387 protein-coding genes, 2 pseudogenes and 1 riboswitch are annotated in these 406,287 nt (G+C 63.7%); of the genes and pseudogenes, 210 read left to right on the forward strand and 179 right to left on the reverse strand.

What is annotated here, in order from left to right:
- Positions 1 to 182 precede the first annotated feature (182 nt).
- Complete coding sequence (locus LB533_RS05530) at positions 183 to 1,298, forward strand: glycoside hydrolase family 25 protein (protein WP_224676984.1); 1,116 nt, start codon at positions 183 to 185, stop codon at positions 1,296 to 1,298.
- A 24-nt stretch (positions 1,299 to 1,322) separates the two neighbouring features.
- On the opposite strand, the gene purD is transcribed toward LB533_RS05530, so the two are convergent.
- The gene (purD, locus tag LB533_RS05535) at positions 1,323 to 2,606 is read right to left on the reverse strand and encodes a phosphoribosylamine--glycine ligase (protein ID WP_224676841.1); all 1,284 of its coding nucleotides are present in this window, start codon (positions 2,604 to 2,606) and stop codon (positions 1,323 to 1,325) included.
- 158 nt (positions 2,607 to 2,764) lie between these two features.
- The gene (locus LB533_RS05540; RefSeq protein WP_224676842.1) at positions 2,765 to 3,586 is read right to left on the reverse strand and encodes a phytanoyl-CoA dioxygenase family protein; all 822 of its coding nucleotides are present in this window, start codon (positions 3,584 to 3,586) and stop codon (positions 2,765 to 2,767) included.
- 88 nt (positions 3,587 to 3,674) lie between these two features.
- Between LB533_RS05540 and LB533_RS05545 the strand changes: the two genes are divergently transcribed.
- Together LB533_RS05545 and ubiA are read left to right on the forward strand one after the other, a co-directional pair.
- The gene (locus LB533_RS05545) at positions 3,675 to 4,586 is read left to right on the forward strand and encodes a LysR family transcriptional regulator (RefSeq protein WP_224676843.1); all 912 of its coding nucleotides are present in this window, start codon (positions 3,675 to 3,677) and stop codon (positions 4,584 to 4,586) included.
- A gap of 68 nt (positions 4,587 to 4,654) precedes the next feature.
- Positions 4,655 to 5,638, forward strand: a complete 984-nt coding sequence (ubiA, locus tag LB533_RS05550) for a 4-hydroxybenzoate octaprenyltransferase (protein ID WP_224676985.1) — start codon at positions 4,655 to 4,657, stop codon at positions 5,636 to 5,638.
- Positions 5,639 to 5,709: 71 nt separating this feature from the next.
- Here the strand turns inward: ubiA and LB533_RS05555 are convergent, their stop codons facing one another.
- The 3 genes from LB533_RS05555 to LB533_RS05565 form a co-directional block, all read right to left on the reverse strand.
- Complete coding sequence (locus LB533_RS05555; protein WP_224676844.1) at positions 5,710 to 6,276, reverse strand: DUF6101 family protein; 567 nt, start codon at positions 6,274 to 6,276, stop codon at positions 5,710 to 5,712.
- A gap of 182 nt (positions 6,277 to 6,458) precedes the next feature.
- Positions 6,459 to 7,889 carry an FAD-binding oxidoreductase gene (locus LB533_RS05560; protein ID WP_224676845.1) on the reverse strand — a complete coding sequence of 477 codons (1,431 nt, stop codon included), beginning with the start codon at positions 7,887 to 7,889 and terminating at the stop codon, positions 6,459 to 6,461.
- 10 nt (positions 7,890 to 7,899) lie between these two features.
- On the reverse strand, positions 7,900 to 8,844 hold the full coding sequence (locus LB533_RS05565; RefSeq protein WP_263487358.1) for an L-threonylcarbamoyladenylate synthase: 945 nt from the start codon (positions 8,842 to 8,844) through the stop codon (positions 7,900 to 7,902).
- A 192-nt stretch (positions 8,845 to 9,036) separates the two neighbouring features.
- Between LB533_RS05565 and LB533_RS05570 the strand changes: the two genes are divergently transcribed.
- Positions 9,037 to 9,480 (forward strand): hypothetical protein, encoded by a 444-nt coding sequence (locus LB533_RS05570; RefSeq protein WP_140638635.1) that lies wholly within the window; start codon positions 9,037 to 9,039, stop codon positions 9,478 to 9,480.
- 91 nt (positions 9,481 to 9,571) lie between these two features.
- On the opposite strand, the gene glyS is transcribed toward LB533_RS05570, so the two are convergent.
- A complete protein-coding gene (glyS, locus tag LB533_RS05575) occupies positions 9,572 to 11,893 on the reverse strand; it encodes a glycine--tRNA ligase subunit beta (protein WP_224676847.1) in 2,322 nt (773 codons plus the stop codon).
- A gap of 190 nt (positions 11,894 to 12,083) precedes the next feature.
- On the opposite strand from glyS, the gene LB533_RS05580 reads away from it, so the two are divergent.
- Positions 12,084 to 12,257 (forward strand): hypothetical protein, encoded by a 174-nt coding sequence (locus LB533_RS05580; RefSeq protein WP_224676848.1) that lies wholly within the window; start codon positions 12,084 to 12,086, stop codon positions 12,255 to 12,257.
- Between the two features lie 3 nt (positions 12,258 to 12,260).
- Here LB533_RS05580 and LB533_RS05585 read toward each other — a convergent pair whose 3' ends face one another.
- Complete coding sequence (locus tag LB533_RS05585) at positions 12,261 to 13,181, reverse strand: glycine--tRNA ligase subunit alpha (protein WP_224676986.1); 921 nt, start codon at positions 13,179 to 13,181, stop codon at positions 12,261 to 12,263.
- 210 nt (positions 13,182 to 13,391) lie between these two features.
- Between LB533_RS05585 and LB533_RS05590 the strand changes: the two genes are divergently transcribed.
- Positions 13,392 to 13,853 (forward strand): GNAT family N-acetyltransferase, encoded by a 462-nt coding sequence (locus LB533_RS05590; protein ID WP_224676849.1) that lies wholly within the window; start codon positions 13,392 to 13,394, stop codon positions 13,851 to 13,853.
- Between the two features lie 62 nt (positions 13,854 to 13,915).
- Here the strand turns inward: LB533_RS05590 and LB533_RS05595 are convergent, their stop codons facing one another.
- The 4 genes from LB533_RS05595 to LB533_RS05610 all read right to left on the reverse strand — a co-directional run bounded on the left by LB533_RS05595 (position 13,916) and on the right by LB533_RS05610 (position 18,483).
- Entirely contained in the window at positions 13,916 to 15,688 is a 1,773-nt protein-coding gene (locus LB533_RS05595; RefSeq protein WP_224676850.1) for a tetratricopeptide repeat protein, read from the reverse strand.
- A 316-nt stretch (positions 15,689 to 16,004) separates the two neighbouring features.
- On the reverse strand, positions 16,005 to 16,586 hold the full coding sequence (locus LB533_RS05600) for a biotin transporter BioY (RefSeq protein WP_224676851.1): 582 nt from the start codon (positions 16,584 to 16,586) through the stop codon (positions 16,005 to 16,007).
- A gap of 106 nt (positions 16,587 to 16,692) precedes the next feature.
- Positions 16,693 to 17,361: a GntR family transcriptional regulator gene (locus tag LB533_RS05605; RefSeq protein ID WP_224676852.1), complete on the reverse strand. Its 669-nt coding sequence runs from the start codon at positions 17,359 to 17,361 to the stop codon at positions 16,693 to 16,695.
- Between the two features lie 105 nt (positions 17,362 to 17,466).
- Positions 17,467 to 18,483, reverse strand: a complete 1,017-nt coding sequence (locus LB533_RS05610) for a polyprenyl synthetase family protein (protein WP_140514769.1) — start codon at positions 18,481 to 18,483, stop codon at positions 17,467 to 17,469.
- 165 nt (positions 18,484 to 18,648) lie between these two features.
- On the opposite strand from LB533_RS05610, the gene LB533_RS05615 reads away from it, so the two are divergent.
- From LB533_RS05615 to LB533_RS05645, 7 genes are all read left to right on the forward strand, one after another.
- Complete coding sequence (locus tag LB533_RS05615; RefSeq protein ID WP_135901951.1) at positions 18,649 to 18,873, forward strand: DUF2007 domain-containing protein; 225 nt, start codon at positions 18,649 to 18,651, stop codon at positions 18,871 to 18,873.
- A complete protein-coding gene (locus LB533_RS05620; RefSeq protein WP_224676853.1) occupies positions 18,873 to 19,673 on the forward strand; it encodes a methyltransferase in 801 nt (266 codons plus the stop codon). The genes LB533_RS05615 and LB533_RS05620 overlap by 1 nt, the downstream gene beginning before the upstream one ends.
- An 87-nt stretch (positions 19,674 to 19,760) precedes the next feature.
- On the forward strand, positions 19,761 to 20,624 hold the full coding sequence (locus LB533_RS05625; protein WP_140638627.1) for a S49 family peptidase: 864 nt from the start codon (positions 19,761 to 19,763) through the stop codon (positions 20,622 to 20,624).
- Between the two features lie 137 nt (positions 20,625 to 20,761).
- Positions 20,762 to 20,947, forward strand: coding sequence for a hypothetical protein (locus LB533_RS05630; RefSeq protein WP_140497980.1), 186 nt, complete (start codon positions 20,762 to 20,764; stop codon positions 20,945 to 20,947).
- Positions 20,948 to 20,997: 50 nt separating this feature from the next.
- A complete protein-coding gene (locus tag LB533_RS05635) occupies positions 20,998 to 21,876 on the forward strand; it encodes a 4-(cytidine 5'-diphospho)-2-C-methyl-D-erythritol kinase (RefSeq protein WP_140638626.1) in 879 nt (292 codons plus the stop codon).
- Complete coding sequence (gene moaB / locus LB533_RS05640) at positions 21,863 to 22,417, forward strand: molybdenum cofactor biosynthesis protein B (protein WP_140638625.1); 555 nt, start codon at positions 21,863 to 21,865, stop codon at positions 22,415 to 22,417. The genes LB533_RS05635 and moaB overlap by 14 nt, the downstream gene beginning before the upstream one ends.
- Positions 22,414 to 22,986: a GFA family protein gene (locus LB533_RS05645; protein WP_140638624.1), complete on the forward strand. Its 573-nt coding sequence runs from the start codon at positions 22,414 to 22,416 to the stop codon at positions 22,984 to 22,986. Before moaB ends, LB533_RS05645 begins: the two co-directional genes overlap by 4 nt.
- Before the next feature lie 148 nt (positions 22,987 to 23,134).
- Here the strand turns inward: LB533_RS05645 and LB533_RS05650 are convergent, their stop codons facing one another.
- Positions 23,135 to 23,659 (reverse strand): glycosyltransferase, encoded by a 525-nt coding sequence (locus LB533_RS05650; protein ID WP_140638623.1) that lies wholly within the window; start codon positions 23,657 to 23,659, stop codon positions 23,135 to 23,137.
- Between the two features lie 150 nt (positions 23,660 to 23,809).
- Here LB533_RS05650 and LB533_RS05655 point away from each other — a divergent pair, with 150 nt between their 5' ends.
- Entirely contained in the window at positions 23,810 to 24,964 is a 1,155-nt protein-coding gene (locus tag LB533_RS05655) for a PA0069 family radical SAM protein (protein WP_140638826.1), read from the forward strand.
- A 141-nt stretch (positions 24,965 to 25,105) separates the two neighbouring features.
- On the forward strand, positions 25,106 to 25,801 hold the full coding sequence (locus LB533_RS05660) for a ribonuclease HII (protein ID WP_140638622.1): 696 nt from the start codon (positions 25,106 to 25,108) through the stop codon (positions 25,799 to 25,801).
- A 120-nt stretch (positions 25,802 to 25,921) separates the two neighbouring features.
- Here the strand turns inward: LB533_RS05660 and LB533_RS05665 are convergent, their stop codons facing one another.
- From LB533_RS05665 to LB533_RS05695, 7 genes are all read right to left on the reverse strand, one after another.
- A complete protein-coding gene (locus LB533_RS05665; RefSeq protein ID WP_140514758.1) occupies positions 25,922 to 26,413 on the reverse strand; it encodes a F0F1 ATP synthase subunit B in 492 nt (163 codons plus the stop codon).
- Between the two features lie 10 nt (positions 26,414 to 26,423).
- Positions 26,424 to 27,023 carry a F0F1 ATP synthase subunit B gene (locus LB533_RS05670; RefSeq protein ID WP_140497966.1) on the reverse strand — a complete coding sequence of 200 codons (600 nt, stop codon included), beginning with the start codon at positions 27,021 to 27,023 and terminating at the stop codon, positions 26,424 to 26,426.
- A gap of 94 nt (positions 27,024 to 27,117) precedes the next feature.
- Positions 27,118 to 27,342 (reverse strand): F0F1 ATP synthase subunit C, encoded by a 225-nt coding sequence (locus LB533_RS05675; RefSeq protein WP_140497964.1) that lies wholly within the window; start codon positions 27,340 to 27,342, stop codon positions 27,118 to 27,120.
- Between the two features lie 84 nt (positions 27,343 to 27,426).
- On the reverse strand, positions 27,427 to 28,185 hold the full coding sequence (locus LB533_RS05680) for a F0F1 ATP synthase subunit A (RefSeq protein ID WP_140638621.1): 759 nt from the start codon (positions 28,183 to 28,185) through the stop codon (positions 27,427 to 27,429).
- Between the two features lie 87 nt (positions 28,186 to 28,272).
- Positions 28,273 to 28,671 (reverse strand): AtpZ/AtpI family protein, encoded by a 399-nt coding sequence (locus LB533_RS05685; protein ID WP_140638620.1) that lies wholly within the window; start codon positions 28,669 to 28,671, stop codon positions 28,273 to 28,275.
- Positions 28,672 to 28,927: 256 nt separating this feature from the next.
- Positions 28,928 to 30,109 carry a cell wall hydrolase gene (locus tag LB533_RS05690; protein ID WP_140638619.1) on the reverse strand — a complete coding sequence of 394 codons (1,182 nt, stop codon included), beginning with the start codon at positions 30,107 to 30,109 and terminating at the stop codon, positions 28,928 to 28,930.
- A 68-nt stretch (positions 30,110 to 30,177) separates the two neighbouring features.
- The gene (locus tag LB533_RS05695) at positions 30,178 to 31,539 is read right to left on the reverse strand and encodes an MFS transporter (RefSeq protein WP_140638618.1); all 1,362 of its coding nucleotides are present in this window, start codon (positions 31,537 to 31,539) and stop codon (positions 30,178 to 30,180) included.
- A 116-nt stretch (positions 31,540 to 31,655) separates the two neighbouring features.
- Between LB533_RS05695 and LB533_RS05700 the strand changes: the two genes are divergently transcribed.
- The gene (locus LB533_RS05700; protein ID WP_140638617.1) at positions 31,656 to 32,576 is read left to right on the forward strand and encodes a LysR substrate-binding domain-containing protein; all 921 of its coding nucleotides are present in this window, start codon (positions 31,656 to 31,658) and stop codon (positions 32,574 to 32,576) included.
- Between the two features lie 59 nt (positions 32,577 to 32,635).
- Here the strand turns inward: LB533_RS05700 and der are convergent, their stop codons facing one another.
- Complete coding sequence (der, locus tag LB533_RS05705; RefSeq protein WP_140638616.1) at positions 32,636 to 34,069, reverse strand: ribosome biogenesis GTPase Der; 1,434 nt, start codon at positions 34,067 to 34,069, stop codon at positions 32,636 to 32,638.
- Positions 34,070 to 34,072: 3 nt separating this feature from the next.
- On the reverse strand, positions 34,073 to 34,738 hold the full coding sequence (locus LB533_RS05710) for a tetratricopeptide repeat protein (RefSeq protein WP_140638615.1): 666 nt from the start codon (positions 34,736 to 34,738) through the stop codon (positions 34,073 to 34,075).
- A gap of 191 nt (positions 34,739 to 34,929) precedes the next feature.
- Here LB533_RS05710 and LB533_RS05715 point away from each other — a divergent pair, with 191 nt between their 5' ends.
- Positions 34,930 to 35,943 carry a polysaccharide deacetylase family protein gene (locus tag LB533_RS05715; RefSeq protein ID WP_140638825.1) on the forward strand — a complete coding sequence of 338 codons (1,014 nt, stop codon included), beginning with the start codon at positions 34,930 to 34,932 and terminating at the stop codon, positions 35,941 to 35,943.
- A gap of 35 nt (positions 35,944 to 35,978) precedes the next feature.
- Here LB533_RS05715 and sbmA read toward each other — a convergent pair whose 3' ends face one another.
- The 3 genes from sbmA to LB533_RS05730 all read right to left on the reverse strand — a co-directional run bounded on the left by sbmA (position 35,979) and on the right by LB533_RS05730 (position 38,789).
- Positions 35,979 to 37,238: a peptide antibiotic transporter SbmA gene (gene sbmA, locus LB533_RS05720; RefSeq protein WP_140638614.1), complete on the reverse strand. Its 1,260-nt coding sequence runs from the start codon at positions 37,236 to 37,238 to the stop codon at positions 35,979 to 35,981.
- Positions 37,239 to 37,351: 113 nt separating this feature from the next.
- Positions 37,352 to 38,512 (reverse strand): YbfB/YjiJ family MFS transporter, encoded by a 1,161-nt coding sequence (locus tag LB533_RS05725; RefSeq protein WP_140638613.1) that lies wholly within the window; start codon positions 38,510 to 38,512, stop codon positions 37,352 to 37,354.
- Between the two features lie 76 nt (positions 38,513 to 38,588).
- Positions 38,589 to 38,789 carry a hypothetical protein gene (locus tag LB533_RS05730; protein WP_140638612.1) on the reverse strand — a complete coding sequence of 67 codons (201 nt, stop codon included), beginning with the start codon at positions 38,787 to 38,789 and terminating at the stop codon, positions 38,589 to 38,591.
- A gap of 94 nt (positions 38,790 to 38,883) precedes the next feature.
- Here LB533_RS05730 and LB533_RS05735 point away from each other — a divergent pair, with 94 nt between their 5' ends.
- Genes LB533_RS05735 through LB533_RS05745 form a run of 3 tightly spaced genes read left to right on the forward strand, consistent with a single transcriptional unit; the run spans position 38,884 to position 41,515 of the window.
- On the forward strand, positions 38,884 to 39,876 hold the full coding sequence (locus tag LB533_RS05735; RefSeq protein WP_140638611.1) for a LysR substrate-binding domain-containing protein: 993 nt from the start codon (positions 38,884 to 38,886) through the stop codon (positions 39,874 to 39,876).
- Positions 39,873 to 41,129: an aminopeptidase gene (locus LB533_RS05740; protein WP_140638610.1), complete on the forward strand. Its 1,257-nt coding sequence runs from the start codon at positions 39,873 to 39,875 to the stop codon at positions 41,127 to 41,129. The genes LB533_RS05735 and LB533_RS05740 overlap by 4 nt, the downstream gene beginning before the upstream one ends.
- Before the next feature lie 23 nt (positions 41,130 to 41,152).
- Positions 41,153 to 41,515, forward strand: coding sequence for a DUF488 domain-containing protein (locus LB533_RS05745; RefSeq protein WP_140638609.1), 363 nt, complete (start codon positions 41,153 to 41,155; stop codon positions 41,513 to 41,515).
- Between the two features lie 166 nt (positions 41,516 to 41,681).
- Here LB533_RS05745 and LB533_RS05750 read toward each other — a convergent pair whose 3' ends face one another.
- The 3 genes from LB533_RS05750 to LB533_RS05760 all read right to left on the reverse strand — a co-directional run bounded on the left by LB533_RS05750 (position 41,682) and on the right by LB533_RS05760 (position 43,365).
- Positions 41,682 to 42,017 carry an ArsC family reductase gene (locus LB533_RS05750; RefSeq protein WP_181169302.1) on the reverse strand — a complete coding sequence of 112 codons (336 nt, stop codon included), beginning with the start codon at positions 42,015 to 42,017 and terminating at the stop codon, positions 41,682 to 41,684.
- A 229-nt stretch (positions 42,018 to 42,246) separates the two neighbouring features.
- Positions 42,247 to 42,600, reverse strand: coding sequence for a nuclear transport factor 2 family protein (locus LB533_RS05755; RefSeq protein WP_140638607.1), 354 nt, complete (start codon positions 42,598 to 42,600; stop codon positions 42,247 to 42,249).
- 132 nt (positions 42,601 to 42,732) lie between these two features.
- The gene (locus LB533_RS05760) at positions 42,733 to 43,365 is read right to left on the reverse strand and encodes a 2'-5' RNA ligase family protein (RefSeq protein WP_140638606.1); all 633 of its coding nucleotides are present in this window, start codon (positions 43,363 to 43,365) and stop codon (positions 42,733 to 42,735) included.
- A 274-nt stretch (positions 43,366 to 43,639) separates the two neighbouring features.
- Between LB533_RS05760 and LB533_RS05765 the strand changes: the two genes are divergently transcribed.
- The 5 genes from LB533_RS05765 (at position 43,640) to LB533_RS05785 (ending at position 49,045) form a co-directional block, all read left to right on the forward strand.
- Entirely contained in the window at positions 43,640 to 44,797 is a 1,158-nt protein-coding gene (locus tag LB533_RS05765) for a fumarylacetoacetate hydrolase family protein (RefSeq protein WP_140638605.1), read from the forward strand.
- 272 nt (positions 44,798 to 45,069) lie between these two features.
- Positions 45,070 to 46,005 carry a substrate-binding domain-containing protein gene (locus tag LB533_RS05770; RefSeq protein ID WP_140497931.1) on the forward strand — a complete coding sequence of 312 codons (936 nt, stop codon included), beginning with the start codon at positions 45,070 to 45,072 and terminating at the stop codon, positions 46,003 to 46,005.
- A gap of 119 nt (positions 46,006 to 46,124) precedes the next feature.
- On the forward strand, positions 46,125 to 47,111 hold the full coding sequence (locus tag LB533_RS05775) for an ABC transporter permease (protein WP_140638604.1): 987 nt from the start codon (positions 46,125 to 46,127) through the stop codon (positions 47,109 to 47,111).
- Positions 47,112 to 47,114: 3 nt separating this feature from the next.
- Positions 47,115 to 47,906 carry an ATP-binding cassette domain-containing protein gene (locus LB533_RS05780; RefSeq protein ID WP_140497927.1) on the forward strand — a complete coding sequence of 264 codons (792 nt, stop codon included), beginning with the start codon at positions 47,115 to 47,117 and terminating at the stop codon, positions 47,904 to 47,906.
- 116 nt (positions 47,907 to 48,022) lie between these two features.
- A complete protein-coding gene (locus LB533_RS05785; RefSeq protein WP_140638603.1) occupies positions 48,023 to 49,045 on the forward strand; it encodes a LacI family DNA-binding transcriptional regulator in 1,023 nt (340 codons plus the stop codon).
- A gap of 337 nt (positions 49,046 to 49,382) precedes the next feature.
- On the opposite strand, the gene LB533_RS05790 is transcribed toward LB533_RS05785, so the two are convergent.
- Positions 49,383 to 49,976 carry a TetR/AcrR family transcriptional regulator gene (locus tag LB533_RS05790; protein WP_140497923.1) on the reverse strand — a complete coding sequence of 198 codons (594 nt, stop codon included), beginning with the start codon at positions 49,974 to 49,976 and terminating at the stop codon, positions 49,383 to 49,385.
- Between the two features lie 246 nt (positions 49,977 to 50,222).
- Here LB533_RS05790 and LB533_RS05795 point away from each other — a divergent pair, with 246 nt between their 5' ends.
- The 10 genes from LB533_RS05795 to LB533_RS05840 all read left to right on the forward strand — a co-directional run bounded on the left by LB533_RS05795 (position 50,223) and on the right by LB533_RS05840 (position 63,837).
- On the forward strand, positions 50,223 to 50,471 hold the full coding sequence (locus tag LB533_RS05795; RefSeq protein WP_140638602.1) for a hypothetical protein: 249 nt from the start codon (positions 50,223 to 50,225) through the stop codon (positions 50,469 to 50,471).
- The gene (locus LB533_RS05800) at positions 50,465 to 53,641 is read left to right on the forward strand and encodes an efflux RND transporter permease subunit (protein WP_140638824.1); all 3,177 of its coding nucleotides are present in this window, start codon (positions 50,465 to 50,467) and stop codon (positions 53,639 to 53,641) included. The genes LB533_RS05795 and LB533_RS05800 overlap by 7 nt, the downstream gene beginning before the upstream one ends.
- Positions 53,642 to 53,656: 15 nt before the next feature.
- Positions 53,657 to 54,811, forward strand: a complete 1,155-nt coding sequence (locus tag LB533_RS05805) for an efflux RND transporter periplasmic adaptor subunit (protein WP_140638601.1) — start codon at positions 53,657 to 53,659, stop codon at positions 54,809 to 54,811.
- A gap of 177 nt (positions 54,812 to 54,988) precedes the next feature.
- The gene (locus tag LB533_RS05810) at positions 54,989 to 55,681 is read left to right on the forward strand and encodes a GntR family transcriptional regulator (RefSeq protein WP_140638600.1); all 693 of its coding nucleotides are present in this window, start codon (positions 54,989 to 54,991) and stop codon (positions 55,679 to 55,681) included.
- Between the two features lie 29 nt (positions 55,682 to 55,710).
- The gene (locus LB533_RS05815) at positions 55,711 to 56,817 is read left to right on the forward strand and encodes a mandelate racemase/muconate lactonizing enzyme family protein (protein WP_140638599.1); all 1,107 of its coding nucleotides are present in this window, start codon (positions 55,711 to 55,713) and stop codon (positions 56,815 to 56,817) included.
- Positions 56,814 to 57,998 carry a mandelate racemase/muconate lactonizing enzyme family protein gene (locus tag LB533_RS05820; RefSeq protein WP_140638598.1) on the forward strand — a complete coding sequence of 395 codons (1,185 nt, stop codon included), beginning with the start codon at positions 56,814 to 56,816 and terminating at the stop codon, positions 57,996 to 57,998. Before LB533_RS05815 ends, LB533_RS05820 begins: the two co-directional genes overlap by 4 nt.
- A gap of 231 nt (positions 57,999 to 58,229) precedes the next feature.
- Positions 58,230 to 59,894: an ABC transporter substrate-binding protein gene (locus LB533_RS05825; protein ID WP_140638597.1), complete on the forward strand. Its 1,665-nt coding sequence runs from the start codon at positions 58,230 to 58,232 to the stop codon at positions 59,892 to 59,894.
- A 70-nt stretch (positions 59,895 to 59,964) separates the two neighbouring features.
- Positions 59,965 to 60,918 (forward strand): ABC transporter permease, encoded by a 954-nt coding sequence (locus LB533_RS05830; protein ID WP_140498118.1) that lies wholly within the window; start codon positions 59,965 to 59,967, stop codon positions 60,916 to 60,918.
- Positions 60,915 to 61,793 (forward strand): ABC transporter permease, encoded by an 879-nt coding sequence (locus LB533_RS05835; protein WP_224676854.1) that lies wholly within the window; start codon positions 60,915 to 60,917, stop codon positions 61,791 to 61,793. The genes LB533_RS05830 and LB533_RS05835 overlap by 4 nt, the downstream gene beginning before the upstream one ends.
- Complete coding sequence (locus LB533_RS05840; RefSeq protein ID WP_224676855.1) at positions 61,786 to 63,837, forward strand: ABC transporter ATP-binding protein; 2,052 nt, start codon at positions 61,786 to 61,788, stop codon at positions 63,835 to 63,837. Before LB533_RS05835 ends, LB533_RS05840 begins: the two co-directional genes overlap by 8 nt.
- A gap of 21 nt (positions 63,838 to 63,858) precedes the next feature.
- Here the strand turns inward: LB533_RS05840 and LB533_RS05845 are convergent, their stop codons facing one another.
- Positions 63,859 to 64,761, reverse strand: a complete 903-nt coding sequence (locus LB533_RS05845) for a LysR family transcriptional regulator (protein ID WP_224676856.1) — start codon at positions 64,759 to 64,761, stop codon at positions 63,859 to 63,861.
- 113 nt (positions 64,762 to 64,874) lie between these two features.
- Here LB533_RS05845 and LB533_RS05850 point away from each other — a divergent pair, with 113 nt between their 5' ends.
- From LB533_RS05850 to LB533_RS05880, 7 genes are all read left to right on the forward strand, one after another.
- A complete protein-coding gene (locus tag LB533_RS05850; RefSeq protein ID WP_224676857.1) occupies positions 64,875 to 66,530 on the forward strand; it encodes an ABC transporter substrate-binding protein in 1,656 nt (551 codons plus the stop codon).
- A 246-nt stretch (positions 66,531 to 66,776) separates the two neighbouring features.
- Positions 66,777 to 67,574 carry a DUF427 domain-containing protein gene (locus tag LB533_RS05855; protein ID WP_224556894.1) on the forward strand — a complete coding sequence of 266 codons (798 nt, stop codon included), beginning with the start codon at positions 66,777 to 66,779 and terminating at the stop codon, positions 67,572 to 67,574.
- A gap of 80 nt (positions 67,575 to 67,654) precedes the next feature.
- Entirely contained in the window at positions 67,655 to 68,419 is a 765-nt protein-coding gene (locus LB533_RS05860) for an SDR family oxidoreductase (protein ID WP_140638592.1), read from the forward strand.
- A gap of 448 nt (positions 68,420 to 68,867) precedes the next feature.
- Positions 68,868 to 69,842 (forward strand): ABC transporter substrate-binding protein, encoded by a 975-nt coding sequence (locus LB533_RS05865; protein WP_140638591.1) that lies wholly within the window; start codon positions 68,868 to 68,870, stop codon positions 69,840 to 69,842.
- Positions 69,843 to 69,918: 76 nt separating this feature from the next.
- Positions 69,919 to 71,004: a glycine betaine/L-proline ABC transporter ATP-binding protein gene (locus LB533_RS05870; RefSeq protein WP_224676858.1), complete on the forward strand. Its 1,086-nt coding sequence runs from the start codon at positions 69,919 to 69,921 to the stop codon at positions 71,002 to 71,004.
- Positions 71,001 to 72,983, forward strand: coding sequence for an ABC transporter permease (locus LB533_RS05875; RefSeq protein WP_224676859.1), 1,983 nt, complete (start codon positions 71,001 to 71,003; stop codon positions 72,981 to 72,983). The genes LB533_RS05870 and LB533_RS05875 overlap by 4 nt, the downstream gene beginning before the upstream one ends.
- Positions 72,984 to 73,015: 32 nt before the next feature.
- Positions 73,016 to 73,393: a GFA family protein gene (locus LB533_RS05880; RefSeq protein ID WP_224676860.1), complete on the forward strand. Its 378-nt coding sequence runs from the start codon at positions 73,016 to 73,018 to the stop codon at positions 73,391 to 73,393.
- A 7-nt stretch (positions 73,394 to 73,400) separates the two neighbouring features.
- Here the strand turns inward: LB533_RS05880 and LB533_RS05885 are convergent, their stop codons facing one another.
- A complete protein-coding gene (locus LB533_RS05885; protein WP_224676861.1) occupies positions 73,401 to 74,759 on the reverse strand; it encodes an NAD(P)-binding domain-containing protein in 1,359 nt (452 codons plus the stop codon).
- Positions 74,760 to 75,017: 258 nt separating this feature from the next.
- On the opposite strand from LB533_RS05885, the gene LB533_RS05890 reads away from it, so the two are divergent.
- Positions 75,018 to 75,740, forward strand: a complete 723-nt coding sequence (locus LB533_RS05890; protein ID WP_140497887.1) for a helix-turn-helix domain-containing protein — start codon at positions 75,018 to 75,020, stop codon at positions 75,738 to 75,740.
- 50 nt (positions 75,741 to 75,790) lie between these two features.
- On the opposite strand, the gene LB533_RS05895 is transcribed toward LB533_RS05890, so the two are convergent.
- The 4 genes from LB533_RS05895 to LB533_RS05910 are packed head-to-tail and all read right to left on the reverse strand — an operon-like array spanning position 75,791 to position 79,573.
- A complete protein-coding gene (locus LB533_RS05895; RefSeq protein WP_140638586.1) occupies positions 75,791 to 76,831 on the reverse strand; it encodes a heme-dependent oxidative N-demethylase family protein in 1,041 nt (346 codons plus the stop codon).
- A gap of 9 nt (positions 76,832 to 76,840) precedes the next feature.
- Positions 76,841 to 77,806 (reverse strand): PDR/VanB family oxidoreductase, encoded by a 966-nt coding sequence (locus LB533_RS05900; RefSeq protein ID WP_140638585.1) that lies wholly within the window; start codon positions 77,804 to 77,806, stop codon positions 76,841 to 76,843.
- Positions 77,803 to 78,399: a dimethylamine monooxygenase subunit DmmA family protein gene (locus tag LB533_RS05905; RefSeq protein WP_140638584.1), complete on the reverse strand. Its 597-nt coding sequence runs from the start codon at positions 78,397 to 78,399 to the stop codon at positions 77,803 to 77,805. Before LB533_RS05905 ends, LB533_RS05900 begins: the two co-directional genes overlap by 4 nt.
- 40 nt (positions 78,400 to 78,439) lie before the next feature.
- A complete protein-coding gene (locus LB533_RS05910; protein ID WP_140638583.1) occupies positions 78,440 to 79,573 on the reverse strand; it encodes an aminomethyltransferase family protein in 1,134 nt (377 codons plus the stop codon).
- Between the two features lie 283 nt (positions 79,574 to 79,856).
- Between LB533_RS05910 and LB533_RS05915 the strand changes: the two genes are divergently transcribed.
- From LB533_RS05915 to LB533_RS05990, 16 genes are all read left to right on the forward strand, one after another.
- Positions 79,857 to 80,138, forward strand: a complete 282-nt coding sequence (locus LB533_RS05915) for a hypothetical protein (RefSeq protein ID WP_140497875.1) — start codon at positions 79,857 to 79,859, stop codon at positions 80,136 to 80,138.
- A 13-nt stretch (positions 80,139 to 80,151) separates the two neighbouring features.
- Positions 80,152 to 80,529, forward strand: coding sequence for a hypothetical protein (locus tag LB533_RS05920; RefSeq protein WP_140497873.1), 378 nt, complete (start codon positions 80,152 to 80,154; stop codon positions 80,527 to 80,529).
- A 15-nt stretch (positions 80,530 to 80,544) separates the two neighbouring features.
- Entirely contained in the window at positions 80,545 to 80,706 is a 162-nt protein-coding gene (locus tag LB533_RS05925; RefSeq protein ID WP_140638582.1) for a hypothetical protein, read from the forward strand.
- 14 nt (positions 80,707 to 80,720) lie between these two features.
- Positions 80,721 to 82,124: an APC family permease gene (locus tag LB533_RS05930; protein ID WP_140638581.1), complete on the forward strand. Its 1,404-nt coding sequence runs from the start codon at positions 80,721 to 80,723 to the stop codon at positions 82,122 to 82,124.
- Positions 82,125 to 82,167: 43 nt separating this feature from the next.
- Positions 82,168 to 82,857 (forward strand): hypothetical protein, encoded by a 690-nt coding sequence (locus LB533_RS05935; protein WP_181169301.1) that lies wholly within the window; start codon positions 82,168 to 82,170, stop codon positions 82,855 to 82,857.
- On the forward strand, positions 82,854 to 83,183 hold the full coding sequence (locus LB533_RS05940; protein WP_140638580.1) for a hypothetical protein: 330 nt from the start codon (positions 82,854 to 82,856) through the stop codon (positions 83,181 to 83,183). Before LB533_RS05935 ends, LB533_RS05940 begins: the two co-directional genes overlap by 4 nt.
- Positions 83,184 to 83,269: 86 nt before the next feature.
- A complete protein-coding gene (locus LB533_RS05945; protein WP_140638579.1) occupies positions 83,270 to 84,166 on the forward strand; it encodes a class II glutamine amidotransferase in 897 nt (298 codons plus the stop codon).
- A gap of 4 nt (positions 84,167 to 84,170) precedes the next feature.
- Complete coding sequence (locus tag LB533_RS05950; protein WP_140551135.1) at positions 84,171 to 84,902, forward strand: GXGXG domain-containing protein; 732 nt, start codon at positions 84,171 to 84,173, stop codon at positions 84,900 to 84,902.
- Positions 84,903 to 84,908: 6 nt separating this feature from the next.
- Positions 84,909 to 86,237 carry an FMN-binding glutamate synthase family protein gene (locus LB533_RS05955; RefSeq protein WP_140514697.1) on the forward strand — a complete coding sequence of 443 codons (1,329 nt, stop codon included), beginning with the start codon at positions 84,909 to 84,911 and terminating at the stop codon, positions 86,235 to 86,237.
- A 63-nt stretch (positions 86,238 to 86,300) separates the two neighbouring features.
- Complete coding sequence (glnT, locus tag LB533_RS05960; protein ID WP_140638578.1) at positions 86,301 to 87,608, forward strand: type III glutamate--ammonia ligase; 1,308 nt, start codon at positions 86,301 to 86,303, stop codon at positions 87,606 to 87,608.
- A gap of 36 nt (positions 87,609 to 87,644) precedes the next feature.
- Positions 87,645 to 88,898 (forward strand): sarcosine oxidase subunit beta family protein, encoded by a 1,254-nt coding sequence (locus LB533_RS05965; protein ID WP_140638577.1) that lies wholly within the window; start codon positions 87,645 to 87,647, stop codon positions 88,896 to 88,898.
- Positions 88,899 to 88,908: 10 nt separating this feature from the next.
- Positions 88,909 to 89,184: a sarcosine oxidase subunit delta gene (locus LB533_RS05970; protein WP_140638576.1), complete on the forward strand. Its 276-nt coding sequence runs from the start codon at positions 88,909 to 88,911 to the stop codon at positions 89,182 to 89,184.
- A gap of 241 nt (positions 89,185 to 89,425) precedes the next feature.
- Complete coding sequence (locus LB533_RS05975) at positions 89,426 to 92,407, forward strand: sarcosine oxidase subunit alpha (RefSeq protein ID WP_224676862.1); 2,982 nt, start codon at positions 89,426 to 89,428, stop codon at positions 92,405 to 92,407.
- Complete coding sequence (locus LB533_RS05980; protein WP_224556897.1) at positions 92,346 to 93,023, forward strand: sarcosine oxidase subunit gamma; 678 nt, start codon at positions 92,346 to 92,348, stop codon at positions 93,021 to 93,023. Before LB533_RS05975 ends, LB533_RS05980 begins: the two co-directional genes overlap by 62 nt.
- 265 nt (positions 93,024 to 93,288) lie before the next feature.
- Entirely contained in the window at positions 93,289 to 95,658 is a 2,370-nt protein-coding gene (locus LB533_RS05985) for a DUF1989 domain-containing protein (protein WP_140638572.1), read from the forward strand.
- A gap of 250 nt (positions 95,659 to 95,908) precedes the next feature.
- Complete coding sequence (locus LB533_RS05990; protein ID WP_140638571.1) at positions 95,909 to 97,618, forward strand: APC family permease; 1,710 nt, start codon at positions 95,909 to 95,911, stop codon at positions 97,616 to 97,618.
- A gap of 77 nt (positions 97,619 to 97,695) precedes the next feature.
- Here the strand turns inward: LB533_RS05990 and LB533_RS05995 are convergent, their stop codons facing one another.
- The 4 genes from LB533_RS05995 to LB533_RS06010 form a co-directional block, all read right to left on the reverse strand.
- A complete protein-coding gene (locus LB533_RS05995; RefSeq protein WP_140638570.1) occupies positions 97,696 to 100,845 on the reverse strand; it encodes an efflux RND transporter permease subunit in 3,150 nt (1,049 codons plus the stop codon).
- Between the two features lie 249 nt (positions 100,846 to 101,094).
- Complete coding sequence (locus LB533_RS06000; RefSeq protein ID WP_140638569.1) at positions 101,095 to 102,240, reverse strand: efflux RND transporter periplasmic adaptor subunit; 1,146 nt, start codon at positions 102,238 to 102,240, stop codon at positions 101,095 to 101,097.
- A gap of 56 nt (positions 102,241 to 102,296) precedes the next feature.
- Entirely contained in the window at positions 102,297 to 102,905 is a 609-nt protein-coding gene (locus LB533_RS06005; RefSeq protein ID WP_140497843.1) for a TetR family transcriptional regulator, read from the reverse strand.
- A 278-nt stretch (positions 102,906 to 103,183) separates the two neighbouring features.
- Positions 103,184 to 104,824, reverse strand: coding sequence for an acyl-CoA synthetase (locus tag LB533_RS06010; RefSeq protein WP_224676863.1), 1,641 nt, complete (start codon positions 104,822 to 104,824; stop codon positions 103,184 to 103,186).
- A gap of 193 nt (positions 104,825 to 105,017) precedes the next feature.
- Between LB533_RS06010 and LB533_RS06015 the strand changes: the two genes are divergently transcribed.
- The 4 genes from LB533_RS06015 (at position 105,018) to LB533_RS06030 (ending at position 108,783) form a co-directional block, all read left to right on the forward strand.
- Positions 105,018 to 105,983 carry a sugar-binding transcriptional regulator gene (locus LB533_RS06015; RefSeq protein WP_224676864.1) on the forward strand — a complete coding sequence of 322 codons (966 nt, stop codon included), beginning with the start codon at positions 105,018 to 105,020 and terminating at the stop codon, positions 105,981 to 105,983.
- 84 nt (positions 105,984 to 106,067) lie between these two features.
- On the forward strand, positions 106,068 to 108,122 hold the full coding sequence (locus LB533_RS06020; RefSeq protein ID WP_224676865.1) for a bifunctional aldolase/short-chain dehydrogenase: 2,055 nt from the start codon (positions 106,068 to 106,070) through the stop codon (positions 108,120 to 108,122).
- A gap of 120 nt (positions 108,123 to 108,242) precedes the next feature.
- Positions 108,243 to 108,503: a type II toxin-antitoxin system ParD family antitoxin gene (locus tag LB533_RS06025; RefSeq protein WP_181169299.1), complete on the forward strand. Its 261-nt coding sequence runs from the start codon at positions 108,243 to 108,245 to the stop codon at positions 108,501 to 108,503.
- The gene (locus LB533_RS06030; protein WP_224676866.1) at positions 108,496 to 108,783 is read left to right on the forward strand and encodes a type II toxin-antitoxin system RelE/ParE family toxin; all 288 of its coding nucleotides are present in this window, start codon (positions 108,496 to 108,498) and stop codon (positions 108,781 to 108,783) included. The genes LB533_RS06025 and LB533_RS06030 overlap by 8 nt, the downstream gene beginning before the upstream one ends.
- Before the next feature lie 69 nt (positions 108,784 to 108,852).
- On the opposite strand, the gene LB533_RS06035 is transcribed toward LB533_RS06030, so the two are convergent.
- The 3 genes from LB533_RS06035 to LB533_RS06045 all read right to left on the reverse strand — a co-directional run bounded on the left by LB533_RS06035 (position 108,853) and on the right by LB533_RS06045 (position 112,545).
- Complete coding sequence (locus tag LB533_RS06035; RefSeq protein WP_140520874.1) at positions 108,853 to 109,905, reverse strand: substrate-binding domain-containing protein; 1,053 nt, start codon at positions 109,903 to 109,905, stop codon at positions 108,853 to 108,855.
- Between the two features lie 40 nt (positions 109,906 to 109,945).
- On the reverse strand, positions 109,946 to 110,941 hold the full coding sequence (locus LB533_RS06040; RefSeq protein WP_140551153.1) for an ABC transporter permease: 996 nt from the start codon (positions 110,939 to 110,941) through the stop codon (positions 109,946 to 109,948).
- Positions 110,942 to 111,033: 92 nt separating this feature from the next.
- A complete protein-coding gene (locus tag LB533_RS06045) occupies positions 111,034 to 112,545 on the reverse strand; it encodes a sugar ABC transporter ATP-binding protein (protein WP_224676987.1) in 1,512 nt (503 codons plus the stop codon).
- A 134-nt stretch (positions 112,546 to 112,679) separates the two neighbouring features.
- On the opposite strand from LB533_RS06045, the gene mtnK reads away from it, so the two are divergent.
- Together mtnK and mtnA are read left to right on the forward strand one after the other, a co-directional pair.
- Positions 112,680 to 113,951: an S-methyl-5-thioribose kinase gene (mtnK, locus tag LB533_RS06050; protein WP_224676867.1), complete on the forward strand. Its 1,272-nt coding sequence runs from the start codon at positions 112,680 to 112,682 to the stop codon at positions 113,949 to 113,951.
- Positions 113,948 to 115,042 carry an S-methyl-5-thioribose-1-phosphate isomerase gene (gene mtnA / locus LB533_RS06055; protein ID WP_224676868.1) on the forward strand — a complete coding sequence of 365 codons (1,095 nt, stop codon included), beginning with the start codon at positions 113,948 to 113,950 and terminating at the stop codon, positions 115,040 to 115,042. Before mtnK ends, mtnA begins: the two co-directional genes overlap by 4 nt.
- A gap of 37 nt (positions 115,043 to 115,079) precedes the next feature.
- Here the strand turns inward: mtnA and LB533_RS06060 are convergent, their stop codons facing one another.
- The 4 genes from LB533_RS06060 to nanR all read right to left on the reverse strand — a co-directional run bounded on the left by LB533_RS06060 (position 115,080) and on the right by nanR (position 118,910).
- On the reverse strand, positions 115,080 to 115,880 hold the full coding sequence (locus LB533_RS06060; protein WP_224676869.1) for a sugar phosphate isomerase/epimerase family protein: 801 nt from the start codon (positions 115,878 to 115,880) through the stop codon (positions 115,080 to 115,082).
- Between the two features lie 60 nt (positions 115,881 to 115,940).
- Complete coding sequence (locus LB533_RS06065) at positions 115,941 to 116,786, reverse strand: phosphogluconate dehydrogenase C-terminal domain-containing protein (protein WP_140638560.1); 846 nt, start codon at positions 116,784 to 116,786, stop codon at positions 115,941 to 115,943.
- A 45-nt stretch (positions 116,787 to 116,831) separates the two neighbouring features.
- Positions 116,832 to 118,094: a ribulose-bisphosphate carboxylase large subunit family protein gene (locus tag LB533_RS06070; protein ID WP_224676870.1), complete on the reverse strand. Its 1,263-nt coding sequence runs from the start codon at positions 118,092 to 118,094 to the stop codon at positions 116,832 to 116,834.
- A 102-nt stretch (positions 118,095 to 118,196) separates the two neighbouring features.
- Positions 118,197 to 118,910, reverse strand: coding sequence for a transcriptional regulator NanR (gene nanR, locus LB533_RS06075; RefSeq protein WP_140551160.1), 714 nt, complete (start codon positions 118,908 to 118,910; stop codon positions 118,197 to 118,199).
- A 359-nt stretch (positions 118,911 to 119,269) separates the two neighbouring features.
- Here nanR and LB533_RS06080 point away from each other — a divergent pair, with 359 nt between their 5' ends.
- The 10 genes from LB533_RS06080 (at position 119,270) to LB533_RS06125 (ending at position 132,283) form a co-directional block, all read left to right on the forward strand.
- Positions 119,270 to 120,292: an ABC transporter substrate-binding protein gene (locus LB533_RS06080; RefSeq protein WP_224676872.1), complete on the forward strand. Its 1,023-nt coding sequence runs from the start codon at positions 119,270 to 119,272 to the stop codon at positions 120,290 to 120,292.
- 73 nt (positions 120,293 to 120,365) lie between these two features.
- Complete coding sequence (locus LB533_RS06085; protein ID WP_224676873.1) at positions 120,366 to 122,849, forward strand: ATP-binding cassette domain-containing protein; 2,484 nt, start codon at positions 120,366 to 120,368, stop codon at positions 122,847 to 122,849.
- Complete coding sequence (locus LB533_RS06090; RefSeq protein ID WP_140638555.1) at positions 122,846 to 123,895, forward strand: ABC transporter permease; 1,050 nt, start codon at positions 122,846 to 122,848, stop codon at positions 123,893 to 123,895. The genes LB533_RS06085 and LB533_RS06090 overlap by 4 nt, the downstream gene beginning before the upstream one ends.
- A 104-nt stretch (positions 123,896 to 123,999) precedes the next feature.
- Positions 124,000 to 124,827, forward strand: a complete 828-nt coding sequence (locus LB533_RS06095) for a phosphogluconate dehydrogenase C-terminal domain-containing protein (RefSeq protein WP_224676874.1) — start codon at positions 124,000 to 124,002, stop codon at positions 124,825 to 124,827.
- Between the two features lie 313 nt (positions 124,828 to 125,140).
- Entirely contained in the window at positions 125,141 to 126,082 is a 942-nt protein-coding gene (locus tag LB533_RS06100) for a D-ribose ABC transporter substrate-binding protein (protein WP_140497809.1), read from the forward strand.
- 76 nt (positions 126,083 to 126,158) lie between these two features.
- Positions 126,159 to 126,803, forward strand: a complete 645-nt coding sequence (locus LB533_RS06105) for a DUF2291 family protein (protein ID WP_224676875.1) — start codon at positions 126,159 to 126,161, stop codon at positions 126,801 to 126,803.
- Positions 126,800 to 128,347, forward strand: a complete 1,548-nt coding sequence (locus LB533_RS06110; RefSeq protein ID WP_224676876.1) for a sugar ABC transporter ATP-binding protein — start codon at positions 126,800 to 126,802, stop codon at positions 128,345 to 128,347. Before LB533_RS06105 ends, LB533_RS06110 begins: the two co-directional genes overlap by 4 nt.
- Entirely contained in the window at positions 128,347 to 129,411 is a 1,065-nt protein-coding gene (locus LB533_RS06115; RefSeq protein WP_224676877.1) for an ABC transporter permease, read from the forward strand. The genes LB533_RS06110 and LB533_RS06115 overlap by 1 nt, the downstream gene beginning before the upstream one ends.
- A 2-nt stretch (positions 129,412 to 129,413) precedes the next feature.
- Entirely contained in the window at positions 129,414 to 130,448 is a 1,035-nt protein-coding gene (locus LB533_RS06120) for a Gfo/Idh/MocA family protein (protein WP_224676878.1), read from the forward strand.
- On the forward strand, positions 130,445 to 132,283 hold the full coding sequence (locus LB533_RS06125; RefSeq protein WP_140638550.1) for a hypothetical protein: 1,839 nt from the start codon (positions 130,445 to 130,447) through the stop codon (positions 132,281 to 132,283). The genes LB533_RS06120 and LB533_RS06125 overlap by 4 nt, the downstream gene beginning before the upstream one ends.
- A 10-nt stretch (positions 132,284 to 132,293) precedes the next feature.
- On the opposite strand, the gene LB533_RS06130 is transcribed toward LB533_RS06125, so the two are convergent.
- Complete coding sequence (locus LB533_RS06130; RefSeq protein ID WP_140551170.1) at positions 132,294 to 133,007, reverse strand: transcriptional regulator NanR; 714 nt, start codon at positions 133,005 to 133,007, stop codon at positions 132,294 to 132,296.
- A 267-nt stretch (positions 133,008 to 133,274) separates the two neighbouring features.
- On the opposite strand from LB533_RS06130, the gene oiaX reads away from it, so the two are divergent.
- Positions 133,275 to 134,525: a 3-oxo-isoapionate-4-phosphate decarboxylase OiaX gene (gene oiaX / locus LB533_RS06135; RefSeq protein WP_140638549.1), complete on the forward strand. Its 1,251-nt coding sequence runs from the start codon at positions 133,275 to 133,277 to the stop codon at positions 134,523 to 134,525.
- An 8-nt stretch (positions 134,526 to 134,533) separates the two neighbouring features.
- Complete coding sequence (locus LB533_RS06140) at positions 134,534 to 135,856, forward strand: four-carbon acid sugar kinase family protein (protein WP_140638548.1); 1,323 nt, start codon at positions 134,534 to 134,536, stop codon at positions 135,854 to 135,856.
- Between the two features lie 98 nt (positions 135,857 to 135,954).
- On the opposite strand, the gene LB533_RS06145 is transcribed toward LB533_RS06140, so the two are convergent.
- Positions 135,955 to 136,773, reverse strand: coding sequence for a class I SAM-dependent methyltransferase (locus tag LB533_RS06145; RefSeq protein WP_140638547.1), 819 nt, complete (start codon positions 136,771 to 136,773; stop codon positions 135,955 to 135,957).
- A 145-nt stretch (positions 136,774 to 136,918) separates the two neighbouring features.
- Positions 136,919 to 137,458, reverse strand: coding sequence for an Lrp/AsnC family transcriptional regulator (locus LB533_RS06150; protein ID WP_140638546.1), 540 nt, complete (start codon positions 137,456 to 137,458; stop codon positions 136,919 to 136,921).
- Positions 137,459 to 137,507: 49 nt separating this feature from the next.
- Here LB533_RS06150 and LB533_RS06155 point away from each other — a divergent pair, with 49 nt between their 5' ends.
- The 4 genes from LB533_RS06155 to dhaL all read left to right on the forward strand — a co-directional run bounded on the left by LB533_RS06155 (position 137,508) and on the right by dhaL (position 141,185).
- Positions 137,508 to 138,698 carry an MFS transporter gene (locus LB533_RS06155; RefSeq protein WP_140638545.1) on the forward strand — a complete coding sequence of 397 codons (1,191 nt, stop codon included), beginning with the start codon at positions 137,508 to 137,510 and terminating at the stop codon, positions 138,696 to 138,698.
- Positions 138,699 to 138,756: 58 nt separating this feature from the next.
- Positions 138,757 to 138,904, forward strand: a riboswitch (FMN riboswitch).
- A gap of 76 nt (positions 138,905 to 138,980) precedes the next feature.
- On the forward strand, positions 138,981 to 139,454 hold the full coding sequence (locus LB533_RS06160; protein WP_140638544.1) for a 6,7-dimethyl-8-ribityllumazine synthase: 474 nt from the start codon (positions 138,981 to 138,983) through the stop codon (positions 139,452 to 139,454).
- A gap of 77 nt (positions 139,455 to 139,531) precedes the next feature.
- Positions 139,532 to 140,539 carry a dihydroxyacetone kinase subunit DhaK gene (locus tag LB533_RS06165; RefSeq protein WP_140638543.1) on the forward strand — a complete coding sequence of 336 codons (1,008 nt, stop codon included), beginning with the start codon at positions 139,532 to 139,534 and terminating at the stop codon, positions 140,537 to 140,539.
- 10 nt (positions 140,540 to 140,549) lie between these two features.
- On the forward strand, positions 140,550 to 141,185 hold the full coding sequence (gene dhaL, locus LB533_RS06170) for a dihydroxyacetone kinase subunit DhaL (protein ID WP_181169296.1): 636 nt from the start codon (positions 140,550 to 140,552) through the stop codon (positions 141,183 to 141,185).
- Here the strand turns inward: dhaL and LB533_RS06175 are convergent.
- The 3 genes from LB533_RS06175 to LB533_RS06185 are packed head-to-tail and all read right to left on the reverse strand — an operon-like array spanning position 141,182 to position 143,206.
- Entirely contained in the window at positions 141,182 to 141,625 is a 444-nt protein-coding gene (locus LB533_RS06175; RefSeq protein ID WP_140638542.1) for an RpiB/LacA/LacB family sugar-phosphate isomerase, read from the reverse strand. The genes dhaL and LB533_RS06175 overlap by 4 nt on opposite strands.
- Before the next feature lie 34 nt (positions 141,626 to 141,659).
- Positions 141,660 to 142,418 carry a triose-phosphate isomerase gene (locus tag LB533_RS06180; RefSeq protein WP_140638541.1) on the reverse strand — a complete coding sequence of 253 codons (759 nt, stop codon included), beginning with the start codon at positions 142,416 to 142,418 and terminating at the stop codon, positions 141,660 to 141,662.
- Between the two features lie 2 nt (positions 142,419 to 142,420).
- Positions 142,421 to 143,206, reverse strand: coding sequence for a DeoR/GlpR family DNA-binding transcription regulator (locus LB533_RS06185; RefSeq protein ID WP_140638540.1), 786 nt, complete (start codon positions 143,204 to 143,206; stop codon positions 142,421 to 142,423).
- A 265-nt stretch (positions 143,207 to 143,471) separates the two neighbouring features.
- On the opposite strand from LB533_RS06185, the gene fba reads away from it, so the two are divergent.
- Positions 143,472 to 144,536, forward strand: coding sequence for a class II fructose-bisphosphate aldolase (gene fba / locus LB533_RS06190; RefSeq protein ID WP_140638539.1), 1,065 nt, complete (start codon positions 143,472 to 143,474; stop codon positions 144,534 to 144,536).
- A 21-nt stretch (positions 144,537 to 144,557) separates the two neighbouring features.
- On the opposite strand, the gene LB533_RS06195 is transcribed toward fba, so the two are convergent.
- The 14 genes from LB533_RS06195 to ftsZ all read right to left on the reverse strand — a co-directional run bounded on the left by LB533_RS06195 (position 144,558) and on the right by ftsZ (position 161,014).
- The gene (locus LB533_RS06195; RefSeq protein ID WP_140638538.1) at positions 144,558 to 145,349 is read right to left on the reverse strand and encodes an aspartate/glutamate racemase family protein; all 792 of its coding nucleotides are present in this window, start codon (positions 145,347 to 145,349) and stop codon (positions 144,558 to 144,560) included.
- On the reverse strand, positions 145,346 to 146,701 hold the full coding sequence (locus tag LB533_RS06200; protein ID WP_140638537.1) for a dicarboxylate/amino acid:cation symporter: 1,356 nt from the start codon (positions 146,699 to 146,701) through the stop codon (positions 145,346 to 145,348). The genes LB533_RS06195 and LB533_RS06200 overlap by 4 nt, the downstream gene beginning before the upstream one ends.
- Before the next feature lie 2 nt (positions 146,702 to 146,703).
- A complete protein-coding gene (locus LB533_RS06205; RefSeq protein WP_181169295.1) occupies positions 146,704 to 147,537 on the reverse strand; it encodes a substrate-binding periplasmic protein in 834 nt (277 codons plus the stop codon).
- A 235-nt stretch (positions 147,538 to 147,772) separates the two neighbouring features.
- Positions 147,773 to 148,714: a sugar phosphate isomerase/epimerase family protein gene (locus tag LB533_RS06210; protein WP_140638536.1), complete on the reverse strand. Its 942-nt coding sequence runs from the start codon at positions 148,712 to 148,714 to the stop codon at positions 147,773 to 147,775.
- A gap of 48 nt (positions 148,715 to 148,762) precedes the next feature.
- Positions 148,763 to 150,280: a glycerol-3-phosphate dehydrogenase gene (locus LB533_RS06215; RefSeq protein WP_140638535.1), complete on the reverse strand. Its 1,518-nt coding sequence runs from the start codon at positions 150,278 to 150,280 to the stop codon at positions 148,763 to 148,765.
- Between the two features lie 46 nt (positions 150,281 to 150,326).
- Entirely contained in the window at positions 150,327 to 151,367 is a 1,041-nt protein-coding gene (locus LB533_RS06220; RefSeq protein ID WP_140638534.1) for a 2-hydroxyacid dehydrogenase, read from the reverse strand.
- A gap of 10 nt (positions 151,368 to 151,377) precedes the next feature.
- Positions 151,378 to 152,931 carry an FGGY-family carbohydrate kinase gene (locus LB533_RS06225; RefSeq protein ID WP_140638533.1) on the reverse strand — a complete coding sequence of 518 codons (1,554 nt, stop codon included), beginning with the start codon at positions 152,929 to 152,931 and terminating at the stop codon, positions 151,378 to 151,380.
- The gene (locus tag LB533_RS06230; RefSeq protein WP_140638532.1) at positions 152,931 to 154,055 is read right to left on the reverse strand and encodes an ABC transporter ATP-binding protein; all 1,125 of its coding nucleotides are present in this window, start codon (positions 154,053 to 154,055) and stop codon (positions 152,931 to 152,933) included. The genes LB533_RS06225 and LB533_RS06230 overlap by 1 nt, the downstream gene beginning before the upstream one ends.
- A complete protein-coding gene (locus LB533_RS06235) occupies positions 154,052 to 155,170 on the reverse strand; it encodes an ABC transporter ATP-binding protein (RefSeq protein ID WP_140638531.1) in 1,119 nt (372 codons plus the stop codon). Before LB533_RS06235 ends, LB533_RS06230 begins: the two co-directional genes overlap by 4 nt.
- A gap of 4 nt (positions 155,171 to 155,174) precedes the next feature.
- Positions 155,175 to 156,032 carry a carbohydrate ABC transporter permease gene (locus tag LB533_RS06240; RefSeq protein WP_140638530.1) on the reverse strand — a complete coding sequence of 286 codons (858 nt, stop codon included), beginning with the start codon at positions 156,030 to 156,032 and terminating at the stop codon, positions 155,175 to 155,177.
- Positions 156,033 to 156,041: 9 nt separating this feature from the next.
- Positions 156,042 to 156,965 (reverse strand): carbohydrate ABC transporter permease, encoded by a 924-nt coding sequence (locus LB533_RS06245; protein WP_224676879.1) that lies wholly within the window; start codon positions 156,963 to 156,965, stop codon positions 156,042 to 156,044.
- A gap of 158 nt (positions 156,966 to 157,123) precedes the next feature.
- On the reverse strand, positions 157,124 to 158,569 hold the full coding sequence (locus LB533_RS06250; protein WP_224676880.1) for an ABC transporter substrate-binding protein: 1,446 nt from the start codon (positions 158,567 to 158,569) through the stop codon (positions 157,124 to 157,126).
- 45 nt (positions 158,570 to 158,614) lie between these two features.
- Positions 158,615 to 159,589, reverse strand: a complete 975-nt coding sequence (locus LB533_RS06255; RefSeq protein WP_181165158.1) for a sugar-binding transcriptional regulator — start codon at positions 159,587 to 159,589, stop codon at positions 158,615 to 158,617.
- 387 nt (positions 159,590 to 159,976) lie between these two features.
- A complete protein-coding gene (gene ftsZ, locus LB533_RS06260) occupies positions 159,977 to 161,014 on the reverse strand; it encodes a cell division protein FtsZ (protein ID WP_140551191.1) in 1,038 nt (345 codons plus the stop codon).
- 453 nt (positions 161,015 to 161,467) lie between these two features.
- On the opposite strand from ftsZ, the gene LB533_RS06265 reads away from it, so the two are divergent.
- The 5 genes from LB533_RS06265 (at position 161,468) to fhuB (ending at position 169,044) form a co-directional block, all read left to right on the forward strand.
- Complete coding sequence (locus tag LB533_RS06265) at positions 161,468 to 162,823, forward strand: glutamine synthetase family protein (RefSeq protein WP_140638527.1); 1,356 nt, start codon at positions 161,468 to 161,470, stop codon at positions 162,821 to 162,823.
- 106 nt (positions 162,824 to 162,929) lie between these two features.
- Positions 162,930 to 163,814 carry a helix-turn-helix domain-containing protein gene (locus LB533_RS06270; RefSeq protein WP_224676881.1) on the forward strand — a complete coding sequence of 295 codons (885 nt, stop codon included), beginning with the start codon at positions 162,930 to 162,932 and terminating at the stop codon, positions 163,812 to 163,814.
- Between the two features lie 136 nt (positions 163,815 to 163,950).
- Entirely contained in the window at positions 163,951 to 166,140 is a 2,190-nt protein-coding gene (locus LB533_RS06275) for a TonB-dependent siderophore receptor (protein ID WP_224676882.1), read from the forward strand.
- Between the two features lie 22 nt (positions 166,141 to 166,162).
- Positions 166,163 to 167,038 carry an ABC transporter substrate-binding protein gene (locus tag LB533_RS06280; protein ID WP_318012428.1) on the forward strand — a complete coding sequence of 292 codons (876 nt, stop codon included), beginning with the start codon at positions 166,163 to 166,165 and terminating at the stop codon, positions 167,036 to 167,038.
- Between the two features lie 26 nt (positions 167,039 to 167,064).
- Positions 167,065 to 169,044, forward strand: coding sequence for a Fe(3+)-hydroxamate ABC transporter permease FhuB (fhuB, locus tag LB533_RS06285; RefSeq protein WP_224676883.1), 1,980 nt, complete (start codon positions 167,065 to 167,067; stop codon positions 169,042 to 169,044).
- 15 nt (positions 169,045 to 169,059) lie between these two features.
- Here fhuB and LB533_RS06290 read toward each other — a convergent pair whose 3' ends face one another.
- Positions 169,060 to 169,920: a MurR/RpiR family transcriptional regulator gene (locus LB533_RS06290; RefSeq protein WP_224676884.1), complete on the reverse strand. Its 861-nt coding sequence runs from the start codon at positions 169,918 to 169,920 to the stop codon at positions 169,060 to 169,062.
- A 167-nt stretch (positions 169,921 to 170,087) separates the two neighbouring features.
- On the opposite strand from LB533_RS06290, the gene murA reads away from it, so the two are divergent.
- The 9 genes from murA to LB533_RS06335 all read left to right on the forward strand — a co-directional run bounded on the left by murA (position 170,088) and on the right by LB533_RS06335 (position 180,967).
- A complete protein-coding gene (gene murA, locus LB533_RS06295) occupies positions 170,088 to 171,344 on the forward strand; it encodes a UDP-N-acetylglucosamine 1-carboxyvinyltransferase (RefSeq protein WP_224676885.1) in 1,257 nt (418 codons plus the stop codon).
- Complete coding sequence (locus LB533_RS06300; RefSeq protein WP_224676886.1) at positions 171,341 to 172,225, forward strand: N-acetylglucosamine kinase; 885 nt, start codon at positions 171,341 to 171,343, stop codon at positions 172,223 to 172,225. The genes murA and LB533_RS06300 overlap by 4 nt, the downstream gene beginning before the upstream one ends.
- 185 nt (positions 172,226 to 172,410) lie before the next feature.
- A complete protein-coding gene (gene murQ, locus LB533_RS06305; RefSeq protein ID WP_224676887.1) occupies positions 172,411 to 173,343 on the forward strand; it encodes an N-acetylmuramic acid 6-phosphate etherase in 933 nt (310 codons plus the stop codon).
- Positions 173,344 to 173,527: 184 nt separating this feature from the next.
- A complete protein-coding gene (locus tag LB533_RS06310) occupies positions 173,528 to 175,075 on the forward strand; it encodes an ABC transporter substrate-binding protein (protein WP_224676888.1) in 1,548 nt (515 codons plus the stop codon).
- Complete coding sequence (locus tag LB533_RS06315; protein WP_140638518.1) at positions 175,072 to 176,031, forward strand: ABC transporter permease; 960 nt, start codon at positions 175,072 to 175,074, stop codon at positions 176,029 to 176,031. The genes LB533_RS06310 and LB533_RS06315 overlap by 4 nt, the downstream gene beginning before the upstream one ends.
- The gene (locus LB533_RS06320) at positions 176,031 to 176,870 is read left to right on the forward strand and encodes an ABC transporter permease (protein ID WP_140638517.1); all 840 of its coding nucleotides are present in this window, start codon (positions 176,031 to 176,033) and stop codon (positions 176,868 to 176,870) included. Before LB533_RS06315 ends, LB533_RS06320 begins: the two co-directional genes overlap by 1 nt.
- Positions 176,867 to 178,615 (forward strand): ABC transporter ATP-binding protein, encoded by a 1,749-nt coding sequence (locus LB533_RS06325; RefSeq protein WP_140638516.1) that lies wholly within the window; start codon positions 176,867 to 176,869, stop codon positions 178,613 to 178,615. Before LB533_RS06320 ends, LB533_RS06325 begins: the two co-directional genes overlap by 4 nt.
- Positions 178,616 to 178,844: 229 nt before the next feature.
- Complete coding sequence (locus LB533_RS06330) at positions 178,845 to 179,849, forward strand: serine hydrolase domain-containing protein (protein WP_140638515.1); 1,005 nt, start codon at positions 178,845 to 178,847, stop codon at positions 179,847 to 179,849.
- A gap of 2 nt (positions 179,850 to 179,851) precedes the next feature.
- Entirely contained in the window at positions 179,852 to 180,967 is a 1,116-nt protein-coding gene (locus tag LB533_RS06335) for an anhydro-N-acetylmuramic acid kinase (RefSeq protein WP_140638514.1), read from the forward strand.
- A gap of 62 nt (positions 180,968 to 181,029) precedes the next feature.
- Here LB533_RS06335 and LB533_RS06340 read toward each other — a convergent pair whose 3' ends face one another.
- From LB533_RS06340 to LB533_RS06350, 3 genes are all read right to left on the reverse strand, one after another.
- Positions 181,030 to 181,458 (reverse strand): GNAT family N-acetyltransferase, encoded by a 429-nt coding sequence (locus LB533_RS06340; protein ID WP_140638513.1) that lies wholly within the window; start codon positions 181,456 to 181,458, stop codon positions 181,030 to 181,032.
- A gap of 65 nt (positions 181,459 to 181,523) precedes the next feature.
- On the reverse strand, positions 181,524 to 182,915 hold the full coding sequence (locus tag LB533_RS06345) for a sigma-54-dependent transcriptional regulator (protein WP_140638512.1): 1,392 nt from the start codon (positions 182,913 to 182,915) through the stop codon (positions 181,524 to 181,526).
- Entirely contained in the window at positions 182,912 to 184,717 is a 1,806-nt protein-coding gene (locus LB533_RS06350) for a sensor histidine kinase (RefSeq protein ID WP_140638511.1), read from the reverse strand. Before LB533_RS06350 ends, LB533_RS06345 begins: the two co-directional genes overlap by 4 nt.
- Positions 184,718 to 185,041: 324 nt before the next feature.
- On the opposite strand from LB533_RS06350, the gene LB533_RS06355 reads away from it, so the two are divergent.
- On the forward strand, positions 185,042 to 186,370 hold the full coding sequence (locus tag LB533_RS06355; protein ID WP_140497716.1) for a dicarboxylate/amino acid:cation symporter: 1,329 nt from the start codon (positions 185,042 to 185,044) through the stop codon (positions 186,368 to 186,370).
- Between the two features lie 113 nt (positions 186,371 to 186,483).
- Here LB533_RS06355 and LB533_RS06360 read toward each other — a convergent pair whose 3' ends face one another.
- The 6 genes from LB533_RS06360 to LB533_RS06385 are packed head-to-tail and all read right to left on the reverse strand — an operon-like array spanning position 186,484 to position 191,763.
- Positions 186,484 to 187,494: an ROK family protein gene (locus LB533_RS06360; RefSeq protein WP_224676889.1), complete on the reverse strand. Its 1,011-nt coding sequence runs from the start codon at positions 187,492 to 187,494 to the stop codon at positions 186,484 to 186,486.
- On the reverse strand, positions 187,491 to 188,213 hold the full coding sequence (locus LB533_RS06365; RefSeq protein ID WP_224676890.1) for a ribulose-phosphate 3-epimerase: 723 nt from the start codon (positions 188,211 to 188,213) through the stop codon (positions 187,491 to 187,493). Before LB533_RS06365 ends, LB533_RS06360 begins: the two co-directional genes overlap by 4 nt.
- Positions 188,210 to 189,043 (reverse strand): alpha/beta fold hydrolase, encoded by an 834-nt coding sequence (locus LB533_RS06370; protein ID WP_224676891.1) that lies wholly within the window; start codon positions 189,041 to 189,043, stop codon positions 188,210 to 188,212. Before LB533_RS06370 ends, LB533_RS06365 begins: the two co-directional genes overlap by 4 nt.
- The gene (locus LB533_RS06375; RefSeq protein WP_224676892.1) at positions 189,040 to 189,861 is read right to left on the reverse strand and encodes a sugar phosphate isomerase/epimerase family protein; all 822 of its coding nucleotides are present in this window, start codon (positions 189,859 to 189,861) and stop codon (positions 189,040 to 189,042) included. Before LB533_RS06375 ends, LB533_RS06370 begins: the two co-directional genes overlap by 4 nt.
- Positions 189,861 to 190,937, reverse strand: a complete 1,077-nt coding sequence (locus LB533_RS06380) for a Gfo/Idh/MocA family protein (protein WP_224676893.1) — start codon at positions 190,935 to 190,937, stop codon at positions 189,861 to 189,863. The genes LB533_RS06375 and LB533_RS06380 overlap by 1 nt, the downstream gene beginning before the upstream one ends.
- Positions 190,938 to 190,941: 4 nt before the next feature.
- Positions 190,942 to 191,763 (reverse strand): sugar phosphate isomerase/epimerase family protein, encoded by an 822-nt coding sequence (locus LB533_RS06385; RefSeq protein ID WP_224676894.1) that lies wholly within the window; start codon positions 191,761 to 191,763, stop codon positions 190,942 to 190,944.
- 158 nt (positions 191,764 to 191,921) lie between these two features.
- On the opposite strand from LB533_RS06385, the gene LB533_RS06390 reads away from it, so the two are divergent.
- Together LB533_RS06390 and LB533_RS06395 are read left to right on the forward strand one after the other, a co-directional pair.
- Entirely contained in the window at positions 191,922 to 193,070 is a 1,149-nt protein-coding gene (locus tag LB533_RS06390) for a Gfo/Idh/MocA family protein (protein ID WP_224676895.1), read from the forward strand.
- An 8-nt stretch (positions 193,071 to 193,078) separates the two neighbouring features.
- Positions 193,079 to 194,044, forward strand: a complete 966-nt coding sequence (locus tag LB533_RS06395; RefSeq protein ID WP_411970875.1) for an alpha/beta hydrolase — start codon at positions 193,079 to 193,081, stop codon at positions 194,042 to 194,044.
- Here LB533_RS06395 and LB533_RS06400 read toward each other — a convergent pair.
- The 8 genes from LB533_RS06400 to LB533_RS06435 form a co-directional block, all read right to left on the reverse strand.
- The gene (locus LB533_RS06400; RefSeq protein ID WP_140638502.1) at positions 194,032 to 195,066 is read right to left on the reverse strand and encodes a LacI family DNA-binding transcriptional regulator; all 1,035 of its coding nucleotides are present in this window, start codon (positions 195,064 to 195,066) and stop codon (positions 194,032 to 194,034) included. The genes LB533_RS06395 and LB533_RS06400 overlap by 13 nt on opposite strands.
- Positions 195,067 to 195,352: 286 nt before the next feature.
- The gene (locus LB533_RS06405) at positions 195,353 to 196,144 is read right to left on the reverse strand and encodes a sugar isomerase domain-containing protein (RefSeq protein WP_140520921.1); all 792 of its coding nucleotides are present in this window, start codon (positions 196,142 to 196,144) and stop codon (positions 195,353 to 195,355) included.
- A gap of 41 nt (positions 196,145 to 196,185) precedes the next feature.
- A complete protein-coding gene (locus LB533_RS06410; protein WP_140555545.1) occupies positions 196,186 to 196,956 on the reverse strand; it encodes a GntR family transcriptional regulator in 771 nt (256 codons plus the stop codon).
- On the reverse strand, positions 196,953 to 197,828 hold the full coding sequence (locus tag LB533_RS06415) for an ROK family protein (RefSeq protein ID WP_224676896.1): 876 nt from the start codon (positions 197,826 to 197,828) through the stop codon (positions 196,953 to 196,955). The genes LB533_RS06410 and LB533_RS06415 overlap by 4 nt, the downstream gene beginning before the upstream one ends.
- Positions 197,825 to 198,562, reverse strand: a complete 738-nt coding sequence (locus LB533_RS06420; RefSeq protein WP_224676897.1) for a PIG-L deacetylase family protein — start codon at positions 198,560 to 198,562, stop codon at positions 197,825 to 197,827. The genes LB533_RS06415 and LB533_RS06420 overlap by 4 nt, the downstream gene beginning before the upstream one ends.
- Positions 198,559 to 199,401, reverse strand: coding sequence for a carbohydrate ABC transporter permease (locus LB533_RS06425; RefSeq protein ID WP_224676898.1), 843 nt, complete (start codon positions 199,399 to 199,401; stop codon positions 198,559 to 198,561). The genes LB533_RS06420 and LB533_RS06425 overlap by 4 nt, the downstream gene beginning before the upstream one ends.
- 11 nt (positions 199,402 to 199,412) lie before the next feature.
- Positions 199,413 to 200,345 carry a carbohydrate ABC transporter permease gene (locus LB533_RS06430; protein WP_224676899.1) on the reverse strand — a complete coding sequence of 311 codons (933 nt, stop codon included), beginning with the start codon at positions 200,343 to 200,345 and terminating at the stop codon, positions 199,413 to 199,415.
- Positions 200,346 to 200,396: 51 nt separating this feature from the next.
- Positions 200,397 to 201,665: an extracellular solute-binding protein gene (locus LB533_RS06435; protein WP_224676900.1), complete on the reverse strand. Its 1,269-nt coding sequence runs from the start codon at positions 201,663 to 201,665 to the stop codon at positions 200,397 to 200,399.
- Between the two features lie 319 nt (positions 201,666 to 201,984).
- On the opposite strand from LB533_RS06435, the gene LB533_RS06440 reads away from it, so the two are divergent.
- Genes LB533_RS06440 through LB533_RS06450 form a run of 3 tightly spaced genes read left to right on the forward strand, consistent with a single transcriptional unit; the run spans position 201,985 to position 205,036 of the window.
- The gene (locus LB533_RS06440) at positions 201,985 to 203,277 is read left to right on the forward strand and encodes an ABC transporter substrate-binding protein (protein ID WP_140638494.1); all 1,293 of its coding nucleotides are present in this window, start codon (positions 201,985 to 201,987) and stop codon (positions 203,275 to 203,277) included.
- A gap of 8 nt (positions 203,278 to 203,285) precedes the next feature.
- Entirely contained in the window at positions 203,286 to 204,176 is an 891-nt protein-coding gene (locus tag LB533_RS06445) for a carbohydrate ABC transporter permease (RefSeq protein WP_224676901.1), read from the forward strand.
- Positions 204,173 to 205,036 (forward strand): carbohydrate ABC transporter permease, encoded by an 864-nt coding sequence (locus LB533_RS06450; RefSeq protein WP_224676902.1) that lies wholly within the window; start codon positions 204,173 to 204,175, stop codon positions 205,034 to 205,036. The genes LB533_RS06445 and LB533_RS06450 overlap by 4 nt, the downstream gene beginning before the upstream one ends.
- Here the strand turns inward: LB533_RS06450 and pcaD are convergent.
- On the reverse strand, positions 205,026 to 205,850 hold the full coding sequence (gene pcaD, locus LB533_RS06455) for a 3-oxoadipate enol-lactonase (RefSeq protein ID WP_224676903.1): 825 nt from the start codon (positions 205,848 to 205,850) through the stop codon (positions 205,026 to 205,028). The genes LB533_RS06450 and pcaD overlap by 11 nt on opposite strands.
- A 132-nt stretch (positions 205,851 to 205,982) precedes the next feature.
- Between pcaD and LB533_RS06460 the strand changes: the two genes are divergently transcribed.
- Positions 205,983 to 207,644, forward strand: coding sequence for a sulfatase-like hydrolase/transferase (locus LB533_RS06460; protein ID WP_224676904.1), 1,662 nt, complete (start codon positions 205,983 to 205,985; stop codon positions 207,642 to 207,644).
- Between the two features lie 86 nt (positions 207,645 to 207,730).
- On the opposite strand, the gene LB533_RS06465 is transcribed toward LB533_RS06460, so the two are convergent.
- The 6 genes from LB533_RS06465 to LB533_RS06490 form a co-directional block, all read right to left on the reverse strand.
- Positions 207,731 to 208,990 carry an ABC transporter substrate-binding protein gene (locus tag LB533_RS06465; protein WP_224676905.1) on the reverse strand — a complete coding sequence of 420 codons (1,260 nt, stop codon included), beginning with the start codon at positions 208,988 to 208,990 and terminating at the stop codon, positions 207,731 to 207,733.
- A 63-nt stretch (positions 208,991 to 209,053) separates the two neighbouring features.
- Positions 209,054 to 209,485 carry a DUF4440 domain-containing protein gene (locus LB533_RS06470; RefSeq protein WP_224676906.1) on the reverse strand — a complete coding sequence of 144 codons (432 nt, stop codon included), beginning with the start codon at positions 209,483 to 209,485 and terminating at the stop codon, positions 209,054 to 209,056.
- A complete protein-coding gene (locus LB533_RS06475; RefSeq protein WP_224676907.1) occupies positions 209,482 to 210,537 on the reverse strand; it encodes an aldo/keto reductase in 1,056 nt (351 codons plus the stop codon). The genes LB533_RS06470 and LB533_RS06475 overlap by 4 nt, the downstream gene beginning before the upstream one ends.
- Positions 210,534 to 210,893, reverse strand: coding sequence for a TIGR04076 family protein (locus LB533_RS06480; RefSeq protein WP_224676908.1), 360 nt, complete (start codon positions 210,891 to 210,893; stop codon positions 210,534 to 210,536). Before LB533_RS06480 ends, LB533_RS06475 begins: the two co-directional genes overlap by 4 nt.
- A 1-nt stretch (position 210,894) precedes the next feature.
- Complete coding sequence (locus LB533_RS06485; RefSeq protein WP_224676909.1) at positions 210,895 to 211,392, reverse strand: DUF3830 family protein; 498 nt, start codon at positions 211,390 to 211,392, stop codon at positions 210,895 to 210,897.
- On the reverse strand, positions 211,393 to 212,121 hold the full coding sequence (locus tag LB533_RS06490; protein WP_140638486.1) for a GntR family transcriptional regulator: 729 nt from the start codon (positions 212,119 to 212,121) through the stop codon (positions 211,393 to 211,395).
- 145 nt (positions 212,122 to 212,266) lie between these two features.
- On the opposite strand from LB533_RS06490, the gene LB533_RS06495 reads away from it, so the two are divergent.
- From LB533_RS06495 to LB533_RS06515, 5 genes are read left to right on the forward strand one after another with little or no spacing between them, the layout of a single operon-like run.
- Positions 212,267 to 213,067 (forward strand): ABC transporter ATP-binding protein, encoded by an 801-nt coding sequence (locus tag LB533_RS06495; RefSeq protein ID WP_224676910.1) that lies wholly within the window; start codon positions 212,267 to 212,269, stop codon positions 213,065 to 213,067.
- Complete coding sequence (locus LB533_RS06500; protein WP_224676911.1) at positions 213,064 to 213,831, forward strand: ABC transporter ATP-binding protein; 768 nt, start codon at positions 213,064 to 213,066, stop codon at positions 213,829 to 213,831. The genes LB533_RS06495 and LB533_RS06500 overlap by 4 nt, the downstream gene beginning before the upstream one ends.
- Positions 213,828 to 214,736, forward strand: coding sequence for a branched-chain amino acid ABC transporter permease (locus LB533_RS06505; protein ID WP_224676912.1), 909 nt, complete (start codon positions 213,828 to 213,830; stop codon positions 214,734 to 214,736). Before LB533_RS06500 ends, LB533_RS06505 begins: the two co-directional genes overlap by 4 nt.
- Positions 214,733 to 215,710, forward strand: coding sequence for a branched-chain amino acid ABC transporter permease (locus LB533_RS06510; protein ID WP_224676913.1), 978 nt, complete (start codon positions 214,733 to 214,735; stop codon positions 215,708 to 215,710). Before LB533_RS06505 ends, LB533_RS06510 begins: the two co-directional genes overlap by 4 nt.
- A complete protein-coding gene (locus LB533_RS06515) occupies positions 215,707 to 217,005 on the forward strand; it encodes an NAD(P)/FAD-dependent oxidoreductase (protein WP_411970876.1) in 1,299 nt (432 codons plus the stop codon). Before LB533_RS06510 ends, LB533_RS06515 begins: the two co-directional genes overlap by 4 nt.
- A 32-nt stretch (positions 217,006 to 217,037) precedes the next feature.
- On the opposite strand, the gene LB533_RS06520 is transcribed toward LB533_RS06515, so the two are convergent.
- The 4 genes from LB533_RS06520 to LB533_RS06535 are packed head-to-tail and all read right to left on the reverse strand — an operon-like array spanning position 217,038 to position 221,390.
- On the reverse strand, positions 217,038 to 217,694 hold the full coding sequence (locus tag LB533_RS06520; protein ID WP_140638481.1) for a GntR family transcriptional regulator: 657 nt from the start codon (positions 217,692 to 217,694) through the stop codon (positions 217,038 to 217,040).
- A 28-nt stretch (positions 217,695 to 217,722) separates the two neighbouring features.
- A complete protein-coding gene (locus tag LB533_RS06525; protein ID WP_224676914.1) occupies positions 217,723 to 219,027 on the reverse strand; it encodes an aspartate aminotransferase family protein in 1,305 nt (434 codons plus the stop codon).
- A gap of 6 nt (positions 219,028 to 219,033) precedes the next feature.
- Complete coding sequence (locus tag LB533_RS06530; RefSeq protein WP_224676915.1) at positions 219,034 to 220,092, reverse strand: phosphotransferase; 1,059 nt, start codon at positions 220,090 to 220,092, stop codon at positions 219,034 to 219,036.
- A complete protein-coding gene (locus tag LB533_RS06535; RefSeq protein ID WP_224676916.1) occupies positions 220,089 to 221,390 on the reverse strand; it encodes an ArgE/DapE family deacylase in 1,302 nt (433 codons plus the stop codon). The genes LB533_RS06530 and LB533_RS06535 overlap by 4 nt, the downstream gene beginning before the upstream one ends.
- 177 nt (positions 221,391 to 221,567) lie before the next feature.
- Between LB533_RS06535 and LB533_RS06540 the strand changes: the two genes are divergently transcribed.
- The 8 genes from LB533_RS06540 (at position 221,568) to LB533_RS06575 (ending at position 230,600) form a co-directional block, all read left to right on the forward strand.
- Positions 221,568 to 222,212, forward strand: coding sequence for a GNAT family N-acetyltransferase (locus LB533_RS06540; RefSeq protein WP_224676917.1), 645 nt, complete (start codon positions 221,568 to 221,570; stop codon positions 222,210 to 222,212).
- Positions 222,209 to 224,932 carry a LuxR C-terminal-related transcriptional regulator gene (locus tag LB533_RS06545; protein ID WP_224676918.1) on the forward strand — a complete coding sequence of 908 codons (2,724 nt, stop codon included), beginning with the start codon at positions 222,209 to 222,211 and terminating at the stop codon, positions 224,930 to 224,932. Before LB533_RS06540 ends, LB533_RS06545 begins: the two co-directional genes overlap by 4 nt.
- A gap of 83 nt (positions 224,933 to 225,015) precedes the next feature.
- Complete coding sequence (locus tag LB533_RS06550; RefSeq protein ID WP_224676919.1) at positions 225,016 to 226,137, forward strand: class II histone deacetylase; 1,122 nt, start codon at positions 225,016 to 225,018, stop codon at positions 226,135 to 226,137.
- A 4-nt stretch (positions 226,138 to 226,141) separates the two neighbouring features.
- Complete coding sequence (gene urtB / locus LB533_RS06555; protein WP_224676920.1) at positions 226,142 to 226,999, forward strand: urea ABC transporter permease subunit UrtB; 858 nt, start codon at positions 226,142 to 226,144, stop codon at positions 226,997 to 226,999.
- Complete coding sequence (locus LB533_RS06560) at positions 226,996 to 227,982, forward strand: branched-chain amino acid ABC transporter permease (RefSeq protein ID WP_224676921.1); 987 nt, start codon at positions 226,996 to 226,998, stop codon at positions 227,980 to 227,982. Before urtB ends, LB533_RS06560 begins: the two co-directional genes overlap by 4 nt.
- Entirely contained in the window at positions 227,979 to 228,683 is a 705-nt protein-coding gene (locus LB533_RS06565; protein WP_224676922.1) for an ATP-binding cassette domain-containing protein, read from the forward strand. Before LB533_RS06560 ends, LB533_RS06565 begins: the two co-directional genes overlap by 4 nt.
- Positions 228,684 to 228,685: 2 nt before the next feature.
- Positions 228,686 to 229,387 carry an ABC transporter ATP-binding protein gene (locus LB533_RS06570; RefSeq protein ID WP_224676923.1) on the forward strand — a complete coding sequence of 234 codons (702 nt, stop codon included), beginning with the start codon at positions 228,686 to 228,688 and terminating at the stop codon, positions 229,385 to 229,387.
- A gap of 43 nt (positions 229,388 to 229,430) precedes the next feature.
- Positions 229,431 to 230,600, forward strand: a complete 1,170-nt coding sequence (locus LB533_RS06575) for a substrate-binding protein (RefSeq protein ID WP_224676924.1) — start codon at positions 229,431 to 229,433, stop codon at positions 230,598 to 230,600.
- A gap of 94 nt (positions 230,601 to 230,694) precedes the next feature.
- On the opposite strand, the gene LB533_RS06580 is transcribed toward LB533_RS06575, so the two are convergent.
- Together LB533_RS06580 and LB533_RS06585 are read right to left on the reverse strand one after the other, a co-directional pair.
- The gene (locus tag LB533_RS06580; RefSeq protein ID WP_224676925.1) at positions 230,695 to 232,341 is read right to left on the reverse strand and encodes an acetolactate synthase large subunit; all 1,647 of its coding nucleotides are present in this window, start codon (positions 232,339 to 232,341) and stop codon (positions 230,695 to 230,697) included.
- Between the two features lie 141 nt (positions 232,342 to 232,482).
- Complete coding sequence (locus LB533_RS06585; protein WP_224676926.1) at positions 232,483 to 233,385, reverse strand: LysR family transcriptional regulator; 903 nt, start codon at positions 233,383 to 233,385, stop codon at positions 232,483 to 232,485.
- A gap of 103 nt (positions 233,386 to 233,488) precedes the next feature.
- Here LB533_RS06585 and LB533_RS06590 point away from each other — a divergent pair, with 103 nt between their 5' ends.
- From LB533_RS06590 to LB533_RS06600, 3 genes are all read left to right on the forward strand, one after another.
- Positions 233,489 to 234,478 carry a zinc-dependent alcohol dehydrogenase family protein gene (locus LB533_RS06590; protein WP_140638469.1) on the forward strand — a complete coding sequence of 330 codons (990 nt, stop codon included), beginning with the start codon at positions 233,489 to 233,491 and terminating at the stop codon, positions 234,476 to 234,478.
- Positions 234,479 to 234,720: 242 nt separating this feature from the next.
- Positions 234,721 to 235,017 (forward strand): zf-TFIIB domain-containing protein, encoded by a 297-nt coding sequence (locus LB533_RS06595; protein ID WP_140638468.1) that lies wholly within the window; start codon positions 234,721 to 234,723, stop codon positions 235,015 to 235,017.
- A 72-nt stretch (positions 235,018 to 235,089) separates the two neighbouring features.
- Positions 235,090 to 236,079 (forward strand): Tim44 domain-containing protein, encoded by a 990-nt coding sequence (locus tag LB533_RS06600; protein WP_140638467.1) that lies wholly within the window; start codon positions 235,090 to 235,092, stop codon positions 236,077 to 236,079.
- A 311-nt stretch (positions 236,080 to 236,390) separates the two neighbouring features.
- On the opposite strand, the gene LB533_RS06605 is transcribed toward LB533_RS06600, so the two are convergent.
- Positions 236,391 to 237,488, reverse strand: coding sequence for a lactonase family protein (locus tag LB533_RS06605; RefSeq protein WP_140638466.1), 1,098 nt, complete (start codon positions 237,486 to 237,488; stop codon positions 236,391 to 236,393).
- 199 nt (positions 237,489 to 237,687) lie between these two features.
- On the opposite strand from LB533_RS06605, the gene LB533_RS06610 reads away from it, so the two are divergent.
- From LB533_RS06610 to LB533_RS06645, 8 genes are all read left to right on the forward strand, one after another.
- Complete coding sequence (locus LB533_RS06610) at positions 237,688 to 238,239, forward strand: MaoC family dehydratase (RefSeq protein WP_140638465.1); 552 nt, start codon at positions 237,688 to 237,690, stop codon at positions 238,237 to 238,239.
- 2 nt (positions 238,240 to 238,241) lie between these two features.
- Complete coding sequence (locus LB533_RS06615; RefSeq protein WP_224676927.1) at positions 238,242 to 239,402, forward strand: CaiB/BaiF CoA transferase family protein; 1,161 nt, start codon at positions 238,242 to 238,244, stop codon at positions 239,400 to 239,402.
- A gap of 32 nt (positions 239,403 to 239,434) precedes the next feature.
- A complete protein-coding gene (locus tag LB533_RS06620; protein WP_224676991.1) occupies positions 239,435 to 240,580 on the forward strand; it encodes an extracellular solute-binding protein in 1,146 nt (381 codons plus the stop codon).
- Positions 240,581 to 240,603: 23 nt separating this feature from the next.
- Positions 240,604 to 241,791, forward strand: a complete 1,188-nt coding sequence (locus LB533_RS06625) for an ABC transporter substrate-binding protein (protein ID WP_224676928.1) — start codon at positions 240,604 to 240,606, stop codon at positions 241,789 to 241,791.
- A gap of 71 nt (positions 241,792 to 241,862) precedes the next feature.
- Positions 241,863 to 242,600: an ATP-binding cassette domain-containing protein gene (locus tag LB533_RS06630; protein WP_224676929.1), complete on the forward strand. Its 738-nt coding sequence runs from the start codon at positions 241,863 to 241,865 to the stop codon at positions 242,598 to 242,600.
- Positions 242,593 to 243,333, forward strand: coding sequence for an ATP-binding cassette domain-containing protein (locus tag LB533_RS06635; RefSeq protein WP_224676930.1), 741 nt, complete (start codon positions 242,593 to 242,595; stop codon positions 243,331 to 243,333). The genes LB533_RS06630 and LB533_RS06635 overlap by 8 nt, the downstream gene beginning before the upstream one ends.
- Positions 243,330 to 244,280 carry an ABC transporter permease gene (locus LB533_RS06640; RefSeq protein ID WP_224676931.1) on the forward strand — a complete coding sequence of 317 codons (951 nt, stop codon included), beginning with the start codon at positions 243,330 to 243,332 and terminating at the stop codon, positions 244,278 to 244,280. Before LB533_RS06635 ends, LB533_RS06640 begins: the two co-directional genes overlap by 4 nt.
- 1 nt (position 244,281) lies before the next feature.
- Positions 244,282 to 245,250 (forward strand): ABC transporter permease, encoded by a 969-nt coding sequence (locus LB533_RS06645; protein WP_224676932.1) that lies wholly within the window; start codon positions 244,282 to 244,284, stop codon positions 245,248 to 245,250.
- Positions 245,251 to 245,270: 20 nt separating this feature from the next.
- Here LB533_RS06645 and LB533_RS06650 read toward each other — a convergent pair whose 3' ends face one another.
- Both LB533_RS06650 and LB533_RS06655 read right to left on the reverse strand, forming a co-directional pair.
- Positions 245,271 to 246,107 carry an amidohydrolase family protein gene (locus LB533_RS06650; protein WP_224676933.1) on the reverse strand — a complete coding sequence of 279 codons (837 nt, stop codon included), beginning with the start codon at positions 246,105 to 246,107 and terminating at the stop codon, positions 245,271 to 245,273.
- Positions 246,108 to 246,172: 65 nt separating this feature from the next.
- The gene (locus tag LB533_RS06655; RefSeq protein WP_140497617.1) at positions 246,173 to 246,958 is read right to left on the reverse strand and encodes an IclR family transcriptional regulator; all 786 of its coding nucleotides are present in this window, start codon (positions 246,956 to 246,958) and stop codon (positions 246,173 to 246,175) included.
- Positions 246,959 to 247,125: 167 nt separating this feature from the next.
- Here LB533_RS06655 and LB533_RS06660 point away from each other — a divergent pair, with 167 nt between their 5' ends.
- The 8 genes from LB533_RS06660 (at position 247,126) to LB533_RS06695 (ending at position 254,450) form a co-directional block, all read left to right on the forward strand.
- Positions 247,126 to 248,445 (forward strand): ABC transporter substrate-binding protein, encoded by a 1,320-nt coding sequence (locus LB533_RS06660; protein WP_140638457.1) that lies wholly within the window; start codon positions 247,126 to 247,128, stop codon positions 248,443 to 248,445.
- Between the two features lie 153 nt (positions 248,446 to 248,598).
- Positions 248,599 to 249,495, forward strand: a complete 897-nt coding sequence (locus LB533_RS06665; RefSeq protein WP_224676934.1) for a carbohydrate ABC transporter permease — start codon at positions 248,599 to 248,601, stop codon at positions 249,493 to 249,495.
- Positions 249,495 to 250,361: a carbohydrate ABC transporter permease gene (locus LB533_RS06670; RefSeq protein WP_140564375.1), complete on the forward strand. Its 867-nt coding sequence runs from the start codon at positions 249,495 to 249,497 to the stop codon at positions 250,359 to 250,361. Before LB533_RS06665 ends, LB533_RS06670 begins: the two co-directional genes overlap by 1 nt.
- A 4-nt stretch (positions 250,362 to 250,365) precedes the next feature.
- Positions 250,366 to 251,463 (forward strand): ABC transporter ATP-binding protein, encoded by a 1,098-nt coding sequence (locus tag LB533_RS06675; protein WP_224676935.1) that lies wholly within the window; start codon positions 250,366 to 250,368, stop codon positions 251,461 to 251,463.
- 4 nt (positions 251,464 to 251,467) lie between these two features.
- Positions 251,468 to 252,580 carry a mandelate racemase/muconate lactonizing enzyme family protein gene (locus LB533_RS06680; protein WP_224676936.1) on the forward strand — a complete coding sequence of 371 codons (1,113 nt, stop codon included), beginning with the start codon at positions 251,468 to 251,470 and terminating at the stop codon, positions 252,578 to 252,580.
- Between the two features lie 10 nt (positions 252,581 to 252,590).
- Positions 252,591 to 252,920, forward strand: a complete 330-nt coding sequence (locus LB533_RS06685; RefSeq protein WP_224676937.1) for an L-rhamnose mutarotase — start codon at positions 252,591 to 252,593, stop codon at positions 252,918 to 252,920.
- Positions 252,913 to 253,989 carry a Gfo/Idh/MocA family protein gene (locus LB533_RS06690; protein WP_224676938.1) on the forward strand — a complete coding sequence of 359 codons (1,077 nt, stop codon included), beginning with the start codon at positions 252,913 to 252,915 and terminating at the stop codon, positions 253,987 to 253,989. The genes LB533_RS06685 and LB533_RS06690 overlap by 8 nt, the downstream gene beginning before the upstream one ends.
- Positions 253,990 to 253,997: 8 nt before the next feature.
- Positions 253,998 to 254,450, forward strand: coding sequence for a MaoC/PaaZ C-terminal domain-containing protein (locus LB533_RS06695; protein ID WP_224676939.1), 453 nt, complete (start codon positions 253,998 to 254,000; stop codon positions 254,448 to 254,450).
- Between the two features lie 107 nt (positions 254,451 to 254,557).
- On the opposite strand, the gene LB533_RS06700 is transcribed toward LB533_RS06695, so the two are convergent.
- The 7 genes from LB533_RS06700 to LB533_RS06730 are packed head-to-tail and all read right to left on the reverse strand — an operon-like array spanning position 254,558 to position 260,604.
- Positions 254,558 to 254,839, reverse strand: coding sequence for a UxaA family hydrolase (locus LB533_RS06700; protein ID WP_140497576.1), 282 nt, complete (start codon positions 254,837 to 254,839; stop codon positions 254,558 to 254,560).
- The gene (locus LB533_RS06705) at positions 254,836 to 255,735 is read right to left on the reverse strand and encodes an NAD(P)-dependent oxidoreductase (protein WP_224676940.1); all 900 of its coding nucleotides are present in this window, start codon (positions 255,733 to 255,735) and stop codon (positions 254,836 to 254,838) included. Before LB533_RS06705 ends, LB533_RS06700 begins: the two co-directional genes overlap by 4 nt.
- Before the next feature lie 57 nt (positions 255,736 to 255,792).
- Positions 255,793 to 257,025, reverse strand: coding sequence for an ABC transporter substrate-binding protein (locus LB533_RS06710; protein ID WP_140638448.1), 1,233 nt, complete (start codon positions 257,023 to 257,025; stop codon positions 255,793 to 255,795).
- A gap of 24 nt (positions 257,026 to 257,049) precedes the next feature.
- Positions 257,050 to 257,856, reverse strand: a complete 807-nt coding sequence (locus LB533_RS06715; protein WP_224676941.1) for an ABC transporter ATP-binding protein — start codon at positions 257,854 to 257,856, stop codon at positions 257,050 to 257,052.
- Entirely contained in the window at positions 257,853 to 258,605 is a 753-nt protein-coding gene (locus LB533_RS06720) for an ABC transporter permease (RefSeq protein WP_140638446.1), read from the reverse strand. The genes LB533_RS06715 and LB533_RS06720 overlap by 4 nt, the downstream gene beginning before the upstream one ends.
- Positions 258,602 to 259,411 carry an ABC transporter permease gene (locus tag LB533_RS06725; RefSeq protein ID WP_140638445.1) on the reverse strand — a complete coding sequence of 270 codons (810 nt, stop codon included), beginning with the start codon at positions 259,409 to 259,411 and terminating at the stop codon, positions 258,602 to 258,604. The genes LB533_RS06720 and LB533_RS06725 overlap by 4 nt, the downstream gene beginning before the upstream one ends.
- Positions 259,408 to 260,604, reverse strand: coding sequence for a UxaA family hydrolase (locus tag LB533_RS06730; RefSeq protein ID WP_140638444.1), 1,197 nt, complete (start codon positions 260,602 to 260,604; stop codon positions 259,408 to 259,410). Before LB533_RS06730 ends, LB533_RS06725 begins: the two co-directional genes overlap by 4 nt.
- Positions 260,605 to 260,745: 141 nt before the next feature.
- On the opposite strand from LB533_RS06730, the gene LB533_RS06735 reads away from it, so the two are divergent.
- Together LB533_RS06735 and LB533_RS06740 are read left to right on the forward strand one after the other, a co-directional pair.
- Entirely contained in the window at positions 260,746 to 261,405 is a 660-nt protein-coding gene (locus tag LB533_RS06735) for a GntR family transcriptional regulator (protein WP_140638443.1), read from the forward strand.
- Complete coding sequence (locus tag LB533_RS06740; protein WP_140638442.1) at positions 261,402 to 262,277, forward strand: SMP-30/gluconolactonase/LRE family protein; 876 nt, start codon at positions 261,402 to 261,404, stop codon at positions 262,275 to 262,277. Before LB533_RS06735 ends, LB533_RS06740 begins: the two co-directional genes overlap by 4 nt.
- Before the next feature lie 6 nt (positions 262,278 to 262,283).
- On the opposite strand, the gene LB533_RS06745 is transcribed toward LB533_RS06740, so the two are convergent.
- Positions 262,284 to 263,117, reverse strand: coding sequence for an SDR family NAD(P)-dependent oxidoreductase (locus tag LB533_RS06745; protein ID WP_224556942.1), 834 nt, complete (start codon positions 263,115 to 263,117; stop codon positions 262,284 to 262,286).
- A gap of 195 nt (positions 263,118 to 263,312) precedes the next feature.
- On the reverse strand, positions 263,313 to 263,993 hold the full coding sequence (locus LB533_RS06750; protein WP_224556915.1) for a GntR family transcriptional regulator: 681 nt from the start codon (positions 263,991 to 263,993) through the stop codon (positions 263,313 to 263,315).
- Between the two features lie 349 nt (positions 263,994 to 264,342).
- On the opposite strand from LB533_RS06750, the gene hutH reads away from it, so the two are divergent.
- Positions 264,343 to 265,737, forward strand: a complete 1,395-nt coding sequence (gene hutH / locus LB533_RS06755; protein WP_411970877.1) for an HAL/PAL/TAL family ammonia-lyase — start codon at positions 264,343 to 264,345, stop codon at positions 265,735 to 265,737.
- A 26-nt stretch (positions 265,738 to 265,763) separates the two neighbouring features.
- On the opposite strand, the gene LB533_RS06760 is transcribed toward hutH, so the two are convergent.
- The 6 genes from LB533_RS06760 to LB533_RS06785 all read right to left on the reverse strand — a co-directional run bounded on the left by LB533_RS06760 (position 265,764) and on the right by LB533_RS06785 (position 271,404).
- Positions 265,764 to 266,444, reverse strand: coding sequence for an aspartyl/asparaginyl beta-hydroxylase domain-containing protein (locus LB533_RS06760; protein ID WP_140638439.1), 681 nt, complete (start codon positions 266,442 to 266,444; stop codon positions 265,764 to 265,766).
- Positions 266,445 to 266,577: 133 nt separating this feature from the next.
- Positions 266,578 to 266,793 carry a KTSC domain-containing protein gene (locus LB533_RS06765; protein WP_140638438.1) on the reverse strand — a complete coding sequence of 72 codons (216 nt, stop codon included), beginning with the start codon at positions 266,791 to 266,793 and terminating at the stop codon, positions 266,578 to 266,580.
- Between the two features lie 165 nt (positions 266,794 to 266,958).
- Positions 266,959 to 267,897: a sugar ABC transporter substrate-binding protein gene (locus LB533_RS06770; RefSeq protein WP_140638437.1), complete on the reverse strand. Its 939-nt coding sequence runs from the start codon at positions 267,895 to 267,897 to the stop codon at positions 266,959 to 266,961.
- Between the two features lie 14 nt (positions 267,898 to 267,911).
- The gene (locus tag LB533_RS06775) at positions 267,912 to 268,907 is read right to left on the reverse strand and encodes an ABC transporter permease (protein WP_224676992.1); all 996 of its coding nucleotides are present in this window, start codon (positions 268,905 to 268,907) and stop codon (positions 267,912 to 267,914) included.
- Positions 268,907 to 269,905: an ABC transporter permease gene (locus LB533_RS06780; RefSeq protein ID WP_181169289.1), complete on the reverse strand. Its 999-nt coding sequence runs from the start codon at positions 269,903 to 269,905 to the stop codon at positions 268,907 to 268,909. Before LB533_RS06780 ends, LB533_RS06775 begins: the two co-directional genes overlap by 1 nt.
- Entirely contained in the window at positions 269,902 to 271,404 is a 1,503-nt protein-coding gene (locus LB533_RS06785) for a sugar ABC transporter ATP-binding protein (RefSeq protein WP_140638436.1), read from the reverse strand. Before LB533_RS06785 ends, LB533_RS06780 begins: the two co-directional genes overlap by 4 nt.
- Before the next feature lie 313 nt (positions 271,405 to 271,717).
- On the opposite strand from LB533_RS06785, the gene LB533_RS06790 reads away from it, so the two are divergent.
- The 3 genes from LB533_RS06790 to LB533_RS06800 all read left to right on the forward strand — a co-directional run bounded on the left by LB533_RS06790 (position 271,718) and on the right by LB533_RS06800 (position 274,904).
- A complete protein-coding gene (locus LB533_RS06790; RefSeq protein WP_140562356.1) occupies positions 271,718 to 272,392 on the forward strand; it encodes a GntR family transcriptional regulator in 675 nt (224 codons plus the stop codon).
- A 193-nt stretch (positions 272,393 to 272,585) separates the two neighbouring features.
- The gene (locus LB533_RS06795) at positions 272,586 to 274,097 is read left to right on the forward strand and encodes a UxaA family hydrolase (RefSeq protein WP_140638435.1); all 1,512 of its coding nucleotides are present in this window, start codon (positions 272,586 to 272,588) and stop codon (positions 274,095 to 274,097) included.
- A gap of 60 nt (positions 274,098 to 274,157) precedes the next feature.
- On the forward strand, positions 274,158 to 274,904 hold the full coding sequence (locus tag LB533_RS06800; protein WP_140638434.1) for an SDR family NAD(P)-dependent oxidoreductase: 747 nt from the start codon (positions 274,158 to 274,160) through the stop codon (positions 274,902 to 274,904).
- Positions 274,905 to 274,965: 61 nt separating this feature from the next.
- Here the strand turns inward: LB533_RS06800 and LB533_RS06805 are convergent, their stop codons facing one another.
- A complete protein-coding gene (locus LB533_RS06805; protein WP_140638433.1) occupies positions 274,966 to 275,493 on the reverse strand; it encodes a hypothetical protein in 528 nt (175 codons plus the stop codon).
- Positions 275,494 to 275,570: 77 nt separating this feature from the next.
- Here LB533_RS06805 and LB533_RS06810 point away from each other — a divergent pair, with 77 nt between their 5' ends.
- Complete coding sequence (locus LB533_RS06810) at positions 275,571 to 276,506, forward strand: LysR family transcriptional regulator (RefSeq protein WP_140638432.1); 936 nt, start codon at positions 275,571 to 275,573, stop codon at positions 276,504 to 276,506.
- A 3-nt stretch (positions 276,507 to 276,509) separates the two neighbouring features.
- Here the strand turns inward: LB533_RS06810 and LB533_RS06815 are convergent, their stop codons facing one another.
- The 9 genes from LB533_RS06815 to LB533_RS06855 all read right to left on the reverse strand — a co-directional run bounded on the left by LB533_RS06815 (position 276,510) and on the right by LB533_RS06855 (position 286,619).
- A complete protein-coding gene (locus tag LB533_RS06815) occupies positions 276,510 to 277,580 on the reverse strand; it encodes a tartrate dehydrogenase (RefSeq protein ID WP_140638431.1) in 1,071 nt (356 codons plus the stop codon).
- Positions 277,567 to 278,658 carry an isocitrate/isopropylmalate dehydrogenase family protein gene (locus LB533_RS06820; protein ID WP_140638430.1) on the reverse strand — a complete coding sequence of 364 codons (1,092 nt, stop codon included), beginning with the start codon at positions 278,656 to 278,658 and terminating at the stop codon, positions 277,567 to 277,569. Before LB533_RS06820 ends, LB533_RS06815 begins: the two co-directional genes overlap by 14 nt.
- A 59-nt stretch (positions 278,659 to 278,717) precedes the next feature.
- Positions 278,718 to 280,127 carry an MmgE/PrpD family protein gene (locus tag LB533_RS06825; RefSeq protein ID WP_140638429.1) on the reverse strand — a complete coding sequence of 470 codons (1,410 nt, stop codon included), beginning with the start codon at positions 280,125 to 280,127 and terminating at the stop codon, positions 278,718 to 278,720.
- Between the two features lie 240 nt (positions 280,128 to 280,367).
- A complete protein-coding gene (locus tag LB533_RS06830; protein ID WP_140638428.1) occupies positions 280,368 to 281,075 on the reverse strand; it encodes an FCD domain-containing protein in 708 nt (235 codons plus the stop codon).
- Positions 281,076 to 281,287: 212 nt separating this feature from the next.
- A complete protein-coding gene (locus LB533_RS06835; RefSeq protein WP_224556918.1) occupies positions 281,288 to 282,958 on the reverse strand; it encodes an ABC transporter permease in 1,671 nt (556 codons plus the stop codon).
- A gap of 194 nt (positions 282,959 to 283,152) precedes the next feature.
- The gene (locus LB533_RS06840) at positions 283,153 to 284,199 is read right to left on the reverse strand and encodes an ABC transporter substrate-binding protein (RefSeq protein ID WP_140551288.1); all 1,047 of its coding nucleotides are present in this window, start codon (positions 284,197 to 284,199) and stop codon (positions 283,153 to 283,155) included.
- Between the two features lie 12 nt (positions 284,200 to 284,211).
- Positions 284,212 to 285,279 carry an ABC transporter ATP-binding protein gene (locus LB533_RS06845; RefSeq protein WP_140638426.1) on the reverse strand — a complete coding sequence of 356 codons (1,068 nt, stop codon included), beginning with the start codon at positions 285,277 to 285,279 and terminating at the stop codon, positions 284,212 to 284,214.
- A 229-nt stretch (positions 285,280 to 285,508) separates the two neighbouring features.
- A complete protein-coding gene (locus LB533_RS06850; RefSeq protein ID WP_140638425.1) occupies positions 285,509 to 286,048 on the reverse strand; it encodes a chromate transporter in 540 nt (179 codons plus the stop codon).
- Complete coding sequence (locus tag LB533_RS06855; protein WP_140638424.1) at positions 286,035 to 286,619, reverse strand: chromate transporter; 585 nt, start codon at positions 286,617 to 286,619, stop codon at positions 286,035 to 286,037. The genes LB533_RS06850 and LB533_RS06855 overlap by 14 nt, the downstream gene beginning before the upstream one ends.
- A gap of 98 nt (positions 286,620 to 286,717) precedes the next feature.
- On the opposite strand from LB533_RS06855, the gene LB533_RS06860 reads away from it, so the two are divergent.
- From LB533_RS06860 to LB533_RS06870, 3 genes are all read left to right on the forward strand, one after another.
- Entirely contained in the window at positions 286,718 to 287,428 is a 711-nt protein-coding gene (locus tag LB533_RS06860; RefSeq protein ID WP_224676942.1) for an FCD domain-containing protein, read from the forward strand.
- A 73-nt stretch (positions 287,429 to 287,501) separates the two neighbouring features.
- Positions 287,502 to 288,251, forward strand: coding sequence for an SDR family NAD(P)-dependent oxidoreductase (locus LB533_RS06865; protein WP_224676943.1), 750 nt, complete (start codon positions 287,502 to 287,504; stop codon positions 288,249 to 288,251).
- Positions 288,252 to 288,323: 72 nt separating this feature from the next.
- On the forward strand, positions 288,324 to 289,667 hold the full coding sequence (locus LB533_RS06870) for an MmgE/PrpD family protein (RefSeq protein WP_140638421.1): 1,344 nt from the start codon (positions 288,324 to 288,326) through the stop codon (positions 289,665 to 289,667).
- 77 nt (positions 289,668 to 289,744) lie between these two features.
- Here LB533_RS06870 and LB533_RS06875 read toward each other — a convergent pair whose 3' ends face one another.
- Both LB533_RS06875 and LB533_RS06880 read right to left on the reverse strand, forming a co-directional pair.
- Complete coding sequence (locus LB533_RS06875) at positions 289,745 to 290,818, reverse strand: tartrate dehydrogenase (RefSeq protein WP_224659368.1); 1,074 nt, start codon at positions 290,816 to 290,818, stop codon at positions 289,745 to 289,747.
- A gap of 41 nt (positions 290,819 to 290,859) precedes the next feature.
- Positions 290,860 to 291,915, reverse strand: a complete 1,056-nt coding sequence (locus LB533_RS06880; RefSeq protein WP_224676944.1) for a PdxA family protein — start codon at positions 291,913 to 291,915, stop codon at positions 290,860 to 290,862.
- 171 nt (positions 291,916 to 292,086) lie between these two features.
- Here LB533_RS06880 and LB533_RS06885 point away from each other — a divergent pair, with 171 nt between their 5' ends.
- Positions 292,087 to 293,052, forward strand: coding sequence for an alpha/beta fold hydrolase (locus tag LB533_RS06885; RefSeq protein ID WP_224556920.1), 966 nt, complete (start codon positions 292,087 to 292,089; stop codon positions 293,050 to 293,052).
- Between the two features lie 17 nt (positions 293,053 to 293,069).
- On the opposite strand, the gene fghA is transcribed toward LB533_RS06885, so the two are convergent.
- The 6 genes and pseudogenes from fghA to LB533_RS06915 form a co-directional block, all read right to left on the reverse strand.
- Positions 293,070 to 293,903 carry an S-formylglutathione hydrolase gene (gene fghA, locus LB533_RS06890; protein WP_224676945.1) on the reverse strand — a complete coding sequence of 278 codons (834 nt, stop codon included), beginning with the start codon at positions 293,901 to 293,903 and terminating at the stop codon, positions 293,070 to 293,072.
- A 272-nt stretch (positions 293,904 to 294,175) separates the two neighbouring features.
- A pseudogene (locus LB533_RS06895) lies at positions 294,176 to 294,415 on the reverse strand (S-(hydroxymethyl)glutathione dehydrogenase); the annotation flags it as partial.
- Positions 294,416 to 294,476: 61 nt separating this feature from the next.
- Entirely contained in the window at positions 294,477 to 295,124 is a 648-nt protein-coding gene (locus tag LB533_RS06900; RefSeq protein ID WP_224676946.1) for a glutathione S-transferase family protein, read from the reverse strand.
- 9 nt (positions 295,125 to 295,133) lie between these two features.
- A complete protein-coding gene (locus LB533_RS06905; protein WP_224676947.1) occupies positions 295,134 to 296,900 on the reverse strand; it encodes a Rieske 2Fe-2S domain-containing protein in 1,767 nt (588 codons plus the stop codon).
- 21 nt (positions 296,901 to 296,921) lie between these two features.
- Entirely contained in the window at positions 296,922 to 297,812 is an 891-nt protein-coding gene (locus tag LB533_RS06910) for an aromatic ring-hydroxylating oxygenase subunit alpha (RefSeq protein WP_224676948.1), read from the reverse strand.
- 31 nt (positions 297,813 to 297,843) lie between these two features.
- Positions 297,844 to 298,701, reverse strand: coding sequence for an aromatic ring-hydroxylating oxygenase subunit alpha (locus LB533_RS06915; RefSeq protein WP_224676949.1), 858 nt, complete (start codon positions 298,699 to 298,701; stop codon positions 297,844 to 297,846).
- 249 nt (positions 298,702 to 298,950) lie between these two features.
- Here LB533_RS06915 and LB533_RS06920 point away from each other — a divergent pair, with 249 nt between their 5' ends.
- The 5 genes from LB533_RS06920 to LB533_RS06940 all read left to right on the forward strand — a co-directional run bounded on the left by LB533_RS06920 (position 298,951) and on the right by LB533_RS06940 (position 304,552).
- Positions 298,951 to 299,784 (forward strand): GntR family transcriptional regulator, encoded by an 834-nt coding sequence (locus tag LB533_RS06920; RefSeq protein ID WP_224676950.1) that lies wholly within the window; start codon positions 298,951 to 298,953, stop codon positions 299,782 to 299,784.
- Positions 299,781 to 300,875, forward strand: coding sequence for a BMP family ABC transporter substrate-binding protein (locus LB533_RS06925; protein WP_224557464.1), 1,095 nt, complete (start codon positions 299,781 to 299,783; stop codon positions 300,873 to 300,875). Before LB533_RS06920 ends, LB533_RS06925 begins: the two co-directional genes overlap by 4 nt.
- A 99-nt stretch (positions 300,876 to 300,974) precedes the next feature.
- Positions 300,975 to 302,522 carry an ABC transporter ATP-binding protein gene (locus LB533_RS06930; RefSeq protein WP_140638411.1) on the forward strand — a complete coding sequence of 516 codons (1,548 nt, stop codon included), beginning with the start codon at positions 300,975 to 300,977 and terminating at the stop codon, positions 302,520 to 302,522.
- A complete protein-coding gene (locus LB533_RS06935) occupies positions 302,506 to 303,600 on the forward strand; it encodes an ABC transporter permease (protein ID WP_140638410.1) in 1,095 nt (364 codons plus the stop codon). Before LB533_RS06930 ends, LB533_RS06935 begins: the two co-directional genes overlap by 17 nt.
- Before the next feature lie 31 nt (positions 303,601 to 303,631).
- The gene (locus LB533_RS06940; RefSeq protein WP_140638409.1) at positions 303,632 to 304,552 is read left to right on the forward strand and encodes an ABC transporter permease; all 921 of its coding nucleotides are present in this window, start codon (positions 303,632 to 303,634) and stop codon (positions 304,550 to 304,552) included.
- Between the two features lie 14 nt (positions 304,553 to 304,566).
- On the opposite strand, the gene LB533_RS06945 is transcribed toward LB533_RS06940, so the two are convergent.
- From LB533_RS06945 to uxuA, 13 genes are all read right to left on the reverse strand, one after another.
- Positions 304,567 to 305,409, reverse strand: coding sequence for an SMP-30/gluconolactonase/LRE family protein (locus tag LB533_RS06945; protein WP_140638408.1), 843 nt, complete (start codon positions 305,407 to 305,409; stop codon positions 304,567 to 304,569).
- Between the two features lie 6 nt (positions 305,410 to 305,415).
- Complete coding sequence (locus LB533_RS06950; protein WP_224676951.1) at positions 305,416 to 307,203, reverse strand: CoA-transferase; 1,788 nt, start codon at positions 307,201 to 307,203, stop codon at positions 305,416 to 305,418.
- A complete protein-coding gene (locus LB533_RS06955) occupies positions 307,200 to 308,216 on the reverse strand; it encodes a hypothetical protein (protein ID WP_140638406.1) in 1,017 nt (338 codons plus the stop codon). Before LB533_RS06955 ends, LB533_RS06950 begins: the two co-directional genes overlap by 4 nt.
- On the reverse strand, positions 308,213 to 309,001 hold the full coding sequence (locus LB533_RS06960) for an enoyl-CoA hydratase/isomerase family protein (protein ID WP_140638405.1): 789 nt from the start codon (positions 308,999 to 309,001) through the stop codon (positions 308,213 to 308,215). Before LB533_RS06960 ends, LB533_RS06955 begins: the two co-directional genes overlap by 4 nt.
- A 2-nt stretch (positions 309,002 to 309,003) precedes the next feature.
- Positions 309,004 to 310,209 carry a CaiB/BaiF CoA transferase family protein gene (locus LB533_RS06965; protein WP_140638404.1) on the reverse strand — a complete coding sequence of 402 codons (1,206 nt, stop codon included), beginning with the start codon at positions 310,207 to 310,209 and terminating at the stop codon, positions 309,004 to 309,006.
- A 22-nt stretch (positions 310,210 to 310,231) separates the two neighbouring features.
- Positions 310,232 to 311,017 carry an SDR family NAD(P)-dependent oxidoreductase gene (locus tag LB533_RS06970; protein WP_224676952.1) on the reverse strand — a complete coding sequence of 262 codons (786 nt, stop codon included), beginning with the start codon at positions 311,015 to 311,017 and terminating at the stop codon, positions 310,232 to 310,234.
- A gap of 2 nt (positions 311,018 to 311,019) precedes the next feature.
- Positions 311,020 to 312,015 (reverse strand): ABC transporter permease, encoded by a 996-nt coding sequence (locus tag LB533_RS06975; RefSeq protein WP_140638402.1) that lies wholly within the window; start codon positions 312,013 to 312,015, stop codon positions 311,020 to 311,022.
- A 3-nt stretch (positions 312,016 to 312,018) separates the two neighbouring features.
- Positions 312,019 to 313,551 carry a sugar ABC transporter ATP-binding protein gene (locus LB533_RS06980; RefSeq protein WP_140638401.1) on the reverse strand — a complete coding sequence of 511 codons (1,533 nt, stop codon included), beginning with the start codon at positions 313,549 to 313,551 and terminating at the stop codon, positions 312,019 to 312,021.
- Positions 313,541 to 314,524 carry an ABC transporter permease gene (locus tag LB533_RS06985; protein ID WP_140638400.1) on the reverse strand — a complete coding sequence of 328 codons (984 nt, stop codon included), beginning with the start codon at positions 314,522 to 314,524 and terminating at the stop codon, positions 313,541 to 313,543. Before LB533_RS06985 ends, LB533_RS06980 begins: the two co-directional genes overlap by 11 nt.
- 132 nt (positions 314,525 to 314,656) lie before the next feature.
- Entirely contained in the window at positions 314,657 to 315,685 is a 1,029-nt protein-coding gene (locus LB533_RS06990) for a sugar ABC transporter substrate-binding protein (RefSeq protein WP_140638399.1), read from the reverse strand.
- A 27-nt stretch (positions 315,686 to 315,712) separates the two neighbouring features.
- A complete protein-coding gene (locus LB533_RS06995; protein ID WP_140638398.1) occupies positions 315,713 to 316,564 on the reverse strand; it encodes an IclR family transcriptional regulator in 852 nt (283 codons plus the stop codon).
- Positions 316,564 to 317,712 carry an ABC transporter substrate-binding protein gene (locus LB533_RS07000; protein ID WP_140638397.1) on the reverse strand — a complete coding sequence of 383 codons (1,149 nt, stop codon included), beginning with the start codon at positions 317,710 to 317,712 and terminating at the stop codon, positions 316,564 to 316,566. Before LB533_RS07000 ends, LB533_RS06995 begins: the two co-directional genes overlap by 1 nt.
- Before the next feature lie 129 nt (positions 317,713 to 317,841).
- Positions 317,842 to 319,026, reverse strand: coding sequence for a mannonate dehydratase (gene uxuA, locus LB533_RS07005; protein WP_140638396.1), 1,185 nt, complete (start codon positions 319,024 to 319,026; stop codon positions 317,842 to 317,844).
- Positions 319,027 to 319,160: 134 nt separating this feature from the next.
- Between uxuA and LB533_RS07010 the strand changes: the two genes are divergently transcribed.
- The 3 genes from LB533_RS07010 to LB533_RS07020 are packed head-to-tail and all read left to right on the forward strand — an operon-like array spanning position 319,161 to position 321,841.
- Entirely contained in the window at positions 319,161 to 319,943 is a 783-nt protein-coding gene (locus LB533_RS07010; protein WP_140638395.1) for a FadR/GntR family transcriptional regulator, read from the forward strand.
- Positions 319,936 to 320,721 carry an SDR family NAD(P)-dependent oxidoreductase gene (locus tag LB533_RS07015; RefSeq protein ID WP_140638394.1) on the forward strand — a complete coding sequence of 262 codons (786 nt, stop codon included), beginning with the start codon at positions 319,936 to 319,938 and terminating at the stop codon, positions 320,719 to 320,721. Before LB533_RS07010 ends, LB533_RS07015 begins: the two co-directional genes overlap by 8 nt.
- Positions 320,722 to 320,731: 10 nt before the next feature.
- Positions 320,732 to 321,841, forward strand: a complete 1,110-nt coding sequence (locus tag LB533_RS07020) for a mannonate dehydratase (protein ID WP_140638393.1) — start codon at positions 320,732 to 320,734, stop codon at positions 321,839 to 321,841.
- Between the two features lie 93 nt (positions 321,842 to 321,934).
- Here LB533_RS07020 and LB533_RS07025 read toward each other — a convergent pair whose 3' ends face one another.
- The gene (locus LB533_RS07025; protein WP_224676953.1) at positions 321,935 to 322,621 is read right to left on the reverse strand and encodes a DUF1236 domain-containing protein; all 687 of its coding nucleotides are present in this window, start codon (positions 322,619 to 322,621) and stop codon (positions 321,935 to 321,937) included.
- A 365-nt stretch (positions 322,622 to 322,986) separates the two neighbouring features.
- On the opposite strand from LB533_RS07025, the gene LB533_RS07030 reads away from it, so the two are divergent.
- Positions 322,987 to 323,298: a DUF1236 domain-containing protein gene (locus LB533_RS07030; protein WP_181169287.1), complete on the forward strand. Its 312-nt coding sequence runs from the start codon at positions 322,987 to 322,989 to the stop codon at positions 323,296 to 323,298.
- Positions 323,299 to 323,438: 140 nt separating this feature from the next.
- Here LB533_RS07030 and LB533_RS07035 read toward each other — a convergent pair whose 3' ends face one another.
- Positions 323,439 to 323,660 (reverse strand): hypothetical protein, encoded by a 222-nt coding sequence (locus LB533_RS07035; protein ID WP_140638390.1) that lies wholly within the window; start codon positions 323,658 to 323,660, stop codon positions 323,439 to 323,441.
- Between the two features lie 238 nt (positions 323,661 to 323,898).
- On the opposite strand from LB533_RS07035, the gene LB533_RS07040 reads away from it, so the two are divergent.
- The 5 genes from LB533_RS07040 to LB533_RS07060 all read left to right on the forward strand — a co-directional run bounded on the left by LB533_RS07040 (position 323,899) and on the right by LB533_RS07060 (position 326,951).
- Positions 323,899 to 324,288 (forward strand): response regulator, encoded by a 390-nt coding sequence (locus LB533_RS07040; RefSeq protein ID WP_140638389.1) that lies wholly within the window; start codon positions 323,899 to 323,901, stop codon positions 324,286 to 324,288.
- Positions 324,285 to 325,058, forward strand: a complete 774-nt coding sequence (locus tag LB533_RS07045) for a Crp/Fnr family transcriptional regulator (RefSeq protein ID WP_140497473.1) — start codon at positions 324,285 to 324,287, stop codon at positions 325,056 to 325,058. Before LB533_RS07040 ends, LB533_RS07045 begins: the two co-directional genes overlap by 4 nt.
- Positions 325,059 to 325,155: 97 nt before the next feature.
- A complete protein-coding gene (locus LB533_RS07050) occupies positions 325,156 to 325,437 on the forward strand; it encodes a hypothetical protein (RefSeq protein ID WP_140638388.1) in 282 nt (93 codons plus the stop codon).
- Positions 325,438 to 325,440: 3 nt separating this feature from the next.
- Entirely contained in the window at positions 325,441 to 326,271 is an 831-nt protein-coding gene (locus LB533_RS07055; protein WP_224676954.1) for a sensor histidine kinase, read from the forward strand.
- A gap of 251 nt (positions 326,272 to 326,522) precedes the next feature.
- Positions 326,523 to 326,951: a hypothetical protein gene (locus tag LB533_RS07060; RefSeq protein ID WP_140515225.1), complete on the forward strand. Its 429-nt coding sequence runs from the start codon at positions 326,523 to 326,525 to the stop codon at positions 326,949 to 326,951.
- A gap of 85 nt (positions 326,952 to 327,036) precedes the next feature.
- Here the strand turns inward: LB533_RS07060 and LB533_RS07065 are convergent, their stop codons facing one another.
- Entirely contained in the window at positions 327,037 to 327,228 is a 192-nt protein-coding gene (locus LB533_RS07065; RefSeq protein ID WP_224676955.1) for a DUF2934 domain-containing protein, read from the reverse strand.
- A 308-nt stretch (positions 327,229 to 327,536) separates the two neighbouring features.
- On the opposite strand from LB533_RS07065, the gene LB533_RS07070 reads away from it, so the two are divergent.
- The 7 genes from LB533_RS07070 to LB533_RS07100 all read left to right on the forward strand — a co-directional run bounded on the left by LB533_RS07070 (position 327,537) and on the right by LB533_RS07100 (position 332,648).
- Positions 327,537 to 329,534 carry an erythromycin esterase family protein gene (locus tag LB533_RS07070; RefSeq protein WP_224676956.1) on the forward strand — a complete coding sequence of 666 codons (1,998 nt, stop codon included), beginning with the start codon at positions 327,537 to 327,539 and terminating at the stop codon, positions 329,532 to 329,534.
- A gap of 17 nt (positions 329,535 to 329,551) precedes the next feature.
- Positions 329,552 to 329,701: a hypothetical protein gene (locus tag LB533_RS07075; RefSeq protein ID WP_224676957.1), complete on the forward strand. Its 150-nt coding sequence runs from the start codon at positions 329,552 to 329,554 to the stop codon at positions 329,699 to 329,701.
- 85 nt (positions 329,702 to 329,786) lie between these two features.
- On the forward strand, positions 329,787 to 330,245 hold the full coding sequence (locus tag LB533_RS07080) for a DUF1772 domain-containing protein (RefSeq protein WP_224676958.1): 459 nt from the start codon (positions 329,787 to 329,789) through the stop codon (positions 330,243 to 330,245).
- A gap of 117 nt (positions 330,246 to 330,362) precedes the next feature.
- Positions 330,363 to 330,911 (forward strand): DUF6496 domain-containing protein, encoded by a 549-nt coding sequence (locus tag LB533_RS07085; RefSeq protein WP_224676959.1) that lies wholly within the window; start codon positions 330,363 to 330,365, stop codon positions 330,909 to 330,911.
- A 226-nt stretch (positions 330,912 to 331,137) separates the two neighbouring features.
- On the forward strand, positions 331,138 to 331,656 hold the full coding sequence (locus LB533_RS07090) for a ferritin-like domain-containing protein (protein ID WP_140553414.1): 519 nt from the start codon (positions 331,138 to 331,140) through the stop codon (positions 331,654 to 331,656).
- 273 nt (positions 331,657 to 331,929) lie between these two features.
- Entirely contained in the window at positions 331,930 to 332,400 is a 471-nt protein-coding gene (locus LB533_RS07095) for a YbhB/YbcL family Raf kinase inhibitor-like protein (RefSeq protein ID WP_224676960.1), read from the forward strand.
- Positions 332,401 to 332,486: 86 nt separating this feature from the next.
- The gene (locus LB533_RS07100) at positions 332,487 to 332,648 is read left to right on the forward strand and encodes a hypothetical protein (RefSeq protein WP_140553417.1); all 162 of its coding nucleotides are present in this window, start codon (positions 332,487 to 332,489) and stop codon (positions 332,646 to 332,648) included.
- A gap of 133 nt (positions 332,649 to 332,781) precedes the next feature.
- On the opposite strand, the gene LB533_RS07105 is transcribed toward LB533_RS07100, so the two are convergent.
- A complete protein-coding gene (locus LB533_RS07105) occupies positions 332,782 to 333,375 on the reverse strand; it encodes a general stress protein (protein WP_224676961.1) in 594 nt (197 codons plus the stop codon).
- Positions 333,376 to 333,396: 21 nt separating this feature from the next.
- Positions 333,397 to 334,140 carry a DUF4142 domain-containing protein gene (locus tag LB533_RS07110; RefSeq protein ID WP_224676962.1) on the reverse strand — a complete coding sequence of 248 codons (744 nt, stop codon included), beginning with the start codon at positions 334,138 to 334,140 and terminating at the stop codon, positions 333,397 to 333,399.
- 199 nt (positions 334,141 to 334,339) lie between these two features.
- On the opposite strand from LB533_RS07110, the gene LB533_RS07115 reads away from it, so the two are divergent.
- Positions 334,340 to 334,669 (forward strand): hypothetical protein, encoded by a 330-nt coding sequence (locus LB533_RS07115; protein ID WP_224676963.1) that lies wholly within the window; start codon positions 334,340 to 334,342, stop codon positions 334,667 to 334,669.
- 79 nt (positions 334,670 to 334,748) lie between these two features.
- Here the strand turns inward: LB533_RS07115 and LB533_RS07120 are convergent, their stop codons facing one another.
- From LB533_RS07120 to LB533_RS07150, 7 genes are all read right to left on the reverse strand, one after another.
- Positions 334,749 to 335,099, reverse strand: a complete 351-nt coding sequence (locus LB533_RS07120; RefSeq protein ID WP_224676964.1) for a hypothetical protein — start codon at positions 335,097 to 335,099, stop codon at positions 334,749 to 334,751.
- Between the two features lie 2 nt (positions 335,100 to 335,101).
- Positions 335,102 to 335,461 (reverse strand): hypothetical protein, encoded by a 360-nt coding sequence (locus LB533_RS07125; RefSeq protein ID WP_224676965.1) that lies wholly within the window; start codon positions 335,459 to 335,461, stop codon positions 335,102 to 335,104.
- Entirely contained in the window at positions 335,461 to 336,681 is a 1,221-nt protein-coding gene (locus tag LB533_RS07130; protein WP_224676966.1) for an Nramp family divalent metal transporter, read from the reverse strand. Before LB533_RS07130 ends, LB533_RS07125 begins: the two co-directional genes overlap by 1 nt.
- Entirely contained in the window at positions 336,678 to 337,208 is a 531-nt protein-coding gene (locus LB533_RS07135; protein ID WP_224676967.1) for a hypothetical protein, read from the reverse strand. The genes LB533_RS07130 and LB533_RS07135 overlap by 4 nt, the downstream gene beginning before the upstream one ends.
- Before the next feature lie 330 nt (positions 337,209 to 337,538).
- Complete coding sequence (locus LB533_RS07140; protein WP_224676968.1) at positions 337,539 to 337,769, reverse strand: hypothetical protein; 231 nt, start codon at positions 337,767 to 337,769, stop codon at positions 337,539 to 337,541.
- Between the two features lie 138 nt (positions 337,770 to 337,907).
- A complete protein-coding gene (locus tag LB533_RS07145; RefSeq protein WP_224676969.1) occupies positions 337,908 to 338,510 on the reverse strand; it encodes a diguanylate cyclase in 603 nt (200 codons plus the stop codon).
- Between the two features lie 34 nt (positions 338,511 to 338,544).
- Entirely contained in the window at positions 338,545 to 338,814 is a 270-nt protein-coding gene (locus LB533_RS07150; RefSeq protein ID WP_224676970.1) for a hypothetical protein, read from the reverse strand.
- 125 nt (positions 338,815 to 338,939) lie between these two features.
- Here LB533_RS07150 and LB533_RS07155 point away from each other — a divergent pair, with 125 nt between their 5' ends.
- Positions 338,940 to 341,273 (forward strand): FdhF/YdeP family oxidoreductase, encoded by a 2,334-nt coding sequence (locus tag LB533_RS07155; protein WP_224676971.1) that lies wholly within the window; start codon positions 338,940 to 338,942, stop codon positions 341,271 to 341,273.
- A 34-nt stretch (positions 341,274 to 341,307) separates the two neighbouring features.
- Here LB533_RS07155 and LB533_RS07160 read toward each other — a convergent pair whose 3' ends face one another.
- Both LB533_RS07160 and LB533_RS07165 read right to left on the reverse strand, forming a co-directional pair.
- Positions 341,308 to 341,517: a hypothetical protein gene (locus LB533_RS07160; RefSeq protein WP_224676972.1), complete on the reverse strand. Its 210-nt coding sequence runs from the start codon at positions 341,515 to 341,517 to the stop codon at positions 341,308 to 341,310.
- Entirely contained in the window at positions 341,514 to 341,876 is a 363-nt protein-coding gene (locus LB533_RS07165; RefSeq protein ID WP_224676994.1) for a hypothetical protein, read from the reverse strand. The genes LB533_RS07160 and LB533_RS07165 overlap by 4 nt, the downstream gene beginning before the upstream one ends.
- A 14-nt stretch (positions 341,877 to 341,890) precedes the next feature.
- Here LB533_RS07165 and LB533_RS07170 point away from each other — a divergent pair.
- Positions 341,891 to 342,476: pseudogene (locus LB533_RS07170) on the forward strand (zinc-binding dehydrogenase); the annotation flags it as partial.
- A 403-nt stretch (positions 342,477 to 342,879) separates the two neighbouring features.
- On the opposite strand, the gene LB533_RS07175 reads toward LB533_RS07170, so the two are convergent.
- Positions 342,880 to 343,251 (reverse strand): response regulator, encoded by a 372-nt coding sequence (locus LB533_RS07175; protein ID WP_140638374.1) that lies wholly within the window; start codon positions 343,249 to 343,251, stop codon positions 342,880 to 342,882.
- On the reverse strand, positions 343,248 to 346,289 hold the full coding sequence (locus tag LB533_RS07180) for a CheR family methyltransferase (protein ID WP_246674423.1): 3,042 nt from the start codon (positions 346,287 to 346,289) through the stop codon (positions 343,248 to 343,250). Before LB533_RS07180 ends, LB533_RS07175 begins: the two co-directional genes overlap by 4 nt.
- On the opposite strand from LB533_RS07180, the gene LB533_RS07185 reads away from it, so the two are divergent.
- Positions 346,227 to 347,240 (forward strand): hypothetical protein, encoded by a 1,014-nt coding sequence (locus tag LB533_RS07185; RefSeq protein ID WP_224557466.1) that lies wholly within the window; start codon positions 346,227 to 346,229, stop codon positions 347,238 to 347,240. The two genes, LB533_RS07180 and LB533_RS07185, sit on opposite strands and share 63 nt — an antisense overlap.
- Positions 347,241 to 347,281: 41 nt before the next feature.
- On the opposite strand, the gene LB533_RS07190 is transcribed toward LB533_RS07185, so the two are convergent.
- A complete protein-coding gene (locus LB533_RS07190) occupies positions 347,282 to 347,554 on the reverse strand; it encodes a hypothetical protein (protein ID WP_140497420.1) in 273 nt (90 codons plus the stop codon).
- Positions 347,555 to 347,770: 216 nt separating this feature from the next.
- Here LB533_RS07190 and LB533_RS07195 point away from each other — a divergent pair, with 216 nt between their 5' ends.
- The 9 genes from LB533_RS07195 (at position 347,771) to LB533_RS07235 (ending at position 357,044) form a co-directional block, all read left to right on the forward strand.
- The gene (locus tag LB533_RS07195; RefSeq protein ID WP_140638372.1) at positions 347,771 to 348,877 is read left to right on the forward strand and encodes an NAD-dependent epimerase/dehydratase family protein; all 1,107 of its coding nucleotides are present in this window, start codon (positions 347,771 to 347,773) and stop codon (positions 348,875 to 348,877) included.
- Positions 348,874 to 349,953 carry an NAD-dependent epimerase/dehydratase family protein gene (locus tag LB533_RS07200; protein WP_140638371.1) on the forward strand — a complete coding sequence of 360 codons (1,080 nt, stop codon included), beginning with the start codon at positions 348,874 to 348,876 and terminating at the stop codon, positions 349,951 to 349,953. Before LB533_RS07195 ends, LB533_RS07200 begins: the two co-directional genes overlap by 4 nt.
- On the forward strand, positions 349,950 to 351,242 hold the full coding sequence (locus tag LB533_RS07205; protein ID WP_140638370.1) for a TIGR04295 family B12-binding domain-containing radical SAM protein: 1,293 nt from the start codon (positions 349,950 to 349,952) through the stop codon (positions 351,240 to 351,242). The genes LB533_RS07200 and LB533_RS07205 overlap by 4 nt, the downstream gene beginning before the upstream one ends.
- Complete coding sequence (locus LB533_RS07210; protein ID WP_140638369.1) at positions 351,227 to 352,327, forward strand: glycosyltransferase family 4 protein; 1,101 nt, start codon at positions 351,227 to 351,229, stop codon at positions 352,325 to 352,327. The genes LB533_RS07205 and LB533_RS07210 overlap by 16 nt, the downstream gene beginning before the upstream one ends.
- A gap of 2 nt (positions 352,328 to 352,329) precedes the next feature.
- The gene (locus LB533_RS07215; protein ID WP_140638368.1) at positions 352,330 to 353,460 is read left to right on the forward strand and encodes a glycosyltransferase; all 1,131 of its coding nucleotides are present in this window, start codon (positions 352,330 to 352,332) and stop codon (positions 353,458 to 353,460) included.
- Entirely contained in the window at positions 353,457 to 354,548 is a 1,092-nt protein-coding gene (locus LB533_RS07220) for a glycosyltransferase (protein WP_140638367.1), read from the forward strand. The genes LB533_RS07215 and LB533_RS07220 overlap by 4 nt, the downstream gene beginning before the upstream one ends.
- The gene (locus LB533_RS07225; protein WP_140638366.1) at positions 354,548 to 355,651 is read left to right on the forward strand and encodes a glycosyltransferase; all 1,104 of its coding nucleotides are present in this window, start codon (positions 354,548 to 354,550) and stop codon (positions 355,649 to 355,651) included. Before LB533_RS07220 ends, LB533_RS07225 begins: the two co-directional genes overlap by 1 nt.
- Before the next feature lie 23 nt (positions 355,652 to 355,674).
- The gene (locus tag LB533_RS07230; protein WP_140638365.1) at positions 355,675 to 356,718 is read left to right on the forward strand and encodes a UDP-glucuronic acid decarboxylase family protein; all 1,044 of its coding nucleotides are present in this window, start codon (positions 355,675 to 355,677) and stop codon (positions 356,716 to 356,718) included.
- Between the two features lie 140 nt (positions 356,719 to 356,858).
- Positions 356,859 to 357,044: a hypothetical protein gene (locus LB533_RS07235; RefSeq protein ID WP_140497402.1), complete on the forward strand. Its 186-nt coding sequence runs from the start codon at positions 356,859 to 356,861 to the stop codon at positions 357,042 to 357,044.
- 3 nt (positions 357,045 to 357,047) lie between these two features.
- Here LB533_RS07235 and LB533_RS07240 read toward each other — a convergent pair whose 3' ends face one another.
- Positions 357,048 to 358,487 (reverse strand): hypothetical protein, encoded by a 1,440-nt coding sequence (locus LB533_RS07240; protein WP_224676973.1) that lies wholly within the window; start codon positions 358,485 to 358,487, stop codon positions 357,048 to 357,050.
- On the opposite strand from LB533_RS07240, the gene LB533_RS07245 reads away from it, so the two are divergent.
- From LB533_RS07245 to LB533_RS07305, 12 genes are all read left to right on the forward strand, one after another.
- Positions 358,425 to 358,994, forward strand: a complete 570-nt coding sequence (locus LB533_RS07245) for a hypothetical protein (protein ID WP_224676974.1) — start codon at positions 358,425 to 358,427, stop codon at positions 358,992 to 358,994. The genes LB533_RS07240 and LB533_RS07245 overlap by 63 nt on opposite strands.
- Positions 358,955 to 360,058 (forward strand): inositol-3-phosphate synthase, encoded by a 1,104-nt coding sequence (locus tag LB533_RS07250; RefSeq protein ID WP_140638363.1) that lies wholly within the window; start codon positions 358,955 to 358,957, stop codon positions 360,056 to 360,058. The genes LB533_RS07245 and LB533_RS07250 overlap by 40 nt, the downstream gene beginning before the upstream one ends.
- Positions 360,055 to 360,651 (forward strand): histidine phosphatase family protein, encoded by a 597-nt coding sequence (locus tag LB533_RS07255; RefSeq protein ID WP_140638362.1) that lies wholly within the window; start codon positions 360,055 to 360,057, stop codon positions 360,649 to 360,651. The genes LB533_RS07250 and LB533_RS07255 overlap by 4 nt, the downstream gene beginning before the upstream one ends.
- A 14-nt stretch (positions 360,652 to 360,665) precedes the next feature.
- Positions 360,666 to 361,766, forward strand: coding sequence for a glycosyltransferase (locus tag LB533_RS07260; RefSeq protein WP_140638361.1), 1,101 nt, complete (start codon positions 360,666 to 360,668; stop codon positions 361,764 to 361,766).
- The gene (locus tag LB533_RS07265; RefSeq protein WP_140638360.1) at positions 361,766 to 362,569 is read left to right on the forward strand and encodes a sugar phosphate nucleotidyltransferase; all 804 of its coding nucleotides are present in this window, start codon (positions 361,766 to 361,768) and stop codon (positions 362,567 to 362,569) included. Before LB533_RS07260 ends, LB533_RS07265 begins: the two co-directional genes overlap by 1 nt.
- 2 nt (positions 362,570 to 362,571) lie before the next feature.
- Positions 362,572 to 363,333 carry a TIGR04290 family methyltransferase gene (locus LB533_RS07270; protein WP_224557446.1) on the forward strand — a complete coding sequence of 254 codons (762 nt, stop codon included), beginning with the start codon at positions 362,572 to 362,574 and terminating at the stop codon, positions 363,331 to 363,333.
- Positions 363,326 to 364,252 (forward strand): beta-xylosidase, encoded by a 927-nt coding sequence (locus LB533_RS07275; RefSeq protein ID WP_140638358.1) that lies wholly within the window; start codon positions 363,326 to 363,328, stop codon positions 364,250 to 364,252. Before LB533_RS07270 ends, LB533_RS07275 begins: the two co-directional genes overlap by 8 nt.
- Before the next feature lie 7 nt (positions 364,253 to 364,259).
- Positions 364,260 to 365,096 carry a PIG-L deacetylase family protein gene (locus LB533_RS07280; RefSeq protein ID WP_140638357.1) on the forward strand — a complete coding sequence of 279 codons (837 nt, stop codon included), beginning with the start codon at positions 364,260 to 364,262 and terminating at the stop codon, positions 365,094 to 365,096.
- On the forward strand, positions 365,093 to 366,157 hold the full coding sequence (locus LB533_RS07285; protein WP_140638356.1) for a glycosyltransferase family 4 protein: 1,065 nt from the start codon (positions 365,093 to 365,095) through the stop codon (positions 366,155 to 366,157). Before LB533_RS07280 ends, LB533_RS07285 begins: the two co-directional genes overlap by 4 nt.
- 8 nt (positions 366,158 to 366,165) lie before the next feature.
- Positions 366,166 to 367,146 (forward strand): GNAT family N-acetyltransferase, encoded by a 981-nt coding sequence (locus tag LB533_RS07290; RefSeq protein ID WP_140638355.1) that lies wholly within the window; start codon positions 366,166 to 366,168, stop codon positions 367,144 to 367,146.
- 148 nt (positions 367,147 to 367,294) lie between these two features.
- Positions 367,295 to 368,365 carry a class I SAM-dependent methyltransferase gene (locus LB533_RS30090; RefSeq protein ID WP_411970878.1) on the forward strand — a complete coding sequence of 357 codons (1,071 nt, stop codon included), beginning with the start codon at positions 367,295 to 367,297 and terminating at the stop codon, positions 368,363 to 368,365.
- Positions 368,366 to 368,526: 161 nt separating this feature from the next.
- Positions 368,527 to 368,703, forward strand: coding sequence for a hypothetical protein (locus LB533_RS07305; protein WP_140553474.1), 177 nt, complete (start codon positions 368,527 to 368,529; stop codon positions 368,701 to 368,703).
- Here the strand turns inward: LB533_RS07305 and LB533_RS07310 are convergent, their stop codons facing one another.
- Positions 368,704 to 369,267: a sigma-70 family RNA polymerase sigma factor gene (locus tag LB533_RS07310; protein WP_140553532.1), complete on the reverse strand. Its 564-nt coding sequence runs from the start codon at positions 369,265 to 369,267 to the stop codon at positions 368,704 to 368,706. It lies immediately after the preceding gene.
- Positions 369,268 to 369,568: 301 nt separating this feature from the next.
- Between LB533_RS07310 and LB533_RS07315 the strand changes: the two genes are divergently transcribed.
- Positions 369,569 to 371,680: a catalase gene (locus LB533_RS07315; protein ID WP_140638354.1), complete on the forward strand. Its 2,112-nt coding sequence runs from the start codon at positions 369,569 to 369,571 to the stop codon at positions 371,678 to 371,680.
- A gap of 70 nt (positions 371,681 to 371,750) precedes the next feature.
- On the opposite strand, the gene LB533_RS30095 is transcribed toward LB533_RS07315, so the two are convergent.
- From LB533_RS30095 to LB533_RS07330, 3 genes are all read right to left on the reverse strand, one after another.
- Positions 371,751 to 372,239, reverse strand: coding sequence for a hypothetical protein (locus LB533_RS30095; protein WP_140638353.1), 489 nt, complete (start codon positions 372,237 to 372,239; stop codon positions 371,751 to 371,753).
- Between the two features lie 86 nt (positions 372,240 to 372,325).
- Positions 372,326 to 373,621 (reverse strand): Nramp family divalent metal transporter, encoded by a 1,296-nt coding sequence (locus tag LB533_RS07325; RefSeq protein WP_140638352.1) that lies wholly within the window; start codon positions 373,619 to 373,621, stop codon positions 372,326 to 372,328.
- A gap of 507 nt (positions 373,622 to 374,128) precedes the next feature.
- Positions 374,129 to 374,440, reverse strand: a complete 312-nt coding sequence (locus tag LB533_RS07330) for a hypothetical protein (protein WP_181169286.1) — start codon at positions 374,438 to 374,440, stop codon at positions 374,129 to 374,131.
- 209 nt (positions 374,441 to 374,649) lie between these two features.
- Between LB533_RS07330 and coxB the strand changes: the two genes are divergently transcribed.
- The 5 genes from coxB to LB533_RS07355 all read left to right on the forward strand — a co-directional run bounded on the left by coxB (position 374,650) and on the right by LB533_RS07355 (position 380,137).
- Entirely contained in the window at positions 374,650 to 375,777 is a 1,128-nt protein-coding gene (coxB, locus tag LB533_RS07335; protein WP_140638351.1) for a cytochrome c oxidase subunit II, read from the forward strand.
- Complete coding sequence (ctaD, locus tag LB533_RS07340; RefSeq protein WP_140638350.1) at positions 375,774 to 377,717, forward strand: cytochrome c oxidase subunit I; 1,944 nt, start codon at positions 375,774 to 375,776, stop codon at positions 377,715 to 377,717. The genes coxB and ctaD overlap by 4 nt, the downstream gene beginning before the upstream one ends.
- The gene (locus LB533_RS07345; protein WP_140638349.1) at positions 377,714 to 378,316 is read left to right on the forward strand and encodes a heme-copper oxidase subunit III; all 603 of its coding nucleotides are present in this window, start codon (positions 377,714 to 377,716) and stop codon (positions 378,314 to 378,316) included. Before ctaD ends, LB533_RS07345 begins: the two co-directional genes overlap by 4 nt.
- 1 nt (position 378,317) lies before the next feature.
- Positions 378,318 to 378,659 (forward strand): hypothetical protein, encoded by a 342-nt coding sequence (locus LB533_RS07350; RefSeq protein WP_140638348.1) that lies wholly within the window; start codon positions 378,318 to 378,320, stop codon positions 378,657 to 378,659.
- Positions 378,660 to 378,766: 107 nt separating this feature from the next.
- A complete protein-coding gene (locus LB533_RS07355) occupies positions 378,767 to 380,137 on the forward strand; it encodes a c-type cytochrome (protein ID WP_140638347.1) in 1,371 nt (456 codons plus the stop codon).
- A gap of 58 nt (positions 380,138 to 380,195) precedes the next feature.
- On the opposite strand, the gene LB533_RS07360 is transcribed toward LB533_RS07355, so the two are convergent.
- Positions 380,196 to 381,134 (reverse strand): LysR family transcriptional regulator, encoded by a 939-nt coding sequence (locus LB533_RS07360; protein WP_140638346.1) that lies wholly within the window; start codon positions 381,132 to 381,134, stop codon positions 380,196 to 380,198.
- Between the two features lie 125 nt (positions 381,135 to 381,259).
- Between LB533_RS07360 and LB533_RS07365 the strand changes: the two genes are divergently transcribed.
- Genes LB533_RS07365 through LB533_RS07375 form a run of 3 tightly spaced genes read left to right on the forward strand, consistent with a single transcriptional unit; the run spans position 381,260 to position 382,549 of the window.
- Complete coding sequence (locus LB533_RS07365) at positions 381,260 to 381,472, forward strand: tautomerase family protein (RefSeq protein WP_140638345.1); 213 nt, start codon at positions 381,260 to 381,262, stop codon at positions 381,470 to 381,472.
- Positions 381,473 to 381,502: 30 nt separating this feature from the next.
- Positions 381,503 to 382,243 (forward strand): SDR family oxidoreductase, encoded by a 741-nt coding sequence (locus tag LB533_RS07370; protein ID WP_140638344.1) that lies wholly within the window; start codon positions 381,503 to 381,505, stop codon positions 382,241 to 382,243.
- A 60-nt stretch (positions 382,244 to 382,303) separates the two neighbouring features.
- A complete protein-coding gene (locus tag LB533_RS07375; RefSeq protein WP_210239866.1) occupies positions 382,304 to 382,549 on the forward strand; it encodes a hypothetical protein in 246 nt (81 codons plus the stop codon).
- A 1-nt stretch (position 382,550) separates the two neighbouring features.
- Here the strand turns inward: LB533_RS07375 and LB533_RS07380 are convergent, their stop codons facing one another.
- From LB533_RS07380 to LB533_RS07410, 7 genes are all read right to left on the reverse strand, one after another.
- Positions 382,551 to 384,077, reverse strand: coding sequence for a M81 family metallopeptidase (locus LB533_RS07380; RefSeq protein ID WP_140638343.1), 1,527 nt, complete (start codon positions 384,075 to 384,077; stop codon positions 382,551 to 382,553).
- A gap of 9 nt (positions 384,078 to 384,086) precedes the next feature.
- A complete protein-coding gene (locus LB533_RS07385; protein WP_140638342.1) occupies positions 384,087 to 385,037 on the reverse strand; it encodes an ABC transporter ATP-binding protein in 951 nt (316 codons plus the stop codon).
- A complete protein-coding gene (locus tag LB533_RS07390; protein ID WP_411970879.1) occupies positions 385,034 to 385,942 on the reverse strand; it encodes an ABC transporter ATP-binding protein in 909 nt (302 codons plus the stop codon). The genes LB533_RS07385 and LB533_RS07390 overlap by 4 nt, the downstream gene beginning before the upstream one ends.
- A gap of 5 nt (positions 385,943 to 385,947) precedes the next feature.
- Positions 385,948 to 386,769, reverse strand: a complete 822-nt coding sequence (locus tag LB533_RS07395) for an ABC transporter permease (protein ID WP_140638340.1) — start codon at positions 386,767 to 386,769, stop codon at positions 385,948 to 385,950.
- Positions 386,770 to 386,772: 3 nt separating this feature from the next.
- Entirely contained in the window at positions 386,773 to 387,708 is a 936-nt protein-coding gene (locus tag LB533_RS07400; protein ID WP_140497345.1) for an ABC transporter permease, read from the reverse strand.
- 110 nt (positions 387,709 to 387,818) lie between these two features.
- A complete protein-coding gene (locus LB533_RS07405) occupies positions 387,819 to 389,411 on the reverse strand; it encodes an ABC transporter substrate-binding protein (RefSeq protein WP_140638339.1) in 1,593 nt (530 codons plus the stop codon).
- A gap of 67 nt (positions 389,412 to 389,478) precedes the next feature.
- Positions 389,479 to 391,104 carry an amidohydrolase gene (locus LB533_RS07410; protein WP_140638338.1) on the reverse strand — a complete coding sequence of 542 codons (1,626 nt, stop codon included), beginning with the start codon at positions 391,102 to 391,104 and terminating at the stop codon, positions 389,479 to 389,481.
- 294 nt (positions 391,105 to 391,398) lie between these two features.
- On the opposite strand from LB533_RS07410, the gene LB533_RS07415 reads away from it, so the two are divergent.
- Positions 391,399 to 392,367 (forward strand): LysR family transcriptional regulator, encoded by a 969-nt coding sequence (locus LB533_RS07415; RefSeq protein ID WP_140638337.1) that lies wholly within the window; start codon positions 391,399 to 391,401, stop codon positions 392,365 to 392,367.
- On the opposite strand, the gene LB533_RS07420 is transcribed toward LB533_RS07415, so the two are convergent.
- Genes LB533_RS07420 through LB533_RS07430 form a run of 3 tightly spaced genes read right to left on the reverse strand, consistent with a single transcriptional unit; the run spans position 392,354 to position 395,092 of the window.
- Positions 392,354 to 393,154: a M55 family metallopeptidase gene (locus LB533_RS07420; RefSeq protein ID WP_140638336.1), complete on the reverse strand. Its 801-nt coding sequence runs from the start codon at positions 393,152 to 393,154 to the stop codon at positions 392,354 to 392,356. The two genes, LB533_RS07415 and LB533_RS07420, sit on opposite strands and share 14 nt — an antisense overlap.
- A gap of 2 nt (positions 393,155 to 393,156) precedes the next feature.
- Complete coding sequence (locus tag LB533_RS07425) at positions 393,157 to 394,185, reverse strand: P1 family peptidase (RefSeq protein WP_140638335.1); 1,029 nt, start codon at positions 394,183 to 394,185, stop codon at positions 393,157 to 393,159.
- Between the two features lie 16 nt (positions 394,186 to 394,201).
- Positions 394,202 to 395,092, reverse strand: coding sequence for a D-amino-acid transaminase (locus LB533_RS07430; protein WP_140638334.1), 891 nt, complete (start codon positions 395,090 to 395,092; stop codon positions 394,202 to 394,204).
- 226 nt (positions 395,093 to 395,318) lie between these two features.
- On the opposite strand from LB533_RS07430, the gene LB533_RS07435 reads away from it, so the two are divergent.
- From LB533_RS07435 to LB533_RS07465, 7 genes are all read left to right on the forward strand, one after another.
- Positions 395,319 to 395,672, forward strand: a complete 354-nt coding sequence (locus tag LB533_RS07435; RefSeq protein ID WP_140638333.1) for an ArsR/SmtB family transcription factor — start codon at positions 395,319 to 395,321, stop codon at positions 395,670 to 395,672.
- Positions 395,669 to 396,157 carry an SRPBCC family protein gene (locus LB533_RS07440; protein ID WP_224676976.1) on the forward strand — a complete coding sequence of 163 codons (489 nt, stop codon included), beginning with the start codon at positions 395,669 to 395,671 and terminating at the stop codon, positions 396,155 to 396,157. Before LB533_RS07435 ends, LB533_RS07440 begins: the two co-directional genes overlap by 4 nt.
- A gap of 75 nt (positions 396,158 to 396,232) precedes the next feature.
- Entirely contained in the window at positions 396,233 to 396,646 is a 414-nt protein-coding gene (locus tag LB533_RS07445; RefSeq protein ID WP_140638331.1) for an MAPEG family protein, read from the forward strand.
- Positions 396,647 to 397,034: 388 nt separating this feature from the next.
- A complete protein-coding gene (locus tag LB533_RS07450; protein ID WP_140553515.1) occupies positions 397,035 to 398,483 on the forward strand; it encodes a TolC family protein in 1,449 nt (482 codons plus the stop codon).
- Between the two features lie 40 nt (positions 398,484 to 398,523).
- Entirely contained in the window at positions 398,524 to 400,656 is a 2,133-nt protein-coding gene (locus LB533_RS07455; protein WP_224676977.1) for a type I secretion system permease/ATPase, read from the forward strand.
- A gap of 44 nt (positions 400,657 to 400,700) precedes the next feature.
- Positions 400,701 to 401,990, forward strand: a complete 1,290-nt coding sequence (locus LB533_RS07460; protein WP_140497322.1) for an HlyD family type I secretion periplasmic adaptor subunit — start codon at positions 400,701 to 400,703, stop codon at positions 401,988 to 401,990.
- Complete coding sequence (locus LB533_RS07465; protein ID WP_224676978.1) at positions 401,980 to 402,615, forward strand: ribbon-helix-helix domain-containing protein; 636 nt, start codon at positions 401,980 to 401,982, stop codon at positions 402,613 to 402,615. The genes LB533_RS07460 and LB533_RS07465 overlap by 11 nt, the downstream gene beginning before the upstream one ends.
- Positions 402,616 to 402,738: 123 nt before the next feature.
- Here LB533_RS07465 and LB533_RS07470 read toward each other — a convergent pair whose 3' ends face one another.
- Entirely contained in the window at positions 402,739 to 403,707 is a 969-nt protein-coding gene (locus tag LB533_RS07470) for a transglutaminase-like cysteine peptidase (protein WP_224676979.1), read from the reverse strand.
- A gap of 324 nt (positions 403,708 to 404,031) precedes the next feature.
- Here LB533_RS07470 and LB533_RS07475 point away from each other — a divergent pair.
- Positions 404,032 to 406,287 (forward strand): DUF5801 repeats-in-toxin domain-containing protein (locus LB533_RS07475; RefSeq protein ID WP_224676980.1); only part of this gene is annotated, 2,256 nt, incomplete at its 3' end.

The raw sequence follows: 406,287 nt of genomic DNA on the forward strand, positions 1-406,287 counted from the left end.
TGTGGTGGAATCTTCGATAATCTCACGCTTAGCGGCTGTTCCCTGAAGGCCACTTCGGTCCGCGACCTCCCGAAGTAAATCCTTAACCATAGCGGTCCAGGATTTGCCTTCGATCAACGGGGATTCCCTGTTTGAAAAGAACGGCGCATCTTCTTCGCCGCCCAGCGATCGCTCTCGCGGCGATGATGGCGCTGACACCGGCGGCAAGGGCCTCGGATTTCTCCGAGCCGTGGAAAAGTGCCGACCGGGCGCTTGTCGTCGATGCCTACGAATACAATTCCATCGACTGGGCGCAGCTTGCCACGGACAAGCGCGTCGTCGGCTTCATCAACAAAGCCTCCGACGGCATGTCGCCGCCCTATTCCTGCTCCGGAGACGATACCGAGGTCAAACTCTGCAAGGCGCTGTGGAAACGCCATGCGGTGACGCGCGAACTGTTCCAGACGCGCAAGGTGGTCGCCAAGGCGCTCGGCCTGAAATGGGGCGCCTATCATCTCGCCCGCCCCGGCAATCCGATCGAGCAGGCCAATAATTTCCTCGATTTCGCCGATCCCGCGCCGGACGACCTCATGGCCCTCGACATCGAAGGCATCGATCCCGCGCAATGGATGTCGCTCGACGACGCCGAGGCGTTCGTGCGCCAGGTGCATCGGCGCATCGGCCGCTTCCCGGTACTCTACACCAATGGCAAGACCGCCCAGCATATCGCCGACAACAGCTACAAATACCGGCTGTTGTCGCGGCTGCCGCTCTGGTACGCGCGCTACAAGCCTGACATCGACGTGCATTTTCCCATCGGCAACTGGCAAGGCTATGCGCTCTGGCAGTTTTCGGCGCAGGCCAATTGCGGCCGCTTTCGGTGCCCCTACAGGGTAGCCGGCACGCCCGACGACATCGACGTCAACGTCGCGCCGACAGATGCCGCCACGCTGCGCCAGCAATGGCCGTTCGGCGGACTGATCGACGTGCCGGCGGATTATCTCGCCAGCGTACCGGTGCCGCTCTCGCGCGAAGCAGCTTTGGCCGGCAAGACCACCCTCATCTACGCCGATGTGGCGACGCCGCCGAGTTTCGGGGAAATGGTCGCGGTGCTTGGTTCACGCTGGTCGAAATTCCGCGACGGGTTCCGCATGCCTGTCGTGAAGACGGTGCCGCGGCGGCCGATCTTCGGCATCGTCCAATATGTCGCCTGGAAGCGCACCGGGCAGCGCACCCCAGCGCAACTCGACGCCGCCTTCGCCGCGGCGGCGGATCCGGTGAGCACCGCTTCCACCGAACTCGACCGGGGCAAACGCTGAAAGTGCGCGACCGGATGCTTGCGGTCAGCTTGCTCCTGCCGTTTCGCGCTCCACGGCCTGCCAGCCAATGTCGCGGCGGCAGAAGCCCTGCGGCCAGTCGATACGGTCGAGCGCGGCATAGGCCTTCTTCTGCGCCTCGCCGACAGTCGCACCGACCGCGGTGACGTTCAGGACGCGACCGCCGTTGGCGACCAGCGCACCGCCATTGATGGCGGTGCCGGCATGGAAAATCTGGGCGCCCTCGCTGGCAGCCTCGTCGAGCCCGCGAATGACCGAGCCTTTTTCGGGTGTGCCGGGATAGCCCCTCGCGGCCATGACGACGGTGAGTGCCGCCTCGTCGCTCCAGCGCGCCGACATGTGCGCGAGCTGGCCATCGACGACGGCATTGAGCAGCACCAGCAGGTCGTCCTTTAGCCGCATCATCAGCACCTGGCATTCGGGGTCGCCGAAGCGGGTGTTGTATTCGATCAGCTTCGGCCCTTCGTCCGTTATCATCAGCCCGGTGAAGAGAATGCCGGCGAACGGCGCACCCGCTGCGGCCATGCCGCGCATGGTCGGCTCGACGATCTCGCGCATGGTGCGCTCCACCATCTGCGGCGTCATCACCGGGGCCGGCGAGTAGGCGCCCATGCCGCCGGTGTTGGGGCCGACATCACCGTCGCCGACGCGCTTGTGGTCCTGCGCGGTGCCGAAGGGCAGTGCGGTGGTGCCGTCGCACAGGCAGAAGAAGCTGGCCTCCTCGCCGGTCAGAAACTCCTCGACCACCACCTCCGCGCCGGCCGTGCCGAAAGAGCCGTCGAAACAGGCGTCGAGCGCGGCCAGCGCCTCATCCATCGTCATTGCGACCGTGACGCCCTTGCCCGCCGCAAGGCCGTCGGCCTTGATGACGATCGGCGTGCCCATCTTCTCGACATAGGCCTTGGCCGATGCCAGGTCTGAGAAACGGCCATAGGCGGCGGTGGGGATATCGTATCTGGCGCAAAGATCCTTGGTGAAGCCCTTCGATCCTTCGAGCCGCGCCGCCGCGCGCGACGGGCCAAAGACGCGGATGCCCCAGCCACGCAGATCGTCCGATATGCCGGCCACCAGCGGCCCTTCCGGCCCGACCACGACGAGGTCGATCTCTCTGTCCTTGCAGAAGGCGGCGACAGCGGAATGATCGGCGATGTCCAGCTTGACCAGCTCCGCCTCGCGGCCGATGCCAGGATTGCCGGGCGCAGCATAGAGCTTGGTCAGCAACGGCGACGCGGCGATCTTCCAGGCGAGCGCATGTTCGCGGCCGCCGGAGCCGAGAAGAAGGACGTTCATGGCCACCTCTTGATGCCTGTAATCTTCCAGAGAACCCGCTATTGCTCTCTGGACGACGGGTCAAGGCATCCGGGCGCTTTGATCGGAATTGCGCACGGGAACGTTACCCCTGCCCGAAAATCGGCGGCGGAGACCGTCGCCGATTTCTGGAAAGCGCTTCAGCTCTGGAAGACGATCGGGAACCAGTCCTCGCGAAGCTTCTGCCCCGGCTGCATGCCATGGCCATGATAGGGCGGCGAGGTGCGCCCCGGCCGTTCGACATAGTGGGCGTCGTCGCCGACCCAGCGCAGCGAGAGCGCCCGCCGCCGCGCCGCGGTCAGGTTGCCGCGTGCGCCATGCGCGGTCCTGAAATCGAACAGGATGGCATCGCCCGGCTCCATTTCCCATTCGAGCACCTCCAGCGAGGGGTCCTTGTCTGGATCCGGCACCGGCAGGTAGTCACCCTCGTCGGCATAGAAATTGCTGTCGTCGAGCCAGCGCACCGGCAGGATCATCTTGTCCCATTTGTGCGAGCCGGCAATCAGCCGCAGCGTTGCTTCCTTTACAGGGTCGATAGGGATCCAGAAGCTCACCGTCTGCCGGCCGTCGACGAAATAATAGGGGATGTCCTGATGCCAGGGCGTCGGCTTCTGCGTACCCGGTTCCTTGACCAGGACATGATCGTGGAAGAACTGCGCCGTGCGCGACCGCATCACCGCGGCCGCCAATTCAGCCGCCGGCGATTCGCGCACCAGCTTGGCGAATTCTGGAATGCGTTCCCAGTTACAGTAGTCGTCGAAGAAGCTGCCTCGCCCATTGGCGATATCCGACGCGGTGGCGCTGCGGTTTTGCATGTTGCGCTCAATGCCGGCGGCAATCGTTTCGACCCAGCCCTTGAAAGCGCCGCGGATGCAGACAGCGCCGTCGCGCTGATAATTCTCAATCGTCTGCGCATCGATCAAACCTGTGTCGATCGCGCGAAGCGCAGTCTGGGAAGCCATGGCGTTCTCCTTTCAGGGATCGCCACTATCGCAAGCCTCTTTCATTCAGTAAAATAATAACTTCTCATCCAACATATAGTTCTACCCTATGAGCCTGACCCTCACGCAATTGCGCTATCTGGTTGCCGTCACCCGCCACGGCAGCGTTACCGGCGCGGCCAGGGCGCTGAACATTTCACAGCCGTCCATTTCGGTGGCGATAGACGCTGTCGAACAGGATCTCGGCCAGAAACTCTTCGTGCGCCAGCGCGGAAGCGGCGTTACCCTGACCTCCTTCGGCCGCGCCGTGGTGGCCAAGGCAAAACAGGTTCTCGCCGAAACGGACGAACTCATCGGTCTCGGCTCGCGCAAGTCGGCGCTCGGCGGCGAACTGGTGCTCGGATGCTTCGAAGATCTGGCGCCTTATTTCGCGCCGGCCCTGATCCGTGCCTTCTCGGAACGCCATCCGAAGGTTGCGGTGATCGTGCGCGACGAGACCTTCGAGACGCTCGGGCGGCGCCTCGGCGATGCCGCCGTCGACCTCGGGCTCACCTATGATCTCGGCCTGCCTTCGCATTTCGCCCGCATCCTGCTGCATGAACTCAGGCCGCATGCGCTTTTGCCGGCCGGACACGCGCTGGCGGATCGTCCCGATGTCAGCCTGGCCGATCTGGCCGCCTACCCGCTGATCACGACGGACCAGCCGCATAGCTGGCAGCACATGCTCGACCTCTTCCGCAGCCGTGGCCTGTCGCCGGTCGCTGACAGGCAGACAAGCTCGTTCGAACTCCAGCGCAGCATGGTGGCCAATGGCTTCGGCGTCGCCGTCAGCTATACGAGGCCGCATGGCGATCGCAGCTATGACGGCTTGCCTCTCGTCTGCAAGCCGCTTTCCGATCCGCTGCCCATGCAGCGCATCATCCTCAGCCATGACACGCATCAGCGCACGCCCAATGCCGTGCTGGCCTTCATCGACGCGGCAAAGGGCTGGTTCTCCACCCGCGACATCTTCGCCTCCTGAAGCGCTGACGAATGCCACTGCCCCGCTCGCCGCTTGACGGTTTGCGCGGCGGCTGCCACTCCATCGTCATGGAAACGGTTCAGTCGAAAGCAGCCCAGGGCCGCGTCGCCGACGCGCCGAACGGCCATTGGGTCTATCGCGTGCTGCCGCGGCCAATTTGGCCCTATGCACAGCTCGCTAGATGGGACAGGCCGATCGGCTGGCAGTTGCTTTTGTGGCCGTGCTGGTGGTCCGCGGCTCTCGCGGCCAGTGCCTATCCCCGCCCGGGCGATCCGCTTCTTTCGCTGCTGCCGGCACCCTTGTATCTCGTGCTGTTCCTGGCCGGCGCCATCGCCATGCGCGGCGCCGGCTGCACCTACAACGACCTGGCTGACGAAGACATCGACAATCAGGTCGAGCGCACGCGCTCGCGGCCGCTCCCGTCGGGCAAGGTCACGCGGCGCGGGGCGTGGCTGTTTGTCATCCTGCAGGCACTGGTCGGACTTGCCGTGCTCTTGCAGTTCAACAGCTTCGCCATCCTGCTCGGCGTCTGCTCGCTGGTCATCGTCGCCATCTATCCATTCATGAAACGGATCACCAACTGGCCGCAACTGGTTCTCGGCCTTGCCTTTTCCTGGGGTGCTCTGATGGGATGGGCGGTTGAGTTCGGCGACATCGACGGACCGGCCATCATGCTCTATGTCGGCTCGATCCTGTGGGTGATCGGCTACGACACGATCTATGCGCACCAGGACAAGGAAGACGACGCCATCGTGGGCGTACGCTCGACCGCGCGCCTGTTCGGCGACAACACCAAGTCGTGGCTGGCCGGGCTTTACGGCGGCGCGCTTGTCTGTTTCGCCATCGCCTTCGCGTCGGCGCAGGCTCCCGTCGTGGCGCTGGCCGGACTGATCGCCGCCGGCGCCCACATGGCGCGGCAGATCCTGGTGCTGGATATCGACAATCCGGATCAATGCCTGCGGCTGTTCAGGTCGAACAACCAGGTCGGCTGGCTGATCTTCCTCGGCCTCATCGGCGGCGCGCTGTGGGTGGCGCTCAAGCCACTGGTGTAGTTTTCCCTTCTCCCCGTTTACGGAGAGAAGGTGGCGCCAGCCGGCGCCAGCCTTCCAGACAGAATTTCAGCCTATTCGCGCGCGATGATCTCGTCGCCGTCGATCACCAGCCTGAGACCGAGGTCACCCGCCCTGCGGCGGGCGAGGAAGCGCGGGCGGCGCATGGTCGAAACGCGGCCCTTGCGGCGGTCCTGCGGCGGCAGCGTCTTGATGGCGGCGCCGAGCGATTCCTCCAGCGTGCGGGCAACGCCGTCCGATTCGATCAACAGCATCGGCAAGCGATAGGCGTCGGCCCAGGCGCGCCAGTCGGCGGCGACGTCGTCGAGGTCGTCGGCGACCAGCAGCGGCACCGACAGCATGGGATCGTTGTGCAGGAGTTCCAGGGTCACCGTGACATTGCCTTCCGGATCCTCCATCGCGCGGGCGGCAACGCCGCGGAACGCATTGGCGGGCAGAGCGATGATCGCCGGTACGCCGCTCATCTCCAGCAGGCGGCGGATCACGGCGCCACGGTGGTCGATGGTGAAGGTCACGTCGCCATAGTCGTCGCGTGTGGCGTAGCTTACCACCTGCGGCAGGCGGAATGGGTCGAGGCGCATATTGCGTCCCGCCCAGACTGGCTTCAGTCCAGTGTTCATTGAATGCCTTCCTGTTTCTCCTGAGAGCCGGTGTCCGGTTCTCTCCGGGCCAGTTTTCCCGGCCTCGTTATGGGGAAACAGTAGCGCGGCCTCCTTACCGCCGCGCTTAAGAAAGTCGGTTAAATTTTGCTGATCACGGGGATGGTTATCGGAATGCGACCGCGCGCTCGATTCCGAAAGGATCAGATAACCTTACCGGGGTTCATGATGCCGGCCGGGTCGAAAGCCTGCTTGACCCTGCGCATCAGGTCGATCGCCATGGGCGGGGCGGTGGCGATCAGTTCGTCCCGCTTCAGCTGGCCGATGCCGTGCTCGGCCGAGATCGAGCCGTGGAAGGAGCGCACGACGTCGTGCACCGCCTTGTTCATGGGATGGTAGAGATCGAGGAACGCCTCGTCATCGCCATCGACGGGCCGCGAGATGTTATAGTGGAGATTGCCGTCGCCCATATGGCCGAAGCAGACCACGCGCGCTCCAGGGCTAACCGAAGCCACCGCGCCGGCGGCCTCTTCGATGAAACGCGGGATCGATGCCACCGGGACCGAAATGTCATGCTTGATCGAGGCGCCCTCGGGCTTCTGCGCGTCGGGCAGCACCTCGCGGAAATTCCAGAAGGCATCGCCTTGCGCAAGGCTGGCCGCGATCACCGCATCGCCGACAATTTCCTGTTCCAGCCCGGCCCCGAGCACGTCCTCGATCAGGGCCCTGGCATCTTCCGGCGAGCGGCCGGACGAGATCTGCATCAGCACATACCACGGCCAATCCTGCGCCAGCGGCCGCACCACGCCCTGGGCATGCGCCAGCGTGAAATCGTACGGCCGCTTGCCGATCAGCTCGAAGGCGGTGAGCGCGGCGCCGGCGCGGTCCGTCGCCAGGCTGAACAGCGACAGCGCCGCCTCGGCCGACGGCAGGCCGACGAACGCAATCTCGCGGCCTTTCGGCTTCGGGAAGAGTTTCAGCACCGCGGCCGTGATGATGCCGAGCGTGCCTTCGGCGCCGACGAACAGGTTCTTGAGGTCGTAGCCGGTATTGTCCTTCTTCAGCTTGCGCAGATCGTCGAACACCTCGCCCGTCGGCAGCACCACCTCGACGCCGAGGCAAAGCTCGCGCGCATTGCCATAGGCCAGCACGCCGGTGCCGCCTGCATTGGAGGAAAGATTGCCGCCGATCTGGCAGGAGCCTTGCGCGGCCAGCGACAGCGGAAACAGCCGGTCGGCGGCATCGGCCGCTTCCTGCAGCGTCTGCAAGATGACGCCGGCCTCCGCCGTCACGGTGTTGGACAGGACGTCGATCTCGCGAATGCGATTCAGCCGCGACAAGGACAGCACGATCTCGCGCCCGGACTTGTCCGGCACCTGGGCGCCGACCAGCCCTGTGTTGCCGCTTTGCGGCACGACCGGCGTCGCCGTCTCGGTCGCCAGCCGCATGATGCGACTGACTTCCTCGACGCTGCCCGGCCGCAGCACAAGCGATGTCGCGCCATGCCATAGCCCGCGCCGTTCCGTGATGTAGGGCGCGATATCGCGCTGGTCGCGCAGCGCGTATTTCTCGCCGACGATCGCCGCGAAGCGGTCGATGAGAGCGGTGTCGGGAATCTCGGCGATATCGGTCATGTGCGCGAAACTATGTTGGCGGCAAGCTATTGTCACGCGGCGCGGCGGCACGCGAAAGCCGATCGTTGATCGCTTCGCCGAGCCCGTCGAAGGGAACGGGTTCGACGGCGATGGTCCGCGCGCCGCTGCGATCGAGTTCCTGCATATAAGCGAAAAGATTGCTCGCCGCTTCGCGCAGGTCGCCGGTCTCGGACAGATTGAGGCAAGCGGCAGCCTTTTGCCAGCCTTCGGCGCGGCGTTTGCCGAAAGCCAGCAGCGCCTCGCCCTCGCCGATGGTCCCGGCGTTTAGCCGCACGGCGGCGTCAGGCGCATAGTGCGAGGCGAGCATGCCCGGCGCCTCGACACCGGCGTCGGCGCCGCGCAACAGCTCCATGCCGACGACCGCCTCGATTTCCTGGGCGGCAATGCCGCCGGGCCTCAGGAGGCGCAATTTTCCCTCTTCGGCCTTGAGGATGGTCGATTCCAGCCCGACCGGCGTCGCGCCGCCATCGACGACCAATTTTATGCGGGCGCCGAGATCAGCCGCCACGGCTTGCGCCGTCGTCGCGCTGATCCTGCCGGAGGAATTGGCGCTGGGAGCCGCAAGCGGCCGGCCGAGCCTTGCAATCAGGTCGCCGCCGAAGCCCCTCGGCATGCGCAAGGCGATCGTGTCGAGCCCGGCCGTGACCAGCGGATGAATGTCGTTGCCTGGCCGCTGCGGCAGCACCAGCGTCAAAGGACCTGGCCAGAACGCAAGCGCCAATTTCCTCGACAGCGGATCGAACAAAGCAACGCGCTCGGCCATCGCCATGTCGGCGACATGGGCGATCAGCGGGTTGAACCGCGGCCGTCCCTTGGCCTCGAAAATGCGCGCCACGCCGATGCCGTTGGTGGCGTCGCCGGCGAGCCCATAGACGGTCTCGGTCGGAATGGCGACCACGTCGCCGCTTTCAAGCAGCGCCAATGCCCGTTCCATCGCCTCGTCGACGGCAAGAATTTCAACCACGCTGGTCACCTCACGGATGCCGGCTGCGTAGTACGATGGCGTCCAAGGGGCAAGCCCGTCCCTTGGCGATTTGCCAATCCCTAAAATGCTACGGTTCCGCGAAAGCCGGCATCAATTCCGACCCGCTATCGTGCGGCTTCCGGGCAATGGGGAGCTTTCATCGTGTCTGTGCGTATTTGGGGAACGCTTGCTATCACTCTGGCGGCGATGGCCGGCGGAGCCCAGGCCTCGTCACTCGTCTTTCCCGGTGCGCCGGCCTCGACGCCGTCCATTGTCACGCTGGAGGCAGCCGATGCTGCCAAGGCAGGCGATATGCGGTCGGTCACCGCGCTCGGTGACCCCGACGTCACCTATGAAAAGGTGGCGGCGATCCCGAACGCGCCTGAGGCGCGGCACGGCTTCCTGCAAAACCCGATGATCATTCGAGGCGGTATCGTCGGCAGCGCCTTCTCGACGCCCACACAAGCCAAGGCGCCGGCCACTGCAACCGCCACCGCTTCGGCGGCACCTGCGGCGAATGGGCAGAAGACCCCGGCGACATCACCGGCAGCCGCGCCGGCGGCGGCAGCGCAGCAGCCCGTCCCTGGGGTCGGCAAACTCAAGTAACGGCTGTCTTGACGTCGGTCCGGCGTCCGGCACCGTGCCGGACAGGCCGCTTTTGCCGCCGAGGACGAGCGTCGCTTCGCCTGAAGTCCCTCTAACCCGCGATCTTGGAGAAATCCGCGACCTGGTCGGTGGCCGCGCGGATGCGGGCGAGCAGCGCCAATCGATTGGCGCGCACGGCCTGATCCTCATCATTCACGAGAACGCCTTCAAAGAATGAATCAACTGGTTCGCGCAAAACGCTAAGCGCCAGCATGGCGGCGGAAAAGTCTTCGTTTTGAATCGCTTCGCCGGCTTGCTTCTCGGCCTGATTCACCGCCGCGAAAAGCGATTTTTCGGCATCCTCGCGGAACAGCGCCGGCTCAACGGTTTCGGCGACGAGCGTTTTCTTCTTCTCCTCGGCAGCCAGGATGTTGGCCGCGCGTTTGGTGCCGGCGAGCAGGTTCCTGCCATCCTCGGTATCGAGGAAGGAGCCCAATGCCTCGACGCGACGAACGATCTGCAGGAGGTCGTCCGATTGGGGCGTGATGACGGCATCGATCAGGTCGTGCCTCGCACCTTGATCGCGGAGATAGACCTTCAGGCGGTCGTGGAAGAAGGACAGGAGGTCCGGGACCAAAACCTCCCTATGGCGATTGAGATCTCGCTCGATCGTATCGCGATCAAAAGTTTTGAGTTGTCCGGCGATAGCTGTAATCAAGGACTCGCTATCCTGCGGATCACCAATATCAAATCCGGCTTTGGTTGCAGATTTGATAACTTCTAGTGGTCGCCGCAGCTCTCTCATAAAGCGAGTGTTTGACCAATTCATCCATTGATTTTGTAGCGTCTTTGCCAAGCGCAACGAGGTGCCCGTTTCAATCAAAATCCTAACTACGCCAAGCGCCGCACGGCGCAGCGCAAAGGGATCCTTGCTGCCCGTCGGCTTCTCATCGACAGTCCAGAACCCGACCAGCATGTCGAGCTTGTCGGCGAGCGCAACAGTGACGGATACCGGATCAGTTGGCACCCGATCGGAAGGGCCCTGCGGTTTGTAATGCTCTTCGATCGCTGCCGCGACGCTCACATGCTCGCCCTGCAGCAGCGCATATTTGCGCCCCATGGCGCCTTGTAGTTCTGGAAATTCGCCGACGACTTCGGTGGTGAGATCGGCCTTGGCCAGGACAGCGGCGCGGCGCACCAACGCGGGATCGGCGCCTACGACCGGCGCCAATTCCTCAGCAAGCTTGGCAATCCGCTCAACCCGCTCGCCCTGAGTGCCGAGCTTGGCGTGGAAGGTCACATTGAGATGGTCGAGCCGGGCCATGCGCTGGTCGAGCGGCTTGTTGAGGTCGAGCCCGAACTTTTTCGCCGACGCCTCGAGCTCGGCGAGATCGGGCAGATCGCCCTGGTCGGTCGTCCAGAAATAGAGCGCGTCGGAGAGGCGCGCGCGCACCACCTTGCCGTTGCCGTGGGCGATCTCCTTGCCGCCATCGCTCGCCTCGATGTTGGCGGTGACGATGAAGCGGTTGGAAAGCGCATCGCCTTGCCCTTGCGGGCGCGTGACAAAGCACTTCTGGTTGGCGCGGATGGTCAGCCGGATCACCTCGGCCGGAATGGCGAGGAAATCCTGCTCGAATTCGCCCATCAATACCACGGGCCATTCCACCAGCCCGGAGACCTCTTCCAAAAGTCCCTCGTCCTCGACAAGGTCGAGTCCGTTGGCGAAAGCCAGATTGCGGGCGTCGGCGAGGATGATCTCCTTGCGCCGGTCGGCGTCGAGCACGACCTTGGCCGCTTCCAGCTTGCCCACATAGTCGTCGAAGCGACGCACGGTGATTTCGCCGGGTGCGTGAAAGCGGTGGCCGTAGGTGACATTGCCCGAACGGATGCCATCGATCTCGAAATCGACCACGACAGGCTCCTCGGTTTCGGGGCCGAAGGTGCACAGGATCGATTGCAGCGGCCGTACCCAGCGCAGCGAGCCCGGCTTGGCCGACGCCGGCCCCCAGCGCATCGATTTCGGCCACGGGAAATTGCGGATGATATCAGCCACCAGCCCGGCGATGATCTCTTCGGCCGCCCTGCCCGGCTTCGAAATGTGCGCGACATAGAAGTCGCCCTTCTTCGGGTCGGAATGGACGTGTGCCTCGGCGATCGAGGAAAGCCCGGCCTTGCGTAGGAAGCCCTGGACTGCCTGTTCAGGCGCCGTCGTCGACGGGCCCTTGATCTCCTCGCTGATGTCCTTCGAGCGCGCGGTAAGGCCCCTGATGTCGAGCGCCAGCCGCCGCGGCGTCCAGTACTCACGCGCCGCCTCGTAGGTCAGCCCTGCCTCGACCAGACCGTCGGTCAGCATCTTCTTGAGATCGCCCGCTGCCTTGCGCTGCATGCGGGCGGGTATTTCCTCGGAGCGAAGTTCTAGAAGCAGGTCAGGCATGGTTGAAGCTCACGCAGCAATGGTCCGCGGGCCATAGCAACTCGGCTGGCCGCTGTCACCCTTTCCAGAAATTTTGGGCGTCCTGTCGGGACGGGATGATCCCACCCGTCCTTGGATCAAAGATTTCCATGAACCGAACGCAGCGCTGAAGCGACCCACGCTCAGGCAGAGAGCTATTGGCTGAACGACCATGAAAACGGCATCGACATTCCTGCAAGTCCTCGCGCTCAGCGCCTGCTTCACCGCGCAGGTTCACGGCACCTTTTCGATGCCGGGCGTAAGGCAGGCATTGCGGACGATGGCCGGCCCGAGCGGCCAAATCCTGTCGCCCGTCAACGCCTCTCTCGAGATGACGGATGCCTGAGGCTCAGGCCGCGAGCCCGCCAGCCTGGGTGAGCAGGAACGCCTCGCCGCAGGCCTTCGCCAGATTGCGCACCCGCAGGATATAGCTCTGCCGCTCGGTGACCGAAATCACGCCGCGTGCGTCGAGCAGGTTGAAAACGTGGCTGGCCTTGATGCACTGGTCATAGGCAGGGAAGACCATGCGGTGCATCGGCAGGTTGTCGTTGGATGCCGGCGCGCCGGCATCAAGCAGCGCCTTGCACTCGGCCTCGGCATCCTCGAAGTGACGCAGCAGCATCGCCGTATTCGCATATTCGAAATTGTGGCGCGAATATTCTTGCTCGGCCTGCAGGAAGACATCGCCATAGCTCACCTTGTCGGCGCCTTCGCGGCCGTTGAAGCTGAGATCATAGACATTGTCGACGCCCTGCACATACATGGCCAGCCGTTCCAGACCGTAGGTGAGTTCGCCGGCAACCGGCGCGCACTCGATGCCGCAGACCTGCTGGAAATAGGTGAACTGCGACACTTCCATGCCGTCGCACCAGCATTCCCAGCCAAGCCCCCAGGCGCCGAGCGTCGGACTTTCCCAGTCGTCCTCGACGAAGCGGATGTCGTGCAGCAGCGGGTCGACGCCGATCGCTGCCAGCGAACCGAGATAAAGTTCCTGCAGATTGGGCGGGTTGGGTTTCAGTATCACCTGATACTGGTAGTAATGCTGCAGCCGGTTCGGGTTCTCGCCGTAACGGCCGTCCTTGGGGCGGCGCGAAGGCTGGACGTAGGCGGCGTTCCAGCGCCTCGGTCCAAGCGCCCGCAGCGTCGTTGCCGGATGGAAGGTGCCGGCGCCGACCTCCATGTCGTAGGGCTGGAGGATCACGCAGCCATAGTCCGCCCAGTAATTGTGCAAAGTCAGGATCAGCCCCTGAAAGGAGCGGCTGGGATGCATATGGGCGGGGATTTCAATCGTCACGGTGGCCTCGACTGCAAGGGCTGACTTGCGGCCCCGTCCTAGAGACACGGCGGCGAAGCGTCAAGCAAGGCGCGGGCCTCGCGAGGCATGTCGAAAGCTTTGCGAGCGGCTGGCCCATTGCCGGCCATGAGTGCGTGCCTTCTGGTGAACGCTCACAACTGCGCCTCGCCAGACAACAGGTCAGCCATGCCCAACTCCATCATCGTCCGCCCGGTCACGCACCAGGATTTCGAGCAATGGCTGCCGCTGTGGGACGGCTATAACGCGTTTTACGGGCGCTGGGGCGAGACGGCGCTGGCAAGCGAGATCACCGCCATGACATGGTCGCGCTTCTTCGACGCCTATGAGCCGGTGCATGCGCTGGTTGCCGAAAGCGAGGGCCAGCTTGTCGGCCTTGTCCATTACCTCTTTCACCGCAGCACCACGGCGATCGCGCCGAACTGCTACCTGCAGGATCTTTTCACCGACGAGACCCTGCGCGGCAAAGGCATCGGCCGGGCTCTCATCGAGGGCGTCTACGAGCGGGCGCAAGCGGCCGGTTCGGGCCGGGTGTACTGGCTGACGCACGAGACCAATCACACCGCCATGAAGCTCTACGACAGGATCGGCGAGCGCTCGGGCTTCGTCGTCTACCGCAAGCTGTTCTGACACGGCTGCCAACGAAAACGGGGCCCGACAAGGGCCCCGTTCGCAAGCAACATCATTTCATCTTAGCCCTTCGGCGCGGCCGGCGCCGGCTTGACCTTGGGGGTTTCCTGCGCCGTGTTGGACTCGATCGGCGGCAGGCCCTTCATCAGCTTCTGCTGCAAGGCGGCAAGCACGTCGGGGTCCGGCTTCAGGTCGCGCGCCTGGTTCCACTGGAAGGTGGCTTCGAGCTTGCGGCCGACGCGCCAGTAGGCGTCGCCGAGGTGGTCGTTCAACACCGGATCCTCCGGCTTCAGCGACACGGCGCGTTCCATTTCGCGGACCGCGTCATCGTACCTGCCGAGGCGGAAATAGGCCCAGCCCAGCGAGTCGACGATGTAACCGTCGCTCGGCCTGAGATCGACGGCCTTCTGGATCATCGCCAGGCCTTCCTTCAGGTTCATATTCATGTCGACCCAGGAATAGCCGAGATAGTTCAGCACCTGCGGCTGGTCGGGCTGCAATTCCAGCGCCTTGCGGAAATTCGGCTCGGCCTTCGGCCATTCCTTCAGCCGCTCATAGGCGATGCCGCGCTGGTAGAAGATATTCCAGTTGGCGGCGGTCGGCGTCTTCAGCGCCTCGACAGCCTTGTCGTAGAGATTGGCGGCGGAACGGAAATCCTCCTTCGACGAATAGACCCCACCAAGCGCCAGGTAGGCGCGCATGTCGTTGGGATGCGCATCGACGAAGGCCTTCAGATGCGTGATCGCCTCGTCATGGCGGTCGAGATCAGCCAGGTTGAGGCCAAGCTGTAAGTCCGAAAGCTCCTTCAGCGGCGAGCTATCCGGTATCCGCCGGTAAAGCGCGATGGCCCCCTCGCCGTCCTTCAGTTGTTCGGAAACGGCGGCAAGCTGCACCAGGGCGGCATCGCTGTCGGGCTTCAGCGCCAGCGCATATTGCAGATAGAGCCTGACGAAAGGCTCACCGCCGCCGCGATTGAGCGCGGTCGCCAGATCGAGCAGTATCTCGGAGGCTCCGTCGGACGGACCGGCAACGAAAGGCGGGATCTTGTCACCCTTGCTGATCCTGTCGCGCAAGGCGACGATTTCCAGCTTGCCCGGCGAAAACGCTTCGGCCTGGTCGAGCACCGATACCGCCTTGGCCGTGTCGCCCTTGCGGGCCAGGAACGAGGCATAGGCCTGCGCATTGCGCATCCAGGTTTCGGGAGCCGCACTGCCGGCGGCGGTGTCCTGCATGGTCGCGGCGTAGATCGCGTCGGCCTTCTCAGGCATGTTGGACGCGTCGGCAATCAGCGCGCGGTGGAAGGATTTGAACAGGCCGAACCAGTCCGGCCCCTGCAGCTTGTCGATGAATGCCATCGCCTCGCTGGGGTCGCCGGCGCCCTCTTGGGCCCAGCCGGACATGACGCCGGAGATCAGCCGGTCGAGATCGGATTCCAGCGACAGCTTCAGCCAGTACTGCGCCTTGGAAAAATCCTTCTTGTGGAAGGAATCCACCGCCAGCGCCAGGCGCGAGAACCGTTCGACGTCAGGAACTTCCTTGAGCTTGTCGGCATAGACAAGGGATTCGTCGAAGCGTCCTTGCGCGATCAGCGACAGCATCAGGCTCTGCTGCAGGCCCGTATCGCTCGGATCGAAGGCCAGGGCCTGCTTGTAATAGGCGATGGCGTTGTCGAGGTCGTTGTCACCTTCGGCGATCCGGGCAGCCAGATAGGCTCCCGAGAAGGATGTGATCTTCACCGGTTCGGTGGTCTGCTTGGCATAGGCCGGCAGCGCCGAAATCGCCATGCCCGTCACAAGTGCCAGCCTTGTCAGCCAGCGCGCACGTCCCTGCTGCATCGTATCCCTTTCAGCCAGGCGCCATCTCCGCGTCAGCGGGATCGACGTAGATTCGATCTTTCGGAGAAAAGCATGGCCTTTTTGGGGTCACGCTTCAATCTTCCTCGAATTCACAATCGGGTCACCCGATTAACAAACCATGCCGGCAGAGAACGGTTTTCAGCCCGAAACCGGCGCATCGGCGTCAGGAGTTGCCCGGCAGGCGTGCGCCCTGGTATCCGCCCGACGCCACCGCGCTGCACAGGCCGTTCCATTCGCAGCCCTGGCAGGTCCGGCGGGTGAGGCCGGCCAAGAAGGCCTGCCACATCCGCGCCAGCTATTTCGCCCTGCCGCGCGGGAGCGCCATCAGCGTGGCCGCGCCAAGCGCCGACTTGAGCAGGCCGCCAAGGACGAACGGCAGGAACCCGAAGGCGACAGCCTTCTCAGCGCCGATGATGACGGCGAGCCACGCCGTGCCAAGGGCAAGGCACAGCAGGTTGCCGAGCAGCATGGCGACGAAGGCAAGCACGCCCCTCCCGCCGTTCCAGCCGCGCTCCGCCAGCCAGCCGACCAGCGCGCCGACAACCGGGAAGGCGAAGAGATAGCCGCCCGTCGGGCCGATGAAATGCTGTACGCCGGCGGCCCCGCCGGCCAGAACCGGGAAGCCGACCGCACCCTCGACCAGCCAGGCGGCGATGGTGATCGCGCCCAGCCGCCAGCCATAGAGCGCGCCGACCAGCGTCACGGCGAAGGTTTGCATCGTCACAGGAACCGGCACCATCGGCACCTCGATATAGGAGGACAGCGCCAGGAAGAACGTGCCGAGCACGACGGCGCCCACCTGCCAGCCGAGCGATCGCTCCTGAAGCCGGAGCGGGCTGAAGGACGGTTTTGCGGACGAGAACGCGATGTCGGTCATAGGGACTCCCTTGGTCGATCCAAAACTATAGATAATTTCTGCCTTCGATCTATTATCGAAGCCACAAATTTCGGACGAAGGCAAGGCATGCCTTGCGCAAGGGCGGTTAGCCCACGATCGCGAAGGCCTCTCGCGTGGTGCCGGAGGCTGTCCTGACCGGCTTGCGGCCAATCCACTGCACGTGCCGCCCCAATGTCGCCGCGGCCGATTCGGTGTTGCCCTGCCGCAAGGCGGCCAATATCGCCCGGTGGTCCTGATCGGTGCGGGTCTCCCATTCCGAGCGCCATGCGGCGAACAGGAAACGGGCGCTTGCGGCGTGCAGGTCATCGATGGTGGCGAGAAGACGCGACATGCCGCATGGCGCCAGGATCAACCGGTGAAAGGCGCGGTTGGCTTCTTCCCACGACCTGACGTCCCGGGATTTGTCGCCGGCCTTGGTGGCCTCCTCGGCCCGGTCGAGAATAGCCGAGGTCAGATGCGGCGCCGCATGGCGGAGCGCCAGCACTTCGAGCGCTGCCCGCATTTCGGCGACCTCCTTGACCTCGCCGAGGTCGAAAGCCGCCACGCGCACGCCGCGGCGCGGTTCGCTGACGGCCAGGCCTTGCGCCTCGAGACGGCGAAAGGCCTCGCGCACGGGAACATGGCTGGTGTTAAACTCCTCGGCGACATGATCCTGCCGCAGCCGCGCGCCCGGCTCGATCGCGCCCGAGATGATGCGATCAGCCAGAACCTTGCCGATGCGCACCGCGATGGTGTCGTCCGTGCCCTTTGCCATGTTTTATAGATAATTTGCGGTCGGGCAGCTTGTCGAGGCGGCGGAGACGGATTCACGGATTTCTCCCCAGCACGAGCCAAGGAGAGCTGCGTGAAAGGCAGCGGCTCAGTTCACCCGGCTGATGCAGAAATCGATGACGTCGATCAGCGCCGATTTCTGCGGCGTCGCCTCCAGCGGCGCCAGCGCGTCGCGGGCGATCTCGCCGAAATGACGGGCACGCCCGATCGTGTCGGCGATCGCGCCGTGGTGGGTCATCAGCCCGATCGCCTTTTCGAGGCCGGCGTCATCGGTGACATTGTCCTCGATGGCGCGCTTCCAGAAAGTGCGCTCGGCCTTGCTGCCGCGCCGGTAGGCGAGAATGACCGGCAGCGTCACCTTGCCCTCGCGAAAATCGTCGCCGACATTCTTGCCGAGATCCTTGCTGGTGCCGCCATAGTCCAGCGCATCGTCGATCAGTTGGAAGGCGAGCCCGAGGTTCATGCCATAGGAGCGCAAGGCGGCGCGGTCGTTGCGCGTCGCCTGGGCGATGACAGGGCCGACCTCGGCGGCAGCCGAGAACAAGGCCGCGGTCTTGGCCTTGATGACGGCGAAATGCTCGTCCTCGGTGGTCTCCAGGTTCTTGGCGGCGGCAAGCTGCATGACCTCGCCCTCGGCGATGATCGAGGCCGCGCTCGACAGGATGTCGAGCGCCTCCAGCGAACCGACATCGACCATCATGCGGAATGCCTGGCCGAGCAGGAAGTCGCCGACCAGCACGCTCGCCTGGTTGCCCCAGATCATGCGGGCCGTCTTCTTGCCGCGTCGCATGCCGCTCTCGTCGACGACGTCGTCGTGGAGCAGCGTCGCGGTGTGCATGAACTCGACCGATGTGGCGAGCTTTACGTGGCCCTCGCCGGCATAGCCGAACATCTGTGCGGCGGCGAGCGTCAGCATCGGCCTGAGCCGCTTGCCGCCCGACGAGATCAGGTGGTTGGCGACCTCCGGGATCATCTCGACATCGGATCCGGCCTTCGAGAGGATCAATTCGTTGACGCGCCCCATGTCGGCCGCCGTGAGGTCGATCAGATCCTTGATGGAGGCGGGTTCCCGCTTTCCGTTTTCGATGTTGAGAACGACACCCACGACAAACTCTCCCGTCTGATGTAACGCGTGCGACGGCACCCTTAGTTCCGTTACGGACTCTAGGGCGGCGAACGCTGCCACGGCAAGTGGCGAATTGGCGCGGCTACTCTGGTTTCGGGCCCCGCATGCGTTTACATGAACGCGGCAAACTGAGAGTTTCGTCCGATGATAGAGCTCATTCGCACCAACGACGCCGTCATCATCTCCTTCGTCGAATCGCTGATGCGCGATGCCGGCATCGGCTGCTTCGTGGCCGACCAGAATATGAGCGTGCTCGACGGCTCGCTCGGCATCCTGCCGCGGCGCGTCATGGTCGACGCCGACAAGGCCGACGCGGCGCGGCGCATCCTGACGGATGCCGGCATCGCCAACGAGATCCGCCAAAAATAATGTCCGCCGCGCCAGCCGCCCTCGCCCCGGACACGCCGGCCCACACGGTCGATGCCTTCCATCGCGGCCGGTTCTGGCTGGTGCAGCCCAAGCATGGCGGCCATCGCGCCGGCATGGACGCCATGATGCTGGCGGCTGCCGTGCCGTCTTCGTTCGGCGGGCATCTCGCCGATTTCGGCGCCGGCGCCGGTGCCGCGGCACTTGCCGTTCTGGCGCGCTGCCCGACGGCCCGGGCCCTGCTGGTCGAACGCGCGCCGGAAATGGCGGCTTTCGCCGCGGCCACGCTCGCGCATCCCGGGAACGCGCATCTGGCCGACCGCGCTTCGGTGCTCGTCGCCAATGTCGCGCTTTCGGGCCGCGCCAGGACGGCGGCCGGCCTCGGCGACAATGATTTCGATTTCGTCATCATGAATCCGCCCTTCAACGCCGCGCAGGACCGCGCCACGCCCGAGCGCTTGAGAAAGGAAGCGCATGTCATGGAGGACGGGCTGCTAGAGGGCTGGATCCGCAGTGCCGCGGCGGTGGTCAGGCCGCGCGGCGGGCTTGCCGTCATCGCGCGGCCCGAGCAACTCGGTTCGCTTCTCGATGCGATCGCGGGCCGCTTCGGCGACGCCGAGATGCTGGCCGTGCATCCCCGCCCCGATGCCGCGGCGATCCGCATCATCGTCAGGGCAACGCTCGGAGCGCGCGGCAAACTCGCCATCCGGCCGCCTTTGATGCTTCACGCGCAGACGGGCGACGGCCCGTCGGAACGGACGGAGATGATCAACAACGGCCTCGCCTCCCTGTTCGGAGATTGAACACAACCTGGCCGCGATGGCCGCGGCATTGCCGTTGGTCTTGAAATTCCTACATGCTGGCAACCCATCGAGCGGAGATCGACCTCAGTGAAACGCCTTTTCAACCGCCTGCTGCCGAAATCCTGGCGTTCCACAGTCGTCACCATTCCGGTCATCCGGCTGCACGGCACCATCCTGGCGGGCGGCGGCCCGTTCCGTCCGAGCCTGTCGCTTGCCTCCACCGCCGGCCTGATCGAAAAGGCGTTTTCCTTCGACGCGCCTGCGATCGCCATCTCCATCAATTCGCCCGGCGGCTCGCCGGTGCAGTCGCGGCTGATCTTCAAGCGCATCCGCGACCTGGCGATCGAGAAGAACAGAAAGGTGCTGGTCTTCGTCGAGGACGTCGCTGCCTCCGGCGGCTACATGATCGCGGTGGCCGGCGATGAGATTTTCGCCGACCCATCGTCCATCGTCGGCTCGATCGGCGTGGTCTCGGCCTCGTTCGGCTTCCCGGAGTTGATGAAGAAGATCGGCGTCGAGCGCCGCGTCCACACGGCGGGGCAGAACAAGTCGGTGCTCGATCCGTTCAAGCCCGAGAAGAAGGAAGACATCGAACGGCTGAAGGCGCTGCAGCTCGAAGTGCACGAAACCTTCATCGATCTGGTCAAGGAGCGGCGCGGCACCAAGCTCAAGGACGATCCCGACCTGTTCACGGGCCTGTTCTGGACCGGCAAGCGGGGCCTGGAGCTTGGGCTTGTCGATGCGCTCGGCGACATGCGATCCGTGCTCAAGACGCGGTTCGGGGCGAAAACTCAACTCAGGCTGATCTCGGCACCGCGCGGTTTGTTCGGCCGCTTCGGGCTGTTCGGCTCGAGCAAGGGCTTTTCGGCGCCCGATATTGCCGCCGCTGCCACCGGCGGCGTGATAGATGCGGCGCAAGAGCGCGCTCTGTGGGCGCGCTTCGGGCTTTGAAAACCCGGCAAAACCGTCTAGCATGAACCCCGAAGTTCCATGCATGTCGTTTTTCTCCAGAACCCGTCTTTGGACGACATGCGCCAACCGACCCGACCGGCCGCCCTTCGCCGGCCCAGCGTGGGAGGAGTTTTGATATGCCGCAGATCATTTTCTTCGCCGTCGTCGGGATCGCCGCCTATTTTGGCTACCGCACCTTTATCCGCGAGGCCGAGCGTGTAACCGCCAAGGTGCGGCGCACCGAAAAGCAGACGGCAAACGGCGCGATGGGGACGCTGGTGAAGGATCCGAAGACCGGCGAGTACCGGCTGGCCAAGGACTGATCCTCATTTCACTCGCAATCGAGAGCCTGGAATCCGGTCAGCGCGTCCGGATGTGGCCGGCGCCCGCCAAGATAAACCTTGCTCTGCACGTCACCGGCAGGCGCGATGACGGTTACCACCTGATCGAAAGCCTGGCGGTGTTCACGCGCTTTGGCGATAGGATCGAGATCGCGCTTGCCGAACGAGACGATTTCAGCGTGTCCGGCCGCTACGCTCCGGATGTTCCTGTCGACGGCAGCAATCTGGTGCTCAGGGCGCGCGACGCGCTGCGGCAGGCGGCCGGTCTTCGGAGCACGCCGCCGGTCGCCATCAGGCTCGAAAAGAACCTGCCGGTCGCCTCCGGCGTCGGCGGCGGATCGAGTGATGCGGCAGCGGTGCTGCGCGGCCTGGCATCGACCTGGCAACTCGACATCGACGAAGCCGCGCTGGCGCGGATCGGGCTTTCGCTCGGCGCTGACATTCCCATGTGCCTGGCGGCCAGGCCGCTGATCGCGCGCGGCATCGGCGAGGAGCTATCGATCGTGCCCGATTTCTCGGCGCTCGGACTGGTGCTGGTCAATCCCGGCAAGGCGGTCTCGACAGCCGACGTGTTCAACGCGCTGTCGCGGCGCGACAATGACGCGCTGCCGCCGCTGCCGCGCGTGATCGACTTCCACGGCCTGCGCAACTGGCTGGAGATCACGCGCAACGACCTTGAGCCCGCGGCCCGCGCCATCGAGCCCGCTATCGGCAAGGCACTTTCGGTGCTGAGCAAGGCCGGAGCCGGTTTTGCCCGCATGTCGGGTTCCGGCGCCACGTGCTTCGGCCTGTTCGAGACCGGCAACGTCGCCAAGCGCGCGGCCGCGGACATCCGCGCCCGGCAACCCGACTGGTTCGTCGCCGCGACGCGCAGCATGACGGCGGAGGCAGATGCCCATGGCCAGGACTGACGAGAACCGTTCTTTCATCCCCGTGCGCATCGCGGTGCTGACCGTTTCCGACACGCGCAGCCTTGCCGACGACAGGTCCGGCCAGACGCTGGCCGATCGTATCGCGGAAGCCGGCCACATCCTCGCCGCCCGCGACATTGTCACCGACGACCGCGACAAGATCCGCGACAAGGTTCTGGCGTGGTCGCGTGACAAGGACATCGACGTCGTCATCACCACCGGCGGCACCGGCTTCACCGGGCGCGACGTGACGCCGGACGCGCTGGAGCCGATCTTCGAAAAGCGCATGGACGGCTTTTCCGAGGTGTTCCACCGCATTTCCTACGACAAGATCGGCACCTCCACGATCCAGAGCCGGGCGACCGGCGGCGTCGTCAACGCCACCTTCGTCTTCGTGCTGCCGGGCTCGCCCGGCGCCTGCAAGGATGCCTGGGACGGCATCTTGAAGGCGCAGCTCGACTACCGGCACATGCCCTGCAACTTCGTCGAGATCATGCCGCGCCTGGACGAGCACCTGCGGCGCGGCATGTCGGCTCCGTGAAAGCCGAGGCAACGCGCTGGTTTCAAGCCGCGTTTGCCAGGCAGAACACCACCTTCGCCTTCGAAAGGCCATTCCAAACCGGATGCGGCAGGACGTATCGTCTCGCGGCGGCGGCCATCGCCGTTGACGACGGGATGGATGCGATGACTGTGCATAGTGGCGGGTGCCATTGCGGCAACATACGCCTTCGATTTTCAACCGAGCTCGATCCATCGAAAATCGAGGTCCGCGCCTGCCAGTGCTCGTTCTGTACCAGGCATGGCTCGCGCGCCGTCGCCGATCCGGACGGCAGGCTGATCATCTCAGTCAAGGACGTCCGGCGATTGAAGAAATACCGTTTTGGATTGGGGACGGCCGACTACCTGATCTGCGGCGAATGCGGCGTCTATACCGCCGCAATCGCCGGAGAGGACGATGCCAGAGCAATCGTCATCATCAACGCCCTGGACGATCGAAGGTGGTTCAGTCAGGAACCGATCCCTGTGGACTACGGCGCGGAAAGCAAGGCACAGCGCCAAGCCAGGCGTCGCCTTCGCTGGATGCCCGTCGAAATGCGCTTTAGCGAATAACCGGCTCGCCGTGGAAACGTCGGCGCCAGGGCCGCGAGACGCCGAAACCACTTCCATCATCAGCCGCGGCCTGCGCGCCGGCACCCGCGTGATCGGAAGCTAGCTGCGCGTCACATGTGCAACGCATGTAGACAGGGCAGCTGCAAAATCATTTGGACGGGCGGTGCTCTTGTTTTGCCGGAGCGGCCCAGATTTCGGCATCCAGCCGCTTGGTCGCCAGGCCGCGAGCGAGGGCCTCGGCGCCGCCGGCTTTTTTCGACAAGGACGCGGCCTGGCGCTTGCTGATCAGCAGCCCGTCGGCCAAGGCCCGATTTCCCGAGAAGATCCGGGCCAGGAATGGCGCGCGGCCGGCGCGTGTGCGTGAAAACCGCGCCGCCATGGTTTGCCTCGCGGTATGCGCAACGACCTCGTCGATCCATCCGTCGACCAGTCGCGCACCCGGTTCCAGCAGCAACAGCCAATCGCCCTTCGCATGCCGGATGGCTGCCGCGACCCCGTCGGTCGCATACTGGCAACCGGCATGCTCGGCGACGCGATGGGTCTGGTCGGTGGAACCGGTGTCGCAGACGATGACCTCGCGCACCACGCCCTCGACCGCGCCGCCAATCAGCGTCGCCAGCGTGCGGGCGAGGCCCTCCTCGTCATTGTGGGTCTCGATGAGAACGGTGAGCATCGTTTGCCGAATAGCGGAAAGCGGAACGCAGCGCCAGTTTTTGCGGCGCACCATAAAAAGTTCTTGCTTTGTTCTGGCCTGGTAAATAGGATTAAATTCATGAGCAGAGCGATTCGAAGCAACATGGACAGTCCCTGGGAGCGGGCGAAGATGGAACCGATCATGCGCGCCGACATTGCCGCCTTCGGAGCAGGACGAGCCGAGATGGCCAACGCGATGATCGAGCAGAGCGGCATGCGCGTGCGTCCGGACCGCAACCGCGGCCGGTCGGCAGGCATCAACCCGTCCGGTCGGTTCGAGCCCGTCAGCCGGCATGTCTTCGACGATGGCTGGAACTCGCTGGAGGAACTGCCTCCCTTCAAGACCGAGGTGCAGGTCGAGAAGCCGCGCACCATCATCACCCGCAATGAATCGCCCGACATCTCCTTCGACCGCTCGATCAATCCCTATCGCGGCTGCGAGCATGGCTGCGTCTACTGCTTTGCGCGGCCTACGCATAGTTTCATGGGCCTGTCGCCGGGGCTGGATTTCGAATCCAAGCTGTTCGCGAAGCCGGACGCGGCGCGCCTGCTTGACAAGGAACTGTCGAAGGACGGTTACCAGCCGCGGACCATCGCCATCGGCACCAATACCGATCCCTACCAGCCGATCGAGAAGCAGTACCGGATCATGCGCGAGATCCTCGAAGTGCTGGAGGCGCGCGGGCACCCGGTTGGCATCGTCACCAAATCCGCCCTGGTGACGCGCGATATCGACATCTTGTCACGCATGGCCGAACGGGGCCTCGCCAAGGTGGCGTTGTCGGTGACGACGCTCGACCGCATGCTGGCGCGCACCATGGAGCCACGCGCCTCGACGCCGACCAAGCGGCTGGAGGCGATCAGGCAGCTTGCGGATGCCGGCATCCCTGCTTCGGTCATGGTGGCACCGATCATCCCCGGGCTGACCGACCAGGAGATGGAACGCATCCTCGATTCGGCGCACCATGCCGGCGCACGCGAGGCGGGCTATGTCGTGCTGCGCCTGCCGCTCGAGGTCAGCCCGATCTTCAAGGACTGGCTGCTACGCCACTATCCCGACCGCTATCGCCATGTGATGTCGCTGATCCGCTCGATGCGCGAGGGCAAGGATTACGATTCGGAATGGGGCAAGCGCATGAAGGGCGCAGGTCCTTACGCCTGGCAGATCGGCCGGCGCTTCGAAATCACCGCCAAGCGACTCGGCCTCAATGCCGAGCGGCGCACGCTGCGGACCGACCAGTTCGTCGCCGCCGGCAAGGACCAGGAGCAGTTGATGCTGCTTTGAACGACCGCGGCTGTTTGCCGCCGTGGCGAAAAATCCCGTCCGGCCTGCCCCGGCCTGCAGACGGTGCCCTCCCGGTCCGGCGCCCCACCCGACCCGGAGGGACTTGCGGAGAATCAGAGCCGATGCGAACCTCGCCGCAACATGGCTCGCGCGCGTTCTGATTCTCCGCCTCTCTTCGAAATCGTCGAGAAACCCGATTTCTCCTTCGAGACGAAGGCGATGGCCGAAGGTCTGTGGCCAGTGGCGGGGATGGACGAGGCCGGACGCGGCCCGCTGGCCGGACCGGTGGTGGCGGCTGCGGTCGTGCTCGACCCTGCCAACATCCCAGACGGCCTCGACGATTCCAAACGACTCAGCCACTTGCAGCGCGAGGCGCTGTTCGTGCGCATCATCGGCTCCGCGCTTGGCGTGTCGATGGCCTCCGTCAGCGCCGAGGGCATTGACGGCAGCAACATCCTCAAGGCGAGCCTGGAGGCGATGCGCCGTGCGGTCGCCGGCCTGCCGGTGCGGCCGAAGCTCGCGCTTGCCGACGGGCGCGACGTGCCGCCGGGCCTGCCTTGCATGGGGCGCGCGCTGATCAAGGGCGACCAGCGCTCGCAATCCATCGCCGCCGCCTCGATCGTCGCCAAGGTGATGCGCGACCGCATGATGTGCGGCTGCGGCAGCCATCACCAGCACTACGGCTTCGAAGTGCATATGGGCTACGCCACGGTCCGCCATCGCACCGCGATCGAAACGCACGGGCCGGTGGCGCGGCTGCACCGTGTGTCCTTCGCGCCATTCAGGCTTGAAGGTGCCGAGGTGGTGGAAGAAGAAAGCTTCGCCGGGCTGGATTGAGCCGGCAGCGATAACAGCTGATCTCCCCCACGTGGGGGAGATTGGCAGCCTCGGCGCACCACCCAACAAAAAAGCCGCCAGGTTGCCCGGGCGGCCTTTTCAATTCTGCTGGTTGTCAGCTCAGTTCAGCTTCGCCTTCACATCGGCGAGCGAGGTCTTGAACAGGTCCGCTCCCGCCTTGGCGTCGATCTTGCCGGCGAGCAGCGTGCGAGCGGCTTCGACGGCGATGTCGACGGCACTGGCGCGCACTTCGCCGATCGCCTCGCGCTCGGCCTGACCGATCTTCTGTTCGGCGAGTGCGGTGCGCCGCGCGACGTAGTCCTCGGTCTTCTTGTGCGCCTCGGCGGCGAGCAGTTCAGCTTCGCGCTTGGCCGCGGCGACGATGTCTGCGGCCTCCTGCTCGGCTTCCTTGCGCTTGCGCTGGTATTGGCCAAGCAGCTGCTGGGCCTCCTCACGCAGCCTGCGCGCTTCGTCGAGCTCGCTGCTGATCCTGGCGGCGCGGGCATCGAGCGCCTTGGCGATCAGGCGGGGCACCTTGATGTAGATGGCGATGCCCAAAAAAATGACCAGGGCGATCGTGGCCCAGAGCGTTGCAAGAGATGTGGCGTCCATGATGCGCTCCTCACCCGGCCACGGATTTGACCGCGGCCGCGATCTCGGCCTTGCTGGCCTTGCCGCCGACCAGCGCCTCGACGATCGCCGAAGCAGTGTCCTCGGCGATGCTGCCGACTTCCTTCATGGCGTTGGCCTTGATGGAAGAAATGCGCGCCTCGGCCTCGCCAAGCTTCTCGTCGAGCGCCGCCTCGATCTTCTTGCGCGCGGTCTCGGCCTCCGCCTTGGCCGCGTCATTGGCCTGCTGGCCGATGGCATTGGCGTTCTTCTTGGCTTCCGCCAATTCCTGCTCGTAAGCAGCAACGGCGGCGTCGGCCTCGCCCTTCAACTTCGCTGCCTGATCGAGATCCTGGCTGATGCGATCGTTGCGGACATCGATGATGCCGCCGACGCGCGGCACCACCACCCTCTTCAGGAAGAGGTAGAAGAGCCCGAACGTGATCGCCAGCCAAAGAAGCTGCGACGGAAACGTCGCCGGATCGAATGGCGGAAACATGCCATGCGCTTCGGCAGGCACGCTGGTGCCGGAATGCGTGTCGCCTTCCGTCGCAGCGTGGCCTGCCTCGGTGGCAGGCGCGGACTCTTGCGCAAAGGCAGATGTCACGAACATGGACTATCCCCTGATATCAGACCCGCCGCTCTCGCGGCCGGCCTGTCCAATCTTCCCATAGCTTCGCCAAACGGCGGCTCAGCCAAACAGGGGCTCAGCCGAACAGGGCCAGCAGCGCGATGAGAAGCGAGAAGATGCCCAAAGCTTCGGTCACGGCGAAGCCGAAGATCAGACGGCCGAACTGGCCATCGGCGGCCGACGGGTTGCGCAGCGCGCCCGAGAGGTAGCTGCCGAAGATGTTGCCGAGGCCAATGCCCGCGCCGCCCATGCCGAGGCAAGCGATGCCGGCGCCGATGTACTTTGCTGCTTCTACGTCCATTTGTTCAACTCCTTTGGATCTGAAATTCCGTTGCGATTCCATTCCGGCGGCAATGTTGGAAACTCTTGCGCCGGAAACTTTTGATTAGTGCCCCGGGTGCAGGGCGTCGTTGAGATACATGCAGGTCAGCACCGCGAAGACATAGGCCTGAAGGAAGGCGACCAGCAGTTCGAGCGCCGTCAACGCCACGGCCATCGCCAGCGGCAGAACCGAGCCAGCGACGCCGACCGCGCCCAGCGCCGAGAGGCTGACGACGAAGCCGGAGAAGACCTTCAGCGTGATGTGCCCGGCGAGCATGTTGGCGAACAGACGAACCGAGAGGCTGACGGGGCGCGAGACGAAGGAGATCACTTCGATCAGCACCACCAGCGGCAGCAGGAACACCGGCACGCCGTGCGGCACGAACAGCTTGAGGAAACCAAGGCCGTGCTTGCCGAAACCGTAGACAATCACGGTGCCGATAACCAAGACGGCGAGGCCGAAGGTGACGATGATGTGGCTGGTGACGGTGAAGAAATACGGGAACAGGCCAAGCAGGTTGGCGACCAGCACGAACATGAACAGGGAAAACACAAAGGGAAAGAACTTCATGCCCTGCGTGCCGGCGGCGTCGCGCAACATGTTGCCGACGAATTCATAGGCCATTTCGGAGATCGATTGCAGCCGGCCGGGAACGAGACTGCGGCTCGACGTCGTCAGAAACAGAAATGCCGCGGCGACAACCACGGTCGCGACCATGAACAGCGCCGAATTGGTAAAGGACAAGTCGTAACCGCCGATATCGATCGGTATCAGCTTGTTGATATGGAACTGGTGGATCGGATCGACCTTGTCAGCTGCCACGTTCAAACCCCGTCAGTGCCGCATGCGGCCTTGTTACCATGCCGCCCGTCGAAAGGCGGCTATTTCCAAGTGCCGCCTGAACGGCGATCACTTGCTGTCGTCGCGGCCAGAGCGCGATTTGTCGCCCTGTCCGAATTCCGCCACAACGCCTGCCGAACGCATGACATTGAGCACGCCCGCGCCAAAACCAAGCAGCAGAAACACGATCAGACCCCATGGCGATGTCCCCGCCAGACGGTCGATGATCCAGCCGATGGCGGCACCGACCACCACCCCGGCGATGAACTCGCTGGACAGCTTGAGTGCCTGACCGTACCCGGTCACTGGTTTCGCGTCTTTCCCCTCGAGCCGGTCCGGCCGTCTTGTCGCAAGCGATGCTTCAAGTTCACGCCGGCGGCGCTCAAGTTCGTCGTCGCGGATGGCGGCTTCGTGCTGCTTGCCGCGGCCGGTTTCTCCGGTTCCGCCTGGCCCAGTTTTGTCGGCCATCGCAACCCCCCTGCCCGGGCAGACCGTCACCGTCCGTCCGCTTCTAAAGTCGCCGGCAACATAGTTAGAGGGTTTGCGCCCGTCAAGCCACGGGCGGAAGTTCCTTACCATGTATTTTATACAATGAAATCAAGGTAGTAGCGAGGTGCGACATCGTGCCCGCCATGGCGGCGTGGACGCCTCGCGCGAATCCCCCGCGCGACGGCTCTTCGCGAGACCGCGCAGCCGTGCGAAAATATCGGCGGCTATCGGGCGTTCAGCTCCAGCCGCCGCCATAGGTGCGGTAGAAGATATGCAGGCCGATCTTGGTCATCTTCTGCATCGTGCGCGCCCAGCCCGGATGGACGTAATTGGCATAGTAGTGGGTCGACGAACCGACTTCGGGAATGAAGACCTTGCCGGCGGTCACCGCCATGCCGACATCCTGCGCGGTCTTGTAGGCGACCGGGTTGTCGATGCGTTTCTTCCTGCCGTCGCAGGCGAAGGAGAACTGGCAACGGTTGAACCAGCTGTCGTTCTGGTAGATGACGCCGCAGATCGAATTGGGATAGGCCGGATTGCGGACGCGGTTGAGGATGACCTGGGCGACGGCGGCCTGGCCGCGCACGGATTCGCCCCGCGCCTCGAAGTAGATGCCGTTGGCCAGGCATTTCTGCTCGGGCTTGGAGAAGACGCTCGCCGGAAGCGGATTCTGGATCCAAGAATGGTCGCCCTTGGCCATTGGCGGGATGAAACGGCCGCTATTGGGCTCCTCGTCCTGGAGCAGGGCCTCGAAGGGCGACGCCTTGGCATAATCGGGCGCGGCCTGGGCATAGGCCGTCGCCAGCACATCCGGATGGTCATTATTGACCAGGGCGGCGAGCATGGGCGACACGCCGGGATCCGGCTTCTTGTCCTCACGCGCATGGAATGCCGCGGCGATCTGGATTTCCTTGCCTTTGATGCGGGGTTTGGCGAAAGCCATCTTCAGCCCGCTGTCCATGCTGGGGCGCAGCAGGGACGAGGTGCGCTCGAAGATCGAGCCGGCGTTGAAGTTCTTCGGCGGGGCGACGGGAGAGATCTGGATGATGCGGCCCTTCTTGTCGGCGCGCACGATGCGGTCCTCGTCGGGCGTGGTGCCGACCTTGCCGCCCTTGCCGCGAAAGGAGACGGCGCCGACGCCGGGCAGGCGCACCCCCGATCCGGAGAGCGACCCCGTCACGGCGTCGTCGACGAACGGCATCTCGGCCGCATGGACCGATCCGGCGACGGATTTCTCGACATAGGAATTCCAGCGGGTCGGCGCCTCGAGGCCGGAGACGAGGCTCGTCATATCCTGGTAGGCGGAAACTGTCGGAAATCCGATCCAGATGCCGAGGCCGACGATGAAAGGCGCCACGAGGCTGCGTTTCTTCTCACCGGCGACGGCAACAAGGCGCGTCAAGACACGTCGATGCACGGAACTCTCTCCAGGAACGCTACTGACCCCACTGGAGAGCAAAATGATGCATTAACCTTGATGGGACGTTAACAGCTTCGATCGGGTTTTCCCGGTCGGCTCAGGGCTCGTGGTTGCGAAGTGGGGCGGTTTTGCGGCGGGACGGACACGCAGGCCGGCCGCAGGAAGATGGGCCATGCGATCAACGCGCACGCCGCGGCCGACAACCAGACGCCGGGCCAGGACCAGAGATGCAAGAGCCCGGGAATGGCCACCGGAACCAGGAAGAAGCCTATGAAAACGAAGCTGTTGGCGAGACTGAGCGCGGTGCCGACATGGCCGGCGCCGGCAAGCGTGGCAAGCTCGGTGTAGGCGACGCCATGCCAGGCGGAGACCAGGATGCCTGCGACAATCAGCATCACGGGAAGCGTGGCCATCACGACGGGCTGGCCGCCTGATATGGTCGGGCCGGCCAGGACCAGCAGCCAGAGCAGCGTGAAGGCAAGCGCGCTGAGCGCACTGCACAGGCGCAGGAACGGCCTGCGGTTGCAGTGGCGGTCGGTGAAGCGCCCGCTCCAGACGCGCATCGCCATGGCGCCGGTCTGCACGGCGGCGAGGCTTGCGCTGGTGGCCAAGGTCCCCATGCCGGCGAAGTCGTGCAGGAAGACCGATGCGAAGGTGAGTAGGGCCACTTGCGGAAAGCACAGCAGGCCGATGGCTGCTGCGATGCGCCAGACCTCGACATTGCGCAGCGGCGGCGGCCCGGCCAGAACGGGCGGCGCGGCCGAATCCTGCGTCGGCGGTTCATGCAGCCAGCGCCAGGCGAAGAAGGCGGATAGCACGGAGATGACGGCAAGCAGGCCATAGACCGCCGCGAAGCCATGCGTGGCGGCGAGCGAGGGCAGGACAAGAGCGCCCAGCCCGCCGCCAAGCGGCACCGCCGTCTGCCGGATGCTCATGGCGAAGCCGCGCTCGCCTTCGCGGAACCAGCCCATGATGGCGCGGCCGCTCGAACCGTTGACGCTGCCGCCGAGCAGACCGGTGACGAGCAAGGCGCCCGCCAGGACATGCACGCCCGGCACGCCGGACGAGGATGGAACGATGAGCAACGCCATCAGGAACAGCCACGCCGCCGTGGCGCCGAGCCCGGTCAAAAGCACACGGCGGTCGCCCCAGCGATCGGTGAGCAGGCCCCAGGGCAGTTCGCTGAGCGCAACGCCCAGACCGAGAAGGCCAAGCGCCAGGCCGAGCTGAGCGTTGCCGAGATGGTAGCCCTGCCGCATCAGCACCGCGGTTGCCGGTATGCCGGAGAAAGTAGCGGAAAAACCGGCATTGGCGGCGACGCCGATACCCAGCACCTTCCAGCGGTGGTTGGGCGTGAAGGTCCTGGAGCCGGAACCTGCGGCTCGTGGCGCCGACTCACAATCGGTGCGGGTGACGATGGCGGACATGGTTTCATTCCCGTTTGCGGCCCGGTGACCGGCCTTGACGGCGCATGTCTATCGCCATAGCTTTGTCCATAAAATCAGGAAGTTTTTGACACAAAATCCTGAAAAACGGGATTATCATGCGACGCGTGACATTCGACCTCGACGTCCTCAGGAGCTTCGTCACCGGAATGGAGCTTGGCAGCTTTGCCAAGGCGGCCGACCGGCTTGGCCGCTCGACCTCGGCGGTCAGCGCGCAGTTGAAGAAACTGGAGGAGCAGGCGGCGACGCCTATCTTCCGCAAGTCGGGACGCGGGCTGGCGCTGACGGAAGCCGGCGAGACCATGCTCGGCTATGCGCGGCGGCTGGTCGAGCTCAACGACGAGGCGGCCTCCGCCATCCATGACGTCGAGCTGGAAGGCTGGGTACGGCTCGGCCTGCAGGAGGATTTTGGCGAGGCGGTGCTGCCCGACGTGCTCGGCCGCTTCGCCCGTGCCCATCCCAAAGTCAAGATCGAGGCCCGCATCGCGCGTAGCGATGAGCTCGCGGAGCGGATCATCTCGGGCAGCCTGGACATCGCGCTTGCGTGGCACAGCGGCGCGACGCTGCCTTACAGCCAGCATGTCGCCGACGTGCAGATGCGCTGGATCGGCGCGGCAAAGCGCATCGAGACAAGCCTGCGCCATGGCGAGCCGCTACCGCTGGTCGCGCTGGAAGCACCTTGCCTGTTGCGCACGGTCGCAACCGAAACGCTCGACCGCGCCGGCCTGCCCTGGCGCATGGCCTTCTCCAGCCCGAGCCTTGGTGGCATCTGGGCGGCCGTCGCAGCCGGGCTCGGGCTGACGATCCGCACCGACGTCGGCCTGCCGGCCAGCGTCAGCGCGATGACGCCGGAGATTGCCGGTCTACCGGCTCTGCCGAGGATGGCGCTGTTCCTGCACCGCAGGGACGCCGAGCCCGAACCGGTGGCCGCCCGCCTCGCCGATATCCTGCTGGAAGCGGCGCGGCAGGCGCTACCGGAGGGCGCGCGGACGGATGAGAACCTGCCGAAGGTCGCGTAGGCTTTGGTTGTGCCCTCGGATCTACGCCGCGTCGGAGGGTCGGCGCCCTTCCCCAGGCTTCAGCGCTTCCTGGCCCGACCGGCGAACGGATTGTCGGATGTGCGGAGCGCCATGCGGATCGGCACGCCGGGCATGTCGAAGGCTTCGCGCAGGCTATTGGTGAGATAGCGGACGTAGGATTGCGGCATCGCATCCGGGCGCGAGCACGAGACGACGAAGCCCGGCGGGCGCGTCTTGGCCTGCGTGACATATTTGATCTTCAGCCTGCGACCGGCAATCGCGGGCGGCGGATGATGCGCAAGAATGCCTTCCAGCCAGCGATTGAGCCTGCCGGTCGAGACGCGGCTGTTCCAGACCTTATGCGTGCGGATGACGGCTTCCATGAGCTTGTCGAGGCCACGTCCGGTCTCGGCCGAAACCGTCACCGCCTGCATGCCGCGCGCCTGCGGCAAAAGCCGTTCGGTCTTCTCGCGCAGTTCGGCCAAGAGTTCCTGCGGATTGTCGATCAGGTCCCATTTGTTGAAGGCGATCACCGGCGCGCGGCCCTCGCGGATGATCAGGTCGGCGATTTGAAGATCCTGCTTCTCGAAAGGGATGGTAGCATCGAGCACGATGATGACGATCTCGGCGAAACGGATGGCGCGCAGGCCGTCCTGCACCGACATGACCTCGAGCTTTTCATGGATCCTGGCCTTGCGGCGCATACCGGCAGTATCGAACAGCTTTATGCGGCGGCCGCGCCAATCCCAATCGACCGAGATGGAATCGCGGGTGATGCCGGCTTCCGGTCCGGTCAAAAGCCGCTCCTCGCCGATCAGCGCGTTGATCAGCGTCGACTTGCCGGCATTGGGGCGGCCGACGACGGCGATGCGCATCGGCTTGGTGTCGTCATAGGCCGGCACCTCGTCGGCGTCGGGATCGGCGATGTCCTCGCCGATCAGCACCTCGCTGGAGGCGATCTCCTCGTCGTCATCTTCATCCTCGCCAAAGGCCCTCGCCTCGCCAAGGGCGGCGATCACCGCGTCGCGCAGGTCGGGCATGCCCTGGCCGTGTTCGGCCGAGACCGGGACCGGCTCGCCAAGCCCGAGCTCCCAGGCCTCCAGCATGCCGCCCTGCGCGCCCTTCGCCTCGGCCTTGTTGGCGACCAGCACGACCGGCTTGCCGGATTTGCGCACGATCTCGGCAAAGGTCCGGTCGTCCGGCAACAGGCCGGATTTGGCGTCGACGGTAAAGAAGATCAGATCGGCTTCACGGATAGCGATCTCGGTCTGCGCACGCATGCGGCCGGGCAGCGTCGAGGCGGCGGCATCCTCAAAACCCGCAGTGTCGATGACGTCGAAGTGCAAGTCGTAAAGCTTTGCCGCATGGACGCGGCGATCGCGGGTCACGCCCGGCGTGTCGTCGACAAGCGCCAGCTTCCTTCCCACCAGCCGATTGAAAAGAGTCGATTTGCCGACGTTAGGCCGGCCGATGATGGCGACTTTGAAGCTCATATGTCACGACGCGCTGCCCGAGCCGCGGATCAGCTCGGACATCAGGGTCGCCCGTTCGCGGGTGTTGCGCGGGGCACCGTCATCGGCGGCGATCTGGTCGAACAGCTTCAGCGCGTCCTGGGTCTTGCCTTCCTTCCAGGCGGCCAGCCCGAGCGCCTCGCGCGCGGTGTGGCGCAGCGTGTTTGTGTCCGAGGTCAGGGCCTCGACGCGGCTCGACACATCGGCGAAGGAGCCGTGATCGACCAGCAGCAGCGCCGCCCTCAATCGCGCCATGTCGCGAATGCCCTGGGGAATGGCGGTGTCGGCGGCCACCTCGTCGAAATCCTTGACGGCGGCATCGACGTCGCCCTTGTCGGCCTTGACGGTGGCAGCGCGCATGCGGGCGAGCAGCGGATAGGCGCCGTAGCCATCCTTCTCCAGCTGATCGAGCGCGGTCAGCGCCTCGTCATTCCTGCCGTCATTGGCCAGCTTCAACGCCTGCGAGAAGGCATCGCCCGAACGGTTGGCGCGGGTCTCGTCCCAGTAGCGATAGCCGACGAAGGCGGCGGTGCCGAGCACGACCAGCACCGCGACCACAAGCAGGGCCGGGCCGAAACGGTCCCACAGCTTCTGCGCCTGTTCGCGACGGATCTCGTCGTTGACTTCACGGATAAAACTGTCGTCGGACATCAATAAAACCATTCCTGCCCCGGGACGGGGCGTTCGCGAGCCCGCGTTTTAGCGAAATTTTGTCGGCATGGAAGGGGTTCGACCGGAAAATCACCTATTCGCGGGGCAAACGGACGAAAAGCCCACCGCACCCACGCCATATTTGCGCTATAGCGGGGCCAAAACCGCCCCGGGGTCAGTAGTTGTTGCCAATATCCATTTCGTCTCGCGTTGCAGCGTTCTGTCTCGCTTCGCTTGCCACGGCCAGTGCGGCTTTCGCCGATCCACCCGGCTCGCCGGCGCCCTTGCCGGCCAGGCCGAAGCAGGTCGTCATCATCTCCTTCGACAGCGCCCGCGATATCTCGCAATGGAAGCGCAGCCGGGCGCTGGCGCAACGCACCGGCGCGCATTTCACCTATTTTCTGTCCTGCGTCTTCCTGCTGTCGCCGGAAACGCGCAACCAGTATACAGCACCGGGCAAGACATCGGGCAAATCCAACATCGGCTTTGCCGCGTCCAAACAGGAAGTGGCCGATCGGCTCGAACAGATCGGGCTTGCCGCACATGAAGGCCACGATATCGCCAGCCACGCCTGCGGCCATTTCGACGGCAAGGACTGGAGCAAGGCCGACTGGCTGAAGGAATTCGGTGCCTTCGAGCACATTCTCGAGAACGCCTATGCGATCAATGGGATTGCGCCCGAGCCCGATGGCTGGCGCGATTTCGCCCGGCATGCGGTGGTCGGCTTCCGCGCGCCCTATCTGTCGAAGGGCAAGGCGCTCTACGAGGCGCTGCCCGCCGCCGGTTACCGGTTCGACGCCAGCAGCGTCTCGCGCGGCCCTGTCCAGCCTCCGACCACCGGCGGCCTCACGCGGTTTTCACTGCCGCAGGTCCCGGAAGGACCGAAATCGCGGCCGGTGATCGCCATGGACTACAATCTCTATGTCAGGCATTCCGGCGGCTTCGAGCGGCCGAGCAAGGCAGGCGAGTTCGCGGACCGCACCTACCAGGCTTTCCGCGCCGCCTTCGAGGATCAATACCGGGGCAAGCGCGTTCCGCTGCAACTCGGCTTCCACTTCACGCTGATGAATGACGGCGCCTATTGGAACGCGCTGGAGCGTTTTGCCGGCGAGGTCTGCGTCAAGGCAGACGTCGAATGCATCAGTTTTCGCGATTATATCTCGCGACAAGGTGCTGGCCAGAAGCAGGTTTCGGTCGGCGGCTGAGCCGCCGACCCGTTTCGCACCAGGTCTTTCCTGACTTAAGCGGGATCCTCGGCGCCTTGCCGTGCCAGATAGCGCTGGTCGATTTCGGGCAACGGCTCGCCTTGCAGCGTCGCCTCGAAGGCGCGCAGGCGCTTATGCACCGATTGCAGTTCGACGATGGTCGACCAGGAGGTGAGCAGGAACTGCAAAGAACCCGTCACCTTGCCGAATGCATTCGAAATCTGGTTCAGCGCGCCGAACGTTATCTTGTGCGCGACCAGCGACGGCCCCAGGATCAGCAGCGAGAAAATATTGTCGGCTTGCAGGTACGTGTACCGGACGACATTGAAATAGATGTAGTGGAAATAGAGCCGGAAATAATTGTGGCGGACATTGGCGAACAGCGCGGCGGTGGTGGCGGGCTGGGCCCGGTCGGCATGATCCTCGCCGTAAACGAGCTCCTTGCGGTAAGCGGCTTCGACGCGCTGGTTGCGGAACTGCAGCCCTGGAAGCTTCATGCCGGCAATCATGACCGAAATCGTTCCGAACAGACACCAGGCCAGTGCCGCGACCACCAGTGGCTGGGGGATCGCGCCGATGATTGGCAGCTCGGTTATATGGGCCTGCAACTGGATCATGACCGGCAGGAACGCGATCAGCGTCATGATCGACTGGACGAAGCTGGAACCCAGATCTTCCATGATCTGGGAAAACCGCATCGTGTCCTCCTGGATACGTTGCGAGGCGCCCTCGATGTGGCGCAGCCTGCCCCAGTTCTCGACGAAGTAGTTGTTCATCGCCGTGCGCCAGCGGAAGATCCAGTGGCTGACGATGAAGGCATTGACCACCTGCACGTTCATGCCGACCAGCGCAAGCCACGAGAAATCGGCCAGCCCTATGTAGAATTCGGCGTTGGTCGATTTTCCGGTGCCCGACATCAGCCCCTGCACATAGTCAAAGAAAGGGCCGTACCAGGCATTGACGGCGACGCTGACCTGCACGTTGAAATAGATGAAGAACAGGATGACCGCGGTCATCAGGATCGACCAGCGTTGCCATGGATGCGGAGAATACCAGCTCCAGAACGCGTAGAAGGCCAACACACAGAACGCGAAGTAGATGTAGAACCACAGGAATGGCTTCGAGACGAGCACGGCAATGCCGATAATGGGAGGCGTGCCGGCGGCGGCCGGCGGCATGCCGAAGACCGCGCCCAACTGCTCGCCGCCGAAAAACCAGAACAGGATCGCCGCAAGGCTCCAGATGGCGGCCGAAGAGAAGAACAGCTTCGGCTGCGGGAAGAAGGATACGAACACTGTGGCGAATTCCTCGATCGATGCGCAAATCAGCTGACTACAGCGGGCATAAAGTCACACATTAGGTGGAAAGAAAATGCCTGCCTAAGCCCCGCGCCAAGCAAGTCCACAAATCATGGCGATTTTGGCGCAGCCGACCATGTGATGGCGCCGGAGGCGACCAGAACGGCCGCGGCGGCGATCGAGGCAAGGAAGAAATCGCCCGACGCCTGCGCCAGGAGCCCGGCGGCAATCGGGCCGATGATCTGGCCAAGACCGAACGAAGCCGTCATCAAGGCGAAGGTCCGCCGGGGGGCTTGTGGCGCCAGTTCCCGCGCGGTCTGCAGGCCAAGCGCGGTGATGGCGATGAACGTGCCGCCAACGAGCAGGCCGCCGAGCAGCGGCCCGGTGCGCCCGCCTACCGCAACGCTTGCGACAATGCCGACGACCTCGACGATACATCCCAGCGCATAGGTCGCGTAAAGGCCGATCCGCGCCGATATCTTCTGCCAGAGCCAGACCGAGGGAAAGCCGGCAAGACCGGTGACCATCCAGACCACGGCCTCGAACACGCGTCCGCCGCCGCCTTGCCGGACGATGGCGACAAGGAAGGTCGCTGTCACCACGTAGCCGAAGCCGAACAATCCGTAAGCGACGATCACCTTAGTCAGCGAGCGGTCCTTTGGCAGCGCCGGCTCGCGGCCGGTATCGCCGCAGGCCAGCGGACCGCTGTCCACCAGCAGTGCCACGACGACGAAACCACAAGCCGAGATCGCCGCCGACCACAACCAGCCCGCCGCCCAGCCGGCATGTTCGCTGACCAGGGCCGCCATCAGCACCGAGGACACGGCGATGCCGAGGCCGACGCCGCCGAAATGCCACGCCTGCAGATCGCTGCGGCCGGCCGCTGCAAGATGGCTGAAGACGATGCTGGCCAGGAACACCATGACGAAGGCGCTGGCCAGGCCGGCGAGAAAGCGGATGAGAAGAAAGGCGGCCATCGTCTCCGACAGCCCCATAAGCGCGGCGAGCAAGGCGCTCGCGCCGAGACCGGCCAGCATCAACGGGCGCTCGCGCCCATGCGCCCAGCCGCCCGCCGCGGCAAAGGCGCCGGCGAGATAGCCGAAATAGTTGGCTGATGCGATCCAGCCGGCATCGGCGGCCGACAAATGGAGTTCTTCCATCATGCCAGGCAGGATCGGCGTGTAGACGAAACGGCCAATGCCCATGGCGACGGCCATGGCGATCATGCCGGCGAAAGCGAACCGCAGCGCTGTTGGCGGGGTTGAGGTCATCGCGGCGCACAATAGGTGCGTGGACCGGCGACACAACGCGCTTGTGTTGGGCCAGGCGCCGAGCCGTGTGAAGGAATCAGCGGCAGCCCGCTTGGGCCGTCTCGTGGGCAGTGCGACGCGCCGTCAGCCGGAACGGCATGTCGCCAAGCTCGCGCTCCGACATGGCGTTCAGCACGGGATGCGAAAGCGGATCGGCTAGCCATGCGACCGTTTCACCACCGCAGGGCGGCTCGTGCAGAGGGAATACTATTTTGAGCGACAATAACAGCCTTAACATGTCAGCCTCCGCAGGCCTGTCTTGGGGATAGAGTCTGCGCTTTTGGCATCACTTTCAATTGAGATTTCAGCCGGGCCGGTTTAGAAAAACTCAAATGGCCATGCTCAACCGCGTCCACCTCAACGGCCTTCGCGCCGTGGAGACCGTCGCCCGTCTCGGCTCGCTCGCCGCGGCCGCCGGCGAACTCAACGTTTCGGCCAGCGCCGTCAGCCAGCAGATAAAGCGCGCGGAACAGCAGCTCGGTCAAGCCGTGTTCGAGAGAACGGCCAAGGGGCTGGTCCTGACGGAATTCGGCGCCATGTTCGCGACCCGCCTGGGCGCAGGTTTCCGCGAGCTCACCCAGGCCGTGGCGCTGGCCGACGAGGCGAGGCAATGCACGCTGGTGGTTTCAGTGGCGCCGGCATTCGCCTCGAAATGGCTGCTGCCGCGGCTGTCGCATCACTTCACCCGGCATCCCAATGTGCTGTTGCGCATCGACGCCTCGGTGCGGTTGGCCGACCTCGACCATTCCGATATCGATATCGCTATCCGGCTCGGCGACGGCAAATGGCCGGGCGGCAGGGCGGAGTTGCTTTTGGCACAAGAGGTGTTCCCGGTCTGCGCGCCCTCGATAGCGAAGAAACTGAAATCGATCGAAGACCTTGCCCAGACCTGCGCGATTACCGACGAACGGGCGATGATCAACTGGGAAAGCTGGTTCGCCGCCGCCGGTGTCGAACCCGTCACTTTCCTGAAGGGCGCGCGCTTCACCGATCCGATGCTTTGCCTGGAATCGGCGATTGCCGGTCATGGCGTGATGCTGGGCTGGCAGTTGCTCGCCGCCGACGCGCTGGCCGACGGGCGGCTCGTCGCGCCGTTCGGGATCCGGGCCCAGAGCGGGCTTGGCTATTGGCTGGTGACCTCCGCCGCCAAAGCCGAAAGTCGCAAGGTCCGGGATTTCAAGCTCTGGATCAGGGAAGAGATCGAGGCGACGATGGCGCGGTTCGGCTCCGCGAAGGCGGGCACGAGCGACGCGATCACGGTGGAAAGCACGGTGGCGCCGGTCTATGTAGAGTCCGACATCAAACTACGGCAGGCAGGATCATGACCACACATTCGCGCGGCGTTTCCGCAACCATCGACCCGGTGAAGCTCGACAGGCTGGCGGAAGTCGCCATCAAGGTGGGGCTGCAATTGCAGCCCGGGCAGGACCTGGTGCTGACCTCGTCCATCGCCGCGCTGCCGCTGACCCGGCGCATCGTCGAGCATGCCTACAAGGCCGGCGCGGGGCTGGTGACGCCGATCTTCAACGACGACGAGATCACGCTGGCGCGCTTTCGTTATGGCGCCGACCCCGGCTTCGACCGGGCCGCCAGCTGGCTCTATGAAGGCATGGCCAAAGCCTTCTCCAACAATGCGGCGAGACTTGCCGTGCGTGGCGAAGATCCCTCGCTCCTGTCGGCGCAGGACCCGGCGAAAGTGGCGCGCGCCAACAAGGCCAATTCGATGGCCTACCAGCCGGCGCTGGAAAAGATCACCGGCTTCGACATCAACTGGAACATCGTCGCCTATCCGGATCTCGCTTGGGCCAAGCAGGTCTTCCCCGATGATGCCGACGATGTTGCGGTGGCTAAGCTCGCCGACGCCATCTTCGCCGCCTCGCGAGTGGACGTGGAAGATCCGATCGGCAACTGGAAGGCGCACAATGCGGCCCTTCGCAGCCGCACCGAATGGCTCAACGGCCATAATTTCCATGCGCTTCATTTCACCGGGCCGGGCACCGACCTCACGGTCGGGCTGGCCGACGGCCATGAATGGATGGGCGGCGCCTCCACCGCCAAGAACGGCGTCACCTGCAATCCCAACATCCCGACCGAGGAGGTCTTCACCACGCCGCATGCGCGGCGGGTGGAAGGCTATGTTTCATCGACCAAGCCGCTCTCCTACCAGGGCACGCTGATCGATGAAATCTCGGTGCGTTTCGAGGGCGGCAGGATCGTCGAGGCGAAGGCCTCGAAGGGCGAGGACGTGCTGAAGAAGGTGCTGGACACCGACGAGGGCGCACGCCGGCTTGGCGAAGTGGCGCTGGTGCCGCATTCCTCGCCAATCTCGGCGAGCGGCCTGTTGTTCTTCAACACGCTGTTCGACGAAAACGCCGCCTGCCACATCGCGCTCGGCCAGTGCTATTCGAAGTGCTTCGTCGACGGCGCCTCGCTCAGCCAGGCCGAGATCGCGGAGCGCGGCGGCAACAAGAGCTTCATCCACATCGACTGGATGATCGGCTCGGACAAGATCGATATAGACGGCGTCGCCAAGGACGGCAGCCGCGTGCCGGTCATGCGCAAGGGCGAGTGGGCCTGACGGGAGCGCACGAAGGAGAGCCGATGGCATTCGAGATCGCGGTCAGGCGGGTGTACGAGGCACCCGCGCCCGATGATGGGCAGCGGGTCCTGGTCGATCGTGTCTGGCCACGTGGCGTCAGCAAGGAGCATGCCGCGCTGGCGCTATGGCTGAAGGATGTGGCGCCAAGCGATGAACTGCGCAAATGGTTCGGACATGAGCCGGCGCGATGGGCGGAATTTCAGAAGCGGTACCGCGCCGAGCTCGACCGTAACGAGGACGCGGTGGCGACTTTGCGCGACTTGCTTGGCGAGGGCAAGGTGACGCTACTCTACGGCGCCCATGACGAAGCGCACAACAATGCGGTGGCGCTGGCGAAATACCTGCTTCGTCATCCTCGGGCTTGACCCGAGGATCCATGCCGTAGCCTCGGCCGAGGGTGCAGCGGCAGCAGAATTTTGCGCCGCTGCAACGCCATGATGTCACGGCATGGATCCTATGGTCTGCGCCGCGTCGCTTCGCTCCTTGCTCCGCCATAGGATGACGACATAGCGGTGTCGCGCCTGCCGAGCCTTACTTCACCGCCTCCTCGTAAACATCCGGCTTAAACCCCACCAGAACCCGATCCCCGACCTCCAGCACCGGACGCTTGATCATTGTCGGTTTGGACAACATCAGCGCCTTGGCCTTCTTCTCGTCGAGGCCCTGCTTGTCCTTGTCCGGCAGCTCGCGAAACGTCGTGCTCGCCTTGTTGAGCAGCTTTTCCCAACCGACCTTGCGGGCCCAGCCATCCAGCCTGCCCGCCTCGATTCCTTCGGCCCGATAGTCGTGGAACCGGTAAGGCACTGCATGGCCCTCCAGCCAGACGCGGGCCTTCCTGATCGTGTCGCAGGTGGTGATGCCGTACATGGTGATCGCCAAAACAGGTGCCTTTCGGACTTCGAATCTGGCGGCAGATTAAGCAGCTCCCGCGCGCTTTGCCAGCGGCCCGGCAGAACCATCGAGGACTGAGTTTCTTCAATGGCGGGCGCGCAGTCGCTGATCCGTGACGACGACGTGCTTTAGATCGGAGAGCGGCCAGGACATGATCCTGACCGCTCAGGATGCGGCGAAAGTGCCGACAGCCGGAAAACCCGTCTCAATAATAGAAGCGCTCTTCGGCAATCTTGCCGTTCTTGACCGTGTACAGGCCAACCTCGTCCATGGTGACACGCTGGCCCGTGGCCTTGGGCGTTATGTCAAATGTGAAGCGCACGGCGAACTGGTCGCCGTTGACATAAGGGCCCTCGACCGAGCCGCCATGGACTTCGTTGTTTTCCTGCCACCACTGGCCTTTCTGCTTGATGGCGTCCTTGCCGCGGCAGACGGCCATCGGCCCCTCCATCGCTTCGTAGCTGACGATGTCATCGGCATTGTATTTCTCGGCTGCACTTTCGTAGTCGCCCTGCTTGAGAAGGCCTGTGAAATGCTTGGCGATGTCCGTGACGGTCATGTGTTCCTCCTGTTCAGACGTCTTGCAAGTAGGGTGCAGCTTGCCGGCATGCCATCGTCAATCCGCGCGCTAGCTGACAAGCCGTGTCAGGATGATGGATCGCGCGGACTATGCGAGGACGATTCCAGGCTCTCACATGGCGGGCAGTGCATCGTCCTGGCCGGTCAGCCGCCAACGTCCGGGCTGCTTGTAGGCGCCCTTCCCGACGAGACTGTGGATCAGCACAAAATCCCGGACAGTCCAACCGACCGGATCGATCGAGCGCTCGCGAATTCTGGGAACGCCCACTTCATCACGAAGCAATGTAACATGCGGTTCTATGGACCTGGTGAGAAAGGGTCTTAACGGGCTGTCCGAGATCACCGCCGTCAGATCACGCCAGAATTTCTGCAGCGGCGGATTGCCATCGCTGCCGCGCAGGACCAGTGCACCACCGCCAAAAGCCGACAGGCGATCGAACGACACCTCGAAGGGCTTCGCAACGATCATCGATCCGATATGACAGGCGGCCTCTGCCAGCTCTTGCGGATACTCCTCATGGTCGCCGAGGCCGACAAGCGAGATGTGGATGTGATTTTCCGGAACCAGCCAGCCTTGCAATCCGAACTCACGGTTCAAGGCAATGGCCTTTCGCGCGAGACGACCAGCAATCGCGCTGCCGACGAGGATGGCAAAGAACAGCCGGTGGAAATGCTTCCCGGCCTGTTCCCATCGGAAAAAGGCTTGGCCGTTCTTCGCGGTTCCGAATGCGGGTTGCCCACTCATACTGATCTCGTCCGCCAATTGACTCAGGTTGAACATACTAGAACAAAACGAGAACAAGTGCAAGCCGAAAAATGACCCGGGCGTTGGGGCTCCCGCACCGCCGCATGCATCCAACCCCTGAAGGAGTGCTTCCTTGCGGCACGCCAATCGCCGACGACGCCGGCAGACATGGCGTCTGGATCACCACAAACGGGATAGACCTTTGACAGGAATCCGGTGAAAGTGCCGCGCCGAACCGGCAAGCCGCATTTTCGATGATCAGAGGACCGCACGCATGACAAACCCGATGCATCTGCCCGCCGAAGGCCTTTTTGTCGGGCGCGCCAGAAGCAGCGATGCCTCGCATCCCCTGGTGGCTACGGTGCGTGATGGCACCGTCTTCGACATCACGTCGAGCACGGCGCCGACCGTGCGCGATATCTGCGAGATGGCCGATCCGGCCGGTTATGTGCGCTCGGCCAAGGGCAAGCCGATCGGCTCGCTCGATGACATCGCGGCCAACAGTTTCGAAGCCGCGCGTGATCCGGCAAGGCCCTATCTCATATCCCCCGTCGACCTGCAGGCGATCAAGGCGTCGGGCGTCACCTTCGTCGTCAGCCTGCTGGAACGCGTCATCGAGGAACAGGCGCGCGGTTCGGCGGAAAAGGCCGATGCCATCCGCGCCGACATTGCCGGGCTGATCGGCCACGATCTGTCCAAGCTCAAGCCCGGTTCTCCGGAAGCGATGGAGATCAAGGCCAAGCTCATCGCGCGCGGCGCCTGGTCGCAATATCTGGAAGTGGGCATCGGCCCCGATGCCGAGATCTTCACCAAATGCCAGCCGATGGCCTCGGTCGGTTTCGGCGCCGATGTCGGCCTGCATCCCGTCTCGACCTGGAACAATCCGGAACCGGAGATCGCCATGATCGCCGCCAGCAGCGGCAGGATCGTCGGCGCCACCATCGGCAACGACGTCAATCTGCGCGACGTTGAGGGGCGCTCCGCGCTGCTGCTCGGCAAGGCCAAGGACAACAACGCCTCCGCCTCGCTCGGCCCCTTCATCCGCCTGTTCGACGGCACGTTCTCCATAGAGGACGTAAAGCGGGCCGTGGTCCGGCTGAAAGTCGAAGGTGAGGACGGGTTCTCGCTGGAGGGCGCGAGCTCGATGGCCGAGATCAGCCGCTCTCCCGAAGAGCTCGTAGCGGCTGCCATGGGCCCCCATCACCAATATCCGGACGGCCTGGCGCTCTATCTCGGCACCATGTTCGTGCCTTCGAAGGACCGCGGCGAGAAGGGCAAGGGGTTTACCCACAAGGTCGGCGACATCGTCACCATCTCGTCGGAGAAATTCGGCGCGCTGGTCAACCGGGTGCGGTTGTCGCCGGACTGCCCGCACTGGACCTACGGCGCCAGCCATCTGATGCGCGATCTTGCCCGGGCCGGCCTCCTCTAGCTCTGGGTTCACCCGAGGGCGGTCAACCATCGCTCCGGCGACCCTCGAGGCCGGTATCGCCTGCCGCGAAAAATCATCCGAACTGATGCAATCTGATGGGACCGCTGATGGCGCCCCGTCAGGCGCCGACTACGACTGACAGGCGGAGGCTTGCCATTTGTCGAAAAAGAGGATGCTCTGATCATCCAACACGGCGTTGGCGAGGAGGACTCGATCTTGCCCGATCAAGAGGGTGGTTTCGAACTGATCAGTTTCAAACGGGAGGAAATCAAATGCTGACACGGCTAAGAGTGGTTCTATACGGCCTGCTGGTCGCGCTGACGGTTATTCCGGCGGCGGCGCAGGCCAAGACGTTCTACTGGATTTCACATGGCGGCCCGGCCGATCCGGTCTGGACCTACTTCCTTGCCGGCGCCAAGCAATGGGCCAAGGACACCGGCAATACCGTCAACACCTCGTTCCACAATGGCGACGTCGCCTCGCAGCAGGAGGCGGTGCGGGCCGCGATCTCGGCCAAGGCCGACGGCATCACCACCACCAGCCCCGATCCGGGCAGCCTTGTCGAGATCGTCAAGGAAGCCCGCGCGGCCAACATTCCGATCATCAATTTCAACACGCCCGATCCCAAGGCCAATTTCAACGCCTATGTCGGCGGCGACAATGTCACCTTCGGCAAGCACTGGGCGCAGTATCTGGTCGACAAGGGCCTGGTGAAGAAGGGCGACTTCGTCTGGATGCCTGTCGAGATTCCCGGCGCCACGTACGGCGTGCAGGAAGAGGAAGGCATCAAGAGCGTGTTCGAGCCGCTCGGCATCACCTATGAGGTGACCGAGGCGACGCTCGACCAGGCCGAGGTGATCAACCGCATGGTCGACTATCTCACCGCCAACAAGGCCAAGGTGAAGGCGATCATCGGGCTTGGCGACCTCGTTACCGGCTCGATCAAACGCGTGTTCGACCAGGTCGGCGTCAAGCCGGGCGAAATCCCCGTCGTCGGCTGGGGCAACTCGCTCGACACCACCCAGGAAGTGCTGAACGGCTATGTCAATGCCGGCCAGTGGCAGGACCCGCAGGCGACCAGCTATGTCGCGCTGTCGCTCGCCAACATGGCCGCTAGCGGCATTCCCCCGGGCTTCAACGTCATCACCGGCGCGCTCTATGAGAAAGACACCGCCGAGATCTACGACAAGATCCTGTCCGGCAAATAGTCCCTGATTTCAAGCGCCGCGCGTCCACCGGGCGTGCGGCGTCCCGCCCTTTCGCCTGGTATCGAGCCGTTTGATGCGGCCCGATGGTCCGGCCCATTCCAACCAGTCGCGGGTTACACGTGGAAAATCGTTCGCTTGTCCAAGGCCTGATCGCGCGGCCGGAATTCGGCCCCTTCGTGCTGCTCGTCGTCGAGATCGCCGTCTTCTGGGGTTTCAACCACGACTTCCTGTCACCCCAGAACATCTCCAACACGCTGGCCTTCACGGTCGAGCTCGGGCTGATCGCGCTGGCGATGACGTTGCTGATGACGTCGGGCGAATTCGATCTTTCCGTCGGCTCCCTGTTCGGCTTCTCGCCCGTGCTGATGTGGACGCTGTTCAACAGCGGCCTCACCTCGCTGGAGATGGGCTTCATTGTCGCGCTGCTGGTCGCCGCCTTCATCGGCCTGGTCAACGGCTGGTTCGTCACGCAGCTCAAGATCCCCTCCTTCCTGGTCACGCTCGGCATGCTCCTGGTGGTGCGCGGCACCGCGCTGTTCGTCACCGACGGCTTTCCGCAGCGCACCTGGAGCGCGGAAGGCAGTTGGCTGGCCGAGGCGCTGGTCGGCGATTTCTTCATCGGCCCGTTCCGCATCTACATGTCGCTGTTCTGGTTCATCGCCGCGGCCATCGCGCTCGGCTATGTGCTGACGCAAAGCCGCACCGGCAACTGGATCCAGGCCGCCGGGGGCAACCCCAACGCGGCAAGGGCGCGCGGCGTCAATGTCAGCCGCGTCAAGATCGGCCTGTTCGTGCTGTCCTCGGTCATGGCCTCGCTTGCCGGCGTCATCTCCTCGCTGCGCACCTCGGCGGCCAACCCCAACAGCGGCACCGGCTACGAACTCGAGGTCATTGCGATGGTGGTGATCGGCGGCACGGCGCTGACGGGTGGGCGCGGCACCATCATCGGCACCGTGCTCGGCATCCTTATCCTGCGCGTCATGCGCAACGGCATCGTGCTGATCGGCGTGCCCGGCCTTGCCTACAACATCTTCATCGGCGCGATCATCCTTGGCATGATGGCGCTTCATTCATGGCTGGAACGCCGGCATCAGGCAGGGACGTGAACCATGGCCGAGCCACTGATCCGCATGCAGAACATCCGCAAGTCCTACGGGCGCGTGCAGGCGCTGGTGGATGCCAATTTCCATGTCAACGAGCGCGAGATCGTCGGCCTGCTCGGCGACAATGGCGCCGGCAAGTCGACGCTGATCAAGGTGCTGTCGGGCGCGGTGCCGCTGACCAGCGGCGACATCTTCATCCGCGGCAAGAAGGTGAACCTGCGCAACACCAGCGACGCCATCGCCAACGGCATAGAGACCATCTACCAGGACTCGGCGCTGGTCACGCAGCTGTCGATCGCGCGCAATCTGTTCCTCGGACGCGAGCCGATCAAGCCGCCGCGCTTCCTCAACCGCATGGACCAGGAGGCGATGAACACGGTCGCGCGCGACCTGCTCAAGCAGGTCGGCATTTCCAAGAACATTCCGCCGACCACGCCGATCGGCTCGCTCTCCGGCGGCGAGCGCCAGGCGGTGGCGATCGCGCGCGCCATGCATTTCGACAGCGATCTCATCATCCTCGACGAACCGACCAACAATCTCGGCGTCGCCGAAACCCAGGGCGTGCTGAGCTTTGTGCGCAGCGCGCGCGATTCCGGCCATTCCTGCATCTTCATCGCGCACAACATCCACCATGTCTTCCAGGTGGTGGACCGCATCGTCGTCATGCGGCGCGGCAAGGTGGTGGCCGGCGACATCGACCCCAAGACGACCAGCGTGGCGGAGGTTGAACGCGTCATCACCGGCATGTCGGACAAGGAGATCCGCGACGCCATCGCCGATGGCAAGGGATCGCATTGAGGACGAGGGGAAACATCCTGGCGAAACAGCAGAATGGGCGTCCGGGCGATGGGCGCGATCAGTGCCGCTCAGATCGCCCGTCTGGCGTGCTATCGCACCGGCAATAGGGTTGCGGCATGAAAGCCACCGTCTCTGACATCGCCAGGAACTGCGAACTGTCGACGGCGACGGTCGACAGGGTGCTCAACAACCGCAAGGGGGTCAGCGCGGCCAACCGGCAGCGCGTCATGGAGGCCGCCAAGCAGCTCGGCTATCTGCCGGTCGCAGACCAGGTAACGCTTCCCTCGAGGCCCGCAAACCTGGAATTCTTCCTGCCGATCGGCAGCAACGCCTTCATGCAGGATCTGGCCAGGCATATCGAGGATTATACCTCGCGCCTGCCGCTCGTTGCCTCGTGCCGGATCCACAACCTCGCCGGAATCTCGCCGAACGCTTTGCAGACCGCCGTCGAAAACCTGTCGCTGAAAGCCAACGGCGTCGGCGTCATCGCCGTCGATCACCCCAGGACGCGCAACATCCTGCGCGACATCGTCGAGGCCGGCATTCGCCTGGTGACGCTGGTGTCCGATATTCCGGCAGCACCCCGCTCGGCCTATGTCGGCATAGACAACCGGGTGGCGGGACGGACCGCCGCACTCCTGATGGGGCGCTTTCTCGGCGACCGCGAGGGCCAGCTGGCGATGGTGGTCGGCTCGCGCTCCTATCGCGGCCATGAGGAACGCGAGATGGGTTTCCGTTCCGTGCTCGGCGAGGAGTTCCCCAACCTGAGCGTCAGCAGCGCCGTCGAGATCAACGACGAGCCCGATGCCAGCTATGCCGAAACCATGAAGGCGCTGCGCAACGAGCCGGAACTGCTCGGCATCTATTGCATTGGAGCTGGACGCTCCGGCGTTGCCAAAGCCATCCGGGAGGCCAGGCCCAACCGCAAGCCGGTATTCATCTGTCACGACCTGACGAGGGAAACGCGCGGCTATCTCGTCGACGATCTAGCCGACGTCGTCATCGACCAGAATGCCAGGCTGATCGCCGAGCAATCGGTCATCCGCCTGCTTGGCTCGATCGCGTCATCGGCACCTTACCTGACGCGGAAATTTATCGAGCCGCGGCTGATCTTCCGGGAAAACGTCCCGGTGCAGTGACGCGGGCCGCGAGGTCTTCCGGTCACGGTGTTCGCGAGCGATACGGCGAATCTGCACAGCTGCTATGCACGATTCATGATTGCCGAATCATTGGGCAACTCATAGCTTCTGGTTGTCGGCCATCTACTCCTCCCAGATGCGATGCCGGCGATGAGTGGGGTGCACCTCCTCCCGCACCACATTCGAAATCGAGCCCGCTGCCACCTCCTCCCGGCAGCGGGCTTTTTTATTGCATGCCGGACATTTCCGGGAACGGCAGGGAATTCTCGCAGGATCAAAAGGGACTGCAAACCGGAAGCGCACGCGCTGTCCGGCGCCCATGAGCCTTGCCGATGGATCAGCCCGCGGCGGCTCCGCCCCTGAAGGACTGGATCAACCCTTCCGCCATGCGCACCAATTGCGCGCTGGGGCCTTCGGTGCCAACAGTCTGCACGCTCACGCGCGCGCCTTCGCACAGCAACGAAAGCGTATCGGCCAGAAGTTCGGCCTGGCCTATGCCGGCGCCCCGGCAGAGCGCTACCAGGCGCTCGCGCTGGGCTTCCTTGAGCTCCTTGATCACGCGCCTGGCCGGATGGTCGGGCTCAGTCAGCTCAACCGCGGCGTTGGCCATGTCGCAGCCCCGGCAATCGGCCGTAAGCATCTCGGCCGCCTTGCGAACCCAGGCATGCAGTTGCGCGAGCTTGTCGCCCGGATGCTCGGCTTCGAATGCGTCCCACATCGCGCCGGCCTTTGATGCGGTGGCGCGCAGGCATTCGATGATCAGATCGTCCTTGGATTCGAAATGACGGTAGAGCGTCATCTTGTTCGTGCCGGCAGCCTCGGTGATGGCGTCGACGCCGACGCCCTTGATGCCGTGCTTGTGGAACATGTCGCGCGCCGTCTCCAGGATCCGATCCCGGGGACGAGGACGCTCCACGACGCCGTCTGTCATCATTGATCTCCTTTCGTTTCCAAAAATCCCTCGGTCACCTCTTGACTAGGGTGTTACCGGTCTGTAACTTCCAGAATGTTACTTACTGGTAACACCTATGGCGCCCGCCGTCAATAACAAGACCGTGATCTGGTCCGGCCAGATCGGGGCGGGCGAAAAATTGCATTTCATGCGGCTCCGGCCGGTGAAGAGATGAAAAACGGTTCGCGAGCATGGGCTGCGAATCGACAGACAAGGAGCCGGCCAATGCCACAGCGCCGCGATCTTACCATAGATGAAGCCATCCGGGATCCGATGATCCGGCTGGTCATGAAAGCCGACGGGGTCGATCCGCGCGCTTTCGAAACAATGCTGCGCACGCTTGCCGGTTCGCAGCACGGCGAGGTGCCGTTGCTCCGTTCGTCGGAAGAGTTCGGACGCGGCCTGAGGCTGTCCAGGGTTGCCACTGCCTTCGGCAGGGCAAGAGCAGCCGGAGAGGCGTGCGTGTCGTGGTAAATTTCTTCATTCACCGCCCGATCTTCGCCTCGGCGATCGCCATCATCATGGTGCTCGCCGGGACGATTTGCTATTTCCTGCTGCCCGTCTCGCAGTTTCCCGACATCACACCGCCGCAGGTCGTGGTCAGCGCCCACTATCCGGGAGCCAGCGCGCAGGTGGTCGCCGACACGGTGACGACGCCGCTGGAGCAGCAGATCAACGGCGTGCAAGGCATGACCTACATGTCGTCGACCAGCTCCAACGACGGTTCCTCTACGATCACCATCACCTTCGATGTCGGCTATTCCCTGAGCACCGCCGCCGTCGACGTCCAGAACCGCGTCTCGCAGGCGGCCTCGTCGCTGCCGGCGATCGTCAATCAGGGCGGCGTGACGATCAAGAAGCAGAATCCGAACTTTGTCCTCATCGTCAACCTCACCTCGCCCGACGGCTCCGTCGATCCGGTGGCGCTGTCGAACCTTGCCTATCTGCAAGTGGTCGACCCGCTGAAGCGGCTGCCCGGTGTCGGCGACGTGCAGATCTTCGGCGAGCGGCGCTATTCGATGCGCGTCTGGCTCGACCCGGACAAGCTCGCCAATCTCGGCATCACCGCCGTCGACGTCCAGAACGCCATTGCCGAGCAGAACGTCCAGGTGGCCGCCGGCAAGATCGGCCAGTCTCCGGCGCCTGCCGGCACCGCTTTCGAGATGCAGGTCAATGCCGTCGGCCGGTTGAGCGATCCAAAGGAGTTCGGCGACATCGTCGTGCGCGCCAACACCACCACCGGCTCGCTGGTGCGGCTGCGCGACGTCGCCCGCATCGAGCTCGGCGCCCTGCAATATTCGTCCTCGGCCTTCTTCGGCAAGGACCCGACCGTGGTACTCGCCGTCTATCAGATGCCCGGCTCCAACGCGCTCGATCTGCAGCAGCGCGTAAAGGACAAGATGCAAGAGCTGTCCGCCCGCTTCCCCAAGGGCGTCAGCTATGCCATGCACTACGACACGACGCGCTTCGTCTCGGCCTCCATGCATGACGTGCTGATCACGCTTGGCGAGGCTCTGGTTCTCGTCGTTGCCGTGGTGTTCATCTTCCTGCAAAGCTGGCGCACCACAATCATTCCGACGATCGCCATTCCTGTGTCGCTGGTGGCGACGCTGGTCGTCATGGAGATGATGGGCTTCTCGCTCAACATGCTCTCCCTGCTCGGCATGGTGCTGGCGATCGGCCTTGTCGTCGACGACGCTATCGTGGTGGTCGAGAATGTCGAACGACAGCTCGAGGCCGGGCTGAAACCGTTGGCGGCGACGAAAGCCGCCATGGCCGAGGTCACCGGTCCGATCATCGCCACCACAGCCGTGCTGATGGCCGTCTTCGTGCCGGTCGCCTTCATCCCCGGCGTTTCGGGACGGCTCTACAACCAGTTCGCGCTGACGGTGGCGATCTCGGTCGGCATTTCCGCCTTCAATTCGCTGACCCTGAGCCCAGCGCTGAGCGCCGCCTTCCTGCGCCATCGCCAAGGCACGCAATTCGTGCTGTTCCGCTGGTTCAATTCGGGCTTCGACAGGCTGTCGCATGCCTATGCCAATGGCGTGCGCATCCTCATCCGTTTGCGCTGGATCATGCTCGGCCTGTTCGCGGCCGGACTGGTCGCCACCTATTTCGTCTGGGCGAAGCTTCCCTCGACCTTCCTTCCGGTCGAGGACCAGGGCTATTTCTTCGTCGTCATCCAGTTGCCCGACGGCGCTTCGCTGGAACGCACCGACGCGGTGGCGCAGAAGGCGCGCGACATCCTGCAATCGACGCCCGGCGTCGACATCGTCGGCTCGATCAGTGGCCTGAACTTCCTGACCAGTGCGGCGCAGTCGAATTCCGCGGTCGAATTCGCCATCCTGAAGCCGTGGGAGGAGCGTGGTCCCGACCAGAGCGCTTCCAAGCTCGTCGCCGACGTGCGCGGCAAGCTGATGCAGATCCCGGAGGCGTTTGCGCTCTCCTTCGATCCGCCGTCGATCCCGGGTATCGGCACCACGGGCGGCTTCGAATTCGTCGTCGAGGATCTTACCGGCCGCGGCAGCACCGCGCTCAACGACGCAACGCAAGCCGTGATCGCCGAGGCCCGCAAGCAGCCGGAAATCAACCCGCAGCAGCTTTTCTCACCTTTCTCGACCTCGACGCCGCAGTTCAACTACGACCTCGACCGCGCCAAGGCGAAGCTGCTTGGACTCAACCTGCCAGACGTCTTCAACACATTGCAGATCTATCTCGGCTCGCTTTATGTGAACGACTTCAACCTGTTCGGCCGCACCTTCCGGGTGACCATCCAGGCCGACAAGGATGCACGCGCGGGTGCGGCCGACATTTCGCGGCTCTATGTGCGCAATGCCTCGGGCGGCATGGTGCCGCTCAGCACGCTGGGCAAGCTGGTGCCCTTCGTCGGCCCGGAAACCGTGCCGCACTACAACAACAACGCCTCGGCTACGATCAATGGCGGCGCCGCACCCGGCTTTTCCTCGGGTCAGGCGGTCGCCGCCATGGAACGTGCCGCCGCCACGGCTCTGCCAAGGGATTTCGGCTTCGAATGGACCGGCATCACCTTCCAGGAGCTCAAGGCGGGATCGATCGCGTCGGTCGTCTTCGGCCTCGCCATCGTCTTCGTCTTCCTGATCCTGGCGGCGCAATATGAGAGCTGGGCGATGCCGTTCATGGTGCTGCTGGCAGTGCCGCTCGCCTTGTTCGGCGCGTTCGTGGTGCTGTGGGTGCGCGGCATGCAGATCGACGTCTACTCGCAGATCGGCTTCGTCATGCTGATCGGCCTGGCGGCGAAGAACGCCATCCTGATCGTCGAGTTCGCACGGCGACGGCGCGAAGAGGGCCTCAGCATCGTCGAAGCGGCGATGGAAGCGGCACGGCTGAGGCTGCGGCCGATCCTGATGACGGCCTTCGCCTTCATCCTGGGCGTGCTGCCGCTGATGTTCGCGACCGGCGCCGGTGCTGCCAGCCGTCAATCGATCGGCACCACCGTCTTCGGCGGCATGGTGGCGGCGACCATCCTGTCGCTGGTGTTCGTGCCGGTCTTCTATGCGGTCATCGAACAGCTGCGCGAACGGCGCGGCGGTGAAGAGCCCGCTCTCCTGCATTCCGAACCAACTGCCGAACCCGCCTTGCCGCCCATGGCGCAAGCGGCCGAATAAGATTGGAGACTGAACATGCGTAAATGGAAAATCGCTTTGGGCGCCGCTGTCGCGCTGGGTGCAATCTCGGTGGCGAGCGTTCACCTGCTCGATATGGGCAGCCTCAGCCTCAATGCCGGCACGGCTGGAGCGGCGACGCCCGCTCCCGCGGCATTCGTCATGCCGGTGCCGGTGACCAACGTGGTGAAGAAGACGATCCCGATCTATCTCGACTATGCCGCCCGCACCGAACCGATCCGCAGCGTCACGCTGCAGGCCAGAGTGCCGGGCTACCTGGAAGAGCAGGCCGCCGAAGACGGCGCCGACGTCAAGAAAGGCGACCTCCTCTACAGGATCGCGCCGCAGGATTTCCAGGCGGCGCTCGACCAGGCGAAAGCGCAGGTGCAGCGCGACACCGCGACGCTCGACTATGCGCGCTCCAATCTCGGCCGCGGCACCGAGCTCGCCAAGAGCGGCTATCTGGCCAAGGACAGCTTCGACCAGCGCACCAGCACTCTGCGCGAGGCGCAGGCGTCGCTGGCGCTCAACCAGGCGGCGGTCCGCACGGCCGAGCTCAATCTGAGCTATTCGGAGATCCGCGCTCCCTTCGCCGGCCGCATCGGCCGTAACCAGGCCTCGATCGGCACGCTGGTCAGCGTCGCCGGCACGGTGCTCAACACGCTGGTGCAGCTCGACCCGATCTATGTAACCTTCAATCCGAGCGAGAGCGATCTGGCGCAGATCGAGGAAGCTCGCGCCGCCGGCCCGATCGAGGTCGAGGTGCTGCTCCCGGGCGAGACCGAAGCCCATCAGAAGGGCGAACTCACCTTCATCGACAACACGATCGACCATTCGACCGGCACCATCACCGCGCGTGCCACCATCGGCAACGCCAAGTTCGCGCTGCTGCCTGGCCAATATGTTCGCGTCCGGCTGCACGTCAAACAGCAGCCTGATGCGCTGATGGTTCCGCAGGTCGCACTGGGTTCGAGCCAACTCGGCAAATATCTTTACGTCGTCGGCAAGGGCAACACCGTCGACCAGCGGCTGGTTTCGACCGGGCCGACCAACGGCGACCTGGTGGCCATCCTGAGCGGAGTGACGGAAGGCGACCAGGTGATAACAGGCAATCTGCAGAAGATCGGCCCTGGAATGCCGATTTCGCCACTGCCACAGAAACCGGCCACCTGACTCCCCCGCAGGCCCGGTTTCAGCGCGGCGCCCCGGCCTTCCCACAGGTCGCGGGCGCCGCTTTTGGGAGCAGTTCCGCCCGACCGGTACCGGCGATGCGAAAAAAGCCGCAAAAGCTCTTGTTAGATTGTCGACAACCTGCTTGTCTTGCCCCTGGGTTTCGTCGGGAGTGGCCGGATGGCAAGGGCGGATTTCAGTCCAATCGCGGATACGACGCGCCGCGCGGAGATCGTGGCGCTTCTGCGACGGGCAATCCTGACCGGCCAGTTGGAGCCGGGCCAGAAGCTCAACGAGCTGCGGATTTCCGAGCAGATGCGCGTCAGCCGCGCACCTTTGCGCGAAGCGATGCGCGAGCTGGTGCAGGAAGGTATCCTGACCAGCATCCCCTATGCCGGCACCTTCGTCATTAATGTCACCGCCAAGGACATCGACGATGTCTACTCGCTCAACAAGGTGCTCGACGAATTCGCCATCGAGCGGACATGGGAGCTGCGCGACCGGCGCTTTTTCGATGAGCTCGACCGGCGCCACGAGGCGGTGAAGCAGGCGACGCGCGACCGCGACACCACAAGGCAGATCGAAACCGCGCTGCAACTGCATGGCCTGATTCACGAATGGGCCGACAATTCCGTTCTTTTGGAAACATGGCAGCGGCTGACCAGCCGGTTGCAGATGTATTTCGCCCTACACCAGCAGGCACGCAACGAAGCCGTGCCCGCCGAGGACGTTCACGAAACCTACGTGCGGCTGCTCAAGGGCAACGACATGCGTGCTGCCCAACGCCACGCCCGCGAACATATCGACCAAGATTTCCAAGAGCTTCTTGCCTACGCGCGCGCTCTCGAACGGCGCCCGCCGAAAGGCGCCTGATCCTTCCCCAGCGGACAACGGACATCAACGTGCAGATCGCAACCATCAAAGCCTACCATGTCGTGCAGCCCTTCGTGGACGGCCCCTATCGCATGTCCAAGGGGCGCGTCGCCGACGCCTTCGACGCAGTGATCGTCGCCATCACCTCGGACGATGGCATCACCGGGTGGGGCGAGATGGCGCCGCTCGGCAATTTCTATTCGGCCGCCTTTCCGGCGGGCGCCCGTGCCGGCGTTATGGAGATCGCCCCGCATCTCATCGGCCAGGACCCGCGCGGCCTCGCCGGCGTCGGCCGGCTGATGGACACCGTCTTCAAAGGGCATCCCTACATCAAGTCGGCGCTCGACATGGCCTGCTGGGATCTCGCCGCGCGCGCGGCCGACGTGCCGCTGGTGACGATGCTGGGCGGCAAGGAGAGCGATACGGCCGAGCTTTACAAGGTCGTCACCCATGGCAGCGTCGATGCCATGGCTGCACTTGCGAAGCGCATCGTCCAGGACGGCTTCCACCGGCTGCAGGTCAAGGTCGGGGGCAACGTCCGCGACGACATCGAACGCGTCACGGCGGTCGCCGCCTCAGTGCCGAAAGACACTGTCATCTTCTGCGACGCCAATGCCGGCTGGACGCCCTACCAGGCGCGCCAGTTCGCCGATGCGACGCGCTCCATCGATTACACATTCGAGCAACCCTGCACGACGATCGAGGAAAACATGTCGGTGCGCCGCATGCTCGACAAGCCGATGGTGCTCGACGAATCCGTCACCTCGCTCGAGGAGATGCTGGAAATTCATCGCCGAGGCGCGGCCGACGGGCTGACGCTGAAGATCTCGCGGCTCGGCGGCGTCGGCAGGACCCGGCTGATCCGCGATGTCGCCGTCGACCTCGGCTTCATGATCACCGTCGAGGACACTGGGGGCGCCGAGATCGACACGGCGGCCATGGCGCATCTGTCGCTGTCGACGCCGCAGGAGCGCCGCCTGCACGCCATCGCCTTCCACGAATGGGTGACGGTGCGCACGGCGTCGAACAAGCCGCCGGTCACCGGCAGCCGCATGGGCGTTCCGGATGGTCCGGGCCTCGGCATCGACGTCGTCCCGGATCTTCTCGGCAAGCCCTTCTTCGAGGTCGGCCGGTGAAAATTCGCGGCATCAAGGCGACGCCGACCAACCTCAGGCTCGAGGCGCCTTATGTGTGGGTGTTCGGTGAACTCGACGGCTTCTCGCCGACCATTGTCGAAGTGGAGACCGAAGATGGCCTGATCGGCCTCGGCGAAGCACCGACACCGGCAGCAGCCGCGATCGTCAACGACATCCTGGCACCGCGGCTCGTGGGCCGCGACGCCTTCGACATCGCGGGCGCCGAGCATGTCTGCCTCCCCTACTGGACCGGCGTGCAGTCGATCAACGACCGCACCCGCATCATGGCCTTCGGCGCGATCGAGATGGCGCTCTGGGACCTGCGCGGCAAGGCGTGGAACCAGCCGCTCTACCAATTGCTGGGCGGGGCCGTGCGCAAGGAGATCCCGTTCACCGATTACTTTTCGCTGCGCGGCGACGGGCCAAGGGTGAAAGGCGAGACGACGCCGGAGGAAGTCGCGGACTACTGCGTCGAGCTTCATGAGACGCACGGAACGACCTTCTTCGAAGGGAAGTTCTCGACGCAGGATCCAAAAATCTCGCTGAAGATGATCGAATTGATCCGCAGGAAGCTCGGCGACGATGCGATGATCCGCATCGATTCCAACCAGGCCTATTCGCTCAGCACCGCCCGGCGACTGGCGCGGCCGCTGGAAGAGCTTAGCGTGCGCAATTGGGAGGATCCAGTGGCGACGATCGAGGAGATGCGCGAACTCAGGCGCCATTGCTCGATCCCGTTCTCGACCCACAACATCGACATCGCCCGCGCCATGGATCTCAAAGTGCCCGACGCCTTCGTCGGCAATCCGACGGCGCATGGCGGCATCGGCCGCATGCTGCGCTTCGTCGGCGCCTGCGAGCACGCCGGCATCGATTTCTGGTGCTACAGCGGCGACAGCGGCATCGGCAGCGCCGCCTACCTGCATCTGTGCGCGGCACTCGGCTGGATACGCGAACCGAACCAGTCGCTGTTTCGCATGCAACCGACCGACATCACCGAGGAAGGACCGCTTTGCCCGAGGAATAATGTCGTGCCTGTGCCGGAGGGACCCGGTCTCGGCATCACATTGTCGCGAGAACGGCTCGCTGCCTGCCATCGCGACTTCGCCGAGAACGGACCCTGCAACAAATATCACGATCCGGCAAAGCCCGGAGCTTACCGTCGCTTGCCGCTGAACTAGATGGGCGGGCGGCCAAAACAGAAGAAGCCAGCCGCCGCGATCCTGGTCGGAAAGGGTGGCCACGGACCAGAGGAAGCAGTGCAGCCCAGAAACCGGCACGTCCACGCCAAGGACTGGATGGACCGGACAAAACCGCGTGCTACAGTCCCGGTCTACCGGCCTCTGGCGACCGGAAACGGTTTAGTCGCGAATTTTCGTCAACCATAAGAAACAGGGGAAAGGGTCAAACCCATGAGCAAGAATTATCGCATTCTCGACCTCATCCGGCGCAATCGGTCGCCGCTCGAAAATCATCTCATCGACGGTCTCGTCGACGGCCGTGTCAGCCGCCGCGACTTCATCCGCCATGGCAGCCTGCTCGGCTTGTCGCTGCCACTGCTGGGCGGCATCACCACGGCCGCGGGCCTCGGTGCCATGCCGTCGCTCGCCCGGGCGCAAGGCGCGCCAGGCGCAACGATCCGCGTCGCAAGCAGCGTGCCGGCGGCGACGATCGACCCTGTCACCGTCGCCGATGCAGGCGGCCTGCTGATCATGCAGCAGGTCGCGGAGTTCCTCTGCGTCGACGGCCCCGATCTCGTGCTCCAGCCGGCACTGGCTGAAAGCTGGAAGCCGAACGACAACGGCTCGGTGTGGACTTTCAAGCTGCGCAAGGGCGTGAAATTCCACTCAGGCGGCGAGATGAAAGCCGACGACGTGGTGGCCAGCATCGACCGGATCGCCGACCCGGCCAACTCGTCCAACGCACTGTCGGTGTTCACCGGCATCCTGTCGAAGGGCGCCAGCAAGAAGGTCGACGACTACACGGTGGAATTCCACCTCGACGCCCCGAACGGCAACTTTCCCTACATGGTGTCATCAGACAATTACAACGCCGTCATCGTGCCGGCGAGCTACAAGGGCGACTACGAAAAGAGCTTCGACGGCACCGGGCCGTTCAAGATCGACAAATACACGCCGAAGGTCGGCGCTTCCTTCGTCCGCAACGAAGGCTACTGGGGCGAGAAGGCGCTGCCGGAACGCACCGAATTCACCTTCTTTGCCGACATGCAGCCAATGATCCTGGCGCTGCAGGGCGGGCAGGTCGACATCATCAACCAGATGCCCGTCCTGTCTGGCGTGGCGCTGCTCAACGACCCCAACATCGACATCATCAGCCTGAAATCGTCGGCGCACCAGCAACTGCACCTGCGCTGCGACGACGGGCCGATGAAGGATGCGCGCGTGCGCCGCGCCATCGCACTCAGCCTGGATCGCGACAAGCTGGTCGCGGGCCTGATGAAGGGGCGCGCCGTGGCTGGCAACGACAGCCCGTTCGCCCCGGTTTATCCCTCGACCGATGCGAGCGTGCCGCAGCGCAAGCAGGACATCGCGCAGGCCAAGCAGCTCATGGAAGCGGCGGGCGCCGGCAAGGGCTTCAAGATGACGCTGACCACCGAGCGCTATCTCGAAATCCCCGAATACGCCCAGCTCATCCAGAACTGGGTCAAGGAAATCGGCATCGAGCTCGAGCTCAACATCCTCGACCAGAGCGCCTATTACGGCGACGCCGTGTTCGGCAAATCGAACTGGCTGGACTCGGAAATGGGCATCACCGACTACGGCCACCGCGGCGTGCCGAATGTCTATCTTGCCGCCCCGCTGAAGAGCGAAGGCACGTGGAACGCGGCGCACTTCAAGAACAAGGACTACGACGCGCTGGCGACCAGCTATATCGCGGCCCTCGATCTCGAAGCGCAGAAGGCGACGGCAGGCAAGATCCAGAAACTTCTGCTCGAGGAGACGCCGGTCATCTTCGGCTATTTCTACGACTATCTGACGGCGACGGCGAAGGGCGTGGCCGGCGTGCAGCCGACCGCGATGTCGCAGCTGTTCCTGGAAAAGGCGTCGAAGGCCTGAGCGGAAGGGAAAGCCAATCCTCTAACAGCCAGCTTCCTGACGGGAGCTGGCTACTCAGGGAGTGTTAGCCATTCTCTCCTTTCTTGTCCGGCGCGTCTCGCTTTCGCTCGTCACGCTGTTCCTGCTCAGCATCATGGTCTTCCTGGGCGGACAGGTGCTTCCCGGCAATGTCGGGCGCGCCATATTGGGGCCGTTCGCCGACCAGCGCGCCGTCGATGCGCTCAACCATTCGCTCGGCGTCGACCGGCCACTGCTTGCCCAGTACTGGAGCTGGATTTCAAACTTCGTCCAGGGCGACATGGGCACGTCCTACATCTTCCGCTCGCCGGTCGCCCCCTTCGTCATCGATGCCCTGGGAAATTCGATGAAGCTGGCGGCGGTCGCCTTCGTGCTGGTGGTGCCGATCGGCATCCTTGGCGGCGTCGTCGCAGCCCTTAATCTCAACCGGCCACTCGACCGCATCATCAGCCTTGGCGGCCTGTCGGTGACGGTGCTGCCGGAGTTCGTCACCGGCATCATCCTGATCCTGATCTTCGGCGTCTGGCTGCGCTGGCTGCCGATCTCGGCGGCATGGCCGCGCGATGCCGGTTTCTTCACGCAGCTTTACTACCTGATCCTGCCGGCGCTGCCGCTGTTCCTGGTGCTGTTCGGCTATATCGCGCGCATGGCGCGCTCCGGCATGATCGAGGCGCTCGATTCCGACTATACGCGAACCGCAGTGCTCAAGGGCCTGCCCTGGCGCACGGTGATCTGGCGCCATGTGCTGCGCAATGCGCTGCTGCCCACCATCACCGTCATTGCCACCCAGACCGGCTATCTCATCGGCGGCCTTGTGGTGATCGAGACGCTGTTCCGCTACCAGGGCATCGGCTCGCTGATCTTCACCGCCGCGCGCGGCAAGGATTTCCCGATGCTGGAATCGGGCATCCTGACCATCGGCATCGTCTATGCCGTGGCCACCCTTGTGGCCGACTTCCTCTATTCCGTGCTCAATCCACGCATCCGGCTGGGGTCAGAACAATGAGCGCCGTCCAGACCAGTCCCACCAGACAGGACGACACCCGCCAGCGCAGCCCCCTGACGGAGGTTTTGTCCTCGCTGCTTCGCTCCGGCACCTTCCTCGTCGGCATCACCATCGTGCTGTTCTGGGTCGCCTGTGCGCTGTTCGGCGAACATTTCGCGCCCTACGATCCGCTTGCAGACGATATCATCAACGCGCTGGCGCCGCCTTCGGCCGAACACTGGTTCGGCACCGACCAGATCGGCCGCGACGTCTTCTCGCGCGTCATCGTCGGCTCGCGCGACATCCTGACCGTGGCGCCGCTGGCGACATTGCTGGCGACGGTGGCCGGCACGGCGCTCGGGCTGCTCACCGGTTACTTCCGCGGCATCGTCGACGATGTCGTCAGCCGCATCCTGGAAGCATTCATGGCAATCCCGGTGGTGATCGTGGCGCTGCTCGCCATCGTGGCGCTCGGCACGTCCAAGACCACCGTCATCGTCGTCATCGGGCTGAGCTTCGCGCCGATCATCGCGCGCACCGTGCGCTCGGCGGTGCTGGCTGAGCGCGAGCTCGACTATGTCGCCGCCGCCCAGTTGCGGCATGAAACCGCGCTGCATACGATGTTCGTCGAGATCCTGCCCAACGTCATTCCGCCGATCCTGGTCGAAACCACCGTGCGGCTTGGCTACGCCATCTTCGCGGTCGCCACGCTCTCCTTCATGGGCTTCGGCATCCAGCCGCCGTCGCCGGACTGGGGGCTCTCGATCTCCAGCAATTACGGCATGATCGGCGGCGGCTTCTGGTGGACCGTGCTGTTCGACGCGCTCGCCATCGCCTCGCTGGTGATCGGCGTCAACCTGGCGGCCGACGGCGTGCATGGAGCGTTCAATGACTGAACCCGCCAAGGCCCGGAGGGCGAAGGCCCAGAACGCACTCGACCTCAACGACCTGTCGGTCGCCTATCGTGTTTCCGGCCGAAACCGGGCGGTGCTGCGCAATCTCAGCCTGACCATCGGCCAGGGCGAGGCCTATGGTTTGGTCGGCGAATCCGGCTGCGGCAAATCCACGGTCGCCCTTTCCGTCGTGCGCTACCTGCCGCGAAACGGTTCGATATCAGGCGGCGCGATCTCGCTCGACGGGCAGGACGTCATGAAGCTCGATGCCGAGGCGCTCAGAAAGATGCGAGCGGAAAGCGTCTCAATGGTCTACCAGGACCCCGGCAAGGCGCTGAACCCGTCGATCCGCATCGGTCGCCAGCTGACCGAGATCTTCGAGCTTGGCGGCAAAAAGGGGCAGGCGGCCGAGGATCGCGCAATCGCCATGCTCAACCGGGTGCGGATCTCCGATCCGGCCAGCGTCATGCAACGCTACCCGCACCAGCTTTCCGGCGGCATGCAGCAGCGCGTGGCGATCGCCATGGCGCTGGCCAACGATCCTTCGATGCTGATCCTGGATGAGCCGACCACCGGCCTCGACGCGACCGTCGAAGCCGAGGTGCTCGACCTGATCGCGCAGCTGCGGCAAGAGCTGTCGGCCTCGATCCTGTTCATCAGCCACAATCTCGCCGTCGTCTCCAACATGTGCGATCGCGTCGGCGTGCTCTATGCCGGCATGCTGGTCGAGGAAGGACCGACGGAGGCCGTCTTCAACGATCCTCGCCATCCCTATACGGTAGCGCTGCTGCGCTGCCTGCCGCGCGGCGGCCAGCGCAAGGACCAGGGCCGCCTCGACACAATTCCCGGTTTTTTGCCCGGCATCGGCGCCGACATCAAGGGCTGCCCCTTCGCCGACCGCTGCGCTCTCGCTACCGATCGCTGCCGCAACGAGTTGCCGCCGCTCTACGAGCTGGGCGGCCGGCTGTCGCGCTGCCACTATCACGAGAAGGCGCAATCCCTGCCGCGCGCGACGCCCAGCGACGCGGCCGCCGCGCCGAAAGCCGCAGCCGCGCCGGTATTGCGGGTCGCCGGGCTGAACAAGACCTTTGCCAGCCATGGCCATTCGCTGCGCGCGGTGAAGGACGTGTCACTCGATCTCAGGCCGGGCGAAACGCTCGGGCTGGTCGGCGAATCCGGCAGCGGCAAGACCACTTTCGCCAGGCTGCTGCTCGGCCTCGTGCCGCCCGACGACGGCGGCAGCATCGAGCTCGAGGGCAAGGCGCTGGCGCCGCGGCTTGGGGACCGCAGCGACGACCAGGTCAAGGCGATGCAGATCGTCTTCCAGAATCCGGACTCCGCACTCAACCGCTCGCATTCGATAAGGCATCTGATCGGCCGCGCTCTGAAGCGGCTGGCAGGCTTGAGCGGCAAGGCGCTGGAGGCGCGCCTGGACGACCTCGTCCGCTCGGTGCGGCTGACCGACCGGCATCTGGCCGTGAAGCCGCGCCAGCTGTCGGGAGGGCTGAAACAGCGCGTCGCCATAGCGCGCGCCTTCGCCGGCGATCCACGCATCGTCGTGTGCGACGAGCCGACCTCCGCACTCGACGTGTCGGTGCAGGCTGCGATCCTCAACCTGCTCGCCGATCTGCAAGCGAAGGAAGACGTCAGCTACATCTTCATCTCGCATGACCTTGGCGTGGTGCGCTACCTCTCAGACAAGATCGCCGTGCTCTATCTCGGCCGCATCATGGAGCTCGGCCCGTCGGAAGACGTTTTCTCCGGCCCGCATCATCCCTACACCGAAGCGCTGCTGTCGGCCGTGCCCAGGCTCGACCAGACCGAGACGGCACGCATCCGTCTCGACGGCGAAATCCCCAGTGCCACCAATCCGCCGCCGGGCTGTGTCTTCCACACGCGCTGCCCGCGCAAGATCGGCCCGATCTGCGAACAGCAGGAACCGCCACTGGCCGAGGCGCGCCCCGGACACTCGATCCGCTGCCATATTCCCTACGCGGAACTCGCCAGGCTGCAGAGGCCGGCAGCGGTCGATACCGAGCCGGCGTAGCCGACATACGGCCCCTGCCCTTCACGGATGGCCGGCCATGCTGAAGGACCGGTCGCCCTCGGCAAAACCCTGCTCGCCGGCCCAATCCCTCGTCAGCGCCCGCAATCCCGCCAAGGCCACGTCGAGCACATCCGACGACGCCGGATTGCTGGGATAGGCAAGATAGATCGGCCGCTGGAACACGGGCGTGTTCGCGACGCGTTTCATTTCGCCGCGCTCGATGTGGCCGCTGACGGCGCTGAGCGGCAGATAGGCGGCGGCTTGCTGCGACAGCACGTGCTGCAACCCGATGAAGACCAGGCCGGCCGAAATGGCCGGCTTGACCATGCCGGCAAACGCCCGATCATGCTCGATGCGGAATTCGAGCCCCCAGTCCATCAGTATGTAGTTCTCGGTCCATGGCTTCGTCTGGGCGGCGTGCTGAACAAGCACCACCTGATCGACGGCCAGAGTTTCGTAAACGATGCCAGGGTGCGGCCGCGGCAGATAGAGGATGCAGATGTCGAGCAGGCCTTCGGCCAGTTGGTCGATCGCCAGATCGGGAAAACTGCCCTCGAGCCGCAACGCCACGTTCGGTCGCTCGGCGCGCATCCATTCGACCCATGGCGAGGTGATGCGCTCCCACAGATAGGCGGGCGCGGTCAGCCGCAGCAGTGTTTCATAGCCATCGGGAACGGCGATGTCCTGCCTCGATTGCTCCCAGGTGCGGGTGATGGCGGACGCATGCGGCAGGAACTGGCGGCCGGCCGGCGTCAGCGTGATGCCGTCGCGGTCGCGGACGAAAAGCCGTCGCCCCAACTGCTCCTCCAGCACTCTTATCCGCGCACTGACGGTGGACTGGGCAAGGTTCAGCCGATGGGCCGCGACGGTGAAGCTGCCATGCTCGGCAATCTCCAGGAAACTGCGCAGGTTTTCGGTGTCCATGCCTTGGCTCCCGCATCGAAAATTCCGATGGCCCCTATCAAAAAATATCGCTTTCCGGTCGCGGTCAACGATGAACTAGATGCCTTGTCCCAAGATAAGCGAGGATTGCAGCCATGCCGAAGCATTTCGAGAGGATCCACATCGCCCGCCGGAATCTGACTGCAATCGAAAATTCCGCTGTCGACGAATTGCTGGCCGGCCGGCTCGACCGGCGCGATTTCCTGCGCCATGGCAGCGTTCTCGGCCTTTCGCTGCCGTTCTTGGGCAGCCTTGTCGCCGCTGCCGGCCTCGGCACGCAAAAGGCCCGCGCCGAAGGCAAGCCGGGCGGCACGGTGCGCGCCGGCGTGGCGACGCCAGGCGGGGCCATCGATCCCGTCACCTACTACGACAGCGGCAGCTACCAGCTGGTTTTCCAGACCGCCGAATTCCTCTGCGTCACACAGCCGGACCTCACGCTGAAGCCGGTGCTGGCGGAAAGCTGGTCGCCCAACGAGGACGGCAGCGTCTGGACGTTCAAGCTGCGCAAGGGCGTGAAATTCCACAATGGCGAGGACTTCAAGGCCGACGACGTCGTCGCGACCTTCGACCGGCTGGCCGACCCGGACGGGGCCTCGAACGCGCTTTCGGTGTTCAAGGGGCTGCTGTCGAAGGGCGGCACCCGCAAAGTCGACGACCACACCGTCGCCTTCCATCTCGACGTGCCGAACGGCAGCTTTCCCTATTCGGTATCGATCGACAACTACAATGCCGTGATCCTGCCGGCGAGCTACAAGGGCGATTACGAAAAGACCTTCGAAGGCACCGGCCCGTTCCGGCTGGAGACCTACACGCCGAAAGTCGGCGCGACCTTCATCCGCAACCCCGATTATTGGGGCGAGAAGGCGCTGCCCGACCGGCTCGAGTTCAAATTCTACGGCGATGTCCAGCCGCGCATCCTGGCGCTGCAGGCCGGCGAAGTGGACATTCTCGACGCCGTTCCGCTCGATGTCAGCCAGGTGGTGCTGAACAGCCCCGACATCACCGTGCTGCGCGTCGCCTCGACCGCGCACCGCCAGCTTCACATGCGCTGCGACATGGCGCCTTTCACCGACAAGCGCGTGCGCCAGGCGCTGGCGCTGTGCATCGACCGTTCCAAGCTGGTGGATGGGCTGTGCCGCGGCATGGCGGCGATCGGCAATGACAGCCCGTTTGCGCCGGCCTTCCCCGCGACCGACAGAACGGTGCCGCAGCGCGCCCAGGACATCGCCAAGGCCAAGCAGCTTATGGAGGCCGCGGGCCTCGGCAGCGGCTTCGACATCACGCTGACGACGCTGCGCTATTCCGATATTCCCGGCTACGCGCAGTTGTTCCAGAACTTCGCCAAGGAGATCGGCGCGCGCGTCTCGCTCAACATCGAGGACCAGGACAAATATTACGGCAAGGCGGTGTTCGGTCAATCGGACTGGCTGGACAGCCCGCTCGGCATCACCGACTACGCCCATCGCAGCGTGCCGAACGTGTTCCTGAAAAGCCCGCTGGTCAGCGACGGTCCGTGGAACGCGGCGCATTTCAAGAGCCCAGCCTATGACGGCATGGTCACTTCCTATCTCAAGGCGCTCGACATCGGCGCGCAGCGCGCGGCGGCGTCAGACATCCAGAAGCTGCTGCTCGACGAGACGCCCGTTATCTTCAGCTATTTCCCCGACCTCCTAGTGCCGGTGCGCAAGAATGTCAGCGGGCTGCCGCCGATCGCTGCCGGCCTGCTGCTCGACCGGGTGTCGCTGGGATAGAGGCTGGATGGACAATTTCTGCTTTCGGGCGGCGAGGCTATCCGCCAGCAGGGCTGCGAAGGGCGATGGGGGGCCATCGTTCGAGCCGCTCGACGCAGGAGAAGCCCGCCGCCCGGAAACCCACTCCGATATAATGACTCAATCCAGGTCCGTCTCGCTTTGCGCCAACACTCGATGACAAAAGAAAAGAAACGGGAGACTACCATTCGCAAGCCTCATTTGCGCGGCCGCGGGCCGCATTTTCCCTTGCTCGACACGATCGTGCAGTATGAGTTCGAGCCCGGCTACGTCGCCTTCACCATGCCGATGCAGAAGCGGCTGCGCGTGCAAGTGGGATCGATGATCGTCGCCGACACGACCAGGGCGCTGGTGTTCTACGAATCCGATCACCTGCCGGTCTACTATTTCCCGATGAGCGACGTGCGCGAGGAATTCCTGCTGCCGAGCAGGACGACGACGGAAGATCCGTTCAAGGGCCTGGCCACGCACTACTCGCTCAACACCGGCATCACGCTGGTCGAGGATGCCGCCTGGCGCTATCTCGACCCGGTCAAGGGCTGCCCGCCGATCGCGGACTATATGTCCTTCTACTGGCCCAAGATGACGCACTGGTATGAGGAGGACGAGGAGATCTTCGTCCACGCCCGCGACCCGTTCCGACGGGTCGACTGCCTGCCGTCCACACGGCGGGTGCAGGTCATCCTGGACGGCGAGCAGGTCGCCGATTCACGGCGCGGCGTGTTCCTGTTCGAGACCGGCCATCCGGTACGTCATTATCTGCCGATCTCCGACACGCGGCTCGATATGTTCGCGCCCAGCCGCTACATCTCGCGCTGCCCCTACAAGGGCATCTCCAACTACTATCACGTGACGACGGGCAAGAAGCGCCACGAGAACCTCGTCTGGTACTATCCCGAGCCGGTGCATGAGGCGGAGCGCATCAAGGGCCTGGTCTGCTTCCATCACGAACTGGTCGACAAGATCCTGGTCGACGGCGTCGAGATCCCGAAAGAAGCCACAGCCGCCTCCAACGGCTATTTCTAGCCGTGTCGCCATGCCCGGGCTGAAGGCTTGATCGTAACGCGGGACAGCGCATACCCTCCCTGAAGCAGGGAGGACTATCGATGGATCTTTTCAAGCTGGACGGCGATGTCGCGTTGGTTACCGGTGCCGGCAGCGGCATCGGCCAGGCAATCGCGATCGGATTGGCGCAGGCCGGCGCCGACGTCGCCTGTTTCGGCCATGCATCGAAGGGCGGGCTGGAGGAGACCGCACAGCGTATCACCGCGCTTGGGCGCAAGGCGCTGGTGCTGACGGGCACGGTGACGTCCGAGAGCGATCTCGCGGCGGCGACCGACCGCGTCGAGAGCGAACTCGGCGCCCTGACGATTGCCGTCAACAATGCCGGGATCGCCGGATCGGAGCCGGCCGAGACGATGCCCCTGGAGACGTGGCGGAAGGTGCACGAGGTCAATGTCGCCGGCGTATTCCTGTCCTGCCAGGCCGAAGCGCGCAAGATGCTGGCGCGGCGCAAGGGCTCGATCGTCAACATCGCCTCCATGTCGGGTACCATCGTCAATCGCGGGCTGACGCAGGCGCATTACAATTCCTCGAAGGCCGCCGTCATCCACATGTCGAAGAGCCTCGCCATGGAGTGGGCCGACCGCGGCCTGCGCGTCAACGTGGTCAGCCCGGGCTACACGCTGACGCCGATGAACAAGAGGCCGGAGGTGGCGGAGGAGATCAAGATCTTCAAGCGCGACACGCCGATGGGGCGCATGGCGACGCCCGAGGAAATGGTCGGGCCGACCGTGTTCCTGGCCAGCCGCGCGTCGAGCTTCGTCACCGGCGTCGACCTGATCGTCGATGGCGGCTATGTCTGCTGGTAAGGTGGCTCGGCAGGCGGTTGGGTGCGACCTCGCCTGGGGTCCGAATTATGCATCCAGCAAGCCTTAGTCGTTGCGCGCGATCAACGTTGGTATATATAATTTCATCTCATGAAACGGTCCTGGCGATGGGGCTTGCCGGGCCGATAGCCGAGGTCAGGGGACCTTGATGGCTCGCATTTTGCAGGGCGCCATAAGGCTGGCAGTCGACCCGCAGATGATCGCTGTCGCAGCGATGCGTCGGCAGCTATGACGCCGACCCTCTCAGCACCATTTCCGCAAATCAAAAACTCAGCACAATCCCGCCTGCGCCGGTTTTCGCCGGGCGATGGCGGAAACGGCCTTGCGCAACGGCAGGTCTTTCCAACACAATCAAGAAAAAACCCAACAAGGGCAGAAAGACGCAACAAGGGAACGAACGATAACCGTCACAGCTTGAAGGAGAACAAGCATGTCATTTCGGAGCAGAGTTTCTAAACTGTCCATGGGCGCCGCCGCGCTCGCGGCACTAAGCCTGCCAACGCTTTCCGCCCACGCCGCAGCTCCTGAATCCAACGACCCCATCAAGATCGCGCTGTTCGACTGGACCAGCGTCAATCTCAACGCCAAGATTCTCGGCGGCATTCTCGAAAAGCTCGGCTACACCGTCGAATATCCGACCGCCGATTACCTCTCCAGCCTGACCACCGGTCTCACCAATGGCGACCTCGATGTCGGCCTGGAATTCTGGGACACGACCGCCGGCGAGGCGATGAAGGCTTCCGATGCCACCGGCCAGACCGAACGCCTCGGCAAGCTCGGCCCCAAGGCCAAGGAAGAGTGGTGGTTCCCCGAATATATGAAAGAGAAATGCCCGGGCCTACCCAATTGGGAAGCGCTGAAAGATCCGAAATGCGCCGAGGCCTTTTCGACGGCCGAGACGGCGCCCAAGGGTCGTTATCTCGGCGGTCCGGTGACCTGGGAGGGTTTTGACGACGAGCGCGTCGAGGCACTCAAATTGCCATTCACCGTCATCCACGCCGGCACCGACGCGGCGATGTTCGCGGAGCTGGATTCTGCCTACCAGCGCAAGGCGCCGATCATGCTGTGGATCTATTCGCCGCATTGGGCGCCGGCCAAATACAAGGGCGAGTGGGTCGAATTCCCCGAATACACGCCCGAATGCTACAGCGACCCGAAATGGGGCACGAATCCCGATGCCAAATATGATTGCGGCAAGCCGCATGGCGAGATCTGGAAATATGCCTGGAACGGCATGAAGGACAAATGGCCCGTCGCCTACAAGGTGGCCAAGGCCTACACGGTCGACACCGACGAGCTCAACAAGATGAGCGGCGAGATCGACCTCGGCGGCAAGACGCCGGAGGACGTGGCCGCCGCCTGGATCGCCGCCCACGAAGCCGACTGGAAAGCCTGGGCACAGTGATCGCTCCGACTGGAGAATGAGACCCGGCCGTCGATCGGCCGGGCCTCAATCGTCGATAGTCCAGAAGGACGCTTGAATGCCTGACAAGACCGAACAGGGATCGAACGCTGCGGGCGCGCCAAAGGATGCCCGCCCGATAAAGCTGGCTTGCCGCAATGTCTGGAAACTGTTCGGTTCGAACGCGGCCAGCTTCATCCGCGAGCGCGACGGCAAGGCCAGCATGGCCGATGTCGCCGCTGCCGGACTGGTCGGGGCGGTACGCGGCGTCGACCTCGAAATCCGCCAGGGCGAGATATTCACCATCATGGGGCTCTCGGGGTCGGGCAAGTCGACCCTGGTGCGCTGCATGTCGAGGCTGGTCGAGCCGACGCACGGCAAGGTCGAGTTCGAGGGCAAGGACCTGCTCAAGATCTCGGATGCAGCGCTCATCGAACTCAGGCGCCACCGCATGGGCATGGTGTTCCAGAATTTCGCGCTGCTGCCGCATCTCAACGTGCTGGACAACATCGCCTTTCCGCTCACCATCCAGGGACAGGACCGTGCGACGCGCGAAGCACGCGCCCGCGACGTGATCGAGCTTGTCGGCCTGCGCGGCCGCGAGCATTTCTATCCGCGCGAGTTGTCCGGCGGCCAGCAGCAGCGTGTCGGCATCGCCCGCAGTCTGGCGACCAAGCCGGAGATCTGGTTCCTCGACGAGCCGTTCTCGGCGCTCGACCCGCTGATCCGCCGCGAGATGCAGGACGAGTTGATGCGGCTGCAGACGATGCTGCACAAGACCATCGTCTTCATCACCCATGATTTCGACGAGGCGATAAGGCTGGCCGACCGAATCGCCATCATGAAGGATGGCGAAGTCATCCAGATCGGCACGCCGGAGGAACTGGTGGTCGATCCGGCGACCGACTATGTCGCCGAGTTCACCCGCGACGTCGACCGCGCCAAGGTGATCTCGGCGAAGAGCCTGATGCGCGCCTGCGACGGCGCCGAGCATGGCGGCACGGTGGCGCCGGAGGCCAAGATTGCCAGCTTCTCGGCCAGCATCGTCGCGGCCGGCAGACCGTTCGCGGTGGTCAACGGCAGCGGCAAGCCGATCGGCGAGGTGACGCCGCAAGCGGTGATCGACCTGCTCGCCGGCATCGAGCGGTTAGGAGCCGGTGCATGACAGTAACGGCAAGCGCCAGTGAGACGAGGCTAGGACCGGCGCAGACCTGGCTGCTGGTCTGGGCCGCAGCGCTTGCCGTGGTGCTGGTCGTGTTCCTGCTCCAGGACAGTTTCCCCTGGGCCGTCAATTATCCGGCCGAGGCGATCGTGCCGGTCGCCGACTGGGTCAGCGCCCTGATGCGCTGGATAAAGATAAACCTGTCATGGCTGACGCGGTCGATCACCGCCGTGCTCGGCGTGCCGCTCGATTTCGCGCTCGACCTTCTGGCGAAGGATTTCAAGATCGGCCACGGTGCCGACGCCTATGTGCTGCCGCGCCTGTCCTGGATCGGCGTCTGCGCGGCGGCCTTTGTCGCCGGGCATGCCGCTGGCGGCCGCAAGCTCGGCATGCTGGTCGGCGGCTGTTTTCTCTACATCGCGCTGTTCGGCCAATGGACCAGCGCCATGCTGACGCTGGCGCTGATTTCCATCGCCGTGCCGTTCTGCATCGCCACGGGATTGTTCGTCGGCATCTGGGCCTGGCGCAAGCCTTGGGCGGAAAGGCTGATCGTCTCCCCTGCCCTCGATCTGATGCAGACGATCCCAACTTTCGCCTATCTCATCCCGATGCTGCTCCTGTTCGGCAACAGCCCGGTTTCGGCGATGATCGCCACCGCCATCTTCGCCACGCCGCCAATGGTGCGGGCAACGATGCTCGGCCTGTCGCGGGTGCCGTCGGAGATCGACGATTTCAGCGAGATGGCCGGCTGCACGGCGCGGCAGAAACTGTGGCGCGTGCTGTTGCCGTCGGCGCGGCCGACGCTGATGGTCGGGGTCAACCAGGTGATCATGCTGGCGCTGAACATGGTCATCATCGCCTCGATGATCGGGGCCGGCGGGCTGGGCTATGACGTGTTGCTGGCGCTGCGTGCGCTGAAGGTCGGCGAAGCCATGGAAGCGGGGCTGGCCATCGTGGCGCTGGCCATCGCGCTCGACCGGCTGAGCCAGGCCATCGCCGCCAATCATGCAAAAGGTCACGTCCACCGGCAAGTCCAGCCTGCCTTCTGGCGGCGCTATCCCAATCTGACGCTGGCTATCGCCATCCTGATCGTCACCTCGCTGCTTGGCCTCTTCGTGCCGGCTTTCGCGGCCGTGCCGAAGGCGGTCACCTTCACCACCGCGCCCTTGTGGAAAGCGGCGGTGAACTGGGTGACGATCAATTTCTTCGACACGATCGAGGCGTTCCGCGTGGCGCTGATCCTCAACGTGCTGAACCCGGTGCGCGCCTTCTGCGAGGGCTTTCCGTGGCTAGGCGCGGTGTTCCTGCTCGGCCTTGCCGGCTATCAGCTTTCCGGCCTGCGCCTGGCCGCTCTGGTGGCAGTGCTGACCGCCTTCTGCGCCGTCACCGGGCTCTGGGAAAAGACCATGGCGACCGTCTATCTCTGCGGCATCTCGGCTTTCGTCGCTTGCCTGATCGGGATTCCGATCGGCCTGATGGCTGCGCGCAGCGACCGCTTCGAGAAGGTGATCACGCCCGTCATCGATACGCTGCAGGTGCTGCCCTCCTTCTGCTTCATCATTCCGGTGGTGATGCTTTTCCGCGTCGGCGACGTCACCGCGATGATCGCAACGATCGCCTTCGCCGTGGTGCCGGCGATCCGCTACACCAATCACGGTATCAGGCAGGTGCCGCCGGCGCTGATCGAGGCGGCCAAGGTTTCAGGCTGCACGCCGCGCCAGACTTTCTTTCGCGTGCAGTTGCCGCTCGCGCTGCCCGAGATCATGCTGGGCGTCAACCAGACCATCCTGATGGCGTTGGCGATGATCATCATCTGCGCCATGGTCGGCACCCGTGATCTCGGCCAGGAGGTGTTCATCGCGCTGTCAAAAGCCGATTCCGGCCGCGGCATCGTGGCAGGGCTCGCCATCGCCTTCATCGGCATCGTCGCCGACCGGCTGTTCAATGCCTGGACGGCCAAGGCACGGGCGAGGCTGGGTTAGCTCAAGCGGCGAACTTATCAAGGGAGGAAGACATGACCAGCAGGATTGCACGCTGCACCTGTGGCCAATTGCAGGTCCGCTGTCCCCAACAGCCGGCCAAAATATCGCTTTGCCACTGCCTGGACTGCCAGCGGCGCACCGGCAGTCCGTTCGGGATAGCGGCTTTCTTCGATGCCGAGGCGATCGACATCGACGGCTCATCCCAGACATTCCGGCGCAATTCCGACAGCGGCTTTCCCGTCACTTTCCACTTCTGCGGAAACTGCGGCTCGACGGTGTTCTGGTATCCGTCGCGCAAACCGGAGGCGGTCGCTGTCGCGGTCGGCTGTTTTGCCGATCCCTCATTCCCTGCGCCGACACAAGCCGTCTATGGCGAAAGCCGCCACGACTGGGTCGTGTTGCCGGCCTGACGGCAAGCTACTCCGCAGCGACGCCCTTCACTTCCAGATAGCTCTCCATCGAATCGTCCAGCGCCTGCAGCCAGGGCGTATGGTGCAGCGGCGCCATGGTGCCGGTCATCAACGAACGGTAGGAATGGTCGCGGAAGCTCATAATGTCTTCCACCTTGTGATGTTCCCATTCCATGAAGGTCTGGTTGACTGCCTCGACGTCGAAGCCGGGATAGTCGGTCTGGTCCATCAGTTCCTTGGTGTAGTCGCCCTGGAACCAGATCATCTGCTCGGCGTCTTCCAGCGTCTCCTCGCGCGTCCGCCATCTGGCGCCGTGCTCGGCCATTGCCTGTGCGGACGGCAGCTTGATGCGGCCCATGATGACGTCACGCGCGTACCAGGCCTGCGCGTCGAACATGTTGAAGGTGTAGAACTGGTCCTGCATGCCGATGTAGAACAATTTCGGGTTCTTCTCCCAGACGACACCCTCATAGAGATCGAGCGGCCACATGCGGTTGGCGGTCTTCAGCTTGAGATCGTCGGTGAGGAACGGGAACGAATGGAGATAGCCGGTGCACAGGATGATGGCGTCGACATCCTTGGTCGAGCCATCCTTGAAGTGTGCCGTCTTGCCGACGACCTTCTGCAAGAGCGGCACCTCCTTCCAGTTCTCGGGCCATTTGAAGCCCATCGGCTTGGAGCGGTAGCTGGAGGTGATCGACTTCGCGCCGTATTTGTAGCATTGCGAGCCGATGTCCTCGGCCGAGTAGGAGCGGCCGATGATCAGGATGTCCTTGCCCTTGAATTCCATCGCGTCGCGGAAATCATGGCTGTGCAGGATGCGGCCGTTGAAGGTGGAAAAACCCTCGAAATAGGGAACGTTGGGCACCGAGAAATGCCCGGAGGCGACGACGACATTGTCGAACTCTTCCGAATAGGTGACGTCGTTGGTGCGGTCATGCGCGGTGACGGTGAATTTCTTCGTCTCGTCCGAGAAGGTCACCATGCGCACCGGACTGTTGAAGCGCACCCATTTGCGCACGCCTGATTTTTCGACGCGGCCCTTGATGTAGTCCCACAGCACGGCGCGCGGGGGATAGGAGCCGATCGGCCGGCCGAAATGTTCCTCGAACGTGTAGTCGGCGAATTCCAGGCATTCCTTCGGCCCGTTCGACCAGAGGTAGCGATACATCGAGCCGTGCACGGGATCGCCATGTTCGTCGAGGCCGGTGCGCCAGGTATAGTTCCACAAGCCACCCCAGTCTGACTGCTTCTCGAAGCAGACGATCTCGGGAATGTCTGCCCCTTTGTCGGCCGCCGACTTGAAGGCCCTGAGCTGTGCCAGGCCGGACGGTCCGGCCCCGATGACGGCAACGCGAGTGTTCATTTCCGGGCCTCCATTTTTTGATTTCCCCAGCGAAACAAATTTCACTGCCAGTGACAGTAATTGGCCCTCCGGCACTGTCAACAGCCATCTGTGGGAACGGCGTTTGCGCAAGGCGGATTCCTGGCGAAGAACCCGCATTGACCGAAATCGCGGGATGGCGCATGCGACATAAGACGGCTTGCCGACGCGGCTGCGCTCATGTATCGCCACCGGATATGTTCACCTTGAGTGAAATAAATCGCGGAGTCCGGGGGCGACATGGCGAAAAACGCTTCAAATCCAAAGGCCGGTGCTGGAGCCGGCGGCGCAAAGGCAAAGCCGCTGCCAAAGGTCTCGGTGGACGGGAAGACCATCCGCGCGCCGCTAACCCAGAACCCGCACGCCATCCGCGACACGCGTGAAAAGGTGCTGGAAGTGGCGATCGGCCGCGAGGTGCGCGCGTTCCGCAAGAAGCTCGGCATCACCGTCGCCGATCTGGCGGTCGCTACCGACATTTCGCTGGGCATGCTGTCGAAGATCGAGAACGGCATCACCTCGCCGTCGCTGACCACCTTGCAGGCGCTGTCGCGGGCGCTGGGTGTTCCCGTCACCGCCTTCTTCCGCCGCTTCGAAGAGGAGCGCAGCGCCGTTTTCGTCAAAGCTGGCGAAGGGTTGGACGTCGAGCGCCGCGGCACGCGCGCCGGCCACCAGTACAATCTGCTTGGCCACATCGGCTCAAACACCAGCGGCGTCGTCGTCGAGCCCTATCTGATCACGCTGACCGAGGATTCGGACGTGTTCCCGACCTTCCAGCACGAGGGCATGGAGTTTCTCTATATGCTGGAGGGCGAAGTCGTTTACCGGCACGGCAGCAATCTCTATCCGATGAAGCCCGGCGACAGCCTGTTCTTCGACGCCGACGCCCCGCACGGGCCGGAGCAGCTGACGAAACTACCCATGCGCTATTTGTCGATCATCTGCTATCCGCAGAGCGCTGGCTAAGGGCCAATCTCCCCCACGGGAGAAGATCGGCAGCTTCGCGGGCGGTGCCTTCAGTCCGGCCCAAACCCCGGTGACGTCGCACTTCCATCATCCAACTTCGACAGCCACTCGACCAGTGTCGGGCGGTAGCGTGTCAGCCCCTTGTAGGTGGCAAGCTCCTCGGGCAGGTCGCGGATGACGCGGTGCAGGCGGCGGGCCCATTTCGGTTGCGTCACCAGCTCGTCCATCTTGATCAAGTAGCAGCGGATCGGGAAGACGATGGCGTTGGAGCGTGGCAGGCGCCAGAAGCTCTGCAACTCGACGCGCAGATGCACCTTGTCGCCGACATTGTCGGGCGTCACCGTCGCGCGGTCCGGACCCCATTTGTGATAATTCTCGGGGCTGGTGTCGAGGCGCGGATTGATGGTCATCGTCCAGTTCAGGCGACGCGCCGGCTTGCCCTGCTGGATGTTGGTGAGGAACTTCAGCGCCCTGACGAAAATCCCCTTCTCATGCGCCAACGGCACCGGCGCGTGCCACTCGAAGAAGTTCATGCCGATGTCGAAGTCGAGCGACCAGTCGGCCTGGGTGGTGACCATCCCGGCATCCATCCAAAGATTGCCGTCGCGCTGGTCGAGGATGCAGAAATCGCCCTGGCTCTGGCGGGTGATGTATTCCATCGGCCCGTAAGGCAAAGTCGAGGTGTCGCCGAAGGTGAAGGTGTCGTCGATGCCGAGCGGCCGGTTGATCCAGCGCCAACGATCGCCGTCTCGGGTCAGCGTGAAATGCTCGGGATAGCCCAGCGCCTGCTGCTCCATCAGAAGTTCGAGCAGGTCCCAGCCGGCAAGCGTCATGTGCGGTAGCGACTGGCAACGCAGCGGATCCTCGGCCAGGACCAGAGCACGGTCCTGCATCTCGGCGACATAGTGCTCGTCGACGTCGATCAGGTTTTCCAGCACGCTGCCTTTCGGACCAACGACATGCGGCTCGATGTTGACCGCATACATGTAGCTGTCTTCATGGAACGGAAACGGGAAGCGCCTGATGTGCTCAGGGCTGTTCCTGAAGGTGAAGTCGTCGCGGAATGTTTCCTTGCGAAAGGTGATGCCCAAGCTCGCCTCCTATCTTTCCAAGACCAGCGATTTGCCTTCGAAGCGCGACACGCAGGGCATGATCTTGCAGCCGGAACGGTGGTCTTCCTCGCTTAGCCAGTGATCGTTGTGGACGAACTTGCCGTCGGACGAGATGACGTTGGTCTCGCACTGACCGCAGACCCCGCCGCGGCAAAGATAGGGTGGATCGACGCCGGCCGCCTCGATCGCCTCGAGCAGGCTCTGCTGCTCGCCGACGCGGATGGTCTTGCCGCTGATGGCCAGCGTCACGTCGAAAGGCAATCCCGGCTGTGGCGCCGCGAAATGCTCGAAATGCACGGTCTCCGGTGGCCAGCCGAGCGCGGCTGCGCGCTCGCGCACCCAGCCGATCATGCCGGCCGGACCGCAGACATAGAGATGCGTGCCGAGCGGCTGCGACGATAGCAGCCGGTCGAGATCGACCCGTTCCCCACGATCGTCGTGATAGAGCCGGACCCGGCGGCCGTAGCGCTGTTGCAGCACATCGGCATAGGTACCGAGCGACGCCGTGCGGCAGGTGTAGTGCAGTTCGAAATTGCCGCCCTCGCCCGCCAACTGCGCGGTCTGGGCCATGAAGGGCGTGATGCCGATGCCGCCGGCCAGCATCAAATGTTTCTTGGCCCTGAGATCGAGCGAGAACAGATTGACGGGATAGGAGATCACCATCTCCAGCCCGGGCCTGACGGATCTGTGCATGAACAGCGAGCCGCCCCGGCCGACATCGTCGCGGCGTATCGAGATCGTGTATTCGCGCGTGTCGAGCGGCGAGCCCATCAGCGAATAGGGATTGAGCCTTGTGCGGTCGCCGTCGCGCATCTCGACCACGACATGGGCGCCGCCTGAAAAGGTCGGCAACAGCTCGCCGTCACGGCGGCGGAAATGAAAGCGGGTGACCAGTTCGTTGACCGGGACGACATCGCTGACGACGACGTCGAGCTTGGTGGTGCCGGTGCTCATCGGAAGACCTCCTCGACCGGAGGAATTTCGCTGCGGTCCTCGGCATTGATGCAGACGCCCTGGAACGCCGCCAGCCGCCGCGAATAGTGGTCGCGCACCAGAAGCAGCAGGCCGCAATGCGAGCAGGTGGCGGGTTGCGTCGTTACATTCTCGGTGATGCCCTTGCAATGCACGCACTGCACGCGGCGCGCCAGCGAGCCGCGATGTTCGGTCTGGATCGCGGTGTGGTCGATGCCGGCTTCGAGCGCCACCTGCATGGCCTGGCCGATCAGCCCTTCGGTACCGGCGAGATAGAGGCGCAGGCCCATATGCGCGTTATCAAGCGTCTGTTTCAGCCGCGGCAGCAGGCTGGCGAAGGACGGCGCCTGGTGGAAGCGCGCCGGTTTCAGCGCTTCGAGAGCGGCGACATGCCTGTCGTCCGACCCGGGAATGAAGACGATCTCGGCACCGCCGAAGAACCCGTCTGGAGCCGTCTTGGCCATGTCCGCTATCGCGAGCGCACCCTCGGCATCGGCGATGAAAAGATGGTGCTTGCCGGGCTGCGGAGACAAGGTTCCGTAGACGGGCCGGCTGATGATCGACTTGGCTGCCATTCTCTGCTTCGTGCCTCGAACCCTCGCCTTCGACTATGCCTCAGCCTTTCGCCGTGCGCTTGGTCTTCTTTGGGTCATCGAACGGCAATGGCTGCGCCGTCGCCTTGATCGATCCGCTCCTGTTGCGGATCTCGAGCCTTGTGTCCTTGACGGCGCAGTCGACGTCGAGGCGAGCGATGCCCATCGATTTCTCGACCAGCGGCGAATACATGGCGCAGGTGACGACGCCGACTTTCTTCCCATCGCGATAGACCGGGGCGCCCTCGTCGGCTGGCTCCTTGCCGTCCAGCAACACGCCATAGATCTTGAAGCGCTCCTTGCCCTTGAGACGGTAGTGCTCCTCGGCGCCGCGAAAGCCGGTCTTGCCCGGGCTGACGGTGAAGTCGAGGCCGAGTTCCCACAGCGTGTCGCCGGGGCCTTCATTCTCGAACGGATATTTCTGCGAGTTGTCGTAGGGATAGAACAGGAGATAGCTCTCGACGCGCAGCATGTCGAGCGTGGTGAAGCGGCACGGGATGATGCCGGCGCTCTTGCCCTCGTCGAGGATCCTGTCCCAGATCGTGCCGGCATCCTGGCCGCGGCAGAAGATCTCGTAACCGCGCTCGCCGGTATAGCCGGTGCGCGAGATCATCACCGGAAAACCGAAGAGCTGCGTCTGCATGTGATGGAAATAGTTGAGGTCGCGAATGCCCGGCACGTGCCTGGCAAGATAGTCGACCGCCACCGGCCCCTGCAGCGAAAGGTCATGCAGATTGTCGTCGAAGCGCAGCGACACGTCCCTGCCCATCGCCGCCCGCTGCAGCTCTTCATGGCCGGTTCCCGAACCGTGCACCACCATCCAGCTATTCGGCCCGGTGCGGTAGAGGATGCAGTCGTCGGTGAACTTTCCCGCCTCGTTGAGCATGCAGGCATAGGCAGACTTGCCGGGATAGATTTTTTCGACATCGCGCGTGGTGGCGAGATCGATGAGGTGCGAGGCGTGCGGGCCTGTGATGTGGACCTTCTTCAGGCCCGAGACATCCATCAGCCCGGCCTTGGTGCGGATGGCGATGTATTCCTCGTCGGCGTCCTTGTCGTAGGTCCAGGCGGTGCCCATGCCGCTCCAGTCTTCGAGTTTCGAACCCAGCGCGCGATGGCGATCCGCCAGGGTTGAAAATCTCCAGGATGCCGTCATCCGATCCTCCGTCCGATATTTTGATTATGTTCCCTGCTCCTGTGCGCGCGGGCTGGAGCTTTGAGCGAATATTGATCGCAAACGCGGGAGGCCTGCAATCCCCTGAAAGCAAATAATTTCATTGTCAGGCAAAATTCGTCATCCGAACAAGGCGGTTAACTCTGCGTAAATTCGTCTTGACAATTTCCGAATTCGGTCTGAATTTATGAAAAAAATTTCACTCTCTTGAAAGAGAACGACGGACGGTGGATTCGGAACCGGACGTCGAAAAAGGGGAAAACCGATGTCAGACCTGCAGCAGCGCATCGAGGCGCTGTACCGTTCCGACTTGCGCGGATCCGCGCTCCTGATCATCTGCCTGTGGGCGACGATCCTCTTCGTCCTCTTCATGACATGGCCCCATATCCCGCATGACGGCATCAAGGCCGTCGTCGCGATTGCCGCCGCCGCGGTGCTGATCTTCAACACGGCGGCGATCCTGGCCATGGTCAACCACTACAAGGAGGACAAGGAGTTCATCTACGGGCTCGACATCAAGAACTACGACCGCAACCGCAAATCCTGAGGGGGAGAGAAGCATGTCCCGCTACACGCCGCCGCAACAGAGCAAGGCCGGGCAGGTCTTCGATATCGCCGTCGTCGTGGTCGCCATCTTCGTGGCGCTGTGGCTGCCGCTGAAACTGGGATTGGCGGGAGCTGCCAAGTCCATCGATGCGCTCGACGCCAAGACCTGGGAGGCGCTCGGCCAGAACCCGACCATGGCGTCGATCTGGGAAAGGCTCGGCTATACGCCCGAGACCGCGCACGACATCATCCAGAACCGTTTCCACTACATCATCGACTGGCCGACGCTTGTTGTCATGGCAGCCGTGCTGATCGGTTATTTCGTGTTCCTGTTCCGGGCATCCGACCGTGAATATCGCGACGTCATCAACGAGAAGTTCGACGAGAAATAGTCCGAGGACAAGACCATGTGGATAGCGCTCTCTTACGCATGCTGGGGCATCTCGATCGTGCTTGCGCTGTGGATGCTCTACGATTGGTTCAAGGTCGATACGACCTACTCCGAGGATGTGCTGACGTCCTCGCGCGAAGGCGAACTTGAAGCCGTTTCCGAAAAACACCGGATCTGAGTGGGGATTGATCGATGACGGTCGTGGTTGAAACTGCGGGTTCGGCAACAAATGGCGACAGGGTCTCGCTGCTTCGGGTGCTTGGCCCGGCCCATGTCTGGGCGTTGGGTGTGGGCATCGTCCTGGTCGGCGAGTTCACCGGCTGGAATTTCTCCGCCGACAAGGGCGGCGCGCTTGCCGCGCTGATCGTCTGCTGGATCGTCGGGCTGCTCTATACCTCGGTCGCCATGATCGATTCCGAAGTGACGTCGACGGTCGCCGCCGCGGGCGGCCAATATGCGCAGGCCAAGCACATCGTCGGGCCGCTGATGGCCTTCAACGTCGCGCTGTTCCTGGTCTTTGCCTACACCATGCTCGAAGTGTCGGACGCCATCCTGCTCGGCGACACGATCGTCGCCAAGGCGGGCGTCGAGGGCCTCACCCACAACTCCTTCATCGCCGCCACCATCGTTGTCCTGGCATGGCTCAACTATCGCGGCGTGCTGATGACGCTCAACGTCAACTTCGTCATCACCGCGATCGCCTATATCTCTATCGTCATCCTGTTCTTCTCGGTCAGCCCGTGGACGCAAGGCGCGGTGCTGAAGCTCAACGAGTTGGTTACCCCGGACAATGCGCTGCCCTATGGCTGGATCGGCGTCATCGCCGCTTTCCAGTTCGGCATCTGGTACTATCTCGGCATCGAGGGCACCACGCAGGCGGCCGAGGAAGTGCGCTCGCCCGCGCGCTCGCTACCTTATGGCACGATGGCCGGCATGATCACGCTTCTGATCGCCGCCGCCATGACCTGGTATGTCTGCGCCTCGCTGATGCCCTGGGAATATCTCGGCATCACCTATTATCCGCTGTGGGACGCCGGCAAGCTGACCGGCAGCCCGCTGCTGGAAAACCTGCTGTTCATCGCCACGCTGCTTGCCGCACTGGCGTCCGCCAATGGCTGCATCAACGACGCGGCGCGCGCCTGGTTCTCGCTCGGGCGCGATCGCTACCTGCCGAGCTGGTTCTCGGCGGTGCACCCGAGATACCGCACACCCTACCGCTCGATCCTGTTCCTGCTGCCGATCGCGCTCGCCTTCGCCTTCATCGCCGACCTCAACCAGGCGATTACCTTCTCGATCCTGTCTGGCGTGCTGCAATATACGTTCATGAGCATCAACATCATGATGTTCCGGAAGAAGTGGCCGCTGGGCTCCATCCGCCGCGGCTACACGCATCCCTTCCACCCGCTGCCGGCGATCGTCTTGTTCTGCCTGTGCGTGGTGACCTTCTTCGCCATCTTCCTCGGCTTCGGCTCGCAGCTCATCGCCATGGTCGCGTTCTATTTCCTGATCTCGCTGTGGTTCCATTTCTACCGCTACAAATTCGTGCGGCGCGGCGACCAGTTCACCATGCCGTGGCCGAAACCGCAGGGCTATTGATGGGAGTAGGCCCGTCCAAAGTGGGCGGGCCTGGCATGACGAAATGTCCGAGGTGACGTCAGCACTGCTTGCCGGGGCGGCTGTCCTGGCTCTCGTCCTGCACTTTGCCTGGCTGGCACGCCGCAGCCGCAACAGGGCTGCCGTGGCGCGCGCCGCCGACCAGGCCAGCATCCGCGCCGTCATTGCCGACGCAGAAGATGTCTCGGACGGTACTGCCGGCGTCATTACGTGGGAAGGCTCGTGGAAGGGCCAGCGCGTGCAGTTGCGCACCATCGTCGACACGCTGGCGACGAGAAAGCTGCCGGCGCGCTGGCTCAGCGTATCGATAACGGAGAAAACAGCCGTGCCCGGCACCTTCGACATGATGATGCGGCCGGGCTCGCCGACGACATTCTCCAATTTCGACCATCTCGACCACACCCTGCCGAAGGCGCCCGGCTTTCCCGCCGAGGCGGTGCTTCGAACGGACCGCAGAGGCGTGCGCTTCCCGCAAACCATCATCGCCGACCATCTGGAACCCTTTTCAGAAGGACGCGCCAAGGAGCTTCTGATCACGCCAAAAGGCGTGCGTATCGTCTGGCTGCTGGCCGAAGCCGAGCGGGCCCGCTACGGTGTCTTCCGGCAAGCCGCTTTCGGTGACGCGCAAATCGACCCGGCGCTGATCTCGCGGCTGCTCGTATCCCTTTCGGGACTGCGCGACGCGATCAACAGGAACGAACGGAAAGCGGCATGATCGGCGCAACCCCCTCTCCCGGACCTACCAGCCCATATATCGTCCTGGGCGCGGCAACCCTGCTGCCGGGCAGCGGACACGTCATGCTTGGCGTTCCGACGCGCGGCCTGCAGTTTCTTTTCTTCATGGTCATCCTGGCCTGGGTGACGGCGAAAATCGCGCCCCCCGACGCCAGTTTTATCGGCCGCCACGCCGGCGGCTTCCTGATCTATGCGCTGTCGATCCTCGACGCCTACAAGATGGCACGCATCCGGACCGCCAAATGGACCCATTCCATGCGCCGGCAAGGCGATGGGCCGCCGGAGGGGACAAAACACGACGCGTAACCAGAGGAATATTTTTTTCATACCAATTGAATTCCCCGAACTCATTCGATACATCATTTTTAGCTACAAAGGGTCTGGAGGCTGGCATGTGCGGAATCGTTGGACTTTTCCTGAAGGACAAGGCGCTGGAGCCGCAGCTCGGTGCGATGTTGTCGCAGATGCTGGTATCGCTCAGCGATCGCGGCCCCGACAGCGCCGGCATCGCGATCTATGGCGCGCCGTCCGGCAACGAGGCCAAGATCACCATCCAGTCGCCGAAGCCGGAGCGTGATTTCCGTGGACTGGACGCCGAACTCACCAAGGCGCTCGGCGCGCCGGTGGGCGTCACGGTAAAATCGACGCATGCCGTCATCAGGACCACGCCCGAAAAGGTCGATGCGGCGCGTGAGACCATCCAGTCGCTCAGGCCCGACATCCGCATCATGGGCGCCGGCGAAGCCGTGGAAATATACAAGGAAGTCGGCTTGCCCGAGGCTGTGGTCGACCGCTTCGACATCCGCGCGATGACCGGAACGCATGGCATCGGGCACACCCGCATGGCGACGGAATCGGCGGTGACGACGATGGGCGCGCATCCGTTCTCGACCGGCGCCGACCAGTGCCTGGTGCACAATGGCTCGCTCTCCAACCACAACAACGTTCGCCGCGAACTGGTCCGCGAAGGCATGACGTTCGAGACCGAGAACGACACCGAGGTGGCGGCCGCCTATCTCTCCTCCCAGATGGCGCATGGCAAGAACCTCGGCGAAGCGCTGGAAGGCACCCTCTCCGATCTCGACGGCTTCTTCACCTTCGTCGTCGGCACCAAGAACGGCTTCGGCGTGGTGCGCGACCCGATCGCCTGCAAGCCCGCCGTCATGGCCGAGACCGACCAGTATGTCGCCTTCGGCTCGGAATATCGCGCGCTGACCAAGCTGCCCGGCATAGACAATGCGAGGGTCTGGGAACCGGAACCCGCAACCGTCTATTTCTGGGAGCATTGAGTTCATGCCGGCAACGAAACTTTCAACCGCGGCGGCAAGCGACCATGCCTCCCGGGTGTTCGACCTGGACCAGATGTCGCTGCGCGAGCTCAACCAGGCACTGCACAATCTGACGCCAGGCTCGAACGAGACCGCCTGGGAAGTGTTGAACCCGAAGGGCAGCCATTCGGTCGCCGTCGGCGTCGACCAGCCGGTCAGCATCGATGTGCGCGGCAGCGTCGGCTATTACTGTGGCGGCATGAATTCCGGCAGTGCCATCACCGTGCATGGTTCGGCGGGACCCGGCGTCGGCGAAAACATGATGTCGGGCTCGATAACAGTCAAAGGCGACGCCAGCCAGTATGCCGGCGCCACCGGCAAAGGCGGGCTGCTCGTCATCGAGGGCAATGCGTCCTCGCGCTGCGGCATTTCGATGAAAGGCATCGACATCGTCGTGCACGGCAATATCGGCCATATGTCGGCCTTCATGGCGCAGTCCGGCAATCTGGTGGTGCTGGGCGATGCCGGCGACGCGCTCGGCGATTCCATCTACGAGGCACGGCTGTTCGTGCGCGGCAAGGTCGACAGCCTGGGCGCCGACTGCATCGCCAAGGAAATGCGGCCCGAACACCTCGAACTCCTGCAAGGCCTGCTCGATCGCGCCGGCGTCACCGGCGTCAAGCCGTCTGAATTCAAGCGCTACGGCTCGGCCCGCACGCTCTACAATTTCAATATCGACAACGCCGACGCGTATTGAGGCAGCATGACCTATCGCAACCCGCCGACGACGCCGCGCAAATCCGCGACTTTCGACGACTACACGCTTTCCGAGATCCGCCGCGCCGCGGCCACCGGCATCTATGACATCCGGGGCGCCGGCGCCAAGCGCAAGCTGCCGCATTTCGATGACCTTCTGTTCCTTGGCGCTTCGATCTCGCGCTACCCGCTCGAAGGCTATCGCGAGCGCTGCGACACATCAGTCGTGTTGGGCTCGCGCCATGCCAAGAAGCCGATCGAGCTGAAGATCCCGATCACTGTCGCCGGCATGAGCTTCGGCTCGCTGTCGGGCCCGGCCAAGGAAGCGCTCGGGCGCGGCGCGACGCTGTCGGGCACCTCGACCACGACCGGCGACGGCGGCATGACCGAGGAAGAGCGCGGCCATTCCAAGCAACTCGTCTACCAATATCTGCCGTCGCGCTACGGCATGAATTTGCGGGATCTGCGCCGCGCCGATGCCATTGAGGTCGTCGTCGGCCAGGGCGCCAAGCCCGGCGGCGGCGGCATGCTGCTCGGACAGAAGATCTCCGACCGTGTCGCCGAGATGCGCACGCTGCCCAAGGGCATCGACCAGCGCTCGGCTTCGCGCCATCCCGACTGGACCGGACCGGACGATCTCGAGATCAAAATCCTGGAGCTGCGCGAAATCACGGACTGGGAAAAACCGATCTACGTCAAGGTCGGCGGCGCCCGCCCCTATTACGATACCGCGCTTGCGGTGAAGGCCGGCGCCGACGTCGTCGTCGTCGACGGCATGCAGGGCGGCACGGCGGCCACACAAGAAGTGTTCATCGAGAATGTCGGCCAGCCGACGCTCGCCTGCATCAGGCCGGCGGTGCAGGCGCTGCAGGATCTGGGCATGCATCGCAAGGTGCAGCTGATCGTCTCGGGCGGCATCCGCAACGGCGCCGATGTCGCCAAGGCGCTGGCGCTCGGCGTCGACGCGGTCTCGATCGGCACGGCTGCCCTTGTCGCGCTCGGCGACAACGATCCCCGCTGGGAGGCGGAATACAACGAGCTCGGCACCACATCAGGCGCCTATGACGACTGGCATGAGGGCCGCGACCCCGCCGGCATCACCACGCAGGATCCCGAACTGATGAAGCGGGTCGATCCCGTCGCAGCCGGCAGGCGACTTGCCAACTATCTTAAGGTGATGACGCTCGAGGCGCAGACCATTGCGCGTGCCTGCGGCAAGAACAGCCTGCACAATCTCGAACCCGAGGATCTCGTCGCGCTCACGATCGAGGCCGCCGCGATGGCCGGCGTGCCGCTGGCCGGCACCAACTGGATACCGGGGAAGAACGGCTTCTGATCAACAAAGGGCCGAAGGCCATATGCTCTAGGGCCAACAACCGACAAAAAATGGGGAACTTCCGTGACAGTTGATCTTGCAGAGTTCGCAAGGGCGAAAAACGTCAAATATTTCATGATCTCCTACACCGACCTGTTCAGCGGGCAACGCGCCAAGCTGGTGCCGGCGCAGGCGATATCAGATATGCAGAAGGATGGCGCCGGCTTCGCCGGTTTCGCTACCTCGCTCGACCTCACGCCGGCACATCCCGACATGCTGGCGGTGCCGGATCCGAATTCGGTTATCCAACTGCCCTGGAAACCTGAGGTCGCCTGGGTCGCCGCCAATTGCATCATGGACGATAAGGAGGTCGACCAGGCACCGCGCAACACGCTGAAGCGACTGGTCGCGGAAGCCGCTAGCGACGGCATGCATGTCAAGACCGGCGTCGAGGCGGAATTCTTCCTGATCTCGCCCGACGGCAAGACGATCTCCGACGAATACGATACGGCGTCGAAACCATGCTACGACCAGCAAGCGTTGATGCGCCGCTACGACGTCATCGCCGAGATCTGCGATCACATGCTGGCGCTCGGCTGGGGCGCCTACCAGAACGACCACGAGGATGCCAACGGCCAGTTCGAGATGAACTGGGCCTTCGACGATGCGCTGGCGACCGCCGACAAGCATTCTTTCTTCAAATTCATGGTCAAGTCGATCGCGGAAAAGCACGGCCTGCGCGCCACCTTCATGCCCAAGCCCTTCCAGGGACTGACCGGCAATGGCTGCCATGCGCATATCTCGGTGTGGGACAAATCAGGCAAGACCAATGTCTTTGCCGATAATTCGATGGAGCTCGGCCTGTCGGCCAAGGGCAAGCACTTCCTCGGCGGCATCATGAAACATGCCTCTGCTCTCGCCGCCATCACCAACCCGACCGTCAATTCCTACAAGCGCATCAACGCGCCGCGCACCATTTCGGGCGCCACCTGGGCGCCGAACACGGTGACCTGGACCGGCAACAACCGCACCCACATGGTGCGCGTGCCCGGCCCCGGCCGTTTCGAGCTGCGCCTGCCTGACGGCGCGGCCAACCCTTATCTGCTGCAAGCCGTCATCATCGCCGCAGGGCTGGACGGCATCCGCTCCAAGGCCGATCCGGGCAGGCGCTACGACATCGATATGTACCAGCACGGTCACACGGTGGAGGGCGCGCCGAAATTGCCGCTCAACCTGCTCGACGCGTTGCGCGAGTTCGACAACGACAAATCGCTCAAGACGGCGCTGGGTGAGGAATTCTCGTCGGCTTATCTAAAGCTAAAGCACCAGGAATGGAATTCCTATGCTTCGCACTTCACGCAATGGGAGCGCGACCACACGCTGGACATCTGACCTCCAGCGCGACGCGAGCGGCCTCGGAACGACTTTATGAAATACTCGATCTTCTCGCTCGCCCGCGCCGCATTTTCCGGCCACAAGAACTGGCAGCGCACCTGGCGCGACGCCAACCCGAAAGACCGCTACGACGTGGTGATCATCGGCGGCGGCGGCCACGGCTTGGCCACCGCCTGGTTCCTCGCCAGCGAGTACGGCATCAGGAATGTGGCCGTACTTGAAAAGGGCTGGATCGGCTCCGGCAATGCCGGCCGCAACACCACCATCATTCGTTCCAATTACGGCCTGCCCGGCAACACCGGCTTCTACGAATTGTCGATGAAGTTGTGGGAGCGGATGGAGCAGGACCTCAACTACAACACGATGGTCAGCCAGCGCGGCGTCATCAATCTCTACCATTCCGATGCGCAGCGCGATGCCTATGCGCGGCGCGGCAACACGATGCGCATCAACGGCATCGATGCCGAACTGCTCGACCTTGCCGCGGTCAAGAAGATGATGCCGTTCCTGAATTACGACAATGCGCGCTTTCCGGTGCAAGGCGGGCTCTTGCAGCGGCGCGGCGGCACGGCGCGGCATGACGCCGTGGTCTGGGGCTATGCCCATGCGGCGAGCGCGCTCGGCGTCGATATCATCCAGAATTGCGAAGTGACGGGCTTTGTCAGAGACGCCAACGGCAAGGTGACCGGCGTCGAGACCTCGCGCGGCAAGATCGGCGCCGGCAAGGTCGGCATGGCCGTCGCCGGCAGTTCCTCGCGCGTTGCCGCGATGGCGGGCCTGCGCCTGCCGATCGAAAGCCATGTGCTGCAGGCCTTCGTCTCCGAGGCGATCAAGCCGCTCATCCCCAATGTGATGACGTTCGGCGCCGGCCATTTCTACGTCAGCCAGTCGGACAAGGGTGGCCTGGTGTTCGGCGGCGACATAGACGGCTACAATTCCTATGCCCAGCGCGGCAACCTGCCTGTGATGGAAGACGTCTGCGAAGGCGGCATGGCGCTGATGCCGATGATCGGCCGCGTGCGCCTGCTGCGCCAGTGGGGCGGCATCATGGACATGTCGATGGACGGCTCGCCGATCATCGACAAGACGCCTGTCGACGGGCTCTATCTCAATGCCGGCTGGTGCTATGGCGGCTTCAAGGCGACGCCGGGCTCAGGCCTTGTCTTTGCCCATCTGCTGGCCCGCGACACGCCGCATGAGGAGGCTGCAAGGTTCCGCCTCGACCGGTTCAGGTCCGGTGCCGTGATCGACGAAAAGGGCCAGGGTGCCCAACCGAACCTGCACTGAAGGGCCCGTCATGCGCATCACCTGTCCCTTCTGCGGCGAACGCGAACTCGGCGAGTTCACCTATCTCGGCGACGCCAAGCCGGTGCGGCCGGAGGCTGGCGCTTCGGAGGACGATGTCTTCGACTACGTTTACCTGCGCGACAATGTCGCCGGCGTGATGGACGAGAATTGGTACCACGGCGGCGGCTGCCGGGCGTGGCTGAAGGTCACCCGCAACACGCTGACGCACGAAATTTCGGCGGTGGAGCCAGCGGCGGGCGCCGGGGCGAGGCAGGTTGCGAAATGAGCACTTTCTGCCAACCCGGCGCCGCCCCTCACCTGCCTGCCGGCATCCTCTCCCCGTATAGGGACGGGGAGAGGGACGCTATCGCCAACGGTTTCGCCAATCACCGGCGTCGCAAGATGAGAGCCGGCGTTGCGGCTATCTCCCTTCTCCCCGTCCCTATACGGGGAGAAGGTGCCGGCAGGCGGATGAGGGGCAGCGCGCCCTCTGCGATAGAGTCCCAATCGACGGAAGGCCGGCAATCGTGAGTTCCAGCCAATCCCATCGCCTCCCAACTGGCGGCCTGATCGACCGCTCGGCGCCGCTCAGCTTCCGCTTCGACAGTAAGACTTTTTTCGGCCTCGAGGGCGACACGCTCGCTTCGGCCTTGATTGCCAACGGCGTCAAGCTGGTCGGCCGCTCGTTCAAATACCACCGCCCGCGCGGCATTCTGACGGCGGGCTCGGAAGAGCCGAACGCGCTGGTCGAACTGCGCAGCGGCGCGCGGCGCGAGCCGAACACCAAGGCAACCACAGCCGAGCTCTATGAAGGGCTCGAGGCCGCCAGCCAGAACCGCTGGCCGTCGCTCAATTTCGACGTGATGTCGGTCAACCAGCTGTTCGCGCCGATCTTCGTCGCCGGCTTCTACTACAAGACCTTCATGTGGCCGGCGAAATTCTGGGAAGCGATCTACGAGCCGGCGATCCGCCGCGCCGCGGGCCTCGGCCGCGCGGCCGGCGTTGCCGATCCCGACCATTACGACAAGGCCTGGGCGCATTGCGACGTGCTGATCGCCGGCTCCGGCCCGACCGGACTTGCGGCAGCTCTTGCCGCCGGCCGCTCCGGCGCCCGCGTCATCCTGTGCGAAGAGGATTTTGTCCCCGGCGGCCGACTGCTGTCGGATGGCGGCACGATCGACGGACTGCCTGCGGCCGAGTGGCTGTCGCGGACCCTGGCCGAGCTCGACGCAATGCCTGATGTCCGCATCATGACCCGCACGACGCTGTTCGGCGTCTATGATGGCGGCACCTATGGCGCGATCGAGCGGATCAACGACCATCTGCCCTCGCCGCCCGAGCACCAGGTGCGCCAGCGCATGTGGCGGATCGTGGCCAGGCGTTGCGTCGTCGCGGCCGGCGCCATCGAGCGGCCGGTCGTCTTTCCCGGCAACGATACGCCCGGCGTGATGATGGCTTCGGCGATGCGGACCTATGTCGCGCGCTATGCCGCCGCTCCTGCGAAACGCATCGCGCTGTTCACCAACAACGAGGATGGCTGGCGCACGGTCGAGACAGTACTCGGCGCGGGCTTGCAGATCGCGGCGGTTATCGACGCACGGCCCGACGTGTCGCCGGCCCATCGCTCACTCGCCTCAAAGAGCGGTTTCCCGGTGCTGCATGGCGCCGTCAGCCGTGTGGACGGCGGCAAGGACGGTGTGCGGAAGATCTCCGTCTCTCTCACCGGCGGCGCGCGAGCCGAAGTGGAAGCGGACGGCCTTGCCGTTTCCGGCGGCTGGAACCCGGCGGTCGGGCTCACCTCCTATCATCGCGGCCGGCCGAAATGGCGCGACGACATCGCCGCTTTCGTGCCGGATGGCGCGCCTCCCGGCATGGCGGCGGCAGGTGCAGCCAACGGCGCCTTCGGCCTCGGCGCCTGCCTGCGCGAAGGGTTTGCAGCGGGCAGTGCCGCGGCGCACGATGCCGGACGCGGCGGCAGTTCCGGCTCGGTGCCGATCGCCGACGACGAAGCCTTTTCGCTGACGCCGCTCTGGCATGTCGCCGGCAAGGGCAAAGCGTTCGTCGACCAGCAGCACGACGTCACCGCTTCCGACATCGAGCTGGCGCAGCGCGAGGGCTTTGAATCGGTCGAGCATCTGAAGCGCTACACGACGCTCGGCATGGCGACCGACCAGGGCAAGACCTCCAACGTCGCCGGCCTTGCCATCATGGCGGCGGTGTCGGGCAAGTCCATTCCCGAGACCGGCACGACGATCTACCGCCCGCCCTATGTGCCGGTCGCCATCGGCGCCTTTGCCGGCCATCACCGCGACGAGACTTTCCACGCCACAAGGCTGACGCCTTCGCACCACTGGGCCGCCGAACAGGGTGCCGTCTTCGTCGACACCGGCCTGTGGAAGCGCGCGCAATGGTATCCGCGCACGGGCGAGAAGGACTGGCTGGAATCCGTCACCCGCGAGGTCAAGGCGGTGCGTTCCGGCGTCGGCTTCTGCGATGTCTCGACGCTCGGCAAGATCGACGTGCACGGCCCCGATGCAGGCGCCTTCCTCGACCGCGTCTACATCAACACCTTCTCCAACCTCGCCGTCGGCAAGGCGCGCTACGGGCTGATGCTGCGCGAGGACGGCATCGTCTATGACGACGGCACGACGTCGCGGCTGGCCGAGGATCATTACTTCCTCACCACCACCACCGCCAAGGCCGGGCTGGTGATGCAGCATCTGGAATTCTGCCGGCAGGTGCTGTTTCCCGAACTCGACGTGCAGTTGACCTCGGTCTCCGACCAATGGGCGCAGTTCTCCATCGCCGGGCCGAAGACCCGTGACCTGCTGAAAGAGATCGTCGACCCGGCCGAGGACCTTTCCAACGAAGGCTTTCCGTTCATGGGCGCGCGCGAAGTGGCGTTGCGCGGCGGCATCAAGGCGCGGCTGTTCCGCATCTCTTTCTCGGGCGAGATGGCGTTCGAGATTTCCGTGCCGGCGCGCTACGGCGAGGCACTGGCGCGCAATCTGATGCTTGCGGGCAAACCGTTCGGCGTGACGCCATACGGCACCGAGGCGCTCGGCGTCATGCGCATCGAGAAGGGCCATGTCGCCGGACCGGAACTAAGCGGAACCACCACCGCCGCCGACCTCGGCCTGGGCAAGATGATGTCGACCAAGAAGGATTTCATCGGCCGCGTCATGGCCGGCCGCGAGGCGCTGGTCGCGCCGGAACGGCAGGTCGTCGTCGGCATCAAGCCGACCGACAAGGCGCGCCGCCTGCGCCCCGGTGCGCACATAATCCCGAAGGGGCAGACACCTGGCCCTGGCAACGACCAGGGCTACGTCACCTCGGTCTGTTTCTCGCCGACGCTGGACCAGTGGATCGGGCTGGCGCTTGTCGAGCGCGGCCGCGAGCGCATCGGCGAGATCGTGCGCGCGCACGACCCGCTGCGCGGCGAAGAGTATGACGCCGAACTTTGCAACCCCGTCTTCTACGATCCGGATGGAGGGCGCCAGCGTGGCTGAGTTTTCCTGGGATATCAAAAGCCCGCTCGACCGCGTGCTGGTCGCCGGACCCCATGGTGCACGTGGCGATGCCGGCGTGTCGCTGAGCGAGACCCGCAATTTCGATCTCGTCCAGGTGATGGCCCGGCGCGGCAAGGGGGCGGAGATGGCCAAGGCCGCCAAGGCGCGCTTTGGGGTTGCGGCGCCGGAAGCACCGAAGGCGGTGCAGACGGCGGACGCAACGCTGATCTGGTCGGGACCGGATCAGTTTTTCGTGCTGTCGCAGGGCGGCAGGCACGGGATCGAGAAGCTCGCCCAAGCCTTTGCGGCCTCAGGGTCGCTTTCAGATCAATCGCATGCGCGAGTCTTGATCAGCATTTACGGCGGCAAAGCGCGGGAGATGCTGGCGAAATTGTCGTCGATCGATTTGCACCCGGAGGCATTCCCCGTCGGCGCAGCCGCCGCAACGTCGATGGATCACACCAGCGTCACGCTCTGGCGCGGGGAGGATCGAAACGGACAGGCGGTGTTCAATCTGCTTGTGTTCGCGACCTTCGCCGAGAGCCTGTGGCACACGATCCTGGACTCGGCTGCGGAATATGGCGTTAAGACTAGCCACTCTGAGGAATTGGTGTAGCCTCGACGCGTCTTCCTTCTCCCTTGTGGGAGAAGGTGGCCTCGCGAAGCGAGGTCGGATGAGGGTGTTCCAGGGAACGCCAACGTCTCACTCCGCTGGAACACCCCTCAACCGTCTCGGCGCTGCCCGCCGATCCACCTTCTCCCACAAGGGGAGAAGGAAGAAGAAGGACGCTCCGCCTTGCCAAATCCCACCCCACTGCTATTCTTGCTGCTAAAATAATTTTACACACAGGCAAACTTGTTTCTCGAACCGCAAGGCTGAGATGAGCCAGTCACCCTACCCTGCCGTCGCATCCGGACCGCCCCGGCCGAGCCTGATCCTGCGGCCCGGGCAGATCGCGCTGCCGCCGGGTATGGAGCGCTATACGGTTCAAGGCAATGGTGCGGTGCTGGTCGAGGTCGAGGCCGGTGATACGATCACGGTGCGCAATGTCGAGGGCGGCCAGGCTTGCGAGTTGCTGGCGTGGGACGGGACAGGTGCGACCGATCCCTCCATTCTCGGGGAAAAATCCAACAGCAATGCCGCCGGTATCAAGGCGCTGCTTGCCGAGGGCGACGACAGCCTCGCGTCCCTGCGGCGTGGGCTCGCGCGCCGGCAGGTGCAGTTCGACCAGGCCAAGGCGGTGCGCGTGTTCGGGGGCGCAACACCGGCAGGCACGGAACAGGGTTTCACTGTCGTACGCGACGGCGCGCTGCTGATTGCCGCGCCGGGCGGGCCGATGCTGGTCGATGGCCACGACACGGCGACGCCGCTTGCCGTGATCGTGCGCCGCGCCACGATCCGCCCGGCTTCGAAGTCGCGGCTTGCCGACCCGCTGGCCGATCCGGTGCTCGACCTGCGCGTCCATTCGGCGACGGCGGAGTCCTATTTCGTCAAAGCCGGCGACTATCTCCAGATCATCGACGTCGATGGCCGCCAGTGCACCGACTTCCAGTGTTTTTCGGCACGCAAGCTCGACAAGGGCCTCGACCATCCGCTCGATGTGACGACGACACGCACGCTGATGGGCGCGAGCTACCCGATGCCGGGGCTGCACTCGAAATATTACGACCAGGACATGGAGCCGCTGGTCGAAGTGGTGCAGGACACATGCGGTCGGCACGACGCCTTCGCGCTCGCATGCGCGGCCAAATATTACGACGATATCGGCTATCCCGGCCATCCCAACTGCTCGGAGAACTTCAACCGCGCGCTGTCGGACAAGGGCGTCACGCCACGCGCCGGCTGGATGGCGATCAACTTCTTCTTCAACACGGCGATCGACGCGCATGGCGTCATGGTCTCCGACGAGCCATGGTCGCGCGCCGGCGACTATGTGCTGCTTCGGGCGCTGACCGACATCGTCTGCGTCTCCTCCGCCTGCCCCGACGACACGACGCCGGCCAATGGCTGGGACCTGACCGACATCCACGTGCGCACCTATTCCGGCCAGCACAAATTCTCGCGAGCGATCGCCAGACGCATGACGCCCGATTCGGAACCGAAAATGACCCGCGAGACCTCCTTTTATCAGAGCTTTGCCAAGCACACACGCGACTTCGTCGAGTACAGGGGCTATTGGCTGGCCAACTCCTTCGCCAAGGAAGGCGCGATCGCCGAATACTGGGCCTGCCGGCAGGACGCGGTGATCATGGACCTGTCGCCGCTGCGCAAATTCGAGGTCACCGGCCCGGATTCCGAAGCGCTGCTGCAATACACGCTGACCCGCGACGTCAAGAAGCTCGGCGTCGGCCAGGTCGTCTATTCCGCCATGTGCTACGAGCATGGCGGCATGATCGACGACGGCACGCTGCTGCGGCTGGGCAAGGACAATTTCCGCTGGATCGGCGGCGACGATCTGTCCGGCGAATGGCTGCGCGAGACGGCGACAAAGCTCGGCCTCAACGTGCTGGTGCGCTCGTCCACCGACCAGATGCACAATATCGCCGTGCAGGGGCCGAAGAGCCGCGACATCCTGAGGGAGGTGATCTGGACCTCGCCGCTGCAGCCGTCGATCAAGGAACTGGAATGGTTCCGCTTCGCCGTCGCGCGCATCGGCGGCGGCGATGGCGTTCCGGTCGTCGTCTCACGCACCGGCTATACCGGTGAACTCGGCTACGAGATCTGGTGTCATCCGCGCGACGCCGAAAAGGTCTTCGAGGCGATCTGGGCCGCCGGCCAGCCACATGGATTGAAGCCGATGGGCCTGCAGGCGCTGGACATGGTGCGCATCGAGGCCGGGCTGATCTTCGCCGGCTACGAATTCTCCGACCAGACCGATCCGTTCGAGGCCGGCATCGGCTTCACCGTGCCGCTGAAGACCAAGACCGACGACTTCATCGGCCGCGAGGCGCTGATCCGGCGCAAGGAGAACCCGCAGAACAAACTGGTCGGGCTCGACATCGATGCCAATGTCGCGGTCGGCCATGGCGACTGCGTGCATATCGGCCGCGCCCAGATCGGCGTCGTCACCTCGGGCATGCGCTCGCCGGTGCTGAACAAGACCATCGCCCTGGCGCGGCTCGACGTCACCCATGCGGCTATCGGCACCGAGGTTGAAATCGGCAAGCTCGACGGCCATGCCAAGCGGCTGCCGGCACGAGTCGTGGCCTTCGCCCATTACGATCCGCAAAAGACCAGGCCGCGTTCCTGATCGCGGCCTTCCGGGCATACGGGATGTCGCTGGCGGCGCCGCGAGGCACATTTGTGCGCCCGCCCACAAGCGTGATGTGCACGGCGCGACAAAACGCTTGACGTGAAAGCGCGCCGGATCAATCTTCACTCTTAAGAAAAAAATACGACTGAGTGGAAACACTGAAGTCGCGGCGATATTGGCCGGGGAGCAAGCTTCGCAAAGTCGGGGCGTCGCCGGCGGGGAACATCAAAAAGGGGAATTCACCGACATGAGCACGATAAGCACGGTCCTGGACCAGCCTGCCGAAAGCAAGCTGCTCAGGCATATCGACTGGCGCGGCGCCTTCTGGGTGGCGAGCGGCGTCCCGGCCCTCGTCCTGTTCTCGATCGGCGGCATCGCCGGCACGACCGGGACGCTCGCTTTCCTGATCTGGACGGTGTCCATGGTCATGGGCTTCCTGCAATCCTTCACCTATGCCGAGATCGCCGGCCTGTTCCCGAACAAGTCGGGCGGCGCCTCGATCTACGGAGCCACCGCCTGGCTGCGCTACTCCAAGTTCATCGCGCCGCTGTCGGTATGGTGCAACTGGTTTGCCTGGTCGCCGGTGCTCTCGCTCGGCTGCTCGATCGCCGCCGCCTATATCCTCAATGCGCTGGCGCCGGTGCCGATCTTTACCGACACGTCGCCCGAGGTCGCCGCCTATATCGCGGCGCATGTCGGAACGAGCGCCGCCGACGCCATTACCGCGGTGACCGCGGCGGCGACCCCGGCGATCCGCACGTGGTCGGCGTTCAGCCACACGCTGGGTCCGGTGTCCTTCACCTTCAACGCCACCTTCTTCATCGGCGCGGTGCTGATGCTGATCATCTTCTCGATCCAGCATCGCGGGATCCTGGGCACCGCCAATGTGCAGAAATATATCGGCTTGCTGGTCATCGTCCCGATGCTGATCGTCGGCGTCGTGCCGATCTTCACCGGCCAGATCAACTGGGCGAATTTTTCGCCGCTGGTGCCGCTAGCGGCCGCGTATGCGCCAGAGCCCGGCGCCTGGAACATCGCCGGCTGGACGCTGGTGCTCGGCGGCATGTTCATCGCCGCCTGGTCGACCTACGGTTTCGAGACCGCCGTCTGCTATACGTCCGAGTTCAAGAATCCCGGCACCGACACCTTTAAGGCCATCTTCTATTCCGGCCTGCTCTGCATGCTGCTGTTCATCCTGGTGCCGTTCACCTTCCAGGGCGTGCTCGGGTTGAACGGCATGCTGGCGACGCCTATCGTCGACGGCTCAGGCGTGGCGGATGCTCTCGCCGGCATGGTCGGCGGCGGCGGGCTTATCCACAGCCTGCTGGTGATGCTGATGATCCTGGCGCTTGTGCTGTGCATCATGACGGCTATGGCCGGCTCCTCGCGCACGCTCTATCAGGGCTCCGTCGACGGCTGGCTGCCGCGCTACCTCAGCCACGTCAACGAACATGGCGCGCCGACGCGGGCGATGTGGACCGACCTGTGCTTCAACCTGATCGTGCTGGCGATCGCCTCGGCCGATGCAACGAGCTTCTTCTTCATTCTCGCCGTATCCAATTGCGGCTACATCATCTTCAACTTCCTCAACCTCAATGCCGGCTGGATCCATCGCATCGACAACGGCCATATCGCGCGGCCATGGAAGGCCCCGACGTGGCTCTTGGGGATCGGGGCGATCTTCGCCTATGTCAACGCGATCTTCATGGGCGCCGGCGCCAAGGTGTGGAACCCGATGGCGCTGTGGGCCGGGCTGATCACCGCGGCGCTGATCATCCCGGTGTTCTGCTTCCGCCATTACATCCAGGACGGCGGCAAGTTCCCCGACCACATGCTGGCCGACCTCGGCATGGCGGGAGCGGACCTCTCGGTGAAAAAGGCGGGCATGCTGCCCTATCTGACGCTGGTCGCCGGCGTGGCGGTAATGCTGATCGCCAACTGGTTTTTCGTCATCTGATTGCCTGACGGGCAAGCGGCCTTCGGCTCCGCAAGAACAGAAATCGGCCGGTCTCAAATGAGACCGGCCGATTTCGTTCATTCAGCCGCCAAGGCGAGTTGCGGCCTCTCGACACCTTCGACGGTTTCCGGTTCGGGCGTCTGTTCGTCGGTCGGCACCTTCTTGCGCTCACGGCCGAAGAACAGGGCGTAGCCAGCGGGTAGCACCAGGATGGTGAGCACGGTTGCAACCAGAATGCCGCCCATCATGGCGTAGGCGAGCGGTCCCCAGAACACGCCGCGCGAGATCGGGATCAGCGCCAGCACCGCGGTCATTGCCGTCAACACGATCGGCCGGAAACGGCGCACAGCCGAACCGATGATCGCTTCGGAGCGTTCCATGCCTTTCGCGATGTCCTGGTCGATCTGGTCGACGAGGATGATGGAGTTTCGCATGATGATGCCGAGCAGCGCGATAACGCCGAGGATGGCGACGAAGCCGAACGGCGCCCCGCTGATCAAAAGGGCCGCGGCCGCACCGATGATGCCGAGCGGACCGGTGGCCAGCACCAGCATCGCCTTGCCGAAATGCTGCAGCTGGACCATCAGCAGTATGACGATGACGGCCAGCATGATCGGCGCCTTGGCGGCGATGGAAGCCTGGCTTTCCGCCGAATCCTCCGCACCGCCCTGGATCTCGATCTTGTAGCCGGGCGCAAGCCCGTCGCGCAGATCCTTCATGTCGTTGTACATCTTGGTGACGACGTCGTTGGACTGCACGCCGTCGGGCAAGGTCGCCCGCACGCTGATGGTCGGCAAGCGGTCGCGCCGCCACTCGACGCCTTGCTCCAGCACCGGCACAACCTTGGCCACCTGCGACAGCGGCACGAAGCCACCGAAATCGGTCGGGATGTAGATGGAATCGACCGAGGAGAGCAGGGCGCGGCTGGCATCCGGCTCGCGGGCGACGATGGACACCGTTTCTTCGCCGTCGCGGAAGTCGCCCAGCGGCGCGCCGGACATGGAGGCCTGCAGCATCTGGCGGATGCGCTGCGAGGTGACGCCCAGCGCACGGGCGCGGTCCTGGTCGATGACCAGCTTCATCGCCGGCACAGGTTCCAGCCAGTCGTCATGGACGGCGCCGAGCAGCGGGTTGGCCTGGAATTTCGCCTTCACCTGGTCGGCAATGCGCCGCACTTCCTGGCGGTCCGGGCCCATGACGCGCATCTGCACCGGCCAGCCTGTCGGCGGGCCGAGGAACAAGCGATCGACCTTGCCGCGGATGGAGGGGAAGTCCTGCGCCAGGATGGTGCGCAGCTTGACGATCAGCCGCTCGCGCGCCGGCTCGTCATTGGCCATCACAAGAAGCTGGGCGAAGTTAGGATTCCTGAGCTGCTGGTCCAGCGGCAGGAAGAAGCGCGGCGCGCCTTCGCCGATGTAGGTGGCGATGAAGCGCTTGTCCTTGTCGTCCATCATCTTGGCTTCCAGCGCCTTGGCCTGCGTTTCGACTTCCTTGATGCTGGTGCCTTCCGGCAGCCAGAGATCGACGAGGATTTCCGGGCGCGACGATTGCGGGAAGAAGTTCTGCGGAATGAACTGGAAGGCCCACAGGCTGGTGGCGAAGGTCACCAGCGTCATCGTCAGCACGATGATGCGATGGCGAACGGCCCAGGTAACGGTCGAGCGAAGCCGGCGATAGAAGCTGGTGTCGAAGACGTCGTGATGGGAACCGGCATGCTTGCGCTGCTTGAGGATCATATAGCCCAGCCATGGCGTGAAATAGACCGCCACGAACCAGGACACGACGAGCGCGATGCCGACGACGTAAAACAGTGTGCGGACATATTCGCCGGCGGTGGAGGCGGCGAAGCCGACCGGAATGAAGCCGGCGGTGGTGATCAGAGTGCCGGTCAGCATCGGGAAGGCGGTCGAGGAATAGGCGAAACCCGCCGCCTCGATCTTGACCAGCCCCTCCTCCAGCTTGCGTTCCATCATCTCGACGACGATCATGGCGTCGTCGACAAGCAGGCCGAGCGCTATGATCAAGGCGCCGAGCGAAATGCGCTGCAGGTCGATGCCGATCTCGTACATGATGGCGAAGGTGGCGGCCAGGACCAGCGGAATGGCGATGGCAATGACAAGTCCGGAGCGCCAGCCGATCGACAGGAACGAGACGACGAGCACGATCAGCAGCGCTTCGCCGAGCGCATGCATGAACTCGCTGACAGCGTCCCTGACGACCTCGGGCTGGTCCGATATCTGGTCGACGGAGACGCCATAGGGCAGCGCCTCCTCGAATCGCTTGTAGGTCGCCTCGACGTCCTTGCCGACATCGGTGACGTTGAAGCCCTTGGCCATGACGACACCGAGCTGGACGCTCTCGTGGCCGTTGAACCGGTACTTGCGCTCGAAGGGATTCTCCAGCCCCGAACTCACGGTCGCGATATCGCCAAGACGCGTTATCTGGTTGCCGGCGCGCAAGCGCAGCTCGCGAATGTCGGCCGCCCTGGTGACGTCGCCCTCGACCGAAATGCGGACCGAACGCAGGCCGGTGTCGACCGAGCCCGCCGGGTCGACATTGTTCTGTCCCTTGATCGCGTTCTGCAGGTCGGTCAGCGTCAGGCCGCGCTCGGCCAGCGCCTTGGACGAGACGTCGATATAGATCTTCTCGGGCTGGTCGCCGATGATGACCGCCTTTTCGACGCCGGGCGTCGTCAGCAGCATGTCGCGGGCCTGAATGGCGAACTTCTTCAATTCGGGATAGCTGAAGCCATCGCCGCTGATGGAATGCAAGGTGATGAAGGTGTCGCCGAATTCATCGTTGAAATAGGGGCCGAGCAGGCCTTGCGGCAGATCGCCTGCTATGTCGCCGACCTTCTTGCGCACCTGATAGAAGGCGTCGTTGACCTGGGCCGCATTGGTGTCGCCCTTGATCTGCACGGTGATGATGGCGCTGCCGGCGCGCGTATAGGAGCGCACGAAGTCGAGATGCGGCGTTTCCTGCAGCTTGCGTTCGATCTTGTTGACGACCTGGTCTTCCATCTCCTGAATCGAAGAACCCGGCCAGATCGCCTGCACGACCATGACGCGGAAGGTGAAATCGGGATCTTCCTTCTGGCCCATGCGCATCAGGCCGAGCGCGCCGGCAAGGATGATCAGGCCGAACAGGAAACGTGCGATGCTCGGATGCCCGATCGCCCAACGCGAGAGGTTGAAAGGCCGCTTTTCAGTGTTGCTGTCGGTGGTCATGGCGCCAGTCCAGTCCAATTGATCTGCAAGGCAGGTTCATCATGCCGTTCATGCGTTCTTCGTCTGGCTTCCGGGCGGCGAGGCTCCCTCAAGCGGAGAGACTCGCATCGCATGTGACGCGACAATGATGCGGGGGAGCCATCTTGCCGGCGTCTCGACGATCGGGCGCCTGCCGCCCGGAAACCATGGCCTGCCCGGTCTTGCGGCTCGCGCCGCCAAGACAGGGAAGGGTTCTGTTGTGCCTGGCTGTCAGCGCAGGCTGCTGGTGGCAGCGTCTTCCGCCGCCGAGGCGGACTGCTGGAGACTGTCACCGGACAGCTTGACCTTCAGATTGTCGGTCATGAACTGGGTGCCAGCGGCAACCACGACGTCGCCCTGCTTGAGGCCGTCGGCAACCGCGACGCCATCGGCGGTGAAGTTCGCGATCTTGACCGGGCGCGAATGCACGGTGTCGCTGCCGCGGTCGACGGCCCAGACGATCTTCTGGCCGTCCTTTTCAGCCAAGGCGCTGAGCGGGATCGAGACCAGCTGGGTCCTGCTGTCGACCGTCGCCTGCACGTTGGCGGTCATGCCGAGCAGCACGCGCGGGTCGTTGGGGAGCGAGACGCGAACGGCGAAGGTACGCGACTGCGGGTCGGCGCTGCCGGCAACTTCGCGGACCTTGCCGGCAAGCGTCAGCGCATCGTCCGCCCAGAAGCTTGCCTTGACCTCCTTGCCCGGCCTGAAGCCGGCAATATCCATTTCCGGCACCGCGATCAGCACTTCCTTCTCGCCATCGACGGCAACCGTCATCACGGGCGTGCCGGCACCGACCACCTGGCCGACATCGGCACTGACCGCGGTGACGATGCCGTTCTCGCTCGCCTTGAGATCGGTATAGTGGACCTGGTTCTGAGCCTGGGCGAGGGTCGAGCGGGCGGCATCGCGCGTCGCGACCGCCTGGTTGTAGGTAAGCGTCGCCTGCTCCAGCTGCGATTTCGGCGCGAAATTCTTGGCATAAAGCTGCTCGGCGCGCTTCCTGGCGAGATCCACCGTCTCGACCTGGCGCTCGGCGGCATCAAGGCTTGCCGCGGCGCTCTTGACCGAAAGCTCGTAATCGGAGGGATCGATGCGGGCGAGGACGTCGCCCGAGGTGACATGCTGGCCGATGTCGACGAGCCTCTCGGTGACCTTGCCGGCAACGCGGAAGCCGAGATTCATCTCGGTGCGGGCACGCACCGAACCGGAATAATCGAGCTGGCGGGTGGTCTGCGCCGCGCCGATCTCGACGACCTTGACGGGGCGGATGATATCCTTGACCTCCGCCTTCTCCTGGGAACAGCCGGCAAGGCCGAGCGCCGCGACGATCAGGCCGGCAACCGGCAGCCAGCGGATAATGGAATTGGACGAAGACACCTTAGCACTCCCAAACTGGAGATTGATTGTCATTGCCGACGCCCGGCGGGCGGCGGCTACTTCTTCAAGGCCTTGATCGCATAGTCGATGAGGTCGTCGGGCATTGCCCGGTTGGTCTTGGCAAGACACTGGGCCACCATCTGCGGGTGGCACAAAATGACCGTGGCCGCGCCGAAGCAGCGCGACGCAATCACCGGATCCTGCTCCCTGAATTCGCCGGCCGCGATGCCCTCGCGGATCACCTCGGCAAAAAGATCGTGGATACTGTCGACATGCTTGTCGATGACGCCCCAATCGCGCTCGAGCGCGACGATGACCATCTCATGGACCTTCTGGTCGTCGAGCATGACCTCCATGGTCATCTTGTACTGCGCGTGCACGTAGCGCCGCAGCCGTTCCTCGGCGCTGATCGGCAAATGCATGATCTCGTAGGCCATCCTGTAGCTGGCCCCGAGCATCCGGCCGCAGACCGCCTGGTGGATTTCGACCTTGGAAGCAAAGAAGCGATAGATGTTGGCTGGCGACATGCCGAGTTCGCGGGCAATGTCGGCGACATTGGTCTTGCCGTAGCCATAGTGCCGGAACAGGCGCTCGGCGCAATCGAGAATGCGCGTCACATTCTCCTGGCGGGCGGCATCGGCGACGAGGTTGGCGGTTTCGGACATAGCCTCTTTCGATTTACTAGTGATGAATTTTAATTTTCGTCACTCGTAAATCGTAGAGGATGAGATGTCAACGCGAAATCGACGTACGCGTATAATTGGTGACAGATGGTGACAGTTGGCGGCGCGCGATAAGCGGCACGGCGACTGGCGGACGACTTTATGAGTTCGTCATCCTAGGGCGGAGCAAGGAGCGTAGCGACGCGGCGCAGACCCTAGGATGACGAAGTCGCGAGGCGCCTAGGAAACCTGTCGAAGTCACCGCAAAGCGCCAGCGTCCGCTACGCCTCCTTCGCCATCTCCCTCAGCCGGAATTTCTGGATCTTCCCCGTCGAGGTCTTGGGGATCTCGGCGAACACCACCGCTTTCGGCAGCTTGAAGCGGGCAAGCAGCGCGCGGCAATGCTCGATGATCTCGGCTTCGGTCGCTGTCTTGCCGGGCTTCAGCTCGACATAGGCGACCGGCACCTCGCCCCATTTCTCGTCCGCCCGCGCCACCACGCCGCAAGACGCAACGGACGGGTGCTTGTAGAGCGCGTCCTCGACCTCGATCGAGGAAATGTTCTCGCCGCCCGAAATGATGATGTCCTTGGAGCGGTCCTTGAGCTGGATATATCCATCCGGATGCATGACGCCGAGATCGCCGGAGTGGAACCAGCCGCCGGCGAACGCCTCGTCGGTCGCCTTGCGGTTCCTGAGATAGCCTTTCATGACGATGTTGCCGCGGAACATGACCTCGCCGATGGTCTTGCCGTCGGCGGGCGTCTGCGTCATCGTTTCGGGATCCATCACCGTGAGGCCTTCGAGCGCGGCGTAGCGCACGCCTTGCCTGGCCTTCCTCGTGGCCCTCTGCCCCTTCTCAAGATGATCCCATTCATTGTGCCATTCGTTGACCACCGCCGGGCCGTAGGTCTCGGTCAGGCCGTAGAGATGCGTGACGGCGAAGCCGGCATCGGCCATGCCGGTGAGCACCGCTTCCGGCGGCGGCGCGGCGGCCGTGTTGAAGGTGACGGCTTGCGGGAACTGGCGCTTGTCCTCATCCCTGGCGTTGATCAGCACCGACATGACGATCGGCGCGCCGCACAGATGGGTGACGCCATGGTCGGCGATGGCATCGTAGATCTGCTTCGGCCGAACCCAGCGCAGACAGACATGGGTGCCGGCCTGGACGGCCAAGGTCCACGGAAAGCACCAGCCATTGCAGTGGAACATCGGCAGTGTCCACAGATAGACCGCGTGCTTGGCCATGCCGGCATGGACGGTGTTGGCGTAGGCCATCAGCGCAGCACCCCGATGATGATAAACGACGCCTTTCGGGTTGCCTGTCGTGCCCGAGGTGTAGTTGAGCGAAATGGCGTCCCACTCGTCGTCGGGCATCGACCAGGCGAAATTCCCGTCGCCCTCGGCGACGAAGGCCTCGTAATCAAGAGTGCCAATGCGACCGCCCTTCGGATAGGGAGCGTCCGCGGCGTAGTCGGGATCGTCATAGTCGATGACCAGGGGCTTCACCTTGGCCAGATCGAGCGCTTGCCGAACCACTCCGGAGAATTCGCGATCGACGATGAGCACCCTGGTCCCGGCATGGTCGAGCTGGAAAGCGATCACGGCGGCGTCGAGGCGGGTGTTGAGCGAATGCAGCACCGCCTTGGTCATCGGTACGCCGAAATGCGCCTCCAGCATCGGCGGCGTGTTCGACAGCATCACCGTCACCGTGTCGCCCTTGCCGATGCCGCGCCTGGAGAGCGCCGAGGCGAGCCGCAGCGAACGCCGCCAGAAATCGCGATACGTCACGCGCTGCCGGCCATGGATGATGGCGACATGATCGGGATAGGTCTTGGCCGCCCGCTCCAGATAGGTGAGCGGCGTCAGCGGCTGATGGTTAGCAGCGTTCCTGTCGAGATCCTGTTCGTAAGGATTGCCCATCCTGTCCTCCCCGAATGTCCTTTTGCCGACAAGTTCTAACCACAGGCTCGGGCCGCGTCACCAGCAACGATGCCACGACAGGGCGCGTCTGGCGCAATGATGATCTAGATTTGGCGCGCGTAAAGGCATCGCGTACCTCCGCGAGGTTTGACTTTTGTCGAGAGCCGTGACTAATGTCAGCCGAGGAGAAGGCATGGCGATCCGACCGGCAGAACAACTTATACACAAGGCCGCCTGGCTCTATTATGCGCATGGCTTGCGCCAGGACCAGGTGGCGAGCCAGCTTAACATTTCCCGCGCCTCGGTTGCCATGTATCTGCGCAAGGCGCGCGAGACCGGCATCGTCAACATCTCGACCTCGACCCAGCTTTTCACCGACGACGTCATGGCGCGCAAGCTGGAAGACGCATTGGAATTGGACGCGGTCTGGATCGCGCCGGAAAACGGCCATATCGCCGATCCCGCCACCGACATCGCGGTGCTGGCGGCGAGCGTCTTTCTCGAACTGGTGAAAAAGGGCGACCGCATTGGCGTCGCCTGGGGGCGCACCGTGTACATGATCGCCGACATCATGTCCTACGCCGATCTTCAGGATGTCACCGTGGTGCAGCTCTGCGGCAATCTCGGCGCGCCCTACTCCTATCGTCCGGACCAGTGCACGATGGAGATCGCCCGGCGGCTCAACGCCAAGGGCATCAATTTCTACGCGCCGCTCGTGCTGACCACCGAAGAGCTGGCGCGCGGCCTGCGGGCCGAGCCTGTAATCCGCGAACAGCTGTCGAGCATCCACGAATGCGATCTGGCGCTGTATTCGGTCGGCGCCGTCGATGCCGACAGCCATCTGGTCAAATGCGGCGCGCTGACATCAGACGAAATGGCCGACCTGCGCAAGGCGGGCGCGGCCGGCGTCATTGCCGGGCAGATCATCGATGCCGAGGGCAAGGTGCTCGACTGCGGCTACAACCGGCGGGTGATCTCGGCGGAGCTTTCCTCGCTGCGCGCCATTCAGAAGCGGCTGATGGTGGTGCAGGAGAACAGCAAGTTCGAACCCCTGCTCGCTGCGATTGCCGGCGGCCTTTGCACGCATCTGGTGGTCGGCGCCGATATGGCGCAGCGGCTTCTGGATCATGCCGGAGCGGTAGCCAGAAAGGCATCCTAGAAAAGAGACCACTCCTGCCGCGGCCGTCATCGAGGCGTCGCGGCACTCCTGTTTCACCATTATGACAGCAACTGGACGAAGCTAATGAAGAACCTGTGGAACGACGGCGACGCGGAGAAGATGGTTGCCGACTATGCAAAGAAAGGCGTCGGACGCGACCTCGCGCTACGCGTCTACACGACGCGCCTGCTGGGCGGCGAACCGCGACTGGTGCTGCATGGCGGGGGCAACACCTCCTGCAAGACCAAGGCGACCGACCTCGTCGGCGACGAATGGGACGTGCTGTGCGTCAAAGGCAGCGGCTGGGACATGGCCGTCATCGAGCCGCAGGGCCTGCCGGCGGTGAAGATGGGCGCGCTCATCAAGGCGCGCGCGCTGGACAAGCTCTCCGACGAGGACATGGTTGCGCTGCAGCGGGCGAACCTCATCGATCCGTCCTCGCCCAACCCTTCGGTCGAGACATTGCTGCATGCTTTCCTGCCGCACAAATTCGTCGACCACACGCACTCGACCGCCATCCTGGCGATCGTCGACCAGGAAGACAGCAAGCCGCTGGTGAAGACGGTGTTCGGGGCCAAGATGGGTTACGTGCCCTACATCATGCCGGGCTTCGACCTCGCGAAGGCGGCGGCCGATGTCTTCGATGCCGACCCTGATGTGGAAGGACTGATCCTCGACAAGCACGGCATCTTCACCTTCGGCGACGACGCCAAGCAGGCCTACGATCGGATGATCCATTATGTGAATGTGGCCGAGGAGTATGTTGCCAGGCATGCCAAGCCCAAGGCGGCAAAGGCCGCGCTGCCGGCGAAGCTCGCGACGCCGGCTTCCATCGCTCCTATGTTGCGCGGCGCCGTGGCGGTGGCGCGCGGCGAAGGCCGCTTCGACCGCATGATCAGCGATTTCCGCACCTCGGACGCGATCGTCGATTTCATCAATTCGGCCGAGATCGCCGACTATGCCGCACGCGGCGTGTCGACGCCGGACCTGTCGATCCGCATCAAGACCGGGCCGATGGCGGTGCCGGCGCCCGATGCGGGCAAGGTCGGCGACTACAAGACCGTCATCAAGAGCCATGTCGACGTCTTCGCCAAGGAATACCGTGCCTATTTCGAGACCAATGACGCGCTCGACGACGTCAAACGCACCATGCTCGACCCGATGCCGCGGCTGACGCTGGTGCCGGGGCTCGGCATGTTCGGCCATGGCCGCACGCTGAAGGATGCCAGGATCGCTTCCGACGTCGGCGAAATGTGGATCGAGGCGGTGCGCGGCGCGGAGGCCGTCGGCCGTTTTCATCCGCTTTCCAAGGCCGACCTGTTCCCGCTCGAATACTGGTCGCTGGAACAGGCCAAACTCGCCTCCAACAAGCCGAAGCCGCTGACCGGCCAGGTCGTGCTGATCACCGGCGGCGCCGGTGCGATCGGGGCTGCGACCGCCAAGCTGTTCGCCGACAATGGCGCTCATGCGGTTGTCGTCGATCTCGACGCCGAAAAGGCGGCCGACGCCGCAAAGAAGGCTGGCAACAATTCGATCGGCGTCGGAGCCGACATCACCGATCCGGTGCAGGTGCGCGCCGCCTTCGACAAGGCGGTGGCGGTGTTCGGCGGCGTCGACATCCTGGTGTCCAACGCCGGTGCCGCCTGGGAAGGCCGGATCGGCGAACTTGACGACGCGCTGCTGCGCAAGAGCTTCGAGCTCAATTTCTTCGCCCACCAGTCGGTGGCGCAGAACGCGGTGCGCATCATGCTGGAACAGGGCACCGGCGGCGCACTCCTGTTCAACACCTCCAAGCAGGCGGTCAATCCGGGGCCGAAATTCGGCGCCTATGGCGTGCCGAAGGCGGCGACGCTGTTCCTGTCCAGGCAATACGCGCTCGACTACGGCGCCCATGGCATCCGCTCCAACGCGGTCAACGCCGACCGTATCCGCTCAGGGTTGCTGACCGACGCCATGATCGCCAGCCGTTCGGGCGCGCGCGGCGTGTCGGAGAAGGAATATATGTCCGGCAATCTGCTCGGCCAGGAGGTGACGGCGCAAGACGTTGCCCAGGCCTTCCTGCACCATGCGTTGGCCGACCGGACCACCGCCGACGTCACGACGGTCGACGGCGGCAATATCGCGGCGGCGCTGCGGTAGCGGGAGTTCTATCTTGTGCCCCTGCCGGAGGGCAGATGGGACGACGCGATGGGAGGTATCCTAACAAGGATTGTTATTTCTTGTGAGGTGCGCTACATAATTGGCATGAAAACCGAGCCTATGCGCACCCTCACCATCTCGCTCACCGCGCAGCAGGTCGCGCGCCTGCAAAGCGCTGTTGAAGGCGGCGGGTACGCCTCCAACAGCGAGATTCTCCGCGACGCCCTGCGTCTGTGGGAACAGCGCGAGGAGTTGCGTACCTTGGAACTCGAGCACTTGAAACGGGCCTATGCCGAGGGCATGTCAAGCGGGAAGCCGGTTGACATCGAACCGGCCGAATTCCTACGCAGTGTGAAGGCAGAACGCCGCGCGCGTGGCTAGATATCAGCTCACACCGCGCGCCTCGCAGGATTTGCGAGATGTCTGGCACACAATAGCAATCGATAATGAAAGGGCAGCGGACAAGCTGCTCATGCGCATTTTTGACAAACTGAAGCTGGCGGCTCAGCACCCCAAGATGGGCACAGCCCGACCAGAATTGAGCGCGACGGCCCGCGTGCTCATCGAAGGCCGCTATATAGTCATCTATGAACCACAGCCGGACGGCATTCTGGTCGCGGCAATTGTCCACGGGATGCACGATCCGGAACACTGGCTGTAACAAGGCCAACCATCCATATGAAAGGGGCGGCTCGTGGCCGCCCTTTTCGCTTTTTGTCAGGCTTGCGCTCTACTTCGCGTTCGGGTTCGGCATCCAGGCCGGCATGGCGACATCGGCATGGGCGAACTGCGGCAGCTTGGCCGACAGGTCCTCCATGTTCTTGATGTCCTTGTCGAGGAGGTCCTTCTGGGTGATCAGCGTCGGCGGCACGACGACGTTGTGGCCGGGATCTTCACCGGCGAGCAACTGCGCCAGCGCGCGCACCGAGACCTGGCCCACGACGGCCGGGTTGGTGGCGGCGGTTGCCGCCCAGGCGCTGTCGGGCTCCCGCATCGCCGCAATGTCCGAGGTCGAGATGTCGGCCGAATAGATCTTGATGTCCTTATTCAGGCCCGCCTCGTCGACGGCGATCTTCACGCCCTTGGCGAACTCGTCATAGGGAGCAAACATCACCTTGATGTCGGGATGGGCGGTCAGCACCGAGCGCGCCTGGTTGGCGACCGAGTTGGCGATCGGGTTATCCAATGTGCCGAACATCGCGACTTCGTTGATGCCCGAGTATTTCTTCTTCACGTCGACCCAGGTTTCGTTGCGGCGGTCGAGCGGGGCGATGCCCGCGACATAGACATAGCCGGCCTTCCAGCTCTCGCCATTATCCTTGACCGCCTGCTCGAGCGCGAGGCGCGCGAGGTCGCGGTCTGACTGCTCGATCTGCGGGATCTTGGGGTTTTCGACATTGACGTCGAAAGCGACCACCTTGATGCCGGCATCGACCGCGCGCTGGGCGGCGTCCTTCATCGATTCCGTCAGGCCGTGCTGGATGATGATGCCCTGCACCCCAAGCGCGATGGCCTGGTCGACCATGTCGGCCTGGAGGGCGGCATCCTGCCGGCTGTCGAGCACGCGCAGATCGACGCCGAGGGCCTTGGCCTGCGCCTCGACGCCGGACAGATAGGCCTGGAAGAAGTCACCGGTCGAGAGATAGCGCACCAGAGCGATCTTGACTCCAGGCTTGTCGAATGGCGCCGGGCGATCGGCAGCCAGAGCCGTCCCTTGCATCAGCAGCGCCGCGCCGGCGAGCCCGAGCGCTGCCTTGCCCAAAAGTCTTCTTGTGATGTTCACGTCGTTTCCTCCACTTGTTGAAATGCAACCCGGTCGAAATCTATGTCCTGCCCCTGCCGGAAAGAGCGAAGGTGAAGACAAGGGCGACGACCAGAACGGCGCCCTTGATGAAATCCTGCGTGTAGTATGGCGCGTTCATCATCGTCAGGCCCTGCAGCAGGACGCCGACGAAGACGGCGCCGACGGCCGTCCCGAACGCGTTCGGCTTGGCGGCGCCGAGAACCGCGTAGCCGATAAGCGCCGCGGCGACGGCGTCGAGCAGAAGATTATTACCCGAGGCGATATCGCCGCGTCCAAGCCGCGCGGCGAGCAAAATACCGCCGATCGAGGCAAAAACTCCTGAAATGATATAGGCCCAGATTTTGTATGCCTTGACAGGCGCGCCGGCGAGCTCGGCGGCGCGCTCATTGGAGCCGACGGCATACATCATGCGGCCGAAGCGGGTGTATTCGAGGAAGAACCAGATCAGCACCGCGAGCACCGCCAGGACGACGACCGAGACGGGAACCAGATTGGGAATAAAGAAGTCGAAGCGGTGGCGGCCGAGCGCCAGGAACGCTTCGCCGAACTTGCCGTTGGCGACCGAGCCGTCGGGCATGGTCATGCCGGTGGCGATCGAGCGGCCTTCGGTCGGAATGCGCTGCAGGCCGACCAGCAAGAACATCATGCCGAGCGTCGCCAGCAGGTCCGGCACGCGCATATAGACGATCAGCCAACCATTGATGAGCCCAACGATAACGCCGATCAGCAGGCAGACGATGACAGCGACGACGGCATTCTGCTCCAGCACCACCATGACATAGGCCGCAGCCATCATGGCTGACGTGGCGACCGAACCGATCGACAGGTCGAAGCCGCCAACAACCAGCGTGGCGGTGACGCCAAGCGCCAGCACGCCGGTGATGGCGACGGACTGGAAGATGAAGACCGCGCTTTGCGGCGAAACGAAACCGTCGGCGGCGATCGCGAAATAAGCGACGAGCCCGAACAACAGGACGATGAAACCGTAGCGGATGGCGTGGTTGCGCTGCGTCATTCAGCGCCCCCACGCGCCGCTGCCGTTTTTACCCAACTCGAACCCATGCTCTCCATTCCAATTGTCATCGTCAGTTCTTCAATTCCAGCCGGTCAAGCCGCGCGGTGCGGCAGCCCGCCGGCCACCTCGGCCAGCAGGCGATCGAGATCGATGTCCGCGTTGCGATGTTCGCCGACGATGGTCTGCTCCGACATCACCAGGATACGGTCGGCCGTCTCAAGAGCCTCGTCGAGTTCGGTCACGAACAACAGCGTCGCGCGGCCATTGGCGCTTGCCCTCAGCTTGGCGGCGATGTCGCGCCTGGCCGAGATGTCGACGCCTTGAAACGGCTCGTCGAGAATGAACAGGCTTGCATCCTGCGCCATCCAGCGGGCGACCATCACCTTCTGCTGGTTGCCACCGGACAATGCCGACATTTCGTCCTTCTCGGAGCGGCAGACGATGCCCAATTCCTGGATCTGGCGGCGCGCCGTGGCGCGTTCCAGGCGGCGCTTGAGCACGCTCAGGTTCGACATCCGCCTCAGGAACGGCAGGCTGACATTGCGCTCGATGTTGAAGCCGCCGACGATGCCGCTGGTGGCGCGATCCTTGGCGACGAGGAAGACACCGGCCGCGATCGCATCGCCGGCCGAGCGCGGCGCGTAGGGCTTGCCGTTCATCGTCATGGTGCCGGCGAGCGGCCTGCGCACGCCGAACAGCGTCTCGGCAAGCGCTGTCTTGCCGACGCCGACCAGCCCGGTTACGGCAACGACCTCGCCGTCGCCAAGGGTCAGCGAGATCGGCCTGGCGCCTTGGGCGATGCGCAGGCCTTCGACGGTCAGCACCGCCTTGGCCGAGTGCCTGGCGACGATCTGGTCGAGGTGGATCTTACGGCCGAGCATAGCATTGACCGCCCCTTCGTAGTCGAGCGGCTTCCTGTCGAAGACGCCGGACACGGCGCCGTCGCGCATCGAGACGATGCGGTCGGCAAGCCGCCTGATATCGGACATGCGGTGCGAGATGTAGAGGATCGCCACGCCTTGTGCGCGCAGTCTGTCGACCAGCGCAAAAAGCCGATCGGCTTCGGCACTCGACAGCGATGAGGTCGGTTCGTCGAGGATCAGCACTTTCGGCTGATGTGCCAGCGCGCGGGCAATCGCCACCATCTGGCGATCGGCCAGCGAGAGATCGCTGACGCGCGCCTTCAAGTCGATCGCCAGGTCCATGCGGTCGGCAACCGCCTTGGCCTCGCGACGCACACGGACCGGGTTGAAGAGCACCGGGGCGCCACTGCCGTTCAGCCTGTCCAATGTCAGGTTGGTGGCCACGTCGAGATCGGCGACGACACCGTCATTGATGTTCTGGTGAACGGTGACGACGCCAGCGCGGATCGCTTCCGCCGGTCTTCCTGGCGCAAAGTCCCGGCCGGCCAGGGTCATGGTGCCGCCGTCGCGCTCGTAGACGCCGCTGACGATCTTGACGAGGGTGGATTTGCCGGCACCGTTGGCACCCATCAGGACGGTCACTTCACCGGCATGGAGTTCGAGCGAGACGCCGCCAAGCACCTCGTTGCGGCCAAAGGATTTCCTCAGTCCCTCTACGCGGAACACGGCATTGCCGACCATGCGTTCCTCCCTGACGGTGACGCTATGGGCTATATCGGCAATTGTCAACACGATTGACAATTGCCAGAGCGCTCCCTAGCTTGGCCCCGCCGCCGTGGCTCCGCTATTATGGGGAACGAGCAGGAGAGGTGAGGATGACCGGGAAGACGCCGTTCGAAGCACTGTCGGTGGAGACGCTCGCCACGCGGCTCGGCACCAACGAGGCGCTCACCCAGCGCATCGGCGAGGACACCAGCCGCTGGAAGGTGCGCGAGGTCGGCGACGGCAATCTTAATCTCGTCTTCATCGTCGAGGGCGACAAGAGCGCGGCGGTCGTCAAGCAGGCCCTGCCCTATGTCCGACTGGTCGGCGACAGCTGGCCTCTGCCGCTGAAGCGTTCCTTCTTCGAATATCACGCGCTGACGCGTCAAGAGGCGCGCGCACCGGGCTCGGTGCCGGCCATCTACCATTTCGACGAGACCCAGGCGCTGATCATCATGGAGTATTTGTCGCCGCACGTTATTTTGCGGCGGGCGCTGATCGAGGGCCGGCAATTGCCGAACATCGCCAGGGATATCGGGCTGTTCATGGCCCGCACCCTGTTCCGCGGCTCCGACTTTTCGATGGTGACCAAGGAACGCAAGGCGGATCTGGCGCTGTTCGCCGACAATGTCGAGCTGTGCGACATCACCGAGAACCTGGTGTTCTCCGACCCCTATTTCGACGCCGAGATGAACCGCCACACTTCGCCGCAGCTCGACGCCTTGGTCGCCGAGTTGTGCGCCGACCGCGACCTCAAGGTGGAAGCGCAGCGCCTGAAGCATCTGTTCGCCGCCAATGCAGAGACATTGCTGCATGGCGACCTGCATTCCGGCTCGATCATGGTCACCGATACGGAGACCAGGATGATCGACCCGGAGTTCGCCTTCTACGGGCCGATGGCCTTCGACGTCGGCATGCTGCTCGCCAATTTCTGGATGGCCTTCTTCTCGCAGCGGGGCCATGAGCAGAGCGGCAAGCGCGACGCCATGCGCGCCTATCTGCTCGATGTCACGGCGCAGACGTGGTCGGTGTTCCGCACCGAATTCTCGCATCTGTGGCGCACGGAGCGCAACGGCATGCTCTACCAGAAGAGCCTGTTCGAGGATCAGGGCGACAGGCTGGGCGCAGAACAGGCGCTCGACCATGTGCTGCACCAGATCTGGGACGACCTCCTCGGCTTTGCCGGCATCGAGGTGCACCGGCGCATCCTCGGCCTCGCCCACAACGCCGATTTCGAGACCATTGCCGACGAAGACCTGCGCGCCACATGTGAAGCGAGGGCGCTGAAGTTCGGCCGCCACATCGCCGTCAACAGGCGTCATATTCACAGCATCGACGAGGTCAACAACCTGGCCACGCTGATCGAACAGGAGAACCGCATTTGAACGTCGGCGAGCGCCACTATCGCACCATCTGGCTGAGCGACGATGAGCGCTCGGTGGAGATCATCGATCAGCGCTGGCTGCCGCATGACTTCCGTGTCGTGAAGGTCGATACCGTTGCCGGCATCGCCACCGCCATCCGCGACATGTGGGTGCGCGGCGCGCCGCTTATCGGTGTGACCGCTGCCTATGGCGTCGCCATGCAGATGGCCGACGATCCGGCGGATGCCGCGCTCGATGCCGTGTGGGAGACGCTCCACGAAACGCGGCCGACGGCGATCAATCTGCGCTGGGCGCTGGATGAGATGCGGCGCTTCCTGCGGCCGCTGCCGACGGAACAACGCGCCGCAGCCGCCTATCGGCGCGCCAGCGAGATCGCCGACGAGGATGTCGGGCTCAACCGCGCCATCGGCGAGAACGGCCTCGCCATCATCAAGGACATCGCGGCGCGCAAAAAGCCGGGCGAAGCCGTCAACATCCTGACCCATTGCAACGCCGGCTGGCTGGCTACCGTCGACTACGGCACGGCCACCGCGCCGATCTACCTGGCGATGGAAGCCGGCATTCCGGTCCATGTCTATGTCGACGAGACACGGCCGCGCAACCAGGGCGCCCAGTTGACGGCCTGGGAGATGGCCGGCCACGGCGTGCCGCACACGCTGATCGTCGACAATGCCGGCGGCCACCTGATGCAGCGCGGCACAATCGACATGGTCATCGTCGGCACCGACCGCACCACCGCCGACGGCGACGTCTGCAACAAGATCGGCACCTATCTGAAGGCGCTCGCCGCCGCCGACAATGAGGTGCCGTTCTACGTTGCGCTGCCTTCGCCGACCATCGACTGGACGGTGGGCGACGGACTTGCCGAAATCCCGATCGAGGAACGCTCGGGCGACGAGGTTTCGCTGGTGTGGGGCAAGACCGCGAGCGGCGAGATCGCCCAGGTGCGCGTCTCGCCGGAAGCGACGCCCACGGCGAACCCCGCCTTCGACGTGACGCCGGCGCGGCTGGTCACCGGCCTGATCACCGAGCGCGGCGTCGCCAAGGCCTCGCGCGCGAGCCTAAAGGAGATGTTCCCAGAGCGGGGATAGCCGGCTCTCGCAAAGGCCAGGAACCACCTTTCGCTGTTCAGAAGGTGCTGCTCTTTGCGATCTCCAGCGAGTTGACGAAATCCAGTGAACGCCGCAGCACGCGACGAATGGTGGCGATATCCACCAGCGTGCTTCGCCGCTGGGGATCACGGCGCTGCGGGCGCTGCAGCCGCAATGGCAGTTCGATGCTGACCGGCAGCGTCGCGGGAAGCGCTGCCCAGTACGGTCCGTAGCCGATCGAGCCGTCACCGATAGCGCAAAACGCCCACCCCTCCTCGGTACTGACGACATCCTTCAGATGGGCATGCCCAACCGCATCGATGGCATCAGCGATATCTTGCGCCGGCTGCACCGTCTCGTTGCTGTAGGTAAAGGCATTTCCGGCGTCGTGGTTCAGGCGCACGTGCCGCGATCCGAGATCACGGATGAAGCCTGCCCCCAGCCGGGCGCCGCCGAGCAGATCGCCTTGGCCATGTCCGGGGTTCTCGAGCGCCAGAACGATGCCGGCCTCCTCCAGTCTCGGCAGGAGGGCGTCAATCGTTTTGCGGATCGCCGCGCTGTTTCTCACCGGGCCGGCATTGGTAATCAGGAACGACGCGCCAAGACCGGCGGCAAAGCCGATGCGGCGGGACAAGGCGTCGATGGCATCGGCCCCCGACAGGTCGAGATGAGCCGACACGGCATTGATCCCCAGCCCGGCGTGTTCCGCTGCCTGGCGCAGCTTCGCGGCGTGCAGTGCCGCAAACATGTCTTCATCGAAATCGACATAGCCGCGGATGAAGGCCGGCTCGACATGGAGGGCGCCGGCCGCTGCAATCTCCTCGAGGGCCAATTCCATGGAATAGCCGTCGAAGAGCGCGGTCGATACCGAGATGATCCGGGCCGGCGAAGGCAGGGCTCAGGCTCCCTTGCCGTAGACGATCAATTCCGAGGCTTCCTTGACCTTGGCAGGAGACAGCGCTTCGCGCCAGTCGTCCCGGACCACGACGCCTTTGGCGAATCGCATCAGCCGCAGCGCCGCATCGGACGGCACTTTCGGAGAGAAGCCGAACCACATGGCAATCTCGACGTTCAGATGGCCTATCAGGAAGTCCATCGCGGCCTGTCTGGGAATGCCATATTTGCGCTCACACTCCTCGACGGCCTCGACCATGGTGTCGACGAAGGGCATGGCCACCATTTCGGACAGGCCTGGCTCCAGGATCGCCAGTTGTTCGACCGTGACGCGATGGCTGTCGATGATCGGCGACCACATGGCCCTGCACACTTCCTCGCCAAGCGCATAGTGCTCTTCCGGACCTTGCATCAGGGCACAGACGATCGATTGCCTGGCGATGCCGCCATGGTAATCGCGACGCGCGGCCCATTCCGTCTCTTCGCCGAACAGCGGCGGATGACAGGGATGGCCGACGAAATAGGTGAGATCCGGCCGATCCGCGGGCAAGTCGCCGGCATAGGGCGCTGCCGCATCCAGAATGAGGATCATGGTGCCCGCGGCAAGCATCGGCGAGATCTGCCGCGCCACCTGGCCGATGATATTGTCCGGCAGAGCCATCACCACGACCTTGGCGCCAGGAATGCCCTCGTCCATGGCGACGGCGCCGATATCGGCCTCTCCCAGCCGCTTGCGGCCGGCCTCGCCGATCTCCACAGCGCGGACATCGTAGCCCGCTTCGATAAGCTTGCGTGTCACGCGGAAGCCCATCTTGCCTCCGGCTCCAAGCACCGCCACGGATGTCGTCATTTGCTTCTCTCCCATTTGCCTTGATGGCGCGCCTATGGCGCAGATTCAGCCGAACGCTTGCAGCGCGGCTTCGAGCTCCGGATGCGTGGCGGCGTAGTCGCGTGCGGGAACCCCTGCCGCCGCGGCTTCGAAAGCATCATGCAGGCTTCGAACGCCGGCGACCGGCCCGCCTGGATGCGCCATGATCCCGCCGCCGCAGCAATAGATGAAATCGTCCGAGCCTAGCCTTGTATAGGTTTCGGCGGCCTGCACAGCGGTCTGTCCGGACGAAAACACCGGCATGACCGTATCGGGACGGCCAGCCCGCTCGAACATCGGGGTGAGACAGCCATGGGCCGACGCCATCACCGACTCGTCCGGCTCGCAGAACTTATTGGACAACCCGTTGACGTGCATGTGGTCGATGCCCGCCAGGCGCCAGAATTTCTGATAGGCGAGATAGCTCATGCCGAGATCGGGAGAGCGGCTGAAGAGGCCCCAGCCGGCCCGATGGCCGTGCAGCGCAACGGCGGAGTGACGACGCATCTCGATGACGGCGGACAGGCCGACGGAATTCAGCACCAGCATGGCGCAGGTCCCGCCACGGCGCTCGATCAGATCCAGCTGCCGACGCATGGCGTCGATGTCTCCGGAAATGTTGGCCGCATACATGACCTTGCGCCCGGTCCTGTCGGCGTGCCTGTCTATCACCGCCATGACCGCTTCGTACCGGTGTTCGAACGGCGAATGCGGAGGGTCTCCCATCAATTCGTCGTCCTTGATGAAATCAAGACCCGCGGCAATCAGTGTGTCGGCCAGGGCCGCCGTCTCCTGCGGGGTAAGACCAACGCTTGGCTTGACGATGGTGCCGATCAGCGGGCGCCCTTCGACGCTTGTCAGGCGACGCGTTCCCTCGACGGCGAAGGCCGGCCCTGGGTAGGCGTCCGCGAAGGCATCGGGAAAGGTAACGTCGAGGAGACGCATGGCCGAAAAATGATGCAGCTCGAACAGATTGCCGAGAACCGTCGACCAGACCGAAGCCAGCACTGTCCCCGTATTCTCGATGTTCCAGGAAAGGCCCACCTTGGCCCGGCATGGCCTGACGGTCGCATTTTTTGGCGAGCGCGAGAACGGCAACGCCTCGCTGTCGACCTCGGCAACATCGCTGATGAATTCGACGCGGGCTCCGAACCTGCGCAGCAGCTCCGGCGTTTCTCCGGGTATGGCGCGGAACGTTCCGCTTGATTGTTCGCCCGCCATTGCAGCCGCGGCAACCTCCAGCGGGTAGCGGGTTTCGATCACATAGGTGGCGCGGAGGCGACCGGACAATGCAGGCTTCCCGACTGGAATGACGTTCACGGAGTGACCGTTAGCACCAAAAAGAAATCATGTCATCATACGAGTTTTCCCAGGCAAAAAAATTTCCAGCGCTCAGCCGGCTCCGCCGCCGGCCAGTTTCGAATAGAGTTCGTTGGCGCGGCCGATGTGGTCGGCCATCGCGGCGCTCGCCCCTTCCGCATCACCACTGGCGATCGCCTTGTAGATCCGCTCATGCTCCTCGACGGTCAGCCGCTCGGCGCCTTTCATCGCCACCAGATCCCGCTTGAAACGGGACAGCCATTCGAGCATTCCCTTCGCCACCGCCGCTATCATCGAATTGCCGCTCATCTCCGCAATGACGGCGTGGAACTCCATGTCGGCAGCTACAAATCGGGCCTGGTCGCCCTTTGCCTCGCGCAAATGACGCAAGGTCTCCGCGAGCCGTTCCAGACTCTTGGCCGTAGCGCGCCGCGTGGCTATCCGAACCAGGCCGGTTTCCAGCAAGAGCCTGACCTCCTTGAGTTCTTCGAGCCCGCGAGAGTTCGTCGCCAGCATCATGACCATGGCCGCGGAGACCTGATCGACGATGACATCGGGCGTCGGATTGATGACGCGGGCACGTTCTCCGTGCGAGATCCTGATAAGCCCCATCTGCTGCAGCGACAGCATCGCTTCCCGGATCGAGGGCCGGCCGACGCCGATCATCGTCATCAATTCCTTTTCCGACGGCAATTGAGAGCCGGGCGGGAATTCGGACGTCGAGATTGCCGCCATCAGCCGGTCAAGCACCTCCACATACAATTTCTTTTTCTGGACCGGCTCCATCCGTCCCTCCCTGGTGTTCGCGGCACAATCGATCCCGAGTCGCGTCGGCAGACAAGGTCCCGCCATCGATTGACATTACATATATGATGACCTAACGTCCGTCTACGGCCAGCCTTTGGACTGGTCACCAGTTGCCGACGGGGGCCGGCTCCGTTTGATCAAGGAAAGAACGAAGCTGACGGCCAAGCTTCGTCTCGTCCTTAAATCAAAGGAGGCTTCGGCAATCGAGGTTCCGGTGCCCGCTTGCCTATTTGGTATGCTGGTATAACATGTAGCTGGTATGGCGTCTTTCGGAGGATGTCGTAACGGAATGGCAGAAGGCCGACGTATCGGCCGGTGTTTTTTGGGAGGAAAATATCATGAAGTTTTCAACCGTGGCGGCGCTTGCCGGCGCCGCGCTGGTCAGCGTCTCGGCTGTGCCGGCAATGGCGTCACCGGATGCGCCGGTGATCGCGCTCGCCAACGCCTATTACGGCAACACCTGGCGGCACCAGATGGTGGAGGCTTTCGAAGCCTCGGCCAAGGAAGCCAAGGCGGCCGGTCAGATCGCCGACTACATCGTCATGAACGGCGACGGCTCGGTAGCGCAGCAGAACAGCCAGATCGCCGAACTGATCCTCAAGAAGGTCGACGTGCTCGCTGTCGACGCCGCCTCGGAAACCGCGGTCAACGGGATCATCGAAAAAGCCTGCAAGGCCGGCATCATCGTCGTGTCGTTCGATTCGGTCGCCTCGGCGCCCTGCAACTACCAGCTCAACTTCGACTTCAAGGGCTACAAGGCAGCCCAGGCCGAGGCCGTCTTCAAGATGATCGGCGGCAAAGGCAACGTCATCCAGGTGCGCGGCGTCAAGGGTTCGGCGCCCGACAACGACATGTTCAACGCGCAACAGTCGGTACTGGCCAAATATCCCGATATCAAGGTTGTCGCCACGGTCTACGGCCAGGCGACCGCGTCGGTCGCACAGGCGGCCATCGCCAACGTGCTGCCCTCGCTGCCGCATGTCGACGCCGTGCTCGCACAGGGCGGCAGCGACGATGTCGGCATCGCCCAGGCATTCGTCCAGTATGGCGGCGATTATGCCGGCAAGATGCCGATCATCGAAGGCGGCGGCGGCACCGACTTCGTCAAATGGTGGGCCGAGGAGAACGCCAAGAACGGCTACCAGACGATCTCGATGAACACCACACCAGGCATTGGCGGCGCCGCGTTCTGGCTCGGCCTGTCGCTGCTCAAGGGCGCCAAGGCACCCAAGATGATGATCATGCCGGTGGCCACCGTCGATGCCGGCAATCTCAAGGAATACGAAAAGCTGCCCGGCGGCCAGATCATCAGCCCCAGCTATTCGCTCGACTGGGTCAAGCAGAACCTGCTGAGCAAGTAAGGTTGGCAATGCCAGGACCGGGTGCCGCGGAACGGCCGCGCCCGGTCCCTGCCCGTGAAGAAACGGAGGACGAATGTCCCATCTCGCCGTAGCCGCCCCGGAAGGCGCAGCCGCCGCGGTGCTCGCCGATCCGGCCCGGCAGAGCGTTGTTTCGCTTTCCGGGATCACCAAGAGCTTCGGACCGACGCTGGCGAATGCCGAGATCGACCTCGCCGTCTCCGCCGGCGAGATCATCGGACTGGTCGGCGGCAACGGCGCCGGCAAATCGACGCTGATGCGCATCCTGTGCGGGGCGATGTGGCCGACCTTGGGTTCGATTTCGTTTGCCGGCCAGAGTATCGGCTTTGCGGGCTACGACACGGCGGAGGCACAGCGCCGCGGCATCCGCATGGTGCACCAGGAATTGTCGCTGTGCGCCAACCTCTCGGTGGCCGAAAACTTCTTCCTGGAAATTCCGGCGGATGCCGCCAACCGGCCAGGCTGGCGGGCCCTCTACAGGGCGCGCGCCCGCTCGGCGCTTGACGCCGTCTTCCCCGCAAACGGCATCGATGTGAATGCCGAAGTCGGCCACCTCTCCATCGCCGAACGGCAAATGGTCGAGATTGCGCGCGCCGCCGCGACACCCGGCGTCAAGCTGATCGTTCTTGACGAGCCGACCTCCTCGCTCGATCTCGATCGCTCGAGACAGTTGCGGGCCTTCATCCGCGAGCGGGCCAAATCCGGCCTCGCCTTCATCTTCATCAGCCACAAGCTCCAGGAAATCATCGACATCGCCACCCAGGTGGTCGTGCTGCGCAATGGACGCACCGCCTGGCGCGGCGATGTGGCCGAGACGTCGATCGGCAGGCTGGTGCAGCTCATGGGCGGCGATGCCAACTCGATCCACCAGCACGGTACCGCCGCCACCGGCAGTCGCGAAGCGCTGGTGCGATTGTCCGGATTCCTGACGGCCGAACTCGGCCACGACATCGAGATCGGCCGTGGTGAAATCATCGGACTGGCAGGCCTCGAGGGCAGCGGCCAGAAAGAGTTGCTGCACGCAATCTTCAAGCCCGATTCCGGAACGGATGCGGCCGTCGTCAGAAACGGTGGAGCCGGTTTCATCGCGGGCGACCGCCAGAAGGAAGGCGTGTTCCCCTTGTGGAGCGTGCTTGGGAACATCAGCATAGGTGCCCTGGCACGCCGCCCGGCGCTGGGCTTGGTCTCGGACCGCGCCAACCGCGCGGCAGCGGCCGATGCCGCCGGCCGGCTGCGGCTCGACGAAACCCGCTTCGGATCCAACATATTGGAGCTCAGCGGCGGCAACCAGCAGAAGGCGCTCGTCGCGCGGGCGCTCGTCGCCGAGACGCCGATCGTCCTGCTCGACGACCCGACGCGCGGCGTCGACATCGCCACCAAGCAGGACTTCTACCGCCTCTGCAACGACATTGCGCGAGCCGGGCGCACTCTCATCTGGCACACGACCGAAGATGCCGAACTCCTGGCCTGCGACCGCGTGCTGGTGTTTTCAGGCGGCCGCATCGTCAAGGAATTGGCCGGCGAGGCGATCACGGAATCAGCCGTCGTTGGAGCGTCCTTTGCCCAGCAGACGGACAAAGCTGCCAGTGCGGGACGAAGCGGCGCTGCCGGCGCCGGGCTTGCCCGCAGGCTGGTGAACGCTGCCCCCTTCATCGGCCTCGCCGCCGTACTGGCCGTGATGATCTCGGCCAATCCGGCGGTCGCCTCAATTTTCGGGCTCGACCTCTTGCTGATGCCGGCACTATCGCTGGTGCTGGTGACCGCGGCGCAGATGTTCATCGTCGGCGGCAGCGAGATCGACCTCGGCGTCGGCGCGTTCGCGGGGCTCGTCAGCGTGCTCAGCGCCACGCTGCTCTACGACCAGCCGTGGCTCGGCGCGCTGGCGCTGGCGGCAGCGATCGCCGCCTATGCCGGCCTCGGCGGCCTGATCCAGGCGCGCAAGATCCCGGCCATCGTCGTCACGCTGGGCGCGTCCTTCATCTGGGTCGGAATAGGCTATGCGTTGCAGCCGACGCCGGGCGGCGCCAGCCCCGAATGGCTGTCGGCAATGTTCAACTGGTCGCTCGGCTTCGTACCAACCTCGATCATCCTCATCGCCGCGGTGGCAATCGTGGTGTTCGTGATCGACCGGCTGCCGCTCGGCGTGGTGCTGCGCGGTTTCGGCAACAATCCGACCGCGATGATCCGTTCCGGCTGGTCGCCGACGCGCTACGCGCTGGTGCGCTACCTCGTCGCCGGGCTGTTCGCCGCCGCCGCCGGCCTGTCGCTGACGGCGATCAACACGGCGAGCGACATCAATTCCGGTAATTCGTTCACCCTGCTCAGCGTCGCCGCCGTGGTGATGGGCGGCTGTTCGCTGCTGGGCGGCGTCATCTCGCCGGGCGGCGCCGTCGCCGGCGCGGTCACGCTGGCGTTGATCGGCGCCCTGCTCGGCACGCTGAGCGTGAGCAGCGACTTCAACGCGGCGACGCAGGGATTGATCCTCATTGCCCTGCTGACCTTGCGCAGCCTGACCGCGGACCGCAGGAGCGAACAATGAACGTGCTTGCCGCCTTCAGCCCTTGGGCGCAGAAAAACCGCTGGATCTGGTCGGCGATCGGGGTGCTGCTGCTCTGGCTGGTGCTGTCCATCGTCACCAACCGCTTCAGCCTCTCAAGCCTGTCGGGCATCGTTCTGTCGGCCTCGTTCCTCACGGTCGTCGGCATCGGCCAGATGTTCGTCGTCACCACCGGGCGCGGCAATATCGACCTCTCCGTGGCCTCGGTGATCACACTCAGCGCCTTCGTGGCGCTGCTGACCATCAAGGGCCAGGACGCCAATCTCGCCATCGGTGTCGGCGCCGCGATCCTGCTCGGCCTTGCGGTCGGCGCTCTCAACGCGCTGCTCGTCGTCGGGCTGAACATACCGGCCATCATCGCCACGCTGGCGACGGGCTATGTGCTGGCGACCGCAACGCTGCTGTCGAACCGCGCGATATCGGGCTTCGCCGTCAGCCCGCTGTTGAAGACGCTGGCGACGGGCCGCATCGCGGACGTGCCGATCATGGCAGTCATCGCCATCCTGGGCGTCGCCGCAACGTCGTTCGTGCTACGCTATACCGTTTACGGGCAACTGCTCTCGGCAGTCGGCCAGAACCGCGCGGCGGCGCGGCTGGCAGCGATCCACAACAACCGGGTCATCGCCTCGGCCTTCATCATCTCCTCGGTGCTGGCTTCGCTCAACGGGCTGCTGCTGGGCGCCTATATCGGCGGCGCCTTTCTTGAAATGGGCCAGCCCTATCTCCTGCAATCCATCGCCGCGGTGGTGCTGGGCGGGACGCTGATCTTCGGCGGCTCCGCGACGGCGCTCGGCACGCTGTTCGCCAGCATCCTTTTGATCCTCATCGTCACCACCATGCAGATCATCGGCCTGCCGCCCGGCGCGCAGGACATCGTCCAGGGCATCGTCGTCATTTTCGTGCTGGCGCTGGCCGGCCGGCAGGTGCTGTCGCGGCGCGCCGCCATCGATCCCACCACCCTCGAGAGCGCAGGCGGCGACGGCACGGCGAAACCCGGGGCGGGCGCTGCGGCAATCAGGCCGCAGTGACAAAGCAGGGACTGATTTCTCTTGCCAAGATGGTAGAGTGATCATACCAGTATATAAGGTGACGATTGGTGAGACCATCGTTCAATATTTAGGAGCAAGGCTAGATGACGACGATCGCGCTGTTCGGTGCCGGCGGCAAAATGGGTTACCGCCTTTCGACCAATTTCCGCGGCTCGCCCTATATGATCCGCCATGTGGAGGTCAGCGAGGCCGGGCGCGAGCGGCTGAAGACCGGACTGGGCTTCGATACGGTTAGTGCCGACGAGGCGCTGGAAGGCGCCGAGGTGGTGATCCTGGCGGTTCCGGACACCCATATCGGCAAGGTCGCGGCAAGCATCGAAAGCAAGCTTGCGCCGGGCACGATGGTGATCGTTCTCGATGCCGCGGCGCCTTTTGCCGGCCATTTGCCTGATCGTCCCGACCTGACCTACTTCGTCACCCACCCCTGCCATCCGCCCATTTTCAACGACGAAACCGACATGGCGGCCAAGAAGGATTATTTCGGCGGCGTCAAGGCCAAGCAGCACATGGTCAGCGCACTGATGCAGGGACCGGAAGCGGACTACGCCAAAGGCGAGGCCATCGCCAAGATCATCTGGGCGCCGGTGATGCGCTCGCACCGCGTTTCCGTCGAGCAGATGGCGCTACTCGAGCCCGGCCTTTCGGAGACCGTGTGCGCCTCGCTGCTGGTGGTCATGAAGGAAGCGGTCGACGAGGTCGTGGCGCGCGGTGTCGACCAGCAGGCGGCCCTCGATTTCCTGCTCGGCCACATGAATGTACTCGGCGCCGTGATCTTCGGTGAAACCAAGGGCGTCTTCTCCGACGCCTGCAACAAAGCCATCGAATTCGGCAAGCCGGTGCTGATGCGCGACGACTGGAAGCGGGTGTTCGAACCGGAAGAGATCGCAGCCAGCATCCAGCGGATTACCTGAGAGGCCCGAGTCGGCTTTCCTCCCCACAGGGAGAAGGAAACGGTGACCGCTTAGATACAGATCACCTGAATTAGTGGTTGACTCATCATACCAGTGGCTTTAGCTGTTCCTGGACTCGGATCGGTCATGCTTCCTTGGAAGTTTGAAGTTGATGCGAGTGGAGGACGGCGGGAGCGGAGCGAGGAGCAGTCCGGATGACAGCCGGCGATCGGCTCTGAAATCCGGGCGGCGCGCTGCCGGCACTGCCTGACGAGTTCAATTGCAGACAGCGGCCTCGAAACGATCGAGGCATGGGTTTCAACGGGAGGACTTCATGAAACTGACACGCAGAATGACGCTTGCCGCCTTCGCCGGCGTGCTGGCACTCGGCACGGCGATGCCCGCCTATGCGGCGGATCTCATCGCCATCATCACCCCATCGCACGACAATCCGTTCTTCAAGGCGGAAGCCGTCGGCGCCGAAGCCAAGGCCAAGGAACTGGGCTACGAGGCGCTGGTGCTGGTCCATGACGACGACGCCAACAAGCAGTCCGAGCTGATCGACACCGCGATCGGCCGCGGCGCAAAGGCGATCATCCTCGACAATGCCGGCGCCGACGCCACCGTCGCCGCCGTACAGAAGGCCAAGGACGCCGGGGTTCCCTCCTTCCTCATCGACCGCGAGATCAACGCCACCGGCGTCGCGGTGGCGCAGATCGTCTCCAACAACTATCAGGGGGCCCAGCTCGGCGCGCAGGAATTCGTCAAGCTGATGGGCGAGAAGGGCAATTTCGTCGAACTGGTCGGCAAGGAATCCGACACCAATGCCGGCATCCGTTCCAAGGGCTATCACGACGTCATCGACGACTATCCGGACCTGAAGATGGTCGCCCAGCAGTCGGCCAACTGGAGCCAGACCGAAGCCTATTCCAAGATGGAATCGATCCTGCAGGCCAATCCCGACATCAAGGGCGTCATCTCCGGCAACGACACCATGGCGATGGGCGCCTATGCGGCGCTTGCCGCTGCCGGCCGCAAGGACGTCATCGTCGTCGGCTTCGACGGATCGAACGACGTGCGCGATTCCATCACCTCGGGCGGTATCAAGGCGACGGTGCTGCAACCTGCCTATGCCCAGGCGCAGATGGCGGTCGAACAGGCCAACGACTTCATCAAGAACAAGAAGTCGCCCGAGAAGGAAAAGCAGCTGATGGACTGCGTGCTCATCAATGGCGACAATGCCGCCAAGCTGGAAACCTTCGCGCTCAAGAACTGAGCCGGCGCAACGCGAACAGCGAGGGGCGAATCGAGGTTCGTCCCTCGCTCCTTTTCACCAGGATGCCTCGACCGCCATGCAGAAAAAGCCGAGTTGGCCGATCCTTGCCCTGACCGCCGGCATCGCGCTCAGCGCCTGCAAGATCCTGCCGACGCCGTCGGCGCAAGGCGACGGCAATGCTTCCGCCTTCAACCCCGACAAGATGGTCGAGGACATCTGGGCGGCGAAAGTCATCCCCTACCTGCATCAGAAGGCGGGACCGTTCGCCGAGGTCCATGCGCTGGCGAAGACCGATCCGGCCGCGGCCGGCGCGAAATACGGCAATCCGAAGAAGCAGGCGAATTCGCCATGGACGTTCGCGGTTCGCGTCGAGGGCAAGATCGTCGCCGCCAACACGCAGTCGCGCGCGGCCACCATCGATATCGATGTCGACGGTAACGGCAAGGCGGACGCGCGCGTCCAGATCGGGCCGGCGATGCGCGGCACGGCGCTGCGCGACAGCCTCGACTTCGTCCAGTTCAACGATTTCACCAATCAGATCGACTTCGCCCAGTTCGGCAAGGCTTTCAACGCCCATGCCGGCAAGACGGTGCTCTCCAAGCTGCCGCGCGAGGCGCTTGAGGGCCGGACCGCCAAGGTGCTCGGCGCCTATACGATCGAAGGCGGCCAAGACCTGCCGCTGGTGACGCCGGCGGAGGCCGAGATCGGGCCGAAGCCATGAGCCAGGCCAATGGCCACGACGTCATCCTCAAGCTTGAGGATGTCTCGAAAGTCTATGCCGGCACGGTCGCGGTCAAGCAGGCGAATTTCGAGGTGCACAAGGGCGCGGTCAACGTGCTGGTCGGCGAAAACGGCGCCGGCAAGTCGACGCTGATGAAGATCATCGCCGGCGTCGAGCAGCCGACCGCAGGGCGCATCCTGCTCGAAGGCGAAGAGGTCTCGTTCTCGTCGTCGGGGGACGCGGTCGAGCGCGGCATCGGCATGGTGTTCCAGGAACTGAACCTGTTCGGCAACCTGTCGGTCGCCGAGAACATCTTCGCCACGCGCGAGATCACCAACCGCTTCCGCAAGATTGACCGCAAGGCGCAGGAGCGGCGGGCCGGCGAATTCCTGGAGCGGTTGGAAGCCGGCATCCGGCCCGACATGCTGGTCGAGGACCTGCGCATCGGCCAGCAGCAGCTGGTCGAGATCGCCAAGGCGGTTTCGCTCGACGCCAAGATCCTCATCATGGACGAGCCGACCTCGGCGCTGAGCGCCGCCGAAGTCGAGATCCTGTTCAAGGTGATCTCCGACCTCAAGGCGCGCGGCGTCGCTATCGTCTACATCTCGCACCGGCTGGAGGAACTGATCCGCATCGGCGACTACATCACCGTGCTGCGCGACGGCCGCATCACCGGCCAGGAGGAGATGAAAAACGTCGATACGCAGTGGATCGTGCGGCAGATGATCGGCTCGGACGCAAAGGACTTCGCCAAGGCCGACGGCCACGTGCCGGGCGCGGAAATCTTCCGCGCCGAGGAGATCTGCCTGCCGCGCGTCACCGGCGGGCTGGCGGTGGACCACGTCTCGCTGTCGCTGCGCGCCGGCGAGATCCTCGGCATATACGGGCTGATGGGTGCGGGGCGCAGCGAGCTGTTCGACTGCATCATGGGCCGTCACGGCCATGCCAGCGGCAAGATCTTCATCGCCGGAAAGCAGGTGAAGGAGCGCGACACGACGCGCCGCATCCAGCGCGGGCTGGCCTTGATCCCCGAGGACCGCCAGCGCGAGGGCCTGGTGTCGATCCTCTCGGTTGCCAGCAATTTGACGATGGCCAGCCTGTCGCGCTTCGTGCGCCTGTTCCATATCCGAGGCGGCGCCGAGCGGCAGGCCGTGATGCAGATGGTGCGGGAACTCGCAATCAAGGTCGCCGACCCGGCGCAGGAGGTCTCGTCGCTGTCGGGCGGCAACCAACAGAAGGTGGTGATCGGCAAGGCGCTGCTCACCGGACCGAAAGTGCTTCTGATGGACGAGCCCAGCCGCGGCATCGATGTCGGCGCCAAGGCCGATGTCTTCCGCACCATGCGCAAGCTTTCGCGCGACGGGCTGGGGATCCTGTTCGCCACCTCGGACCTCGATGAGGTGATGGCACTGTCCGACCGCATCGCGGTGATGAGCAATGGCAGATTGACCGGCATGTTCGACCGCGCCGAAGCGACGGAGGCGGCGATCGTCGCCGCGTCGGCACTGGGCCACGGACCGGCCGCACATGGGGAGCAACGCTGATGACTGACATTCCGGCCAGGGCGGCCGCTTCCTCCGCCTCCAGCGGCTCGGCGCTGCTGACGCTGATGAAGCTCAGAACCTTCATCGCGCTCATCGCCGTGCTGGTGTTCTTCTCGATCGCGGCGCCGAACTTCCTGTCGGCCGCCAATCTGATTCTGATGGCCAAGCATGTGGCGCTCAACGCCTTCCTCGCCATGGGCATGACCTTCGTCATCATCACCGGCGGCATCGACCTTTCCGTCGGCTCGATCGTCGGCCTGTGCGGCATGGTGGCCGGCTATCTCGTACTCAACGGCATCGACCTGCAGATCGGTTACACCATCTATTTCAACGTCGTCGAGATCGCCCTGATCACCCTCGCGGTCGGCATGCTGATCGGTGCCGTCAACGGGCTGCTGATCACCAGGCTCAATGTCGCGCCCTTCATCGCCACGCTCGGCGTGCTCTACGTGGCGCGCGGCTTCGCGCTGCTGTCGTCGGACGGGCGCACCTTCCCCAACCTGGTCGGCAAACCGGAACTGGGCACCACCGGCTTCGGCTTTCTGGGTGCCGGCCGGCTGCTCGGCCTGCCGGTCTCGGTCTGGATCCTGATCGTGGTGGCGCTGGGGGCGGCCTATCTCGCCCGCTACACGCCGCTCGGCCGCCACATCTTCGCCGTCGGCGGCAATGAGCGCGCAGCGCGCATCTCGGGCGTGCGCGTCAACATGGTGAAGATGTTCGTCTATATGTTCTCCGGCTTCTGCGCGGCAATCGTCGGGCTGATCATCTCTTCGGAACTGATGGCCTCGCATCCGGCAACGGGCGAGAGCTTCGAGCTGAACGCCATCGCCGCGGCAGTGCTTGGCGGCACATCGATGTCGGGCGGCCGCGGCACGATCGGCGGCACCATCGTCGGCGCCTTCGTCATCGGCATCCTTTCGGACGGACTGGTGATGATGGGCGTGAGCTCGTTCTGGCAGATGGTGATCAAGGGCCTCGTCATCATCGTCGCCGTCGTCGTCGACCAGGCGCAACGCCGGCTCCAGCAGCGCGTCACCCTGATGCAGATGGCAAAGGCGGGCTGATCATGACGGAGTTGCGTGGAGCGCTGATCGGCTGCGGCTTCTTCGCCGTCAACCAGATGCATGCCTGGCGCGATATCGAGGGCGCCTCGATCATCGCCATCTGCGACCGCGATCCGGAGCGGCTGCGGATCGTCGGCGACCAGTTCGGCGTGACGCGGCGCTACACCGATGCGGCGGCGATGTTTGCGGCGGAGAAACTCGATTTCGTCGACATCGCCACCACTGTCGGCAGCCATCGGCCGCTGGTCGAGATGGCGGCCGCGCATGGCGTTCCCGTCATCTGCCAGAAGCCGTTCGCGCCGACGCTTAGCGATGCCAAGGCGATGGTCGCGGCTTGCGCCAAGGCCGGCGTGCCGCTGATGGTGCATGAGAACTTCCGCTGGCAGTCGCCGATCCAGGCGGTGCGCGCCGTGCTCGACAGCGGCGAGATCGGCACGCCGTTCTTCGGCCGCATCTCCTTCCGCTCCGGCTATGACGTGTTTTCTGGCCAGCCCTATCTGGCGACGGGAAAGCGCTTCATCATCGAGGATCTCGGCATCCATATCCTTGACATCGCCCGTTTTCTGTTGGGCGACGTATCGAGCCTCACTGCCCGTACGGCGCGCATCAATCCCGCTATTGCCGGCGAGGATGTCGCCACGATGCTGATGGACCACGAAAGCGGCGCCACCTCGGTTGTCGATTGCAGTTATGCGACAAAACTCGCCGTGGAACCGTTTCCCGAGACACTGATCGAGATCGACGGCAGCGACGGCACGCTCCGGCTGGCGCAGGGCTACCAGTTCACCGTCACCGGCAAGAGCGGCACAACGGTCAGGGACATTTCGCCGCCGCTGCTCGCCTGGGCATCGCGGCCATGGCATAACATCCAGGAAAGCGTGCTGGCGATCCAGCTGCACTGGGTCGACTGCCTTGTCGGCGGCAAGGAGCCGGCGACCTCGGGCGCCGACAATCTCAAAACCCTCGCCCTGGTCGAAGCCGCCTATGCGGGTGCTGCGAGCCGCGAACCGGTGCAGATCGAAGTCTTGCTGAAATGACGGCCGACGCGTTCGATCTTTACGGCACACGGGCGGCCGAAGCGGCACCGACCCTGCTGCATGCGGGCGCGTTGAATGCCGAGCTGGTCAATGGCAATCTGCGCACCATCCGGCATGCCGGCACCGAAGTGCTGCGCGCCATCGCCTATATCGTGCGCGACCGCGACTGGGGCACTTATGAGCCGGTGCTCACGGACCTGACCATCGACCAGAAGGACGATCGTTTCTCGGTAAGCTATGAGGCGAATTGCACCGGCCCGGACGACAGCAGCCTCCGCTTCCACGCGACGATCGAAGGCTCCGCCGACGGCAGGCTGGTCTTCCATGTGACAGCGCTGCCGGAGAGCGACTTCGAGACCAACCGCTGCGGCTTCTGCATCCTGCATCCGATCGCCGGCCTCGCCGGCAGCCCGGTGACGGTGGAGCACACCGATGGCAGCGTGGTGGAGACGGAGCTGCCTGATCTGATCGACCCGTGGCAGCCCTTCAAGGATCTGCGTGCCATCACCCATGGAGTGCGTCCCGGCCTCAGCGCCGAATGCCGGATGGAAGGCGATATTTTCGAGATGGAGGACCAGCGCAACTGGTCGGACGCCTCCTACAAGACCTATGTGCGGCCGCTGGCTTTGCCGTGGCCCTATGTGCTGCCGGCCGGCCAGCCGATGCGCCAGACGGTGGGCCTGCGCCTCATCGGCGACACCAGGATGCCCGCCGCGGCGGCGAGTGCCGAACCGGTCCGCATCGATCTCGGCGAGACCGGGCCGAGGCTGCCCGATATCGGCGTGATCGTCTATCCCGAGGACGTCGAGACAACGCTGGCCGAACTGCCGATGCTGGCAAGGCTCGGCCCGCAGCAGCTCCTCTTCCACTTCGATCCGATGCGCGGCCACGGCCTGGACGCGCTGCGCGCCCATGCCCGGCTCGCCGCGGCCTACCCCGCTTCGACCACGCTCGAATGCGTGGCGGCCTGCACGGGCGACCTCGATGCCGAACTCTCCGATGTCGCCGATATGGTGCGCCGGGCCGGCCTGCGGCTCGATGCGGTTGCCGTCTCGCCTTCCGTTGACCGCCAGTCGACGCCGCCGGGCAGTGCCTGGCCGGCATGTCCGCCGCTGGAAGACGTCTACGCCGCCACGCGGCGCGCCTTTCCCGGCATCCGCCTCGGCGGCGGCATGTTCAGCTATTTCACGGAACTCAACCGCAAGCGCGTGCCCGCCGACCAACTCGACTTCATCACGCACTGCACCTGCCCGATCGTTCACGCCGCCGACGATCTCAGCGTCATGCAGTCGCTGGAGGCGCTGCCCTTCATCACCCGGTCCACCCGGGCGATCTTCGGCGACAAGCCTTACCGGATCGGCCCGTCCACCATTGCCATGCGGCAGAACCCCTATGGCGGGGCGACCAAGGACAATTTCGCCGGCCAACGCATCGCCATGGCGAACCGTGATCCCCGCCATGCCGCGCAGTTTGCCGCCGCCTGGACCATCGGCTATGCCGCGCGCGTCGCGCCGGCCGGACTGGAGATGCTGACGCTGTCCAGCGTCACTGGGCCGTTCGGCGTGCTGGCCGCATCCGGGGAACCCGCCGCCGAGGGATCATCGCGGCCGATTTTCCAGGCCATCCAAGGGCTTTGCGAACTGGCCGGGCTCGCGCATGTTGCCGCGAAAACAAGCGACGAGACGCGTGTTGCGGCGCTGGCCGGACGCACCGCCTCGGGCGACCTTTTCGTCTGGCTGGCGAACCTGACGGCGAACGATGTCGCGGTTGATGTTTCGGCACTGGGTCAGGGCCATCTTACGATGTCGCCCTACGCCATTGCGCGAATTGGATAGGCAAGCAGCCTTACTTATCGGAATTCATCACATAGAGCGCACGGGAGCGTTCGAGATGCTTGATCATCGCCTTTTCGGCGCCGTCGGCATCCCGGTGCTCAATGCGGTCGATGATCTCCTCATGCTCGGTCAGCGTGTATTGTTCCTTGCCGGTCCAGATCAGCATCTCGGTGTGGTATTCCTTCAGCCAGCCAAGTGTGGCTTCGCTGACGGCAACATAGATCGGATTGCCCGATATCGCCGATATCTGGGTGTGGAACTTCATGTCGGCGGAGATGAAGGCTTCGGAATCACCTCGCGCGGCGCGCTGCTCGGCCACCGTTGCCCTGAGCCGCTGCACATCCTCTGCGGTCGCCTTTTCCGCGGCTTCCCTGACCATGCCGCGCTCGAAAAAGATGCGCGCGGTCTTCAGGTGCTCCAGCGTGTCCCTGGATGAAGACAGGATGATCTTGGCCGCGCCGTCGACCTGCCTGATGATCGATTTGGCGGTCAGTTGCAGCACCTTGGCGCGCTCGCCATGCGAGATGGCGACCAGTCCCATATTGCTCAGCGCCTGCATGGCCTCGCGGATCGCCGGCCGGCCGACCTCGAAGCGCTCCATCAACTCGCGTTCGGACGGCATGTCGTCGCCCGGCTGCAGCTCGCCGCTGGTGATCAGCCGCTTCAGCCTTGCAAAGACTTCGTCGGAAAGTTTGCGCCGGACGATCGGCTCCGAACGGTTCATCGTGACGAATCACTCCCTGGCCCGGTTCCTGTTTAGCATTCCAGCCAGGATTACCGGAATGCCTGCGCCTGGAGCGGTCCCGCCAAGCCGCGCCAGCTCCTTGTTCCAGACAATTCCGAACGAAAACGCGGCTCATCTTCCCGGAATTGCCGAAGCCCGCCCTCTTGCCGAAGTCGGGATATCGCTTGCAATACTTAGGTACTCATTATACCAGATTTCCTGCGCGACAAAACTTTTTTCGAACCCTTTTCGAGCGGCCGGCAGACCATGATCACGCTTACCTATCGCATCGAAACCCCTGGCAGCATCGAAGCGCTGGCGGCCAAGATCGCGAGCGACCAGTCGACCGGCACCTTCGTCGCGCTGCCTGGCGAGACCGAGGAGTTGAAAGCGCGTGTGGCGGCTCGTGTGCTGGCGATCAGGCCCCTGCCCGATGCCGAGCAGCCGTCGCTTCCCGGATCCGGGAACGGCCCCTTCCGACGCGCCGATGTCGACATCGGCTTCCCGTTCGACGCCATCGGCACCGACCTGTCAGCGCTGATGACGATCGCCATCAGCGGTACCTATTCGATCAGGGGCCTGTCCGGTATCCGGGTCATCGACATGAAGCTGCCGGAACAATACCGGCGCGCCCATCCCGGCCCGCAATTCGGCGTTGCTGGTAGCCGCAGGCTGACCGGGGTCGAAGGCCGTCCCATCATCGGCACCATCGTCAAGCCAGCGCTTGGCCTCAGGCCGCACGAGACAGCCGCGATGGTGGGCGAACTGATCGAAGCCGGCGTCGATTTCATCAAGGACGACGAGAAGCTGATGAGCCCGGCCTATTCGCCGCTCGCTGAGCGGGTGAAGGCGATCATGCCGCTGATCCGCGACCACGAGCAAAAGACCGGCAAGAAGGTGATGTACGCCTTCGGCATCTCGCATGCCGATCCCGACGAGATGATGCGCAACCACGATCTGGTGCTGAAAGCCGGCGGCAATTGCGCGGTCGTCAACATCAATTCCATCGGATTCGGCGGCATGGCTTTCCTCAGGAAGCGCTCCGGGCTGGTGCTGCATGCGCACCGCAATGGCTGGGACATTCTCACCCGCCATCCTGGCCTCGGCATGGATTTCAAGGTGTGGCAGCAATTCTGGCGGCTGCTCGGCGTCGATCAGTTCCAGATCAACGGCATCGGCTCGAAATACTGGGAGCCGGACGATTCTTTCATCCGCTCCTTCGAAGCGGTGACCACGCCGCTCTTTTCATCAGACGATTGCGCGCTGCCCGTGGCCTGCTCCGGCCAATGGGGCGGCCAGGCGCCCGAGACCTATGAGCGCACCGGCCGCACGGTCGATCTCCTCTATCTCTGCGGCGGCGGCATCGTCAGCCATCCGGACGGGCCCGGCGCCGGCGTGCGCGCGGTGCTGCAAGCGTGGCAGGCCGCGGTCGAGGGCATTGCTCTCGACGAATTCGCGCGCGACCATGCCGAGCTGGCACGCTCGATCGAGAAATTCAGCGACGGCAAGGCGGCCTGAGCGAAGCCATGCAGAACCTGCTCCTGAGCTACTATGGCGACGACCTCACCGGCTCGACCGACGTCATGGAGGCGCTCGAGCTCGGCGGCGTGCCGACGGTGCTGTTCATGCGCCGGCCCGACCAGCGCCTGCTGGCGCAATTTTCCCATTGCCGCGCCGTCGGATTGGCCGGCACCAGCCGAAGCGAAACGCCGCAGTGGATGGAGGAAAATCTGGCGCCGGCCTTCGAATGGCTGAAGGGCCTCGAGGCGGAGATCTGTCATTACAAGATCTGTTCGACCTTCGATTCCAGCCCGACGGTCGGCAATATCGGCCGCGCCATCGAGATCGGCCGGCGCATCTTCGGCCAGAGCAGCGTGCCGATGGTCGTCGGCGCGCCGCAGCTCAAGCGCTACACCGCCTTCGGCAATCTTTTCGCGGCGTTCCGCGGCGAGTATTTCCGCATCGACAGGCATCCGGTGATGAGCAGGCATCCGGTGACGCCGATGAACGAAGCAGACCTGCTGGTGCATCTCTCGCGCCAGACCAGTCTCAGCTCCGGCCTTGTCGACCCGGCGGCATTGCAGACCGACGATCTCGCGCAAACGGTCGACCAGGCCGTGCAAAACAGGGCGATCGTCCTGTTCGATGTCGAAAGCCGCCAGACACAGAGACGCGTCGGCGAGCAGATCTGGCGTATCCACAACCAAGGCCATGGCTTCGTTGTCGGATCCTCGGGCGTCGAATATGCCTTGCTTGCCGAATGGGCCGGCAAAGGCATTGCCTCCGGACAGGCATCGTTCGCGCCGCCGGGACCGGTGGACCGCCTCGCGGTGGTCTCGGGCAGCGTGTCGCCGACCACCGAAAAGCAGATCCGCCACGCTCTCGCCCACGGTTTCGACGGCGTCGAGATGGACGCCATGCAACTGGTCACGGAGGGCGCCAAGGAGGCAATCGAGCGGGCCGTCGCGAGCGGATTGGCAAGCCTGGCTGCGGGGCGCAGCGTCATCCTCTACACAGCTCTTGGCCCACAGGCCGACCGTAGTGCGGAGATCGACCATATCGAAGGGGCACGCAACAGGCTGGGCCGGGCGCTGGGTGACATTCTGCGCCGGCTGGTCGTCGAGAAGAAACTCAAGCGCGCGGTGATCGCTGGCGGCGACACTTCCAGCCACGCGCTCGGACAATTGGCCGTCGACGCGCTGACCGTCCGCATGCCGTTGCCGCAATCGCCGGGATCACCGCTCTGTGTCGCTCATGGCGGCGGCGCAATCGATGGACTCGAAATCGCGCTCAAGGGCGGCCAGGTCGGCACCGACGCCTATTTCGAGACGATCCGGCTGGGAAGCTAGAGCATTTCCGGCGAAACAGGATCGCCTCTAATGCTCTATCTGTTTGTTCCTACGCAATTCCGGACGCAAAACCCCTGCGCACTTTTGCTGGAATTGCTCTAAGCCGTTGCCATGATGACGTGAGCCTGAATTTTGGCGGCCACCGCGCCGCTGCCATGTCTGTCTGCAATCGCGGACGCGGCGTAGTCGGTCGCGGCTTGCAGCTTCCCGGCCTCCCGGGCCTCGATTTCGGTGCGAAGCACAGTTCCCTGACAATAAGCGACGGCGGGAAGGCGCGGCGAGGATGCACGGCTTTGTTCGGCTCTCGTCTCGATCATCACAGGAGAAAAGCCAGCGTCCTCCAGCTCGCGACGGATCACTGCCTTGTCGTGATAGCCATGCGGCGTGCGTGCCAGAAAGCGCGGCGGATCGTCGGGGAAGATCCTTGCGAGAGCATTCGTCACATCGTCGGCAAAGACGTTCTCCTCGATGCGATCCCATACGCTGAACAGGAAATGTCCGCCCGGCCTCAGGACACGCTTGGCTTCGCGGTAGGCAGATGGCCGGTCGGGAAAGAACATCGCACCGAATTGACAGCAAACGAGGTCGAAGGCCGCATCTTCAAACGGCAGCGCCAAGGCGTCCGCCTGACGCCATGTGATGCGACCGTCGGGAGGTTGTCGCGAAGCGGCGTGGTCGAGCATCGGCTGGTTGAGGTCGGTCACGGTATAACTTGCGCCAGGAGACAATTTCGGCGCCAATGCGCGGGTAACGACCCCGGTGCCGGCGGCCGTCTCCAAAACCGCGGCGGGCGACAGGGACGCTGCTCGCGCTACAAGATCCGCAGCGAACGGCTCGAAAATCAACGGCACCATATAGCGATCGTAGTTTTCCGGTATGGAGCCAGCGAATACCTTGTCTGTTTCCAGCGTTGCCATCACCCGCCCTTTGCCTAGAGGCTCGGGAGATTAGCATATCATTGCTTGTTTTGCGCCGTTTTCGGCGGAGACGACCAGTCCAGCTCCAAATCAAAGAGATAGAGCATAATGTCGTCCGAAACCGCCTCGCGCTTATCGGCATCGCCTAGTACAGGGGCTCGGCCATGTGCCTGGGCGCCGGCCACTGCGTCGTGACGCCGGGCTGCACCGGCCGCTCGAGATAGGTCGACAGCACCACATAGCTGCGCGTCGAGGTGACGCCGGGTGTTTCGTAGAGGCGGGCGAGCAAACCTTCCAACGCCCGCGTGTCCTCAGTGCGCACCTTCAGCAGCATGCAGGTGTCACCGGCAACCGTGTGGATCTCCTCGACCTCCGGATATTGCGAAACCGCCATCAACTCCGGCGTCTTGCCCCAGCCCTTGGTGTCGATATGCACGAATGCCAGCAGCGGCTTCTTGACCGCCTTGGGGTCGATGATGGCAGCCGTGCCGCGAATGGCGCCACTGCGCCGAAGGCGCTTGACGCGCTCATGCGCGGCGGGCGGCGAAAGGCCGACACGATCGCCGAGCTCAGCATAGCTGACCGTGGCGTCGTCGACGAGAACGCCTAATATCTTTCTGTCGATCGGGTCGACGTCGCGGGGCGCCGGCCTGTTCTGCGGAATGCCATTTGTTTCTTCGTCCATAGTGGAAATTCCCGATTGCCGCCGAATAAAATACGGCCATTATGAAGATATGTCGAACAGTGATCAAGCAGCAACCCTTGGTGCGAACGCCCGGCCGCCCATCCCGGCGCTGGCCTATCTCTTGACCGGATGCATCGCCGTGATCGGCTCGAACTCCCTGGTGCTGGGTCCGATTGCCCCTGCCGTGGCCGTGTCGTTCGCGACCAGCGTGCCTGTCGTGATGATGGGGGCCGCCGCCTTCGGCCTCGGCACCTCGGCGAGCGCCTTGTTCCTGGCGCGCTACATCGACCGGATCGGCGCGCGCCGGATGCTGCAGGCGGCCTTGCTGCTGCTGGCATTGGCGCTTGTCGCGAGCGCCGCGGCGCCGACGGTGACGGCACTGGTCGCCGCGCAGCTTCTCGCCGGCATCGCCGCCGGCGTCGCCATGCCGGCAATCTATGCCAGTTCCGCGGCCATCGCCCCGCCCGGACGGGAAAGCGGAACGATCGGCGTCGTGCTGACAGGGTGGACACTGAGCATGGTGGCCGGCGTTTCGTTGTCGGCGGTGCTTGCCGATCTGGTGCATTGGCGGGCCGTCTTCGCCGCCGTGGCGCTGCTGGCGGCGATGGCGCTTGGCAGCCTCACCGCATCGTCACTCCCGGATGTCAGGAAGGCCGGCCCGGCGCCGGCGCCGCTCGAGGCGCTCGGCACCCCCGGCATCGTGCCGCTGCTGATCGCCTGCGGCGCCTTCATGACCGCCTTCTACGGTGTCTACGGCTATCTTGGCGACCATCTCCACAGCGGGCTGGGCCAGCCGGTCAGCGCCAACGGCCTGGCCGCACTCGCCTATGGCGCCGGGTTCGGCACGGCGGCGCTCTTCGACGGCATCATCGATCGCCTGGGGGCCCGCCGCGTCATGCCCTTCGCTTACCTGCTCGTCGCCATCGTCTACGTCGCGATCGCCGCGACAAGCAACAGCTATGGCCTGACGCTCGCGATGGTGGCGGCCTGGGGTCTTGCCAATCATTTCGGTTTGAACGTGCTGGTGATGCGCCTCTCGGCGCTCGATCCGTCGCGGCGCGGCACGATCATGGGCCTGAACAGCGCGGTGACATATCTGGCGGTCTTTGTCGGCACCACCGGCTTCGGGCCGCTATATTCCGGTTTCGGCTTTGCCGCGTCGGCGATGGTGGCGGCGTTGCTCATGCTGGTGGCGGCCTCGGCCGCGGCATGGCGCCCGCGCCAGCCACACAGGACGTAATGGGCCACCAGCCTTCGCATGGTTGACAGCGGCGCCCCTCCCTTCCATACAAAGCCGTTAATGTTCTCAGGGCGGGGTGAAAGTCCCCACCGGCGGTGACGGTTTCGGCCGGAGCCCGCGAGCGCTTTCCGGCAAAACCGGAAGGGTCAGCAGATCCGGTGCAATTCCGGAGCCGACGGTTACAGTCCGGATGGAAGAGAACGAAACGGAAGACGGACCGCCCCGGCGGCCGGTTTTCGTATCGTGCGTCCTGATTCTGGTTCGAAACGGAAGGATGGACCCATGAATCAGCATTCCCACAAAGACTATGAAACGACCCGCATTGCCGTTGTCAGGGCGCGCTGGCACGCGGATATCGTCGACCAGTGTGTCGCTGCCTTCGAGGCAGAGCTTGCAGCACTGGGCAACGGCCGCTTTGCTGTCGAAATCTTCGACGTGCCCGGCGCCTACGAGATCCCGCTGCACGCCAAGACTTTGGCCGAGACGGGTCGCTACGCCGCGATCCTCGGCGCTGCCTTCGTCGTCAATGGTGGCATCTACCGGCATGAGTTCGTCGCCGGCGCCGTCATCGACGGCATGATGAACGTGCAGTTGGCAACCGGCGTGCCGGTGCTTTCGGCGGTACTGACGCCGCACAATTATCACGACAGCGCCGAGCACCACCGCTTCTTCCTCGAGCACTTCCAGGTGAAGGGCAAGGAAGCGGCCGGCGCATGCGTCCAGATCCTGGCGGCGCGAAAGCACATCGCCGCCTGAAACAGCCGAGAGCGGGGTGGAAATCCCGGTAACAGCCTGTAGTATCTCGGGAAAATGCCGAGTTCGGGAGGATGCCGGTGCAGACCAAGAAGATCATCAATGACGGCAACCGTGCCGTCGACGAGATGCTAGAGGGGATTCTGGCCGCGCATCCCCACCATCTCAGGAGCGCGGACGGCAGCCCGCGCTCGATCATCGCCCGCAACGGACCGCGTCCCGGCAAGGTCGGGCTCGTCGTCGGCGGCGGTTCGGGCCATGAGCCGACCTTCCTCGGCTTTGTCGGCAAGGGCCTGGCGGATGCGGCGGCGATCGGCAATGTCTTTGCCTCGCCGCCACCCGATCCCATCCTTGAATGCGCCAAGGCGGCGAACGGCGGCGCCGGTGTCCTGTTCACGTACGGCAACTATGCCGGGGACGTGATGAATTTCGATATGGCGGCCGAAATGGCCGCCATGGACGACATCGAGGTGCGCACGGTGCTGACCACCGACGATGTCGCCTCGGCACCGCGCGACCAGCGGCAGAAGCGCCGCGGAGTCGCCGGCAATTTCTTCGTCTTCAAGGCGGCCGGCGCGGCCTGTGACCGCATGTTCTCTTTCGACGAATGCGAGCGCATCGCGCGCAAGGCCAACGACCATACCTTCACCATGGGCGTGGCGCTGTCGCCCTGCTCGCTGCCGCAGACCCGGCGGCCGAATTTCGAGATCGGCGCCGACGAGATGGAGATCGGCATGGGCATCCATGGCGAGCCGGGCATCGCGCGCGGCAAGCTCGGGACCGCCGATGAGATCACCGACGAGATGCTGGACAAGATCCTTGCCGAGATGGCGCCGCAACGCGGCGACAAGGTCGCGGTGCTGGTCAATTCGCTGGGCTCGACACCGCTGATGGAACTCTACATCATGAACCGTCGCGTCAAGCAGCGTCTCGACGACATCGGCGTTTCCATCCATGCGACCTGGGTCGGCAATTATTGCACGTCGCTCGAAATGGCCGGCGCCTCGGTGACGCTGTTTCATCTCGATGGCGAGTTGCAGACCATGCTCGACCATCCGTGCGACTGCGCCATGTTCCGCGCCGGCTGAGGAGTGATCCGTGAGCATCGATAGCGCTGACCTGAAGAGAATGTTCGATGCGATCGCGGTAGCGATCGAAGCCGACAAGGACCGGCTCTGCCACCTCGACGGCGTCATCGGCGACGCCGATCACGGTATCGCCATGGCGCTCGGCTTCAACGCGGTGCGCGACGCGCTGGCGCCACTCGACCTGGCGGCGACCGAGCCGACCGCGCTTCTCAACATGGCGGCTAAATCGTTCCTCAACGCGGTCGGCGCGTCGTCTGGCCCGCTCTATGCCACCGCCTTCATGCGCGCCGCCGCTGCCGTCAAGGGCAAGACCACGCTAGCCGATGCGGATGTCGTCGCGCTGTTCCAGGCGATGGCGCAAGGCATCCGCGATCGCGGCAAGGCCGAGATCGGCGAGAAGACGATGATCGACGCCTGGTTGCCGGCGGCGGAAGCGGCCGGCGCCAGCAATGCGGCCGGAAAGGGCCTTGCCGAAAGCCTCGACGCGGCAGTGGGCGCGGCGCGCCGGGGGGCGGAGGCGACCAAGGACATGATCGCCGCCAAGGGCCGCTCCTCGCGGCTCGGCGAACGCTCGCTCGGCCATATCGACCCCGGCGCCGCCTCGGCCGTGACCGTCATCGAGGCGTTGCGCGAAAGCCTGGCTTAGGCCTGCTTCGCTTCATCGAGCTTGTTGATCGCCTGGACATTGCCGGCCGACGGTCCCCTCTCGTCGAACTCCGAGGCCAACCAGGTATCGACGATCGCCTTGGCGAGTTCCGGGCCGATGACCCGGGCGCCCATGGTGATGATCTGCGCGTTGTTGGATTTGGCGGCGCGCTCGGCGGAATAGGTGTCGTGGGTGAGTGCGGCGCGGATGCCGGGCACCTTGTTGGCCGAGATCGAGACGCCGATGCCGGTGCCGCAGAACAGGATACCGCGGTCGTTCTCGCCGTCGACGATCGTCTGGGCGAGCTTTTGCGACAGGTCGGCATAAAAGCCGGCCTGGCTGAGGTCGCTGACGGTGAGGCCGGACTTTGTCGCGAGATGCGCGGCGATGACATCGAGCAGCGGCTTGCCGGCGCTGTCGGCTCCAATGGCTATTTTCATGGTCGTGTCCTTTCTTGAATGGGATTTCGTTTGTTCAGATCGCCGCCGAGGCGCGCCTGAGGATGTCGATATAGCCCTCCGCCTGCCAGGCCGAGCGGCCGATAAAGAGACCATCGATGCTGGGCTGGCCGATCAGCTCGGCCGCATTGCCGGGATTGACGCTGCCGCCATAGAGCACCGGCGGGATGGACGGCAGCAGGCCGCCGGCCACTTTCTTGATCAGCGCCTGCTGTTTGTCGGCATAGGCGGAGCTGGCCGGAATACCCTTGTCGCCGATCGCCCAGACCGGCTCATAGGCAAACAGAATTTTTGCCGCCTTCGCCTCGCCTTCGAGGAACTGCAAGGCACCCGCGACCTGGCTGATCAATACCGCATCCGCCTTGCCGCTTTCGCGCTCCGCCAGCGTCTCGCCGACGCAGATCAGCGGTATCAGTCCGTGCTTGACGGCGGCCGCCGTCTTCAGACCGACGGTGCGATCGGTCTCGCCGAAATGCTCGCGCCGTTCGCTGTGGCCGAGTTCGACCATGTCGAGACCGCAGTCGCTCAGCATCAGCGGCGAGATCTCCCCGGTCCAGGCGCCGGCGTCGGCCCAGTGCATGTTCTGGGCACCGACCTTGACCCGCGTCGACGACAGCGCCTGCTTGACCTCGCGCACTGCCGTGAAAGGCGGGATGACGAAAGGCTGGATGCGCTCGTCGAAGCCTGGCACGAAGCCGGCCAACACCCCGGCGAAATCCAGCGCCTCGGCCAGCGTCTTGTTCATCTTCCAGCTTGTACCGACCCAGTAAACCACGCCTACGCTCCTTGATCCTCATCCTTGTTGGCGACCACCGCCAACGAAACGCCGGCGGCATCCAGTGCGGCGCGCATTCCCGGCTCAGGTTCGCACCCGGTGAAGACGGCATCGAAGGCCTCGAGGTCAGTCAGGAAATGCAGCGCCGTGCGGCCGAATTTGCCGTGATCGACCAGCAGATATTTGCGCGTCGCCGCTTCCATCATCAGCCGCTTGATCTGCACCACCTCCTGGTCCTGGTGGAAAGCGGAGGCGCCGTGGATAGCCGATGACGACAAGAAGGCGACGTCCGCGCGTAACGATCTCAGCGAAGCCTCGGCGAGCAGGCCGAAGAAGCCGTGGAACTTCTTGCTGTAATGGCCGCCGAGCGCAATCAGGTCGATGCCCCCGGCGCCGGCCAGATCCTGGATGACGGCCAGATTATTGGAGATCACCGTCAGCGGCCTGAAATCGGCGAGGTGCCGCGCGATGCCGCCAGCCGTCGAGCCGTCGTCGATGATGACAGTCTGGCCGGGTTCGATCATCGCCACGGCGGCCGCCGCAAGACGCTGCTTTTCTCCTGTCGCCTGCTTCTGCCGGTAACGAAAATCGCTTTCGAAGAGACCGCTCGGCTGGATCGAAGCGCCGCCACGCACCTTGCGCAGGAAACCGCTCTCCTCAAGGTCGTCGAGATCACGATGCACCGTCATCCTGGAGACGCCAAAGCGTGAGGCAAGATCGTCGACGCTCGCCGCGCCGACGTCCATCAGAAAGTCCATGATGCCTTGACGCCTGTTATCGCTCTTCATTGCTGCCGATATCCGCCAACCGACGCTGGCTTCTCGATAAAGATAACATATTTCTTCCTGAAACTATCATGATTTTTGATATAATGAGATATTTTGCTGGGATATTCCCCCGGCTTTCATCACGACGCTGTAACAAGAATTGCTGCTGGGACGGCGTCTGACGGTTGCGGTTGCACGGAAATCCGGCCAGAAGCATCGGTGGGCTGGACCGATGCGCGGACAGCCCGCAACCACAGGTTCGAAACCAGATACGGGAGACTATTCGTTGGCTCGCATCACACTGAGACAATTGCTCGATCACGCCGCCGAATACGGCTATGGCGTGCCGGCCTTCAACATGAACAACATGGAACAGGGCCTCGCCATCATGGAGGCGGCGGAAGAGACCAAGTCGCCGGTCATCCTGCAGGCAAGCCGCGGTGCGCGTGCCTATGCCAATGACGTGGTGCTGGCCAAGCTGATCGATGCGCTGGTGGAGATCCATCCCGACATCCCGGTCTGCATGCATCTCGACCACGGCAACAACGAGGCCACCTGCGTCACCGCGATCCAGCATGGTTTCACCTCGGTGATGATGGATGGATCACTCAAGGAGGACGGCAAGTCGCCGGCCGACTACGTCTATAATTCGGGCATCACCAGGCGCGTCGTCGACATGGCGCATTGGGGCGGCGTTTCGGTCGAAGGCGAGATCGGCGTTCTGGGCTCGCTGGAGAGCGGCGGCGGCGAGCAGGAGGACGGCCACGGCGTCGAAGGTGCGATCAGCCACGACCAATTGCTCACCGATCCGGTGCAGGCCGAGCAGTTCGTGCGCGACACCCATGTCGACGCGCTGGCCGTTGCCATGGGCACCAGCCACGGCGCCTATAAATTCTCGCGCAAGCCGGACGGCGCGGTGCTGGCGATGAACGTCATCGAGGAAATCCACCGCCGCCTGCCGAACATGCACCTGGTCATGCACGGCTCGTCCTCGGTGCCGGAGGATCTGCAGGAGATCATCAACAAATATGGCGGGCAGATGAAGCCGACCTGGGGCGTGCCGGTGGAAGAGATCCAGCGCGGCATCAAGCATGGCGTGCGCAAGATCAACATCGACACCGACAACCGCATGGCGCTGACCGGCGCGATCCGCAAGGTGCTGACGGAAAACCCCTCCGAATTCGACCCGCGCAAATATCTGACGCCGGCGATGGCGGCGATGAGGAAGCTGTGCAAGGAGCGTTTCGAGCAGTTCGGCACCGCCGGCAATGCGCCGAAGATCAAACCGCTGCCGGTCTCGGAAATGGCCAAGCGCTACAAAGCGGGCAGCCTCGATCCGAAATTCGGCTAAACAACCAGTTCCCGGAGCGGTTCAGTGTTGGATGGAACCGCCGAACCGCTCCAGCTCTTTACGGGATGAGAACACCGGCCGAGGTCGCGGAACGTCCTGCGCGGCGAAGCCCAACCGTGTCAAACAGGCTCGCGCCAGGGCTGCATTGCTGTCGATGACGACCAATCCGTTCGTAGGGTTGAGGCTGGCGGCCACCACCGACAGTTCGGTGCAGCCGAGAACGGCCGTATCGGCGCCGGCCGATCGCGCGATTTCAAGCGCGCGCTCGGTTTCGCTCGCCGCCTCCGCGATCGAACCACCCTTGACGAGGCCGATCGCTCTATCGACGCGACCCTGGAATTCCGTGACAGCGGGAAAGCAGAGCTCAAATCCCGCCGCCGACATCCTGTCCCGATAGAAGCCGGAGACCAGCGTGCCCTGCGTGGCGAGGATCGTAACCTTGCCTCGGCCCAGGCTACGATGGGTTTCAGCTACGACCGCGTCGGCGATATGGATGATCCGCGCCTGCGAGCTCGCCGCCAGCTGCTCATACCAATGATGGGCGGTGTTGCACGGCATTGCGATACAGGCAACGCCGAGCGCATTGAGCGTCGAGACCGCGGCTTTCAAAGACGGCAGCGGACCGTCATGGCCGGCAAGGATCGCCTCGGTCCTGTCAGGCAGCTGTGGCACGCTGAGGATGACGGCCGGCACATGCTCATTGTCCCGGAACGCCTGGGTCATTCGGGTCAGCTTGAAGTAGAAGTCAGCCGATGCCAACGGCCCGAGGCCGCCGATGACGCCGAGCTGGAGGCTGATGCCATGGTCGATCATCGGACGGGCTCGAGCTGTTCCGACGCCGCTTCGACAGACTGCGTTGTCTCCCTGTGGCTGGGCGCGATCATTGCGGTGCTCGCCGCTACGGTGCAGACGCTGGACAGCGTCATGAACGTATCGACGGCCGCGTCGACCGCGACGAACAGGGCGAACGCGGCCTCGAAGGGAATCTTCAGGTAGCCACAGACGATCGACATCTGGGACAGGATGAGCAGGCTGCCCATGCCGCCGGTCGTGAGCGCGAGAAGCGCCGAGGTGATGCCGACGAGCAGGAGGTCGGGGATTGCCAGCGGACGGCCGTAGAGCTGAGCGATGAAAAGAACACCAGACGTGTAAAGCAGCGCCGGGCCTGTCCGCAGCAATGCCGCCTGCAGCGGCACGAGCAGTTCGACGACCACGAGGCTGAACCGCAGACGCTCGCTCAGCAGGTTGATGACCCACGGAAGCGAGGCGACGGTAGAGCGCGTGGTGATGGCGACCATGAGAAGGGGCTGACAGGTCTTGATCGTGGCCCAGTAGCTTCGCCGAGAGCGGATGGCGATAACGGCAAATGCGCCGGCGACGAATGTAAGGCAGGAAAGACCCATCACCAGCAGATAACCGCCCATCAGCGTGAGCGGCTTGGTTCCGGTCGACGCGGTCTGATCCGCGATCAGGATGAAGGTTGCAAACGGCAATCCCCATATGAACCAGTTGGTAAGGACCGTGCAGGCCCGGTAAACGGCGTTCAGCGCCTGAGACAGGCTCATGGACGAAGGCTGGGGAATCTTGCCCATCGCGAGTCCGAAAAGCAGGCAGAACAGCAGGACCTGGATGGTTTGACCGGAGGCCAGCGCGCTGAAGACGTTGTTCGGCACAAGATCGAGCAGTATCGAATGCCCGTTGTCGGCGCCCTCATTGGGTGGCGGTTGATAGGGGAATGCGAGATCGGTGGATACGCTACCCTGCGAATTAATGAACTCGCCAAGCTCGATGCGCGATTGAGGATTCTCGATCTGGCCCGGCTGAAGGACAAGCGAGTAGGTGCCACTCACCAATACGCTCAGGAATGACACGACCAGCACCGCCATACCCACCCGGCCCAGGTAACGGACCGAGTTCGGATCCTGAACCATCGACATGATCGAGAAGATGACCGACGAGACCAGGTAGGGCAGGACGACCATCTTGAGGAAATTCAGGTAGAGCTGCGCCACAGGGCTGATCGCATGGGCAAATGCTGGATAGTAGAGGCCGCAAAGGATTCCCGCCCCGATCATCGCAATCGTCGTCGCGGGCGAGCGCAATATGCGCCTTGCCGCCAGGCGCCAGTCGAAAGCCAAGGGTCCGGCTGCTTCCGAGATGGCCATCGTCAGGCTTTGCTCCCCAACCGGTAGCGCGCGATGATCTCGTCAGTGTTGAGAACCTGCTGACCGCGCGCGAGATCGAGGTAAAGGTCGATAAAGGCCGCGAGATGCGGATTGTCCGGTCGCACGCCGATTGCGATCGTGTCTACCTTGTCGGTCAGCGTGATCGAGCGAGCGGCGACCGTCATCGACGGATCGTCGACCATCAGCTTCTTGATCTCGAAATCGTCGCGATACGCCATGTCGATCGTCCCGTTGCGGATCGCATCGACAACCATCTCCCAGCCTGCGAAACGATGAACTTGTGCATGCGGGAACGTCGTCGCGGCATAGGTTGCGAATGAAGAGCCCTCGATCACGCCGAGATCGCCCGAGAAGTCGCGGATGATCTGCTCGGGTGGCTTGCCTTGCGCGATGCGCGCTAGATTGAGGCGATTGGCGATGAGGCCCTGGTGCAGCATGGCATAGGGCCGGGAATAGAGGATTGACCGGCCACGGCGAAGGGTTCGGCTGAGCTTGCCGACGGCTATGTCCGCCTGGCCGGAAGTCAGCTGTTTCACCATGCCGTCGAACGTTGCGGCGGATCGGTCGAACACCGGCTCGACGCCGAGCTCCGCTGCGATGCCGCGGGCCAGTTCCATGTCTATGCCGCTATCTCCCGATCCATCGGCCGGGAAGAATGGATCGGAGGAAAAGGCCGGCATTGCAATGCGCAGCGCATTGTCGCCGACAACGGGAGCGATCTCCGCCTGCTGTCCTGGAGTGTTGGCCGCCCGGGCTTGCGCGACCAGCAAGCCGACGCTTCCGGCCGTGAGCAGCGTGCGACGTGTAACCGACATGCGGATTCTCTAGTTGGCGAGGGACGCCGGACAAACAAATCGGACCAATTCGCAGTATGCATGGCGAAGTTAAACAAAAGTATCTTTCGTATTGTACTTTTATAGCAATCAGCAGCGCAGGCTGCCGCAATACTCGCACTATCTAAAATGTCTGGGATATCTGGTTGCTTCGCTGGTGGGCCAACCGGTTGGACCGTCAACAGGCGCGAGTGACATCGGCTCCCCGCCCCGATTTCTACCCGTTTTTCGGCAACAGATCAGGCCTGCCCGTGTCGATGGAGGGCGCCCAGTAGTCGACCGATTCGCGGATCATGGCGACCACCTGGTGGTCGGCCGGTTCGCGCTCGCGGAACGACAGTTCCAGACAAATCTCGTTGTCGGTGCCGCCGCCGCGCCGCACAGTCTCCAGCAGCTTTTCAGGCGTGATGCGGCCGTCCCTGTTGTGAGCCGCGGTGAACGGCCAATGGCCACCCTTGTTCATCGACGATTGCTTGATGTGGATAATCGGCGACTTCCTGGGGAAAGCCTCGGCCCAGGCATAGGGATCGATATCGGCCGGGTTGCTGGAGGTGACGTCACCATGGTCGATGTCGACCATCATCTCCAGCGGAATGGCCATGCCGGCCGCGTCGATCGCATCCTGCAGCAGCCGGCAATTCTCGATCGTGTGGCCGAACTCGCGGCCGACCGACATCGGCTCCCAGAACAGGTAGTTAAGCCCGGCCGCGCGGGCGTGTTCGGCGACCTCGCGCCAGCATTCCAGTGCAATGTCGAACAGGCGCGCGCGGCGCGCGGGATCATCATAATCGCGATGGGTGAAGATCGCGAATTGGGTACCCATGCCGCCGGCGCCAAGCTCGGCCGAGATGTCGGCAAAGGTCTTGAACCAGTCGACATAGTAGCGGCGTACGTCGGCGTCTGGATGGCCGAAATGGTTGAGCCGGCCGTAAGGACCGGTCATGCCTGAGGTCACACGCACGCCCGTACGGGAGAGTGCGCCACGAAACAGGCGGACGAATTTGACGATCGTCGCCGCCGGCCAGCCCGGATTGACGAATTCATGCGTGAGCTGAATGTCCCTGATGCCGATGTCGTAGGCGATGGTATCGACCAGGTCGTCAGGCTCGGCAAAGCGGTTGACCAGCGGATTGGTGTTGAGGGAGAGCGTGAATGCCACGATCGCGATCCTCTCAGCCCTGTCGCGCTACATTGGCGATGATTGCCATCACCCTGCCCTCGCCAGCCGGCCCGCGCACCAGTGTTCGAAAGCCGATCTCTCCTCGGCGGAAAGATGCAGGCCGTGCTTGGTGCGCCGTTCGAGAATGTCGGCCGGTGTCTCAGCCCATTCCTGCTCGAACAGGTAACTGGCCTCGCGCTCGAAGAAATCCTTGCCGAAGCATCGCCCGAGTTCCGCTAGCGAGTGGGCTGCGCCGACCAGAAGGCGTGTCCTGGTCCCATAGAGCCGGCCGTAGTGCTTGAGCAGCGATGCAGGCATCCATGGATACTCCCGCCCGAGATCGCCAAGAAACTGTTCGAAATCGGCGTTGGCGATGTCGCCGCCAGGCAGATGGGCCTTCGCCGTCCAGGGCTTGCCCATCCGGGGGAAGAACGGAGCGATCCTGTCCAGCGCATGCTCGGCGAGCTTGCGGAAGGTGGTGATCTTGCCGCCGAAGACGGACAGCAGCGGCGCCTCTGCATCCGGCGCGTCGAGTTCGAAAATATAGTCGCGGGTCACGGCGCTCGGGTTGTCGGCATTGTCGTCATAGAGCGGCCTGACGCCGGAGAACGAATAGACGACATCGCCGCGCGCGAGGCCGCGCTTAAAATAGCGGTTGACCACCCTGATCAGGTATTCGATCTCGCTCTCGTCCGCCGTCACGTCCTCGGGTCGGCCGTCATAGGGAATGTCGGTGGTGCCTATCAAGGCGAGATCGCCCTGATAAGGATTGATGAAGATCACCCGCTTGTCGCTGTTCTGGATGAGATAGGCCTGCCGCCCCTCCCAGAATTTGGGCACGACGATATGGCTGCCCTTGACCAGGCGGACATTGCGCGTCGAGTTCTGGCCAGCCACGCGGTTGATGATGTCGTTGACCCAGGGGCCGGCGGCATTGACCAGCGCACGCGCCCGCACCGTGGTTTTCACGCCGGTCTTGCCGTCGCGCATCTCCACCGACCAGAGGCCGCCTTCCCGGCGGGCGGCGGTGCAGGCGGTTCGGGTGAAGATCTTCGCTCCGCGCTCGCGCGCATCCAGCGCATTGATCAGCACGAGGCGGGCGTCGTCGACCCAGCAATCGGAATATTCGAAACCGCGCTTGAATTCATCCTTGATCGGCGCGCCCTCGGGCGCGGTACGCAGATCGAGCGTGCGGGTAGCCGGCAGCCGCTTGCGGCCGCCAAGATGGTCGTAGAGGAACAGGCCGAGCCTGACCAGCCATGCCGGCCGGTCGTCAGGACTGTGCGGCAGCACGAAGCGCATCGGCCAGATGATGTGCGGCGCCGATTCCAGGAGCACCTCGCGCTCGATCAGCGCCTCTCGCACCAGGCGGAATTCATAATATTCGAGATAGCGCAGGCCGCCATGGACGAGCTTGCCCGATCGCGAACTGGTGCCTTCCGCCAGATCGTCCTTTTCGCACAGAATGACGGAGAGGCCGCGGCCTGCCGCATCGCGGGCTATGCCGGCGCCGTTGACGCCGCCGCCGATGACGAAAAGATCGACGATTTCGGGTCCGCCGCTCATCTCATCACGATCTCGCTGCCGGATTTGCACGCCATGGCTGCCGCTCTCAGCACGGATTGACCGGAGGCAGCCCGGCGATGTAGCGGCGCACCTCCTCGGCGGCCTGCTCGGCCGCATAGGTCACGGTGCGCACCGAAGCACCGGCGATATGCGGCGTCAGCGTCACATTGGGGAGCCGCAGCAAGGGCCAGTCCGACGGCACCGGCTCGACCGCGAACGTCTCCAGCATGGCACTGGCGATCTGCCCTGAAACAAGGGCCTCATAGAGGGCGTCATAGTCGACCAGCGGCCCACGCGCCGTGTTGACGAAGATCACGCCGGGTTTCATCCGCGCGATGGCGTCCTTGCCGATGAGGCCGCGCGTCTCCTGCGTCACCCGCGAATGCAGCGTGATCACATCGGAACGGGACAGGAGATCATCCAGTGCGACGAGTTCGACGCCGGCATTGCGATCCTCTGCACTCAACTGCACATAGGGGTCGCTGACCAGGACGTGGCAGCCGAAGGCGCGCAACAGCCTGACCACTTTCGTGCCGATGTTGCCATAGCCGACTACGCCGACGGTCATTTCGCTAAGCTCGCGGCCGGTGCGGTCGGCGCGGTAGAGATCGCCGCGCCACTCGCCCCTGCGCAGCGCTTCGTGGCCGACCCGGATCAGCCGTGTTTCGGCCAATATCGCGCCGATGGTGAATTCGGCCACGGCGGTCGCGTTGCGGCCGGGCACATTGACGACGGTGATGCCATGCGTGCGGGCCGCTTCCATGTCGATGTTGATCGGGCCGCCGCGCGACACCGCGACGAGCTTCAGCGCCGGCAGGCGCCGCATCATGCCCTCCGACAAGGGTGCAAGCTGGGTGACGAGGATCTCGGCGTCGCCAATGAACTCGACGACCTCGTCGGGACGGCCGAAATACTCCTTGACCTTGTCGAGGCCGAGCGCCGGATCGCCGAATTCCATCGGCTCGTCGGGCCAGGCCGTCTGCAATGTCCTCACATCGAGGTCACCACTCGCGACCTTCTCGATTTTGGCGCGAAACACCTCCGGAAGCATGAAGTTGTCGCCAATGATCGCTATTTTCCTGGGCATACTCGACTTCTCAATTTGCCTGCACTGAAGCCATCGCGCGCCAGACCGGCCGCAACGCCTGGTGCGCCAACATGTAGGATGGGGTCATCCTGTCGTAGATCGCGGCGAGGCTCCGATCGCTCGGCTCGGCCTCGCCAAGCAGCGGCGTTACCCATTCCGCGACGCATTCGTCCATCGACTTGTACAGGCCGACGCAGACCGCCGCGATCATCGCCGCGCCGGCCGCCCCGGCCTCCTCGCGCTGGCTGGTGCGGATGTCTGCGCCGACGGCGGCACCGAGGATCTTGCGCAGCGCCGGGCTTCGAGCGGCGCCGCCGGTCAGCCGGATCTCGCGCGGCAATGGCCCCATGGCGGCGTAGCAATCGCGCGCGGCGAAGGCCAATCCCTCGAAGACGGCGCGCACCAGGTCCGCATAGCCGTGACGCGAGGAAATGCCGACGAAGCCGGCTCTCGCATTGGCATCGACAAACGGCCCCCGCTCGCCGGCCTCGGACACATAGGGCTGGTAGAGCAGAGAGGCGGGCTGCGAGGCCGCGATCCAGGTATCGACGAGCGCGATCATCTCGCCATTGCTGCGGGTGATGCCTTGCGAGGCGAGGATGCCGGAGGCCAGCCCAAGCACCCAATCGATGTTGAGCGTCGCGGCCATGTTGGACTGCATCTGCGCGAACACGCCGGGCGCCGGCATGGCCATGGTGTAGCCGGTTGCCGCCTCGTTCAGTTGCACGTCGTCCGGCGTCTCGGCCAGCCGCATATGCATGCCGGTGGAGCCGATGATGGTGCAGCCGGGCTTGCGCTCGCGGTCGAGCAGGCCGGCGCCAAGCGCGGTGCAGACGACGTCGACATAGCCGAGCACGACCGGCGTGCCGGCAAGCATACCGGTCGCAGCGGCGGCCGCCTGCGACAGACCGGCACTGTGCCTCGTGCCGTCGGTGACCGGCGGCAGGAGATGCCGCAGGTCCGCGACGCCGAGCACGTCGAGCACATCCTCGTTATAGTCGCGGGTGCGGAAATCACCGAAGGTGAAGGTTCCCTCCGACGGGTCGGTGGCGCGCTCGCCGGTCAGCTTGAAATAGAGCCAGTCCTTGCAGTGAAACGCCGTCGCCGCCTTGGCGAGCATCTCTGGCATGTTGCGCTTCATGAACACGAACTGCGAGCCCTGCTGGCAGGCGGCGAGTCCGCTGCCGGTCTTTTCGAAGCGCAGCCTGTCCTCCGGCCGCGCGCGGATCTCCTCGACGACACCGGCGGCGCGCGCGTCGAGCCAGAGCCAGCCCTTTGCCACCGGCTCGCCCTTGCCGTCGATCAACCAGGTGCCGTCGCCCTGCCCGGTCACCGCGATGGCGACGGTCCGGCCGGCGAGATCGGGCACCTTGTCGGCGAGCTGGCGCAAGGTCGCCGCCGCATCGGCCCATGTGCGCGCAAGATCCTGTTCGGCGCCGCCGCCCGGCAGCGTCTCGTAATGGTTCGGCGTTGCCGCGGCGGCGATCTGCCGGCCTTTCGTGTCGAAGGCGATGGACTTGATGACGGAGGTGCCGGCATCGATACCGATCAAGAGATCACGCATCAGGCGAGCTCCATGCCGTGCGAGATGGCCTCGCCGCTCGCCTGGTCGAAGACATGCAGGTTCTTCGGGTCGATGCTGACATTGATCGGCGTGCCAAGATCCAGCCGGGTGCGGTCGTGCTCGACCAGGACCAGCGAGCCGCCGGCGAAATCGGCCGCTATATGGGTCTGGTCGCCAAGCCACTGGTTGGCCGAGACCCTGGCGGGAACACCCTCCTTCGAGCGCCGCACCGCGTAAGGCCTGATGCCGATGACCACCCGCTCGCGGCTGAGCAGCTGGTCGCGGACGGGAGCACTGAAGGCGTCCTTGTCGTAGTCGAGCGACAGGCCGTCGGGCAGCCTGAGATTGATGCGGCCGGCGGTCGTGCCGACATAGGCCTCGAAGACGTTCATCGGCGGCTCGCCGACGAAGGTGCCGGTGAACAGATTCGCCGGGCGCTCCTTGATCCTGTCCGGCGTATCGAATTGCTGCAGCACGCCGCCTTCCATCACCGCGATGCGGTCGGCAAGCGCATTGGCTTCGGTCTGGTCGTGGGTGACTAGGATCGCGGTCAAGCCGCGTTCCTTGATGAAATGCTTGATACGGCCGCGCAGCACGGCGCGGAGCTGCGGTTCGAGCTGCCCCATCGGCTCGTCCAGCAGATGCAAATCGGCGTCGCGGATCAGCGCCCGGCCCAGGCTGGCGCGCTGCTGCTGGCCGCCGGAGATGGAACTTGGGTAACGCTCCAATATATCCTCGATCTCGAGCAATTTGGCGATGCTGGCGACCCTGGCCTCGACCTCGCTTCTGGGTAGCCGGGCCGCCTTGAGCGCGAAGGCCATGTTCTCGCGCACCGTCAGCGGCGGGTAGAGCGAATAGCCCTCGAAAGCCATCGCCACGTTGCGCCTGACCGGCGGCAGCGTGTGCACCTGGCGGCCGGCGACCGAGATCGCGCCACGCGACACCTCCTCGAAGCCGGCGATCATGCGCAGCGTCGAGGTCTTGCCGCAGCCGGACGAACCGAGCAGCGCCACGATCTCGCCCTTGCCGATCTCCATCGTCAGCTTCTTGACGGCGTGGACGCCCCGGTCGATCGGGCCATAGAATTTGTCGACACCGGAAATGGTGAGTGCGCTCGCGCTCATGCCGCTTCTCCGTTGCGCAAGCTGACGACGTTCTTCGAGCCGATGCGCTCGCCGCTGGCGCGATCGAATAACAGGGCGCTCTTGCCGTCGACGGCGATATAAGCCTTGCCTTCGCTGCGGCCCGGTGTTCCGGCCGGGCGCGAGACCAGGATTTCGCGGCCGCGCAGCGTGCGCACCAGCGTGACGATCTTTTCGTTGAGCGGCGTTTCGGCCTCGACCGTCACCGGAATGGCGCCCGCTTCATTTTCGCCGACGAAATGCAGTGCTTCCGGCCTGAGCCCGATGATGCAGTCGCGGCCGACCGCGGTCTCGGGAGCCCCGCCGAGATGGACCTGCACATTGGACAAGGCGACATGGATTCCCTTGGCGCCAAGCGCCGGCTTGACGTCGAGCAGGTTGATGGTCGGATCGCCGAACAGCCGCGCGATCTCGATATTTGCCGGCTCGCGATAGATCTGTTCGGGCGTACCGAGCTGGCTGATGACGCCTTGCGACATGACCGCGATGCGGTCGCCGAGCGCCATGGCTTCCTTATAATCCTGGGTGACGTAGACGACGGTGGCGCCGCGGTCTGCGAGCAGCCGCGGCAGTTCGAGCCGCATCTCGAAACGCAGCTTGGCGTCGACATTGCGCAAGGGATCGTCGAGCAGCAGCAGCGGCGGCGAGCCGACCAGCGCACGGGCAAGCGCGGTGCGCTGCTTCTGGCCATTGGAGAGCGCACGCGGCTTATGGGAGAGCACATGGGCGATCTTCAACAGCTTGGCGACGCTCTCAACGCCGGCCTTGATCGCGCCCTGCGACGAACGCTTGGCCTCCAGCGGCGTCGCGATGTTGTCGAATGCGCTCATATGTGGAAACAGCGCGAAGTTCTGGAACGCCATGCCGACGCCACGGAATTCAGCGTCGACATCGGTCATGTCCTCGCTGCCGATGAGGATCTTGCCTTCATCGGGGTCGATGACGCCGGCGACGAGGCGCAACAGCACCGTCTTGCCGGCGCCGGAGGGTCCGAACAGGACAAGCGTCTCGCCGTCGGCGACGGTCAGCGACAGATTGTCGAGCACGGTCTGGCTCTTGTAGCGCTTGACGAGGTTTCTGAGTTCGAGGCTGGCCATGGAACTACCCCTTCACCGCGCCGAGTGACAGGCCCTCGACCAGATAGCGCTGCGCGTAGAGGGCGAGCGCCAGAGTCGGCGTGATCGACAGGACGATGGCCGCCGAGATCTGGCCGTACTGGATGCCCGAGGAGGTGATGAAGGCGAGCGCGCCGACCGTCACCGGCTGCTTGTCGGCCGAGGCCAGCACCAGCGCGAAAACGAAATTGTTCCAGGCGAAGATGAAGGCGAGCAGGCCGGCAGCGGCAATGCCGGGGCCGGCGAGCGGCAGCGCGATCTTGCGGAAAGTGGCGAACCAGGAATGGCCGCCGATGCGATAGGCATATTCGATGTCGGCGGGAATATCCTCGAAATAGCCGCGCACGATCCACAGGATCAGCGGCAGGCAGATCAGCTGGTAGACCCAGATCAGCCCGATATAGGTGTTGGCCAACCCGAGCTTCTGGAAATAGAGCGTGAGCGGCAACAGCACCAGCAGGGCCGGCGCAAACCTGAACGACAGCAGCGTGAAGGCGATGTCCTCCGAGCCGCGGAACTTGTGCCGCGCGAACGCGTAGGCCGCCGGGACGCCGAGCAGCAGCGAGACCGCGACCGAGGTCACCGACAGGAACACCGAATTCCACAGATTGCGCATGAAGGCGATGTCGAGCGTGCCGGCTGCCGTCATCAGTTTGCCCGTGATCAGTGCCGTGTAGTTTGCGAGCGTCGGCTCGAAGATGAGTTGCGGCGGGATGCGCAGGATGGTCTCGTTGGTCTGGAACGACATCATCAGGATCCAGACGATCGGGAACATGAAGAAGATCACGACCAGCGTGAGTGCCGCGCCGCGCAAGATGCGTTCGACAAGGGAGGTGTGTTCCATGGCCGCCTCCTATGCCTGGCCGCGGGCGCGTTCGCGCAGCCGCAGCCAGTTCTTGATGAAGATGTTGGAGAGGAAATAGGTGATCGCCCACAGGATGATCATGAGCGCCGCCGAACGGCCGACATTGGTCGACTGGAAGAAATTGAGATAGGCCTCGACCTGGAAGACGGTCAGCGTGTCGCCCGGGCCGCCTTGGGTCATGGCATAGATGATGTCGAACTGCTGGATCGAATCGAGCAGACGGAACAGGGTCGCCGTCAATATGTAGGGCGTCAGCATCGGCAGCGTGATGCGGAAGAAGACGAAGCTCCTCGGCACCCCGTCGAGTGCGGCGGCCTCGAAGGGCTGCGTCGGCAGGCTGCGCAGGCCGGCAAGCAGCAGGATCATGATGAACGGCGTGTAGACCCAGATATCGACGAGAACGACGGTGAACAAAGCCGTCGACGGCGACGAGGCCCAGCGGAAATCCTGCAAGCCAATGAGGCTGGCGAGATAACTCAAGACGCCGAAGCCTGGATTGGTCATCAGCTTCCACATCAGCGCGGCTAATGCCGGCGCCGTCATCAGCGGCATCAGCAGCATGATCGAGATGAAGTTGTTCAGGGTCGAGCGCTTCTGCAAAAGCAGCGCGATGGCGAGACCGAGAAGCAGTTCCAGCACCACCGTAGTGCCGGCATAGAGCAGCGAGACTTTGAGCGTGTTCCAGAACTTCGGATCGGTGAAGAAGCTGATGTAATTGTCGCCCCAGTTGAACTGACGCGCCCAGGGCTGGCTCAGCCGGTAGCGCTGGAACGAATAGACTACCGAGGTCAGGAACGGGATCAGAATGCCGATGCAGACCAGCAGAGCCGGCAGGCTGAGCACATAGGGCAACACTCTCTTGCTGATCTTAAAGCCCGAAGGCTTGGGCCTTTGCGATACTACCGCAGTCATCGTGCTGCTCCGTTGTCCCTGTCGCTCCGCCCTGCCGGCCGCCCAGGGAGCAAGGCGGCCGGTCGGGCGAATGGCGGCGACCTTACGGCACCGCGTCGCACACATGAAAAGGTCCGGTGAAGGCCGGCCGGCCAGAGCAGGCCGGCCCTCGTTACGACTTAGCCGAGGCCGGCTTCCTTGAGCTGTCCGTTGATGCTTTCGGCCAGCTTGTCGAGGCCTTCGTCGACCGGCACTTCCTTGGCCACCATCTTCTGGAGCGTCGCCGCCCATTCGGTGGTGAGATCGAAGAACAGCGGCTGCGCGGTGAACTTGATCGAGGCGCCCGGCGCCGAGGCGTCGAACATCTCGACATAGCCGGGATAGCTCTTCTTCAGCTTCTCGCGGAACATCTCGTCCTTCCAGACCGACTGGCGGACCGGATCGACGAAATCCATCTTGGTGGCGCCGAACAGCCCGTGCTCGGGACCCGAAGCCCATTGCAGGAAGTACCAGGTCGCGTCCTTGTCCTTCGAGAAATTGGACATCGCCAGCGACCAGATCCAGATGTTGGGCGTCGAAGCCTTGGCCTCGGGATTGGCGGTGAAGGCGGCATAGGCGAGCTTGCCGGCCATCTTGTTGTCGCCGCCATTCATGAAATAGCCGAGGCAGTCAGCGTCGAAGATCATCGCCGAAGCGCCGGCGCCGAGATCGGCGCCGACCTGGTACCAGGTGTAGGTCGACCAGTCCTTGGGGCCGCTCTCCTGGATCATCTGCACCCATTTGGCGTGGAAGGCCTTGGAGCCGGCAGTGTTCATAGCGGCCGACAGCTTGCCGTCGGCGGAGACGTTGAGGTCCTTCTCGTTGAAGTTGGCATAGGCCGACAGGAAGCCGGGATGGATCGTCGCCCAGGAGCGCGAGCCGCGCACGCCGATGCCGTAGACGCCGCCGCCAATATCCTTCTGCAGCTTGGCCGCCGTCGTGATCATCTCGTCCAGATTGCCCGGAATGCCGACGCCGGCCTTGTCGAACATACCCTTGTTGTAGGTTATGTTGTTCTGTTCGAAGGCCCACGGAATGCACCACTGCTTGGCATCTTCGGAACCGAGCGCGCCGCCGGGAGTGCCGTTCCAGGCGCAGGACGCCTTGACGCCCGGCAGGAGATCGTCCCAGGCATAGTTCGGGTTGGTCTTGGCCGGATCCTTGATCCATTCGTTGAGGTCGGTGATCCAGCCGGCAGGGCCGTAGGTCCAGGTCATGTAGGCGCCGGTCATGAAGGCGTCGTATTCGGGAGAACTCGCCGACAGCGCCGCCGTGACCTTGTCGAAATAGACGTCTTCCGGGAACACGTCATAGACGACATTCATGCCGGTCAGTTGCTTGAAGTTCTCAAGGTCGGCGATCATCGCATCGGCATAGGGATGCTTGTTGAGCAAGAGCTTGATGGTCTTGCCCTTGTGCGCCTTCCAGTCGAAATCGGCGGCCAGCGCACGGGTCTGTCCCAGGTTGAGCAGCGTGCCGGCGGTGCCTGCGGCGAGGCCCATGGCACCCAAGCCCTTGATCAGCCCACGACGGTCGACTTGTCCGCGCAGGAAAGCGTCAATGAGGTCTTTCTCTTTCTCATGCATTTGGTCTTCTCCTCCACAGGGTAGTTTTAACTGAACCGACGCCGGCTACCCGACCGGCGTCTCCTCCACGAGCGATCGCGCTGTCCGCTCATCAGTTATCAGGCCCTTCAGATAGCGGCCCTCCAGCACCGCTTTGACGGCTCGAACCTTGACCTTGCCGCCGGCGACCGCGACGATCCGGCGGCTGGCGATGTCCTCGCGCGCCAGTGCCAGCGCCCGGTTGGAAAGGGTTGTTGCCACCGCTTTGCCGGCATCGTCGAAGAAATGGCCGAGCAATTCGCCGACGCCGCCATTGCGGCGGATCTCCTCCATCTCGCCCTTCTCGATCATGCCGGTGGCGACGAGCGAGGCTTCGCGTTCGGCCGTGCCGATGCCGGCAAACAAAAGGTCGGCGGATCTTGCGAGATCGAAAACCTCGCTGATGCCCTTCTGTCCCAGCAACACCGCGCGGTCGTCCACTGTGTTGGCGAACATCGGCACCGGCATCACATAGGCTTCGGCACCGGTGCGCTCGGCGAGGCGATGAATGACGTCATGCGGGTTGGCCGAGAACTTCCGCGTCAGGCCGCCGAGCAGCGAAACGAAGCGGATCTTGTCTGTCGAGCTGCGCGGCAGGTATTCCACGCAGGCGGCGAGCGTGCGGCCATGGCCGACGCCGATCAGCGCCTGCTCGCCGCGTTCGATCTCACGCTTGAGGAATTGCGCGCCGGCGATGCCGAGCGCCTTGAGCGGCAATTCCTCGGAATCGAAATCGGGAACCACCTCGCAATAATCGAGGCCGTAGCGGCGCGACAGCTCGTCCTCGAGCTCGACGCACTCCGACACTTCGCCGTCGATATAGACCTTCACCAGCCCTTCCTGATTGGCCTTGGTGATGAGGCGGTGGGCCTTGAGGCTGGTCAGCCCGAGGCGCTTGGCAACCTCGGACTGGGTCAGGCCGCCAGCGTAATGAAGCCAGGCGGCGCGTGCCGCCATGCCGGTTTCATCATCGCGCAAGAGGCCGTTTCCAAATCCAACCACGTTCCGCCCTTTGATATTTTTTTCAGTTTCTGCAAAATTTTTCACACGGACGCGTCGGAGTCAAGCGCCAAGCGCCTGCAAAATCACGCGAGGTTCAAAAAGGGGCGCTGATTGTCAACGAGAATGGACATGCGAACACCTGACACGCGGCACCTATCAGGGCCACGGCTACCGCTCAAAAGAAAGCGGTGTCGGCTTATATTTCGCGCAGGAACCCGATCACCATCGCCGCCGTCCAGGTGAAGCGCCGCCGCCCAGCGGCTCGCCGGTGAACGGATCCCAGCATTCGGCAAGCCGCTTTCGGTGATCAGGTCCCGGCTGGATCGCGTGATGGGCCGAGCGACGTCGATGTGCCTGGTGGCAGCAAAGGCCGCCGGCGAGCAGGCCCTATTGCAACGTCCGCGCCGCGGACGGCATCGAATGGTCGTGCGCCATGCCGGCATCGGCATCTTCCACGCCGAGCCCGCGGTCGAGGCCGGTGGCCACCACCGAAACCCGGAACCGGCCTTCCATGCTCTTGTCGAAGATGGCGCCGACGATGATGTCGGCGTCTTCATAGACCTCTTCACGGATTCTCGTGGCGGCCTCGTCGACCTCGAACAGGGTCATGTCGCGGCCGCCGGAAATCGAGACCAGCACGCCCTTGGCTCCCTTCATCGACATCTCGTCCAGCAGCGGGTTGGCGATGGCGGCTTCCGCCGCCTTCATCGCCCGGCTATCGCCTGACGCCTCGCCGGTTCCCATCATGGCGCGGCCCATGCCGCGCATCACCGATTTGACGTCGGCGAAGTCGAGGTTGATCAGGCCTTCCTTGACGATGAGATCGGTGATGCAGCTGACGCCGGCATAGAGGACCCGGTCGGCGATGACGAAGGCATCGGCGAAGGTGGTCTTGGCGTCGGCGATCCGGAACAGGTTCTGGTTGGGGATGACGATTACGGTGTCGGCGCTTTCGCGCAGCCGCTCGATCCCCTCTTCGGCCATCTGCATGCGGCGCCTGCCCTCGAAAGTGAACGGCTTGGTGACGACGCCGACCGTCAGGATGCCTGCCTTGCGCGCCGCCTGGGCGATCACCGGCGCGGCGCCGGTTCCGGTGCCGCCGCCCATTCCGGCGGTGACGAAGCACATATGGGTGCCGGCCAGATGGTCCATGATCTCGTCCAGCGATTCCTCGGCCGCGGCGCGGCCGATCTCGGGAAGCGATCCGGCGCCCAGCCCTTCGGTCACATGCGCGCCGAGTTGGATCAGCCGCGTCGCCTTGGACATGGTGAGCGCCTGTGCGTCTGTGTTGGCGGCAATGAATTCGGTGCCCTGAAGCTGCTCGGCGATCATGTTGTTGATGGCGTTGCCGCCGCCGCCGCCGACGCCGACAACGGTGATCTTGGGTCTCATCTCGGAGATCTCGGGCTTCTTGAACTCGGCCATGCCTCTTCTCCTTCGCCAGTCGCTCGCGCTTCACGCCCCGCCAGATCGATCACACCGCAAAACGGCAACCGACGCAGAGCGGCGTGACGAATCAGTCCGCTCGGATGGGTGTCCCAAAAAGCCAGAGAGCGGCCAGAGGTGCAAGTGCGGGGAAGGTCAAGATTTGTGATAGGGGCGTTTCAGATCGCCACAGCGGCCGCAGACGCCGCGCGCTCAGCCCGATGCCGAGCCTGATGCCGAGCCTTGGCTTTCCGCGTCCTTACCTCTATGTTGTGATCGCAGATCGCGCAATTGGTTTTGAAATGCCTCCCGACATCCCAGCTAGTGGCTTGAAAAAATAGGGAAACGTTCCGGCTGCGGCCGGATACGTGTTCCGAAAATCACAAGCCATTTTTACCAGGGATAGTGCAGCCGATCAGGGCGCGGGCACCCTTCGAAACCAGAGGTTGGAAATTGGGCGATGCAATTGCGGACGTTCTGAACTGGCTTGAGAGCCGAAACGACATCCAGAGCCTGAGGGCCGCGGTGTGCGACCTCAATGGCATCATGCGGGGAAAACGCATCCCCGTCGAGCAGGCGCGCAAGGCGCTGGAGGGCAAGCTGCGCATGCCCTATTCGCTGATCGGGCTGGACATCTGGGGCGAGGATATCGAAGGCAACGCGCTGGTGTTCTCGACCGGCGATGCAGACGGATTGTGCCAGTGGACCGGCCGCGGCATCCTTCCCGTGAACTGGACGGCGCATCCGACCGCCCTCATCCCGCTCTGGCTCGCCGACGAAGGCGGCGCGCCGTATCTCGGCGATCCCCGGCGGGCGCTGGCCCGCATCCTCGATCGCTACAAGGCTTTGGGGCTGACCCCTGTGGCCGCGACCGAGCTCGAATTCTACCTTGTCGATCCGCAATCGCAGCGGCCGGTCGGGCCCGTCTCGCCGGTCACCGGGCGGCGTCTGGACTCCGACGCGGCACTGTCTATCGACGAGATCGACGACTTCGAGGCCTTCATCCACGACATCTACGAAGCCTGCCGGGCACAAGGCATTCCCGTCGATACGGCAATCGCCGAGAACGGCGTCGGTCAGTTCGAGATCAATTTGAACCATGTCGCGGACGCGCTGCGGGCAGCCGACGACGCCGTCCTGTTCAAGCGCACGGTGAAGGGCATTGCCCGCAAGCACGGCTTTGCCGCCTGCTTCATGGCCAAGCCCTATGGCGACCGGGCCGGCAACGGCTTTCACGTCCATTTCAGCCTTGTCGACGCCAATGGGCGCAACGTCTTCGACGACGGCACCGACCAGGGCTCCGGCATTATGCGCCACGCTGTCGGCGGACTGCTGGCGGCGATGGCCGAGAGCACGCTGGTGTTCGCGCCGCATTTCAACTCCTACCGCAGGCTCCGGCCGAGATCCTACGCGCCGACCGCCGTCGCCTGGGGTTACGAGAACCGCATGGTCGCGATCCGCATTCCCGGCGGCCCGACCGGTGCGCGCCGCATCGAGCATCGCGTGTCGGGAGCGGACGCCAATCCCTATCTTGTGCTTGCCGCCATACTGGGCGCGGCACTGGTCGGCATCGAAAGGCAGATGTCACCGGGCGACCCGACCGGGAACGACGGGCAAGGCCTTGCCGCGGCCAAGCTGCCGCCGGACTGGGCATCCGCCATCGCGGCCTTTGAAAGCGGGACGCATGTGGCGGAGATCTTCCCGGCGATCCTGCGCCACTCTTTCATCGCCTGCAAACGCCAGGAACTGAATACGTTCGCGCTCAACGTCAGCGACTTCGAGATCGAGACCTATCTCGAAAGCGTCTGAGGCTCGGCTGACCGACGGCAGCGGCAACGCAAGGGCTTGCGGTGCAGTCGCTGACCGGGCATAAACATGAATAGTTTTGTCATGTATTATGGCCAGGACAGCGGAATTGACCTTCGTTGCGCGCATGGAGAGCCGGATCCAGGGATTTGCCGTAATCGGCGACCTGAAATGGCACGTCTGGGACGGGGTGGTCGCCGACCTCTGGGATGTCTCATGCGGTGACAATGCCGAGGGTTATTACGTCTCTCCCGACCCCCGGCTGTTCGTCGCTCTCGGCGTCGAGGGCGACGGTGCCTTCGTCGTCGAAGGTGCCCAGGGCGAACCGCGCCGTCACAACCAGGCGTTTTCCATAGCCTATATACCGGCCGGGGTGCCGATCCGCGGCCGCGTCGAGGGACTCAAACGGATCAGGCATCTCGACCTGCATTTCGACGCGGCGATACTGACCCGCCGCTTCGGCCGCAGCCTCGATCGCGATGCCTTGCAGATGTCGCGCCTCCAGTTTCGCGATGATCGGATCGCCACGCTTGCCGGCCTGATCGCCGCTGAATGCGGCAGCGAGCGGAAGCTGCATGATCTTTATGGCGAAGGTCTGCTCAACGCCTTGTTCGCATGCCTTTTCCAGATAGACCGGCCAAGTGCCGCCAGGCGCCGGACGCCCCTGTCCCGCCGCAAGCTGCGGCTCGTCACCGACTACATCGACGCCCACTGCCTGGACAGGATCCGCCTTGCTGATCTTGCCGCGCTGACCGGCCTGTCCGAAACCGCGATCAGCCATGCCTTCAAGGCGGCAACGGGCGTGCCGCCGCACCGCTGGCAGATGCAGGCGCGGATCGACAGGGCAAAGGCGATGATGGCGCATGAGGCTGCCTCCCTTGGCGACATCGCCCAGGCTACCGGCTTCTTCGACCAGGCGCACCTTACCCGCGTGTTCAAGTCCGTGGTCGGATTGACGCCCGGTGCGTGGATGAAGAGCGCAAACCGCCAGTGACATTTCCGCAACATAGTGCCGCGATGTCCGTGGTTTGGACAGGAATGGACAAGCCGCCCAAATCCATCCAATGACCCGCAGATAAGTTGATATAAACCATCAAGTATCTCAACGACCACAGGCGGGGACTTTCCTGATGAGCAGAATCTATCGGATCAAGGCGCTTCTGGCGGCCGGCGTGGCGGCTGCCGCGATGATCCCGCCAATGCCGGCGTTCGCGCAGACGGCGCAATCCAGCACCCAGCTTGAACCGGTCGTGGTCGAGGGCGAGGCCGGAGACAGGGCGACCGGGCCGGTCGACGGCGTCGTCGCCAAGACGACCAGAACCGGTTCCAAGACGGCGACCGACATCAAGGAAGTCCCGCAATCCGTCTCGGTAGTCGGACGGCAGGAGATCGAGGATCAGGGTGCACAGAAGGCTGACGAGGCGCTGCGCTACACCGCCGGCGTCTTTGCGCAGCCTTTTGGCCCCGACAGCGACACCAACTGGATGTACATTCGCGGCTTCGATGCAACGGCCACCGGCACCTACATGGATGGCCTCCAGCTGTTCAGCTATGGTTTCGGCGGTTTCTATGTCGACAGCTTTGGCCTTGAGCGCATCGAAGTGCTGAAAGGCCCGGCCTCGGTGCTCTATGGCGGCAGCAATCCCGGCGGCATGGTCAACTATGTCAGCAAGCGCCCGGACTTCGAACGCACGCGCTATGTCGAAACCGGCGTCAACGATGCCGGCAATGTCTATCTCGGCTTCGACATCGGCGATGTCGCCAACAACGGCACGGTCAGCTACCGGATGACGGGCAAGGTGGCCGGCGGCGATACCTACAGCGACCTGCAGAACGGCTGGCGCGGCTTCATCTCGCCGAGCATTAGCTGGAAGCCGGACGAAGCGACCACGCTAACCATACTGGCCAATTACAGCCACATCGACGAGAACCATAATGGCGGCAGCTTCCTGCCCTATGATGGAACCGTGATCGATCACATTGTCGGCGGCGTGAACTATGGCCGCATCGATCCCGATGCGAACTTCACGGAACCGAACATCGACCTCTACAAGCGCGAGCAGGGCTCGCTCGGCTACGAGTTCGAGCACACGTTCGACAATGACTGGACCGTTCGCTCCAACGCCCGTTTCACCGCCGCCGACATCAACGAGGTCAGCGTCTATCCGAACGGCTGGTCAACCATCGGAGGGCCGACCGAGCTGGCGCGGATCAATTTCGATCATGACACCACGGCCAAGACCTTCCTCGCCGACAACCAGATCGAAGGCAAGGTAGCGACCGGAGCGATCGAACATACGATCCTCGCTGGCGTCGATTTCAAATATTACAACATCGACCAGGTACAGTCGTCCGGCCTCTACGATCCCAATTATGACAATCCGATCGACGCTTTCGATCCGGTGTACGGTTCGCCGCTGACGCCTCGCGTCAGCTATCTCAATCAGGACCTGACGCAGAAGCAGCTTGGCTTCTATGCACAGGATCAAATGCGCTTCGGCGATGGCTGGCTGGTGACACTGAACGGCCGCTACGACCGTGGCTGGCTCGAAGCCGACAACCGCCCGACCTATTACTCGGCGGGCTCCAGCACGCAGAGCAGCACGGTTGGCGATTTCTCCGGCCGCGCCGGCCTGGCCTATGAGTTCGCCAACGGCGTAACCCCCTATGCCAGCATCGCCACCTTCTTCAATCCGATCATCGGCACTGATGCGGTGGGCAATCTGTTCAAGCCGGAAGAGGGCACGCAGTACGAAGTCGGCGTGAAGTATGTGCCGACTTTTGTCGATGGCCTGTTCACCCTGTCGCTGTTCGACCTGACCCGTCAGAACGTGCCGTCGAATGTCACTCCCTTCACCCAGATGCAGACCGGCGAGGTGCGTTCACGCGGCGTTGAGCTCGAAGGCAAGGTGAACGTGACGGAGGATTTCCGGGTTACCGGTGCATTCACAGCTTACGATATCGACATCACCAGGGACGCCAACCCGGCGCTCATCGGCAAGACGCCTTTCATCGTGCCGGAAGTGATGGCTTCCGCATCGGTCGATTACACCTTCCGTGGCGACTGGTATGACGGCATCTCGATTGGCGGCGGTTTGCGCTATATCGGCTCCTCATGGGCAGACAATGAGAACACGGCGAAGGTTCCGGCGGTGACGCTGGCCGACCTGAAGCTCGGCTACGAGAAGGAGAACTGGGGCGTCGACCTCAACATCACCAACCTCTTCGACAAGACCTATGTGTCGGGCTGCCAGACAACGCTCACCTGCTCCTACGGCGAAGGCCGCTCCTTCAAGCTGAAGGCGCACACGAGTTGGTAATCATGGACCAAACCCGCTGGCAATGATCCATCCGCCCAACAGACGGCAGGTGCTTGCGCTGGCGGCCGCGGCCTTGCTGCCGCCGGTTGCCGGCAGGACCGCGACGACAAGTGTTGCCGCGATCGATTGGGGCATGCTGGAAACGCTTCTGGCGCTCGGCGTCGAGCCGGCGGCGGCCACCGAACTGATCCAGTTCCGCAGGATTGCGGTCGAGCCTGCCGTTCCCCAATCCGTGACCGATCTCGGACTGCGCGGCACGCCCAACTACGAGCTGTTGCGCATCGTCGCGCCGGACCTGATCGTCATCTCCAATTTCTACGAGTACCAACGCCCGATTCTGGAGCGCATAGCGCCGGTGTTCGCGCAAACCGTCTACGATGCCGGAGTGCGGCCCTACGCTCTCGCCGAGGCAGCAACGCTGGCGCTGGGCGAAAAGCTCGGACGACCGGCCGAAGCGCGGCGTTACGTCGGCGACACCGCCGACGATATAGCGCGGCGTCGCGCCGCCTTGCCAACGACGTCCGCCCGGCCGGTCTTTGTCATCAGCCTCGGCGACTCCAGGCATTTCCGCGCCTTCGGCCGCGACTCCATGTTCGGTGACGTGCTCACGCGGCTCGGCCTGGTCAATGCCTGGTCCGACGAGACAAGTTACAGCGCGGCAGCACCCGTCGGCCTGGAGGCGCTGGCGCGGGTGCCCGAGGCCTCTATCCTGATCGTCTCGCCGTTGCCGGCGGATGTCGGGCGCTCGCTTCCCACCAATGCCTTGTGGAACGCGCTGCCGGCCGTGCGCCAGGGCCGCGTCGCGGTGCTCGAAGCCATCAACCATTTCGGCTGCCTGCCGTCGGCGCGCCGCTTCGCGCGCCTGGCGACGGCAGCGCTTGCGGGTCATGCTTCATGACGGGGCGCGCCGTAGCCGGAAGCGAGATGCCTCACCGCACCATCGGCGGCGCGCTGCCGCCGCTCGTCCTGTGGGGCCTGCTCGCGGGGGTGGCCGCACTCTTGTTCGCATGGCGCGTCGGCATGCAGCAGCCGGCATCGGTGCCGGGCGATCTCCGCCATGTCATCCTGTTCTACAGCACGCTGCCGCGCGCCGTCGTGGCGGTGCTGGCGGGCGCCGTGCTCGGCCTGTCCGGCCTGCTGTTGCAGCATGTGCTGCGCAATCCGCTGGCGGAACCATCGACGCTCGGCATTTCGGGCGGCGCGCAACTGGCGATGACGGCAGCCTCGCTTTACGCGCCGTTGCTGATGGAACGGTCGCAAGGGCTGGTCGCCTTTGCCGGCGGCACCGCCGCTGTGCTGCTTGTGCTGGCGTTGACCTGGCGGCGCGGACTGGAGCCGGTGTCGGTCGTGCTCGCCGGAATGATGGTGGCGCTGACCGCGAGTTCCGTCAGCGCCGCGCTGATCCTCGCCAATGGCGACTACCTGTTCTCGCTGTTCATCTGGGGCGGCGGGTCGCTGGTGCAGCAGGATTGGGGACCGGCCATCGCGCTGACGACAAGGCTGGCGGCCGGCGCTGTCGCGGCATTGATGCTGCTGCGGCCGCTGACCATCCTTGGCCTCGACGACGCCTCGGCGCGCGGTCTTGGCGTTGCCCGCCACACCAGCCGCTTTCTCATCATCGCGCTTGCGGTATGGATGGCGACGACTGTCGCGGCGCAGATCGGCGTCATCGGTTTCGTCGGCCTTGCCGCGCCGGCGCTCGCCACGCTTTCGGGCGCGCGCACGTTGCGGCAGAAACTGATCGCCGCGCCGCTGATCGGCGCAGTACTGCTGTGGCTGACCGACGGGCTGGTCCAGCTCGCCGCCGGCTCCGGCGGCGAGCGCATTCCGACCGGCGCGGGAACCGCGCTTCTGGGCAGCCCACTACTGCTGTGGCTGCTGCCGCGGCTGCGCATGTTCGAATGGCCGCATCTCGGTTCCAATGGCGTGACGCCGCGCAAGGCCCCCCGGCCTTGGCGCGTCATCCTCGTCCTGCTTGCGCTCACATTTACCGCCGCCGCCTTGGCCCTCGTGGTCGGTCGCGGACCGGCAGGGTGGTCGATCGCCGGCGGCGACCTGCTGGCCGATCTCGTCTCCTGGCGCGCGCCGCGTGTCGGCGTGGCCGCGGCCGCCGGCGCAATGCTCGCGGCGGCGGGCGTGGTCATCCAGCGCGTTACCGGCAACCCTCTGGCGAGCCCCGAAGTGCTTGGTGTCGGCACCGGCGCGGGCGCCGGCCTGACCGCCGTGTTGACGGTCAGCGCAACCGCCGGGCTCGGCTGGCAGCTCGCCGGCTCGGCCTTGGGCTCACTGGCGGCACTGGCCGCCATGCTGGCCATCGCCGCCAAGGCAAAATTCGGCGCCGACCGATTGCTGCTTGCCGGCATTGCCATGAGCGCACTGTGCAGCGCGCTGATCACCGCGACGATCGCGATGGGCAATACACAGTCCTATGTGCTGTTGCGCTGGCTGAGCGGTTCGACCGGACAGGCGACCGCCCTGGACGCATCCGTTGCACTGGCCTGCCTGTTGCCACTGACGCTGCCGCTTTTTTTTGCCGCGCGCTGGCTGGACATCCTGCCGCTCGGGGCCGACAGTGCGCGCGGACTTGGCGTGCCCGTAGCCGGCGGGCGGCTGATGCTGGTCGTTGTCAGCGCGCTCCTGACAGCGCTGGCCGCTTTGATCGTCGGCCCGTTGAGCTTCGTCGGCCTGATCGCGCCACACCTTGCCCGGCTCCTCGGCTTTTGGCGCGCACGCATTCATCTTGCCGGGGCGATGCTTCTGGGCGCCTTGCTGATGACCATATCGGACTGGCTGTCGCGCATGGCGGCCTTCCCGTACGAACTGCCTGTCGGCCTGTTCGCCTCACTGCTTGGCGGGCCGTATCTCGTCTACCTGCTTGCCAGGGGCGTGCCGCGCCACGGCTGACTCGGTCCGGGCATGTTAGGAAGACCGTTCGGCCTTCAGCACCGAGACCGCCGCCTCGCTGTTGTGGACGTAGTCATTGGCGTCAGGCTGCTTTTGCACCAGCAGGATGAACAGAAGGTCAGTCAGCGTGAGCTGCGCATCGCGCGCGGTGATGGACGATGAGCGCGCACGCTCCTCGTCGGCGATGGTGTAGAGGCAGATATCGGCAACGCGGCCCAGCGGGTTGTCGTGCAGGCCGGTGACGGCGATCACCATCGTGCCGCGCTTGCGGGCAAGCTCGGCGATGCGCAAGGTTTCGATGCTGGCGCCCGAATGGGAGAGCGCGAACAGCACATCGCCAGGCCCGAGCGTCGAGGCATTGGCCATCTGGATATGGCTGTCGCTGTCATGCAGCACATTGCGGCCAAGCTTCATCAGCTTGTAGGAGAAATCGCGCGCCACCAGCGAGGAAGCACCGACGCCGACCAGATGGATGCGGCGCGCACCGTCCAGCAGTTCCAGCGTCCTGGAGATGATCCGCTCGCTGTTGGCGGCGACGGTCCGCTCCATCGACAGAAGCTTGCTGCCGATCAGCTTCTTCAGGATGACCTGGTAACCGTCGCCGACCTCGATCGAACCGTGGATCATACCGGCCGGCATCTGCCATTCCCGCGCCTTGGCTTCGCTGACGGCGAGCTTGAGCTCCTGATAGCTGGCATAGCCGAGCTTCTGGCTGAATTTGACGACGCTCGACTGGCTGCGCCCAATCTCGGCCGCAAGAGCAGCCGTCGACAGCCGCAGCATCTCGTCCGGATTGTCGACGATGTACTGGCCGATCTCACGATCGCCAGGCGCCATGCCGTCGAGCTTGGCATTGATCCTGTTCAGAACGGACATGATTCCCCTTGCGCTTTGGCGTCCAGCCGCACGGCCAAGGAATAATTTATTCCAATTTCGATTGACAGCCAAGAACGCGGAATTAATTCTCAACCTGGGCTGGATTGAGCTCGGGATTGGCAGCTACGCCGGACGCGGTGCGGCACTCGTCGCATAAGGTTTCAGCCATGGACAGACTGCGCATCGTCGGTGGGCAAAGGCTGCAAGGCGCGGTCACCATATCGGGCGCCAAGAACGCCGCTCTGCCGCAGATCGCGGCGGCGCTGCTCAGTCCCTACCCGCTCGAACTGACCAACCTGCCCGATGTGACCGACGTCGAGAACATGCTCGGCGTGGTGCGGCTGCACGGCGCCGAGGTGACGCGATCGGCCCACGCCGCGACGATCGACACCAGTGCCGCCGTTTCCAGGGAGACGTCTTACGACACCGTCAGAAAGATGCGCGCGACAGTGCTGGTGCTGGCGCCGCTGCTCGCCCGTTTCGGCCATGCGCGGGTTTCGCTGCCCGGCGGCTGCGCGATCGGCGCGCGGCCGGTCGACATGCATGTCGCCGCACTCGCGGCACTGGGCGCCCGGATCGCCATCGAGAACGGGCTGATCGTCGCCTCGGCGCCGAACGGGCTCACCGGCACGCGCATCGTGCTGAGCTCGCCGTCGGTCGGGGCGACGGAAACCGCCATGATGGCGGCGGCCACGGCCAAGGGCGAAACCGAAATCCTCAACGCGGCGCGCGAGCCCGAAGTGGCCGACCTCGCCGCTTGCCTCAACGCCATGGGCGCGCGTGTCGAAGGCGCCGGCACGCATCGCATCCTGATCGCCGGCGACACGGACTGGCGCGCGGCCAGGCACGACATCATTCCGGACCGGATAGAGGCCGGCACCTATGCCATCGCCGCGGCGATCACCGGCGGGCAACTGGAACTGACGCATGCCCGGCTCGAGCACATGGCCTCGGTGGTGCAACTGCTGGAGGCGACCGGCGTGGGCGTCTGGCCCGGCGACCGCGGGCTCATCGTGTCACGCGAGCGGCCACTCAAGGCCGCAGACGTCACGACGGAGCCCTATCCGGGCTTTCCGACCGATCTCCAGGCGCAGTCCATGGCGCTGATGTGCTGCGCGCAGGGCGCGTCGCTGCTGCGCGAAACCATTTTCGAGAACCGCTTCATGCATGTTCCCGAACTGATGCGGCTCGGCGCCAACATCAAGCTGCAAGGCACCACCGCGCTGGTGCGCGGCGGCGAGAAACTGCACGGCGCGCAAGTCATGGCCACCGATTTGCGCGCCTCGGTCTCGCTGGTCCTGGCGGCCTTGGTCGCCGAGGGTGAGACGACCATCAACCGCGTCTATCACCTCGACCGTGGCTATGAGCAACTGGACCGCAAGCTGCGTCTGTGCGGCGCCGACATCGAGCGGCTGAGCGCATGAACAACGGCCGCTCCGATTATTTTCTCGGCGTCGACGGCGGCGGAACCGGCTGTCGCGCCCGTATCGAGGACGCCGAAGGAATCGTGCTGGGACAGGGCCTCTCCGGTCCGGCGTCGATGCGGCTCGGTATCGATGCGGCCTGGGCGTCGGTTGCCAAGGCCTTTGGCGCCGCGATCGAGGAGGCAGGGTTCGGCGCGGCCGAGACCACCCGGATCCACGCCGGGATCGGTCTTGCCGGAATCGGACGCAAGGGCGCGCTGGAGGCGCTGCGGGCGATCGCGCATCCCTTTGCCAGCATCGATTTCGTCAGCGACGGCGTCGGCGCCTGCCTCGGCGCGCATTCGGGCCAGGACGGCGCCATCGTCATTGCCGGCACCGGTTCGATCGGCCTTGGCTTCGTCGAAGGGCGCGACCTGCGCGCCGGCGGCTATGGCTTTCCGATCTCCGACGAAGGCAGCGGCGCCGATCTCGGCTTGAAGGCCGTGCAACTGGCGTTGCGCGCCCATGACGGCCGGCATGAGCGCACGGCGCTGCTGGCGGAGGTCATGCAGCGTTTCGAGAACGACCCGATGCAAGCCGTGGCCTGGATGGACCGCGCCAGCGCCACGGATTATGCGGCCCTGGCGCCGATGGTCATGCGCCACGCCGACCAGGGCGATCCGGCCGGACGGCGCATCGTGCAAAAGGCCGCCGCACAGATCGACACGCTGGTGCGGGTGCTTTTCGAAAAAGGCGCTCCGCGCGTGACTCTGCTGGGCGGGCTCGCCAGCCCGCTCGAACCATGGCTCGCTCCCGACGTTCGCCGGCGCCTGAAACCCGCCGATGGCGACGCGGTTTCCGGGGCGATCATTCTTGCCCGCAGGTCGCCCGGCGAGTGCTAACACCGAGGAATAATTTATTCCATCTTTTCGTTGACGGAACGAATATGAAATTCTAAGACGTTAACGAAACAGTGTAGCGACAATAGATCGACGTGCGCGTGTACCGGAGCCGTTGAGGAACCACTCTCGTTACCGGCTGGGTGCCCTGATTTTGAAAGCACTGGCCTGATTTTGAAAGCACTGGGATGAGCGAGCAAGGTTTGATGTCCGAGCTGGACCGGCTGGTTTCCGAAGGCCGCAATCCGCGGACCATGGACATCGACCTCCTGCCGACGATCGACGTCCTGCGCAAGATCAACGACGAGGACCGGGAGGTCCCGGCAGCGGTCGAAAAGGTGCTGCCGGACATCGCGGCCGCGGTCGACCGCATCGTGCTCGCCTTCCAGAAAGGCGCTCGGCTCATCTATATGGGCGCCGGCACCAGCGGCCGGCTGGGCGTGCTCGACGCCTCGGAATGTCCGCCCACTTTCGGCGTGCCGGAAGGCATGGTCATTGGCCTGATCGCCGGCGGGCCCGACGCGCTGGTGCGCTCGACCGAAGGGGCCGAGGATGATCCCAAGACGGGCGCCAGGGCCTTGCAGGACATCAAGCTCACTCCGGACGACGTGGTGGTCGGCATCGCGGTCAGCGGGCGCACGCCCTATGTGATCGGCGGCCTGAACTATGCCAAGCAGGTGGGAGCAACGACGGTCGCCCTGTCCTGCAATCCGGCATCGACCATAGCAGGCATCGCCGACATCGCCATCTCGCCGGTCGTCGGTCCCGAGGTGCTGACCGGCTCGACCCGGCTGAAATCCGGAACGGCGCAGAAGCTGGTGCTCAACATGCTGAGCACGGCCTCGATGATCCGCATCGGCAAGAGCTACCAGAACCTGATGGTGGACCTTAATCCTTCCAACAGGAAACTGGTCGCCAGGGCAACCAGGATCGTGATGCAGACCACAGGCTGCACGGCGGCGCAGGCGCGCCAGGCGCTCGGCCGGACCGGCAACGACGTGAAGCTGGCGATCCTGCTGACCATCACCGGGCTTGAGGTCGAGGAGGCACGTGCAGCCCTCGCCAAGGCAGGGGGTTTCCTGCGAAAGGCAATCAGCGACAAGACGCATGAAGGCGCTTGAGACAAGACGTATGAAGGCGCTTGAGACGAGACTTCATGAAGCCGCTTAGACAAAACGGCAAGCCGCTTTAGACAAGACGGCGCGAAGCCGCATAGACTGGGCCGATGCTCCAAAGCGCGTGTGTCTTGGAAGCGGTCCGCAGAACTGCAAGGGCATCGGGTTCAAGCAAAGATGGGAGACGAGAATGGTTTACCTCACAAGAAAGCTGCTGTCGGGCATCACGCTGGCAGCCATGCTCGGCATCGCCACCGTTTCGACGCAGGCGGCGACGCTGCACATGGCCTGGTCGCAGGACGCAACGGGACTTGATCCGCACAAGCAGACGGCCTTTTCCTCGCTGCGGCTCCTGGAGCTGATCTATGAGCCGCTGGTGCGGGTCGATGCGAGCCTGCAGATCATCCCGGCCATCGCCACGTCCTGGGAATTCTCCAAGGACGGCAAGGAGCTGACCTTCAAGCTCGATCCCAAGGCGAAATTCCAGGACGGCGCTGCCGTGACCCCGGCCGACGTCAAGGCATCGTTCGAGCGCATCCTGGACGAGAAGACAGGCGCCGCCGCCCGCGCCAACTTCCTGTCGATCACCAGCATCGACACGCCGGACGCTGGAACCGTCGTGTTCCATCTATCGCAGCCCGACGCGCCGATCCTGACGGCGATGAGCGACATCAACGCGGCCATCGTGCCGGCGGCCGAGATCAAGGCTGGCTCGATCGGCACCAAAACGGTCGGCTCCGGCCCGTTCAAGCTCGACAGATGGGACCCCAACGCCAAGGAAGTGTTGAGCGCCAACAAGGAATGGGCCGGCGGCGCGACCGGCGTCGACGGCATCGAGATCAGCGTGCTGCCCGACGAAGCGGCGATCCTCGCCGCCATGCGCACCAAGCAGGTCGATTTCGCGCTGCTCAACGATCCGCTCGTCGCCACGCTGGTGCCGAAGGAGGCCAGCCTGCAACTGAACCGCGCGCCGGTGCTGGCCTATAACGTGCTGCAGCTCAATCCGTCACGCAAGCCTATGACCGAGCTCAAGGTGCGCCAGGCGATCTCCTGCGCCGTCGACCGGCAGGAGGTGCTGGACACCGCCGCGCTCGGCGAAGGCAAGATTACGGGACCGCTGACGATCCCAGCACTTGCGACCGATCCAAGCCAGCTCTTCTGCTACAAGCGCGATGTCGAGAAGGCCAAGAAGTTGATGGCGGAGGCAGGCTTTGCCGACGGCTTTTCGGCGACCGTGATCGGCGCCACCGGCGAGCCGCCGACGGCGGCGGCAGAAGCCCAGGTCATCCAGTCGCAGCTCGCCGAAATCGGCGTCAAGCTCGACATCAAGATGATGGAGCTCAACGTCTATGTCGACGCCTGGCTGAAGGGCGATTTCGACATGGCGATCGCGCTTAATGGCGGCCGCGCCGACCCCTACACAATGTACAACCGCTACTGGACCAAATCAGGCAATCTGCAGAAGGTGGCCAACTACATCGACGACACGCTGGACAGCCTGATGCAGAAAGGCCGCGCCGAGACCGATCCGGCCAAGCGCAAGGTGATCTTCGCCGAATTCGAGAAGCACCTCGCCGAGGTCTCGCCCTGGATCTGGCTCTACACGTCCTACAGCTATACGGCCCAGCAGAAGAACATCGCGGGATTCGTGCCGACGCCGACGGGTACGCTGTTCAGCCTCAGCAAGGTTACCATCCAGCAGTCCGCAGGCATCGGACGAGAGGACTTCTTCGCGTGAACTATCTGATGCGACGACTGGCGGCGTTTCCTCTCGTCCTGCTTGGCGTGTCCATCCTGGTCTTCGTGGCGATCCGGATGGTGCCGGGCGATTCGATTACCGCGATGCTGGGCACCGAAGCCGGCCTGCTGACACCGGCGCAGCGCGATGCGCTCGCCGCCTATTTCGGCATCGACCAGCCCTGGTTCGTCCAGTACTGGCGCTGGATCGGCGGCATCCTGCACGGCAATTTCGGCATCTCCGTCACCTATGGCAGGCCAGTCCTCGACGTCATCCTCGAACGATTTCCGCTGACGCTCGAGTTGGCCGTCCTTTCGATGTTCATCGCACTCGCCGCCGGGATGCCGGCGGGCATCTACGCCGCCACCCGCAGTGAGAAATTGTCCGACCTCGGCGTGCGCGTCGTCGCCATGATCGGCCAGTCGACGCCGAGCTTCGTGCTCGGCCTTTTGATCATCTACGCGCTGTCCGCAGGCTTCGGCGTGCTGCCGGCGATGGGCGAATTCGCGCCGCTCTGGCAGGATCCGTTGCGCAATCTCAGCCAGCTGATCCTGCCTGCCATCACGCTCGGCTTCGCCTTCGCCGCCTCTGTCACCCGCATCTCGCGCTCGGCCATGCTCGACGTGTTGGGCGACGACTATGTGCGCACCGCCCGCAGCAAGGGCGCCTCGGCGCGCAGCGTCATCTGGCGGCATGCGCTCCCCAACGCGCTGATCCCGGTGGTGACGCTGAGCGGCATCGAGTTCGGCTATCTCCTGGGCGGCGCGGTCATCGTCGAGCAGATCTACGCCCTGCCCGGCCTCGGCCGCATGGTGCTCGATGCCATCCTCCAGCGCGACTACGCGCTGGTGCAGGGCAGCGTGCTGTTCATCGCCTTCAACTTCATGATCGTCAATCTCCTGGTGGACCTCGCCTATGTCGCGCTCGATCCGCGCATCCGGCCGGGCGAGCAGTGATGCGCATGCTGCGCGCCATCTTCGGGCACGGCAGCGGCCGTATCGGCGGCGTGATCGTCGGCGCCTATCTCCTGGTCGCCATCCTCGGCCTGTTGGGACTGACCCCGCACAATCCGATCACGCAATACCGGGTCGACCGGCTGCACGCGCCCAGTGCCGCCTACTGGATGGGCACAGACCTGTTCGGCCGCGACGTGGCGAGCCGGCTGATCGCGGGCGTCGGCCAGTCCTTCACCGTGGCGTTCTTTTCGGTCGCCTTCGCCGCGCTTGCCGGCACCGTGCTCGGGCTCGCCGCCGCCTGGCTCGGGCGCCGCTGGGATGGCGTTGTGATGCGCATCATGGATGTGCTGCTGGCCTTCCCGGCCATCCTCCTGGCGCTGCTGATCGTCACCGTTGCCGGACCTGGCACATGGACCAGCGTGGTCGCCATCGGCGTAGTCTACACGCCGATCTTCACGCGCGTGGTGCGCGGCCCCGCTTTGTCGCTCAAGGCGCGCGAATTCGTCGATGCCGCGCGCACCTTCGGCAGCAGCTCGTTCTATATCGTCACGCGGCATTTGCTGCTCAATCTGGTGGCGCCCCTGACCGTCCAGGTGACGCTGGCGCTCGCCTGGGCGTTGCTCACCGAAGCCGGCTTGAGTTTCCTCGGGCTCGGCACGCAGCCGCCGGCCGCCTCGCTCGGCCTGATGCTGAGCGACAGCCGCAATTTGATGGAAACCGCGCCCTGGCTGATGATCTTCCCGGGCCTGGCGATCATGATCAGCATTCTGGGCTTCAACCTGCTGGGCGACGCCTTGCGCGACATCCTCGATCCGAAGATGCGGAGAGCGCTCGCATGATCCCGCTTCTGTCCGTTCGCGACCTGCGCGTCGGCTTCGGCCGCGATCCGCAAGCCAATGAAGTGGTGCGCGGCGTCAGCTTCGACCTCGCCGACGGCGAAACGCTCGCCATGGTCGGCGAAAGCGGCTCGGGCAAGTCGGTCACCGCGCTGTCGATCAACCGTCTCATCGATTTCGGTGGCGGCCGCATCACCGGCGGCACCATGAGACTGAAACAGGCCGACGGCAGTCTCTTCGACCTGACGACCGCGACCGAACCGCAACTGACCGGCATTCGCGGTGCAGAGATCGGCATGATCTTCCAGGAGCCGATGACTTCGCTCAACCCGGTTCTGACCATCGGCACGCAGATCGAGGAATCATTCCGGCTGCATCGCGGCCTGACGGGCAAGCAGGCCACGACGGCGGCCAAGGACGCGCTCGACCGGGTGCGTATTCCCGACGCCGCGCGGCGGCTGAAATACACACCCAACCAGCTGTCGGGCGGCATGCTGCAAAGGGTGATGATCGCCATTGCGCTCGCCTGCAATCCGCGCCTACTGATCGCCGACGAACCGACGACGGCGCTCGATGTCACGGTGCAGGCGCAGATCATGGCGCTGCTTGCAGAGCTCAAGCAGGAAAGCGGCATGTCCGTCATCTTCATCACTCACGACATCGGCCTTGTCGCCGGCATCGCCGACAAGGTGATGGTGATGCAGAACGGGCAGGCCGTGGAACAGGGCGAATTGAACCAGATCCTCGATCATCCGCAGCACGCCTACACGCAGCATCTGTTGCGGGATGTGCCGCATTTCGCCCACGGCCGCGCGACACGCTCGGACGGACAGCGCGGCAAGGACGCAAGGTCGGACCCGGCCCTTGAGGTCAACGGCCTAGTGGTGCGATTTCCGCTCAAGAGCAGTTTCTTCAGCCATGCCAGCGGCGCCGTGCACGCCGTCGACGGTGTCGACTTCGACCTGATGCCGGGAGAGACATTGGCCATTGTCGGCGAGAGCGGTTCGGGCAAATCGACCACCGCGAAAGCAGTCCTTGGGCTGGTGCGCTCGACGCGCGGCAGCTTCTCGGTCGGCGCCCGAACGGCCTCGGCAAAGCATAGCGCCAAGCCCGTGCAGATGGTTTTCCAGAATCCCTACGCTTCGCTCAACCCGCGGCTGAGCATCGAGAGCATCCTGGCGGAGCCGGTGATCGCCAATGGCGGGCGGGCGGATGCCGAGGCGCGGGCCAGGATGGCGAGCCTGCTGGAGCGCGTCGGCCTGCCGGAGAACAGTCTGCGACGCTATCCGCACGAATTCTCCGGAGGCCAGCGGCAAAGGCTGTGCATTGCCCGCGCGCTGATGCTCAACCCGTCCGTCGTCGTTCTCGATGAAGCCGTGTCGGCGCTCGACGTCTCGGTGCAGGCCAAAGTGCTGGAGCTGCTGGTCGACCTGCAGCGCGAATATGGGCTGGCCTATCTGTTCATCTCGCACGACATGGCTGTCGTCGAGCGGATCGCCCACCGCATCGCTGTCATCTATGCCGGCCAGATCGTCGAGATCGGCGACGCGGCCTCGGTGCTGTCGACGCCGAAGCATTCCTATACGAAGAAGCTCATATCAGCCGTTCCGGCCATCGACCGGAGACGCGAGCGCTTCGAGATCGATACGCGCCAGGTTCCCTCGCTGGTGCGCCCGCGGGGATTCGAACCGGCGCCGGCGCGATGGGAGCGGTTTGGCGGAGACCATATGGCGAGGGTGGAAGGTTGATGGGCGGTGCCTTTGGATATGTGAGGTCGGCGGGACAGCGCCCCCCTCTGCCCTGCCGGGCATCTCCCCCACAAGGGGGGAGATCGGATTTCATCACCACTTTCGCCGACCTTCTGCGTTGGAAGGTGGGCGTTAGGTCAAGGCTGCCAATCTCCCCCCTCGTGGGGGAGATGGCCGGCAGGCCAGTGGCGGGCGCGAAGGATCGCGGCCTCTCCGATGGAGGCCGGCATTGAGCGATCTCTCCCAGCTCTTCGATCGTGCGTTCGCACCGCTGGAAGCCGCAGTGGCGGCGAAGCGAATTCCCGGCGGTGTGCTCGGCATCGTCGACAGGGACGGCCACCGCATCGCCAGGGCGATCGGCTTCGCGCAACTCGTACCGAAGCAGCGGCCGATGACCGTCGAAACCTGGTTTGACCTGGCATCGCTGACCAAGGTGATCTTCACCACACCGCGCATCCTGGCGCTGGCGGAGGACGGGGTCATCGATCTCGATGCGCCGCTGATTTCGGTGCTGCCGGACCTGCGCCAATACGATGCCGGGGCCTGGGAGCGGAGGGTGACGTTCCGCCAGTGTCTCGGCCACCAGGCGCCATTCCCCGCCGTCGAGCCGATCTACACCTATGGGCGCGACCCTGACCTGTTGCGCGCCTTCATTCTGCAGCGGGAATGGCGAGCGCGCGAGCCGGTTTATTCCGACATCAACTTTATCCTGCTCGGCTTTGCGCTCGAGCGGCTGTCGGAAAAGACGATCCGCGATATCGAGCCCGGACCCGGCTTTGCCTGGTCCGCAGAGCCAGAAGACACCGCCGCGACCGAGGACTGCACCTGGCGCCATCGGGTCCTGTCCGGCGAGGTTCACGACGACAATTGCGCGGCGCTGCAAGGCGCCGGCCACGCCGGCCTGTTCGGCACGGCGGCCTCGGTGCTCGATTTTGCGCAAGGACTGCTGGACGGCATTGGCACATCCCAACGTTCGATAGAGCTGATGCGCCAGCCCTTGTCCGCCACCCGCACCCACGGCTGGGAGCGTCCCCGTGAAGGCTGGTCGGGGGGCGCTTTCTGCAGCCCTGGAACGATAGGCCACACCGGCTTTACCGGCACGGGGCTGTGGATCGACTTCGACAGGGGCAAGGCGTGGACCTTGCTTACCAACCGGATCCATCCGACACGTCACGTCGACAGCGGAATCGTCGCGCTTCGCCAAGCGATCGGCGATCTCATCAATGGAGTTTGATAATGGAATCCCTCTGGGCCGTCGGCCTGATGACCGGTACCGTGCTGGACGGCAACATCGATGTCGCCCTGATCAAGACCGATGGCGAGCGCATCGACGATTTCGGCACCTACCGGCTGATGCCCTACCCCCCGTCGATCCGCGCCTTGCTGGAAGAGACGCTAAAGCAGGCGAGAGAATGGAATTTCACCGGGCCGGAGCCGGCGATCTTCCGTGAGGCCGAGGAGGCGCTGACCCGCGCGCAGTCGGCGGCGGTCAGAGAGCTCGTCGAAGGCTATGGGATGGAGATGGCCGACATCGGCGTTGTCGGTTTCCACGGCCAGACGGTGCTGCATCGCGCGCCGCAGGTCGGGCGGCTCGGCCAGACCCGCCAGCTCGGCGACGGCGAATTGATGCATTCGATCCTGAGAACCAAGGTCGCCTATGATTTCCGCTCCGCCGACATGCGCGCGGGTGGGCAAGGCGCGCCCTTGGCCGCCGCCTATCACACCGCACTGATGCGCAGCGCCGGCGCCAGTGGCGAGGTGGCCGTGCTCAATCTCGGCGGCGTTGCCAACGTCACCTGGTGGGACGGCGCCGACAATGTCGTCGCCTTCGACACCGGCCCGGCCAACGCGCCGCTCAATGATTTCATCAAGTCGAAAGGGCTCGGTGAGATGGACCGCGACGGCGCGCTTGGCCGGGCGGGAACGGTCGACGAGGCCCGGCTCGCCAAGCTGTTGCAACATCCTTACCTGACCAAACCCTACCCCAAATCGCTCGATCGTTTCGACTTCGGCGCCGCCATGGCGGATGGCCTGAACGCGCAAGACGGCGCCGCGCTTTTGACCGCCTTCACCGCCGCCGCGGTCGGCAAGGCACTCGACCTTCTGCCGAGCCGGCCGAAAAAACTGGTGGTCAGCGGCGGCGGCCGCCACAACCCGACGATGATGGCAATGATCGCCAGCCGCGCCGGTGTCGAGGTGGTGCAGGCCGAAAGCCTCGGCTGGAGCGGCGACGCGGTGGAGGCAGAGTGTTTTGCCTTTTTGGCGGTGCGCGTGCTGCGCGGCCTGCCGATCAGCTTTCCCAGCACGACGGGCGCGCCGCAGCCGATGCGCGGCGGACGGCTGGCTGGTTAGATTCTTGTTTGACGCAATTTCGGACGGAAAACCGCTTCGCGCTTTTCCTGTAATTGCTTCTGTCAGCCCGCCGACAGTTTTTTCTGCAGGAAGACGCGGCTGCGGCCGACGGGGAAATCGGCGAGTGTTCCGAAGGGCTGATAGCCCTGGCGCTGATAGACCCTGGCGGCGTTGGGGTTGAAGGTGTCGATCCAGGCGTTCTGACAGCCGCGCGCCATCGCCTCCTTCTCAGCCGCGTCCAGCATCGTGCCGGCCATGTGCCGGCCGCGCAGCCTTTCGTCGACCCACAGCCATTGCACGTAAAGCCAGCCCCAGGCGGTATAGCCCGAAATGCCCGCGACAATCGCGCCGGCTTCATCACGCACGAACACCGCAAGGGCCTTCCTTTCGGAAGCGCCGACATCGCCGTCGTTGAACGCCATCAAACGTTCGCCGAGAAAGGCGAGTTCCTGGGGCAACGGGGTTGCCGTCGTTTCAAGTGTCGTGATCATGGCTCATCCGAAATGCGCAACGGGAGACGAACAGAGTTACGAAGGCCGGAGCGCCTGCGCAACGCCTATATCCGTCTCCGAACAGGGTGCTGGTCGGGGATGCCACCATTGCGGAATTCGGAGGCGGAAATGCCGTAGCGCTTGAGCTTGTCGTAGAAAGTCTTGCGCGGCACGCCGAGTGCGTCGATGGCTCCGCGCACGTCGCCGGCGTGGTCGCGCAAGGCCTCGCGGATGAGTTGCGCCTCGTAACGGCCGACCCGTTCGGGCAGCGCCGCCGAGGGCTCCGGCAAACGCACGGGGGTTGCCCTGGCCTCCTCGTCGGGCCCGAGGCCAAGCGCGACGCGGTCGGCAAAATGCGCCAGCTCGCGCACATTGCCCGGCCAGTCATGCGACTGGAGATGGTCGCTCACCGCGGCATTCACGGCCGCGACAGGACGGCCGAAACGCTGCGAGGCGTTGCCCAGGAAATGCCCGAACAGCATCGGGATGTCGCCGCGCCGCTCGCGCAGCGGAGGGATGCGCAGCATCACCACGTTGAGGCGGAAATAGAGATCCTCGCGGAAATCGCCGCGCTGGTCCGGCCGGCCCAGATCCACCTTCGTTGCCGCGACGACCCGCAGATCGAGGCGGCGCGTTTCGTTGGAGCCGAGCGGGGTGAGGCTGCGCGTTTCCAGCACCCGCAGCAGCTTGACCTGGAGCGGCGGCGGCATGGATTCGATTTCGTCGAGGAACAGCGTGCCGCCGCTCGAATGCTCGATGCGACCGATCCGCCGCCGCTGCGCCCCGGTGAATGCGCCCGGCTCGTGGCCGAACAGCTCGCTCTCGATGACGGTCTCCGGCAGAGCGCCGCAATTCAGCGCCACGAAAGGCTTTGCGCGGCGCCGGCCCCATCTATGCAGGAGATCCGCCACCACCTCTTTGCCGGTGCCGGTCTCGCCTTCCACCAGCACGTCGACATCCATGTCGGCGATCTGGCGCAGGGTCTCGCGCAGCCGCCGGATCGCCGGCGCCTCGCCGATCAGCGGCAGGCCGTCGGCGGCCTGCGCGGCGGCCTCATGCAGCCGCCGGTTCTCCATCACCAGCCGCCGCTTTTCGCTTGCCCGCTTCAGTGCCTCGACAAGGCGCTCGCCCGCATAGGGTTTCGGGATGAAATCGTAGACGCCATCCTTGAGCGCGGCCACTGCGAGATCGATGTCGCCATGCCCGGTGACCAGGATCACCGGTATGTCGATGTCGATCGCCCTGATGCGATCGAACAGCTGCAAGCCGTTCATGCCGGGCATGCGGATATCGCTGACAACCACGCCCTGAAAATCCCGGTCGACGGCGGCAAGCGCTGCCTCCGCGGCCTTGAACGCGATCACGTTGAAGCCAGCAAGCTCGAGCAATTGCGTGGTGGCGTGAAGCAGATCCGCGTCGTCTTCGACGAGCGTGACCAGCCCTGATCCCTCAGTCATTCAATTCGCCTCAGATCTATGGTGAAGGATGCGCCTTTTGTGCTGCCTGGATCGAGGCGCAGCGTGCCGCCCAGTTCCTGGGCGATCTCCTGTGAGATCACCAGACCGAGGCCAAGCCCCTTCTCCTTGGTGGTCTGGAACGGCATGAACAGATTGCCAGCCGCTTCCGGCCCGAGACCAGGGCCATTGTCGCGCACCGAAACCAGCACCCTGTCGTCACGCTCGGCAAGCTCGATCTCGATGCGCGGACCGGGCCGGTCCTTCAGGGCATCCAGCGCATTCTGCAAGAGATTGACCAGGATCTGCTCCAGCCGGATGCGGCTCGCCATCACCAGCGGCGATGCCGTGCCGCGCGGCTTGACGACGGTCACGCCGGAATCGCGGATGCGGCCGGACAGGAGCGACAACGCGCCGTCGATCGCTTCACGCACCGGCAGCGGCGAGGCGGCGACGCCTGGCCGCCGCGCGAAGGTGCGCAGCGTGCCGGTGATGGCGCCGATGCGCTCGGTCATCGACACGATCGATGTCAGGTTGTCCGGGACGGATTCGACCTTGCCGCCATGCAGGAAGCGGCCGGCATTTTCGGCATAGGTGCGGATGGCCGCCACCGGCTGGTTGATCTCATGCGCGACGCCGGCGGCGATCTGGCCTAGGATGGAAAGCCGGTTGGCCTGGGCGAGATCGTCGCGCAGCCGACGGACCTTGGCCTCGGCGTTTTCGCGCTCGGCGATCTCGCCGGCAAGGGCCGTGTTGGAGCGGGTCAGTTCCGCCGTCCGAGTGCTTACCCTGCTCTCCAGTTCGGCATTCATGCGCGCCAGCGCTTCCTGCCTCAGGCGGCGCGCACGGCGGCGCCTGAAAAGCACATAGGCAAGCAAACCCGTCAGCAGCAGCGCCAGCAGCGTGGTCAGGCGCCCCGTGTTGGCGGCCGACGTCAAGGCGGCATCGGCAGGTGTGAGCAGCCACAGACGCCAGCCGGGAACCGCGCCGGGCAGGTCCTGCACCACCTCGACGAACCGGCGCGGCTTTCCGGCATCGTCGATCGTCGCCAGGCCGTCGCCGGCACCGCGTCGTATGGGCAGCGGTTCGAAGCCGGCTTCGGCGAGTTGAAGCTGCTCGTGAGCTGTCGCGGCATCCGCGGCCGAGAGCGGCGCAAGCGCGTGGAACCGCCACTCGGGCCGGCTGGTCGCCAGCACGACACCGCGCTCGTCGGTGACGAAAACGACAAAGCCGCTGGAGCGCCAATTGGCTTCGACGCCGTCGAGTTCGACTTTCAGTACGGAGACGCCGAGCGCCGTCTTGCCGTCGTCGACGCGGCTGGCGAGATAAAGTCCCGGCCTGCCGCTGATCGTGCCGAGGCCATACTGGCTGGCTGCGCCGTTGGCCATTGCGTCGGTAAAATAGTGACGAAAGTTGTAGTCGATGCCGACGAAGCTGCCCGGCTCGCCGGCGTTGCTTGCGGATATTGCGATGCCTGCCGTGTCGATGACATAGATGGCGGATGCCGAGGCGTCGGCGGCAATCGCCCGGAGCTTGTCGTCGAGCGCTGTCTCTTGCGTTTTGCCGGCCCGGCGCAACGCGTCGCGCACGGCATCGTCGCGTGCCAGCACCAAGGGAACGAGACGCTGCTTTTCGATTTCGCCGGCCAGGGTGCCCGCCGCCAGCGGCAAGGCTGCCAGTGCTCCGTCGCGCAGATCGCCGGCGGCCTGGTTGGCGGCAAGGCGCCCGGCAATCGCAACCGCTCCCGCCAGCATTGCCAGGGCGACCAGGAGAATGAGCCAGCGGCCGTCACGCAGCCTGGCCATCGCTTCGCGCAGGAGGTCGCGGAGGGCAAACCCTGGGGATACGCTATCGGTGCGCGCTCGCGGCGTTTGCCCTCTCCGTTCTTTCGCTGTTCGGCGGCCACTGTAATGCGAAATTCCGCCCACGCAAACAAGGATGAGTGCGGAAATCCGCACAGGCCTCCATCGAAACGGGGACAAAACTGCCGGAAATCCAGGGTTCCGGCGTTTTCTCGATCTGGCACGGCGCTTGCAAAACTCTCGACAGCGGCGAGCGACCGGAGCGCCGCGATGGGAGAAGTCTTGCGGGGCGGCGCGTGCCGTTCCCTCCGGCCAGGGAGATAGAAGATGCACATGGCAGACCAATCACGCGCGCCCGCCGCGCAGCGCAAGCCGCTCTACGCCCAACTCTACGTGCAGGTGCTGGTGGCGATCACCGTCGGCATCCTGCTCGGCCATTTCTATCCCTCGCTCGGCGAGAGCATGAAGCCGCTCGGCGACGCCTTCATCAAGCTGGTCAAGATGATCATCGCCCCGGTCATCTTCCTGACCGTCGCCACCGGCATCGCCGGCATGAGCGACCTGCAGAAGGTCGGCCGCGTCGCCGGCAAAGCGATGCTCTATTTCCTCACCTTCTCTACGCTGGCGCTCATCATAGGCCTGATCGTGGCCAATGTCGTGCAGCCCGGCGCCGGCTTCAACATCGACCCGGCGACGCTCGACGCCGCGACCGTCAACAGCTACGCCGCCAAGGCGCACGACCAGTCGGTCACCGGCTTCCTGATGAACATCATCCCGACGACCATCGTCGGCGCCTTCGCCGACGGCGACATATTGCAGGTGCTGTTCTTTTCGGTGCTGTTCGGCATCGCGCTGGCGCTGGTCGGCGACAAGGGCGCGCCGGTGCTCAATTTCCTGCAGGCGCTGATGGCGCCGATGTTCAAGCTGGTCAGCGTGCTTATGAAGGCAGCGCCGATCGGAGCGTTCGGCGCCATGGCGTTCACGATCGGCAAATACGGCATCGGCTCGGTTATCAACCTCGCCATGCTGGTCGGCACCTTCTACATGACCGCTTTCCTGTTCGTGTTCATCGTGCTGGGCGCCGTCTGCCGCTACAACGGCTTCTCCATCCTGTCGCTGATCCGCTACATCAAGGAGGAGCTGCTTCTGGTGCTGGGCACCTCGTCTTCGGAAGCGGCACTGCCCTCGCTGATGGAGAAGATGGAGAAGGCCGGCGCCAAGCGCTCGGTGGTCGGCCTGGTCATCCCGACCGGCTATTCCTTCAATCTCGACGGCACCAACATCTACATGACGCTGGCCGCGCTGTTCATCGCGCAGGCGACGAACATCCATCTCTCCTTCGGCGACCAGATCCTGCTGCTGCTGGTGGCGATGCTCTCCTCCAAAGGCGCCGCAGGCATCACCGGCGCCGGCTTCATCACCCTTGCCGCCACGCTTTCGGTGGTGCCCGCCGTGCCTGTCGCCGGCATGGCGCTTATCCTCGGCGTCGATCGCTTCATGTCGGAATGTCGGGCGCTGACAAACTTCGTCGGCAATGCGGTGGCGACGCTGGTGGTGGCGCGCTGGGAAGGCGAACTCGACGAGGCCAAACTGGCCAGGGCGCTGGCGGGAACGGCCGACGACAGCCTGCCGGCGGACATCGTTCCAGCCGAGTAGTCCGCACGGCGAACAACGATAGTAAATGGCCTGAGGCATCACTGCCTCCGGCCATTTTTCGTGTGTTCACCGTGTGAGGCGGCAGGACTTGCGCACGCCGCGCAGCTCGGCCATCAGTGTCCCTCCCCATGTCCGGGATATCTGCGCGGCCCTTCGACAGGCACGCGGGCCGTGCCGTCGTCGAACAGGACAAGGCTTGCCGCGCCGACCAGCCCGGCGTGGCGGCCGAGCTGGGCCTGAACCACCGGCACGTCGCGATAGGCGCGCATGGCGCGCTGGCGGATGGTCGCCTTTATTGCCGGAGCCATCAGATCGAGGCCATTGGCGATGCCGCCGCCGACGACCAGCACGTCGGGCGAATAGAGATGCAAGAGGTTGGTGAAGCCGACGCCCAGCCAGCGCGACTCCTCCTCGAGCAAGGCCAAAGCGAGATCGTCCTGCAGCCGCGCCGCATCGACGACATGGCGGCCAGTAACCTCGCCGTCGGCCGAGAGGCGGCGCAGCGTCGAGCCGTCGAAGGCTGAAGTCGCGGCATTGGCGCGGCGGCCGAGCGCGGTGCCCGAGGCGATGGCCTCGAAACAGCCGACGACACCGCACATACAGCGCTCGCCTTCATTGGTGATGGTCATATGGCCGATCTCGGCGGCAAGCCCGCGGCGGCCATGCAGGATGCGCCCGTCGACGACGACGCCGCCGCCGATGCCGGTCGAGACGGTGACGAAGACGAGCGAACGGGCACCGTGGCCGGCGCCGAAGCGCCACTCGCCAAGTGCCGCGGCATTGGCGTCGTTCTCCAGCCGCACCGGCAAGCCGAGCCGCCGCTCGAGGATGTCGGCCAGCGGCACGTCCAGCCAGCCGGCAAGCGTCGGCGGCCCGACCGCGATGCCGGCCAGCGGATCGAGCGGTCCCGGCGCGCCGACGCCGACGCCAAGGATGGCGAGCGCCGGTTCCTCGGCATGGATGGTTGCGGCGAGAGCCTCGATCTGGCCGATCACCACTTCGGGACCGGCCTGCGCCTGTGTCGGCACCGCCGCGAATGCCAGTATCTTGCCATCGCGGTCGACCAGGGCGGCACGAAGCTCGGTGCCGCCCAGATCGATCGCGAGAGCGGCTTCGTTGCTCATGCCGCGACTTTCAGCCCGTGCAGCCAGCCGATGCGGCCGGCCAGATCCCTGTCACCAAAGGCCAGCGAGCCGAGCACCACGGTCTCGGCGCCTGCGGCACGCAGCAGCGGCACGGTCTCATGGCGGATACCGCCGTCTGCGGCAAGAACCACGTCCGCCTCGCGTCCGGTCTTCCGCAGGATGGCGCGGGCCTCAACCAACCTGTCGCAGGCTTTCTCCGAAAGGCCCTGCCCCTTGACGCCGATCGCGGTTCCCAGAAGCGTGATGAACGCGACTTCGGACACAAAGGGCGTCACCGCTTCGACCGGCGTTTCCAGCCGCAGCACGACGCCGGCCCCGGCGCCGAGTTGCCGTGCCAGCCGAACCGCGCGCAGACCCGCCTCGCCGTTCTCGGCATGGACGCTGATCATGTCGGCTCCGGCCTCGATGAATTGGCGCGTCTGCGCCTCGACGATTGCCTCGTCGACCATCAGATGGACATGGATGGGCTTGGCCGTCAGCTTGGCGATGCGGGCGACGAGATCGGGAAAGAACAGGAAGGACGGCGCGAAGTGGCCGTCCGCGACATCGATGTGGTGAAGATCGACATAGGGTTCGATGCGCCTGACGTCGCTCTCGAAATTGGCGAGATCGGCCGACCAGAGCGAGAATTCGGCGATCAGGCGATCGCGCGGCAATGCGGCGATGGCGGCCGGGCCTGAAAGGAGTTTCGAGATCATGACTGGTCCTGGTTGTTGAAATTTTTATCGAGAAAGCCGCCGATCGCGGCACGGATTTCGGCGAAGTGGCGATCCTTGTCGGTGGCCTTCGGCGTCACCTCGGTGAAGATCGCATTGAGGATTGTCTTCGCCAATTCGCGGGCAGTCGCCAAGGGATGGACGAGGTCGACGCCGCTTCCGACGACGAGTGTGGGGATTGAGAGCACAGAGGCTGCGGCCCGCGAAACGCCGGGCCCATCGCCGGCGATTGCCTGCATCATTTCGGCGAAGACCGCTGCATTGTCGCGTTCGAAGAAACCGAGCAAGGACGCCAGATTGTCAGGTGCCTCGGCGCGGAACCGGGCCGCCGTGGCCGAAGCGGCAAAGACGGCGCGCGCCTCATTCAACGGGCGGTTTCGGATGAGCTCCGCCATTTCCGCATAGGGACGCATGTTTTCAGGTGCCGCGTCGAAGGCCCAGGCCGGGCGGACCAGCACCAGGCCGGTGACGCGCTCCGGGTGACGGGCGGCCAGGCGCAGCGCGATCGCCGCACCCATCGAGATGCCGCCGGCGACGAAGCGTTCGATGCCGGCCGCATCGGCGGCGCCCAGCACGTCGTCGGCGAACATGGCGATCGAAAAGGGGCGCTTGTGGCCGGCACCGGAGCCGCCTTGCGCCCGGCATTCGACGGTGAGCCGGCGTCGCGACGGGCCGTCGGGAAAATTCTGCGCCACCTGGGCGGCGTCACCGCCGAGACCGTGCTGGAAGACGACGGGGAGCCTGCCTTGCTCCGTGTCGAAGACACGAAGCGCAGCATCGTCGCGAAGCATCATCTTCGGCGCGACACTCATCGGAGCAGCCCGCGCAGAAACGCCGCGACGGCGGGAGCTTCGTCGGCCGACAATCCGTGCGTGACAAGCGGGCCATCGAATTTCACAGCGTTCAGCCGCGCGACGAAATCCGGAAAATCGACAATGCCTTCCCCCGTTGTGGCGAAGCGGCCGTCGCCTTGCCTGTCCTTGGCATGCGCCATGGCTATATGGCCGGCGGCCTCGTCGATCGCCGCCGCGACGATGGCGCGCGCCTCGCGCGGCGTCGCATGTTCGAACAGGTTCGCCGGATCGAGCACGACCTTCAGATGCTTCGAGCCCATGTCGGCGATCAAGCGGGTGGCATCCTTCGCCGAGGTGACGATGTTGGCCTGCTCGGGCTCGATGCCGAGATCGACGCCGGCCTCTTCGGCCAGCGCCAGCGCCTTTTCCATCTCGGCGGCCATGTCGGACCAGGCGGCCAGTGTGGCGTTGTCGGGATGGTAGGCCCATTGGTCGGCTGCATTGCGCGAGCCGGTGCAGAGCGTGACCAGCGGAATGTCGAGGGCGGCCGCCGTACCGATGACGACGGCAAGACGGCGAAGACCATCGTTGCGAACCGCCTTGTCGGGATGCGCCATGTTGTAGGTGCCCGACAGGGCGGCGAGCGACACGCCTGTTGATCGGGCGGCGGCGCGGATGGCAGGAATGACTGCGTCAGGCACGGCATCGGGCATCGACGGCAGGCCGGCGCAAGCGAGGTTGAACTGCGTCGTCTCATAACCCGCCTGCCGCACGGCCTTCAGCACAGCAGCCGGCTCGGCGCCCGCAAAGGTCTTGGCGAAGACGCCGAGACGCATCAGACCGCACCCGAAACCGAGGCGAGCTCAATCCGTTCGCCGGTCTCGACGGAGCGGGCAATGGCGACCATGGCGCGGATCGAGGCAATGCCGTCCTCGACATTGGCGCCGCGCATCGGCGCGCCGTTCAGCACCGTGTCGGCGAGACCTTCCAGCTGGCGGCGGAAGAAATGGCCGTCGGCGCCGAGCGGTTTTCGCGAGGTCGCGTCCTTTTCATGGAAGATGTCGACCTCGCTGGCGCGGAAGTACCAGGGATTGAACGTCTTGGCGATGACGGAGCCGTTCTCGCCATAGAGCTGGAAACCCTCGTGCCAGTCCATGCGCACGGCGACGGTGAGATCGAGATGGCCGAGCGCGCCGCTGGCGAACTCGGTCTCGACGAACCAGCAATAGGCGCCGAAGCGTTCGTTGAGACGGGCGCGTACGGCCGTGATCTCGCCGCAGAGGAAGCGCGCCGTGTCGACCAGATGCGAGCCGTGCGCCAGCATGAAATACTGCCGAAGATCCGCCTTCGGATTGCCCGATGGTTTCTTCGCCAGCTTGCTGGTGACAGGCAGCGGCTGCACCGCATCGGTGTTGGTGTAGCGGTGGGTGGAATCGCAATACCAGGCCTTCAGCGCCAGCACCTCGCCCATTTCGTCGCGGACGAAGTCGCGCGCGGCCTCCAGCGCCGGATCGAAGCGTTTCATGTGGCCGACCTGCAGGATCCTGCCGGAGCGCTTCACCGCCGCGGCCAGCGCCTCGCCTTCCTCAACCGACGTGCCGATCGGCTTTTCGCACAGCACATGCTTGCCGGCGTCGAGCGCCTTGACCGACATCGGCACGTGATAGGCATCCGACGTGGCGACGATGACGGCTTCCAGTTCCGGATCGGCGAGCATCGCGTCATAGTCGGCATACATCTTCCGCGGCTCGTAGGTGGCGCCCATGCGAGCGAGCAGGTCGGGTGCGGCGTCGCAGATGGCGTAAAGGTCGGCATTGCCGGCCTTTGCACAGGATTCCAGATGCGCGAACTGCGCGATGGGGCCGCAGCCGAGCACGCCGACCCTGAGGCGCCTGTCCTGTTTCCTGATCATCGCCTCAGGCTCCGTAGCCGCGCATCGTCCGTCGGTTGGTCTTGACCGCGCCGGCAGGATCGGCCGCCGCCGTGTCGGATTCTTCCTCGAGCACCAGCCAGCCATTGAAGTGCGGCGCGCTGCCGGCGATCTCGATGACTTCAGGCGTGTCGCAGACGCCCTTGCCCAGCATGGCCCAGTTGCCCTTGGCGTCGACATCCTTCAGGTGGATGTAGCGGATTCGGTCGCGGTAGGTGCGCAGCGTATCGGACATGTCCTTGTGGCCGCGCAATATGTGGCCGGTATCGGGCACCCAACCGACCAGATCGGGGTCAAGCAAGGCGAAGATCGCGTCGTAGTCGGCGCGGTCGAACAGCAGCGTGTTGTGGTGCGAACTCGGATGCACGGCGACCTGGACGCCGGCCTTGCGCCCGAGCTCGCCGGCCCTGTTATAGACCTCCGCGGCGATGGCGAATTTGTCGTCGCGCGACCCTTCGGACACCACGGTCGCCGAGCCCATCGATACAAGCGCGCCGGGGAAGGCGGCGGCGAAGTCGATCCAGCGCTTGGCGGTTTCGAGGTCGGCGACGATCTTCTCCTTCAGCGTAAAGCCGCTCTTCGAGCCGAAAGCGAAGGAGACCAGCGTCAGGCCGGATGACTCCAGCGCCGCGGCGAACTCCGTCGGCTTGCCTGCATAGCGGCCGATCATGGTGTCGGTGATCTCGATGCCGGCATAGCCGCCATCGGCGATCGCCTTCAGGAGATCGTCGGGGCCGCCGGTCCAGGCCTTGCCGAGCATCTCCCAGGTGAAGGTCTGGCAGCCGATCTTGAGCTTCGTCTTCGTCATATCGTTCATTCCTTGACGCCGCCCTGAGTTTCGCATGTTCTATAAAAATTTTACGCGCGTCAAGATTCAAAATGTTGTATAGCGGCTTGCGAGGAGTGATCGGTTGCCGGCGCAATGGATCCGGCAGAGCGTGGCCGCATCGGAGGAATGACAAGAAAATGCACGGACAATCGAAGACGAAGCTTGGGATCGGCGTCGTCGGATGCGGCAACATCTCGATGACCTATCTGCGCAATGCCGCGCTTTTCGGCGGCATCGAGTTGCGCGCCTGCGCCGACATCTCGGCCGACATGGCTGCCGCGCGCGCCAAGGAATATGGCATCCGTGCGCTCGGCGTCGACGCCATGCTGGCCGATCCCGAGATCGATCTCGTCCTCAACCTGACCATTCCGGCAGCACATTTCGACATTTCGCTTTCGGCGCTCTCGGCCGGCAAGCATGTGTTTACCGAAAAGCCGCTGGCGACCTCGGCCAGCGACGGGCGCCGCCTGGTGTCGGAGGCGGCCAAGCGGGGGCTGCTGCTCGGCTCGGCCCCCGATACTTTCCTCGGCGCCGCCGGCCGGCGGGCGCGCCGTCTGATGGATGAAGGCGCCATCGGCCGCGCCGTGACCGGCACAGCCTTCATGATGGGCCGCGGCATGGAGCACTGGCACCCCAACCCGCAATTCTACTACCAGCCGGGCGGCGGCCCGGTGTTCGACATGGGGCCCTATTATCTGACCATGCTGGTCAATTTGCTCGGCCCGGTCCAACGCGTCATGGCAATGGCGACGCGGGGCCAGCAGGAGCGGCTGATATCGGCCGAGGGACCGTTCAAGAACACGACGTTCAAGGTCGGCACGCCGACCAACGTGCTGTCGCTGCTCGAATTCCGGTCAGGCGCGACAGTGACCTTCGGCGCCTCATGGGACGTCTTCAAGCACTCCAACCATCCGATCGAACTGCACGGCACGGAGGGCTCGCTGCGCCTGCCCGACCCCGACACGTTCGGCGGCACCGTGTCCTTGTCCGAGTGCGGCGCCGAGTGGAAGGATTTCCCCAGCGAGGGCGAACTCTACGGCGCCCGCAACTGGCCCTATGCCGCGCCCGACCGCGCCAACTATCGCATGCTCGGCGTTGCCGACCTCGTGCGTTCGCTCGCGACAGGTGCCACGCCCCGCGCGTCCGGCACTCTGGCGCTGCATGTGCTGGAGACCATGGAGGCGATCCTGCACTCCGGCGAAACGAAAAACTCGGTCGCCATTGCTGGCGATGTCGTCCAGCCGGCCCTACTCTCGGAGGACGAGGCGCGCGGCCTGCTCGCCTAGATGCAATCATGACGGAGATTGCGATGACGCTCGATCCTGATGCTCTGCGTGCCCTGGAAATCGGCCGCGCGGCCGGCGGTGCGCCGTTCGAGAACGGCAGCGTGGCGGCGGCGCGGGCCGCCTACAACGCTTCGTTCCCGGCGCAGCAGGGCGAATATGAGCCGGTCGCGGCGACATCGCTGCGGCAGATCGACGGACCGAACGGCCCGGTTCCGATCCGCATCCATCGCGGCATCGGCGCACCGCGAACCGGCGCGCGCGCCGTGCTCTATCTGCATGGCGGCGGCTGGGTCATCGGCAATCTCGATTCGCATGACGAGATCTGCCGCTGGCTGGCCAATCTGGCCAATGCCGTCGTCGTCTGCCCCGATTATCGGCTGGCACCAGAGCACAAATTCCCCGCCGGGCTCGAGGACTGCGCGGCAGCGCTCCGCTTCATGGCGCAAGACGCCGGGGAACTCGGCATCGAGCCGGCCCGTATCGCCGTTGCCGGCGACAGCGCCGGCGGCAATCTTGCCGCCGTGCTGGCATTGCTCGCCCGCGATGGGCAAGCACCGCCGCTTGCCGCCCAGATCCTGATCTATCCCAACACCGATGCCCGCCAGACGGCGGACAGCTACCGCCGTTTCGGCAACGGGTTTGGACTGACCGCCGCCACCATGGCCTGGTTCCGCGACCACTATGTGCGCACCCCGGACGACATCAAGGACTGGCGCGTTTCGCCGCTGCTGGCACCGAGCCTTGCAGGCGCGGCGCCGGCGTTTGTCGTAACCGCCGGTCACGATATCCTGGCCGATGAAGGGACCGCCTATGGCGAACGCCTGCTCGCTGAAGGGGTGCCGCTGGTCCTGCGGCACTGGCCGGGCCAGATCCACGGCTTCGTGTCGATGGGCCGCTATATTCTCGCCGCGCGGCAAGCGATGAGCGAGGCCGCCGCCTGGCTCCAATTGCGGACGCGCGCTCAGGCCGACTGACGCATCACCAGGGTCGCGCCGAGCTTGACGTTTCGCACGAGGTCATGCGCGGGCGGGCCGGCCTCGTCGAGCAAGGCCAGCAGGATCTCGACGCTGCGGCCGGCCATTGCGGCGAAGTCCTGCGCCATGGTGGTGAGCGGCGGGCAAGTGTAGCGGCTCAGCGGGTGGTCGTCATGGGCGGCGACGCGGAAGTCGCAATCGGGCTTGCGGCCGATCTTCAGCCCGCGCGTGAAAGCGGCCGACATGATGCCGAAGGCGAGACGGTCATTGGCGCACAGAATGGTGCGGCCAGGCAGGCCTCCCTTGTCGAGCGTCCTTTCCATCCATTCATGGCCAATCCGCTCGAAGTCCCAGGTGTAGTCACGCGCCGCGTTGATGACGACAGGCTCAAGGCCGGCGGCCCGCATCGTCTCGATATAGCTTTGCAGTCGCTCGCCCGAATTGTGGTTGACGTGCGGGATGTCGACATACACCGGCGGCTCGCCGGACCGGCAGAGATAATCGACCATGATCGACGTGCTCTGGTGGTTGTCGTTGCCGACGAAAGGCGTGTCACCCTCGATATAGGTGTCGAAATAGACGATCGGGATGTCTTTGCCCATTCGTTCGAAGACGCCCGGCTCGGAAACCGATCCCAGCGGGGCCACGATGGCGCCGGCCACCTTCAGCGAGGTGAGCGTCTTGACCGATTCCGACTCAAGCCTGGGCGAACCGTGCGAGGAGATGACGATCGGCCAAAAACCTTCGTCGCGGCAGCGCAGTTCAATGCGGCTGACCATCTCGGCATAGAACGGATCGGTGATCGCCGGCACGACGATGCCGACATTGCGGGTGCGCTTGCGGTTGAGATTGCGGGCGAAGAGGTTCGGCTGATAATCCGAGGAGCGAAGCGCGGCCTCGATGCGAGCGCGCGTCGCCGGCTTGACGCTTGCCGGATCATCGAAATATTTCGACAGGGTCGGCCGTGACACGCCGCACGCCCGGGCGAAGTCATCCATCGTGCGGTGCGTCTTTTCCGCCATCGATATTCAGGGTCCCTTGCCCTCGCCCGCCGCCCCGGCCGACACCAGTCACGCGGCCGTTGCCTGGAAGCAGCAATGCTCGACCGAACTTGTCCAGTCAAGTTTTTACGGTTCCCAATAGATCGCGGAGTCATTACGCGCGTCAAATTATTTATTGACGCTTTCAAAGCGACACTGGAGCTTCAGAAGGAGCCAAGGGGGATAGGCCCGGTCTTGCATCGATGATAAGGTCGCATTGGGCGCATGCATGAGCGGGAGGCGTCTGCGACGCCTCCCGCCCCCGACATCACTCGCCGCGCATCGTCGCCTGGAAGGCCGGCAGGTGCTTCTTCTGCGCTTCCAGCATGCGTTCGCGGTAGACGCCGTAGATGACATCGGTGTCGTGCAGGGTCACGCCCGCGATCGTCGGCGAGGCGAAGACGGGCAGTTCGATGCCGCGCTTGGCGAGCTGCTCGGCGGTGCGCGCGATCAGCTCATGCGCCAGGATCATGGCGAGCACTGTCGAAGAGCCGGAGACCGGACGGCTCCAGCCCTCGACCGGCACGATCGCATCCTCGATCGGCGAGCAGGTGTCGATGACGAGATCGGCCGCGTCGGCCAGTCGCTTGCCGGAGGAGTGCGTCGCGGGCTTGTCGAGATTGTTCTTGCTGGTGACCGCGACGACGAAGATGCCGCGCTTCCTGGCATAGAGCGCCGTATCGATGCCGGAAGAGTTGCGGCCGCTGTGGCCGAAGATGATGATGGAGTCACCTTTGTTGAGCGGCTGATGATCCAGGAATTTTTCGGCGTATTTCTCGGTCCGCTCCAGCCACAGCAGCTCACGCACGCCGCCGGCGCCGAGCACGTTGTGCCACATCACGCGCGGGTCGGTCAGCGGGTTGAAACCGACATAGCTGCCGTAACGCGGAAACACTTCCTGCACCGGCAGCACCGAATGGCCGGAGCCATAGAGATGGATCAGACCGCCGCCTTCAAGCGAATCGGCAAAGCGGCTGGCTGCCTGGCCAAAGGCCGCTTCGTTGGTTTTCGCTGCCTGGTCGATGAGGGCGGCGAGACGGTGAATGTAGAGGTCGGACACGTGGGTACTCCTGTTAAGTGTCTGCTTGGGGTGATGATGGATCAGCTTCGCGGATTTGACGGGACGCGCCCGGCGCGCAGCGTCGAGCGGATCTCGTAGCGGTCGCCGCGCATGATGGAGACGGTGAACTCGAACGGACCGCGCTCGTCGGTGGCGATACGCTCGACCACGAAGGCCGGACTGCCGACCGGCAGATCGAGCAGCTCGGCATCCGCCGCGCCGACCGCGCCGACGCGATAATTCTCGCGCGCCGCCACCGGCACGATGCCGTAGTGACGCTCCAGCGCCTCGTAGAGCGATCCCTGAAGCAGGCCGGCGTCGAGGAAGCCCGGCACGCGTGCGGCTGCGAGCTGCGCCGTCTGGATGCCGATCGGCTCGTTGTTGCCGAGCCGCAGCCGCCGGATGCGCACCACCGGGTCACCCTCCTCGATCTCCAGCGCGCCGGCCGCCGCCGCATTGGCGGTGGTGAGGCTGCAATCGAGCAGGCGCGAGCCGGCAACGACGCCGATATTGCCCATCTCCTGGGTGAAGCTCGTCAGTTCGCGGGTGCCGGCGACGAGCGTCGTGGAGCGCACGAAGGTGCCGCGTCCGTGTTCGCGGCGCAGCAATCCGCTTTCCTCCAGATTGCGCAAAGCGTGGCGCAGCGTGATGCGGCTGACCCCGAACAGCGCGCCCAGCCGGTCTTCGGCCGGGATCTGGTCGCCCGTCGCCCACTCGCCGCTCTTGACGATGGCGCGGATGGCCTCCTCGACCTGATACCAGAGCGGCTCGGGCCTTCTGCGATCCGGCTGCTGAAAACTGGCTTCACTCATCGGATCTGTCTCCACCCGCTTCCGGCCTGCCCGGCCACTGCCGCACCGACCAGGCCGGCGCCAGGGCCGAACGCGCCAGCCTTGAGAGAAATGCCGCGCAGATGCGGCGGCAGTTGGCGCCGCAGCGCGGCAAGCAGCGGCGGCCCGATGACGTCAAGCGCATCGGCAAGGCCGCCGGAAACCAGGATCACCTGGGGGTCGAGCAGCGCGACGGCGCCGGCAAGCGCGGTGCCCAGCCGGCGCGCCGGCAGCTCGAGCAGGGTCTGTGCCGCGAGTTCGCCCGCCTGGGCAGCCGCCATCAGCTGGCGGCCGTTGGCAAGGCCGACCTGACCGGCAAGCGCGTCCACCGCACGGCCCGATGCAACGCGCTCCAGCCAGCCGCTGCGCTCCTCGCCATGGTCCTTGATGTCGGCGCAGGCCCAGCCGAACGAGCAGGCGCCGCCATGCGTGCCGGCGACGATGCGGTGGTTGGCGAGCACCGCCGAGCCTATGCCCGTGCCGATTGCCAGCAGGATCGCATCCGACATGCCTTTCGCGCTGCCTTCAACGGCTTCCGCCAGCAGAGCGATCTGTGCATCATTGCCGACGGCGACGCGTAGCCGCGGGAACAGCGCCGCGATATCGACACCGTCGAGCCACGGGAGATTCGGGATCCAGCGGCAGACCGACCCCTCGACAAGACCTGGCACTGCCAGGCCCAACGCCTTGACCGCGCCAGCCTCGGCGCAAAGCGCCGTGATGCGGGCGACGAAGGCATCCAGGCTTGCCGGCGCCGGTTCGCGGCTCGGCATCTCCAGCGCGCTGATATTGCCGGACTGGACGGCGGCGCGCAGATTGGTGCCGCCGAGATCGATAGCCAGAACCCGCGTCATCGGCGCCCTCCGGCAGCCGGTGGCGCGAACAGACCGCTGCCGGCGTTCCAGGAATGCGAGGCCGCCGCGAAGGCCTGCGCATGGCGCGTGCCGCGCAGGCAGCCGCGCAGACGGTAGAGCGCGCTGTAGTAATCGACATAGGGGAAGCTGCTCAGGCCCCGCGCCAGCTCGTATTCCTGCACCGCCTCGCTCCACGCCTCGAAGCCGTCGCTGACGTCGACCAAATGCTCGGCGCGGAAACCGTCATCGTCTTCCCAGTTCTCGCCGAACAGCAGCAAGCCAGGCGTAAAGGCGGCATGGTCGCGCGCAACAGTCGGAAGAGCGGCGAAGAAGATGCCGGTCTGCGTCAGCTTGGCGGCGGCGCGATGGTCCTTGTGCCAGCTGCCGTGCCAATGGGTTATGACCACCTCCGGCTTCAGCTCGCGAATGAAATCGCACAGTTTCAGCGCCGTCTCGTCATCGGAAGGCAGGAACGCATCATGCAGGCCAAGATTGCGCATGGCGACGCCGAGGCGCGCGGCCGCCCTCCCCGCTTCCTCTTCCTTCTGCGCGCAATAGTGCTCGGGAATTAGGCACGGATGGCCCTGCTCGCCCATGCTCAGGTGCAGGAACGTCACCGTGGTGCCCCTCAGTACGGCGGCCGCCGCCAACGGTCCGGCGATCACCTCGGCATCGAAGGCATGCGCACCGACGACCAGGATGGATTTGGCGGCATAGATCCCGTCCTCGATCATTTCATGCCTCCCCCGGCGCCGACGCCCTCGCGAATCTGGCGGGCGAGCAGACAATACATGATCAGGATCGGCGCCATGGAGATCGCCAGCGAGGCGAACACCAGGCCCCAATCGGTGCGGTACTGGCCGACGAAGACGCTGATGGCCAGCGGCACGGTCTTGTAGCGGTCGTCGAAGATGAAGATCAGCGGGAAGAAGAAGTCGTTCCACACGGCGATTGCCGTGAAGATGGCGACGATCGACACCGCCGGCTTCACCATCGGCAGGATGATCTGGAACAGGATGCGGACCTCGCCGGCGCCATCCATGCGTGCCGCTTCGTCGAGTTCGGAGGGCAGCACGCGCATGAAATTGGCGAAGATGAAGACGGCGAAGGGAATGCGGATCGCCGAATAGACGAGGATCAGCCCGGTCAGGGAATCCAGCAGGCCGAGATTGCGCATCAGCGTGAACAGCTCGACCGAGGCGAGCCTTATCGGCAGCATGATGCCGGACAGGAACAGGCCGAGCATGATGGCGTTCCAGCCGAGCCGGTAACGGCTGAGCGGATAGGCGGCCATGGCCGAGACGACGATGGTGAGGATGACCGCGCCGGCGGTGACGATCAGGCTGTTGATGAAATTGTGGCCGAGGTCGGCACGCGTCCAGGCGTTGACGAAATTGTCGAAGGCCCAGCTTGTCGGCAGGCCGAGCCGGTTGTCGTAGATTTCGGCCGTCGACTTGAAGCAGGAGACGACGAGGATGTAGAGCGGCAGCAGCACGGCCGCCGTCCATACGGCAAGCACCGTCCAGCCGGGCAGCCGCGAAAGCCGGCGCGAGATCACGGGATTGCCTGACATGGCCAGCACGCTCATAGCTGCACCGTGCGGCGGTCGAAGAAGCGCAGCATCAACAGCGTGCCGACGCTGAGGATCAGGAACAGCATGGTGCCCAATGCCAGCGCCAGGCCGATGTCGGTGATACCGACGGCGCCCTCCGCGCCGAAGGCCAGCCGATAGAAATAGGTGACCAGCGTGTCGGTCGAATAGCTCGGATTTCCCTGCACGCCCTGCATGACATAGACGATGTCGAACTGGTTGAAGGTGTTGATGAAGGACAAAGTCGTGAGCGTGCCCAGCGCCGGCATCAGCAAGGGCAGCGCGACGGAGAACAGCATGCGCGCATTGCCGGCGCCGTCGAGTTTCGCCGCCTCGAAGATCTGGCCCGAAATCTGCCGCAGGCCCGCCGTGTAGATCAGCACCGGCAGGCCCATCCAGTTCCAGGCGTCGACGGCGACCAGCATGGCCAGCGCGGTGTGGCTGTTGCCAAGCACGGTCAGGCTGCCCTGATGCAGGCCAAGCCCGTTCAGCGCCCATTCGACCACGCCGCCCGGCGCCAACAGCAGGCGCCACAGCGCACCGACGATGACCGGGCTCAGCACCGCGGGGAAGAAAAAGACCGACTGGAAGAAGGCAGCACCCCTGTCGCGCAGGAACAGCAGCCAGGCGAACAGCAGGCCGATGCCGTTCTGGAAGACCATGATGCCGAAGAACCAGGCGGTGTTGTGCCAGAGCGCGCCGTAGAGCCTGGCACTACTGGGGAAAACGAACAGGCGCGAAAAATTCGACAGGCCGGCGAAGTCGGTAATGCGCAGCCCCTTCCAGATGAAGAAGCTGCCCCACAGCGACATCGCCAAGGGATAGAGAACGAACAGGGCGTAGACCGCCAGCGCGGGCAGGATGAAAAGCAGGGCCATGCGCTGCTGCGTGCGCTTCAGGCTGCTTTTATGGCGACGATCGATCATGCGCGGTTTTGCCCGGTGAGAGGCCGGCCGCATTGCAGCCGGCCCGGCTCCTTACTGCTTTGGCTTGAACCAGGTGGCGACGGCGGCCTGCATGTCGGCCGCCAGCTTCTCCGGCGCGATGTTGCCTTCGACCATGTCGATGATCTCCGATTGCAGGACCGAAGAGGCGGTCGGCGACTGCCAGCGGAATCCAACCAGTGTCAGGTAGGGCGTCGAGTTCTTCGACATGTCCATCATCTCGGCCAGCACCGGGTCCTTAACCGTGACATCGGTGCGGGCCGGCGGCCAGCCGAGTTCGTCGGCGAATATCTGCGCGAATTCGGCCGAGGCCATGAAGTCCAGCACCTTGATCGCGGCTTCCTTGTTGGCGCTTTCGGAGACGAGCCCGTAGGAGCCGTCCGAGAAGGCGGAGGTGTAGAGCTTTGCCCCCGCATCGTCGGCGGGGAACGGGAAGATCGAGAATTTCAGCTTCGGGTTCTGCGATTTGAAGCTGCCATTCTCAAACGAACCGCCAAGAAACATCGCCGCCTTGCCGCCGATGAACTGCTGCGTGGCGGTGGTGTAGTCGATCCCGGCGAAACCGTCGGGGAAATAAGGCTTCAGCTCAGCGAAACGCTTCAGCGCCGCGACATAACGCGGATCCTCGAAGGTCGCCTTGCCGGTCATCATCTCGTCGTAGAAGCCCGGGCCGTAGACGGTCGGGCCGATGACGCCGACGCCGATCTCCAGCTCCCAGGCCGAGCCGTTGGCGCCACCGGTGGCGATCGGCGTGATGCCGGCCGCCTTCAGCTTGTCGCAGGCGGCGACGAAATCCTTGTAGGTCTTGGGGACCTCGATGCCCTGCGCGGCAAAGATATCCTTGTTGTAGAAGACACCCATCATCGGCACCGAATAGGGCACGCCGTAGAGCTTGCCGTCGGTGCGGCCGCGCGCACCGCCAAGGGCCGCATCCGGCATATTCTTCAATTCCGGCACGCTGTCGTCGAGCGCGTCGAGATAGCCGGCCTCGACGAAGGGCTGCAATTCGCCATAGGCCTTGAGCTGGGCGATATCGGGCCCGCGCCCGCCACGCAACGCCGTGCTCAGGCGGTTCTGGTAGTCGGCATCCGGCGTGAACTGCATGTTGACCTTGATGCCGGGATTCTTGGCCTCGAAGGCATCGAAGATGCGGCGCATCGCGGCCTCATCCTCGGTGCGCCAGCTCCATAGCGTCACCGTACTGTCGGCCCGCGCCGGCAGGCTGGTGAAGAGGCCAGCGCAGGCGGCAAGGCCGCCGATCAGGCCGAGGGCTGCGCGCCGGTGAATTGAAAGCATGCTCATTGCCAGTCTCCCATTTTTATCTGTCCTTGGCGTCCCACGGCCCTATTGATGCCGCGGAGAGTCATTCCTCAGAAAAGTCATTATAACGACATAGCAGAATCCGCAAGAGGCCTGACACTTGCTCCGAAACGATCGAGTTAAGCTATCGAACGAGGTATTTCTGGTAATATGCTGTCTATGTTTACAAATTTCGTTGTGAAACAGACATCATAGAGATCAGAGACAGCCCATGCGAAGCTTTTTCGCAATCGGGCCCTTGCGCCAGCACTTCATGTTGTCATAACGTCATTGTGATCGCTAAGCCTGAGGGAGGATGAGGATGTCTCTTGCCTGGACTTCGAAACTGGCTCTGGCCGCGAGCCTTGCCATCCTGCCCGCCAGCGGCTGGGCGCAATCGGTCAACATCTCCTATCTCACCCATTGGTCGCCGGAGACGGTCGCATTGCTGGAAGCGGCGGCCAAGGACTATGCAAAGACAAATCCGGATGTCAGCGTCACCGTGCGCGCCGTTCCCTTCGGTGATCTCCTGACGACGCTGCGCTCCCAGGGCGGCGGCGCGGACGGTCCTACGATCGGCGGCATCTACGATCTCTGGCTGCCTGAGCTGGCCCGCGACAAGCTTGTCGCGCCTGCCCCCGACGCCGTCTTCGAAGAGGTTAAGGAAGCATGGCCGGCTGGCGTGGTGAGCGCCGCGTCGGTCGGCGGCAAGCTCTATGGCATTCCCAACGAGATCGACGTCTACGCGCTGAACTACAACAAGGCACTGTTCAAGCAGGCCGGCATTGCCGCCGCGCCGAAAACCTGGGACGAGTTCAAGGAGGCGGCGAAGAAGCTGACCAACAAGGATGCCGGCCAGCAGGGTTTCGGCATGATCAATTCCTGGGCGGCGGGCGTCGTTCATCCCTTCGCCTCGCTGCTGGTCTCCAATGGCGGCGAGCTGGTCAAGGACGGCAAGCCGGCGCTGGACACACCGCAGGCCGCGCAGACCTTCCAGCTCTATGAGGATTTCATCAAGTCGGGCGCCAGCGTGCCAGCCATGGCGACGGCCGACGCCAACACCACCGGCCCCTTCCTCGACAATTTCGTCTCGGGCAAGACCGGCATGATCATCATGGCCAATTGGTGGGAAAGCGCGCTGAAGGCAGGCATGGGCGACAGGTTCGCGGATATCGCCACGGCGCCGATCCCCGTCGGCCCGAGCGGCGACAAGCCGCATTCGATCTCCTATTCCTGGATGACGGTGGTCAACGCCAATGCCGGCGAAGCCGAGCAGAAGGCCGCCTGGGAGTTCCTGGGCTGGCTCAACAATCCGAAATCCGGCAAGAACGGCGCCTCGGCGATGTCCGACATATTGATGTCGATGGGCATCCTGCCCTCGCGCAGCTCCGATATCGAGGCCCACAAGGACAAGCTCGGCTCGGAATTCCTGTCGGGCTATGTCAGCGTGCTGGCCGACGCCAAGCCCTTCCCGGTCGTGCCGGGCGGGCAGGAGTTCTCGGAATCCCTGCAGCAGACGCTGGAGGCGTTGCAGTATGGCCAGGTCTCGGCCAAGGATGCGCAGGCGACGGCGCAAGCGGACGCCGCCTCGATCCTGGAGCGCGCCGCCAAGTAGACTGAACCATGATCAACAGGTACCGTGCCTCGGCGGGCATCATGCTGGCGCCCGCCGTGACGCTGATCGGCATCTTCATCCTGTTGCCGATGCTGCTCACCGTCTGGCTGTCCTTCCAGGACTGGTCGACGCAGACGCCCTTTTCCAGCGCCAGCTTCATCGGCCTCGACAATTTCCGCGACATCTTCGGCGTCTCATCGGTCGGACGCGACTTCAAGGGCGCGTTGATCAACACCTCCATCTACACCGCGCTCTCCGTCATCCTTATCCTGCCGCTCTCGGTGGCCTTCGGGCTGATGGTCCACCAGCACGATGTGGGCGGCGGCACGGCGCTGCGGACCGTGCTGTTTTCCACCTACATGGTGCCGATGATCGCGGTGGCGCTGGTGTGGTCGAAGCTCTATTCGCCTGGTGAAGGGCCGCTGAACCAGATGCTCGGCCTGATCGGCGTCGGCCCGCAACCCTTTCTGTCGTCGCCGCGCTCGGCGCTCATCTCGATCGTCCTGCTCAATGTGTGGCAGCAGGTCGGCTATTTCACGGTGCTGGCGATTGCGGGGCTGACCCAGATTTCCGGGAGCCTTTACGAGGCGGCAAAACTCGACGGCGCCAACCGCTTCGAGCAGTTCCGCTTCATCACCTTGCCGCTGCTGCGGCGCACGCTCCTGTTCAGCGCGGTCATCGCCATCATCAATGCCGTGCAGGTGTTCGAGCCGGTGGCGCTGATCACGCAGGGCGGGCCGGCCGGCTCGACCAATGTCTTGACCTACCACATCCGCCGCGTCGGCATCGAGCGCGCGCAGGGCGGACTGGGTTCGGCCATGGCCGTCATGCTGATGCTGTCGCTGATCGTCGTGGTCTGCGCTCTGTTCGCCTTTGCCAACCGGAAGGATCAGGAATGAGCGCGGGATCGTCGAGCCGGTTGCCGCGCAGACGCCCCGCCGGCCGCAAGGCGCTGCTGGCCACGCTCATGCTGCTCGTGGCGGTAGCGTCGGCGTTTCCGCTGGTTTGGATGGTTCTGTCCAGTCTCAAGACGCCGGCCGAGAGCATGCAGGTGCCGCCGGTGTGGATCCCGCACACGCCGAGCCTCGACGCCTATGAGAAAGTTTCGGGCGTGGTCAATGTCGGCCGTTCGATGTGGAATTCCCTGGTCATCGCCTCGATCACCACAGCCGGTATCCTCATCACCAGCATGATGGCCGGCTACGCCTTCGCCAAATACCACTTCCCCGGCCGCTCGCTTTTGTTCTCGGCGCTGATCGCGACCATGTTCCTGCCGCCGATCGTGACGCTGATCCCGCTCTATCGTCTCGTCGGCTCGATCGGCCTCAATGCCAGCCTCGCCGGCATCATCGTGCCCAACCTCGCCAATGCCTTCGGTATCTTCCTGATGCGCCAGTTCATTGCAAGCGTGCCTGACGATCTGATCGACGCCGCGCGCATGGACGGCGCCTCCGAACTGCTGATCCTGTTCAAGATCGTGGCGCCCAGCGTGGCGCCGGCGATCGCGGCATTGGCGCTGTTTGCCTTCGTCTATCACTGGAACAGCTATCTGTGGCCGCTGACCGTGCTGCAAGGCAATGCCGACGCCTATCCGATCGTCATCAGCCTCAGCCGGCTGTTGAGCTACAACAGAGGCGCCGTCAACACCGGGTTGGTGATGGCCGGCGCGACGCTTGCCGTGCTGCCGCCGCTCATCCTCTTCGTCCTGCTGCAGCGCTTCTTCGTCGATTCCATCGTCGGCACGGCGATCAAGGGGTAGTCGCGCTCAAAGGTTTCTGCGCCGGAGGAAGCGACGCGACAAAATCGCGGATCAGCGCGACCACCGCCTCCGGCTGTTCGATGCAGGGAATATGGCCGGCATCAGGAATGATTTCGAAGCGGGCGCCGGGGATCAGCGCTGCCAGCGAGCGGACGAGATCGGGCGGCGTCGAGCCGTCCTGGTCGCCGACGATACAGAGCGTGGGCACCGCAATGCGCCGCGCGGCCTCGGTCAGGTCGGTATCGCGGACCGCCATGCATGTCCCGATATAACCCGGCAGCGCCTGCCTGGTCAGCATATTGCGGCAACCGGCAAGGTCGGCGGCGCGCGCGGCATGGAAGCCGGGCGTGAACCATGCTTTCATCACACCGTCGGCTATCGCCTCGATCCCGTCGCGCTCGACGGTGGCGATACGCTTATTCCAGCTCTCGTCCGTGCCGATCTTGTGCGCCGTGTCGGACAGGATCAGAGCCTCCACGCAGCTGGGATGACGGTTATAGAGCCGCTGCGCGATCAAGCCGCCGACCGACAGGCCGAACAGCACGACCTTGCCAAGATCGAAATGACCAATGAGGCCCAGGAGGTCGTCGACATGATCGTCGATCGACCGGACGCCGCTGCCAATGTCGGAAAGTCCGTGGCCGCGCTTGTCGTAGACCAGCAGAGGCATGTCCCCGCTTAATTGCGAGATGACATCATCCCAGATGCGCAAGTCGGTGCCCAGGGAATTGATGAACACCACCGGCCGCGCGGTGCCGGTCGCCTCGATGTAACGATGGTGCAGCGCAAGGCCGCCAATGGTGACGAATGGCACGATTTCGACCCTTCCCGGCTCCCACAGTGCATGAGGCATTTGGTTCGGTAAAATGATATTTTGAGGCATCGTTGTAGGACATCGGCCGTTCTGGCACACCGGTCTTGCGAGAACCACAATGACGGACGACCAATGACAGACCGCCGCAACGTCCTTTTCATCATGTGCGACCAGCTGCGCTTCGACTATCTGAGCTGCGCCGGACACAAGACCCTGCACACGCCGAACGTCGACCGGCTGGCCAGCCGGGGCGTGCGCTTCACCAACGCCTATGTGCAATCGACCGTGTGCGGGCCATCGCGCATGAGCGCCTATACAGGCCGCTATGTCCGCTCGCATGGATCGACGCATAACGGCGTGCCGCTCAGGGTCGGCGAGCCCACGCTCGGCGAGCATCTGAGCGAGATCGGCGTGCGCTGCGCGCTGATCGGCAAGACGCATATGAGGGCCGACGAGGAAGGCATGGAGCGCCTCGGCATCGACAAGGCGTCCGTCATCGGCGTGCGCGTCGCCGAATGCGGCTTCGAACCGTTCGAGCGCGACGACGGGCTGCATCCGTCATCCGCCTACGATCCCGATCCGGCCTACGACCAATATCTGCGCGAGCACGGCTTCGACGCCGCCAATCCGTGGGAGCACTGGGCCAATTCCGGTGAAGGCGAGGATGGCGAGGATTTCAACGGCTGGCTGCTCGTCCATGCCGACAAGCCGGCGCGCATTCCCGAGGAGCATTCGGAAACACCCTACATGACGCGCCGCGCCATGCGCTTCATCGAGGAGGCCGAGGCAAGGGGCGAGGCCTGGTGCGCGCATCTCTCCTACATCAAGCCGCACTGGCCTTACATCGTGCCGGCGCCCTATCACGACATGTACGGCAAGGCCGACATAAAGCCGGTCGTGCGCAGCGAAGCAGAACGCGTGTCGCCTCACCCGATCTTCGAAGCCTTCCAGCAGGAGCGCTATTCCAGGAACTTCTCCCGCGACGAGGTCCGCGAAAGGGTCGTTCCCTGCTATATGGGCCTGATCAGGCAGATCGACGATCAGTTGGGCGGATTGTTCGAGTTCATGGAGGAGCGCGGCCTGTTCGACAATACGATGATCGTGTTCACCTCCGACCACGGCGATTATCTCGGCGACCATTGGCTGGGCGAAAAATACCTGTTCCACGATGTCGCGGCCAAGGTGCCGATGATCGTCTACGATCCGCGCCGGCAGGCCGACGCGACGCGCGGCACGACGTCGGACGCGCTGGTGGAGATGATCGATCTCGCACCCACCTTCCTCGACTTCTTCGGCGGCAAGGCGAAGCCGCATATTCTCGAGGGCCGGTCGCTGCTGCCGCTGCTGGTCGGCCAGGACGTGAACTGGCGGCGCCACGCGGTGAGCGAGTACGACTATGGCGGCGATGCCGCGCGGCTGAGGCTCGCGATGCCGGTCGCCGACTGCAAGCTCTACATGATCACCGACGGCCGCTTCAAACTGGTCCATGGCGAGGGCCTGGCGCCGATGTTCTTCGATCTGCACGGCGATCCGCACGAACTGCGCGACCTCGGCACGGAAGCATCGGCGGCGGCCGACATCGAACGCCTGCGGCAGGCGCTATTCCGCTGGCTGGCCCTCCCCAACAACCGCATCACCGCCGCCGACGAATGGCTGACGGGAAACGATGACAAGATGCGGCACTTCGATCCGTTGATCGAACCCGGCGTGCTGATCGGTTACTGGGACGAGGCTGAACTCGCCGAACAGCGCGAAGCGCGCAGGCGCTGGTTGTCACGCAAATCGGGAGAATGAGCCTGGACGCCGTTCTAGACCGCAGGAGCGGCGTTGCGAACAGTCCGGCATCGAGCGATCGGTGCCGGACTGCCTGATGTGGCGGCCTATTGGAGCTTCGCCTGCAGGGCGTTGACGTCGTCGGTGGTCATTTCACCGTCGGTCGTCACCTTGCCGTCGACGATCTTCCACAAGCGGAACGGACCGGTGATGTCGCCATATTTGTCGAAGGCGACCGGGCCGATGACACCTTCGTAGCGGATCGGCTTGCCGTCCTTGATCAATCCGAGCGCCTTGGCGAACTCTTCCTTGCCGGCAAAGATCGGCGTGCCGGCCGGATCGACCGCCTTGTACATGGCGTCCTTGATCTTGGCCGAATCCTCTGAGCCGGCGATGGCGATTGCCAGGCCGACAATGGCGCCGGCATCATAGGAACGGTCGGCCGCTGGATTGGACGGTTCGATGCCTGAAAACGCCTTGTAGTTCTTGGTGAAGTAGTCGGTGGAGGCGGTCGGGCTGGTGCCGGACGAGGTGCCATAGGCCTCCTTGAGATAGTCGGCGCCGACGGACTCGATGAAATCAGGGCTGTTCATGCCGTCATTGAGCAGGAATTTCTGCACGCCCCCTTGCGAAATCCAGGTGCGGGCGACGGTGGCGCCGTCAACCGGCGTGCTGACGAGATAAAGCCCGTCAGGCTCGCCGGCCATGGCCGCCGTGACTTCCGAGGCATAGCTCGACTGCTTCTCGTTGTAGGGCGTGTCGGAGACGACGGTGCCGCCGAGCGCTTTGTAGGCGCGCGAGAATTCGGCCACCATGTTGACGCCGAAATCATTGTTGACATGGATGATCGACAGCTTCTTGAAGCCCTTGTCGATGGCGTATTTGGCGGCTGCCACGCCTTGCAGCGCATCGGAGGTGATGGTGCGGAAGAAGATGCCGTTGGTCTTGCCATCGCGCCCGAGTGCGGTCAGCGTCGGCGAGGACGACGCCGGCGAGACCTGGACGATCTTGGCCGGTGCGGTGACCGAGGTCAGGATCGGGATCGACACCGAGGAGATGATGCCGCCGATGATCACCGGCACTTTCTTGACCTGAACCAACTGGGTCGCCGCATCGACGGCGATATTGCCCTGGCTCTGGCTGTCGCGCGTGTCGGTCACCAGATCGCAGCCGCGAACGCCGCCGGCGTCGTTGATGTCGCGGAAGGCCATCTCGACCGATTTTGCGCCGGCCTGGCCGTATTCACCGGCCGGTCCGGTCAATTCCATGACGAGGCCGACCGTGATCTTGCAGTCGGCGGCATGGGCCGCGCCGGCGAGCGTCACGAGAGCGAGCGCGGTGGTGAGTTGGAGTATCGTCTTTCTCATTGTTGTTCCCCTTGAGCTACACGAATTGAGTTACACGAACCAAATTTCACGCCTGGAGCCTGTTCAGCATTCCGGCACCTGCAGCCAGGTTTCATGCAGATGTCGCCATTCGACGCCGTTGGGCGCCGATGAACTGGTGGTGAAGAGCGCACTCGACTGACGGCGGCTGTGCTTGCCGTCCCGCAACTGCGCCTCGACATAGAGCACGACGATCGCGTCGCCTGTTTGCCAGCCGGGCCGGATGTCCTCGACCGAGATGGCGAGCGCTTCGTCGCAGGAAGCGCGGCTTGCGCGGACGTGGTCGACGACCGCATCGCGATCGAGGACCTTGCCGTCCGGCGTGACCATGGCCAAGCCTTCGCCCATGACGCGTTCGAAGCGGCTGAAATCGGCCTTGCCGGCGCGCGATGCGACGAACCAGTCGACGAAGAAGCGATGCAACTCGACGATTTCGGTGCTTGCCCGCGAAAACAGGCTTTCGGTGGTGGCGCTCATGGCCGGGCCGCGTTGAGATTGTAGTGCATGATCGAGCCGTGGCGGCCGTGACGGTCGCGCTCCAGCGTGTAGACGTCGCCGAGGGGACCCCGGCTCTGGGCGATCACGGCGCCGATCTCCGCCCGGTCCTCGGCCCCGAGCGCCACATCCATGATTTTCGCATTGGCCAGCGCATGCGCCTTGTTGCGGGCGCCGACGATGACGGCCGCCACTTGCGGCTGCTCGAGCACCCACGCACTGGCGACAGTGGCGATGTCGACGCCGTGGCGGTCGCCGATCCGCTTCAGCACATTGAGCAGGGACTGGAAGAGCTCCCAGCCGCCGAAATCGTCGATGATCAGCTTGTATTTGACCAGCGAGCGGTTTTCGAGCGGCATGTCCGGCTCGGCGACGCCGAGCCATCTGTCGCCGAGAAAGCCGCCGGCCACCGAACCGTAGCAGAGAAAGCTGACGCCGTTGCGCGCGGCGAGCGCGGCGAGGCTCGCCGCCGGACGCTGGTCGAGGACCGAGTATTGCAGTTGCTGGCTGACGACTGGCACGCCGGCCGACAGGATCTCGCCGAGACGCTGCGTATCAAAATTGGTGGTGCCGACATTGCGCACCTTGCCTTCCAGCCGGAGCTCGTCGAGCCAGCCCATCGCGTCGACATAGCGAGGCACTGAATAGTCCCACCAGTGGAACTGCACGAGGTCGAGCCGCTCGGTCTTCAGCCGCCGCAGAGACTGGTCGACTATGCCTCTGACGTAATCGCGGCTGATGCCGGCGAGCCGCTCGAGGTCCGGCACCAGCTTGGTGTGCACCCTCATCCTGGCGGCGGCATCGAGACCACGTTCGTTGGCCAGACGCAGGCGCGCCGCTCCGATCAGCTCCTCTACGCCGGTGTAGATATCGGCGCAGTCATAGGTCCAGATGCCGGCGTCGAAAGTGGCGACCAGATCGGCCACCGCCTGCTGGCGATCGACCGCGCCGTGGCCGCCGGCCAACTGCCAGCCACCGCGAATGACGCGGGAGATGGTGTAGCCGGGGCTGAGTTCGAAAGTCTTGGCGGTCATCTCTCTCCACTCTCCTTCGGCAGCGGCACAGCCGTGGTCTCGGCGTGACTGAACCGCCGTTTTCCGGTCCTGACGATCCGGAGCCTGCTGGCGCAATTGGGATCGGGACAGGCGATCTCGGCATCCGAGGTCATCCAGTCATTGGCATGGGTGGGGCGTTGCTTCGCCGCCAGCAGCGGCAGCACGGCCGCTATGGAATAGATCGAGAATCCCTGGCCCGCCGGCATCGACAGCATCTCGCCCTTCAGTTCGAAATAGTCGCCGGGCCTGGCGCCGCAATAAACCGGCTTGCCCTCGGGGACGACAGCCTCGACGCGGAGGTCGAAAAGTTCGAAGCTGTCGTCGCGTTCAGCCATTTCAGCTCTCCAGCCGCGTGAAGGTGACATCGCAGGCGCCGTTGCGGCGAATGATGCCGCAGGCAGAAGCGAACTGATCGCGTTCTTCGGGCAGCACCTGCGCAACGACGCTTCCCGCCAGCCAGCCGATCGGAAACAGCAGGCGCGCGCCTTGCCCGTAGAACAGGCCGATGTCGAAGATCGCGTGCGGGTTGCCGCCCCACATGCGCGGCGGCACGTAGGAAAGCACGATATCGCCGGGCTGCGGCGTCAGCGTCGCGTTCTCCGCCGGCAAGGCCTGGGCAAAGGCCTCGCCATCCAGATGTGCCGTGGGGATCGGACAGGAGATTTCCGGACCGGTCCACATGGCATGAATGCCCGCGACGACGCGCGGCTCGGCCAGATAAGACCACAGGAACGCGGCGTTCCCGGGTGCTTTTTCCGGCTGCAACAGCGCCGTCACCGACAGCTCGGAACGCGGCTCGGTGATCCTGATGGCGCGTCTGGTCATATCGGGCATTCACTCCGCCTTTGCCGTCAACTTCAGCTTGTCGCGCAGGAAAGCGAAGGGACGGCTGATGTCGGCCACCAGCGCCTCGCGCGCGGCCTGGGCATCCTGCGCGGCAAGCGCGGCGACGATGCTGCGATGATAGTGAGCGGTGTCGACCTCGCCGGCCTCGGAAAAAGCATAGATCGCAACGCGGATGCATGGTCCCGACTGCAGCCAGAGGCTCTCGATCATCGGGATCAGCACGGCGGAACCGCAGGCGCGATAGATTTCGAAGTGAAAACTCTGATTGAGCGTCACCTCGCGATCGACATCCTTCTTGTGCTTCAGCGCCCGCATCTCATCCCATTCACCGAGAATGGTTTCGATGGTGGCGATCTGGCGCGGATCCATACGCGCGGCGGCAAGCGCGATCGCCTCGCCTTCGATCAAGGCACGGGCGCGCAGGAGGTCGTCGATGCGTTCCAGCGTGATCGGCGGCACGCGCACGGACCGGTTGGGAAGCGCTTCCAGCGCCTTTTCCGTGATCAGCCGCCCGAGCGCCTCGCGCACCGGCATGGTGGAGGTGACGAGCGCATCGGCAAGGCCGCGTATGGTCAGAACCTGGCTCGGCTCGAACAGACCGCCGATGAGCGCCCGGCGCAATTCGGAATAGACGCGGTCCTGCACCGTCTCGCGGCCGACCGGCGCGAGTTGCGCGGCGATGACCTCGTTGTTGCGCTCGACAGCAGCCCTTTGCATGGCGTTCCCGATCTCGGCCTTTTCGTCGGCCTGGCCTGTTTTCGGCTTGCGGAGAAAATTAAAGCTGATTAGCGTGATCAAAGCAAGTGTGATCACAAATCAAAAAATCAGAAAGCGGCAAAGATCGCTTCGGCCAGAGGGCTTGATGAACGACACGGCGAAACGGCATGGGACGGAAACCCAGCCGCCGGTTCTGGCAGCGAAGAACGTCGTGCGGCGTTTCGGCGGCCTCGTCGCCGTCAACAACGTCTCGTTCGAGGTCCGCCCGGGCGAGATCCTCGGCCTGATCGGCCCCAACGGCGCCGGCAAGACGACGATGTTCGACCTGCTTGCCGGCAGCATCCTGCCGACGAGCGGCGAGATCCGTCTCAACGGGGCGCTCGTCTCCGGCGAAGCAGCGCACCTGCGCATTGGCCGCGGTCTCGGGCGCACCTTTCAGATTCCCCGGCCCTTGCCCAATCTCACGCTGATCGAAAACGTCATGCTCGCCGCGCAACGTCAGGCCGGGGAGCGGCTGCTCGCCAATTTCCTGATCCCGTGGCGGGTCGCCGCCGAAGAGAAGGCAGCCGCCGAGAAAGCCGCCGAACTGCTTGAGCTCGTTTCGCTCACGCGGCTGGCGCACGAACCGGCGCGGGTGCTTTCCGGCGGCCAGCGCAAACTGCTCGAACTTGCCCGTGTAATGATGGCCGACCCGGCCATCATCCTGCTCGACGAGCCTGCGGCCGGCGTCAACGCCACGCTGCTCGAAGTCATCATCGACCGCATCCGCGACATCAACAGAAGCGGCATCACCTTTCTTCTGATCGAGCACAACATCGACATGGTGACGCGGCTCTGCCATCGCGTCCTGGTGATGGCGGGCGGCGAGCTTCTGTGCGAAGGCACGGCCGACGAGGTGGCGCGCGATCCGCGTGTCATCGAGGCCTATCTTGGGGGCGCGGCATGAGGGGGATCGTGCTCGACGTCCGCAACCTCGAAGCCGGTTACGAACCCGGCGTGCCGATCGTGCGCGGCGCCTCGATCACGGTGAGGAAGGGTGAGATCGTGATCGTTCTCGGCCCCAATGGCGCCGGCAAGTCGAGCCTGATCAAGGCAATTGCCGGTCTCGTCCCGGTCACCGGCGGTACGGTCCTCCTCGACGGCAAGGATATCACCACCGCACCGGCTCACACCATGGTGCGGCTTGGGCTCGCCTTCGTGCCTCAGACCGAGAACGTGTTTCCACTGATGTCGGTCGACGACAATCTCAGGGTCGCCTGCGGCATCATCGAGCGCCGCGAGATTCCCGCCCGCATCGACGAGATGTACGCGACCTTCCCGGACCTCGCGCGCCAGCGCCGCATCGCCGCCGGCAATCTGTCGGGCGGGCAGCGCCAGATGCTGGCGGTGGCGCGGGCGCTGATCGTCCATCCCAAGGTGCTGGTGCTGGATGAGCCGTCGGCCGGCCTGTCGCCGAAATTCGTCTCAATGGTGTTCGAGATGCTGGCCGGCATCCGCAAGTCAGGCGTCACCATCCTGCTGGTCGAACAGAACGCCAAGGCCGCGCTCGCCATCGGCGACCGCGCCTATGTGCTGGTCGAAGGCAAGGACCGGCACGAGGGCATTGCCTCTGAACTATGGAGCGATCCGGTGGTCGCCGAACTTTATCTCGGCCAGCGCCCGGACAGCGCCGGCAAGGCCGCGCCTCCAGGCAAGGGGAGTGCGGCATGAACCTGCAATTCATCGTCGACGGATTGCTGACGGGCTCGATGATCGGCCTCGGCGCCATCGGCGTGACGCTGACCTATTCGATCCTGCGCTTCTCGAACTTCGCCCATGGCGACTTCATGGCCTGGGGCACTTATGCGACGCTGACCGCCGTCGGCGCCATCGGCGCCACGGTCGGCAAGGTGGCGCCGATCGCCCCGCTTTCCTTTGGCTGGCCGCTCATCGTCGCGCTGGTCGTCGGCATGGCATTCACCGCCCTGCTGGCGCTGCTGCTGGACAAGGTGCTGTTCGCGCGGCTGCGCTCTCAGGGCCAGGCCATCATCGTGGTGATGGCAAGCTTCGGCGCCTCGATGGCACTGCGAAGCCTGCTCGAGTTCACCTTCACCTCACGCCCGACCTATTTCAGCCGCGCCATCCAGATCGCCATGCCGGTCGGCTTCGGCATCCGCATCACGCCCGACCAGATCGCGCTTTTGCTGCTGACCGCGGTTCTGGTGTTGGGCGTACACCTGTTGATGACGCGCACGCAGACCGGCCGTTCCATGCAGGCCCTGAGCCAGAATGCGGCCCTTGCCCGCATCGTCGGCATCGACGTCGCCAAGGTGGTGCGTGTCACCTGGATCCTCGGCGCAGCGCTTGCCTGCGTCGCCGGCGTGATGATCGGCATCCTGGTGCAGATCCGCCCATTCATGGGCTTCGACATGCTGCTGCCGATGTTCGCCGCGGCCATTCTCGGCGGTATCGGCAGCATCCCCGGCGCCGTGCTCGGCGGGCTGATCATCGGGCTCGCTGAAGCGGGCGCCGTGCAACTGATCGGCGCCGAATGGCGCGCCGCCGTCTCCTTCATCATCTTGATGGCGGTGCTGTTCGTGCGGCCGATCGGCCTTTTCGGAGTTCGGGAAAGATGATCGACCTCATCGGCTACGGCGCATTCTTCCTGACCATGGCGCTGATCTTTTCGCTGGTCACGCTGGGGCTCAATCTGCAATGGGGGCTGACCGGGCTCTTCAATGTCGGGCTCGCCGGCTTCGTCGCCATCGGCGCCTACACGTCGGCGCTGCTGACGACGCCGGACGATGCCGCGCGTCTGGGCGGTTTTGGGCTGCCGATCCTGGCCGGCTGGCTCGGCGCCATGGTCGTCGGCGGCATCGCCGCGGCCCTGACGGGCATCGCCACGCTGCGGCTCAGATCCGACTATCTGGCCATCACCACCTTCGGCGTCGCCGTCGTCGTGCAACTGGTCGCGCTCAATGCTCAGAAACTGACCGGCGGTCCGTTCGGCATCGGCTTCATCCCGCGCCCTTTCGGCAGCCTCGCCGAGACGCCGCTGCTGTTCAACCTGTCGAACCTTGCCGTCGTCTCAGCGGTCACGCTGGTCGCCTATCTGGCGCTGGAGCACCTGTCCCGCAGCCCGTGGGGCCGGGTGCTGAAGGCGCTGCGGGAGGATGAGCGGGCGGCGATTTCGCTCGGCAAGAGCGCGCGCTTCTACCGTGTCCAGGCCTTCGCCGTCGGCGGCGCCATCATGGCGCTGGCAGGTGCGTTGCAGGCCCATTTCACTGGCTTCATCGCGCCGGAGAATTACCTGCCGATCCTGACTTTCCAGGTCTGGGTGATGCTGATCGTCGGCGGCTCGGGCAGCAATCCCGGCGCCGTCATCGGCAGCATCCTGGTCTGGGGGATCTGGGCCGGATCGGGCACGCTGACCAGTGCGCTGTTCCCGCCGGAGCAACAGGCGCGCGCCGCATCCCTGCAGATCGTCGCAATCGGCGTCATGCTGTGCGTCATCCTCCTTGTCCGCCCCAACGGCCTGTTCGGGGAACGGCCGCGCCGGGCACGGCTCGGCAAGCGGGCGAAGGTTGCCGCCCGCGAGAGCGGCTCGTGACCGCAATGGCCCGGCAGGAAGCGCTTTCGCTGTGGCATGCGGTCAGCCGTGAGACCCGCCCCCGGCCGGCGCTGGAAGGCGAGCTCGATGTCGACCTTGCCATCGTCGGCGGCGGCTTCACCGGCCTTTCGACGGCCTTGCATACCGCGGCCAGAGGTCTTTCGGTCGCCGTTATCGAGGCCGAAACCATCGCCTGGGGCGCTACCGGCAGGAACGCCGGCTTCATCGTGCCGAACTTCGCCAAAATGGATCCGGATGCGATAAAAGCCCATCTCGGACCCGCGCGCGGCGAGAGGCTGATCGATTTCGCCGCCGGCAGCGCCGATCTGGTCTTCGGCCTGATCAGGCGGCACGGCATCGAGTGCGACGCGGTACAGAGCGGATGGATCCAGCCGGCGCATTCCCCGGCCGCGCTCGAGAAGGTCAAATCACGGGCGAGGCAATGGGCGCAGCGCGGCCGGCCGGCTGTCGTATTGGACCGGCAAGAAGTCGAGGCGCTGACCGGCGCGCGCGGCTATGCCGGCGGCTGGATGGACGGTTCCGGCGGCGTGCTCAATCCGGTCGCCTATGCGCGCGGCCTGGCCGAGGTGGCGGAAAAAGCCGGCGCGCGCCTGTTCGAGCACACGCGCGTCGCCGCGATCGACCCCATCGCGGACGGCTGGTCGCTGAAGACGCGAATGGGTTCGGTGCACACCGGAAAGGTGCTGATCGCCACCAATGCCTATGGCGGACAGCTCAATCCGGGGCTTCGGAAAAGTTATTTCCCGCTGAAGATCTTCCAGGTCGCGACGGCGCCGCTGCCGCGCGAGGTGCGCAGCCGCCTGTTGCCCGGTGGGCAAGGCGTCGGCGACACGAGACGCAATCTCTTCACCTACCGCTTCGATGCCGAGAACAGGCTGATCAGCGGCGGCATGCATGTGTTCGGCCCCGGTGCCAACCGACGCCTGCCGCAGACGATCCGGCGGCGGCTGGCCCGGCATCTCGAGCTCCCGGACCTGCCGCCGCTCGCTTATGGCTGGTCGGGGATGGCAGCGGTCGAACCCGATTTCCTGCCCCACCTCATCGATCTCGGACCGGGGCTGATCGCCGGTCGCGCCTGCAACGGTCGCGGGATCGCCATGACCACGGCCATGGGCAAGGTGCTTGCGGATTGGGCTGGAGGAACCGACGCCCGCGATCTGCCGCTGCCCTTTGCGCCGCCGTCGCCGATGCCGTTCCACAGCCTGCTGCGCTTCGCGCCGAACGCGCTGCTGCCGTGGAGCATGCTTCGCGACCGGCTGGACAAGACCGGATAGGCCGATCGCCGGGCCGCGACGGGATCGCATCGTCATTCGGCCGCACGAAGGTTCCCCGCCAGCACCGCTGCCGCCATTGCGATGTCCTGTTCTATGAAGGTCCTGACGTCGGCGCCATTGCGCTGCGCCAACGCCCCGACGATCTTGCGGTGCGCCTCGTTCGACTGGGGTATGTAGCGCTCGGCCTGCATCAGGAGCTTGAGATAGGGCCCAACCCGGCCCCAGAGGTCACGGATCATGTTGAGCAGGATCGGCGCGCCGGCATGGCGGTAGATGGCAAAGTGGAAAGCCTCGTTGAGCGCAAGATAGGCCCCGGCGTCGCCCGCCTCGATCGCGCGCTGCATGCCCGCCAGCGTGGCCTGGATATCGACCAGACCGTCTTCGGTGATGCGCGAGGCGGCCATTTCACCCGCCAGCCCCTCCACAGCGACGCGGATGCGCGTCAGTTCCTCGAAGGCGGGGGCAGACAGCAAGGGAACGATGATCGAGCGGTTGTTCTGCAACTCCAGAAGCCGCTCGGCGACGAGCCGTTGCAGCGCCTCGCGGATCGGCGTCGTCGAAATGCCGAACGTCTCGGCAAGCTTACGGATGACCAATGTCTGGCCCGGGCTGAAGCCGCCCGAAATCAGCTCCTGCTTGAGCGCGCCATAGGCGCGGTCGTTCAGGGTCTGATGTTCGAGCTTCAGCATGTCGATTGCCGACCCCTTTCCTATCCCCTCACCAGCGCGACAGGGTGCGATCGAGTGTTTCGGCTAGTTGCTCGGCATTGTCCCTGGCGAACGGCAATGGCGGCCTGATCTTCAGCACGTTGCCCCGCGGACCGCATGACGAGATCAGCACGCCGTCCTCGCGCATGGCTTCGACGACCGCCGACGTCCTGGTGGCAGCCAGCGCCTCGTCCCCATCCGCCGTCAACTCGACGCCGAAATAAAGGCCGTTATGCCTGACATCGCCGACCATGCCGTGGCGACCCTGCAAAGCGCGCAGCAGCTCGCCCGTATAGGCCCCAACCGTGCGCGCGTTCTCGACCAGTCCCTCGCCTTCGATCACGTCGAGCACCGCGATGCCGACGGCGGCGGCGACGGGGTTGCCGCCGAATGTGTTGAAGTAGCCGGTGTTGGAACCGAAGGAGGCAACAAGCTGCGGCCGCACGATGACCGCGGCCATCGGATGCCCGTCGCCGATCGGCTTGCCCGTGGTGACGATGTCGGGCTCGAGGCCGTAATTGGCGAAACCCCACATGCCCTGGCCGAGCCTGCCGAAGCCGGACTGGACTTCGTCGGCAATGACGATACCGCCCGCCTTCCTGACGTGATCGGCGGCCTCGCGCATCACCGATGCATCGGGGAAGAAAATCCCGTCGCTGGAAAATGCCGAGTCGAGCAGCAGCGCCGCCGGGCGCACGTTCTGTGCGCGCATGTCCTCGATGGCGGCGGCGACATTCCTGGCGAAATCGCGTGCGGCCCGGCCCTGGTCGCGAAACGTATCCGGCGCCGCCACGGTCCTGTGCTGCGCGGGCACGCCTTTTGCCCCGACCGCTGCCGGCGACAGCTGCGCCGTGGCGATGGTGGCGCCATGATAGGCGAAATCGGTGATGATCACGCCGGTATTGCCGCTCGAATGCTGGGCGATGCGGATGGCGAGATCGTTGGCCTCGCTGCCGGTGCAGGTGAACATGGCATGGCCGAGATGGGGCGGAAGCGTGCCGAGAAGTCGTTCCGCGTAGTCGAGGATGATTTCGCTGAGATAACGCGTGTGGGTGTTGAGCGTGGCCGCCTGTCCCGATAGCGCCTCGACGACGCGCGGGTGGCAGTGCCCGACCGAAGCGACGTTGTTGTAAGCATCAAGATACTTGCGACCCTGGGCATCGTAGAGCCAGACACCGCTGCCGCGCACCAGGTGGATGGGGTTGTGGTAGAAGGCGCGGTAGGTCGGACCAAGCAGCCTGGCGCGGCGTTCGAGCAGCGCACGCTCGGACGCACCGGCGTCGGCGGAGGCATTTGCGGGCGAGGATTGGGACACGAGCGTCTACTCCGGTTTGGAATGATCGAGGAAATAGCGGCGGGCATCGCTGTGTGACAGTCCGTCCAGCCGCTCGAGCGAGGCCCAGACCTCGGTGATGAGGCGCAGCACATAATCGCGCTTGGCCGGGAAGCGCTCCGCCTGCCAGCTGGCGATGTTGGCAATGAGCGCCAGGCGGGCACGGATCAGGTCGAACAGGATGCCGATCTCCTCGGCCTCGAGCGGCTGCACCGATCGATAACCGGCGACGAAGCGCGCGGCGGGCGCCAGCGGGTGGCCGTCGGCCGGCCAGCGATAGACGGCGCCGATGGCGAGATCGCAGATCAGCGGCGAATGGATCATGTCGCCGAAGTCGAGGATGCCGCTGACGATCTCGGGCCGCGATGCGTCCATCACCACATTGTAGGAATTCATGTCGTTGTGGACGATCTGGGCGCGCAGGCTGGGGATGACGGGCGCGGCGTGCTCCTCGAAGGCATCGATGACGCGCCCGACCATGGCCCGGCGCCCGGCATCGGCGATATGCGCCAGCATGGGCCGCGTCTTGGCGACCTTGCGGATATCCCACAAAAGGTCGCTGCCGGCGGCCGGATGGAAGAAGCCGCGCAGTGCCCGGGCAAGACGAGCGAGGAAGATGCCGAGATTGCGATCTTGCGCAGCCGATACCGGCGAGCGCGAAAGCAACTGGCCGGGCAGATAGGTGACCAGCCGGATGATGCGCGGCGCCGATCCGCCGATGCCGACCGTGAACTGCGCATCGCCATCGAGGCTTTTGCGCACCGAAGGAACCGGCAAGGCAGGGTCGACCGCAAGGATGTGGTCCAGCGCCTTGTTCTGGAAATCGGTGAAGCCGGCCTCTTCCGCCGGATGCGAGATTTTCAGGACAAACTCGCCATTGCCATCGGTGCGGATGTGGAAATTGTGGTCGCGCTCCCCGGGCAAGGGCTGAGCGGTGCCGGCAAGGCCGTAGTGCCGGCGCAGGATGGCAAGCGCATCGGCGATCGAGACATCGGGCGCGTCCTCGGCCAGCGTCTCGCCGAATGCGTCGGTCACGGCGCCGGTCATGGCCTCGCCTCGGGGTCGACAGGCTCCAGCCCACACCAGTCGGCGATGAACAGCGCGATCGTCTGGGTGACCTTGCGTACGGAATCAAGGTCCACCGCCTCGTCATAGCCATGCGGCATGCGGCAGATCGGACCGTAGACGATGGCCGGCGTGTCGGCGTAGAGGCCGAAGAAGCGCGCATCGGTGGTTGCCGAGGTGACGTGTTCCTGCAGCGGCTCGCCCCAGACGGCGGTATGGCTGCGGCGCAGCACGGCCTCCATTTCGTCGGCGCCCTCCAGCACATAGCCCTCGGCCATGAAGCCGTTGTAGGTCATCCTGGGCGGGCGGTTGGCCAGGAACGGATCGGCGCGGGCCGCATCGGCGATGCACGCCTCGAGCTCCGCCCTGGCATCCTCCAGCTTCTGGCCGGGATAGGTGGCGACACGCATCTCGAACACGCAGTGCGCGGGAACGCTCGATGTCCACTCGCCGCCTTCGATCTTGCCGAGATTGAAACGGATCGGATGCGGGTGATCGCAGAAATGCTTGTCGTCGACCTTGCGCGCGTTCCAGACGATTTCGAGCTGTTTCAACGCCTGGATGATGAGGAAAGCCTTTTCGATGGCGTTGGCGCCGGCCGAGAATGCGCCCGACGCGTGCTGGGGATCGCCGTCGACCTCGACCCGGAACCAGATCGGGCCGACCTGCGCCCGCATCAGCTTCGGCTCCAGGGGTTCGGGGATGAAGGCGGCGTCGGCGCGGTAGCCGCGCTGCAGGCAAGCGAGCGCGCCATTGCCGGTGCACTCTTCCTCGACCACCGACTGTAAAAAGACCTTCGCGGCCGGTTGATAGCCAAGGCGGCGCAATGCGGCCAGCGCGTAGAGGCAGGCCGAGAGCCCGGCCTTCATGTCGCCGGCGCCGCGGCCATGCATCCAGCCGCCCTCGATGACCGGATCATAGGGATCGCGCAGCCAGCGGTCGAGCGGCCCCGTCGGAACGACGTCGATATGGCCGTTGAGGATCAGCGAGCGGCCGGTCGCGTTTCGCGGCGTATGGGTGGCGACGACGTTGAAGGCGTCGTCATAGGAGACGGCGACGGGCGAAAAGCCCGGCAGCTCGCGAATCGCATCGACATCGACACGCCACATATCCACCGTATAGCCATCCGCTTCATACGCGGCTGCCATGAAGGATTGCGCCGCGTGTTCTTCGCCGCGCTGCGAGGGAAAGCGCACGAGGTCGGCAAGGAATTCCACCTGCCGCGCGAAGCCGTCGTCGACTGCGTTCAAAATGGCCTCGTCCGCAATTCGTTCAGGCATGATATTCCGCTTTCCCTTCCATGGTGTATCATATCTCATATGCCATCTCCGTGAAATGCAAGGGACAGGCAGGCCAAAAATCTTGACCCACCCCGAGAACCCCTTGGCAGGTGAGCGCAGAGTTGGCATCAGCTTCCCGCATGCCGGTGTCGCGACGCGGCGAAAGGTCGAGGACAGATGTTGGTCACCGAAGGCAGGTTGCCTGATGAAAACACCAATCTAACGGTCGGCTATCGGCGCGTGCCGGCCGGCAAGATCGTCAATGCGGTGACATGGATGGAAGCGCTCGCACCGGTGCCGGATCTCGCGCGGCCGTTGACCATGACAAGGATCACGAAACCCGACAGTGCTTCCTACCGCACGACCTTCCTGGAGATCGGCGCTCCCTGGCTCTGGGATCGCGCTGCCGAAATGTCGGATGCCGAGATCGCCACGCATTTCGCCGATCCGCGCCAGCACCTCTATCACGGCCATGATGAAAGCGGCGCCCATTTCGGCATGGTCGAATTCTCGGTGGCCGATGACGAGATCGAGATCACCTATTTCGGCCTGTTCCCCTCCGTGACCGGCCGTGGTTTCGGCAAGCGGCTGATGGCCGGCGCGCTCGACCGGGCATGGCGCCTCAAGCCAAGCCGCATCTGGCTGCACACCAGCAGCTTCGACCATCACAGCGTCATCGGTTTCTACAGGGCCTGCGGATTTGAGCCCTTTGCGACCGGCTTCGAAATCGCCGACGATCCCAGGATCAAGGGAACATTGCCGCGTGACGCGGCGCCGCAGATTCCCTTGATCGAGACGGAATGGTGTCCCCACGCCAGATGAAAACACCTTCACAACCAGCCAGCCAGGCATCGCTCCACCACCGCCGATGGGTACGGCGCGAGAGCATCCTGTCGACGCTGGACCGGCATGTCGACACCCGCATCGTGCTGTTTTCGGCGCCCGCCGGCTTTGGCAAATCGACCACGATGGCCCAATGGATGGCTGAAACGGCACGCCTCGGCCGGCTGACGGCATGGCTGTCCTGCGAGGCGAGCGACAATGACGAAGGCGCTTTCCTCGCCCACCTGGTGGGGGCGCTTCGTCATCTCGTGCAAAATCCGGCCGAACTCGATCTTGCGTTCCAGTCGAGCCCGATCCCGCAGCTCGATGTCGTGCTTGCCGCACTGGTCGCGGGCTTTGCCGCCCGTGAGGCCGACATCACCCTGTTCTTCGACGACTATCACGCCGTCGAAGCGCCGGCCGTGAAGCGCTTCATGGAACGGCTGACGCGGCAGGCGCCTGCCAATGTCGCCTTCGTCCTCGGTTCGCGCAGCTTGCCCGACCTGCAGCTCGGCAAGCTCAGGGTGCTCGGCGACGTGTTCGAGATCGGGCCCGACGATCTGCGTTTCGCCTCATCCGAAGCCGAGGCGTTCTTCAACGACAAACTCGGCCTGAGCGTCAGCGCCACCACGGTGGAAACCTTGTGTTCCCGCGCGGAAGGCTGGGCCGCCGGCCTGCAGCTCGCTTCGCTGTCGCTGAGCGCCGCGCGTGCGCCTGAAACCGTCATCGGCAATTTCACCGGCGCCAGCCGCAACGTGGCCGACTTCCTGATGGGCGAAGTGTTCGGGGAACTGCCGCCCGACATTGCAAAATTCCTGCTCTACAGCTCGATCTTCGAACGCTTCTGCGCCGACGCCTGCCGCGCGGTGATGCGCGCTGCGGACGCGGAGGCGGCGATCACGGAAATCGAAACGCGCAATCTGTTCCTGGTGCCGCTCGACGACGAGCGGCGCTGGTTCCGCTACCATCATCTGTTCCGCGATTTCCTCAGCCGCGAAATGGAGCGGCGCGAACCGGAAATGATCGCGCCGCTGCATCTGGCGGCCTCGGAATGGTTCGGCGAACGCAAGATGCTGACCGAGGCGATCGGCCACGCGCTGGCCGCCGGCGACCAGGCCCGCGCGGCGGTGTTCGTCGAGAACAACGCGCTCGATCTCATCGCCCAATGCCAGCTGCTCTATGTGCGTCAGCTGCTGGCGCTGCTGCCAAAAAAACTGATCGATCAGCGCATCCGGCTGCAATTGGTCGTGCTGTGGCTGGCGGTGCACAGCAGCCAGCCGGAGATTGCCAAGCAGACACTCGCCTCCTCGCGCAAGCTCGTCGAAAGCGGGCCTGCTGACGGCAAGGATCCGGGCACGCTGGCCGGCACCACGATCGAAGCCGAACTCGCGGTGCTCGATGCCGCGGTACACAGCACTCTGGAGCAGTTCGAGGACGCGCGCGACACCGCATTGGCGGCCCTGCGCATCATCGCACCCGACGCCTGGTTCATGGAGGGCGCCACCGCCAACGTCATCGGCTACAATCTCTATGCGCTGGGCGATCTCGATGGCGCACGCGCCGCGGTTGATGCCGCGCGGCTGGCGCATGAACGAAGCGGCAGCCTGCTCGGCGTTACCATCGCCAACTGCTACATGGCTGTCATCGAGCGTTCGGCCGGACGGCTGCCCGCCGCCGAACGGCTGCTGCGCAACGCCATCATCGAGGCGAGGGCCCGGATCGGCGCCAATTCCTATGCCGAGGCGCTCGCCGGAACGCTGCTTGCCGAACTCGCCTATGAGACCAATTCCTCGGGCGAAGCCCTGGCGCTGGTGGAGAACCTCGGACCGCTGATCGAGGGCGCGGCGGTCATCGTCTATCCCTTGGCCAGCGTGCCGACATATGCCCGCGTGCTGCAATTGACCGGCCGCCCGGAGGCCGCGCTCGACATGCTCGACCGCGTCTACCAGCGCGTGCGCGGCACCGTGTACCGTCGCCTGGCATCGATGGTCCTGCATGACCGCATACGGATGCTGCTCGACCAGAACCGCAATGCCGAAGCGCGCGCACTGCTGACCGAGCACCGCGGCGACGCCGAAGCCCCGATGGCCATCACCACCGCCAACGAGTTCGAGTTCTTTGCCGAAGGCCGCCTGCTGACAGCCGAGAAAGCCCATGCCGAAGCGGCCGGGATTTTCGATGCTCTTCTGGCGCGGACCGGAAGCGGCGGACGCATCCGCCGGCACATACTGGCGCTGATCCTGCGCGCCAAGACGGCCAGTGCCAGCCATGACATGCGCGAAGCCGACCGTTATCTGCTCGATGCGCTGCGGCTTGCCCGACCGTCCGGCTTCATCCGCTCCTTCGTCGACGAAGGAAGGATCGCCATCGAAGGCTTGATGCGGCTGCGCGCGGCGCAGGCAAAGTCGGATCCGGCACTGTCGGCTTATGCCACGCGCATCATCGATGCGGCGCAGACGATGCCCCTCGGGACGCGCAAGCAAGCCGCGCCGGCCGCGGAGAAGGAGCAACTCACGCAGCGCGAGTCCGAACTGCTGCACTGCCTGACCGAAGGCATGTCCAATCGCGATATAGCGGTTGCCCTGTCGGTAAGCGAAACCACGGTGAAATGGCACCTGAAGAACATCTTCGGCAAGCTGGCCGTCACCAATCGCGTCCAGGCGGTGCGCGCAGCCCAGGCCGCCGAGAGCCGGCATGCCCCTCCGAAAGGAGGGGTATAGGCAACGGGCCAACCCATCCTTTCGGGTCGGGCGAAGCCTGCTCAGGCCTGTTAGCCTCAAAATCGTTTTGGAGGACGCTGCGGATGGCGACAGGTTACGTTTTTCACGAACAGCTGATGTGGCATGACACCGGCTCCAGCGCCGACATGATGCCTCCCGGCCGTTTCGTGGAGCCCGGCCGGCACCTGGAGTCACCCGGCTCGAAGCGCCGGCTCAACAATCTCATCCAGGTCAGCGGCCTGTCACGCCATCTCGTGCCGATCATCGCGGAGCCGGTTTCGGTCGAGGATCTGCTGCGCGTGCATACGCGTCGCCATGTCGACGACATCAGGATGCTCAGCGAACGCGGTTCCGGCTTCGCCGGGCCGCAGGCCCCGATCGGCCTCAACAGTTTCGACATCGCCCTTTTGTCCGCCGGCACGACCTATGCCGCCATGCGCGCCGTGCTGACCGGCCGCGTCGACAACGCCTACGCGCTGGCGCGGCCGCCGGGCCACCATGCAGAGCCCGACCAGGCCATAGGCAATTGCCTGTTCTCCAACATCGGCGTGTCCGTCCGCCGGCTGCAGCATGAGGGCCTGCTCGGCCGCGCCGCGATAGTCGACTGGGACGTGCATCACGGCAATGGCACCGAGACAGTGTTCTATTCCGACCCTTCGGTGCTGACCATTTCCGTGCATCAGGACAATCTCTATCCGACCGGACGCGGCGCACTCCGCGACAACGGCAAGGGGCCCGGCGAAGGCTATAACATCAACGTCCCGCTGCCGGCCGGCAGCGGCACCGGCGCCTATGAGGCCACGTTCGACCGCGTCATCGGCCCTGCCTTGCGCGCGTTCAAGCCGGACCTCGTCATCGTCGCTTCCGGTTTCGATGCGTCCGGCTTCGACCCGCTCGGCCGCATGATGCTCAACAGCGAATGTTTTCGCCGCCTTGCCGCACGCATGGTGGCGCTCGCCGCCGAAGTCTCGAACGGACGGCTGATGATGAGCCATGAAGGCGGCTATTCCGAGGGCTATGTGCCGTTTTGCGGCCACGCCGTTATCGAGACACTGGCCAATCACCGCACCGAGGTGGTCGACCCGCTGTCGGACCATATCGACGACTGGGCGGGGCAGGACCTGCAGCCGCATCAGGCAGCGGTGATCGATGCGGCCGAAGGCCTGCTCGCGGGCTTGCGCCAACGCCTCGCCAGCGCGGCCTGAAGCGATGGATTTCGCCATCACGACATTGCTCAATGCGCTGACGCTGATCAGCATCCTGATGCTGGTCGGGCTGGGGCTCGCCATCAGCTTCGGCCTGATGAACGTGACCAATCTGGCGCATGGCGAGTTCGTCAGCGTCGGCGCCTTCGCGGTCTACTTCATCCAGAGCATGGGCGGCTCGTTCTGGCTGGGGCTGCTTGCCGCCCCCATCGCCGGCGCGGGGGTCGGCTGCATCCTGGAATTCGCCATCATCCGCCATCTCTATTCGCGGCCGGTCTCGACCGTGCTCGCCACCTGGGGCGTCAGCCTGATCCTGCAGCAAGGGCTGGAACTGACCTTCGGTCTCGGCGCCAAGCCGGTGACGCCACCGATCGAGGGCACGTTCGACCTGTTCTTCACCGTCTATCCCGCCTACCGGCTGATCCTGATCGGCATCGCCATGGCGACCTTGCTCGGCGTGATCCTGTTGATCAGCCGGACATCCTTCGGGCTCGACATCCGCACCGTCATCCAGAACCGCGAAATGGCCGAGGGCGTCGGCATCAACACGCGCCGCACCTACGCCATCGCCTTTACCTTCGGCGCGGCCATCGCGGGCCTGGCCGGCGGCCTGGTCGCGCCACTGGCGATCGTGCTGCCGCAGATGGGGGTGAACTATCTCGCCAACGCCTTCTTCGTCGTCATCGTCGGCGGCGTCGGCTCGATCGGCGGCCTCGTCGCCGGCAGCGTCTTCGTCGGTGGCCTGACCAGCATCCTCAACTACCAGATCTCGCCATCGCTGGCGCAGGCGGTCGTGCTGCTGGCGGCCATCGTCGCCGTGCGGGTGCGACCCAACGGTCTGTTCAACAGGGCTTCGCGATGATCGCCCGGGACCGCAACTGGCTGCTGATCTTCGCGGTCTGCGTGGCACTTGCCATCGTCTATCCCATCTTCGCCGACGGCTACCAGCTGACGGTGATCCGCGACGCGCTGATCTTCGGCCTGTTCGCGGCGAGCCTCGACTTCTTCTGGGGCCGCACCGGAATCCTGTGTTTCGGCCACGCCGCCTTCTTCGGCATCGGCGGCTACATCATGGCATTGGTCACGCTCAATGACGCGATCCCCTTCGCCAGCCTTGTCGGCATCACAGGCGCGGTCGCGGGCGCGGCCGTCGTCGCCGCCATCATCGGCTACTTCCTGTTCTTCGGCGGCATCCGCGGCAGCTACTTCACCATCGTCACGCTGGCCATGGGCGTCATCTGCCAGCAGGCGGCAATCTCCTGGAGTTCGGTCACGGGCGGCGACAGCGGCCTGATAGGCATCCCGCCGATCGAATTCGATCTTGGCGGTCTGCATGTCGATCTCAGCCAGGACCTGCCTAGCTATATCTTCGTCGCGGCCATCGTGGCGGTGGCCGTGCTGACGCTGTGGTCGATCGGCCGTGGCCGCTGGGGCACGGTACTGACCGCGATCCAGGACAATGAGGTTCGGGCAGCAGCACTGGGGCACAACGCGCCGGCGCGGCTGCTGGTGACCTTCATCGCATCGGCGGCAATCGCCGGGCTCGCCGGCGCGCTTTATGTCTGCATGGCCGGGCTGGTGGCACCGGACCTCTCCGGGCTGCTTCTGTCGACGGAAGTCATCGTCTGGGTGGCGGTTGGCGGGCGCGGCACGCTGCTTGGGCCGGTGCTCGGCGCAATCTTCATCCAGCGCGCGCAGCAGCAGATCAGCAGCTTCAACCCGAGCCTGTGGCCGCTGCTGCTCGGCTGCGTCTTCGTCATCATCGTCTTCCTGCTGCCGGACGGCATCCTGTCGATCTATGCACGGCTGAAAAACCTGTTCAGGGCCCGGAGGCGCACGCAATGAGCGACGTCCTGCTGGAGGCCGAGAATGTCGGCATCCGCTTTGGCGGGCTGCAAGCGCTGGAAGGATTGAACCTTACCGTGCGCGACAAGGAACTCTGCTGCATCATCGGGCCGAACGGCGCCGGCAAGAGCACGTTCCTCAACGTTCTGACCGGCACGCTGCGCCCGACCAGCGGCAGCGTGCGTTTCCTCGGCCACGATACAGCCGGCCTGCCGCTGCACCGTATCGCCCGGCTCGGCATCGCCCGCAAATTCCAGATCCCGTCGGTGTTCCCCAGCCTGTCGGTGGAAGACAATCTGAAGGTGGCGCGCTGGGGCGCCCCCTCCCCGGCGCGCCCGGTCGGCGAGTTGATTGAGCTGGTCGCGCTCGGCAACCGCTCTGCCACGCTGGCCGGCGAACTTGCGCATGGCCAGAAGCAGTGGCTGGAGATCGGCATGGCGCTGGCGATCGAGCCGCGCCTGCTGCTGCTCGATGAGCCGACCGCCGGCATGACGCCGCAGGAGACGCTGGCGACGGCGCAGATGCTTTTGCGGCTCAAGGGCGAGTTCTCGATCGTCGCGGTCGAGCACGACATCCGTTTCGTGCGGGCGCTGAATTGCGAGACGCTGGTGCTGCACCAGGGGCGCCGGCTGCGCAGCGGCCCCTTCCACGACATCGAAGCCGACGAGATGGTCCGCGACGTCTATCTTGGGAGGCGCTGAGGATGCTGCGGACACTTGCCGTTTCGGCCGGCTATGGCCTGCTCCCGGTGCTGAACGGCATCGACCTCGGCGTCGCGGCGGGCGAAGTGGTCGGCCTGCTCGGCCGCAACGGCGCCGGCAAGACAACGCTGCTGCGCGTCATCGCCGGCGGTTTGAATGCGAGCGGCGGCGCGGTGGTTCTCGGTGACCAGGACCTTACCAATGCGCCGGCCTTCCGCCGTGCACGCGCCGGCATCGCGCATGTGCCGCAGGGGCGCGGCATCTTCAACCAGCTCACTGTGCGGCAGAACCTTGAAGTCGGAACCCGTGCCGCCAAAGATCGTGGCGACGGCGGCATTCCGGCCGACATTTTCGGCTATTTTCCGATCCTGCGCGAACGCGAGGCGCAAATCGCCGGCACGCTCTCGGGCGGGCAGCAGCAGATGCTGGCGATCGGCCGTGCGCTGTGCGGGCTGCCATCGGTGCTGCTGCTCGACGAACCCTCGGAAGGTATCCAGCCGAACATCGTCCAGACGATCGCCGAACTGGTGCCGCGCATCGCGCGCGAGCGCGGCATCGCGATCGTCCTGGTCGAGCAGAATCTCGATCTCGTCCTCAAGGCGGCGGACCGCTGCCTGGTGATGGAGAAGGGCAGGATCGTGCACGAAGGCGCGCCGGAGTCATTCGCCGACGAGAGCCTGCTGAAGGATCTTTTGGCTTTGTAAGGCGTGCATGGGGCGCGCCTGGACTGTGGAAGGGAACACAACAATGATAAGCAGAAGAACTGTCCTGAAATCCGGCGGCGCCGCGGCTGCCTTCGCCATAGTCGGCGCTCCGGCCATCCTGCGCGCGGCCGATACCGTCAAGATCGGCCTGTCGATCCCGATCACCGGCTTGCAGGCGATCCTCGGCGAGACGCTGCTCAATTGCTACAAGCTCGCCGCCGCAGAGCTCAACGCCGCCAACGGCATCGGCGGGCGCCAGGTCGAACTGTTTGTCGAGGACAACCAGACCACGACCAAGGGCTCGATCGACAAGGCGCGCAAGCTCCTCAACGAAGACAAGGTCGACGTGATCATGGGCACGATCATTTCGCCCGAGCGAAGTGCCACGCTGTCGGTGACATCGAAGGCCAAGAAGCTGTTCTTCTATCCGACCAATTTCGAGGGCGGCGAGTGCAACCGCTACTTCGTCGCCACCGGTCCGATCCCGATGCAGCAGGTCGACCCGATGATGCCATGGGTGGCGGAGAATCTCGGCAAGACGATCTACATCATGGCTTCAGACTACGCCTGGCCGCAGAAGATGACCGAGGCGATCACGGCCGCCTATGAAAAGGCCGGCGGCAAGATCATCGGCGCAGACTACTATCCGTTCGGCACGACGGATTTCGGTCCTGCCTTCCAGAAAATCAAGTCGCTGAAGCCCGATGTCGTGTGGTCGATGGTGGTCGGCAACGACGCGGTCACGCAGCTCAAGCAGTACCGCAGCTTCGACGTCAAGCAGCCGTTGATCGCGCCGCTCGACGAGGTGTTCAACAAGGACGCGCTGCCGCCCGGCGTGGCGGCCGGAACCTATGCGCCGCAGCCCTACTGGATGGCGCTGGACAATCCGGTCAACAAGAAGTTCATTTCGAGCTTCCGCGAAAAGTTCGGCCAAGAGAAGATGGTCAACGGTATCGGCGAGGCCGGCTACAACGGCCTGCACCTTTACGCGCTTGCCGCCGAAAAAGCAGGGTCGCTGAAGGACGACGACGTGCTCAAGGCACTGCCGACCATCGAGTTCGACGCGCCTCAGGGCAAGATCCGCGTCGACGCCAGCAACAACCACACGCTCTGCCATTCCTATGTCGGCAAGGCGGCGGCCGATGGCATCAGCTACGAGATCGTCAAGGACTTTGGCACGATTGCTCCGGTAACGCCCTACTGCAAGCTGTAGGAGTCCCGGCTGCGCGGCATACGGGTTTGCCCAAGCCGCGCAGCCATCGCACCGAATCTGGTCTTTGCCGGCAACGCGTTGGCGCCGGCCGCCGTCAGGTCGCCTGCACCGCCGGCAGCCGCGCGCGCAATTCCTCGACAAGCACCCTGGTGTTCTCGGAATAGTCGATGGGCACGACGACGAGATGCACGCCGCCGCCAGTGAAGGCCTGTTCCAGCGCCGGCCGGAATTCGGCGATCGCGCCGACCCTGGTTCCCTTGGCGCCATAGGCCTCGGCGTATTTGACGAAATCGGGATTGCCGAAGGTCATGCCGAAATCCGGAAACTCGTCGACCGCCTGTTTCCAGCGGATCATGCCATAGGCGTGGTCCTCGAGCAGCAGGACGACAAGATTGAGCTTGAGCCGGACGGCGGTCTCCAGTTCCTGGCTGTTCATCATGAAGCCGCCATCGCCGCAGATGGCCATGACGCGGCGCTGCGGATAGAGCAGTGCCGCCATCATCGCCGACGGCAGCCCCGCGCCCATGGTGGCCAGCGCATTGTCGAGCAGCAGCGTGTTCGCCATGCGCGTGCGGTAGTTGCGCGCGAACCAGATCTTGTACATGCCGTTGTCGAGGGCAAGGATTCCGTCGGCCGGCATCACGGAACGCACGTCATGCACGATGCGCTGCGGCGTGAAGCGGTCTTCGGTAGCGCGCGCGGCGATGCGGCTCAGAATGCCTTCGCGCAGCGGCAGCAGGGCCTGCGCGTTGGGGATTTTGCCCTCGATGCGATCCGCCAGCAGCGCCAGCGAAGGGCCGAGGTCGCCGAGGATCTCGGTCTGCGGGAAATAGACCTGCTCGACATCGGCGGTTTGATAGCCGACATGGATGACCTTCGGCCCGTTGACGCCCATGATGAAGGGCGGCTTCTCCACCGTGTCGTGACCGATGGTGATGATCAGGTCGGCCTGTTCGATGGCCTCGTGCACGTAGTCGCGTTCCGAAAGGGCCGCCGTTCCCATGTAGAGTTCGGTGCCGCCAGGCACGGTGCCCTTGCCCATCTGCGTGGTGAAATAGGGAATTTGGGTGCGCAGCACGAACTGGGCGACATCGGGCGTGACGCGCGGCCGCGACGCCGCGGCGCCGAACATCAGCAGGGGACGTTTGGCCTCGATGATCATGCGGGCGGCGCGGTCGAGCGCGCCCGCACCGGCCAACGGCAGTTCGACCGGATGCGTCGGCACCAGCGGAACCGGATCGCACTCCGCCGCCGCAATGTCTTCCGGCAGTTCCAGATGCACGGGACCCGGCCGCTCTTCCTGCGCGACGCGGAAGGCTTCGCGCACCAGCGAGGGGATCATTTTGGGCGAGACGATCTGGCGCGACAGCTTGGTCAGCGGTTTCATCGCCGCGACGATGTCGACGATCTGGAACCGCGCCTGCCTGGACGACAGGATGCCCTTCTGGCCGGTGATCATGATCATCGGCATGGCGCCGAGCAGCGCATAGGCCGAGCCGGTGGTCAGATTGAGCGCGCCGGGGCCGAGCGTGGTGATGCACACACCTGGCTTGCCGGTGAGCCGGCCATAGGTGGCGGCCATGAAGGCGGCCGCCTGCTCGTGACGGGTCAGGATGAGCTGGATCGAGGAGCGGCGGATGGATTCGACGATATCGAGATTCTCCTCGCCCGGAATGCCGAATATCCGGTCGACCCCTTCGTTCTCGAGGGCCGCCACGAACAGATCCGAACCTTTGGTCATCAACCGTCTCTCCTGCAATGTGCCCGCATACCGCCAGCTTTGCCTCATATGGCACCGGAAAGCGATGCCTCAAAGAGCCGAGGCGCCTCTTCACGGAATGTCCGCGCGATCCCAAACGAGGGTGGTCGCGAGCGCTGGCGATCAAGCCATCCGTTTCGGCAAGGCGGCCGCCAGCGCATCGACGGCAAGCCGAACTTTCAGCGGCAAATGGGGCGTCTGCAGCCAGAGGGCGTGGCAGTCATAGAGATATCGCGGCTGGTCCGGCAAGAGCTCGACCAGCGCCCCGGCCTGGATACGCTCGCGAACCAGCCACCAGGGCAACCAGGCGAGCCCCATGCCCTCGGCCGAGGCATCGGCGATGGCATCGAGATCGTCGAGCCGCAGCCGGCCGCCGGGCATGATCTCCTGTGCTGGTTGTCCTTCGCGCGGGAACAGCCACGGCTGAACGGCTTGGCCGAGCCGCCGGTAGACGACGGCATGATGATTGGCGAGGTCTTCGATCCGCCGTGGCTCGCCCTGAGTTTTCAGATAGGACGGCGCCGCACAGACAACCATGCCCTGACGCGCGACGCGGCGCGCGATCACGCCTGCCCTGTCCTCAAGATCGCCGGTTCGGATGGCAAGATCGTAGCCGTCCTCGGCAAGATCGGCGAAGCGGTCGCTGAGCGACAGGTCGAGCTCCAGCATCGGATATTGCAGCGCCAAGTTCAGCAGAACGGGTGTTACGCAGTGTCGGCCGAAATGCGCCGGCATGGTGACGCGCAGCTTGCCACGCGGTTGCGAGAGCTGGTCGGCGGCGAGTTGATCGGCAGCTTCGGCCTCGGCCAGCACCAGCCGACAGCGGTCGTAATAGGCCCGTCCGAACTCGGTGAGGCTCTGCCGGCGCGTGGTGCGGTTGAGCAGGCGCATGCCGAGACGCTCCTCCAGAAACCGGACGTGTTTGCCGACCATCGGTCCGGACAGATCGAGCGCGGCCGCGGCCGCCGCGAACGAGCCGAGGTCGACCGCCCTGACGAACACGGCCATGCTCTCAAGCCGATCCATATTCGAAACTCCTGGTTCCTACTGTTCTGCTCCCAATGCCATTTATCCAACTTCGCCTTAGCGGCATAGCTCCTTTCGGTTCAAACAATTTGGAGTAGACCGAATGGCGCGCGTCGTTCGCTTTCATCGGCATGGTGGCCCCGAGGTCCTGCGGATCGAAAATGTGGACCTTCCCCAACCCGGCCCGGGCGAGGTTCAGATCCGCGTCAAGGCGCTCGGCCTCAATCGCGCCGAGGCGCTGCTGCGCGCGGGCACCTATATCGAGACGCCCACCCTGCCCTCCGGGCTTGGCCTGGAGGCCGCAGGCCTCATCGAGGCGGTCGGTGAAGCTGTGACGGGTCTGGCTCCGGGTGATGCCGTCAGCGTCATCCCGCCGCAATCGATGATCCGCTGGCCGGCCTATGGAGAGCTTGTTACCTATCCCGCCGGGCTCGTCGTCAAAAACCCGATATCACTCGACTGGCAGACCGCGGCCGCGATGTGGATGCCGTACCTCACCGCCTATGGCGCGCTGATCGACATCGCCAGGCTGCGCAACGAGGACTTCGTCGTCATCACGGCAGCCTCGAGCAGCGTCGGGCTTGCCGCGATCCAGATCGCCAACAGCGTCGGCGCGACGGCGATCGCGGTGACACGGACCTCGACGAAGAAGCAGGCCCTGCTCGGCGCCGGCGCGGCTGAAGTCGTGGTCCTGGCCGAGGAGGATCTGGAGACGCGGCTAGGCCGGATCGCCGGGCCCCGAGGCATGCGCATCGTGTTGGACGCGATCGGCGGCCCGATCTTCGAGCCGCTCGCGGCGGCGATGTCCCGTGGTGGCATTCTCATCGAATATGGCGGGTTGAGCCCCGAGCCGACGCCGTTTCCCTTGCCCGCCGTGCTTGGCAAGACATTGACGCTGCGCGGCTACCTCGTCCACGAGATCACCGGCGACCCAGCGAAGCTGGAAGCCGCCAAGGCGTTCATCCTCGAAGGGCTGGAGGCCGGCGCGCTGAAGCCGATCATCGACAAGACCTTCCCGTTCGAGCACATCGTCGAGGCGCATCGCTATCTCGAATCGAACGAGCAGTTCGGCAAGATCATCGTCACGGTCTGAGCAGCCAGCATAGGGCCATCGAAACCAAGCGCTCGAAGCACGATGATGTCTGCGACAGGGAACAAATCCGTCCTTGCGGACAATATCGCTCTTGAAGGCGCGGTTCTCCATTCCTAACTCTCGCATGCGGGCCGGGCCCCTCTGACTGTCGCACTTCGCGACCGTGATGTCGGACCGCTTTAACGGGCCCGTTTCCATCCTTTCGGTCAAGCGGGCTCATCTCTTTTGGTTTGGAGTCCCATATGACCTCTTCTTCCCTTCTCGGCCTGGTTTGCCCCTCCTGCCGCGTCGCGCTCGTGATGAGCGAACGCCAGGGTATCGAGATCGATTATTGCCCGCAGTGCCGTGGCGTCTGGCTTGACCGCGGCGAACTCGACAAGATCATCGAGCGATCGGCCAAGGAAGCCTCGGCCGCGTCACAGCCGGCAGCGTTCTCCCAGCCCCAGCATGGCCGGGACCGCGATGACGACTATGCCCGTTCGCAGGGCCACCGCTATCCAAAACGGAAGAAATCGTTCTTCGAAGAGCTGTTCGATTGACCGCACCACGCCGGTAGCTGGTCCGGCGTCTGTCGAGAATTTCCGAAACCCCGTCGATAAAGGTTCATCCCGATGACTTCCCGCACAAGCCGATTTGCCGCCCTGTTTGCCGGACTGTTCCTGGCATTCTCAATGGTCGCGATCGACCATGCCGAGGCCCGTCGCGGCGGCAGTTTCGGCAGCCGCGGCATGCGCACGTTCCAATCGGCGCCGCCGACCAGGACCGCTCCGGCGCCGACCGCTCCGGTCGAGCGTTCGATGACACCCAACACCGGCGTGAACACCGCGGCCCGGCAGCCGCAGGCCGGCCTGCAGAGGCCCGGCTTCATGAGCGGCTTCGGTGGGACAATGATGCGCGGCTTGCTGATCGGCGGCCTGATCGGGCTGCTCCTGGGCCAAGGCTTCGGCGGGCTGGCCGGCATGTTCGGTTTCCTGCTGCAGGCCTTGCTGATCGGTGGCGCCATCATGCTGGCAATCAGGTTCTTCCGGTCGCAATCCGAGCGTGGCCCCGCCCCTGCGCTCGCCGGCGCCGGCAATGCCTCGCGATTTGAAAACCGCGCCGCCGGACAGAGCGATGCGAACAATGTGCGTTCCTTCACAATTCCTGGCTTTGGCGGCGGTTCAGGCGGAGGCTCCGCGGCGGCCACCGGTTCCGATGAGATCCGGCTCGCCCAGGCCGACCTCGACGCATTCCAGCAGCTGTTGAGCGATGTCCAGGCAGCGTTCGGGCGTGAAGATCATGCCGCCTTGCGGCGTGCGGTGACGCCCGAAATGGTGTCCTATCTGTCGGAAGAGCTGGCCGACAATGCGAAAAAGGGCCTCAGGAACGAGGTATCCGACGTCACCCTCCTGCAGGCCGACATCGCGGAAAGCTGGCGCGAGGATGACCGCGACTATGCCACGGCGGCCCTGCGTTATGAATCGCGCGACGTGATGCGCGAACGGGCCAGCGGCAGGGTCGTAGAGGGCGACGAGGATCATCCCACGGAGACGACTGAGCTGTGGACCTTCACGCGTCAGAATGGCTCGAGCTGGAAGCTCTCGGCAATACAACAGGCCTGAGCTCCAGAGTGCGAACTCGAGTAGACAAAGGCGCCTGACGACGGCCGGTCCGGCTATGTCAGCAGCCTTCCATGGCCGGCATCTGCTCAAGATAGGAATTTTTTCTTGACTGGGTGCAGGCAGCTATGGTAGATATTTATCTATGGTGCTGAGTTGCGCCAGGAACCCGCCGCGCAGGCGGGTTTTTTCGTTCAAGGCTCCGTCAACAGCTCCGGCGAAGGGTCCGAGCGATCCATCAGCTCGATTTGTTTGCCTTGGCCTGAGCTCCGGCCCGTTCAGTCCGAGGCTTCGATGCCGATGTTGCGCACGGTTCACCGCACGAGCTTGACGCACATCGGCGTGCCGATCTCGATGGCACGGCCGGTGTCGGTCAGCCCGCCGCTCTCGGCGTCGCGCGCGAAGATCGATATGCGGTCGGCATTCTGGTTGGCCGAGAACAGGTGGCCGCCGGACGGCGTCAGCGCCAGGTTGCGCGGCGTGGCGCCCCCGCAAGGGACATAGCCGAGGAGGCTCAGCGCGCCACTTCTCTGGTCGACGGCCATGATGACCACACTGTCATGGCCTCGGTTGGAGCCGTAGAGGAAGCGGCCGTCGGGCGAAATCTGGATATCGGCGCAGTGGTTGGCCTGGCGCGCCTCGGCCGGCACGGCCGGCCTGGCGTCGATGATCGAGAGCCTGCCGCTCGCCTCGTCCAGCACCATCGACACGATGGTCGAATCCAGCTCGTTCATGACGAAGACGAAACGGCCGTTCGGATGCAAGGCCAGATGGCGCGGACCGGCGCCCGGCGGCAAAGCGGATTCGGCAAGTTTGGTCAGATTGCCATCGTGCTCGATCCGGTAGGACACCAGCCGGTCGATGCCGAGATCGGCGACGATGGCCATTCCGCCGGCGATGATTTCGGTGACGCTATGGGCATGCGAGCGCTCCTGCCGGGCCGCGTTCGGGCCGGTGCCCTTGTGCGAAACGCTGGCCAGAGGAGCGGACAAGGCGCCATCCCTGTCGAAGCCATAGACCGCGACTGCGCGATCCGGACCGCTCTCGCCCATGCCGTAATTGGCGACCAGCAGCTTCGTGCCGTCGCGGCTGATGGTGTTATGCGCTGTGATGCTGCCGAGCGAGGGCTGCTTGTTCAGGTAAGTAAGCGTGCCCGAGGCGCGGTCGAAGCCGTAGGCCGAAACCGTTCCTTCGCGCCAGGCGAACACTTCCGAATTGGCGTAGAGGCGCGAACCGTCCGGCGTCACCGACAGGAAGGTCGGATTGTCGATGTCACTGGTCTCGGCCAGTTTGCGTGTTTCCAGCGTCTCCTCGTCGAAACTGTAGACGCCGAGACCGACGCCGCGTGCGCCCTGGAAATAGGGCGCCTCCCGGTTCAGGCTGCCGACAAAGACCAGACAGGCATCGCGCATGTTTTCCTCCCTGTCCGCTCGCGCTCGGGCGCAGCGGAAACAGCCAAAATTTCGCCTGTCCTCGCTTGCAACGCAACCCCATATGTGAAAATACTATTTACAAAAGAAGATTGACGGGAGGAGACGTCGTGCAATCTGGCGCCTTGATGCGTGTTCCGAAACTTGTGCCGTGCCTCGCGCAGGGCTTCCGGAGCCAGCGATGAACGACTTCGCACCGACTGTCGGCGTCGCCTCGACGCACCCGGCCAACATGCCCGAGGCGCATGCGGCCCTGCCGGTTTGGAACGCCGAGAACTGGTTCTACGAGGACTGGCCGGTTGGCCAGAAAATCCGCTCGTTGCGCCGCACCATGGCCGAAGGCGACAGCCACCTCTTCAATACGCTGGTACTCGACATCCATCCTTACGTGCAGGACCAGATGTTTGCCGAAACAGAGGGCATTTTCGGCAAGAGGCTGGTGGCCGGCGCTTTTGTCTTCTCGGCTGGCTTGGGACTCGTCGCAACCAACTGCGTCAATGCGTTTTCCTATGGCTACGACAAGCTCCGCTTCATAAAGCCCGTCTTCATCGGCGATACGATCTATTCGATCCGCTCCAACCTCGACAAGATGCCGCGCTACAAGGAAATGGGGCTGATCCGCGCCAGTTATGAGGTGTTCAAGGGCGAAGGCGAACTCGTTCTCTATTGCGAGCATCTGCAGACGGTGAAGTACCGCAACCCTGCCGATTTCGTCGGCAAGACGGAGAAGTAGAAATGCCGGCAGCAACCGAATTGCCGCTTGCCGGTCTCGTCGTCGTCGACATGAGCCAGTTCCTGTCCGGGCCTTACTGCTCGCTCAGGCTGCTGGATCTCGGCGCCCGCGTCATCAAGATCGAGCGTCCGGACGGCGGCGACCTGTCGCGCCGGCTCTATCTCAGCGACACCGAGATCGGCGGTGATTCCACCATCTTCCATGCCATCAACCGGGCGAAGGAAAGCCTCGCCATCGACCTCAAGGACGAGGCGGATCTCAAGGCGTTGCGCGGCCTGCTGGGCAAGGCCGACGTGCTGATCCAGAATTTCAGGCCGGGTGTCATCGAACGGCTCGGCCTCGACTACGAGGCGGTCCGCAAGATCAACCCGTGCCTGGTCTATGCCTCGATCAGCGGCTATGGCGAGGAAGGCCCATGGGTCAAGCGGCCCGGCCAGGACCTCCTGGCGCAGGCGCGCTCCGGGGTGATGTGGCTAAACGGCGACGAGGACCAGGGGCCGGTGCCGTTCGGGCTTGCCATCGGCGACATGCTGGCGGGCGCGGCATGCGCGCAAGGCATACTGGCCGCCCTTGTGCGGCGCGGCATCACCGGCCAGGGCAGCCATATCGAAACCAGCCTGCTGGAAGCGCTGGTCGACTTCCAGTTCGAGGTACTGACCACGCATCTCAATGATGGCCGCCGTTTGCCGCGCCGCTCCAGCTTCCGCAGCGCGCATGCCTATCTGTCGGCACCTTACGGCGTCTATCCCGCCAAGGACGGTTACCTCGCCATCGCCATGACGCCGATCCCGAAACTCGCCGATCTGCTGTCGCTGGAGGAACTGGCGCCCTACCGCGACGAGCCGGCATCGTGGTTCACGGCGCGCGACGACATCAAGGCGATCGTCGCGCAGCGGATTGCCACCAGGACGGTCGACGAGTGGCTTGGCGTTCTCGAACCCGCCGACATCTGGTGCGCCAAGGTGCTGACCTGGCCGGAAATGCTGGCAAGCGGGGGCTTCCAGTCGCTCGACATGCTGCAGACGGTGACGCGCGAGGACGATGTCTCGATCCTCACCACCAGCTCGCCGCTCAGGGTCGACGGCGTCAGGGCCAAGGTCGATCGGGCAGCACCGCGCATCGGCGAGCATAGCGCCGCGATCCGCGAGGAGTTCGGCCTGTGACCACGCGCTTCCTCAAGCCCACGCTCAGGGGCATGACCTGGAACCATCGGCGCGGCTATGATCCGATGGTCGCCTGTTCGTCGCTGTGGAAGCAGAGAACCGGCATTGCCGTCGAATGGGACAAGCGTTCGCTGCAGGATTTCGAGTCCTTCCCGGTCGAGGAACTGGCGCGCGCCTATGATCTGATCGTCATCGACCATCCGCATGTCGGCCAAATCACCGCAGAACGCTGCCTGGAGCCGCTCGATGTCGCCGGCCGCGAGGCGGAACGCGCAGCACTTTCCTCCGGCAGCGTCGGCCAGTCCTATCCGAGTTATACATGGCAAGGACGGCAGTGGGCGTTTCCCATCGATGCCGCGACGCAGGTGCAGGCATGGCGACCCGATGCGCTTGACGCACCGCCATCGCGATGGAGCGAAGTGCTCGATCTCGCCCGGCAGGGGCGCGTGCTGCTGCCGTTGCGGCCACCGCATTCTATGATGGTGTTCTTCACGCTCGCAGGCAATCTCGGGCACGCTTGCGCGACCGACCCATCGCGCGATCTCATCGACGGCGAGGCCGGCAGCGAGGTCTTCGAGATAATGCGAGAGATCGCCGCGCTGGTCGACACGGCCTGCTTCGAGATGGACCCGATCGCCGTCTCGGAGCGGATGGGTGAGGCCGGATCCCCGATCGTCTGCTCGCCGCTGATCTATGGCTACGTTTCCTACGCGATGGCCGGGTTTCGCCCACATCTCCTGGCTTTTGGCGACATTCCTGTTGTCGGCGCCAACGGCCCGGTTGGTACGGCGCTTGGCGGCACAGGCATAGCGGTATCGGCCTTCTCGAAGGCGAAAGAGGCGGCAACCGATTTCGCCTACTGGCTCGCCAGCGGCGAGGTCCAGCGGGGCCCCTATGCCGCGGCCGGCGGCCAGCCCGGCCATGCCGCGGCCTGGGAGGATCAGGCCGTCAATGCGGCGACCGGCAATTTCTACAGCGATACGCGCGCGACACTGGAGGGCGCATGGGTGCGGCCACGCCATGACGGCTACATGGCGTTCCAGCAGGCCGCGTCCGACCGCGTCAACTCCGGCATGACCTCAGGGCATCGTTCCAGCCACGTCATTGCCGATCTCAATCGCCTGTTTCGGCAGAGCGCCCCGGCGCAGGCGACCGGCACTGCCGGTGGAGGAGCCTGAAGAAAATCGAACGGAGGAGACAAATGAAAAGCCTGATCCGCGGCCTTGTGGCCGCAACCGCCTTCGCCTCGCTCGCAACGACAGCCTTTGCCGAAGACGTGCAAGGCGTCATCGGCGGGCTGCCCGATGAACTCAAGGCGCAATATGACGGCGCGCCGCAGAAGGTGCTGCCATCGGCCTGGGACAATTTCACCCCGCCGCCCAAGCCATGGAAATGGTGCCATTCGGAATCCTACCAGGGCAACCCCTGGCGAGTCACCGTCACCAAGGAACTGAAGCGCCTGGTGGACGGACTGATCGCCGACGGCACCGTCTCCAGCTTCGAAGTGTCGGATTCCAACAACGACGCCAGCCAGCAGATCAACCAGGTCCGCGCCTTCATCGACAAGAAGTGCTCGATCATCACCTCGATCCCGGGCTCGGCAACAGCGCTCGACGACGCCATCGATGCCGCCGCCAAGGCCGGCATCCCGTTCATCACCGCGGCCGGTTCGGTGACCAGCCCGAACGCGATCAATGTCGATTCCAACTATGCGCGCTGGGGCTACGACATGATGACGGCGATCGGCAAGGCCAAGCCGGATGGCGCCAGCATCCTGCTGGTCGAGGGCATCGCCGGCCACCCCATCGTGGTTCAGGAGCGCCAGGGCGCCGACAAGGCGTTGGCGGAGAACTCCAAGCTGAAGGTCTCGCGTACGGTCAACGGCAATTGGACGGCCAATGTCACCAAGACAGTGGTGCTGCAGGCGATCGCCACCAACCCGGCGCCGATCGACGCGGTGTGGACGACAGGCAGCGAAAGCCGCGTCGTCGCGGAAGCCTTCGCCGAAGCCGGCCGGCCGGCGCCGCTGATCACCGGTTCGATCACCGGCGACGCCCTGGGCTACTGGAAGGCCAACCCCGACAAGTACCGCTTCGAAGGCCATGCCGTGCTGCCGCACTGGACCGCCGAAACGTTGTTTCGCGTCGGCGAACGCATGCTCGACGGCCAGAAGCCGAAGCTGAACACGCTGCTCATTCCGATTCCGCCGGTCCACAACGCCGATCTCGGCCAATGGTACAAGGACTGCATGACGACGGATGCCGTATCGATCTTCCCGGTGCCGCCCAAGGATCCGATGCCGGAAGAATGGCTCGACGCCTATTTCTCCAACCCGGCGCCGACCAAGGGATGGGATTACTCGAAAGTACCTGACGCCTGCGCGAAGTGACGCCTGGCCAGATAAGAACTCGACAAGCCGGCTCCTTTCGGAGGGCCGGCTTGCCAGCTTTGAAACGCGACATGCTTGAAATCAGAAACATATCCAAACGCTATGGCGAGACGGTCGCGCTTGCGGACGCTTCGATCGCGTTCCGGGCGGGGACAATCCACACCATCCTGGGCGAGAACGGCTCGGGCAAGAGCACCATGGTCAAGCTGTTGTCCGGCATCGTTCAGCCCGACAGCGGCGCGGTCCTGCTGCAAGGCAGGCCGTTTTCGGGCGGAAACCCCTCGGCCTTCCAGGCGCAAGGCTTCGCCACGGTCTTCCAGGAAGTGCTGATCGCGCCGGACCGCAGCGTCACCGACAATATCCTGCTTGGCCTCGACGGCCTGGTCCGGCGCGCGGTTCCCCGCAGCGAGCGGCGCGACAGGGCAGCAGCCGCGCTCAAGCTTTTCGCCGTCACCAACGTGCCTCTCGACATGACCGCCGGGCAGTTGCCGCTGGCGGCGCAGCAACTCGTCGTTCTTGCCCGTGCCGTCGTGCGCAATCCAAAGATCCTGATCCTCGACGAAGTGACGGCAGCACTCGACTTCGCCGACCGCGAATCGGTTTTTTCGCTGATGCGCACGCTTGCCGGGGAAGGCTGCCTGATCCTGTTCATCACGCACCGCATGGACGAGGTGACGTCGCTTTCGGATCGCATCTCGATCCTGCGCGGCGGCAGCGTGGTGCGCACCGAGGAGCGCGGCGCCTCGACGCCGGCGGAGCTTCTCAAGGCCATGGCGCCACGCACCGCCGCGGAGCTGGCGCATGGCTGATCGCGCCGCCCTCACCATCCGCGACCTCGTCATCGCACCGGGCGCCAGCCCGATCATGCAGGCGATCGCTGCTGGCGAGATCGTTGGGCTCGCCGGCCTGGATGGCCATGGCCAGGAGCTTTTCCTCGAAATGCTCGCCGGCCTTGTCGCGCCGCTTGGCGGTTCGATAACCCTCGATCTGCCCGGCGCATCCCGCGCCATCACCGGCTTCCGCAAGGCCGTATCGAGCGGCATCGCCTATCTTCCGCGCGGGCGTGCCAAAGGCATTTTCCCGACACAGTCGGTGCTCGACAATTTCGCCGTTTCGACGCTGTCTCGCGATACCCGCCTCGGCCTGATCAGCCCGGCGGCGCGCAAGGCGCGCTACGAGGCCTATCGCGAAAGGCTGTCGATATCAGCGCCCCGGCCCGACGCACCGATCACCACCCTGTCCGGCGGCAACCAGCAGAAGGTGCTTTTGGCGCGAGCCCTGGCGCTGGACCCCGCAATGTTGCTTCTCAACGACCCGACGCGCGGCGTCGACGTGGCGACCCGGCATGTTCTCTACGACGTCTTTCGCGGGCTGGCTTCCGACGGCATGGGGCTCGTCATCCTGTCCAGCGAGATCGAGGAGATCCTTCTTCTCTGCCATCGCGTGCTGGTGTTCCGCGAAAATGAAGTCGCGGCGGAAATCGCCGGCCAGGCGATGACCGCCGAGAACGTGATCGCAGCCATGTTCGGACGCGCAGCATGAGGCCCTTTGGACGCCTGTTGTCCCTCGGGCGAAGCGTCGGCTTCGCTGTCGTGCTGCTGATCGTCCTGCTGGCGGTCAACCTAATGCTGAGCCCGGCACGGTTCCAGCCGGACTCCTGGGGTGCGCTGGTTGGGCTGGCGGCGCCATTGATCGGCGCGGCCATCGCCTCGACCCCGGTGATCCTCGCCGGGCGCGGCGGCATCGATATTTCGGTCGGGCCGCTGATGGGCTTCGTCAACGCCATCGTGATCCAGGTGCTCTTTCTGCGCGCCGGAATATCCTCGCCGCTGGCGCTTGTTCCGGCGGCGCTGCTCATCGGTGCGCTGGTCGGGGCGGCGAACGGGTTTCTGGCGACCATCGTGCGCATCCAGCCGATCGTGGCCACGCTCGGCACCTATCTGATCCTGACGGGGGTGACGCTGACCATCCTGCCGGCGCCGATCGGCCCGGCTCCGGCCTGGCTGAAAGCCCTGGCCGGGCCACTTTCGCTTCTGCCGCTGGCCTTGATGTTCCTTTTCTGGTGGCTGGTGCGGCGCAGCCCCTATTACGACCAGCTGATGGCGGTCGGCAGCGACGATCGCGCCGCCTACACCGCCGGCGTCGACGTCACGCTCGTGCGCTTCATCGCCTATGTCATGACCGGCATCCTTGGCGGCTGCGCCGGGCTGATGCTGACTGCGCTGATCGGTTCGGCCGATCCCAACATCGGCCCGACCTACACGCTGATCGCCATTGCGGCTGTCGCTCTTGGCGGCGTCAGTCTTGCCGGCGGCCGTGGTGGCGTCGCGGGTGCCGCGATCGGCGCCATCGACATCTTCCTGCTGCAAAGCGTGCTGACGACGTTCAACGTCTCGACCTTCGTGCTGCAGATCGCCTACGGCGCCATACTGGTGCTGGCGGTGATGCTGACCGCGCTGCAGGAACGCTTTGCCATCGGGAGGCGCTGACATGGCTGGCCGAAATCTATTCGCGACAACCAATGCCCGTGGCGTCGGCGCCTTCTGTGTTGCCGCCCTTCTGCATCTTGCCGGCACCATCCTCATTCCGGGTTACTCCAGCCCGTTTGCGGTGCGCGCCATGCTGGTGCTCGCCTCGCTGCTCGCCGTCGCCTCGATCGGGCAGACGCTGGTCGTCATCATGGGCGGCATCGACCTGTCGATCCCCTTCGTCATCGGCTTTGCCAATGTCGTTGCCGCGCAACTCTACGGCGATGGCTGGAATTTTGTCCTGGTCTGCGGCCTCGTCGGCGTGCTGGCGATCCTGATCGGTGGCCTCAACGGGCTGATCGCGCGCAGCCTCGACATCCAGCCGCTCATCGTCACGCTCGGCATCGGCATGGTCGTGCAAGGGCTGGTGCTTTTGTGGACCGCGGGCTTCCCCTCAGGATCCGCGCCGCAAGCGGTTTCGAGTTTCGTGTCGATCGGCGGATCGGCCGGGCCATTGCCGGTTCCATGGCTGGTGCCCTGTCTCGTCGTGCTGGCGGCGCTCGTCGTCCTGGTGCTGGAGCGGACGCCCTATGGGCGCCGGCTCTACGCACTCGGCAGCAATCCGGGTGCTGCGCCTCTGGCGCTGATCGATCCCGTCCGCATGTGGGTGATCACCTATGCGGCAAGCGCCTTCTTCGCCGCGATGGCGGGCGTTCTGCTGCTCGGCTTCACCGGCTCGGCCTATGGCGATGTCGGGCAGCCCTACCTGTTCCAGACCATCGCGGCCGTGGTCGTCGGCGGCGCCGCGCTGGTCGGCGGCCGCGGCAGCTATCTCGGCACCATTGCCGGCGTGCTGGTGCTGACCGAGATCAACACGCTGCTGATCGGGCTCGGTTTCCAGCCCTCCGCGGTGCAGGCAGCACTCGGCCTCATCATCGTGCTGCTGGTTTCGCTCTACGGCCGCGAACGGCACGTTTCGGCGACGATCTGAAGAACCCCAAGCAGAGCCGGTTAAAGCCGCCAGAGCTTGCGGGCGTTCGCCGACAAGAGCTTGTCGCGTTCCGCAACGCTGCAGCCGGCAAGCAGCGCATGGGTCGCCGCCACCCAGGTCGACAGACCGCCACCCAGCGTGCAGACAGGCCAATCGCTGCCCCAGACGACACGATCCCAGCCGAACGAACCGATCGCGTGCTCGACGTAGGGCCGCAGCGTCTCGACCGTCCAACTGCCGGGGTCGGCATAGGCGACGACGCCGGAAATCTTGGCCACGACGTTCGGGCGGCGCGCGATTTCGCTCATGAGCTCGCGCCACGGGTGCTCGCCATTGCCCTTGATGTCCGGAACGCCGCAGTGGTCGAGGACGAACTGGACGTCAGGCGCCAGGTCGGCGAGCGCGATCGCCTTGGGAATCTGGTGCGGCAGCACGACGAGATCGAAGGTGAGGCCGGCGCCGCCAAGCCGCCGGATGTTGTCCCGGAACAGCGCGCCTTCCGAGAGTTCGTCGGGCATGACGTGGAGGACGCGGCGAAAACCCTTGACGAATGGCTTTGCTCGCTGGCGCTCGAGATAGGCCGCAAAGCCGGCCTCTTCCGGACGGCAGGAGGCGATCGCCCCGGCCATCATGCTGCCGGCCTGTCTCGACAGGCCTTCGACACGTTGGGTCTCGGCCTCGATGTCGGCCGGATCGACATCGACCTCCATATGCAGTACGCGCTCGACGCCGACGCGCTGAGCTTCCACGGCATACTCCTCATAGGAGAAGTCGCGGTTGAGTGCCGGCACGCCGGCAAGCCACGGGTAGCGCAGGGCCGAGCGATCGATGAGATGCAGGTGGGTGTCGATGATCATGGCAAGGCTCTCCTCCCTATGTCTTTCACATCATCTCACGGAGGAATTCTTCATTCAAATAAGAATTACGCCGATGAACCGACGGCCGACCCGGCCAGACGCGACAGCTTTTCACATGTCGCCAGCAGCAGTTCGATGGTGCGGGTCATGTCCGGCGCGGACGGTGCGTTGACCACGGTGATGTAAGGAATCGAAAGCGCCGCGATGGCCTTGCCGTCGGAGCCGCGCACCGGTGCCGACAGATTGTAGACGCCGGCGGTCTGCATCGAGGCCATCATCTCATATCCCCGTTCCCTGATCTGGTCGAGACGGGCAAAGAACTCGGGCGGCTGCGCCGTATTGTCGGTGCTGCGGACATGTTCGGAGATCATCATCTGGCGCTCCTCCTGCGAACGGAAGGCGAGCAGCACATGTCCCGAACCGGTGTCGAACAGGCTGATGTGGGCACCGACCCGGATCGAGATGCCCCAGTAGTTCGGCGCCTCCTGCTGGCCGATCACCACGGCGGAACCGCGATCAAAAACAACAAGTTGGTTGGCCTGCTGCGATGTCTCCGCCAATTCCCGCATCAAGGGCGTCGCATAGGAAACCAGCCGCCGCACCGGCGCGTGCAGTTGCGCCAGACCGAACAGCTTGAGCGTCAGTGAATAACGATCACCGTCGAGCCGCGTGACATAGCCGCGCCGCACCAGCCGGTCCAGCATGCGGTAGAACTCGTTGGGGCTGCGGTCGAGCTTCTTGGCGATTTCCGCCTGCGTCAGGCCGCCGTCGACGCCGGCCAGCAGTTCCAGGATGTCGAGACCCTTGTCGAGCGCCGGCGCGCGATACCGCTCGTCTTCGCTATCATCCATGGGCTTCCCTCCAGTGAAATCGATTCTTCATATACGCAGGAACGAAGCCGGCGGAAACAAATTTCGCCTTGACGTATCCATGAATGTTTTGTTTGTATATGAATGTAGCACTTCTTGTCATCAGACGAGTTGCGGTCGCCGCTGAGGCGCACCCAGGGAGGATACCAATGAACAGACTGCTTTCCGGCGTATGCGCCGGCGCATTGTTGCTTGCGTCAGGTGCAGGCGCAGCCCTTGCCGCGGACCTGCCCGGCAAGTTCGAAGGCGTTACCGTCGACGTGAAGCTGATCGGCGGCCAGCAATATGAAAAGCTCTACGAGCGCATCCCCGAATGGGAGAAGGCGACCGGCGCCAAGGTCAACATCCTGACCAAGAAGAACGGCTTCGACATCGACAAGGAGTTGAAGTCCGACATCGCCTCGGGCAGCACCAACTGGTGCGTCGGCTGGAATCATTCCTCCTTCGCGCCACAATATACCGGCCTCTATACCGACCTCAGCAAATTGCTGCCCAAGGAAGAGATCGACGCCTTCGTGCCATCGACGATCAAGGCGGCGACCATCGATGGCAAGCTGGAGATGCTGCCGCGCGCGCAGTTCGACGTCTCTGCCCTCTACTACCAGAAGAGCCTCTACGAGAACGCCGACAACAAGGCCAAGTTCAAGGCGAAATACGGCTATGATCTGGTGCCGCCGGACACCTGGAAAGAGGTCACCGACCAGGCCGAGTTCTTCGCCAACCCGCCCAATTTCTACGGCACGCAGTTCGCCGGCAAGGAAGAGGCGATCAACGGTCGCTTCTACGAAATGGTAGTGGCCGAGGGCGGCGAGTATCTCGACAAGGACGGCAAGCCGGTCTTCAACTCCGAAGCCGGCGTGCGGGCGCTCGACTGGTTCGTCAACCTCTACAAGGCCAAGGCCGTGCCGGCCGGAACCACCAATTATCTCTGGGACGATCTCGGCCAGGGTTTTGCCTCCGGTACCGTCGCCATCAACTTGGACTGGCCGGGCTGGGCCGGCTTCTTCAACGATCCGAAATCGTCGAAGGTCGCCGGCAATGTCGGCGTCAAGGTCGCGCCGAAAGGCTCGTCCGGCAAGCGCACCGGCTGGTCCGGTTTCCATGGCTTCTCGGTGACCGAGAACTGCCCGAACAAGGAGGCCGCGGCATCGCTGGTGTGGTGGCTCACCAATGAGGACAGCCAGAAGCTGGAAGCCGCCGCTGGCCCGCTGCCGACCCGCACCGCGGTCTGGGACTGGGACCTGAAGCAGGCCGAAAACGATCCGTACAAGAAGGAGGTTCTCTCCGCCTTCCAGGAAGAAGCCAAGCACGCCTTCGCCGTGCCGCAGACGCCTGAATGGATCGAGATCTCGAACGCCGTCTATCCCGAATTGCAGGCGGCGATTCTCGGCGACAAGACGTCCAAGCAGGCGCTCGACGAAGCCGCCGCCAAGGCGACGCAAATCCTCGAAGACGCCGGCAAGCTGTAGAACCGCTCCCAAGGCCGCCTCCCCCATCAGCCATGGGGGAGGCGCTCGCGTCTTAAGGCGCAATGCCTGGGGTAATTCACGATGACGACTCCTGCCCCGCCCGGCTCGACAGGAAAGGGGCAGCGGCAATCGAATGCAACTCACAGGGTCCCAATGAAGGGCTTCAAGCCATCCGCCCCATTCCTGCTGCTGCTTCCGGCGATCATCGTGCTGGCGGCGGTCGTCGTGGTGCCGTTGCTTTTGTCGCTCTATTCCAGCTTCACACCGTTCCGGCTGACCAAGCCCGAAACGTTCTTCGTCTTCGTCGGCTTCCGCAATTATCTCTCGATCCTGGCGAACGCCGATTTCTGGTGGGCGTTCGGCCGCACGGTTCTGTTGCTGACGATCGCGCTCAATCTCGAAATGCTGCTGGGCCTCGGCCTCGCCATGCTGGTCGAGAAGGCGACGCGCGGCCAGCGCGTCCTGCGCACGCTGATGATGTTTCCGATGATGTTCTCGCCGATTCTCGTCGGCTTCCAGTTCAAGTTCATGTTCAACGACAATATCGGCCTGGTGAACAACGCCCTGCAATCGCTCGGCATCACCAGGGATGCCATCCCGTGGCTGATCGAAGGCCATCTCGCCTTCATCGCCATCTCGATCGCCGAGATCTGGTCGTCGACGGCGATCTTCGCCATCCTGATCCTCGCCGGCCTGCTCGCCATGCCCAAGGAGCCGATCGAGGCGGCGCGCGTCGACGGCTGCACGCCGTGGCAGACATTCCGCTATGTGACCTGGCCGTTCGTCATGCCTTTCGCCTATATCGCCATGACCATCCGTTCACTCGACGTCGCGCGCGCCTATGACATCGTCAAGATCATGACCGATGGCGGGCCGGCGGGCCGCACCGAGCTTTTGTGGACGCTGGTGGCGCGCACCGCCTACAGCGACGGGCGCATGGGCATGGCCAACGCCATGGCCTATTTCTCGATTCTGCTGTCGATCGCCTTCACCGTCTACTTCTTCAACAAGCTCGCCGCGGCGCGCACGCAGATCGGTGCGGAGTGGTGATGGACGAGAATTCTTCCGCCCGCCTCAAGCGCCGGCTGCTGGGCATCGCCTATCGCATCGGTCTGTTCCTGGCGATGCTGACCATCTGCCTGCCCGGCCTGTGGATCGTGCTTTCGTCGCTGCGGCCGACGGTGGAGATCATGGCCAAGCCGCCGGTGTGGATCCCGCAGCAGATCTCGTTCGACGCCTATGTCGCGATGTTCTCAGGCATCGGCAAGGGCGGCATCCCGGTCATCGAATATTTCCGCAATTCCTTGATCATCTCGGTGACCTCGACGGTCATCGCGGTGGCCATCGGCATGGCCGGCGGCTACGCCTTCGCGCGCTACCGCTTCCGCGGCAAGTCGGGCGTCTTCCTCGGCTTGATGCTGACGCGCACGGTGCCGGGCATCGCGCTGTCGCTGCCGCTGTTCTTCCTCTATGTGCGGCTCGGCATCATCGACACGCATTTCGGGCTGATCCTGGCCTATGTCGCGCTCAACGTGCCGTTCACGATCTGGCTGATCGACGGCTTCTTCCGCCAGGTGCCGAAGGATCTCGCGGAAGCCGCGCAGATCGACGGCTGCACCCGCTGGCAGGCCTTCTGGCAGGTCGAGTTCCCGCTTGCCGGGCCGGGCATCGCCTCCGCCGCGATCTTTGCTTTCCTGACCTGCTGGAACGAGTTCGCGCTGGCCTCGCAGCTGACCCGCTCGGTCAGCGCCAAGACGCTGCCGGTCGGCCTGCTCGACTACACGGCCGAATTCACCATCGACTGGCGCGGCATGTGCGCGCTCGCCGTGGTGATGATCATCCCGGCGCTCACCCTCACCTACATCGTCCAGAAACACCTTGTCGGCGGCCTGACCTCCGGCGCGGTGAAAGGCTGATCCCATGGCAACCGTTTCCCTCCAAAAGCTGACCAAACGCTACGGCAATGTCGGGATCGTGCATGGCATCGACCTCGTCATCGCCGACCGCGAATTCATCGCGCTGGTCGGTCCGTCCGGCTGCGGCAAGTCGACGACGCTCCGGATGATCGCCGGGCTGGAAGAGATCAGCGCCGGCTCGATCGAGATCGGCGGCCGCGTCGTCAACGATTTGCCGCCGCGTTCGCGCAACATCTCGATGGTGTTCCAGTCCTACGCGCTCTATCCGCACATGACGGTGCGCGAGAACCTCGGCTTCTCGCTGAAGATCGCCGGGGCCGCCAAGGAGGACATGGAGCGCCGCGTCGCCGAAGCCTCGGCCATCCTCGGCCTCGACACGCTGCTCGACCGCCGCCCGTCGCAGCTTTCAGGCGGCCAGCGCCAGCGCGTCGCCATGGGCCGCGCCATCGTGCGCGATCCCGACGTGTTCCTGTTCGACGAACCGCTTTCCAATCTCGACGCCAAGCTCAGAACGCAGATGCGCACCGAGATCAAGAAACTGCACGCCAAGGTGCGGTCGACGGTGATCTACGTCACCCACGACCAGGTCGAGGCGATGACGCTTGCCGACCGCATCGTCATCATGCGCGACGGCCATATCGAACAGGTCGGCACGCCCGACGAGGTGTTCCGACGCCCGGCGACACGCTTCGTCGCGGGCTTCATCGGCTCGCCGCCGATGAACCTGCACGAGGCGACGATCGACGACGGCCAGCTGGTTTTTGCCAGCGGCGAAAAGCTGCCACTGCCCAACCAGTTCAAAGCCAACGTCGCCAGGGGTAACAAGGTGGTGTTCGGGTTGCGGCCCGACGACATCTACCCGACCGGCCATGGTATCAGTTCCGGTGGTGCCGCAGACGTCCACCAGATCGAATTGCCGATCACGGTCACCGAACCACTCGGCAACGAGACGCTGGTGTTCGTCGAGTTCAATGGCGCAGACTGGGTGTCGCGCATGCTGAACCCGCGGCCTCTCAAACCGGGCGAGCGGCTGGCCATGAGCCTCGACCTGTCGCAGGCGCACCTGTTTGCCGCCGATACGGGAAAGTCATTGCGGAGCTGACGACATGGCCACGATCGAAAAGATAGAACTGCGGATGGTGGACCTTGTGCCCAAGGTCAAGCGCACCGACGCGATCCAGAGTTTCGTCAGCCAGGAGACGCCTCTCGTCACGATCACCGATTCCGACGGCGCCGTCGGCACCGGCTACAGCTACACGATCGGCACCGGCGGCTCGTCCGTGATGCGGCTCCTGTCCGACCATCTGGCGCCGCGCCTGATCGGCCGCGACCCTGACATGATCGAGGAGATCTGGCACGATCTCGAATTCGCCACGCACGCCACCACGATCGGCGCCATCACGGCCATCGCGATCGCGGCGATCGACACCGCGCTTTGGGACCTGCGGGCGAAGAAGCAGGGCCTGCCGCTGTGGAAGCTGGCGGGCGGCGCCAAGGACCGCTGCCCGCTCTACACGACGGAGGGCGGCTGGTTGCACATCGAGACGCAGGCGCTGGTCGATGACGCGCTGGCCGCCAAGGCCAAGGGATTTCGCGGCTCGAAGGTGAAGATCGGCAAACCGCACGGATCGGAAGATCTGGCGCGGCTGGCGGCGGTGCGCAAGGCGGTGGGCGACGGCTACGAGATCATGACCGACGCCAATCAGGGATTCTCCGTCGACGAGGCGATCCGCCGCGCAGCGAGGCTGCGTGAACTCGATCTCGCCTGGATCGAGGAGCCGCTGCCGGCCGACGACATCGATGGGCATGTCAGGCTGTCGAACTCGACGCCGACGCCGATCGCCATCGGCGAGTCGCTCTATTCCATCAGGTATTTCCGCGAATACATGCAGAAAGGCGCCTGTTCGATCGTGCAGGTCGATGTCGGCCGGATTGGCGGCATCACGCCCTGGCTAAAGGTGGCGCATGCGGCGGAGGCCTTCGACATCCCGGTCTGCCCGCATTTCCTGATGGAATTGCATGTCAGCCTCACCTGCGCTGTTCAGAACGGCCGGTATGTCGAGTACATTCCGCAGCTTGACCAGTTGACGGGCAAGCGCATGCGCATCGAGGATGGGCAGGCGCTGGCACCCGACGAGCCCGGCATCGGCATCGATTGGGACTGGGACGCGGTCAAGGCCATGAGCATCGCCGAATTCACCACGGCGATCACGAAATAGGGGAACGAACATGCAGCGGATGGGAATGGTTCTGGGACTGAAGCCGGGAAAAGTCGAGGAGTATGTGCGTCTCCATGCCGCCGTCTGGCCCGACGTGCTGACCATGATCTCGGCCTGCAACATCAAGAACTATTCGATCTATCTGAAGCGGCCGGAGAATCTGCTGTTTGCCTATTTCGAATACCATGGCACCGACTATGCCGCCGACATGGCCAAGATGGCGGCAGACCCGAAGACGCAGGAATGGTGGGCCGTGTGCATGCCTTGCCAGGAGCCGCTGGCGACCCGCAAGGAGGGCGAATGGTGGGCTTCGATGGACGAGGTCTTCCATCATGACTGAAGGCGGTTTCGACCCTGCCTCACTCATCCAGTCCTGGCCCAAGCCCACAAAACCCCGGCCAGTCGTCACCTTCGGCGCCGGATCGATTGTCGGCGATGCCCATTTTCCCGCCTACCGGAAGGCCGGATTTCCGATTGCCGGCCTCTATGATCCGGACCGGGCCAAGGCGCGGACCCTGGCCGAGAAATGGGGTGTCACCGCATTCCGCTCCGTGGAAGAAGCCGCCGGAATCAACGATGCGATCTTCGATCTGGCGACACCGCCCGGTCGGCATGCCGAGATCCTGAAGGCGCTTCCCGAGGGGGCGGTCGCGCTGATCCAGAAGCCGATGGGCAACGATCTCGGCGAGGCAACCGAAATCCTCGAAATCTCCCGCGCCAGGAAGCTCAAGGCTGCGGTGAATTTCCAATTGCGTTTCGCGCCGATGATGCTGGCGCTCAAGGATGCCATCGCCAAGGGATGGCTCGGCGAGATCGTCGACTTCGACGCCTGGCTGGCGCTGGCGACACCTTGGGAACTGTGGGAATTCCTGCTCAAGGCGCCGCGTGTCGAGATCGCGATGCATTCGATCCACTATCTGGACCTCGTCAGGCAATTGCTGGGCGACCCCAAAGGGGTGCACGCCAAGACGCTCGGCCATCCCAATCACAAGATGGCGCAGACGCGCACCAGCGCCATCCTCGACTATGGCGACACCGTGCGCTGCGCGCTGTCGATCAACCATGACCACAAGTTCGGGCGCCGGCACCAGGCCTGCGAATTCCGCATCTGCGGCACCGAGGGCGCGGCCTATCTCAAACTCGGCCTCAATCTCGACTATCCCCGCGGCGAACAGGATGTCCTGGAAATATACCCGAAAGGCGGGACGGATTGGATTGCCGTGCCGCTCGCCGGCGAATGGTTCCCCGATGCCTTTGTCGGGCGCATGGCCAACATCCAGCGCTTTGCTTGCGGAGAAGACGACGAGCTGGTCAGCTCGGTCGAGGACGCCTGGAGCACGATGGCACTGGTGGAAGCCGCCTATAAATCGAGCGCGGCGCCGGCAACGCCGCTGGCCGAAAAGCCGTAAGGCAGGACATGGAACAGATAATTTATTTCGAAGACTACGAGATCGGCTCCTCGCGGCTGACCAGCGGCCGCACCATTACCGAGACCGATTTCGTCGTCCATGCCGGCCACACCGGCGATTTCTTCCCGCACCACATGGACGCCGAGTTCATGAAGACGACGCCGTTCGGCCAGCGCATCGCGCACGGCACGCTGGTGTTCTCGGTCGGCATCGGACTGACGGCAAGCGTCGTCAATCCCGTCGCATTCTCCTATGGCTATGACCGGTTGCGTTTCATCAAGCCGGTGTTCATCGGCGACACGATCCGCACGCGCACCACCATCGCAGCCAAAGAGGACGATCCGAAGCGGCCGGCCGCGGGCCGGGTGATCGAACGCTGCGAGGTGATCAACCAGCGCGACGAAGTGGTATTGGCCGCGGATCACATCTACATCGTCGAACGCAGGCCGGCGCAGGGTTGAAGCTCAACAAGCGGCTATGAGCCGCCGGTGGCGCGCGCGGTGATGCGTTCCAGCCCAAGCAGCCAGGTCAGCGACGCTGACCGAGCCGATCATTCACCGTTTACCTGTCAGCGTCCGCGCAGGCTTTGCAGATTGTGCACGTGGACGTGGTCGCCGGCCGCCACGGCAGCCGTCAGGCGGCCGATCGCCTCGCCGTATTTGCGTATGGTGGAGCCGGCGGCCAGGTCGTGCAACGCCAGCTTATGACCGGCTTGCAACGCGGCGCCGGCCTTGAGGACAACCCCCTCGCGGGCGCCTCGCGTCGTCACTTCGGCGCCTGCCTCGACCGGTTCGACGAGGACAGCCACGTCGTCGTCAGCGTGCAGCACTATGGCTCCAGGCTTGGTCATGCGCCGGCAAGCCGGACCTGGACGCCGGTCGCGTCTTCGCGCAACTTCAGCACGGCGCCGACATCCTTGCCGGCCATGCCGGCGTCCATCGCCTCCCTGAGCACGGCGAGCGTGGCGCCCCCGACCGGCGTCTCGACGCCGAGCGCATCGTTCATCGCCAGGGCAAGCCGGCAATCCTTGTGGGCAAGCTTGACCATGAAGCCTGGCTCGAAGTCGCCCTTGAGCGCGCGATTGTGCATCGCCACCGCCAATTGCTGGTTCCAGGCCATCGTCGTCTTCAGCACGCTGATCATGGTGTCGAGCGTCAGGCCCGCCTTGGCGCCGGCGACCAGCGCCTCGGAGCTGGCCGTGATCAGCACGCTGGCCAGCAGGTTGTTGGTGAGCTTCATTGCCTGCCCCATGCCGAGCCCGCCGCAATGGATGAGGTCGGCCCCCATGCTCGACAGGATCGGGCGCGCGCGCTCCAGCACGGCCGTATCGCCGCCGATCATCAGCGTCGAGGTTCCGGCGATGGCATGCTCCACCGTCTTGCCGACCGGGCTGTCGATCATGTCGACGCCGCGTTGCGCCAGCCATGCGCCGATGCGCTGGGTGGTCTGCGGGTCGATCGTGCTCATGTCGATATAGAGGCTGCCGGCCCTGAGGCCATGCCCGATGCCGTCCGCACCGAGCACGGCGGCCTCCACATCAGGCGCATCCGGCAGCATGGTGATGACGATTTCCGATTGCTGCGCAACCTCGCGCGGCGACGCCGCCGCCCGGGCGCCGGCGTCGACGAGTTTTTTCACCGCCACGGGGTTGAGGTCGAAGACCGTCAGCGCATGTCCTGCCTTGAGCACGTTGCAGGCCATGGGTGCGCCCATGGTTCCAAGTCCGACAAAACCGACTGACGTCATGGATCAACTTCCTTCCCTGAATGACTCTGCTGCGAATGCGCGTGCCGCCCGAACTCCTCAGGACGGCACTTTCCACTGGTCTAGCTGCCATGCCGGGAGGCCACGCAGATCCTTGGCATTCTTGTCGGTGAAGCCGCTTTCGTCCGGCACCTTGCCCGTGCCCTCATAGGCTTTCTGAAGCAGCGGCGCCGCTTTGCCGAAGGCGGCCTTGACCTGGTCCCAGCTCAGCGCCTCAGGAATCATCTTGCCGGCAACCATGAACTGGGAGATCTGGCTGATCGCCGCCGCATCACCTTCGGTCGGCCAGATCCAGCCGCGCTGGAAAAGCACCTCGTCGCCGATGACCTTGGCGCCCAGCGCGGGATCGAGCCCCCAATATTTGACAACCGACTGCGAGATTTCCCGCGGGTCAATCTTCTGGAGATCGGCAAGCGCGCGTTGCGCGGCCGTCAGGAAGGCCTGGCCGAGCGCGGCATCGTCGCCGACGATGCGATCGCTGCAGATCCAGAAGGAGCGATGCAGATAGTAGCCGTCGGGGTAGAATTTCGACTTTTTGACGCCGGGCAGCATGTGACCCTCGCCCTCGCCCGCGGGTCCGCTGTAGCCGGCCTCGGTATAGCCGAACGAATTCATGATCCCGGTTAGGCCGGTTTCGGCATTCGCCTTCAGGAAGGCCGGGTAGATCACCACCGACGCGTCCATGCCCTCCGGCAGGGATGCGGCAACGGCCTGGGTCGGCGTGTTGACGATGTTGATGCCGAAGGCGCGCGGGTCGGCGTCGCCCAGTTCCTGCAGCAGCATTTGCGAGAGTGCGTTGTAGGGGTCGCCGCCGACAAGCGCCCCGACGGTCTTGCCCTTGAGGTCGCCGATGTTCTTGATGGCGGAGCCCTTGCGGGTCGCCAGCACCATGCGCATGTGGCCCTCGCCGACGGTGAGAATGTTGATCGGCTGCGCCTGCGAAAGCAGCCGCACGATCGGCGTGTTGCCCCACATGCCGATGTCGAGATCGCCGGAGACGAAAGCTTCCACCATCGGCAGCGCGGAGGGATAGTCGCGCCAGTCGACTGTCAGGTCGTAGCCGAGTTCGGCGGCCGCCTTCTCCAGCAGCTTTTCGTTGATCATGCGTTGCGTCAGCGGCGAGTTGCCGGCGGCGTAAGGCTGGCGGCCGATTGAGACCTTGGCCGGCTTGCGATCCTGCGCCCGCCCGATCGATGGCATGGCCAGCGCGGCGGCCGCGGCGCCACTCAGGACTGCGCGTCGGTTGAATGCGGTTTCCAGAAGTTTCCTCATGACAATCCTCTCCCTGTTGTCGCTTCAGTTCATCGTTGCGCGATAAGCCTCTTCGCGGATCAGTTCCCAGATCGATTGGCTGAGCCTGGCGAAATCGCCGGAGCGCCGCGTCTCGTCGCCGCGCGGCCTGGGCAGGTCGATGTCGATGACCTGCTTCAGGCGGCCCGGATGGCTGCTGAGCACCGCGACCCGGTCGGCCAGGAACACCGCCTCGTCTATGGCGTGCGTGATGAAGACGACCGTCCGCCGCTCGGCAGCGGGGCGGTCCTGCCCCCAGATGCGCAGCAATTCGTCTTGCAGGATGACGCGGGTCTGCGCGTCCAGCGCCGCCAGCGGCTCGTCCATCAGCAGGATTTCCGGCTCGTTCGCCATCAGGCGCGCCAGTGCCACCCGCTGGCGCATGCCGCCCGACAGTTGGTGCGGGTACTTGTCCTCGGAGCCGGTCAGGCCGACCATTTCGACGGTGCGGTTGACGCGGTCGGCGCGCTGCGCGGGCGAAAGCCCTCGCCCGGCCGGCCCATAGACCAATCCGAACTCGACATTGCCGCGCACGGTGCGCCAGGGAAACAGGGCATAGTCCTGGAACATCACGCCGCGTTCGGCCCCCGGTCCTTCGATCGGCCTGCCGTTCAGGCTCATCGTGCCCGACGTCGGCCTGTCGAGGCCGGCGAGCATGTTGAGAACGGTCGTCTTGCCGCATCCGGACGGGCCGACGATAGCCATGAACTCGCCGGCCCTGATGTCCAGCGAGAGGCTGTCGACCGCCACCACGGAGGCGGATCCCCCGAAGGATTTGCTGACGCCGTCGAGGCGGATCTTGGCATCGCTCATGGCTGGCTCCACGGCACGGCGAAGGCGAGTGCGGCACGCAGGATGCGGTCGAGCGCGAAGGCCACGATGCCGACCGCGATCATGCAGACCACCATGCCGTTGAGGTTGATCGAGTAGGCGTAGAAGACGAACATCATCTGGCCGATGCCGCCGCTGCTGCCGGACTTGGCGCCGACCGCAAGCTCGGCGGCAATGATCGCCGTCCAGGCGATGCCGAGACCGATGCGCATGCCGACCAGAATGGATGGCAAGGCGGCGGGCAGCAGCACCACCCGCATCCGCGTCAGCGGCGCCAGCCCCATGGTCAGCGCGGCGCGCATCAGACTGGGCTCGATACGCTTCACGCCCGAGATGGTGTTGATCAGGATCGGGAAGAAAGCGGCATAGGCAACGATGGCGACCGCTGCCCCGGAACCCGAGCCCAACCAGAGGATAACCAGGGGCAAGATGGCAAGTGCCGCTATCGGCCGGAAGGTCTCGACCAGCGGATCGAGATTGCGCTCGACGGCCGGCATGCTGCCCATGGCGATGCCAAGCGGGATCGCCAGCAGCGCGGCCGCCGCGAAGCCGACGAAGACCCGTCCCAGGCTGGTGGCGAGACCGGCCGCGAGATCACCGTCGCGCAGCATGGAAATGGCCGTTTCGGCCACCGTGCTGGGGCGTGGCGCCTGGGCGGAGCCGGAGGCGAGAGCTTCCCAGACGACCAGCAGCAGCACGGGAACGACGAGGCGAAGCGCCAGCCTTTTCATCGCGCTGCCTCCGTCCGCGCCCACGGGGTCAAGACATCCGAGAGCCAGCGCAACCCCTTGTCCGTCAGGAAGCCGAGCAGGCCGATGGTGACGATGAAAGCCATCACCGTCGGCGTCGACAGCATGCTGCGGTAGTATTCGATGGCGTAGCCGAGGCCGTTCGGTGCCCCTACCAGTTCGGCAGCGACGACGGCGGTCCACGAGGCCGCCACCGCAAGCCGCGCCGAGACCAGGATCGCCGGCAGCGCGGCCGGAACGATGACGCGCCGCATGATCGCCCGCCCGGACAGGCCCATCGTGCTCGCCGCTGCGACGAGCCGCCTGTCGACGGCGGCGGCGCCCGCGGCGGTGCCGACCAGCAGCGGGAAGAAGGCGGTATAGAACATGATGAACAGCGGCAGCCGGTGGCCGATGCCGAAGATGTAGAGCGCAAGCGGTATCCAGGCGATGCCGGCTATCGGCCGCAGGATCTCCACCGGCAGTTCGAGCAGATCATTCCAGAGCCGGCTGCGGCCCATCAGCAGCCCGAGCGGCACCGCCACCGCGGCGGCCGCCGCGACGCTTGCCAGCAGCCGGACAAGGCTGATCCCTGCATTGCCGAGCAGTTCGCCGTTGAGGGCCGTATCGCGCAGCGCAAGCGCAACCGCGACCGGTGACGGCAAGAGCAGCTTCGAAGGGACGAAGAACGATGCGACATACCAGGCGATGACGAACAGGCCCATCGTGCGCAAATACACGAACAGGCTGGTCAGGCGCGCAAAGCGCAGTGTCCTTTGGCCGGCATCGTTCGAGGAGATAGCCGTCACAACGAGCCTCGCACGCGGGTCGGAACTTCGAGCCCTTCTCCCAAAATCTCGCCGAAGGTGAGCGTGCCGCCGGCGACATCAAGGATGGTCGCCAGCAGCCGGTTTGCCGCTTCGGCGACGGTTTCAGTCCCCTCCGAAACCGGGCTGGCGTCGAAATCGATCTGCTCAGGCAGCCGGCGGGCCGTCTCGCGCCGCGCCGTGATTTTGATCGTCGGCGCGAGTGCGCTCGCGGTGCTGTTGCCTGGTCCGGTTGTGAACAGCATGATCTGGGCACCGGCCGCGGCGAACCCTGTCATCGATTCCGGCGAGAAGGACGGGCCGTCCATGAGGTAGAGGCCGCCGGCGGTGACCGGCTCGGCCATGCCGAGCACGCCATCGATGCGGCAAGTTCCTGTCTTGGCCAGGGCGCCGAGCGACTTCTCCTCGATCGTGCTCAACCCGCCGCGTATATTCTCCTCGCCCGGATTGTTGCCGGTCAGGCTGTGGCCGGACGCGGCGGCGAAGCCTTCCTTGCGCTCCACAGCCTGCAGGATCTGTCGTGCCACCGTTGCATCGCGGGCGCGCGCCGCGAGTATATGTTCTGCTCCCAGCCACTCGACGGTCTCACCGACAATGACGGTGCCGCCATGCGCAACCAGAAGATCGACCGCGGCCCCCACGACCGGATTGCTGACCAGACCCGAGGTCGCGTCGGAATGGCCGCATTCGATGCCGACCACCAGCTGCGCGCCGGGCAAGGTCTCGCGCCGGATTCGCGAAGCCTCGCGCAGCAGCGCCGCGCCGCGCCTGATGCCCTCGCCCATGACCGACAGCATGTCTTCATGCTGCTCGGCGAAGGAAACGCTGGCGACCGGCTTGCCGCAAGCCGAAATGCGGGCCGCGACCATCTCGGTCGTCGCCGAATCCACTCCGACCACCAGAACGGCGGCGGCGTTCGGATTGCGGCCGAGACCGACAAGTTGATCAAGGTGTAGACCGAGGTCCGGCTCGATGTGCCCCCTGCCCGCGCTCGTCGCGGCCAGAAGCGCGCCTTCGAGACCCGCCGCGATCCGCTCGCTGACACGCAGCGCCAGACCATTGATGCACAGGATCAGCACATAATTGCGGATTCCGGCGCGGCCATCGACCCGCCTGTAGCCACTGAATGGCGGCAGGCCGTCGATTTTCCCGGCACCGGAGGCAGGCAGTGGCATTGGCGTTTCCAAACCGTCGCGAGCGTGGCAATCTTTTCAAATCTCAATATTTGATCAAATGTCGCCTTGGCAAGGGCCAAATTGACTTCTTTCGATCGCCGTGCGAGCAATATTTGCTCAAATCAGGGTAGGCTTGGATGCATGGCGCGTATTCCCGACGTTCAGAAGCTTCTTCGTGACGACATCGTTTCCGGAGCCATTCCATTCGGGGCAAGGCTGAGGATCGACGATCTCGCCGGCCGTTATGGCGTAAGTCACATGCCGGTGCGCGAGGCCTTGCGCGCCTTGAGCGGCACCGGACTTGTCGTGCTGGAACCCAATCGCGGCGCCAGCGTCAGGACGGTCCACATGTCGTTTGTGATCGACCTGTTCGATATCCGCAGCGCCGTCGAAACGATGCTGGCGCGGCGCGCCAGCGAACGGCGCACCGCCGAGCATCTGCGCGACCTGAAGGCCGCGCAGGACATGCTGGAGGAAAGGGTGGCCAGCGACGACTTCCTTGCCGTCCCGCATGCCAACAACATCTTTCATGGCGTCATCAACGAGGCGGCCGGCAATCCGGGCGCGCTGTCGATGGTGGACCGCAACTGGCTGCTTGTGGCGGCGATCTGGCAACGCTACGGCTATGACGAGGGGCGCTTCCATGGCGTCATCGACGATCACCGCCATATCATCCGGGCCATAGAGCGCCAGGATGCCGGCTCGGCGGCGACCTTGATGGGCGCGCATATCGAAAAGGCCAAACACGACCTCCTGGCGCGCATCGCCGTCGATCCCAAACCCGATATCGGCCGGCAATGACGGCCCGGTTCGAGGTCGCGGCGTCAACGGCCGACACGCTCGGCGAATCGCCGACATGGCTGGCGCGGGACGGAGAGCTGTTCTGGGTCGATCTACGGCGTCCTTGCCTGCACAGGCTGCGGCCCGAGACCGGAGCGGTGACATCGTGGCCGATGCCTGAGGTCATCGGCTCGGTGGTTGCACGAGCATCGGGCGGAGTCGTCGTGGCCTTGCGGCAAGGTCTCCACGCATTCGATCCCGCCAGCGGCGCACTGAGCCTGCTGGCGCGCGTGGAGGATGGGCCGCCCGAGCATCGGCTGAACGACATGAAGTGCGATCCCGGCGGCGGCATAGTCTGCGGCAGCATGTGGGACTATGGGCTGCATGCGTCCGGGGCGCTTTACCGGATCAACGCCGCCGGAAGTTCGGGCCGGATTCGCGACGGGATCGCCGTGCCCAATGCGATCGCCTTTGCCCCGGACGGCAGCACCGTCTACTTCACGGATACACGGCAAGGCGACATAGAGCGGGCGGGTTTCGACCCGGCGAGCGGACTTGTGGGGCCGTGGTCCCTGTTCGCCGACCGGCACGCGGCGCCTGGAAAGCCCGACGGCGCCACCGTCGATGCGGACGGCTTCCTGTGGAATGCGCGCTACCAGGGAGGCTCGCTGGCGCGGTTCGCGCCCGATGGCCGACTCGACAGGCTGGTCCCTCTGCCAGTCACCCAGCCGACCTCCTGCGCCTTCGGCGGCCCGGGCCTGAAGACACTGTACGTGACCACCGCGACGCAGAAACTGACGGAAGATCAACTGGCCAACGAGCCCTTGGCGGGTTGCCTGCTTGCACTCGACGTCGGCGTGGCCGGACTGCCGGAGCCGGCTTTCGCCGGTTAATCTCGGCTATTGCCAGCCGAGATGGCGGCCACCCGTCGCCTGCAGGTCCGCCCCGGTGATGAAGCTGCCGGCATCGGAGCAAAGCAGCAACGCCGCTCCCGCCATCTCGCGTGCCTCGCCGGCCCGCTGCATCGGCGCGGACCCCCTCTGGATCTCCGCCCATTTGGCCGCGTCCTCGCGGCGCCACCGATTACGCTCGGTAACGACAAGCCCGGGCGACAGGTTGTTGATCGTCACCCCGTGTGGCGCATAATCCTTGGCAAGGTTGAACGACAGATTGTGCTGCGCGCTCTTCAGCGCGGCATAGACGGCGAGATCGGATTCGGGCCGCGTCTGGTTGATGCTGCCGATCGTCAACACACGGCCCCAGCCATTGTCCTTCATGCCGGGCAAGGCGGCCTGCAGCAGTTCGATCGTCGCCTTGAAGTTGATCTGGATCTGGTGCTCGATCTGCTCGGCGGGAAGGTCGAGGAACGGCGTGCGGTACTGGATCGAGGCGCAGACGACAAGCACGTCGACACCACCCAACGCTTCGATCGCCGCCTGGACACATCGGGCCGCCTCTCCGGCCCGAGCGAAATCAGCATCGATGGCGACGCCGCGCCTGCCCTTCCCGCGAATTTCACGGACAGCTTCGGCGGCCGCATCCGGCTGCCCGAATGCCACGTCGGCGGCGCGAGCGAAATGGACGGCCACATCGGCGCCCGCCTCGGCAAAAACCCGCACGATCTCACGGCCGATGCTGACGCTGCCGCCGGTCACCAAGGCGCGCCGGCCGGCCATCGTGAAACGTTTGGCAAGAGCCAGCGCATTCTGGATGTCGATCTCTTCCTTTTGCACCGTCAATGGCCCAGCCTTTCCAATTTGATCATTCTTCTCATCGGAAGGCTCTTCAAAACCCATTTCCGGGAAAAAATCTAGAACCAATTCGTCTATTTGATCAAATCTGAGCGCAACTGAAAAGCAGCTTGGTTGACGGCAACTGCTAGGCGCAAGGCGTACAGCCCGTCACGCATCCATTGGATTTGACAAGTTCTAAGGTTTTCGCGACAGACCGTCGCCTTCTATGGCGTTAACCAATGTCTCGCTGCCTTGGCGCAGATGCTGCGTCAAAACGCTGACGGCCTTGCCGGCGTCGCGTCGCCGGCAAGCGGCCAAGAGGTCGCGATGGTCCGTCTGCGAGCGGGCGCGGTAGTCGAGGTTCGACAACAGGATACGGACGTAGCGGTCGGCCGCATTATGGTGCGCCTCGATCAGGCCGAGCAACCGGCGATTGCCGCATGCGTCATAAAGCGCCAGATGGAAGGCCCGGTTCAGCACGCCCCACCTGCCGACATTGCGCTCGGCATCGATCTGATCGAGCACCTGTTCGGCCTCGTCCAGCTTGCCGCCGGGCAGGCCGGGAATGGAGAGCCGCAGTGCCTCGCACTCGAGCAGTTCGCGCACGGCATAGATCTCCCGGATCTCGTCGCCGTCCATCCTGGCGACGTGCGCACCCTTTGTCGGGTGGATGGATATGATGCCTTCGGCCTCGAGCTGACGAAGAGCGTCCCGGATTGGCATCCGGCTGAAGCCAAACTGCTCGGCCAGATCATCCTGGCGCAACGTCGTGCCGGCCTTCAGGGCCCCGCTGGCAATGGCCTCGCGCAAGACATTGGCGACCTGCTCGGCAACCGTTTGCGGCCTCTCGATCAAGCCTTCGCCAAATCCGCGCAATCCATGCCCCCATTTCACGCATCGTCAGTTTAGGGGAAAGCTTCATTCTCGGATATAGGTATCCATGTGTACGAGAAGAGTGGCAGGCCCGGCCGTGATGCGCCGGCATAGACGCGGGATCCCGCGGCGAAACCCTTCGGAACGGGAATGGCTTGCAGTTTGGCCCGCGGAAACAGCAAAACTGGCAGCCGCCAGCCGCATGCGGTCAGGCGGGCGCGGCATTAGCGGCAGCGATCACGGGGCAGGATATGACACTCAGAATGGTAGTGCTTGACGGCAAGCCGCTCAGTGCGGCTGATGTGGCGAGGTCGCACGGCGCAACGCCCGCCTTGAGTTGGGCGGTCAGGCGATGCGCCGCATCCGCGAGAGCCATGCGCTCATCGAGCATCTCACGCAACTTGGCAAGCCCATATATGGCGTCACCACCGGTCTCGGTGCGTGCGTGGATACTCCGCTTGCGCAGGCCGATCTGATCGCGTTCCAGCATAGCGTACCGCTCAGCCACAGTATGGGCATCGGCCCCGCCCTTCCGACAGAGGCCGTGCGGGCGCTTATGGCCGCAAGGATTTCAGGCATGGCGGCCGGCGGCACCGGCACCTCCGAACGTGTGGTCATGGGCCTTGTGGCGGCACTCAACGCCGGGGTTCATCCGGTGATCCCCAGTTGGGGATCGATCGGGGCGGCGGACCTTGCCGCTCTCGGGCATATGGCGAGGGCACTGCGCGGCGACGGCGAAGCGGAGTTCCAGGGCAAGATCATGCCGTCCGCCGAGGCGCTGGCTCTCGCCGGGCTCGAACCACTCAACCTGCGCGAAAAGGACGGCCACGCCATCATCGTCGCGAACAGCCTTTCGACCGGAACAGCATGCCTGTGCCTGGAAGATGTCGCCCATCTCATCGACTGGTCGCTGGCTGCCGTGGGCCTCAATTATGAGGCTTTCCGCTCATCCCTCAGCGCAATCAGCGAGGAGGCGCTCTCAGCCCGTCCGGCATTCGGCCAGCGCGAGATCGGCGCGCGTCTGCGGGCGGAACTGGCGGGAAGCGGCCTGTGGGAGGACAACGCCGCGCGGCGTCTCCAGGACCCGCTCAGCTATCGCTGCGTGCCGCAGGTGTGGGGCGGCCTGCTGCATGTGTTCGAACAGGCGAAGCTGGCGACGGAGATCGAACTGGCCCATTCGGGCGACAACCCGGTTATCCTGCCGGAGATCGAGCGGGTCGTCTCGAACGGCAATTTCGACCTGACGGCGATGACGCTGGCCTGGGAACAGCTCGGCCAGGCGCTTGCGCATTGCGCGGTCGGCACAGCCAACCGTTGCATGAAGCTGATGTCGCCGATAACGGCGGAGCTGCCGCGCTTCCTGTCGGCCAGGGGTGGGAGCCGTCAGGGCTACGCGGAGCTGCAGAAACCGCTTGCCGCCCTGGAAGTCGAGATCCGGCACCTCGCCAACCCGATGTCGCTCAGCCCGCTTGCCGTTTCGGACGGCATCGAGGATCAGTCGTCGATGGCCCCGCGCGTGGTGGCCAAGACAGCCGAAATCGTCGAGCGGCTGCGTTATCTCGTTGCGATGGAACTGATCTTTGCGGCTACGGGGGTGGAATTGCGCGGTGTCGTCGACAGCATGGGCGACGGGCCGCAGCGCACCTTCGCCGCCGTGCGCTCCCTTGTCAGCCCGCTTGACGATGACCGCGAAATGAGCACGGACATGACACGGATCGCACGGATGGTGGCGGGCCCACGCGACTGACGCGCCAAGGCGCTCGGGCCTTCCCCTCACGCAGAAAAGGACACGCCTCTGCGGCGCATGCCTGCCTGCACGCCGTGGACGATCAGCCGTGACAGGATTTCCATGTCGGGCGGCATTCGTGGACGCCAGATATCCAAAAGCAGGGCTACGCGAGGCTTGTCGGCGTCGTTTGTCACTTCGTGAGGGAACGTGTCGTCCCACAACAGACACTCGCCGTCGGCGATCCGCCTCTCCTGATGATTGATCATCATGACCGTCGCCGGACGACCATCTGCCTGTCGAGGGATCACCAAGCCGAGATGGAACCTCATTATGCCCCTGAAAGGGCCGCGATGGCTGGGAATGTGCTTGCCCGGAGCCAGGAAGGAGATCGCCGCCGATTTCACCTCAGGGCATTCTGCAAGCAGCCGGTCGAGGACCGGCATCCGCGCCAGGTTTTGCGGAACCGCGATATCGTAAGCCTTGAGCACGAACATACGCCAGTCGCGACCGTCATTGGCCGAGATGTCGGCCTGTTCAGGCATGATGTCGTGGAAGCGGGGCGCCTTGCCCACGGCAAGCGCTTCGTCGCGGATGGCCTGCCAGGCGGCCGTGAACTTGGTGGCGTTTGGAAATTCGCTGGCGGTGTCGAGGATCGCCGGCGCGTCGATGCGCTTTTCGTAGATCCGCCGCACCAGACCGGATGCAAGATCGTAAACTTGAGACATTTCATGGCCTCGAGGACATCATGAAACGAATATCCGGCAATTAAGTTGCTGATCTTGTTCGGCGTATGCCTGTCAGCACGAATTCGTGACAGGCGAACAGTCCCGCAATCCCGCGCTTTGCCGCTGGCGTGCGTCAGCGTTCAGGGGCGCGTTCGACCAGACGAAACCTGTACCGATCCCGTATGAATTCATTGAAGAAGCGCCCCTTGGACAAGGCGGCTTTGAAGGCAGCGTAGGTCTCGGGCTCCACGTCGTCGTAGTCATAGCGGTTTCCGCTCGGTACGAACCAGACCGAAAGCACCCTGGTGGCGGGATGGTACTGCGTGCTGCGGATGGCCGTAGAAGGCATTGGCGTTCTCCCGGATGGATAATCCGGGGCGCAAACGGAAGTTCCAACTGTGCCGGGCGACCCTGGCCGACAGGCCTTTCCATTCGGGAGCAGCGCAGCCGGATCGTCCGTCCGCGCCAGAAGATGAAGGAGCCGGCCCGGTTCTGGCGAGCCCGCCCCAGGGGATCAGAACGCCGGCTCGACCGCGTTGACATTGTCCTTGGTGACGACCGTCAGCGGGATCGGCAAACGGTCCTTGACCTCCTTGCCGTCCATGATCTCCGCCATGGTGTTGATGGCCAGGCGGCCGTCCTCGACCGGCGACTGCACGATGGTGGAGTACATTTCGTTGGTGCGGATCGATTCGAACGCGTCCTTCTGGCCGTTGATGCCGACGATCGGCGGTGCCGCCTTGGACGGATTGGCCTCCTTCCAGGCGTCGATGAAGCCGCGCGCCATGGTGTCGTCATTGGCATAGACGCCGCTGATCTGGTCGCCGAAACGGGTGATCAGGTCGCGGCTGACCACCAGCGCCTTCTGCTGGTCGAAATCGGCATTGACCGTATCGAGCACCTTGATGTCGGCATTCGTTTCCTTGAGACGGTCGGTGAAGCCGCCCACGCGGCCGATCGTCGTGCCGTTGCCGGCCTGGCCGGCGATGATGACGACGGAACCCTTGCCACCCAGCGCCTTGCTGAGCGAGTCGGCCGCAAGCTTGCCTTCCTCGTAGACGTCGGGCCCGGTGAACGACTTGATGAATGGCTTGGCATCGTCGCTCATCGGCGAGTTGATGAGGATCGCGGGAATGTTCGCCTGCTGTGCGCGGGCGAGGCCCGGTATGTAGGCCTGCGGGTCGAGCGGCCACAGGATGATGCCGTCAACCTTGCGCGCGACGCAGGTGTTGAGCTGCTCGGTGCCCTTCTGGACGTCGAAATCCTGGCTGAGGCTCAGGATCTCGATGCCGAGTTCGCCGGCGCGCGCCTGGAGCGCCTTGTTGGCCGGCGTCGCATAGGCATGCGAATCCGCGGCCGTGACGTAGCAGACCGTCTTTGCACTGGCCCAGCCCGTCGAGGCCAATATTACCGCCATGGCGGTAATGTGGAGCATGCTTTTCTTGCCAACCATAGGTTTCCTCCCGATCATGTATTTCCTCCTTGAGTGATTGGATTGTCGCCATTGAGCGCGGGTCCTGTGCCCGGCGCCCTCCTCTTGGTAGTCACGGCCCGATCGAGCACGACGAGCAGGATCAGGATAAGCCCCGACACGACCTGCTGGACGTATGCGGGAACGGATTGGAACTCCATCGCGATGGTCAGCGAGCCGATCGTCAGCACGCCGCCAAGCGTGCCGAGCGCGGATCCCTTGCCGCCTTCGAGGCGGGTTCCGCCGACCACGACCGCGGCAATGACGGCGACCGTCAGTTCCGAGCCGAAGACGGGCGAACCGGTGTTGGTGACGAGGCTCTGGAGAACGCCTGCGAGACCGGCGAGCGTGCCGGCGAAGACGAAGCCCAGAAAAACGATGCGGTCGGAGGCGATGCCGCTCTCCTTGGCCGCTGCCGCATTGGACCCCACTGCAAAGACATTTCGGCCCGGTATGGTACGCGTCAGCCAGACATGCAGCAGCACGATCAGAAGGATGAACAGCGCACTGCGGATGGTGAAGATTTCGAGATGGATCTTGGCGAACGCCAGCGAAAGCATGATGTCGGTGCCGGTCACCGGCTGGCTGTTGGTGATCCAATGCGCGAGCGAGCGGAAGATCAGCATCGTCGCCAGCGTCAGCACCAGCGAGTTCACCTTCAGCCCGACGACCAACGCGCCGTTGATGGCGCCTGCCAGCATGCCGACCAGGATACCGACAAGTGCGGCAGGCAGAATGCCGATCTCGCGCTGCAGGATTACCGACATGATCCCCGCCAGCGCGAACACCGCGCCGCCGGAGAGGTCGATCTGGCCGGCGACCAGAAGCACCGTAAGTCCAATGGCGATCAGGCCGATCGTCGCCGCCCGGTCGAGGCCGAGTCCGAGGGTCGATGCGGAGAAATAACCCGGAACCACCAGGGCGGAGATGATCAGCGTCAGGCCGAGGATGATCACCACCCTGTGCCGCGAGGCAAGCGCCAGGAAGCGCATCACGCCACCCCCCGCTTGCGCAATGCCACATCCATGCCGACGGCGCCGACGATCAGGATGCCGAGGACAAAACCCTGGATCGGCGTGCGCACGCCGTCGAGCACCATGACGTTGGTCAGAAGCTGCACGAAGACGAGCCCCGCGATCGCCCTCGGCACCGAGCCGAAACCGCCGATGATCGACACGCCGCCGACGACGACCGCGGTGATGGCGCTGAACTCGTAGCCGGCGCCGATCAGCGGCCGCGCGCTTTGCAAGGTCAGGCCCAGCAGGCCCCCGCTGACGCCCGAAGCCAGCGCCGTGATCACGAACGCACCGGCCTTCACCGCCTCCACCGGCACCGCGCTCGCCTCGGCGGCGCTGTAATTGCCGCCCGTGGCGAGCGTCCACCTGCCCCAGAAGGAGCGCGAGAGGACGAAATGCCCTATGAGAGCGATCAGCAGGAAAATCAGCACCACGACCGGGACGCCGAAGAGCCGGCCCTTGGCAAATTCGGCCGAAGCGGGATTGTTGCCATAGACGATGACGCCGCCGACGGCCGCCTGCACGATGCCCAGCCCGATGGTGCCGGTGCCGAGCGTGGCGATGATGGGATTGATACCGACATAGCCGACCAGCACGCCGTTGAGCAGGCCGATAAGGCCCGCAAGCGCCACCGCCAGGACGAAGGCAGGAACCGGCCCGATCATTGGCTGCAGCCCGAGCGAAAGGATGGCCCCGCAGGCGATGGCGGCCGGCACCGACAGGTCGGCCAAGCCGCCGGCCACGAGCACGAAAGTCATGCCGACGACGACGATGCCGACAATGGACATCGAGGTCAGGACGTTGAGCAGATTGCCTGTGGTGAAGAAGGCGGGGCTGACGAATGAGCCGTAGAGCATCACTGCAAGGATGGCAAAGCCGAGCCCCGCCTTGGACAGGACATCGGCAAGCCTGCTGCCACGCGTGAAGCGGTCATTGCGGGTCGCCCCGCTGGTCTCCATGGCCGCATCAGTCATGCCGCCTCCTCCCCCGTCGCCAGCGCCATGATGCGCTCCTCGCTCAGTTCGGCGCGGGCGAGCGGCTCCGATGCGCGGCCGTCGCGCATCACCACGACGCGATCGCAGACGCCGAGGATTTCGGGCAGTTCCGACGAGATCATCACCACCGCCATGCCGTCGGCCACGAGCCGGCCGATGATGCTGTGGATCTCGGCCTTGGCGCCGACGTCGACGCCGCGCGTCGGCTCGTCGAGGATGAGCACGGAGGGCTTGGCCGCGAGCCATTTGGCGATGACCGCCTTCTGCTGGTTACCCCCCGACAACAGGTTGATGCGCCGCTCCCCGTCGGGCGGCGAAATAGAGAACTGCTTCACATAGGTCGCCGCCAGCGAACGGTCGGCGCTGCGCCTGATGCGGCCGAAGCTGGTCAGACGCCGCAATATCGGCAGGCTGATGTTCTCGCGGACCGACATGCCCGGAACGATGCCGTCACCCTTGCGGTCCTCGGGGACGTAGGCGATCCCGGCTCGCACCGCCTCGGAAGGAGAGTTGATGGCGACCTTGCGCCCGTTGACGCTGACCGTTCCCTCCACCAGCCGCGACAGGCCGAAAATGGCGCGTGCTACCTCGGTGCGACCCGCCCCGACCAGTCCGGTCAAGCCCAGTATCTCCCCAGCGCGCACATCGAAGCTGACATCGCGGAAATGCGCCCCGTCGCCGATGCGCTCGACACGCAGCACGGACTTGCCGATCGCGGCCGGGCTTTTCGGGAACACGTTGGCGACCTCGCGGCCAACCATCAGCCTGATCATTTCGGCCGCGGTTATGCCGTCGATCGGACGGGTCTCGATCATTGAGCCGTCGCGCAGCACGGTCACTTCGTCGGCGATCTCGAGAACTTCCTTCAGCCTATGGCTGATGTAGACGATGGCGATGCCGTCATCGCGCATCTTGCGAAGAATCCGGAACAGCGCCGCGGTTTCGTGCTCGCTCAGGCTCGATGTCGGCTCGTCCAGCACGATGATCCTGGGCTGCGCCGCATAGGCCTTGCCGATCTCGACCAGTTGCTGCTGGCTGATCGACAGGTCGCCGACCCGCGCGCGCGGGTCGATGGCCGCGCCCAGCTCGTCGAGGACGGCGGCGGCCTTCCCGACCATTTCGCCCTTGCGCAGCCAGCTCCATTTGCCGGGCATGCGGCCGAGATAGACGTTCTCCGCGACGGTCAGGTCGGGAACAAGATTGATCTCCTGGTGCACCATGCGGATGCCGAGCGCCTGGGCGTCGGCGGGACGCCGCATGCGCACTTCGGCGCCGCCGACGAGGATCGTGCCGGCGGTCGGAGCGTAGGATCCGTTGAGCACCTTCATCAGCGTCGACTTGCCGGCGCCATTCTCGCCGACGACCGCATGAACGGTGCCGAACCGGATGGCGAAATTGACGTTCGACAGGGCCTTCACGCCGGGAAAAGTCTTGGAGATGCCTCTCATGTCCAGGGCACAATCGGCGGCGGCACTCATCTAGGCTTGGTCCTCCCTGGTAGCATGCGGTCGGCGGCGTTATGTTAGTATAATGGTCTTCCAGGCGCAGTTCGGCCCACCCGAGCAGGCCCAAAGGCCCTTTCAGCGCATCCGCACCAGACACCTCATCATAGGCTGAAAATCACGCTACTGGCGGCACTATTGCACTAATATAATAGTTCTGGCAAGCTGGATCTGACCGCTCCCGTGACTGGCGTCGGATCGCAACGAGCCCCGCGTCGCATGCAGGTGCATTCCGTTTGACATTCGAATAATTTTGCCATTTCAGGTGGGACGAACGATGGGATTTTCCATGGATCTAGATCCTTCGACCCTCAATCGAGCCCTCCCGCTGCGCGACCAGATATACAACAAGATCCGCAACATGATCGTCGTCGGACGGCTGAAACCGGGTGAGGTCATCAATGAGATCGCCATTGCCGAAGCGCTGGGTGTCTCGCGCACGCCCGTGCGCGAGGCGGTCAAGCGCATCAGCGACGAAGGGCTCGTCAAGATCCTGGCGCAGACCGGCACCTACGTTGCTCCCATCAGCCGGGCCGACCTCGAGGAAGCCTATGTCATCCGGCGCGCATTGGAGATGGAGAGCGCCAGGCGCGCCGCCGCCAAGCTGACGCCGGCTGCCAGTGAATTGCTGGAAGACAACATGGCCGCGCATAAGCTCGCCATAGCGCGCGGCAGGTACGCCACAGCGATTCAACTCGACGACGTCTTTCACCGCACCATCGCCGAAATATGCGGCCTGCCGATGATCTGGCGCGCCGTCGACATCTCCAAGGCGCAGATGGACCGCGGCCGCTATCTCGCCATTCCGAAGCCCGGCTATGGCGAGCAGACGATCGAGCAGCACGAGGCCATTCTGGACGCGCTGAAGCGTCACGACGCGGAGGGCGCCGCACAGGCGATGGAGCATCACCTCGAGACGTCATTTCGCAACACGCTCGAAGTCGCCGCCGAGCTTCTCGACTGACGACCTCGACTGAGCGCTGAGACGGGCGGCGCAGGTTCCAGGTCCATTCAGCGTCGGCCTGTGACCTGCCATCCGGCCGGTTTGCCGAGGCCCGGTGAGCCGTGTTCGCAGCTTGACCGTTGACATTCTATTATATTAGTATTCCGATCCATTCGGCGGCATTGTGCCGGCGGGGGCTTTTTCAGAGTTTGTAATGGCGCGGTTCATCCAGCTTTCGCATGCCGACAACATCCTTCTGGCGGTCGATCCGTTGAAGATCGGCGACAAGGCAGGCGACGTGCCCGCCAAGGCGCGCATACCGCGCGGACACAAAATGGCGATATGCGACATCGCTCCGGACGAGCCGGTCGTGAAATACGGACAGACCATCGGATTCGCCCGCGGGCCGATCGCCGCCGGCGATTGGGTTCACGAGCACAATGTGTATTTGCGCAATTTCGAACGCGACTATCTGTTCGGCACCAACGCCAGGCAAACACCCGTCTTCCCTGAAGCCGAGCGCGCGACCTTCATGGGTTACCGCAGGCCGAGCGGCAAGGTCGGGACGCGCAACTTCATCGCTGTCCTGACCTCGGTGAATTGTTCGGCCAGTGTCGCCCGCTTCATCGTGGAAGAGGTCAACCGCTGCGGCATCCTGCGCGACTATCCCAATGTCGACGGCGTGATCTCACTCGTCCATGGCACCGGCTGCGGCATCGACACCAAGGGCCCCGCTTACGACCTCCTGAAGCGCACGCAGTGGGGCTTTGCCACGAATCCCAATGTCGGCGGCGTGCTGATGGTCGGGCTCGGCTGCGAGGCGTTCCAGATTCCGCGCTGGATGCAGTCCTACAATATCGAGGAGAGCACGACCTTCCGCACGATGACCATCCAGGAGACCGGCGGCACACGCAAGACGGTCGAGGCCGGGGTCAAGGCGATCCTCGATATGCTGTCCATCGTCAACGCCGCGCAAAGGACGCCGCAGCCGGCCTCCGAACTGGTGCTCGCGCTGCAATGCGGCGGGTCGGACGGCTATTCCGGCATCAGCGCCAATCCGGCGCTTGGCGCCGCGGTGGACCTGCTTGTCTCGCAAGGCGGCACGGCGGTGCTGTCCGAGACGCCGGAGATCTACGGCGCCGAACATCTGCTGACCATGCGCGCGGAAAACCGCGCGGTCGGCGAGAAGCTGATCGAGCGCATCCGCTGGTGGGAGGACTATACCGCCAAGCACGACATGGAGATGAACAACAACCCGTCTCCCGGCAACAAGCTCGGCGGGTTGACGACGATCCTGGAGAAGTCGCTCGGCGCGTCCGCCAAGGGCGGGACGACCAATCTGCGCGCGGTGCTGGAATATGCCGAACCGATCAACGAACGTGGCCTCGTCTTCATGGACACGCCGGGCTACGATCCGGTCTCGGCCACCGGCCAGGTCGCCGGCGGCGCGAACATATTGTGCTTCACCACGGGGCGGGGTTCGGCCTTCGGCTGCAAGCCGACGCCCTCGATCAAGCTTGCCTCCAATTCCTTCATCTTCGAGCAGATGCGCGAGGACATGGATATCAATTGCGGGGACATCCTCGACGGCGTCACGCTGGACGACAAAGGCCAGGAGATCTTCGCAGAGATCCTGCGCGTGGCATCGGGTGGGCGTACCAAATCGGAAACGCTGGGCTACGGCGACAATGAGTTCGTGCCCTGGAACCTCGGCGCTACCATGTAGCGACATCGCCCACCTGCAACGGGGCAACCTCAATTCTCTCAACCAGAAAGAACGCTCGGCATGAACAGGATCGATCTTGACGGCCAACACGCCGTGGTCACCGGAGGCGCGCAAGGCCTCGGCTTCGCGATGGCCAAACGTTTCGTCGCCTCCGGCGCGACGGTCACCTTATGGGACGTCGACGAGGCGCGCCTCGAAACGGCCAAGCGCGACCTTGGCAAGGCCGCCACGACCCTGGTCGTCGACATTGCGGATTGGGAGACGGTGGACGCCGCGCGGGCAAAAACCGAGGAGAGCGCCGGCAAAATCTCCATCCTGGTCAATTCCGCCGGCATTGCCGGTCCCGCCGCCCCGCTCGACAGCTACGACATAGCGACGTGGAAGAAGATCATCGACATCAACGTCAACGGCACCTTCTACGTCAACCGCGCCGTGGTGCCCGGGATGAAGGCGCGCAATTACGGGCGCATCGTCAACATCGCTTCCGTCGCTGGCAAGGAAGGCAACCCCAACGCCGCCGCCTATTCCGCTTCGAAGGCGGCGGTCATCGGCATGACCAAGTCGCTCGGCAAGGAACTGGCGCAGTATGACATTGCGGTCAACTGCATCTCGCCGGCCACCGCACAGACCCGAATCCTCGAACAACTCACGCCCGAGCACATCGAATACATGCGCTCGCGCATTCCACGCGGCCGTCTGCTGGAGGTCGACGAGGCCGCCGCCATGGTCGCCTGGCTCGTCTCGAAGGAAAACAGCTTCACCACCGCCTCGACCTTCGACCTGTCGGGCGGGCGCACGACCTATTAGTCGAATACCGCCGCGAAGCGTCTGCGCCGTGCGGCGCGCCGGTACACCGGCACTTGCTGCGTCACGGAGATGCGGCCGCGTCGCCGGCGAAGACTCGAGCTGCCTGGAGCTGGGGGCGCAGCATCAGGTAGAACGCGACGGCGTGCGTGATCATCAGCAGTGGGACATAGATTACGGGGATCGCGTATGCAGCGCCCAATTGCCCCGCCAGCTCAGGAAGACCGGCTTGGCTGCCGTGATAGTAGTCGACGGCGATATCGATCGTCCCCACGAGATTGAACGCGACGACGAACAACCAGAATAGCGGACGTATCCTCGTCGTCAAAAGCGCCAGCATGGCCAACACTCCGGTTGCAAAGTCGCCATAGGCGGCGAAGGTGGCGAAATCAGCCGGCAAATCGCGCCCGACGACGCCTGGAATGATGAAGACAAGCCCGAAGAAGCGAAAGCTGTGCAGCGTGGCGATGGCGCGTTGCGCCTCGACCAGGTTGACGGATCTGAGCCGGGGCAAGACATAGACGCCGACGCAGAGCAGCCAAGGCACGTAGCCTAGAGCGAGATGTAACAGGAAAATGGTTGCAGGCGACATATGGCCTCCCAAGAGATGCAAGGCGCAATCTACGCCCGCTTCCAGCGGTCGACTATTCGCGATAATATTGACGGGGCATGAAGCAGAACTTCACAATCCGGAAAGGTGCGCTCGACGGCGTGGAGGCGTTTCTCGGCGTCGCGCAACACCGCAATTTCCGAAAAGCGGCCGCGGAGCTCGGCGTCACGCCATCGGCGATCAGCCAGGCGGTGCGCGCGCTCGAGGTGCGCGTCGGCGCGGCGCTCTTCATGCGCACGACGCGCAGCGTCGGCCTGACCGAAGCCGGGGAACGGTTCCTTTCGCGCGCAAAGCCCGCTTTCGAGGAACTGGTCGCCGCAAGCGAGGTCGCACGTGAGCTTGGACAGCGGCCGACCGGGCTGTTGCGCCTCTCTGTGCCGCGCGCCGTGGTGCCGATCCTGCTGGAGCCGCTGGTGGCATCCTTTTGCCAGGCCTATCCCGAAATAGAGGTGGAGATCGCCGCAAGCGGTGAGTTGGTCGACCTCGCGGCCGAGGGGTTCGATGCCGGCATCCGGCTCGGCCAGTTCATCGCCGCCGACATGGTCGCGGTTCGGCTGACGCCGCCGTTCCCGCTCGTGGTCGTCGGCAGCCCTGGCTATCTGCGCCGGCAGAAGCGGCCGGAGCGCATCGACGATCTGCGTGGCCATGCCTGCCTGCGCATGCGCCGCTCCAATGGATCGATCGCGCCCTGGCCCTTCATCGACGGCAACAAGACGGTCGAGGCAATCGTCTCCGGGCCGCTGGTAGCGCATGACTACCCGACACTGCTTGGCGCGGCGATCCAAGGTGTCGGACTTGCACAGGTGCCTGGCCCTCTCACCGAGGGACCGATTGCCGATGGCCGGTTGCAAGCGTTGCTCACGCCCTTCGCCGTCACGACGCCTGGCGTTTTTCTGTATTATCCCGACAGACGCCAGGTCCTGCCCAAGCTGCGCGCTTTCATAGAGCATGTGAAATATCGGGGAACGGACGCCGAAGGCGCGCGCACGCCCTGAGGCCTAATTGGCGCGAAGGGCCGCAATCACCGCGGCGGTAACCTCGGCGGTGCTCGCGGTGCCGCCGAGATCGGGGCTGAGATATTCCGCCCGGTCCGTGACAATCTCGACCGCAACCATGAGGCGCCGCGCGGCGGCCTGCTCGCCGAGATGCTCAAGCATCAGGCTCGCCGTCCAGAACGATCCGAGCGGATTGGCAACACCCTTGCCGGTAATGTCGAAGGCCGAACCGTGGATCGGTTCGAACATGGACGGCCGGCTGCGCGAGGGGTCGATGTTCGACGTCGAGCCGATGCCGAGTGATCCGCCCAGCGCGGCGGCCAGGTCGGAGAGGATGTCGGCATGCAGGTTGGTCGCCAAAACCGTGTCGATGCTGCCGGGCTTGTTGACCATGCGCTGGGTCATGGCGTCCACCAGCATCCAGTCGACGCTGAGACCGGGATAGTCGCGAAGCACGCCGCGCACGACTTCGTCCCACAGCACCATGCCATGACGCTGCGCATTCGACTTGGTGACGACCGTCAGAAGCTTGCGGGGGCGCGACAGCGCAAGCTCGCAGGCGAAACGGGCGATGCGTTCTATCCCGGCGCGGGTAAAGACGGCGACATCCATGCCGACCTCGATAGGCAGTCCGCGATGCGCGCGACCGCCGACGCCGGCATATTCGCCTTCGCTGTTTTCGCGCACGATCACCCAGTCTATCTGCTTGCCGAGATCGGGCCGCAACGGGCCGGTCAGCCCGGGCAAGAGGCGCGTCGGCCGCACGTTGGCATACTGGTCGAACCCCTGGCAGATGGCCAGGCGCAGGCCCCAGAGGGTGACGTCGTCGGGAAGGTCCGGATCGCCGACCGAGCCGAAATAGATCGCATCGAAACCCTCCAATTGCCCGAGGCCGTCCTGCGGCATCATGCGGCCGTTGCGGCGATAATAGTCGGAGCCCCAGTCGAAGCGCTTGAAGTCGAAGGCCAGACCCGGCTCGACAGCGGTCAGGGCTTCCAGCACCTTCACGCCGGCCTCGACGACCTCCGGCCCGATACCGTCACCGCCGATGACGGCGATCCTATGCGAGGACATTTTCAGTTTCCTTCTCGATGGCAGCGACGATGGCGCTGGTCATTCCCTCGGTGTTGGTGGTTCCGCGTATGTCGCCGGTCCGCGTCTCGGGCCGCGCGAGCGCCGCAACAGTAGCCCCCGCCATCATGGAAGCCGCGCGAAGCGCCTCGGGAACGCCGCGGTTGTGGCCAAGCCATTGCAGCAGCATGCGGGTGGATTCGATCATCGCATAGGGATTGACGATACCCTTGCCGGCGATATCGGGCGCGGACCCGTGCGCCGCCTGCGCCATGGCTATGTCGCCTTCGCCGATACACAGGCCGGGCGCCATGCCGAGGCCGCCGACGAGGCCGGCGGCCTCGTCGCTCAGGATGTCGCCGAACATGTTGGTGGTGACGACGACATCGAATGTCTGTGGATCCCGCAACAGCCGCATGGCGAAGGTGTCCACGATCACCTCGTCGACAGCGACATCGGGGAATTGCTCGGCGGCCCGATAGCACTCTTCCACGAACATGCCGCAGCCAAGCTTGAACACGGTGTCCTTGTGAACGATCGTCAACTTCTTGCGCCTGGTTCTGGCAAGTTCGAGCGCCGCCTTGGCGACACGGTAGCTGCCGGCGCGGGTGATGACGCGAACCGAAATGGTCGTGTCGTGCGTTGGCCGGAATTCTCCGGAACCGGCAACGACATTGCGATCAGGCTGAAAGCCCTCGTTGTTTTCCCGCACGATGACGAGATCGACGTCGTCGAACAGCGCGCCGAGACCGGGAAAGGAGCGCGTCGGCCGGACATTGGCAAAAAGGCCGAAATGCTTGCGCAGGATCGGGTGCGGATTGATGGCGCCGGTCACCTTTGGATAGGCCCGATGTCCGATCGGCCCGAGTATGAAGCCGTCCAATGTCGAAAGCGTCTCGAGCGTGCCGTCAGGCATGGTCGATCCGTGCATGTCGAGCGCCGCGCGGCCGATCGGCATCGGGCGCCAGTCGATGTCGAGGCCGCTGCGCGCGGCGGCGGCCCTGGCGATGCGCACGGCGGCAGGCACGATTTCGTGCCCGATGTCGTCGCCGTTGAGGATACCGATCGTGAGATGGGCCATCGGCCGACCTTTCTGAATTGCCGGCCGCGGCTCTGCCGCCGCGGCCGCTTGGAGACCTGTTAGCCGGCCTTGGCGACGAGGCTCATCAGCCGCTCCAGCGAGGGCTGCCGCTCCAGGTCGCGCACCAGCGCGACGACCTCGTCCGCCGCCGAACGGGCAAGGCGGGCATGAGCAGCATTGTCCCTGAACTTGTCGGCAACCTCCTCGTAGCTCATCGGGTTGGCCGGACTGCCCTTTCCGAAGTCGGCCTCGCCGTGAATGACACGGCCGTCATTGAGCGTGATATCGATGATCGTCGTCATCTTGTGATAGCCGGCCTTCTCGGCCTTTTCGTCGATTACGAAATCCACTTTGTCGATCATGGCTTTGACATCGGCCCGCTGCGTCGTCGCGTCGGTGAACTCGCCAAGCCCGGCCTTGCCGTCGAGCAGCAGGATGGCCATGCAGAACTCCATCGAGAACTTGGCCTGGAGTTCGTCATGCGGATTGTGATGGATCAGGGCATTCGGCATGTTCGAGTTGGTGCCGACCCGCACGCGCTTCACGTCAGCGGCCTTGATATCGTTCTCACGGATAAGGCGCGCCATCTCGGTCATGCCGGGATGGGTCAACGACCCCGAGGGATGCGGCTTGATCGAGATGCCGGGGTCGGCGAACGTCCACGGCGCGCCAAGGCGTCCACGGATGGCGTTCTCGTCGTAACCGCCGCCGGCGGCCTGGAAGAAGCCGCGCGGGGCCTCCAGGATCTTGTCGGTGGCAGTCCATCCATGGGCGGCGAACTGCGCGGCGGCGACGCCGCTTTCCGATGCGCGGCCCGCATGGAACGGCTTGGTCATCGTGCCGAAATTCTCGCGCAGGCCGGCCGACTGGCTGCCGGCGATCGAAAGAGCGCGCGCCGTGGTCTTGGCATCGAAGCGAAGAAGCGAGGCCGCGGCCGAAGCGGCGGCGAACGTGCCGCAAGTGGCCGTCGCGTGAAATCCTGTCTGATAGTGGCGAGGCGCGATCGCTTCGGCGATCTTGCACTCGACCTCGACCCCGAGATGGTAGGCCAGCATGACCTCCCTGCCCGAGGCGCCCACCAGTTCGCCGACGGCCAGTGCCGCGGGCAATGCCGGCGCCGTCGGATGGGTCAGCAAGCCGTAGACGCGATCGGAAGCGACGGCCAGCTGGGTGTCGTCATAGTCATCGGCATGAATGCCGACGCCATTCGCGAACGCGGCAAAGCGCGGCGCAACCTTGCGGCCTGCGCCGATCACCGTCGCGGCGCCAGGCATCAACCCGAGTTCGTCGAGATGGCGGCGCACAAGGTCGCCGCTTTGCGCGACGGAGCCCGAAAGAGCAAGCCCGATGCCGTCCAGTATCGACTTCTTGCCGAGAGCGATGACGTCATCCGGCAGATCCTGCGGAGTGGCTGCTGCGACGAACTCCGCCACGTATTTCGTGAGACCTGCCTGTGCCATGTCGTGCATTGAAAATCCTCTCCGTCGACCGTGCCCGCGAACCAAGAACCCGCTCGCGCGGGCTTGCTTGCTAAGGTTGCGAGCAGGACTAAGAAAGCAGTTTTGGTAAACTGTCAACAATTTTTTGTCGACAAAATGAAGCCCGTCCAGCCTGGAGCTATGGGACGGAAATGACGAGCGCAGGCCACAATCGGCGCATTCTCGCGCTTCAGGCGAATTCGCCTTCTTCCGAGAAACGTCCTACGGCAGTCAGTCCGAGGAGTGTCGCAACGCCACGGTTGCCCGGCGCGTGCGCGAGGTTCCGTTGACGATGTGCTCGCGCCCGGCTGCGAAGGCCCGCTGCGGATCGCGTGCGGCAACGGCGTCCACGATGGCCCGGTGCTCGCGATTGGATATATCGAGCACGTCGCCACTCGCCAGTGCGCGGTAGCGCTGGATGTGGAGTTCCCGTGCAAGGCCGAGATAGATCTGCGCCAGGCGGCCGTTGCCGCACATCCTCGCCAGTTCCGAATGGAACTCCAGATTGACCGGATAGTACTGGCTCACCTCGCCGATCTTCGCCAGTTCGTCCATGCGGTCGACGAGCGCGCGCAATTTGGCGATTTCGGGATCGGTGATCTTCTCCGCGACGCTCATGGTCATGCACGCGAAGATGCAGGCGCGCGCTTCCGACACATCGCGAGCCTCTTCTTCGCTGAGCTCGCGCACGAAAAAGCCCCGATTGGGGATCACCTGGATCAGCCCCAGAGCTGCCAGCGCGCTGCACGCTTCCCGGATCGGCCCCCGACTGACCTTGAGCTGCTGGGCCAGCGCGTTTTCGTTGATCCGTTCGTTGGGCGTGAATTCTCCCTCGACGATCATTCGCTCTATTTCGTGCTGCACGACATTGGCGAGCGAGCGCGTGCGTAAAAAGTCGATGGGCGAAAATCCCGACATGTTTTCGGTTTCGTTAGCCATGAGCCCGAATTCCGTTCAATGCCCCGCGGACGACACGATTTGCCTGATCCGGCCTCGCTGGCCGCGAACACTTTGCCTGGCCATCATCCACGGTTTGATCTCCTTCGTCCAATTGATGCCGACGACATCCAAGCAGGACCATGACTGAGACATACTTCCTCTTGTCAAGCGAAACGCGGACAATTGCTGTGGAATCAAGACCGGCATCCACCTCAGCCACCGCTCCTGGGAGGCGCTCCGCCGAGAACCGGGACCTTGTTCGCGATAAAGACAACGGTGAACGAAACCACCAGCAGCAAGATGCCGAGTACCGCAATCGCTCCGTAGTCGCCGCTTTCGTTGAGATCGTAGATGATGACTGAGACCAACTTGGTCTGCGCGGTCGTCAGAAGCACTGTCGCCGACAACTCCCGGATGGTGCCGATGAAAACGAAGCACCAGGCCGCGATCAGACTGGTACGCAGCAACGGCGCCGTGATCTGCCACAAGGTCTTCAGGCGAGTGGCGCCGAGAATGCGGCTGGCTTCCTCCAGTTCCGGATGCACGCCATGGAAAGCCGATGACAATTGCTGATAGCCGGCCGGAAGCTCGATCGTCAGGAAGGCGATCAGCAGGATCCACAAGGTGCCGTAGAGGCCGAATGTCGGGTTGGCATAGGCGAGGAAAAGCCCGACGCCGAGCACAATGCCCGGAATGGCTATCGGCGCGGTTGCCAGCACGCCCAAAAATGCCGCGCCCGGCGCGGCGCGGCGGGCAACCAGATACGACACCACAAGCGCGATGCCGGTCGCGATCGTTGCCGTCGACAAACCAAGGATCAAGGTGTTCCAGATGGCGAGCCGCGTGCTGGAAAATTCGAAGAGCACGAAATGAAAATTATGGAGCGTCAACGAACTCCAGCTCAGCGGCTCGGAAATATTGTGCGTCAGAGCCACTTTGAGCAGAGCGAGATAGGGAAACAGGACCGTCACGCACAGGATGAACAACACATATGCGCCGGCCAGCCATTTCCAGTTGCCCAGCTTCACGCGCCGCGGCGTGCCGCTCTTGCCGCCGAGCACGGTATAGCCGCGGCGCCCGAGCAGCCATCTCTGCCCCCAGAGCAGGAGCATGGTGACCACGAGCAGGGGCACGGCACTGGCCGCGGCGAGATCGAGCCGCGGCGGAAACTGGAAATAGCTCCAGATCTTGGTGGTGATGACGTGGAAGCCGGCCGGCAGCGCCAGGATCGCCGGCGAGCCGAACATAGTGAAGGCCTGGACGATGGCGACCAGGGACCCGGCCAGCATGGCAGGCAGCACCATGGGCAATGTCACCCGCCGCAATGTCGTGCCGGGCTTGCCGCCGAGGATCGCCGATGCCTCTTCGAGGTCGGATGGCACCTTGTCGAAGGCGTTGGCCACCAGCGTGAAGACGAAGGGAAACGAATAACAGGTGACCGCGAAGACCAGCCCGGTGAAGGTGTAGATATCGAACAGGCTTTGCGACTGGTCGAGGCCGAAGGCCCAGCGATAGATATTGTTGAGAATACCGCTGTTCGGCGCGGCCAGCATTGCCCAGGCAATGGCGCCCAGGAAGGGCGGCGTCACGAACGATGCCGTCACCAGACTGCGGACAAGGCGCTGCCCCGGCATGTCGGTGCGCGCGACAAGCCAGGCCAGCGGCGTGGCGACGAGACACGAGAACAGGCCGACGCAGCCGGCCATGCCGAGCGCGATGAGGAACGCCCGGCGAATTGTGGCGTCGGTAAAGAGGCGGGCGAAATTCGCCAGGGTCAGGGAACCCGCCTTGTTGGTGATGCTGTAGTAGCCCAGCCAGAACAATGGCAGCAGCACCAACACGCACAGGATGCCGGCCAGCAGCACGAAAAGAGGTGTCGACAAATCGAACCTGCCGAGGCGCCGCCTTGTGGCGGAATCGGGGGACAATGCAGCGATGGTCACCTGGTCACCTCTGAGCTTGATTTGATATCGGCAGAACACCCCCGGCCCGACCCGGGATCTTGCGATGTCGCCCATGACGACATCGCAAAATCATTTCATTCCGCCACCGGTCCAACTTGACGGCGAACCGCTACTCACGTGCCGAAATACTCTTCGTATTTCTGCTTGATCTCTTCGATGGCGTCGCGAACGTTCGCCGGGTCGGACTCAAGCAGCTTGATCTGGGAAAGCGGCGTGCGGTTGGATTTTTCCTTCACGTCCGGCCGGACCGAACGCAGACCGCCGAAATCGTCGTTCAATTGCTGGGCTTCCTGCGAGAACATGAAGGAATAGAAAAGCTTGGCTGCGTTTGGATGAGGAGCGTAAGCCAGGATGGCGGCGTTGCCGTAGGCGATGGAGGTTCCTTCCGCCGGATAGACCGCCTTGATCGGCACGCCTTTGTCCTGGAGGATGAACACGTTGTACTCATTGCCATCAGCCTGGATCGGGCGCTCGCCCTGGGCAAGGACCTTCGGCGGCTCCGTCGAGGACTGGACCTGCATGACGCCCTGCTTGCCCAGTTTCTCGAAATAGTCCCATCCGAGAAGCTGGCTGAGGGCATAGGTCGCGGTCATCACATTGCCGCTGTAGCCGGGATGCGACTTGACCAGCTTGTCCTTATATTTGGGATCGAGCAGATCGGTCCAGGTCTTTGGCGCGTCCTCTTCCTTCACCAAGTCGGTCCGGTAGGCGATGACGGTCAGCGTGGCGCGGAAAGCCGCATAGAGCCCGTCGGGGTCACGATCCTTTTCCGGCCACATCTTGGCCACGTCCTCGGGAACGGCCGGCGTCAGCCAGTTCTGATCCTTGAATGTGAGGAAGTGGGATGCGTCGGAGGTCTCGATGACATCGGCATTGTGGATGCCGCTCGAATATTCCTGCCCTATGCGCTGAAAGACGCGTTCGGAACCAGCCCTCTCCACCTGGACCTTGATGCCGGGATAATGCGCCTCGAAGGCGGAGCCCAGTTTCTCGGCAACCTGCACGTCGGTGGAGGTGTAGTAGACGACCGAGCCCTCCTTGGTTGCCGCCGCAACCAGCTCGTCCGTCACGTGGTAGGGCTCCGGCGGGGCCGCCCAGGCCACCTGGCTCCACGCCAAGGCTGCCAAAAGCGCGCCTGCTGCGACTTTCGTGTTCGACATGTCTCTCTCCCTTTAGTGCGCGAGCGCCCGGCAGCGATCAGGTGGGCAATGAAGCCAAATTTGCTGGTTTTCCGGGACCGCGACATCGACGGGCGCAATCGCCCGCACGGTTTCGCCACCTGATAAATTGACGAGATAGTCGCGATGCGACCCGAGATAGACCTGGCGCAGCACCTTCCCGGTGGCCCAGTTGCTCGGATCGCCTTTCGGCTTCTCGTTCGTGAGGTGCAGGTCGTGATGCCGCACCGACACCGCGGTCTGGCCGTTGGAGGCGTAGTCGCCGCTGCCGCAGCGCAGCACCAGGCCATTGCCGCAATCGACGGTGTCCGTTCCGATCCGCTTGCCCTTGAAGATATTGGTGCCGCCGATGAACTGCGCGACGAATTCCGAGCGCGGCCGTTCGTAGATGTCCTCGGGAGAACCAGCCTGCTCGACATTGCCCTGGTTCATCACCACGATGACATCGGCGGCGGTCATGGCCTCGGTCTGATCGTGAGTGACGTAGACGGTCGTGTAGCGGAACTCGTCGTGAAGCCGACGGATTTCAAACCGCATCTCCTCGCGAAGATTGGCGTCGAGATTGGAAAGCGGCTCGTCGAGCAGCAGCGTCTCCGGCTCGATGACAAGCGCCCTGGCAAGCGAAACACGCTGCTGCTGACCGCCCGACAATTCGCCCGGATAGCGCTCAGCCAGTTTTTCGAGCTTGGTCGCATGGAGGATGCGACCGGCCTTAGCCTGGATGTCGCTCTTTCCCATGCGGCGGAGCCGCAGGCCGTAGGCGACGTTCTCGAACACGGTCATATGCGGCCAGAGCGCATAGCTTTGGAAGATCATCGACATGTTGCGGGCTTCCGGAGGCTCGCTGGCATGCGGCGACGACACCACACGGCCGCCGACGCGGATCTGACCATCCGACGGCTGAACGAACCCGGCGACCAGGCGCAAGGTGGTGGTCTTGCCACAGCCCGATGGTCCGAGCAGGCACACCAGCTTGCCCTTCTCGATAGAGAGATCGACCTGATTGACGACGGTCAACTTCCCGTAGCGCTTGGTCAGATTGTCGAGTTCCACAAAGGCCATGGGTCCTCCCGAACACTCACTCACAAGCGATGTGCCTGCGCCTCTTCCCCAAGGTCGGTCTAATTTTGTTAATTGTCAACAATTAACTGACGACTATCTGCATTGTCGTTGAGGGCAGAGGCATTTGTCGGCCGGAATTGCCGGGCGCCTCGCGTCGAAACGGATCCGTGCGACGCGCTTCGGCTCTTCTCCATGCCTTGTCGCTGTCCCAAAATTTGGGCGACATGCGTTATCCTACAGCCATCAGCAGACCGCAAAAGAGGACCGATCCCACGACCATCAGCGTCAAGGGCCCCAAACGAACCCTACGCGCCGCAACGGCGACCATGATGGCCACGCACCAGGCGATCCAGCCGCCTTTCGCGTTGCTCAGGAGAGCCGAGACGCTGGACAGCACCAGCCCCGCGGCGAGCGGCGCCAAACCATAGACCAGGGCGCCTTGCCATGCCGCATCCGGACGGCTGTGCCAGAAATGCGCGATCACGATCACCAGCAGCGAGGACGGCGCAAAGATCGCGATCGTCGAAACGACTGCCCCCGCCCATCCGGCAAGGTGCCAACCCATCAGCGTGACGATCAGGGTTCCCGGTCCGGGTGCGACGCGGGAGATGGCAAACATATCGAGGAAAGCCTTGTTGGTCAGCCAGTGCCGGTCATCGACGACGCTGTGCTGCAATTCGCCCAGAATGGAGGATCCGCCGCCGATGGCCATCAATGACAAGGGTGCGAACACCAGACACAGGGTAAGAAGCAGATTATCGTCTTTCATGCCGTTTTCTTACAAAGCCGATGCCGATGCCGATGGGCGCCAGCACCGCAACGATGACGAGAGCAGAAAGATGAAAGACCGATGCGCCGACCAGCGTGCAGGCAAACAGGACTGTTGAAATGACGTCGATGCAGGCATATCGCATGGCAAGATAGCCGACGGAAAGCGACAGTCCGGCTGCCGCGACGGCGAGGCCCGCAAGCAGCGCGCCGATCGCGGGATCGGCGCTGAGCCTCAGCACGACATTTCCTATCAGGATGATTGCGATGGCCGGGGGCAGGACCACTGCCAACAGCGCCACGAAGGCTCCGACGAAACCTCTGAGTTGATATCCGAGCCAGAGCGCCAAGTTTGCAACGTTGACTCCGGGCAAGGACTGGGCAAGCGCCAGTCCGGACAGAAACTGCCTGTCGGTGAACCAGCCCCGATTCACCACGAATTCCGTGTGCATCATGCCGTTCACGCCCCCGCCAATGCTGGTGATGCCGAGCTTGGCAAACGCCAGGAAGAGTTCGAAAAGGCTTGGCGAAGGCAACGCATCCTTCACCAGCGGGATGTCCGCCTGAGGCATGAAACTCCGGTTCTCCAGCTTGCGGCCAGCAATGATCCTGCCTGTCAGTCGCACTGTATTCTGTTGACAGTTTGCAGTAAATAGTAGATCACGATCCGATGAGGGCCGAGCTTGAGTTTCTTCAGAACCACTCCCTGACGAGCGTCCTGCGGCGCGAGTTGGAGAGCCTCATCCTGTCGGGAGAATTCGCCCCGGGTGAGAGGCTGAACGAGAATTCGCTGGCGACCCGCTTTTCGGTGAGCCGCGGTCCCATCCGCGAAGTGTGCCGCGCGCTTGCCGAGAAAGGCCTACTCGAGCTTGTCCCCAACAGGGGCGTGTTCATGCGCAGGATCGACGAGGAGCAGGCCGCCGAGCTTTACGACGTGCGCGCGGGGTTATTCGCGTCGGCGGCGCGCCTCCTGGCCACGAAGGTCACGGCGGCGCATATTTCGGAACTGGAGCGCTTGCTCGACGGCATGGAGGAGGCGGTCGCCATGCATTCGCTCGATGCCTACTACCCGCTCAATCTGGAATTCCACGATTCGATCCTGCGCTTCGCGGGCAACGGCCGGCTGCACAAGGCCTATTCCGAACTCGTCAAGGAACTGCACCTGTTTCGGGAGCGCGCGCTGCTGCAAGGCGGTGGCCTCTCCGTGTCCAATATTGAGCACCGCCGCATCGTTGCGGCATTGCGAAACGGCGACGCGACAGCCGCCATGGAGGCAGCCTTCCTGCATGTGATGAGCGGCAAGAGCCGCATGACCCTGCCGGCAGCGGCCGTCCCTGGACATTCGAGCGGCAACGCGCCCGACACCGGGGATCTCGCATGAACCGCTCCGATTGGTCTCGAGAAATGCCTTCAATGGCAGTGGCCGGCCCGGACTGGTCCGACGGGAGCTTGGCATGAACGGCGGACGGGAACTGGAAGGACGCGTCGCCATCGTAACGGGAGCCGCCCGCAATATCGGGCGCATCATGGCGCTGGAGCTTGCTGGCGCCGGGGCCGCCGTGGTCGTGAACGCACGCAGCTCCCGGGCTGAAGCCCAGTCCGTCGTCAATGAGATCGCGGCCGCCGGAGGGAGGGCCAGGGCTGTCCTGGCCGACATCGTCGATCCGGAGGCAGTCGACGCGCTGATCGGCGCGACCGTTCGGGAATTCGGCGGCATAGACATTCTCGTCAACAGCGCCGCCGTACGACATGAAACCGCGTTCGAGGATATGAGCTTCACTGAGTGGCGCGAGGTGCTTTCGATCATCCTCGACGGCGCGTTCCTGACCGCCCATGCGGCGCTCCCGCACCTCAAGAAGTCAGGACAGGGAGCAGTGATCAACATCGGTGGCCTGTCGGCGCATACCGGCGCCGGCGGACGCGCTCATGTCGTGACCGCGAAGGCGGGCCTGTCCGGCTTCACGCGCGCCCTCGCCCATGACCTTGCCGACGACGGTATCACCGTCAATTGCGTTTCGCCCGGCATGATCGACACAGTGCGGGCAGGCGGAGAACCTTCTCACCACGTCGGGAAACTGCCACCTGTCGGCCGGCTTGGAACGCCGCAGGAAGTCGCCTCGCTCGTGCGCTATCTCTGCGGCCCCGCGGCCCGCTACATCACCGGCCAGACCGTTCACGTCAACGGCGGCGCCTTCATGGCGTGATCCGCGCCAATCACCAGCAAAGCACGCCGGCAGGCCAGGCAGTCCTGTGCAACGGTAATCCAGGGAGATCAAATGATTGACGTCACCGCCACGCTGGCCCGCTATGTCGTGTCGGCATCCGCAGACAGCGTGCCCGGTAATGTCCGGCGCGAAGCGGTACGCTCCTTCCTCAACTGGACAGGCTGTGCGGTAGGTGGCTCGCAACATGCGAGCGTCGATATTGCGCTCGCGGCTGTGTCGCCGTTTGCCGGCAAGGATCAGGCTGCCATATTGGGCCGCGACGAACGATTGGACGCACTCAACGCCGCGCTTCTCAACGGCATCGCCAGCCATGTTTTCGATTTCGACGATACGCATCTGCGCACCATCATCCATCCCGCCGGGCCGGTCGCCTCCGCGATCCTGAGCCTTGCGCAACTGCGGCCGGTAAGCGGCCGTGATCTGCTGCATGCCTTCATCCTCGGCGTCGAGGTCGAATGCCGCATCGGCAATGCGGTCTACCCCGCGCATTACGACATCGGCTGGCACATCACCGGAACGGCCGGCGTCTTTGGCGCCGCCGCCGCAGCGGGGCGGCTGCTTGGCCTCACCGAACAGCAGATGATCTGGGCGCTCGGCATAGCCGGAACGCAGTCTTCGGGTTTCCGCGAGATGTTCGGCACCATGTGCAAGAGCTTCCATCCGGGCCGCGCGGCGCAAAACGGACTGCTCTCCGCCTTTATGGCGCAACGCGATTTCACCTCGTCAAATCGCGTGCTCGAGGCCCCGCGCGGTTTCGCCCACGTCATGTCGACCGAACGCAATTTCGACGAGATCACCAAAGGTCTGGGCGAGAGCTTCGAGATCGCGCTGAACACCTATAAGCCGTTTGCCTGCGGCATCGTCATCCACCCGATCATCGACGGCTGTGTGCAATTGCGCAACGAGTTCGGACTGACGGCCGCGCAGATCGAAGGCATTGAGTTGGAAGTCGATCCGCTGGTGCTCGAGCTGACCGGCAAGAAGACGCCGACAGTCGGTCTCGAAGGCAAGTTCAGCGTCTACCATTCGGCAGCGGTGGCCATCATCGAAGGACGCGCCGGCGAGGAGGAATACAGCGATGCGAGCGTGCGCGACCCGGAGGTGATTGCGCTGCGCGACCGCGTGAGTGCAGCGGCATCGCAAAGCGTCGCCGAAGACGAATGTCACGTGACGATCAGGCTCAAGGACGGCCGCGTCCTGAGGAAACATGTCGAGCATGCGATCGGCAGCCTGGCGCGGCCGATGACCGACGACGATCTGAACGCAAAGTTCGGCGGGCTTGCCGAACCGGTTCTGGGCGCTACGGCAACGGCGCGCCTGCGGGATCTGTGCTGGGAGATAGAGACGCTCGAAGACGCCGCCGCCATCGCCCGCGCCGCAACCCCCGTGGGCTGAACGGGTTTCATGCCGCCACGGCGGTCAATCTCGCCGATGCAAACACCCTCTCTGCCCTGGTGCCGACGACCTGAAGGTCAAAGTGCCGCGGCGATCGCCTTGCCACACTCAACGGTGTTTGCGGCGCCGCCAAGGTCGCGCGTACGCAGCGAAGGCTCGGCGAGAATGGTCTCGATCGCCGAAACGATCCCGGCGGCCGCCTCAGCCTGCCCGAGATGGTCGAGCATCATCGCGGCCGACCAGATCTGCCCGACGGGATTTGCAATCCCCTGCCCCGCAATATCCGGCGCCGAGCCGTGAACCGGCTCGAACAGGGACGGAAAATTACGGTCGGGATTGATATTGGCGCTGGGTGCGATGCCGATCGTTCCCGTGCAGGCCGGGCCGAGATCGGACAGAATGTCGCCGAAAAGGTTGGAGGCGACGACGACGTCGAACCAGTCGGGATGAAGCACGAACTGGGCCGTCAGGATATCGATGTGGTATTTGTCCCAGCGCACATCGGGAAAAGCCTTGGCCATTTCCTCCACGCGCTCGTCCCAATAGGGCATGCTGATCGAGATGCCGTTCGACTTGGTCGCCGAGGTCAGGTGTTTGCGCTTGCCCTTGGCGGCAAGCTCGAACGCGAACCTCAGCACACGATCGACGCCAATGCGCGTCATGACTGTTTCCTGCACCACCACTTCGCGCTCGGTGCCCGGGAAGATGCGGCCGCCTATCGAAGAATACTCGCCTTCGGTGTTTTCGCGCACCACCCAGAAATCGATATCGCCTGGGCCGCGCCCGGCGAGCGGGCTCGGCACACCCGGCATCAGGCGCACCGGCCGCAGGTTGACATATTGATCGAACTCGCGCCTGAACTGGAGAAGCGACCCCCACAGCGAGACGTGGTCGGGCACGCCGGCAGGCCAGCCGACGGCGCCAAAGAAGATCGCGTCATGCGATCCGATCCTTGCCTTCCAGTCCTCGGGCAGCATCCGGCCGTGACGGGCGTAATAATCGTAGGAGGCGAAATCGAACCAGTCGAATGACAGGCCGATGCCGAAGCGCGAAGCGACCTTTTCCAGGACGCGTACGCCCTCGGGCACGACCTCCTTGCCGATGCCATCGCCGGGGATGACCGCGATGCGGAAACTGTTGGATTTCGTCATTTGGCTTCCAGTTGGTTTCAGGGCCAGTTGGCCGACATCGGTCAGGCTGCAGCCTGGCGTTCCGCGTTTTTGCGGCGCGCAAGCTGGGCCGCAAGTCGAACCGCACTCTCCAGCGCACCTGTCGAGGCGACGCCTTTGCCGACGATGTCGAAGGCGGTTCCGTGCGCCGGCGTGGTGAAGACGGTTTCGAGGCCGGCCGTGACAGTCACGCCGCGATTGAAGCCGCGCAGCTTGGTCGCGATCTGCCCCTGATCATGGTACATCGCGACCACACTGTCATATTCGCCGGCGAAAGCCTTGATGTAGATGGTGTCGGCGGGGAAAGGCCCGCTGCAATCGATGCCCGTTGCCGCGGCGGCCTTGACCGCCGGACCGATCAGATCGATCTCCTCGCGTCCGAACAGCCCGTTCTCGCCGGCATGCGGGTTGAGGGCCGCGACGGCGATACGCGGCTTCTTCATGCCGGCGCGGCGCATGGTGCGGTCAACGAGTTGGATTGCCTCGATGATGCTGTCATGGGTGATCTGGTCGAGAGCCGTGCGCATGGAAACGTGCGAGGTGACGCGCGACATCCATTGGCCGTCGAGCACGTTCATCTCGGAGAAATATCCTTTGTGTTCCAGCAAATGGGCAAACATCTTGTGCTCGTCCGGAAATTTCCAGCCGCCGGCATGAAGCGCCGCCTTGTTCAGCGGTGCGAAGGTGATGCCGTCCACTTCGCCCTTCATCGCCAGCCGCACGGCGGCGGCCAACGTGTCTCCGGTCAGCTTTCCGGACTCGGCGGAAACCACACCGCGCGGCAAGGCCGCGGGATCGATGTTGCCGAGGTCGATGACAGGCGTCTGAGCTGCGCTCCAGTCGATCGAGGCGACCTCCGGCACGGTCTTGATGGAGAGAGACACGCCGGCATCGCGGGCGCCCATCTCCAGGACACGCCGGTCGCCGAGAACGACAATGCGCGCAGCATCGGAAAGCCGGCCATCCGACAGCACGCGCGCAACGAGTTCCGGGCCGATGCCCGTCATATCGCCAGGCAAGAGGGCCAGGCAAGGCAGCGGCGAAGCGGCTTTGGGCGAGGACTTATCTGAATCTGGCATGGACACGCCCCCTTCGGCTCGGCGGTGGCAAGGCCACCCGATAGTGGCCGCGCAAGCCTTGCTTGGCGACCTGGTGCGATGTTGCGCTGCATCGAAAAAAAGTCAACTGAAAATTGTTGACAGTATTCAATTTGAAGGCGAGGTTTAGGGGACAGAGCTCGGGAGAACCTTATGGCCAGTCAAAACACCTCGGACGTCGCCGCCGCATCCCTCATGCCCCCCCTGGAGAAGGAGCATCGGGGCCTGATGGAGGGATTTTCCTACAGGAGGATCAAGACCAGGGGAGCCGAGATCAATGTCGCGATCGCGGGCTCAGGCCCGGCATTGCTGCTGGTCCACGGCAATCCGTTGACGCATGTCAGTTGGCACCGGATCGCGCCTTCGCTGGCGAAATCCTTCACGGTGGTTGCCATCGACCTGCGCGGCTACGGCGACAGTTCGAAGCCCGACGGCGGCCCTGACCATGCCGCGTACAGTTTCCGCGCCATGGGCGAAGACGCCTTCGACGTGATGAGCGAACTCGGCTTTGAAAAATTCGCGCTTGCCGGCCATGACCGCGGCGCCCGCGTCGGCTTCCGTATGGCGCTCGATCGGCCTGACAGGATCACGCGCTTCTGCGCGCTCGATATCATCCCGACCTACCATCTTCTCACCAACGTCACCCTAGGTTGGGGGCTGGAAAGCTATCACTGGTTCTTCATGGCGCAGAAGGCGCCGTTCCCGGAAAAGCTGATTTGCGCAGACCTCGATTACTACATCCAGTACAAGCTCAACAAGAAGGGCGTTGGGCTGGAGATATTCACGCCGGAAGCCTTCAAGGAATATGCCCGCTGCACGACGCCTGAGCAGATCCACGCGGTGTGCGAGGACTACCGGGCGACCGTGACACTCGACCTCGCCATGGACACAGCCGATTTCGGCAAGAAGAAGATCGGATGCCCGGTCATGGTGATCTGGGGCAGCAACAGTCATGTCGGACGCCATCTCACGCCTATCGAGGCATGGGCCCCCTGGGCGCCGGACCTTAGAGGCTGGGCCATTCCGACGGGCCACTACCCGGCCGAGCACCGTCCCGACCTGATCTATGAAAGCTTCTGGACGTTCTTCAAAGGCGGCGAGCCGAAGCCCTACCGCTGATAATGCCCGGCGGTTCTTCAGCCTAGCCGCGCGGCGTGCCACTTCAGGTGATCGTCCATGAAGGTCGAGATGAAGTTGTAGGAATGATCGTAGCCTTCCTGCATGCGCAAGGTGAGGTCGATGCCGGCCTTCTTGCAGGCTTCGTCGAGCAGCCACGGACGGAGGCCTTCGTCATGGAACCCATCGGCCGTGCCCTGATCAACCAGGAACTCGCCAAAACGGCGGCCGTCCTCGATAAGCAGCGTGGCGTCATAGGCGCGCCAGTCCCTGTCGTCGGCGCCGAGATATTTCTCGAGCGCAGGCCGCGACCAGCCAGCGGTCGTCGGCTGAACGATCGGCGCGAAGGCCGAGCAACTCCTGAAGCGGCCGGGGTTCTTCAGCGCGATCGTCAACGCGCCGTGTCCGCCCATCGAATGACCCGATATGCCCTGGCGCGCCGTGTCGGCAGGAAAGTTCGCGGCGATTAATCCCGGCAGCTCGTCGAGGACGTAGGAATACATACGGTAGTTCCTGGCGTAAGGCTGCTGCGTCGCGTCGACATAGAAACCGGCGCCGCAGCCGAACTGCCAATTGTCCTTCTCGTCCGGCACATCGGCACCGCGCGGGCTGGTGTCGGGGCAGACCACGATGAGACCAAGCTCGGCCGCCAGGCGCCGGTACTCGCCCTTGTCCATGACATTGGCATGGGTGCAGGTGAGACCCGAAAGATACCACAGCACCGGCACCGGCCCATCCTTGGCCTGCGGCGGCACGAAGACGGCAAAGGTCATGTCGCAGGCGCAGACCTCTGAAGCGTGCGAGTAAACACCCTGGACGCCGCCATGCGACTTGGACGTGGAAACGACTTTCATCAACTCTGCCTTTTCGTCATGACCTTCGGTCCGACATAACTGCCGGCCGCCGCACCCGCAACCTTCAGCCTTGCAAACAGCACCGGCAGCGTGACCGAGGTGCACCTCGGCCACGCTGCCGGTCGACGCCGGACTTTGGGAACACGCCGACCTGGCCGGGAGGCTGGAGGTAGCGAAAAGTCCGGGCGTTTCTGTGGCCCCGCCTACTCAAGCAGACAGGACCTCCTGTCGGTCCAAGTGGGATGTCCTCGGGCCGGCGGCGTGTGGCTTTCTCAATAAACCACGACACTCCTGATCGACTTGCCCTCGTGCATGAGGTCGAAACCCTTGTTGATGTCCTCGAGCTTGAGCGTGTGGGTGATCATCGGGTCGATCTCGATCTTGCCGTCCATGTACCAGTCGACGATCCTGGGCACGTCGGTGCGGCCGCGCGCGCCGCCGAAGGCGGTGCCCATCCAGGTCCGCCCGGTGACCAGCTGGAACGGCCGGGTCGAGATCTCCTGGCCGGCGCCGGGTTTTCTCTCTCCAAACTTGCTTGCCGGGACGATCGATCGCCCGGCGTTGCGCTAGAAATCATGCGGCCTTGGCCGGCCCTGCCGGGAACACGCCCGACATCACGGTAAAGCCTTTGATGCGCTTGACGCGATCGCACCAGCGCCGGATCGCCGGATAGTCCTGGCGCCCAATGCCGCCTTCCTCCGACAGCATGATATAGGGAAAGCAGGCAAGATCGGCGATGGTCGGATGATCGGCCGAGCAGATCCAGCCGCGGCCCTGCTGCTCGCCGAACCACAGATGCTCGTCGAGGATACGGAACAGCCGATGCGCGCCGGCGCGCGCGGCATCGATGTCGAAATCGTAGAATAGCGCGTCGTGCAGGCGGGCGACCGACGCAGTCGAAGTGATGCCGTCGGCGAAGGCCAGCCACTGGCTGATCTCGCCGAGCAGGGCCGGGCTGTTCCGGGGATACCATGTGCCCGACGGATCGTATTTCGACGCGAGGTAGACCAGGATCGCCTGGGCGTCTCGCAGGATCAGCCCGTCATCATCGATGACCGGCAGTTGGCCGAGCGGATTGAGCTTCAGGAACCATTCCGACTTGTGCTCGCGGCCGGGGTAGAAGTCGACCGGCACGGTCTTGTAGTCAATGCCGAGAAAACTCATCAGCAGCCGCAGCTTGTAGCAATTGCCCGACAGTTCGTAATCGTAAAGCGTGATCATCGGCTGCTCCTAGATGTCCAGCACGAGGCGTGCCGATTTGGCGCGCGAGACACAGGTCATGATCTTGGTTCCGGCCTTGCGCTCGGCATCGTTGAGGTAGACGTCCTGATGGTCCGGCTCGCCTTCGATCACGGTGGCGACGCAGGTGCCGCATGCGCCCTGCTCGCAGGACGACGGAACATCGATGCCATTCTCGCGCATCACCTGCATGATCGTCTTGCCGGCCGGCACCTGCAGCGTGACGCAGGAGCGCGCCAGCGCTACTTCGAAGCTCGAACTGTCGTCGATCTTGTTGGTGTTCTTGAAATATTCGAAATGGATGGCGGTATCCGGCCAGCCCTGCTCGGCGGCAATCTGACGCGCGGCTTCCAGCATCGGTCCGGGACCGCAGATATAGAGATGCATGCCGTTCAGGTAACCGGCGAGAATCCCCCGAAGCTCGGCGCCGGTCGCGTCCGGCGACAGCCCGAGATGCGGCTTCAGCGCATCGCCGAGATGCTTCAGCCGATCCGCGAAAGCGAGGTGCTCTTCGCCTTGCGCGAAATAGTGAAGCTCGTGCGTCAGCTCCTGGTTCTTCAATGCCTGGGCCATGGCCAACAGCGGGGTGATGCCGATGCCGCCGGCGACGAACAGCGTCTTGATCGCGTCACGGCGCAGCGGGAAATTGTTGCGCGGCTCGGAAATCGCCAGCACGTCCCCCTCGCGCACGGTCTCGTGCATGCATTTCGAACCGCCCTTGGAATCGCGCTCCAGCTTGACGCCGATGACAAAGCTGTCGGTCTCGCCGGGGCCGTTGGTGATCGAATACTGCCTGATCTCGCCGTTCGGCATATGGACGTCGATATGCGCGCCGGGCTGGAAGGTGGGCAGCAGTCCCTTGACCGGGCGAAGCTCGAATGCGGCAATACCGTCGGCCGCCTGCCATTTCCTCGCCACGCCGACGCGCAGCGCCGCCTTGCGGCCATGCGCGGTCACCTCGGGCATTTCGGAGAGTTCGGCCGACAGCCTTTCGTAGACCGGTTCGATCGGCGCAGGCGAAGGTGCACTTGCCGCCTCCCGCTCAGCCTCATCGCGCAGCTTGGAAAGCCGCTCATTGTGGTGGCGCAGGATGGCGATGCGCGCGGCTGCTTCGACCTCCTGATCGAGCACGCCACGGATCACCGAACGGTTTGAATCAACCGGCTGCACGAAGAACACGCCGCGCGTCTCGGCACCACTATCGCGCGAGTGCAGCGCCACGGCAAGATCTTGCGCGGCCTCGATGATGGTTTCCGCGCCCTCGCCTTCGAGCGCTGCGTTGGGCTGAAAGCGATAGGCTTTCAGCCTTTCGACGACCTTGTCGGCCGGCGCGTTGACCGAAATTCCGCGCAAGGCGAGCAGCTTGCCTTCGGTCAGCGCGGCAACATCCGGCACCTCGCCGCGAGGCTCCTCGGACGACCAGACAAGACCGTAGCGCTCGACCGCCGGGAAGGTGCGGTTGGTGATGGTGCGGGCCGGCGCGTCGGCAGGATGCGCGGGAATGTAGGTGCAGCCGGCGGTGCGGTTCGAATAACGCCAGCCGTGATACTGGCACTTCAGCTCGCGCCCGTCATTGATGCCGATCGACAGCCGGACGCCGCGATGCAGGCAGCGGTTTTCCCAGATGTTGACGTAGCCGTCATCGGCACGCCAGACGGCGAATTCCCGGCCGAGCAATTGACCATGGAAAACGTGGCGGTACGGCAAATCATGGGAAGCGGCGATCGGATGCCACTGGCTTCTGGCTTCTTCCAACATCAATCGTCTCCAAGAATCTCGTCAGGCCGCAACCGGAATGACACCGTAGGTCACGCCCTTCTGGCTGAGCCAGCGCCGGTAGGCGATGGCCGACTTGTCGGCCCGGATGGGCGTTTCGGCGCGTGGGTCGAGCGGCAGGCGTTTGGGCACCTGGTTTTCCAGGATCGGCTTGTCCTGGCCGAAGATCGTCTGCTGAAAGCGCTTGATCACCTTGTCTTCATTGTCTTCGTCGAGCACGCAAAGCAGCATGTGAGCGCGCACGTGCTCCTGGTCGACCGGCTGCAGGAAGATGGCGATGACGTCGCGCCGTGCCTCGTCGACCGGGCTCGATTTATAGAGCACGGAGCAATAGGGGTGCGGCACGCGATAGACGTAATCCACGTCTGCGCCGCCATCGGAAGCGGTCGAAGCCATCGGCTGGAAGAAGCGGCAACGCGTGGCGAGAATCTCGTCGCGGTCGACCGATATCTCGACATCGTATTCCTTGACCTCGGTGTGCGGTTCGGCGCCGAGAATGTCGGTATGCACGAAAGGGAAATGCCCCATATCGAGGAAGTTCTCGATGGCGCGCGGCGCCGAGACATTCACGCCAAAGGTCGCAGCGTTGAGCCGGCGACGGTCGGGCTCGGCATACTCAGGGATTGGGAAGAGCTCGGCAGGCGGCGAGCCCAACGAGGTCCAGACATAGCCATAGGCGCTTTTCGCGGGCAGCCTGTCGGCGGCCGTAATCTGGTCAGCCCGTTGCACATCAGGCCGCGAGCGCCAGACGATCGGCGAACCATCCGTACCGACCTCGAAACTGATGCGCTCTTCGAGCAGCACAGTCTGCTGGGCGTTACCAGGGACGGCCTCGGCAATCGCGCCAATCGGATGCCAGAGATTGAGGATCACGGGATCCGAGCATTTTGTCATCGTTTTATCCTCTGGATGCCCTCAGACGTCATCAGGCTTGTGCCGGTATCGCGCCATAGGTGACGGCCCGATCACGCAACCAGCGCCGGTAGGAAACCGACACGGCATCGGCACGGATCGGGGTCTCGGCACGCGGATCGAGCGGCAGGCGCTTGGGTACCTGGTTCTCCAGGATCGGTTTGTCCTGGGCGAAGATCAATTGCATAAAGCTGCGCACCGTTGCCGCCTCCATGCCTTCCTTAAGATAGCAGAGGTAAGGATGCGCGATGCAGTTTTCCTCGTCCACCGGCTGCACGAACAGGGTAATGACGTCGAGCCGGTCCTTCTGGATCGGGTTGCTCTTGTAGAGAGCCGCCGTGTAGGGCCGGATCACCTTGTAGATGTAGTCGACGACAAAGCCTTGCTTGGCGGTCGGCGAAGCCACCGGCTGATAGAATTTGCACTCGGTCGCCAGCAGTTCGTCCTGCGCTGTGATCTCAACCTTGTAAGGCGCGACCTCGGTATGCGGCTCCTCGCCGAGCCAGCCGGTATGAATGAAGGGAAAATGCCCCATGTCGAGAAAATTCTCGACCGCGCGGAGGCCCGACACCTTGACCGCGATCGAACCGCCGCTGACAAGATGCCGGTCTGCCTCATTGGCCTCGGGGATATAGATGATGTCGCGCGAGGGCTTGTCCAGACACGTCCAGACGAAGCCATAACGCTGGGCGCTTTTCAGCGTGGCGCCCGTGTCGCTGCGAACGACTTCGATCTTGTTTGAACATTTGTGGACGGAGAGATCGACTCCAAGCAGGCATGTGGCAAACGGTGTATCCTGGCTTAGCGATTCCTGATCCGCGACGATGTGCCAATCATTCAGAAGCTCGCGGTCAACGCAATGGGGAGCCATCGGCTTCCCTCCCAGCTCGGCTAGCCCTTCACCATGAACCTAGCCCGACGTTTCGAGATGACGAAACCACAAGATTGGATACCAATCAACATTTTTTTGTCGTCCAAAATCCCTTTTTGTGTTGACAGATTGTGATGATTGAATTCCGATATGGGAAAGCTGAACTTGGGATATGTCGTGTCCTGACGGGGCATGTCGCCATCACGAAAGCCTGCTGATCATGTCGTCGAAATGGCGGAGAACCATGCCTTGAGCAGCCGTTCCCAGACCATCGCGGATACGCTGACCCGCGCCATCATCGACCATCGCCTCGTTCCCGGCTGCAAGCTCGGCGAACGCGAACTCTCCGAAATATTCAACGTGAGCCGCATTGTGGTGCGCCAGGCCCTGATCCGGCTCGCCAATGACGGGCTGGCCCAGATCGAACGCAACCGCGGTGCCTTTGTCGCCAAGCCGAGCATGCAGGAGGCGATGGAGATCTACGACGCGTTGACGCTCGTCGAACAGGGCGTCGCAGCACAGCTCAGCGATCGCCTCGGGCCGGCCGGCTGGGCCGAGCTGCGCCAGCATGTCGAGCGCCAGCGCCAGGCTGTTGCCGCCGGCAACGATGCGCTAGCCGACGTGCTTGGCCAAGAGTTCCATACCGTGTTCGTACGCCTCAGCCGCAACAAGGTCATGCAGGAAATCCACGCGCAGCTGGTGCGCCGCACGACGCTGCTGCGCTCCCTCATTTCGGCCGATTTCGACTATTGCAATCTGCTGGACGACCACTCGCGGGTCGTCGACCTGCTGGAGAAGGGCCGGCTGAAACCGGCCATGGACCTGATCGACACCCACCACCGCGCGGTGGTGCGCGGCTACATCATGGATCGCGCAGTGTTTCCAGAGATGACGCCTGCCGAAGCGCTGGCGCCCTATCTGGACGGCAAGGCCGACGGCGAGACTGTGCCGCTGCGAAGGTTGTCTAATGCATCCGGCGACGGCGACACGGCAACGCATCTTCACCTCCATCTCCCCAGAACAGACCGGGCACCGACAAGCCGGGCATCGACAAAAAAGACCAACAGAGGGCTGCCATCATGAACAATCTGACGAGACGCGAATTCCTGAAATACAGCGGCGCGGCCGGAGCCGCGTTGGGCGCGGGAGGGCTAAGCGCCAGCGCACAGGCGCAGGAGGTGCTAAAGATCGGTGCCGTCTACGTCTCGCCGGTCGCCGAGATCGGCTGGACCAAGCAGCACAGCCTCGGCGTCGAGGCCATCAAGGCCGAATTCGGCGACAAGGTCGAGCTCACCGTCATCGACAACATCTTCATGCCGCAGGACGCCGAGCGTGTCTTCCGCGAATTGGCCAGCGCCGGTAACAGGCTGATCTTCGGCACAAGCTTTTCGCATGGAACGCCGATGCAGAAGGTGGCGCCGCGCTTTCCCAAGGTGGCGTTCGAACACTGCTCGGGCATCGTCCACCTCGCCAATCTGGGAACCTTCGAGGCCAAATATTACGAAGGCACCTTCGTTGCCGGCGCGGCGGGCGGCTACATGTCCAAGTCGGGCAAGATCGGTTTCATCGGCGGCTTTCCGATCCCCGACATCGTCGGTCCGGCAAATGCACTGCTGCTTGGCGCGCAGAGCGTCAACCCAAATGCGACCTGCAACACCATCTTCCTGAATTCCTGGTTCGACCCGGGCAAGGAGAAGGAGGCGGCCAAGACGCTGATCTCGCAAGGCTGCGACGTGGTCTGCTCGATGACGGACACCGCGACCGGCGTGCAGGTCGCCGGCGAAGGCGGCGCCTGGTCGATCGGCTATGCCAGCGACATGTCGAAATTCGCCTCGGGCAAGCAGCTGACCTCTTTCGTTCTCGATTGGACCAGCGACTATGTCGGCGCAGCCAAGGCCGTGGCCGCCGGTACCTGGAAGCCGGAAGTACGCTGGGACGGATTGGCGGCCGGCGTGGTGAAAATGGCCCCCTACAATGAGGGTATCCCCGCCGATGCGCGCGCCAAGCTCAAGCAGCTCGAGGCCGACATCGGCAGCGGCAAGCTTCATCCCTACGCCGGGGAGCTGAAGGATCAGGACGGCAACGTCAAGGTTGCCGCTGGTTCGGTTCTGGCCGATGGCGACATTCGCGGCATGAACTGGTTCGTGAAGGGGATGATCGGCAGGCTGAGCTGATCGCCGTAAAAGTGCCGGGAGACGCCCAAGTCCATATCTTCGGCTTCTCCTTGCCTGGTTCCCGTCCAACCTCGCTTCACGCCACGGCAGGACCCCGCCATGCATCCGCGACTAGAACTGCGCAACATCTGCAAGCGTTATCCCGGCGTCGTCGCCAATGACGATGTGTCGCTCTCGATTCAAGCCGGCGAGATCCATGCCGTGCTGGGCGAAAACGGCGCCGGCAAATCCACTCTGATGAAGATCATCTATGGGGCGACGCAAGCCGATTCCGGCGAGATCTTTTGCGATGGCAATCCGATCGCCACGCACACCCCGGCGATGTCGCGCGCGCTCGGCATCGAAATGGTCTACCAGCATTTCGCGCTGTTCGAATCCGTTTCGGTGGTCGAGAACATAGCGCTCTCGGCCAGCAGCGCGTACGACCTGCCCTTGCTCGCCGACAAGATCCGCGATCTGTCACGCCGCTACGGCATGCCCATCGACCCGCATCGCCAGGTGCACGACCTGTCGGTCGGCGAGCGCCAGCGCGTCGAGATCGTGCGCTGCCTGCTACAGTCGCCGAAACTGCTGATCCTCGACGAGCCGACCTCGGTGCTGACGCCCCAGGCGGTGGTGAAGCTGTTCGAGACGCTCCGCCAACTTGCCGCCGAGGGCTGCAGCATCGTCTATATCAGCCACAAGCTCGACGAGGTCCAGGATCTCTGCGACACCGCCACTGTGCTGCGCAACGGCAAGGTCACCGGTACCGCGCGTCCGAAGGAGACGACATCGCTGGAGCTTGCCCGCATGATGGTGGGTTCGAAGCTGCCTGAAATGCATGTCGGGCCGCCGACGCCAAGCGACAGACCGGTGCTCGAGGTCAACAGGCTTACGGTGACGGCCCGGGATCATTTCGGCGTCGACCTGAAGGACGTTTCCTTCAAGGTGCATGGCGGCGAGATCGTCGGCCTGGCCGGGGTTTCCGGCAACGGCCAGGCCGAGCTGATCGCCTTGCTCAGCGGCGAGCGCACGCATGAGCGCAGCGACGCCATCCGGATTTGCGGAACCGGCGCAGCCCGCCTTCGCCCGCACGAGCGCCGCAAGCTCGGCGTTGCCTTCGTTCCCGAAGAGCGGCTCGGGCGCGGCGCCGTGCCCTCGCACACGCTGTGGGAGAATGCGGTGCTGACCGCGCACCGTTTCGGCACGGTGCGCAATGGGCTGGTCGACCGGCGCCGGGCCAAGGCGTTCGCCGCCGGCATAATCGATAGGTTCAAGGTCAAGGCCAACGGGGCGCAGGCGATCGCGCAAAGCCTGTCCGGCGGTAATCTGCAGAAATTCATCGTGGGGCGTGAAATCGCGCTCCAGCCGAAGCTCCTCCTGGTGTCTCAGCCGACTTGGGGGGTCGATGTCGGCGCGAGCGCCTTCATCCGGCAGACCATCGTCGATCTCAGCCGCGCCGGCGCGGCGGTGCTCGTCGTCTCCGAGGAACTCGACGAGCTGTTCGAGATCTGCGACCGGCTGCTGGTCATCTGCCAAGGGAAGGTTTCCCCGCCGCTGGAGCGCAAGACGACCGATCGCGAGGAGATCGGACTTCTGATGACGGGCGGCGGCATGAGCGACGGCGCATCGGCAAATGGGGGTGGCAACAATGCGCTTCAGGATTGAACAAAGGCCGGAGCCCTCCTCGCTGATGCGCGTCGCCGCGCCGGCACTGGCGACCCTGTTGACCGTTGTCGTCGGATCGATTTTTTTCGCCTCCCTCGGACATGATCCGCTGGCGACCCTCCATGCCTTCTTCATCGAGCCGCTCTCTTCCATGAACGGCCTGTCCGAATGGCTGCTCAAGGCCTCGCCGCTGATCCTTATCGCTTGCGGGCTGGCGGTCGGCTTCCGCGCCAATGTCTGGAATATCGGCGCCGAGGGCCAGTTCACCATGGGGGCAATCGCGGCCAGCGGCGTGGGGCTTTTCTGGCCGAACCCCGAAAGCGTGCTGCTGTTGCCGCTGATGTTCATTGCCGGCATGGGCGCCGGCATGGCCTGGGCGGCAATCCCCGCCTTTCTGCGCGCCCGCATGAACACCAACGAGATCCTGGTCACGCTGATGATGACCTATATCGCGACGCTGTTCCTGTCCTATCTCGTGCACGGACCGTGGCGAGATCCGGCCGGCTTCAACTATCCGCAGACGGCGCTTCTGCCGACGGCGGCCCTGTTCGAGTCTTTTGACCCCGCCTATCGGCTCAACCCGTCGATCTTCATCACGGTCGTCGCCGTGCTCCTGATGTGGCTGTTCACCGACCGCAGCTTCCTCGGCTACAAGATGTCGGTGAGTGGGGCTGCGCCGCTTGCCGCCCGCTATGCCGGCTTTCGCGAATCGGCTGCGGTCTGGATCGGACTGCTGGCGGGAGGTGCCGCGGCCGGCATCGCCGGCATGGCGGAAGCCGCCGGGCCGCTCGGGCAGCTCTCGCCTCAGATTTCGCCAGGCTACGGCTTCGCGGCCATCATCGTTGCCTTCGTCGGACGGCTGAACGCCTTTGGCATCGTGCTTGGCGGGCTGTTGATGTCGCTGCTTTTCCTCGGCGGCGAAGGTGTGCAGATGACGCTCGGCCTGCCTTCGGCCCTGACGCGGATCTTCCAGGGCATCCTGCTGTTCTTCCTGCTCGCCACCGATTTCTTCATCTTCTATCGCGTTCGCCTGGTGCGACCCGTCCGGGACACGCATGCGCTGGAGACGGCACGATGAGCGGATTTCCGATCGTGCGGGAGACAGCCTGATGGACCTGTTCATCGCCATCTTCACCGGCACCGTCATTGCCGCCACACCGCTGATCTTCGCCGCGCTCGGCGAACTCGTGGTGGAGAAGTCGGGTGTCCTCAATCTCGGCATCGAAGGCATGATGCTGATGGGCGCCGCATTGGCATTCTGGGCCGTCACCGCAGGCTATCCGATGCCTGTCGCGATCCTGGCCGGCGCGTTGGCGGGTGCCGCCGCCTCGCTGCTGTTCGGCGTTCTGGCGCTGACCTTCCTGACCAACCAGTATGCAGCCGGCCTGGCGCTGGCGATCTTCGGTTCGGGCGTCTCGGCCTTCCTGGGGCGCGGCTTCGGCAGCGAGCCGATCGAGGCATTGCGCCGCCTCGACATCCCCGTTCTGTCCGACCTGCCGCTGATCGGTCCGCTACTGTTCCGCTTCGATCCAATGGTCTATCTGGCCCTGCTGATGTTCGTCGCCATCAGCTGGTTTCTCTACCGGACCAAGGCTGGCCTGGTGTTGCGCACGATCGGCGAGTCGCCGCAGACGTCGCATGCGATCGGCTACCCCGTGATCAGGATCCGCTACATGGCCGTGCTGTTCGGTGGGTTGATGGCAGGCCTGGCAGGCGCCTATTTGTCGGTCGCCTATACGCCGCTCTGGGTCGAGAACATGACTGCCGGCAAGGGCTGGATCGCGCTTGCGCTGGTGGTCTTCGCCACCTGGCGGCCGCTGCGCATCCTGCTTGGCGCGTGGCTGTTCGGCGGGATGACGATCCTTCAGCTGCAAGGTCAGGCGTTGGGGCTGGACATGCCGTCCGAACTGTTGTCGGCGCTGCCGTATCTCGCGACCATCATCGTGCTGGTGCTGATCTCACGAAACCGCCAGATGCTGGCCCTGCACTTCCCGGCCTCGCTGGCAAAACCCTTCCGCCCGGCCAGTTGACCTTCTGGGAAATGCTACTTCTCTTGCAGGAGAAGGCTCAAGTCGATCTCGGTAATATGCCAGCGACCCAGATTGGCGGTATAGAGCTTGTCGCCCTTGAAGGCGATGTTGGTGGGGTGCGCCAGCGTGGTTGCCGCCGGATCCTCGATCAGCACTTCGAGACCCTTGTCCTTTTGCCAGCGATAAATACGGCTGGGCTCATAACATGAGATGAACAATGAGCCGTCAGGCGCAAAGGCCACTCCGTCCGGAACATTGTGCACGCCCTCGACGACGATCTCACGAGCCCCCGCCGATCCGTCAGCAAGGATCGGCACATAGCTGATGCAGGGTGCGTCGCTCTCCACGACATTGAGGCCGTTGCCGTCCGGCGCCATCGCCATGCCGTTGGCGAACGACATCGCCTCCCGGCACCACGGGCCGCCCTCGCCCGTCTTGAGATCGTAGCGGAAGATGCCCGAGCGATTGTCCTGGCCAACGCTGTCCGAAACGAAGAGCCAGCCCCTCGCCTCGTCGACGATCGGATAGTTCGGCACGCGAATGCCGGCCGACGCGAAGTGCTCCATGCGCGCTGTCGCGGCATCCCAGCGGAAAATCGCGGCATGCCTGAGATCGCAGGCGAAGCAGTTTCCCGCGCTGTCGAAAGCGATGCCGAGCAGAAAACCGTCGGTGCCGCCCATGCGCTCGACCGAGCCGCCATCGGCGGCCAGCCGCAGCAGGTCGCCGGTTTCGGTGCCACACCAGATCGAGCCATCGCGGTGAACGGCCACGCCCTCCGGATGCGCGACGCGCGGGCTGGTGAAGATACCATCGAAGAAAACGCGCGCGGCTGATATGTCGAGCAACGGTTTTGCCATGGGGTCTCAGCTTTCGACAAGCGCCGTCTGCGCGGCGATGCAGCGTTCGACCATCGCGCGGTCGGCTTCAAGAATCTCGGCGATCAGCGCGCCGCGCTCCTTGGCGCTGACGAACTCCAGACGGCGCAGACCGAGCGGGTCGATGCGGGTTCGCAAGGTGGCGAGCGTGTCGTCGGAAGGCAGTGGAACCTCGCGGCAGTCGGGATCGAACGACACCGCAAATCCGGTGGCGTCACGGATCTGCTGCTGCGTGACGCTCGGCATGGTTTCGACAACGATCAATTCCCTCGAAGTCTGATCGAGCCGGAAGACACAGAGATCAGTGAAGACCAGCGCTCTGCCGGTGCGATAGCCCATCGGCGCGCGCTCGGCCGGAGTCAGCAGCCCGCGAGCCGAGCTGACGATTTCGACCTCATTTACCAGCGACTGGATCGAGTGGCGGGGGATGTAGAGCAGGTAATCGCGGTGCATGTTGGCAACATCGGCCATGCCGCCTTGCCCCGGCAACCGGATGAGGCCGCCGCTTGGTTTGCGCAGTGCGATCGTGTTGACGCGGCCGCGCCGGTCGACCTGTGCCGCGCCGACGATCTCGTGCGTCACCGCGCCGGCCTGGTAGTAGGTCGAGTAGGTGTCGTCGCCGCCGGCATGCGCCACCGCCGTTTCGCAATCAAGGCTTTCGATCAGCGACAGGACCATCGGGCTCGGCGCGATGTCGAGATGGCCGCAGCTCATCGTCGCGATGATCATGTCCGGCGCGTGCGTCGCCTTGGCCAGGCGGTATGCGACATTGGCCAGCGGCGAGACTGCACCCGCGCTGGCGAAGCTCTCATTGTCAAGTTCGGCAGCGATGCGGGCGGCGATGATCTCGTCGACGGACGCTTTCTTTTCGGCGTGCGCTAGCGCGGGCATGGCGAGCACTGCCGCAGCGCGTACCTTCGCGGCGCTTTGCAACGGCTTCGGCACGCCCTCGGAAGGCGGTCGCAGATTGTCCGCCAAGGACGTTTCCCGGTCGGCGAACGCCTCCCACAATCGCTGATAATCGGTGACGTAAAACGGCAGGCAGGAGGCCGGATAAGCGCCGCCCGGCGCCAGGGCAATGGCCGAAACCTGATTGCGGGTCAGCACGCTCTGGCGGCCGTCCTGGCGCAGCGTCCCGACCGGAACGATTTCCTCGACCGTGACCAGCACCTGGCGCGCCGCACCCGCCATGGCGAAGTCCAGCGCGCGGGGCCCGATGATCTGCACATTGCCGCTTTCATCCGCGCGCTGGGCATGGACGACGAATGTGTCGAGCCGCAGCGGCGGAATGAATCCGTTTTCGGCTCCGGCAATCGGATCAGGTCTGGCGCTCGCACCCGGCACGCGCGCTAGCATGTCCGATCCCTGCGGAAGCTGGAACGACATCGAGGGCAAGTTCTGTTGCGCCGCCCGCAGCGCCTGGATCATGGCCAGCGCCGTCCAATCGCGAACCGGTATCGCGCCGCTCTCGGCGGCTGCGCGAAATTTTGGCGGCAGGCCGAAAATGTCGAGGCTGGAGAAACAGAGATCGATTTCAGCCACGGCATGCGCTTCGAGCAGCAGTTCGAGCGGTAAGCCGCCGGCCCAGCAGATGTAACGCAGATCCTTGACGCCCGACCGGGCTATCGCCCGCAGCAATGCGATCGGCAGCCGGGCGAAATGATGGCCGCCGACGCCAACCGATTCGCCACGGCCGACCATCGCTGCCAGTCCCTCGACATCCGTGAAGCGCGGCCGGTTCGGCTTGACCAGAGACATTGCGGTACGGTTCGTCACAGCGCGGATGCCTCGATGCGATAGCGGGTGACGAACGGCTTTTCCGGCGAGAATTCGAGTGCGGTCGCAATGCCGGATTGTGCGATCGGATTGTCGGCCAACGCCATCGCCGGGCCGAGCCCGAAGGGCGAGCAGATCGGCTCGATGCCGATGGCGACATGACGGCCACTCCAGGGCGCGGCCTTGCGGCCGCGATTGGAGTACCAGAGCAGAAGGCTTGGGAAATGCTCCTTCTGCCAGGAGAGGTCCACCCGATAGCCGTCCTCGTGATTGAGGAGCGCCGCCAAACCGTCAGTGCCCTCGATCTGCAGCAGCTCCTCCGTTGCGGCAGCCAAGGGAAGCCGCGAGGCATCGACCGCTTTGCCTGTGCGCGACGGCACGGCTGTCAGTTCAAGGAACGTCTTGTTCCGGGCAAATAGCGCAGCACCTGGTTCGACATCGTGCGGATAGGTGCGGCCCTCGTCGAAGCCACCGAATTGCAACGTGGCTGCGCCCGTCTCGAACGGCAGCCGGAACACCGGATGCAGGCCGATCGGCAGGCGGCAGACACGGCGAACGACGATCTTCAACACGATGTCGATGGCGGGCGCCAACGGGTCGGGCCGCACGGTCCGTTCAACATGCTCGACCGGACTTCCCTCGGGATAGGTAAGCGTCAGCGACAATGATCCGCGACTACTGGGACGCCATGTCCACTCATGATTGGAGCTATGGCCATGGACTTCTTCGCCTGGTTCCGGCGGACCCATCGCCCGCGCCCAGTCCTCGGGCCATCCCTCGGCAGGCACCGAATAGCCGAACGGCACGCAGGGCCATTCGCCGCGAAGCTTGCGCAGGATGCCTGGCAGCGCTTGTGCCTGCGGTTCGTTCGACCACGGCGCAATGTGCATCGGCGAGATCTGCCGACCGTCCTCAAGAATGAACGTAACCGGCGCCAGCATCGCGCCAAGCCGCTGGACAGTCAGCGCGCCATGCGCCCAGCCCAATCCGCGATAGTCATCGCCCGCGTTCACGGCCCGCCCTTCTTTGCCTTTGTCGTGCTCCGCTCGGCAAACTCCCTGACGCGCTGCTGGCCGATCTCGCTGCGATAGAGCTCACCCAATATGTCGCGTTCCATGGTGAGCCCATCGGCCAGATCACCGGACACGGCATGCGCCGTCAGAGTCTTCAGTCCCTCGATTGCGGCAGCGGGCTCGGCGGCGATCATTTCGGCCAGTTCCAGCGCGCGCGGCATCAGCCGGTCGACCTCGACGATCTCGTTGACCAGACCGGCAGCGACGAATTGCGAGGCCGGGACGATGGCGCCGGTCATCAGCAGGAAATTGGCGCGGTTGCGGCCGAGCTTGGCGACGCTGCGTTGCGTGCCGCCGCCGCCGGGGACCAGCCCGAGCTTGATCTCCGGCAGGCCGAGCTTGGCGAATTGGTTGGCGATCACGAGGTCGCAGCACAGCACCAGCTCCATGCCGCCGCCCAGCGCGAAGCCGTTGACCGCCGCGATCACCGGTTTGCGGTTGTTCTCGATGGCCGCGTACATGCGCATGCCGGCAGCCTGGAAAATATCGAATTCCGGTCCGGTCTGGGCGGCGTATTCCTTGATGTCGGCGCCGGCCATGAAGCCGCGCCCTTCCCCTGTCACCACGATCGCCCCGATGCTTGCATCGCCGGATAGCGACTCGAAGGTTTCGGTGATCTCGCCTTGCATCAGCCGGTTCATGGCGTTGAGCTGATCGGCGCGGCGGAAGGTGACGATCGCGACGCGGCCCGCGGTTTCGACCGTGAGTGTCTGGCAGGCGCGCATCGTCAGGCGGCGTCCACGGTCATGTCACCGGACGCCTCCAATGCGGCGATCTCGTCCCTGGAGAGGCCGAACTCGGCCAGGATCTCGCGGCCGTGCTGGCCGACCAGCGGCGCCGGCCGTTCTATGGTCGCGGGCGTCTCGCTCATTTTCACCGCCGGGGCGACCACCCGCACCGTACCGCCGCGCGGATGGTCATAGCTGGTGATCATGCCCATGTGCTTGACCTGCGGGTCCTCAGCGGCGCGGCGGATATCCTTCACCTCGGCGCACCAGATGTCGGCCGCCAGCAGCCGCGCCAACAAATCCTGCGTGGCGAATTTCCTGGTCTCGGCATTCACCTTCTCAAAGACTTCATCGCGCTTGTCGAACAAAGTCTTGAGGTCGTCGTAGACGGCAAGCTGCGGGGCCTCCAGCACCCCATACAGGGTTTTGAATGGGCTCATGGCGATCGACACGTAGCCGCCGTCGCTGGTCTCGTAGATGCCGAACGGCGCCTGCATGCCGGGATGGCCGATCCCGGAATTCGGCCGCACGAAGTCCTCACCGAGGTTGAGCACCGCGACATATTCCTGGTTGAGATGCGCCAAGAGGCCTGCCAGCAGGTTGACCTCGATCTTCTGGCCCTTGCCGGTCTTCTCGCGATAATAGAGCGCCGACAGGATGCCGTAGACCATGTTCATGGCGCCGATCTGGTCGGCGAGGCCGGCGCCGGCGGGAACCGGGGCCTGGTCGCCGCGGCCGGTGTTGGCGATCAGCCCTGCGAGCCCCTGGATCAGCATGTCCTGGCCGGGGCGCTCGACATAGGGTCCTTCCTCGCCGTAGCCCGAACCTGAGCAATAGATGATGCGCGGATTGATGGCCTTGAAATCCTCATAGCCGTAGCCGAGCTTGGCCAGCACGCCGGGGCGGAAATTCTGCACCACCACGTCGGCGCTTTTCGCCATCTCCATGATGATAGCATGCACCTTGCGGCTCTTCAGGTTGAGCGCGATCGAACGCTTGTTGCGGTTCCAGGCGAGGAAGTTCGGGCTCTCCGAACCGCCGACCCATTTGGCGAAAAAGGTCATGCCACGGAACATGTCGCCGGCGCCGGCGCGCTCGATCTTGACGACATCGGCGCCCATGTCGCCGAGCAGCTGGGTAGCGAACGGCCCCTGCAGCAGATGGCTGAAATCGAGGATGCGGACGCCTTCGAGGGCCTTGTTCATGTCATGTCTCGTTTCAAAATTTTCAAAGCAGTTCGGGAACGTAGCGCGGTGCCGCCGTCAACCCGCCATCGACGCGCAGGTCGGTGCCGGTGGTGAAGCCGGCGGCATCGGAGGCAAGATAGACGGCGGCCTCGGCCACTTCCGAAGGCTCGCCGATACGGCCGAGCGGATGCATCTTGACCCAGGCCTTGGCGAGATTGCCGCCGATCTCCTTGATGAGTTTCTCGTTCATCGGCGTGTTGATGGTGCCCGGCGAGATCGAATTGACGCGGATGTTCAGCGGCCCGAATTCAACCGCCATCTGGCGTGTCATCGCCATGACCGCGCCCTTGGCGCCGGCATAGGCGGTCCAGCCATCAAGCCCGATGTGACCCTGCGCGGAGGCCATGTTGATGATCGAGCCCGATTTCTGCGCGATCATGTGCGGCAGCGCGTATTTGCAGCCGCGGAACACGCTGGTCAGGTTGACCGCTATCAGCCGGTACCACTGCTCGTCGGTCATCTCGTGCACCGGCATGCCGCCAATGGCGATGGCCGCGTTGTTGACCAGTATGTCGAGGCGTCCCGTCTTTTTGACGGCGCTGTCGATGAGGCCTGAAATGTCGGCCTCCTGCGAGACGTCGCAATGCACATAGTCGGCGCGGTGGCCGGCAGCGCGAAGCGCGGCCGCGAAATCCTCGCCCGCGCTGTCGGCGATGTCGCCCAGAAAGACATGCGCCCCTTCGCGCGCCATCGCTTGCGCGATCGCGTGGCCGATACCGTCGGCCGCACCCGTGATGACGGCGATTTTTGCTTCAAGACGAGCCATCTTCAGCCTCCATTCGCACGCCGGCGTTTCGCCTCATCGAGGGCGACCGCGGCAATGATGATCATGCCGGTGATGACCAGCTGCCATTCGGTCGGCAGGCCAAGCCCGCGCAGCCCGTTGGACAGGAATTGCAGGATCAGCACACCGAGCGCCATGCCGGTCAGGCTGCCGATGCCGCCGGCAAGGCTGACCCCGCCGAGCACGGTGGCGGCAACCACCTGGAATTCGAAATTCAACCCCGCCGTATGCTGCGCCGAGCCGACCCGCGCGGCCAGGATGATGCCGGCGACCGTCGCCAGTAGCGCGCTGATGATGAAGCAGATGAACTTGACCCGCCGCACGTCGTAGCCTGCAAGGCGGGCCACTTCCTGATTGCCGCCGACGGCATAGATTTGCCGTCCGAACGGCCGGTGCTGCATCATGTAGGCGAAGGCTGCGAGCAGGACGATGGCGATGACGGCCGAATAGGGGATGACATTGAACAGGCGGCCATCCGACAGCGCGATGAAGCTGTCGAGGCTGGCATCGTCAGGGATCGCGCGCTGACCAGTGTAGAGATAGACGCCGCCGCGCATGATGAACATCGTGCCCAGCGTCACGATCAGCGAGTTGATGCCGGCATAGGCGGTGAGATAGCCGTTGACGACACCGATGATCAGCCCGAACAGCAGCGCGCCGCCGACGCCGAGCAGCAGCGAATTGGTGTCGTTCATGATGATGATCAGCGGCAGTGCAATGGTCGCCAGCAGCGATCCGATCGAGATGTCGACCTCGCCGGAAATGAAGACGATGGCGCAGCCAATGCCGGCGGTGAGCGCGAGCGAGGCCTGGCCAAGCACATTGGTCATATTGCGCACGGAGAAGAAATTCTCGACGGTGACCGAGAAGAAAGCCAGCACCAGCACGAGGCAGACCAGCAGCGCCAGTTCCTGCCGGGCAAAGAGCCGCGCCAGCACGGACGGCGGGGCTTTCGCGGAGACTGTATTCACAACGCTCATGATTTATCCGATCGCCGCATTGAGGATCTTCTCCTGCGTGGCTTCGTCGCGCGGCATGATCGCGGTCAGGCGGCCTTCGCACATCACCGCGACCCGGTCGGCAAGACCGAGCAGCTCCGGCATTTCCGACGTCATCATGACGACCGCCAGGCCTTCGCCGGCGAGCCGGTCGATCAGGGCGAATATCTCGGACTTGGCGCCGACATCGATGCCGCGGGTCGGCTCGTCGACGACGATGACCTTGAGGCCACGCATCAGCCAGCGCGAGATCAGCACCTTCTGCTGGTTGCCGCCAGACAGGTTCTTCACCTCTTGGAACAGGCTGGGCGTCTTGATGCGGAAGCGGTTGACGTAATCCTGCACCGCTTTGTGTTCCCTGGCCTTGTCGACGAAGCCCATGCGGGCGAAGGCGCCGAGCGAGGCGAGGCTGGCGTTCTGGTAGACAGGCAGCTCGCCCATCAGCCCTTCGCTCTTGCGATCCTCGGTGAGCAGACCGATGCCTAACCTGACGCCGGTGCGCGTATCGTGCGGCGAGAGGCGCTGACCGTCGACGGTGATCGTGCCCGAAGTGATCGGATCGTAACCGACGATCGCCTTGGCGAGTTCGGTGCGACCGGCGCCCATCAGCCCGAAGAAGCCGAGCACCTCGCCGGCGCGCGCCTCGAAGGACACGCCGTTGAGCTTCTTCGCCGTGCTGAGCTTGTCCACTGACAGGGCTACCTTGCTAGCCGGTGCGCCACGCTTGCGGGGAAACAGATTTTCGATGCGCCGGCCGATCATGTCCTGGATCAGCGTGTCGTTGGTGTGCTCGCCGATCGGCTTGGTCGAGATGTGGCGCCCGTCGCGCAGCACCGTCACCGTGTCGGCGATCTCGAACACTTCGTCGAGCTTGTGGCTGACATAGACCACCGCGATGCCGAGGCTGGCAAGCCGGCGGATGACGGTGAACAGCAGCGAAACCTCGTTCGGCGTCAGCGAGGATGTCGGCTCGTCCATCACCACCACACGGGCTTCATGAGCGAGCGCACGGGCGATCTCGACCATCTGCTGCTGACTGACCGGCAGCGAGCCGGTGCGCGCCGCCGGATCGACGTTGAAGCCGATGCGGTCGAAGAGCGCGGCTGAATCGGCGCGGATCTTCTTCCAGTCGATGGAGCCCGTCCTGCCGGTCGGATAGCCTTCCAGGAAGATGTTCTCGGCAACGGTGAATTCGGAGATCAGCGCGATCTCCTGGAACACGACCTTGATGCCTTGCTTCAAGCTGTCGCGCGGCGACTTGATGTCGACCTCGCCTCCGCGCATGCGAATGGAGCCGACGTCCTTGCCGTAGACGCCGGCCATGATCTTGATCAGTGTCGACTTGCCGGCGCCGTTCTCTCCCATCAGCGCATGAATCTTGCCGGGCTCCAGGGTGAAGTCGACATTGTCGAGCGCCACGACGCCGGGAAAGCGCTTGCCGATGCCGCGCAGTTCCAGCGCCGGCACATCGGTATCGATGGCCGCGCCTTCGCCAGGATGCAGGAAATCAACGGACATTGGCTCTGTTCCGGATGATGTCGAGATAGGTTGCCAGGATGATGACGATGCCCGGCACCACCATCTGCAAATCCTGGTTCCAGCCGAGGATGATGATGCCGTTGTCGATCACCTTCAGCACCAGAACGCCAAGCAAGGTACCGAACAGCGAACCGCGGCCGCCGAGCAGGCTGGTGCCGCCGAGGATGACGGCGGCAATCACCGTCAGCTCGAAGCCACGGCCGGCGGTAGGCTGGCCGGCATTCATCAGCGACGACAGGATCATGCCGGCAACACCGACGCACAGGCCGGTGACGACGAAGGCCAGCAGCTTGAGCCGTTCCGAGCGAATGCCTGACAGGCGCACCGCCTTTTCATTGGCGCCGACCGCGTAGAGGTAGCGGCCGAGCGTGGTGAAGCGCAGCGTCACATAGGCAACCACGAAGATCAGCGCCGCCAGGATGACGGGAACCGGCACGGGGCCGATATAGCCGGCGCCGAGATCGGTGAAGCTTGCCAATTGGTTGTGGTTCTGCACCGCCTCGCGCGTGAACAGATAGACGCCGCCCTGCAGCATCATCATCGTGCCGATGGTGGCGATCAGCGAATTCACCCTGAGCCTTGTGACGACCAGCCCATTGAACAGGCCGACGCCGCCGGCAAAGGCGAGCGCCGCCAGCATGCCGAGCGTAAGACTATGGGTTGCGTTGAGCACCGCCATGCCGATACAGCCGACGAAGGCGAGCGATGCGCCGACCGACAGGTCGACCTCGGCGGTGATGATGAGCATGGTCATGCCCGAGGCGACGATCAGCACCAGAGCGCATTGGCGCAGGATGGCGATGATGTTGGCCTCCGAATAGAATTGCGGCGCCGCCATCGAGATGGCGATACACAGCACGGCCAGGATTGCGCCCAGCACGAGCTGGCTGCTGCCCAGAAGGTTGCCGCCGATGAAACGCTTCGACGCGGAGGCCTGTGTAAGCTCGCTCATTTCAGTCCATTCCCGGCCGTTTGCCTGGTTCTTCTGGAACCTGTCGCGTCGAACCCGGCATTTGTCTTGGCCACCGAAAGGTCCTGACCGCCTGCCCTTCCCGCAACACGGGAAGGGCGATGTCGGCCGACCTTATTTCTTCAGGTCGGCGGAGGTCTTCATGCACTTTGCCGGCGGCTGCAACGCGTTGACGGCATCCCATTTGATGGTGCGGGTGGTGCCGTCATAGTCATAGAACTTCTTCCAGTCGTCGCCGTTCATCGGCGCGGTCGGGCTGACGATGTGCTCCGGCACTTCCTCATTGTTGAAAAGCTTCACCGCGGCATCGATGGCGGTAAAGCCTTCCTTCTCGGGGAACATCGCGGCTTCGATGCGGTAGGAAGGCTCGTTCTGCATCGCGTTGATGAAGGCAAGTCCCTCGCCGCCCGTGCCGACCGTCAACAGGCCATCCTGCGACTTGCCCGCCGCTTTCCAGGCCTGCAGGCCACCCAACGAAGACGAATCGTTGATGCCGTAGATGATGTTGATATCGGCGTTCTTGGCCAGTGCCGCGGAGGACACTTCGAGAGCGCGGTCCGGATTGCCGCCGCCGTCGAGATCGTGGACCATGACCGCGTCGGGGATGATGGTCTTCAGCCCGTCCATGAAGCCGTGCGAGCGCAGCACGGTGGCGGAAAGCAGCGGCAGGCCGACATTCATCACCTTGGCAACGCCGCCGAGCTTTTCCTTGGCGTATTTGCCGGCCTCCACGCCGGAGAAATAGCCGGTGTCGTAGTCGCAGATGGCGACCATGGTGGTCATGCCCTTGACCGGATTGCCTTCCAGCACGACCGGGACATTGGCGGCCTTGGCCTGGCGCAGCAGCGGCACCACGCCTTCCTCGTTCACCGGCGTGATGATCAGCACGTCGACGCCCTTGGCGATGAAGTCCTCGGCCGCAGCGACCTGCTTGGCGATGTCGAGATTAGCATCCTGCACCTCGACCTCGATACCGAGTTCCTTGCCGTGGGCCTTCATGCCCTTGATGACGTTCTGATACCACTCATGGGTGGCGTAGTTGGTGACGTAGCCGATGCGCTTGGGCATGTTCTCGGCATGCGCGGCGGCCCCGAGCGCCAGCACGGCGGCCGACGCAAACAGGATTGACTTGGACCAGAGCATTTTCTTCTCCCAGATTTATCGCTTTTGTTAGTCGCTGAACGGATAGTCCCGCCGTTCCGGGTCGGCACGTAAGGAGGTGGTGGCCTCGCCCCAGCCGAGTGCGGCCGATATCTTTTCGGCGGCGGCCCGGGTGCGTTCGAAGACAGTTTCAGGATCGAACCGCGCCGCCTTCTGCGGCAGCAGCGGCACGGTTAGCGCGGCGATGACGGCACCAGTGTGATCGCGTACAGGCATGGAGATGTTGGTGCAGGCCGCAACTGCCAAGGAAGCGCGCATCTCGTAGCCGAGCCTGGCGACCTCGTTCAGCCGCGCCTCGATTTCGGCCCGCGTGCCCTGCCCCTCACCGGCGGCCACGATGCGCTCGACGATGCGGTCGCGCTCGGCCCGGCTCGAATGGGCGAGCAGCACGGCACCCGAACTTGTTTCGAGGATCGGGAAATGCGACCCAAGTGCTACCGAGTAGCGCATCGGCAGCGGCGAATCGATCTGCAAAACCACCAGTGCGTTCTGGCCCTCGCGTACCACGAGGTGGCAGCTCTGGTCGGCATTGGCGGTCAATTCGCGCATCACCGGCAGAGCGCATTCCACCAGCCGGTTTACCGGCGGATGCATGTGCGCCAGTTCGAACAGCTTCAGCGACAGCCGGAAACGGTCCGACTGGGTGCGGAAGATATAACCCCGCTTCTCCAGCAGAAGCAGGATGCGGTAGATCTCGTGTATTGAGCGGCCGAGGCCGGTCGCGATCTCGGTCTGGGTCAGCGTTTCGGCGCTGGAGGCCATGAATTCCAGAACGTCGAGCGCCTTTTCCACCGCCGGCACGCGATAGCCGTTGCGGCCGCTTTCGCCCTCGTCGATCGTCTGGGCACCGCTGGCGGCCATCAGGCGACGCTCCGTTCCGGCTGGACTTGCCTGGTTTCGCGGTAGAGGTTGTTGACGTGGCCCGCGAGTTCGGTCGCCGACATATCACCGGCTATGGCGGCGGCGGCATGCGGCGCGCATTCGCGGAAGAAGGCGATGAAGCCCGGATGGGTCGGACGCAGATAGGACGAGGCGATCGTTCGCAGCGTCGAGCCGAAGAAATCGCCGGCAAGACGATTGACCCCGGCATCCTTCCAGGCCGCCAGCGAACCCGGTTGTCCGCCCGATTTCACATAGCCGCCGCGCTGGTATTCGGGCGAGCACAGGAACAGTGCGTAGTCGATCGCAGCCTGCTTGTGCTTCGATTGGGCGCTGACGCCGATGCCGGCACCGCCGAGCAAGGCGCCGGCGGCTTGCGGGGTGGGCACGTCGGCGAAGCGCAAATGGGGCCTATCCGGTTTCGAGGCGTAATTCACATAGCCGAAGGCGAACGGCACGTAGACAACGTCGTCATGCGCGATCATGTGGTCGTAGCAGCGGATCGGATTCCACTTCGACGAGTCCGGGTGCGAAAGCGCCGCAAGCCCGCGCAATTGTGCAATCGCCTGCTCGACCACTTCCTTCGCGATGAATTGCTCGCCATCTTCCTGGGGGCGGCCGAGCGTCAGAAGCAGGCACATGGCGTCGGTCGGCACAAAGGGCAGACCAAGCCATTTGCCGTCCCTGCGCGCACGCCGGCCAAGCTCCAGCACGTCCTGGTGCGTGCTGGGCACCGGCCCGTAGCGCTCCAGCAAATCCGGCCGATAGGAAGCAACCTGGCAGGCGGCATCGATCGGCAGCGCCCACTGGCGGCTGTTCTTCTGGTAGGAGCGCCAGGACGCACCGACTGAATCACGCTCGAAGAAATGGATCTGTTCGGCCGACAGATAAGCGTCGAACGGGACCATCAGTTCATCCTGCGCGATATCGCCGATGAAGGGATGATCGAACACGACAAGATCGTAAGTGCCGAGCACCGGGCCGAGCGCACCCTCACCGAATTCATAGAGGCTGCGGCGGTCCCATTGGATCTCCAGGCCGGGATGCGCGGCGCAATAGGACTCGATGCTGGCGTCCAGCGGACCCCAGCATCGTCTATGATCCCACGCCAATCCGCGCAGCTTCGTCATGCCACTTAAATCCTCCCGGCGCCGGCAATAACCGGCTCGCCATCGACACTAGCACTATTTTTCATATACGCAACTTGTTTTCATTTGCGCAAAAAGCGCATACATCCTCCCGACTGGCCGACGCGTGGTTCAAGCCAGATCGAAACGCTCCACGGCGCGCATGATGCCGCGCAGTTCAGCCAAACCCTTGAGCCGTCCGATAAGCGAATAGCCGGGATTGATCTTTTTCTTGCCGATGTCGTCGGCAAGCAGATGCCCATGGTCCGGACGCATCGGGATTTGCCAGTCAACCCGGCCTTCCTCGCGACGGCGCTTCTCTTCCTGCATCAACGCGAGGATGACATGCGCCATGTCTGTGCCGCCCTCGAGGTGTTCGGCTTCGTAGAAGGAGCCGTCCTCCTCGATGGTGATGTTGCGCAGATGGACGAAGTGGATGCGGGCGGCGAATTCCTTGACCATGGCGACGATGTCGTTGTCGGCGCGCGTGCCGTAGGAGCCGGTGCAGAAGGTCAGCCCATTGGCCGGGCTGTCGACGGCATTGAGGATGAAGCGCGCGTCCTCGGCAGTCGAAACGACGCGTGGCAGGCCATAGAGAGAGAAGGGCGGATCGTCGGGATGGATGCACATACGCACTCCCTCCTCTTCGGCCGCCGGAATGATCTCGCGCAGGAACCAGGCGAGATTGTCGCGCAGTTCCTTCGGGCCGATCGAATCGTATTCAGCCAGGGCTTCGCGAAAGCTGTCCCTGTTATAGCTGCGTTCGGTCGCCGGCAGGCCGGCGATGAGATTGCGCTCGATCCGGTCGATCTGCTCCGGCGTCAGCGTCTTCAGCCGCTTCTCGGCCTCGGCGATACGCGCCGGCGTGTAGCTTGCCGCACCATTCTTGCGCTGCAGCACGAAAAGATCGTAGGCCGCGAAATCGATAGCATCGAAGCGCAACGCATAGCCGGTTGTCGGCAGGCGATACATCAGGTCGGTGCGGGTCCAGTCCACCACCGGCATGAAATTATAACAGATCGTCTCGATGCCGGCCTTGGCGAGCGCCCGGATGCTGTCGCGGTAGTAGCCGGCATAGCGCTCGCGCTCGGGCGCGCCGATCTTGAAGGAATTGTGCACCGGAATGCTCTCGACGACCGACCATTTCAGGCCGGCCGCCTCGATGATCCGCTTGCGCTCGAGCACATCGGCCTCAGGCCAGGCGCGGCCGTCATAGATCTGGTGCAGCGCGGAGACAACGCCGGTGGCGCCGGCCTGCCTGACATGTTCAAGCGTCACCGGATCATCGGGACCATACCAGCGCCAGCACTGTTCCATGAAGCCTCCTCAGGATTGGTGGCGACCATATTGTCGGACCACAAGCCTGTCAACAGAACCTTTCCATCGCCAAGCGGTTGATTTCCTGCGGATCGAGCCATAGTCTGGTCCAACAAATAGCAAGGAGTTCTGCGGTGGAACAGGCGAGCCAGGATTGGGTGGAGGCGGCGGACGAAGCCGGGATCAGCAGTTCCGCCGTCGACCAGACCGTGCGGCAGATCCTCGACCTCATTCGCAATCGCGCCATGTCCATCGGCGATGTGCTGCCCACCGAACGGGAGCTTGGCGAACTGTTCGGCGCCAGCCGCAACACGATACGAGAGGCGCTGCGCACCATCCGCACCTATGGGCTGATCGATCCCAAGCCGCGCGTCGGCGCGGTGCTCGCCGATCGCCAGAACGTCGCGATCCAGAATTTTTTCGCCGCGCAAATGGACATATCGAAAACGTCCTTTCACGACATACAAGGATTTCGCCGCATCATCGAAGTGAGCGTCGGCGACCACATCATCCTCAATGCCAGTGCCGCCGAACTTGAAGCCCTTGACGAGGTCAATGGCCTGATCGAGACCAGCAAGGATGTCCAGGAAGCCGCGCAACGCGATTTCGATTTTCACCTGGCGCTGATGAAACTCGCCGGCAACCGCATGCTGGTGCAGACCTATCAGTTCCTGTCGCCGGTCATCCTGCACATCATGACCGTCGGCAAATCCATCCGGCCGGTGCTGAGCGAAACACGCCACGCGCATGGCGAGATCATCGCGGCGCTGCGCGTGCGCGACCGCATTGCCTACTGCTACCTGATGAGCCGGCATCTCGATTTCGGCTTGCGCTTCGTTCCCGACGACCTCGAAAACGCCCGTATCTCGGCAGCAAACCCAGTGCCGACATCTTCCAAGGATTTGCATCATGTCTGATTTTGAGAACAAGGTGGCGCTGATCACCGGCACGACCGGCATCGCGCTCGCCACTGCGAGCCGCCTGGCGCAAGGCGGCGCTGCGATCATCGCCTGCGGCATCGACCGGGCGGCCAATGCCGCCATGCAGGAAAGCCTAGCCAAGGCCGGAGCGAATGCGCTGGTGCAAACGGTGGATGTCTCCGTTTCCGACCAGGTGCGCGACGCGGTCGCAGCGGGCGTCGCGAGGTTCGGCGGCATCGATATCATCATCAATTCGGCGGCGGTCCACCCCTACGGCACGGCGACCACGACCGACTGGGAAACCTGGAACCGGGCAATGACGGTCAATGTCGGGTCGATCTACCTGACCGCGCATTTCGGCATTCCCGAAATGATCCGCCGAGGCGGCGGTGCCATCGTCAATGTCGCCTCGGTGCAGGGGTTCGCCTGCCAGCAGAACGTCGCCGCCTATGCCACGACCAAGGGCGCCATCCACACGCTGACGCGTTCGCTGGCGCTCGACTATGCCGCGGCCGGCATCCGGGTCAATTCGGTCAGCCCGGGCTCGATCCGCACGCCAATCCTCGAGAAGGCAGCGCGTGGCGACAGTGGCAGCGACGCCGATGTCGAAGAAGCCTACAGGCGCTTCGGCGCCGCCCATCCGCTCGGCCGGATCGGCGAGCCGGAGGAAGTGGCGGAACTCATCGCTTTCCTTTGTTCATCGAAAGCCGGCTTCTGCACCGGCGCGGACTACAAGATCGATGGCGGCCTCACCGCCGGCATCGGCGTCAAGTAGGGCGACGCGGATGAAGATCGGACTTGGCCTCTATCGCGATTCGCTGACGCCGGAGAATTTCCGCTTTGCCCGACAGGCCGGCGCAACGCATGTCGTTGCGCATCTGACCAACTATTTTCGCGGCCGCGATCCCTCGCTGTCGGCCGGCAGCGAAACGGATGGCTGGGGCGATTGTTCAACGGATCGATTGTGGAGCTACGAGGATTTCACCGGACTGGTGAAGACCGTACGCGACAATGGCCTGGAGATCGCCGGCATTGAAAATCTGTCGCCGCGCTTCTGGTCCGACGTACTGCTCGGCGGCCCCGACCGGGCGAGGCAGCTCGAAGGCCTCAAGCGGCTGGTGCGTGACGCCGGCCGGGCCGGCATTCCCTGCATAGGCTACAACTTCTCGATCGCGGGCGTGTGGGGCTGGCAGCGCGGGCCATTCGCGCGCGGCAACGCCATGTCCGTGGGGCTCGATTTGTCCAATATCGATCCCGACCTGCCGCTGCCCGACGGAGTGGTCTGGAATATGCGCTACCGACCGGGCCGAGCCGGTGCCGCGCCTGTCAGGGTCTCGCAAGAGGAATTGTGGGAGCGGCTTGGCGTCTTCCTGCGCGAAATCGTACCGGTGGCCGAAGAGGCCGGCGTCGTGATGGCTGCGCATCCGGACGACCCACCCGCCGAGGCGCTGCGCGGCACGGCGCGCCTCGTCAACCGGCCGCAGAAATATGATCGGCTGATGGATATCGTCGACTCGCCCGCCAACGGGCTGGAGCTCTGCCTCGGCTCGCTGCAGGAGATGCCGCAGACCGAGGAGATCTACAGCCATGTGCGCCGTTTCGCGCGGCGTGGCCGCATCGGCTATATCCATTTCCGCAATGTGCAGGGCAAAGTGCCGAAATATCACGAGACCTTCGTCGATGACGGCGACATCGACATGGCCGAGATCGTGCGTATTCTGCGCGACGAGAATTATCAAGGCGTCATGATACCCGATCACACGCCTGAGATGGCCTGCGACGCGCCATGGCACGCCGGCAAGGCCTTCGCATTGGGCTACATGCGCGCACTGGTGCAGAACGCTGACGCGCTAGGCCCGGTAGGCAGCCGGGCACCCGACATGGCAGCTGAGTGAATAGGGGACGCACGACTGACATTTTCGCGCCCGAAGGCGCCGCAAAAGCCCGCTTTCGATGGAGAGCGGGCTTTTGTTAGTCGGCTTCAGCTCCTAGCTCAGGATAGCGACGATCTCATATGAGTTCGGATCGACAATAACAATCCTGCCATCGGCCAGGAGGAAATATTCATAGCTCTCATAGGCAGGAACGATTTCGACGATCCGGTGCGGAAGTCGATGCAGCCGCACCTTCTGCTTCGGCACTTTCACGCCGACCGAAATGTCCACGTCGAGATTCGAGACCGGTTCCACCCTCGTCTCCCGGATGACGTTGGTGATTTCGGTCTTCTGCTCGACGGATATATTGTTGATTGAAGCGGTTGAACTCTGGTCCGTAGTCGTACCGGCCTTGCCTTGCGCCTGCTGGTCGGTCGTCGTACCGGCCTTGCCCTGCGCTTGCTGATCGGTAGTCGTACCGGCCTTGCCCTGCGCTTGCTGATCGGTAGTCGCGCCGGCTTTGCCCTGCGCCTGCTCGTCGGTCTTCATGCGGGGCTTGCCTTGCGCCTGCTGGTCGGTCTTTACGCCCGCCTTGCCCTGCGCCTGCTCGTCGGTCTTCATGAGGGGCTTGCCCTGCGCCTGCTCGTCGGTCTTTACGCCCGCTTTGCCCTGCGCCTGCTCGTCGGTCTTCATGCCGGCCTTGCCTTGCGCTTGCTCGTCGGTCTTTACGCCCGCCTTGCCTTGCGCCTGCTCATCGGTCTTCGCTCCGGCTTTGCCCTGCGCCTGCTCGTCGGTCTTCATGCCGGCCTTGCCTTGCGTCTGCTGCTCGGTGCTGCCGCCCTTCTGGCAATCGGCCGAGCCGGCTGCGCAAGTGTCTGCCCCACCCGATTGGGCCGCTTCGCCCGACTGCTGCTGGGTCTGCGCGATTGCCGCCCCACATCCGAGGGTAAGCGCTAACATGCTGGTGATCAGAGTGGTTCTCATGAGAAGTCTCCTAGGATGGCAGTCCCTTCGCGGCAAAACTTTGCCACCCCGCGATTGTTCCACCGAAGGCTAATATATTCCGGAGCGGATGGAACTGCCGGCATTTTGCGAAGTTCGGCGCATGGGGCGCACCTGCCGAAATGCCGGTGGCGTCGTCGGCTTGGCGCCCTGCGCAACATCTGATGGAGACAGAAGTGGAAAAATATCTACTGGGAACGGCAGTCGGCATCCTGTTTCTTGCGGGGGCCGGAGTGGCCGCGGCGCAAGATGTGGTCATCCAGCCGGAACAGGAAACCGTTATCAAGGAGTATGTGAAGAAGCAGCCCCTGGCCTCGGTCCAGCTGCCCGGCGTGGAGCTCAATATCGGATCCACCGTGCCCGATACGGTCGAACTTCATGAAGTTCCGGATGTGAAATACCGCTACGTCGTGGTCGACAATAGAACAGTTCTGGTCGACCCGGAAACCCGGAAAATCGTCCAGGTCCTTCAATGACCGCACGTTCCAAAGCGCCCGCCCCGGCATGCGTCGAGGCGGGCGACGTGCGTCAGGATTCTGTTTTCATGCATGTCTTTGTTTTCATGCGTGTCTTTGTTCCAAAACCAAGGCGTTTTGGACGACATGTATGGGCATGGCTACGACAGCAGGTCAAATGCGATGTTGCGGTGCTTTTGAATTGCTGAGCTGGCAACAATGTCCGCCAGTTCTTTGTCAGAGAGAGTGCATTCTGGCAGTTTGTAACGGATGGCTGACACCGCCTGGGCCGTGGAAATCGGCCATTCGAGATTTCTGCGGGAATTGATGTAGTGATCGACAGCCCGGATCAGTTCCTTCGAGGTCATATCGATCACAGGCATCGGTTCCTCCTCCTCGTTTTTTCCCCGGTTTTCTCACTGTGTTAACGGACGCCGAAGGCCGCCATCACAATTGTTAAAATGGCGGGCGAAAAGCTGTCGACTCCGAAAAAATAAATGACGGCAGGCGGTGGCCCGGGGTTCGCCTCCGGTTGCATCGGTGGAAATAGAACTGGGAGTGCAGCAGGTTGCGGTGTAGTGTCCCAAGTGACGGCCGCTGCAAAGGGAGAGTGCTTGCACCATGGACGGGGAAGCGGCGAAATCAGCCTTTCTGGGCGGGATTCGCGTTTTGATCGTGGAAGACGAATATTTTCTCGCCGATGACCTGCGTAAGGCTCTCGTCACACAAGGGGCGATAGTGCTCGGCCCGGTCGCCACAGCCGAGCCCGCAATCGAATTGCTGAACAGCGGTCAATGCGACTTTGCGATTCTCGATATCAACTTGCGCGGCGAGCAGACATTCGAGATTGCTCGCGAATCGTTGGCAAAAGGCGTTCCGATCGCCTTCGCCACCGGCTATGATCAGACGGCCATTCCAGCAGAGCTCGGCGGGATCAGGCGATTTGAAAAGCCTCTGGAATTCGGCAGCATTGTCGAGTTCGTTGCCGCGACGGCACACGATACGCAATGAACGAGAGAAGCGAGCCGGCGGTTGGCCTGAGAGCGAAGACCGCGCGGCACCCGCTTATCCGCAAGCTGTCCAATTTCACGGTCCTGTCCGTCGAAGAATGCGACGCCATCGAGAGCGCGACGACAAAGGTCGCCGAATTCGCCGCCGGCGATGACGTCATCCAAAGGGGTGACAGGACAGGCGGGGTCAACCTGCTGCTCGAAGGATTTGCCTGCCGCTACAAAATTCTCGAGGACGGTCGACGACAGATCCTTGCTTATTTGGTGCCGGGCGACCTTTGCGATCTTCACGTGTTCCTGCTGCGGCGCATGGACCACTCGATCGGTGCTCTCAGCCGCTCCAAGGTTGCGGCGATCCCGCAGAGCGCGATCCTCGGCTTCACCAACAGCTATCCCAATCTTACGCGGGCGCTCTGGTGGACCACGCTGCTCGACGAGGCGATCACCCGCGAATGGGTCGTCAACATCGGCCAGCGGACTGCTTATGAGCGGATGGCTCACCTTTTTTGCGAGCTGTTCCACAGGCTTCACGCAATTGGTGAAACGGCCGGCAAAAGCTATCCCCTACCGGTAACCCAGGCGACCCTGGGCGATACGCTCGGTCTTTCGAACGTGCACATCAACCGTACGCTTCAGGATCTCAGGCGCGACGGCCTCATTTCGTTCAACAACGGCACCGTAACGATCAAGAACCTGGCGAAACTGGAGGCGGCCGCCTTTTTCAATCCTGACTACCTTCATCTGTTGGACGTCAGGGAGCCTTTTGCATAACCAGGCACGGGCTCATCGAGTGGAGCGCAAAAATGAAGCATCATAGGGAACCTGGCCGGCTTCTGCCGGTTCGGCGTAACCGGAAGCGGTAGCGGCGATGGCCAAGCGCGATTTGATCGGCGGTTCGGTAGGTACGATCGATCCGCTGGGGTCGACTCTCAATGACATCGCTGGGGAGTTGGCCGCTGCGATCGCCTTCCATATTTCCGCCGACAGCGGCGGCATTAATGCTCCTGCCGGCTCGACGGTCTCATTTTCGCCGGCTGAAAACCGCGCGCGGCGGCACGAAAGCCAATCCTGGGCGCGTGAACGCGAGCCAAAGGCCGACGAGGCGATGCGCCTGGCACCGCGCATCATCGAGGAACGGTTGAAAGACTGACAGGTGGTTGGAAAAAGACCGCGCAAGAAAGACGTCACGGGTACATTCTCCCGTCCGCAAGGCCTGTCGGCCGAAGAAGGCGATGCTTCCGCGTCGACGCGGCTCAGCCATGTCGATGAACAGATCGACGAACGTGACGATCATATCGCCCGGCTCGAAGCCGAACTCCAGGTCACACGCGACCGCCTCCAGGCGACGAAGGCATTTGCCGCCGAATTGCAGCACCGCGTTCGCAACACGTTGAGCATTGTCCGTTCGATCGCTCGCCGGTCGGTTGAAAACAGCGACGATGTCGAGGACTATGCCTTTCACCTCGAGGGCCGCATCAATGCGCTTGCACGCACGCACAATGTGCTGATGCGATCGGCCTCGGCCACCGTGCAGCTTGACATGCTTGTCCTTGACGAGCTTGCGTCCCAAGGCGGCCGGACGGAAGATCAGTTCACCATAGATGGCCCGGATATTTCCTTGTCCGGAAAGGCGGCGGAGACCTTGGGCCTCGCGTTCCACGAACTCGCTACCAACTCGATGAAATATGGCGCGCTGTCGGCAGCCGACAAATCAATCAGCGTAAGCTGGAAAGTGGATGGCACGGCCGCCAGACAGGAGCTGAAGATCCGCTGGATCGAGGAGCTGCATGGTCCGGCAGCAATACCTGCGCGACGCGGCTTCGGATCCGAGCTGATCGAAAAGGTGGTGCCCTACGAGATCGGCGGAGCTGGCTCGCTGCGCTTCACCGATGCCGAGGTGATCTGCACGATGGATATCCCCCTCTCGAACGAAATTCACCCCAGCAGAAGCCTGGAGGAGCCGTCCGACGATCTCCAGCATTGAACACCGACACTCCTGCGCCGGAAAGGCGGCCGGGGCCAGGAGCGTGGAGTTGGAAGGGGCTGACCCAACACCGACCGAGGTGACGCAACGGCTCCGGGTTGCCGAGCTGCCGCCGCACCGGGCTTCAAATTCTCAAAATGATGGAACTTCAGCGACAACAAAGAGTTCGGAGCGCGGCGACGGCGAGCGCGCTGTCGTGATCTCGCGACTCACCTTGAAGCGGGAGGAACCTGGATCAACAGGAGCTGACCATGAAGTCCCATACACTCGAACAACTACACGCAATCGCGGAAGTTGATACGGTGTGCCCGACAATGACGCGGAACCAACGCCTGGAGCGCTGGGCAAGTCTTCTTGAGCGTCATCCTGAACGGCGCCTCGGAGCGCTTCCGGGCACCGAATATATGAGTCCCGACATGCGTGAAAACGCCTACTGCGTGCAATCCCCCATCAGCGTCGCGTTCGAAGATCCAATACTGCGGGCGCAGGGTCTGGAAGGCGACACCTATGGCGAGGCAAAGCGCTTTTTCGAACTGTCCAACTGGCAGTTGCACAACATCGTCTGTGATTGCCACGTCGGTGCGACCATGAAAGCCGGGTGGGTCGCCGTTCGCGTGCGCGCCGCCATGGGCGAAGGTTTCAATATATTCGCCAGGCTCAGGGCGCTGCTCGGACGTTGACCGAAAAGCCGTCTCAATGCGTCGACGGAATAACAGTCGGTCGACGCATTTTTCCTCCTTGGCGGCAATGACGTCTGACGTCGCTTCAGGAGCTTGGAGGCTCCGACCCGCGGCCGATGGTCGGATCGGGCACTACCGAACCGCGCTCGGCTTCCGATCCTTCCGCCTCTATTTCCTGCACGGCCTGGTCCCAATGCTCCTGCTCTCGGCCCTGCGGGTGGCCTTCGCGCTCCCAGATCTCGTAGGCTCGTCGCTTTATGAGTTCTTCCTTTTCCATTGGAAACTCCTCCTGCGCGCCCCAATCTCCGACAGACCGCTTTGTTCCCTCCGGGAACAAAGGCAACGCTTTGGAGCGATCCGGACCAGCCGCCCCGGAGCGACACGGAACCCTTGGGGGATTGGGTCGTTTCCGAGCATCGGCGCGGTGGTGGATGACTTGGAAATGCTCGCCGCCCGAACTCTTGGCGACGAACACGCCAATGATGTGCCTGCGCCACGCATTGCCGCCCTGTGTGGCCTCGGCCAATCAAAGCCTTGCAGCGGGACCCCAAAAGGCGGACGCGGCACAAATATGGGCTTGAGATCATGACTATTGTCTTTGCGGATCGTCGCGAGGCCGGACGCGTTCTTGCTGGTAAGCTCGGCCACTTCGCAGCGCGCGATGATGTCACCGTGCTGGCGCTGCCACGCGGCGGCGTGCCTGTCGCCTACGAAGTCGCACAGGCATTGAAGGCACCGCTCGACGTTTTCGTCGTGCGCAAGCTCGGCGTTCCCGGTTACGAAGAGTTGGCCATGGGCGCAATCGCGACCTCCGGCGTGCGCGTCCTGAACGACGAGGTCGTCGAAGGCCTCGCCGTGCCGCCCCATGTCATCGACGCGGTCGCAGCCAGCGAGGAGAGGGAGCTTTTACGCCGCGAGCGCCTCTATCGCGGCGAACGGATACCGCTCCTGGTGGATGGACGAATCGTCATCCTCGTGGATGATGGGCTCGCTACGGGATCGACCATGCGCGCGGCGGTCAGGGCGCTGCGGCAGAAGCAGCCCGCCCGCATTGTTGCGGCCGTTCCAGTCGGCAGTCCCGACATCTGCGAGGCGATGGAGAGCGAGGCCGACGAGGTCGTCTGTGCGACGACGCCGCAGCCACTCATCGGGGTGGGGCGCTGGTATGAGGACTTCTCCCAGACGAGCGACGACGAGGTCCGCGCCCTTCTCGTAGAGGCCGGACGACTCGCGCCATCCAAGCCATCCAAGCAGGATGCGCCGCAGGGCACGGCAGGCCGATGGCGCAAACGCATCGTTCGGCTCTCCGGAGACGCGCGAGACTACGACCAGCTTTTGGAGACGATCGGCGAGGCGCGCTTCGTGCTGCTCGGCGAAGCTTCGCACGGCACGCATGAGTTCTATGAAGAGCGCGCGCGGATCACGCAGCGGCTGATCGAGGAGAAGGGTTTTGCCGCTGTCGCGATTGAAGCCGACTGGCCCGACACGTACCGGGTCAACCGCTATGTCCAGGGAGCAGGCGAGGATATTGACGCCGAAGAGGCGCTCGCGGATTTCCGGCGCTTCCCGACCTGGATGTGGCGGAACAGGGTCGTCGTCGATTTCGTCGAATGGCTACGCCGGCACAATGAAGGCGCCGGCAAGGGCAATTCGAAAGTCGGGCTTTACGGGCTCGACCTCTATGCCCTGCACGGCGCGATGAAGGCGGTGCTGCGCTATCTCGAAAAGGCCGACCCGGCCGCGGCACAGGTCGCGCGCCGTCGCTATGCCTGTTTCGACCATTTCGGCCCTGACCCGCAGGCCTATGGCTTCATAGCCGGCAATGAGGTCGACAGGTCTTGCCAGGAGGCCGTGGTCGCACAGCTGGTCGAGATGCTGAAGCGGCGCCCGGCGGAGGCCAAGCCGCGCGAAGGCGCCGGCGCGGACGAACTTTTCGCGGCACAGCAGAACGCCCGTCTCGTGAAGAATGCGGAGGCCTATTATCGCGCCATGTTCCTGGCGCCCGAATCGACCTGGAACCTGCGCGACCGGCATATGGCCGAGACGTTCGAAGCCCTCGCCGCTCATCTCCGCCAGATCGGGCGATCGCAGAAGATCGTTGTCTGGGCGCATAACTCCCATCTCGGCGACGCCAGGGCGACGGACAGGAGCCTGCGTGGCGAGATCAACCTCGGACAACTCATTCGCGAGAAGCACGAACGCGAGGTCTTCCTGGTCGGCTTCACGACGTATCAAGGAACGGTGACGGCCGCCTCGGACTGGGACGGCCCGGCGGACCGCAAGGCCGTCCGGCCCGCCTTGGCGCGCAGCTATGAGGCGCTGCTGCATTCTGTCTCGGTCGATCGCTTCCAGCTCGATCTGCGCGACGACGGCGAAGCGCTGCCGCGACGGCTCCTGGAACGCGCGATCGGCGTCATCTACCGCCCCGAGACCGAACGGGCCAGCCACTGTTTCCATGCCGATCTTGCCGCGCAGTTCGACGCGCTGCTGCATTTCGACGAGACGCGGGCGGTCGAGCCGCTGGAACGCAGCTCGCAATGGGATGCCGGCGAACTCGCGGAGACCTATCCGTTCGGCGTGTAAGGATCGATCCAGCGCAGATGGAGATCGACATGGTCTCAGACCTGAAGACAAATGAGAAGGCTGTGCAGGTTCCCGCCGGCGGCGCAACGCTTGCAGGCAACCTGTCGCTGCCCCAGGACACAAATGGGCTCGCGATCCAATGGTTCCTGCGCCAACTGCCCGCGTGACGCCGGCGCCAACGCCATCGCCTCATCAGAGAGTCAGATCGATTGGGTCGTCGGCGCGTTAAAAATCATTCGCGGAGAAGGTTCCATGACAGTCAGGTTTCTGCAATTTCTCGCCATTGTCATTTCGGCCCTCGCTCTCGTCCCGGCAGGGGCTCATCTCGCCGCTCTTCCCAACAAGATATCTCTGCCGCAGCCGGAATATTTCACCGTCCAGGGCATCTATTACCGATGGGCGATCCTCGGCTTGCTCTGGCCGACCGCGCTGATCATGAACGCATTGCTGGCGATCTCCGCGCGCTCACAGGCCTGGCCGTTTTGGCTCGCCCTGCTCGCGGCGCTCTGTTTCGCGATCATGCTTGCGATCTTCGTTGTCTGGACGCTCCCTGCCAACCAGGCGACGCAGAACTGGACGACAGTTCCTGCAAACTGGGAAGCGCTCAGGCGGCAATGGGAATATTCTCATGCGGCAAACACCGCGATTGTATTCGCAGCGCTCTGTCTCACGACGATGTCGGCGCTCTCGTGGCGTCCGGCCGGTCCGTAGATCTTCGCCGGAGCAAGTCTCTTTTCCTCCGGATCATTTGCGCCATCGACGCGTTAGGTTTTCTGGTCCCGACGTCGCACCGCCACCAGTCCCGCCGTATCCAACAAGGAGAAAGCGATGCCGGATAAGAAAACCATCGAGAAGGCGCAAAAAGGCAGGCGCGAGGGTAAGTCGCCCACCACGCAGGCCGGCGAGTTCGTGCATGACGAGATCGAGAAGATCCGTCGCGGCAAGCACGGCGCGCGCTCTACCAAGCAGGCGATCGCCATCGGCCTTTCGGAGGCGCGGCGCGCCGGCGTCGACCTGCCTCCGCCTAAGAAACGAAGCGTCAAGGAGAGCACCCGCAAGAGCGCCGAATACGCCTATGAAGTTGGCCAGGGCGAACGTAAGCCAAAACGCCGCCCCAAGGTCTCGAAGGCCGTTTCCGAGGTTCTCGAGCACGAACCCAAGAGCACGGCATCCCATGAGGCGCTCTCAAGACAGACCAAACAGGCGGCGTCGCGCCGGACGGCCGAGGAGCGCTCGGCCGCAGCCAAGAAGGCCTCGGAGACGAAGGGCGCTGCCGGCCGGTCCGCCGCCGCACGCAAGGCGGTCCGCACCAAGGGTGCTGCCGGCAGAAAGAAAGCAGCGCAGAAGGCCGCCAGCACGCGTACCGGCCGAAGCTAGAAGGTCGAAGACCCGCCACGCACTCTCTCCAGCCGGCTGGTGACAGGTAGCTGGACCGCAGCCAGCCTCAAACGATGCGCACTATGGCGGCTGGCACAGTGCGATCGTGTGAGATGCGGCCGTCCTTGTTTGTCTCGATCCGGCGGGAACAACGGCCCGTGTTCAAGGTTATGGAAAAGCTGCACCGGTGGTGGAGCTTTCACGACAACCTTAGGGAGACGAAAACATGGCGACTGCGAAGAAGGCGGCGACGAAAGGGCTGGAAGCCCTGTTCCTCGACGGGCTGAAGGACATCTATTACGCCGAAAAGAAAATACTCAAGGCGCTGCCCAAAATGGCCAAGGGCGCCGAGTCCGAGGAGGTCGCGGCGGCATTCGAGAAACATCGCGTGGAAACCGAAGGCCAGGTCGACCGCCTCGAACAGGTGTTCGAGCTGATGGACAAGCCGGCCCGCGGCAAGACCTGTCCGGCGATCGACGGCATTCTCGAAGAGGGGTCGGAGATTCTCGACGACTATAAGGGCGACCCAGCATTGGATGCAGGACTGGTCGGAGCGGCACAGGCGGTCGAGCACTATGAAATCGCGCGCTACGGCACGTTGATCGCGTGGGCCGAACAGCTTGGCAAGAGCGACGCGGTCAAGCTCCTCAACGAGACGCTCAAAGAGGAAATGGCAACCGATGAAGCGCTTACAGGCTTGGGCGAAGGCGGGGTCAATGAGCGCGCTCTTGAGAAAGCCGCTTAGCCGCGGGGCGGCCCGGCGCTAAGCGCCCGGCGGCCTTCCCGTCCAGAGCGGGATGCGTTCGAGTTGAATTGCGCGTCTCGCTCTGGATTTGGCTGCCGGGAACCCGCCTCGACAAGACACGTTGCTAAATCATCGAACTTTACAGGAGGATCCGCGCAATACCGGAAGACCTGCTCGCGAGGAAGAGCAACGCGGTGCCGGAAAGCTCATCACCTGGGGCGTCGTGATCGCCGCCGTGATGCGATCGATGCTTCCCCCGAAGGAGTGCGAACCATGCCCCTGACGCTCAGCAGTCCCGCCTTTGCCGAAGGCGGAGAGATCCCCGAAAGCTACACTCGTGGCGGCAAGAACGTATCTCCGCCGCTAAAGTGGTCCGGGGTACCGGACGGCACAAAGAGCCTCGTCCTTGTCGTCCAGGATCCCGATGCGCCGAACGGAACGTTCAGCCATTGGGCGGTGTTCAACATTTCGCCGGAGGTTCAGGAGTTGCCCGAGGCAGAAAGCGGCAGACCGGGTCCACAGGCCCTCAGGCAAGCGCGGAACGATTTCGGCAACGCCTATTACGACGGCCCTGACCCGCCTGTCGGACACGGTATCCACCACTACCACTTCCGGCTGGCCGCGCTCGACACGCCGAACCTTGCCATCCTCGCGAGCACGGGCGTGGAGCGTATCTGGCAGGAGGCGCAGAAACACTTGATCGAGCAGGCAGAGCTCGTCGGAACCTACGAACGCGCCCGGTGATTGAAAGCAGACTGGTCCAGGTACCGTGGTCGACAAGCGGAACGGTTCTTCTCTCCACCGGTTTGTGAGGGGAAAGGAGACGTCCCATGTTTGAAAGTGTCATGTGGCTGATCGTCGTCGCCGGCGGGCCATTGTTATTGGTCGCATTGCTAGCGTATGTCGTCGTCACTCGCCGTCGCCGTGGCCCCGCAGAACGCAGAGAAAGCGACCGCGCCACCGATCGGCTTTATCGTCAGGACAAGGACTGACCGCGGCTACCATGGCCCGAAGCAAACTCCATCAGCAGACCGAATACCCTTGCACATGTCACGGAGATTTCGGGCAAGCCACCCGAAGCCAAGATAGGACGGCAAGTGCCCGCTGCCCTGGCGGGTTTGTCCTTCAGGGCCGGTCTATTGTCCTGCCTCCGTCGCGCTCAGGGACATAGTCGCCCGCGCTGACGTCAAAGCCGGTCCAGCCATCCGCCTCGTATGCCCTGCGGCGTTCCATCACATCAACCGAGCTGGACTGACCCAGAATGTCCTCGGCTTCCGGAACAAGCTCATCGTCCACCTTGGCCGTCACCAGCGTACCGCCGCGACGTACGCCCTCCGCATAGACATTTGCATCGTTTTCGGAAACGCCCGAGTCCGTCAGACCGCCAATTATGCCGCCGGCCGCGCCACCTGCTACTGCGCCGGCAACCGCGCCGGCGGCGGTAGCGGCAAGCCATCCCGCCGCAACCACAGGTCCGACGCCCGGAACGGCCATGACGCCCAACCCTGTCAGCAAACCGCCGGCGCCACCGACCACGGCCCCTATCCCTGCGCCGCTCGCGGCATCTTCAGCGGCTTCGGAACGATCTCTCTCGTACCAGCCATCCGAGTTGTTGGCGATGATGCTGATATTGGAATGTGGCACTCCGGACGCTTCCAGTTCGCCGACCGCGTCGGCTGCGTCGTCATAGTTGTCGAACAGTGCGGTTACGGTTTTCATTTTGATATCTCCTGATCGTGCTCACTTGCTGTCGGCCACGACGTTGCCCTGATAGTCGAGCCCGACGGCGACACTTTGGCCTGACTTGGTCGCCTGCCCGCGCCAGATGCCTTGATCGTCCTTGGCAAGCTTCGACACATTGGAATAGCCTGCATCCTCGATGCGGCTCTTTGCCTGCGTCTCGGTGAAACTGTTTGCGCCGGGCACCAGGGCCGCGGCATTGGGCGTGTTCGTGGTTTTCACAGCGGGCGTTGTCGCTCCCGTGATGGAGTCCTGGGCAGCGGCGATCTTTTCGATCATCTGCCGATGCATCTTCAAGGTATCGACCGTCTGCTGGGCGAATGTCTTGAGGGCCGCATTATCGCCGTCGCGGGCGTAGCTTTCAAACAGATCGACGGCATCGGCGTGCGCCTTGCGCTGCATGTCCACATAGGCCGGATCGATTGGCGGCTGTGCGTTCTGGAGCTTGTCCAGATCACCTTGATGCTGCGCGTCGAGCGCCGTCGGCACCTTCAACTTCTGTTCGCCGGCAATTGTTTCCAGCTTGGCGTTTGCCGCGCCATGGTCCCGGATCATCGTCTGCGCGAAATTCTTGATGCTTTGATCCTGGGCCTTATCCTGGGCGATCTTGCTCGAATCGACTTCGAACTTGCCGCCAATAGCGGCCTTGTCGACGAAATCCTGGGCGCTGTCGGCAGCCAAAGCAGGCACGGCGATAAGCATGGAAGCAGCGGCGAGCGAGGCAAGAAGGTGTCGCGGTTTCATAGGCTTTGTCCTTGTCGATGCGCGATATTACGATGCGTCCTAACAAGCCAAGATGGGCTTTGTTCCGGCGCCGGGCGATGCGCTGCCACCCCGAGCGAAGGCCCCCACAGGCACCCGGACCAACAAAACTTTCCAACATCGGCACCCGCGGCACGGAACAACAGCGAGCCTGCCGGATTTGATTTCAAGGAGAGAGATCATGGCCAAGGTTTCAAATCCCACGCCTGCCGCAGCCAGGGGCGAAGTTCAGGCCGGAGCCACGCGGGACAAAACGCCCGGATTCGATCCTGCCATTGCCCCATTCGAGACCGACGCCGAGGCGGCGGACACGCAGAATCCCGTCACTGAAGCAGGTCCGCAACGTTCTCCCCGGCCAAAATTCGAAAACGATGCCAGCTTCGCCAACGCGATGCGGCCGGTGGAGAACGAGCCCGAGTTGCAGCCCCGCAGCAACTGGCCGCTAATGGTGATTGCGGCCGTCGTGCTGATAGCGGCCGCGGTGTTCCTGGCAGCCAGCATGCTGCGGTAAGGCGCATCATCCTGAGTGCAGACAGCGTCGGACAACCCTTGGCTGAGAAGCACTTTTCGCGTGGCCGTCGGCCGGGTCATCATTGATCCTGCTTTCCGCGCCGATGGGGTTCGGGTGCGCCCTTCATGCCGGAAAGCTCGGTTGTCGAGCATAGCAGCCGCGGCCGTGCGGGATCGGAGATGTCGAGCTTGTCCCAGGGAATCCGGTACAGGCCGTCGCGACGGCGCAGCCGGAAGAGGTCCAGCACTGCCGCACCGATGGTCGAGGCCGAGAGACGCTCGAAAGCGGCGTAGATACCAACATGGAATTCGATAACGACGAAGTCGTCGCCGGCCGGTTCGGCACGTATCTCCTCGATATAGCCGATACTTTTGCCCTGCTGCGAGAGAACGCGTCGGCCGGCCAGATGTTCGAGGTTGACGGTGGACATCATCAAGCTCCCGGAATGCGTCCGATGATATGGTCGCACAGCCAGTCCTGCCAGGCGAAGATCGACGTCTCGCGCACATCGATATCGAACTGGATGTCGACGCCTATGTCCTGAACCTTGGTCCAGGCGATCCGGTGCGGCTTGCCACGGCGTTTACCGCCCCACGCTGCCGCAAGACGCGTCATCCAGCGCCCGGGCCGCACGCCGAGGCGACGCGCAAGGGTGACGGAGCCGAGTTCGACCGCGACGATCCTCGGCGGCTTGCCCCGCCGCAACTCGGCCACCAGCCCGTCGATCTTGCCGATCTTGACCTGCTCGCGGTCGACGATCTGCTTGTCCAGGATGTCGCGCAGCAAATCCATCACGTGCCTCCGAATATCTGCAGGGGAATGGTCACCACGGCGAGCACGAAACCGAGCGCGATGATAAAGATCACCGCGGCATTCGAGACGACGCCGTTGCGGTGCTCGCCGACATAGCGCTTGTCGTTCAGCAGAAAAAGGAAAGGAACGACCGTCAACGGTAGGCTGGCCGCGGTCAGCGCCATGGAAAAAATGGTGAGCTTCAGCGGATCGAGGCCAAGCATGATAGGGATGGCGGCCAGAAATAGTGACACCGTGTAGACGGCGCTGAAGCCGGGATCGTCGCGCGGCTTAAGGTCTTCACCCCAATTCCATCCGAAACCTTGCGCCACCAGATAAGCCTGTTGCAGCCCAACCTCGATAGCGGCACCGAAGCAGGCAATGGCGAGTGAGGCAACGAACAGGACGAACCCCCAGAAGCCGAATATCGGAATCAACATCAACGGCAATTGATGATAGTCGTCGACCTGATCGATGCCGTGCGTTGCAAGCACGAGCGCGGCCACCATCAAGACGCCGATCGAAATGGTGCCGCCGAAGGCCATGCCCAGTCCGGCGATGGCCCGATTGGTTCCGAGATAGCTTTTGTCCCACTTGTCCTCGATCGCCCCCGAGGAATAGAACATGAACAGGTAAGGCGATATCGAAGCGCCGAGAATGCTCACCGCCATGAACCAGTAGTTCGCCGCGTCGTGGGCCGGCAGCGTGGGCACCGCACCGGACGCGACAGCTGTCCAATCGGGCTTCAGCATTACCGCTGCGACCACGAAGCACAGCGTCACAAGGCCGAGTATCGAAACGCCTTTCTCGATCAGTCCGAACGTGCCTTTCCAAAGCAACAACCATGCCATCAAAGCCACCGGTAAAGCCCACCATTGAAAGCCGATTCCGGTGGCGAGCTCGAGCGCGATGGCAACACCACCGATCTCGGCGGACAGCACCATGAAATTGACCAGCAGGGCGGCAAGCAAAGGCCAGAGCGAAACATTGAAGCCAAATCTCTCCCGGATCCCGTCGGAGATCGTGTGATGGCTCACGGCGGCAAACCGGCCGGCCATCTCGACCAGAAAGATGATGCAGATGGTGCCGAGAACGACCGCCCAGATCAACTGAAACCCGAAGGCCGCACCTGCCTGGGCCGCCGTCGCCATCGATCCGACTTCCAGGAAGCCGCCAACACTGGTGACGATGCCCAGCGATATTTCCAAGAGCTTCTTCATGGCTTCGGCGCGAAATATCGGGCGTACGCGTCGGCCAGAACGCGCGTGGCCGTCCGAATATCCTCTTGAGCCTCCTGCACCTGCGGGCGGCGATCCGCTTGCAGTCCCGCACGGGCGCGGTCCACCGCGGTCGACAAATCCTTGACCGCCGCCGCCAACGCAGCCTGCTCGGCAGGCTCAGCTGTGGTCGATCGGATCTTGGCCTCGATGTCGGCCAGCGTGGTGCCGGCCGATTGCAGCGTGCCAGAAGCGTATGCGGTGGGGGCCGCTCCCGCCGACCACGCGTCAAGCGTCATCGATACGGTCCGCGCCGTGGAGGCGGCAGTTCGGGATTGCTGCTCGATCTGGTCGGACGACGAGCATGCGGCCGACATGGCCATGAGCAACAGCAAGCACGCGCTGTCGCGGCCAAGGCGATAGCCGCTAAGGATTAGAGCCGGCGTTGGATCCGCCACACGAATGACCTCCCCCACCGACGAAACCATGTTCGGCGTAATTTGATCTAGCGCGCCCGCCCGGCCCGTCAACCGAGGCCACCGATCGAGCAACGGAGTGCAAGCCATGTCGGCCCTGACAGGTGCCAAGCGGCCGCGGCGGGAACCGGCTCGAGCGGAACAAAGCCTCGATAGCCGGATTAACGAGGAGGCGGCTGGGCGGTTCGACTTCCGCCCTGATCGTTCGTGCCGCGAGAATGGTCAACTGGCAGGGAAAGGACCCCTCAATGCCCCGTCTCATTGCCTGGATAGCCATCGTGGTGATTGTGCTTGTTGCGGCTTGGATATGGTTCGGGCGCGATACATCGGGCAGCGGGGGCGGCAGCCAACCCGCGCCTCATGCGATAGACCAGAACGGGTAGTTCAGTCCGGATGATCCTGCTCGGCTACGCTCCGCTCGACTTTGTACTCGTGCATCAGGCCTAGGATCTGAGCCTTGACCGTCTCGCGCGCCTCAGGTTGGACGAAAGGCATCAGCCGTTCGACAAGTTCGCCGACCGTCTGCGGGAGATCCGCGGCGGAATCGGTGAGCTGACTGCCGTGTTCGTAGACATTGTCCGTCGGTTTCTTGTCGAGGTCAGATAGAAATCCCATCATCGCACTCCCCATCGCTGCCATGCCCGCTCGCTCAATGGCCGGCCCGGCAGAAATGTTCCGTACAACGATGCTGGCATTGCAGACCGGCTGAATACCCGATGCCAGTGGCCGGAGGAGTGTCGCCGCGCGATCACGTCAACGCAATGTCGTCTGGCCCGGATTCCCTCGCCTGGCTTTTGACGGGATCAGCCTGCCGGCATTGGCCCGCAATCCCCTGACGAGCTCTTCCAGATAGGGAAGCAGTTCGAAAAGCAGGATCACGGCCATCACGCAGGCAATGTAGGTCACCGGCAGCTGCTGCGATTTCCAGACAAGTTCGAAGCGCGCGGTTTCCGTCCCTGCCCCGAACAAGGCAAGGAACTGTCCCCAGTGGAGGGAAATGACGCTGACCAGCCCCATCAGCGGGATCATCTCCAGGAAGCTGTGAACGTGCTGCTCGATCGGCGTGACGGTGCGGGCGGTGGTGGCGTAGCTGACGTCCCACATCGCTGTCGCCTCGTGGACGAAGAAGGTGACGATCATGATGAGAATGATCAGGGCATTCACGTCAAGAAACATGGCGGCCAGCAAAGGTATTCCGACCTCGGCGAACATCAGAAGGTGGATCAAGGATTCCTTGGCGCCCGTCGTCGATTCGATGTGAGAGGCGCGATGGCAGAGCCAATCGGCAAATCCGGCGGCCAACCAGACCGGCAGCAGGAAATACATCAAAATCAGCACGGTGGGGTCTGACAGCATGACATCGTTTCGCGAGTGGCCCCGTTCGAGGTGGCTATTGCTGCCCCGGCATTTCGGTGTTTTCCTGGGGATTTTTCCGGACGCCCGCGGCTGGGGAAGTATCCGTCGGCGCGTTACCGCCCTGGTTCTGTTCAGGCGCCCGCCTCAGCGGCGAGGTATGCCAGCCCATATCGGCGTAGAGAAAGCCTATGAGAAAGCCGATGATGATGATGGCGGCTATCACGAGCGAAAGCACCGCATTGCGTCGCACCATTGCCAGGCTCCCTTCCAAGCCGAACAGCCGATCACGAAAATAGTTCCACAACCAGCCGCGATCGCTCCTCGGTCGCGTCGGCTTCGACACGCAAGATTCGACGCCAACACTGCACGGAGCCGCGGGAACAATCGGTGACGGGCGAGGTTCGGTATGGTTCTTCAAGGACGATCTCGATGAAACCTGCCGTAACCGACCGTATCGAAACAAAAAAATACAACCATCCCACGGGCGGATGGGGATCCCTGAGGTCATTGGTCCGCAAGGCATACGGCGAAGGCCTGCTGATGTCGGGCATATGGAGCACGCTGCTCAAGCAGAACAAGGCCGATGGCTACATGTGCGTTTCCTGTTCATGGGCCAAGCCGGCCGATCCGCGGCCCTTCGAGTTCTGCGAAAATGGCGCGAAGGCGACCATGTGGGATCAGACGAAGCTGCGTTGCGGCCCGGATTTCTTCGCACGACATACGGTCACCGAACTGCTCGACTGGCCGGATCGGGACCTCGAAAAACAGGGCAGGCTTACGGATCCGCTGCGCTACAATGCCGTCACCGACCGCTATGAACCGGTTTCCTGGGATGACGCATTCCTCGAGATCGGCATGGAGCTTCGGCGGCTCGATCCGAAATCGGTCGTCTTCTACACATCCGGCCGGGCCTCGCTGGAGGCCTCGTTCATGTATCAGCTCTTTGCGCGTATCTATGGCTCATCGAACTTGCCCGATTCTTCCAACATGTGCCACGAATCGACCTCGGTCGGGCTGCCCGAATCGATCGGCTCGCCGGTTGGAACCGTGCAGCTCGAGGACTTCTCCCAGTGCGACATGATGTTCTTTTTTGGCCACAACACCGGGGTGACGGCGCCGCGGCTGCTGCATCCGCTGCAAGAGGCTCGCCAGCGCGGGGTGCCGGTATTCACCTTCAATCCCTTGCCGGAAAGGGGACTGAAGCGCTTCAAGAATCCGCAAGATCCCCTTGAGATGCTGTCGCCGGGCCCCGGCACGAAGATGTCCAGCGACTTTTTCCAGGTCCGCAGCGGTGGCGATATCGCCACCATGACCGGCATCGCCAAGACGGTGCTGGCGCTCGACGACGCGGCACGGGAAAGCGGCGATCCGCGTGTCCTCGACGTCGATTTCATTGCCGAGCACACGGATAGTTTTGCCGACTTCGAGGCTTACCTGCGGGCAGCCAGGTGGGAGGACATCGTCAAGCGCGCGGGAATCGCGCGGGCGGATCTCGAACATGTTGCCGAAGTCTACAGCCGCTCCAAGGCGGTGATCGGCAATTACGGCATGGGTTTGACACAGCACCGGCACGGTACCGAGAACGTCCAGATGCTGTGCAATCTGCTGCTGATGCGCGGCAATATGGGAAAACCCGGCGCCGGCATTTCGCCGCTGCGCGGCCATTCCAATGTCCAGGGCCAGCGCACGGTCGGCATATCCGAAAAGCCCGAGCTCGTTCCGCTCGACAAGTTCGCCCGGTTCTATGATTTCGAGCCGCCACGCGAGAAAGGTCTCGACACCGTGGAGACCTGCGAAGGCGTCATCGCCGGCTCGGTGAAAGGCTTCATCGGACTCGGCGGCAATTTCGTTCGCGCCGTTCCCGAAACCGGCCTGATCGAGAAAGCATGGCGTCGGCTTGGGCTGCATGTCGAAGTCGCCACCAAGCTCAACCGCAGCCATCTCCTGCCAGGGGCGGTGACCTATCTGCTGCCCTGCCTGTCGCGGCTGGAAAAGGATCACCAGGCGAGCGGCGACCAGACCGTTTCGATGGAGGACTCCACCGCCTGCATCCATGGCTCCTTCGGTTCGCGTCCGCCGGCTTCACCGCATCTGCTTTCCGAACCGAAGATCGTGGCGGAACTGGCCAAGGCCACCGTATCGGGGGTGAGTTCGATCCCGTGGGATAAATGGGTCGCCGATTATTCCCTTATCCGCGATGAAATCGAGCGTTGTTACCCGCAGCATTTTCGTGAGTTCAACAAGCGGTTCCTGACGCCGGGAGGCTTTCACCGCGACATCAAGGCCTCGAAACGGGTCTGGGAGACGCCGAACAAAAAAGCCAATTTCAAGCTGCCGACGACGCTTGAAACAGACCCGGACATCGATGTTTCGGGTCACAATGTGCTGACGCTGATAACGGTGCGCTCCAATGACCAGTTCAATACCACCGTCTATGGGTACAATGACAGACTCCGCGGCATCCACGGCACACGCATGGTCCTGTTGATGAACGAGGCCGACATTCAGCGGTTCGGATTGAGCGCGGGGCAGGAAATCGATCTGGAGACCCATGCCGACGATGGCGTGGAGCGGCGGGTTCGAGGCTTGCGCATCACCCCCTACTCCGTGCCTGAAGGCAACTGCGCCGGTTATTATCCGGAACTCAATCCCCTGGTTCCTCTGTGGCACCGGGCCAAGAAAGCTCACGTTCCAGCCGTCAAGTCGGTCCCGGTGAGAATTGTTGCCAAGGAAACGGAAACGAGAAGCACCGCGCGCCGCTAGGACGGTTCCCCAGTCTGGCGGGTAGGCCGGCGCGCTAGCCGCCAGCCGGCTTGGGGGATGCCGGCTGGGTCGGCTGGGTGCCTTGCTGATCTCCGCCCGTTGTGGTCTGCGGTGTGGGATTCGTGTCGGTCGTTGGGTTCTTGTCGACCGGCTGGCTGTTCGTATCTGCCTTGGATTTGTCGGAATCTGGATTGTTGCATCCGGTCAGACAGATCAGCGCCAGCATCAGCAACACGGCTTTCATATCGATATCCCCTCGGTCGGGCATGGCCGAGCAACCTGCCAAGCTGCTTCCCGGTCGAATCGAATCGAAAGCCCCTGCATGGCCGCGCTTCTGGCCAACATGCGATCCAGTTCTGCATCGTCGATCGGGCTGCGCATCACCTCCCGAATGGCCCTGCAAGCCTGCTCCGTCGACACGAAATCATACCGCCTGCTCCTGGTCAGGACATATTGCTCGACCAGCATTTTCACGCGCCGGAGCGCGATGTCCTCGGCATATTGCATCTGTTCCTCTCGTTCCTGCTGACGCCGAACTGCCGGACTGGCCAGTTGTTCCCGTTTGGAATTCGAAAACGCCTGGTCCCGGGCTGGCAGCAACAAGACAATGTCCGCGCCTATGGGGTTGCGGCCCGGTTGGCCAATTCGCCATCCAAAGCGCGTGGATGCTCGGCGCCGGCCGTGTCATCGCCATCGACAAGGTGCCGGAGCGGCTGGCCCTGGCGCGTGAATGCGGCAAAGCCGAGACGCTCGACTTCAGCAATTCCAATATCAACGACGCACTGATGGCGATGACCGACGGCCGCGGTCCGGATCGCTGCATCGACTGCGTCGGCACTGAATGCGATCCCGGCGCCAGCGCCGACGCCATGCTCGACAAGATGAAGGCCGCCGTCTATCTCGGCACCGATCGGCCGCATGTGCTGCGAGAGGCGATCTATTGCTGCCGTAAGGGCGGCACCATCTCGGTTCCCGGAGTCTATATTGGCCTGGTCGATCACATCCCGTTCGGCGCCGCGATGAACAAGGGGCTGACCTTCCCAGACCCACGAACCACTTCTGGCCAAGGTCCAGAATGGCGAGATCGACCCGTCCTTCGTCATCACCCACAGAGCCGAGCTCGAAGCCGGGCCGGACCTCTACAAGACCTTCCGCGATAAGCAGGATGGTTGCATCAAGGTGGTTATGCGGCCGCATGGTTGAGATGTCGCGGTTCCAGAGGCAAGAACTATCTCATTCCCGGCATCGTTGGACGCCCGCCTGATCGGCATTGGCAGTTCGGAACCTTCTGCTGTGTCGGCGATTGACCCGCTGAGTTCGATTCAGAAGAAGGGCGCCACCATGGCCAACGAGAATTCTCGCTCGAAACCCGTTATTCGGTCTCCGAACGCCGATGGTTTGCCACACCCGAGGCGAGACGCCGGTGATACGGACGCAGGGGCGAAATCGCCGACGCCGAAGACTGCCGGAGGATCTCACCCTTCAGCCCCTCCCCTGGACAATCCCACAGCCAATCGAAATGCCGGTCGTCCCCGTCAGGCCAGCACGACTCCGCGACCGGCGGACAAGCCTTGGGCTGATCCTGCGGCGCCCTTGGAGTGACCCGTCAACGCGAAACGTCGCGCAGCGACCCCAGATCGGCCAGCGCAGCCAGGATGGTTGCTTCAGTCGCCGGCTTGGGCACGAATTTGCAATCGCGAAAGGATGCCGGTAAGTCGCGCGCGCCAAATCCCGTCATGAGGGCGAAGGGAATACCCTGCGCCTGCAATGTCTCCGCGAGGGGCAGGCTCGTTTCACCGTTCAACTGAATGTCCAGCAACGCCATGTCGATCTTGTCCGAGCCGACGAGACGAAGCGCCGCGGCGACCGAAGGCGCGGGACCGACCACCTGGTAACCGGCGCCACGCAGGACTAACGCGGTGTCTTCCGCGATCAGCCATTCGTCCTCGACAACCAGGACGCGCGGTCCGTCGTTCACGACCCCTCCCTCCGGTTAACGGGAAATGCGATCTGAACGTTGAGGCCTTCCTTGCGAAAAGCGGTTTCGACATGGCCGCCAAGCCTGTAGCCGATCTCTCCCTGCAGCAGCGTGAGGCCGAAGCCGCTGCCGACGGGTTCATTGACGGGGGGACCGTCCTTCTCGCTCCAGGTAAACGTGAAGATGTCGTCAGCGATCGACCACATCACCATCACCTTGCCACGAGGTTTGGACAGGGCGCCATATTTGGCCGCGTTGGTGGCCAGTTCGTGGACGGCCATGCTGAGGGAAAGACCCTGTTGCGGTCCAAGTTCTATCTCGTGGCCGTTCAGTTCGAACCGTTCAATGCCAAACGGTTCGAGTTCCTGGTGAAGCAGTTCGCTGACCGAAGCTTCCTTCCAGCTTTTCCGGCTCAACAATCCATAGGCCCGCGACATCGCATGCAAGCGTCCGATCAAGGCTTCCGCGAATTCATCCTTCGACAGGGATTTCTCCCGCGTACGGCTCGCAATGCTGACGATCACCGCCAGCATGTTCTTGACCCGGTGGTTGAGCTCAGAGATGAGAACCTGCTGATGCTCTTCCGCCTGAGCCAGGGTGGTGACGTCGACCAGTGTCACGACCACGCCCTGAACCCGGTTGCCCTTGTCCCGATAGGGATTGATATGGACCATGTGAAACCGCCCGGCGCTGTCGCGCGTGAGGTGGTGGTTCAGGGTCTCGCCGGTCTCGAACACCTCGGCGATATGCTGCTTCAACTCGGGATAGTCGAGCTGGCTCGACAGGTCCGTCAGCGGCCGGCCTACGTCGGAAGGACGCAGACTGAAGAAGGACGAAGCTGCGGGCGTGAAGGTTCGCACCACCAGATTGCGATCGAGGAAAATGGTGGCAATCTCCGTGCTTTCGAACAGATTGCGCAGATCGCTGTTGGCGTGATCGAGTTCCTCGATCTTGTTCGTCAACTCGGCATTGATGGTGTTCAGCTCCTCATTGAGCGACTGCATTTCCTCCTTCGAAGCCTCAAGTTCCTCATTGGTCGATTGTGCTTCCTCGTTGACGGAGACGAGTTCCTCGTTAGACGATTTCACCTCTTCCAGTGCGGTCTCATATTCCTCGATCGTCGATTGCAGGCGCTCCCTCGTATCGCGCAGTTCCCGCTCGAGATCAGCGGTGCTATCGGTGTCATGGCTGCCGCCTTCGTCTGTTCGGATCTGCGTAGGTCCCGACGGTTCGAACAGGACGAGATAGAGCGGCTCGCCATTGTCGCGTTCCGCCAGCGGCTCGATGGTGAGCTTGATCGGCTGGATCCGCTCATCATCCTCCTCGACCGTGAGATTTTCCCGCACGACGGTCCGGCGCGTCGACGTCGCCTCCCGCAGTGCGGCGCGCAGGTCGAGCCGCAGCCCGCGCCGCGCCATTGTCAACAATTGCCGGCTGGGAATGCCTTGCGGCGCCTCGAGATATTTTCCGGTGCGAGCTGAGTAGTAGACGACGTCGCCTTCGGCATTGACCAGCACATGCGGGGGGGCGAAGCGCTCCAGCACCTGCGCCTCGACCGCCTGGCGCAACGGATAACCGGCGGCTCCCTTCCTCAAGCCGGTGCTCTCGGACGGGAATGCGCCCGAACGGCTATCGCCGATCAGGGCGGGCAGCCTGACATGCGGCGAGGCATGCTCCCGCGCCTGGAAGATACGATGTTTCTTGTCGACGGTGGCGAACAGATTGTCGTTCTGTCCGACGCTCTCCGAGGTGCCGAGAAAAAGGTATCCCCCGGGCTTCAGGGCGTAATGGAAAATAGGAATGACCCGGTTCTGAATGGCTGGGCCGAAATAGATCAGCAGGTTACGGCACGACACCAGGTCCATGCGTGAGAAAGGCGGGTCGCGAACGACGCTGTGCGGCGAAAAGATGCACAGCTCCCGTATCTCGTTGCTGATGACATAGGTGTCGCCGTCGCCATTGAAAAACCGCTGGCGGCGTTCGGGGGAAAGTCCCTGCAGCAGGGCTTCGGGATAGCGCCCTGCCCGCGCCACCGCCAGCGCCGGTTCGTCGATATCGGTCGCGAATATCTGGATTCGCGGAACGACCGGGAGCTTTTCCACATGTTCACGCAGCAGGATACCGATGGAGAACACCTCTTCGCCTGTGGCGCAGCCGGGAATCCACACCCTGACGATGTCGTTGGCGGTCTTGCCTTCAAAGAGTTGCGGTACGATCTTTCGCTCGAGCAGTTCGAAGGCCTCGGGATCGCGAAAGAAGTTGGTGACGTTGATCAGCAGGTCGCGAAAAAGGTTCATCACCTCGCGAGGGTCCTTTTGCAGCCATTCAACGTATGCGCCAATGGATTGCATCTGCGCGATCTGCATCCGCCGCTTGATGCGTCGCAGGAACGTCTTGGTCTTGTAGCCCGAGAAATCATGGCCTGAGTGGCTGCGCAGGATGCCGTAGATCTGGGACAGAACCTTTTCCATACCTGCCGTTCGGACGCTATCCTCCTCCGCCAACCCATTTAACGCGTCGAAGCCGCGGGCGAAGGCTTCCAGCTTCGTGCCGATCTCCTCGGCGGGCGCGGCTATATCGACAAGTCCGCTGGTGATGGCGCTCTGCGGCATATCGGGATTGCGCGGGCCGTAGCCGTCGGAGATCTGCGCGACGGTGAGCCCCCCACGCTCCTTGATCGCCTTGGCGCCCAAGGTTCCATCGGAATCTCCGCCCGACAGGATGACGCCGACGGCATGTTCGCCCTGGTCTTCGGCTAATGCGCTGAAGAAGATGTCTATGGGTTTGCGTTCCTGGCTGAACCCGTTGGGCCGGCGCAGGCGCAGCATTCCCTTGTCGATGGTCAGGATGACGTTCTGCGGCATGACATAGACGTGGTTCGGTTGAACGATCATGCCGTCCGCCGCGACTTCGACCGGCATTTCGGTGTAGCGGCCGACAACCTCGTGCAACAGGCTCTCTCGCTTAGGGCTGAGATGAGTGATGACGACGAACGCCATGCCGGGCTGATCGGCCATACCCTTAAACAGCCCTTCCATCGCCGGAATCCCGCCGGCGGACGCGCCGACGCCAACGATGGGAAATCTTTTCGACTGGGCTGTCACTGGACGTTCCCCTTTCGGCACCTGTGGGCGAAATCACTTATGAAGCAGGCTGGACAGCAGGTAAGCATAGGCGCGGCGGAGATACGGAACAAGTCGCGACGGATGGCGTTGAATTTGGAGTTCAAGTGTTCAATGACCAACCGTCCATCTGAAACAAAGCTCCCGACGCACATGGAGTCAGCGGCGTGGAATTGCTCGACGATCTCGGCCGGGCTCGTGCCGAAACACCCAGCAGGCTCGGCGAGGGAGACTGTTTCCACCAGATACTGCTCGAGAAAGGATGACGAGGTGCGCGATCTGCAAGGGGTGCATCTTCTGATCGTCGAAGACGAATGGATGGTAGCCGGAGATCTCGCCCGTTATTTCAGCAATATGGGTGCGATCATTCTGGGACCGGCAGCGACGGTCGAACAAGCATCATTGCACACCGAATCGGCCGAGGCTGCCATCCTCGACGTCAACCTCAACGGACGACGGGTCTTTCCAATCGCGGACGAACTGATGCGCCGTGGCGTGCCGTTCGTGTTTTTCAGCGGTGACAGCGATATCGCCATTCCCGAACATCTCCGGCATGCCAGCAACCTGCGAAAATCCTCGGGCAGCGGGGCTGTATTCAATGCTCTTTTCCCGCCGCAAAGTCCGGCTGCGGCGAGCGGCTTTGTGCCAAGTTCGCCGGACGACGTGTTTTCGCTCCTGCCCAAACTCAGGCTTGCGGCACGTCTGTTGCTGGGGGATGTGGAAGCCTCCGACCGGCTTGTCGAAAGGACGCTCGAGCGAGCGATCCGTGACATCGACCAAAGGCGGATCGGCCAGTCTACCGAAGACTGGCTTAACGCCATTATGCGCGATTTGGCAAAGTCCAGCGGCGCAAGGCTTCTGAACTGAGCCGAACCAGGCTTCCGATTGATCGACGGCCGGGCCCTCGGTCAGCCCTTTTGGTCACGCTCGACGAACTTGTTGAAACGGCTGGTCTGCCCGCCGCCGGTGTTGGCCTGGTAAAGAAAAGCCAGACGGTTCTCATCGAATATCCGGAAGAACTCATCCCATTCGACTGGTTCGAATGCCTCCTCGGGCTCGCCGAAATCGATCCGCAGGATGCCACCCTCGCCCTTGGTTCGCACCACTGCCGGCCGGCCGTTCCGCTCCTCGGCCCATTTGCGAATCTCCTCGTGATTGGTGGTCGTCTGCGATTGCGACATCGAAATCTCCTTTCGGCCTGCTCTCTCGCCGCGCACGCACCGCGGCAACTGTTGAGCGTCCTAACAGCACACGGCAGGCAATGTTCCAGCACCCGTCGCGTGGTGCGATGCGCCTGCTGTCGAATGAAACCGCCAGGAGAACTTTGTTGATGCGCAGGGAACAAAGCTTTTGCCGAGAAGTTGGGGGCGCCGAGGTCACCAGTCCGAGGAGTTGTCGTGAAACGTATACTGGTCACAGGGGGCTGTGGTTTCATTGGTCGCCACGTCGCACAAGAATTCGCCGATCACGGTTATTCGGTTTGCATCCTAGATGCATTGCTGGATCAGGTGCATGCAGGCGAAGCGGTCAACCTTCCCGCTGGAGCCGAACTGATCAAGGGCGACGTGCGCGATCGCGAAGCCGTCACCAAGGCGCTGAACGGCGTCGACGGGGTGGTTCACCTGGCCGCGGAAGTCGGCGTCGGCCAATCCATGTACGAGATCGCCCGCTATGTCGGCGCCAACGATCTCGGCACCGCAACACTGCTCGAGGCGTTGATCAAGCACCCGGTCGAGCGGATCGTCGTCGCGTCCTCGATGAGCGTCTATGGCGAAGGTCTGTACGCCACGCCCGACGGCCGGCGCATCGGCAACGCCCGGCGCAAGGCCAACGATCTCAAAGGCGGACAGTGGAATCCCTTGTCTGCGGACGGTCAACCCCTCTCGCCGTTGCCGACAGACGAAGAAAAGCCGGTCGATCTCGCATCCATCTATGCATTGACGAAATATGCCCAGGAACGCGCCGTGCTGATCTTCGGCGAAGCCTATGGCGTGGATGCGGTGGCGCTGCGCCTGTTCAACGTTTTCGGCGCCGGACAGGCGCTTTCAAACCCCTATACCGGCGTGCTGGCCAACTTCGCCTCGCGTCTCGCCAACGGCAAGCGGCCGATGATCTTCGAAGACGGCCAGCAGAAGCGCGATTTCGTTCATGTACGTGACGTCGCCCGCGCCTTTCGCCTAGCGCTGGAGCAACGCCAGGCGAAAGGCCACGTCATCAACATTGGAAGCGGCCGGGCTTATGCGATCCGCGATGTCGCGCGCCTTTTGGCCGAAGCCATGGGAACGCCGGACCGCTCGCCCGAGCTGCTCGGCAAAGCGCGTTCCGGCGACATTCGCAACTGCTTCGCCGACATTTGCAAGGCGCGTGAACTGCTGGGTTTCGAGCCGGGGCGGCAGTTGGAGAATTCCCTCGGCGACTTCGTTTCCTGGGTGCGCAACACGATTGCCATCGATCGCGGCGCCGACATGAAACGCGAGCTCGAAGAACGCGGGCTGGTGTCATGAAGCCGGGTCGGCGCAACCGTCGCCAAGCACCTGTCGCCATCGTCGGCGGCAGCGGCTTCATCGGGTCCAATCTCGCCGACAGCCTGTTGTCGGACGGCGAGCCGGTGCTGGTGATCGACAATCTCAGTCGCGCCGGTGTCGAACAGAACCTTGAATGGTTGTCGCACAAGCATGGAAGCCGCCTCACCTTGGAAACCGTGGATGTGCGCGACGCCAACGCCCTGGCTTCGGCCCTGACGGGGTCGAAAGCCATATTCCACCTGGCCGCGCAGACCGCCGTCACAACCAGCCTGGTTCGACCGGGCGAGGATTTCGACATCAACCTTAGGGGAACTTTCAACGTTCTGGAGGCGGCGCGACAGAGCGGCGAACGCATCCCGGTGATCTTCGCCAGCACCAACAAGGTGTACGGCAGCCTCCCCGACATCGCGGTTCGCCCGGAGGGCGAGCGCTATGTGCCCTGCGACCCTGCGATCCGCACCGAGGGCATCGGCGAGGGCCGCAGCCTGGACTTTTGCACACCCTATGGCTGCTCCAAAGGCGCGGCGGACCAGTACGTGCTCGACTACGCCAAGTCCTATGGCTTGCCGACGGCGGTCCTGCGGATGAGCTGCATCTACGGCCCACGCCAGTTCGGAACGGAGGACCAGGGCTGGGTTGCGCATTTCCTGCTTTGCGCGCTTTCGGGGCGGCCGATAACCATTTACGGCGACGGCAGGCAGGTGCGCGACATCCTGCACGTCTCCGACGCGGTTGCGGCCTACAGGGCCGTGCTCGACCGGATCGAGACGATCACGGGCCAGGCGTTCAATCTCGGCGGCGGACCGGAAAATGCGCTCAGCCTGCGCATGCTGTTGAGCGAGATCGGCAGCCTGACGGATCGAGCACTGTCGGTCCGCTATGAGGCAGAGCGGACCGGCGACCAGCCCTTCTTCGTCGCCGATACCAGGAAGATGCAAACCACGCTTGGCTGGGCGGCGCATGTTTCGTGGCGCGAAGGCATCCGCGACCTCGCCGAATGGTTGCAGCATCACCGGCTCGAACCCCACGCCGAAGCCGAGAGGTACGTCGCATGAAAATCGCGTTGGTCAATCCGTTCTGGACCTACGACGACAGCATCTATTTCGGCTGCCGCCAACCGCATCTGCCGCTGGAACTCGGCTACTCGAAAGCCTTGCTCGAACGGGCCGGCCATGAGGTGCTGATGCTGGACGGACAGCTTCAGAAGCTTGACAATTCCAGCCTTTCCGAACGGGTGGCCGAGTTCGCGCCGGCAATGACGGTCGTCACCACTGCGCCGACCTATCTGTTCTGGCGCTGCGCACCGCCAGAATTGCGCGTGCCAGCCGATTTTCTCAACCGCCTTGCCGGGCGCGGCGGGCGCACCGTCGCAGTGGGGCCGCATGGCTCGGCGACACCGGCGCCAACCCTGCGCAAGCTCGGCGTCGACATCGTCGTGCGCGGCGAATGCGAGGAGGTCGTGGCCGACCTCGCGCGGCGCCACGATTGGAGTGCGGTGTCGTCAACCGCCTACTTTAGCGAAGCAAGGCTGGTCTCGAACGGCGCCGTCCACGCCAGTTCGTTCGTCGACCATCCGCCGCTCGAATGGCCGTCAGACTGGATCGCCGCGCACGCGCACCACCATCACAGGTTCGACGACCACCAAGTGGGGTTCGGCGCGGAAGTCGAGGCATCGCGCGGCTGCCCTTACAATTGCAGCTTCTGCGCCAAGATGGATTTCCGCGATGCCTATCGCCGCCGAAATCACGAGGCGGTCGTGACGGAGATAGACCGGCTGATCGCCCAAGGTGTCGGCTACATCTACTTCATCGACGAGATCTTCCTGCCGCAGAAAGCCTTGCTGGAGGCACTGATCGACCGCGAGGTGAAGTTCGGCGTACAGACCCGCATCGACCTGTGGAAGCCCGAGCTTCTGGAATTGCTTGGCGCGGCAGGTTGCGTGTCCATCGAAGCGGGCCTCGAAAGCCTGACGGTAGAGGGCCGGGCCATGCTGGCCAAGCGCTGCCGGCTGGGCACGGAGGAACTCGCCGCGCTCCTCGTCGACGCAAGACGCCATGTTCCCTTCGTCCAGGCCAACCTGATCGGCGTGGTCGAAGATGACCCTGCCCTGGTCGACCACTGGCGAAACCACCTGATAGACAACGGCGTATGGGCCAATGAGCCGGTACCGCTCTATCCCTATCCGAGTTCGCCCAGCTATCGCGAGCTTTGGGGCGAGCCCGACGACATCGCCTGGGAGCGCGCGCATGAGCACTATCTCGCATCGTTCCAAAAATTCAGCGACATCCAGGAGAAGCGCCCGCGTCCGCTGGCGGAGCTGGAGGCGACATGTTGCGGACACTGACCCCGCGTTCGCGGCGCATCTTGATGACGGTCGATGCCGTGGGCGGCGTGTGGCGGTACGCGCTCGATCTGACCCGGGAATTCGTGGACGGCGGGGACAGCGTTTTGCTTGCCGGTCTTGGTCCGGAACCATCCACGCAACAAGCCGAAGAAGCACAGTCCTTGGCGACACTGACCTGGCTGAACACGCCGCCGGACTGGATGACCCGCAATGCCTGCGACCTCGATGCGTTGCCGGGGGAGTTGCATGCGCCCATTCGTGACCACGCCATCGACCTTGTTCATCTCAATGCGCCGACGCAGGCAGTGGGGCTCGATGCGCCCTGCCCTATCGTGGTGGTCTCGCATTCCTGCGTGGTCACATGGTTCCATGCCGTCAAGGGACAGGCGGTGGACAGTGCATGGGACTGGCAGAAGCAGCGCAACAGGCGCGGCTTCGACACGGCCGACGCCGTCATCGCGCCGAGCCACAGCCACGCCGGCGTGCTCGAAACCTGCTATGGACAAATCGCGCGTCTCAATGTCGTCGCCAACGGCGCCCGCCCGGTAGCGAAAGCCGAAAAGCGTCAACCGCTCGTCTTCGCCGCCGCCCGCTGGTGGGATGAAGCCAAGAACGCCGCGGTGATCGACCAGGCCGCGTCGATAACGCAATGGCCCGTCTTTGCAGCCGGTTCCACGCAAGGTCCGGACGGCCAGCGCGCCGGCTTCAGCCATGCCGTCGCTCTCGGAGCGCTACCGCATGATGAGATGCGCTCCCTGATGGCGCGCGCCGGAATCTTCGTGTCGCCATCGCTCTACGAGCCGTTCGGCCTGGCGACGCTGGAAGCGGCCATGTCGGCAACGCCGCTGGTTCTATCCGACATCGCCACCTACCGCGAGTTATGGGACGGGGCCGCGTTATTCTACGACGCGCGCGATCCGCATGATCTCGCCGCCTGCATCAACCGTCTCTCCGCGGATGCGCAGCACAGGCGGGAGCTCGGATGGGCAGCCCTGCGCCGGAGCCGCAGGTTTTCGTTGGCGAGGCAGGCAGCGGCCATGCGCGACGTCTACGACAAAGCGGCCCTAGCGATGGCGGAGCGCTGATCATGCGCTTTCTGTTCTATACCCATTCGGTCGTTTCCGACTGGAACCACGGCAACGCACATTTCCTGCGCGGCATCATGCGGGAGCTGGTCGCACGCCAGCATCAGGCGATCGCGCTGGAGCCGGCGGACGGCTGGAGCCGCTCGAATCTGCTGGCCGAGAAGGGCTCCTTCGCCATCGAGCGCTTCAGGAACGATTTCCCAGAGCTGATGCCGGTGACCTACGATGCCGGCTTTGACCACGAGGCCTGGATCGCCGATGCGGACGTGGTGGTCGTCCATGAATGGACCGAGCCGGACCTCGTAGCGCGCATTGGTCGCGCCAGGGCCAGGGGCGGCAATTTCATCCTCCTGTTTCACGACACCCACCACCGCGCCGTGTCGGCGACCGAGGCGATCTCGGCGCTCCAGCTGGAGCATTACGACGGCGTCCTCGCCTTTGGCGAAGCGTTGCGCGAGAGCTACCTGCGCGCCGGGTGGGGCAAACGCGTCTTCACCTGGCACGAGGCGGCTGACGACCGCCTGTTCAGACCGCACCCGGAGATCCGCCCTGCGTCAGACCTGATCTGGATCGGAAACTGGGGCGACGACGAGCGTACCGCAGAACTCAAGGAATTTCTGATCGAGCCGGTGCACGAACTCGGCCTCGAGGCCACCGTTCATGGCGTGCGCTACCCCAGGCAGGCGCTCGCCGATCTCGCAGCCGCCGGCCTGCGCCATGAAGGTTGGATCGCCAATGCCGACGTGCCGAAGGCGTTCGCAGCGCATCGTGTCACGGTACATGTTCCGCGCCGCCCCTATCGGGAAGGCCTGCCCGGCATTCCGACCATCCGCGTGTTCGAGGCGCTCGCCTGCGGCATTCCGCTGATTTCGGCCCCTTGGTCCGATACCGAGCAACTGTTCAGACCAGGCGTCGATTTCCTGTTTGCGGACAATGGCTCCCAGATGCGGCAACACCTCCGGGCCGTACTCAGCGACGCGGATTTCGCTGCCTCCTTGGCAGCGTCTGGTCTTGAGACCATCCGCCTGCGGCACACATGCCGGCACCGCGTGGACGAGTTGTTCGGCGTGCTCGCCGAATGCGGACCTCAACACATCACCAATCCGACCGCCGCAAAGGAAGCTGCTGAATGAAGATCGCTTTTTATGGATCGAGCCTGTTGTCGTCCTACTGGAACGGCGCCGCTACCTATTACCGTGGGTTGCTCAAGGCGCTTTCCCAACTCGGCTACGAAATCACCTTCTATGAACCTGACGTCTATGACCGCCGGAACAACCGCGACATCGAGGCGCCGGATTGGTGCGCCGTCGTCGTCTACGAGGCGACCCGGCACGCGCTGATGCAGGTGGCGGCGCAAGCCGCCGAGGCGGATATCGTCGTCAAGGCGAGCGGCGTCGGTTTCGAGGATGAGGCGCTGCTGCGTGCCGTGCTCGATCACGCGCGTCCTGACGCGCTCGTCGTGTTCTGGGACGTGGATGCTCCAGCGACGCTCGGCCAATTGCGCGATGAACCGGACCATCCGCTGCATGCCGCGCTACGGCAAATCGATCTTGTGTTGACCTATGGCGGCGGCGACCCCGTGGTCTGGGCCTATCGCGCCATGGGAGCGAAGGAATGCGTGCCGATCTACAATGCGCTTGATCCTGAAACGCACCATCCAGTCGCCAGTCAGGCGCGTTTTGCTTGTGACCTCGCCTTCCTCGGAAACCGGCTGCCGGACCGTGAGGCGCGCGTCGAGGCGTTTTTTCTCGATCCGGCCAGCCGTTTGCAGGAGCAGCGTTTCCTGCTTGGCGGATCGGGCTGGGGCGACAAGCCGCTTCCCGCCAATGTCAGTTGGCTCGGCCACGTCGGCACCCGCGACCACAACGCCTTCAACGTCACGCCTAAGGCGGTGTTGAACATCAGCCGCGACAGCATGGCCGCAAACGGCTTTTCGCCGGCCACCCGCGTTTTCGAGGCGGCGGGCGCCGGTGCCTGCCTCATCACGGATGCGTGGCTGGGTGTCGAACTGTTCCTGAAACCCGGCGAGGAGATTCTGGTCGCGCGCGACGGCGGCGATGTCGCCGAAATCATGCGCACCTTGCCCCCCAACCGGGCAAAGGCGATCGGCGCGTCCGCACTGCGCCGCGTCCGCGGCGAACATACCTACGCCATGAGAGCGGCGGTGACCGACGCGGTCTTGAAGCGGCACTTCGAGCGCGGGACCGTGGAGGCGGCGTGATGACCAAGCGGCTCAACATCGTCTTTCTCGGCCTGTCCCTCTCCTCGTCCTGGGGAAACGGTCACGCCACGACCTTTCGAGGCCTGCTGAAGGGCCTGCACGAACTCGGCCATCGTGTGACATTCCTTGAGCGTAACGTGCCGTGGTACGCCAATCATCGCGATTTGCGCGATCCCGATTTCTGCGCCCTGCGCTATTACGAAACCACCCATGAGTTGCAACAGGACTGCGCACGATGCCTGCAACAGGCGGATGTCGTGGTCGTCGGGTCCTTCGTTCCGGAGGGGCGCGCGGTCATCGACATTGCCGCGGCGCTCTGCAAGGGGGCGCTCTGCTTTTATGACATCGACACGCCGGTGACCCTGGCAAAGCTTTCGACGGATGAATGCGACTATCTTAGTGGGCGCCAGATTCCGTATTTCGATGTCTATTTCTCCTTCACCGGCGGGCCGACGCTTGGCCGACTGGCGCAGGATTTCGGTGCGCGCCGCGCCGAACCGCTCTACTGTTCGGTCGATCCGGAACGGCATCACCGAACCGCCGACCCGGTCGGTTGGGATCTTGGTTATCTCGGCACCTACAGCACCGACCGGCAGGCAACGCTCAACGCGCTGTTGCTCGAGCCCGCACGGCGCATGCCGGACCGCCGTTTTGTCGTCGCCGGCTCGCAATATCCGCCCGACATCGTCTGGCCCGAAAATGTCGAACGCATCGAACATTTGCCGCCGGCCGATCATGCCGCTTTCTATAGCCGCCAGCGCTACACGCTCAACGTCACGCGCAGATCGATGATCGCCGCCGGATGGTCCCCCAGCGTGCGCCTTTTCGAAGCGGCCGCTTGCGGTACGCCGATTATCAGCGATCGCTGGCCAGGTCTCGACAGCTTCTTTCCTGCTTCGGCGATCCACATGGCCGACAAGGGGGATGACATCGTCGATATCCTGCTCAGGGAATCCGAGCACGCCCGGCTCGCCATGGCCGGCCGGGCGCGCGAAGTCGTCCTGGGAGCACATACCGGTGCGGCCAGGGCCCGCGAATTCGTGTCGCTGCTGACAGGACCGAGAGCGGCGATGATCGATGTCGATATCGGAACCGCAGCATGACTGAAAGACAGGAGAAAACAGCGATGCGGCAAACAAGAAAAGCGCGAAGGGCGAAGACAGTGCTTGTCGCCGGCGGCGCGGGTTTCCTCGGCTCGCATCTTTGCGAAACGTTGTTCCGCAACGGCTGGCGTGTGATCTGCGTCGACAATTTCCTTACCGGCCGCATGGACAACATCGTCTCTATCATGGACCAGCCGCGCTTCCGGCTGATCGAGCAGGATATCTGCCGGCCACTGAACCTCAGCGAGCCGGTGGATCGCATTTTCAACCTGGCATGCGCTGCTTCGCCGCCTCGCTACCAGGCCGATCCGATACACACCACGCGCACCTGCGTCATCGGAACCCTCAACCTGCTCGAACTCGCCGTCCGCAACAACGCACGATTCCTACAGGCGTCGACAAGTGAAGTTTATGGCGACCCGGAACAACATCCGCAACGGGAAGACTATGTTGGCCATGTGAACTTCACCGGCCCGCGCGCCTGCTACGACGAAGGCAAGCGTACCGCCGAAACGCTTTGCTTCGATTATCTGAGAGCGGCAAAAGCCGATATTCGCGTGGCCCGCATCTTCAACACCTACGGTCCCAGGATGGACCCCGCCGACGGCCGCATCGTCTCGAACCTGATCATGCAGGCGCTTGAGAAGCGCTCGATGACGATATTCGGCGATGGGTTGCAGACAAGGTCCTTCTGCTACGTCTCCGATCTGATCGACGGTATGATGCGCCTGATGGATCTCGATCCCAATCCCGGGAAACCCGTCAACCTGGGCAATCCCGGAGAATTCACCATCATGCGACTGGCATCCATGGTGAGGGACATGACCGGAACCAAGTCGGATCTGAAATTCCTGCCCTTGCCGCAAGACGACCCCCGCCGCAGGCAGCCCGACATCTCGCGTGCAAAGGCGCTGCTCGGCTGGACGCCGAAAGTGCCACTCACGCAAGGGCTGATGCAGACGATCGGATACTTCTCCAATCTCGAAACCAGCGGGATCGACGGCGGCCGGATGACAGCTGTTGCGACAAACGCAAGATCGGGCAGGTTGCAAAACCTTCCGGCCTGAAGCCAGGCCGCCGCAGCCACGTGCCCCCGGCATGACCGCTCAAGCACGGTCATGCCTCCTGCCGCACTTTTGCGGATTGCCCGGAACATCCTGGCGAGCTCGGGGTTTGACGATGAGACCCCGCTATGGAGAACGGACCCGTGCAACCCAAACGATCCGCAAAGGATATCGAGCAGATTGCGGAAAGAGAGACGGCTGCCTTTCTGCGACGGGCCTCCATCACCTATCTCGAGTGCTGCGTCAGCCTGATGATGACGCATCTGCAGCGCGAGGAAGTGGCCACCATTCTCGAACGCGAAGCGGACATGCTGCGGAGACTGGACTGATCGTCAGGGCCCGGACCTCTCCAGGAAGCGTAGCAGCCCATTCTTGTACCGCGTTGCCGCAGCTACCAGCCTTGGCTTCTCCGGGCCATGCTCGGATCGGGCAGCAACGTTCCAGAGTCCCAGTTGAAACGCCAGGTAGCAAGGTTCGAGATAGTCAATGAGGCCGGTATCGATATTGAGCCGCTCCCCGGCTTCCATGTGGTGGACCAACGTCGCTAGCTCGCTGTCGGAAAATCCATATTCGACGCGAGCGCCGGCAATATCCCACTCTATGGGCTGGCAGCCGATCAAATCATGTCCCCGGCAGTGGTCGACGGCATCCGTCTTGACCAGCGTCCCGTCGGCACAAACGAGAAACTCCCACGGGTGAAGCCTTCCGTCGATCTCGACCCGTGACAGCGCTTGTGCGGGGCCTTGCTTCGAGAACCAGTTCCGCAGCTCTGCCGCGCACTGCTCGCCAAGGGCTTCGGCGCCATTGTGGATGGCCATCTCAACGAGTTCCGGCAATGGAGCACCGGGCTCCGGAGTTCCCAGATTGGCCGCACGCCAGGCGAGATAGCGTGCGAGCTTCGCGACAAGCCTGTCTTTCGATAGGCTTGCCTGATCCATTGTCTTGCCGTCGACCCACCGTTCAACCAGAAAGCCGTGGCAAAGCCCGACGATCCGCGGTCCGAAACCGGCTTCGTTCAGCATCTCTGCGGTTTGCATCTTGCGCTGCCCGATTTGACCGAGGCCGGCAAATTTGACGAGCCACCGATCGCGTCCTGCGGACGCCAGGAATTTTCGCCGCTCGATGCCGCGTTGACTGGGCGGCCAGAGCCTCTCCTCGGCGTAGTGGAGGTTTCGCCACTCTCCAGCGGATATTTCGGACAGGGCCAATTGCGGGCTGCCGGTCGCCTCCGCCACCCAATCGCGTAACGTCGGCATTTGCGCGCCGCCCGGGAAGGTGCTTTCGAAGGCCATCGCCACATGTTTGCGGCAACCCGACCATGTCTCACGAACCTCCTCAGAGGCTTCGGCACCCGGGCCACCGGAATGGCTGGGGAACAGGTGGATGCGGGCCCTACCGATGCCCAGCCGCCGCAACCACGCGACGACGGCGTGCATCGAACTGCCCGACAGGCCGGGGCCCTCGTCGACGACACCGAAGCAGGCGGACGGCTTGTCCCTCCAGGCGCCGATCAATTCCGGGTCGGCGTTGACATGCCTGCGGAAAGGATGGCCGATCGGGCGCACGCTGATGGGTGCCGGCGCGTCGATCGCCGCGGCGACCAGGGCGGCAAGCCCGAGGCCAATGCTGCGGATGCCGATGACGCATGTATTCGCGTCGAGGCCTGATGCCCGCGCCGCGCCGAGATAGCTTTCCGGATAAAGCGCATAATGGGCGTACCCCTCGGCCGTGCCGGTAAGAACCTTGCCCTGGCAGTCGAGCGCCGCCAGCATTTGCCTCAGCACGGGATCGACGGCGCCGCTTACCGCGAAGCCGCTTTGCCAGGACCTCGCCACTTCCGCCGCAAGGCCGACCAGCAGCTTGGCGCCTTGCCGCTGCCGCGGCGAAGCGGTGTCCCCGCCGCCGGCCTCGAACTCGATATCAGCCAGCGCCTGGACCAGTTCCGAGACCTTGACGAACAGCCCTACCAAGGCAGCGTGGCGTTGGATGCCACAGGGCATGCGATCGAGGCTTTCCGCCATTTTGCCTGCAGCCTTGCGAAGCTGCCGCGCGTCTTCCGTTCGTTTGTGGTCGCCGTAGACGATCATCGATCGATTCCAAGCCTGCCGTGCGCCAACGCCGCTTGCGCGGCTTCGATCCATCCTGCCGCGCGCAATTTTTCCACATGCCAAGGAACATTCCGGCAAGCTGGCGGTTCGGCCCCAGGAACTTACCTTGGACAGCACAGGACGGCAGTTTCGTGGGATCGAAGAAAGTTCGTGTCGGTATCGTCGGCGTAGGCAATTGCGCATCCTCCCTGGTGCAAGGCCTTTCCTATTACCGAGATGCAAAAGGCAACGAGCCGATCCCCGGGCTGATGCATGCCGATCTCGGCGGCTACCACGTCGAGGATATCGAGGTCGTCTGTGCGTTCGACGTCGCCAAGGGCAAGGTCGGGCGCGACGTGGCCGAAGCGATCTACAGCGCCCCGAACAACACGTTCCGTTTTGCCGATGCGGTTGCAACCGGGGTTCGCGTCGAGCGTGGCCCCACGTTGGACGGCATCGGCAAATATCTGCGCACGGAAATCGAGGAAGCGCCGGAGCCGGTTGCCAATGTCAGCGAAATCCTGCGGGACAGCGGCGCCGATGTGCTGGTCTCGTACCTGCCGGTGGGGTCGGAGGAAGCGACGCGCTTCTATGCCGAATGCGCCCTCGAGGCCGGCTGCGCCTTCGTCAACTGCATACCGGTTTTCATCGCGTCACGGCCCGAATGGCGCCTGCGTTTCGAGGAACGCGGGCTGCCGCTGGTCGGAGACGACATCAAGAGCCAGGTCGGCGCGACCATCGTGCATCGGTTGCTGGCCAATCTCTTCCGCGAGCGCGGCGTCCGCATCGACCGCACCTATCAGTTGAATTTCGGCGGCAACACCGATTTCCTCAACATGCTGGAACGCGAGCGGCTAGAATCGAAGAAGATCTCGAAGACGCAATCCGTGACCAGCCAGTTCGATGTTCCCTTGGAGCCTGGCAACATTCATGTCGGCCCCAGTGACCATGTGCCATGGCTCACCGATCGCAAATGGGCCTACATCCGGGTTGAAGGCACGACCTTCGGTGGAGTGCCGCTCAACGCCGAACTCAAGCTGGAAGTCTGGGATTCGCCCAATTCGGCCGGCGTGGTCATCGACGCCGTGCGCTGCGCCAAGCTGGCGCTTGACCGCGGCATCGCGGGCGCGCTGACCGGTCCGTGCAGCTATTTCATGAAGTCTCCGCCTGAGCAGTTCACCGATGCCGAAGCTCGGCAACGCACGCTAGCATTCATCACCGGCAGGGACGAGCCCATGCTCGATGCCGCGGAATGACGACGACCTTCTTCCTGATCCGGCACGCGGCACACGACAATGTCGGCTCCTATCTGGCCGGACGGATGGGCGGAGTTCGCCTTGGCGAATCCGGCAGGGACCAGGCGGCGCATCTTGGCCGCCGCATGGGCCGCGAGTCGATTGCCGCTATCTGGTGCAGCCCACGCGAGCGCACGCTGGAAACCGCGAAGCCGATCGCGGCTGCCTGTAATGTCGGCGAAATCGCGATCTGCGCCGAACTCGACGAGATCGACTTCGGCATCTGGTCGGGAAAGACGTTCGAGGAGCTAAACGGCGATGCCGGCTGGCAGGCGTGGAACAGTCGGCGGCAGGAAGCAAGCACCCCAAGCGGCGAAACCATGCTGGACGTCCAACAGCGTATCGTCTCGCTCATGGACAAGGCTCGAGAGCGGCATCAGAACCAATGCGTCGCGCTGGTCAGCCATGCCGACGTGATCAAGGCAGCGATCTGCAATGTGCTCGGCCTGCCCGTCGGCAACAGTTTTCGCTTCGATATCGACCCCGCCTCCATCACCACGATCGTATCTGGAGACTGGGGAGCAAAGCTCCTCCGCCTGAACGAACTTGCCTGACGAGGACTTGCCGGATGCAGATGGTCATTTTCGGTCTCACCGTCACGTCCTCATGGGGAAACGGTCACGCCACCTTGTGGCGCGGGCTGATCCGGGCGCTGGCCCGGCACGGCTGGTCCATCACCTTTTTCGAGCGCGACACCCCTTACTATGCCGGTGCGAGGGACCTCGATCAGTTGGACGGCGGCAACGTCGTGCTCTACCCGGACTGGGAGGATATCCGAAGGGTCGCGGAGCAGACGATCAAGCAATCGGACGTCGTCATCATTACCTCCTACTGCCCCGACGCCGTGGACGCTTCACGCCTGGCGCGGCAGGCATGCCGCGGGCTGCGTGTTTTTTACGACTTGGACACTCCGGTCACGCTGGCGCGCGTCGATCAAGGTGAACGCCCACCCTATTTCGGGCCCGAGGGCCTTGCCGATTTCGATCTCGTCCTGAGTTACACGGGCGGCTCGGCGATCGACGCGCTCAAGACGGTCCTCGGTGCACGCCACGTGGTGCCGCTCTATGGCCATGTCGATCCCGACCAGCACCGGCCGGCAGTACCTAGGCCGGAATTTGCGGGCGATCTGTCCTATCTCGGCACCTATGCGGCGGATCGCCAGGCCGGCGTAGAAAAGCTGTTGGTCCGCCCGGCCGCGCGCCTGCCTGACCACCGCTTCATCATCGGCGGTGCGCAATATCCGCAGGAATTCCCGTGGAGCGACAACATCTTCTTCGTCAGGCACCTTCCGCCGGCCGACCATCCGGCCTTCTTTTCATCGTCCCGCCTGACGCTGAATGTGACGCGCGAGGCGATGGCACAGAAGGGTTGGTGTCCGTCGGGCCGGCTGTTCGAAGCGGCGGCATGCGGCGTACCGATCATCACCGACACCTGGCCGGGCCTCAGCAGCTTCTTCAAACCCGGCAGCGAGATTCTGCTGGCGCACGACACGGACGACGTGGTCGCAGCGCTCAAACTGCCAGCGCACGAGCTCGATGCCATCCGAAGCCGTGCGCGTGAACGGGTACTGGACGAACACACGTCCGCACGGCGCGCGGCGGAGCTGGATCGCATCCTGAACGAAGCCTTGCAAAGGTCGGCCGGCGAACCGATGAAGGAAGCAGTCTGATGTTGGGCATCGTGCCCGCTGCCGGACGCGGCAGCCGCATTCAACCGCTCGGCTTCTCGAAGGAACTGCTGCCGGTCGGGAGCCGGATCGATGGACAGACGGAGCGCCCCTGCGCCGTAAGCGAATATCTGGTGCGGCGGATGGTGCGCGCCGGCGTCGACAAGATCTGTTTCATCATCGGATCGGGCAAATCCGATATCCTCGAATATTATGCCGCGGGCTACGGCGCGGCGACCGCTCTGTTCGTGGTACAGCCCACACCTGTCGGCCTTTGCGACGCGATCTTCCGAGCGGCACCCCTCGTCGCACCGGACGAGACGGTGTTGATCGGCCTTCCCGATACGATCTGGTTTCCCGAGGACGGCTTCTGCCGTCTGCCGGACGACCAGCTGTCATTCCTGCTCTTCCCGGTGGAGCGGCCGGAATTCTTCGATGCCGTGGTTCTCGGCGAGGACGGCCGGGTGCGGGAAATCCAGGTCAAGCGAGAGGACGCCGCCACGAACTGGATATGGGGCGCCTTCAAGATGCCGGGCCATGTCCTGCACCGGCTAGCGGCACTCTGGCGCGAGCGGGATTGCCATGACGAATATATCGGCACGTTGATCAACGCCCATCTGGCAGCGGGCGGTCAGGCCTATGGTGTCAAGGCAGGGGCCGCCTATGTCGACGTCGGGACCTTCAACGGCTATCGCGCGGCCCTTCGGCTGCTCGACGAAGATGCCGCGTCCAAACAGCACCGGCCCACCATGATCGCGTCCAAGGCACATTCGCATGTGCCTGCCGTTCCGGGCGAAGGAGCCTAGCCATGCTGCATTCCCATGCTGAAATTCGACGCCGTATCGATGCCCTTGGCCCATGGTTCCACAATATGGAGCTGGCAGGCGTCGAAACCGCTCCCGACCACTTTCTCGGCAATTACCCGCTGGTCAAGTGGCGCAAGTTCGCCGACGCCATCCCCGCCGACCTGGCCGGCAAGTCCGTGCTCGATATCGGCTGCAATGCCGGTTTCTACTCCATCGAAATGAAACGGCGCGGCGCCGGTCGTGTCCTCGGCATCGATTTCGACGAGGCCTATCTGGCACAGGCGCGCTTTGCCGCCGAGATCGCGGACTGCGACATCGAGTTCCAGAAGCTTTCAGTCTACGACGTCGGTGCCCTGCGCGAGACATTCGACATCGTGCTTTTCATGGGTGTGCTCTACCACCTGCGCCACCCCCTGCTCGCGCTCGACCTGATCCGCGAGCATGTCGCGGGTGAGCTGATGATTTTTCAGTCGATGCAGCGCGGCAGCAAGGATCTGCCCGCGCTGGAGCAGGACTATCACTTCTGGACGCACGACCTGTTCGACGAGCCGGATTTTCCGAAACTTCATTTCATCGAACATCGCTACGCCGACGATCCGACCAATTGGTGGATCCCCAACCGCGCCTGCACCGAAGCGATGCTGCGCAGCGCCGGTTTCGAGATCTTTCTTCATCCCGAGCAGGAGGTCTATTTCTGCCGTCCCGCCGGCGACCCGGCCGGCGGCGGCGCCGTCTACCCATCGAAAGGACAGCTCCATGATTGAAGCCGCGATGATCTGGAACGAGCCCAACAACAAATCGCACTGGGACCCCGAGCTCGACCCCGATTGGAGCCGCTTCGCCGCCATGGCAATGTTGTCGGCAGATGCGATCGCGTCCGAGAATCCGGCCCTGACCAAGGTACTCGGCGGCATCTCGCCGATCGACCCCGGTTTCATAACGCGCATGAAGGAATTCGGATTGCTGGACCATGTCGACGCAGTCGCCGTGCATGGCTTCCCGCTCGACTGGAACCTGTGGCAGATCCAGGAATGGCCGCAGAAGATCGGTGAGATCGCGGCCGTCACCGATCTCCCGATCTGGGTCAGCGAAGTCGGCGTATCGACCTTCGGCGCCGACGAGATCCAGGTCTGGGGCCTCAGGCGCACCGCTGAGCTGCTGCTCGGCAACGCTCCGCGCATCCAGTGGTACAGCCTTTATGATCTCCCGCGCGAATGGGAAGCAACGACGCGCCATCGCGAAGCGGAAGGCTCCTCCTACTATCGTCATTTCCATATGGGGCTGCTGCGCCAGGACGGCACGCCAAAACCGGCACTGGAGGAATTCCTGCGCCGTACGCCCGAGATGGGGCTGGTGCAGTGGTTTCATTTCGAGGACCCGCGACTGGACGACGCCGTCGCCTGGATGAAGCGGCTCGGGGTCACCAATATGCGGACCGGACTTTCCTGGGCCGACAGCTTCAGGCCGAATGCATTGAACTGGTTCGATCGACAAATGGAAGCGCTCGCCGATTTCGACGTGACCGTCACCTTCTGCTTCACGCCGGAGCATCGCGGGATGATGCCTCACCACACCAGTCCGCCGCTGGTGCCGGAGGAATTCGCCGAATTCTGTGCAACCATGATCCGCCGCTACGCGCCCGGCGTGGCTTCCACGTCGAGGCGGCGGGCCTCGGCAGCGTGAGGCTCCCATGCATCAACCGTCGGCAACCCTGGGCGAATTCGCGGCCCTGTTGACGGGCAGTGACGCAGCACATGGCTCCGCCATCATGGTCGTCGTCGCGCATCCGGACGACGAGACGATCGGCATCGGCGGGCATCTTGCCGGACTGCGGTCATGCCGCATCGTCCATGTCACAGACGGAGCACCACGCGATCTTGCCGACGCGCAAGCGCATGGTTTCGAGACATGGCAGGGCTATGCCGATGCGCGCCGTGCGGAACTGACGGAAGCCTTGACCGCGGCCGGCATATCGCCATCGGGCCTGACCGCCCTTGGCTATCCCGACAAGGAGGCTGCGGCGAATCTCGTGGCGCTCGCGCAGGAACTCGCCTGCCTTGTTTGCGAACCCGACATCCGCTTCGTCTGCACACATCCTTTCGAGGGAGGCCATCCCGACCACGACGCGACCGCTTTTGCCGTTCACGCGGCCTGCCATCTTCTGCGCCGTGACCGCCGGCCCGTGCCCACCATCATCGAAATGGCCTTTTATTCGGCTGGCCCGGACGGCCCGGTATTTCAGGATTTCGCCAGCGGCACCGGCAGTGATTGCATAGAGGTCTGCCTGACCGAAGCGGCCTTTCAGCAAAAGCAGCGCATGCTGGCCAGCCACCTGACGCAGCAGCGAACGCTGGCGCCGTTTTCCACCCGCACCGAGCGCTTCCGACTGGCGCCGACCTATGATTTCCTGAAGCTGCCCAACGATGGCAGGCTCTACTATGAATCGCTGCCGCTGGGTTTCGAGCCCGGCACCTGGCTGCATGCGAGCGCCCGTGCTCACGAGGCGCTCCGGCTCGACCAGCCATGACGCTCACAGTGCTCAATGTTGCCTATCCTCTCGCGCCGGTGGGACCGAACGCCGTTGGCGGCGCCGAGCAGGTGCTGTCAATGCTCGATCAGGCGCTGACCCACGCCGGCCATCGGTCCATTGTCATCGGCTGCCAGGGTTCCAGTGCAAGCGGCATTTTGGTGGAAACGCCCGCCGAAGCCGGCGTGCTCGACCAGGCGGCGAAAAACCGGGCGCAGCAGTCCCATCGCGCCGCGATCGCCGCCGCCCGCACCCGATGGCCGATCGACCTGGTTCATCTCCATGGCATCGACTTCGACGCCTACCTGCCTGCCGACGGTCCGACCCTGGTGACCCTTCACCTGCCGCTCGACTGGTACCCGGCCGGGGTACTGCGCCCGACACGCGACGACCTCTGGCTTCACGCCGTCTCGTCGGCCCAGCAGAGAACCGCGCCGCCGGATGCAAGCTTGATTACCCCGATCCCGAATGGTGTCGATATCGACGCGCTGAACCAGCCGCGGCCCAGGGGCGGCTTCGCCCTCGTGCTCAGCCGCATCTGCCCGGAAAAGGGCATACACCTGGCATTGGATGCGGCTAAGCGGGCTGATGTGCCGCTGGTCATCGGCGGGCGGGTCTATCCGTACGAAACGCATATCCAATACTTTCGCGATGAAGTCGAACCTCGCCTTGATCGCCGGCGCCGCTTCCTCGGCCCGCTCGGCTTCACCGCCAAGCGGCGCCTGCTCAATGCAGCACGCTGCCTGGTCGTTCCGAGCCTCGCCGCCGAGACCAGTTCGCTGGTCGCGATGGAAGCACTCGCGTGCGGCACACCGGTGATCGCCCTTCCAAGCGGTGCGCTTCCCGATGTGGTCGAGCACGGCAAGACCGGCTTTATCGTCAACAATGTCGACGAGATGGCGCAAGCAATTCTCGCGGCACCCGGCCTCGATGCCGAGACGTGCCGAAGCGAGGCGCGTCGGCGGTTTTCGCTGGAGCGCATGGTCTCATCCTACATGAGCGCCTATCTGGCGCTGGCCCGGCTCGGCGCCGACCGCAGGCGCTTCGCCGCGGCACGGTGAACGAGCCGATGCTGCGCAGCGAGATCATCGGCGAGCCAGAGCAATTGCATGCGCTGATGCCGCATTGGTGGAAACTGTGGGAGCAGAGTTCGTCGGCGACGCCCTTTCAATGTCCCGCCTGGCTGCTGCCGTGGTGGCACACATTCGCTCCGGGGGAACTGGCGACGGTCGCCATCTGGCGCTGCGACGATCTGGTGGGCCTGGCACCGCTCTATCTCGAACATGGCACGGCAGGGTCGAAACTGCTTCCGATCGGCATTTCACTCAGCGACTATCTGGACGTGCTTTGTGTGCCCGGCAGCGAAGCCCAGGTCGCCGCTGCCCTTGCCGAGAAGATACTCTCGATCGAGTGGTCGCAGTGGATCCTGCCGGATCTGCCGCAGGGCAGTGCCGGTCTCGCGATCGAACATCCCGAATTGGAGGCCGCTGGACCGGTCGGGCATGCCGTTTGTCCCGTGCTCACCACCGACGGCGACGAAACGCTGGCGGGCTGCGTCCCCGCCCGGCGCAGACGCCAGTTACGCCGGGCGCGGCGCGCCGCATTTAGGCGCGGCCGGGTCGTGTTGTCGCCGGCAAGGGATGATCCTCAGCTGTTCCTCGATCACCTGATAGGCCTGCACGGCGCGCGCTGGGCTGGAAACGGAGGCGGTGTGCTGGCCGACCCGGCGGTGGAGCGATTCCACAGGCGCTCACTTCCCCTGCTCGACGCCCGCGATCTGACCCGCTGCTGGTTGCTCGCGATCGACGGCAAGCCAATCGGCGCCTATTACGGATTTCACCATCGCGGCCGTGCCTATGCCTATCTTGGCGGCTTTGATCCTGCCTATGCGGAGGAAAGTCCAGGCGCGATCCTGGTTGGCCACGCAATTGCCGAATCGATCCGCGAAAGTGCGCGCGAGTTCGACTTCCTGCGCGGCCGGGAGCCTTACAAATATGGCTGGGGCGCTGGCGACAGGTGGACGATGCGAAGGACTTGGACGCGGAAATGAGCCCATGGGTTCGATGGTACCAACATCCGTGCGCCGCCGGATAGCGGTCAGGCTGGCGGTCGAGGACTGTATGGCGGACGCTGTCAGCGCCGAGGCCGTGATCGCCAGGCTGGCGCTGCATCTCCAGCCAGGCATCGGGGCAGTCGAATTGGCGGAGATCGTGGCGGAGATCGATTCGGTCGATTCCCGAGACAGGGAAAGGCTCCAGCAGATAGCCGGGCTGCTTCGCCGCGGATCGGAGGTTTTTGCCACGTTGCAGAAAACGGGTTCCGCCGTTCGTCACGAACGCGACGACGACGAGACGGATGCAGATGTCGTCACGCGGCTGGCCTCGGGCTTTGACGCCGCGGCAGCGATTTCCCGGGTGGCGAGTGTCCAGCTGGCTTCTCTCGGCGATGAGGAAAGGCTAGCCGCCACGACCGACGAAATAGTCGCATGGTTGGAAGCGCAAGACTTCACCGGAGCTGGACGAAAGATTCTGGACATCGGTTGCGGCATCGGGCGTTTCGAGCGCGCCCTGTCGGCATCCTGTGGCCGGGTCGTCGGCATAGACATATCGTCGAGGATGATCTCCATCGCCCGTGAGCAATGCGCAGCGCTTGGCAATGTAGAGCTGCGGCGAACCTCGGGCCTCGATCTGGCGGAGTTCGGTGACGCGAGTTTCGACTGCGTTCTGGCGGTCGACAGTTTCCCCTATCTGGTGCTGGCCGGCGTGGCAGAGCGGCATTTCGGCGAAATCGCGCGCGTCCTCAAAAGACCGGGCAGGCTGGCCTTGCTGAATTACTCATATCGCGAATCAATGTTTTTGGACCGCGCCGATATCCATCGCCTGGCGCAACGTCACGGATTGCGGATCGTCATCGATAGCGAAAAGCCGTTTCGGCTGTGGGACGGCGACGCCTTCCTGCTTGCCGGCGTGACGGAACATTACCAGCCAATGCCAGTTCGGGCCTCGAACACAGAGACGCTGAAGAGCGCCGCCAATTCAATGGAGGACAGCATGGCATCCGGCAGCAAGAAACATGTCGGCAGCGGCAGCCACGACAAAGGTGCCGACTCCGGAGCAATGACCGAACTGGCCAAGGACAAGATCGAAGAAAACGCGGTTTTGTCGAACAGGGACAAGAAGCAGCACAGCGAGGAACGCGGCCTGGATGGCAATCAGATCAAGTCCGATCAATATCAGGATCACGCCGCAAATCGATTGCCGAAGGACTGAAAGGCGCCGCGCTGCATCCGCGACTCTCGGCAATCGAGAATAGAAGAAAAAACCTGTGCAAGGGCTACCTGGCAACGGTCTCTGCGCCGGCCATCTGCTTGTAATGCCCGGCGCTTGTCATCACAGTAGGATGAAGGACTGCCATCCATCCAGAGAATACGATGTCCCGTTCGAGCGATGATACCATGGACCCGCGCGCAGGCATGGCGATGGATCAGGAGATTGCCTCTCTGCTGATCGCCATCGAACAGGAAAAGGTTCCCGATCGCCTGACCAGACTGGCGATCGAACTGCAAAACGCGCTCGTCGCGAAACGCCGGCGCGACGTAAAGAACTGACTATCTGCGGCTGTCGGCATCGATATCGAACTGTCCATTCGACAGATGATTTCGTCTTTCCACCAGCGTCTGCAGCGAACTCTCCCCCAGGAACTCAAGGACGGCGGCGCGGGCACGATTGAGCCGGCTTTTGACCGTCCCCACCGCACAACCACATATCTCGGCCGTTTCCTCATAGCTGACACCAAGAACGCCGATCAGCATCAGCACCTCGCGTTGGTGCTCAGGGAGCCTCTGGATGGCGCCGTGAACTTCCTTGCTCTGAACTGTCCATTCCTGGGTGGCTTCCGAAATCGGCCTCGAGGACGCGCAGTCGAGCAGGCCAGGCGCTTCCCTGGCAGCGACCTTGATGCGAGTGTAGTAGGTGTTGCGCATGATGGTGAAGAGCCACGACTTCATGCGCGTGCCGGGTTCGAACTTGTCGATGTTGGCGAGCCCCTTCGTCAGCGTCTCCTGCACCAGATCGTCGGCATCGTCGGGGATGCGGCAGAAGGTGCGCGCGAAAGCCCGCAGCGCGGGTATCAGGTCAACGATGGAAACTTCATGGGTTTCCTGGTCGGCCAAAACATAGCCTTCGCCTGACAATGGTCCAGCTCCCAGAAAGAAGTATGAATGCAGACCCCAGCTAAATGCATGGACGTTTGTATCGTTCCGGGCGTTGAAGATAACTCTCCAGAAAATTCTGCACTGCCAGGATGCCGGCCGAACGATCCTGCTGTGCCTGCGCCCCCTGGCGCGCGTGCACCGGCGTGCCCGCGCTGGCTTCGGGTAGGGCGGCGCGCCGTTTGTGCGGGAACAAAGCCCTGCGCCAGCAGTTCGGCGCCTTGAGCCAAGTCAGCCCGCGGGCGTCAATCGAGGAAAAATCATGGCCAAATCCGCACACCGTTCAGCTCCCAAATCGGCGAGCGTGCACGATCAGAATGCCGCGCGGGGAAATGGCGGCGAATTGCACCAGATCGCGGGAGCCGAAACGCCTGCTCTTACGACCTCCCTGGGAACTCCTGTCTCCGACGACCAGAACACATTGCGGATCGGCGAGCGCGGACCGTCTTTGATCGAGGACTCCCACTTTCGGGACAAGATCTTCCACTTCGATCACGAACGCATCCCGGAAAGGGTGGTGCATGCCCGCGGTTACGGCGCTCATGGCTATTTCGAGACCTATGAATCGCTGGCCAAATACACGCGTGCAGACATTTTCCAGCGCGCTGGCGAAAAGACGCCAGCCTTCGTGCGGTTCTCGACCGTTGCCGGCAACAAGGGCTCGTTCGATCTCGCCCGAGACGTACGCGGCTTTGCCGTCAAGCTCTACACCAAGGAAGGCAATTGGGACCTCGTCGGCAACAACATTCCCGTCTTCTTCATCCAGGACGCCATCAAATTTCCGGACCTCATCCATGCCGCCAAGCAGGAGCCCGACCGGGCTTTCCCGCAGGCCCAGACCGCACATGACAATTTCTGGGATTTCATCAGCCTGATGCCGGAATCGATGCACATGGTCATGTGGATCATGTCGGATCGAGCGATACCGCGCTCCTTCCGTTTCATGCAAGGCTTTGGCGTCCATACGTTCCGCCTCGTCAATGCCGACGACGAATCCACATTCGTCAAATTCATCTGGAAGCCGAAACTCGGCATGCAGTCGGTGATCTGGAACGAAGCGGTCAAGATCAATGGTGCCGATCCCGACTTCCACCGCCGCGACCTGTGGGAAGCGATCCAATCAGGAAACTTCCCGGAATGGGAGCTGACGGTGCAATTGTTCGACCAGGATTTTGCCGACAGCTTCGACTTCGACATCTTGGACGCCACGAAGATCATCCCTGAAGAGATCATCGAGCCAATCCCGGTCGGGCGGCTGGTGCTCGACCGCATGCCGGACAATTTCTTCGCCGAGACCGAGCAGGTCGCATTCATGACCCAGAACGTGCCGCCCGGGATCGACTTCTCCAACGACCCGCTTCTGCAGGGCCGCAACTTCTCCTATCTCGACACCCAGTTGAAGCGGCTGGGCAGCCCGAACTTCACCCATATTCCGATCAACGCTCCGAAATGCCCCTTCGCACATTTTCAGCAGGACGGGCACATGGCCATGCACAACCCGGTCGGCCGCGCCAACTATGAGCCGAATTCGTGGGGATCGGGTCCCCGCGAGGATCCGCAACGCGGCTTCCGCTCTTTTGCCGACGCCGAAGAGGGGCAGAAGGTGCGCCTGCGGGCGGAGAGCTTCGCCGACCACTACAGCCAGGCGCGGCAATTCTTCAACAGCCAGACAGCGCCGGAGCAACGCCATATCGCCATGGCGCTGACATTCGAATTGAGCAAGGTGCAGGCACCGGCGATCCGCGAACGCATGGTGGCGCATCTGCTGAACATAGACGAAACGCTGGCGACTCAAGTCGCCGACAAGCTTGGCATTCGAAACATGCCCGACCCCGCCGAGGCCGCCGTCCCGCCGCGCGACGACCTGCCGCCGTCTCCGGCTCTCAGCATTATCGAGAACGGCCCCGACAGTTTCAAAGGCCGCAAGGTCGGCGTGTTGCTGAGCGACGGGGCCGACACGGCGCTTTTCGAACAAATCCGCTCGGCCATCGAAACGGAAGGCGCGGTCATGGAGGTAATCGCACCCAAGGTAGGCGGCGTCGAGGCCGCCGACGGCACCCACATCGAAGCCAGGCACATGATCGACGGCGGTCCATCGGTCCTGTTCGACGCCGTGGTACTGCTCCTGTCCGAACCGGACGCCGAGTTGCTGGTGAAGGAGGCAGCCGCGAAGGACTTCGTGTCGGATGCCTTCGCACATTGCAAGTTCATCGGCTTCACACCGGGAGCCGAGCCGCTGCTGGCCAAGGCAGGCGTCGCCGCCGATGCCGATGAGGGATTGATGCGGCTGGACTCCGCAGCCTCCGCCAAGGCATTCGTGCAGGCTTGCCGCAAGCTGCGACTGTGGGCCCGGGAAGCGGCCGTCAAGCTGTGACGCGATCGACCCCACACGGATTCCCCGTCCGTGAGCGGCGGTTCGGCCAGCCGGATTCCAGTGGTGCGGGTTATGGGCGGTGTTGCTCCTTGGCCTCCCGCTGTTTTCTCAGCACTTCGTCGGTTCCGACCAGCTTCTTGGCTCCGCCTGGAATGGAGGTGGACACCACCGCTGGCGGGTCGCTTGCGGGAAAGGAATCTTCCAGACCGGCCTGCAGCTGATCCTCCAGCGTTTGCGGCTCTTCCGAGCGGCCGGGGGTTCTGCGGTCCTCTATCTTTTCCAGCGGTTGCTTCTTATCCGGCGATTCGTTCACGTCCCTGATCCAGCCATAAAGCTGTTCGATCGCGAATTCCTTGATCGCCTCGAAATCGGCCCGATCGTCCTTGGTCGCCTCGATCTGATCGACCATGGCTTTCTCGAACCGGGCAAGGCTATCATCCCCGCAGGCCCGGGAAAGACGCAACAATGCCTCATGCAGCATCATCGGGGCGAAACGAGCCGAAGCCTCGAGTCTCAGTTGCTCTAAATGCTCTTGAGTGGCGGCTTGGAACTTTGACATGGACAGCCCTTTCTCTCATACGAACTTCAACGAGAGTTGACCGTGGATGTTCCACTGGGCCTGAACGTCCTTTCCGCGCCGGCGAACTACATGAACCAGGTCGCCACCAGTCCCGCGGACGCCGCAAAGACCGCTATGGTCGTCACGCCGCCCAGAATGTTGGTGGCCCTGCTGTTGACCTTGTCGCCCATGATCTTGCGATTGTTGGTCATGATGAGCATGAGAAGCAGCAGAGGTGGCGTTGAAAAACCCTGCACGATGCCGGACCAGACCAAGGCTTTCATCGGGTTGAAGCCAAAGAAATTGAGACCCACCGCCACCAGGGTGATCACTCCCGTGGCGATGTAGAATTTGGGCGCGTGTCGGGGCTTGGCGTTCAAGCCATTCTTCCATCCCATGGCCTGCGCGAAATCGAAAGCGGCGCCCGCCGTCATGACCGGCACCGCCAGGAAGCCGACGCCGATCACCCCGGCCGCAAAGAGAATTCCCGCCGCGTCACCGGCAAGCGGCCGCAGCGCTTCGGCCGCCTGCGCCGCCGTTTCGATCTGGGTCTGCCCTGCCTCGTACAGCGTCGATCCGGTAGAAAGGATGATGAAATACATGATCAGATTGGAAAAGATCATGCCGATCAGGATATCGCGCCGGGACCGGCGGAGTTCACCCTCGGTGGCTCCCTTGCGCTCTTCGAGGCTCGTTCTGCCCTTGGCGATCTCCTCCTCCACCTCCTGGTTGGACTGCCAGGTGTAGAGATAGGCGGACAGCGTCGTGCCGACGATGGCGACGATGATGGACAGATATTCGCGGCTGAACTCGATTTTCGGCAGCAAGGTGCCGCGCAGCACAGAGACCACGTCCGGCTTGGCGAGCACGGCGGAGACCACGTAGGCAAGCAGGGCCAGCGCCAACCATCGGAATATGTTGCGGATCAGCTTGTAGGATCCGAACACCTGCAAGGCAAAAATGATCATCGCAACAACAATGACGACCAAGTTCGAAGGCAGCGGAACGAACAGCACGACAGCCGCCGACATCGCGCCAAGATCGGCGGCTGCCTCGATCGTGTTGCCGATCAGCACGCCCACCAGCACGGACCACAGCAGCCAACGCGGATAGAAATCGGAAATGACCTTGAAAAGACCGCGGCCCGAGACTTGGCCAAGTTTGGACGAGAGATAGACGACGATGTACATCATCGGGAGAGTGACGGGAGCCGTCCACAAAAGGTCGGGCCCGAACCGGGCTCCGGCACTCGCATAGGTGCCAATGGCCGAGCAGTCGTCGTCGGCCGCCCCGGTGATCAGTCCGAGCCCGAGCGCCCGGGTGATGCCGCCGTTTTTTCGCTGCCTCTCGCTTTGGTCGGCATTGTCAGCTGGTCCACTCATTGGAGAGGCGTGTCCAACGAGGCCACACAGGAGAAATTCATGTCGATTGTTCCGACCAAGTGCCGTTTCTGAGATTGAGGCTGGAACCCCCGTTCAGGCTTTTTGTTCCTGTGGAAGCCAACCGCCTAATGGAACGTAGCGCCCGGCTTGCCCGTTGATGCCGCTGAAGCCGCATCGGCTTGAACATCGACATGATATGCCCCGGGGCCGACGAGGAGAGCGACGTTCGCGGAAGGTGCCGGCGATGAGCCTCACCGCGCTCTTTTCGACCTCCATCTGCTATGGCAATGGCGCCCCTGCCGCTGGTTGGACGCTGGCTCTTCCATCACCTTACCGCTCGCGGGGATCGTGGCGCCATGGCGTGGGCGCCGTCTATGGTGGGGCCGCGCTGCTCATGGCGGCTCTCTGGATTCGGGAAAGCGGAAAGCGGCAGGCGCGGCACGACCTGCGTGCCGTCTGATAGCCGAGAAAAACAGAAAGTCGACCCTGGGCGATCTACTGGTGCTGTCAGGCCGAGCCTCGTCCAGGCAATTGCGTCTGTTCGCTGACCTGCTCCCGCAGTTTCTCACGCGCGCGTTCCACCTGGGCCTGGTCGGTGGATTGCGAGGCGCTACGCCCCGACCGATCCAGCCTGTCCAACTCGCGCTCGACCGTTTGGCGAGAACCCTCCGCCGGATCCTCTTCCGGATGGCTGTCCGTAGCCTGTTCCTGCCGCGTCTCTTCCCTGCCTCGGCGGTCGTTGCGCGTCGCGTCCTGGCTGCGATTGTCCTTGCCTGCGACGCTTCGATGTCCGCCGGCCGTTTTGTCTGTGTTGCTCATGGCTAGTTCCTAAACTTTCGCGGCGCGGACCCGTCCGATGCGCGTCCCGCGCCTTTGCCTGAAGAAACGGGCATATCCGCCATTTGGTTGCGCTCCCGGCGCGCAAGCCTCGGCCCGGCGCCAATCGCAGCGCAGAAAAGCCGGCCACCGTTGCCAAGCATCCTTTTACAGCGATCCGCGTTATCGCCTTCATCGATGGTGGATTTTACATGGCAAGATGCACGGGCCCGTCATCCGCTCCCGGCAACGGCGGCGATCATCGGTTGCGTCCGCCTTTGCACGTCCAGCTCGAACCGCGTCCGGCAATCGTCTTCCTAGGCATCCTGAAACGGGCCGGCCCCGCGTCTACATTGGTGTCGACGGTCCTGAGCGGGTGCAGCGGCTGGCAATCCGCGCTCCACGCACATGGTGCGAATGCCCGTGCGATTCTCGATCTCATCTGGTCCTTTGGCGCGGTGGCGACCATCACCTGGCTGCTCGTCATGCTGGCCCTGGCAATGGCGCTCTTCCATCAGCGCCGGGCACAAGCAGCACCCCCGCCGCTGGTCATCGACAGCCATCAGGAGCACAGGTTTGGCCGCGCGGTCGGAAGCGCCGTCGCGGCGACCGTGCTGGTTCTCTCCGCGCTGACGATAACGAGCTTCTTCGCAGGCAAATCCATTGCCTCGCTGGGCGGAAAGGAGACGCTCACCGTCCGCATCACAGGGCATCAATGGTGGTGGGAGATACGCTATCCCAACGATGATCGGTCGCGGACGATTGTCACGGCGAACGAAATCCACGTTCCCGTCGGCGAGCCAGTCAAGGTCGAGCTCGATTCGATCGATGTCATTCACAGCTTCTGGGTGCCAAGTCTCGCCGGCAAACGGGACCTCATTCCGGGCCGGCCAAGCGAGATCACCCTCATTGCCGACAGGCCCGGTATCTATCGCGGCCAGTGCGCCGAGTTCTGCGGCTACCAGCATGCCCACATGGCCATCATCGTCGTCGCGGAAAGCCGCGAAGCGTTCGAGGCATGGCGGTCCAGGCAAGACGCCGCCGCCATCGCGCCTGCCAGCGAGGAGGAACGCCGCGGCCAGCAGGCTTTTCTTTCCACCGGTTGCGCGCTCTGCCACACGATCAGGGGCACGCCGGCCAAGGGAACGGTCGGGCCCGACCTTACCCATCTCGCAAACCGGCGTGCATTGGCCGCCGACACGCTGGCCATGGCGCCCGGCGCACTTGCCGCGTGGATCGCCGATCCGCAATCTCTAAAGCCCGGCGCGAAGATGCCGCGCATTGCTCTCAGCGCCGACGATCTTCATGCGGTCGTCGCCTATCTTGGAAGCCTTGAATGAGTGGCGTTGCCGGGAAGACGGCCGGGCAAAGACAGGAAGCGGCCCTGAAAGGCATCCGCGACATCGGCCTCGACGAGGCAAGACTGCACGAGTGTCTGGCGCATGCCTGGCGGACGCCGAAAGGCCTCTATGGCTGGCTGGTCACGGTCGACCACAAGCTGATCGGACGGCGCTATATGGTGACGGCCTTCCTGTTCCTCGCCCTTGCCGGCCTGTCGGCACTTGCCATGCGGTTCCAGCTTGCCACGCCGGAGGCACGCCATATCGGCCCCGATCTCTACAACCAGCTCTTCACCATGCATGGCACGACGATGATGTTCCTGTTCGCCGTACCGGTCATGGAAGCGTTCGCCATCTACCTGGTGCCGCTGATGATCGGCACCCGAAACGTCGCCTTCCCGCGGCTCAACGCCTTCAGCTACTGGGTCTATCTCTCAGGCGGTTTGATGATCTGGATCGCCTTCGCTTTCGACACGGGCGCGGATGCCGGCTGGTTTTCCTACGTGCCGCTCGCCGGACCTGAATATGGGATCGGCAAGCGTCCCGATTTCTGGGCGCAGATGGTGACCTACACCGAAGTGTCCGCACTCGCGGTCGCCGTCGAGATCATCGCGACTGTGTTCAAGCAGCGCGCCCCTGGCATGTCGCTCGATCGCATCCCGCTCTATGTCTGGTCGGTCCTTGTCATGGCTTTCATCATATTGTTCGCCATGCCCGCCGTGATGGTGTCGAGCACGATGCTGATCCTCGACCGGCTGGTCGGCACCAGGTTCTTTGATCCGGCGGCCGGGGGCGATGCACTGCTCTGGCAGCACCTGTTCTGGTTCTTCGGCCACCCGGAGGTCTATATCATCTTCATTCCCGCGACCGGCTTCGTCTCGGCAATCCTGCCGACCTTCGTGCGCCGTCCGGTCTTCGGCTATCTCGGCATCGTGCTGTCGCTGATTGCGATCGGCTTTCTTTCCTTCGGTCTGTGGGTGCATCATATGTTCGCCACGGGCCTGCCGCAGCTCGGCGAGAGCTTCTTCACCGCCTCCTCGATGATGATCGCCATTCCGAGCGGCATCCAGATCTTCTGCTGGACCGCGACGATCTGGGGCGGCCGGCCGATTTTTGCCACGCCGCTGCTTTTCGTGCTCGGCTTCATCTTCACCTTCGTGATCGGCGGGCTGACCGGGGTCATGGTCGCCTCGGTGCCGCTCGACCTGCAGGTGCACGATACCTATTTCGTCGTAGCGCATTTCCACTATGTGCTGGTCGGGGGCGCCGTATTCCCCCTGCTCGGCGCCGTCTATTACTGGTTTCCCAAGATCACTGGCCGCATGCTGTCCGAGAGGCTCGGCCGCTGGAATTTCTGGCTTGTCTTCATCGGCTTCAATCTCACCTTCTTCCCGATGCACATCCTTGGCCTGCAAGGCATGCCGCGGCGCGTCTACACCTATCCGCCGGCGAGCGGCTGGGGCGGCACGAACCTGTTCATCAGCATCTCGTCGCTGGTGGTGTTCGCCGGCTTCGCGCTTTTTGTCCTGAACGTGCTGCTCAGCCTTCGCAACGGTCGCATCGCGGGAGACAATCCCTGGGGGGCGAGCACACTGGAATGGGCAACGACGTCGCCGCCGCCTTCCTACGATTTTTCGCGCCTGCCGGTGGTGACCCATCGCGAGCCGCTCTGGGCCGAAGCAGACATACTCCCGGTCGTCGAGGGCCTGCGCGTCGACGCGCGCGAGGTGCTTGCCGGCACGGTCGCCGATGCGGTGCCGCAGCTGCGGGTGCCATCGGCCGACAATTCGATCTGGCCGCTGCTCTCGGCCATTGCCGTGGGCGGCGCGTTTCTGGGCTCGATATACACGCCATGGGCGGTGGTCTGGGGCGCGATACCGGTCTCGATCGGCTTTATCTGCTGGTTCTGGCCGAAAGGCGAGCCGGAGGACGAAGAATGAGACACCGGCCAACCGTCGACGTCAGCCGCCTGCCCACCTATGATTTTGGATCGGCGAGCCCGATCTGGTGGGGAACGGTGGCCTTCATCGCCCTTGAAGCGACCGGTTTTGCCCTGGCGATCGGCACCTATTTCTACCTGGCTGTGCAGGCGCGGCATTGGCCGATCGGAGCGCCAGCACCCGATCTCCTGCCGGGCACGGCAATATTGGTCATTCTGCTTGCCAGCGCCGTTCCCAACCGTCTGATCGATCTTTGGGCGCGGCGGCAGGACCTTGTGAAGGTGCGCATCGGCATCGTGGTCATGTCGATCGCCGGAATTCTTCCCCTGATCGTGCGCATCTGGGAATTTCCTGCGCTCCGGATCTCCTGGGACCAGAATGCCTACGGGTCGATCGTCTGGTTCCTGCTCGGCCTGCACACGACACACCTCCTCACCGATGTCGGGGACACGATCGTGCTCGCCGTTCTCATGTTCACCAAGAAAGGCAACACCGGACGCCACTTCAGCGACGTGTCGGACAATGCCTTCTACTGGGACTTCGTGGTCGTCTCATGGGTCGTGCTCTATCTCGTAATCTACTGGGTCCCGAGGATGTAACATGCAGGCGATCCGCACGGGCGTTTCCTGGGCAGGCCTGGTCACCGGACCAACAGCGTGGGCGGTATCGCTGCAGCTCGACTATTCAATCGCATACTGGCAATGCAGCGCCGGGTTTCGGCCCACTGTTCTGTTCTCGCTGACAGGCGCCGCCGTCGCGGCGCTGGGCGTCCTGTGGTCATGGCGCGCCGTTCGTGATCCAAGGCACGGCACGAGCCCGCCCCTAAAGGCGCGCACGCGCGCGTTTCTGGCCAGGACTTCGGTAGGTATCGGGGCCCTGTTCACGCTCGTCATGCTGGCGCAAATGGCGGCCGGATTGATCTTCAGCGGATGCGAACTGTGACTGTGCAGCGGAGCCGACGAGCGGTCATCCGCCATGGGCAGCGTTTGCGGTGGCCTGCTGCGAGCGTTCCGTTCCTCGCCGTTCTCCTACGTGTAGTCGCGACCGTCATGGCGTCGCTGGCGCCTGGCACGCCGCTGCGGGCGAACGAGATCCAGAAAGGCGAATATCTTGCCCGAGCCGCCGATTGCGTCGGCTGCCACACGTCCAATCCGAGCCGGCCTTTCGCCGGAGGCTATCGGGTGCCAACGCCGTTCGGCGATGTCTATTCCACCAACATCACACCGGACCCCGACACAGGCATCGGGCGCTATTCCGCCGACGAATTCGTGCGAGCCGTGCAGAAAGGCGTCAGACGCGACGGGGCCGATCTCTATCCCGCCATGCCATATGACAGCTTCGCCGGGATGAACCGCGAGGACGTGCTCGCGATTCGAGCGTACCTCCTCACGAAGGCGCCGATTTCTCAGCCGCGGCCGCCAAACATCCTGCCCTTTCCATTCAACCAGCGCTGGACGCTCCGGTTGTGGAAACTTGCCAACTTCCACGCCGGCGGCTTCGGGCCAAATCCAAGCAGAACCGCCGCGTGGAACAGGGGCGCCTACCTGGTGGAGGTGCTCGGCCACTGTGGCGCCTGCCACACGCCGAGGAATACGACTTTCGGCATGGATGAAGACCGCAAGCTTGCCGGCGGCAGCGCCGGCATCTGGCAGGCGTTCAACATCAGCAGCGACAAGATCGCGGGCATAGGGGGCTGGAGCGATGAGGAGCTGTTTCGGTTTCTCAAGACCGGCGCCGTGCCTGGAAAGGCGTATGCGGGCGGTCCGATGGCGGAAACCGTCATGAACAGTCTGCAATATCTTTCGGACGACGATATTCGTGCCATCGTCGCCTATCTCAGGACCGTGCCCGCCCAATCGGGAGACGAGACGCGGCCGCGCTTCGCGTGGGCCAATCCGCCCGCAGCCGCCCGCGATGCCGGGACGAAAACCAGCGTGGAGGGCAGCGGGGTCGCGGTGGGCGACGATCTCTACCGGTCGCTCTGCTCGGGATGCCATGGCCTGAATGGAGACGGATCGGCGGATGGCACCTATCCATCACTGACCAACAACAGCACTCTCGGCGTAACCTCGCCTGAGAATGTCGTCATGACCATCCTTGAAGGCGTCAAGGCAGGCGGCGTCGCGGGCCGCAAATCGATGGCGGCCTTTGACGGCTGGCTGGACGACGGCCAGGTGGCGGCCCTTGCAAACTATGTGACCGCGCGCTTCGGAAACCCGCAAGTCAGCGTCACGGCAGCCGATGTGCGCCAGATGCGGGCAGGCTCGACGACAGAGCAGACGGTGCTGGTTCTGGCGGCCCAGGCGCTGGTGGCGGGCGGCATCGTATTTGCGCTTGGTCTGGCGCTTCTGCTCGCCAGACGCCTTCGCCTGAGAATGCACCAGAGGCATCTCACATTCATGCATAGAGACGGGCCATGAGACGGTGTGCCGAAGCGTGGCGTACCTGTTCCGCCTTTCCGTGCAACGATGAACTGCCTCAGCTTGATATCTCGACCGAGCCCTTCTGAGAGGAACGCCCGGCAGCGCCGCGAGGGGCGCGAAAGACGTCCGCCAGCCAATCGATGAACACCCTGATCCGCGAAGACAGATGGCGGCTCTGGGGATAGAGCACGGATACGGGTATCGCCGGGGGTGGAAAGGTTTCCAGTATCGGAACCAACTGTCCGGCGGCGATCTGATGTTCCACGCGATAGCGCGGGACCTGTATCAATCCGAGCCCGGCAACGCCGGAGGCCGTGTAGATTTCGGCGCCTCGGACGACGATATCGTAGGGTAGTGGAACCTCACTTGCCACACCGTCCTTCTCGAACTCCAGCGGGTATGGCTGCCCTGTCGCGGAGGCGGTATAGGCAACCATTCGATGGCCGCCGAGATCATCTGGTGTCGAAGGGACGCCGTGACGTTCGAGATAGGCTGGGCTCGCCAAGGTGAGTTGCTCGAATGCGGTGATGCGGCGACCGATCAGAGACGAGTCGGACAGTTCGCCGGCTCGCACGACGCAATCGACGCCTTCAGTGATGAGGTCGACCATCCGGTCGCCTTCGCTGAGGCTGAGCGAGATGCCGGGATAGCGCGTGATGAACTCGGGCAAGACGGGCATGACGAAAAACCGCGCGATGGTCCCCTGCATATCCACACGAAGCGGACCCTTGGGTTCGGCATTCCTGAAGACGCTCTCCACCTCATCCAGGTCCGCAAGGAGCCGGATGCAGCGCTCATGGTAGCGTGCGCCATCGAGCGTCGGCCTCACATTTCGGGTTGTCCGTTCGAGGAGCCGAACGCCGAGATCCGCTTCCAGACGCTGGATCGCATGCGTGGCGGTTGGGCGCGGAACCCGCAGGTCCCGCGCGGCCTGAGCAAAGCTCCCGCGCTCGACGATCCTGACGAAGAGCCGCATGATGTCGATGCGATCCATAACCATCTCGTAGTCGATTGTTATGGATTTTGAAATGGTGATGTTAAAATCGGCTTTCTAGTGCTTGTTTTAAAAACAGCTACCTTCACACCATTCAAGTCATCAGATCGACAGGAGTGAAGATCATGCCCTTCGTCAATTTCAAGGTCCCCGAAGCGGCGCTGAACCGGGCCCAGAAAGAAGAGATCGTCCATCGGGCCACGGCGATGCTCGTGGAATATTTCTCCGAGGCCGCTCGGCGGCACACCATGGTCCTGATCGAGGAGGTCAAGGACGGCGGTTACGCCCGCGCCGACGAGGTCTTCGTGATCCCGCAGGAATATCGAGCGAAAGATTGATGGCAGCAACACGTCAAAGGAACAACGACAATGATCACCTCAACGAACAAAGTTGCGATCGTCACCGGAGCGTCTCGCGGCATTGGAGCGGCCATCGCCCGCCGGCTGGCGAGCGACGGCCTCACGGTCGTCGTCAACTATGCAGGCAGCCCCGACGCGGCCGCCAAGCTGGTGGATGAAATCGAAAAGGCTGGTGGTCGAGCCACCTCCTTCCAGGCCGATGTCAGCGACCCGCAAGCTGTGAGACGGATGTTCGATTCCGCCGAAGCGGCCCATGGCGGCGTCGACGTGCTGGTGAACAATGCCGGCATCATGAAGCTCGCGCCGGTCGCTCAATTTGATGATGCGACCTTCGATCAGACCATCGCGATCAACCTCAAGGGCACGTTCAACGGCCTTCGCGAGGCGGCGAGGCGCCTGCGCGACGGCGGCCGCATCGTGAACTTCTCGACCAGCGTCGTCGGACTCTACCAGCCGACCTACGGCGTTTACGCGGCCACCAAGGCCGCGGTCGAAGCGCTCACCCACATCCTGGCGAAGGAGTTGGGATCCCGCGCCATCACGGTCAACGCGGTTGCGCCGGGGCCGGTGGCCACCGAGCTTTTTCTCGAAGGCAAAGATCAGGCTACGCTCGACCGCATCAAACAGATGAACCCGCTCGGCCGTCTGGGCGAGGTCGACGACATCGCGCGCGTCGTCTCCCTGCTGGTCGGGCCGGACAGCGGCTGGATCAACGGCCAGATCGTCCGCGCGAATGGCGGGGTCATCTGAGGAGCAGGATCATGAAGCCGTCATTCCCATCACTGGCGGATCGACCGGCCTCCCGCGCTGGTGCAGGCGGCCAAGACGCACCAAGACGTTTTTGCCGGTCTACCGGCCTATATCCATGAAGCAGTCCTGCGCGCGTATATCGGTGCCGCTGTGAAGCACGAATTGCGCGAAGAAGAGATGCGGCTTTATCTCCAGCCCTGGCTTACCGAGGAGGGTAAGGAGGCGTTCTGGCGCCAAGTGGCGCAGATGGACGACAAATACAGCGAGGAGATCGAAGGGGCCGTCCGCACTGGCCCGCTTTGGTAGTTTAGAGTATGTCGGCCAAGGGACGAACGAAGCGCTCGAAATCCTTGTCGAGCGGCCAGAGCGGGCGCGGCGCGTGGATATAGGGGCGCCGTTCTGCCCGCGGCGTTGCCAGCGCGCCCGCATCGCAGACGATGACCTTGCCCGCTATCGGCTCGAATGCCGCCCGGAAATGCTGCATCGATTTCAGGACCAGCACGCGGCGGGCCGTCGGTTCTATCCCGAAAGCCCGCAATTGCTGAAGGTCGACCATCTGCTGCGCTTCTGAAACGACCAGGACTTCGATCCCGTCGACATCGAGTACGGCGCTGGGCCCGAAGCTATGGGTGAGCCCGCCCTGAATCGGTCCGTCGCCGACATAGGTGCCGTCCGAAAGCCTGGTCAGCACACCCGTCACCGTCAGCGGGCCGCCGCCGAAGTTGGCGTCGCCCTTGCCGCCAATCGTCACCGTCACGGTTTCGCCTTGCCGGTGACGGTGCAATTCATTTGCCGCTTGAGGATCGATCATCGGCGCGAGTACCGCACCCCTCACTCCCGCATCGAGCAGGCCCGTCAACAGCGCGGTCGAGTCGCCGTAGGAACCGGCGCCGGGATTGTCGGCATAATCGGCAATGACCAGTGGCTTGTCGCCGCGCCAGGCATGCGCCTCGGCAGCAGCCTGGTCGACCTCGATGAAAACATTGCGCTTCTTGGTCCGGCCCTGCCAGATCCTGTCCGCAAGTTCCTCTGTCACACGCATGGCGGCTGCCTTCGCGCCGGGATCACGGCTGTCATAGGTTGCGAGCACGGTGGGACCGACGCAGGACACGTCGGCGCCCGTGAAGGCTGCATTGACGGAAACCGCGAGCAAGCCCTCGGCCTCGGCCTCGCGGGCGCGGTCATAAAGGGCCAGCGTCTCGGGAATGTCGGTGCGGCCGGAATTCGCTTCGTCCAGCATCGGCACATGCGCCCTGACAGTCCGGGGCGCGATTTCACCCCTCATTGCGCGATCCAGGATACGGGCGGCATGCGCGCCGATTTCGCGCATATCCACATGCGGATAGGTCTTGTAGGAGACAAGGATCTGCGCGTCCCGGACCATGTCTTCCGACACCATCGCATGAAGATCGAGCGTTACCGCGACAGGAATGTCCGCTCCAAGTTCGGCCCGCAGAAGGCCTAGCAGATGTCCTTCCCCGTCCGGGCAAAACTCAGGCACCATCGAGCCATGAAGTCCAAGCAGCACTCCGTCGAGTCGGCTCTTGTTCGAACGCGCTGCTTCCAGGATAATACCGGCGATGTGGTCATAGGCGGCTTTCGTCACGCGCCCCCCGGGCACGGCATGTGCCGAAATCGCGTGGATCACATTCCAGCCCGCCGGTTCCGCCACATCCATGAATCCGGCAAGTTCGGTATTGGCGTTGCGCCGGGCGCGGATCGCGTCATCGCCAAGGAGAAGCGTGTCCACCTGAAACTGCGGCAAGTCGGTACGGAAGCGCGAGAACGTATTGCTCTCGTGCATGAATTCGCAGGTAAGGACATTGAAGGTCATGGGCAATTCCTATTGCGCTAGACGCACGCGATGACCGCGGTCGATCTCGACAAGCTCGCTTGGCTCGGGTTCTTCGTCGGGGTCCGGACGGCGCGAAATGTCGGGCGAAAAGCGGGCGGCGTCTGGAACGAAGGCGGCATCCGGCAAGGTGCGTGCCCCGGTCAGGATCGCATCGGGATCGGGAACCGAACCGATCAGGCGACGCGTGTAGGGATGCGTCGGGCGGCTGAAAATCGAATGCCAGTCACCCTCTTCCACCACGCGGCCGAAATACATGACGGCAACCCGGTCGCTGACATGCTCGACCACGCTCAGATCATGGGAGATCATGATGTAGCTCAAGCCCAGCGTTTCCTGCAGGTCCATCAGCAGGTTGATGATCTGCGCCTGGATGGACACGTCCAACGCCGACACCGGCTCGTCCAGCACCAGGATCTTCGGATCGAGCATCAACGCCCGCGCGATGCCGATCCGCTGGCGTTGCCCACCGGAGAATTCATGCGGATAACGGTTGGCGTGATCGGGTGTCAGGCCGACGCGGGTCAGCATCTCGGCGACGCGGTGGCTGGCCTCGCTTCCCTTGGCGATTCCATGCAGGGCAAGCTGCGAGGACAGCATGCGGCCGATGGTCTGACGCGGATTCAGCGACGCATACGGGTCCTGAAACACCATCTGAGCGATGCGCGCGCGCTCCTTGCGGGCGGGAGCGCCAGGGCCTGCCAACGGCTTGCCCTGGAACAGGATTTTTCCCGAAGTGGGCTCCTGCAGGCCCATCACGGTCAGCGCGGTGGTGGATTTTCCGCAGCCGGATTCACCGACGATGGACAGGCACTCTCCCTCGTTCAGGGTCAGGTTCACGCCCTGAACGGCACGAAGCGTCCGCTTTGGGCCCAACGGTGAGCGCCGCGGCAGCGGGAAATGGACGTTGAGGTCGCGGATTTCCAGAAGAGGCTGGTTCATGCGGTCGCCTCTTGACCAAAGCCGCGCGGCGTGGTCAGCGTCGGTGCGTCATGTCCACGCTCCTCGCTGGTCACGACCTGGTCCAGTTCGGTCAGGCGGGCGCGTCCAACCAGCGTTCGCGACCCCAGGCGGGGGCGCGCCGCGAGCAGGCCGCGGGTATAGGGATGCAGCGGATTTTCGAACAGAGCCTTGGTGTCCTGTTCCTCGACGAGCCGCCCCCGGTCCATGACCCCGACGCGCCGGCACATATTGGCGATCACGCCCAGATCGTGACTGACCAGCAGCACGGCCGTTCCTTCAGCCGTGCAAAGTTCCGCAAGCAATTCCAGGACGCCTGCCTGGACCGTCACATCAAGTGCGGTGGTCGGCTCGTCCGCAATCAGCAGGTCGGGACGGCAGGCCAGCGCAATGGCAACCATGACGCGCTGACGCATCCCTCCCGACAGTTGATGGGGATAGGACAGGGCGCGTTCCTCGGGCGCCGGCACCCGAACGCTTTCCAGCGCCTCGACGGCTTTCCTGCGCGCATCCGACCATCCGAAGCCCCTGTGGACGACGAACATTTCCGCGATCTGCCGACCAATTGCCATCAGCGGATTGAGCGCCGTCATGGGCTCTTGAAACACCATCGCCGTACGGTCGCCGCGCAGACGGCGCCTGGCGCGGCTGCCAAGCTTCAACACGTCCTGGCTCCGGAAGAAGATCGAGCCGCCGGTCACCTCCAGCGGACGCTTAAGCAACCCCATCACCGAAAGGCCGGTGATGCTTTTGCCCGAGCCGGATTCGCCGACAAGTCCGTAAGTTTCCCCAGGCAGGATATCGAAAGACACGCCGTGAAGGATTTCGTTCCGCTTGCCGACGCCGATGCGCAGGTCGCGGACGGACAGAACAGGGTCGGGAAGAATGCCGCTCATGCCTGCCTGATCCTCATATGCGGATCCAGCATGTCGCGCAGCCCGTCACCGAGCAGGTTGAAGCCAAGGACCGTGGCGAAGATTGCGATGCCGGGGAACAGCGAGGCCCAGGGGGCGGTGCGGATCAGTTCGCGCGCATCGGTCAGCATGTTGCCCCAGCTCGGCTGCGGCGGCCGGATGCCGACGCCGAGGAAAGACAGTGCAGCTTCCGCCAGAACCGCGCCGCCGATGCCAAGTGTCGCGATGACCAGCACCGGACCGACGATATTCGGCAGTATCTGCGTGCGCATGATGTTGGCGTCGCTGAAGCCGGCCGCCCTGGCGGCCTGCACGAAGCCCTGATTCTTGAGCGACAAGGTGGAGCTGCGGGCGATGCGGCAGGTCCAGGACCAGTTGGTCAGGCCCAATGCGATCAGGAGGCTTGGCAAGCCGGGTCCCAACACCGCCATGATGGCGAGCGCGAACACCAGGGACGGGATCGCCAGCATGACGTTGGTCAGCCCGTTCACCAGATCGTCCCACCAGCCTCCGAAATAACCGGCCGAAACCCCGAGCGCCATACCGATGCACGAGTTGATCAACTGCGAAACGAGGCCGACGGTCAGCGACACCCTGGCGCCGTAGAGGATACGGGAAAAGACGTCGCGACCCTGCCCGTCCGTGCCCAAAAGATGGTCCCAGCTTGGTGGCATTTCAGAATTCATCAGGTCGGCGTCGAATATCGGGTTGTACGGGGCAATCCAGCCGGCGCTGACGGCTGCGGCGACCACGAGCAACGCCAGCGCCAGCCCAAGGGCGAAATTGAAACGCAACCGCATGGATCAGGCCACCTTGATGCGCGGGTCGATCATGGCATAGGCGATATCGACCAGCATGTTGATGACAAGGAACCACAACACGATCACGATGACCGTGCCTTGAACCACGGGAATGTCGCGTGCCGACACGCTGTCTACCAGAAGCGACCCGATCCCTGGCCAGGAAAACAGTTTCTCGATCACGATCGCCTGCCCCATGAGCGAACCGATCTGAAGGCCAAGCGTGGTCAGGATCAACACCAGCACGTTGCGGGTAACGTGACTGCGCACCAGACGCGGTTCGGTCAACCCTTTGGCTCGCGCCGTGCGCACGAAATCCGCGTTCATCACGTCCAGAACGCCCGCGCGGGTGGTTCGCGCCAAGAGCGCCATCGGCGATACGCCGAGGGCGATGGCAGGCAATATGATGTAGCGGATGCCGCCGGGCTGGTAGCCGAAGCTCGGCAGCAGGCCGAGCTGCAGCGCAAAGACGTACATTAGCAGCAAGCCTAGCCAGAATTCGGGAACCGACAGGCCGGAAACCGCCAGCATCATCGTGCCGGTGTCCAACACGCTGCCGGGCTTCAGCGCGGCCAGAAATCCCAGAGGAATACCGACTGCCGCGGCAAAGCCCATCGCCGCCAGCGCCAGTTTGATCGAAGGCCAGAGCCGCGGCTCGATCACGTTCCACACCGGTTCGCGGGTGCGGTAGGAAATTCCAAGGTCGAAATGCGCCAGCCCCCACAGATAGTCCCACAGGCGGACCGGCAGAGGCTTGTCCAGCCCGAACTGCTCGTTCAGATGCGCCATCACATCGGCATTCGTGGCGTTGCGCCCCTCCGACATCAGGCTCGATATGAAGCTGCCGGGGACGACGCTGAAGATCACGAAAATGATCAGCACGACCGCCAGCAGGGTCGGGATCATCTGCAGCGTGCGACGAAAGATGAAGCGCGACATCCGCGAATCCTGCCTTTCAACAACTGGGCGCCATGCGCCGGGCGGGAGTGGGCGCCATGCGGCGGGCGGGGCCGTACAAACCGGTCCCGCCCGCCAGCCATGCCATCGCGCTACTTGCGTGATGCGGGTGCGCTGTCGTCGATCCAGATGTCCTCGTAATCCTGGATCGCCAGTTCCGCGCCGTTCGGCTTCAGCCCGTGGACCCATGGCTGGTAGGCCATGACGGCCTTGTTGTAATTGAAGAACCAGACCGGAGCCTCGTCCTGCAGCAGGTTGTTGGCTTGCCTCAGCAGATCGTTCTGCTTGGCCGGATCGGTTTCGTTGCCTGCCTGCTCGATCAGCTTGTCGAAGTCGGCGTTGTTGAACTTGACGTAGTTGCAGGCGGTTTGCGACGTCTTCGAATAGAAGCAATTCAGATATTTCAGCGGATCCGGGCCCGACGAGTTCGACCAGATAAAGGCATCAAAATTGTCGGACAGGATCTTGTCGGACAGGACCGAGCTTTCCACCGGGTCGGTCGTCACGGTGACGCCCACCTTGGCCAGCATCGGGATGATCGCCTCGACGATCGGCAGGCCCCAGCTTTCGTTCGAGGTCGCGGTGACCGAGAACTTCAGGCCGGCCTCGAACCCTGCCTCCTTCAGCAGTTCCTTGGCCTTTTCCGGATCATAGGCATAGGGCTTGGCGTCCTTGTCGAAGGCCGGCGATGAAATCGGCAGCCAGGAGACCGCGGGATAAGCCTTGTTCTTCAAGAGCTTCTCGACGATCAGGTCCTTGTTGATCGCATAATTGATCGCCTGCCGGACGCGCTTGTCCTTGAATGCCTCGACCTTCGGATTGAAGCCGATATTGCGGGTGTAGACTTCGGCCACCTCAAGGATGTGATCCTTCAGCGCCGGATCCTGGCTGTAGGCCTCATACTGCACAGGGCCGAGAACGTTGGTATCGATCTCCGCGTTGCGGAAGGCGACGTCGCGAGCCGAAGCTTCGCCCATCAGCATGATGTCGAGCTTGTCGAGATGCGGCTTGCCCTTCTCATAATAGCCGTCGAACTTCTCCAGTTCGACCTTCGAGCCCGCGACGTAATTGGCGAGCTTGAACGGGCCAAGGCCGTTCGGCTTGGAGGCGAGCTGATCTTCCGGATAGTCCTTGGAGTAGATCGGCGCATAGTTCGACATCAGGTTCCAGCCCGGATCGGCCAGGTTGATGAAAGTGATTTCGATGGTCCTGTCGTCGATCTTCTTCAACCCGGAAATATGATCGGCCTTGCCTGCCTGAAATTCGGCGACGCCGGCGATCTGCAGCATCTGCTCGGCGCCCGGCAGCGCCTTCTTGGGATCGGCCAGACGGTTGTAGGACCAGATCACGTCATCGGCGTCGAGCTTGTCGCCATTGTGAAAGGTCGCTTCCCGGAGCTTGTAGGTATAGGTCTTGCCGTCGGCCGACTTCTCTACCGTTTCGGCGAGGTCGAGCTCAGGCTTGCCGCTTTCCGGGTTCCATTTGTAGAGGGAGCGGTTGATCGCTTTGGCCACGATCTCGTCTTGCGTATGCGGTGTCGCCGTGATGTCCAGCGATGTGATGGAGTTGCCATAAGGTGCGGTAAACACCAATTTCCCCCCATCCTTCGGTGTGGCGTCCTGCGCCAGCGCGGCGGTCGCCGTTCCAAGCGCAAGCGCCGCGATCAAGCCAAGTCTGTTCAACATCCCTCAATTCCTCCCTGTGGTTCGTTGTTGATTTCCTGTCAGAGGCGGGCCCAACCGGCATCCCGCCTCAGTTTCCTTCATAGACGATGCGCCCGTCCAGAATTGTCATCTCACAGCGCGTTTCACGCAGGATTGTCTCCGGTGCGGCCGCCAGGAGGTCATTGGAGAAGACGGCGATGTCCGCGAGCATTCCAGGCTCCAGCCGGCCTTTCACCGTTTCCGCGCCCTGGGAGTAAGCACCATGTTCGGTGTAGGCGCGCAACGCCTGTTCGGGCGTCAGTATCTCGGAAGCGTCCATTACCGTGCCCTTGTGCGTCTTGCGCGTCAGCATGGCGTAGAGATCAGGGAAGGGATTGGGCGAACAAACCGGCGAGTCGCTGCCGGTGGATGGCTTCATGCCCAGACGATCCCAGGTTCCGATCGGATAAGAGCGCAAGCCGCGCTCCGGCCCAAGAACCGAGACATAGGCGTCGCCGAAATCGTAGATGAAAGCCTGCTGCGGTGCGGGCAAGATGCCTGCTTTCAACATCCGCTGATTGATGGCGTCATCGACATAGCCGCAATGCTCGATCCGGTGCAGGTGCTTGTGATCCGGCCTGGCGGCGCGCACACGTTCATAAGCGCGCACGAGCTGGTCGATGGCGGCGTCGCCAATGCCATGACAGACCATGGTGTAGCCCATTGCCGTATAGCGGTCGACCAGTTCAAACAAGCGGGTGTCCGGCAGCATCCGGACACCGAAATTGTCGGGCTGGCCAATATATGGCTGGCGCATCCAGGCCGTGCGTCCGCCGGCCGAACCGTCCGTGAACACCTTCACGCCTCCGATGCGGAACATGTCGCTGCCGACACCGGTGACGAGACCCTCGGCATGACAGGGCTCGACGATGGACGAACCGGGATCGCCCAGGAGCGTCGCCCAGACCCGGACCGGCAGCCGGCCGCCGCGCTCGGCCTGCCGATACGCTTCGATCTCGGTCATTCCGTCGATCTGGCCGACAGCCGCGTCCATGCAGGAGGTTATGCCGAATTGTAGCAAGTGCCGGCCGCCCGCCTCGATGGCGTCGATGATCTCGGGAAGCGAGGGCGTGGGCTGGACATCGTAGACGAGGTTCTGGGCGTTCTCCGCCAGCAATCCGGTCAGTTGTCCGGCTTCGCGGCCGATGAGGCCGCCATCCGGATCGGGCGTGTCGATGTCGATCCCCGCCAGCGCCAGCGCCCGCGAATTCGCGACAGTGATATGGCCGCAGGCGCGCGTGACGGAAACCGGGTGATCGGGCAGGGCTGCATCCAGCTCCTTCGCGGTGGGCATCAAACCGTCGGGATAGCGGGTCTGGTCAAAACCGCGCGCGGTCACCCATGCGCCTTTGGGCGTTTCGGCGGCCCGCGCCTGCAACGCAGCCATCAGCGCGCCGCGGGTCGGCGCGGCATCGGGCGTCGCATCGACCTTGCCACGCAGGAGTCCCGTCGAGATCAGATGCAGGTGCGCATCGTTCAGACCGGGCATTGCGAAGCGCCCGGCCAGATCCACGACGCTCGTGCCCTTTCCGATCAGGGGCTTGATAGCGGCGTTGGAGCCACTGGCCACGACCTGGTTGCCCAAGACCGCAATCGCCTCCGCGATCGGATTTCCGTAACCGGTCCAAATCTTGCCGCCATGCAAAACGAGATCGGCTTGGTTCTGCGAATTCATGCTGCCTTTTCTTCTCTCCGGCGTTCACGGCCGCCGCCGACATAGATTTAACTTGAGTGGCATTCCGTTTCGCGCACGGTCAGATTCTTCTCCCGCGCTCGACTTCACGTTTCCCCTGCCACCGGCCCCAGTTGCCAGCTTTTTCGTTTTGCGGACGTTGGGGCGTCAGCGATCACAAGGCCAATTCGGTTTTCGCAATCGAGCATGCAAAATTTGCATAACATAGCAATTATAATGAAATATGTTCCCCATTGCGGTTCGATCAATGCTCGAACGCAGTGGAGGAGAGGCCGCGTGGAAATCAAATGGCTCGAAGATTTCGTGACGCTTGCAGAAACATCGAGCTTTTCGCGGGCAGCCGAAATCCGCAATGTCACCCAATCGGCCTTCAGTCGGCGCATCAAGCAACTTGAGACGTGGCTCGGAGCACCGCTCATCAGTCGTGCCACCATGCCGGCCGAACTGACATCGGCCGGGCGCAATTTTCTTCCAATGGCGCAGGACGCCATCAGGATGTTCTATTCGGTGCGCGAGTCTCTACGCCCGCCTGCGGAACAGGGGCTTGTCCGCTTTGCGGCCCTTCACACATTGACCATCACGTTCTTTCCGGTTTGGCTGCGGGAGGTGCAGCGGAACACTCGCACCTTCGGCACGTCCTTCATGGCTGACAGAGGTGGCATCGAGGCGAACCTGGCCGCACTGACCGATGGCGAAACCGACTTCTTCCTGACCTATGCGCACCGTGAAGTGCCGTTTCACCTGGATCGCGACAAGTTTTCTCATCTGGCTATCGGATCGGATCGGCTCATCCCGGTCGCGGCGCCGGAACTGCGCTTCGACAAGTCGACCGTGCCCGCGGCGGGCATTCTGGACAGTCCGGAAACGGCAAAGCTCGCTCTGCCTTATCTCGGCTACGGTTACAGCTCTTTCTTTGGCGTTGCCCTCGGAAAACTCTTCTCGAAGCACTCGCCGTTCCGGCGTCAAACAGTGCATGAAAGCACAATAAGCGCCGGGCTCAAGGAACTTGCCCTGACCGGCGCGGGCATCTGCTGGCTGCCAGAAAGCCTCGTCGAGAACGACATCTCCAATGGAGCCCTTGTCATCTGTTCGAATGACAGCACATGGACGCTCGATCTCGAGATACGATTGTATCGCAGCTCGGAGAAGACTCGAAGCACCATGGTGGAGGCTCTTTGGCAATCCTCCAAGGCGCTGGCGCAAACGTTGAAGCCCGCGGGCACAGCGACCTTCAGCTCTTCATGAAACGGAAGGCGCGCAGCACCTCGAAATAGTCGTTCGATGCAAAGGCGACGGCACGTGGCCCGTGCCGGCGCACTCCGGGATACCAGGAGGCGCGATAGGCATCGACGGGGTTGCTGAATTCGATGATGATCTCGACCCTTTCCGGCATTGGCGGCAAAGCCTGCCGCGCCGTGTCGCGCAACGCCCTTTCAACGCCCTCGCATATTGCGCCGCGCGCCGCCGCAGGCGCCAGGGAGATGGTGGCCGCGCCGGCGCCTTTGAGGGTTTCGACAGTGGCTATCCCCGGGACGAGGGCTCTGGCGTCCGCGCAAATGCCTTCGTCGCCGGAAAGAAATACCGAGCGCACGCCATAGCGCGCGGCGCACAACGCATTCAATGTGAATTCGGACGCTGTTTCGCCATTCAGGATCAGCCGCGATATGCGCAATGTCGATGTGTGTGCGAGCGGGTTGTCCTCGACGCCGGCCTTGGAATGGTAGCCGGTATAGAGCGCGGCATCGAAGCTTTCATCGATCCCGAACATCATTGCGTCCGGATGTCCCGACCAGCCCCTCACTATGCGCGCAAAGGGCGGCATGCGTTCGAGAATAAGGTTGCGCCCGCTGTCATGCGCATCCTTGATCATGATTTCAGTTGCGCCAGCGGCTCGCGCTCCTTCGCAGGCGGCCAGGACCTCCCCGGTCATCAGTTCGCGGAATTCCCTATGGTCGGCATGCGTTCTTTCCGCCTCGTCCCAGGATTGAATGCCCGCGGTGCCTTCGATATCGGCCGAAATGAAAATCTTCATGCTCAAAGGGGCTCCTTCAGCCATTCGGTCAACGCCGGAATCCTGCGTCCATTTCGTCCAACCACGCTTTGCGCGGCGCACAGGGCATTCAGAACGGCCTCGACCGTGGTTTCCACAACCGCTTCGAAAACGAGGTCGATGTATCTGTCATCGACACGCGAAATCGAACTGAACGGTGAAGGGGAGACGTGCGGCAGAGGATCGGCGGTCGTGAAGGCGATGGCGATATCGCCACTGCCGTGTCCCCAATACGAACCGAGACGGGCAATGCCGGCGCCGGCCCGGCTGGCGGCACGGTTCAATTGCCGGTCGTCAAGAGGAATATCCGTGCCGAGAATGATGATGATCGACCCGCTTTCAGGCTCGCCGAGCCCTTTGGGATCGGCTCTGCGGCCATCCGGGAGGACAAGATCCCCTGCCCTGCCGAAGTTGGACAACACCAGAGCGCCAAGCGTGAAGGCGCGAGACCCGATCTCGACAGACCTGGATGCGCTGCCGATACCCGCCTTGAACCCAAACGACGTCATTCCGGTGCCGGCGCCGATGCTGCCCTGTTCGACCGGACCGGCGCTCGCGGCATCCAGCGCCGCTTCGGCGTCATGCCGGCTGACCGCCATTGCCTGAATATCATTGATGCCGCCGTCGTTGCATTCGCAAACGACGGGGTTGACCGTGCTGGTCTTGCGGCCGATCTCCGGGTTGGCGGCAATGGCACGCTTGATCAGCGCCTCTGCACATGGCGCGACCGAAAACGTGTTGGTCAGAAGGATCGGCGTTTCGATCGTGCACAGTTCGGCCAATTGCATGAGCCCGACAGACTTGCCGAAACCGTTGATGATATCGACCGCGGCCCTGACCTTGGATCTGAACAGGTCGCCGCCATGGGGCAAGACCGCGGTGACGCCTGTCGCCAGTCCGTTGGCGATGATCGTCTTGTGGCCGACCAGGACACCCGGCACGTCCGTGATCGCATTGTTCGGGCCGGGCGGCAGCCGCCCCATGCCAAGGCCTAAACGCCGTGCGGCACCCATGCTCACATCCCGCTCATCAAGCAAGGGCCGCTCGTCCGGCCGCATGCCCGTTCATCTCTGCAAAAGCTGTCTGGACGTAAATTTCCTGCAGGCGACGTGTCAATGGACCAGGTTGGCCGTTTCCGATCCTGTGGCCGGCAATACGGATGACGGGGGTGACCAGGCTCGAGGCAGAGGTAAGGAACGCTTCCGCCGCCGAAAACGCCTCCTCTGGCGAGAACGCACGCTCTTCAAACAAAATGCCCTGGTCTTCACACAGACGCGCCACTGCTCGCCGCGTACAGCCGGGCAGGATGGCTTGAGAATTGGCGCGAGTGATGACACGGCCGTCGTGCGTAACGATGAAAGCCGTCGCCGACGCGCCCTCGGTCACCTGTCCACCCTCGACAAACCAGACATCATCGAAGCCTTTCTCGCTTGCAGCATGCTTTGCCAGAACCTGCCCCAGCAGCATGACGGTCTTTATGTCGCGCCGTGCCCAGCGCGGGTCAGGCGCTAGGTCGACGGCGACGCCTTCGGTCTGAGCCTTGGTTCCTACGAGTTTGCGGGCGCTTGTGAAGGCGACCATGGTAGGCTCAAGATCATCGGGAAACAGGAAATTGCGCTTGGCTTCGCCGCGCGAAATCTGGAGATAGACCGTTCCTTCATCCAATCCGTTGAGCGAGATCAGTTCCAATTGAATGGCTTCTATCTCAGGCAGCGTCACGGGCATGGGAATACAGATCTCGGCAAGCGACCGCTGGAGACGATTGAGATGGAAATCATTGTCTATCAGCCTGCCGCCTATCACGGCGGTCACCTCGTAGACCGCGTCTGCAAAGAGGAATCCCCGATCGAAGAAACCGATGCGCGCCTCGTCTTCGGGCATGTAACGCCGATTGCAATAGACTTGCGCCACTTTGGCCATCCTCGACCCCAGCATCAACCGACTGCTTCGATAAATGCCAAGGCAGGTCGGCAGAGGCCAATTCAAAAAATGCAATTGGCTATGCCGATACCGTCAAAGCGCAACTGACACTCCCTGCGACGGCCGCATGATTCATGCCACGAGAGAGCGCAGGTCGCTGAATGGTTTCCCTTTAATCCCGCGGAGCCGGATGGGGCCTTGGACGACGCATCATTGACTCCCGATATTGACAGGTCGCGACCATCGAATTAAGTTCGCGTTAGTGGTGACTAACGCGAACTACTGGACAGCGCTCGGAGATCCGACAAGGCGCACGATCTTCGAACTGTTGGTCGAACAGCCCTGTTCGGTCAGCGGACTTGCTCGTGCCCTGCCTGTAACCCGGCCGGCTGTCTCTCAACACTTGAAGATACTCAAGGCTGCCGGGCTTGTGGCCGACACGCGCTCGGGCAAGGAACGCATATACCGTATCGATCAGGATGGGCTGGCAGGCCTGCGCGCGGAAATGGACCAGTTCTGGAGCAAGACCCTGGCGGGCTACAAATCAGCCGTCGAGTATCCAAAAAAGGACCAAGCATGAGTAAGGATCCTGCACTCGCGCCCGTAAGGCATTTCGTCGTCGTCGAGGCATCCATTGCGCGTGCCTTCAAGGTTTTCACCGAGGATTTCGGGAGATTCAAACCTCCAGAGCACAATCTTCTTGCCGTTCCGATCGCAGAAACGATCTTCGAACCCCGGGTCGGAGGGCACGTTTACGACCGAGGTGTGGATGGCAGCGAGTGCCGCTGGGCTCGTGTGTTGGCTTACGATCCGCCCAGCCGGCTGGTTCTGAGCTGGGACATCAGCCCTCGGTGGCAGATCGAGACCGACCCGAACAAGACGAGCGAATGGGAGGTCCGGTTCACGGCCGAGACCGAGAACAGAACCCGGGTTGAGATCGAGCACCGGCATTTCGAGCGCCATGGGGAAGGCTGGGAGGGCGTGAGGGGTGCAGTTGATAGCGATCAGGGCTGGCCGCTCTACCTGCAACGGTTCCACGGGCTGTTCAACCATCGGGCAGCCTGAAAATCGCGTTGCAGTTCATGGGGTATGACTCGCAAGCACCTTATCGCCCACTGAGATTCCAGGAGCAGAGACAACATGGAAGCCTATTGGTTAAGCATCCTCGGCGTGCTTACGCTTTGTTTGCTGTCAGTGGTGTTGGCAGTCTATTCCGGTTCGTCCAAGGGATTTGCAGGGGTACTTTCAGGACCGGTAGTCCCGGCGGACGACCACAACCCGCTCTACAGGATCGACCGCGTCCACATGAACTCGGTTGAGGCGCTGGCGCCCTTTGTCGTGCCCGCGGTGCTGGCGATGATGGTTGGTGTTGGACCGACCACTTTGGCGACCCTTGTAGGGCTGCACCTGGCGATACGCCTGATTCATCTGGGAATCTACCTACGTGGCGGAAACGCCGCAAAGGGAGGTAGCGTCAGGACAGTTCTGTACGTTTCGGGAGCGCTGGTTACGCTTGCCCTTATTCTTGTGACTGGATGGGCAGCACTCCATTGACGCGTTATCGGCACTTATCGGAGGCTACATCCGTTTTATAGTCCGCGCCCGGTGTCCCCGTTCGGCAACAGCGCCACGTCTCGGCCCGGGCAAGCGCCTCCAACTATTGGGAACCATTGCGCGGCTTTTTCAAAAAGTGCCCTCACCGCTCCAACCAAGGCATTTTTCGTCGCAGCCGATCGGCATTCTCCCGCCCCGATCGACCCCGCTGCTATGTGTTATTTTTGCTACATGTCACTGCTCATGACGGGGAAAACCCATTTAGAGTCATCTAAATTAATATTCGCTCACGTATTTTCTGAATATATCGGGTAATTCGGCAATGGTGGGCCTGGGGTTGGCCCGCTTAAGCGCCTTGAGGAAGGCGTTGGGGAAACGGGTGGGCTAAATGAACAGAACTGGCATGTCGGCCATAGGCAAGCGCCTTGGTCTTTTGATGGCGGCTACGATGCTGACTTGCGGGGGGGCGAACGCCCTCACGCTCAAGGAGGCCGTGGCGGTAGCAGTCGAATCCAATCCGGAGATCGGTCAGGCGATAGAAAATCGCGAAGCGATCGAGTTCGAATTGCGTCAGGCAAAGGGCCTCTATTTGCCCAGCGTCGACCTGCAGGCGTCGGCTGGCGCTCGCCGTCTCGACAATTCGTCACGGCGCGCACTCTCGATAGAGGACGACGCGCTTTATCCGGCAGAAACCGACCTGACCGTTTCGCAGACGCTCTATGACAGCGGCGCAAGGCGCGCAGAATTGAACCGCCAGGCCTCCCGCGTCGATGGCGCGTCGTTTCGGGTGCTGGAACGGTCGGAATTCATCGGCCTCTCTGTTGTCCAAGACTACCTCGAATACATGCTCCAGGCTTCGATTGTTGCCGAGGCAAAGAAAAACCTGGGCTTCCATCAAGCAATCCTCCACGATATCCAGGAGGGCATTGCTGGCGGCGGGTTGAACGAAGCCGACCGGCAACAGGCCGAGGAGCGGCTGTTCGCGGCCAAGGCCCGCATGCAGGAAGCATCGGAGGAACTGGAGGCCGCGCGGATACGGTTTTTCAAAACTGTCGGCAAGCCGCTGACCAATGCAGCGAGACCGGCCGACGTATCCGGCACGCTGCCAAGGTCGCTGGACGATGCGCTGGGCCTTGCGCGCGAGAGCAACCCGCGCGTCCACATGGCCAACAGCGATATTGCCGCGGCGGCCTCGCTGGTGGACGCGGCGCGGGCGAAATACGGTCCTTCGATCATTGCCGAAGGCTCTGCCCGGGCGGGCTACGACATTGACGGCGACAATGGAGACGCATCCGATCTGCAGGCACGTCTGGTATTGCGCTGGAATCTCTATCGGGGCGGCATCGACAAGGCGAATGAGCAGGAGCAGATCCGCCGCACTAGCGAGCAGCGGCTCGCGATGCACCAGGTTCTCCGAGAGATCGAGGAAGCCGTTCGCACGTCATGGGATCGTCGCTTCCGGCAGGCCGATCTGGCCAAGACCCTGAAGCTGCAAGCAGCCTCCAACGAAAAGCTGGTCGCGTCCTATCGCGAACAGTTCAAGGTCGGGCAGCGCTCGCTGCTCGACGTGCTCGATGCGCAGAATACGCGGTTCAACACCGCGACACTGGCCGACACCGCGTCCTACGCATCCCTTTTCGCGCAATATCGGCTTCTGGCGGCGACCGGGCAGTTGCTGAAAACGATGGACATCCACCCGCCAAAACAGGCTACGGCATATGCGCGGACCGAGTTCGCCGCGCCGGAAACGGCCGACACCGAAACCTATGCGCGCACGCCCTCGGAACAGAAGAACGACGTGCCGTTCGATATTCTGGCGCCGGTCAGGAAAAAATAGGCGAGCCCAAGGATCGATCGAGAGTCCCCGCGGGCGGATCGTGAACCAGCAACCCAACATCCTGTCACCGAAAGAGGCTTTCAAGGCCTGCTTTTCGGCCGTAGCCGCGTATCTCGGCCGCCCCAGCGCCGAAACCGTGCTCTTTGCCGGCGTGCCGCTGGCCGAAACGCGCATCGATATCGACGCAATCCGGCATCTTGCCGAGCGCGTCGGCCTTGAAATCACAGAGTTCAGCCATCGCGACTTTGTTCGGGGGCGCATCGACCTCCCCGCGATCGTCTTTCGCGTCAGCCAGCTGCCGGTCGCGCTGCTGGCCGATGGTGAAGCCGGCGAATATTTCACCGCTCCCCAGGAGGACGGGCGCACCACGATCAGCCGGTCGGAACTGGCCAACAGCTATATCAGCGGCGGTGCGTCCTTCTCGATCACCTACGCCAACGCAACGGAGGCGATGAGCGTCGGCTCGGCGCCGAAGATCGAGCGACGACATTGGCTGACGGGAACGATGGGGCCGTTCTGGCGCACCTATTCGAAGGTTATCCTGTCGGCGGTGTTCATCAATCTGCTCGCCATCGCCTCGCCGATCTTCACCATGAACGTGTACGACAGGATCCTGCCGAACAAGGCGATATCGACGCTCTGGGTGCTGGCCATCGGCATCAGCGCGGTCATCCTGTTCGACCTGCTGCTGAAGACCTCCAGGGCATCGCTCATCGACTATGCCGGGCGCAAGGCGGATCTGCGCATTTCATATATGCTGTTCGAGAAGGTGCTGAACTCGTCTCTGGCGGCACGGCCGGGCTCGACGGGCGAATACGCAAATCGCGTGACTCAATATGAATTCGTGCGCGAATTCTTCACGTCCAACACCATCAGCGTGTTCATCGACACGGCTTTCGTGTTTGTTTTTCTCCTCGTCATCTATGCGATAGGCGGCTGGCTGGTCATGATACCCGCACTGGCCTTCGTCGCGTCGGTGATCGTCGGACTGGTCACGCAGCGGCGCATCGGCAAGCGTGTGGCGGCGTCCATGAACGAGGCCTCGCAACGGCAGGCCCTGCTGGTCGAATCCATCTCCACGCTGGAAACGATCAAGTCGCTGCGCGCCGAGGCCTACCTGTTGCGAAAATGGGGAGAGCATTCCAAAAATGCCTCCAACACTTCCGAGAAGATTAAGCAGCTTTCGGCCGCCGCCGGCAATATAACGCAGGCCATCCAGCAGATGGTCACGGTCGCGCTGGTGGTAGCCGGCGCCTACGCCTTCTCCGAAGGACATGTCTCCACCGGAGCCATCATCGGCACCGTCATGCTGGCCAGCCGGGCCGTCGCCCCGCTCGGTCAGATCGCCATCACCTTGTCCAGATTGCGCCAGGCCATGCTCTCTTTGCGGATGGTGAATTCGATCATGGCTCAGCCGGAGGATCGCCCGGACACGGTCGGCTTCGTCAACCGCCCCATCCGCGACGGCGCCATAGTGTTCAGGAACGTCGGCTTTACCTATCCCGGCTCCGAGAACGAGGTCCTGACCGGCCTGAATTTCTCCGTGAAGCCCGGGGAGCGGATCGGCATCATCGGCCGCATAGGATCGGGAAAGACGACGATGGGCCGATTGATCGGCAGGCTTTTCTTGCCGAGTTCCGGCGAACTGCTGCTGGATGGCATCGACATCCGCCAATACCACCCCTCCGAGGTTCGCGCCGCCGTCGGCATCGTCGCGCAGGCGAATGATCTGTTTTCAGGCACCATCAAGGAAAATCTTTTGATGGCCTGTCCGGAGGCGACCGATGAGCAGATCGTCGAAGCGGCCAAGGCCGCCGGCGTCGACGATTTCGTCTCTCGCCACCCGCGTGGCTATGACATGAATGTCGGCGAACGCGGCACCAATCTCTCGGGCGGCCAGAGACAGACGATGGCGATCGCCCGGCTGTTGCTGACGAAACCGAAAGTCGTCTTCCTGGACGAGCCGTCCGGCTCGATGGATCTGGCTTCCGAGCGGCAACTGATCAAGCAGCTCAAAGTGGCTTTCGATCGAAATACGACGCTGATCGTCTCGACGCACCGCTTCAGCATGCTCGAACTTGCCGACCGGCTTATCGTCATCGAGCAAGGCAGGATCGTTGCCGATGGGCCAAAGGACCAAGTAATACAGGCGCTGCAGAAAAAAAGCACCTGAAGAACGAAAACTATCAAAGTATTCAATGCGTTGGGCCGTGGGAAATGCTTGCAAGGGAAGACCGGCCGCCGCTCTTTGCGTCGGCGTCCATATTCATCATAGGTGCACTCTTCGTGTCTTCCGTTGCTTGGGCGTCCTTTGCCGAGGTGGATGAAATCGCACGCGGCGACGGCAAGGTCATACCTGCTTCCAAAACGCAGATCATCCAGGCCAGCGAGCCGGGCGTCGTCCAGGAAATTGCCGTCAAGATCGGGCAGGTGGTGAAGAAGAACGACCTCATCATCCGGCTCGACAATACGTTCAACACCTCCAGCCTTGGCGAGCAACAGGCCAAGGCACGGGCATTGCAGACCCGCATTGCACGGCTGAAGTTCGAGCAGAGCGGCGATCTGCAAGGGGAATTTCCGTGTCCGGCCGAAATCCAGAAGGTCGCCCCGGAAATCTGCGACAACGAGCAGAAGCTGCTCGTCGCCCGCCGCGACAACTTCGAAGTCAAGCTGTCGGTCCTCAAGTCGCGCCTCGATCAACGCGAGAAGGAATTGGACGAGGCGACCGCCAATTCCGATCGCCTTACGAAGAATCTGGTCGTCAGCGACCAGGAGGCAAAGCTGGTCGAAGCGATGGTCAAGAAAGGCCTGATGGCGCGAACCGAGCAACTCCGGGTCGAACGCGAGCAGACAGAGCTCAACGGGCAGCTGACGCTTGCTGGAGAAACCACCAAGAAAGCCAAATCGGCCATCACCGAGGCCCAGCTTCAGGTCGATGAGCTCGGTCTGCAGCTGCAACAGGAAGCGCTGAGCGACCTGACGCAGGCGCTGGCCGATCTCTCGGTGGTCGATGAAACCATACGCGGCGCGACCGACAAGGTGGCCCGCACCGACATCCGTTCTCCAGTCGACGGTATCGTCAACACGCTTGACATCAATACGGTTGGCGCCTTCGTGCAGCCCGGCGCGGTCGTGGCCGGCATCGTTCCAACTTCGGAGACCTTGCTGGTCGAAGCGCGGGTTTCGCCCCGCGACGTTGCCTTCATCCGGCCGGACCAGGAGGCGCTGATCAAGGTCACCGCCTATGATTTCTCGATCTTCGGCGGCATCGAAGGCAAGGTCTCGAACATCACCGCCGACAGTCTCGTCGACCAGAAGACAGGCGAGCCCTATTATCAGGTGCGCGTCGCGACCGACAGGTCGACGCTGACGCGGGATGGCAAGACCTATTCGATCATCCCGGGCATGATCTGCTCCGTCGACATCAAGACCGGCCGCAAGACGATCCTGACCTACCTGCTGAAACCCATCAACAAGGCACGAGAGGAGGCGATGAGTGAACGATAGCGCCACGCCTCCCGCTGTCCTTGAGCGGTTGCTCGTGCCGATGGCCATGGAAGACCTCGGCATGGAGTTCCGGGTTGTCGCGCGACGCGGCATCCGCCGCGGCATCCGCCTGGAGCGGACGTTCTGGACGTCACTCAAGCAAATGGCGGAAAGCCGCAAATGCACGATCGGCATGCTTGTCGATGAGATCGCCGAGAGCCAGTCTCCCGCTGGCAATCTGACGTCGGCGATCAGGGTTGCCTGCATTCGTGACCTGACGGAAGAAAACCTGACGTTGAAGAGGCTTGCATCAATCAGGACGATCACTGCGATACTGGTCGCCTGCCCCTCGCCCGCCTTCGCCCTTTCATCGTCGAAAAAGATCCTGACCTTCAACGCTCCGTTCCAACAATTGGTAAAGCGCCAATTGCCGACGGCGCCGAGCGATGACGGCCGTCAGGATCTCAGGCTGGCTCTCGATCTCAACGTCGCGGACATCTTCGCGCGGCTGGATGCCAATGGCGAGATTCCGGTCGCGAGTGGGTTCGTCATCGGCGCCGGCGAGCGCCGATATCGTGGCCAATTGAATGCCGTGCGAGCACCGCTGGTCGGGCAGGACCTGCTGATGGCATTCGTCAGGGGCTAGAAGCAATTCCAGGTGCGAAACGCTTTCCCCGGGAAAAGCGCGTAGCGCTTTCCCTTGGGAATTGTGAAAAAACAAAGAGATAGAGCGGTTCGGCGTTGCATAGAAATGGCGAACCGCGGTTGCTCACCGACTGGCAAGCGCTCCTGAAGCCATGTCGGGCTGCAATCCCTCGCCGGGCGCGACGCCTGCGAAACCGCCCTTGACCTCCGCGACCTGCGCGCTGCCCGACCTCGAGCCATGGATCCAGGCTCGGTCCGTGCTGAAGGAATACAGCGGAACATAGTCGGGGAGATCGCTGTCGCGCAGCACGGTGTTGTTGAGGCTGTCGAGAATGAACACGCCACTTGCCGTGCTTACCGACAGGACCGCATGGAAGAATCCCCGCCTGCGATCCTGGAGAACAACCAACGCCATGCTTTGCGCGGGGATGCCGGCCCTCAGCAGCGCCGTCATCTTCAGTATGACGAAATCCTCGCAGTCGCCGGCGCGTTTATCAAGCACCTCGGCGGGCTTTGCCCAATAATCGAGCTTGCCATAGACGACGCTGTCCTTCCTGTAGGCGATCAGGTGATTGATGCCGCTGTTGACGAAGGACAGTTTCTCGCTGAATCCTTTGCCCTGTGCCGACGAGATCAGCCTTGCAAATGCCGCGCTCTTCTGTTCGCAGGCACTCCCCGCCGAGCAGCCGACAATTGCCTGGTAGACCGGCGCCCACCGCGCGGCGACGGGAAAGTTATGCATGGACAACGCGACGGAGCCGAACACGCCGGGGATGATCGCCGCCGTTTTGATGGGATCAATTCCGACATCGGCAGGCCCCGACGCAACGCCGGTTTGGGCATCATCGATCGTGTAACTCATGGAAACCACGCCGGGCTGGTATCCTGCCGCCGGCTGCCAAGGCTGGGATCTTTCCAGGGAAACGCCGCCCAGGCTGAGCGGCATCCGCACGTCTTCAACAAGCCCGCCGACCGAAGCGGTGGCCTCGAACGTGACGCTCGCGAGCGATGGCTGCGGCAGGCCCGCAAGGCTGATCGTCAGCAAGAGTAGCTTGAGGCCGGCTGTTCCCGGCACGGTTTTTTCTTTTTTCATAACGCCCACCTTTTGACTGTGGACGGTACCAATCTTGTCTCAAATTATTGGCAATGAAGGTAGATAATGGCGGCGAAACTTACCTCTTCCATTTTTCGTAAAATTTTATTAGAATTTATACTTCTATTTACCATGCGGCAGGAGGCGAGCCCTCATCCGCACCGACGGATATTCGATTTATATAACAGAATATATGCTCCCAGTTTACCACGCGTAAAAAATGCCTTTGTACGCATATAATAGTATATAAAGCAGATTGACGAACTGTTGCAAAGTAATGGTTGCCGCTGTCTCTTTCCGGGAAATGCCGGAGGGGTACAAGCAATGACCATCAATAACGAATTGGACGCCGTTTCGGGTTCGTGGGACGAGCATTCCATGGCCAGTGAACGTCACGACCAGACCTCGCCGGCGGAGTTCCAGGTCGTCCAAGCGGCTTCGACGCAGCAGGCCGCGCCGGCAGCGGCCGAACCAGTGCCGGTCGATGTAGGCAGCGGTGCGCCTGCGGAAGCACCCGCGGAGGCTAAGGCTCCGGCGGCAGCCGCGCCGCACGAATACGTCGCCGACGCCAGCAACGTCGTGAAGCTTCCGGCGAACGTCTCGATCGACAACATCAAGGTCGACGGTCACAATCTCGTGCTCGAACAGGCCGATGGCTCGGTCATCGTGATCAAGGACGGCGCGCTCAACGTGCCGACCTTCGTCCTTGGCGATGTCGAGGTGCCGCGCGTCGCCTTGATCGCCGCGCTCGAGGCAAGCCATGTGGATGTCGCCTTCGGCGCCGATGGCTCGATGTCGGCTGGCCCTGGAGGCTCGACCTCGAGCGCCGGTGGAAATTTTGAAATTCCTCCCGGCGGCATCGGCGATGGATTTGATCTTTCGGCGCTCTTGCCGCCGACCGATCTGCAGTTCGGGCAGGCCGAGAGGCGGGAGCTGTTCCTTCCCAATGCGAACCCGGAATTTGGCGATCTCACCGTCCGCGTGTCGGAAGAAGGGCTTTCCGGCGCAAACCCGGACAGCGATCCTGGCTCACCCCTCGACGAATCGAATCTTTCGGTGATCAACGGCAGCTTCGGCGCTACGGATCCCAATGGCGATCCGCTGACCTACGGCCTCGGCGTGCCTGCCACGACGCTCACCTCGCACGGCACCGACGTCGTCTGGGAACTAATCGATTCGACGCATCTCGTCGGCAGGGTCGGATCGGACGTCGTGATCAGTGTCACCATCACGGATGCGAGCGCGGGAACCTTCCAGATCGCCCTGCTCGGCCCCCTTGACCACCCGCTGGCCGGCTTCGAGGATGACCTCTCCATTGTCGTCCCGGTTACCGTGCAGGATCCGTTCGGCGGCTCGGCAACTGCCAACATGACCGTGGTCGTCGAGGACGACAGCCCTGCCCTGACTGTGGGCAACACGGCAGCCAGTTCCGCGGTGCTCGATGAAACCAATGCCGGTTCGCCGGCCGGCTTTCCGATCGACGTGACGAGCACCAACCCGATTATTTCCATTGCATCCAATTTCGGTGCCGACGGCGCCGCCGCCGGCGGCGGCGGCATCGCCTATGCGTTGGGCCTGACCGGCAATGCCGCATCGCTCGATTCGGGCTTGAAGACCGCCATTGGCGATTTTGCGATCACGCTGCTGCAGACCAATGCGACGACGGTCACCGGCACCTATCAGAACGGCGGCACACACACCGCCTTTACCATCGTCATCAACGGCAACGGCACGCTTACGGTCATCCAATACGCTCCGCTGGAGCACGCTGTCGATGGATCGAGCGCTGCCGCCCATGACGACGTGCTGACCCTCTCGGGCAAGATCACAGCCTCGGTGACCGTCACCGACTTCGATGGCGACAGCGCATTCGGCGGCGCCCAGATCGGCGGCGCGATCCAGTTCCACGACGATGGACCTTTGGTGACAGTCGTCGCCGACGCCGGCGCCGTGGTCTCACTCGACGAGACGCAGGCCTTGAGCATTGCGGCTGCGATCGACACAGGAACCATCGTCAAGGGCGATGATCCCGATATCGGAGGTACCGGGGCGATCACCTCCGGCACCAGCGGCGCCGCCCTGGTCAATGTGATGGCGCTGTTCGGCGGCGACGGTCCGGCGGCAAGCACCACCACGGTCTATCAGTTGAGCGTAACCAACGCCGTTTCCGGCCTGACCGTCACCGACGGTTCGACGATCACCTTGCAAACGCTTGCGAGCGGAGTCGTTGTCGGAGTCGTGCAGGGCGGCGCGTTCAAGGGCGAGGCCGCGTTCGCGCTATCGATCGATCCGGCCACCGGCAAGGTGACCGTCGAGCAATATCTGACGCTCCACCATTCCGACACCGGCAATCCCGACGACACGGTTGCACTCACCGCCGGCTCGCTGGCCGTGAAGGTCACGATCACGGATAGCGATGGCGACACCGCCAGCGCCAGCGCCGACGTGTCGGGCCAGATCAGTTTCGAGGACGATGGGCCGAAGGTGACGGCTGTCGCCGCCGGCGGCGTTACGGTAGCGCTTGACGAGACGGCGACCACGAGCGATGCGGCCTTGATCGCCACGCCCGGCATCACCAAG

It is taken from the genome of Mesorhizobium sp. BR1-1-13, assembly GCF_020165515.1.
Taxonomy (GTDB): domain Bacteria; phylum Pseudomonadota; class Alphaproteobacteria; order Rhizobiales; family Rhizobiaceae; genus Mesorhizobium.

What these genes read in the sequence shown, in the direction of transcription:
- LB533_RS07190 (WP_140497420.1), bottom strand. Translation starts at nt 347,554, where the DNA reads ATGTCGCAATCGCAGACGACCACCAATCACGAGGAGATTCGCAAATGG.
- LB533_RS06930 (WP_140638411.1), top strand. Translation starts at nt 300,975, where the DNA reads ATGCATCCGCGACTAGAACTGCGCAACATCTGCAAGCGTTATCCCGGC.
- LB533_RS05980 (WP_224556897.1), top strand. Translation starts at nt 92,346, where the DNA reads ATGACGCCGAACTTTGCAACCCCGTCTTCTACGATCCGGATGGAGGGC.
- LB533_RS06310 (WP_224676888.1), top strand. Translation starts at nt 173,528, where the DNA reads ATGGTTTACCTCACAAGAAAGCTGCTGTCGGGCATCACGCTGGCAGCC.
- LB533_RS07255 (WP_140638362.1), top strand. Translation starts at nt 360,055, where the DNA reads ATGACGACGACCTTCTTCCTGATCCGGCACGCGGCACACGACAATGTC.
- LB533_RS05860 (WP_140638592.1), top strand. Translation starts at nt 67,655, where the DNA reads ATGGATCTTTTCAAGCTGGACGGCGATGTCGCGTTGGTTACCGGTGCC.
- LB533_RS05930 (WP_140638581.1), top strand. Translation starts at nt 80,721, where the DNA reads ATGACGGTCGTGGTTGAAACTGCGGGTTCGGCAACAAATGGCGACAGG.
- LB533_RS07185 (WP_224557466.1), top strand. Translation starts at nt 346,227, where the DNA reads ATGAGTGATGACGACGAACGCCATGCCGGGCTGATCGGCCATACCCTT.
- LB533_RS06610 (WP_140638465.1), top strand. Translation starts at nt 237,688, where the DNA reads ATGAACGACTTCGCACCGACTGTCGGCGTCGCCTCGACGCACCCGGCC.
- LB533_RS06235 (WP_140638531.1), bottom strand. Translation starts at nt 155,170, where the DNA reads ATGGCCAGCCTCGAACTCAGAAACCTCGTCAAGCGCTACAAGAGCCAG.
- LB533_RS06605 (WP_140638466.1), bottom strand. Translation starts at nt 237,488, where the DNA reads ATGCGCGATGCCTGTCTGGTCTTTGTCGGCAGCCTGAACCGGGAGGCG.
- LB533_RS05620 (WP_224676853.1), top strand. Translation starts at nt 18,873, where the DNA reads ATGTCCGCCGCGCCAGCCGCCCTCGCCCCGGACACGCCGGCCCACACG.
- murQ (WP_224676887.1), top strand. Translation starts at nt 172,411, where the DNA reads ATGAGCGAGCAAGGTTTGATGTCCGAGCTGGACCGGCTGGTTTCCGAA.
- LB533_RS06530 (WP_224676915.1), bottom strand. Translation starts at nt 220,092, where the DNA reads ATGACCGGCGCCGTGACCGACGCATTCGGCGAGACGCTGGCCGAGGAC.
- LB533_RS06015 (WP_224676864.1), top strand. Translation starts at nt 105,018, where the DNA reads ATGGCGATCCGACCGGCAGAACAACTTATACACAAGGCCGCCTGGCTC.
- LB533_RS06240 (WP_140638530.1), bottom strand. Translation starts at nt 156,032, where the DNA reads ATGGAACACACCTCCCTTGTCGAACGCATCTTGCGCGGCGCGGCACTC.
- moaB (WP_140638625.1), top strand. Translation starts at nt 21,863, where the DNA reads ATGGCCAGGACTGACGAGAACCGTTCTTTCATCCCCGTGCGCATCGCG.
- LB533_RS07105 (WP_224676961.1), bottom strand. Translation starts at nt 333,375, where the DNA reads ATGAAAACCGTAACCGCACTGTTCGACAACTATGACGACGCAGCCGAC.
- LB533_RS06830 (WP_140638428.1), bottom strand. Translation starts at nt 281,075, where the DNA reads ATGGCTAACGAAACCGAAAACATGTCGGGATTTTCGCCCATCGACTTT.
- LB533_RS06340 (WP_140638513.1), bottom strand. Translation starts at nt 181,458, where the DNA reads ATGATCACGACACTTGAAACGACGGCAACCCCGTTGCCCCAGGAACTC.
- LB533_RS06320 (WP_140638517.1), top strand. Translation starts at nt 176,031, where the DNA reads ATGCGCATGCTGCGCGCCATCTTCGGGCACGGCAGCGGCCGTATCGGC.
- LB533_RS06275 (WP_224676882.1), top strand. Translation starts at nt 163,951, where the DNA reads ATGAGCAGAATCTATCGGATCAAGGCGCTTCTGGCGGCCGGCGTGGCG.
- LB533_RS06720 (WP_140638446.1), bottom strand. Translation starts at nt 258,605, where the DNA reads ATGAAAAGGCTGGCGCTTCGCCTCGTCGTTCCCGTGCTGCTGCTGGTC.
- LB533_RS05615 (WP_135901951.1), top strand. Translation starts at nt 18,649, where the DNA reads ATGATAGAGCTCATTCGCACCAACGACGCCGTCATCATCTCCTTCGTC.
- LB533_RS07365 (WP_140638345.1), top strand. Translation starts at nt 381,260, where the DNA reads ATGCCCTTCGTCAATTTCAAGGTCCCCGAAGCGGCGCTGAACCGGGCC.
- LB533_RS06425 (WP_224676898.1), bottom strand. Translation starts at nt 199,401, where the DNA reads ATGTCAGGCAATCCCGTGATCTCGCGCCGGCTTTCGCGGCTGCCCGGC.
- LB533_RS06110 (WP_224676876.1), top strand. Translation starts at nt 126,800, where the DNA reads ATGAGCCAGGCCAATGGCCACGACGTCATCCTCAAGCTTGAGGATGTC.
- LB533_RS06500 (WP_224676911.1), top strand. Translation starts at nt 213,064, where the DNA reads ATGAGGGGGATCGTGCTCGACGTCCGCAACCTCGAAGCCGGTTACGAA.
- LB533_RS05555 (WP_224676844.1), bottom strand. Translation starts at nt 6,276, where the DNA reads ATGAACACTGGACTGAAGCCAGTCTGGGCGGGACGCAATATGCGCCTC.
- LB533_RS06345 (WP_140638512.1), bottom strand. Translation starts at nt 182,915, where the DNA reads ATGACTGAGGGATCAGGGCTGGTCACGCTCGTCGAAGACGACGCGGAT.
- LB533_RS06010 (WP_224676863.1), bottom strand. Translation starts at nt 104,824, where the DNA reads ATGGGCAATCCTTACGAACAGGATCTCGACAGGAACGCTGCTAACCAT.
- LB533_RS05740 (WP_140638610.1), top strand. Translation starts at nt 39,873, where the DNA reads ATGACCACACATTCGCGCGGCGTTTCCGCAACCATCGACCCGGTGAAG.
- LB533_RS07210 (WP_140638369.1), top strand. Translation starts at nt 351,227, where the DNA reads ATGTTGCGGACACTGACCCCGCGTTCGCGGCGCATCTTGATGACGGTC.
- LB533_RS06465 (WP_224676905.1), bottom strand. Translation starts at nt 208,990, where the DNA reads ATGAGAAAGACGATACTCCAACTCACCACCGCGCTCGCTCTCGTGACG.
- LB533_RS07040 (WP_140638389.1), top strand. Translation starts at nt 323,899, where the DNA reads ATGGACGGGGAAGCGGCGAAATCAGCCTTTCTGGGCGGGATTCGCGTT.
- LB533_RS07205 (WP_140638370.1), top strand. Translation starts at nt 349,950, where the DNA reads ATGAAAATCGCGTTGGTCAATCCGTTCTGGACCTACGACGACAGCATC.
- LB533_RS06360 (WP_224676889.1), bottom strand. Translation starts at nt 187,494, where the DNA reads ATGAGCAACGAAGCCGCTCTCGCGATCGATCTGGGCGGCACCGAGCTT.
- LB533_RS06735 (WP_140638443.1), top strand. Translation starts at nt 260,746, where the DNA reads ATGGCGCGTATTCCCGACGTTCAGAAGCTTCTTCGTGACGACATCGTT.
- LB533_RS06570 (WP_224676923.1), top strand. Translation starts at nt 228,686, where the DNA reads ATGCTGCGGACACTTGCCGTTTCGGCCGGCTATGGCCTGCTCCCGGTG.
- LB533_RS07430 (WP_140638334.1), bottom strand. Translation starts at nt 395,092, where the DNA reads ATGGCCAAAGTGGCGCAAGTCTATTGCAATCGGCGTTACATGCCCGAA.
- LB533_RS07015 (WP_140638394.1), top strand. Translation starts at nt 319,936, where the DNA reads ATGTCTGATTTTGAGAACAAGGTGGCGCTGATCACCGGCACGACCGGC.
- LB533_RS06540 (WP_224676917.1), top strand. Translation starts at nt 221,568, where the DNA reads ATGTTGGTCACCGAAGGCAGGTTGCCTGATGAAAACACCAATCTAACG.
- LB533_RS06145 (WP_140638547.1), bottom strand. Translation starts at nt 136,773, where the DNA reads ATGGCAACGCTGGAAACAGACAAGGTATTCGCTGGCTCCATACCGGAA.
- LB533_RS07260 (WP_140638361.1), top strand. Translation starts at nt 360,666, where the DNA reads ATGCAGATGGTCATTTTCGGTCTCACCGTCACGTCCTCATGGGGAAAC.
- LB533_RS07095 (WP_224676960.1), top strand. Translation starts at nt 331,930, where the DNA reads ATGCCCCTGACGCTCAGCAGTCCCGCCTTTGCCGAAGGCGGAGAGATC.
- coxB (WP_140638351.1), top strand. Translation starts at nt 374,650, where the DNA reads ATGGCAAGATGCACGGGCCCGTCATCCGCTCCCGGCAACGGCGGCGAT.
- uxuA (WP_140638396.1), bottom strand. Translation starts at nt 319,026, where the DNA reads ATGGAACAGTGCTGGCGCTGGTATGGTCCCGATGATCCGGTGACGCTT.
- LB533_RS06450 (WP_224676902.1), top strand. Translation starts at nt 204,173, where the DNA reads ATGAGCGCGGGATCGTCGAGCCGGTTGCCGCGCAGACGCCCCGCCGGC.
- LB533_RS06575 (WP_224676924.1), top strand. Translation starts at nt 229,431, where the DNA reads ATGATAAGCAGAAGAACTGTCCTGAAATCCGGCGGCGCCGCGGCTGCC.
- LB533_RS06685 (WP_224676937.1), top strand. Translation starts at nt 252,591, where the DNA reads ATGCAGCGGATGGGAATGGTTCTGGGACTGAAGCCGGGAAAAGTCGAG.
- LB533_RS06690 (WP_224676938.1), top strand. Translation starts at nt 252,913, where the DNA reads ATGACTGAAGGCGGTTTCGACCCTGCCTCACTCATCCAGTCCTGGCCC.
- LB533_RS06175 (WP_140638542.1), bottom strand. Translation starts at nt 141,625, where the DNA reads ATGAAAATAGCCATTGGAGCCGACAGCGCCGGCAAGCCGCTGCTCGAT.
- LB533_RS06765 (WP_140638438.1), bottom strand. Translation starts at nt 266,793, where the DNA reads ATGCCTTCTACGGCCATCCGCAGCACGCAGTACCATCCCGCCACCAGG.
- LB533_RS07345 (WP_140638349.1), top strand. Translation starts at nt 377,714, where the DNA reads ATGAGACACCGGCCAACCGTCGACGTCAGCCGCCTGCCCACCTATGAT.
- LB533_RS05695 (WP_140638618.1), bottom strand. Translation starts at nt 31,539, where the DNA reads ATGTCCGCCATCGTCACCCGCACCGATTGTGAGTCGGCGCCACGAGCC.
- LB533_RS05835 (WP_224676854.1), top strand. Translation starts at nt 60,915, where the DNA reads ATGAGCGCCGTCCAGACCAGTCCCACCAGACAGGACGACACCCGCCAG.
- LB533_RS06945 (WP_140638408.1), bottom strand. Translation starts at nt 305,409, where the DNA reads ATGGCAAAACCGTTGCTCGACATATCAGCCGCGCGCGTTTTCTTCGAT.
- LB533_RS05635 (WP_140638626.1), top strand. Translation starts at nt 20,998, where the DNA reads ATGTGGCCGGCGCCCGCCAAGATAAACCTTGCTCTGCACGTCACCGGC.
- LB533_RS05660 (WP_140638622.1), top strand. Translation starts at nt 25,106, where the DNA reads ATGGCTCGCGCGCGTTCTGATTCTCCGCCTCTCTTCGAAATCGTCGAG.
- LB533_RS06410 (WP_140555545.1), bottom strand. Translation starts at nt 196,956, where the DNA reads ATGAGTGAAGCCAGTTTTCAGCAGCCGGATCGCAGAAGGCCCGAGCCG.
- LB533_RS06695 (WP_224676939.1), top strand. Translation starts at nt 253,998, where the DNA reads ATGGAACAGATAATTTATTTCGAAGACTACGAGATCGGCTCCTCGCGG.
- LB533_RS06875 (WP_224659368.1), bottom strand. Translation starts at nt 290,818, where the DNA reads ATGACGAAATCCAACAGTTTCCGCATCGCGGTCATCCCCGGCGATGGC.
- LB533_RS07120 (WP_224676964.1), bottom strand. Translation starts at nt 335,099, where the DNA reads ATGTCCACCGTCAACCTCGAACATCTGGCCGGCCGACGCGTTCTCTCG.
- LB533_RS06785 (WP_140638436.1), bottom strand. Translation starts at nt 271,404, where the DNA reads ATGAGTGCCGCCGCCGATTGTGCCCTGGACATGAGAGGCATCTCCAAG.
- LB533_RS05805 (WP_140638601.1), top strand. Translation starts at nt 53,657, where the DNA reads ATGCGTAAATGGAAAATCGCTTTGGGCGCCGCTGTCGCGCTGGGTGCA.
- LB533_RS05755 (WP_140638607.1), bottom strand. Translation starts at nt 42,600, where the DNA reads ATGACCGTCACGGACATCGCCAAGCATTTCACAGGCCTTCTCAAGCAG.
- LB533_RS05825 (WP_140638597.1), top strand. Translation starts at nt 58,230, where the DNA reads ATGAGCAAGAATTATCGCATTCTCGACCTCATCCGGCGCAATCGGTCG.
- LB533_RS06355 (WP_140497716.1), top strand. Translation starts at nt 185,042, where the DNA reads ATGCACATGGCAGACCAATCACGCGCGCCCGCCGCGCAGCGCAAGCCG.
- LB533_RS06710 (WP_140638448.1), bottom strand. Translation starts at nt 257,025, where the DNA reads ATGAGGAAACTTCTGGAAACCGCATTCAACCGACGCGCAGTCCTGAGT.
- LB533_RS06940 (WP_140638409.1), top strand. Translation starts at nt 303,632, where the DNA reads ATGGACCTGTTCATCGCCATCTTCACCGGCACCGTCATTGCCGCCACA.
- nanR (WP_140551160.1), bottom strand. Translation starts at nt 118,910, where the DNA reads ATGGAGCCGGTCCAGAAAAAGAAATTGTATGTGGAGGTGCTTGACCGG.
- LB533_RS07110 (WP_224676962.1), bottom strand. Translation starts at nt 334,140, where the DNA reads ATGAAACCGCGACACCTTCTTGCCTCGCTCGCCGCTGCTTCCATGCTT.
- LB533_RS07470 (WP_224676979.1), bottom strand. Translation starts at nt 403,707, where the DNA reads ATGAAAAAAGAAAAAACCGTGCCGGGAACAGCCGGCCTCAAGCTACTC.
- LB533_RS05600 (WP_224676851.1), bottom strand. Translation starts at nt 16,586, where the DNA reads ATGACCGACATCGCGTTCTCGTCCGCAAAACCGTCCTTCAGCCCGCTC.
- LB533_RS06140 (WP_140638548.1), top strand. Translation starts at nt 134,534, where the DNA reads ATGCAGAACCTGCTCCTGAGCTACTATGGCGACGACCTCACCGGCTCG.
- LB533_RS06565 (WP_224676922.1), top strand. Translation starts at nt 227,979, where the DNA reads ATGAGCGACGTCCTGCTGGAGGCCGAGAATGTCGGCATCCGCTTTGGC.
- LB533_RS05885 (WP_224676861.1), bottom strand. Translation starts at nt 74,759, where the DNA reads ATGAACACTCGCGTTGCCGTCATCGGGGCCGGACCGTCCGGCCTGGCA.
- LB533_RS05865 (WP_140638591.1), top strand. Translation starts at nt 68,868, where the DNA reads ATGTCATTTCGGAGCAGAGTTTCTAAACTGTCCATGGGCGCCGCCGCG.
- LB533_RS05985 (WP_140638572.1), top strand. Translation starts at nt 93,289, where the DNA reads ATGAGCCAGTCACCCTACCCTGCCGTCGCATCCGGACCGCCCCGGCCG.
- LB533_RS06600 (WP_140638467.1), top strand. Translation starts at nt 235,090, where the DNA reads ATGACTTCCCGCACAAGCCGATTTGCCGCCCTGTTTGCCGGACTGTTC.
- LB533_RS06290 (WP_224676884.1), bottom strand. Translation starts at nt 169,920, where the DNA reads ATGTCCGTTCTGAACAGGATCAATGCCAAGCTCGACGGCATGGCGCCT.
- LB533_RS06460 (WP_224676904.1), top strand. Translation starts at nt 205,983, where the DNA reads ATGACAGACCGCCGCAACGTCCTTTTCATCATGTGCGACCAGCTGCGC.
- LB533_RS05665 (WP_140514758.1), bottom strand. Translation starts at nt 26,413, where the DNA reads ATGGACGCCACATCTCTTGCAACGCTCTGGGCCACGATCGCCCTGGTC.
- LB533_RS05810 (WP_140638600.1), top strand. Translation starts at nt 54,989, where the DNA reads ATGGCAAGGGCGGATTTCAGTCCAATCGCGGATACGACGCGCCGCGCG.
- LB533_RS06125 (WP_140638550.1), top strand. Translation starts at nt 130,445, where the DNA reads ATGACGGCCGACGCGTTCGATCTTTACGGCACACGGGCGGCCGAAGCG.
- LB533_RS06005 (WP_140497843.1), bottom strand. Translation starts at nt 102,905, where the DNA reads ATGTCCGAAACCGCCAACCTCGTCGCCGATGCCGCCCGCCAGGAGAAT.
- LB533_RS05940 (WP_140638580.1), top strand. Translation starts at nt 82,854, where the DNA reads ATGATCGGCGCAACCCCCTCTCCCGGACCTACCAGCCCATATATCGTC.
- LB533_RS05750 (WP_181169302.1), bottom strand. Translation starts at nt 42,017, where the DNA reads ATGTACGGCATCACCACCTGCGACACGATCAGGAAGGCCCGCGTCTGG.
- LB533_RS07240 (WP_224676973.1), bottom strand. Translation starts at nt 358,487, where the DNA reads ATGCTGGCGGCGCTCGACTGCCAGGGCAAGGTTCTTACCGGCACGGCC.
- LB533_RS06595 (WP_140638468.1), top strand. Translation starts at nt 234,721, where the DNA reads ATGACCTCTTCTTCCCTTCTCGGCCTGGTTTGCCCCTCCTGCCGCGTC.
- LB533_RS05995 (WP_140638570.1), bottom strand. Translation starts at nt 100,845, where the DNA reads ATGACCACCGACAGCAACACTGAAAAGCGGCCTTTCAACCTCTCGCGT.
- LB533_RS05590 (WP_224676849.1), top strand. Translation starts at nt 13,392, where the DNA reads ATGCCCAACTCCATCATCGTCCGCCCGGTCACGCACCAGGATTTCGAG.
- LB533_RS07065 (WP_224676955.1), bottom strand. Translation starts at nt 327,228, where the DNA reads ATGGAAAAGGAAGAACTCATAAAGCGACGAGCCTACGAGATCTGGGAG.
- LB533_RS06825 (WP_140638429.1), bottom strand. Translation starts at nt 280,127, where the DNA reads ATGCACGACATGGCACAGGCAGGTCTCACGAAATACGTGGCGGAGTTC.
- LB533_RS07225 (WP_140638366.1), top strand. Translation starts at nt 354,548, where the DNA reads ATGACCAAGCGGCTCAACATCGTCTTTCTCGGCCTGTCCCTCTCCTCG.
- ubiA (WP_224676985.1), top strand. Translation starts at nt 4,655, where the DNA reads ATGGAAACGGTTCAGTCGAAAGCAGCCCAGGGCCGCGTCGCCGACGCG.
- LB533_RS06420 (WP_224676897.1), bottom strand. Translation starts at nt 198,562, where the DNA reads ATGATCGAGGACGGGATCTATGCCGCCAAATCCATCCTGGTCGTCGGT.
- LB533_RS06815 (WP_140638431.1), bottom strand. Translation starts at nt 277,580, where the DNA reads ATGTCCTCGCATAGGATCGCCGTCATCGGCGGTGACGGTATCGGGCCG.
- LB533_RS06855 (WP_140638424.1), bottom strand. Translation starts at nt 286,619, where the DNA reads ATGCCTCAGGCGGACATCCCGCTGGTGAAGGATGCGTTGCCTTCGCCA.
- LB533_RS06630 (WP_224676929.1), top strand. Translation starts at nt 241,863, where the DNA reads ATGCTTGAAATCAGAAACATATCCAAACGCTATGGCGAGACGGTCGCG.
- LB533_RS06635 (WP_224676930.1), top strand. Translation starts at nt 242,593, where the DNA reads ATGGCTGATCGCGCCGCCCTCACCATCCGCGACCTCGTCATCGCACCG.
- LB533_RS06100 (WP_140497809.1), top strand. Translation starts at nt 125,141, where the DNA reads ATGAAACTGACACGCAGAATGACGCTTGCCGCCTTCGCCGGCGTGCTG.
- LB533_RS06025 (WP_181169299.1), top strand. Translation starts at nt 108,243, where the DNA reads ATGCGCACCCTCACCATCTCGCTCACCGCGCAGCAGGTCGCGCGCCTG.
- LB533_RS05970 (WP_140638576.1), top strand. Translation starts at nt 88,909, where the DNA reads ATGCGCATCACCTGTCCCTTCTGCGGCGAACGCGAACTCGGCGAGTTC.
- LB533_RS06505 (WP_224676912.1), top strand. Translation starts at nt 213,828, where the DNA reads ATGAACCTGCAATTCATCGTCGACGGATTGCTGACGGGCTCGATGATC.
- LB533_RS07305 (WP_140553474.1), top strand. Translation starts at nt 368,527, where the DNA reads ATGTCCCGTTCGAGCGATGATACCATGGACCCGCGCGCAGGCATGGCG.
- LB533_RS07025 (WP_224676953.1), bottom strand. Translation starts at nt 322,621, where the DNA reads ATGAAGACCGACGAGCAGGCGCAGGGCAAAGCCGGAGCGAAGACCGAT.
- LB533_RS06705 (WP_224676940.1), bottom strand. Translation starts at nt 255,735, where the DNA reads ATGACGTCAGTCGGTTTTGTCGGACTTGGAACCATGGGCGCACCCATG.
- LB533_RS07445 (WP_140638331.1), top strand. Translation starts at nt 396,233, where the DNA reads ATGGAAGCCTATTGGTTAAGCATCCTCGGCGTGCTTACGCTTTGTTTG.
- LB533_RS06700 (WP_140497576.1), bottom strand. Translation starts at nt 254,839, where the DNA reads ATGACCAAGCCTGGAGCCATAGTGCTGCACGCTGACGACGACGTGGCT.
- LB533_RS05795 (WP_140638602.1), top strand. Translation starts at nt 50,223, where the DNA reads ATGCCACAGCGCCGCGATCTTACCATAGATGAAGCCATCCGGGATCCG.
- LB533_RS06760 (WP_140638439.1), bottom strand. Translation starts at nt 266,444, where the DNA reads ATGTCTCAAGTTTACGATCTTGCATCCGGTCTGGTGCGGCGGATCTAC.
- LB533_RS05595 (WP_224676850.1), bottom strand. Translation starts at nt 15,688, where the DNA reads ATGCAGCAGGGACGTGCGCGCTGGCTGACAAGGCTGGCACTTGTGACG.
- LB533_RS07285 (WP_140638356.1), top strand. Translation starts at nt 365,093, where the DNA reads ATGACGCTCACAGTGCTCAATGTTGCCTATCCTCTCGCGCCGGTGGGA.
- glyS (WP_224676847.1), bottom strand. Translation starts at nt 11,893, where the DNA reads ATGCCTGACCTGCTTCTAGAACTTCGCTCCGAGGAAATACCCGCCCGC.
- LB533_RS05580 (WP_224676848.1), top strand. Translation starts at nt 12,084, where the DNA reads ATGAAAACGGCATCGACATTCCTGCAAGTCCTCGCGCTCAGCGCCTGC.
- LB533_RS06560 (WP_224676921.1), top strand. Translation starts at nt 226,996, where the DNA reads ATGATCGCCCGGGACCGCAACTGGCTGCTGATCTTCGCGGTCTGCGTG.
- LB533_RS06060 (WP_224676869.1), bottom strand. Translation starts at nt 115,880, where the DNA reads ATGGAATTGGCCCTCGAGGAGATTGCAGCGGCCGGCGCCCTCCATGTC.
- LB533_RS06160 (WP_140638544.1), top strand. Translation starts at nt 138,981, where the DNA reads ATGAATCAGCATTCCCACAAAGACTATGAAACGACCCGCATTGCCGTT.
- LB533_RS06715 (WP_224676941.1), bottom strand. Translation starts at nt 257,856, where the DNA reads ATGAGCGATGCCAAGATCCGCCTCGACGGCGTCAGCAAATCCTTCGGG.
- LB533_RS06905 (WP_224676947.1), bottom strand. Translation starts at nt 296,900, where the DNA reads ATGTTGGAAGAAGCCAGAAGCCAGTGGCATCCGATCGCCGCTTCCCAT.
- LB533_RS07405 (WP_140638339.1), bottom strand. Translation starts at nt 389,411, where the DNA reads ATGTTGAACAGACTTGGCTTGATCGCGGCGCTTGCGCTTGGAACGGCG.
- LB533_RS06365 (WP_224676890.1), bottom strand. Translation starts at nt 188,213, where the DNA reads ATGATCTCGAAACTCCTTTCAGGCCCGGCCGCCATCGCCGCATTGCCG.
- LB533_RS05785 (WP_140638603.1), top strand. Translation starts at nt 48,023, where the DNA reads ATGAAAGCCACCGTCTCTGACATCGCCAGGAACTGCGAACTGTCGACG.
- LB533_RS06200 (WP_140638537.1), bottom strand. Translation starts at nt 146,701, where the DNA reads ATGGCCATCTCGGAAGCAGCCGGACCCTTGGCTTTCGACTGGCGCCTG.
- LB533_RS06375 (WP_224676892.1), bottom strand. Translation starts at nt 189,861, where the DNA reads ATGCGTCTCGGCGTCTTCGCCAAGACCTTTGCGGGCGCCGAGCCGGCT.
- LB533_RS06960 (WP_140638405.1), bottom strand. Translation starts at nt 309,001, where the DNA reads ATGCGCGCCTGCCAGACACTCACGGTCGAAACCGCGGGCCGCGTCGCG.
- LB533_RS07050 (WP_140638388.1), top strand. Translation starts at nt 325,156, where the DNA reads ATGGCCAAGCGCGATTTGATCGGCGGTTCGGTAGGTACGATCGATCCG.
- LB533_RS05770 (WP_140497931.1), top strand. Translation starts at nt 45,070, where the DNA reads ATGCTGACACGGCTAAGAGTGGTTCTATACGGCCTGCTGGTCGCGCTG.
- LB533_RS07140 (WP_224676968.1), bottom strand. Translation starts at nt 337,769, where the DNA reads ATGGGATTTCTATCTGACCTCGACAAGAAACCGACGGACAATGTCTAC.
- LB533_RS05560 (WP_224676845.1), bottom strand. Translation starts at nt 7,889, where the DNA reads ATGACCGATATCGCCGAGATTCCCGACACCGCTCTCATCGACCGCTTC.
- LB533_RS05670 (WP_140497966.1), bottom strand. Translation starts at nt 27,023, where the DNA reads ATGTTCGTGACATCTGCCTTTGCGCAAGAGTCCGCGCCTGCCACCGAG.
- ftsZ (WP_140551191.1), bottom strand. Translation starts at nt 161,014, where the DNA reads ATGGCCGAGTTCAAGAAGCCCGAGATCTCCGAGATGAGACCCAAGATC.
- LB533_RS06670 (WP_140564375.1), top strand. Translation starts at nt 249,495, where the DNA reads ATGGACGAGAATTCTTCCGCCCGCCTCAAGCGCCGGCTGCTGGGCATC.
- LB533_RS06445 (WP_224676901.1), top strand. Translation starts at nt 203,286, where the DNA reads ATGATCAACAGGTACCGTGCCTCGGCGGGCATCATGCTGGCGCCCGCC.
- LB533_RS07160 (WP_224676972.1), bottom strand. Translation starts at nt 341,517, where the DNA reads ATGAAAGCCGTGTTGCTGATGCTGGCGCTGATCTGTCTGACCGGATGC.
- LB533_RS05545 (WP_224676843.1), top strand. Translation starts at nt 3,675, where the DNA reads ATGAGCCTGACCCTCACGCAATTGCGCTATCTGGTTGCCGTCACCCGC.
- LB533_RS06935 (WP_140638410.1), top strand. Translation starts at nt 302,506, where the DNA reads ATGCGCTTCAGGATTGAACAAAGGCCGGAGCCCTCCTCGCTGATGCGC.
- LB533_RS06370 (WP_224676891.1), bottom strand. Translation starts at nt 189,043, where the DNA reads ATGAGTGTCGCGCCGAAGATGATGCTTCGCGACGATGCTGCGCTTCGT.
- LB533_RS05630 (WP_140497980.1), top strand. Translation starts at nt 20,762, where the DNA reads ATGCCGCAGATCATTTTCTTCGCCGTCGTCGGGATCGCCGCCTATTTT.
- LB533_RS06415 (WP_224676896.1), bottom strand. Translation starts at nt 197,828, where the DNA reads ATGACGCGGGTTCTGGCTATCGATCTCGGCGGCACCAATCTGCGCGCC.
- LB533_RS06195 (WP_140638538.1), bottom strand. Translation starts at nt 145,349, where the DNA reads ATGATCGACCATGGCATCAGCCTCCAGCTCGGCGTCATCGGCGGCCTC.
- LB533_RS06435 (WP_224676900.1), bottom strand. Translation starts at nt 201,665, where the DNA reads ATGAGCATGCTTTCAATTCACCGGCGCGCAGCCCTCGGCCTGATCGGC.
- LB533_RS07085 (WP_224676959.1), top strand. Translation starts at nt 330,363, where the DNA reads ATGCCGGATAAGAAAACCATCGAGAAGGCGCAAAAAGGCAGGCGCGAG.
- LB533_RS06120 (WP_224676878.1), top strand. Translation starts at nt 129,414, where the DNA reads ATGACGGAGTTGCGTGGAGCGCTGATCGGCTGCGGCTTCTTCGCCGTC.
- LB533_RS07115 (WP_224676963.1), top strand. Translation starts at nt 334,340, where the DNA reads ATGGCCAAGGTTTCAAATCCCACGCCTGCCGCAGCCAGGGGCGAAGTT.
- LB533_RS06440 (WP_140638494.1), top strand. Translation starts at nt 201,985, where the DNA reads ATGTCTCTTGCCTGGACTTCGAAACTGGCTCTGGCCGCGAGCCTTGCC.
- LB533_RS05760 (WP_140638606.1), bottom strand. Translation starts at nt 43,365, where the DNA reads ATGAGTGGGCAACCCGCATTCGGAACCGCGAAGAACGGCCAAGCCTTT.
- LB533_RS05990 (WP_140638571.1), top strand. Translation starts at nt 95,909, where the DNA reads ATGAGCACGATAAGCACGGTCCTGGACCAGCCTGCCGAAAGCAAGCTG.
- LB533_RS06970 (WP_224676952.1), bottom strand. Translation starts at nt 311,017, where the DNA reads ATGGCTCGTCTTGAAGCAAAAATCGCCGTCATCACGGGTGCGGCCGAC.
- LB533_RS07385 (WP_140638342.1), bottom strand. Translation starts at nt 385,037, where the DNA reads ATGAACCAGCCTCTTCTGGAAATCCGCGACCTCAACGTCCATTTCCCG.
- fhuB (WP_224676883.1), top strand. Translation starts at nt 167,065, where the DNA reads ATGCCTCACCGCACCATCGGCGGCGCGCTGCCGCCGCTCGTCCTGTGG.
- LB533_RS07045 (WP_140497473.1), top strand. Translation starts at nt 324,285, where the DNA reads ATGAACGAGAGAAGCGAGCCGGCGGTTGGCCTGAGAGCGAAGACCGCG.
- LB533_RS07275 (WP_140638358.1), top strand. Translation starts at nt 363,326, where the DNA reads ATGATTGAAGCCGCGATGATCTGGAACGAGCCCAACAACAAATCGCAC.
- LB533_RS05905 (WP_140638584.1), bottom strand. Translation starts at nt 78,399, where the DNA reads ATGGCAGCCAAGTCGATCATCAGCCGGCCCGTCTACGGAACCTTGTCT.
- LB533_RS06430 (WP_224676899.1), bottom strand. Translation starts at nt 200,345, where the DNA reads ATGATCGATCGTCGCCATAAAAGCAGCCTGAAGCGCACGCAGCAGCGC.
- LB533_RS06865 (WP_224676943.1), top strand. Translation starts at nt 287,502, where the DNA reads ATGAACGGCGGACGGGAACTGGAAGGACGCGTCGCCATCGTAACGGGA.
- LB533_RS07360 (WP_140638346.1), bottom strand. Translation starts at nt 381,134, where the DNA reads ATGGATCGCATCGACATCATGCGGCTCTTCGTCAGGATCGTCGAGCGC.
- LB533_RS05780 (WP_140497927.1), top strand. Translation starts at nt 47,115, where the DNA reads ATGGCCGAGCCACTGATCCGCATGCAGAACATCCGCAAGTCCTACGGG.
- LB533_RS07325 (WP_140638352.1), bottom strand. Translation starts at nt 373,621, where the DNA reads ATGAGTGGACCAGCTGACAATGCCGACCAAAGCGAGAGGCAGCGAAAA.
- LB533_RS05920 (WP_140497873.1), top strand. Translation starts at nt 80,152, where the DNA reads ATGTCCCGCTACACGCCGCCGCAACAGAGCAAGGCCGGGCAGGTCTTC.
- LB533_RS06640 (WP_224676931.1), top strand. Translation starts at nt 243,330, where the DNA reads ATGAGGCCCTTTGGACGCCTGTTGTCCCTCGGGCGAAGCGTCGGCTTC.
- LB533_RS05840 (WP_224676855.1), top strand. Translation starts at nt 61,786, where the DNA reads ATGACTGAACCCGCCAAGGCCCGGAGGGCGAAGGCCCAGAACGCACTC.
- LB533_RS06675 (WP_224676935.1), top strand. Translation starts at nt 250,366, where the DNA reads ATGGCAACCGTTTCCCTCCAAAAGCTGACCAAACGCTACGGCAATGTC.
- LB533_RS07035 (WP_140638390.1), bottom strand. Translation starts at nt 323,660, where the DNA reads ATGCCTGTGATCGATATGACCTCGAAGGAACTGATCCGGGCTGTCGAT.
- LB533_RS06150 (WP_140638546.1), bottom strand. Translation starts at nt 137,458, where the DNA reads ATGGACGAAGAAACAAATGGCATTCCGCAGAACAGGCCGGCGCCCCGC.
- LB533_RS07400 (WP_140497345.1), bottom strand. Translation starts at nt 387,708, where the DNA reads ATGTCGCGCTTCATCTTTCGTCGCACGCTGCAGATGATCCCGACCCTG.
- LB533_RS06585 (WP_224676926.1), bottom strand. Translation starts at nt 233,385, where the DNA reads ATGGATCGGCTTGAGAGCATGGCCGTGTTCGTCAGGGCGGTCGACCTC.
- LB533_RS07180 (WP_246674423.1), bottom strand. Translation starts at nt 346,289, where the DNA reads ATGGAAGGGCTGTTTAAGGGTATGGCCGATCAGCCCGGCATGGCGTTC.
- LB533_RS05925 (WP_140638582.1), top strand. Translation starts at nt 80,545, where the DNA reads ATGTGGATAGCGCTCTCTTACGCATGCTGGGGCATCTCGATCGTGCTT.
- LB533_RS06650 (WP_224676933.1), bottom strand. Translation starts at nt 246,107, where the DNA reads ATGATCATCGACACCCACCTGCATCTCATCGATCGCTCGGCCCTGCGC.
- LB533_RS06335 (WP_140638514.1), top strand. Translation starts at nt 179,852, where the DNA reads ATGGAATCCCTCTGGGCCGTCGGCCTGATGACCGGTACCGTGCTGGAC.
- LB533_RS06645 (WP_224676932.1), top strand. Translation starts at nt 244,282, where the DNA reads ATGGCTGGCCGAAATCTATTCGCGACAACCAATGCCCGTGGCGTCGGC.
- LB533_RS06980 (WP_140638401.1), bottom strand. Translation starts at nt 313,551, where the DNA reads ATGTCCGTTGATTTCCTGCATCCTGGCGAAGGCGCGGCCATCGATACC.
- LB533_RS05880 (WP_224676860.1), top strand. Translation starts at nt 73,016, where the DNA reads ATGACCAGCAGGATTGCACGCTGCACCTGTGGCCAATTGCAGGTCCGC.
- LB533_RS07230 (WP_140638365.1), top strand. Translation starts at nt 355,675, where the DNA reads ATGCGGCAAACAAGAAAAGCGCGAAGGGCGAAGACAGTGCTTGTCGCC.
- LB533_RS06790 (WP_140562356.1), top strand. Translation starts at nt 271,718, where the DNA reads ATGGATCTAGATCCTTCGACCCTCAATCGAGCCCTCCCGCTGCGCGAC.
- LB533_RS07215 (WP_140638368.1), top strand. Translation starts at nt 352,330, where the DNA reads ATGCGCTTTCTGTTCTATACCCATTCGGTCGTTTCCGACTGGAACCAC.
- LB533_RS06820 (WP_140638430.1), bottom strand. Translation starts at nt 278,658, where the DNA reads ATGGCCCATCTCACGATCGGTATCCTCAACGGCGACGACATCGGGCAC.
- LB533_RS06965 (WP_140638404.1), bottom strand. Translation starts at nt 310,209, where the DNA reads ATGAACAAGGCCCTCGAAGGCGTCCGCATCCTCGATTTCAGCCATCTG.
- LB533_RS06795 (WP_140638435.1), top strand. Translation starts at nt 272,586, where the DNA reads ATGGCGCGGTTCATCCAGCTTTCGCATGCCGACAACATCCTTCTGGCG.
- LB533_RS07125 (WP_224676965.1), bottom strand. Translation starts at nt 335,461, where the DNA reads ATGGATTTGCTGCGCGACATCCTGGACAAGCAGATCGTCGACCGCGAG.
- LB533_RS06390 (WP_224676895.1), top strand. Translation starts at nt 191,922, where the DNA reads ATGCACGGACAATCGAAGACGAAGCTTGGGATCGGCGTCGTCGGATGC.
- LB533_RS06520 (WP_140638481.1), bottom strand. Translation starts at nt 217,694, where the DNA reads ATGCTGAAGCTCGAACATCAGACCCTGAACGACCGCGCCTATGGCGCG.
- LB533_RS05870 (WP_224676858.1), top strand. Translation starts at nt 69,919, where the DNA reads ATGCCTGACAAGACCGAACAGGGATCGAACGCTGCGGGCGCGCCAAAG.
- LB533_RS06990 (WP_140638399.1), bottom strand. Translation starts at nt 315,685, where the DNA reads ATGCTCTGGTCCAAGTCAATCCTGTTTGCGTCGGCCGCCGTGCTGGCG.
- LB533_RS06665 (WP_224676934.1), top strand. Translation starts at nt 248,599, where the DNA reads ATGAAGGGCTTCAAGCCATCCGCCCCATTCCTGCTGCTGCTTCCGGCG.
- LB533_RS07070 (WP_224676956.1), top strand. Translation starts at nt 327,537, where the DNA reads ATGACTATTGTCTTTGCGGATCGTCGCGAGGCCGGACGCGTTCTTGCT.
- LB533_RS07370 (WP_140638344.1), top strand. Translation starts at nt 381,503, where the DNA reads ATGATCACCTCAACGAACAAAGTTGCGATCGTCACCGGAGCGTCTCGC.
- LB533_RS07350 (WP_140638348.1), top strand. Translation starts at nt 378,318, where the DNA reads ATGCAGGCGATCCGCACGGGCGTTTCCTGGGCAGGCCTGGTCACCGGA.
- LB533_RS06095 (WP_224676874.1), top strand. Translation starts at nt 124,000, where the DNA reads ATGACGACGATCGCGCTGTTCGGTGCCGGCGGCAAAATGGGTTACCGC.
- LB533_RS06085 (WP_224676873.1), top strand. Translation starts at nt 120,366, where the DNA reads ATGTCCCATCTCGCCGTAGCCGCCCCGGAAGGCGCAGCCGCCGCGGTG.
- LB533_RS06780 (WP_181169289.1), bottom strand. Translation starts at nt 269,905, where the DNA reads ATGACTGATGCGGCCATGGAGACCAGCGGGGCGACCCGCAATGACCGC.
- LB533_RS05950 (WP_140551135.1), top strand. Translation starts at nt 84,171, where the DNA reads ATGCCGGCAACGAAACTTTCAACCGCGGCGGCAAGCGACCATGCCTCC.
- LB533_RS06105 (WP_224676875.1), top strand. Translation starts at nt 126,159, where the DNA reads ATGCAGAAAAAGCCGAGTTGGCCGATCCTTGCCCTGACCGCCGGCATC.
- LB533_RS05765 (WP_140638605.1), top strand. Translation starts at nt 43,640, where the DNA reads ATGACAAACCCGATGCATCTGCCCGCCGAAGGCCTTTTTGTCGGGCGC.
- fghA (WP_224676945.1), bottom strand. Translation starts at nt 293,903, where the DNA reads ATGAAAGTCGTTTCCACGTCCAAGTCGCATGGCGGCGTCCAGGGTGTT.
- purD (WP_224676841.1), bottom strand. Translation starts at nt 2,606, where the DNA reads ATGAACGTCCTTCTTCTCGGCTCCGGCGGCCGCGAACATGCGCTCGCC.
- LB533_RS07440 (WP_224676976.1), top strand. Translation starts at nt 395,669, where the DNA reads ATGAGTAAGGATCCTGCACTCGCGCCCGTAAGGCATTTCGTCGTCGTC.
- LB533_RS05935 (WP_181169301.1), top strand. Translation starts at nt 82,168, where the DNA reads ATGTCCGAGGTGACGTCAGCACTGCTTGCCGGGGCGGCTGTCCTGGCT.
- LB533_RS06535 (WP_224676916.1), bottom strand. Translation starts at nt 221,390, where the DNA reads ATGCCTGAACGAATTGCGGACGAGGCCATTTTGAACGCAGTCGACGAC.
- LB533_RS05790 (WP_140497923.1), bottom strand. Translation starts at nt 49,976, where the DNA reads ATGACAGACGGCGTCGTGGAGCGTCCTCGTCCCCGGGATCGGATCCTG.
- LB533_RS07200 (WP_140638371.1), top strand. Translation starts at nt 348,874, where the DNA reads ATGAAGCCGGGTCGGCGCAACCGTCGCCAAGCACCTGTCGCCATCGTC.
- LB533_RS06545 (WP_224676918.1), top strand. Translation starts at nt 222,209, where the DNA reads ATGAAAACACCTTCACAACCAGCCAGCCAGGCATCGCTCCACCACCGC.
- LB533_RS07290 (WP_140638355.1), top strand. Translation starts at nt 366,166, where the DNA reads ATGCTGCGCAGCGAGATCATCGGCGAGCCAGAGCAATTGCATGCGCTG.
- LB533_RS06900 (WP_224676946.1), bottom strand. Translation starts at nt 295,124, where the DNA reads ATGATCACGCTTTACGATTACGAACTGTCGGGCAATTGCTACAAGCTG.
- LB533_RS05850 (WP_224676857.1), top strand. Translation starts at nt 64,875, where the DNA reads ATGCCGAAGCATTTCGAGAGGATCCACATCGCCCGCCGGAATCTGACT.
- LB533_RS05745 (WP_140638609.1), top strand. Translation starts at nt 41,153, where the DNA reads ATGGCATTCGAGATCGCGGTCAGGCGGGTGTACGAGGCACCCGCGCCC.
- LB533_RS07130 (WP_224676966.1), bottom strand. Translation starts at nt 336,681, where the DNA reads ATGAAGAAGCTCTTGGAAATATCGCTGGGCATCGTCACCAGTGTTGGC.
- LB533_RS05605 (WP_224676852.1), bottom strand. Translation starts at nt 17,361, where the DNA reads ATGGCAAAGGGCACGGACGACACCATCGCGGTGCGCATCGGCAAGGTT.
- LB533_RS06470 (WP_224676906.1), bottom strand. Translation starts at nt 209,485, where the DNA reads ATGAGCGCCACCACCGAAAGCCTGTTTTCGCGGGCAAGCACCGAAATC.
- LB533_RS07425 (WP_140638335.1), bottom strand. Translation starts at nt 394,185, where the DNA reads ATGGGTGCCGCACGGCGTTTAGGCCTTGGCATGGGGCGGCTGCCGCCC.
- LB533_RS06885 (WP_224556920.1), top strand. Translation starts at nt 292,087, where the DNA reads ATGGCCAGTCAAAACACCTCGGACGTCGCCGCCGCATCCCTCATGCCC.
- LB533_RS07420 (WP_140638336.1), bottom strand. Translation starts at nt 393,154, where the DNA reads ATGAAGATTTTCATTTCGGCCGATATCGAAGGCACCGCGGGCATTCAA.
- LB533_RS06080 (WP_224676872.1), top strand. Translation starts at nt 119,270, where the DNA reads ATGAAGTTTTCAACCGTGGCGGCGCTTGCCGGCGCCGCGCTGGTCAGC.
- LB533_RS05710 (WP_140638615.1), bottom strand. Translation starts at nt 34,738, where the DNA reads ATGTCCGACGACAGTTTTATCCGTGAAGTCAACGACGAGATCCGTCGC.
- LB533_RS06215 (WP_140638535.1), bottom strand. Translation starts at nt 150,280, where the DNA reads ATGAGCGGCGGACCCGAAATCGTCGATCTTTTCGTCATCGGCGGCGGC.
- LB533_RS06475 (WP_224676907.1), bottom strand. Translation starts at nt 210,537, where the DNA reads ATGACCGCCAAGACTTTCGAACTCAGCCCCGGCTACACCATCTCCCGC.
- LB533_RS06620 (WP_224676991.1), top strand. Translation starts at nt 239,435, where the DNA reads ATGACCTGGAACCATCGGCGCGGCTATGATCCGATGGTCGCCTGTTCG.
- LB533_RS05585 (WP_224676986.1), bottom strand. Translation starts at nt 13,181, where the DNA reads ATGCATCCCAGCCGCTCCTTTCAGGGGCTGATCCTGACTTTGCACAAT.
- LB533_RS07145 (WP_224676969.1), bottom strand. Translation starts at nt 338,510, where the DNA reads ATGCTGTCAGACCCCACCGTGCTGATTTTGATGTATTTCCTGCTGCCG.
- LB533_RS05675 (WP_140497964.1), bottom strand. Translation starts at nt 27,342, where the DNA reads ATGGACGTAGAAGCAGCAAAGTACATCGGCGCCGGCATCGCTTGCCTC.
- LB533_RS06065 (WP_140638560.1), bottom strand. Translation starts at nt 116,786, where the DNA reads ATGACGACATCCGTGGCGGTGCTTGGAGCCGGAGGCAAGATGGGCTTC.
- LB533_RS07220 (WP_140638367.1), top strand. Translation starts at nt 353,457, where the DNA reads ATGAAGATCGCTTTTTATGGATCGAGCCTGTTGTCGTCCTACTGGAAC.
- LB533_RS06995 (WP_140638398.1), bottom strand. Translation starts at nt 316,564, where the DNA reads ATGGCCGCCAGCGGTGCCCAGACGATCGACGAGGGCGAAAGCGGCCGC.
- LB533_RS07245 (WP_224676974.1), top strand. Translation starts at nt 358,425, where the DNA reads ATGGGCGTACCCCTCGGCCGTGCCGGTAAGAACCTTGCCCTGGCAGTC.
- LB533_RS06090 (WP_140638555.1), top strand. Translation starts at nt 122,846, where the DNA reads ATGAACGTGCTTGCCGCCTTCAGCCCTTGGGCGCAGAAAAACCGCTGG.
- LB533_RS07280 (WP_140638357.1), top strand. Translation starts at nt 364,260, where the DNA reads ATGCATCAACCGTCGGCAACCCTGGGCGAATTCGCGGCCCTGTTGACG.
- LB533_RS07380 (WP_140638343.1), bottom strand. Translation starts at nt 384,077, where the DNA reads ATGACCTTCAATGTCCTTACCTGCGAATTCATGCACGAGAGCAATACG.
- LB533_RS07060 (WP_140515225.1), top strand. Translation starts at nt 326,523, where the DNA reads ATGAAGTCCCATACACTCGAACAACTACACGCAATCGCGGAAGTTGAT.
- LB533_RS06680 (WP_224676936.1), top strand. Translation starts at nt 251,468, where the DNA reads ATGGCCACGATCGAAAAGATAGAACTGCGGATGGTGGACCTTGTGCCC.
- LB533_RS07080 (WP_224676958.1), top strand. Translation starts at nt 329,787, where the DNA reads ATGACAGTCAGGTTTCTGCAATTTCTCGCCATTGTCATTTCGGCCCTC.
- LB533_RS06985 (WP_140638400.1), bottom strand. Translation starts at nt 314,524, where the DNA reads ATGAGCGAGCTTACACAGGCCTCCGCGTCGAAGCGTTTCATCGGCGGC.
- LB533_RS06810 (WP_140638432.1), top strand. Translation starts at nt 275,571, where the DNA reads ATGAAGCAGAACTTCACAATCCGGAAAGGTGCGCTCGACGGCGTGGAG.
- LB533_RS06040 (WP_140551153.1), bottom strand. Translation starts at nt 110,941, where the DNA reads ATGACGCAGCGCAACCACGCCATCCGCTACGGTTTCATCGTCCTGTTG.
- murA (WP_224676885.1), top strand. Translation starts at nt 170,088, where the DNA reads ATGGACAGACTGCGCATCGTCGGTGGGCAAAGGCTGCAAGGCGCGGTC.
- LB533_RS06185 (WP_140638540.1), bottom strand. Translation starts at nt 143,206, where the DNA reads ATGAAGAGCGATAACAGGCGTCAAGGCATCATGGACTTTCTGATGGAC.
- LB533_RS07000 (WP_140638397.1), bottom strand. Translation starts at nt 317,712, where the DNA reads ATGACGAAGCTGCGCGGATTGGCGTGGGATCATAGACGATGCTGGGGT.
- LB533_RS06385 (WP_224676894.1), bottom strand. Translation starts at nt 191,763, where the DNA reads ATGACGAAGACGAAGCTCAAGATCGGCTGCCAGACCTTCACCTGGGAG.
- LB533_RS06245 (WP_224676879.1), bottom strand. Translation starts at nt 156,965, where the DNA reads ATGACTGCGGTAGTATCGCAAAGGCCCAAGCCTTCGGGCTTTAAGATC.
- LB533_RS05875 (WP_224676859.1), top strand. Translation starts at nt 71,001, where the DNA reads ATGACAGTAACGGCAAGCGCCAGTGAGACGAGGCTAGGACCGGCGCAG.
- LB533_RS07075 (WP_224676957.1), top strand. Translation starts at nt 329,552, where the DNA reads ATGGAGATCGACATGGTCTCAGACCTGAAGACAAATGAGAAGGCTGTG.
- LB533_RS05700 (WP_140638617.1), top strand. Translation starts at nt 31,656, where the DNA reads ATGCGACGCGTGACATTCGACCTCGACGTCCTCAGGAGCTTCGTCACC.
- LB533_RS06395 (WP_411970875.1), top strand. Translation starts at nt 193,079, where the DNA reads ATGACGGAGATTGCGATGACGCTCGATCCTGATGCTCTGCGTGCCCTG.
- LB533_RS06845 (WP_140638426.1), bottom strand. Translation starts at nt 285,279, where the DNA reads ATGGCCTTTGTGGAACTCGACAATCTGACCAAGCGCTACGGGAAGTTG.
- LB533_RS05890 (WP_140497887.1), top strand. Translation starts at nt 75,018, where the DNA reads ATGGCGAAAAACGCTTCAAATCCAAAGGCCGGTGCTGGAGCCGGCGGC.
- LB533_RS07020 (WP_140638393.1), top strand. Translation starts at nt 320,732, where the DNA reads ATGAAGATCGGACTTGGCCTCTATCGCGATTCGCTGACGCCGGAGAAT.
- hutH (WP_411970877.1), top strand. Translation starts at nt 264,343, where the DNA reads ATGCGCCGCATCCGCGAGAGCCATGCGCTCATCGAGCATCTCACGCAA.
- LB533_RS05650 (WP_140638623.1), bottom strand. Translation starts at nt 23,659, where the DNA reads ATGCTCACCGTTCTCATCGAGACCCACAATGACGAGGAGGGCCTCGCC.
- LB533_RS07410 (WP_140638338.1), bottom strand. Translation starts at nt 391,104, where the DNA reads ATGAATTCGCAGAACCAAGCCGATCTCGTTTTGCATGGCGGCAAGATT.
- LB533_RS06860 (WP_224676942.1), top strand. Translation starts at nt 286,718, where the DNA reads ATGAGGGCCGAGCTTGAGTTTCTTCAGAACCACTCCCTGACGAGCGTC.
- LB533_RS06250 (WP_224676880.1), bottom strand. Translation starts at nt 158,569, where the DNA reads ATGCATGAGAAAGAGAAAGACCTCATTGACGCTTTCCTGCGCGGACAA.
- LB533_RS06350 (WP_140638511.1), bottom strand. Translation starts at nt 184,717, where the DNA reads ATGGCCAGGCTGCGTGACGGCCGCTGGCTCATTCTCCTGGTCGCCCTG.
- LB533_RS06910 (WP_224676948.1), bottom strand. Translation starts at nt 297,812, where the DNA reads ATGACAAAATGCTCGGATCCCGTGATCCTCAATCTCTGGCATCCGATT.
- LB533_RS06490 (WP_140638486.1), bottom strand. Translation starts at nt 212,121, where the DNA reads ATGCAAAGGGCTGCTGTCGAGCGCAACAACGAGGTCATCGCCGCGCAA.
- LB533_RS07395 (WP_140638340.1), bottom strand. Translation starts at nt 386,769, where the DNA reads ATGCGGTTGCGTTTCAATTTCGCCCTTGGGCTGGCGCTGGCGTTGCTC.
- LB533_RS06300 (WP_224676886.1), top strand. Translation starts at nt 171,341, where the DNA reads ATGAACAACGGCCGCTCCGATTATTTTCTCGGCGTCGACGGCGGCGGA.
- LB533_RS06485 (WP_224676909.1), bottom strand. Translation starts at nt 211,392, where the DNA reads ATGCCCGATATGACCAGACGCGCCATCAGGATCACCGAGCCGCGTTCC.
- LB533_RS06975 (WP_140638402.1), bottom strand. Translation starts at nt 312,015, where the DNA reads ATGAGCGTTGTGAATACAGTCTCCGCGAAAGCCCCGCCGTCCGTGCTG.
- LB533_RS06840 (WP_140551288.1), bottom strand. Translation starts at nt 284,199, where the DNA reads ATGTCGAACACGAAAGTCGCAGCAGGCGCGCTTTTGGCAGCCTTGGCG.
- LB533_RS05565 (WP_263487358.1), bottom strand. Translation starts at nt 8,844, where the DNA reads ATGGAACGGGCATTGGCGCTGCTTGAAAGCGGCGACGTGGTCGCCATT.
- LB533_RS06020 (WP_224676865.1), top strand. Translation starts at nt 106,068, where the DNA reads ATGAAGAACCTGTGGAACGACGGCGACGCGGAGAAGATGGTTGCCGAC.
- LB533_RS06045 (WP_224676987.1), bottom strand. Translation starts at nt 112,545, where the DNA reads ATGGTCGGCAATGCCGTGTTCCGCGTAGAGGGACTGAGGAAATCCTTT.
- mtnK (WP_224676867.1), top strand. Translation starts at nt 112,680, where the DNA reads ATGACCGGGAAGACGCCGTTCGAAGCACTGTCGGTGGAGACGCTCGCC.
- LB533_RS06400 (WP_140638502.1), bottom strand. Translation starts at nt 195,066, where the DNA reads ATGGCGGAAAAGACGCACCGCACGATGGATGACTTCGCCCGGGCGTGC.
- LB533_RS07355 (WP_140638347.1), top strand. Translation starts at nt 378,767, where the DNA reads ATGGCGTCGCTGGCGCCTGGCACGCCGCTGCGGGCGAACGAGATCCAG.
- LB533_RS05910 (WP_140638583.1), bottom strand. Translation starts at nt 79,573, where the DNA reads ATGACGGCATCCTGGAGATTTTCAACCCTGGCGGATCGCCATCGCGCG.
- LB533_RS05945 (WP_140638579.1), top strand. Translation starts at nt 83,270, where the DNA reads ATGTGCGGAATCGTTGGACTTTTCCTGAAGGACAAGGCGCTGGAGCCG.
- LB533_RS07450 (WP_140553515.1), top strand. Translation starts at nt 397,035, where the DNA reads ATGAACAGAACTGGCATGTCGGCCATAGGCAAGCGCCTTGGTCTTTTG.
- LB533_RS06925 (WP_224557464.1), top strand. Translation starts at nt 299,781, where the DNA reads ATGAACAATCTGACGAGACGCGAATTCCTGAAATACAGCGGCGCGGCC.
- LB533_RS07460 (WP_140497322.1), top strand. Translation starts at nt 400,701, where the DNA reads ATGCTTGCAAGGGAAGACCGGCCGCCGCTCTTTGCGTCGGCGTCCATA.
- LB533_RS05915 (WP_140497875.1), top strand. Translation starts at nt 79,857, where the DNA reads ATGTCAGACCTGCAGCAGCGCATCGAGGCGCTGTACCGTTCCGACTTG.
- LB533_RS06130 (WP_140551170.1), bottom strand. Translation starts at nt 133,007, where the DNA reads ATGAACCGTTCGGAGCCGATCGTCCGGCGCAAACTTTCCGACGAAGTC.
- LB533_RS07090 (WP_140553414.1), top strand. Translation starts at nt 331,138, where the DNA reads ATGGCGACTGCGAAGAAGGCGGCGACGAAAGGGCTGGAAGCCCTGTTC.
- LB533_RS06655 (WP_140497617.1), bottom strand. Translation starts at nt 246,958, where the DNA reads ATGGATGATAGCGAAGACGAGCGGTATCGCGCGCCGGCGCTCGACAAG.
- LB533_RS06870 (WP_140638421.1), top strand. Translation starts at nt 288,324, where the DNA reads ATGATTGACGTCACCGCCACGCTGGCCCGCTATGTCGTGTCGGCATCC.
- LB533_RS06590 (WP_140638469.1), top strand. Translation starts at nt 233,489, where the DNA reads ATGGCGCGCGTCGTTCGCTTTCATCGGCATGGTGGCCCCGAGGTCCTG.
- LB533_RS06280 (WP_318012428.1), top strand. Translation starts at nt 166,163, where the DNA reads ATGATCCATCCGCCCAACAGACGGCAGGTGCTTGCGCTGGCGGCCGCG.
- LB533_RS06115 (WP_224676877.1), top strand. Translation starts at nt 128,347, where the DNA reads ATGACTGACATTCCGGCCAGGGCGGCCGCTTCCTCCGCCTCCAGCGGC.
- LB533_RS07155 (WP_224676971.1), top strand. Translation starts at nt 338,940, where the DNA reads ATGAAACCTGCCGTAACCGACCGTATCGAAACAAAAAAATACAACCAT.
- LB533_RS05530 (WP_224676984.1), top strand. Translation starts at nt 183, where the DNA reads ATGATGGCGCTGACACCGGCGGCAAGGGCCTCGGATTTCTCCGAGCCG.
- LB533_RS06730 (WP_140638444.1), bottom strand. Translation starts at nt 260,604, where the DNA reads ATGCCACTGCCTGCCTCCGGTGCCGGGAAAATCGACGGCCTGCCGCCA.
- LB533_RS06775 (WP_224676992.1), bottom strand. Translation starts at nt 268,907, where the DNA reads ATGCGCTTCCTGGCGCTTGCCTCGCGGCACAGGGTGGTGATCATCCTC.
- LB533_RS06660 (WP_140638457.1), top strand. Translation starts at nt 247,126, where the DNA reads ATGAACAGACTGCTTTCCGGCGTATGCGCCGGCGCATTGTTGCTTGCG.
- LB533_RS05540 (WP_224676842.1), bottom strand. Translation starts at nt 3,586, where the DNA reads ATGGCTTCCCAGACTGCGCTTCGCGCGATCGACACAGGTTTGATCGAT.
- LB533_RS06325 (WP_140638516.1), top strand. Translation starts at nt 176,867, where the DNA reads ATGATCCCGCTTCTGTCCGTTCGCGACCTGCGCGTCGGCTTCGGCCGC.
- LB533_RS06805 (WP_140638433.1), bottom strand. Translation starts at nt 275,493, where the DNA reads ATGTCGCCTGCAACCATTTTCCTGTTACATCTCGCTCTAGGCTACGTG.
- LB533_RS05845 (WP_224676856.1), bottom strand. Translation starts at nt 64,761, where the DNA reads ATGGACACCGAAAACCTGCGCAGTTTCCTGGAGATTGCCGAGCATGGC.
- LB533_RS06510 (WP_224676913.1), top strand. Translation starts at nt 214,733, where the DNA reads ATGATCGACCTCATCGGCTACGGCGCATTCTTCCTGACCATGGCGCTG.
- LB533_RS06205 (WP_181169295.1), bottom strand. Translation starts at nt 147,537, where the DNA reads ATGTCGGTTACACGTCGCACGCTGCTCACGGCCGGAAGCGTCGGCTTG.
- LB533_RS06850 (WP_140638425.1), bottom strand. Translation starts at nt 286,048, where the DNA reads ATGAAAGACGATAATCTGCTTCTTACCCTGTGTCTGGTGTTCGCACCC.
- LB533_RS06915 (WP_224676949.1), bottom strand. Translation starts at nt 298,701, where the DNA reads ATGGCTCCCCATTGCGTTGACCGCGAGCTTCTGAATGATTGGCACATC.
- LB533_RS06800 (WP_140638434.1), top strand. Translation starts at nt 274,158, where the DNA reads ATGAACAGGATCGATCTTGACGGCCAACACGCCGTGGTCACCGGAGGC.
- oiaX (WP_140638549.1), top strand. Translation starts at nt 133,275, where the DNA reads ATGATCACGCTTACCTATCGCATCGAAACCCCTGGCAGCATCGAAGCG.
- LB533_RS05735 (WP_140638611.1), top strand. Translation starts at nt 38,884, where the DNA reads ATGGCCATGCTCAACCGCGTCCACCTCAACGGCCTTCGCGCCGTGGAG.
- LB533_RS06770 (WP_140638437.1), bottom strand. Translation starts at nt 267,897, where the DNA reads ATGGTTGGCAAGAAAAGCATGCTCCACATTACCGCCATGGCGGTAATA.
- LB533_RS05900 (WP_140638585.1), bottom strand. Translation starts at nt 77,806, where the DNA reads ATGAGCACCGGCACCACCAAGCTCGACGTCGTCGTCAGCGATGTCGTC.
- LB533_RS30095 (WP_140638353.1), bottom strand. Translation starts at nt 372,239, where the DNA reads ATGTCAAAGTTCCAAGCCGCCACTCAAGAGCATTTAGAGCAACTGAGA.
- LB533_RS06155 (WP_140638545.1), top strand. Translation starts at nt 137,508, where the DNA reads ATGTCGAACAGTGATCAAGCAGCAACCCTTGGTGCGAACGCCCGGCCG.
- LB533_RS07270 (WP_224557446.1), top strand. Translation starts at nt 362,572, where the DNA reads ATGCTGCATTCCCATGCTGAAATTCGACGCCGTATCGATGCCCTTGGC.
- LB533_RS06225 (WP_140638533.1), bottom strand. Translation starts at nt 152,931, where the DNA reads ATGCGTGATCTCTTGATCGGTATCGATGCCGGCACCTCCGTCATCAAG.
- ctaD (WP_140638350.1), top strand. Translation starts at nt 375,774, where the DNA reads ATGAGTGGCGTTGCCGGGAAGACGGCCGGGCAAAGACAGGAAGCGGCC.
- LB533_RS06580 (WP_224676925.1), bottom strand. Translation starts at nt 232,341, where the DNA reads ATGACCAAAGGTTCGGATCTGTTCGTGGCGGCCCTCGAGAACGAAGGG.
- LB533_RS06380 (WP_224676893.1), bottom strand. Translation starts at nt 190,937, where the DNA reads ATGATCAGGAAACAGGACAGGCGCCTCAGGGTCGGCGTGCTCGGCTGC.
- LB533_RS06220 (WP_140638534.1), bottom strand. Translation starts at nt 151,367, where the DNA reads ATGCCCAGGAAAATAGCGATCATTGGCGACAACTTCATGCTTCCGGAG.
- LB533_RS06740 (WP_140638442.1), top strand. Translation starts at nt 261,402, where the DNA reads ATGACGGCCCGGTTCGAGGTCGCGGCGTCAACGGCCGACACGCTCGGC.
- LB533_RS07315 (WP_140638354.1), top strand. Translation starts at nt 369,569, where the DNA reads ATGGCCAAATCCGCACACCGTTCAGCTCCCAAATCGGCGAGCGTGCAC.
- LB533_RS06495 (WP_224676910.1), top strand. Translation starts at nt 212,267, where the DNA reads ATGAACGACACGGCGAAACGGCATGGGACGGAAACCCAGCCGCCGGTT.
- LB533_RS07330 (WP_181169286.1), bottom strand. Translation starts at nt 374,440, where the DNA reads ATGAGCAACACAGACAAAACGGCCGGCGGACATCGAAGCGTCGCAGGC.
- LB533_RS05965 (WP_140638577.1), top strand. Translation starts at nt 87,645, where the DNA reads ATGAAATACTCGATCTTCTCGCTCGCCCGCGCCGCATTTTCCGGCCAC.
- LB533_RS05730 (WP_140638612.1), bottom strand. Translation starts at nt 38,789, where the DNA reads ATGTTAAGGCTGTTATTGTCGCTCAAAATAGTATTCCCTCTGCACGAG.
- LB533_RS06615 (WP_224676927.1), top strand. Translation starts at nt 238,242, where the DNA reads ATGCCGGCAGCAACCGAATTGCCGCTTGCCGGTCTCGTCGTCGTCGAC.
- LB533_RS06625 (WP_224676928.1), top strand. Translation starts at nt 240,604, where the DNA reads ATGAAAAGCCTGATCCGCGGCCTTGTGGCCGCAACCGCCTTCGCCTCG.
- LB533_RS07100 (WP_140553417.1), top strand. Translation starts at nt 332,487, where the DNA reads ATGTTTGAAAGTGTCATGTGGCTGATCGTCGTCGCCGGCGGGCCATTG.
- LB533_RS06550 (WP_224676919.1), top strand. Translation starts at nt 225,016, where the DNA reads ATGGCGACAGGTTACGTTTTTCACGAACAGCTGATGTGGCATGACACC.
- LB533_RS05655 (WP_140638826.1), top strand. Translation starts at nt 23,810, where the DNA reads ATGGAACCGATCATGCGCGCCGACATTGCCGCCTTCGGAGCAGGACGA.
- LB533_RS05955 (WP_140514697.1), top strand. Translation starts at nt 84,909, where the DNA reads ATGACCTATCGCAACCCGCCGACGACGCCGCGCAAATCCGCGACTTTC.
- LB533_RS05725 (WP_140638613.1), bottom strand. Translation starts at nt 38,512, where the DNA reads ATGACCTCAACCCCGCCAACAGCGCTGCGGTTCGCTTTCGCCGGCATG.
- der (WP_140638616.1), bottom strand. Translation starts at nt 34,069, where the DNA reads ATGAGCTTCAAAGTCGCCATCATCGGCCGGCCTAACGTCGGCAAATCG.
- LB533_RS06880 (WP_224676944.1), bottom strand. Translation starts at nt 291,915, where the DNA reads ATGCCAGATTCAGATAAGTCCTCGCCCAAAGCCGCTTCGCCGCTGCCT.
- LB533_RS07030 (WP_181169287.1), top strand. Translation starts at nt 322,987, where the DNA reads ATGGAGACAGAAGTGGAAAAATATCTACTGGGAACGGCAGTCGGCATC.
- LB533_RS07265 (WP_140638360.1), top strand. Translation starts at nt 361,766, where the DNA reads ATGTTGGGCATCGTGCCCGCTGCCGGACGCGGCAGCCGCATTCAACCG.
- LB533_RS06480 (WP_224676908.1), bottom strand. Translation starts at nt 210,893, where the DNA reads ATGGCTGAACGCGACGACAGCTTCGAACTTTTCGACCTCCGCGTCGAG.
- LB533_RS06230 (WP_140638532.1), bottom strand. Translation starts at nt 154,055, where the DNA reads ATGAGCGCGAGCGCACTCACCATTTCCGGTGTCGACAAATTCTATGGC.
- LB533_RS05685 (WP_140638620.1), bottom strand. Translation starts at nt 28,671, where the DNA reads ATGGCCGACAAAACTGGGCCAGGCGGAACCGGAGAAACCGGCCGCGGC.
- urtB (WP_224676920.1), top strand. Translation starts at nt 226,142, where the DNA reads ATGGATTTCGCCATCACGACATTGCTCAATGCGCTGACGCTGATCAGC.